The sequence below is a fragment of the Lentzea sp. NPDC051838 genome (assembly GCF_040681245.1).
In the GTDB taxonomy this organism is placed as follows: domain Bacteria; phylum Actinomycetota; class Actinomycetes; order Mycobacteriales; family Pseudonocardiaceae; genus Lentzea.
The window spans coordinates 1-452232 of record NZ_JBFAYI010000005.1; the positions used below are offsets into that span (position 1 = coordinate 1).

The window sequence follows — 452232 nt, forward strand, 5'->3', positions numbered from 1 at the left end:
GGTGGTGCGGTCCGGTGGATCCCGTCACGAGTCGTACCGGAGCGAGCCACCCTCGGAGGGATGGGTCAAGTCGACGAAAAGCGTGTCGACTTGACCCATCCCTCCGAGCGCGGCAAACGATCAGGCACGACTCGTGACGGGATCCACCGGAGCGCACGGAAAAGCAAGCTCGCCTTCGGCATCGCCCAGGGCAGCTCGCCTTCGGCATCGCCACTGCAGCTCGGCTTCGCCGTCGCCAGGGCAGCTTGCCTTCGGCGTCGCTCAAGCGGCTCGCCTTCGGCATTGCGCCTTGCTTCGGCTTCGCCTTCGCTCCTGCCCTCGGCTTCGCCATTGGGGGCGGGCCTCGCCTGCGGCATTGGGCGGGCTTGCCTTGGCCTGGCTGTGTTAGGGGTCTGGGTTTTGGCTTGTGTGCCTGACTGGGTGGAGGTGGTGTAAGGCCTGTCTGACCAGGGCTGTTCCTCGGCGGCTGCTGTGGTTCAGCTCCCTGTGGAGATCGGTGGGCGAGCACAGGCGGGCGTCGATCACCGCGTCGAGGATGGCGACTATTTCTCGTGGGTTTGTTGAGCGGCGGGCCAGGTCCAGGGCGGCTCTGGGTGGTGCGGCCAGGCGGAGGCCGTGCTGTTCTACGACTGCTGGTGGGCGGTTGGTGCGTTCTAGGAGAATTGAGGGGTGGGATCTGCGTGTGTTCGTTCCTGCCAGCACGTGAATGTGCCGGGGGAGAGGTAGTGAGGCGCCTTGTCGGGAAAGGGCGTCGGCGCCTGTGATCACCGATGACGGGCCCGCGAAGAAGAGGACTGCGCGGAGGCGGTCCAGGCGGGTTGGGGGTGTCGGCTTTTGCAGGACTACGCCTGGGAGGAGCTGTTGCCAGGGGCCGGAGGGCGTGCAGTGGCGGCGGATCTCGCGCAGGGAGAGTCCGGATTTGTGCAGGTCGGCGGTGGTTGCGATGGGGGGCATGTGGTCCATGTTGGCGCAGCCGAGGACCTGGAAATCGGGGTGAGCGTCAACCTGTGGATAACTTGGGGTGGGTTCACTCGGACGAGTTAGTCGTCGAATCCTGGTTGCCAGCGGGCGACGATTTCGCGTGCGGTTACGTGGGCGTCCAACTGGCAGAGAATGCCCGTCGCGCCCAATGTCACGCGGTGAATCAGGAGGTATTGAGGTGGCAGGTTGAGGGAGCGGCCCGTTTGCGAGTCCGGGCTGCGGAGGTCGCCCACTCGTTCGGCTTGGGACTGGAGCCAGCGGCGGGTGAAGTGGAAGGACTCCGTGCGCAGGGGCTCTACGAACGGGGCCAGGTAGCCGAGTACGTCCTCGCCGTGCAGGGACATGCCCTCGCGGATGAAGTTCTCGGTGCGCAGGAGTTCGACGAGGTCCGCGGAACGGCCGTCCAGGGCCAGGCGGGTCATCAGGCCCAGGGTTTTCGGGAGGCCGTCGGGGAGGCGGGCCACGGCGCCGAAGTCGATCACGCGCAGGCGGCCGTCGTCGCCCAGCATGAAGTTGCCTGGGTGCGGGTCGGCGTGCAGCAGGCCCGAGCGCGAGGGGGCCGAGAAGTGGAACTCGGCCAGACGCTGGCCTGCCAGGTCGCGGTCCGGAACCGAGCCCTCGCGGATGATGTGCGACAAGCCGACGCCGGAGGTCCACTCGGTCACCATGACCTTCGGCGACGAGGCGACCACGCGCGGGACCAGGACGTGCTCGTCGTTCTCGAAGGCCTTGGCGAAGGCGCGCTGGTTGGCGGCCTCGTCGCGGTAGTCGAGCTCCTCCAGGTACCGGTCGCGCAGCTCCTCCAGCAGCGGGCGCACGTCGGTGCCGGGCATGATCGCCTGCAGCAGGCGGCTGAACCGCAGCAGCTGCTTCAGGTCCGCACGCAGGGCCTCGTCGGCGCCGGGGTACTGGACCTTCACCGCCACGTCGCGGCCGTCGTGCCACACCGCGCTGTGCACCTGGCCGATGGACGCCGAGGCGGCGGGTGAGTCGTCGAACTCCTTGAAGCGCTTCGTCCAGGACGCGCCGAGCTGTTCGGCCAGCACGCGGTGGGTGGTGCGGGCGGGCATCGGCGGCGCCGCGGTCTGCAGCTTGGTCAGCGCCTCGCGGTACGGGGCGGCGAGCTCGTCCGGGACCGCCGCCTCGAAGACGCTCAGCGCCTGGCCGAACTTCATCGCGCCGCCCTTGAGCTGGCCGAGCACCGCGAAGACCTGTTCCGCCGTCTTGGCCGTCACCTCGGCGTTGACCTCGTCGGCCGCGCGTCCGGTCAGTCGCTTCCCCCAGCCGCCCACCACCCGGCCCGCCACTCCGAGCGGAAGGCTGGCCAGCTTGGCGGTGCGCTGCACGGCCTTGCGCGGAATCTCGGTCACTCGGCCATGTTATGTGCGGCGCACTGACAGTCAGGGTGCGGATACCAGCTTCGCCTCTCAGCAACACCAGTCACGAGGTCCAGCTCGAGGGTGGCGTTGAGCACGGGCGGCGGGGCCAGGTCACGGCCCCTGAGGTAGATCAACGACTCCAGGACCTGCGCCACGGCCAGCGCTGCCGTGCCCGACGCGAACAGCACGTCAGTGGACGCCGGTTTGCCCACCAGCTGCGCGGCGATGACGGGCCAGGCGGGATCTTGGTCGGCGCGGTGCAGGTCGGCGCAGTTCAAGCACGAGGAACGGCCGGGGAGCACCAACGGCCCGACGATGCCCACGCCCTCACGCACGCGCACGGGCATATGCGGTGTGCGGAACGCCATCAGCGTGTTCACGACGTTCGGATCGGGGACGAGCGTCGCGGCCAACACGGTCAGATCCGCGTTGTGGGCCAGCTGCACGCTTGATTCAGCTAGAAGCGAAGTAATTGAGAGTGCAAGGTGTCCGTCGCCGTGGACGGCGGCCGTCCCGCCCCTCGCGGGCCACCCGGTGTCGAGCAGACCCGCCTCTTCGAGCGACGCGAGCACGTCGCTCAGCTGGTCCGGGTTCTCGCCTCGGGTTTTCAGTCTTTCACCCAGTTCAGCGACGGTGTGGCGGCCGTCGAGAGTGATCAGCGCGTCGATGAGCGCCTCGGGCAGCGAGTCGATCACCACGGCGTGCTTCGGGTCGGTGCCGACTTGTACGACACCCGGTCCGCGGCGAACCACGGCCAGTCCTGCACGCACGCGAGGTCTTGTCTCCACGGGGGACAGACTGGCAGGGGGCGAGGCCCCCTGCCAGCGGAAACGTCAAACCTTGGCCTTGCCGAGGATTCGCGTCATCTTCGTGCCGCAGACAGGGCAGGTGCCCTTCGCCATGCGCCGGCCGTTGGTTTCCTCGACCTTCCCGTCGAAGTCGCGCTTCTCCCGACACTTGACGCAGTAGCCGTTGTAGGTCTCGGCCACAGCCCCTCCCTTGCAGTTGTGAGTGCGGACACACTCGGGGACCTTGGCGCGACGGTACCTGGGCGAGGCGGCGAATCCGCGCAGGTTCATCCGCGCGTGTCCAGCCGCCGTTCGGTGGAACTTCACCCGCCGGGTGTCCGCGTGCGGCCGGTTGGGGGCCGAAAATTGTCGGTGCCGACGTTTACGGTGACTGCATGGCCGAACCTCGGGTGGAGGTGCGGCGGAGCCCCCGGCGCCGCCGCATGGTCAGCGCGTACCGGGAGGGCGACACCGTTGTCGTCCTGCTGCCGGCGCGGATGACCAAGGGGGAAGAGAAGCACTGGGTGGCGGAGATGTTGAGCCGCCTCCAGCGCAGCGAGACGCGCAGGAGATCCCCTGCGCGAACGTCGGACGAGGCGCTCATGGCGCGCTGTGCCGAGCTGTCGGCGCGGTACCTGGACTCGCTCGCCGATCCCGTCAGCGTGCGCTGGGTGCCGCCCATGCGCACGCGCTGGGCGTCCTGCACGCCGACCGAGGGCACGATCCGCGTGTCCGAGCGTCTGCGTGAGGTGCCGCCGTGGGTGCTCGACTACGTGCTGGTGCACGAGCTCGCGCACCTGCTCGTGCCAGGGCACGGCAAGGACTTCTGGGAGTGGGTGCACCGCTACCCGAAGACCGACCGGGCCATGGGCTATCTGGAAGGACTCTCAGCCGCCGCAGGCTGGGGAATCTCGGAAGACTGAAAACCAGCACGACGACTGGCGAGGGTGTGCTCGCCAGCCGGTCCCCGGACCCCTGAACGCGACGCGCCCGGCGAGGAAAGTCCTCGCCGGGCGCGTGTTCAAGAGCAGATCAGCTCTCGTCGGGCTTGTCGCCGTCCTCGCGCATCGTGCGCTCGAGCTCCGCCATCGGGTCCTCGAGGGCGTTGCGCGTGTTCGTCAGGCGCTCCGCGAACTCCAGCGGGTCGTCCAGGTCCTCCGCGGTCGGGACGAGCTCGGCGTGCTCCCACACGCTGTCGCGCACCTCGACGCCGTGCTGGTCGCCGATCAGCTTCCACAGCGCGGAGGCGGCGCGCAGCTTGCGCGGTCGCAGCTCCAGGCCGACGAGCGTCGCGAACGTCTGCTCGGCCGGGCCACCGGACGCCCGGCGGCGGCGCAGCGTCTCGCGCAGCGCGGGCGCACCCGGCAGGCGGTCTGCCACGGCGGCGTCGACCACGACGTCGACCCAGCCCTCGACCAGCGCGAGGAGGGTTTCCAGGCGGTTCAGCGCGGCCTTCTGCTCCGGTGTGGTCTGCGGTTCGAGCAGGCCGGAACCCATGGCCTCCTCGATGGAGGCGGGGTTCGACGGGTCGATCTGGCCCGCGAGCTGCTCCAGCGCGGACGTGTCGACCTTGATGCCCTTGGCGAACTCCTCGACGGTGTCGAGCAGCCGCTGCCGCAGCCACGGCACGTGCGTGAAAAGTCGCTGGTGAGCGGCCTCGCGGGCGGCGAGGAACACCATCACCTCGGACGCCGGGCGCTCCAGGCCCTCGGTGAACTTCTCGATGTTCGCGGGCAGCAGCGCCGCCGTGCCCTCGGGGCCGAGCGGCAGGCCGACGTCGGTCGAGGTGAGGACCTCGGAGCCGAGCTGCGCCAGCGCGTTGCCGAGCTGCGAGCCGAACGCCATGCCGCCCATCTGGCCGAGCATCGCGAGCAGCGGACCCGCGGCCTGCTTGGCCTCGGCGGGCATCGCCTCGACCCACGCGCCGGACATGCGCTGCGCGACCGGGTCGCACAGGCGCTGCCAGGTGGGGAGGGTGCGCTCCACCCAGTCCTGCGCGGACCAGGAGCGCGTGGTGTTGGTGCCCGCGGGCAGCGAGGTCGCCGGGTCCAGCCACATCTCGGCGAGGTGCACCGCGTCCGCGACCGCGCCGGCCTGGTCGGTGGCGAACCCGATCTTCGTGGTGTTCGAGGACAGCTGCTGGAACGCGATCTGCTTGGCCAGGTCGTAGTTGACCGGCCCGCTCGACGACCCCGCGTTGCTCAGCATGGCGCCCAGCTGGCTCAGCATGCTGCCCAGCTGGTTGAAGTCGAACGGGTTGTCTCCCGGCTTCCCGCCCTTGTCGTCGGGGTTGTGCGGGCTGAACCCGAACGGCACGTCACTCATGCCTCTACCGTACGCGGATCCACATGGTCGTACGCTGTTCAGCCGTGAGTGAAACCGTCACGACCGCACCCGCCCCCGCGCCCCCGCCGAGGGAGCGCGGACTGACCCGCCGGACGTGGACGCTGATCGTCAGCTTCCTAGTGGTGGCGGCACTCGGACTGCTCGGCGGTTTCGCCAGAGTCCCGTACGTCGCGCTGGGCCCCGGCCCGACCTACGACGTGCTCGGCAAGGTCAAGGACGCCGACGTCGTCTCGGTGGACGGCCAGAACACCTTCCCCACCAGCGGGGCCCTGCGCATGACGACGGTCTCGCTCACCGACGACGTGTCGCTCTTCGGCGCTCTCGGCCTGTGGCTGTCCGGCCGCTACGCCCTCGCGCCGCGCGAGGAGTTCTTCAAGCCCGGCGAGTCGGAGGAGGAGGTGCAGAAGAACAACGAGCTCGCGTTCAGCGAGTCGCAGACCTCCGCCGAGGTCGCCGCGCTGCACTACCTCGGCTATCCGGGCAAGGTCATCGCGAACCAGGTGACCAAGGGCAGCCCCGCGGAGAACGTCATCCCGCTCGGCGCCCGCATCATCTCGGTCAACGGCAAGCAGGTGCAGACCGCCGCCGACGTGAGCGCCTCCCTGGAGAACACCAAGCCGGGCGACCGCATCGAGGTCGCGTTCGAGAAGGACGGCACCTCGAAGTCGACCCAGCTCACCCTCGGCACCCGCGACGACGGCCGCCCGGCGGGCTTCATCGGCATCCTCCCGGTGGACCGCTCCGACGTGCCGTTCAAGATCAAGATCAGCCTCTCCGACGTGGGCGGCCCCTCCGCCGGCCTGATCTTCGCGCTGGCGATCGTCGACAAGCTGACGCCGGGCGAGCTCAACGGCGGCAAGGCCATCGCGGGCACCGGCGAGATCACCGGCGACGGCACGGTCAAGCCGATCGGCGGCATCGCGTTCAAGATGGTCGCGGCCAAGGAGGCGGGCGCGACGGCGTTCCTGGTGCCGTCGGCCAACTGCACGGACGCGAAGCAGCAGGCTCCCGAGGGGCTGAAGCTGATCAAGGTCGAGAACCTGAAGGACGCGGTGTCGTCGTTGGAGGCGCTCAACAAGGGCGAGTCGACGCCGAGCTGCTGACGCTCGATCAGCCCGCTGGAGGCCAGCCGTCCAGGTTGGCGAACTGACGCATGTACCGCTCGCACCGCGGGCCGAAATCGGTCCCGCGGTCGGGCAGCCTCGTCCGCTCGACCACGTTCTCGGGATCGTCCTGTGGCGGCTCCAGCATGAAGATGTTGATGTCGACGAACTCGCCGCCGCCCAGCCGAGCGGTGGTCAGGGCGAGCGCGGTCGCGGTGACGACACCCACGCAGGTCCTGCGCGGCCTGAAGCTGGGCTCGACGTGGTCGAACACGACTGCCCACGCGCCGTTGCCCGCCGATGTGGCGAACTCGAGCCAGCGGCGGTTCGACGTGTCGGCTGGTGTGTCTTCGGAGACCATCAGGGATCGCTGTTCGGCCGCCCCGAGGCGACGACCGGCGTCCACGAGACCGGTGTCGCCCCACTGCTGGTCCGCGAAGACCTGGATGCCTGGAGGGTTGTCGACCCCGAGGAGCAGCCCCAGCGTTTCGCGTGCGCCGGCGACGAGCTCATCGAGGGAGATCGGCGTGCGCATGGTGGCCCAGAGGTCGACGCTCATGGCGAGATCCTCCCTGTCCGCTACCCGCGAACACGCGAGATCACAACCCCGGCGCGATCACGTGCCGGGGTTGTGTCAGCCTGGAGCTGTGACGATCAGGGCCGCAGCGTGGCGAGCAGGGCGTCGGTGAGGTTGGGCGCGAGCTCCGGGTGCTCGACGACCTCCTCCGGCACCTCGACCGTTCCGCGCAGCCGCAGCACGCAGGAGACCGAGCCGTCGCGCAGCACGGCCGCCACCAGGCGGGCCTCGCGGCGGGCCGGGTGTTCGGCCGCGAACCTGCGGGCCGCCTCGTCGTCGAGCTCGCCGTGGCTCAGCTCGGTTTCGGCCTCCGGGGGCAGCACCACGATCTCCTGCGCCAGCGCGCAGCCGGTGACCGTCGGGGGCCACTCGATGCCCGCCAGCGCGTCGCCGAGGTCTCCATCGAGGGCGTCCTGCGCGATCGGGGTCAGCGGGGACGACTCCGGGTCGAGCTGGCCCGCCAGCTCCGGTTGCTGCGCTACGAGGTCTGAGGTGGCCACGAGGGCGAAGAGTTGCGGAGGCTGCTCCCAGCCGCCTGCCGCTACGAACTCCTCTACCTCGCGGGCGACCGTCGGGAGGATGACCGCTGGCGTTTCACTCGCTGACACGCGTGTCATCGTAAGACCGCCGACTTCACGGGAACCCAGGGCGTCGTCCGTAGAGTTGGACTAAACGTACGTATTGAAATTCCGCGATCCAGGAGCGTGCCTCGTGGCCACACGGCCTCCAGTCGGACTGCCGAAACTGTCCCGACGCAGCCGAATCCTGCTCATCGTCGGTGTCGTGCTCCTGTTCGGTCTCATCACGGGATCGCGGCTGCTCGACACCTACGTGAACTGGCTGTGGTTCGGCGAGGTGAATTTCCGCAACGTCTACAGCACAGTGCTGCTCACCCGGCTCGGGCTGTTCGTGGCCGTCGGGGCTGTGGTCGGCGGCATCGTCGGGCTGAACCTGTGGCTCGCGTACCGGGCACGGCCGGTGTTCGTGCCGGTGGCGGGGCCGGACGACCCGGTGGCGCGCTACCGCACCGTGGTGATGCGGCGGATGCGGTTGTTCTCGATCGGCATCCCGGTGTTCGTCGGGTTGATCGCGGGTGCGTCGGCGCAGCAGGACTGGCAGCAGATCCAGCTCTTCCTCAACGCCCAGCCGTTCGGGGTGACCGATCCGCAGTTCGGGCACGACATCGGCTTCTACGCGTTCAAGCTGCCGTTCTACGAGTGGCTGCTGTCGTGGCTGTTCATCATCACGGCGGTGTCGTTCATCGGCTCGGTGATCGCGCACTACCTCTTCGGCGGGATCCGGCTGGCCGGTCGCGGCGGTCAGCTCTCCGGGCCCGCGCGGCTGCACCTGGCGCTCGTCGCCGGCACGTTCGTGCTGCTGAAGGCGGTCGCGTACTTCTTCGACCGGTACGAACTGCTGCTGCACGAGAACGAGAAGTTCGTCGGCGCCAGCTACACCGACCTCAACGCGGTGCTGCCGGCCAAGCTGATCCTGCTGTGCATCGCGGTGTTCTGCGCGATCGCGTTCTTCGCGGGCGCGTTCATGCGCAACGTGCAGCTGCCCGCCATCGCGACCGTTCTGCTGGTGCTGTCGAGCGTGCTCGTCGGCGCGGCGTGGCCCGCGGTGCTGGAGCAGTTCTCGGTCAAGCCGAACGCCATCCAGAAGGAAGCCCAGTCGATCACCCGGAACATCGAGGCGACACGGCAATCCTTCGGACTGACGGACGACAAGGTCTCGACGAAGCCCTACGAGGGCAAGCAGACCGTCACCAACGACCAGATCAAGAACAACGACGCGGCGACCCTGGGCAACATCCGCCTGCTCGACCCCGCCGTGCTGTCGCGGACCTTCACGCAGTTCACCCAGCTGCGGCCGTTCTACGGGTTCCCGAACAAGCTCGACGTCGACCGGTACAAAGTGGACGAGAAGCTGCGCGACTACATCGTGGCCGTCCGCGAGCTCAAGCTCGACAGCCTGCCGCAGGGTCAGCGCGACTGGATCAACCAGCACCTCATCTACACGCACGGCAACGGCTTCGTCTACGCCGAGGCGAACAAGGTGAACGCGGACGCCGACCAGACCAACGGCGGCTACCCCGACTTCAAGACCGGTGAGGTCGCGCCGGACGGTGCGGTCCGCAACGCCGACAACGGCATCAAGGTCGACCAGCCGCGCACCTACTACGGCGAGCTGTTCGGCACCAACGACTACTCGATCGTCGGCGGCCGGCCCGCCGGTTCGGCGGCCGAGTACGACACGGACGCGAAGTCCTACACCTACACCGGTTCCGGTGGTGTCCCGGTCGGCAGCCTGCTGAACAAGCTGGCGTTCGCCGCGTACTACGGCGAGCGGAACATCCTCTTCAACCAGTCGATCGCGGACGACTCGAAGATCCTGTTCAAGCGCACCCCGCGCGACCGCGTGTCGGCCGTCGCACCGTGGCTGACCGTCGACAGCGACCCGTACCCCGCGGTGGTGAACGGCCGCATCACGTGGATCGTCGACGGCTACACCACGCTCGACAACTACCCGTACGCGCAGCGCACCCCGTTGAGCGACGCGACCAACGACTCGCTCACCGCGGACGGCGTGGTCGTGTCGCAGATCAACAAGCCCGTCAACTACATCCGCAACTCGGTCAAGGCCACTGTGGACGCCTACGACGGCACGGTGAACCTGTACGCGATCGACGAGAAGGACCCGGTCCTCAAGGCGTGGATGGGTGTCTTCCCCGGCACCGTCAAGTCGAACAGCGAGGTCTCGACCGAGCTGCGGTCGCACTTCCGCTACCCCGAGGACCTGTTCAAGGTGCAGCGGCAGATCCTGTCGAAGTACCACGTGCAGTCCCCGTCGGACTTCTACTCCGGTGTCTCCTACTGGGCGGCGCCGCAGGACCCGACGATCGACAACGTGACCACGGCGCAGGCCCAGCAGGACGCGGCCAGCAAGCGCAGGGACGCCCAGCCGCCGTTCTACGTCCTCGCCGGTGACCCGACCGACTCGAGCAAGGTCCGCTTCCAGCTGACCAGCCCGCTCGTGCGCGAGAACCGGGAGTTCATGGCGGCGTACGTGTCGGTGGGGTCCGACCCGGACAACTACGGCAAGATCAACGTGCTCCAGCTCAACACCGACGCCAAGGGCCCGCAGCAGATCCAGACGCAGTTCCTCACGTCGGACAACGTCAGCCGCGAGCTCAACCTGCTGGCACAGCAGAAGACGACAGTCGTCTACGGCAACCTGCTCACACTTCCCGTGGGTGGCGCGCTGCTGTACGTCGAACCCGTCTACATCGAGCGCGCGTCCAACAACACGTCGTTCCCGCAGCTGTCCAAGGTCCTCGTCTGGTACGGCGACCGGGTCGGGTACGCGTCGACGTTGAGCGAGGCGCTGGAACAGGTGCTGAGCGGCACCGGTTCGGTCGTGCCGCCGCAGACCAACCCCAACGGCAACGGCCAGACCTCCACGCCGCCGTCGACGCCGCCTGCCAACGGGACGGCGCTGAGCCCCGAGCTGCAGAAGGCGATCAACGACATCGACTCGGCGCTGGCGGACATCAAGAAGGCGCAGCAGAACAGCGACTTCACCGCGCTCGGCCAGGCGTACCAGAAGCTGGACGACGCTTCGAAGCGGTTCAAGCAGTACAACACCGGGGCTCCTTCGGCGCCGTCGACAGGCCAGTCGTCGGCTGCTCCGAGCCCCACTCCATCGGGCTGACCACCCGATTTGCTTTTCACGCTCCATCCCGCGTAGGGTTCTAATTACCGACGCGGGGTGGAGCAGCTCGGTAGCTCGCTGGGCTCATAACCCAGAGGTCGCAGGTTCAAATCCTGTCCCCGCTACAAAGTGGGAAAGCCCTGTCTGTGGAGATCGCAGACAGGGCTTTTTCGCATTTCACATTGGGGGCCGAGCCCCCAAACCCCACGCCGGGGGCAAGCCCCCGGACCCCCGCGCCCGGCTCGCCTTCGGCATCGCGGGCGATCTCCGCAGGTTGGGTGATCGGGCTGCTGGCCTGGGGAAACCCGGGTTAGAGGGGGGTGGTGAAAAAGGGTTTGTGGAGGGTGTATAGTTCTCCTCAGAACGACAAAAGAACAAGCAAGACAGCGGCGCGGGGTGGAGCAGCTCGGTAGCTCGCTGGGCTCATAACCCAGAGGTCGCAGGTTCAAATCCTGTCCCCGCTACTAGACAGAAGGCCGGAACCAACTGGTTCCGGCCTTCTGCTTTATTCCCGATCAGCGTGACCGGTGTGTTTCAGGTCATGTTCTCGGCCCAGTACTGGGCGCACAGCATGCTGGAGCAGATCCGGCCCTCTCCGTTGACCGTGCGGTGCTTGCGGATCTGCTTGCCGCAGACCATGCACTCGTCCTTGCCCGCTTGCTCCGGGATGCCTCCGGTCATCCACGCCACCGTGTGCGCTGCCACCTTCTTGTGGTCCAGCCACTTGATGTTCATCGTCCCCGACCTCCGTGGGTGTCGCTGCGCCTGCCTGGCAATGATCATTTTCCCGGTTGTGCAGGCGTGGGAAAGGGGTGCGGGCCGACATCACCAGGTCGTGCGACGAACGCTCACGTCCGTCCATTCGGGTGGCTCCGGCCGGTGAGAGTCGTACCGCCGATCGAGTGAGATCGGGTGACTTTCGTTTCTGCGAAAGGCTTTTTCCATCCGGGATGGACACGGACGGTCAAGCGGCCAAACGCGTGAGCTACGAAAACTGCCGCTTACGGAGCGAGACTTTTCGTTGCTCCGCATGGCCCATCAGACTAGCCCGGTGATCAGCCACTGTGGACAGAACGGCTGACCATTGTGGACAGCTTCCCCCAGACGTGGGAACGTTGTCGTTGTGTCAGACCTGAATGCGACCGCAGCCGCCCTGCTCGGGCTGCTGCACGACGGACCCAAGACCGGTGGCCAGTTGGTTGCGGAGGCAGGAGACCGCTTCGGCGCGTTCTTCAGCGTCACCCGCAGCCAGGTGTACCGCGAGCTGCCCGCGCTGGCTGACCAAGGCCTGCTGCGCCTAGGTAAGCAAGGACCGCGGTCGAGCCAGCAGTACGTGCTGACGGCGGCGGGCAAGAAGGCCTTCAAGAACTGGCTGCTGTCCGAGCCCGGCCCGGACCACCTCCGCAGCCCGCTCATCCTGCGCCTCGTGCACGCCGGCTCGCTGACCGCGAAGCAGCGCGAGTCCCTGATCACGACCGCACGCTCGGCGTACGGTCAGGAGCAGGAGAGCGCGAAGAGCGCGGCGAAGACGGCGGAGGACCCCTACGCCAAGGCGGTGGCCGAGTTCGGTCTCGCTCACGCGAAGGCGGTTCTGAAGCTTCTGGACGCCATCCCCACGGCCTGAGAGAAGCGCCAGCGAAGCACCGGTCGCGAACAGTGACCGGTGCTGGCGTAATCTTTTTGCGTGAACCCGGACGTCGAAGCAGACATCAAGGACCTCTCCGCCACGCTCTCGAGCATCGAGGCGGTGATGGACCTCGATGGGTTGCGCGCCGCTGTCGCGGACCTGGAGGAGCAGGCGGCGAAGCCCGACCTCTGGGACGACCAGGAGAAGGCGCAGAAGGTCACCAGCCAGCTCTCCCACAAGCAGGGCGAGCTGCGTCGCGTCACGGGTCTGCGCGAGCGCCTCGACGACCTCCCGCTGCTCTACGAGCTCGCGGAGGAGGCGGAGGACGCCGACGCCCAGGCCGACGCCGACAACGACCGCGCCAAGCTGCGCGAAGAGATCGCGTCGCTGGAAGTCCGCACGCTGCTCTCCGGTGAGTACGACGAGCGCAACGCGCTGGTCACCATCCGCGCCGAGGCCGGTGGCGTCGACGCCGCGGACTTCGCCGAGATGCTGCTGCGCATGTACTCGCGCTGGGCCGAGCGCCACAACTACGGCGTCGACGTGTTCGACACGTCCTACGCGGAAGAGGCGGGCATCAAGTCCGCGACGTTCCGCGTCACCGCCCCCTACGCCTACGGCACGCTGAGTGTCGAGCAGGGCACGCACCGGCTCGTGCGCATCTCGCCGTTCGACAACCAGGGCCGCCGCCAGACGTCGTTCGCCGGCGTCGAGGTCATGCCCGTCGTCGAGCAGACCGACCACGTCGAGATCGACGAGAAGGACCTGCGCGTCGACGTCTACCGCTCGTCCGGCCCCGGCGGCCAGGGCGTCAACACGACCGACTCGGCGGTGCGCCTCACGCACATCCCGACCGGCATCGTGGTGTCCTGCCAGAACGAGCGCTCGCAGCTGCAGAACAAGGCCACGGCCATGAACGTCCTGCAGGCCAAGCTGCTCGAGCGCCGCCGTCAGGAGGAGCAGGCGAAGCTGGACGCGATGAAGGACTCCGGCTCCAGCTGGGGCAACCAGATGCGCTCCTACGTGCTGCACCCGTACCAGATGGTCAAGGACCTGCGGACCGAGCACGAGGTCGGCAACCCGTCCGCGGTGCTGGACGGCGAGATCGACGACTTCCTCGAGGCCGGCATCCGGTGGCGCAAGCAGTCGCAGGCGTAAGCGAGTTCCGCGGATTCGTCCACGAGTTCGCGCGACGCACGGGTGGCGAGGTGGCCGAGTTCAGGCTGGCCAAGTACGACACCCCGAACTTCCACCAGGGCGTGCTCACCTACCGCGATCGGACGGTCGCGGTGGTGGGCACGCGCTACTACGGACGGATGGCCCTGGCCGAGCCCAGGGTCATCGAGCCGCCGAACGGTGTGGGGAGCGTCAGCTGTCTGCCGCTGGAGTTCCTCGACGATCCCGATCTGGTGGCCGTTCTCACGGATCTGGCTGCTCAGACCAAGTACCGGGTCTGGGCCAAGGCCGAGCTCGACGGGCCGTTCGACGCCTCTGCCTGGCCTGAGATGTCCGCGAACGACATCCGCTACTGGCGTCCGGACACGCTCGGCGCGGCCCTCTTCAACTGGTGGGACTGACCCCCATCCGGCACGGAAGTTAACCGGAACGGGGGCTTTACCCCGGCCATGAGTAGACTCGCGCCTCGTGATTCGTCTCGAACACGTTTCCAAGGTCTACAAGACCTCCACGCGTCCTGCGCTCGACGACGTGTCCGTCGAGATGGAGAAGGGCGAGTTCGTCTTCCTGATCGGGCCCTCGGGCTCCGGCAAGTCGACGTTCCTGCGTCTGCTGCTGCGCGAAGAGGTGCCGACCAGGGGACGCGTCTACGTCTCCAACTTCGACGTCGCCAAGATGTCGCGGCGCAGGGTCCCCCGCCTGCGTCAGTCGATCGGCTGCGTGTTCCAGGACTTCCGTCTTCTGCCCACGAAGACGGTGGCGGAGAACGTCGCCTTCGCGCTCGAGGTCATCGGCAAGCCCCGCAACACCATCGTCAAGGTGGTGCCGGAGGTGCTGCAGCTGGTGGGTCTCGACGGCAAGGAGGACCGGTTCCCGACCGAGCTGTCCGGTGGTGAGCAGCAGCGTGTCGCGATCGCCCGTGCGTTCGTGAACCGCCCGCTGGTCCTCATCGCCGACGAGCCGACCGGAAACCTGGACCCCGACACGAGCCAGGACATCATGTTGCTGCTGGAGCGGATCAACCGCACCGGCACGACGGTCATCATGGCCACCCACGACCACGGCATCGTCGACTCGATGCGCCGCCGCGTCGTGGAGCTGGCGTACGGCAAGGTCGTCCGTGATGACGCGCGCGGCGTTTACGGCGTTGGCCGTTAAGCGTCCCTAACCCCCGACCCCCAAGGAACCCCGCCCCCGATGCGTACCAGCTTCGTGTTCAGCGAGGTCGTCACCGGACTTCGCCGGAACGTCACGATGACGATCGCGATGATCCTCACGACCGCCATCTCGCTCGGGCTGCTCGGCGGTGGCCTGCTCGTCGTCCGCATGGTCGACAAGATGCAGGCCAACTACGCGGGCAAGCTCGAGGTCTCCGTTCTGCTGACCAACGACGTCAGCGCCAACGACAAGGACTGCACCCAGCAGCCCTGTGCCGGTCTGCGTTCCCAGTTGGAGCAGACCTCCGGCGTCGAGACCGTGGTGTTCCAGAACCGCGATGAGGGCTTCGAGCGCTTCAAGCGGATCTTCGAGGCCCAGCCCGAGCTGCTCAAGCTCGCGCGGCCGGAGGCCATCCCCGCGACCTTCCGCGTGAAGCTCGAGGACCCGGACCGCACCGACGTCATCAAGCAGGCCTTCGAGGGCAAGCCGGGTGTCAAGGGCGTCGACGACCAGGGCAAGTTCCTGGAGCGGTTCTTCGAGGGCCTCAACGGCCTGCGCGACGTCGCACTGATCCTCGCGCTCATCCAGGCGTTCGCCGCACTGCTGCTGATCTCGAACACCATCCAGGTGTCGGCGTTCACGCGGCGCGTCGAGGTCGGGATCATGCGCCTGGTCGGTGCGACCCGGTGGTACACGCAGCTGCCGTTCCTCATCGAGGCGGTCGTCGCGGGCATCATCGGCGCGGTCTCCGCGGTCGCCGGCCTGGTGCTGTTCAAGGCGTTCTTCCTCGACCGGATCACCAGGAACCTCACCGAGTCGGGCATCATCCCGCCGATCGGGTACCTGGACATCCTCATAGTCTCGCCGTGGCTGTTCCTCGTGGCGATCGTCATCTCGGCGACGACCGGTTACGTGACACTGCGTCTCTACGTGCGGCTTTAAGAGTTTTGACCACCACGTAAAGTTGTCGCCATGGTCAAGGAACGCGGGCAGAAGGTCATCGCGTCGAACCGCAAGGCTCGGCACGACTGGACCATTCTGGACACCTACGAGGCGGGCATTCAGCTCGTCGGCACCGAGGTGAAGAGCCTGCGCATGGGACGGGCGTCCCTCGTGGACGCCTTCGCCCAGGTCGACGACGGCGAGATCTGGCTGCACGCGCTGCACATCCCGGAGTACGTCGCGGGGACGTGGACGAACCACGAGGTCCGGCGCAAGCGCAAGCTCTTGCTGCACAAGGCGGAGATCGAACGGCTGATCGGCAAGACCAAGGAGTCCGGTCTGTCGCTCGTTCCGCTGCAGATGTACTTCAAGGACGGCTACGTCAAGGTCGAGATCGCCCTCGCGAAGGGCAAGAAGGCCTACGACAAGCGCCAGGACATCGCGAAGCGCGACGCCAACCGCGAGATCGCGAAGGCGCACGGACGAGCTCTGAAGGGCCGCTACTGATGGCATTGGTGGACATTCACGTCCACTTCATGCCGCAGAACGTCCTCGACAAGGTCTGGGCGTACTTCGACCGCGTGCGCGAGTCCGGTGTCGACTGGTTCATCCAGTACAGGACCGACGAGAACGCCCGGCTCACCGCACTGCGGGAGCTGGGCGTTTCCGCGTTCGCGCCGCTGGTCTACCCGCACCGGCCGGGGATGGCGGAGTGGCTGAACGAGTGGGTCGCGGACTTCGCGGTCCGTGTGCCCGAGGCTGTCCAGACGGGCACGTTCTACGCCGAGCCGGGCGCCGACGCGTACGTGCGGAAGGCGTTGGAGGCCGGTGCGCGGTGCTTCAAGTCGCACGTCCAGGTCGGCGCCTACGACCCGCGCGACGACCTGCTGGACGGCGTCTGGGGCCAGCTCACCGAGGCGGGTGTGCCCGTGGTGGTGCACTGCGGTGACGGGCCGTACCCCGGCCAGCACACCGGACTCGGGATCTTCGAGGCCGTCCTGAGGAAGCACCCGTCGTTGACCGCGGTGATCGCACACGCGGGGATGCCGGACTACTCAGGAGCGCTGGACCTGGTCGAGCGGTACGAGAACGTCCACGTCGACACCACCATGGTCGGCACGCCGTTCAGCGAGCGGATGGTGCCGTTGCCGGCCGGGTGGTCGAAGCGGGTCGCCGGGCTCGCCGACCGGGTCGTGCTCGGCAGCGACTTCCCGAACATCCCGTACCCGTACGAGGTGCAGCTCGACGCGATCCGCGGGTGGGGCCTTCCCGCCGCCGCCGAGCAGGCGATCCTGCACGACAACGGCGCTCGCTTGCTTCAGCTGTCCAGGTAGGCGAGGACAGCGCGCACCCGGCGGTGCTCGGAGTTCGACGGCTCCAGGCCGAGCTTGGCGAAGATGTTGCCGACGTGCTTCTCCACGGCGCCGTCGGACACCACGAGCGTGGCGGCGATGGCGGTGTTGGACAGTCCCTGTGCCATCAGCCCGAGCACCTCGCGTTCGCGGGGCGTCAACGAGTCGACTGGGCTCTTCTTGCTGCGCACCATGAGCTGCGTGATCACCTCGTGGTCGATGCTCGTGCCGCCGTCAGCGACCCTGCGCACCGCGTCGACGAACTCCTTCACGTCCGCGACCCGCTCCTTCAGCAGATAGCCGACGCCGCTGGCACCGCCCGCGAGCAGCTCCACGGCGTAGCGCTCCTCGACGTACTGCGAGAGCACCAGCACCGGCAGTCCCGGATAGCGGCGGCGGCACTCGATGGCCGCGCGCAGACCCTCGTCCGTGAACGTCGGGGGCATCCGCACGTCCACCACGCACAGGTCCGGCTTGTGCTCGGTCACGGCGTCGAGCAGCCCGTCGCCGTTCTCCACTGCCGCAACGGTCTCGATGCCCTCGTCGGCGAGCAACCGCTGCACGCCCTCCCTCAGCAGCACCGAGTCCTCGGCGATCACCACGCGCACGGCAACTCCGCTCGAATAACGGTCGGCCCACCAACGGGGCTGACGACGACAACCACACCGTCGATCGTGGCGGCGCGGTCGGCCAGCCCGGCGAGACCGCCGCCCGGCTTCAGCTCCGCGCCACCCCGACCGTTGTCGGTGACCTCGACCAGCACACCCGTCTCGACCCGGTTGACCTTGACGGTCGCCCTGGTGGCGCCGGAGTGCTTGGTGATGTTCGTGAGCGCCTCGCCGACGGTGAAGTACGCGGCGCTCTCGACCGCTGTGGGCGGCCGCGGTTCGACGTTGACGCTGAGCTCGACCTCGATCGGGACGCGTGCGGCGAGGGCGGACAGCGCCGCGTCGAGTCCTCGGTCACCGAGCACCGACGGGTAGATGCCCCGCGCCAGGTCCCGCAGCTCCCGGATGGCTTCCTTCGCGTCCGCGTGCGCCTCGGCGATCAGCACCGCGGCGCCCTCGGGATCGGAGTCCATTTTGGACTTCGCCCGGCCCAGACCCATGGCCACCGCGACAAGTCGTTGCTGCGCGCCGTCGTGCAGGTCGCGTTCGATGCGCCGGCGCTCCGCCTCGGCTGCCTCGACACCCCGGGCCCGGCTGGACTGCAGCCGTTCCGCCTCGATCGCCAGCGCGTCGGCACGCGTCGGGCCGAGCATCGCGCGGGCGAACGCACCGTGCAGCGCGCCCATCCACTTGGTGCCGATGACCGCGAACGGGACCAGCGCCAGCCCGATCGCCGCGACCGGCAGCGCCGAGTAGAACGAGTCGATCGTCCAGAACTCACCCACGATGACCGCGAACGGCGCGTCGTCGATCCAGAACGGCACGGCGACGAACGCCAGCGTGATCGCCCACATCGCGACGAACAACGTGTACTCCACCGCGGCCACCGGCACGAGCACCGCCAGGTAGCCGAGGTCGCGCCACGTCGCGGGGTCGGTGAACTGGTTCTTCCACTTCTCGAGCGCCGAGCCCTCGATCTTCGGGCGGTACGGCCGGGGGATGTCCGTGCGCAACGCCATGCGCACCCACGCCCGCTCCATCGACGCGCCCGCGCGCCCCACGTTCATCGCGAGCCAGAGGATCGGGAAGCCGACCCAGAGGACGGCCGTCGCCAGCCCGACCACGGTCAGCACGAAGGTGAGGGTGAACCAGAAGATGCCGGTCACCAGGTGGGTCAGCAGGTAGAACCCGGCTGCGAGCGCGTTCGGTTTCCTCATGCTGTCCATGGTGTCGTTCCCGCTGGTCAGGGACCATCTGGCTAGCCATGAGGTCCAGGGTGGGGACAGCCCTACCTGCCTCGGGAAGAACTGGTTGGCCCCCGTCGTTATGCTATGCGTAACCAAGACCAGGGGGTGAACGGTTTCGACTGTGGACGTTGATTCAGGGGAAGCGTGCCGGTGCAGGCGAGAGACCACCGCAAGCGTCATCGCAAACCAATAAGCGCCACGTCTAACGACAAGCGCGCGTTCGCTCTCGCCGCCTGAGGCGAGTAGCAACGCTGTCGGCCTAGGAGTGCCTTCGGCCTAGTTTCCGGCATCAGCTAGAGGGCTTACCAGCAGTCTCGGCCACGGGGACTGTTCGGGAAACTCACAGTGGCTGGGCCCGTCACACCAGCTCGTCCACGTGACTGGTGGGGTCAAGCAAAGACATAGTGGACTGCGCACGGAGAAGCCCTGATGAGCCGCCACAGGACCCGGGTTCGATTCCCGGCACCTCCACTCGGCCGAAGGCTGCTCGGTGGCCCCGCAGGGGCCACCTTCGCCTTTCTCGTTCCGGGTTTTGTTCTGGGGGGCGACCCCCAGACCCCCGAGGTTCGGGCGCTAGGCGCCCTCGCGGGTGGGTGTCTGGCCAGCGTCCTTGCTGGTGAGTTTGGATGGCGAGTGCTCTGCCAGAGCACTCGCCGTTTCTCGTTTCTGGGTGTTGCTGCCGTGTTGGAGTGCAGGTCGCTGGGCTAGCAGTTGGGCAGGCCCAGGCCGCCGCGGTCCCGCGGCTTGACGTAGACCTCGGAGAGGTAGCCGCTGCTGCCGCCCGGCATCTGGATGCGGTACCAGAGCGTGGAGCGGGCGGCGTTGGGGTTGGTCTTGGACTCCGGGGCGTCGAGGTTGTAGTTGACCAGTTCGGCGCCGACGGTGTGGCAGACGGCGACGAGCAGGGCGCCGCTGGTCACCTCGGTGTCCTCCAGTTTGCAGCCGTGGCGGGAGCATGAACCGATGGTCCGCGTCGAGAGGTAGACCGGCGTGGTGTCCTCGCGCAGGTCGGAGGCGCCGAGCGCGACCTTGTTCTGCACCTCCAGGACCATGGGGCGATCGGCCTGGGGAGTCGTGCTGCTGGGCGGGTTCGCGGTCGAGCGGTTCTGGGTGATGACCAGGGTGCCCAGCGTGGCCAGGGCGGCGGCGGTCAGGGCGATCGCGATGCCCGCGACGATCAAGCGACGGCGGGGAACGGGCACCGGTGGGACGACCTCTTCGGGTGCTGCTACCGGTTCAGCGGCCAAGGCGGCGTGGCGGGCTTTCCAGGCGGTGATCTCCTGCGCGGGGAGGCCTGCGGCGGTGAGCACGTCCACGATCAGTTCCGGCTTGGGGAGGGTGGTGCCGTTGATCGCACGGGAGATGGTCGACTTCGACCAGGGCACGCGTTGCTCGGCGGCCCGCAGGGAGAGGTTGTGGCGCTGGATGGTGGCCGCGAAGTCGGCGAGGAAGGCGGGAACGGTGTCGTCAGGTCTTCGGCCGTTGACCGGGGGATTCGTCATCGGCTCAGCGTCGCTGAGGTGCTGCCGGGCCGATACCAGCCATCGAGGGACTCGGCGCCTGTCGACCGGGTGATGTGGTGTCCTGGGACACGTGGGACGGAAGAAGACAGGCTTGGCCGTTCGCTGAGGGCGATCGTGTTCTCCTTGCGCGGGACGGAAAATGAGCCGTCTCGGAGACGGTGGTCCTCTGGCGGCGCGCGATCTCGTCCCGGAAGTTTCGGGGTGAACCCGCTGGTCATGCGGGTCCGAGTTCCGGGAGGGAGAAAGTGATGAGGTACAGGACTTTCGTCAGCTGCGTTCTGGTTCTCGGGGTGATGGCGATGCCCACCGCACAGGCATCCGCCACCACGAGGACCGCGGCGTGCGGTTTTGCTGCCTACCCGCCGGCGAGGAGCGGGAGCAACGTGGTCGGTTGGGGTGAGAAGTGGGGCTGCGGCGGTGGCACGTCGTGGACCATCACCGTGCAACGGCACCGCAGTGGAGCCTGGTGGCAGAACGAGGCCAGGAACTTCGGCACGGGTGACGGCTGGTTGTCCGCGTCTGCAGGTTGCGTGGGTGGGACGTGGACCTATCGCACGATCCTCGAGTCGAACGTCGGCCACAAGTCGGTGAGCGCGCACGCGACCATCACCTGCTGAGCACCTGTGGCGCCGCGGCGGGTGGCCACGCCGCGGCGCCACCGGGCTGACATGCTGAGTCGTGTGGTGAGTGGCCGCAGGATCGTCTTCCTCGTGTTCGACGGCATGAAGATGCTGGACGTCACGGGGCCTGCCGAGGTGTTCGCGGAGGCCGACCTCGCCGGGGCCGGGTACGAGATCAGCTACGTCTCGCCGTCGGGCGAACCCGTGACGACCTCGGTGGGCGTGCGGCTGCCGGTCGACGGGACCGCTGACGGCGTGGCCGAGGCCGACACGGTCATCGTGTCCGGCGGGGACCAGTTGCCTCGCGAGCCCATTCCGCGCGATCTCGTTGCCGCGATCCAGGTGTTGCAGGCACGTACGCGGCGGCTGGTGTCGATCTGCACCGGGTCGTTCGCGCTGGCCGCGGCCGGGGTGTTGAGCGGAAGGAGAGCCACCACGCACTGGCGGGTCGCGGATCGTCTCGCGCGCGCCCATCCCGATGTGCAGGTGGAAGCGGACGCGCTGTTCGTCGAGGACAAAGGCGTGTTCACGTCGGCCGGGGTGTCGGCGGGCATGGATCTCGCGCTGGCGCTGGTCGAGCAGGACTACGGGCCTGACCTGGCTCGGACCGTGGCGCGCAACCTGGTGATGTTCATGCAGCGGCCGGGCGGGCAGTCGCAGTTCAGTGCGCCGTTGCAGGTCAGGAGGCCGCGCACGCCGGCGCTGCGGGAGGTGGTGGACCTGGTGTCGGCTCAGCCGGCGCTCGACCACAGCGCGCGGTCGTTGGCCGCACGGGTCGGGGTCAGTTCGAGGCACCTGGCGCGGCTGTTCGCGAGCGAGCTGGACACGACGCCCGCGCGGTTCGTGGAGCAGATCAGGCTCGATCACGCCAAAGCGTTGCTGGACGCCGGGCACGGGGTCGCGCAGACGGCGAAACAAGCCGGGTTCGGCAGTGCGGAGACCATGCGGCGGGTGTTCGTGGCGCGGCTCGGGGCGTCGCCGAGCGAGTACCGGTCGCGGATGTCCACATCTGTGGGGTGGCGGTCCTGATTGACGGTTCTCGAAGGTCGGCCCCAAGCCGAGCATTGGGGCATGGCTGAAGTTATCGCTGGTGTGGAGATTCCCGACACCGAACTGGTGCGCTCGGCGACCGAGCTCGTTCGCAAGGTCACGGACGACACGTTGTTCCACCACTCGCGCCGGGTGTTCCTGTGGGGCGCGTTGAAGGCCGCCAAGCGCGGGTTGGACGTCGACCTGGAGCTGGCGTACGTGGGTGGACTGTTTCACGACCTGGGGCTGACCGAGTTCTACGCGTCGAAGGACATCCGGTTCGAGATCGACGGCGCCGAGGCCGCGAAGGCGTTCCTGCTGGAGCACGGCCGGTCCGAGCAGGACGCGCGGAACGTGTGGCTGGCGATCGCCCTGCACACGACGCCCGAGATCCCGGTGCGGTTGTCGCCCGAGATCGCCGCGATCGCGCTCGGCGTGAAGACCGACGTGCTCGGCATCGGGCTGGACGAGCTCACCGACGAGGAGAAGGCCGAGGTGGTGGCCGCACATCCCCGGCCCGACTTCAAGAATCGCATCCTCGAGGCGTTCTACGCGGGCATGGCTCACCGGCCGAACACTACCTACGGGACGATGAACGACGACGTCCTCGCGCACTTCGACCCGGAATTCAAGCGGACGGATTTCGTTGACCTGATCAAGGCCAATGCCTGGCCGGAGTGAGGTCTGGGGGACTTGATGCGTGCTGTGCGGGTCGAGGAACGGGAACTGCGGGTCGTCGACGTGCCGGAGTTCGCTCCGGGACCGGGTGAGCTGCTGATCAGGACGGTCGCGAGCAGCGTCAACCCGGTCGACGACAAGACCCGGCAAGGGCTCTTCGGCGAGGTCGAGGAACTCGGCTGGGATCTCGCCGGGGTCGTCGTCACGGGTCGCGGGGACTTCCAACCCGGCGATCGGGTGATCGCGATGTCCCACCAGCTCAGCACGGGTCGGGGGACCTGGGCGGATTTCGTGGCCATCCCGGAGGCATCGGTCTCACCGGCGCCGGAGACCGCCAGTTTCGTGGAAGCTGCGACGTTGCCGCTGGCCGGGCTGACCGCGGTGCAGGCGTTGGACTGGCTCCAACTCCGAACGGGGGAACGGCTGCTCGTCGCGGGTGCCGCCGGGGCTGTCGGGGGCCTGGCGGTGCAGCTGGCGAGAGCACGGGGAGTCGAGGTCGACGAGCTGACGCGGGAGAACCGGGAGATCGGCCGCGACTACGACGCCGTCTTCGACACGTACGGCGCGTTCGTCGTGGACCTGGTGGCAGACGGCGGCAGGTACGCGTCGATCGCCAGTCAGGCCGGGCCGGTGCCGAAGCAGGCCGGGGTGAGGACCACGAACATCGAGGTGCGCGAGGACGGCGCCGGGCTGCGGGAGCTGGTCAAACTCGTCGACGACGGCGTGCTCACCCTGCGAGTGGACTCGACGTTCCCGGTCCGCGACGTTCGGGCCGCCCACGAGAGGTTCTGGCAGGGCGGCCTGAACGGCAAGGTCACGCTGCTGTTTTGAGGTGCTGGGAGAGGGCGTCGAGGAAGTCGCGGGCGTCGAACATCGCGCCCGCCGACGCCACCCCGGTGACCTTGAAACGGTTCGTGAGCAGGCGCTCCACCGCTTCGACGGCCAGCGGTGCGCTCACCGCGTAGATGTCGCGACCGGCGACGGTCATCCTGCGTTCCTCGTCACCTCGACGCACCCGCACGTCGACCTCGAACGTCTCGGGCTCGGCACGGTCGGCGGCGTCGCTCAGGCCCTGGGCCGCCGAGGCCGACATGTAGGAGGTCACCGACGGGATCGGCAGGTGGCTGGGGATCGTGACGATGTCCGCCATCGAGAACTCGCCGATGACCTCGCGCGGGCCGCTGGGGAACTCCCACTCCGAGGCCGGCGGGGTGTCGGAGTGGTACTGCAGTTCGCCGTCGCGGAACCGGACGCGCTGGCCGCCCCGCCTTTCCCGCGAGACCGCGCCGGCGGTGAGCGTGCCCGCGGTGGGCTGCCAGCCGCTGAGGCCGTAGGCGACGTGGGCGGAGTCGGCGGACGTCCAGTCGCCGAGCGCGGCCGTGACGAGCAGGTCGCCGAGGCCGCCGAAGAACGCCATCGCGGGCACGACCGGGATCGAGGCGCCGCGGGCGAACGTGTCCGCGTTCGCCTCGATCTCGGCGGCCACGTCGACGTACGGGATGCCCGCGCGTTCGGCGGCGGAGATCAGCGGGAGGGCCGTCACCGCGAACGGGCCAGCCGTGTTGATCACCGCCGCAGCGCCCACGAGCGCACGGTCCAAAGCCTGGGCGTCGTCGGCGGTTGCTTGCGCACGTCCGAACGGCATCGGCGTGAAGCCGCGCTTTTCCAGCTCTGCCACCACGAAGCGCCCAGTGAGTCCGGAAGCGCCGTACACCGCGATCTTGTGTCCCATGTGGACCATCCAAGCGGCGGACGAGAAAACCAACTAGTGTCTGGAACGACACGATGCGTACAGTTTCAGACATGCTCGCGTTCGCCGTGACCGACGGGATGCTCCACTTCGAGCTCGCCGCCACGTACGAGATCTTCACCGCCCCGCAGCTCGGCTACGACGTCAGGATCTGCGGCAGCGGTCCCGTCCGCGTCGGACGGTTCACGATGGACCCCGACCTGCCCCTCGACCAGCTCGACCGCGCCGGCACGGTGATCGTGCCCGCCATCGAGGACGTGGATCAGCCCATCGATCCCGACCTCGTCCAAGCCGTCAAAGCGGCCCACGAGAAGGGTGCGCGGATCGTGTCGTTGTGCACGGGCGCGTTCGTGCTCGCGGAGGCCGGACTGCTCGACGGCCTCAAGGCGACCACGCACTGGGCGCACACCGACGTGATGGCCGAGCGGTATCCACGCGTCCAGGTCGACCCGGACGTCCTGTACGTCGACAACGGCCAGGTGCTCACGAGCGCGGGCAAGGCGGCCGCGATCGACCTGAGCCTGCACCTGATCCGCGCGGACCACGGCACCGCGACGGCCAACACCGCGGCGCGAAGGCTCGTCGTGCCACCTCATCGCGACGGCGGGCAGGCGCAGTTCGTGCTCGCGCCCGTGCCGTCGGAGGAAGGTCATCCGCTGACCGAGCTGTTCGGCTGGGCGCTGAGCCGTCTGGACCAGACCATCACCGTCGAGGATCTGGCCCGGCAGGCCAACATGAGCTCGCGGCACCTGGCCCGGCTGTTCAAGGCCGTCACCGGGACCACGCCGCTGCAGTGGCTGCACGCCCAGCGGATCCGCCGGGCGCAGGAGCTGCTGGAGATGACCGACGACAGCGTGGACCGAATCGCCGACGCGTCGGGCATGGGCACGGCCACGACGTTGCGCAGGCACTTCCACCGAACGGTCGGTGTGCCACCGGACACATATCGCCGCACGTTCCGCCCGGTTGGAGGCCGCCAATAACTGAGTCACGGGTTAGGTTGTCCGGATGAGCAACGAACAGCGCATCGGGGCGCGGGTGTTGCGGCGCAAGCCGATCGACCAGCTGACTCACCCTGGCAGCGAACTCAGGCGCACCATGGGTGTCGGTCACCTCACGATGATCAGCATCGGTGCCACCCTCGGCACCGGCATCTTCGTCGTGCTGGGTGAGGCGGTGCCGCTCGCCGGCCCCGCGATCGTGGTGTCGTTCGTCCTCGCCGGCATCACCGCGTTGTTCTCCGCGCTGTCGTACGCCGAGCTCGCGGGCCTCATCCCCGCGTCCGGCTCGTCGTACTCCTACGCCTACGCCACGCTCGGCGAGATCGTCGCGTGGGTCTGCGGCTGGTGCCTCGTGCTGGAGTACGGGGTGTCGGTCGCGGCGGTCGCGGTCGGGTGGGGGCAGTACATCAACGAGCTGCTGCACCTGGTGACGGGGCTGCGGATTCCGGACGCGCTGAGTCAGCCGCCGGGCGCGGGCGGGATCGTCAACATCCCGGCCGTGCTGGTCGTGGTGCTCTCGATGCTGGTGCTGCTCGGCGGTTCCAAGGGCAGCGCGCGCACGAACACGATCCTGGTGTGGGTGAAGGTCGGCTCGCTGCTGATGTTCTGCGCGGTGGCGTTCACGGCGTTCAAGGCCGGCAACCTGCAGCCTCTGTTCCCGTTGGGACTCGCGGGCATGAGCGCCGGCGCGGCCACGTTGTTCTTCTCCTACATCGGGTTCGACGCCGCGTCGACCGCCGGTGAGGAAGCCAAGAACCCGCAGCGCGACCTGCCGCGCGCGATCATCCTGTCGCTGGTCGTGATCACCGCGCTGTACTGCGCCGTCGCGCTGGCCGCCGTGGGTGCGATGCCGTGGCAGTCGTTCGAGGGCACGGAAGCCGCGTTGAGCCGGGTGCTCACGGACAACGTCAGCGGCGCGATCTGGCCGATCCTGCTGTCGATCGGTGCCGTGGTGGCAACGACTTCCGTCGTGCTGACTGTCCTCTACGGACAGACACGCATTCTGTACGCGATGTCCCGCGACGGGCTGGTGCCGTCGGTCTTCGCGAGGCTCAGCCGCAACGGTGTGCCGTTCGTGAACACGATCGTCGTCGGCTCGTTCATCGGCATTCTGGCGGCGCTGGTGCCGTTGGGGTCGCTGGCCGACGCCACGAGCATCGGCACGTTGTTCGCGTTCGCGCTGGTCAACATCGCGGTGATCATCCTGCGGCGCACCGAACCGGACCGGCAGCGCACGTTCAAGGTGCCGTTCTCGCCGGTCACGCCGATCCTGGGCCTCGCGTTCTGCATCTACATGATGTTCAGTCTCGGGCTCGACACGTGGATCGCGTTCCTCGCCTGGATGGTCCTCGGCTTCGCCATCTACTTCGGTTACAGCGTCAGGAAGGCACGCCTTGCGGTTCCAGGTGATCAGTGACGTTCCGGGCATCGCCCGCGTCGCCGCCTACTACGCCGAGGTCTGGGAGACGACCGAGGACGTGCTGTCCACGGAGACGTTGCACTGCATCCGGCACGCGGGCGGCGCGACGATCGGGGCGTTCGACGGCGAGGAGTTGATCGGTGCGACGACCGGGTTGTTCTGCCCGGACGGCTCGGTGTACTCGATGATCGCGGCGGCGCGGTCCGGCGTCGGGCACTCGTTGAAGCTCGCTCAGAAGGACTGGGCCGTCGGGCTCGGCGCGAAGTCGATGCGGTGGACGTACGACCCGTTGGTGTCGCGCAACGCCCGGTTCAACCTGGTCAAGCTCGGTGCGGTCGTCACCGAGTACACAGTGGACTTCTACGGGCCGATGCGGGACGGCGTGAACGACGGAGACGAGACCGATCGGCTGACCGTGCAGTGGGATCTCACCGGGGCTCGGGAGGCGCACGAGTCCGAGCCCTCCGGTGAGGTGACGGCGTCGGCGCCGGACGGGGAACCGTTGGCGCGCACAGACGGCGAGCGGATCTGGTGTCGAGTACCGCGCGACATCGTGCAGGTGCGCAAGGAGTCGTCGGCTTTGGCGCGGGAGTGGCGAGAGGCGGTCCGCGGCGTGTTCGTGGACGCTTTCTCTCGTGGGTATGTGGCGACGTCGATGTCGCGTGAGGGCTGGTACGAGTTGGAGCGCCGGTGAAGATCGAACGGGTTGAGCTGCTGCACGTCGCGATTCCGCTGGTGTCGCCGTTCCGCACGTCGTTCGGGACGATGACGACCAAGGACACGTTCCTGCTGCGGGTCGTGACGGACGTCGCGGAGGGCTGGTCGGAGTTCGCGGCCGACCCGGAACCGTTGTACTGCTCGGAGTTCGTCGGCGCGGCGGAACTGGTGCTGGACCAGCATCTCGTGCCGCGGGTGACGCCGGAGGTGACGGCCGCCGAAGTGCTGCCGAGGACGCACGCGATCAAGGGCCACCTGCTCGCCAAGGCCACGCTGGAAACCGCGATCCTGGACGCCGAGCTGCGGTCGTATGGGATGTCGATCGGCACCTACCTGGGTGCTACGGCTTCGAAGGTGCCCGCCGGCGTCTCGGTGGGGATCAAGAACTCGATCCCGGAGCTGCTGGCCGACGTCGAGGGCTACCTCGCCGAGGGCTACGCGCGGATCAAGCTCAAGATAGAGCCGGGCTGGGACGTCGAACCGGTGCGCGCTGTGCGGGAACGGTTCGGGGACATCCTGCTGCAGGTCGACGCCAACACCGCGTACACGCTCGCCGACGCTGAACACCTGCGCCGGCTCGACGAGTTCGACCTGCTGCTGATGGAACAGCCGCTGGAAGAGGACGACATCCGCGGGCACGCGTTGCTGGCTCAGCGGATCCGCACGCCGATCTGCCTCGACGAGTCGATCATGTCGGCCAAGGACGCGGCGACGGCGATCGCGCTCGACGCGTGCCGGGTCATCAACATCAAGCCCGCCCGGGTCGGTGGTTACCTGGAGGCGCGTCGCATCCACGATGTCGCGGTGGCGCACGGGATTCCGGTGTGGTGCGGCGGCATGCTGGAGACCGGCATCGGGCGCGGGCCGAACCTCGCGCTCGCCGCGTTGCCGGGGTTCGTGCTGCCGGGTGACGTGTCCGCGTCCCGCCGGTACTTCGCCGAGGACCTCACCGAACCGTTCGAGCTCCAGGACGGCTTCATGCACGTGCCGACCGGGCCGGGCATCGGCATCGACCCGATCCCGGAGACGCTCAAGCGCTTCACCACGGCGACGAACGTGCTCTACAGCTCCTGAAGCTCGCGGGCCAGGTTGATCCGCGCGGCGGCGTCCCACAGCTGCCGCGCGGGTCCGGTCACGTACAGGTCCTCGCGGTCGAGCAACGTCTTCAGCACTTTCGCCCGGCCCGTGCGCCACTGCGAGTCGTCGTACTGCGAGTACTCCTGCCGCACGGCCTGGCTGTAGCGGTCGTAGTGCTCCGGTTCCGAGCCGAGGATGGCGAGGTCGGCGTCGAGCAGCACGTGGGCGAGCGGGTCGTCGGACGAGTGCGTGATCGTGGCCAGCACCAACGACTCCACGCGGGAGATGTGGGCTTCGTCCAGCCCGTGCAGGCGTTCCCGGGCCCAGGCGGCGGACGCGCGTTCGTCCTCGCCCGGCTTGCCGTCGTAGATCACGTCGTGCGCGCAGGCCGCCAACGCGAGGATCGCGCGTTCCTCCGCCGTGAACGCGAAGGCGTCGGCCAGCTGGGACGAGTCGCGGACGACGGTCACCACGTGGAAGGTGTTGTGGTAGCGCCGATGCGGCTCGGCGTAGCGCTCCATCAGGTCACCCGCGTCGGGTGTGCCGCCGAGCGTGCGGACAGCGTCGTCCCAGATCCGTTTCATCGGGCCAGTTCCTCCTCGACCGCGTCGGCGGCCAACGCGCTGCCGCCCGCCCGGTGAATCATCCGCTGCATGTCCTTGACCCGCGCGGAGATCGCGGAGTCGGACGCCAGCTGACCCACCAACGAGCGCACGCCCTCCTCGGTCACGGTGTCCAGCACCACGCCGAGCCCGAGCTCCTCGACGCGCTGGCCGTTGAGCTTCTGGTCGGACATGCGCGGTACGACGATCATCGGCACGCCGTGGTGCAGCGCCTCCGTGACGCCGGCCAGGCCGCCGTGCGTGATGAACACGCTGGCGTGCTGGAGAACGGCGAGCTGCGGGACGTCCTCGTACGCCTCGACGTTCGGTGCGGGGTTCTCGACGTCGCCCTTCGTGACGAGGTGCCACGGCATTCCGCGCGCCGCGTCCGCGCATGTCTGCGCGTCGATCGTCGCGAGCACAACAGGTTTGTCGGCCGGCGGCGTCCACGTGCCCTGGAATTTTCGTTCGGTGAGACAGGATCCGGCGAAGGTCCAGCGTTCGTCGAACGACTCGCCCTCCGGCTGGAACTCCCTGGGGAACAAGGCGATCCGGCGGCGCGCGCCCGCGACGAACTCCGGCAGCGAGCAGCCGACGAACTCCTGGACCTTCGTGAAGAACCTGATGGCGTTGAGGTCGAAGCCTCGCGCGGGCACCACCGCGGCGCCGAGCGACCAGTTCCCGTTGCTGGTCAGCAGGCTTTCGAGCAACAGGTTCGGGGCGCCGGACCTGCGGGCGATCACGCCGCCGGCCCAGGCCGCTATGTCCCACAGGACGATGTCCGGCGGATCTTGCTGGAACACGTGTTCCAGTTGCGGCAACGCCGACTCCGCTTCGACGAGCGCGAGCTGCGCTGCCTCGTAGAGCGACTCCGGCAGCTCCGCGGGAAGCGTTGACTCGCAAGGGATCGCGTCCGCGCCGCACTCGGTCACGGCTGCCGCGAACGGGGCCGTGACCGGGCAGGACACGCGGTGGCCGCGGCGCACGAGCTCAGCGATCATCCCGAGCGCCGGGAGGACGTGTCCGCGCTCGGGCATCAGGAAGATCGCGATGTGCGCCATAGCTGAGATTAACGTTGTTCGATTCCTAATGGTTCAAATCGGTGGCGGTGATTCGACTCAAGTTCCGTTCCGCGAGTGCTGTGATCGTCACGAACGGGTTGGCGCCGATCGAGCCTCCGATCAGTGAACCGTCTGTCACGTAGAGGTTCTTGTGGCCTTTGACCCGGCCATACTCGTCCGTCGCACGGCCGAGAAGACATCCGCCCAGCGGGTGATAGGTGAAGTCGTCCGAGAAGACTTTCCCGATTCCGAAGAGGTCGAAGCGATATGTACTGAGGTTTGTTCGGTTTATCTCGTCGAACACGCCCTTCACCGCGCGGATCGACGGTTTCATCTGCTCGCGCCGCCAGTCCAGCGTGATGCCGTCGGTCTTGCGGTCGTAGTGGAACGTGCCGCGTTCGGGGTTCTTGGTGATCGCGAGGTAGAGCGAGGCGAGGGTCTCGACGCCGGCCGGAACCGGGGCGATCTCGGCGAACACGTTGCGGTCCTGCCAGGCGTCGATGGCCAGTACGGGCATGCCGGACTGTTGGAAGCCGCCGATCATCGTGCGGGCGGTCATCACGTTGCCGTTCGGGCCCCAGCCGCGGCCGATCTCGTCGCTGAGGTTCGGCAGGTCACCGTTGTCGCGCGCCCGGAGGAGGAGTTCGGTGGTGCCGAGGCTGCCCGCGCCGAGGAACAGGTGGCGGCAGCTGATCTCCTTGGTGCTCAGGAGTTTTCCGAACGGGTCGCGGTGCTCGACGGTGAGCAGGTAGCCGTTTTCGTGCTGCTGGATGCGTTTGACGTGGTGCAGCGGTTTGATCGTGACGTTGCCGGTGGCCAGCGCGTCGGCGAGATAGGTCTTGTCCAGGCTCATCTTGCCGTGGTTGTTGCCGTAGATGACCTCACCGGCCAGTGCGGACTTCGGCGCGGTGCCACGGGCTTCGGCTTCCATGTGGGCGAAGTCGTAGACGTTCGGGATGACCTGCGTGCTGTACCCGGCGTTCGCGGCCTGGCGGCGTGCGGTGCGGGCGTACTGGTACCAGCTCGTGGACTCAAGGAACGCGCTGCGGATCGTGTTGACCCGCAGCGTCTTGTTGGCCAACGGGAAGAACTTGTCGTACATCTCGTCGGCGTCGACGTTCGGCAGGACCTCCTCGAAGTACTCGCGCTTCGGGGTGACGGCCATGCCGCCGTTGACCAGGCTTCCGCCGCCGACACCGCGGCCGAGGTAGACGGACATCTCCTCGAAGTGGACCTTGTCGAGCACCCCGGCGTAGCGCTCGATCGGGCGGTTGACGATCGGCAGGCCCAGCAGCGTTTCCAGCGGTGCTTCGGTGCAGTCCTTGAACCACATCGCGCGGCGGTCCGGGTTCAGCATCGGGCAGAAGATCTTGCCGTCCGGGCCTGGCTCGTTCCACAGCTGGCCCATCTCCAGCATCGTGACCTTGATGCCCTTTTGGCCAAGTCGGAGTGCTGCCACAGCGGCTCCGTAGCCGGTGCCGATGACGACAGCTTCGTCGGGTGCTTCGGCTTTGGCCGTCCCCGTCCCCGTCCCCGTCCCCGTCGCCGTCATGGCCAGCGCCGTCATCCCCAGAAAGCGGCGCCGAGATACCTGAAAACCCCTCATGTGCCCTTACTGTAGGGCCGTTCGGGCCAGTGGTGTTTCGGGTATCTGCCCTTGAGCTCACTGCGCACCCGCAGGTAACCGTTGCGCCAGAAGGTCCTCAGATCGCTGGTCACGGCGGTGGGACGGCCCGCGGGGGAGAGCAGGTGGACGACCACCGGAACTCCCGCGATCTTGGGCGTGTCGGCCCACTTCATCGCGTCCTGGATGCGGACGTGCAGTGCCGGTACGTCCTGGGTGTAGTCGACCTTGCCCTGGCCGATGCGTTCCGGTGCCAGCTGGTCGAACTCCGCTGCCTCCGGCCACGGCAGCATGCCGCGGAGGATCGCCGTCGTGTCGAGTTTGTGGAGGTCCGAGCGCTTCTTCGCCTTGCCGAGGTCGATCGCCTTGATCACGGCCTCGTCGTCGACGCTCGGCCAGTCGCGGGTGCGGTGCAGGAACGCCATGCGTTCGCGCAAGCGTTTGGCGGGGTCGGTCCACTTGAGCAGACCGAGGCCCTCCTGTTCGAGGCCCAGGCGGAGGGCCTGCTGGGACTTGGCGAGGTCGTTGAGGGGGCGTTCGTCGAGGGTGATCGCGCCGAGTTTGCGGACGCTGTTGGCGATGACGTCGCGGTCCCAGCGGATGTCGTCCTCGGTGTGCACGAGGGCTTCCGCTGCGGTGATCGCCAGCTCTTCGTCGGCAGGGGCGGCGAGGCGGACGCGGCCGTGCTTGCTGCCCGGTTCGCGGTCGGCGATCGCGACCGCGAGCCACTTGTTGTGCGAGTCGCTGTGCTCGACCGCCGTGCCGTTGGCCATCAGGTAGACGTTGCTGTTCTTGGACCTGCGCTTGGCCAGGCGTTCCGGGTAGGCGAGAGCGACGACCAGTGCCGGGTCGCCGTTGCCGTGCGGATTGGTGCCGAGCTTTTCGAGTTTCTTGGCTTCCTGGCGCCACTTTCCCGGGGACTTCAGTGCGGTCGCGAGGTCGGTTGTGCTCGGATGCGCGCTGTCGTCGAGCAGCGCGACGACTTCGGCTGCCGTGCGGTTGCCGGCCAGTTCGCTGCCGTCGATGAGGGCGCGGCCGAGGCGTGGGTGCAGGCCGACGTTGGCGATGCGGTCGCGCCGGTCCGGTTCGAGTGCGCCGATCGCGTTCAGGGTTTCCTGGGCTGCTTTGAGCGCGCCTTCCGGTGGGGCGTCCCACCAGCTCAGGTTCTCGCCGTCCGGGGTGCCCCAGACCGCGAGCTCCAGGGCGAGCCTGGTCAGGTCGGCGGTCTTGATCTCCGGTTCCGGGTAGCGGGGGAGCGTCGAGTGTTCGTGCTCAGGCCAGCAGCGGTAGACGCGGCCGGGAGCTTCTCGGCCCGCTCGTCCGGCGCGTTGCTCCGCCACGGCTTGGGACACGCGGATCGTGGCGAGTCCGGCGAGTCCTCTGCGGTGGTCGACTCTGGGGACTCGGGCCAGACCCGCGTCCACGACTGCTCGGACGCCGGGGACGGTGAGGCTCGACTCGGCGATGCTCGTGGCGAGCACGACTCGTTGGTGCTTGCCGGGTTGGAGGGCCGCGTCCTGGACCTGGGACTTGAGCTGGCCGTGCAGGATCACGGTTTCGGCGTTGAGCAGGCTTGCCGTGCGATTGATTTCTCTGACGCCCGGCAGGAACGCGAGCACGTCGCCGTCCACTTCGGACAGTGCTTTGTTGATGGCGCGCGCGACGGTGTTCTCGATGTGCTCGTTGCGCGCCGGCGGGACGTAGGTGATCTCCGTCTTGAACATGCGCGACTCGGTGTGCAGGACAGGAGCGTTTCCGAGAAGGTCGGCGAGTCGTTGTGCGGCAACGGTTGCGGACGTCGCCAGGAGCTTGAGGTCCGGGCGCAGGCCTGCTTTGGCGTCCAGGAGGAGCGTGAGGAGCAGGTCGGCGTCGAGGTGGCGTTCGTGACACTCGTCCAGCAGGACCGTGCCGACGCCCTTGAGCTCCTGGTCGTGCTGCAACCTGCGCACCAGGAGACCGCTGGTCACGACCTCGATGCGGGTGTGCCTGCTCGTCTTGCGGTCGCCCCTCACCGAGTAGCCGACGGTGTGGCCGACCGGTTCGCCCAGGAGGCTCGCCATGCGCGCGGCGGCTGCTCGCGCGGCGATCCGGCGTGGTTCGGCGACGACGACTTTGCCCGGGAGAGCCAGCGGGACGAGCGTGGTCTTGCCGGTTCCCGGTGGGGCGACGAGCACGGCTGATCCGTGGTCGTCGAGCGTTTTGAGGAGTTCCGGTAGGACGGACTTCACCGGGAGATCGGGCAGGTGCACGTCGTTCAGTGTGTCAGGGTTGACGGCATGGTTGATCCGCTGCGTGACCCGGACGATCCGGAGCTGCTCGATCCGTACCAGTCGCGGTCGCTGGCTGTGCTGGTCGAGGGAGCGCGCCTGGCGTCGGGTGCCGTGCGGTACGGGCGAGTCGGACGGGTCGGGTGTGCGGCCGTGGTGATCAACCGTGAGAACCCGCTGCCGTCGGGGAACTTCGGCTGCGCGCTGGACGGGTCTTCTGTGGAGGTCGCGTCGACGTTGCTGCAGCTGGAGCAGACGTTCGCGGACGTGGGGCGGGCTGAGGCGGTTGTTTTCGCGTCGCCGACGACCGTGGACGAGATCGAGGGAATCGCGGACGACTCCGGCTGGTACGCGGTCGAGGAGCTCCTGACCGTGGTTCATCGCTCGGCTGCGGTGGTTTCGGAGGGTGTCCGGCGGGCTCGGGATTCAGATCTGCTGGGGATCGTCGATCTGCTGTCCGACGAGCTCGTGGGCAACCGGGAGCGGTTGGGCCGGTGGCTCGGGCATCGATTGGACGACCCGCGGTGTTTGTTGTTGGTGGTGGACGACGGAGATCGGATCGGCGGATTCGTGTCGGGGTTCGCTGAACGCGGTGTGGGGTTGGTCGAGCAGTGCGTCGTGCGTCCGGCGCGGCGGCGTCGTGGCGTTGGGCGGTCGTTGGTGGTGTCTGCTGCTGCGGCCCTTCGTTCTGCGGGTGCCTTGCTGGTTGCCTCGCAGGTGGATGAGGGTCCGGGGGAGCGGTTCGCCGAGGCGTGCGGGTTCGTCGCGGCGTATCCCGTAACGGCATATGTACGCAGAGTGGATGAGCTGCTCGACTGAGTTATTTAGTTGCCGCGTGACATATCCTTAGCAGGGCTAAGGGAGGCTTTGTGCGCGAGCGGTTACCGGTCGAGGTCTGGGTTCTGGTCGCGGCGAGCTTCATCATCGCCATCGGGTTCGGGATCGTCGCTCCTGTGCTGCCGGTGTACGCGGCGTCGTTCGGCGTCGGTCACACCGCCGTTGCGGCTCTGATCAGCACTTTTGCGTTCGTTCGGCTGGCGTTCGCGCCGGTGAGCGGGCGGTTGGTCAACAAGTTCGGCGAGCCGAACGTCTACATCGTCGGCATCCTGATCGTCGCGCTCGGCACCGCTCTGTCGGGGTTCTCGTCGAGCTACCCGGAGATGCTCGGGTGGCGGGCGCTGGCCGGTATCGGCTCGACGATGTTCACCGTGGCCGCTCTGGGCCTCTTGATTCGCATCACACCGGCGCCGATGCGCGGCCGTGCGTCCGGGCTGTGGGCGGCCGGGTTCCTGGTCGGCAACGTCTGCGGGCCGATCGTTGGCGCCGGGTTGGTGCCTCTCGGGCTGTGGGTGCCGTTCGTGTCCTACGGCTTGATGCTGTGCCTCGCCGCGTTCGTGGTGTGGTTCTTCCTGCGCCGTTCGACGCTCGCTGCCCTCGACAAGACCAACACCGAAGTGCCGATGTCCGTGCGTGAGGCCGTGCAGCACCCGGCCTACCGTGCGGCGTTGGCTTCCGGGTTCGCGAACGGCTGGGCCGTGTTCGGCGTGCGGGTCTCGTTGGTGCCGGTGTTCGTCATCGAGGCGTTGAAGCACAGCGCGGTCGTGGCGGGCATTTCGATGTCGGTGTTCGCGGCCGGCAACGCGTCGATGCTGTTCCTGTCCGGCAAGATCGCCGACACACGCGGCCGCAAGCCCGTCGCCATCGCCGGTCTGATCGTGAGCGGTCTCGCGACCGTGTGGATGGGCTTCACCGGCGACATGTGGATGTTCATGGTGGCTTCGCTGGTCGCGGGCATGGGCGCCGGCCTGCTGAACCCGCCGCAGAACGCCGTGGTGGCCGACGTGATCGGTCCTCGCGGCAAGGGCGGTCCGGTGCTGGCGGGCTTCCAGATGGTGACCGACCTGGGCGCGATCATCGGCCCGATGTGCGCGGGCCTGCTGGCCGACTCGTTCGGCTTCGAAGCCTCGTTCGCCATCACGGGCTTGTCGCTGCTGCTCGCGGTCGGCTTCTGGTTCGTGGCTCCCGAGACGCTGCCCACACACGAGGAGGAGCACACGGCTGCTGCGGTCGCGCCGGAGTGCGGCTGCCTCGACGAAAGCGCCGAGATCCCGACCGGTTCGCGCGTGGGCGGCAAGCCACGCCACCCGGAAGCGTGATTGCGTACTCAGCTTTCTTTTAGTTTGTGTCGCTACCCTCGTCGCCGTGGGTGGAGCAGAGCGCAGTGCGCGGAAGAAGAAGCAGGCCGCGCGTGCCGTGGCCCAGGCTCGTTCGTCGGGCTCGGATCGGACCAAGGTCATCGCTGGGGTGGCGGTCGTGGCGGTGCTCGCCGTCGCCGTCATCGGGTACGTGATCTTCCAGCAGATGAAGCCGTCGACGTCGTCCACCGACGCGATCCCGCTGGCCGCGGCCGACCACACCATCTCGGCGCCCGCGGTCCGCGACGGCAACACCGTGCTGGTCGGCAAGGACACGGCCACGGTCACCGTCGACGTGTACGAGGACTTCCTCTGCCCGATCTGCGGCACGTTCGAGAAGACCTACGGCTCCACCATCAAGACCGCGGTCGACGACGGCAAGGTCAAGATCCGCTACCACATCCTGCCGATGCTCTCGAACCGCTCGGACCCGCCCGGCTACTCGGCCGACTCGGCGAACGCGGGCCTGTGCGTGGCCGACGAGGGCAAGTTCAACGCCTTCCACGCGGCGCTGTTCGCCAAGCAGCCAGAAGAAGGCGAAGCGGGCTACACCAAGGACCAGCTCATCAAGCTGGGCAAGGACGTCGGCGTCACCTCTGCCTCTTTCGAGACCTGCGTGCGCAACGACACCTACAAGTCTTCGCTGAACGACCTGATGACGAAGACCAGCAACGATCCCGTGCTGAAGGACGCCGAGACGGGCCGCTTCCGCGGCACGCCCAGCGTCGCCTCCGGTGGCAAGCTCGTCAACCTGGACAACAAGAACTGGCTCTCCGACCTGACTAAGTGAGTCCGTCGATCGGCGCCTGGCCCTGCGTCCACCGGGCCAGGCGCTGAGCTTTGCCCACCTCGGTTCTCGGCAACTTGCCCGGTTCGAGTACATGCACCTGGCACGTGATTCCCAAGCGCTCCTTGAGCTTGCCCGTCAGTGCGTTTGTGATGTCCTGTGTGGACTCGACCGCCACGTGCAGCCGCGCCGTCGTCGTCCGGCGGTCCTCGACGATCAGGTAGTGCGGGCTCGCGTGCTCCAGCACGACCGCCTCGATCTCCGTCGGGAACACGTTGACGCCGCGGATGACGAGCATGTCGTCCTTGCGCCCCTTGAGCTTGCTCATTCTCCTCAGCGTTCTTTCGCCTGCCGGCTCGTGAATGCTCGCGATGTCGCCCGTGCGATACCTCAGCAGCGGCATGCCGGTCTTGGTGAGCGTGGTGAAGATGAGCTCGCCGTCCTCGGTCTCCGGGTAGAAGTGGTCCTCGGCGATGTTGAGAAGTCCTTCGGAGTCAAGGGATTCGCACGCCACGCCCGGACCGATCACTTCGGACAGCCCGTAGATGTCGAGGGCTTTGATCTGCAGTCTCTGCTCGATTTCGCGGCGCATCTCCTCGGTCCACGGCTCAGCGCCGAAGATGCCGACCTTGATGCTGTTCTGCTGCAGGTCCTCCGCGAGCCTCAGCGCGTACGAAGGCGTGCAGCACAGCACGTCCGGCTTCAGGTCCTCGATGAGCCTGATCTGCCGCTCCGTCATGCCGCCCGACATGGGAATGACCGTGGCCTTCAGTTTGAGCCCACCGTGATGCACCCCGAGCCCGCCGGTGAAAAGCCCGTAGCCGTAAGCGTTGTGGATGGTCGACGTCGTCGTCGCTCCCGCACCTTTGAGCGCCCGCGCCATGACCTCGGCCCAGACCTCGATGTCGTTGGCGGTGTAGGGAATGAGCGTCGGCCGGCCACCCGTGCCCGACGACCCGTGCACGCAGACGATGTCCTCCTCAGGCGCCATCCGCAGCCCGAACGGGTAGTGGTCCCACAGGTCCTGCTTGGTGATCGTCGGCAGCAGGTGGATCTCGTCGAGGCTGACGTCTGTGCCGCGCGTCACTCCAACTTCCCTGATCTTGCGGCCTTGGAAGTTGTCGGTTTGCAGCAGTCGGTCGACGAGCCCCTGCAAGCGCTGTTCCTGCAGCTCGCGGCGGGCCTCGGGGTCCATGCACTCGATCTTCGGGTCGAACGGCGCTCCGGCGGTCATCACCCGGTCCTACCAGCCCGAATGCGGTTTGGGTACCCCCGATTTTTATCTCGCTGGCCTCTTGATGTACGGTATTGCCACACGAGAACGACGGGGAAACTCGCCGGGAACGTGGACCTTCAAGGGGCTGTGGCGCAGCTGGTAGCGCATCACACTGGCAGTGTGAGGGTCAGGGGTTCGAGTCCCCTCAGCTCCACTTGAAGTAGAACCCGTCTGATCTAGCGAATTCGCTGGTCAGGCGGGTTTCTTGCTGTTCCGGGTTGATCTTCGAAGGTCGTCAGCGGGTCGTGTTGTGGTGCCCCCATGGAGCAGTTCTGGAGCAGAATGCTCCAGCATTCATGCCGTACCCCACCGCTAGCCTGGGTGATGGTTGTGACCCTCTCACCAGCGGTGTGAGGGTCACACAGGATTCCGTTGCACGACAATGGCTCTAGAGCGACGCCCAGCCAGAAGATGGCACGGCACGGAGAATGGTCAGGCGCCGATCGGCTTGCGAACCTCAGCGGCCTTCTCGGGGCCGTATTTCGCGATCAGCATTTCGTCGATCACCTGGACGTGGGTCAGGTTCTTCTCCTTGGCGGTCGCACCCAGTGTGGCGTTGGTGAAGTCGAACAGCGATGGCAGTTCGACCTTCCACGCGCCGTCCTCGCGAAGGAAGCTGAGGAACACGGTCGTCTGCGCTCTGGCCACGCGCACCTTCCCCAAGGCCTTGCCGTCGTTGACCGTCAGGCCGCCCAGTGTGATGGCGCTGATGGTGTCCTCGCTGACCAAACCCCGGTCGAGGGCGGCCTTCACCAGGTCGTGTGGAGACGCGGTGCGCAGCACTGCAGGGTCCAGGTCGCCGCGCATCGTGTACGTGAAGATCTGACCGCTTGGAACCAGCGTAGCGACCTGCTGCTCGGTGCCGGTGAGCGCGACTTTTCTGATTTCGTCGTAGGTGCTGAAGGTGCTGCTGGACAATAGTGATGCGGCGGTCGCTCCGTCTCTGGCCAATGCGGCCTTGCTAAAGGTCTCGAAGGCTGCGCTGATGGCCTGGGAGTCATCGAGGAGCTGAGATGTCGGGGGTGCGGTGGAGGTGATGGTCGGTGCTGAGGTGCCACACGCGGCCCCGAACAGACACATGGCTACCAGGAGAAGTCGCTTCACGAGCGGAGCGTAGGCAGTGGCCGAGGGAAGGCGCGAGACCCTCAGTCACACTTTGGTCACACTGAGCCATATGGCCGCTTGTCCACGGTTGATCGTTGCCTGAAGCTTTCTGTCGCGAGAGGTGGGGCTGGCGTCGGGGGATTGCCAGTGTCGTGTCGATGGCCGGCGCGGCATGTGGATGTGGGGGGCTTCGTTTTGAGACGCGCCGGGGAGGCGCAGGGCTTTGTCCTGCGCGCGTTCGTGACGTTCGCGGTCATGTCGACGTTCGTGGTTGTGCCTGCGAGGGCGGCTGAACCGGAATGCGTTGACACGCAGCCGACTGCCGCGACGGCCACCGAGATGGCGAAGCGCTGCGATCGTCGGGTTGAGATCACCGAGCTGCGCAAGGAGAACGCGCAGACGTTCGCCAAGCCTGGTGGTGGGTACACGACGGAGCAGTCGGTGGAGCCGCGCTGGGCTCGTCAGGGCAACGGTTCCTGGGCTCGGATCGACACGACTCTGCGTGTCTCGGGATCGACTGTGGCGCCCGTTGCGGCGGTGCTGCCTGTCGAGTTCTCCGATGGTGGCACGGGTCCTGCGGCTCGGTTGCGTGATGGTGATCGTGAGTTGTCGATCACGTGGCCGCTGGGTGCGTTGCCTCGGCCGGTGTTGTCGGGTGCGGCTGCGACCTATGCCGAGGTTCTGCCGGGTGTGGATTTGAAGCTCACCGCATCGGCGCAGGGTTTTTCGCAGCTGCTGGTGGTGAAGAACCGGGAGGCTGCCAAGAATCCGAACATCGCCAAGGTCGCGTTCGGGTTCGGGGCCAAGGGGCTGACGACGCAGGCTGCCGGTGGTGGGCTGGAGGCGAAGGACGCGTCGGGTCGTGTGGTGTTCATGTCGCCGACGCCGCTGATGTGGGACTCCGGCGGTACAAGCGGGGCCGGTGTGTCGGCGAAGGCGGCGTCTGCGGATCCGCCGAAGCAGCGGACCGCGGCGATGCCGATCGCGGTGCAGAACGGTGAGATCAGCGTTGTTCCGGACGCGGCTATGTTGAGCGACGCGGCGACGCAGTACCCGGTCATGATCGATCCGTCGTGGACGGGCCGCGTGCTGGACAACGCGTGGACGCTGGTGTCGAGCAAGGACCCGGCCTGGGGGTACTGGCAGGGACGTAACAACCAGGGCAACTACTACCTGGTCGACGGTGGCGACAAGGGCGCCGCTGGTGCCGGCCTCATCTGCGACAACGTCTCGACGGACGGGCGGTGTCTGAGCGATACCTACAAGGTCCGTTCGTACTTCCGGATGGACATCTCCGGGGTGAAGGGCAAGGTCGTCACCGGTGCGTCGTTCAAGATCGAGCAGCGGTGGGCGTTCACCTGCAACCCCAACTCCAACGCGACGGTGCGGGTCGCGGATGAGTTCAGCGGCGGTACGACCTGGAACAACCAGCCGAACTGGTGGGGTGACGCTTGGGCTTCGACGAGCCCGGCAAACCGCAAGGTCGGTGCGACGCACAGTTGCTCGGGGCCGGGTGATGTCGAGTTCGAGTTCACGGGTGTGGTCAGCAATGCGGTGAACACCGGTTGGCACAACATCACGGTCACGGTGCACAGCGACGACCGGAACGTCAACTTCTGGAAGCGTTTCAACGCCAGTAGTGCGCTGCTCTCGATCGACTACAACTCGGTGCCGAACCAGCCGGATCAGGTCACGGTCGACGGCAAGGGCTGCGCGACGGGTGATGCTCGTCCGGTGGTCCCGACCGCGACGCCGACGATGCGCGGCCGAGTCAGTGACCCGGACGGGGACACCCTCGACGCCCGTTTCGAGTGGCGGCGAATCCGTCCCAATGGATCGCGTGCCACGACGACACAGGTCGACCGGTCGTCCTACGGCAGCGGCTATACCGCGGACTACACTGTGCCCAAGCCGGACAGCCTGCCCAATGGCGTTGTGGAGGCGTCGGACACCTTGGTCGGCACGGGCGACTGGGACAACGACGGCAAGCCCGACCTGCTGGTCCGCGACGGCGACGGCTACCTGTACCTACTGCCCACGGTCGACACACCTGCCGGTCGGAAGTCCGGTGACCGGGTGGAGATCGGTACTGGCTGGAACGGCTTCACGATCGCGGGCGTCGCCGACTGGGACAACGACGGCAAGCTCGACATCATCGCGCGTCAGCCCGACACGGGCGATGTGTACCTGTATCCCGGTGAGGGGAAGCGCGGCCACTCGGGTCAGCCGGTGGTGAAGATCGGCTGGGGCTGGGGAGCGTTCACGTTCGCCGGTGTCGCGGACTACGACCGCGACGGCAAGCAGGACTTGATCGCGAAAGATCCCAACGGTGAACTCTGGATCTACCCCGGCGAGGCCAAGCGTGCACCGTCCACTCAGGACCGAGCGTCGCTGGGCGGGGGCTGGGGCAGTTTCGCCTTCGCTGGTGTCGCCGATCGTTCAGGTGACGGCAAGCCGGACGTGTTCGCGTATGGGCCGTCCGACGGCAACTTGTGGCTGTATCTGGGCAGCGGCACGCGTGCGGCCTACACCGGTGACCCGTCTCGGCACTTGATCGGCTGGGGCTGGCAGGGCACGAACCCGCGTGCGATGCCTGACCTCAACGGCGACAACGCCGTCGACATCGTCGCTCAGGTGTCGTTCTCCTCGGACTGGTTCTTCTACCCCGGCGTCGTCGGCACCCAACCCGGCCCGGACCGCTCCACCATCGCGGGCCGCGGCATGACCAGCGGAAACTACGAGTACCGCGTAACAGCCTTCGACAAGCGCATATGGGGACCGCCGTCCAACTGGTGCGAGTTCACCGTCGACATCACCGCGCCCGACGCACCATCGCTCAACTCCGCTGTGTACAAGACAATGGGCTGCCCCGTCGAGGGCTGCGGCGCGCTCGGTATCGCGGACACCTTCACTTTCTCCAGTACCTCTCCAGATGTCGTTAAGTACCGCTGGGGCTTCTCGGATCTACCGTCGATGACGGTTGCAGCGGGTACGCCGATCCGCTGGACACCGCCGTCGGCGGGCCCCAGGACACTGTTCGTCGACGCGGTGGACCGCGCCGGCCTTTCGACCCGCAACACCTTCCAGTTCAAGGTCGCGGGCGCGAAACAGAACGAGGCGCAGTGGTTCGCCATCGATGATCCGGCGGTCGATGCGACCGGTCACGGTCACGACCTCGCGCTGAGCGGGCTGGACCCTGCTCGAGCAGGCCGCACGGTTGGCGGACAGTCAGCTGTCGGCTTTGACGGCACCGCCACGAGCAGCGCGACGACCGCCAAAGTGCTCGACACGAGCAACGGGTTCTCGGTCTCGGCATGGGTGCGGCTCACGGGTGATACGACGAACCGCACGGTCGTCAGCCAGCAGGGTTCGGCCACTTCGGCGTTCCGGCTCGGCTACGACGCCAGTTCCCACAAGTGGACCTTCGCGTTGTCCGAAAACGACGCCGCGAACGCCACTCAGAAGACCGCGGTGTCCGACGCAACGGCAGTCACGGGCGTGTGGACACACCTGACTGGCACGTACGAAGGCCGTGACCGCGAGGTCCGCCTATACGTGGACGGGGCCTTGCAGCGGACGATCGCTGTAATGGACAACGGCTTCAGTGCCAATGGCCAGTTGTGGGTCGGTAGGGCACTACGCAACTCGGCTCCGGCCGAGTTCTGGCTGGGTGAACTGGCTGATGTTCGGGCCTGGAACCGCACCATCACTCCCCAGGAGTCTCTGGAGATGGCTGGCGCCGAGCACGTCAGCAGTGTGGGTGAGTGGAGGTTCGACGAGAACGGGGGTTCAATCGCCCACGATGTTTCGCCGTACGGCCGCGACCTGATGCTGAACCTCGCGGGAGGGGCGAAGTGGGGCGAGGGTATCGATCACTCCAGCGGCCTAGAGCTCAACGGCGTCAACAGTTCCGCGAGCAGCCGCGAGTCAGTGCTGAACACTGACCAGTCGTTCTCGGTAGATGTGTGGGTAAAACTCAATGACGCCAGCGCGCCAAGGACTGTCGTCGTGCAGCGCGGCCCGTCCACTGTGGACCCGTTCGTTCTGAAGTTCGACGGTTCTCAATGGAGCGCTGAAATGTCGAACGCGGCGGTGAACCCGTCCACGTGGTGGCGAGCCAAAGCTGATGCTGTGGTGAACAAGTGGACGCACCTTGTGGCGGTCCACGACGCCAGCGCCCGCACGTTGAAACTGGCGGTTGGCTACCAGGACGACCCAGACACCTTGAAGAGCACAGCGACCGGTGTTGTCGGCTGGAACTCCACTGGTGTCCTGTCCGTGGGTCGCAGCAGCGCGGGCGAGTACTTCAACGGCAACATCGACGAGCTGAAGGTGCTGCAGGGAGTCCAAGCCCCGAAGACTCTCGATCCCACGCCGCGGACCGGATCGTCGATCTCCGGTGACGCCAACGACGAGGTCATTTCGGTTGAAGCCGATGGTGTTGTGCGTGCGTTCCTCAACGTCAACGGGGCCTACCCGAACGGTTCGCAGCAGATCAGCTCGGGCTGGTCACGCGACCGCACCTGGTTCGCTGACATCGATGGTGACGGCAGGTCCGAGATCATCGGTGTCGAGGCCGGCGGTGCGATCAAGGCGTACCGCAACGTCAACGGCATGAACGGTTCTCCGTTCGGCGCAGCGGTCGTCATCGGTTCGGCCTCAGGTGAGACCGGCCGGATCCGGTTCGCTGATGTCGACGGTGACGGCCGTGCGGACCGTGTGTCGATCGACACCGATGGTCGGGTGCGCGTGTACCGCAACTTGTTCGGGATGAACGAGCGTGGCCAGTCGACGGCGTTCGCAGTCACGCCGGTGGTCGTCAAGGTCACTGCGGTCTCCCCGGACCGGATTCGGTTCGCTGACATCGACGGTGACGGCAAGGCGGAGTTCATCACGGTGAACGCCGATGAGACCGTGTCCGCGTTCCGCAACCTCGGTGGGCTCGGCTACGGCAGTTACGACATCTCGCAGGAGATCGCTACAGGCTGGACACCGGACCGCACCTGGTTCGCCGACATCACCGGCGATGGCAAGGCCGAGATCATCAAGGTCAACCCGGACGGAACCATGTGGTCCTGGACGAACTACAACGGGCTTACGGGAACCCCGTACGCAGGGTCCACCAAGCTCGGATTCGGCTGGCACGAGCCTGCCCAGGTCTTTTTCAGCTGACAGGTCAATCCACCACAAGAACCTGGAGTTGTGTGATGCCCACAGCCCTGCATAGACGTGGACTGGCCGTCGCTCTCGTGGCGTCGCTTGTGTCCGCTGTTCTGACCGCCACACCGCCGTCCGTTGTGGCGGCTCCGTACAAGCCGCCCGTGCCGAACAAGGAACGCGTGGTAGCCGGAAAGAAGAACGGCCTCATCAAGGTCGAGGACGTTCACACCGGAAAGGCCTTCACTGGCGGTGCGCCGGTGTGGCCCAATGCCGGAGTCACCGAGGTCGAAGCCGCCACGACCGAACCAGCCAAGGCAGCGGGAACACCACTGTCGGTCGCGGCAGCAGATGTCGCTGCGGCGAAGGCCAAACCCAAGATCAAGATCGAGACGTTCGACCGTGAGAAGACCCGCAAGGCGGGTGTAGAAGGCCTGCTGTTCAAAGTTTCTGGTGGTTCAGCGAAGGTCGAGGTCGACTATTCGTCGTTCCGCTGGGCCTACGGCGGTGACTGGGCCTCGCGCCTGCGCCTGGTTGAACTACCTGAGTGCGCGTTGACGGCGCCTGACAAGCCGGAGTGCTCCGCGAAGCCGGTGTCGTCGCGCAACGATGCGGCCAAGAGCAAGGTGACCGCGACCCAGGCGAGCCCTGCCAGCGGCAGTTTCATGGCGTTGACCGCAGGCACGTCCAGCGGTTCGGGCAGTTACAAGGCAACGACCCTGTCTCCGTCGGCAACGTGGTCAGCTGGTGGCAACACCGGTGGCTTCAGTTGGAACTATCCGTTGCGGATGCCACCGTCTCTGGGCGGTCCGACGCCGTCACTGACGCTGGGCTACTCGTCGCAGAGTGTCGATGGGCGGATGGCGGCGTCGAACAACCAGCCGTCGTGGGTCGGTGAGGGTTTCGACCTCGGCGTGAACTTCATCGAGCGCAAGTACGTCGGGTGCGCAGCTGACATGGCCGATGGCGCGCGCAACACCGAGAGGACCGGAGACCTGTGCTGGCGCAACGAGAACGCCACCTTGTCGATGACGGGTCACGGTGGTGAGCTGATCAAGGAGGCGGCGCCGTCGAAACGGTGGCGGCTGCGCCAGGACGACGGTACGCGTGTCGAGTTCCGAGTTGGAGCGGACAACGGCGCGCGCGATGGCGAGCACTGGGTGGTGACGACCCAGGACGGCACGCAGTACTGGTTCGGCCGCACCGGACAGTCGGTGCAGAACGTGCTGGTGGCGGGCAACCACGAAGGTGAGCCGTGTGCCGCGCCGTTGTTCAAGGATTCGTTCTGTTCGCAGCCGTATCGGTGGAACCTTGATTTCGTCGTGGACACCCATGGCAACACCATGACGTACAGCTACGACAAGGAGACGAACAAGTACGGGCGCAACAACTCCAGGACCGATCTGGTGACGTACGACCGTGCGGCGGTGCTGAAGCAGATTGACTACGGTACTCGCACGGATCGCAGCGAGACCGCGCCGATGCAGGTGGTCTTCGAGCCTGCCGATCGTTGCCTGTCCGACTGTGGAACGAAAGACGCTCAGCACTGGCCTGACGTGCCATGGGACCAGGAGTGTGCCGGGAACACGTGCAGCTACAGCTCTCCGACGTTCTGGGCCACCAAGCGCCTTGCCTCGGTGACCACCAAGGTTGCCGGCAACGCGGTGGAGAAGTGGACGCTGACTCACTCGTTCCCAGATCCGGGTGACGGCACGCGTGCGGGTCTGTGGCTGGACAAGATCTCCCGTGCTGGACTGGTGGGCCAGCAGACCCCCGTGCCGGACGTCCGGTTCGTGGGAATCCAGCTCAGCAATCGGGTCGACACGCATTCCGATCAGCTGGCGGCGATGAAGTGGTGGCGCCTCAAGACGGTCTTCACCGACAGCGGTGGGCAGATCGACGTGAACTACGCCGACCCGGACTGCGTTGTCGGCTCGCGGATGCCGAACCCGAATGCGTTGCAGGACAACAACCTGCGCTGCTATCCAGTGCGATGGACACCGGAGGGCAACACCGCACCGATCTGGGACTACTTCCACAAGTACGTCGTGAAGAGCATGACCGAGTTTGACATGACTGGTGGCTCGCCACGGGTACTCACGCAGTACGACTACATCGGTGACCCGGCGTGGCACTACTCAGATGACGACGGCTTCATCAAGGCCGAAGACAAGACGTGGTCGGTGTGGCGCGGCTACAGCGCGGTCAAGACACGGCTGGGTGATCCCGAAGAGCAGACGCTGACCGAGCGGCGCTACTTCCGCGGCATGCACGGCGACAAGCTGCCGTCGGGCACGCGGAACGTCCAGATTTCGGCGATCGCTGTGGGCAACGTGTCTGCGATGAATGACGACGACGCCTTCGCGGGCATGATGCGCGAGGAGATCGTCTACAACGGACCTGGCGGTGCCGAGGCGTCGGCGACGGTGAATGTGCCGTGGCAGTCGGAGCCGACGGCGAGTCGCACGATCAACGACGTCACCGTCCACGCCCGTTACGTGCAGTCCGCGGGCAAGCACACCCGCACTGCGCTGGACAGCGGGCGCGGATTCCGCACGACCAGCGCGGCGACCGAGTTCGACCAGACATACGGCACCGCGACGCAAACTGAAGACCGCGGCGACGATGCGGTCACGGGCGATGAGAAGTGCATTCTGATCGATTACGCGCGCAACACCGGGGAATGGCTGGTGGGGAAGGTGTTCCGCAAGCGCGACTTCCTGGTTGACTGTGCGAAAGCCAAAGTCGGCACGGGCCTGAGGGACCAGGACATCTCCGGGGACCTCAAGACCTACTACGACGGCCAGGCTCTCGGCGTCGCGCCGACCAAGGGTCAGCCCACCAAGGCCGAGACCCTCAAGTCCTACGTCAACGGCACTGCCACCTACCTGACCGAGTCGTCGACGGAACGGGACCTCTACGGCAGGGTCACGAAGCTGACCGACCCCAAGGGCACCACGACCACGGCTTACACCCCAGTCGCGGGAGGGCCGGTCACCCAGCTCACCACGACCAATACGCTGGGCTGGGTCACCACGACCACGGTGGAACCCGCTTGGGGGTCGCCGCGGTCCACAACGGACCCGAATCAGCGTCGGACGGACATCACCTACGATGGCCTCGGTCGCACAACAGAGGTCTCCGCGCTCAACTACAGCAAGAGGTTCAGTTACCTGCAGCGCAACGACGGACCTTCCGTCGTCACGACGAGCACGCTCAACACCAGCAACCAGTACGTGACCTCCTACGAGCTGTTCGACGGCCTGTTGCGGCCGCGTCAGACACAGCAGCCCGACGCGAGCGGCACCACATCGACCACGGTCGTTACGGATACCCACTACGACTCGGCAGGCCGCGTAAGGCGGACGAACAACCCCTATACCGCCAACGTGGCTCCTGGTAACAACCTGTTCGCGCCCACCGACGTAATCCCGTCGGCGACGGTGAAGGTGTACGACGGCGCGGGTCGTGAGATCGCGCAGGTGCTGAAGAAGAAGGTGCCAACGGCCAGTCCTGGCGGTGACGAGCTTTTCCGCACGACCACGTACTACGCCGGTGACCGCGTTGACGTGACGCCTCCTGTCGGTGGTGTTGTGACGTCGACGCTGGTCGATGCGCAGGGCCGCAAGTCGGAGCTTCGGCAGTACCACTCGGGTGTGGTGGCCGGCGCCGCGACGGGGTTTGACGCGACTAAGTACACCTACGACCCGAAGGGGCAGCTAACCGAGGTCGCGCATCCATCAGGCAAGAAGTGGCAGTACTCCTACGACGCGCGAGGCCGACAGGTTCGCGCGGTCGATCCGGACAAGGGCACGACCGAGTCGACCTACGACGACGCGAACCAACTAACGTCCACAAAGGATGGACGAGGCAAAGTCCTCGCCTACACCTACGACGCGTTGGGTCGCAAGACGAGCACACGCGACGGCTCGGCGACCGGCACAGCTCGCTCGGAGTGGTTCTACGACACACTCGCGGACGGCACCACAGTCAAGGGTGTGTTGGTGAAGTCAGTGCGCCACGGTGAGCTCGGCGACTACGTCATGGAGCATGTGGGCTTCATGCCGGACTACCAACCCTGGGGCACCAACTACACCATCCCGGACGCCGAGACAGGGCTCGGCGGCACCTACAGCTACGTCTACGGCTTCCACAAGAACGGTGCACTCAACACCACCCGCATTCCGGCCACCGGTGATCTCAAGCGGGAAATCCTCCAGTTCGACTACGACGCGTTGGGGCAGCTGGCGACCCTGAAGACCGCCTACGGGACGTCGCCGCAAACCAACCTCGTCAGTTCGACCGGCTACACGCCGCTCGGTGAACTTCTGACCTATGAGCTGCGCAACGGCAGCAGCAGCACGGTCAACGTCATGCGCAACTACGACGAGTTCACTCGTCGCCTTACCCAGATCATGACGACGACGCAGACCAGTGGCGATGTCTCGAACGTGTTCTACAGCCACGACTGGGCCGGCAACGTCACCCGCGTCTCGGACTCGGTCAGCTCGGACACCCAGTGCTTCCGCGCGGACTACCTGCGGCGCCTGACCGAGGCGTGGACCCCGGGCTCAGGCAACTGCGCGACCGACCCGACTGTCGCTGGGCTTGGGGGACCGTCGAAGTACTGGCAGTCCTACAGCTACAACCTTGCGGGCGACCGGACGAAGCTGGTGGAGCACGGGACCAGCGCCGGCGACCGCACTACCGAGTACTTCCCGACACCAGGCAAGCACTCGGTCGCCAAGACCGTGTCGACGGACAACGCGGGTAGCCGCCAGGCGACGTACTCCTACGACGAGATCGGCAACACCCTCACGCGGCCGTCGCCGGGTGGCGCGACGCAGGCGATGACGTGGGACCAAGAAGGACGTGTCGCCACGACGGTCGACGAGTCCGGTCAGTCGTCGTACGTCTACGACGCCGACGGCAACCGGTTGGTCCGTCGCGATCCTTCGGGGCGGACGTTGTATCTGCCGGGCCAGGAGTTGCGGTACACGGCGTCGTCGGGTGCGAAGGTGTGCACTCGTTACTACTCGCACGCCGGTCAGACCATCGCGATGCGGCTGTCGTCGGGGTTGACGTGGTTGTCGTCGGATCAGCACGGTACGGCGCAGAGCACGATCAACGCGTTGAGCCAGCTCGTGAGCACTCGGCTGAGCTTGCCGTTCGGTGAGATCCGCGGCAACACAGGGACATGGCCTGCGCGGATGGACAAGGGCTTTGTTGGCGGCACGTTGGACAACACCGGTCTGACGCACATCGGTGCTCGTGAGTACGACCCGAAGCTCGGCCGGTTCATCTCCGTCGACCCGGTGATGGATTTGGCGGATCCGCGGCAGTGGAACGCCTACGTCTACGCCAACAACAGCCCAGTCTCGTTCAGCGACCCGACCGGCCTGTACTGCGACTCGTGCAACTTCTACGAGGTGACCAAGGGTGAGAGCTCAGACGCGGGCGATTTCGAGGGCTGCGGGTACTCGCCCAACGGTCTCTGTGGCCCCGTGGGCTCTGGTGTGTCCCACCAGGAGATGGACCAGCAGTGGCAACTCGGGTACGAGTTGATTACCGGCACAGGTGACGGCTCCAATCAGCCCATCATCTACGGTCATCGACTACCCACCGCCGAGGAGATGAAGCGAGGCCCGATATTCGGTGCGCCGGTCATGATGGCGCCCGGCGAGTCTTACACAGAGGCCGTTGCGCACTGGGCCATGTACCTCTGCCGAAGCAGCAACCCCGGAGCGGGCTTCTGTGAATGGTCCTACACAATGGGCAACCATCCGATGACCGGATGGGACTTTGTGTTCACGGTCGCTGGAGCGGTCGGTCTTGCTGCTGGTGGCGGAGGTGGATCGCCACTGAAGGGGCTCTCCGCTGCTTCAGAGGAAGCAGGCTCGCTGCGCAATGTCGCCCAGGTACTTGGGGCTGGTTGCGGCAAATCTGGCAGCAGTTGCGGTATGGGAATAGTTAAGTACAATGCGGATTCTGAGCTCACTCGGTTATTTCGAGACCGGGTCGTCAAGGCTTCAGAATTGGAAAGCTTCGGGGCTTCTCAGGGTTGGTTGCGGAGTCGCACGGACAAGGGGCCGATCAAGTACACGGATGACAACGGTGTTGTAAGGCTTACGATCAAGCGTGGTACGGGGCGGGTGGCCGGTAGTGAGGGGCCGCATGTGGAGATTCGGAATGCGTCGGGTGAGAGAGTTGACCGGTATGGGAACACTGTGAGTAAGAGGTCCGTTGGTAATCACACTGCGATTGACTATGATCTGCCATGATTGATTACACTCAAATCGATGAACTGCGCCTCTTCTACCTGGAGGACAGTTGGGTGCTGGGCGTGACGGCGTGGCCGGGGATGCTTGCGTTCTCTATCGAGTTCGTGTTGCGGCCTGAGCACAAGGACTATCAAACTCCGCTTCCTGGGGAACGCTATTCTTATCGGCGTGGCGAGCTCAGGTTTGAAGGTGTTTCGAATCTTCATTGGATTGGGCAAGGGCTACCTCCCGCGCGAGACGCGTCAGGGGAGCTTGACTACGGAGGCGTTGATTCATTTGAACTGAACGATGGGTTCTACCGCATACGGGGGGACTTTGGGGAGGTGTCTGTGCAAGCCGATTCTTTGCGAATAGTGCTGACCCCTGTTTAGGTGGGTTGAACGAAAACGTGAATCGGCTTCGAGCCTCCGTCTTCTGTCTCTGGGGCGGAGGCTCGTGTGACAGCGCGGTCGTGAAGCGGATCGGCAATATGAGGTGCGGATCGTGGTCTCCGAGATTCTCGTGAACGACGACGTCGTAGCGGAGCTGCGGGCGGGCGACCCTGCGAGGGCTGCGGTGTTCACCGCGAGCTGCGCTGAACGACTGGTTCAGCTTTTCACCGGCCTTCGGGGTGATGACCCGGCTCGCGCTGGCGATGTTGAGATCCTTTTGGATGTGTTGGACGAACTCTGGGATGCGACGCTCCCTGGCAGCGTGTTCGCCAGCAGGGCCGAACGGCTGGAGAGGTTTGTGGAGATCGTCCGCGCCGACAACGGCGAGGAGCTCACCACCGCGGTTGACGCGTACGCCTTCCACTCGGTGTTGGCCGTCCTCCATGCTGCGGGGTACCGCGACGGGAGACTCGGACGAGGCTGTCTGGTGTGCCCATGTGGGGTTGACTGCGATGGGGCTGCTCGACCAGAACGTGCAGGCAGGGGGCAACTTTGAGGCGGAACACGAGTATCAGCGTCGTGCCGTTCCTCTAGATCCCGCATCGCTCTTGGAAACTCGAGCACTCGACCGAAAGATCAGCTTTGAGCGGCTTCTGGCGGTGCGATCGAGCCGCTGAACTTGCATGTCCGCGTCAAGGGGGCGGTGACGTTCTCACACTGATCGTTCTGGAGCGGAACTGGAGCAGGGCAGGTAGTTGAACGTCATCGAACGGCACTCAACGGCGGCTACTTGCGCTGGAGTTGTTGGGGTTCTCGAGTTTGTGCTGGCAGGAGTCCTTTGTGGACCAAACTGGCAGTGTGAGGGTCAGGGGTTTGAGTCCCCTCAGCTCCACTTGAATTGAGAGCCCGTCTGATCGAGGGGTTTCCGCTGGTCAGGCGGGTTTCTTGCTGTTCGGGCCCGATCTTGGGTGATCGTCTGTTGATCGTGTTGCGGTGACCCTATGGAGCACTTCTGGAGCAGAATTCTCCGGCTTGATCAGTGTGCTGGTCGCTGGACTGGGTGATCGTCGAGACCCACTCACTAACGGTGTGAGGGGCGGCGGGATTGGTTACGCCGCAAGCGGTCCGGAGACGCGGCGGTGTGCAGGTTCGGGTGCGACGTGGGAGTAGACCTCGGTGACGCGATTCGGGTGTCCGGGTTTCCGGGCTTGGGCGATCTCGGGTGCGCTGTTGGCGATGAGCCAGGCTTTGTGGCTGTGACGCAGTCCATGGAGGTCAGTCCCGGTCGGGTAAGCGCGGTGCGGATTCCCTTATGAGGCCCGGCCATCGTTGCCGTTGACGACTGGTTTGAGGATCCGTTGGCGCAACAGAGATCGGCAGCAGGTGGTGCGGGGACATCACCTACATCAACACCTGGAAAGGGTGGTTGTACCTGGCCGCCGTGATCGACCTCGGCTACCTCAGCCCCGCCGCCTACGAAGCCGCTGTCTCGAATCAGCTGGCCTGACCACACCTCATCGTCCCTGTCCGTCTAAACGGGACAAGCACCCATCCGGCGGATGAGGTTGGCCAGCCCTGAGATCGAGGCCTTCGGCTGTCGTCGTCCTCGAGCGGCTTGTAGCTGCGGCGGCCGGGCTCCTTGAAGTCCGCTTCCACCAAGGACGTTGCAGGAGCGGGGCATCCGGCGCTGCGTCCGGTCGCCCCGCCCCACAGGTTCAGCGGGTGTGCTCTCGTTCATGGTCAGCAGTTCGACGCGGACACCCGCTTCCAGCGGTCGCCGGTGTTCCCCAGTTTGATCTGGTAGCACGTGCCGTCGGAGATCTGATTGCTGTTGTAGATGTCCACGGCCTTGCGGAACAGGTACTTGACCGCGTTGCTGCCGACGTACGTACACGCGATGGAGGCGATGATGTTGAGCGGACTCGGAAGCCGGCTCGCGGTCGCGCAGGCCACCGCCAGTCCTGCCCCGCCGGCGGCGAGATAGGCGATCGCCGTTGCGCGCAGCTCGTACCCCCACATGTTGAGGTAGACGCCCAGTCCGATCGTGATTCTCGGATCGGCCACGATCGGATACTCCGCGCCTGCGGTTTCGGTGCGTTGTACGAGAGTGGTCCCGTCGATCTCGTACCGGGTTGGCAGGTGCCGCCCCTTGGCGTCTTTCGCCCACGGCTCGTTCACCGTTCCGATCACGGTTCCACCAGACCCCGTGATCAGGTAACCCCCGCCGACGGGTGTCAGCGCGGCTCCCGCCGGCAGATCGAGCTTGTAGCGCTGGGTGTTCGACGCCGAGGAACGGTGCATGATCGCGAGGATCTGGACTGTGCCCGGCCCCGGAGTCGTGATCGCGAAGTCGGTGTTCCGCGCCACGTCACCATAAACTCGCGTGCCGTTGCCGGTACTGGATCCAGCGGCCGCAGCGTCCTGCACCTCTGCGCGCACGGTCTGCGTGCCGGCCCGCAGGGATACCGCCGGGCGCAGGTTGTCGATGCTGACCGAGCCATCGGCTGTCACCTTTGCGCGGTCCGCGGTCGGCGATACGCCGGCCATGGCCATCGCCGTGCTCACCCGCTCCACGGTTGATGACGGGCCCGCAAGAGCGGGCGACGCGGTTGTCGCTGCCGGCAGCAGCGCTACCACGAAGATCGACATCGCAATGATCTTCGGTGTTTTCACGAGATCCCCTCCCCGGGTTTCGCGCCTAGCAGGTGACATAGCCGACGCTGACCTTGATCGGGGGCCAGCCCAGCTTCGTCGTGACGGAGATCTTGAGGCACCGTCCTGCCGGATTGGCTTTGACCAGGAAGAGGACGATGGCGGTGGCGACGAGGTTGCAGAGCGGGTCGAGCCAGGAGGGCGCGACGCTTTGGCAGATGCCCTCGATGCTGGAGGTCGCGCCGGCCAAAGCGAGCAGGTAGAGCTTCTCCGTGGTCTCCTTGCTGAACTTGTACGACCACGTCGCCTGCGTCGTGATGTCATCGGGTGACGCCTGGATGCGTGCTTGGCCATCGTGTCCGAAGGTGACGTCGTAGAGCGTCCCGGTCACGACGTCCAGCCCGTTGACGGTGCGTGCCGGAGCGGTCTGGGCTGACGCTGCCGGATTGGCCGGTGCGGCAGTGGTGGCCGCCCCTGCTGTCTGCCCCAGGCCAAGAGCGACCAGGCTGACGATTGTCACGATCGCCGCGCCATGGCGAATAGTGTTGATCAGTCGATGCATTCCCATCTCCTGTGGAATTCCGGAGTTCGTGGCCAGAACTCGAGCTCTGGCCTGCGCCGAGAATGGATGTGGCGCAAGCAGGAAACGCATCATGATCGTGGAATGGGCTGGTGAGAGTAATTGTGAGCAAAGTGCCGTCGATCTTGTGGAAGCTGCGACAGAGTGATTTCGTCTGGACGCGCGCGGAGCGGGGGCATGGTGGTGGAGCTGCGGGTGCTGGGGGATGTCGAAGCCTGGATCGGAGACCGGCGGGTCGAGGTGGGACACACGCGCCAGCGGTGTGTTTTCGCGGTGCTGGTCGTGGAGGCAAACCGGGTGGTCACGGTGGACCAACTGCTGGAGCGGGTGTGGCCACGGGATCTACCTCTCCGAGGTCGGCAGGTCCTGCGCAACTACCTGTCCCGGCTGCGCCAGTTGCTGTCACCGGAAGGCATCGGGATCGAGCGCCGCCCCAACGGCTACGTGCTGCTCGCCGACCCGGAGGCCGTGGACCTGCACCGGTTCCGCCACCTGATCGCCCGCGCCCGCGAAGAGAGCGACGAGCACGCCCTCGGCTTGTTCGACCAGGCCTCGGCACTGTGGCGGGGTGAGCCGTTCGCCGGCCTGGAGACCCCGTGGCTGGCCGCTGTGCGCACCAGCCTGGAACGGGAACGCAACGCCGCTCGTCTCGACCGCGTCGATGTGGCGTTGCGCTGCGGCAGGCACACCGAAGTGTTGCCACAACTGTTCGCGTTGGCGGAACAGCACGCTCTGGACGAACACGTGGCCGGCCAGTTGATGTTGGCGCTGTATCTCGCCGGGCGCACCTCCGACGCCCTGGCCCAGTACAGGCAACTCCGCGACCGTCTGGTCGAACAACTGGGTACCGACCCCGGCACCGCACTGCAGCAGCTGCACCAACGCATCCTCGACACCGACCCGGCTCTCACCCCTTCCGCAGCGACGATCAGCGGTGCGGTGGAGGCGAAGGCGAACGTGCCCGCGCCTCGGCAACTGCCCGCGCCACGGCGGCTGTTCACCGGCCGCACCACCGAACTGTCACGTCTCGACGAGGTGCTGACCGCACGGGGCGCCGGGGCGATGGTGATCTCCGCGATCGGCGGGGCCGGTGGTATCGGCAAGACGTGGCTGGCCCTGCAGTGGGCGCATTGCCACGCCGAGGAGTTCCCCGACGGGCAGCTGTTCGTAGACCTGCGCGGGTTCAGCCCGGACAGCGCACCGATGGACCCCTCGTCGGCCGTGCGCGGATTCCTCCAAGCTCTGGGCGTCCCTCCCGACCGCATGCCCGTCGACCTGCACGCGCAGGCCGCGCTGTTCCGCGGCCTGGTGGCGGACAAGCGGGTGCTGATCGTGCTGGACAACGCCGCCGACACCGCGCAGGTGGCCTACCTGCTACCCGGTAGCCCGACCTGCAAGGTGCTGGTGACCAGTCGCACCCTGCTCTCCGGACTGGTCACCGGGCACGGTGCGAACTACCTGCGCCTCGACGCGCTCGACGACATCGAGGCCCGTGCGCTGCTCACCGCGCGACTGGGCGCGGCGCGGGTCGGCGCGGAGCCCGCGGCGGTGGACGAGCTGGTCCGCCGGTGTGGAGGGTTCCCGCTGGCATTGGGCATCGTGGCGGGCCGTGCCCACACCGCACCCGACCTGTCGCTGAGCGTCCTGGCCGGCGAGCTGCGCGACGTAGGGCTGTTCGCGTTGGATGACGAAGAGCCGACGGCCAGCCTGTCGACCATCCTGTCCTGGTCGTGCGGCGGTCTCACCACCAAGCAGGACACGGCGTTCGCACTGCTGGGTGTGGTGCCCGGTCCCGACTTCGGCTTGCCCACCGCGGCGGCGCTCCTCGATGTGCCCACGCCCCGGGCACGGGTGGTGTTGCGGGCACTGGAGCACGCCTCATTGGTGGACCGCGATGCCCGTGGACGGTATCGGATGCACGACCTGATCCGCCGGTACGCGGCCGATCGGGCGGAGGGCCTGCCGGAAGCCGACCGCGTGGCCGCGCTGCGCCGCGTGGTCGAGCTCCTCGCAAGCACCGCGTGCGCGGCGGACGGGGTGCTGACCTCCGGGAACCGAGTTCTCCCCGCCGGGGTGGACGGGCCTGCCGGCGAACCGCACGCCCTGCGCGACCGCACGGAGGCCCTGGCGTGGTTCGAGGCCGAGCACGCGACGCTGGCCGCGGTCCAGCAGGCCGCCGCCGCCCGCGGGTGGCACGGACCGGTGTGGCAGGTGGCGTGGAGTCTGGTCACGTTCCACGCGTGGCGCGGTCTCCGCCAGGACCGGCTCGGCTTCTGGGAGGTCGCGTTCGACGCGGTTCGCCGCTCCGCCGATCGCCGTGCCCTGACCCTTGTGCGGCGGTTCCTCGGCCGGGCCTGCGCCGACGTCGGGCGGCACGACGACGCGGTCGCCCATCTGCACGGGGCGCTGGCCTCGTCGGACGACGACGTCGACCGAGGACACACGCACCACGCCCTCGCCCAGGTCTGGGAGATGCGTGGCGACGACCGGCAGGCGCTGCGGCACGCTGCCGAAGGGCTGCGCCTCTACCGGACCGTCGACGATCCGGTGCAGGAGGCGTACGCCCTCAACGCGGTGGGCTGGTACTGCACCCGGCTGGGTGACCACGAAAACGGCCGCGCGCACTGTGAGGAAGCGCTCGCCCTGCACCGCGCCCACGGGGACCGCGACGGCGAGGCCACCACGCTGGACAGCCTGGCGCTGACCGCCCACCGTTCCGGCGACCACGCACGGGCCGCGGACCTCTACCGGCAGGCCCTCGTCGTGTATCGAGATCTCGGCGATGTGTTCGAGGAGGCCAATGCCCACCAGGGGGTCGCCCGTCCGCTTGCCGCCCTCGGCAGGCGCGACGAGGCGCGTGCGGCGTGGCACAAGGCACTGGAGATGTTCACCGCGCAGCGGCGGGACGACGACGTGGAGGAGGTGCGACGTGAGCTCGCCGCCTTGGACGACGCCGATTCACCCGGCTGTCAGCGCTGACGCAGACCCGCCGAAAGCCGCGCGGACAGGTCAGCGGGAACGTTGCGCGATGCGGTCGGCCGCGCGGTGGAGGTTCTGCCCGCGGTAGAGGTCGATGGCCTCCTGCCAGCACTGCTGCGCGTGATCGCGGTCGCCGAGGTCGCGATGGGCGTCGCCGAGCGCCGCGAAGGTGCCCGCCTGCCGGTAGGTGTTGTCGAGGTCGCGCCACAACGCCAGCGCGCGTCCGTAGTGGTCGAGCGCCTGGCGGTGGTCGCCGGTGTTGCCCGCGATCGCGCCGAGGCTGTCCTGGCTGTCCGCCTGGCCGTAGGTGTCGTTGTGCAGCAAGCACAACGACAACGCGGCCTCGCAGATGCGGCGGGCGCGGGCGTGGTGGCCGAGACGGGTGTACGAGGCACCCATCATGCTCAGGGCGCGGATCTCCCATTGCGTGTTCCCGCTGAGCCGGTACAGGTTCCTCGCCTCGGTCAGGTGGGCGAGCACGCCGTGGTCGTCCTTCTGCCACGTCAGGGCCAGTGCCAGCACGAGGTGTGCGCCGGCTTGGCCGAGCGTGTCGCCGACCTGTTCGGACAGCGCCAGCGACTGTCTCAAGTGGACTAAAGCCTCCGCGTCCCTCCCCAGCGGCGCGTACACCAGGCCCAGCCGTCGATGGGCGCGGGCCTGCACGGCCAGGTCGCCCAGTCGTTCGGCGGCGACGAGGCCCACCTGCCAGGAGGCGATGTTGTCGTGCAGGTGCCCGCGGCGGTAGTGGAAGTTGTCCAGCGACCAGGCGAGCTGCCACACCACCGTGTCCCAGCCCGCGTCCTCGGCCGCGGTTCGCGCCTCCAGAACGCAGGCGTGGTTGGCGTCGAACCACGCCATCGCGGCCACGCTGCCGGACAGCGGGTGCGGGACGCAGTCGGCCGCTTCGACGGTGATCGGCGGGTGTTGCTGGTCGAGCAGCCTGCTGCCGTTGTGCGCGGTGTGCAGGTAGTAGCCGACGACCCGGCGCAGTGCCTTGTGCCGCAACGGTTCCGGCTCGTCTGTCAGCGCGACGGCGTGGGCGTGCTGGCGGACCAGGTCGTGGAAGCGGTAACGGCCGGGCGCGGGTTCCTGCAGCAGGTGGTCGTCGACGAGGCTCTCCAGCAGCCGTTCGGCCTCTGGGACGTCCACGGCCGCGAGCGCCGCGGCGGCGTAGGCGTCGAAGTCCGGGCCGGGGTGGATGCCGAGCAACCGGAACAGGCGTCGCTGCGGTGCGTCGAGGTGCTCGTAGGACAGGGCGAACGCGGCGGCAACGCTCCGGTCTCCCGCCTCCAGTTCGGTGAGCGGGGAGTGCGCCTGGCGAAGGCGTTCCGCCAGGTAGCCCACTGTCCATCCGGGACGTGCGCGCAGTCGGGCGGCGGCGATGCGGATCGCCAGCGGGAGACGACCGCACAACGCGACGACCTCGTGCGCCGGGCACGTGGTGCGGTCGCCGCCAGCGACGCTGGTGAACAGTGCGACTGCGTCCGCCTCCGGCAACACGTCCAGCGACACGACCTGGGTGGCGTCGAGATCGACCAGGCGGCGACGGCTCGTGATCAGCGTCAGGCTGCGGGACGTGCCTGGCAGCAACGGGCGCACCTGCGCGGCGTCGGCGGCGTTGTCCAGCACGACGAGCACCGAGCGCGTCGCCAGCTCGGCACGCCACAACGCCGAGCGCGCGTCCGGGTCCTGCGGAATCCGGTCCGGCGGCACGCCCAGAGCCCGCAGCAGCGTGTCCAGCGCCGTCATCGCCGCGACGGGCCGCCGGCTGGGCGCGTGGCCGTGCAGGTCGATGAACAGCCGGTCGTGGTAGTCCTCGGCGAACCGGTGCGCCGCGTGGACCGCCAGCGTCGTCTTGCCGACCCCTGCCATCCCGTCGATCGCCTGGATCACCACGGCGTGCCGACCGGCGGCGCGCGCGGTCGCCAGCAAGGTCAGCTCGGCCTCACGGCCGGCGAAGTCCGCGATGTCGCCGGGGAGGTCGTCGCGGACGGGTTCGCCCGGTGCGACCGTGGGCACGCCGAACAGCCGCGCGTCGTTGTCCAGCACCTGCTGATGTATCTCGGACAGGCGCGGCGACGGATCGAGCCCGAACCGGTCGACGAGCACGGTGCGGGCGCGCAGGTACGCGTCGAGGGCCTCGACCTGCCTGCCCGCGCGGTACAACGCGGTCATCAGCTGCCCCCACAGGCGCTCCCGGCCGGGATGCCGGTCGGTCAGCCCCGCGAGCTCCTCGACCAGCGTCACCCCTTCACCGTTCGCGAGGTCGGCGTCGACGCGATCCTCGACCGCGCTGAGTCGCAGGCTTTCCAGCCGTGCCGCCTCGGCACGCAGCACCGGCGTCTCGCCGAACTCGCCGTACGCCTCGCCCCGCCAGAGCGTCAACGCCAGCGACAACTGTTCGGCGGCGCCCTCGGCCCGGCCGGCGGACAGGGCGTCCCGTCCCGCCTCGACGAGCCGTTCGAATCGGCGGGAGTCGACGACATGTGGATCAAGCCGCAGCACGTAGCCCAACGGATGCGTGACGATCAGCTGGTCGACGGCGAGCGCACGGCGCAACCTTGAGACGTAGCTGCGCACGGTCCGCTGCGCGTCAGGTGGAGATTCCGCTCCCCACAACGCTTCCACCATCGTGCCGACGGTCGTCACCCTGCCCGCGTTCGCCGTCAGCAACGCGAGCAACGTCCGGAGCCGCGGACCACCCACGTCGAGCACCTCGTCGTGCACGCGCACCTCGAACGGCCCCAGTACCTGGAACTGTGGTTGCGGTGCGGCGAAATCCGTTGTCACGCAGTATCAGGAGTTGCTCGTGGCGACCGGGATACTGGTTACGTCGACGGATTGTCGATGAACTGCAATCGCCCGCTCCTACCGTCGCTTCCGACACAGCGACGAAAGGAGGACCGCGATGAAATCGACTGCACGACGGCTGGCGTCGATCGGCATGACGGTGCTGTTGCTGCTCGGAATCGGGGCTCAGACCGGGTGGGCCGCACCAGCGACGGTCAACGGGACCGCACCGGACGCGCATCTGTCGGCTGCCGCCGTCACCTTCACGACCGGCAACGACAACAAGGACGACGACACGCTGGTGCGCGCACAGGTGGAGACGCCGGGCGGCCGGGTCGCCAGCGACTTCAGCGACATCGGCACCGAGTACAGGGACGGCAGCGTCCACGGGCCGTTCATGATGCGCACCGACACCGGTGTCACCGCCGCCATGCTGAGCTCCGGCATCGTGCGGATCTCCATTGATCCCAACGGAAACGACACCTGGCACTTCAGCTACGGGCTGACCCTGTTCTTCTCGGACGGCACGTCGTTCTTCGTGCAGGCCGGCAACCTGTCGCTCAACCAGAACTCCCGGCAGCTGACCACCCCGTTCACCCTCACCACTCAGGTGGCGGTGCCCGATGTGATCGGCTCGTCCGCGAGCAGCGCCCGGGCCACCCTGCAGGCCGCGGGGCTTTCGACCGCGGTGACGTCGGCCGTCGACCCGACGTGCAACTTCATCAACCAGGTCATGCGTGAGAACCCGCGGGCGGGCACCATCGTGAACGTCGGCTCCACGGTCACCATCACGATCGGGTTGAAACCGCGAATCTGTCCGTGATGGCTGTGCGCCAACGGTGAACTTCTGGGCGGACGAAGCGCAGTCGCTTCGTCCGCTCGGGCACGAGTCGAACCCCGCTCTAATGCTGGCCTCAGGTTGGTCGGGAACGATGAGGCGCAAAGTGTCCACTGGAAGGGCGGGCCGGCGTGCGGATCATGATCGCGGATGACGAGACGGCCATCCGTGAGTCGCTGGAGCGGGTGCTCCAGGTCGAGGGCTACGAAACCTGCACTGTCGCCAACGGTCTCGCCGTGCTCGACGGGATCGAGGGCGATGCGCCGGATCTGTTGATCCTCGACCTGATGATGCCCCGCCTCGGCGGGTTGGAGACTTGCCGGCGGTTGCGGGCTGCGGGGCGGGATCTGCCGGTGCTCATGCTGACCGCGCGGGATCAGGTCTTCGACCGGGTCGCTGGGTTGGACGCGGGCGCTGACGACTATCTGCCCAAGCCGTTCGCCACCGAGGAGCTGCTGGCCAGGGTGCGGGCCCTGCTGCGCCGGCGCGCGCCGGGTGGCGAGGAGTCGCAGATCCTGTCGTACGCCGACGTACGGGTCGATCCCGACAGGTTCGAGGCGTGGCGTGGCGAGCGGCCGCTCCGGCTGACCCGGACCGAGTTCTCCTTGCTGGAGGTCCTCGTGTGCAACGCGACCAGGGTGTTGACCCGCGACGCGTTGTTCGAGGCGATCTGGGGCTTCGACATGAGCGTGACCGCCAACAACCTCTCGGTGTACGTGAGCTACCTGCGCCGCAAGATGGAGGCGGAGGGTGAGCCGCGATTGATCTACACGTTGCGCGGCTTGGGGTACACGTTGCGGGAGACTCCTCCGTGAGGGGTCCGCGCCGGCTGACCCGGTGGTGGCGCCGGCAGTCCCTGCGGACCCGGCTGACGGTGATCGCGGCGACGGCCATCGCGGTCAGCGTGTTCGTGGCCTTCCAGGTGACCAGCGAGCTGCTGGACTGGGAGCTGCGGGACACCGTGGAGGATCAGCTGCGGGCCGACTCCCGGGTTCTGGCGACGAACGCGGAGCGCGCCGGTCTGGCGCAGGTCGAGCTGCCGCCGTATCCCGGATCCGGTCGGCTGATGCGGGTGATCCTCCCCGACGGCTCGACCCGGACGCCGGACGGCCAGCCCGCGCTGCCCCCGGTCAGCGAGTCCGCCGGGCGCGTGGTGCAGGGTGCGGCGGCCGACCTGATGGAGGTGGGCGACAGCGACGACGACGGCTACCTCGTCTACACGCTGCGGGCCGGCGACGGCGCGGTCCAGGTGGCCCGCGTCGCCGACGACAGCCCGATCAACCAGTTCGGGTTCGGCATGCTGCTGATCGGGCTGCTCTGCGTGGTCGGCGGTGCCCTGGTCGGGCGGACCGTGGCGCGGACCGGGCTGGCCCCGATCGACCGGCTGACCGCCGCCGCGGTCCGGGTCGCGCAGACCCGGGATCTCGACGCCGACATCCCGGACGAGGGTGGTGGGGAGATCCGGCGGCTGATCCAGTCGATCAACGACATGCTCGCCGCACTCCGGGACTCCCGGCGGGCCCAGCGGCTGCTCGCCGAGGACGCCGCCCACGAGCTCAAGACCCCGCTCACCAGCCTGCGCCTCAACGTCGAGCTGCTGATCCGGCTGGATCGGCGCGGCACCCTGGACAGCGGACTGCCGGCGGAGAGCCGGACCCGGCTGCTCAACGATCTCGGCGCCCAGGTGGCCGAGCTGAGCAACCTCGCCGCCGAGCTGACCGACCTGGCACGCGGTGACGTCAGCGACGAGCGCACCGAGGTGCTCGACTTCGCCGACGTGGTGGTGGCCGCCGTGACCCGTGCGCGTTCCCGGATGCCCGACATCGAAGTCGCGCTCGACGTGACCTCCGTGTGGGTGAGCGGACGGCCCGCCGGCCTCCAACGGGCGGTGCTCAACCTCATCGACAACGCCGGCAAGTGGTCTCCCCCGAACCAGCCGGTCCAGGTCCGGCTCCGTGCCGAGGGCGCGGCGGCGGTGCTCGAGGTCGACGACGCCGGGCCGGGCATCGACACGGCGGACGTGCCGCGGGTGTTCGACCGGTTCTACCGCGCCGACAGCGCACGGGCGTTGCCGGGATCCGGTCTGGGGCTGTCGATCGTGCAGCGGGTCGTCGACGCTCACGGCGGCCGGGTCGCCGTCGCCCGGTCCGCCCGCGGTGGCGCGCTGCTTCGAGTCGAGCTTCCGGCCGCGGCCCCGCCGGCCTCGATCGGGTGGTTCACCGCCGGCGAGGACACCGCGGTGCACTGACCGGCCCGTGAAAAAGATCCGGGACGGGCCTGGGGCCTCGTCCCGGATCTCGTTCGTGCCACCGCGCTCACCGCTGTAGCGCGGGCTCCTTCTCCTCGTCGTCGAGCGGCTGCCGACCGTCCGGCAGCTCCGCCGGCTGGGACAGCCGGCTCGGCCACCACATCCGCTTGCCGATCAGCAGGGTGAGGGCGGGCACCAGGATCGACCGCACCAGCAGGGCGTCGAGCAGCACGCCGAAGGCGACCAGGAACCCGACCTCGATCAGCATCACCAGCGGAAGCGAGGTGAGGACCGCGAACGTGGCCGCCAGGACCACGCCGGCCGAGGTGATGACGCCACCGGTGGCGGAGAGGGCTTTGAGCATGCCCTCCCTGGTGCCCAGACGCGCGGTCTCCTCCCTGGCCCGGCTGGCCAGGAAGATGTTGTAGTCGACGCCGAGCGCCACCAGGAACAGGAATGCCAGCAGCGGCACCGAGTAGTCGACGCCCTTGAACCCGAGGATCGTGTCGAAGACGAACACGCTGCCGCCGAAGGCCGCCACGAACGAGACGATCACGGTCGCCATCAGGACCAGCGGGGCCACGATCGAGCGGAGCAGCAGCGCGAGGACGAGCAGGACGACGAGCAGCACCAGCGGGATCACCAGCATCTCGTCGCGGGTGGTGGTCACCTCGGTGTCGAGGTTCTCCGCGCTAGGCCCGCCGACGATCGCTTCCGCCCCGTTCACCGCGTGCACGGCGGTGCGCACCCGCTTGATCGTGTCGTACTCCGCGGCGGTGTCCGGCGCGTCCTTCGGGAACACCGAGATGTCGGTCCAGCCACCGCTGGTCTGACCGGGGATTGCCATTGCCACACCAGGAGTGCTCTTGACGACGTCGAGCACCCGCTCCTGCTGTGCCGGCCGCGTGAAGACCGTCATCGGCTGGCCGCCGAGCTCCGGGAAGTGCTGGCGGAGAACGGTGAAGCCGGTGACCGACTCCGGTGCGGACAGGAACTGGTCCTGCTCCCGCAGAGGGCTGGTGTTGCCCGTCAGTCCGATGGCGAGCACGCCGAGGACCCCGAGCGAGCCGAGCGTCGCCACCCAGCGGCGGCGGTTGATGGCGGCACCGAGCCGTCCCCACAGCCCGCGCTTCTCCTGCACGGCCGCACCGAACCGCGGGATGGCCGGCCAGAAGATCCGCCTGCCGAGCACCACCAGCAGCGCCGGGAACAGCGTCAGCATGGCCACCAGCGCGCACAGGATGCCGGCCGCGCCGATCGGGCCCAACCCGCTGGTGCTGTTCAGGTCCGCGACGAGCAGGCAGAGCAGGCCGGCGATCACGGTGGCCGCGGACGCGATGATGGCCGGCGCGGCGCCGCGCAGCGCGTGGATCATCGCGACCCGGACGTTCTCGTGGTGGTGCAGTGCTTCCCGATATCGGGAGATGAGCAACAGCGCGTAGTCCGTGCCGACGCCGAACACCAGGATCGTCAGCAGAGCCGAGTTCTGGTCGTTGACGACGATGCCGAAGCCCTTGACGAGCAGGTAGACGGTCGCCATCGAGGTCACCGCGCCCACGCCCACGGCCACCAGCGGGATGAACCACAGCACCGGGCTGCGGTAGGTGAAGATGAGCAGGAGCGTGACGACGATGATGGTGGTGAGGAGGACCTGCAGGTCGATGCCGTCGAAGACGCTGTCCATGTCGCCGTCGACCGCGGCCGGGCCGGTCACGTCGAGCTCCAAGCCGGCGGGGCGGTCCTTCGCGGCGTCGCGCAACGGGCCGACGATGGCCTCCGGTCCGCCGTAGGTCGCGCTCACGTCGAGGGTGAACATCATCGCCTTGCCGTCGTTGGAGGGGCTCGTCGGTGAGCCCTCGTCCTCGCCGGCCGGGGCCGCCACCTTCGGCGGGTACTTCTTGGCAACGGTGTCGTAGTGGCGCTCCACCGCCGCGCGGTCGGCGTCGGTGATGCCGCCGGCGCGGTGGTACACGAAGACGAACGTGTTGTCCTCGCCGCCGGGGAGACTGTCCTCGAGCACCGCGACCTTGGTGGACTCGGCGTTGGCCGGCAGGGTGTCCACGGCCTTGTCCGTGGTGACCGAGCTCAGCTTTCCGCTCAGCGGCACCATGACCGCCGCCAGCACCACCCACAGGCAGATCACCAACCACGGCACCCACCGGCCTGCCAACCGTCCGGGCGGCGCTGCGTCGACTGCCATCACTAGCCTCCTGCATTCGGTTCCATCGCTTGTCTGACGCCGACTTCCTACCGGGCGAATGTGAGACGATCGTTAATGCGGGGGTAGTCCTTTTTGGACGGTACCGTGGTACCACCTCCCTTCCGAGATCACGACCGCAGTACGACGAAACGGGCCGGAATCGCGCCTAGCGTTGAGGTCATGACAAAACCTCATGGTCCACTGTGGAGGTTCGGGGTGGCCACCGTGGCGCTGGCGACGGCGTTCACCGTCGTCGCCTGCGGGTCGGGCAGCGGCAACGGTGCGTTGCCCATCCCGTCCGGCTCGCACAACGGGCACGCGGCCAAGCCGGCGCCTCCACCGGAGCCGCTGCGCGCCGGTGAGCGGTTCGTCGACCTGAAGATGGCCGAGTCCTACACACCAGCGCCGCCGGAGGGCGGCGGCACGGACGAGTACCGGTGCCAGGTGATCGATCCGGGCCTGACCAAGGCCGCGTTCCTGACCGGGACCCAGGTCACGCCCGAGAACGTCGCCCTCGCGCACCACGCCATCGTGTACGCGGTGCCGCCGGCCGGTGCTGCCGCGGTGCGCGAGCAGGACGCGAAGACCCCAGGTCTCGGCTGGCAGTGTTTCGGCGGGACCGGCGTGCCCGGCGCCGAAGTGGAAGCGGGGGAGGCGTCGTGGGTGGACACCTGGGCGCCGGGCGCCGCGGAGACGTTGTTCACCGAGGACGTCGGCTTCAAGCTGGAGCCGGGCACCCTGATCGTTCTCCAGATGCACTACAACCTGCTCGCGACCGACGGCAAGCCGGGCGGGTCGGACCGCTCGGCGGTGCGGCTGCGGCTGAAGGACGGCACGCCGCAGACCCGGGAGTTCGTCACGTGGCCGCTCGACGCGCCGACCGATCTCCCTTGCACCGCAGACGAGTCGGGTCCTCTCTGCGACCGGGCGGCCTCGATCGCGGACGTGACGAAGCGGTTCGGGCAGGACGTCGGCGAGACGGCGGACCGTCAGGTGGAGGAGTGCGGCCAGAGCGCGCCGAAGCCCGGTGACACCCAGACCTGCGACCACAAGGTGGAGGAGCCGGTGACGCTGTTCGCCGGGTTCGGTCACATGCACCTGCTCGGGCGGGCCATCAAGGTCGAGCTCAACCCCGGCACGCCGAACGCCAAGGTCGTGCTGGACGTGCCGCAGTACGACTTCGACAACCAGCGGCTGCTGAAGCTGCCGTCGCCGGTGGAGATCGGTCCGGGGGACATGCTGCGGGTGACGTGCACGCACGATGCGAAGCTGCGCAAACAGTTGCCGCAGCTGAAGAAACTCCCGCCGCGCTACGTGGTGTGGGGCGACGGCACCGCCGACGAGATGTGCACGGGCATCATGACCGTCTCTCCCCGCAAGTCCTGACGAAGCGTCGAACGTGTGTGAGCCCTGCGCTCACACACGTCCGCACTGAAAGGCGACTTCTCTTGTCCCCCACGGCCTGGGCGCTCCTGCCGTTGCGCGTCTTCCTCGGCGGCACCTTCCTCTACGCGGGCCTCTCCAAGATCTTCGACACCCACTACCTGGACGACGCCTCGCCCCTCGGCGTCCACGCTCAGATGCTGCACGCCGCGACAACCTCTCCGATCGGCCCGCTGGTGTCGTTCGCGGCCGAGCAAGCGACCGTCGTCGGACTGGCCATCGCGCTCGGCGAGGTCGCTGTCGGGCTGGGGGTTCTGCTCGGGCTGTTCACCCGCATCGCCGCACTCGGCGGGTTTCTCCTCGCGCTGAGCTTCTTCCTCACCGTGAGCTGGACGACCAGCCCGTACTACTTCGGCGCCGACATCGTCTTCGCCGCAGCCTGGACCCCGCTGCTGGTCGCCGGCGACGCAGGCCTGTTCTCCACGACGGACCGCCTGCGCGCCGCGATACGTCGTCGCCGGCCGAACTCGACCCAGGACGACGTCGAGCGACGCGTTCTGCTCCTGGGCGGCCTGGTCGCCGCGACGACCGCTGCTCTCGGCGGCGTCATCGCCCTCACTCAACGCACCGCCAGCCCGGCACCGAGCCAGCCGGCAGACCCAGGAACGAACTCCCAGAAGGTGATCGCCGTGGCCTCGGCCATCGCCGTCGGTTCGTCGACGAGCTTCACCACACCGGACGGCGCCGCCGCATACCTGTTGCGCCCCTCGACCGACACCTTCATGGCGTTCGTCGCCGCCTGCACACACCAGGGCTGCCCCGTCACGCCCGCCGGCTCCGGCTTCCGCTGCAACTGCCACGGCTCCACTTTCGACGGCAACGGCCAGGTCACCGGCGGGCCGGCGACGAAGTCCCTGACCAAGGTGCCGGTGCGCGTGGTCGACGGGCAGGTCGTCACCGCATGACCGGGTCCAGGCCGTCATCCGCGCCACTAGATCGGCCGGGTGAGTCTCAGGTCGTAGGCGCGGATGACGGCCTGGACCCGGTCCCGTGCGCCGATCTTGGCGAGGACCCGCCCGACGTGGGTCTTCACCGTCGACTCCGACAGCGTGAACCGTCGCGCGATCTCGCCGTTGGTGAGGCCCTGGCCGATCGCGACAAGGATCTCGCGCTCGCGGCCGGTGAGGGAACCGAGCCGGGGATCCTCCCGCACGGGCTCGCGGAGGTCGTCGCCCAGCCGGTCGGCGAACGCGTCGAGCAGCCGCCGGGTCAGTGCCGGCGCGATCACCGCGTCCCCGGCGGCGACGGCCCGGATGCCGGCCAGCAGTTCCTCCGGGCGGATGTCCTTCAGCAGGAAACCGCTTGCCCCGGCTCGCAGCGCCGCGAGCGCGTACCGGTCCACGTCGAACGTCGTCAGCATCAGGATTCGCGAACGCCCGCCGGCGGCGACGATGCGCCGGGTGGCCTCGATCCCGTCGACACCTGGCATGGGGATGTCCATCAGCACCACGTCGGGATGCAGGTCCTTGGTCCACCGAACGGCCTCGGCGCCGTTCTCGGCCTCGCCGACGATCTTGGTGTCGGGGGTGTTCTCCAGCAGCATGCGAAACCCGAAGCGTTGCAGCGGCTGGGCGTCCACCACGAGCACAGAGATCATGAATGGCTGCCTTTCAGAGTCTCCTGGCGATGCCCACTTCCTATCGACCGAATGTGAGACGACTGTTAGAACGGCGAAGGCCGCCCACCGATCTCGGTGGGCGGCCTTCTTGCCGCGCCTCAACCTAGGCCGCGGCGGTGACCGGCTGGAACGATCGCCGTCGGCTGATCACGAGCACCGCCCAGATCAGTGCCACGCCACCGACGGCGTGCGCGACGCCGAAGAGCGCCAGGCCGGGGCCGCGCTCCAGCAGCAGGCCGACGGCTTGCTCTCCCACGCCGAACACCAGGCCGAGGTAGAAGATCATGCTGGCCCTGATCTGCCCCAGGTGCTCGACGGGCGCGCGGTCCAGAACCTGGGCGTTGGTGTAGTGGATCCAGTAGGCGTTGACGAAGGTCAGCACCACGTAGAGTCCCATGTGGACGGTGAGGTTCGCGAACGTGCCCAAGATGCCGCACGCCACGAGCACGCCGGCGAACACCAGGGCCCACCACCGCGGGTTGCGCTTCAGCAGTGGGGCGGTCACCCAGAACGTGAGGCCGTAGAAGAACCACGCGGCCGGGAACACGACCGCGGCGGGCACCACGTCCTGCCGTTCCGCGATCACGGACGCGTAGACCATCATCCCGGACAGCGTGGCCAGGAAGCCCAGCTGCACCAGGTTCCACGGCCACAGCTCGGGCAGCCAGAACCCGCGCACGGCGGCGGCCATCCGCACGGGCACCTTCCGCCACTCGAAGCCCAGGTCGCCGGGGTCGGGGCGGCGCACCAGCAGCCAGATCACCGCGGCGCCGCTGACCAGGTCGAACACCAGGGCGGCCGTCAGCGAGTTCGTCGTCCAGGCCGGGATGGCCACGCAGATCACCGACGCGAACACCATCGCGCCCTGCGGTGACGTGACCATCTGCAGCACCGCGCCGCGCGAGCTGGAGCCGGACACGTCCGCCAGCAGCCGGAACGCCAGCACCGAGCTGGCGCCGACCAGGGCGAACCGCAGTGCCGTCCAGACGAGCACGAACTCGGGTCCCGCGTCCGGCACGGTGAGGAACACCGCCGCCAGTACGAGCTGAAGTCCTTGCAGCAGCGCGAACTTGTGCGCGACGCGGCCGTGGTCGGCCCAGACGCCGACGATCAGCGCGCCGAGGACGCCGAGCACCTGGCGTTCCATGCCGAGGAGTCCGACGAGGCCCTCCGACCGGGTGGCCGCGGCGAAGTGCGGTACCAGCAGGAGCCAGAGGACGGTCGAGCCGAGCGAGCTCAGCAGGATGGTCGAGAAGATCCGCGGCATCACAGCCGCACCTCCAGGATGGCGCGCAGCGGCACCGAGACGCCGTACCGGGCACGGGCTTCGTGCATCACGCGGACCGCGGTCAGCGAGTCGAGCACGCCGTCGCCCAGTTCAGTGGCCATTTCTGCGGCCAGCTCGCGCAGCTGTTCGGCCGAGATCCGGGACGACGTCGGACCGATCCGGTCGTACCCGTCCGGCGACGCGTCCGCGGCCGGAGGGAGTGCGGCGAGCAGGTCGTCGGCCACGAGGTCGGACAGCACCGACTCGTACACCGCGGCGACCGTGCGCACCGCGTCCTGGCCCAGCACTCGGGCGGCGGCGTTGAACGTGAGGTTCAACCGCTGGGCGAAGAGGTCGGCGTGGAACGTCACCAGCAACGCGAAGTCCGAGTGCTCGAACCACTTCAGGTCGCTGATGACCTGCGCGCCGAGGTTGTCGGAGTACGCCGTGAAGTTGACGAAGTTGAACGCCGTCTCCACCAGCCGCGCACCGCCGAGCGCCTGCTGGATCGACGCGTGCGAGAAACGGCGGTGCGGGACGTGCTCATGGTCCAGCCGCACGATCTCCGCGATGAGGTCCTCCCACCGGCCCGAGACGCGTGCCCGCAGCGGCACGACGTTCAGGAACAGGCCCACCATCCGGTCGGCCTCCGGGTGTTCCGGCCTGCCGTGGCCGAACACGCCGGTCGTCACGTCGTCGAGCCTGCTGATCAGCGACAGCGCCCGGAAGTGCACGGCGAGGCACAGGTGCCGCACGGTCGCGTTGTGCCGTGCCGCGATCGCCGCCAGCCGCGCGGTCTGCTGCTCGTCGAGCGTCAGGTCCGCCTCTGCCCACCGCGCGCCGTCCTCCGGCAGCCTCGGCAGCTTCGTGTACGGCGCGCCGGACAGCAGCCCGGTCCAGTACTCCCGTGACGCGGCGGACGTCTGCGCCTCCAGCTCCAGCCGGACGTAGTCGCGGTACGCCAGCGGTGCGACCGGGGCCGCCGTCATCGCCGCACCCGACAACGCGCGTTCGTAGTTCGCCAGCAACCGCGCCATCAGCCCGGAGAAGCTCCAGCCGTCGATGATCGAGTGGTGGAAGCTCACCGACAACGCGAACGACTCGGATCCCGTGCGGTGCACGAAGAACCTCATCTGCGTCGGCGCGCTCCACAGGAACCCGGTGCTCTTCTCCGTCTCGTACCACTCGTCCAGCAGCGGGCCGGCGTGGTCCACATGGGACAGATCGTGCACGGTCAGGTTCACCGATCCGGACACGTGCACGAGCTGCAGCGGCCGGGAGTAGCCGGTGACCGCGAACGACGTGCGCAGCACCTCGTGCGACGCGATCATGTCCGAGATCAGCCCGGTCAGCACCGCCTGGTCGAACGGCAGCGCGATCGAGTACCGGATCAGGTCGTGGAACGTGCCCTGCGCCGGGTCCAGGTCGGTGTGGAAGATCATCCCGAGCTGGAGCTGCGTCGCCGGGTAGGCGTCCACGATCCCCGGCGGCAGCAGCGCGCGGTCCTCCTTGCCCAGCAACGAGAACGGTTCGCTCACCACATCCACTGACGACGTGGTGCCGACGAGCCCGGCGTCCACCAAAGCGCGAATCGTCTGCAGGCGCATCAGTTCGTGCAACGGCACGTCGAAACCGGCCGCGCGCAACGCACCCACGAGCCGGATGCCCTGCAACGAGTCGCCGCCCAGCTCGTAGTAGCCGTCGTCGATCCCGACCCGCGCGGCTCCCAGCACTTCGCCCCAGATCGCGGCCAACGAGGCCTCCACCTCGTCGCGCGGCGCGGCGTGCGCGCCCGAGACGACGATCTGCTGCTCGGGATCCGGCAGCGCGCGCCGGTCGATCTTGCCGTTGATGGTGAGCGGCCACGAAGGAACCGGCACCAGGAAGCTCGGCACCATGTACGACGGCAGCCGTTCCGCGAGGTGATCGCGCAGTGCGGCCTGGCCGACGTCGGCGCTCGGCACGTAGTACCCGGCCAGCGCCTTGCCGCCCGAACGCCGGGTGAACGCCACCACCAGCACGGACGCGACCGCCGGATGGGTGCTCAGCGCGAACTCGATGTCGCCGATCTCGATGCGGTAGCCCTGGATCTTGACCTGCGCGTCACCGCGGCCGAGGTACTCGACGTCGCCGCCGGACAGCCGCCGCGCCAGGTCGCCCGACCGATAGACGCGCGCCGGTCCCTCGCCGAGGTCGAGCGTGACGAACCGCTTCGCCGTCTCCTCCGGCCGGTTGAGGTAGCCGAGCGCGACACCGGCGCCGGCCACCGCGATCTCCCCGGTCGTGCCGAACGGGACGGGGTTGCCGCGGTCGTCGATCACGTACAGGCCGAGGTCCGGGATCGGCTCGCCGATCATGCTGCCCGGCGCCGAGGTGTCCGCCGCCGTCACCGGCCGGTACGTCACGTGCACCGTGGTCTCGGTGATGCCGTACATGTTCACCAACTGCGGGGTGGTGTCGCCGAAGTGCGCGAACCAGTCGCTGAGACTCGCGAAGTCGAGCGCCTCGCCACCGAACACCACGTACCGCAACGAGTTCCGGCCGCGGTCCATGAGCGCCTGCTTGACCTGGCCGAACGCGGACGGCGTCTGGTTCAGCACGGTCACGCCGCGCGAGACCACCAGATCGGCGAAGTCGTCGACCGAGCGGCTCTGCCAGAACGGCACGACGACGAGGTGACCGCCGTACAGCAGCGCGCCCCACAGCTCCCACACCGAGAAGTCGAACGCGAACGAGTGGAACAACGTCCAGACGTCCTGCTCTCCGAACGAGAACCAGTCGTCGGTCTGGCTGAACAGCCGCAGCACGTTGCCGTGCGTCACCTGCACGCCCTTGGGCTTGCCGGTGGAGCCGGACGTGTAGATCACGTACGCGGGCGAGTCCGGTCCGCTCTCGCACGCGGAGAAGGTTCCCTCGACCGGAAGTTCGGACGTGGTCAGGCGGTCGGGGAACAACGCGCAGACGGCGGGTGTGCCGATGAGCATCCGCACGCCGGCGTCCTCGACCGTGGTGCGGATCCGGTCCTCCGGGTAACCGGGGTCGATCGGCACGTACACGGCGCCCGCCTTGACGGTGGCGAGGACGCTCACCACCATCTCGACATCGCGGTCTAGGGCAAGTCCGACCAGATCACCTTGCGCCACACCGGATGCGGCGAGGTGCGCGGCCACCGCGTCGGACCACCGGTCCAGCTCGCGGTAGGTCAACGACCGGTCGCCGCACGACACCGCCACGCGGTCGGCGTGCTTGCCCGCCATCACCGCGAACCGCTCGGCGATGCTCGTGCACCCGTCGAGCCGAGGTGCGTCCGGCCGCGCGACCGGGGGCAGCAGCTCGGCTTTTTCCGCAGCGGACAAGGGAATCGTGTCCGCCCACAGAGTGGACCCGTCCGCGGCGAGCGCCTCGAAGCAGCCGAGGAAGTAGCCGAGGTAGCGCTCGACCTGCTCTGCCGTGAACCTGCTCGGGTCGTGCCCGATCCGGCACTCCCACGAGCCGGTGAAGGCGTTGAAGCCCACGTACACCACGAACGGCGCGTTGGTCTGCTCGAAGTACTCCACGGCCACCACGGACGTGCCGTCGTGCACGTGGAAGTTCGTGAAGTTGAAGATCACCTCGAAGGCCGGCGCGCCGTGCAGCTTCTGGATCGCGGGCAGCGGGAACCAGCGGTGCGGCACCAGCTTCTGCTCCTGGGCGAAGCACGCTTCGGCGAGCTCGCGCCACGACCAGGCCGGGTCGAGGCCGAGCCGGAACGGCAGCGTGTTCAGGAACATGCCGAGTGCCTGCTCCGCACCGTCGACCTCGGGGCGGCCGTTGGTGACGAAGCCCGTGACGACGTCGCGCTGGTTCGCGACCAGGCCGAGCACCCGCAGGTGCGCCGCGACGAACACGCTCTTCAACGGTACCGACCACGCGGCCGCCTGCTTGCGCAGCGCCTCCATCAGGTCCGGCGTGATCTCCCTGCCGCGCACGACCACCTCGGCGTCACCGCCGTGCGCCAGCCGCGGGATCTCCGGGATCTGGCTGTCCGCCAGTTCGTGCCGCCAGAAGTCCGCCTGGGCCTCGTCGGCCTGAGCCGCGGCCTCCAGTTCGGCGTACCGCTTCTGCAACGCGACAGCGGGCGTGACAGTGAGCTCACCACCGGCGAGCACCGCCGTGTGAATCCGGCAGAACTCCTCCACCAGCGTCGCGACGCTCCAGCCGTCCAGGATCGCGTGGTGGAAGCTGAAGCCGAACACCACGCGGTCCGGTGCCGTCACGAAGAACCGCACCCGGTACGCCGGGGCTGCCGACGGGTCGATCGGGGTGCGCTTCTCCTGCTCGGCCCACGTCGCCGGGTCGCCGTTCTCGACGACCTCGACCGGCAGCGCGGGCGCGTCCTCGACGACCATCCGCAGGTCGCCGTCGAGGTCGAACCGGCTGCGCAGCACGGGATGCCGCCGCGCCAGCCACTCCCACGACCGCAGCAGCGCGTCCGCGTCGACCCGTTCCACCGCGATCTCGTAGCGGAAGATGTCGTGGTAGACGGGAACGTCCGTCTCCAGGCTCGAGTGGTAGATCATGCCGGCCTGCAACGCCGAGGCCAGCCACTCCGTCGCGATCTCACCGTCCACTTCGGACGCCGTGGCTCGACGGACCACCGACGCCAGCTCGGTCAGCCGCGGGTGGGCGAAGATGTCACCGACGGTCAGCTCGTACCCGGCCTCGCGCAGTGCCGCCACCACGCGGATGCCGCGGATCGAGTCGCCGCCGAGCGTGAAGAACCCGTCGTGCGCACCGACTTTCTCGACGCCGAGCACTTCCGCCCACACGTGGGCGATCAGCTGCTCGATCTCGGTGGCGGGCTCGACGAAGTCCGCGACCTCGCGTGAAGGCAGCGGCAACGACGAGAGGTCGCGCTTTCCGTTGTGGTTGGCCGGAATCGCGGGCACGGCCAGCACGAACGCGGGCACCATGTACGACGGCAGCTCGGCCGCCCAAGAGGCCCTCAGTGCCGCCTCGTCGACCGAGCCGACGACGTACGCGCACAAAGCTTTGTCGCCGCCGTCCGCGACGGCCGTGACCGCGCACTCGACGACACCGGGCACCTTGGACGCCACGTGTTCGATCTCGCCCAGCTCGATCCGGTAGCCGCGGATCTTGACCTGGGTGTCGAGCCTGCCGAGGTACTCGATCGTGCCGTCCGGCAGCCAGCGCGCGAGGTCACCGGTGCGGTAGTTGCGTTCGCCGTCGTACGAGACGAACCGCTCCTCGGTCAGCTCTGGCGCGTGCAGATATCCCCGCGCCAGGCCGACGCCGGCGATGCACAGCTCACCGGGCACGCCGATCGGTGCCAGGGCACCGGATCTCAGCCGCACCGACAGCGTGATGTTGTCGATGGGTCTGCCGATCGGCACGGACCGGGACCCGTCCACGTCGTCGCAGTCGTGGAAGCTCACGTCGACGGCGGCCTCGGTCGGCCCGTACAGGTTGACGAGCTTCGCGTCCGGCAGCAGCCGGGCGAAGTCCTGGGCGTGCACCACCGCCAGCGCCTCGCCGCTCGCGAACACCGTGCGCAGGGACGACAACTGCTTGGCGTGGGAGTGGTAGGTGAGGAACGCGTGCAGCATCGTCGGGACGAAGTGCATGGTGGTCGCGCCGCTCTCGGCGATCCGGTCGGCGATCCGCGCCGGGTCGCGCTCGTCACCGTTCGGCAGCGTGGCGACAGAGGCACCGGGGATGGACCACCAGAAGATCTCCCACACCGACACGTCGAACGTGAACGGCGTCTTGTGCAGGATCACGTCCTGCGGTGACAGCGGGTACGCGCGCTGCATCCACCACAGCCGGTTCACGATCGCGCGGTGCTCGACCACGACGCCCTTGGGGCGGCCGGTCGAGCCGGACGTGTAGATCACGTAGCACGCGTCGCCCGGCGTGGTCACCGGCACGAGGTCGGTGTCGTCGGCGTGCCAGCAGGCCGGGTCCGCGAGGTCGAGCACGGTGGCGTCGCCGAGCACGGACGAGGTGGACGGCGTCGCCAGCACCAGTTCGGTGCCGCTGTGCTCCAGCAGGTACTCGATGCGGTTCGCGGGGAGCGTGGGGTCGACCGGCAGGTACGCGCCGCCTGCCTTGAGCACGGCGTAGATCGCGGTGAGCATCATCGCCGAGCGCGGCACGCAGACACCGACGATGCTGCCCGCGCCGACACCGCGTTCCCGCAACGTGCGGGCCAGCCGGTTCGCGGCCGCGTTGAGCTGCGCGTACGTGGTGCCGTCGTCGACGATCGCGACGTGGTCCGGGTGCTGCCGCGCGCGTTGTTCGAGGAACGAGTGCATGAGCCGGTCGTGCGGGAACTCGGCCTCGGTGTCGTTGAACTCGCCGGTGAGCCGCGCCAGTTCGTGCTCCGTCGGGGCGAGCAGGTCGCCGGCGGCGATCGCGGGTCGCGTGGTGATCGCGTGCAGCACGGTCAGGTAGGCGTCGACCAGTCGGCGTGCGGTGTCCTCGGTGAACAGCACCGGGTCGTAGCGCAGCGACACCCGCGGTGCGGGCTCGGTGATCAGGGTGAACAGCAACGGCGTGCCCGCGCGGTCCGCGTCCTCGCCCGTGACGTCACCGTCCACAGAGGACATGAAGTCGGTGGGGCGGCAGCCGGTGCGGTCCAGCAGAGCCTGCACCGGCACGTCCAGCCGCGGCTCGGTCTCCAGGTACGCGGCACGTACGGCGCCGAGCAGTTCCCTGGCGGTCGCCTCGGCCGTGACGGTGACGCTGATCGGTACGGCGCGGTCGAACTTCCGCGACAGCGCGGGGACGAACGCCACGACGTCGGAGCGGTCGGTGGTGCGCGCCGCGACGATCGAGACGACGGTGGCGGCGACCACCTTGAGCAGCAACGCGTCGCCGTTGGTGAGGCGCGACAACGCGCTCACGTCGCCCGCGTCCACCGTGATGTCACGCGGTTCGCCCGCGTCGGCGCGCTGGTGGTCGCGGACGGCGACCACCGGTTCGGTCCACGCCTCGCGGCGCGCGGTCCAGTACTCGTGAAGTGCAGGATGGGCGCGGAACGCCTGCTGTGCCTGCAATGCGCTGGTCATGAGGTCCTTCTAGAAGCTGAAATCGGCGTGTGTGGTGGTCGCGGCGACGGACGCCGGCTGACGGAACACGGGGTGGTCCGGGGTCTCGTCCAGCTCGGTGAGCAGGTCGACGACCCGGCTGAGCAGGTAGTCCGCGGACGCCGCGGTGTAGAGCGACGTGTTGTGCTCCAGCTCGAGCACGACGCCCTCAGGTCGTTGGTAGGCCTGGAGGTTCAGGTCGAAGCGGCACGAGCCGGGGTGCAGCAGGTCGACCTCGACGCGCAGCCCGTCGCGTTCGAACGAGTAGAAGTCCACGTTCTGCCAGGCGAAGAACGCGTCCAGCAGCGGCAGCCTCGCCGGGTCTCGCGGCAACGCCAGCCCGGCGACCACGTCGTCGAACGGGAAAGCCTGGTGCTCCAGTGCTTCCGCGTGCCGGGCGGCGACAGCGCGCCGGAGATCGGACAGGCTCGCCTGCTCGTCGACCGTGAGCCGCAGCGCGGCGGTGTTGACGAACATGCCGACGACGTCGTCGAACTCGGGGTGCAGGCGGCCGCTCGTGGGGCTGCCGACCACGACGTCGTGCTGACCGGACAGGCGCATCAGCACCGCTGTGTAAGCGGTCAGCAGCGCGACGAACTCGGTGGTGCCCGCCTGGTCGGCGATGCGCTTGACCTGGTCGTGCGAGCAGGTCGCGCGCACGATCGCGCCACGGGTCTGCCGCACCTTCGGCCGCTCGTAGTCGGTCGGGAGGTCGAGCACCGGCGGGTTCGCCAGTGCCTCCAACCAGTACCGGCCGTCCGCGACCTGCGCCGCGTGCCAGTGCGCGGCATCGGCGTAGCGCCACTTCGGTGTGGTGATCGGCCGTCCCGCGAGCAGGTCGGCGAGCTGACCGACCAGGATCCGCAGCGAGACGCCGTCGAACACGACGTGGTGCGCGTCGAGGTAGAGCCGGTGCCGGGCGTGGTCGACCCTCACCAGGAGAGCCCGCAGCAGCGGCGCCCTGCCCAGGTCGAACGGCCGCACGAACGCGCGCACCACGTCCTCGTCGCGCAGGTACTGCGACTCGACCAGCTCCACGCTCGTGTTCTCGACGACCTGCCTGCCATCGACGAACCGGGTGCGCAGCGCGTCGTGCCGGTCGACCAGCTCGTTCACCGCCTCGCGCACGCGGCGAGCGGTGACGGGGCCGCTGATGTCCAGCCGCACGGGGACGTTGTACGCCAACGACTTCTCGTCGATCTGCCAGTGCGTGACCAGGCCGCGCTGCTGCGGGTGCGGCACCGCGGGCCCTGCCACCGCCTCGATCGGCGCGAGCGCGACGGTGCTCGCGTGCCGGATCGCCGTGGCCATCGCGGCCAGCGTCCGGTTCTCGAAGACCTCGGCGAACGGCAGCCGCACGCCGTGCCGCGCGGCCAGCCTGCCGAGCAGCGCGCCGACCGCGAGCGAGTTGCCACCGAGGGCGAAGAAGTCGTCGTCCGGCTCGATCCGGCCCACGCGCAGCACCTCGGCCCACAGCAGCGCGAGCTCGCGCTGATGCCGCGGCAGGTGGTCCTGGGCGTGTTCCTCGACCTGTGGCGCGGGCAGTTTCGCCTTGTCCACCTTGCCGTTCGGGTTCAGCGGCAGGTGGTCCATCGCCACGAGGTGCTCGGGCCGCATGTACTCGGGCAGCTTCGCGGCCAGCTCGGCCGTGACGTCCGACAGCCCGTTGTCCGGCGCGAGCACCACGTACGCGCTGAGGAACTTGCCCGTGTCGTCGGAGTGCACGACGACGCAACCGTCCACAACTCCTTGGCAGGCCAGGAGAACCGACTCGGTCTCCTTGACCTCGACCCGGTGGCCGCGGATCTTGACCTGGTCGTCGACCCTGCCGTGGAACCGGACCAGACCCTCGGCGTCGACGCTGACCCGGTCGCCGGTGCGGTAGAACCGCTCACCGCGGATCACCACGAACTTCTCGGCGGTCAGCTCGGGGTTGTTGAGGTACCCCCTGGCGAGGCCCGCGCCACCGGTGTAGAGCTCGCCCTGCTGACCTGGTTCGACGGGGCGCCTGCGCTCGTCGAGCACCGCCACCGTGGTCTGGTTGAGCGGCCGCCCGATCGGGATGGCGCCCTCGCCGCCGGTAGGGATCTCGTACGTGGTCGTGAACGTGGTGTTCTCGGTCGGCCCGTACCCGTTGATGATCCGCAGCTCGGGGAACCGCTCGTGCAGCTTGGCGACGTGCCTGCGGTGCACCACGTCCCCGCCGACGAGCAGCGTGCGCAGCCCGGCGAACACCGTCGCGTCGTGCTCGGCGATCTGCCCGAACAGCGGCGCGGTCAGCCACATCACGGTGATCTCGTTGTCCTGCAACGACTTCCGCAACGTCTCCGGGACGAGCAAGGTTTCCTTGCCCGCGACGTGCAATGTCGCGCCGTTGAGCAGGCAGCCCCAGATCTCGAACGTCGCGGCGTCGAACTCGAGGGCCCCGGTGAGCAACAGCCTCTCGTCCGAGTCGAACTGGAAGAAGTCGGAGTCCTTGACCAGCCTGACGATCCCGGCCTGCTCGACCAGCACGCCCTTGGGTCGTCCGGTGCTGCCGGACGTGTACATCACGTACGCGAGCGGCGATCCGTCCCACGGTGTGACCGCGGGCGCCGGACCGTCCGTGTAGAGCTCGTCCAACGCGACCGTGGCGACACCGTCGAGCACGATGCCGGGGCCGCAGATCGCGAGCTCCGTGCCACTGTTGTTGATCATGTGCGCGAGCCGTTCCGCGGGGAACCGCGGGTTCAGCGGCAGGTACGCACCGCCGGCCAGCACAATCGCCAGAGTGGCCACGATCGCGTCGGCCGACCGTTCGAACGCCAGCGCCACGATCGATTCCCGGCCGACACCTCGCGATACCAGTCCGGCCGCAATCCCGCTCGCTCTTCGGTACAGCTCCCGATAGGTGAGACGAACGCCCCCGTCAACCAGTGCTAATGCGTCTGGACAGTTCTCGACCTGTTCCAGAAACAGTTCCTCAAGAAGCGGATGATGCTCTCCCGACATGTCCGCCGTGTTCATTTGTAGACCTTCCACCCCTTGGCGGGCGCGCGAAAACGCACACACAGCACCCTGCCGCGCGCAAATTCATCGTGAATAAAATTGGATCGAGCGCAGCCCCCACGGCGCAAGCGGAGGGACCTTAGCGATCTTGAATGAAATGGAGCAAGTGGCTGTGATGGTGGTCACAAGCGACAGAATCAGCGTAACAGGGTGGCCGGTTTTGCATATCAGCAGAATTGCTGAGGCTTGATTTCTGAAAGCCGCCACGCCGCCGTCGCACGTTCTGCTACATCCCGTGATTTCGCATGCCCGTGCGCAATCCGCAGGAGTTCAGAACAGTCCTCGATCGCGACGCTCAGAACAGGGTCGCGGGCTCAACCGGCTCGGGATCGGGCAGCGGGTCGAGGTCTGGCACGAGGGTGCGCACGTCGTCGTGGAATCTGCGCGCGAGCTCGGGGGCGTCGGCGTTGTCGGGAGTGTGCAAGAAGATCGTCGGCGACCGGCCCTCGCGCAGCCAGCCGGCGACCTCCTCCGCCCAGGGTTCCCATCCCTCGACCGTCTCCTCGACCGAGTCCCGGCCCAGGTAGCGGACGACCGGCTGGTCGGTCAGTGCCCGGGTCCGCCGTGGCAGCCGTGGTTTCTTGGCCCACGCGTCCTGCTCGGCTTCGCTGGTCGGCGGGCTCCGGAAGAGGACCGTGGTGTCGAAGGGCGCCCATTCGGTGTTCGCGTGGGCAAGTGCTTCCTCCAGCCGTGACGTGGAGTCGGCGTCGGTGAAGAACGCGGGGTGGCGCACCTCGACGACACGGCGGCGGTCGGCGGGCAGTCTGCGCAGGAAGCGGCTGAGGGCGTCGACCTCCGTCGGGCCGAACGAGCCGGGCAACTGGGTCCACAGGACCGCCCGTTCGCCCAGGGGTTCGACGGCGTCCAGGAACGCCCGCATCTCGGTCTCGACACCTGCCAACCGGCGCTCGTGCGTGACAGCCTTGGGCAGCTTGAGCATGAACCGGAAGTCGGAATCGGTCTGCTTCGCCCAGGTCGCGACCGTTTTCCGGGCGGGAGTCGCGTAGAAGGTGGTGTTGCCCTCGACCGCGTTGCACCAGCCGGCGTAGGCCCGCAGACGCTCGGTGGCCGGCAGCGACTGCGGCAGGAACCGCCCTGGCCACTCCTTGTGGGTCCACATCGCGCAGCCGACATGAAGACGTGCCAATTCCGTCAACTCCCATCGATCGGGAGTGACGATAGCTTGGTGGTTGCGCGGCGGACGCTGTCGCGACCGCCGCGCAACCATCACCGCGGGTCAGTTCACCTGGTAGGCCCTGATGATCGTCTGGGTCACCGTGTTGCCGTCCTGGTCCGCGGCTTTCGCGCGCAGCGACACGAACCCGGACGCCGGGTTCTGGACGATCGCCGACCAGGTGCCGTTCTTGCGCAGCACCGGCACCCGCTGCCAGGTCTGCCCGTCGTCGCGGGACACCTCGACCCAGGTCGGCTCAGCCTTGCCGCCCTGTGAGCCCGGCTGCCGGTCGACGCGGAACGGGACCGAGAACAGCGCGTTGCGGGGCGCGTGGTTCGTCAGGTCGAGTTCGGGGTCGAAACCGATCGACAGCAACGACAGTGGCGTGGCGGCGGTGGTGTGCCCGGACCGGAAACCCCACTCCGCGCTGACCTTTGTGGACAGTGGCCATCCAGGGTTGGTCCGGCTCGCCTCGGTGGTGAGCCGGTAGTTCGCCGCGCCGGCGGGCACCGTGAACTGCCCGCTGCCCGGCTGGCCGCTGCGGGCGATCTCCTTGCCGTCGCTGTAGAGCACGGTGTCGCCGGTGTCGCCGGAATCGGGGAACCCGGAGTGGCCGGCCGAGTCGGAGAACAGCGGCAGGCGGGTGTTGATCTTCTCTCCCGCGCGGTACGCCAGGTGCGGCTCGGTCGAGAAGAAGCCCACCGACCCGGTGACACCCGGCCCGATCACGGCCTTGCCCCAGTTCACGGTGGCCTTGTCACCGGGCTTGAAGGTCCGCTTGGCGGCTTCGTAGTTCTGCGCGGCACCGCCCGCCAGCACGCTCACGGAGTTCGCCCAAGTGGCAGGGGAGAAGTACTCGGTCCGCTCGCGGGGAAGCGGAGTCGGCGTCGACTCCAGCGAGCCCTCCAGGTCGTACTTGCCGTCGGTGGCGAACATCGAGGCGTAACCCACGCCGTCCACCGGCGCCCGGTACGTCGTCTTCACCGTGGCCAGGTCGCTGTTGCGCGGCCGGTAGGTCACGTTCGCCGGAACGTCCCCGTAGCTGGGGAACACCAGCTCGTACCGGTACGGGCTCGCGGGCAAGCCGGTCAGCGTCACGGACGCGTTCGGCAACTTCGCGAGCCGGGCGCCCTCGGGGCCGAACGTGGCTGTCAACGGGAGTGGCGGCGCCTCCGTCAACCGCACGGGGCTGCCGGAGAAGTGGAACAGCGCGGAGTTCGCGCCCGCCTCGGCGATCGCCCGCACCCGTGGGCTGAGCTCGAGGCCTTCGCCGTCGCCCAGGGTGAACACCGCGAGTTTGCCCTTGAGATCGGCCGCGGCGATCTCTGCGGGCGTGGCGTGCCCAAGGTCCACAGTGGACAGTGCGCGGGTGTCGGTCGTCCGCGGTGAGCCCGGTATCCACTCCACCGGGACCTCGAACGACTCCGGTTTGTCGACCGTCAGCCGGACCTGGGGCCGTTCGAGCTTCATCCGGTCGAAGTACCGGAACTCCTTGGTGTGCTTGGTGGTCGGCGCCGTGTAGTCGTTGTAGTCCGACATGCTGTAGTAGCCCACCCCGCGTGCTCCGGTGTCGATGACCATCCCGTTCGTCCAGGAGATCGGCCGGGCGTCCTTCTCGTCGGTCCGCACGGTGACCTTCTTGCTGTTCCTGGCGTCCAGCGTGACAGTGGTGTCCTTGTGCAGGTCGACCTCCGGGTCTGCCACCCTGGTGCTGGTCGGCAGGGGCTGACCAGGAATCACCGTCTGGATGGTGCCCAGCACGGCGTACCGGCCCGCAGGCAGCCGCACGGTGCTGTTGTTCCCCATCAGGTCGAAGTCGTCCTGGCCGGTGCCCAGTGGAACCCACATCGCGTTCGCCAGCAGGCCATCGGCCGGCGCGGCGCCGTTCTGGTCGATCAGCTTCGTCGTCAGGTCGTAGCTTTCCGGCTCCTTGTAGGCGCCGACCGGCGTCTGGATCACGGTGTCGCCACTCTTGGCGAGGAGCCTGCCGCCGTAGACCCCGATCTGAGCGGCGGAGTGGTCGAAGGTGACCGTCACCGTCGCCTCGCCGTTGGCGGGCACGGTGACCTCGTCGGCGTTCGTGCGGAACGCCGGGACGTCGGTGCTGAGCCGCAGCGAAACCGGTGCGCTGCCGGTGTTGCGGTACGTGATCTGCTTGGTCAGCGCGGGCTGGTTGTGCGGCCATCGCACGAAACCGAGGCTCAGGCTCCCCGTGCTGGGGATGATCGTCTGCCTGGACGCCCGGCCGACGTCGAGCCGGCCGGCGCCCTGCTGGTAGATCGTGGCGTCGATCGGGGTCGCGCTGCCCATCAGCGCGGCCTTGATCTGCCCGCCGGTCCAGTCCGGGTGCTGCGCGGCCAGGATCGCCGCGGCACCGGCCACGTGCGGCGTCGCCATGGAGGTGCCGGTGAGCCGCGCGTGGTGCTCGCCGACAGCGCGGTCGGCGAGCGTTCCCTCGGCCCGTGCGGCCACGATGTCCTCACCGGGCGCGGCGATGTCCGGTTTGACGGCGTAGTCCTTGAGCCGCGGCCCTGGCTGCGAGAACAGGCTGTACCTGTCCTGCTTGCTCACGCTCGCCACGGCCAGCGCGGCGTCAGCGGACGCCGGGCTCGAGACGGGCGTGCGCTGGCCGTAGTTGCCGGCCGCGACCACGAACAACGTGCCCTTTTCGGCCGAGAGCCGGTTGACCGCGATCTCCAGCGGGTCGCTGACGCCGTCGCCGGGCCCGCCACCCAGACTCATGTTCACGACCTTGGCGCCGCTGTCGGCGGCCCACTGCATGCCCGCGAGGATGGCGTCGAACGGGCAGCCGCTCTTCTGGCAGACCTTGCCGATCAGCAGGTCCGCGCCATTTGCGACGCCGGTGTACTGGGCGCCACGGCCCGCGACGGTGGAGGCCACGTGCGTGCCGTGCCCCACGTTGTCGACGATGCCCTCGCCGGTGAAGTCCTTCTCGCCCTTCACGATCCCGGCCAGGTCGGGGTGTTTCGGGTCGTAGCCGGTGTCGAGGACGGCGACGGTCGCACCCGCGCCGGTGTGCCCTGCCTGCCAGGCGGCCGGTGCGCCTACCTGCGGCACACTCACGTCCAGTGACGGATGAACCTTGCCGTTGAGCCAGATCTTGCCCACGTCGGCCCTGTCGAACAGTTCCGCGGCTTTGTTCTTCGGTGTGGCCACCGCGGAGAGCCGAACCGACGGCAGTTCACGGGTGACCTTGCCGAGCGTTTGGGCGCCTTGGGACTCGACCAGCAGCGGGATCTCGGACGTGTGGGCGTCGTCGTAGCCCAGGTCGATCAGGCCGGTCACGTCGAACAGCGCGCGATCCAGTCTGCCCGCCCGGATCAGCGGCTCGGCGACCGATGGGATCACCGTGACGCCCTTGTCGCTGACCGACTTGATGAACCGCACCGGCCCGAGCCGGGCGGCCGGTTGGATCGTCGCGTCCCAGGAGCCGTGCTTCCTGGTCACGGTCACCTTGTCGCCGGTGATCAGCGTGACGGTCCTGGACGCCTCGGTGGGTGCGGGTTGTCGCGCGGCTGCCGGTGAGACGGCCACACCGGTGGCCACCACGGCGAGGATTGCCGCATGGATGAAACCGCGTATGTGCATATCTTCATGACTCGATGAGTGGATCAACCTGTGTACTCCGGCGGTAAACAGAACGCCGTCGACACGAGTCTTCAAGAGTGATGGCTGACTACGACGACTTCGCCCGAGCGCAACTACCGCGGTTGCTGCGGTACGCGACGATGCTCACCGGCGAGCGGGAGCAGGCGGCTGATCTGGTGCAGGACGTGCTGGTCAAGGTGTACCGGCACTGGTCCCGGATCAGCGGCGCCGATCACCCCGACCGGTACGTCCTGCGCATGGTGACCAACGGCTACCTGTCCTGGCGGCACAGCTGGTCTGTGCGCGTGATCGCGCCGGGTGACGTCCCCGACGAGGCACGGGCGGACGACTTCGCGTCGGACCACGCCGCGCGCGAGGACATGTGGCAGCGCCTGGCGCGGCTGCCCAAGCGCCAGCGGGCTGTGGTGGTGCTGCGGTACTACGAGCAGCTGCCCGACTCCGAGATCGCCGGGCTGCTCGGCTGCGCCCAGGCCACCGTCCGCGCCCACGCCCACAAAGCCTTGGCGGCACTGCGAAACGGCTTGGCCATCGAGCAGATGGCGGAGGCCAGGGAGACGTGATGAACATCGAGAACCTGATCAAGGACACCTTCACGGCGCACGAAGACGACGCGCCCGACAGCGACGCGGTGCTCGCCGCGGCACGCCAACGCATCGACAGCAGGCGATCCGGGCTGAGCCGGCCGTTCGCGGTCGCGGCCGGGGCGACCGCGCTGACCCTCGTCGCGGTCACGGCCGTGGTGCTGAACCGGCCGGAACCCGCGGACCAGCTCCAGGTCGCCGCCGGGTCTCAGAGCAGCCCAACCCCGACCCCGACCGCTGCCGAACAGGCCGCGCCGGGTCTGCAGATGCCCTACTCCCTCGGCTGGCTCCCACCGGGCTCGGTCGCCTACAGGGCGCAACGGATCAACGTCGGGTCCAGCGCGGCCAACCCCGGCGTGCCCCTGTACGGCGGCGAGTACATGCTGACCGTCACGGCCGGCGACCAGGTGCTGGAGGTCGACGTCCAGCAGTTCCGGATGGTGTCGGTGGATGAGGCGACGTTCAAGTCGGGGCCGGGCCAGTCCGTGATGATCAACGGGCAGCGCGGGGTCGAGAGCTCGGTGTCCACCGGGCCTGGTGGTTACGAGCTGTACGTGGCGCACCCCGACGGCGGTTCGATGTACGTGCACGTGTCCGCCGCGCACGGCAGCACCGTGCCCGCGCCGCAACTCGTCGACGCCGGCCGCCGGATCGCCGAGAACATCCAGTTCCCGGGCACGACGACGGTCACCCCGGCCTTCGGCCTGCGCGACCTGCCCGACGGGATGCGGATCTGCGCCTTCGGCGTCGGACAGGGCCCGACCGGGCCGGGGATCACCACGAGCTACTCGCTGGGCACGTGCACGGTCCAGCCGCCGGTCTTCGTCAGCAGCGCTGTCGGCGGCGGCCCGACCGGCACACCGGGACAACCCGTGCAGGGCCGCGCGACGCGCTACGTCGACGAGAACGGCTACCGCCGGTTGGTGGTCCTCGACGCGGTTGGAGGAGGCCCGATCGCCATCGCCGGCCGGGTACCGGAGGCCGACCTGTACGACCTCGCGAACCGGCTCGTGCTGCCGGACTGATCGCGGCTCGAACCGGGGTGAGGCGCGGATCGTGCCTCACCCCGGGGTGGTTCAGCGGGGTGAGTACATCCAGGGGTTCTTGAGGTCGAAGAACTTCGGAGGCTCCGCCGCGAGCGCCTGCATCTCGTCCATCTGGGCCTTGAGCTCCGCGGGCGGCTCCTTCTGCTCGCCCATGCGCGCGTCGGCCTCGTTGGTGAAGAACATCTCCATGGCGTACCGGCCGCCGGCGAAGTTGGCGCCGATGCTGCCGAGGATGTCCGGCCGGTACTCGGCCCACTTGTCCGGGTTCTCCATGGTCAGGTCCATGCCCCTGGCCGGGTCGGTCACGCGCCCTTCGATGATCTGCACGAACTGGGCCTTCGCCGGGTCGCCCGGCGTGTCCTCGGTGACCTGCTCGCTGTCCATGAACTCCGCGCCCTGCGGGAACAACGCCGACGTCTCCGACCACCAGGCGCCCTGCTCCGCTCTGTCGCTGTTCTCCTGGGCGTGCTCAGGCGTGTCGAACCGGACGAAGCACACGCAGGTGCCGTCGTCGGTCACGCCGCAGGTCGAACCCAGCCACCCCGTCGCGCCGGGGGCCAGGTCCCGCATCCACTTGTCCAACTGGGCGTGCAAGCGCTCGGCGTCGGACACCTTGCCCTGCACAAGCTGTACGAACATGGTGAGCCTCCGATCCTGCCGCGGTCCCGGCCGGCGGTGGCCGGGCCTGCGCGGCCATCGACCATACGGCCGCATCGGGGCCACCGCTCGCCGATCATCGGACAGGGCCACATGTTCATATCGCCGAAACCAACGTCGTGTCCGAGTTGCCTAGTGTCGAATCATCTTCGACGAAATCGATCCTTTCATCGGAACGGCTGCCACCTCACTGCCTGCGGCGCATGGGCTGGCGGCCTCGTGGTGGTGGCCGAAAGCGCAGGTCGGCAACACCCACCCCGGCGCGACGTCGCCGCTCGGCATGGTGTCCGCGTGCGCCTACTCCGGTGCCTATCCGACCGGCTACGGCCTCTACGCGAAGAACACCGAGGGGCAGCCGGAGGAACTGTTCGACCGGCTGCAGGCGTCCGGGTTCACGCATTTTCAACAATCCGGTACAGGGGCGATACGCAAGTATTACAACTACGTGCGGGTGACCCCGATGGTGCAGCAGCTGGACGTCCTCGGTGAAGCCTGGCCGCTGCACGACGAGACCGCTGAAGCCGGGTACTACGCGGCCACTCTCGACACCGGCATTCGATGTGAGGTCACCGTCGGCGCCAAGGTCGCCGTCCACCGCTACGTCTTTCCCGAGCATCGCAGCGCACGGGTCGTCGTCGACCTGTCCTGCGGCGGGCTGGCCATCGACCTCGGCCGCACGGTGCCGTTGCGCGCGCACGTGGAAAGCCTCGGCAACGGCCGCGCCCAGGGCACGGTGGTCGTCGAAGGCGTGCCGCTGTCGGTGTACATCAAGGTCGACAGTCCTGGCTGGCGGCAGATGCTCTGGCACGACCGCCGGCTGATCGAGGGCGGCACGCGGCTCGACTTCGACCGCATCAGGCAGACCACGCTGCGCCCGTTCGGGATGCTCTTCATGGGCCCCACCACCGCCGGGCAGAGCGTCGAGATCCAGATCGGGTTTTCGTTGCGCGGCTGTGAACAGGCTCGGGAGAACCTGTCCCGCGAATGCGGTGAGGGGGCGCCGGCGTTCGACGTCGTCCGGGAGCGGACCAAGGCTCGGTGGCGCGACCACGTGGGCCGGGTGGAGGTCGAGGGCGGGTCACCCGCCAGGCGGCAGGTGTTCGCGACGGCCCTGTACCACTCGCTGATCAAGCCGTGCTTCGCCGACGACGAGAGCCCGTTCTGGCCGTCCTCGGGGCCTTTCGTGTTCGACATCTGCACGATGTGGGACATCTACAAGACCCAGCTGCCGTTGCTCATGGCCATCTGCCCTGATCGGGCGGTCGATCTCCTGGAGTCGCTGATCCGCGTCTGCGAGGAGGAAGGCAACTTCCCCATCGGATACCGGATGGCTCGCGGCGCGGACAGGTTCTCCCGGCAGGCGAGCTCGTTGGTCCACACCGCGCTGGCCGACGCGCACGCCCTCGGCCTCGGCGACCTGGACTGGACCTGGGCGCTCGTGCACATGTACGACGACCTGCGCCGGATGTACGGCGAGGACTTCTACGAGCACGGCGTCGTGCACCCGATCTCGCACACGCTCGACCTCGCCTACGCCTGCTACTGCACCTCCGGCGTCGCCCGTGCCCTGAACGACGTCCAGCTCGCCGACGACCTCGACGCGCGAAGCCGCTTGTGGTCCAACGCGTTCGACCCGGACACCGGTCTGCTGCTCGACTCGTCGTTCTACGAAGGCGGCAAGTGGAACTACTCGTTCCGGCTGCTGCACGACATGGCCGCGAGAATCGCGATGGTCGGTGGGCACGAAGCGTTCGTCGGCACGCTCGACGCGTTCTTCGGCTATGGCGCCCCGCGGGTGGCGCAGCCCGGCAAGCTGCCCGGCTCGGCGGAGATGGCGGCCGGCTACCTGCTGAACCGGTTCGAGGGGCTGAACAACGAGCCGGACATGGAAGCGCCGTGGTCCTACCACTACGCGGCGCGGCCGGACCGCACGGCCGAGATCGTGCACGCGGCACTGACCTGGCAGTTCGGCACCGGTCGCGGCGGCCTGCCGGGCAACGACGACTCGGGCGGGCTGAGCTCGTGGTACGTGTGGGCCTCGCTCGGCCTGTTCCCGGTCGCCGGGCAGAACCTGTTCCTCGTCAACGCGCCCGCCTTCAGCCGCGCCACCTTGCACCTCGGAGACCGCGACTTCGTCATCGAGACCCGTGGACACCGCGAGACGTCCATCAGTTCCGACGGGTTGGAAGCGCACCCGCCGCCGCAGTACGTGCAGTCCGCCCGGCTCGACGGCAAACCACTGGACGCGGCACATCTGCGCGCGTCCGACGTCCATGCCGGCGGACGGCTGCTGCTCGAGCTCGGCCCGCAGCCGTCCGAATGGGGACGCAAGATCCTGCCGCCATCAACGTCCGACCCGCTCGGAAAGGGGGCTCGCACATGAGCAGGCCAAGCCGCCGTCTCGTCATCGTGGTCCGGGCCGACCCGGTCATCTGCGGCCACTCCGGAGAAGCCCGCAACCTGGCAGAGGTCGCGCTCACCCGCGGCTTCGACGACGTGCGGTTGCTGACGTGGCCGATATCCGTGCTGCAGTCGGCGGGCCTGCCGCTCAAGCCGCTGGACCGGATCCTGCCCTACAGCGACGGCATCACCGTGGAGCGGCCCGAGCCGGTCGGCGACTACCGGGTACCCGACGGCCGCTACCTGGCCGGCCTGACGGGACGCCTGGTCGAACTGCTCGCCGACCGGGTCCCGACCACCTGCGTGTCGATGTACCTGGCTCCCCACGACGCCGTCGTGCGCGACGCCGTGGACGCGGCACGCGCGGCCGGCTTCGCACCCGACGTCCACACCATCGCGAAGGCGGTCGGCTCGGACGTCACCAACGTGATCCGCTCGTGCCTGCGCGAGAGGCGGTTCGGGGCAGCCGTGGCCCTGTTCACCCGGTTCCTCTCGAACGACCAGGTGATCGCCGTGTCGGAGTACACCAGGCAGGAGATCATCGCCTGCGCGGAAGCCGTCGACGCGCACTGCGGCACCAGGTTCGCCCGCCAGTGCGTGCGCCGGATCGCGGTCAGCTACCCACCGATCGACACCTCGGCCTACCTCGACCTCGCCCCGGCGCTCGTGGACGCCGCCCTGAAGCGCCGCGGCCTGGAGCGCGACGGGTACGTGTTGTTCCTGTCGAGGGTGACCCGGGCCAAGGGCATCCACGACCTGGTGGACGCGTTCGCCCGATGCCAGGCGCGGTCACGGCTGAAGCTCGTCGTCGCCGGCAACGGCCCTGACCTGGAGCACCTCCAGGCGATCACCCGGCACGACGACCGGATCCTCTTCCTCACCGACGTGGAGGACGAGGAGAAGCCGTTGCTGATGAACGGCTGCGCGGTGTTCGCGCTGCCGACCAAACCCGAACCGGAGTTCGTCGAGACCTTCGGCATCGCGCTGACCGAGAAGATGCTCGCGGGCGGCGGGCCGGTGATCACGACCACCACCGGAGGGGTCGGCGAAGCGGTGGGCGGGACCGCGATCCTCGTCGAGGCGGGGAACAGTGCCCACATCGCCGCCGCGATCGACCGGGTGGTGCTCGACATGTCGGGCGAGGAACGGCAGGTGATGGCGGATCGGGCACGGGAGCACGCGCTGTCGTTCGACCGCGTCCGGGTGTTCGACAGCCTGTTCGCCACGCCCGACCCGGCAGTCGCTCTGACGGGATGACCCTGTAGTCAGTACAGGTCGAGAAGGACGAGCGTGCTCTCCTCGACCTCGGCGTGCCCGGCTTCGACGAGGTCGGCGGCACGGGCGAGGAACGCGGTGAGCGAGGGCGCTTTCGGCTCGTCCAGGTCCGGGACGTTGGGGCGGAACACGACCTGGCCGACGGTGCCGTGCTCACCGGGTTCCAGGTCCACCAGGTAGCTGTCGCCTTGGAACGCGAGGAACGGCAGCCAGGATTCGGACCACACGGTCCAGCGGTAGTGGGCGGGTTGCTCGACCGGTCTGGCCAGCTCGCTCACCACGTCGGTCAGCACGCGGTGCATCTCGATGATCTCGTCGATGGTCAGGAAGTGGTGGAAGTTGAGCGGGCCGTGCAGGTAGTCGGGGTCGTCCTGACCGGCTGACACGCGCAGCATCTCCACCAGGTCGGCCGGCAGGGCCAGGCCGGTCGCGGTGGCGAGCCGGTCAAGGTCGTGATCGGTCGCGCCGGGCAGGAACGGCGCGGTGCCGGGTAGCAGCTGTTCGATCAGGGTTCGCAGCCGTGTGAACTCGGCGGCGGTGTCGCTCATGCCGGCCAGTCTGCCGTGCCGGGTGCTGCGGCGTTGTCTAATGCTCACCGTGGGTGGCACAGCGTTGAGCGTCTTGACCCCGTGCCCGGCCGAGCGGGTCGAACGGGTCGTGGTGGCGGAGATGATCGCCGAAGGCATGCAGCGGGATGCGGTCAACCCGGTCGACTGGCGCTCCGCCGATGGCCTGCCGTACGGCTACCGCCTCGACCGGCCGGACAGCGAGACCGAGCCGACGGAGCTCGCGCTCGTCGAGCGGGTGGCCGGGAAGCCGATGCGCTGTGACGTCGGGTTGCACGTCTTCGTCAGGGATCTGGCGGGCCGGCCTGTGCTGGTTCGGCTGGCGCAGCGCGTCGCGGAGCAGACCGAAGGCTGGGTCTTCGTCGAGTTCCAGGCGCCTTCCGCGGACTTGCTGAGGTACCTGGAGAGCGCGGGTCGTTGCATTGCCGTCGATGACCGCGATTACGTCTACCTCGACGCAGCGGCGATGGCGGCGTGGTGCGTGCACCCGGACTTCCACGTGATCAAGTAGCGGCCTGGTCGAGGTCCGCCTGCGAGGAACTCCGTCGTCGTAGGGTTCGAGTGTGGACCGGATCGCGGGATCGTTTTACGGGTTGGCTTTCGGGGACGCGCTCGGTGCGCCCACGGAGTTCATGACAGTCGCCGAGATCGAGCGGGAGTTCGGGCCGGACGGGCCCGAACTCGTGGGCGATCCGGCGCGGGTCACCGACGACACGCAGATGGCGCTTGCCGTCGCGTGGGCGTTGCACGGGGTCGAGCGGTACAGCGCTGACGTGCTCGAGCCGCGGTTGCGGGAGCGGTTCGTGGCTTGGGCGCACAGTCCGGAGAACAACCGCGCGCCTGGGATGACGTGTCTGCGGGCGTGTGGCGGGTTGGCGGAGGGCGCGCCTTGGGTCGAGGCGACGATCGCCGGGTCCAAGGGATGTGGTGCCAACATGCGGGTCACTCCGGTGGGGTTGCTGCCCGGGCTTGATCTTGAGGTGCTGGCCGGGGTGTCGCAGTTGCAGGCCGCCATGACGCACGGGCATCCCACGGCGTTGGCCGCGTCCGAGCTCACGGCCTACGCGACGCGGCTGCTGGTCGACGGCGTTGAGCTGGCCGATGTGCCCGCCGCGTTGCTGGACCGGTGCGGGGAACGGCGTGAGGTCTACCTGGAGGAGTGGCTCGGGTCGCTGTGGGAGGTGCCGGGAGCGACGACGCCGGATGACTTCATCGCTCGCGGCTGGGACGAGTGCGGTGCGGTGCTTGAACGACTGGTGGCCGCGCTGGCTCTGCCGGACGACGGGCTCGACGCGTGCCTTGCCACCGGCGAGGGGTGGATTGCCGAGGAGGCGTTGGCGACAGGGCTGTACTGCGCGGTGCGGCATGCCGATGATCCGATGCGGAGTCTGGTGCGGGCGGCGCGGACGAGCGGGGACTCGGATTCGATTGCCGCGCTGGCTGGAGCGTTTGTCGGTGCCGCGCACGGGATCGAGGCTTGGCCCGAGGACTGGGTTGCTCGAATCGAGTACGGGGATCAGCTGGCCGCGCTCACCTAGCCGAGCACCACCTCGCCGCCCTGGATCACGTGCCGGAAGTGCTTCGGTTCCGCCAGTACGCCGATGTCGTCCAACGGATCTCCTTCCACTACGAGGAGATCCGCGTATGCGCCCACGGCCAGCGTGCCGATCTCGCCGGTCAGGTTGAGCAGGTCCGCGGCGGTGGTGGTGGCCGAGCGGATCACCTCCAGGGGTGTCTGCACCTCCGCGCGCAACCGGAACTCGTGGTTCTGGTGCCGGTGCATGCCGCCGAGGAGGTCGGTTCCGAAGACCACCTTCACGCCGGCGCGGGACGCTCGTTCCAGCGCGGTGAGGCCCGCGCCGAGGACCTCGTCCACCTTGCGCCAGCTGGATTCCGGGAGTCCGTGCTCGCGGCCTTCCTGCTTCAGCGCCCAGTAGGTCACCAGGGTCGGGACGAGGAACGCGTCGTGCGAGAGGAAGAGCTCGACGCTGCGGTCGTCGATCAGGTTGCCGTGCTCGATGGAACGGACGCCGAGCTCCAAGGCGCGGTTCACCGCTCGGGCCGTGTAGGCGTGCGCGGCCACGTAACGGTTTGCCGCTTCTGCCTCCAGGACGATCGCGCGCAGTTCCTCGGCCGAGTACTGCGTCGAGTCGATCCGGTCCGTGGGGGAGGCGATGCCGCCGGACGCCATCACCTTGATGTGGTGGGCTCCTTTGCGCAGCTCGTCGCGGGCAGCCGTGCGCACCGCGTCCACGCCGTCCGCCACCCGGCCGAGGCCCGCGCAGCACGGGTGGTCGTCGCGGACGTTGGTGCCGCGGGTGCGGCTGTCGCCGTGGCCTCCGGTCTGGCTGAGGGCTCGGCCGCAGAACTGCAGTCGCGGGCCGCGCAACAGACCCTCGGCTTGGGCGTCCGCCAGGCCGTAGTCGGCGCCCGAGGCGTCGCGGACCGTGGTGAAGCCGCGGTCGAGCATCCGGCTCATCGTTCGGGCCGCGTGCAGGGCCACATAGGACGGTGACGTCGAGGGCAGTGAGCCCAGATCCGCTGTCGACGCGGTGACGTGCACGTGGGCGTCGATCAGGCCCGGTAGCACGACGGCGCCGCGGACATCCAGCGATCGCGTGCCGTCCGGGCACTCCTCGGTGATGCGCCCGTCGACGCAGTGCAGGTCGCCTTCGGTGTAGTGACCTGTAGCAGGGTCCAGCAACGTCGCGTTGCGCAGCAGCAGAGATCCGTTCACCGTTCCTCCAGGTCCAGCAGGGCGGGCACCGCCAGCAGCGCGAACGACTCGGCCACCACGACCGAATCCTCGTCGTAGCTGCCTTCCTCGCCGAGCAGGTTGAGCACGCCCAGCGTCCGGCCGTGGCCCACGACCGGCACGTTGATCACCGCTCCGCAGCCGAGCGCCGCGATGACCCGGTGGTCGGCGAAGATCTCCCGCACGGCCGCGGAATCCCTTCCCAGGTAGGGCTTCTGGCCGGTGATGCACTGGTCGAGCCAGCCTTCGGCGACCTCGACCGTCTTCTCGCCGCCGACCGGGTACTGCTCGGGATGGCTGCTGTGCACCCGCCGCAGCGCTTTGCGTCGCGGTACCCAGGCGAGCACGGTGAACAACCGCACGCCGATCTCGGCGCGCACCCGTTCCTCCATTTTGGACAGGTTCACCGCGTCATCTCCTTCGTGACGGTGCGTTCGGTCAGTTCTTCCAGCGAGCGGCCGGCGGTGGACAGGCCGAACACGACCACGCACACCACGCCTGCCGTCAGCACCGCCGTGGTCAGGCCGAAGACGCCGGCGAACCCGAGACTCGCCGCGGACAGGCCGATGATCGTCGGTGCGAGGATGCTGCCCACGCGGCCGAACGCGCTCGACATCCCGGTGCCGCTGGCCCGGATCCAGGTGGGGAAAACCTCCGGCGTGTAGGAGTACACGCCCGCGTAGGTGCCGTTGAGGAAGAACGACAGCACCGCGCCGGCGAGCGTGATCGACCACGGCGCCGAGGTCTGGCTGAGCCAGAACGCGCTCACCGCGGAGCCGGACAGGTACAACGCGATCGTGTGCTTGCGGTCCAGGCGTTCGGACAGCCACGCCGCGGAGAAGTAACCCGGCACCTGGGCGAGGTAGATGATGATCGAGAACTCGAAGCTCTTCGTCACCGTGATGCCGCGCTCGACCAGCAACGTCGGGATCCACGAGAAGAAGCCGTAGTAGGAGAACGTGATCACGAACCAGACGGTCCAGATCACCGCCGTGCGGCGCCTCATCGGCCGGCTCCACAGGAACCGCAGCGCGGTCGCGAGGGTGACCTTCGGCGTCTCGGCCGCGGGCGGGTCGTCGGTGGCGAGCACGGGCGGAAGTGCTTTCCCCGTCGCCTTTTCGACGTCCCGCTCGATCTTCGCGACGATCAGCTCGGCCTCGTCGCGACGTCCGCGAGCGAGCAGGAACCGCGGCGACTCGGGCAGGGAACGCCGCCACCACAACAACATCACGATCGGCAGCGCGGTGACGAGCTGGGCGACGCGCCAGCCGTCGGACATCGTCGGCACGATGAACCGCCCGATCAGCGCGGCCGCGACGAAGCCGAACGAGAAGAACCCGGCCAGCGCGCCGATGAACCAGCCGCGCCGGTGGGCGGGGACGAACTCGGCCAGGAACGGCGCGATGATCGCGCTTTCGGCACCGGCGCCCGCACCGGCCAGCACACGCGCGCCGAGAAACACCTCGTAGCTGGGCGCGAGCGCGGCGACGACGGAGAACGCCGCGTAGAACGCCAGCGCGTACATCATGACCTTCTTGCGCCCGATGCGGTCGCCCAGCAGGCCGGCGGCGACGGCACCGAAGAGGAAGCCGAACGGCGTCGCCGAGCCGATCAGCCCGAGGTGGCCGTTGTCGAGCTGCCACGCCGCCCTGGCGCTGGGCAGCAGGAACGCGACGACCGCCGAGTCCATGCCGTCGAAGGTGTAACCGAGCCCGCCGATGAGCAGCAGCTTGTAGTGGGGGCGACTGAGGGGGAGCCGATCGAGTCGTGCCAGCAGCGTCATGGGGAACGCCTTCCGTGGTCCGGCCGTCGAGGTGGCGACAACGTATATTGCACTTCAATCAAACTGCAATGGTCTTTGCAATCTGATCCGGTGCAGTACGGTGTCGCGACCGAGGAGAGGCGTAGAGGTGGCGGAGACCGACGACGGCTTCGAGGCATGGCTGCGGGAGCGCCTGCCCGAGCGCGGACTGCGCCCGAAGTCGGCCGCTGTGCTGGAGGTTCTCGTCTCCCAGCCGCGGCGGGCGTCGTTCGGCTCGACGGCGGAACTGGCGCAGCTCGCCGGGGTCAACGTCGCCACGGTGACCCGCACGGCTCAGGCGCTGGGCTTCGCCGGGTGGCCGGCGTTGCAGCAGGAACTGCGCGCGCGGTACATGTCGTCGCTGAGCGCGCCGCAGGTCGCCGAGGAGCACCGCGGCGTCGGCTCGCCGGGCTCCGCGTCGTTGCGCAGGGACCTCGACAGCCTCGCGTTGCTGCAGCGGCGGTTCGACGACGAGCTGATCCGCGAGGTCGCTCGCGCGATCGCCGGGGCACGTCGCACGCTGGTGATCGCCGACGGCAGCTACGCGGCGGTCGGGATCGCCTTCGCGCACAACGCACGTCTCGCGGGGTACGACGTCCACGCGGCGACGGCGGGCACGTCGGAGGTCGCGAACATGACGGCGCGGCTGACGTCCGACGACGTGCTGGTCGCGATCAGCTTCTGGCGCCTGTACGAGAGCACCGTCGTCGCGGCGAACGAGGCGAAGCAACGCGAGGCGAGGGTCTTCGCGATCACGGACGCGGCGAGCCCCGGTCTCGCGGCCGCGGCCGAGCAGGTGCTGATGGTGCCGGCGGAAGGCGTGACGTTCTTCGCCTCGCTGACGGCGGGAATGGCGCTGGCGCAAGCGATCGTGGCCGAGCTCGCGGCGGTCGACCCGGCGCGCACGAGCGAGTCGATCGAGGCCGCGGAAGCGATGTGGTCGCGGTTCGAGCTGCTGCACCGCCGTCCGGCAGGGAAGCCCTGATGTCCGAGAAGAAGGTTCCACTGGCGGTCAGACTGCTGGGCCCGGTGGTGGCGGCGGTGGCTGTCGCCGGGTTCGTCGTCGTGGCGGCCAACGGATCTCCGCAGGTCGTGCCGATCACCGCCGGGGGTGTTCAGCAGACATCGGTCACCGGGCCTAAGGTTTCGCCTGATGAGCCGAGTTCCAGTGCTGCCACCACCACTACGACGCCGCCGAGCAGCAGCGTGAGCAAGTCGTCCGCTGCCACCAGCTCTGCCGCGCCGCCCGTTGCCGCGCCCGCGCCGACCAAACGCGTTGAGGCGCCTTGGTTCGCGGATCGGGTCGGGGCCGCCACGCAGGTGATCTCGGTGGTGGGCGCGGGTGGGTCGAACGCCACCGTGTCCACCTGGCAGAAGTCCGGGAGCGAGTGGGCCGCTGTGCTGGGCGGGGTGGCGGCGAAGGTTGGCGCGCCAGGGATTTCGGGGTCCTACGGGGAGTCCTCGTCCGCCACGCCTGCAGGCGTTTTCGCGATCACGAGTGCGTTCGGGCGGCAGGCCGATCCCGGGGCCGGGGTGTCGTACCTGCGGGTGGACGCTCAGGACTGGTGGGTCAGCGACGTCAACAGTCCTCTGTACAACACCCATCAGCGGTGTGCTCGTGGGACGTGTTCGTTCAACGAGAGCGTGTCGGAGAACCTGTGGGAGCAGGGGACTGTCTACGACTACGCGCTGGTGATGGGGGTCAACGCGCAACGTGTGCCCGGTGGCGGGAGCGCGTTCTTCCTGCACGTCACCAACGGGGCTGCCACCGCCGGGTGTGTGGCGGTGCCGGCAGCCGCGTTGGTGACGATCATGCGCTGGGTTCGCCCTGGAACGGTGATCGCGCTCAGCTAGAGGGTCGTCACCCGGACGTAGTCGACGACGATGGTGTTCGGCATCGGCGTGCTGCTGTTCGGAGCGCCCGGCCAGTCACCGCCGACCGCGAGGTTGAGCAGCAGGTAGAACGGGCGGTTGTTGTAGACCCACTGCTTGCCGTTCAGGTCCGCCGGGGTGCGCCGCTGGAAGACCTGGTTGTCGACCGACCACGTCAGCGAGTTCGGGGCCCAGTCCAGCCGGAACGTGTGGAAGCCCGAGGCGAAGCGCGGGCCGTTGAACGCCGCGCCGATGCCCTGTGCACCCGAGTAACCGGGGCCGTGGATGGTGCCGTGGACCGTGTTCGGTTCGCGGCCGATGTTCTCCATGACGTCGATCTCGCCGTTGTTCGGCCAGCCGCCGCCGGTGGTGCCCATCATCCAGAAGGCGGGCCACATGCCCTGGCCCTGCGACATCTTCATGCGGATCTCGAAGTGCCCGTAGGTCTGGCTGAACTTGCCGGACGTGTTCAGCCTGGCCGAGGTGTACTGGCAGCGGCCGTACCAGCAGTTGTAGTTGCCGGGGTTCTCGCGGCGGGCGGTGATGACGAGGTTGCCCTGGCCGTCCATGGCCGCGTTCTGGGTGCGGTTCGTGTAGTACTGGTACTCGTGGTTGTTGCCGCCGTTGTTGCCGGTCTCGACACGCCACTTGTTGGTGTCGACGGGGCTGCCGGCCGGGCCGTTGAACTCGTCGGCGAACGTGATCGCCTGCATTCCGACATCTGACGCGCCGCTCGCAGGAGTTGCCACGACGGGTGCGGTCACCGCTGCCATTGCGATGATCACCACGAGGCGGGAGAAGCGGTTCGACATCGTTGTCACCTCACTTCGCACACTTTTGTTGTGGCGGCGAACAAAAAGTATGACCGGACTGGACCAGTAGTCGCAAGGAGTTCTTGAGAGCGCTCTCGCAGTTGTGTGCCGATAGGCCGTCCGGGTGACGCGGGTAACGCCGTGCGGCAGCCTTCGCGATGCACGGGCCGTGACCGCACTCAGTTCCTGGCGCCAGCTGCCGAAAAACGCTCGCGTGTTCGCCGCGACGAGCGCGGTCGTGCCGTTGCTGGTGATCGCGGGGTGTGGGCAGGAGTCCGCGCCGCTCGCGACTTCCACGTCCACCAGCGCCACGACCACAACTACAAGCACCACAACGACAACAACACCGCCGCCGGTGACTGTGTCGTCTGTTGTGGACGGTCGCACGGTGACGTTGTCGAACGGCACCAGCGTGCAGGTGACCGGTCTTGCCCCGCCCGGCGAGTGCTGGGCGACGTCCGCTGCGGAGTTCGCGACGAACACGTTGGTGGGCAAGGCGGTCAGCGTCGCGGGATCACGGCTGCTGCTGGCCGACGGCAGTGACTACGCGGTGCTCGCGGTGAGCAAGGGTGTCGCGAGGGCGGTGAGTGGTGCGGACGCCGCGATCCAGGCGGCCGAGGCGGTCGCGAAGCAGTCGTCGACGGGGTTCTGGGGGCCGTCGTGCGGCGGGCTCGACGTGAAGCCCGCGCCGCAACCCGTTGTGCCGCAACCGCAACCTGTCGTACCGCAACCGCAGCCGGCACCCGTGCCCGCGCCTCCACCACCGCCGGCGGCCGCGTACTACGCGAACTGCTCGGCGGCCAAGGCTGCGGGCGCGGCACCGCTCTACCGCGGCCAGCCGGGCTACCGGTCGGCGCTCGACCGGGACAACGACGGCGTGGCCTGCGAGTAGCTCACCGGTGGGCGCGGCTCCACAGCGCGGGCCAGCCACCTTTGCCCAGCAAGCCGGCCGGCACGAGCAGGCCGTGCTCGGCGACCTGGTCCCAGAACACGTCGACCGGCGCGCCGAGTTCCGCCGCCGCGGTGAGGGCGTGCTGCCACGGGCCGTGCTCGTCGGACAGGTCGCTGGAGGGAAAGCCCGGTACAGCGGTCTTCCTGGCGGGAACGATGGTGTCCGTTGTGGACTGTGGCGCGCAGGTGGTGGCGATTGTCAGTGCGCACAACAGTTCGGGCGACGGACGACGAGCCACTGAACGGATCAGAGCCTCATCGGTAAGTAGACGACCGAGCGCTGTGCGGAGTGCCTGGGACACCACGTCCAGCGCGTGGGCCGGGGCGATCTCCGGGCGGCGGACGAGAGCGCGCAGGGTTCGGGGGAGCGGTGAGCCGTCGGTGAGGGTGCCGAGGCGGTCGTAGGAGCTCAGTTCCGGGTCGAGCCGGGCCACCGCGGCGGCCAGTGGGCGGGTGCGGGTCGCCTGCCAGACAACGGATGCGTCGATGCCGGAGACGAGCGCGGCGCGGAGCAGGCCGACGAGCTTCGCCGGGCTCTGGCGTTTCAGGGCGATGACAGCCGCTTCCGGTTCGAAGTCGCCGGGCGCGAGCTTGGCGTAGGTGCGGCGGGCCGGTGTGACCGAGGCCAACTCCTGTTCCACCGCATCGAGAAGTGCCTTGGTGAGCGCGGCGGGCAGGCGGACCGGCGCGGACCGGCGGCCACCTCGGGCACGCACCGGTGGCACCGGCAGCAGGGGTTCGACGACGGTCGGAACCTGCGTCGGGATGCCGTCGACCCACCGCTTGATCTGCTTCTCGAGCGCGGGAGTCACGTCCTCGTTGAAACGCGCGCGCAGCTCGTAGACGTGCCAGCCACCGGTGTGACGGCGGATGTCGAGGTTGGCGGCGATGCGGCCGTCGGACGGCTTGCGGAAGGCCATGAGGACGCACTGGCCCTTGTGCGCCCGAGCCGCGTACCAGGACTCGCCGATGCAGTTGCCCATGTAACCGGACCACTCGGCGAGCTGGCGGGGATCGCGGCCGAGCTCCACGGTCAGGCCGCCGACCGTCTGCTTGTCCAGCACCGCCACCTCGGGCGGGATCGGGAACGCGCCGGTGGTCGCCTCGGTGATCACGGCGTCCGCGTTCACACCGGTCGCCAGGTCGGACCAGCTGCCGCAGCGAGGTGGTGGTGTCGCGCCGAACATCACCAGTTGCGCGACCTGCGCGGCGGCCAGCGGTATCGACGTGGCGGTCAGCGGGTCGGGCCTGGTGTAGGTGATCGTGGGGAACGGGTGCTCCGGGCCCACCTCGGCGCGCTCGGCGCCGTAGAAGGGCGCGAGGGCGTCGGCCAGGTCGGCGAGCCAGAGCAGGTCGTGCGGTGTTTCCCGCGCCGCCGGGTCGTCGTCCAGGCGCTGGGCGAGCGTGCGGGTCGGGGCGTCGGCGTGCTTGTCCGTCAGCGGCGGCTTGTCCCAGGTCTGCGGCCGGCGCGAGAAACCTGTCGCCTCGCGCCACTTCTGCAGCTGGGGCACGTTCCACGGCTTGCAGACGTCCCAGCAGTTCTCCAGCGGCACGTCCAGGTCGGACAGGATCTCCCTGATGGCGTCGAAGACGACCACGCCGTAGTTGCGCGCCATCGCGGCACGGCTGCGCACCTGGGTCTCGGCCTTCTTCTTGATCGTCCTTTCCGGACTCAACGTCGCCGCGAGGTAGTGCACGTAGTTGCCGGGGCGCGCCGGGTGGCTGTAGGCGCCTTCCTGGCGGCGTGCGGCGCCGGTCCGGTCTTCCTCGGTGAGGAGATCGGCCGCCGCGAGCTCGTGCCGGTGCTTGTCCGCGGCGACCGCGAGGCCCTCGTCGGACAGGGTGCGAGCGAACCGGAGCAGTGCCGTGGCCGCGATGGCGTCGTTGAGCAGGCGTTCGAGCTCCTTCGCCGTCCACCAGTTGTCGGGACGCCAGCGAGCCGCCGCGGCCAGGGTGGGAGTGCCGCTGACCGCCCAGCCGAGGCGTTGCAGGATCGGCTCGTCGAAGTGGGCGCGGTGGCGTTCGCGGAGCTTGTCGATGTGGTGCGTGCGGGTCTGCGACGACTCACGGCGTTCCCGGCGCTGCTGTTCGAGCAACTGCGAGCACACGTGGTCCCAGAGGCTGATGACCAACGTCAGCCGTCGCGGCCGTTGGTAGCCGCTGAGCGTGCGGGACAGGTGCCCGGCCAACGTCGACGCCGCGCCCTCGGGAAACGGGTCGATGCCGGTAGGCGCGCGCAGGGCCAGCACTCGTTCGAGCTGTTCCGGGCCGAGCAGGTCGGACGCCGCCGAAGCCAGGTGCAGGACGGCCCAGTGCTGGTCGGCGACCGCTGCCTGAGCGGCCGCCCCGACCCGTTTGGTGGCGGCGGGCCCGAACAGCGCCACCAGGTTGGCGGCCCGATCACCCAGGCGCTCGTCGGAGCCGAGGTGGGACAGCGCGGCCAGAACCGCGTCGCGGCGGTCTCCCGGAGCACCGGCCAGGCGGGCTGACGTGAAGCCGCCCCCGAGGTCGACGCCCGCACCCGCGGCCGTGTCGGTCAGCAGGTCGAGCAGGCGGAGCGCGTCGGCGGGATCGGCGTCGACCGGCCCGATCGCCACGGGAGAACCGGGCGGGTGAGCACCCGCGCGGGCGTCCGCGAGCACGGCTTCACCGCCGGGCGCGGGCAGCCAGCAGCTCACCCCAGGTCCGGCCGTTACCCCAAACGCCAGTTGGATCGACATCGACACCATTCTGGCGCACCGGCGCCACTGGTTTTAGGGCTGTGAGCTGCGGCTGAGGGTCAGAAGCCGCTGCGCTCGATCAGGTTGCGCGCCTCTCGCGTCTCCTGGTTGGCCTCGGCCTCGGCGAGCGCGCCCGGCACCGGGTTCGTCTCCTTCTCCGCGACCCACTCCTCGGGCTTCGGACGTTCGGGCAGCGCGTTCCACTTGTCGTTCATGCACCCAGTGTGCCGGTTACAGGCGCTGACTGTCCGGTGACTGCGGGTGTCAGCGAGATGTCAGCGCACGTCGAGATGCTGCTCCCAGCAAAACAAAAGCTTCCCTTTCGAAAAGCGGGCTCCGGCAATTCAGACGGGGCCGGATCCTGCGAACAGGAAAAGGACACATCGTGTTTAAGAAGATCGCTCTCGTGGCGATGATGGGCGCGCTGATCGGCGTGTCCTTCGGCGCTGCCACGGCCAACGCCGCCACGGCCCGCAACGGCGTGTGCGAAGACGGCGAATTCTGCCTGTACTACAACAGCGACAACGCCGGCTCGATTTCCGACTTCAACACGTCGATTTCCGACTACGGCGACGAGCAGCCGAGCTGCTACGAGTTCAAGAGCGGCGGCAACGGCCAGGGTCTGTGCGTGAAGAACGAGGCCGCCTCGGTCTGGAACCGCACCGACAACAAGGTGACCGTGTACTTCAACAGCGGTTACGCGGGTCCGAGCCAGACGATCGCGGCCAACACCAAGACCAACCTGAACTCGACCCTCAAGAACGAGAACGCCTCCCACAAGCTCAACGACGGTGGCGGCACGACCCCGCCTCCCGGCGGCACCTACGCCCCGCCGAACACCAACCCGCACCCGTCGGCCGCGGCCCGCGCGCCCCAGGCCACGAAGCGCACGCAGTTCGTGGACGACGAGATCCGCCGCCTGACCGGTGAGAAGGACTGCTGGGTCGGCGACTACCGCAGCTACGAGCCGTCGACGAGCAACCACAACACCGGCAACGCGCTCGACTGCACCATCTCCAACGCGATCGGCACCTACCCGAACGCCGCGCAGAAGGAGCAGGGCTGGAAGCTCGCCAACTGGCTGAAGAAGTACGCGGACAAGCTCGACGTCCGCTACGTCATCTGGCAGGGCAAGATCTGGAGCGTGGCGCGCTCGTCCGAGGGCTGGCGCAACTACACCGCGGGTAGCGGTGTGACCGGTGGCCACTACGACCACGTGCACGTCTCGATGCAGAACCCGTACGGCGACTGATCTCGGTCAGTCGAGCTCGACGAAAGCCGTCCGATCACCGATCGGGCGGCTTTCGTCGTTGGTGGGGACGACTTTCGCCGCTCGCGGTCACCCGTCCGTCGGATGTGGACTGTGCACCACAACTGAGGGGAGTTGTGGTGAAACGACGTTGGTTGGTGCCGCTCGTGGCGGCAGGACTGCTGGCCGGAACGACGGCAGCGGTAGCGGACGATTCCGTTGTGCACACCCGATACGGGGCATTGCGCGGCGAGGTGAACGGACACACGAGGGTGTTCGAGGGCATCCAGTACGCGGTGTCCGAGCGGTGGCGCGAACCGAAGCCGCCGAAGAGGTGGGATGGAACAAGGCAAGCGACCGAGCCGGGGCCCGCGTGCGCGCAGCTGCCGGGTGAGTTGCCGCAGGGCAGCACGAGCGAGGACTGTCTGTACCTCAACGTGACCACGCCGGCCAAGGCGAGGAACAAGCCGGTCATCGTGTGGGTGCACGGCGGCGGCTTCTACATGGGCGCCGGGAGCAACTACGACGCGCGGAGGTTCGCCGAGCAGGGCGATGCCGTCGTCGTGACGGTCAACTACCGGCTGGGGATCTTCGGGTTCTTCGGCATGCCGGGGCTCGAGGGCTCGGGCACGTTCGGGCTCATGGATCAGCAGGCCGCGCTCAAGTGGGTGCGCGAGAACATCGGCGCGTTCGGCGGGGATCCGCGCAACGTCACGTTGGCAGGGCAGTCGGCCGGGGCGATGAGCGTGTGTGCGCAGCTCACGTCACCCGAGGCGGCCGGGTTGTTCGACCGGGCCGTCATGCAGAGCGGGTCGTGCGCCAGCGGATGGCTCGACAACTTCGAGTACCGGGGTGAAGTCGCGGCGACGATCTTCCAACCCGTGAAGGCGCTGGAGGAGCACGGGACGGAGATCGCGCACGAGCTCAAATGCGCCGATCTGGCTTGCCTGCGCGGGATGAAGGCCGAGGAGCTGATGCCGCAGCACCTGGCGTTCATCCAACCTGCTTATGGCACAGAGGTTCTGCCGATGTATCCGGGTAAAGCCATCAGGGAAGGGCAGTTCCACCGGGTGCCGGTGTTGAGCGGGACGACGAAGAACGAGGCGACGCCGTGGGCCGCCGCGTACGACGGCGGCAAGCCGATGAGCGCCGAGACGTTCGAAGCCGTCGTGAAGGAGACGTTCGGCGAGCAGGCGAACGAGGTCAAAGCTCTCTACCCGCCGGAGAAGTCGGCCGCGCTGGCGTGGGCCGCGGTGGTGACCGATCGGATGTGGTCGTGCACCCAGTACGAGACCGCAAAAGGTTTGGCCTCGAAGACGCGCGTATATGAGTACGAGTTCGCAGATCCCAATCCGCCGAAGCTGTCGCCGATTCCGCCTCAGATGCCTCTCGGCGCACAGCACGCGTCGGACTTGTGGGACTTCTTCGACCTCGGACGTGCGCCGATGTTCACCGACGCGCAACAACGGTTGTCACAAAAGATGATCCGAGACTGGTCCGCATTCGCGCGCACCGGAATTTCGGGGTGGCCGCGGTTCACCGCGAACCGCGAGCATGTGCAGTCGTTCGCTCCGGACGACATCCGTCCGGTCGATCTGGCCGCCGAACACCATTGCGAATTCTGGAAGGAGCGCGAATGACACGACGAGTCGTGGCAGTCGCCGCCGCAGCCGCACTGACGTTCGTCGTCCAGCCGACGGCGTACGCGGGACCGGTGGGCAGCGGGTGGTCCGAGTACAACCCCTCGTGGAACCTGCAGATCCAGAGCAGCGGCGAGATCAAGAGCTACCCGAGCAGCACGAACAGCGCGACCGGGCCCGGCGGGTCGTACCGCAGGGAAGGCGGGGTGCAGACGTTCAGGTTGTTCAACAAGGGATCCAATCGCGTCGAGGCGCGGATCCAGGACAACTACCGCACCGGGCAACGGCAGTTCGAGGGCGAGCTCAAGGTCACCGCGGGCACCGAGGACGAGAGCGCCATGCAGATCTTCGGCAACGACGGGGAGGGCGCCACCACGTTGATGATCAGGTCGTTCACCAGGAACGGCGGCACCCTGCGCGGTGGCGGCAAGGACCTGGTCAGCGGCATCAACGGCAAGTGGGTGCGGATCAACGTCACCCACAACGCGACGTCCACCGGCGGCAGCTACTCGATCTACATCAACGGCAAGCTCGTCCACACCAACAACGGGCCCAAGGGCGACCACTACTTCAAGTACGGCGTCTACGGCACGTTGCAGGCGGCGAGCGCGCAGCACGAGTGGCGCAACGTGCACTTCTACCGGAAATGAGTTCCCAAGAAGAGTCACGGACGCAGGTCGTGGACGATCAGTGACGCGGCCAGCAGCCTGATGTCCGCGGGATCGGCGGGGTTGTAGCCGGTCAGCTCGGCCACGCGGCGCAGGCGGTAGTTCAGCGTGTTGCGGTGCAGGTGCAGGTTTTCGGCCGTGCGGTGGCGGTTGTGGTCGCTGCTCAGGAACACCCGGAGCGTGTGCAGCAGGTCCGGGTGTTCGGCCAGCCGGTCCATCACGCGGGCCAGGCGCTTGCGGCCGGGTCCTGGACGGCAGAGCTGGTACTCCAGCAGCACGTCGTCCAGGACGTACGCGCCGGGCGGGCGGCCGAGGCGTTGTGCCAGCTCGGCGATGTCGGCTGCCTGACGCGCGGCGGTGGGGACGTCTTCCCGGCTCTCCGCCGCCGCGATGCCGCCCACCAGGCCGATTCCCGCCGCGGTGTGCAGTTTTCCGACGAGCTCGGCGGCTTCGGCGAGCGTGGCGTCCAACGCGCCGGGCGTGGTGGGCAGCAGGACCGTGCCGCCGTCCTGGTCCAGCGCGGAGAGCGCGTGCTTCGGCAGTTCGGCACGCAGCCGGCGCGCCACCGTGCCGTGCGGAACGGCGTCGACGCGCACGGCCAGAACCACGTGGTGGCTGGAGAGTTCGAGACCGATCCGCTCGGCCAGCGGCTCGGCCTCGCGTCCGGTCAGCAACGCGGCCACCAACGCGCGGGCGGCCTCGCGGCGTTCGGCGTGCAGGGCCTGCTGCTCGGTCAGGTAGGACGCGGCGACGGCGGGCACGGCGGCGCTCAGGAACTGCAGCAGCGCGGGCACGGTCGCGAGCAGGTCGCCGACTTCGTCCTCGGACGCGACTCCGGCCATCGACAGCCATCCCACGTGTGCGGCGACGTGGTACGTGCTCAGCACGACGTCGAGCGGAACGCCCTGCTGAGCGCGGCGCACGGCGGTGGCGATCTGGTCGGCCAGCTCGTCGGGCGCGGGTGGCCGTTGTTCGCGCAGGGCACGGAGGAAGACCTGCAGGTTTCTGGTCACCGCCTCGGTGATCTCGCGGTCCACGAGCTGGTGCGGCAGCTGCCGGTAGGCCGCCGACCGGGCGAAGAACGCCTCCAGCACCTGCTCGGCGATGCTCGGGATCTGCGTCGCGGCCCGCTCGTACAGAGGGGCCTGCGGGTTGGGCACCGGGATGTCGACCACCCGGCAGAGGCTCGCGCATGCGACGGTCCCGGTGCCATCGCCCGAAGCGGTCTACTTTCGTCGTTTCTGTGCACGAACGGACGCCTGGAACGTTGTGCATCTGACCCAAACGTTTGCCCCGTTTGAGTGATGGACGGTGGGGAAGTCTCTTCGTTCGAGCCAGAATGGGCAGTTCCAACCGGCATGGGCAGGGTGACTTGGCACAGACGGCGAGCAGTGTCCAAGAGTGCATGAAGCTGTTGCTGCGAAGCGGATTCCAGCGAACCGTCGTGCACGACGCCGTGACGCGCGTGAACGCGGTGATGTTCCGGCGGTTGTGGAGAGGCACGAACGAGACGGTGCTCGCGTACTCGGAGTCGGAGGCGCTGGCCTACCGCGTGCGCGAGGGTGACGTCGACCTGGCGGATCCGTTCGTCGTCGATCCGGACGTCACGTTGTGGCAGCGCGGTGGCGAGTTCCTCGACGTCGCGGGCGAGCTGCTCGAACTGCCACCGGCGCCGGGGCACTCTGCCTTCGAAGCGAGCTGACCACCGCCCGGCTACTGCTGGCGGCGCACCATCTCGTTGATCCAGGTCGGCGCGAACGGCGAGGTGCAGTTCGGCGGTGTCGGGTAGTCCTTCAGGACTTCGAGCCGTTCGCCGATCTCGATCGCACGAGCGCGCAGCGAGGGGTGCTCGATGCCGATCTGCGCCAGACAGTGGTTCTGAGCCCACTGCAGACGTTCCGGCGCGCCCTTCATCTCGGCATCGATCGTGTCGAGCAGCCCGTCGAGGTCGAGGCCTTCCGGCTTCTTCGCGACACGGTCGGTCGTGAGGGCCCAGCCCGCGCTCGCCACCACGGGATCCGGGTCGCCGAACCACGTCGCGCGCAGATCCTCGGCGTGGGTGCTCTTCTTCACGACGTAGTTCACGAGCCAGTCGTGGACCTTGGGGCGGTAGGCCTCGCGCAGCATCGTGTCGAGCTCGTCGCGGGTGAACGCCTTGGGGCGGCAGATCAGCAGCGCCAGCAGGCGGGCGGCGGTGTCGCCGGTCGCCCAGAGCTCGACCGCGAGGTCCTGCTGCGTCTTGAGGCGCTTGGCGACCGCGCGGAGCCTGCTCAGGTTCACGCCGTGGTCGTCGCCGTGCTTCTCGTTGACCGCGCGTGCTTTCGGGTCTTCGAGTGCGGCCAGTTCGGCCATCACCTCGGTCACCGTGTCCGCCACGTCAGCCTCCCGTCTCCGGTGACGGACAGCCTACGACGAACTGCTTATTGAACCCGGTAGCGCCGCCGCGGTATCGAGTCGTGGCAGTCGGCGCAATCGCCGCTCCACCACGGAGAAGTGGCGAACATGCCTGCCGAACTCGGGTGCACAATGTGCCACTCCGCGCTTCGGTGGGGATTCGGTAGTCGTGTGATCGGCTGCTCAGGCGACTCCTGAGGGGGAGTTGGTGGTGGAGTTCGGACTGCTCGGCGACGTCGAGGTCCGCGTGGACGGTGAGGTCGTGGAGGTCGGCCACGCGCGGCAGCAATGCGTGTTGGTGGCGTTGCTGGTGGACGCGAACCGGCTGGTGCCCGTCGACGTGCTGGTGGAGCGCGCGTGGGGCGAACAGGTGCCGCATCGCGCGCGCAACGCGGTGGCGGGATATGTGTCGAGACTGAGACAGGTGCTGCCGTCCGGAGTTCGCATCACCGGCCGGCAGGGTGGTTATGTGCTGACCGCGGACCCGCTTTCGGTTGATCTGCACAGGTTCGACCGTCTGGTGGAACGGTCGCGGCTGGAGCCGGATCACGCGGTTGTGCTGCTCACCGAAGCACTTTCGCTGTGGCGTGGTGAGCCTTTCTCCACTTTGGACACTCCGTGGCTGGCCGGTCTGCGGTCCTCGCTGGAGGCTCGCCGGTTGGCGGCTCTCCTGGACCGCAACGACCTGGTGCTGGAGCAGGGGCGGCACACGGAGCTGTTGGTTGAGCTGGAAGCGCTGGCGGCCTTGCTCCCGTTGGACGAACGTGTTGCCGGGCAGCTGATGCTGGCGCTGTACAGATCGGGGCGGCAGGCGGACGCGTTGCTGCGGTACGAGCAGATGCGGACGCTGCTGGCCGACGAGCTGGGCGCGGATCCCGGTCCCGCGTTGCGGTTGCTGCACAAGCGGATGCTGACCGCGGAGGCCGCGCTGACGGTCACCGCTCCCGTCGCGTCGAGACCGGTGCCGCGGCAGCTGCCCGCACCACCGCGCTCGTTCGCGGGACGGGGCCGCGAGCTGCACGCGCTCGACGCGATCATCGACGGCGGACATCCGATCGTCCTGTCCGGCACGGCGGGTGTCGGCAAGACCGCGCTGGCGGTGCACTGGGCGCACCGGGTGGCGGAACGGTTTCCGGACGGACAGCTCTACGTCAACCTGCGCGGGTTCGACCCCAGCGGCGCGGTGATGGCGCCCGGCGAGGCGGTGCGCGCGTTCCTCGACGCGCTCGGCATCGACCCGCAGCGCATCCCCGCGAGTCTCGACGCCCAGGCCAGCCTCTTCCGCAGTGCGTTGGCGGACAAGCGCGTGCTCGTCCTGCTCGACAACGCCCGTGACGCGGACCAGATCCGGCCGCTGCTGCCGGGCAGTCCTGGGTGCCTGGTGCTGGTGACGAGCCGGAACCGGTTGGCGGGACTCGTCGCCACGCACGGCGCGTATCCATTGGCGCTGGATCTGCTGTCCACAGGGGAGGCTCACGACCTGCTCGTCGACCGCCTCGGGCTGGATCGGCTGCGGGCCGAACCCGACGTGGCCGACGAGATCATCAGGCGGTGCGCGGGGTTGCCGATCGCGTTGACGATTGTCGCGGCCCGCGTTGCCTGCACGAGCTTTCCGTTGCGCGCCATCGCCGCCGAGCTGCGCGGCGGGCTCGACCCGTTCGACGGCGGCGACTCGGCGACCGACGTGCGCGCGGTGTTCTCCTGGTCGTACCACGCACTGGCACCCGCTCCGGCGCGCCTGTTCCGGTTGCTCGGCCTGCATCCCGGCCCTGACGTTTCCCTTGCGGCGGCGGCGAGTTTGTGCGGTGACGCGCAGGTGCGGCCGTTGCTCGCCGAGCTGACCCGAGCGCATCTGCTGACAGAACACCAGCCCGGCCGATACGTGTTCCACGACCTGTTGCGCGCCTATGCGACCGAACAGGCGTCGCTGCACGACTCCGACGACGAACGCTTTGCCACCAATGGAAGGCTGCACGATCACTACGTGCACACCGCGCACGCCGCGACCCGGTTGCTGAGCCCGACCCGTGACGTGATCATCCCGCCGTCGCCCCACGCCGGCGTGCGTCCGGAGAAGCTGACCGACTTCGCGCAGGCCCTGGACTGGTTCACCGCCGAACACCACGTGCTGCTCGCCGCCGTCGAACACGCGGGTGCCACCGGTCTCGACACGCACGCCCGGCACCTCGCCTGGGCGTTGGCGGAGTTCCTGGAACGCCGTGGCCACTGGAGCGATCTCGCCGCCGTCGGCCAGGTCGCGCTGGCCGCCGCGGTGCGCCTCGCGGATCCGCTGGCGCAGAGCCACGCCCACCGGTACCTGGCTCGGGCGAGCACGCAGCTGAACGACCTCGAGGAGGCGCACACGCATCTGCAGCGGTCGCTCGACGTCTCCGGTGAACCCGTCGGGCAGGCGCTGACCCATCGCGAGCTCGCGTACGTGTGCGAACGGCGAGGCCGCCACGACCAGGCGTTGCACCACGCCTCGCAAGCCTTGGACCTGTACGCGGCGGCCGGTCACCGGCGCGGGCAGGCGGGCTCGCTCAACACCGTGGGGTGGTACCAGGCGTTGCTCGGCGACTTCGAGAAGGCGCTGACGTCGTGCGAGGCGGCCCTCGGCTTGCTGGAGCCCGACGATCTCGACGGGCAGGCGTCGACGTGGGACAGCCTCGGCTACATCCACCACCACCGGGGCGACCACCGCGAGGCGATCGAGTGCTACCAACGATCTCTCGACGTGTTCCGGTCGCTCGGAGACCACTACTGGACCGCCGACGTGCTGATTCACCTGGGAGACAGCCATCTCGCGGCCGGTGACGCGCACGCGGCCGGGGTGGCGTGGAAGGAGGCGCTGGAGATTCTGGACGATCTCGGCCACCCGCACGCCGACGCGGTGCGCTCGCGGATCAGTCCAGTGCCGCGATGATCGGGCACTGCTCCCGCACACCGTTGGCGGCGACGTCCAGCAACGCCAGGCGCACCCGTTCGAGGTCGCGCTGGCGTTGCTCGATCTCCGCGACCTTCTCGGTGATCACCTCGCCGAGATCGTTGGTGTTGGCCCCGGACACGGCCAGGATCTGGTCGACCTCGGCCAGGGTGAAACCGAGCACCTGGGCGCGGCGGATGAACTTCAACCGCCGCAACGCCTCCTGGTCGTAGTGCCGGTAACCGCCGTGGCCGCGGGCGGTGGGCGTGACGAGACCGCGGCGCTCGTAGAACCGCACGGTGCTGATGCCCACCCCGGCGGCGCGGGCCAGTTCGGATATGCGCACCACCGGAAACTACCTCCGGACCAGCGCGCGCAGCTGGGCCGCGCCCCAGAACAGCTCCAGCGCCAGGAAGAGCGCGATGGCGGGCGTCTGGCCGTGCCACAGAGCCCACGCGAACCAAAGGCTGAACAGGGCTCGGCCGACGGTGTCGATGGCGATGAGCAACGGTTCGGGCTTGCGCCACCGCGCGATCGACCACATCACCACCACCGTGCCGAACAGCGTGGCGAACATCAGAGTGGAGTCGGACGTGGGTGTGCCTAGCAGGCTCAGCATCGCGCCGCCGGTCCACGGCGTGAGGAAGGCGGCAGTGGCCACCAGGTCGTACAGGGCTCCGGCTTTGCCCCACCGGGCCACGTCTGTGTTCATGACGATCACTGTGGACCCTGCACCTTGGTGCAAGGTCAACCCTGCGAGCCGCCTGTGTGCGGGGTCGGCGCGTACCCCTTCGCCGGCGGTGGCAGCGCGGCCACGCAGTCCGCGGAGCAGGCGTTGACGAGCAGCGGCAGGTAGTCGGTGCCGACCGCCAAGGTGATCCACACCTGGTGCAGGCGGGTGACCGGGCCGTCGCACACGCTGCAGCCGCGCACGTCGCCGTCCGTGCTGTCGGCGCTGTCGGAGGTGGCGGGGAACGGTGGCCGGTACTTGTAGTTGCCGTAGAGGGCGCGGGTGCTCACGGTGCTGTCGGCGAGCTTGGCGCAGCGGGTGATCTCGTAGGGGAACCAGTGCAGCCGGTACGAGGTGTACGGCTCGAAGAGCGTCAGGTTCGTCATGGCGCCGATCTCCGGCGGGATGCGCACCAGGTTCGAGCCGTAGAGCACGAAGTGTTCGACGGCGGTCAGTTTCGCGATCGTGGCCGGCAGGGTGATGACCTGCCTGCGTTCCTCGGCACTCATCTCCGCGAGGGGCTTGAACAACGTCCGGCCGTCCGCGGCCGCCTCGTCGATCAGCTCCAGCAGCCGCACCCAGCCGGGCGCCGTCGTGTCCTGACGTTCGGCGTGGAAGCCGATGGTCCGGTACGGGCGCGCGAGGCACGTGCACGAGTCGCGGGCGGGGATGCCCGCGTCCCCGAATCTGTTCGTGAAGACCTGCGGCGCGTTTTCGTTGTCCCCCATAGCGCCAGCGTACGGTCAGGCGGCGGCGCGGCGGGCGCGGCGGCGGGCGAGCGACGGCAGGAACCACATGTAGACGCCGGTGCCCATCAGCACGAAGAGCGGCAGCAACGGGACGTAGGACACCCAGATCACGGAGTTGTCCACGGTCAGCGCCACGGCCGTGAAGACCACGGTGGCCATGAAGACCATGCTGACCAGGCGGTGGAACTTCCGGATTCCCCTGCTGCCGCTCATGTCGTCCTCCCAGGTCGTCGTTGTGGACAACCGTAGGAGCGGGCTCTCAACCGCGCTTCTCGATTCCTGATCGGATGATGGCGCGGGCCTGCGCGGCGGTGAGGTTGCCGGTGAGGGTCAGGTTGGCGAGGCCGAGCGCGAGGGCGAGGAGCTCGGGACCTCCGCCCAGAGCGGCGAGCAGGCCCAGCAGGTCGTCGTAGCTCTCCTTCAAGCTCAACGACAGCACGGAGTTCGTCAGCGCGTGCGTTTCGAACGCCTGCGCCACGCGGAACAGCCGTCGATCCTCCTCGGATTCGGGGATCAGCTCGGTCAGCACCGCTTCGAGAGGGGACGACGCGTCGGCCAGCCGGGCTTGGACGCGGGCCGTGCCGCGGTCGTTGATCGCGGTGAAGGCAGCGCTGAGCAGCTCGTCCTTGCTGGGGAAGTAGTGCTGCACGCGGCCCACCGAGACGCCGGCCCGCTCGGCGACGCGGCGGATGCTGACCTGGTGGGTGCCTTCGGCGTCGACGATCGCGAACACCGCCTCCAGGATCGCCGCCCTGCGTTCGTCGTGAGCGGCACCGAGACCCCGCACTCGCATCCCCTTTCCGAGACGTTCGCATTGATTTGACCACAGCAACGCGCTAGTCTTCAAATCAATACGTTCGTACTGATCTGGGGGATGCCATGGAGCTGATCGCGTTGATCCTGCTGGTGCAGGGTGGGGGCGGGTTGATCAACAACCTCGCTGGTGGGTCGAAGAGCTGGTTCGCGCTGAACTACGTGGAGATGCCGGACGCGCTGCGCATCACGGCATACGCGGCGATGGTGGTTCTCGGGTTGCTGATCGTGGTCCGACGCTTCGGCTGGGACTGGTTCAAGAGCGAGTAAGTTCGGGGCCATGCAGTACACGTCCCCCGTGCTGGTGGGCCGGAGCGAGGAGACATCAGCACTGCGGGCCGCGGTGGTACGGGCCGAGCAACGTCGCGGTGGTGCGGCGTTCCTGGTGGGGGAACCGGGAATCGGCAAGTCGCGGCTCGCGTCGGAGATCGCCGGACATGCCTCGCGGCGCGGGTTCCGCGTGCTCAGGGGGCGGGCCAGTCGTGCCGTGCCGCTGCGGGCGCTGTGCGAGGCGGTTCTGTCGGCCTTTCGCAAGACAGTGCCGGACGAGCAGCAGCTCGGTGCTTATCTGCCCGTGTTGCTCAGGATGACTCCGGACGCGCCCGCCGGCGTGCCGGATCCGGCCGTGGTCAGGGCCGAAGCGGTCCTAAGACTGCTCACGGCCGAGAAAACCGTTCTCCTGCTTGAGGATCTGCACGACGCGGACGACGAGACGCTCGCCGTCGTGGACTACCTGCTCGACAACCTCGCCGACGAACCCGTCCTGCTGCTGGCAACGTTGCGGCCGCATCCCGACGGTGCTCACCGCGTAGCTGACGCGGCAGCGGCGCGCCGGGTCGCGGGAGTCATCAGGTTGACCGGGTTGAAGGACGAGGAAGTCGCTGAACTCGCACGTCAGTGCCTCGGTGAGCCCGCACCCCACCAAGTCCTGCAGAAGCTCACCGAGATCGCGGACGGCGTGCCGTTCGTGGTCGAGGAGCTGCTGAACACCGACCTGCAGGCCGGAGTGCCGCCCACGGTCGCGGCGGCCACCCTCGCGCGGGTCGACGCGCTCGAACCCGGTTGTGTCGCGCTGCTCGAAGCCGCCGCGATCTTCGGCAGCACGTTTCCGTTCGACGTCGTGAAAGCCATGACAGGACTGGACAACGCGGCGGAGCTGGTGCACCAGGCCGAACGCGCGCAGCTGGTCGACGGCCACAAGTTCCGGCACGCGCTGACCGCCGACGCGATCCGCGACCGCATGACGCCGACAGCGAGAGCCGCGCTGGCCCGCACCGCTGCCGAGACCACGGAGTCCTTGCGTCCCACCGAGTTGGAGCTCATCGCGGAGCTGTGGGCGGCGGGCGGCGACAACCGGAAGGCCGTCGGCCGTCTCGTCGAGGCGGGACGGCACGCGGCCGCGCTGGGCAGGTTCGGTACCGCGATAGAGCTCCTCGAACGCGGCCAGGCACTCCAAAGCGACGACCCGGACCTCGCCGCGGACCTCCTCGACGCGCTCGCCGCCGTTCTCCCACTGGCCGCGGTGGTCGTACCCGCGGACAACGGTGCGCGGGCTTTCGCGTTGGGAGAACGGCTTCAGCAGGCGCTCACCGCGTCCAAGGCCGACCCGGAACGAAGAGCCGTGGTCCGGCTGGCGCAGGCGAGGGTCGCGGCCGTCGCGGGGGAGTGGGAACGCGGGCTCGACCTGATCGCGACCACCAAGGAGACCTGCGCGGCCGTCGACGTCGTCAAGGCCACGCTCCTGCTCGGACTCAACCAGCTCGACCTCCTGCCCAAGGCCCGTGAGCTCGCCGAACGCGCGGCGGCGACGGGCACTCCGGAGATCGTCTGCGAAGCCCTCGAAGTGCTCACCCGGTGCACGCGCGGGCAGGATCTCGCCGAGGCCCGGCAGCACATCCAGCGCTGGCTGCAGGTCGCGGAACAGCACGGGCTCGCGGCGTGGCGGCTCAGGGCGTTGCTGGAGCTGGGAATCACGGACAAGTACCTCACCGGTGACCCCGAAGCGTTGCTCGCGGCCAGGCGCGCGGCCGAGAACGCCGGTGCCATCGTGATCATGATCGCCGCCGATCTGCACCTCGGCGGGACCTACATCGTGCTCGGCGAGTACGACAAGGCCGCGGAACACGGCGCCCAGGCGAAACAGGCCGCGGACAAGCTGGGCCTGCACGCGTTGAGCGCGCTCGCGATCGCCATCGAGGCGGGCATCGCGTCCATGCACGGCAACCGCAAGGCGACGGACCACGCGTTGCAGCAGCTGCGCGAGCACGGCGGTTCCGAGGAGATCTGGGCGTACAGCTCGGCGGTCTGCGCGCTGATGGAGGAGCAGTACGACCGCGCGCTCGCCGAGTTCGACGCGATCGAGGGCGAGGTGACGGAGCCGCGGATCCTGCGCGGCACGTTCTACCAGGGCCCGCGGCTGCTGGTCAGGGTCGCTCACGGGCTCGCGAACTGGCAGGAGTACGACAGGCTCGCGGACTCGCACCTCTCCCAGGTCCGGCAGCACCGCACGTACTTCGCCTGGAGCCGCGCGATTCTGCACGGCCGCGACGGCCAGGTCACCAAGGCGGACGCGGCAGCCCGGGAAGCGCTCGAGCTCAGCACCGGCCTCGGCCTCCCGCGCTACCTCGGGCTGCGGCTCGCGGGCCCGGCAGCACTCCAGGACGGCTGGGGCGAGCCCTTGGAGTGGCTGCGCGAGGCCGAGGAGCACTTCCACCGGTTCGACGTGCCGGCCGCCGCCGCGTGCCGTGCGGTGTTGAGGGAAGCCGGCGCGCCTCAGCAACGACGGCGGCGCGACCACGGCACGGTTCCGGCCGAGCTGCGCAAGGCCGGTGTCACGGTGCGCGAGTACGAGGTGCTGCGGCTCGTCGTGGAACGGTTCGGCAACGCGGAGATCGCGGAACGGTTGTTCCTGTCCCCGAGAACCGTCGAGCGGCACGTCGCCAGCCTGCGCGTTCGCACCGGCCAGGCCTCCAGGGCCGACCTCATCCGGTACGCCCGCCCGTTAATTGAGGGGTCCACCCGCATGTAGGGGCGCCCGAAGATCGGCAGACTCCTCGACGTGCCCGAGTGATGCCGGGCGTTCGAGGAGGGGGAGCAAGATGCGTGCAAACGGCTGGCCTGGTCCAGTGCGGCGCTGAGGTCGCGACGGCGCTGGACGCGGTGGGGTGTCCAGCGCCGTCGAAACCGATGTCGGAAGATTTCCTGGCGCGAGATGTCGATTCCGGGCATCTCCCGTTCGACGCACTGATGACAGCACGTCAGAACAGCCCAAGGAGAACTCCGATGCGCACCCTGATCGCCACCGCGTTCGTCTCGCTCGACGGCGTCGTCGAAGCCCCCGGCGGCGAGCCCGGTCACCGCAGCTCCGGCTGGACCTTCAAGGACATCGAGTTCGACGAGGCCGCCTACGAGCTCAAGGGCCGTGAGCAGGACGAGGCCGCGGCCATGATGATGGGCCGCATCAGCTACGAGGCGTTCTCGCCGGTGTGGCCGACGCTCGACTACTTCCCGAAGTACAACGTGATGCCGAAGTACGTCGTCTCCAGCACGCTGAAGGACGACCAGCTCGTCGACAACTGGGGTGACATCACGATCCTGCGGTCTTTGGACGACGTGGCCGCGCTGAAGGAGACCGACGGCGGCCCGATCTCCATCCACGGCAGCGCGACGCTCAACCGCAACCTGTCCGACGCCGGCCTGATCGACCGCTACCACCTGCTGGTGTTCCCGGTGCTGCTCGGCGCCGGCAAGCGGCTGTTCAGCCAGACCGACAAGGACAAGCAGCAGCTGAAGGTCGTCGAGAGCGAGTCGTACTCGAACGGCATCCAGAAGCTGGTCTACGACGTGGTGCGCTGACGTACCAGTTCATCGAGCCTGATCCACGCCGGCGAGAAGTCGCGGACGTGCTGACCCAGCAGCGACTTCTCGTCGGCGGACAGGACCTCGTGGACGGTCTGCGCAGCTTCTTGACGGAGTCTGGCCGCCATCACGTCGGCCAGGTCGTGCAGGCGTGGGTCGGCCGGATCCCAGTCGTGGGCCTGGTCGTAGGTGACGTAGAACTGGCGGAAGTCAGGGTCCGCCAGTTGCTCCTGCTTCTGCGCGATCCACCGCGGAACCTGGTCCGGGTAGCTCGCGGCCAGCACGATCCACCCGTCGCGTTCGAACCGCACACCGCGCTCGCTGACGCCGAGCTCGCGCAGCCGGTCCAGGTAGTCCGTGATCTCGGCGGGCAGGAACATCCGGTCACCTGCCTGCAAAGCCGCGACACCCGACTGACGTTGCCGCAGCTCCTCGATCTGTTTCGCGAGCCCCTGGTTGATCTCGTCGATCGCCGCGGCGAACTCGGCGGGGTCGGCGCGCATCAGCTCGTGCACGCGGGTCAGCGGGACCCCGGCGGCGGTCAGCGTCCTGATGCGGATCAGGTCGACGACGGCCTGGGCGGGGTAGCGCCGGTAGCCGGACGCGTCGCGCTCGGGTTCGGGGAGCAGGCCGGTCTGGTGGTAGTGGCGCACCGCCCGCACCGTGACGCCGACGTACTCGGCCAGTCGCTTGATCGTCAGCACGGTCTCATTCTGCGGGCTTGACCTTGACGGTGCGTCAGCCTTCGAGCATTGCCGACATGTTCACGAACTGGCACCGCCCACTCCTGGTCAACACCCTGCTCATGCTCGGACTCGCGCTGTGGTCCGCGGTCGGGATCTTCGCCGACGACCGCACGCTGCTGGGCGAACCGCTCTGGCTCAAGCCGCTGAAGTTCGGCCTCGCGTTCGCCGTCTACTCCGGAACGCTGTCGTGGCTGATCGGCACGCTCACCCGCGCCCGCAGGACCGGGTGGTGGATGGGCACGCTGTTCGCGGTGGCCGCGTTCGCCGAGGTCGCGGCGATCACGCTGCAGGCCGCGCGCGGCACGTTCAGCCACTTCAACACCTCGACCGACCCGATCACCCTGCTCGCCACCCAGATCTTCACCAACGGCGTGGCGGCGTTGTTCCTGCTGCAGCTCGCGATCGTGACGTTGGTGCTGTTCCAACGCGGCGGTGACAGGGCGCTGATGCGGGCTGTCCGATGGGGACTGTCGTTCGCCACCGTCGGCATGATCGTGCCGGTGTACTGGATGGCCACCGAGATCCACCAGCGCACGGTCGTCGACGCCAACGGCCGCGAAATCGTGATGTACCAAGGGCACGATGTCGGCGGCGGCGACTTCCGGGTGCCGCACTTCATCGGCCTGCACGGGATCCAGGTGCTGTTGCTCGTCGTATTCGCGTTGCGGCGGGTCGAGGAACGAAAGCGCGCGCGGCTCGTCGGACTCGCCGCATTCGCCTACGCCGGGCTGCTGGCGTTCGCGATCTGGCAGACCTCACGCGGCCACTCGTTCTTTCAGTTCTGACAGCTCCGGAATTTCGCCGCGAAACGAGGTGCTTCGGAGGCGAATGGTTGCCGGATCATCCGCAATGGGGTTTGGTCGAGCAGATGAACGTGCTGGAGTACGTGGCCGATCGCTGGGACCGGCTGTCATTGCAGGCGTTGTTGCACGTGAGTGCCGTCGTGCAATGCACGGTTCTGGCCGCCGTGATCGGTGTGGTGATCGGCGTGGCCGTCTACCGCAGTCCGGTCGGATCCGCGCTGGCCACAGCCCTGGCGAGCACGATTCTGACAGTTCCTTCGTTCGCGCTGCTGGCGTTGTTGATTCCGGTGTTCGGCCTGGGCGCGGACACGACGGTGGTCGCTTTGGTGCTTTACGCGCTGCTTCCGATCGTGCGCAACACGATCGTCGGACTGGCGGGTGTCGACCCGGCGGTGAGCGATGCCGCGAGAGGGATTGGGATGGGCAGATTCGGGGTGCTCACGCGAGTTGAGTTGCGGCTGGCGTGGCCGGCGATTCTGGCCGGAATGCGCGTCGCGACGCAGATGCTGATGGGTATCGCGGTCATCGCGGCGTACGCGAAAGGGCCTGGGCTCGGTTCCGAGGTGTTCTCCGGGCTCGCGAACGCCGGCAGCGCCAACTCGCTGAACCAGGCCATCACCGGCACCGTCGGCGTGGTGATCCTCGCGTTGCTGCTGGACGGGATTTACGTGCTGGTGCAGCGATTCACCGTCTCTAGGGGTGTACGTGGCTGAAAAAGGCAGTGAGATCAGGCTCGACCACGTCACCAAGCGGTATCCGGGGCAGAAGGCGGCGGCGGTCGAGGACTTCTCGATGGTCGTGCCGGCCGTGCAGATCGTGGTGTTCGTCGGGCCGTCCGGGTGCGGCAAGACCACGACCATGCGGATGATCAACCGGTTGATCGAGCCGACCTCGGGCACCATCACGATCGGCGGCGAGGACGCGCTGAAGATCGACCCGGACGACCTGCGTCGGCGTGTCGGGTACGCGATCCAGCAGGCCGGGTTGTTCCCGCACTTCACGGTCGCGCAGAACATCGGTGTGGTGCCGGGGTTGCTGGGCTGGGACAAGAAGAAGATCTCCGCCAGGGTCGAGGAGATGATGGACCTCGTCGGGCTCGACCCCGGCGAGTTCGCGGATCGCTTCCCCCGTCAGCTTTCCGGCGGCCAGCAGCAACGGGTCGGGGTCGCGCGGGCGCTGGCCGCGGATCCGCCGGTGCTGCTGATGGACGAGCCGTTCGGAGCGGTCGACCCGATCACGCGCGGGCACCTGCAGGACGAGTTGCTGAGACTGCAGGGCGAGCTGCACAAGACGATCGTGTTCGTCACGCACGACTTCGACGAGGCGGTGAAGCTCGGCGACAGGATCGCGGTGCTCGGCGACCGGTCGACGATCCTGCAGTACGACACGCCCGACGCGATCCTGGCCAACCCCGCGGACGACACGGTGGCCGGGTTCGTCGGTGCCGGCGCGTCGCTGAAAGCGTTGACATTGATGAGGGTTCGCGACGTCGAGCTGGGTCAGGCGGTGACCGCGAAGGTCTCCTCCGATCCGTCCACAGTGGAGCTCAAGGGTGAGAAATTCGTGCTGGTGCTGGACGAGCGCGACCGGCCGTCGCGATGGGTGCACCAGAACGAGCTGCGCAGCGCCAGGTCACTCGCCGGCGTCGGACGGCCGGTGCAGGACTCGGTGACGTTGCAGTCGACGCTGCGGGACGCGCTGGAGGCGATGGTCAACGAGGGCGGGCGCGCGGTCGTCACCGGCAGCCGCGGCGAGTACGTCGGCACGCTCGACCTCACGACGGTCACCGAGGTCGTGCAACGGTTGCGGGCCACCGCATGACGGCCGAGAAGATCCGGTTCTGGGCGCAGCCGGCGGCGGTGCTGCTGATCGTCGGCGGTGTGCTGGCGTGGGTGTTCTCGGGCGAGCTGACGGCCACGGAGAAGAGCACGCTCAACGCGACGTCGTTGCTGACGGCGCTGGGCGACCACCTGCTGATGACGATCGTGGTGACCGCGATCGTCGTGCTGGTCGCGGTTCCGGCCGGTGTCGTGGCGACCAGGCCGTGGGCGCGGTGGCTCGCCCCGGTGTTCCTGGCGGTCGCGAACGTCGGCCAGGCCGCGCCCGCGCTGGGTGTGCTGGTGCTGTGGTTCCTGCTCACCGGAGCCTCGGGCGGGTTGTGGGTGGCCGCGCTGCCGCTCGCGTTCTACTCGCTGCTTCCCGTGCTGCGCAACACGATCGTCGGCCTGCAGCAGGTTGACCCGTCTCTTGTGGACGCGGGGCGCGGCATCGGCATGTCGGCGTCCGGTGTGCTGTGGCGGGTCGAGTTCCCGTTGGCGACACCGCTGATCCTCGCGGGCCTGCGCACGTCGCTGGTGCTCGCTGTCGGCACGGCGACGTTCGGGTTGTTCGTCAACGCGGGCGGGTTCGGGTTGCTGATCGACACCGGCTACAAGCTGAACCTGATGAAGGTCCTGGTCACCGGTTCCGCGCTGGCGGCGGGACTCGCGCTGCTGGTCGACTGGGCGGGCGCGGTGATCGAGCAGTGGTTCGGCCCCAAGGGGTTGCGATGAAACGCGTACTTCTCTTGTCCCTGCTGCTTCTGGCCGGATGTGGCCTCGACGTCAACACTGCCTTGCCCTACAAGGTTTTCCCGGGTTCCATCCAGTCGGACCAGTCGCTCAAGGGCGTCGAGATCACCGTGGGGTCCAAGGACTTCACCGAGAACATCCTGCTCGGGTACATGGCCGAGATGGCGTTGTCCGCGGCCGGTGCGGACGTCGTCGACCTGACCGACCTCAAGGGCTCGCAGACAGCCCGGCAGGCGCTGCTCAACAGCGAGGTCGACGTCACCTGGGAGTACACCGGCACCGGCTGGATCAACTACCAGGGCAACGAGCTTCCGGTGCCCGGCGGGGAACAGGCGCAGTACGACGCGACGAAGAAGGCGGACCTGGAACAGTTCGGCGTCGAGTGGCTCGCCTACTCCCCGCTCAACGACCAGTACGCGTTCGCCGTCACCGAGGCGTACGGCGAACAGCACGGCCTGAAGACGACCTCGGACCTCGCCGCGTTCCTGCAGCAGAACCCGGACCAGGCGGTGTTCTGCCTGGAGACGGAGTTCACCAGCCGCCAGGACGGTTTCCCGGCGGCGCAACGCACCTACGGCTTCCCGACCACCGAGGTGAAGAACTTCGGCATCGGCACGATCTACTCGGCCGTCGCCGGTGGAACCTGCCCGGTCGGCGAGGTCTTCACCACCGACGGCCGGATCGCCGCGCAGAAGCTCCGTGTCCTCGACGACGACAAGAAGGCTTTCCCGCAGTACAACGTGGCCCCGACCGTGCGTGCGGAGTTCCTGGAGCGCTATCCGCAGGTCCGCGGCCCGCTGGAGACCGTGAGCCGCGCGCTGACCAACGACCAGATGATCGAGCTGTGCCGTCAGGTCGACGTGGAGGGCAAGGACGCGGGCGCGGTCGCGAGGGACTGGATGGTGTCCAAAGGCTTCATACGAACGGACTGATTCCCAGGTGGACGCGCGCGTGTGAGAATCCCCCTGCACTGGGGGATCAGATCGACACCGGGGGATTCACATGCGTCGTACGACCTTGATTTGCGCTGCGCTCCTGTCACTGCTGGCACCGGCCGTACCGGCACAGGCGCAGGACCTCTGCACCTGGACGCCGTCGGAACTGCCGCTGCCCGCCGGAGTCACTTCGGGCCAGGCGCTGTACGCGGCGCCGAACGGCTATCTGGCGGGTCAGGCGCCCTCGGGTGAGCTGCTGCTGTGGCAGAACGGCACGTCCGTCGCGGTGAACGCGCCGATCACGACCCAGATCGTGCTCCAGGGCGCCAACGGCAACGGGGAGCTCGTCGGCTGGGACGGGCGAACCCGCACGCCGTTCGTGTACCGCGACGGCACCTTCCAGAACCTGCCGGCGCCGTCGTTCGCGGACAACGGCACGTCGGCGGACGGCATCAACGAGGCGGGCGACGTGGTCGGCACCGCCGTCTCCAGCGCCTGGCCGCCCTATCGCGCGGTCGTGTGGCCGCGCAGCGAGCCGGGCACCTTCAAGGTCGTCGCCGAGGACGTGGCCAGGGGCATCGACGACGCCGGGCGCGTGGTGACCGAGAAGGGCTACGTCGTGAACCCGGACGGCACCCGTGCGGACCTGGAGAGCTCGCCCAACCTCAACATCCGCAGGGTCATGGCGGGCCAGGCGCTCGGCAAGAAGTTCGGCGACTACCACGCCGTGTACCGGTGGGACGTCGCGACCGGTGTGGCCGTGCAGCGCTACGAGGTGACCAGCCCGACGCCGATCGGCGTGAACACCGCGGGTCAGCTGGCGACCTGGACCGAGAAGACCGGTGGGTCCACCGTGAAGGTCTGGCGCGGCGCCGACTACCTCGGTGAGCTCGCCGTCGGTGAACGCGTCCGCGCCGTGCAGGAGAACAACGACCTCGCCGGTCAGCGCAAGTCGGCCGCGGGCAAGTGGGTTCCGGCGACCTGGACCTGCGCCTGATCAGGTGCGCTGCCGGACGTCCCCGAGTGCCTTGACCAGGACGTCCGGCAGCGCGATCGTGCCGTGGCCCTCCGTGGACACCGTCGCGTAGACCACGCTGCCCCGGCAGACGAGCTCTCCGTCGCGGTGGAACTCGAAGCCGAGCGTGAAGCTCTTGCCCCCGATGCGGGACGGGCGCAGCAGCACCTCGATCGTGTCGTGCCGCCGGACGCCGGAGCTGAAGTCCACGTCCACGTGCACCGCGTGGGCGTCGAAACCGTTGCTGGGCCACGTGCTGTGCGGCAGGCCGCGGTCGGCGAAGAAGGCGTCGACCGCCTCGTCCACGTGGCCCAGGTACCACATGAAGAACATGACGCCCTGGCCGTCGATCTCGTAGTACCGGGGCGTGAAGCGGTAGCTCACCGCATCGCCTTCCCGACCGGCGGGATCACCGCCACCATCGACGCGGCGAGCCACAGCAGCAGCGCGATGCCGGGCACGATGATCAGCGTGCCGCCGTGGTTGACCGCCAGCCGGATGACGGCGAAGACGTAGTAGGCGGACACGAGGAAGCCGAGCCCGGCGAGGATCCAGCGCGCGAAACCGAGCCGGGCCATCAGCAGAGCGGTCAGCAGCAGCACCACTCCGCCCGCGACGTAGGTGGCGACGATCGCCGGGTCGCCGTTGCCGATGACGCCGCGCCCGAACGCCAGGCCGAGCAGCGCGACGGCGGCCTCGGGTGTCTGCGCGACGCCCTTGCCGTCTTCGGAGTTCAGCGCTGCCAGCACGAAGCACAGCACGGCCACCAGCAGCCACAGCCCGCCCGCGAGGAAGGCGGGCGCGACGCTCGGCCGCGGGCTCCAGCCCGGTGGTGGCTGCTGCGGTTGCCAACCCTGGTTCGGATGCACGGCCCACACGATACGAGCCGACGTGCGATTGACGCTGGCCGTTGGCCACGAAAGGTTGAAGAAAACCGAAGGGGGAGAACCGAAATGCGAACAACCCTGTTAGGTGTGCTACTCGCCTTGGGTGGCACGGTGGTCGCGGTCGAACCGGCGAGTGCGGCCGGACCGTGCTCCGTGAACCTCACGCGGGGGACGCCCGGAGGCTTCGTCGTCAAGATGTCCTGCTCGAAGCCGACCGCGTTCATCGACGGGTACGGCAGCACGACCGGCGACGCGAACCGGGAAGGCTTGTTGCTGCGGCAGTTCCAGAACAACGGGGGACCGTTGTGCAGCGGCGACCTCAGCCGCGGCGCCCCCGGCGGCTTCGAGGTGAAGCTGTCCTGTGCTCAACCGACCTCGTTCGTCAGCGCGTACGGTACGACGCTGACGGACGCGGCGCGGGAGGCCCGGCTGCTCAAGGAGATCGCACCGGGGAGGCACTGCACGCACGATCTCGTGCGCGCCGTTTCCGGTGGCTACCAGGTGAAGGGTTCCTGCTCCAAGCCGACCGTGTTCTTCAGCGGTGTCGGCTCGACCGTCACGCAGGCCGCCGAGAACGCGCGGCTCTCGTCGGGTGTCGGCTGATCATCCACTTCGGACAGCGGTGAGGGCCACCCCGGTCAGCCGCTGAAGCTCGGCGAGGTCACCGCCGCCCTGGTGCAGCCACGCGGTGGTGGCCGCGTCGAGGCACGCCAGCGCGGTGGCCACGATCGCCTCACCGACGAGGCCCGGCGGCGCGCCCCCGGTGTCCACCCTGCGTTCCACCTCGGGCGCCAAAACCTGTTGCCAGCGCAGATGTTTCTCCAGATGCGCGGCACGCAACGCGGAACTGGTCGTGACCAGCCGGCCGATCGCCACCCCGCGCTCCGGGCTCATCCGCGTGCTCAGCACACCGAACGCGTGTGCCAGCGCGTCCCAGATCGGTTCGTCGTCGGGGCGTTCCCGCAACGCTTCGAGGATCACCGGCCCCTGCTCGGCGAGGTCGCCGAAGACGATGTCCTCCTTCGTGCCGAAGTAGCGGAAGAAGGACCGCCGCGAGATCCCGGCCGCGGCCACCACCTGGTCGACCGTCGTCTCCTCGAAGCCGTGCTCCAGGAACAACGTCAGCGCGGCGTCCACGACCTCTTCCTGGACGCGGCGGCGGGTGCGGTCCCACAGGCGATCTGACACGTGCCCACCCTAGCGCCTTGACGCCACGAAGGCATTCGATGCTAACTTGGCACTCGATGCCAAGGAGGACTCGAAGTGACAATCGACTACCGAGGTGCGCGGATCCTGATCACCGGAGCCAGCGCCGGGATCGGTGCCCAGTTCGCCCGTGAGCTCGCGAGAAGGGGCTCTGACCTGGTACTCGTCGCGCGGAGGACGGACCGGCTGGAGGCGCTCGCGGCCGAACTGAAGGACGTCGAGGTGACGGTGCTGCCGTGCGATCTGACCGAGCCCGGAGCTGCGGAAGCACTCGCGAAAGAGCTACGGGCGCGCGGGACCAAGCTCACCGGCCTGATCAACAACGCCGGCTTCGGCACGTTCGGCCCGTTCGCCGGAGAGGACGCCGAACGGCTGCGCACCGAGATCGCGCTCGACATCTCGGCCGTGGTCGATCTGACGAAGACGTTCGTGGACGAGCTGGTCGAGGCCAGGGGCGTGCTGATCAACGTCGCGAGCATGGCCGCGTACACGCCCGTGCCGAGGATGGCGGTGTACGGCGCGGCCAAGGCGTTCGTGCTGAGCTTCACCGAGGCGTTGTGGCAGGAACACCGCCGCAGCGGCCTCAAGGTGCTCGCGCTCTCACCGGGCGCGACGCGCACCGAGTTCTTCGACGTGGCGGGCGAGGAAGCGGCGGCCGGCGCCCGGATGCACACGCCGGAACTGGTGGTGCGAACGGCGTTGCGGACGCTGGACCGGCGCAACCCGCCGCCGAGCGTCGCGGTCGGGCGGACGAACCGGCTGATGGCGTCGCTCAGCAGGCTGGCGAGCAGGCGTCAGGCGGTGGTCGCCATGGGCGCGATGACGGCGAGGTCAGCTCTGTGACTTGCGATCGGTGTGGCCCAACGACTTCTCCGGCGCCACCCGGTCGCGCACCAGCTGCTTGAGCACCGCGAGGTCCGGGAAGCCTTCCTGCTCCTTGCGCGACCACACCGTCTCGCCGTCGAGCCGCACGTCGAACACGCCACCGGTGCCGGGGATCAGCGCCACCTCGCCCAGCTCGGTCGTGAACGTGGTCAGCAGCTCCTGCGCGGTCCATCCCGCCCGCAGCAGCCAGCGGCACTGGGTGCAGTACTCGATCTCCAGACGCGGCGTCCTCATGCCTCAGTCTTAACAGAGACCCCGGCGCGGGTCGCGTCGGTGCCCCAGCTCGCGAGCAGCTGCAACGCCTCGGCGGACGGGCTGCCGGGCTCCGCGTGGTACGTCGTGAAGAACAGGTCCGGCTCGCTGGGCATCCTCAGCGACTCGTACTGCAGCGTCATCTCGCCCACGAGCGGGTGCTTGAGGTACTTGACGCCGAAGCTCTTCTCCTTGACGTCGTGCTTGGCCCACAGCTGGCGGAACATCTCGCTCTTCACCGACAGCTCGCCGATCAGCGCGGTGAGCTCCGGGTCGTTCGGGTAACAGGCAGCGTCCATCCGCAGGAACCCGACGACGTCCGCCGCCTTGGTCTCCCAGTTGACGAAGAGCTCCTGGTAGGAGGGCTGCAGGAAGATGAACCTGGCCCAGTTGCGTTCGCGCGGCTGCAGCTGGCTCCAGTCCCCGAACAGCGCCGCGGCCATCGGGTTCCACGCGAGTACGTCCGAGCGACGCCCACCGACGTACGCGGGCACGCCGACGCTGTCGAGCAGATGCTGCAGCGCTGGGCGCACCTGCGAACGAGCGGTTTTCTTCTTCTTGCCGCCGTACGGACAGTGCGTCAGGTTGCGCAGGTAGGTGTGCTCGGCCTCGTTGAGCTGCAACGCACGCGCGATCGAGTCGATCACCTCGTCCGAGACGTTGCGGCCGTTGCCCTGCTCCAGCCGCGTGTAGTAGGCGACCGAGACGCCCGCGAGCTGCGCCAGCTCCTCCCGGCGCAGGCCCGGCACGCGGCGGGTCCGGCCGTAGCGGGGCAGCCCCACGTCGTCGGGTGACAGCCGCGCTCGACGGCTGCGCAGGAACTCGCTCAGCTCGGTGCGCGGATCGACGGTCATGGCTCCGAGTATCCCCGGACCGGCCACAACGTGCCTGCTACTGCCATTAGTAGGCACAGCAGACGTACGAAAACCAGGTGGCTGGGTGTGTACGCACAACGCGACCAGTGTTCTCGGTGACACGACGAAACCGAGGAGAAACCCTGATGAGCACCGTCGCTGCCTACGCCGCTCCCGCACCCAAGGCACCGCTGGAGCGCACCACCATCGAGCGTCGCGCGGTCGGCGCGCACGACGTCCTGATCGACATCAAGTTCGCGGGCATCTGCCACTCCGACATCCACCAGGTCAACGAGGGCTGGGGCGAGGCGATCTTCCCGATGGTCCCCGGCCACGAGATCGCCGGCGTGGTCACCGAGGTCGGGTCCGAGGTCACCAAGTACGCCGTCGGCGACCGGGTCGGTGTCGGCTGCTTCGTCGACTCGTGCCGCGAGTGCGACTACTGCCTGCGCGGCCTGGAGCAGTACTGCGCCAAGGGCAATGTCCAGACCTACAACGCCGTCGACAAGAACGGCGACGTCACCTACGGCGGCTACTCGAAGCAGATCGTGGTCGACGAGAACTACGCGGTGCGGATCCCGGACTCGCTGCCGCTCGACGTCGCGGCGCCGCTGCTGTGCGCGGGCATCACGCTGTACTCGCCGTTGAAGCGCTGGAACGCGGGTCCCGGCAAGAAGGTCGCGATCGTCGGCCTCGGCGGGCTCGGGCACATGGGCGTCAAGATCGCCGTCGCGCTCGGCGCCGAGGTGACCGTGCTGTCGCAGTCGTTGCGCAAGAAGGACGACGGCCTCAAGCTCGGCGCCCACGACTACCGCGCCACCGACGACCCGGCGACGTTCGCCGAGCTGGCCGGGACGTTCGACCTGATCGTCTCCACGGTGTCCGCGCCGCTCGACTTCACGAAGTACATCGGGCTGCTCAAGACCGAGGGCGCGCTGGTCAACGTCGGCGCACCCGAGGAGCCGATTTCGATCAACCTCTTCGGCCTGATCGTCGGCCGCAAGACGCTGGCGGGCTCGATGATCGGTGGCATCGCGGAGACCCAGGAGATGCTGGACTTCTGCGCCGAGCACGGCCTGGGCGCGGAGATCGAGCTGATCGGCGCGGACCAGATCAACACCGCGTACGACCGCGTGCAGTCGAGCGACGTGCGCTACCGGTTCGTGATCGACACCGCGACGATCTGATCCCTCTCAAGAGCTACAGGAATCGCCTTCCCCGCGGTGATTCGCGGCCACCGGTCAGTTCCTACCGTTCTCACCCATGAGGACTGTGATCTGGCTGGTGGCCGGACTTGTCGGAGTAGGCGCGGTTTCGGCCCTGACGGCACTTGGCCCGGTGACGGCTGTCATCGGCGCGGTGGCCTCGGTCGTCGTGTACTGGGCGGTGACGAAGTACATCGCGAAGCGTCCGGCACCCGAGATCGCCCGTGCCGGTGCCGGCCGGGAATGGGCCCGCGGCTCAGCGGTCGGGGCGGGGTTCGTGCTGTTCGCCGCACTGGTGATCGCGTTGTTCGGCGGGTACTCGTTCAGCGGGTCCGGGGAGTTCCTCGGGGTGTTCTTCAGCGCGGCCGCGACGGCACTGGGCGCCGCAGTGGCCGAGGAGCTGATGTTCCGCGGGTTGTTGTTGCAGGCCCTGGAGAAGTGGCTCGGCAAGTGGGCCGCCCTGGGGATCACGTCGGCGCTGTTCGGCTTCATGCACCTCACCAACCCCAGCGCCACGGTGTGGAGCTCGATCGCCATCGCCTGCGAGGCCGGGATGTTGCTGGGCGCGGCTTTCCTGTGGCGGCGCAACATCTGGTTCGTCGCCGGCCTGCACTGGGCGTGGAACACGGTCGTCGCGCTGCTCGGCATCCCGGTCTCCGGGTTCGCGATGCCCGGCTGGTTCACCACCGAGGTGTCCGGGCCCGCGTTCCTGACCGGTGGCGGCTTCGGGATCGAGGCGTCGGTGGTCCCGGTGCTGCTGGGGCTGGGGATCGCGGTGTGGATGCTGCGTCGCCCTAAGCTCGTCTGATGGTGTCCGGAAAGGACGTGGCGCTCGCGGCGGCGTTCCTGCTGCTGTCGTTCGTGCCGGGCATGTCCGCTGTCGCCGTGGAGATCGGCGATCTGCCCGAACGGCCGGCGGACTGGCTCGCGGTCGTGCTCGTCGTGGCTTTGTCCGTCCCTCTGGCCGTGCGAACGAAGTGGCCGAGGCTGTGTCTCGTGGTGGTAGGACTCGCATTCGTTGCCTACCAAGCGCTTTCGTACCCGCCGGTGTTCGCGAGCCTTGCGCTGTACGTCGCTCTCTACACCGTGGGTGTGCGCGGCAGAAGGCCGTGGGAAGCGGTGGCGGGCTATGTGGTGCTGGCGGTCGTGCTGCACCTGCTGGGCTCGCCGAACCGGCTGCAGGACTTCGTGTTGTTCGGTCTCGCGCTCGCGGGGATGTGGTTCGTGGGTGATCAGGTGCGGCGGCGGCGTGCGCAGGCCGAGAGTGCGGAACGGGCGCGGATCGCCCGTGAGCTGCACGACGTGGTCACCCACCACGTGACGGCCATGGTGGTGCAGGCGGACGCGGCCCAGTTCGTGCCGGAGAAGGACACCGCCGGGCTGGCCGCGATCAGCAGCACCGGCCGGCGGGCGTTGAGCGAGCTGCGGCACCTGCTCGGCGTGCTGGAGGCGACCGGCGAGCACGGCCGCACCCCGGCCGCGGGCGAGGTCGCGGACCTGGTCGAGCAGGCCCGTCTCGCCGGTCAGCCGGTCGAGCTGACCGAGGAGGGCGCGCCGCGTGCCCTCGACCTGGCGGCGTACCGCGTGGTGCAGGAGGCGCTGACCAACGCGCTGAAGCACGCGGCGGGACAGCCCACGACGGTTCTCGTGCGGCACGGGTCCGGCCACGTCGAGATCGAGGTGGTCACCGCTTCCCCGGCCGGTGCACAGTCGGATGGACGTGGCCTGAGCGGCCTGCGGGAACGGGTGCGGACGGCGGGCGGCCGGTTCGAGGCAGGACCGCATCGGGCAGGATTCCGGGTGTGGGCGAGGATTCCGGTGTGATCAGGGTGATGGTCTGCGAGGACCAGGCGCTGGTACGCGCGGGTTACGCGACGATCTTCAACGCGCAGCCGGACATGGAGGTCGTGGCCGAGGCGGAGAACGGCAGGGATGCCGTGGAGATCGCCGGGCGGCTGCTCCCGGACGTGATCGTGATGGACGTCCGGATGCCCGTGCTGGACGGGATCGAGGCGACCAGGCGGCTCGCCGGTCCCGGCGCCGCGAACCCGGCGAAGATCCTCGTGGTCACCACGTTCAACGTCGACGAGTACGTCTACGAGGCGCTGAAGGCGGGGGCCGCCGGGTTCCTGCTCAAGGACTCGCCGCCGCTGGAGCTGATCAACGGCGTGCGCACGATCGCCCGCGGCGAGGCGTTGCTCGCCCCGGCCGTGACCCGCGCGTTGATCGGCAGGTTCGCGGATCGGTTGCGCCCGGCGGAGAGCCGTTCACGACGGGACGAGATCGTGCGCGCGCTGACCCGCCGCGAGCTGGAAGTTCTGGAACAGATCGCAGCTGGGCTCTCGAACGCGGAGATCGCCGAGGCGCTGGTGATCACGACCGAGACGGTGAAGACGTACGTGTCGCGGATCCTGGCGAAGCTGGACCTGCGCGACCGGGTGCAGGCAGTGGTGCTCGCCCACCGCGCGGGCCTGGTGTCCATCACGGACTAGTGCAGGGCACTCCGGACTCGTGCGACTTCACCGCACCGGCGAGCACCGAGTCGAGCTGCCGCAACGTGTCCTGAAGATCCTCGATCTGCTTGACGACCGACGACCTGTGGCCGCGCAGCTTCGACAGCACCTGCGGGGACGCCACGCCGGTCACCACGCACGGCAGCATCTCCAGGATCGCCGCGCTGGAGATCCCGGCCGCGTAGAGCTGCTGGATCAGCCGCACGCGGTCCGCTGCCTGGTCTGGATAGTGCCGTTGCCCGCTCGCACTGCGTTCGGACGCGAGAAGCCCCTGCTCCTCGTAGTAGCGCAACGCGCGCACGCTCACGCCCGTCTTCGTCGCCAGCTCGCCGATGCGCATGAGACCTCCGCCACAAAAGCTACCTCTGACGTCAATGTCAGGTTCCTAGCGTAGCTCTCATGCTTCTCACCAGCTACCGACTCGGAAACCTGACCCTGCCGAACCGTCTGGTCATGGCGCCGATGACCCGCGCACGAGCCGTGGACGGGTCGCCCGTCGCCGAGACAGCCACCTACTACGCCCAACGCGCCACCGCCGGGCTGATCGTCACCGAAGGCGTGCACCCCAACGCGGTCGGCCAGGCCGGTCCGTTCATGCCCGGCATCCACAACGCCTCGCAGGTCGAGGCGTGGCGGGTGGTCACGGATGCCGTGCACGCCAACGGAGGCCGGATCTTCGCCCAGCTCATGCACGGTGGCCGCATCGGTCACCCCGACGTCGCCGGTCACCATCCCGTTGCCCCGTCGGCGATCGCGGCTCGCACGGAGGTGTTCACCGCGGCCGGTGTCGTGCCTGCTCCGGTGCCTCGCGCGTTGTCGTTGAACGAGGTTCGCGATCAAGCGCAGGCGTTCGGCGACGCTGCCAGGTACGCCGTCGAGGCCGGGTTCGACGGGGTCGAGCTGCACGGCGCCAACGGGTACCTGATCCAGCAGTTCTTGTCCTCCAACGCGAATCAGCGCACCGACGGGTACGGCGGTTCGATCAGCGGGCGGATCCGGTTCGCCGTCGAGGCGGTCGAGGCGGCGGTGGACGCCATCGGAGCCGAGCGCGTCGGCATCCGGCTCTCACCTGGCGGCGAAGTCCAGGACATCGTTGAAGGTGAGATGCCCGAGCTGTACGGGGAGTTGCTGAAAGCGTTGCCGGACATGGCTTACATCCACGTGCTCGCGACCACTGACGACGAGATGCTGATGGGGTTGCGCAAGGCGTGGCCGTCCGCGTTCATCCTCAACCCCGGCGGCCAGATCGGCCCGCACGAGAGCACTCGGGAGCAGGGGGAGCGCTGGCTCGCCAACGGTGCCGATCTGATCAGCTACGGCCGCGCGTACCTGGGCAATCCCGATCTGGTCGAACGGTTCCGGCTCGGTCTGCCGCTCGTCGGCACCGACCGCGACACCTGGTTCCAGACTCCTCGGGGATATGTCGACTATCCGACTTATCAGCACTGAAGCGCGCGCATCAGGTGGTCGACGAGCCGTTCGAGGTAGTCGGGTTCGACAGCCGCCCGGCGCACCGACAGCCGCCAGTAGACGGGCGCGGCGACCAGGTCGAGTGCGATGTCGACGTCGAAATCCGTTGGCAGCTCACCACGTTCGACCGCTCGCTGCAGCGTGATGGCACCGAGCGCGCGCCGGGGTTCGCCGATGGTGGCCGCGATCGCCTCGGCCAGCGCCGGATTCCGGACGGCTTCGGCGGTGAGATCCGGCAGGATCGTCGCGAACCGCGGGTGGGTCAGCCAGTCGTGCACGGCCTGCACGGTCGCCAGCAGGTCGCCCCGGAGTGACCCGGTGTCCGGAACTTCGGCCAGTGGCACGGAGAACTCGGACAGGGCCGCGACCACCATGTCCTGTTTGGACGGCCAGCGCCGGTACAACGCGCTCTTGCCGACCTCCGCGCGCTTGGCCACGGCCTCCATCGACAGCCGGCCGTAGCCGTGTTCCGCGAGCTCGTCGAGCACGGCGTCGGTGATGGCCTGCGTCACCTGCGGCTGCAGGACGGCGGCGCCGGTCGGGGTGCGCTTGGTCATGACGCACATCATAGGACTGGACGAGACGGTCCCGTCCCGCCTAACGTGAAGGACGGGACGGTACCGTCTCGTCCATTTCTCGGAGGGCTGCATGACACTCGTCGAACGGGCGTTGCAACTGCTGCTGGACAAGGACATGACCGGGTTCGCGGGTCTGTGGGCCGTCGACGGGGTGATGGAGTTCCCCTTCGCTCCACCCGGCTACCCGTCGCGGCTGGAGGGGCGCGCGGCGATCGAGGAGTACCTGCGCGACTACCCGAAGCTGCTGGACATCCACGGATTTCCGAAGCAGGTCGTGCACCAGAGCGTCGACCCGGACGTGGTCGTCGTGGAGTTCGACGCCGAGGGGGTCGTGGTCGCTTCGGGCAAGCCGTACCGGTTCTCGTACATCGCCGTGATCACCGTGAACGACGGCGAGATCGTCTCCTACCGCGACTACTGGAACCCGCTCTACGTGCAGGAGCTGTCGTGAACGTGCTGGTCATCGGCGGTACCGGGACAACGGGCAGCCTGCTGGCGAACCTTCTCCCCGATGCCCGCGTCGGCACCAGGAAACCGGTTCTGGACGACCACGTCCGGTTCGACTGGGACGACCCTTCGACGTTCGACGCCGCCCTGGACGGTGTCGACCGGGTTTACCTGATCCCGCCGGTTGGAGTTGCCGACCCGGCTCCGGTGGTCGAGTCTTTCCTCGCTCGAGCGCGGCTCGTGCGGCGAGTGGTACTGCTGAGCTCGTCCGCGGTCGGGGAGAGCGCCACGGGGATGGGCGCTCTCCCCGCCCTGGTCAGGGCGCTGCCGGAGTGGGCGGTGCTGCGGCCGTCGTGGTTCATGCAGAACTTCACCGGCGACCATCCGGTGGCGGCGGGTGTCCGCGACGGCGAGATCGTCACGGGCACCGGTGACGGCAAGGTCGGCTTCATCGACGCCGCCGACATCGCCGCCGTGGCCGCGCGGGCTCTCACGGATCCGTTGCCGCACAACACGGATCACCTGATCACCGGTCCGGAGGCGCTGAGCTACGCCGACGCCGCCGCGATCATCACCGAGGTGACCGGCCGCCCGGTCCGGCACCGTTCGGTCAGCACCGCCGAGATGGCCGCACGGTTGGCGGCGGGCTTGCCGCGCGAGTTCGCCGAAGTCCTCGCCCAGCTCGACGAGGACATCCGGCACGGCGCGGAAAACCGGGTCACCACAACGGTTCTGGACGTGACGGGCAAGCCCGCCCGCACTTTCAGGGACTTCGTCAGAACGTCCATCGGGTAGCGCCACCCGGACCCGCGGTCGCCACGGCGTGCGCCGCGGTCAGCGTGACCCGGTAGACGTACCAGGGCGGCGGGCCGCCACTCGGTGCGGTGTAAGGAGCGGTGAACGCCTGCCCCTCCCGTTCGGCGGGCCAGCCGGACTCGCGGTACCTCGCCGCGATTCGGTCCAAAGTGGACTCGTCGGTGACGCGAACAGCGTCGCCCTCCAGCACGAGGTCCATCCCCGTGAGCCGCACCGACACCGTGCAGGCCGGGTTCTCCGCGATGTTGCGCGACTTGCGGGTACCCGGCCCGCTCACGAAGTGCAGGGCGTCCTCGAACCAGACGGCGCCGATGCCGACCGAGTGCGGACGTCCGTCGGGACGCACGGTGTTCAGGAAGAACGGCACGTCCGCCGACGCGGACTCCTGGGCGAGCAGGTCCTCCGCCAGGCTCCACGGGAGCGCGGCGTTGCCGTACTGGTCGAGGTTGCGGGTCTTTGCCGTTGAGTTCGTCATGCCCAACCGTCGAACGAGCGACGCCGTTTTCGACAGCTACCTCGCGTGGTGCACCTCCTGGAGCCCGAAAACCGGCGTCTCCAGACCTTCGAAACGTGCCTTGAGCTGCACCGCGAGGTAGTGCGAGAAATATCGCGACTGGGCGAGGTTTCCGCCGTGGAACCACAGCCCCGGCTGCTGGGTGGGCTTCCACATGTTGCGCTGCTCGCCCTCCCACGGCCCCGGATCGAGGTAGGTGTCCGAGCCGATGCCCCACACCTTCCCGACCCGTGCCGCCATCTCCTCGCCGGCGAGGTCGGCGACGAACCCGTTCATCGACCCGTACCCGGTCGCGTACACGACGAGATCAGCTTCCAACGAGCGGCCGTCGTCGAGCACCACGGCATCGCGCGTCAGCTTCACGACCTGGCCGTGCGCGAGCTTGATCGACCCGTTCACGACGAGGTCGGACGCGCCCACGTCGATGTAGTAGCCCGAGCCCCGGCGCAGGAACTTCATGACGAGGCCGGTGCCGTCGTCGCCCCAGTCGTGCGAGAAACCCGCCTGCTCCAGCCGTTCGTAGAACTCGGCGTCGCGTTCCCGGACCTGCTCCTGCACGGGGAGTTGGAGCGACGGCAGGACGCGGTAGGGCAGCGAGGCGAAGATCGTGTCCGCGCGTTCGGTCGTGACACCCGCCGCGAGCGCCCGTTCCGAGTAGAGGTCGCCGAGCCCGAGGTCCAGCAACGTCTCGGACTTGATCACGTGCGTCGACGACCGCTGCACCATCGTCACGTCCGCCTCGTGCGCGACCAGTGCCGCGCAGATGTCGTGCGCCGAGGTGTTGGAGCCGACCACCACGACCTTGCGTCCCGCGTACGCGTCCGGGCCGGGGTGCTGCGACGAGTGGTGTTGCTCGCCCTCGAACTCGTCGGCGCCGGGGAAGTCCGGAACCTGAGGCCTTCCCGCGATGCCGGTCGCGAACACGACATGTGCGGGGTGCAGTTGCACGGTTTCGCCGTCGCGGTTGACCGTCACGGTCCAGCCGTCGTCGTACGAGACGGCGGTGACCTCGGACCGGGTCCAGTACGGGATCTCCATGACCCGCGTGTACATCTCCAGCCAGTCGGCGATCTTGTCCTTGTGCGAGAAGACCGGCCAGTTGTCCGGGAACGGCAGGTACGGCAGGTGGTCGTACCAGACGGGGTCGTGCAGCGTCAGCGTCTTGTAGCGCTTGCGCCACGAGTCGCCCGCGCGGTCGTTGCGTTCCAGCACGACCGCGGGGACGCCGAGCTGCCGCAGCCGGGCGCCGAGCGCGATGCCGCCCTGCCCGCCACCGATCACCACGACGTACGGGTCTTGCAGGGGTTCCTGAGCGGCGTAGACAGGGCGCCGTTCCTCGAAGCCCTTCAGCTCTTCCAGCGTCGTGAGCAACGTGTAGGCGCCCTCGCCGGTGAGCCGCAGATGGCCTTTGCCGCGGCCGGCGGACGTCTCGAACTCGAGCCACGCCTCGGTGACGCCGTCCGTCTCGACCGGTGGTTCGGTGACGCGGAACCCGGACGGCCCGACGTCGCAGGCCTTGGCGAGCCCCGCGATCTCGTCGCGCCCCTCGGCCGTCTTGATGTTCCAGGTGAACGCCACGAGGTCGCGCCAGTAGCTCTCGGGTGCGAACAGGGCGGCCACGGCCTCGGCGTCACGGGCCTTCAGCGCGGACTCGAACCGCGTCAACCAGTCGTCAACCGTCACGCTTCGAGTGGAGCAGAAGGCGCATTCGAGCGCCTCTTCTCAGCCCACTGAGTGGCACGGCAGGACGAAGAACCAGTCCTTCGGCTCATGCTCCAGCCGTGCTTCCGCCGCTCCCGCCGCGCACTCGGCACGAGCCTTCGCGAGGCTCTCGTCCCACGGAACGCCGCGCAGCACGGTCCTCGGCACCTGCAGGTGCGCGAAGACGCTGACCACCACGGCGATTCCGACCAGGTAGCGGCTCGCGCCGACCACCGCGCGTTCCCAGGTCTTCGCCGGCGTCGCGTCGAGGCCGACGAAGATCGCGGTGAACAGGAACAGGCACGGCGCGATGCTGTAGCGCTGCCCGGCCATCACGACCTCGGGGCCCTGCACCTGCAGCACGTGCGACCAGTTCAGCACCAGGCACGCGACGATGACGATCACGCTGTACGCGGCCGAGACCAGCACCAGCGTCCGTCCGGCGCGGTCGCCGAACCGGAGACCCGCCGCCATCGGGACGGCCGCGAGCAGCAGCGCCAGCAGGATCACCAGGTTGCCGTGCGCCGGGTAGAACTGGCTGACCCGCTCGGACCCGGTGAACGCCACCACCGGCACCCGCAGCAGGCTCGCCAGCAGCACCTGCACCGGGTCGACCTCGTCGTGCGAGTACGGCGTCCTGCTCGCGAACACCATCGCCACGGCCTGCACGACCAGCCCGGCGAGGAACGCGATCGGCACCTCCTTGCGCGCCTGGAAGAGCCGCACGAGCGCGATCGGCGCCAGGATGAAGACCAGCGGGCTGGACACGGCGGCGAGGAACACGAAGATCGCGACCGGCACGCGCGGGGCACCCCGCCACAACAACGCCCAGAAGGCGCCGTAGAGCAGGAACCAGTGCAGGTTCGACATGTTGTTCAACGTCTCGGAGTTGCCCGCGGGCAACACGATCACGAGCGCTGCCAGTGCGAACCGCATCGGCGTCGACTTCAGGTATGCCTTGGACCCCGCGAAGGCGATCAGCGCGACCAGGGCCCGCAGCATCGCCGCGGCGATCGCGAACCCGGCGGCGGTCTGCTCGATCGGCAGCAACGCCACCAGTTCGGCGACGATCCGCGGCAACGTGTGCAGGTAGCCGCCGTACGGGGTGATCAGGTTGTCCAGCGCGGGGGAGCGCAGCGCGTCGACCGCGAACCGGGCGCCGTCCTCGGCCCACAGGTGGTCGAGGCGCGCCCAGCCGGCCGGGATGAGCAGCAGGAACGCCACCGCGGCCACGAACGAGGCCGCCATGCCGAACCACGCTCGTTCGTGCGGAGGTTCGGAGGGCAGCGGGATCACGTCGTCCGCGAGCGCGCGCGGTCGTTCGAGGGTCGTCATCTGCTCAGGTGGTCAGCCGCTCGAACCGGTCCCATTCCTCCTGGGTCACGAGGGTGACGTCGGAGGAGTTGAGGTCGGCGGCCTCGAGCCCGTTCATGACCATCAGCTTGTTGTTGACCAGGAAACCGAGCTGGCGGGCGGGGTTGCGGACCGCCGGAACCCCTGCCGGGACGCGGACCGCGACCTTCAGCGAGTCGGCGATCTTCGGGCGTCTGGCCAGCATGCCGGTAGCGTACTTCGCCGCGACCGAGCCGCGTTCGAACCGGACGATCTTGCCTCCGGACACGACGTCCGACGTGCGTTCGGGCGAGGGCATCGAGAAGCCGTCGAGCACTCTGGCCTCCGCCACCGTCGCGCAGCCCTGGAGGCCGAGCGCGTCGAGGCCGAAGTGGTGGATGTTCGTGGGGGCGCCGGAGCCGTCCTTGGCGGTGGAGCGCAGGACGTCGATGCCCACGCGCTCGCACGGATCGGTGGTGTTGATCGCCGCGTGGCCCTCGGGGGTGCGGATCAGGCCGGGGCCCTCGGTCCACGGTCCGGGGATCACCACGGCCTCGTACGGGTGCCGGGTGAACTCCTTGTTCCAGAACGTGATGGTGGTGCCGCCGACGGTCTCGTGGGCGATCGCGAACGCCGAGGCCGCCTCGATCCACATCCAGTCCGAGCTGTAGGCCTCGACGACCGAGCGGGTCCTGGGGCGGTTCCCGTTCTCGACCGGCTTGAAGCCCTGCGGGCCCAGCGCCTCGATGCCGCTCGCGAACAGCGGGTCCTTCGACCGCAGGACGAACTGGCCGGCGCCGTTCGACGCCGCCGAGTACCCGGTGGTGTCGGTGAAGAGCAGGTAGATCCAGCCGTCGAGGTAGATCGCGGACTGCTGGCCGGCTCCGTAGGTGTTCTCGCGGATGATGTCGCCGGCCGGGGCGATGATCGACTGACCGTTGTTGGCCCGCGTCCAGCTCAGGCCGTCCTTGCTGGTCGCGACGCCGACCGAGCTGCCGTTCGCGTGGTTGTCCCGCGAGGCGCCGGTGTAATACATGTAATACGTGTCGCCGAGCTTGATCAGTGACGGATCGCACGTGTGCATCGCGTCGAAGCTGCTGCCGCTGCCCGAGAACACCGCGCGCGCCGTGCTGAACGGGCCGTCCGCGGTGGGACCCTCGCTGTAGAGGATGTCGTCGCCGTTCGGCTTGGCGCTGCCCATCTGGCTGCACCACCACGTGCGGACCTTGCCGTTTTCGAGCATCACGGCCGGCGCGTAGTTGTAGACCGCGTCCTCGCCGCCCAGAACCACGGTGCCGGGGCTCTGCCGCCCGTTCTCCGTGGTGAGCTTGACGTAGTTGCGCTGCGGCGGCGCAGGCTCCGGGACGTGCTCTGACGTGGGCGGATGCGAGTTCGTGGTGGTGCCTTCGGGGTCGCCGACCGCGGTGCTGGTGCACGCCGTCACCGCGCCGAGCAGCACGAGTGCAGCGAGCAGCGCAGGGGATCGACGACTCAGGGGCACTCACTCATCATAGTGATCAGCTCCTCCGTCCGGGTGAAGTCCGCATTCACCGTTCTGATTCATTCCTTCTCAATTCGCATTCGGTGGTCAGCTGCTGAGGTAGCGGACCACGGCCAGCACCCGCCGGCTCATCCCAGCCTCGCCGTTGAGGCCGAGCTTGTCGAAGATCGAGTTGATGTGCTTCTCGGTGGAGCTCAGCGAGATGTGCAGGGTCTCGGAGAGGCGTGCGTTCGTGAGGCCCTGCGCCATCAGTCCGAGAACGTCCTTCTCCCGCTTGGTCAGCGCGTCGAGCGGGTGGGACGTCCTGGTGAGCAGACGGCGGACGACCTCGGGATCGAACGCCGCGCCACCCGACGCGACCCGCTCCAGCGCCTCCAGGAACTCGTCCACCTGGGCCACGCGGTCCTTGAGCAGGTAGCCGACGTTGCCGCCGGTACCGGTGATCAGCTCGGTGGCGTAGCGGTTCTCGACGTACTGGGAGAGCACGAGAACGCTGACGTCCGGCCACCGTGCGCGGATCTCCAGGGCGGCGCGCAGGCCGTCGTCCTTGTGGCTCGGCGGCATCCGGACGTCGGTGACCACGACGTCCGGCCGGTGCCGTGCGGTGGCCTCGACCAGTTCCGGCGCGGTGCCGACCGCGGCGACGACGTCGTGGCCTTCCTCGGCGAGCAACCGGATCAGGCCCTCGCGCAGCAGCGTCGAGTCCTCGGCCAGGATCACCCGCACGGCATCCTCGCCCGGATCGTGGTGGGACCGCCCGGCGGGCTGGTCACCTCGAACTCGCCGTCCACCGCCTTCACCCTCCTCGCGAGGCCGGACAGCCCGGAGCCCGCCGGATCCGCGTCGCCGGCGCCGTCGTCCCGCACCACGACCGTGATGGCCTTTTCCCCTTGTGCCACCGAGATTTCGACGAGCGACGGATCGGCGTGCTTGGCCGCGTTGGTGACGGCTTCGGACACCACGAAGTAGATCACCGTCTCCAGCGCCGGTCCCGGTGACTCCCGCAGGCCGTTGCTGAGCTCCACGCGGACGCTCGATCGTTCCGCCAGCACCTCGAGCGCCACGTTCAGGCCCGAATCGTCGAGCACCGCCGGGTAGACGCGCGTGGCGACCTCGCGCAGTTCGTCCATGGCGGCGCCCGCGGTGTCGTTCGCCTGGCCCAGCAGGTCTTGCAGTTGCTCGTCGCTCTTGGCCCGCCGGGCCCTGCCGATCAGCATGCCGAGCGCGACGAGCCGCTGCTGGACACCGTCGTGCAGGTCGCGTTCGATGCGCCTGCGCTCGTCGTCGATCGCCTCGATCACCTCGGCCCGCGTGCTGGTGAGCTCCGCGACCCGTTGGCGCAACAGGGTTTGCTGGCTGCGTCCGAGCATGGTGGTCGCGAGCCACCGGTCGAGCGCCGCCACTCCGGTCACCCCGGCCAGCGTGACGAAGATGAGCAGTGCGCCCGGCAGCGTGGCGATCGCGATCAGCTTCGTGTCGACCACGTCGTCGTCGCTGACCAGCGCCCACCTGGTGTCGAACAGCCACGCCGACACCATCGACAGCGCCGTGGAGAGGTAGAGCAGCAGCATCAGCACGACGCCGGCACCCAGCCAGCCCACGAGCCACCGCACGCCGAGATAGCGCCGGCAGCGGCTCTTCGTCAACGGATCGGCGTGCGCGGCCGTGCCGTACCGGGCGATTCTCCGCAGTTCGAGCTCGGTCACCTCGACGGCTTTGACGCCGAGGACCGCGGCCACGAAGTCCAGCGGGATCGTCAGGGTCCCGGCCAGCAGCCCGGTGAACGACCGGAACCAGTCGCGCACCACTGCGCTGAGCTGCTGTTCCCGGTCCACGCCCGTCACCGTACTGGCCGTTCGGATCCACAGCATTGCGGTTTCCCGCATTCCTTCGTGAGGCCGTCCGCGTGGTCTTGCCGTGCCGCTCTTCCTAGCGTCGATCACGACCGATTTCACCGTCGTACAAGGGGAAACCAATGCTGGCCGAATGGGCAGTCGATCTCATGGAGTCGCTCGGAGGCGTGGGCGCCGCCGTGGTCGTGGGCCTGGACAACCTGTTCCCGCCGATTCCGAGCGAACTGGTGTTGCCGCTGGCCGGCTTCTCCGCGAGCAGGGGCGTCTTCACGTTGCCGGAGGCCCTCTTCTGGACCACGTTCGGCTCGGTGGCCGGCGCCGTGATCGTCTACCTCGCGGGCGTGCTCCTCGGCCGCTCCCGCACGCGCCGCCTGGTGGCACGCATCCCGCTGGTGCGCGTCACCGACTTCGACAGGACGGAGGCCTGGTTCACCCGCCACGGCACGAAAGCGGTGTTCTTCGGCCGGATGGTGCCGTTGTTCCGCAGCTTCATCTCGCTGCCGGCGGGCGTGGAACGCATGAACTTCCCGAAGTTCCTCGCGTTGACGACGGCGGGCAGCCTGATCTGGAACACGGTGTTCGTGGGCGCCGGTTACCTGCTGGGGGAGAACTGGCACCGCGTCGAGGCCTACGCGGGGATCTTCCAGAAGCTCGTGCTCGCGGTCGTCGCCGTCGCCGTCGTGCTCTTCGTCGTCACGCGGCTGCGCCAGGCGGGTGTTCGCGCACCGCGCACCGGCGGCGGAACCAGGCGAGGAACTTCTCCGGATCGCCGCCCTGCGCGATGACGGACACCGCGCCGGTCAGCGGGAACATCGCGGCGTGTGTGCAGGCGCGTTCGTACAGCTCGGGCCTGACTCGCTTCACCAGAGGCCAGCCGTAGTTGGCGAACGCGGCCGCGTCGAGTGCGGGATCGCCGGCGCAGGCGAAGTCCCAGTCGATGATCCCGCTGACTTTTCCGTTGTGCCAGCGCAGGTTCACGGGCGCGAGGTCGCCGTGCACGAAGCCTGTTGCGGCGGGGAGGTCTCCGTAGCGTTGGAGAACTTCCTTCGCCTGAACGCGTTCGTCGTCGGTGAGCAACGGGAACACGAGCTCGGTGATGGTGTCCTGGGCTCTGCTTCCACCCGCGTGGTGCAACGGTTGGTCAAGCAGGGCAACGAGTTCGTCGTTCAGCTCGACCGCGGCCAGCGCGTCGAGGACTTCGAGGACGGCCTCGTCGCTCGCGGTGTCCGACGGTTCGCCGGGCAGGTACGAGATGATCACATGAGCCTGGCCCAGCGGCAGGTCCAGCCGGTCCTCCAGCACCTGTGGCACGGCGAAAGGCAGATCCAGCTGCCCGATCAGCCGGAGCGCCTGAGCGCGTCGGCGTGCGTCGTCCAGATCCGTGCGCGGAAACCGGGCGACCCACTCGCCCGGTTCGACGAGTGCGTCGTTGAACGTCCCGTGCGCGAACATCAGACGACCACCTCGCCGCGCAGGACGATCTGCTTGGGCCTCAACAGCACCTCGGGGTTCTCGGTCGGATCCTCGTCGTAGGCCACGACGTCGGCGAACCCGCCGTCCACCAGCCCCGGCAACCCGAGCCACTCCCGCGCGGTCCACGATCCCGCGCCCACGGCGGCCTCCACCGGCAGCCCCGCCTTGATCAGCCACGAGATCTCCGCGGCGACCTGGCCGCACGGGTAGGTGTCCGTGCCGGCCAGCACCGTCACGCCGGCCTCGAAAGCCGCGCGAGCGGTGGGAAACGCGTGTTCCCAGCCGCCGCGGATCCACTCCTTGAGCCGCTCGTCCGTGGCCTTCTCGATGTTCTCGATCGACTTGGCGAACGCGGAGAACGTGGGCACGAGCGCCGTTCCCTGCGCGGCCATCCGCGGCAGCAGTGAATGATCCAGGTGCATCCCGTGCTCCAGGCTGTCCGCGCCCGCCAGCACGGCGTTGCGGCACCCTTCGGCGGTCTGACAGTGCACGGCGACACGTCCACCCGCGGCGTGCACCGCGTCCACCGTCGCCGTCAGCACGTCCAACGGCACCGGCGGATCATCGGGCATCCAGTCACCGATGACCTTGCACCACCCGAACGCGGCCTCCTCGACCGCGGCGGAAGGAAGCTCGGCCTCCTCGATCCGCCTGCCCGCACCGGGAAAGAACCGTCCGGGAGTGGCCAGCCACTGGCCGCTGCGAGCCAGCCGGGGCAGATCCACGTCATCGGCCCGGTCCCGCACGGGATCCGCCGAGCCTGGCGAACGCACGGTCAGCACACCAGCGGCCCGATGCGTGAGCATGTGCCGCCGGAACACCTCGTGCGAGTACTCGTCGCCCGGCATCTCGGTCCCGGGATGCGAGTGCACGTCGGTCAGTCCCGGCAGCAGCCACAGACCGTCCGAAGTGGATGAACCGGAAGCGCGCAACCGGTCCCCGTCCACGTCGAACGAGACGGGCGTGCGCGAAGGCAGAGCGATCCCCCAGATCCTCATGAAGACGAAGGTACCCCAGGCCGGGGGAGTGGCCTGGGGTACCGGGAAACGAGCAGATCAGACGTCGTAGCGGTCCGCGTTCATGACCTTGTTCCACGCCACGACGAAGTCCTGCGCGAACTTCTCCGACGCGTCGTCACTCGCGTAGACCTCGGCGACGGCGCGCAGCTCGGAGTTCGAGCCGAACACCAGGTCGTTGCGCGTGGCGGTCCACCGGACGGCACCGGTGGCGCGGTCGCGGCCCTCGAAGTTCTCCTGGTCGTCGGTGACCGACTTCCACTCCGTCTCCATGTCGAGCAGGTTGACGAAGAAGTCGTTGGTCAGCGTCTCCGGCTTGGCGGTGAGCACGCCGGCCTGCGAGCCGCCGTGGTTCGCGCCGAGCACGCGCAGGCCGCCGACGAGCACGGTCAGCTCCGGCGCGGAGAGGCCGAGCAGGTTGGCCTTGTCGATCAGCAGGTACTCGGACGGCAGCGGGATGGCCTTGCCACCGAAGTTGCGGAAGCCGTCGACGACGGGCTCCAGCACCGCGAACGACTCGGCGTCCGTCTGCTCCTGCGTGGCGTCGGCGCGGCCCGCGAGGAACGGCACCTCGACGTCGTGGCCCGCGGCCTTGGCGGCCTGCTCGATCGCCGCGGCACCGCCGAGAACGATCACGTCGGCCAGCGAGACCTTCTTGCCGGTGGCGTTGAACGCCTCCTGCACACCCTCCAGCGCACGCAGCACCTGGGCGAGCTCGGCCGGCTCGTTGACCTCCCAGTTGCGCTGCGGCTCCAGGCGGATGCGCGCACCGTTGGCGCCACCGCGCTTGTCGCTCTGGCGGAACGACGAGGCCGAGGCCCACGCGGTCTTGACCAGCTGCGAGACCGAGAGGCCGGTCTCCAGGATCTTGGCCTTCAGCGCGGCCACGTCGGCGGCGTCGATCAGCTCGTGGTCGACGACCGGCAGGCGGTCCTGCCAGATCAGCTCCTCCTGCGGCACCTGCGCGCCGAGGTAGCGCTGGATCGGGCCCATGTCGCGGTGGGTCAGCTTGAACCACGCGCGGGCGAACGCGTCGGCGAACGCGTCGTGGCTCTCGGCGAACTTGCGCGAGATCGGCTCGTAGATCGGGTCGAAGCGCAGCGCCAGGTCCGTCGTCAGCATCTCCGGCGTGCGGTTGAGCGTGCCGTCCTCGGGGTCCGGCACGGTGTTGGCGCCGGCGCCGTCCTTCGGCTTCCACTGGTGCGCGCCGGCCGGGGACTTGGTGAGCTCCCAGTCGAAGGCGAACAGGTTCTTGAAGAACAGGTTCGTCCACTTGGTGGGCTGCTGCGTCCACGTGACCTCGAGGCCCGACGTGATGGCGTCGCGGCCCTTGCCCGAACCGTGCGTGCTGATCCAGCCGAAGCCCTGCGCGTCGATCGCGGCGCCCTCGGGCTCCGCGCCGACCAGGTCCGGGTTGCCCGCGCCGTGCGCCTTGCCGAAGGTGTGGCCGCCGGCGATGAGCGCGACGGTCTCCTCGTCGTTCATGCCCATGCGGCCGAACGTCTCGCGGATGTCGCGGGCCGCGGCCAGCGGGTCCGGGGTGCCGTTGGGGCCCTCGGGGTTGACGTAGATCAGACCCATCTGGACCGCCGCGAGCGGGGACTCCAGGTCGCGCTCACCGCTGTAGCGCGCGTCGCCGCCGAGCCACGTGGTCTCCGGGCCCCAGTAGACGTCCTCGTCCGGCTCCCACACGTCCGCGCGGCCACCGGCGAAGCCGAAGGTGGTGAAGCCCATGGTCTCCAGCGCGCGGTTGCCCGTGAAGATCATGAGGTCGGCCCAGGAGACCTTGCGGCCCCACTTCTTCTTGACCGGCCACAGCAGACGGCGGGCCTTGTCCAGGTTGCCGTTGTCCGGCCAGCTGTTGAGCGGGGCGAAGCGCTGCATGCCCGCACCGGCGCCACCGCGGCCGTCGTGCGTGCGGTAGGTGCCCGCGCTGTGCCAGGCCATGCGGATCATGAACGGGCCGTAGTGCCCGAAGTCCGCGGGCCACCACTCCTTCGACTCGGTGAGCACCGCGTCGACGTCGCGCGCCAGCTCGTCGAGGTCGACGGTCAGGAACTCACTCGCGTAGTCGAACTCACCGCCCATGGGGTTGGCCTGGACGGGGTGCTTGCGGAGGATCCGGAGGTTGAGCTGGTTGGGCCACCAGTCGCGGTTGCTGCCGCCCTCGCTGGGGGTGCTGAGCCGGTTGTGAGCGACCGGGCACTCGTTCACCTTGGCGTCAGTGCTGTCGGACACGGGAATCCTTCCGGGTGTTCAGGAACTTTTCGCGGCGGTCGTGCACTCTGGGCACGTGCCCCAGTAGATGACCTCGGCCTCGTCGATGACGAACCCGTGGTCGTCGGATGCGTCCAGGCAGGGCGCGGCGCCGGTGGCACAGTCGACGTCGGCGATCGCGCCGCAGGATCTGCACACGACATGGTGGTGGTTGTCCCCGACGCGAGCCTCATAACGCGCTACCGACCCCTGGGGTTCGATGCGTCTCAGCAGGCCGGCTCCGGTCAGTGCGCGGAGCACGTCGTACACGGCCTGGTGAGAGACCGCGCCGAGGTTCTGACGCACGACACCGATGATCGAGTCCGTGTCGGCGTGCGGGTGTTCGTGCACCGCGGACAGCACAGCTATCCGCGGAGCCGTCACCCGAAGTGACACTCCACGCAACATGCGCTCGAAGTCGGAAGCCGTGGGCACGAGAGACACCCTGCCCGGTTTTCTGGAGTCAGTCAAGTTAACGAACGATCCCACTCAACCGCCGGACGCCTTCGACGAGCACGTGCTCCGGTGCGCCCCCGTAAGTCAAACGAAGGAAGTGGCCGGGCGGTTCAGCCGCGAACCAGGGCTTTCCGGGGAACACGACGACATCGCGCGCCGCCGCGGCCGAGGTCAACTCGACGTCGTCGATCCCGTCCGGCAAGTTCACCCAGAAGTGCAGCCCGCCGGTCGACCGCGCGATCTCGAACCCCGGCAGGTGCTGGTGGATCGCGCCGGCCAGGGCGTCCCTGCGCGACCGCAGCTGTTGCTGGAGCGTGCGCAGGTGCCGGCGCCACATCGGGGACGTCACGAAGTCGATCGCCGCCTCCTGCAACGGCCCCGCGACGTACAGGTCCTGCCGCGACCGGGTGTTCTTCAGCCTGGTGCCCGCCGGTCCGCGCGCCCCGATCACGGCGACTCTGAGACCCGGCGCGGCCACCTTGGTCAGGCTGCGCACGTAGACCACGTGCCCGTCGGTGTCCTGCTCGGCGAGCGTCGGCGGCGCGGTGCCGTCGATGGTGAACCCGCGCGCCCAGTCGTCCTCGATCAGGAACGCGCCGTTGTCGCGGATGATCTTGGCTACTTCGGGCCGTCGTTCGTCGCTGAGGGTCGCGCCGTGCGGGTTCGCGTGCAACGGCTGGCAGTAGAAGAGCTTCGCTTTGGTGTGCTCGAAGGCTGCCTTGAGCAGATCCGGCCGGACCCCGTGCTCGTCCGCCGGCACCGGGACGACCTTGAGCCCGGCGTCTCGTGCCGCCGCGATCGCGCCGAGGTACGTCGGCGACTCGACGAGCACGGTGTCCTGTCGGTCCGCGAGCCCGCGGAACACCGTCGCGAGCGCTTCCTGCGCGCCCGCGCACACCGTCATGTCACCGGCCCTGAGCTCGCCGCCCGCCTCCTTGGCGAACCACGCGCGCAGCTCCTCCTTGCCCTCGACCGGCACCCGCCCCCAGCTGGCGGGCCTGCGTGCCGCCCTGCTGAGCGCGGCACCGAGTGCCTCCGTGGGCTGCAGATCCGGGTCGAGGTAGCCGCTGGACAGGGGGATGACCTCGGGCTTCGGCACCGCGACGAGGTTCGCCACCAGGTCCTCGCCGGGTCTGCCCTCGCCGAGCGCGACCGCTTGCCACGACAGGTCCTGGTTGGTGACTTTGGTTTTCTGGGCGATGTAGCTGCCTCGTCCTGGCCGCACCTCGACGAGTCCTTGCGCGGCGAGGTGCTGGATCGCCTGCTGCACCGTCGAGGGCGAGGCCTTGTGCTTGGACATCAGGTCCCGCACCGACGGCATCCGATCGCCCGCGCGGCCCTCGAGTGCCGTTGCTCTCAGGTCCTCGATAACGCGGACGGCTGCGTTATCCTCATTCATGAGAGCCAAGAGTAACGTTATCGTGCCGGCGGGGGTAACACTCGGCGCGCTGGGAGTGCTGGGCTTCAGCTTCTCCCTACCCGCAACCCGGCTGGCAGTAGCAGGACTCGACCCGTGGTTCGTTGCCTTCGGGCGTGCTTTCGTCGCTGGTGTGCTGGCTGTCGCGTACCTGGCGTTATCGCGTGCGCCGCTTCCCTCGGCAACGCAGATCCGTCGTCTGGTCGTCGTCGCTGTGGGCATCGTGATCGGCTTCCCGCTCTTCACGTCGCTGGCTCTGGTCACCCAAACCTCGGCCCACGGCGCCGTGGTGATCGCCGTGCTGCCGATGTCCACCGCGATCTGGGCGGTGGTCCGAGCCTCCGAACGCCCACCTCTAGCGTTCTGGCTGTCCAGCGGCGCCGGCCTGCTGGCAGTGCTCGCCTTCGTGGCCACCGGCGGCGGTTTCTCGGGTTCTTTGAGTGTCGCGGACGTCTACCTGCTCGTGGCGGTTGTCTTGTGCGGCTTGGGATACGCCGAGGGAGGCGCGCTCTCCCGCGAACTGGGCGGCGCCCGCACGATCTGCTGGGCCCTGGTCGTCTCGCTGCCGGTGACCCTGCCGGTTTCGTTGCTGACGGCCGACTTCTCGCGTGCGGACCCGGTCGTCTGGCTCAGTTTCTCCTACGTGGCGCTGATCTCGATGTTCCTGGGCTTCTTCGCCTGGTACGCGGGCCTGGCCGCGGGCGGCGTCGCCAAGATCGGCCAGATCCAGCTGGCGCAACCGGTGCTGACCCTGATCTGGTCGGCCCTGGTGCTGGGCGAACCCGTGGGCTGGCCCGCCCTGGCCACCGCGTTCGTAGTGCTCGTCTGCGTCGTGCTGACCCAACGCAGCCGCGTCACACCGACGAAGGCCTTTGCGGATCAACCAGTTCGCTGACCCCAGCACGGTCGAACGCCTCGATGAGCGCCCGTGATCCCTTGTCCGCCTTCAACCGGATCTCGGCGGGATGCAGCGGGACGACGGCAAGCAACCCGATCTTGCCGTCGATCTCGCGCGCCTCGTCGCTCTTCACGTTGATCATCGGCGTGACCACCATGCCCGCGAACCCCGTGCTGGGCGCGTAGGGCGCGGCCGGATCTCCGTTGGGCAGCAAGTGCCACGGCCCGAGCCACGTGTCGTTCTCGTGCGGAAATCTCGCGAGGTACTTGAGCAGGTGCACCGGCCACGACTCATCGCTGGTCAGGTCCTCGATCGGCCAGTCAGCCGGCAACGCCATCATCAGCTCCGCCAACGGATTCGCCCCCTCCGGCACCGTCATGGGCCGGTCGCTCATGCCCTCGGTGACCAGCGTCCGGTAAGGACGTTCCTCGCTAGGTCCGACCACCAGCACGTGCACCCCGGTCGACGGCACCGCGTGGAACACGAACTCGATCGCCCCGAAGTGATCCTCGACATGCCGCTCAATGGCGTCGTGCGTCCCCATGGCTGTCGAGCTTAGGGCCCGGAATTGTCAGACCCTCCTGCCATCCTCGTGGTCATGCCCATCGAAGTGGCGAGCAAGCGCCGCAAGGTGACCTCTTCGGATGCAGTGGTCATCGACGTGACCTCCCGCGGCCCCGACCCGTGGGTGCGCTTCAGCCCGTTCTACCCGCACGGCAACATCCCGGTCCCCTTCTCTCCAGGCGTGGTGAGCTCGTCGGTCGAGGGCGTCTGGCAGGCCCTGAAGGTCTTCGACGACACCGACGTGGACCCGTCGAAGCTGTCGGTGACCTCGATGAAGGGCCTGAAACGCACAACCCGCCGCTTCGGCCCCGTGCGAGGCCACCGCGCGGGCCTGCACGGCGACCACCTCCTCGACTACCGCACGGCGCGCCACTCGATCTACCTGCCGACCTACCGCTGGGTCCTGTCGAACCACCTGCAGGACCAGGTAACGCAACTGTCCGACCTGGCCCGCTCCACCCGCGTGGTCCTGCTCGACTACACGACCAACGGCGACCCGGACGACCTCAGCAAGCCGCTGTCCCACGCGGCCCTGATCGCCGCCCACTGCTCGAACGGGTGAACCTCGTCCGGATCCGCGCCTGACGCCGTCCAGTAGATGTCCCGAAACCATGGTCATCTTCCTCCCGCAGAAATGTGGAACGCGGGGGGCGGACCTGGGGGCGCAGCTGGATGCGTAGCTCGGCCATGCAACGGCAGTGCGTGGTCACGGCGGTTGTGCGACTGACGCGACCGCGGCTGGTTTGACCGAACTCGGCCACGCAACGGCAGTGCGTGGTCACGGCGGTTGTGCGACTGACGCGACCGCGGCTGGTTTGACCGATTTATACTTCGGGCCTTCGGCTTTGGGGGTCGGCAGTGGCAACATCGGAAAAGCAGCTCACGAAGATCGTGGACGCGCTCACCGAGGTGAAGCGCACGTCCGGCAACCAGTACGACACCCTCAAGGTGAGGGGCAAGGTGTTCGGCTACTTCTGGCCGCGCACGCAGACGGTCGGGCTCAAGCAGACGTTGTCCGAGCAGCTGGCCCTGGTGGCGGAGCGGCCGGACGTGTTCGAGGTGCAGTTCACGGCCGGCGGGTTCGGCTGGGTCGTGGTGTACCTCGACGGGATCGAGCCCGACGAGCTCGCCGAGCTGGTGTTCGAGGCTTGGCGGTTGTCGGCGCCGGAGGACCTCGTCGCCCAGGTTCCGGACCTCGCGCGATGACCAGGGTCAAGTTCGAGCTGCCGGCGGACGACCTGCAGCGCGCGAAGAGCTTCTACCGCAACGTCTTCGGCTGGGAGACGCAGCAGCTGCCGTTCGAGTACGTGCTCGTCGACACCGACGGCGAGCCGGTCGACCCGGCGGACAGCGACGGCGGGATCTCGCCGCGCACCGAGTTCGTGCAGGGGCCGGTGCTCATCATCGAGGTGGAGAGCATCGACGACGTGGCGCCGAAGGTCGAGCAGGCAGGCGGCGTGCTGCTCAACGAGAAGCAACGCGTCGGCGACTTCGGGTTCTCGCAGTACGTCAAGGACAGCGAGGGCAGTGTGTTGTGCCTGTGGGAGTCCCTTCAGGGTTGACGAATGTCCAAACGCGACCCATCCGCGAACGACAAGCGCACGACAGACGCGAAAGGCAGACTTGCTCCCACGTGAACGGGTTCCAGTCGCACGGCACTTGACGGGATCTCCGCGAACGTCGTGAAGACGCTGGACGGCTTGGCCTCGAACAGATGCGTCGGGTACACCACGGCCACGCGCTGGTCGCTCACCGCCAGCCGCCCGTTGCCGCGGCTGAAGGCGAAGTGGTCGGCGAACTGCACGGCCATCGACGAAGCACCAGCACCCTCCACCCAGTAGCCGAGCGTCGGGTCGTCGATCCAGTCCTGCGGTGACGGCGGCGCGGGCAGCGGCCATCGCAGCTTGTCCAGCGACAGCGGGGGCATCTCGCTCACCGGCTGCCACGGCACGTGCAACGACCCGCCGACGACGCCACCCACGTACCCGAAGACCGGCGGCAGACCCAGCACGAGGTTCTCGCCGCGCCGCAACCAGAACTTCGTCAGCTCCTTCGCGACGATCTTGTCCTGGGTCGAAACCGGAGGGGGAACCAGGAGCTCGAACCCCGAACCGTCCACCAGCACCACCCGGAGCGTTGGCCCGGACTCGACGGAGGCGATCTGCGCGCGCGGGATCTCCATGGTCACCTCGTACTTCGGCACGGCGACCGGCTCACCCTCCACGTGCTCGCCGAACTTCATGCGGAAGTCCACCTGGAGCATCTTGCCGATGTCCTTGCCGAGCCCGATCGCCTTGCCCAGCAGGGACTTCGGTTCCGGTTCCGGTTCTGGTTCCGGCGGAGGCGCCACGACCCGGTGAGCGATCACCAGCCGCGTGGACGTCAAGGCCCACAACCGGTTCGAGCGCCGGCCGGCTTCGAACCGCGACAGCAGACGAACCGCGAGCGAGTCACCGGACGGCCCGAAGACCAGGTGATCGGCCTCGGGAGCCTTGTCGTCGCCGGAGTCCCCGCCGCCGGCCACGAAGGTGAGCGCGAGGTCGCCCGCGCCCCGGCCCACCGCGGACAGGCCGCGGGTGAGCAGCGACTTGCTCGGTGCGCCGAGCTTGTCGAGGCCGTCGACGGCGTAGTAGAAGGTTTGCCGGTACGTCGCCCACAGCAACTGCTCGCCGGCCCGGCAGACGTGCTGCCGGGCGACGTGGCCTGGGCCGAGTGGTGCCGAGAAGATCACTCGTACTCGAATCCTCGGTTCATGGCGTCAGCACGGTCCTCGGACGAGGACGGGTCCTGGCCCTTGTTGTAGCCGTACTTGATGCCCTGCTCCACCGCGAGCCCCGGCGCGTTCTCCATGACGCCGTTGGTGATCGCGGTCGGCACGTGGCCGGTGCCGCTCAGGCCGGCTGTGCGCAGGCCCGCCTCGACGAGGTTCGTCGTCAGTGCGTCCGAACCCTCCCCGTCGACGCCGAAGCGCTTGGCGAAGCGGTTGCCCGTCTTCGACGCCATCGACGCTGCGTCGGCACCCTCGTCGATCTTGGTGTTGGCCTTGGTGACGATCTTGGCGATCGGGTTGGCGTCGACCTTGCGCATCAGCCACTGCTCGGCCTTGCTGCCGTCGCGCATCTCCTCGGCCTTCTCGACGAGCTTCTTCAGCCTGCCCTTGCGCAGGTTCTGCAGCAGGTCCTCGAGCTTGTCGATCAACGGCTTGAGCTTGCCGAGCAGCTGCTTCACCTTCAGGCCCAGGCGCGCCATCGTGCCGCTGACCTGGCCCGCCGTGGCAGCGCCCGCGGCGCCCACCGAGGCACCGGCCGTGATCCACGAGGCGGCCAGCGCGGCCAGCCACTCGATGATCAGGCCCATCACGAGCTCTTGCAGGATGTCGATGCAGATCTCGACGAACGCGTCGAACAGGTCGGCGGCGAGGTCCAGCATCTGCTGCAGGCCGCGGATCTCGTTCGAGAACGCCTCCGCGCCCGCGCCGAACTCGTCCATCTGCTTGCGGAACTTGTCGCCCGCCTCGCCCGTCCACGGCTGCGACGTCGCCGCGGCGCGGGTCTTTTCGTGCTCGCCGGCCTGCTGCACCCAGTCCGCGACCTTGCCCCAGCCCGTGGCGGTGCTGCGCATCTGCTCCGGGTCGCCGATCGCGGGTTCGAGCACGAGCTCGACGATCGGGCTGATCACGATGCCGATGAGGAAGCCGAGGCCGTTGTCGATGAACGACTGGCCGGGGCTCATCACGAACTGCAGCTGCTCCATGCGCGCGTTGACCGCGGCGATGGCCACGTCCGGCGGGCTGCTCGCCCGGGAGATGTCCCCCGCCGCGCTCGTCCACGAGCTGCCGTAGCCCGCGTTCTGCTCGAAGTCGCTCTTGCGGCCCGCGTCGCCCGCGCTGTTCAGGTCGGCCAGCGTCCCCGGACCACCGGCGCTGAGCTTCTGCAAGCCCTGGTGGATCGCGGTCTCGACGTCGCGGTAGGTCTTCGCCGTGTCGTTCGTCCGTTCGGCCACGCCGTCCAGGAACCCCGTGGCCTTGTTGGCCATGTCCTGGCATTCCTTCAGACCCTCGAAGTACTTGAACGCCAGCAGCTCGCCGAGCGGGCCGAAGCAGTCGTCGCTCACCCGCGCCTGTTCGAGCAGGGTCGCCAACTGTCCGAAGTGGCCCGCGGCCTCCTTCGAACCGGAGCTGTGCGCCGTGAGCGCACCGCCCTGCACGTGGAATCCCGTCATGCCCCCATCACCTCAGGATCGAGTTGCCGCCGAAGTCGTCGTCCTCTGAGACCGGCGCGGGCCTCGGACGGTTCCCCGGAGCGGGTGCGGGACGCGACACAGGCGGCGGAGGGGGTGCTGACTGCTGCTGCACAGGCGCATCCGGCATCACCACACCGGAGTGCGCGCTGAACGCCTCCTTGAACCGCTCCGCCTGGTCGCCCAGCACCGGCGTGACGGTCTCCTGCAGCATCTGCGCGGCCTGCTGCGTGGCCGACCTGATCGTCGCCAGGATCTCCTGCTGCAGCTGCGTGTGGCTGTACTTCATCGCGTTGGGACTGAGCTGTAAGCCGAGCACGGCACCGGACGGCGCGACGGTGACGATCACCGAGCCGTCGCCGTTGCGAGCCTGCCCGCGCAGTTCCGCGATCTTGTCCTTGAGCTGGCCGGCCCTGGCGGCCTGCTCCTGGAACGCGCGAATCTTTTCTTCCAGCTGTGCCTTCCGGTCCGGCACGTCGCGACCCCTTCCCCAGTTCCAAGCAGGTCGCTCACCACGCTAGCAACAGGGTCTGACAGTCATCTGACGCTTACCGGAAAAGGATGCGGACGATCTCCGTGTCGGTCTGGCGACCCGCGTCGTAACCGCCTTCACCGCGCAGGTTGTTCATGATCGCGACCGTGTACCGCTCATCAGGCCCGACGAAGCCGACGGAGTTCATCACCCAGCCGCCTTCCTCCTCTGACCAGCCGTTCTTCACCCCGGAATCAGGTCCCCACACGCCCCACTGCTGCTCGGGTCCGACCTGGCGCATCTGCCCGAGGATGTACGAGCGGTCTTCCGCGGGAACGGTGTCCAGCACGTAGTTGATCAATCGGTCGAGGTCGTTCGTCGTGCACTTCTCGAAGCCCCAGTAGGGAAAAGTGGACGAATACCCCTTTTGGGCCACCAGTTCGGTCATTCCGTACTTCGGGAACGCCGCGTTGAACGTCGTGCCGGTGTACTTCTTCCACAGCGAGTCCGCGGCGTTGTCGTCGGAACTGTGCAGCATCGCGGTCATCAGCTGGCGGTCGGCGGCGGTCAGCGTGATCTTGCCCGCCCGGTTGCGCTCCAGCAGGTTCACGACCATCGCGAGCTTGATCGTCGACGCCGTCCAGGTCATGTCGCCCGCGTGGTCGTTGCGCCACGTCGCCCCGGTCTTGCGGTCGCGCAGCACGATGCCGACGGTGCCCGGCCGCGTCTCGGCGTAGGCCTTCGCGTCCACGATGCGCTTCTGGAACTCGCACTCGAAGCCGCTGTCGGGCAGCGCGCAGACCTCGGGAGTGGCGACGGCCGCGGCCGGAGTGTGCACGGCGGGGGACGTCGGTTGCGTGCTGGTGGCGGGAGTGTCCGCCGTCCCGGCCTGACCACACGCGGTGAGGGCAAGCGCGCACGCAACAAGGATCGGACGGAGCATGTGCCGCACGCTAATGGGTCCGATCGGGTGACGTCGACCGCCATCCGGACGCGGTGATCACCTCCAAAAGTTAAAGATGTTTGACATGGTGTCCGCTTCGTTTTACCTTGGTCGTGTCAGGTTTCTTTGACATCAGGGGTGGGGCCATGGCGTTCGAGGAGAAGCAGGCGTGGGCCTTGGCGGTCATCGCCGTGGTCGGTTATGCCGTGTACGTCGTGCTCGTCCTGGGCGGCGCCGCCGGGCGTCCGCTGGCCGAAGCGCCGTACGTCGGCGCGTTGTTGTGGACGATCGGGTTCGGGATCGTCGCCGGCATCGTGTCGGGCATCTGGTTCGGCATCGCCTCGCGCAACGACGGTCTGCAGTCCGACGAACGGGACCGCGAGATCGGCCGGTTCGGCGACCACGTCGGCCAGTCGTTCGTCGTGATCGGCGGTATCGCGGCGATGGCGCTCGCCGTGTTCGAGGCGCCGTACTTCTGGATCGCGAACGTGCTCTACCTGTGCTTCGTGCTGTCCGCGGTGCTCGGGTCCCTCGCCAAGATCGCGGCCTACCGGCGGGGAATGCAGTGAAACCCACGAAAGTCACGAACTCGATCCGCGCGCTGCGGTTCGCGCACGACGAGATGAAGCAGGCCGATCTCGCCAAGGCCGTCGGCGTGACGCGGCAGACGTTGATCGCCATCGAGCAGGGCAAGTACTCGCCCTCGCTGGAAGTGGCCTTCAAGATCGCCCGTGTGTTCGAGGTGTCGCTCGAAGACGTGTTCCAGTACCCAGAGGGAGAAGAGCTGTGAAGGCTGTCGTGCAACGAAGATACGGATCGGCGGTGCTCGGTGACCTGGACGTGCCTGTGCCTGGGCAGGGTGAGGTTCTGCTGGAGGTGCGGGCGGCGGGCGTCGACATGGGCACCTGGCACCTGCTCTCCGGCAAGCCGTACCTCATCAGGTTCCTCGGTTTCGGGTTCCGCGGGCCGAAGTGCCCCGTGCCCGGCCGGGACGTTTCCGGTGTGGTCAAGGAAGTAGGACCGGGCGTCACCGAGTTCAAGCCGGGTGACGAGGTGTTCGGCACGTGCGAGGGGTCGTTCGCCGAGTACACCGTCGCTCCGGTGAAGCAACTCGCCCGCAAACCCGGGAACGTCTCGTTCGCGGAAGCCGCTGCCGTGCCGATCTCGGGCGGCACCGCACTGCAGGGACTGCGCGAAGTCAAGCCGGGGCAACGGGTTCTGGTGCTCGGTGCCGGCGGTGGTGTCGGCTCCTACGGCGTGCAGATCGCGAAAGCCATGGGCGCGCACGTGACCGGAGTGTGCAGCACCCGCAAGGTGAACATGGTGCGTTCAATCGGCGCGGACGAGGTCTTCGACTACACGGTCGCGGACTTCACCGGCACGTACGACCTCATCCTCGACTGCGGTGGCGCGAGGCCGTTGTCCGTACTGCGCAGGGCGACCAACGAGCACGGCAGGATCGTGCTGGTCGGCGCGGAGACCGGGGGATCGATCACGGGCGGGTTCCACAAGTCGCTGGGGTCGATCCTGCTGAACCCGTTCTCCTCCAAGAAGTTCGCGCCGCTGATGTCCCAGGAGCGCGCCGACGTGTACGACGAGCTCCGCGTGCTCATCGAGGACGACAAGATAAAGCCTGTGGTGGAACGAACTTTCTCGCTGTCCGAGGCACTCGACGCCGTCGAGCACGTTCACTCGCGACGGTCCATCGGCAAGGTCGTCGTCACGATCTGACCGCCGATCACCACGGTGGTCACGGTGTGCAGCGCCGAGATGTCCCGCATGGGATTTCCTTGCACGGCGATGATGTCGGCGTCCCAGCCGGGTTTGAGCACACCTTTGCTGACACTCAGCGCCCTGGCCGCCTGACTGGTGGCACTGGCGAGCACGACCGCGTTGGGAATGCCCGCCTCGACCATGTTGCCCAGCGCGTACGGCGTGATCCCGTGGGCTTTGGGCGCTCCGATTCCGCCGTCGGTGCCGTTCACCGCTTTGACGCCGTGGTCGTACATGCGGCCGACGATGCCGATCTTGGCGGCGAGACTCATGCCCGCCCGTTCGAACTGCTCCAGGATGAACGGCGGTGGTTCCTGCGTGCTGCCCAGCGTGTGGCACACGGCGATCTCCGCCTCCGCCAACGCGTCCATCAGCTCGACGGGGGCCTGCATGCCCCGATCCGTGAGGCACGTGCAGTGCTCGATGCCGTCCACGCCCGCGGCCACGGCCCGGTGCACCGAGGCCAGGCTGTGCGCGTGGGCGGTCACGGGCAGCCCGTGCGCGTGGGCTTCTTCCACGACCACGCGGAGTTCCTGCTCGGTGAACTGACAGTCGCTGACGGCGGTGCCCGGCGTCGCGAAACCGCCGCTGGCCATGACCTTGACGACGTCGGCCCGGCGTTCGGCTCGCTCGCGAACGGCCCGGCGCAGCGCGTCCTCGCCGCTCGCCTCGCCACCCATCGACCAGCAATGGCCGCGGGGGCTGGTGATCGGCGGCCCGGACGCGAGCACGCGCTGACGGTGCCGGGAACGCTGCTCCAGCACGGACCAGTCCCGGTCACCCAGGTCGCGGACCGTCGTCACCCCGGCCTTCAGGTGGCGCTCGAGGCCGTCCTCGATCACCGCGTCGAGGTGCTCGGGAGTGAAGTCCGGCAACCGGTCCAGCGCGCCGTTCTCGCTGTCCGCGCCCAGGTGCACGTGAGTGTCGATCAGTCCCGGTAGGACGGTGGCGGTGCCGAGATCGACGACCTCGGCACCGGGAACGTCGGGATGGCCCTGCTCGACGGCCTTGATCGTGCCGTTCTCGGTGATGACCGTGACGGGACCCGCGACGGAGTGCTCACCGTCGAACGCACGCCCTGCTCGCAGCGCCAGCATCGAGACATTCTCCAGCGCCGGGCAGGGGGAAATCAACGGGCGTGCGGCAGCGTGAACGAGTCGACCTGCGGCAGGTCGTGCCCGAGCCGGTCGCGCTTCGCCGTCAGGTACGCGATGTTGTGCGGGTTCGGCGCCATCAGCGACGGCACGCGCGCCGTCACCGGAATTCCGTTGTCCTCCAGCGCCGCGATCTTGTCCGGGTTGTTGGACATCAGCCGCACGGACTGCACGCGCAGGTGCCGCAGCACGCGAGCGGCGGGCGTGTAGTCGCGCACGTCGACCGGCAGGCCCAGCGACGTCGCGGAGTCCAGCGTGTCCAGACCCTGGTCCTGCAACACGTGCGTGCGGATCTTGTCCACCAGACCGATGCCGCGGCCCTCGTGACCACGCAGGTAGACGAGGATGCCGCTGCCCTCGCGCACGATGGTGTTCAACGCGGCGTCGAGCTGCTCGCCGCACTCACAGCGCATCGCGGCGAAGATGTCACCGGTCATGCACTCGGAGTGAATGCGCACCAGCACGTTCTCGCGCAGTTTTGTTTTGCCGTAAACGAGAGCCATGTGCTCGTGACCGTCCGCGCGGAACGCGACTGCGCGGAAGGTGCCTCGGCGGGTCACCAGGTCGGACTCCGCCACGTCTTCCTCGTTGAAGGCCTGTTCGAACATCTCGGGTCCCCTCGTCCACCTGGCGCCTCCCGAGCGTGCAGCTACGCTCGGATGGAGGTCGCACCGTAACCCGACCGCACAGCGGAGGTCATCCTGTTCAGCATCACCGTCCGCGATCACGTGATGATCGCCCACAGTTTCCGCGGCGAGGTCTTCGGTCCGGCACAACGTCTGCATGGAGCAACGTTCCTGGTGGACGCGACGTTCAAACGTGTTGAGCTGGATTCGGACAACATCGTCGTCGACATCGGACTCGCCACCGTCGAGTTGAACAAGGTTCTCGCTGCGTTCAACTACCGCAACCTGGACGAAGAACCGCAGTTCGCGGGCATCAACACGTCCACCGAGTGGCTCGCGAAGTACATCGCGGACCAGCTCGCGGAGAAGATCTCCGAGGGCGCGCTCGGTGAGGGCGCTCACGGGATCGATGCGATCGCCGTCACACTCCACGAGTCCCATGTGGCGTGGGCCGGCTACGAGCGTGCACTTCGTACTGCCGGCTGACGTCGGCGATCCGGCCAGTCCCAGCGGCGGCAACGTCTACGACCTGAGGGTCGCAGGAGACCTCAGGCGTCTGACCGTCGCTGGTGACTGGCCGTGCCCGTCCGACGTCACGGCGTTGGAGCAAACGCTTGCGGGCATCCCGGACGGCGACGTCGTGCTCGTCGACGGGCTGGTCGGGTGCGGGGTGCCGGAGGTTCTGATCCCGCACGCGCGACGGTTGAAGCTCGCCGTTCTGGTGCACCTCCCGTTGGCCGACGAGACCGGGCTCTCTCCGGAGGTGGCTGCGGTCCTCGACCAGAAAGAACGCCAGGTCCTGCGGGCTGCGAGCGCGGTCATCGCGACCAGTCCGACGGCGGCGCGCACCATCAAGTCACGGCACGGGCTCTCCGACGTGCACGTGGTGGTTCCCGGGGTTGATCCGGCGCCGCTCGCCGCGGGAACGGACGGGGTCAGCGAGCTGCTGTGCGTTGCCTCGATCACACCCCGAAAAGGCCACGACCTGCTGATCAGGGCGTTGCAGAAGATCGACTACGAGTGGCGGCTCGTGTGTGCCGGTCCGATCCGGCCGTTCGTCGAGACGTTGCCCCGGGACGATCGCGTCAGCTTCCCCGGGCCACTCGTCGGCGAGGCCCTGACCAGGGCTTATGACGCCGCCGACCTGTTCGTGCTGGCGTCGCGCAACGAGACGTACGGGATGGTCGTCACCGAGGCGCTGGCGCGCGGTCTGCCGGTCATCGCGAGCTCGGTTCCGGACGCGCTGGGGGACGGCGGACTGCTCGTTCCAGCCGACGACGAAAATGCATTGGTAGCTGCACTAACCCGCTGGTTCCAAGATCAGGAACTCCGCGCGGAACTGCGGGCGCGGGCCGGGGCTCGACGGGCCATTCTGTCCACTTGGGACGAATCCACAGAGGACCTGCGGAGGGTGCTGGCTACTCTGCGGCCATGACCTTCGCCCCGGAATGGCTGGCACTGCGGGAAAACGCCGACGCTGCCGCGCGCTCGACCGAGCTCGCGGATGTGGTCCGCGAAACACTGGTGAACCGAAACCGGCTGACGATCCGTGACCTGGGTTGTGGCACGGGATCGATGGGACGATGGCTCGCCGGCAGGCTCGGCGGCGTACAGCACTGGGTGCTGCACGACCGCGACCCCCGGCTGCTCGGGCTCGCGGAGGCGAGCATGAGCGCCCTCGAGAACGTCACCGCCGAGACGCGCGAGGGCGACCTCACGTCTCTCAAAGCCGCAGATCTGGCGGGCGCTGACCTGGTCACGTGCTCCGCATTGCTCGACTTGCTCACTCTCAACGAGATGAACGCTCTGGCGGTTGCATGCGTAGAAGCACATGTGCCCGCACTGTTCACGCTCTCGGTGGCAGGCCGGATCGAGTTCGACCCGGCCGAGCCGCTCGACGCCGCCTTCCAGGACGCGTTCAACGCTCACCAGCGCCGCGTCGTGGACGGGCGCAAACTCCTCGGGCCGGACGCTCCAGCCGCTGCTGAAGAGGCATTCGTGGCGGCGGGCGCTTCGGTTCGGACGAGTTCGAGCCCGTGGCGGATGAACTCCGACGAGCTGCTGAACGAATGGCTCAAGGGTTGGGTGGGCGCGGCGGTCGAGCAGGAACCCGCACTGGCCGCGGAGGCGTCTGACTACCTGCGTCGCAGGTCAGAGGCATCTGCGGTGGTTCACCACGTCGACCTGCTAGCGATACCGAGGGCTGTCTGATGAAGAAGTTCTGGCCGTGGCTTCGCCTGCTGATGGCGGTGGCGATCCTGGTGGCGATGGGCGTGCGCCTGGGCACCGGGGCGTTCCTCGACGGACTGCGCGCGATCGACGCGTTCTCCGTCACCGCCGCGCTGGCGATCGGGTTCGCGACGACAGTGCTCAGCGCCGGTCGCTGGGTGCTCGTCGCGCGCCGCCTCGGCCTGTCGCTGACCATGCGCACCGCGGTCAGCGACTACTACCGGGCGCTGCTGGTCAACGCTGTGCTGCCCGCGGGCGTGCTCGGCGACGTGCACCGCGCGGTCAACCACGGGCGTGAGTCCGGCGACGTCGGACGTGGTGTGCGTGCCGTGTTCTTCGAGCGCTTCGCCGGGCAGATGGTGCTGATCGGGATCGGGCTCGCGGTGCTGCTGGTGCACCCGTCGCCCGGCCTCGACCTGGAGCTGAGCGGCACTTCCGTCGGACTTGTGCTGGTCGGTCTCGTGGCCGCTGCGGTGACCGGCTGGCACATCAAGCCCGTGCGCCGAGTGCTGGTCAACACTTTGGCCGACGGCATCCGGCTGTTGTCTTTGAAGACCTTGCCCGCGGTGATCGGGCTGTCGGCCGCCACGGTCGCTGGCTACGTGGCGATGTTCGTCGTCGCCGCCCGTGCCGCCGGTTCGGACGCAACGATCATGCAGCTCGCGCCCGTGGTGGTGCTGGCGCTGCTGATCATGGCGATCCCGGTCAACATCGGCGGGTTCGGGCCGCGTGAGGCGTTCCTCGCGGTGGCGTTCAGCGCTGCCGGACTGGGTGCTTCGACGGGTTTCACCACGGGCATCGTCTACGGCGTGCTCGCGTTGGTCGCGGCACTGCCCGGTGCGGTCGTGCTCTTCCTGTCACGCCGTGCCGAAAAGGTCGAGGTAGTGGCGGAACGAGTCGGCGAGACCCGCGAGCAGGAGCTCGCCCTTGCGCGCTGAGGCGAGCGAGGGACGCCCGATGACGCCGGACTTCGTGTACGGCGCCAGACCCAGCGTGAGCATGTGCCTGCGGTCCTCCGCCAGGTGGTCAGAAGTCTCGTAGCCGGGCCGGATCAGATCGGGGTGAGCGTGCAGCAGGATCGAGGTCTCCAGCTCACCCGCGTGCATGTCGCTGTACGCCGAGGTCTCGATGCCGGCCTTCTCCCGTGCCTGTGCCCAGTCGTCTCGTCCGGGGAAGAGCGCGAGGTTCTCGTTCTCCTGCACGATGTTCGACAGCACGTAGTTGCCGCCGTGGCCGTTGACCAGGACCAGGTGCTCGACTCCGTTGCGCCGCAAAGAGTCCGCGATGTCCTCGATGACTGAGATCAACGTGCGCGCGGAGATGCTGACGGTGCCCGGCCAGTCGGCGTGTTCTTGTGAGCACGAGAACTGGATGGGCGGCAGCAGCCGGACTCCGTGTTCCTCGGAGATTTTTGAGGCGATGGTCCACGCGATCACCGAGTCCGTGGCGAGCGGCAGGTGCGGGCCGTGCTGCTCGGTGCTGCCGACCGGGAGCACGGCGATGCGCTGGTCGCGGACGTCGACCGTGGTGTCAGCCGGAAACATGCTGCTGACCGTAGTCAATCCGGTGGCACAGCGCCGGAATCGTGCCGTCCGCGAGCTTCGGCATCACGTCCGGGAGCTCCTCGAACGCGCTGTGTCCCGTGATGAGCGCGTCGAACCTGTCGTCCTTGAGCAGGTCGAGGGCGAGCGCCATGCGTTCGGCGTAGGTGCGGTCCGGGCGGCCCACCGTGCCGACCTGGCTGCTGCGGATCGTGAGCCTTCTGGAGTGGAAGAACTCGCCGAGCGGAACCGAGACTTTCTTGTCGCCGTACCAGCTGAGCTCGACCACGCGGCCTTCCGGGGCGAGCAGGTTGAGCGCGGTGGTGAGGCCCGGTTCGGTCGCGCTGGCGTGGAAAACCAGATCGCAGCCGTCTTCGGCGTTGTCCGGCAAGGCGAATCCGACGCCGAGCTTCTCGGCGATGGTCTTTCTGGTGGGATCCGCGTCCACGAGCTGGACACGCGCGCCGGGGAACGTGGCGACGACCGCCGCGATGCTCGACCCGACCATGCCGCCGCCGACCACCGCGATCCGGTCACCGATCAAGGGATGCGCGTCCCACACGGCGTTCACCGCGGTCTCGACCGTGCCGGCGAGGATCGCTCGTTCGGCGGGCACGTCGTCAGGAACCGGGGTGAGCGAGGTTTCCGGGACGACGTAACGAGTCTGATGTGGATAGAGGCAGAAGACCGTGCGGCCGTTGTGTTGCCCGGTTTCGGCCACGCCGACGTTGAGGTACCCGTACTTCACCGGCCACGGGAAGTCACCCTCCTGGAACGGAGCGCGCATGGCCGCGTGCTGGTTCTCCGGCACGCCACCGCGGAAGACGAGCGTCTCCGTGCCGCGGCTGACCCCGGAGAACAGCGTGCGCACCTCGGCCTCACCCGGCCCCGGCTCGGCCAGTGTGACCTGCCGAACCTCTCCGTTTCCGGATTCATTGAGCCAAAAGGCACTCGCCGTACGTGTCACTCACAACACCTCCGCCGCACGAAGTCCACTAGGGGCACCTGATGATCACACTTCAGCACACCAGGACATCTGCTGTCGTACGAGAGCCTGCCGCGTGGGCGGCCGCTCAGGTACTCCTGCTGGGTGTGGTCGGCGCCACGGCCGGGCTCGGGCCGCTGGGCTGGGCCGCCGGTCTGGCCTACGGGTTCGCGACGTGGGCGTTCCTCGGCTACGGCATGCAACGTCACCGGACGACCTCTTTGGGCCCTGCTGACCGGGTCACGCTGGCTCGTGGCCTCATGGTCGGCGCGGTGACGGCTCTGGTGGCCGATCGTGCAGGTCAGGACGTTCCGGTGGCTCTGGTGGTCACGTTGGCGGCGGTCGCGTTGTCACTCGATTGGGTGGATGGCCAGGTCGCTCGCCGCACCGGCACGTCGTCCGCGTTGGGTGCGCGGTTCGACATGGAGGTCGACGCGTTCCTGATCCTGGTGCTCAGCGCGTACGTGGCCGTGCAGATGGGGCCGTGGGTGCTCGCGATCGGGCTCATGCGGTACGTGTTCGTGGCCGCGTCGTGGCGGTTCCGCTGGATGAACGCGCCGCTGCCGGCCAGCTACGCGCGGAAGGTCGTGGCCGCGGTGCAGGGCATCTTCCTGGTCGTGGCGGCTTCCGGACTGCTGCCTTTCGCTGCTGTTCTCGTCGGTCTCGCACTGGCATCGTTGGTGTGGTCGTTCGGTCGCGATGTGCTGTGGCTGTGGCGTCAGGCCAGTGTTTCGGTGGGAGGATCCCGGCATGTCTGAGCAGACCACCTCAACCGCTTCGAAGATCGGCAACGTCGTCGTCTGGATCCTGCAGATCCTGCTGGCCGTGACGTTCGTGAAGAACGGCTGGGCGCTGTTCGGCGACGACTTCGTGAAGAAGTTCGACGACATCGGCTTCGGCCAGTGGTTCCGCTACCTCACCGGGGCGCTGGAGATTTTGGCGGCGATCGGGCTCGTGATCCCGCGTGTGTGTGGCATCGCGGCACTGGGGCTCGCGGGCATCATGGGCGGCGCGGCGCTGACCGAGCTGTTCCTCGTGACCAACGGCGGCTTCGACGACGCCATGATGCCGATCATCTTCATGCTGTGGGCGCTGATGATCGCCGCCTACCGCCGCGAGCAGATCCTCGGACTGCTTTCCGCGGTCACGGGGAAGAAGTGACTTTCGGGAAGTAGCGGAGAACCGCGACGTCCCCGACTTTCGTGACTTCCTCCAGGCGGAATCGGCGAGCCGGTCCACCGGGGAATTCGGCGGGATTCACGAAACGCGGGGCCGTCGCCTGTCCGATCAACATCGGCGCCACCGCGACCCTGATCTCGTCGGCGAGTCCCGCTTGCAGGAACGCCGTGTGAATGCTGGTGCCGCCTTCGACCATGAGTTTCCGGACGCCGCGTTCGCCCAGATCGTCCAGAATTTCTGAGAAATCGCTGAAGGTCTTGGTTTCGGCAAGGCCTTCGATTGTGGTCGTCTCGCTTTTGGTGTAGACGAGCCGGGCGCCGCCGCAGTGCCAAAACCGCAGCTCAGGGTCCAGCTGGCCGCTCCTGGTGATGACGACCCGCAGTGGGAACTCCGGTTTGCCGTCCGCTATTCTCTGCGCGCGCCGCTCGTCGCTGTAGACGAGCAGGCGCGCGTTGTCACGTCGCAGCGTCTCGGCTCCGGCCAGAATCGCGTCCGACTCCGCGCGCATCCGGTCGACGTGATCGAAGTCCTCGGCGTTGGAAAGCGGAAACCTCTCGGTGCCGCGATCGTCGATGTGGCCGTCGAGGCTGACGGCCACGCTCAGCAGAACGTGCGGGCGGGTCACGGCCCTGATGGTAGTGCAGTTGAACCGGTCGCGGGTCGCGGTGCGTTTACCTCATAGGTCAGGAAAGGGGATTCTCGGTGAAGATGGTGCTGCGTCGGACGGTCACGCTGCTCGCGGGGCTGTTCGTGTTGTTCGTGCTCATCGCACCGAGCGACCTGGAGAAGTTCACGTTCGAGGCGTTCCTGCGGGTTCCGCTGGAAGGTCTCGTCGGCGTCATGGTCCTGGTGCTGCTGCCGGACCGTTTCCGCAAGCCGGCCGCCATCGTGGCGGGTGTCGCGCTGGGCCTGTTCACGGTCGTCAAGATCATGGACATCGGCTTCGACATGGTGCTGTACCGGCCCTTCGACCTGGTCCTCGACTGGCCGCTGCTGGTGCCCGCCATCGACTTCCTGGACGTGACGTTCGGCCGGTACGCCTCGGTTCTGGCGGTGGTTCTTGCTGTCGCGCTGGTCGTCGGGATCGTGCTGCTGGCGTCGGTTTCGGTGCTGCGTCTCAGCTCTGTCGCCGCTTCACGCCGTCCGGTGGCGATCCGCGCGGTGGCTCTCGTCGCCGTCGCCTGTGTTTCGCTTGCCGTGCCTGGGATTCCGGTCTACTCGGACGCCGCCGCCACCTCGGTGGTCGATCACGCGCGGCGCGTCCAGGTCGGTCTGCACGACCAGGAGGTGTTCGCCGCCGAAGCCTCCGTCGACGCGTACCGCGGGCACCCCGGCCTGCTGTCCTCGTTGCAGGGCAAGGACGTCGTCTTCACCTTCGTGGAGAGCTACGGCAAGTCGGCTCTCGACCTGCCCGAGGTGTCCGCGAAGCTGGCTGACGGGAATGCGCGCTTGAAGGCGGCCGGGTACACGGCTCGCTCGGCTTACTTGACCTCGCCGACCGCCGGTGGTGGCAGCTGGATGGCGCAGGCGACGTTGCTCTCGGGTCTGTGGATCGACAACCAGCAGCGCTACCGCAACCTGGTGGCTTCCGACCGGCTGACGCTGCCGCGGGCGTTCCGCGAGGCGTCCTGGCGTTCGGTGGGCGTGGTCCCCGGCATCACGCAGGCGTGGCCGGAAGGCGACTTCTTCCACTACGACAAGGTCTACGCGGCGCAGGACCTCGGCTACAAGGGCCCGCGCTTCGGCTACGCGACGACACCCGACCAGTTCACCTTGGAGTCGTTCCAACGCAACGAGCGTTCGCGTGCCGACGGCCCGCTGATGGGCGTGATCCCGATGGTGTCCTCGCACGCGCCGTGGTCCCCAACACCGGACTCCGTCGACTGGTCTGCTTTGGGCGACGGCTCGATCTACTCGTCGATGCCCTCGTCCGACGACCCGCCGGAGTCGATCTTCGGCCGCGACCCGGCCGCCGTCCGTTCCGACTACGGGCACTCGATCTCGTACTCGCTGGAGTCGGTCGTCTCCTACGTCGAACGGTACGGCGACGAGAACCTCGTGTTTGTTTTTTTGGGTGACCACCAGCCGGCGCAGATGGTGACCGGCGAGGGTGCGTCGCGGGACGTGCCGATCACGATCGTCGCAAAGGACCCGGCCGTCCTGTCGCGGGTCTCGTCGTGGAAGTGGGACGACGGCATCAGGCCGGGAGGAACCGCGCCGGTGTCGAAGATGAGCGACTTCCGCGACCAGTTCCTCTCGACCTTCTCCGCACCTCTCGGCTAGCCCATCGTCTTCTGGCCGTCGATCGTCTCGCGAATGATGTCTGCGTGGCCCGCGTGCTGCGAAGTCTCGGCCACGATGTGCATGAGCACCCGCCGCGCCGACCGAGTCTTGCCCTCGGGGAACCACGGCGCCGGCGGCAGCAGGTGCGCGACGTCCAAGTCGACCGACTCGACCAACTTGTCGGTGTAAGCCGCGACCGCGTTGTACCGCTCGATGATCCCCGCCAGCGTCTCGCCCGGCTCCATCCGGAAGCTGGCAGCGTGGTCCGCGTAGTCGGCTTCGCTGGGCGCCATGGCCTCGGTGCCGTGCTCGATGAACCTGACCCACTTCTCCTCGACCAACGCGACGTGCTTGATGAGGCCACCGATGCACAACGCGCTGTCCGTGGGGCTGGCCGCAGCCTGCTCGTCGGTGAGGCCCTGCGCGGTGAACGTCAGGAACCAGCGGTGCTGCCGCAGCGTCTCGAGCAGGTCCGCGCGCTCGCCGGTGAGGATCTCGGTGCTGGTCATCGCTCTTGTCCTTCGCTCGTTTGCCCTGACAAGAAGGACTCTATGACCACTTGCGGTCAACCTGTGTCCTAGACGAACGGCCGTTCTAGCGAGATTCGAGCGCCGCTTGAGCGACGTGTGCATCCGCGGGTCAGCACCGTGCGTCACTCGGCCGGGTGAACCTCGTCCTGATCCACGCCTGGCGCCGTCTCGTGGATGTCCGGAAACCATGGTCGTCTTCGCCGCGCCAGAAGGAAGGAAGCGCGCGAGGGGCGGACGGGATGGTCGTGGCGGCTCGGCCTGGGCTTGCGTCGAGTAGAAAGGAGGTGGAGTTCGGGGCTCGGGGTCGGGCCGAGCGCCGGGGTTGGGTCGAGCTCCCGAACGGGCCCAGCTCAGCGACCGGCCCAGCTCAGCGACCGGCCGACGCCAGCGGCCGGCCCAGCTCAGCGACCGGCCGACGCCAGCGGCCGGCCCAGCTCAGCGACCGGCCGAGGTCAGGGACCAGCCGTGCTCGGGGACCAGCCGTGCTCGGGGATCCATCGGTCTGGCCCAAGGCGTTCTCGCGAGGTGATCCAGTGGATAAGGTGAAGAATCTTCGCCTCTTGGAGGAACCGATGCTGGTCGTGGGCGCCCTGCTCGCCTCCCTGCTCGTGGCACCGACCGCACTCGTGGCACCCGCTGCCGACGAGCCTGCGCCGACGCCGCCACTGGGTTGGAACTCGTGGAACACGTTCGGCTGCGACATCAACGAGTCGAAGGTCCGCGAAACCGCCGACGCCATGGTCTCGTCGGGCATGCGGGACGCGGGCTACGAGTACGTCGTGATCGACGACTGCTGGTTCGACCCGAACCGCGACGCGTCCGGCGCGCTGCGGGGCTCGCCGGACCGGTTCCCCAGCGGCATGAAGGCCATGGGCGACTACCTCCACGCCCGCGGCCTCAAGTTCGGCATCTACCAGGTGCCCACCGCCCGCACCTGCGCCCAGCGCAACAACGCCTACCCCGGCTCGACCGGCAGCGCGGGCCACGAAGTGCAGGACGCGCAGACGTTCGCGTCGTGGGGCGTGGATTACCTGAAGTACGACTGGTGCTCGTCCGAGGGCACCCGCGACGAGCAGGTCGCGCGGTTCTCGGTGATGCGGGATGCCTTGCGCGCCACCGGAAGGCCGATCGTCTTCAGCATCAACCCGAACAGCTACCACTCGGTGACCGGCGACGACTACAACTGGAGCCAGGTCGCGGACCTCTGGCGCACCACCGAGGACGTCCTGGACATCTGGCAGAACGGCAACGCCAACAGCTACCCGATGGGTGTCGTCAACGCCCTCGACGTCAACGCACCCCTTGCGGCGCAGACAGGTCCGGGGCACTTCAACGACCCCGACATGCTCGTGGCCGGGCGTCCGGGGCTGACGCTCACCGAGTCGCGGTCGCACTTCGCGTTGTGGGCGTTGATGGCGGCGCCGTTGATGGCGGGCAACGACATCCGCTCGATGTCGCCGGACATCAGCGCCTTGCTGCGGAACTCGCGGCTGATCGCGATCAACCAGGATCCGCTGGGCGCCGGCGGCCGGCGGGTGCGCGACAACGCCTACGTGAAGCCGCTTGCCGACGGCTCGGTCGCGGTCGGGTTGTTCAACCGCGAGGGATCCGCCGCGACGTTGAGCGCGTCGTTCGCGGAGATCGGGCTGTCCGGTGGCGGGTTCACGATTGTCGACCAGTGGACCGGTGCCGCGGTGAGCTCGCTGTCGGCTTCGGTGCCGGCGCACGGTGTCGCGGTGTTCAAGGTCAGCGGTGGCACGCCGATCCCGTCGAGCACTTTCTCGTTGCGCGGCACGGGATCCGGTCGTTGCATGGACGTCTCTGGCCCGTCGACGGATCCTGGCGCCGCGGTGATCCTCTACGACTGCCATGGCGCGGCGAACCAGCTATGGACGTCGTGGCCTTCCGGCGAGGTGCGGGTGTTCGGGGACCGTTGCCTGGACGCTGCTGGCACTTCGCCTGGTTCTCGCGTGGTCAGCTGGTCGTGTCACGGGGCGGCGAACCAGCAGTGGCGGTTCAACTCCGACGGCACGATCGTGGGTGTCCAATCAGGACTGTGCCTGGACGCGTCCGGTGCAGCCACTGGCAACAACACGCGGTTGGTCGTGTGGACCTGTTCCGGGCAGAGCAACCAGAAGTGGGGACGCTAGGGTCGGGGCATGATTGCTGAGGCTCTCCAGAGGTATCTGCAGGGATCACGCGACTCCGTTGTGTCCTCTTTGGACGGACTGAGTGAGTACGACGTGCGCCGTCCGCTCGTGCCCAGCGGCACCAACCTGCTCGGTCTGCTGAAGCACCTGATCGGCATCGAGTTCGGCTATCTCGGCAACTCGGTGGGCCGGCCCAGGCCGCTGTTGCCTTGGGTGGCGGACAAGTCGATCTGGGAGAACGGCGACCTGTGGGCCAAGCCGTCCGAGAGTCGCGAGTACCTCGTCGACCTTTATCGGGACGCGTGGCGGCACACCGACGAGTCGATCGCCTCGCTGCCGTTGGACGCGCCGGCGTCGGTGGAGTGGTGGCCGGAGCACAAGCGCACGACGACGTTCGGGCATCTGCTCGTGCGCGTCGTGGCCGAGACCGCCCAGCACGCTGGTCACTGCGACATCGTGCGGGAGTTGATCGACGGACGGTCCGGCGCGGACAATCCCGAGGGCTATTACGACCTGGTCCTGAGCATGGCGAGTGCGCCGATCACCGGCCCCGGCACGAGCAGCAGGAACGCGTAACGCCAGGTCACGAGCTCGGCCAGCAGCGGAACGAGCTGGATGCTGACCACCGTCAGTCCGAACCCGATGGCGGTCAGAGCGGTGAGCGCCGTCCCGACGTAGCGCGGGTCGGCGACCTCGCTCAACGACGCGGAGAACACACCGGAGTCGGCGATCACCGAGGCGCCCCACACCACGCAGAACGCGATCAGCAGCGGCGTCCCCCAAGCGAGCGGCGAGAGCAGGCAACAGAGTCCGCTCACCGTGAGCGCTCCCACGGCGGCGGGCGCGCGACCGTACTTGTCCGCCACCCAACCGCCGATGAGGCAACCCACGAACCCGGCGACGCCCATCGTCAGGAACACCGTGAGTCCGGTCGGTTCGTTGGCGCTGATGAGGAACGTCGGCAGCCACGTCCACAGCGCGTACAGCTCCCACATGTGCCCGAAGTAGCCGAGGTTGACGAGCCGCGGCTTGCGTTCGCGGAACATCTGCAGGGCATAGCGCGGGTTGAGCTGAGCGGTGGTGGCAGTGAGGAACGGCCCGGGCCGGACGAAGGCCAAAGCCGTTGCCGCACCGAGGAAAGCGATCGCGGCGGCGGCCACCAGCACCTCGCGCCACGGCAGCTGCCCGAACACGTGCGGGAGCGCACTGCCGAGCGTCAACGCCCCGATCAACACGCCCAGCGCCCGGCCGCGGTTCCTGCTTTCCGACCACGACGCCATCAGCTTCATGCCGACCGGATAAACCCCGGCCAGCGCCACACCGGTGAGGAACCGCAGGGGAATCGCGGCGGCGAGCCCGTCCACGGTGAGCCCGAGGATGAGCGTGAGGGTGGCGCCGGTGGCCGCGGATGCCGCGAGCAACAGATGCGGCCGCACGCGGTCGGCCAGGTTGAGCACCGTGGCCCCGACCGCGCCCGTCACGAACCCGAGCTGCACCGACGCGGTCAGCCACACCGCCGCACCCGCGCTGATGCCCCACTCGGTCCTGAGCGACGGCACCACCGCGGACATCGAGAACCACACGGCCAAGCCCAGGACCTGCACCGCCGCGATGGCCGCGCGCTGAATCACCATCGTCGCGTCACCCGGCTGAGTGAACCTCGTCCTGAATCACGCCTGGCGCCGTCTAGTAGATGTCCGGAAACCATGGTCATCTTCACCGCGCAATAGGAAGGGCGCGAGGGGGCGCACATGACATCGTCAGCACGCCGTCCCGCACGATCGGAGAGGTCGAACAGAGTTGATCGCCCGGGGTGGGCACGCCGCTCCGCACGATCGGAGAGGTTGAACAGAGTTGATCGATCGGGGTGGGCACGCCGCCCTGCACCATCGGAGGGGTTGGGCAGAGTTGATCGGTCCGGGTGGACACGGCGAGCCGCTCGGTCGAGTCGGCGAGGTCGAGTTGATCGACTGAGGTGGGCATGGCGAGTCGCTTGGTCGAGTTGGGCAGGTCGAGTTGATCGACCGGGATGGGCACGATGGGTCGCTCGGCCCGGCATCGCTACCCCTGCCTGGTCCGTCTGCAGTGGACCAGCTGCCTGGCCTGTGGTCGGCGCACCCGCCACCCCGCTCGCCATCAGCAGACCGAGTCGGTTGGTTTGGGGTTGGCGAGGCCGAACAGCGGGCGCAGGCGGAGGCCGATCCACGTGCCGCCGAGTGCGAAGACGCCCCACAGCCACCCGTGCAGCGAGCCCACGGAGATGCCGCCCAGGTACGCGCCGATGTTGCAGCCGCCGGCGAGCCTTGCACCGATGCCCATCAGCACACCTCCCAGCACGGCTGCCAGAGCCGTTCGCCACGGAATGGTGCTGTGTATTTTCCACGCTCCGGCCGCCGCCGCAGCGGTTGCGGCGCCGATCATGATGCCGATGTTGGTGAGGGAGGTCTTGTCGGTCCAGATTGGAGCGGCCAGGGCCTTGGCGTTGGCCGGCGTTTGCCAGAAGGTCCAGGCTTCCGGGTGGAGGCCGAGCAGTTGTACGAGTTTGGCTCCCCAGAGGGCGAAGGCGAAGGTCACGCCCCAGATGCCGCCTGATACGAGGAACACCGCGGCGGCCAGGATGCCCAGCACCACCGCGCCGGTCAGCAGGGGCCACGAGCCTCGGATGATGCGGGCCAGGCCGTGGGCGGTGGGGACGACGTCTGCCGGGGGTGGGGTTCGGCGGGATTGGACGACGCGGGTTGCCAGGACGATCAGAGAGAGCAGGGCGATGGTGATGAGCCAGGAGCCCCACCAGCCGACGTGTTCGGAGAGGACGATCGCGGGGAAGGCCGGCCAGCCGTCGAACAGCGGGAAGGCCCAGGTGTAGAGGACTGAGCCGGCGATGAAGCCGAAGAGGGTCAGGACGATGGTGGACTGGCCCGAGCCGACGGCGAAGAGGGTGCCTGAGGCGCAGGCGCCGCCTAGTTGCATGCCGATGGCGAACAGCACCGCGCCTACTAGCAGTGCTAGGCCCAGGGGGTTGCCGACGGCTCGCGGGACTGAGCCGAACAGGCCCGTGCCGGTCGAGATGATCAGGGCGATCAGGGTGGCTGCGGTGCCCAACAACAAGGTGTGGGCGCGTAGGCCCGCGCCGTTGCCGACTGCGATGAGTTGGCGCCAGGCCGAGGTGAAGCCGAAGCGGGAGTGGAACAACGTCACGCCCAGGGCCAGGCCCAGCAAGAGGAGCACGCCCTGCTTCGCGCCGTAGGAGGACCAGACGTACCAGGTCAGGCCGATCGCCAGGAGCCCGGCGACGACGAGTGGGACTGTGCGGACCGGTTCCGAGGACGACGGAACTGGGGCCGCGCAGGATGTCGGGAAGTACTGCGTCGTCACGTGGGACCTCCTGGGGTGGTCGTGAGTGGTCGCCGCGAACAGGCGGCGACCACTCACGAGACAGGGCTAGTTGGGGATGATGTAGTTGGGGGCCTTGACGACGGACTCGATCAGGCCGAAGACCGGGACGCCGAGGGGTGCGGTCGTCCACTTGTCGGAGAGGCCGCTGGTGTCCGGCTTGTCGACCACGGCCGGGTCTGCGAAGGCGGGCGAGGCGAAGCCGGCGAGAACGGCTCCGGTCAGAACTGCGGAAGCAACGAGCTTCTTCACGGAAAATCCTTTCGTAGTAACAAAAACTCAGCCGCCGATGAACTTGAGGAGTTCGAAGATCGGCGCCAGAGCCGCGGGTATGCCGACGGTCGGGTCGAGGATCGGGCCCAGATCCAGGCCCGGCAGGACCCAGATCGGCGTGTCGGAGGTGAGGAACTGAGTGGCCAACAGAAACTCCTTCAGCTGAGCACCGGGCTGACCGGTACGACGGTGGCTTTCGGGACCCATTGCCCCGCAAGCTCTTCCTGCATGGGCATGCCGGGTCCGTGCACTTCGCCAGGCCCCATGGGCATCGCGGTCACCTGGGCGACCGCGTAGATCTGGACTTCGGAACCGAGAGGTCGGCCGAGCCACGAGCGGAAGCCCGCGGGCGTCGGGTTCGCGCCGCCGAAACGGTTGCCGACCTCGACGGCGTAGCCGATCGGCAGTTGCTCCCGCGGGTCGAAGCGCAGTGGTACGGCCAAAGTCGTCACGGAAGTGGCGATGGAGGACGTCAGCAACCACGGCGCCACGTACAGGCCGTGCGGGTAGACCGGGCGTTCGGCTTGCTCGACGCCGGCACGTGACAACGCGCCATAAGCGGTTGACCACCCGGACAACACGACCAGCGCGTCACCCGAGTCCGACACCGGAACAAGAGAACGAACAAGCGCAGAAGCCGCCACACCGCGAGGCGAGGAGTCCGAGACGATGCGGACGCTGGTGACGCCCTTGTTCTTCAAGAACGTCACCAGCTTCGTCAGCGAGTCAGCGTCCTCAGTGGACAATCCATCGGCCGGACAAGAAGCAAGAACCGAACGCTTGCCCGCGATCAGCCCGCCCAGAGCAGCCGAGGCGCACTCGGGATCCGGTGCAGGACCAAAAACATCACCTGTGTCGAACGAAACCGACGAGCTGCCGGACGAAGACCGCACAACAAGCGAACCACGCCCAGCCGGTAGATCGACGGAAGCCCACGTCCCGTCCGCGCCGGACAAAGGCACAGCCGGAACCGAAACCCCGCCGACCTCCACGGAAAAGCCGTCGGAAGGGAAGTGCACGAGGTTGCGCCCCGGCCGATGCGGGCTGATCAGCACCGGGGCCCCACCAGCCGAAGCCAGCACGGGAACGCCGGGCACAGGGAGCTCCTGCGGCGAGGGCAGAGCCGCCAGCCCGCTCCACAAGAGCAGGCCGAAAGCGACCGCAAGAGTTCCGAACCGGCGAATCCTCAGCGCTACCAACGGAAGCAGCACCACGACGACCAACCCGATGCCGAGCAACGAGACAACCCGGCGGTCGAACGCGAAACCGGACGACACCAGCCGCACCAGCCCGGCCAACGCCAGCACCACGCCCAACGACAGGACGTGCTGGCGAAAGCGCGAACCAGGCGACAGGGCCAACGCCACCCAAGCGACCGCACCGGCCACGTAGACGGTGTTGGCCACCAACAACAACCCGGAGTCCCCAACGGAGGTCTCGATCACCAGCAGCAACGTCAAAGCCCCTGCCACCCAACGGACAGCGGGCTTCCCGAGCAGCACCGGCACAGTCAGAACCAGCACCGCGTGCACCAACGCACCCAAAAGATGTGCGTCGAACACGAGCGCGGACACGGACACCAGTCCGAGGGCGAGCGCCGCGAGTGCGAAGTTCGCGGCCCTCACCCAACGAGGCACCACGACCGCGATCCCGGAACCTGCCACCAGGAACGACACCAGCAGCAACGCCAGCCGCACCACGACGAGCCAAACCGAAACGCCCGAGGCGGCCTCGAAACCTCCGTGGGGATGATCCATTACTTCACGTCCGCATCCGAGATCACGAACAGCTCCGAGTGCGGCTTCGCGTTGCCGAACGGCCCGTGCGGCCAGTCCTTGCGGTTGAAGTTGATGCCGACCTGACCGGAGAACTCGTCCTTGAACGACGTGTCGACGGACAACGAACCGGAGGGGCCGACGTTCACGATGTTGACCTTGTGGTCACCGTCGAGACCGGTCCGCGCCACGAAGTAGTTCGACACCGCGAGCCGACGAGGAGACGAGGTCTCGTGGTAGAAACCGTCCGCCCCCAACGAGAAGTTGTCGTACGCGCCCCAGTGCGGACCCGCGGCCGGCGTGCCGGGGTTGATCGGAGCGGCACCGGCCAGGGTCGGGCAGTCCGACTCGCCGCCACCGTTCTGCGCCTCGGCCACAGTGTCGATGCGGCAGGTGAAACCAGTTCCCGCCGCCAGCAGCTTCTCGATGTTCAGCACGTACACGCCACCGGTGGTGCCGGGGTCGTTCGGGCCGAGCGCCCCCTTGCCCCGCCCGGAAATCGCGCGGTAGAGGTACTTGTCGTCCGGCGAGGTCTGGATCCAGCCACCATTCGAACCGCCACCGTTCGAATCGTTGCCCGCGTAGATCGCCTTGCCGGCGGAACCGTCGTCGAACACCTCGTACCAGTGCGGTTCAGCCGCCGTGATGTCCGGTGTGTAGTGCACAGCGCCGCCCTGCATGGTCTGGGCGAACGCGCCCTTGTGACCGGGCAGGTTCGTCACCGTCGTCTCCATGACCGCGCGGCTCTCCTGGTGCAGCGGGTCGGCGGGATCGGCACGCGGGCCGTTCTGCAGGTAGCTCACGGCCTTCAAGCGAGGAGCGTTCCGGTCGGAGATGTCCCAGGTGCGGACCGTCGGGCGGCGCAGGTAGGGCGAGGGCGCCTTGACCGGGTCGAGGATGATGTTGCGCGGCTCGGCGTAGTCCGAGGTCACGAGGATGTTCAGGTCCTCACGGGCCTGGATGCCGTGCGGGTTGGCGCAGGAGGGCGCGCCCAGTCGCGGCAGGTTCAGGCACAGCTTCTCGTCGTCGCCCTGCGGAGTGGCCGCGGAGGTCTGCGAGAGCACCTTGCCGTCGCGGTCGAATCGCAACAGCGCGCCCGGTGAGCCCGCGAAACCGTTGCCCACGACCGTTTGCCCGTTGGCGTAGGTGTACGGGCCGGGCACCACGGGGCCGCCCATGTAGGTGCCGTACGCCGTGCCGTCCTTCAACGTCCAGTACGCGTCCGGCACGGAGCCGCCCAACGTGTTCGTCGGCAGGCTGATTCCCTTGAGCTTCAACGAAGGCAGTGCGCTCACGTCGAACGCGTAGGTGGCCGCCGCGAACAGCGCGCCCGCGTAGACCGTGTCTCCCTTGTGCCACACGTACTGCATGTGGTGCGGCTCGTTCTCGACCAACGGCCCGACGGTCGCGGTGTTCACGACCTTGCCGTAGCTCGGCGAGCCCTCGGTCGCGTCGATCACGGCCAGGAAGTCGGGCCCCGGCAACGCGTTGGTGACCTTGCCGAGCCCGCCGGTCAACGACCCTGGCAGGTTCTTCAGGTCCTTCACGAGAGTGTCGGCGACGTTCTCGTCTCCAGCCCAGACGAGAAGCCACTTCTTGCGCCCGGCACTCAACGCTTGTGCCTCAGAGGTGAGGTGGTTCTTCACCCAATACTGCTTGCCGTCAGAGGCGGTCTTGCTGTCCGTGAACGTCTGCACATCGGCATAAGCGGGGGAGTTGTCCCCGCTCGCCGTCACCACGCCGGCCGCGAGTGCCGCGACTGCGGCTCCGGCCAGAGTTTTTCGCCATCGCATTGCAGTCTTCTCCTTGTTTTCGGGCACGCCAAATAAGCGTCGACACAAAAGGGGAAAGGTGCTCAGAGGGAGCGACAGAGTGCGCTGGCCTGCTGGCGCAGGTCCACGTGAAGGCGTCCTACCAGGACGACAGCGGTGCACATGGGGCTGAGGATCTCGATAGTCGACTGATGTTGTCAATCCGCCGACCAAAGAGTGAGAAGCCACTCGGAGGTGTTCTATTTCATCCATCAGGACCAGGACACTCACGCATGGTGAGGGAAAGCGAGTATCGGTGAGAGATTATCTCGGTCACCGAGCGAACGCTTTTGTCGTGTTATTTGTAGCAGATCTTCGTGAGGAGTGCTCAGGTGCCGGAAAACGGAGTGAAGTTTCGCCTATTGGGTGCGAGCACGTGCTGCCCGTCGTCCGCGAGCTGGAGGCCGACCTTGTCGAAAGTAAGGTCTGATCGGTTCCGAACGGCAGAGGTGCGCACCCGAAGAAGTTCGTAGCTTCGGCTGGGTGACTTGGCTGGTGATCGGCACCGACGCGGTGCTGGGTGTGTTCGTTCTGATGTTCGGCTGGCTCGTCCTGAAACACCGCGCAAGAGGCTTTCTCGCCGGCGCGGGCGTGGCGGTGGCCTACGCGGTGAGCGAGGTCGTCAAGCTGCTGGTCCAGGAGGAACGGCCCTGTCGCACGGCGGCGTCGCTCGCGGAGTGCCCACCGCCGGGCGACTGGTCGTTCCCCAGCAACCACTCGGTGATCGCCGGGGCGTCCGCGATGGCGATCTGGGCGCTGCACCGGACTTTGGGCTGGGTGGCGGGAATCTGCGCCATCGCGGCGGCGGCGTCGCGAGTGATTGTCGGTGTCCACTATGTACACGACGTTGCGGCCGGGCTGCTGCTCGGCGCGTTGATCTCGTGGGGGATCGCGGCTCTGCTGAAGAAGAAGCGGAGCAACGACGACGCGCCGACCGTCGTGCTGCAGCGACTGGGATGATGGGGAACGTGTGGGAGGTCGCGCTCTACCTGGCCCTGTTCGTCGCGGCTTTCGCCGTGGTGCGCAACCGCCCCGCGGTGGCGTTGAGCCTCGCCCTCGGCGGGTGGCTCGCCTCCTACCTCGTCAGCGTCGAGTTCGACGTCATGCTGGTGCTCACCCCGCTGCTGGCACTGGTCAGCTTTCTCGCTGGACGACACGCGAAAGACCCGGGAGCGACCGCGATCGCCCTCACGATCGCGGAGTTCGCCGGCGTCGTCGTCGCACTGAGCGCGCGCGGAGGGTCGGACACCGCACTCGTCGTGACGTCCGGCATCGGCGTGCTCGGCGTGGTGCCGTGGATGTTCGGGCGGTTCCGCCGCAGGTACGCCGAGCTCCAGGAAGTGGGCTGGGAGCACGCCACCCTGCTCGAACGGGACGCCGACAACGCCCGCAACGCCGAACGTGCCCGCCTGGCAGGGGAAATGCACGACCTGGTCGGCCACGAACTGGCACGAGCGGCACTCCTCACGGGAGCGCTCGAGCTCGAACCGACTCTCACGGACCAGCAACGCGAAGCCGCCAGGACGGCGCGGGCCAGCGTCACGGCGGCAGCCGAACGGCTCGCGGACGTCATGCAGGTGCTCAGGGCGGACGAGGACGAACCCGTGGCGACGATCGAGGAAGTCGTCCAGCGCAGCGGGTTGAACGTCGACCTGACCAACAAACGCGTCACGGAGATCGACGGGATCATCGCCAGAACCGTGCACAGGGTCGTCGCCGAAGCGTTGACGAACGTGATCAAGCACGCTCCCGGCGCGCGGGTCGAGGTCGTGCTGAGACAGAACCTCGAACTGCGCATCACCAACGGGCCGGCCCCGAAACCACCGTCCGTCGGCAGCGGCAAGGGACTCCTGGGCCTGGCCGAACGCGTCGCGCTCGTCGGCGGCTCGTTCGACGCGGGGCCGAAGGACGGCGGGTTCGAGGTCAGGGCGAAGCTCCCCGAACGCCCGCTGCCGAGGACCACGCCGACACACGTCCGCAAACAACGCACCGAAGCGGAGATCAGGAAGAGCGCCAAACGCACCGTGCTGATCACGTCCGTCGTATGCGCGGGCATCGCGGTCGGCGTCCCCGGCTACATGGTGTTCGACGCGGTGACGTCGGTGCTCACCCCGCAGCAGTTCGAGCAGGCGCGAATAGGCGCACAGGAAGACGACCTCGACCTGCCGTTGCGCACCCGCGTCGACAACCCGCTCGGCGTGTCGGCGCCGGAGAACACCGAGTGCCTCTACTACTCCACGCACGCCAACCCGTTCGACAACCAAAGGCACGACCTGCACCAGCTGTGTTTCCGGGATGATCGGCTCGTGTCCAAGGAATGGCTCGTCAGGAACAAAGGATGATCCGCGTCGTGCTCGCGGACGACGAGCCCGTGGTGCGGTTCGGCGTGAAGGCCGTGCTCGCGACCGCGAAGGACATCGAGGTCGTGGCGGAGGCGGAGAACGGCGGCGAGGCCGTTGATCTCGTGGCGAGACACCGGCCGGACGTCGCGGTGCTCGACATTCGCATGCCCGGTCTGGACGGGCTGGACGCGGCCAACCTGATCCGCGAGCGGCACCCGGACACGCGGACGCTGGTGCTCACGACGTTCGCCGACGACACCTACATCAGCCGGGCGCTGGGGGAGGGCGCGGCGGGCTTCGTGCTCAAGACCGGCGACCCGCAGGAGATCATCGCGGGGGTCCGTGCCGTCGCAACTGGCGCGGCCTACCTGTCTCCATTGGTGGCCAAACGAGTCGTCGACCAGCTCTCCAGGACCCACCCGAGACCGGCTGCCACGCAACGGATCGCGGGGCTGACGGCACGCGAGCGAGAGGTGCTCGGACTGGTCGGCGCGGGCCTGTCGAACGCGGAGATCGCAGCTCGGATCCACGTCGTCGAAGGAACCGTAAAAGTGTACGTCAGTACCATTCTTCGCCAATTGGGTGTGCGGAACCGGGTGCAGGCGGCGATCATCGCGCACGAATCCGGGATCATTCCCAACTGATACGCGACGGTTCACCTACCGAAAAGATTCGGCTCGGGTGTTGACGTCCCGAAAACGGCGGCTCTACGTTCAGTGGCATTCCCCTGCCGATAAACCTGCGTGAACGGGTGATGATCGCATGAGCATGCCTGCAATCGTTCTGCTCAGTGGTGGCCTCGATTCCACCACGACGCTCGCCATCGCGAAGCGGCAAGGCTTTCTCCCTTATGCGCTCAGCTTCAGCTACGGCCAGCGGCACAGCGTGGAGCTGGAGGCGGCCAAAAAGGTCGCTGAACGGATGGGCGTGGCGCGGCACATCGTCGCCGACATCGACCTGCGCGTGTTCGGCGGCTCGGCGCTGACCGACGACATCGCCGTGCCCAAGGGCCGTGACGAGGAGCAGATGGCGGGGGAGATCCCGCCGACCTACGTGCCCGGCCGCAACACCATCTTCCTGTCGTTCGCGCTGGCGTATGCCGAGGTCGTGGGCGCGCGGGACGTGTTCACCGGTGTCAACGCGGTCGACTACAGCGGCTACCCGGACTGCCGTCCCGAGTACATCGAGGCCTACGAGGCCATGGCGAACCTCGCCACGAAGTCCGCGATCGAGGGCGACGGGCGCATCCGCGTGCACGCTCCGTTGATCGACATGACCAAGGCGGACATCATCCGCACGGGCATCGACCTCGGCGTCGACTACTCGCTCACGACCAGCTGCTACGACCCGGTCGACGGCGTCTCGTGCGGCACCTGTGACACGTGCGTGCTGCGCTTGAAGGGCTTCCACGAGGTCGGGGCGAAAGACCCGGTGCGCTACCTGGCAGTGCCGGCATGACGTACTTCGTGAAAGAAATCTTCTACACCCTGCAAGGTGAAGGTCGTCATGCCGGACGGCCCGCGGTCTTTTGCCGATTCTCCCGCTGCAACCTGTGGACGGGTCTCGAAAAGGATCGACACAGGGCGGTCTGTCAATTCTGCGACACCGATTTCGTGGGCACCGACGGCCCCAACGGCGGGAAATTCCGGACCGCGAGTGAACTCGCCGATGCGGTCGAAGCGGTGTGGGACGGCGACACTGACGAGGAACGGTTCGTCGTGTGCACCGGCGGCGAACCACTGCTGCAGCTCGACGCACAAGCGATCGACGCGCTGCACGACCGGGGTTTCGAGATCTCCGTGGAGACCAACGGCACGCAGGTCCCGCCGCCGGGCATCGACTGGCTGTGCGTCAGCCCGAAGCTCGGCTCCGAGCTCGTCGCGACCAGCGGCCACGAGCTGAAGCTGGTCTACCCGCAGCAGAACGGCGAGCCGGAACGGTTCGAGCACCTGCGGTTCGAGTCGTTCCGGTTGCAGCCGATGGACGGCCCGGACGTCGCCGCCAACACCGCGGCCGCGATCGCCTACTGCAAGCGCAACCCGAAGTGGAGCCTGTCCGTGCAGACCCACAAGTACCTGGGCATCGCATGAGCACTCACAGCGTGTCCGTGCGGCACAACTTCGAGACGGCGCACCGGCTTCCGCACCTGGCCGGCAAGTGCGTGAACCTGCACGGCCACTCGTGGTGGATGGAGGCCGAGGTGTCCGCGCCCGCCCTGCACGCCGGTGCCGTCGTCGAGTTCGGCGCGCTCAAAGCCCGTGTCAGGGACTGGATCGACACCCACCTCGACCACGGCGCGATGCTCGGCGCCGCGGATCCGTTGGTGGACGTGCTGACCGAGCACAAGAGCAAGGTCTACCGCTTCGGCGCGGACAACCCGGAACCCGCCGAGCAACTCGCCCAAGACCTCGCCCATCCGACCGTCGAGGCCGTCGCCGAGCTCATCGCCCGCGTCGTCGAGGACGCCCTGCGCGACCTGCCCGGCGCACCCGGCGCGCGCGTCGCCGAGGTGACCGTGCGCGAGACGCACGTCAACTCCGCGTCCTGGCGCTGTACCGAAAAGGACCACTCATGACCGTGATCACCGTGTCGTCCCGCGCCGACGCCGGGGTGGCCGAAGCGGCCGAGCACGCGCGGGCGATGTTCACCGCGCTCGGCATCCCTTGCGACACAACGTCCACCGAACGCACGCCGCTGCGGTTCGTGCGCGCGTTGGCCGAGTTGACCAGCGGACTCAGACTCGACCCCACGAGGCACCTGTGCGTGCAGTTCCCGCCGGAGTCGGTGAACCAGGGCGTGATCGCGGCGGTCGACGTGCCGTTCGTGGCGTTGTGCGAGCACCACGTGCTGCCGTTCCTCGGCCGTGCGACCGTCGCGTACCTGCCTGCACCGGGCGGCCAGATCGTCGGACTGTCCAAACTGGCCAGGGTGGTGCAGGAGTTCGCGGCCAGGCCCCAGGTCCAGGAACGGCTGGGGGAGCAGGTGGTCGAGGCGCTGATGGGTCACCTGGCGGCGTCCGGCGCGGCCTGCCTGATCCGGTCCGAGCACGCGTGCCTGACGATGCGCGGGGCCGAGGCGCACGGCGCGGTGATGGTCACCGCACACCTGGCCGGCGACTTCCAGACCGACATCGCCTTGCGCACGCAGGTGATGGGTCTCGCCCCGACCTACATCAGGAGGTGAACGGCGTGCTGCAGACCGGATATCGCGGCCCGCACGCGCTCAGCACCCGCGGCTGGCTCGACTTCGTGGCGAGACTCGAACGCCGCGAGGAGATCGCGCTCGTGCGGTCGCTGACGGCGGGAAACGGCAAAGCACTCGACGTCGGCGGTGGCACCGGCGAGCTGACCCAGGCGGTGGCTGTGCAACTGGGCGGCTGCACGGCCGTCGAACCTCACACGGATCGGGCAACCGTGCTGCGGGAAACGGGCATCGAGATCCTGCCGGGTAGCGCCGAGCACCTGCCGTTCGACGACGGCACGTTCGACGTGGTGCTGGCCAACTGGATCCTGCCCTACGTCACCGACCTCGAAGGCGCTCTCCACGAGATCGCCCGCGTGGTCGACCTGACGCACCCCGAGGCGAAGGTCGTCATCATCGGCGGCGCACCGGACAACGAGCTCGTGAGCCTGCTCAACGAGACCTGTGTGCCGATCGCCGAAGAGCCGCCGGACGACCAGGGCTATCTGCTCTCGGTGGCCGAGGAAGTGTTGAAGAGCAACGGTTTCAGCCGGTTCACCGCACATCGGACGGAAGCCGCGCTGCACTTCCCCGAAGCCGGTCTGGACGAACGGGTACGAGCCGCCGCGCAGATCCTCGTGAACTTCTGGTACGAGGACCACCCGGCGGCCCACGAGATGCTGACAGCCGTGGAACCCGCGCTGCGCAGGCACTTCAGCCGGCGACCGCACGCGGTGGGCGACCAGGGAGTGGTCCTGGTCGCCCGCCCGTGAGCACGACGATCAGGACCTGTCCCAGTCGAACGTGCTGCTCACCGAGCCGTCGGACAGGAACGGGCTGCCGCCGTGGTCGATGGTGACGGTGCCGTGCTGGCCCAGACAGGACCAGTCCAGCTCGAGCCGCCATTCGACGAGGGTGCGCACACCGCGGAGCGCGGGCCTGATGACGAAGTACTCCGGGGTGCTCATGGTCACGTAGAACGGGAAGTCCGCGCCGCCTTCGGCGAAGGCGCGGTCCAGGCGCAGAGCCTGGGCGGGGAGGTCGGCGTCGTAGCGGTGAGCGGCGCGGTCGAGGCCGACGCGGAACTCTCTCGGATCAATCCGCATGGCATTGGACTGAGTCTCCCACTCGACCTCGCGGACGAAGACCGGGCGCAGTCGCCGCAGCAGCACGGCCTGTGGGGTGAAGGCCTCCACGAAGACGTGGATCTCGACGTCCGGATGGGCGTGGAGGCCTTCGTACCCGTAGGTCGTGCTTTCGGACTGGGAGGTCGTGACCGACACGTTCAGCGCGGTCTCACCTCGGGAGACAGGTCCGGAGGTGATGGTGAGGTCGCCGTGGACGACGCCGACCTGCACGACGTTCTGCGCGTGCACCTGGCCGGCGTCGTTGGAGACCGTGATGGACGCGGGGTGACCTCGCTCCGGGCCGGACTGCTCCTCGGCACCTCGCGCGGCCTCTTCCAGTCCGGCCTCGCGCAGTGCCTTGGCCATGCTCGCCAACGACCGCTCGTGCACCCACTCAGCGCTGGAGCGCTCCGCGGTCGCCGCAGTCCTGGCGAGCCGCGCCGCCCTGGCGAAGTCCGCCTCCGCCTCCTCGTGCCGACCTGATACGACCAGGAAGCGCCCGTGATCGAGCAGGGCGAGCACCTCGGCCACGCCATCTCCGAGGTCGCGCGCGGCGGCGACGGCCCGGCCGGCCTTCTCCAGGCCGATGCGGGCGCGCTCCTGCGCCGCCAACGCCAACGCTTGCTGTGCGGCCTCGCCGGCCTCGTCGCGCTTGCCCCGGAAGAACAGGTCCTTGCTGAGCGCGACCAGATCCACGGCCTCTGCCTGGCGACAACCCCGCTCGTGGGGTGCAGGACCGCGTTGAGGCCGCGCCTCTTCATCCACCCGTCAGGCCTTGGTGCCGATGCCCGCGATCGCCCGGACTTCCATCTCCGCGGCCTTGGCGGCCATCTCCGGCTCGGACTTCGAGAAGATCGTCGCCAGGAACCCGCACAGGAACGAGAACGGGATCGACACCAGGCCGGGGTTGCCCAGCGGGAACCAGGCGAAGTCGATGTCCGGGAAGATCGACGTCTTCGCGCCGGACATCACCGGCGAGAAGATGATCAGCAGCAGGCACGACCCGAGACCGCCGTAGATGCTCCACAGCGTGCCCGTGGTGTTGAAGCGGCGCCAGAAGATCGTGTAGAGGATCGTCGACAGGTTCGCGGAGGCGGCCAGAGCCAGCGCCAGCGACACCAGGAACGCCACGTTCTGGCCGTTCGCCGCGATACCGCCGATGATCGACAACACGCCGACCACCACAGCGGTCAACCGCGCGACCCGGATCTCCCTGCGCGGCTCGGCATTACCGCGCTTGATCACGTTCGCGTACACGTCGTGGGCGAACGAGGCCGAAGCGGCGAGCGTCAGACCCGCTACCACCGCGAGGATCGTGGCGAACGCGACCGCGGACACGATGCCCAGCAGCACCGCGCCACCGATCCGGAACGCCAGCAGCGGCGCGGCGGAGTTCTCCCCACCCGGCGCGGCGGCGATGGTGTCGGTACCCACCAAGGCCATCGCGCCGAAGCCGATCACCAGCGTGCACAGGTAGAAGATGACCATCGTCCAGGTCGCCCACACGACCGAACGACGAGCTTCCGAGGCGTTCGGCACGGTGTAGAAGCGCATCAGCACGTGCGGCAGAGACGCGATACCCAGCACCAACGACAGCGCCAGCGACACGAAGTCCAGTTTGGACATCGTGCTGAACCCGTACTTGGCACCGGGGTCGAGCACGGCCTCGCCGAGCTTGTTGTTCTCGGTGGCCTGCTGCATGATCGCCGACAGGCTGAAACCGAACTTGCCCAGCAGGAAGATGCTCATCAGCGTCACGCAGAGCAGCAGCAGGACGGCCTTGATGATCTGCACCCAGGTCGTGCCCTTCATGCCGCCGACCAGCACGTAGAGCACCATCACCATGCCGACGACCGCGATCAGGATCGCCTGGCCCCACTTCGAGGACACGTTGAGCAGCAACGCGATCAGGCCGCCGGCGCCCGCCATCTGCGCGATCATGTAGAAGAACGAGATCACCAGGGTCGCGTTCGCGGCGGCCGCGCGGACCGGGCGCTGCTTCATCCGGAACGCCAGCACGTCGCCGACGGTGAAGCGGCCGGTGTTGCGCAGGCCCTCGGCGATCAGCAGCAGGCCGACGAGCCACGCGACGACCCAGCCGACGGAGTAGAGGAACCCGTCGTAGCCGTGCGCCGCGATGCCGCCGGAGATGCCGAGGAACGACGCGGCCGACAGGAAGTCACCCGAGAGCGCCACGCCGTTCTGGGCGCCGGTGAACGAGCTGCCGGCGGCGTAGTAGTCCGACGCCGTCACGTTCCGGCTCGAGGCGCGGTAGACGATGTAGAGGGTGATCAGGACGAACACCGCGAAGACGCTGAGGTTCAGCACCGGGTTGCCGGTGGTGGGCATGCCTTACTCCTCGACGCCTGTCTTCTCTGCGAGCAATGTGCGCTGCGGGTCCAGCCGTCGCTTTGCGTAACGGGCATAACCGAGCGTGATCAGGATGGACGTGACGAACTGCCCGAGTCCCAGCAGGATCCCGAGGTTGATCACACCGATTACCTTCGTGCTGACGAGGTCGTGCGCATATGCGGACAGCAGCACGAACGTCAGGTAGGACGCGAGGAACAAAGCGGTCATCGGGAAGATGAACGTCGTGAGCCGGCGACGCAGGGTGCGGAATTCGTCGGTCTGCTGAATCAACGCGAAGTTCGGCTTGCCGTTCGAATCGACGTACGACAAAGTCTCGGGGTCGTCGAACGACGCGAAACCCCGGATTTCCCGATGCTCGTGCTGCGTTTCCCCAGGCGACCACATCGCCTTGGTCATGTACCCCCGCCCCTCGCTGTGCGGCGACCACTGTAGCGCTCTCACGTGTGCAGTCAACGTGCCCGAGTACCGGGAAACGGGCAAAACCGGACACTGCATTCGTCTCAAATGGTCAGACCTGAGGATACCTCAGTGATCTTGGGTGCAGAAGCTCCCGGAGTTGCGTCGTATGCAACAGCGTTCGACGACTGTTCGACAGGTCCAGACCGTTGTCGCACGTGTACACCTGGCCTAGGATCGTTCGGTCCGCGTTTTTGTGACGGTTGGGGATAAAGTGGGGTTCTTAGCGCGCGAACGCACAGTCGCGCCTCCCGGATGGAACCGCTGGCTCGTTCCGCCCGCAGCTCTGGCGATTCATCTCTCCATTGGTCAGGCCTACGCCTGGAGCGTCTTCAAGACGCCTCTGGAGAAATCTCTGGGCATCACGGGAACGCAGTCGGCATTGCCCTTCCAGCTCGGCATCGTGATGCTCGGGCTCTCGGCCGCGGTGCTCGGCACGACCGTGGAGCGCAAGGGACCCAGGTGGGCGATGTTCACCTCCCTGGTCTGCTTCTGCTCCGGTCTGCTGATCTCCGCCGCCGGTGTGTGGGCGGGCCAGTACTGGGTCGTCGTCCTGGGCTACGGCCTCGTCGGCGGCATCGGCCTCGGCATCGGCTACATCTCGCCGGTCTCGACGCTGATCAAGTGGTTCCCGGACCGGCCGGGCATGGCGACCGGTATCGCGATCATGGGCTTCGGCGGCGGAGCGTTGATCGCGTCACCCTGGTCGACCTCGATGCTGACGGCGTTCGGCAACACGTCGACGTCGGGCATCGGCAAGGCCTTCCTCATCCACGGTCTCGCCTACGCCGTGTTCATGAGCCTCGGCGTGCTGCTGATCCGCCTGCCCTCCAAGGAGTTCACGGAGGAGAAGGCCGCGCTGCTCAAGGACAAGCCGAAGGCGGTCGTCGCCTTCAACGTGTCCGCGAACAACGCGATCAAGACGCCGCAGTTCTGGCTGCTGTGGGTCGTGCTGTGCTTCAACGTCTCCGCGGGCATCGGCATCCTGGAGAAGGCCGCGCCCATGCTGGTCGACTTCTTCAAGGAGTCCTCGACCCCGGTCGCGACGGCGGCGGCCACGGGCTTCGTGGCACTGCTGAGCGCGGCCAACATGGCCGGCCGGATCGTCTGGTCGTCGACCTCGGACCTGGTGGGCCGCAAGAACATCTACCGCGTCTACCTCGGCGTCGGCGCGCTGCTCTACCTGACGCTGCTCACGATCGGCTCGTCCAGCGTGCCGCTGTTCGTGGTCGCGGCGATGGTGATCCTGTCGTTCTACGGCGGCGGTTTCGCCACGATCCCGGCCTACCTGCGGGACCTCTTCGGCACCTACCAGGTCGGCGCGATCCACGGCCGCCTGCTGACCGCGTGGTCGGTCGCCGGCGTCCTCGGGCCGCTGATCGTCAACGCCATCGCGGACGCGGGCAAGAAGGCGGGCCACACCGGGCCCGACTTGTACACCACGTCGTTCTACATCATGATCTCGCTGCTGGTCGTTGGTTTCGTAGCGAACGAGTTGGTCCGCCCGGTCAACCCGAAGTTCCACGAACCCAAGGCAGCTGACGAGAGCGACAAGCCCGAGCCGAAGACGGACGACGAGGCCACGGTCGCCAAGTGGAACGAGGCGGAGGCCGCGGACGTCGCAGAGGCGGCCGACAAGACCGACGCTGAAGACGCGGAAGGCGTGGTGCGGAAGTGAACTCCCAGCGCTTGTTGCTAGTCGGCGCGTGGTTGTGGGTGGGCATCCCGCTCGCCTACGGCCTGTACCGGCTCTTCCTGAACGCGGCCAAGCTCTTCGTCTGATGTTCAACGCGCTCGTCAACTGGCGCAACTGGCGCCTGCCGGTGAAGCTCGCCGCGGTGTTGATCGTTCCGGTCTTCATCGCGGTGGGCGCCGGCGTACTGCAGATCCAGTCGCACATGGAACGCGCCGAGTCCTACGCGGCGCTCCAGCGGCTGGTGAAGGTCCGTTCCGCGCTGATCCCCGTGATCGAGGGCGTGCAGGCGGAACGTCGGATCGTCGCCGAGGGCTCCGGCCCGCAGGCGCTCCAGGAACAGATCAAGCGCACCGACGACGCCCGCACGGCGTTGCGCGCCCAGGTCGCCAAGACCTCGCTGTCGCAGGTCGTCACGGCCCGCATGGACGACGTCCGCTCCCGCATCGCCGGTCTGCCCGCGCTGCGCGAGAAGACCGGTGACGTGCCGGGCGTGATCAAGGAGTACACCTCCCTCACCGAGGCGATGCTCGACGTCGACGAGGTGCTCGCCAGCGAGTTCGGCGACGCGGCCCTGTCCCGCACGGCGATGGGCCTGCACCACGCGCTGCACGTGCAGGAGCAGGTCCTCTACCAGCAGGCGGTCGTGCTGTCCGGGCTCACCCGCGGCCAGCTCGTCACCGCCGAGGTGCGCTCGCTCGTCGAGTCGAACGTCAAGCTCGGCTACATCGCCGGGCAGTTCGCGGCACTCGCGACGCCGGAGCAGCTCAGCTCGTACTGGTCGTTCTTCAACGGACCGGACATCGAGGCGCACCGCAAGATGCTCGCGACGGCGGTGCTGCACCCGACCTCTGACGCTCCCGCGACCGGAAACACGACCGGAAACGGAACCGGGAACAACGCGAACAAGCCCAAGCCGTTGCCGATCGCGGCCGCGGACTGGAGCAAGGCGTCCGGTGCCGTCGCGAAGTCGCTGGACGGCGTGGTGACAGGTCTGCAGAACGACCTGCGCGACACCGCGAACCGCCTGCGCGACGAGACCAGCGACCGGGCCGGCGCGGCGTCCGCGATCCTGTTCGCCAGCCTGATCCTGGCCGGCACCGTCGGGTTCGTCGTCGGCCGCTACCTGCTGCGCTCGTTGAACGCCCTGCGCCGCTCGGCTCTCGAAGTGGCGTGGCACAAGCTTCCCGAGATGGTCGCGACCGGTCGCGGCAGCACCGAGATCGAAGCGGTGCCCGTCGACACGACCGAGGAGTTCGGCCAGGTGGCGCGCGCGTTCGACGCCGTGCACCAGCAGGCCGTGAAGTCGGTGATCGAGCAGGCCGCGATGCGCGCGAACATGCGCAACATCTTCGTGAACCTGTCGCGGCGCAGCCAGAGCCTCGTCGAACGCCAGCTCAAGCTGATGGAGGAGCTGGAGAAGTACGAGGAGGACCCGGACCAGCTCGCGAACCTCTTCAAGCTCGACCACCTCGCCACCCGCATGCGCCGCAACAACGAGAACCTGATGGTGCTCTCGGGCGGCGACGTGGCCCGCAGGTTCCACCGCCCGATCCCGCTCACCGACGTGCTGCGCGCGGCGGCCGCCGAGATCGAGCAGTACCAACGGGTGATGGTGCACACCGCGCCGAACGCCGAAGTAGTCGGTTACGTGGCAAGCGACCTCGTGCGCCTGCTGGCCGAACTTCTTGACAACGCAACGGCTTTCTCGCCGCCGCACACCCAGGTCTCGATCAGCGCGTCGATCGAGGCCGGCGACATCGTGCAGATCGACGTGGTCGACAACGGCATCGGCATCGACCAGGAGGCGCTGGCCGTGGTGAACCACCGGCTGGAGGCCGCCGGTGAGGGTGTCGAGGTCCAGGTCTTCCGCGAAATGGGACTTTTCGTCGTCGGAAGGCTCGCCGCACGCCACCAGATCGTGGTACGTCTCGATGCCCAACAGGGCAAGGGGACTCGCGCGATCGTGTTGGTTCCGGCGGAACTGGCACCACGACGCGAAGAGTCCTGGGAGTCTTTCCGAGGGGAAGCGGTAGAGCAGCAGCTGCCGGTGCGGCCGACGACGTCCGGCCCGGCCAGGGAACCCGAGTCGGTTTCGGCCCGGGGATCGGACTCCTGGTTCGAGTCACCGGCTGCCGTTGTGCCGCCTCCCCCCGCACCAGCACGCCAGTCGCCTGAGTCGGCCCGGGGCTTCCTCGACGCCTTCCAGCGCGGTGTGCAGCGAGGCCTTCCCGACCGGCAGGAGAGTCGATGAGCACGCAGGTGGACCAGTTCGGATGGCTGGTCACCAACTTCGCCGAGCGCACACCCGGCATCGAGCACGCCGTGGTGATCTCGGCCGACGGGTTGGTGTTGATCTCGTCGACCAAGCTGCCCCAGCACGTCGCGCCGCAGTTCGCCGCGATCGTCGCGGGAGTGGTGTCGCTCGCGGAGTCGGCGTCCCAGTGCTTCGCGGGTGACGCGGTGGTCCGCACGGTCGTGCAGATGGACCGGGGCGTCATGCTGCTGTCGTCGATCAGCGACGGTTCGGTGCTCGCGGTGCTGGCGTCGAACTCGTGCGACGTCGCGCAGGTCGCGTACGAGATGACGGTCGTCGTGCGGCAGGTGGGCCAGCTGCTCACGCCGGAACTGCGGGCCGAGCTCGCATGAACCGGGAAGACGAGGAGCAGGTCAACTTCGGTGACCTGGTCAGCGGGTTCAGCTTCGACAGCGCGCGCATCCGCAGACGTGGCAAGAAGAAGGCTCCGCGCATCGTGGAGCCTCCACCCGAGCCGGATCCGTACGCCACACTGCCGTTCGAGCCCGTGCCGCCGTTGCCGTCCATCGAGTCGTCGGCGTCCATCGTGCGCGCGTACGCGTGGACCGGTGGGCGCACGACGTCCGAGGTGCACCTGGAGATCGAGACGCTGGTCTCGGTGAACGAGCGCTCGGCCACGGCGGTGCGCCCCGAGCACCAGGACGTGCTGGCGTTGTGCCAGTCGCCGCGGTCGGTGGCGGAGATCGCCGCACTGCGTCATCTGCCGTTGGGTGTCACGAAGGTGCTGCTCGGTGACATGGCGTCGCACGGGCTGATCGACGTGCACCGGACCGCGTCGTCCTACGGCGAGGAGCGTCCGGACGGGGCGTTGCTGGAGCGGGTGCTGGCGGGCCTTCGTCGTCTCTGAGTGCGGCTCCGCGGTCGCTGCTACGGTCGAGATCATCGACTGGGGAGGTTGACGTGGAGTTTCAGGACGTTGTCCGTCGTCGGCGCATGGTTCGCAAGTTCACCGACGAGCCCGTCAGCGACGAGAGCATCCAGCGGATCATGCGCAACTCGGTGCGCGGTCCGTCGGCCGGGTTCTCGCAGGGGCAGGGCTTCCTGGTGCTGCAGGGTGAGCAGCTGAAGAAGCTCGGCGAGATGTTCGAGTGGTGGGGCGGGGAGGACGCGAAGACCGCGCCGGTCGTCGTCATCCCGTTCTCGGCCAAGGACGTGTACCTCGACCGGTACGCGCAGGAGGACAAGGGCTGGACGGACCGCAGCGAGGACCACTGGCCGGTGCCGTACTGGGACATCGACACGGGCATGGCCGCGCTGCTGATCCTGCAGACCGCGGTCGACGAGGGCCTCGGCGCGGTGTTCTTCGGCACCGACAAGGAGAAGTGGCCTGAGCTGCGCGCGGAGTTCGGCGTGCCGGACAGCTACGTGCCGATCGGCATGATCGCGATCGGCCACCCCGCCGAGGAGGGCATCTCCGAGGGGGCGTCGCCGCGCACGCGCAAGCGCACGAAGTTCGAGGACATGGTCCACTGGGGTCAGTGGTCGTGAGGTCGTTCGGCCTGCTCGGGCCGTTGGACGTGGTGCTCGACGGGCGCCACGTCCACGTCCCGCCCGGCAAGCGGCGGGTCGTGCTCGCCGCGTTGTTGTTGCGGCCCGGGCAGGTCGTCGGGGTCGACGAACTCGTCGAGCTCGTCGGTGGTTCGCGGGGTGCGCTGCAGACCACGGTCGGCCGGTTGCGCGAGGACCTCGGCGCGGCGGATCTGGTGCAGACGCGGCCGGGTGGCTACCTGCTGGACGTGCGGCCCGACGAGGTCGACGTCCACCGGTTCTCCACTTTGGAGCCGCGCCAAGCTTTGGCGTTGTGGCGTGGGCGTCCGTTCGCGGACATCGGCAGCGACGCCTTGGAACGCGACCACGTGCCGGCGTTGACCGAGAAGTACCTGACAGTGCTGGAAGCGCGGATCGAGGGTGACCTCCGGGCGGGCAGGCACTCGGAACTGGTCCCCGAACTGCGCTCGCTCACCCGGCAACACCCCGTGCGGGAACGGTTGTGGGCTCAGCTGATCATCGCGCTGCACCGCTGCGACCGGCAGACCGAGGCGTTGCAGGCCTACGACGACATCCGTTCGAGGCTCGCCGACGAGCTGGGTCTCGACCCCGGCAAGGACCTGCAGCAGGCCCACCAGCAGGTGCTCACCGCCGACAACCGGCCGAGGTCCCGCAACGACCTGCCCGGCGACATCCCGGACTTCGCGGGCCGCGCGCAGGACCTCGACCAGATCCTCGCCGCCGTCCCGTCCGGCTGCGTCGCGATCACCGCGATCGACGGCATGGCGGGCATCGGCAAGACGACTTTGGCGGTCCGCGCCGCCCACCGCCTGGCGTCGCGCTTCCCGGACGCGCAGCTGTTCGTCGACCTGCACTCCTACACCGACGGCGTCGAACCGCGGACCCCGTCGGACGCGCTGCTGGCGTTGCTGACCGCACTCGGCGTGCCCGCGCACGACATCCCGGACGGCCTCGACGCCCGCGCGGCCCGGTGGCGCGCGGAAATGGCCCACCGCAAGGCACTCGTGGTGCTCGACAACGCGGGCAGCGCCGCCCAGGTCCGCCCGCTGCTGCCCGGCTCCGGCCTCGTCCTGGTGACCAGCAGGCGCCGGCTCCTGGATCTCGATGCCGCGCACACGGTCTCGCTCGACGTTCTGTCCGAAGAGGACTCGATCAAGCTGCTCGCGAGCATCGTCGGCCCCAGAGCCGATCTTGAAACAGCACGCGAGATCGTCCGGCTCTGCGGCTACCTGCCGTTGGCGGTGCGGATCGTCGGTGCCCGCTGGCGCACCAGGCCGGCGTGGACCGCGCTCGACCTGACGCGCAGACTCACCGAACAACGGCTGGCCGCGCTGGAGTCGGGCGAGCGCAGTGTCGCGAACGCGTTCGCGTTGTCCTACCAGCAACTCACTCCCGAACAGCAGCGCCTCTTCCGCAGGCTGGGCTTGCACACCGGTGAGGACTGGGACGCCCACCTCGCCGCGGCGCTGATCGGCTCGACGCGCGTAGAGGCTGAACGACTGCTGGACGAGCTGCTCGACGTGCATCTGGTGCAGCAGAAGGAGAACGGCCGCTTCCGCTTCCACGACCTGCTGGCCGACCACGCGAAGGCCAGCGTCGAGCCGGACGAGAAGAACGAGGCGGTCGTCCGCATCCTCGACCACTACCTGCACGGCGCGGCGGCTTCCGCGCTGCGCATCGCGCCCGGACGGCCCGAGATCCATTCGGCGGTGACGTACGAGCTGGTCGACCCGCCGACGTTCGCCACGTCGGTCGAGGCGCTGGCCTGGCAGGAGAAGGAGAGGTCGAACCTCAGGACCGCCGTCTACCTGGCCGCGTACGAGGGGCACTACCGGTATGCGTGGCAGCTGCCGCACCACTTCGCGCACTTCCTGCTGTTACGCGGATCCGGTCGGGAGCGGGTCGAGGTGCAGAGTGTCGCGCTGGCCGCCGCGCACCAGCTCGGTGATCTGCAGGCGCGTGCGGAAGCGTTGCGCGGCTTGGGATCGGCATTCATGGCACAGGACGACCACAAGACAGCGAAGAAGCACCTGGACGAGGCTCTCGACCTCATGCGGCAGATCGGAGATACTCGCGGAGAAGCCTCGACGATGGGGTTGCTCGGCATGATCGCGAGGGAACGGTACGAGTACGACAAAGCGATGGAGTACTTCGAACGCGGTTTGGTGCTGATGCGGCAGGTGGGTGCCCCGACAGGAGAAGCCAACGCGCTGCACAACATCGCCATCGTGCACGCCGAGCTCGGGCAGAACGACCGGGCGCTCGCCCACATGCGGGAGTCGATCGAGTTGCTGAGGGCGCACGGCGAGGTGCGCGGTACCGCGATGGTCATGCACGACATGGCCCACGTGTACTTCGACAGCTTCCGTCACGAGGAGTGCCTGCAGTGGGTGGAGCGGTCGCTGGCCGCCTACCAGGAGTCGGGTGACCGGCGCGGCCAGGCGCTCGCCATGGCCGACTTCGCCTACTGGCGATACGAGATGGGTGACATCGACGACGCGCGCCGCCTCGCGCTCGAGACGGCGGCAGTGTGCCGGGCGTACACCAACCTGCCGGACAACCACGCCGTTCTGGCCGCGATGGAGGATGTGCGCGACCACATCGGTCAGATCGCGTTGCTCGTGGCCATGTCGCTCGAAGCGCAGGTGGACGGGCGGCTGATCGAAGCACTCGGTCATGTGCGCCGGTGTCTGGCGATTGTCCGGGCGACCAGTCGTTGGTGGGCGGAGTACCGCCTGCTCGGGCAGCTCTCCACCCTTCACCTGGCACTCGGCGACCACGAGACCGCCGTCCAGTACGGCGAGGAGGCGGTTGTGGTCGCCGAGCGCAAGCATCAACCCAGGGCGACTGCCACGGCCAAACGGATTCTCGCTAGAGCGAAAGCGCCAGCAGCACCGTCACCGTGACGGCCGCCGCCAGCACGGCGAACGCCACCCATTGCTGCACCTTGTCCTTGGTCCTGCGCATCCCCGGCTCCCCTCGGTGGTGTTGCCACCGAGGGTGCGAGAGTGCATCCACACATCGATCCCACCGCGCTCACACGACGGGAAAGCCACAGGTCAGCTCGGTGTCAACGCCGACGCCGGGATGACTCGCTGCGACTCGTACGGGTTTGCCCACAGCAGTTTCAGGTAGGCCTCGCCGGTGAGGTCGGCGTACTCGACCTTGATCGGGTACCTCTTCCCGGCGTCCAGCGGCACCACTGCCTTGTCGATGCGCGGGCCGTGCGGTTTCGAGCCGTCGACGACGAGTTGGTCGCCGAGCCACACCTTCACCGTCTCGTCGGACACGGCCATCAACGTGTGCGGGCCGCTGTAGGCGGCTTGCAGCGATCCGGTCCACCGCACGGAGAAGTTGTCCAGCGGCACACCGGGTGCGGCTGGAGTGGTTTCGCGCCAAGGGAAGTTGAGCGTCGGGTCGATCCTGCGGGTGACGGGCCGGTCGCCGTCGAAGTACTCGCCGGTCAGGCCGGATCCGCTGCCGGACAACGGTGGTGGCGTCCGGATGGTCAGCTCGATCACCGACGCCGTGGAGTTGGTGGGCCGGCCTGACGGCTGCACGTCGATGCCGTCGCCGGAAGCCTGCCAGCGCACGCGTTGCCCGTTGCCGAGAACCCGTGCGGCCAGTACGTCGAAGGGAGCCTTGGTGGACAGGTGCAGCGAGGAAGCCCAGTCGTAGACCGAGAGGTAGAGCTTGTCGCCGCGCCGGGTCACCGCGCCCCAGCCGGGATCCGCGACCAATCCCGTCTGAGAAGTCCCGTAGACCGCGCGACCGTTCAAGCGCAACCAGTCGCCGACGCCGCGCAACGACTGCTGGGCTCCGGCCGGGATGCGGCCGAGGTCGTCGGGGCCGACGTTCAGAAGCATGTTGCCGCCGCGGCCCGCGATGTCCGTGAGGAACCGGGTGAGCTGCGACGACGGCTTGAACGCGGTGTCGTAGCGGGTCCAGCCCCAGCGGTTGCTGGTCGTGATGCACGATTCCCACGCCACAGCGTCCAGTGGCGCTTGGGGGATGTTCTGGTGGCGTTCCGGGGTCTCGTGGTCGCCGTCGACGAACCGGCTCTTCGTGACGCGGTCGTTGATGATCAACGCGGGATCGAGCGAGCGCAGGTACTGCTGCAGCTCGTCGCCGTCGCGCAACGTCCACCACGACTGGCCCTGGCCGTCGAACCACAAAGTGGCCGGGTGGTAGGTGGTCACGAGCTCGCGCAGCTGTTCGCGCAGGCGCTGCTTGTAGGCCGACGCGTCCCCGGTGACGCCGGGGTGGTGCCAGTCGTTGATCGAGTAGTAGAGCCCGAACTTCAGACCGCGCCGTTCGGAGGCGCGCTTCAGCTCGGCCAGCAGATCCCGCTGGAAACCCGAGTGGTCGCGGAGGTTCCACGTCGTCGTGCGCGTCGGCCACATCGCGAAGCCGTCGTGGTGCTTGGACGTGATGACCACGTACTTCTGGCCGGCGTCGGACGCCAGCCGCGCGATCTCGTCGGCGTCGAACTGAGCCGGGTTGAACTTCCGTGCCGCTGCTTCGTACTCGGGCCACGGGATGTCGCAGCGCAGCTTGATCCACTCGGCGTCCTGGCACACCGTGCCGTCCGGGCGCCGGTACTCGCCGCCCCACCACGAGTACGGTCCGAAGTGGACGAACATGCCGAACTTGGCGTCACGCCACCACTGTGTGCGCTCCGACGTCAACGGATCGTCGAACACGGGTGGGGGAGCCGCCGAGGCCGGCGGCACGAGCCCGAGCACCAGCAGCAGGGCGAGCAGCACGCGCACGAGTCCTCCAGAAGAGGGTCAGGTGGCGGCTGCCGATCAGAGTAGCGAGCAGACATCGGATGTAAAGACCTGAAAACCGACTCAGGTGGCGAACGGCGGGATCATTGACCCGACCTCCTCGGTTCGGGGCGTGCCACGAGCTGCACACCGGTCAGTTCCACGAGCGGCTCGCCGTGGGCGTTGATGATCGCGATGTCGCACTCGGCGTCGAGCGCGGAAGCCCGCCGCCGCAGCACCAGGCACCGCACCGGACCCTCGACCGGGCCACGCACTCTGACCACGCACTCGCGGATCGACTGCGGCTGGGTGGCCGCGCCGATCGCGTGCTCGGCCCACAGCGTCGCGAGCTGCAGAGCACCGTCGACCGCGGCCGGGTCGAGGTGCCACGGCCCGTCCGGCCACGAGAGCTCGCGCAGCCCGACGACCAGACCGAGTGCGCCGGACGGCGAAATTCCGGAGATCCGCCTGATCGACCGGAACGACGGCCCGTGGAACAGCACGCGCCCGTCGTAGGGACTGCTCCGAACGGCGGGCCGCAGATCCCTCGGAACGGACCACGCGCGCCGCTGCGCCGGAAGCGGAAACCGAGCGGCGCTCGCCCGGTGGTGCGGCACGCCCTTCGCCGACACGAGCAGCAGCGACAGCGTCTCGTCGACAACCTCCGAACGGACCGAACACTGGTCGCCACCGGCGTGAAAGCCTGGCAGCGCGATCTTTCGCAGCGACGTGATCCCGCGCAGCACCACCGGGTTCGGGCACTGCGGCCAGGCGGTGGCGGCCGCGGTGAACCACTCCAGCACGATGGCCATCGGCACGACGGGAGTCCCCGCGATCGCGTGGTCGCGCAGGAACGGATGCGTCGAAACGCCGAGCACGATGTGCCTCACGGGCCTGAGGGTCGCGGCGCCGGATCCCGTCTCGCTACCGTCTCATTCCCTGTCCCCAACTGCGGAAATTGCCCCTACGGTGACGCCCGTGGACTTCGGAATTCTGGGGCCGATCCAGGCTCGCGACTCAGGCGTCAGGCTGGAGCTGGGCGGTGTGCGCGGCCAGAAGGTGCTCGCCGCGCTGCTGCTCGCGCCGGGCCGGGTGGTGCCGCTGTCGCACCTGGTCGACGTGGTGTGGGACGGCGAGCCACCGTCGACCGGCAAGCACCAGATCCAGAAGTCGGTCGGCGACCTCCGCGCCGCGCTGGGCGTGCCGGGCATGATCGTCACGGACGGGCCCGGCTACCGGATCGTGCTCGGGGCCGCGGCTCTGGACGTGGTCACGTTCGAACGGCACGTGGCGACCGCGCAGACCGTCGAACCCGGCGAGGCCGTCCGGTTGCTGCGCACGGCGTTGTCGCTGTGGCGCGGGCCGGCGTTGGCAGGCTTGAACAGCCAGGCGCTGCGGGTCGAGGCCGAACGGCTCGACGAACGCCGGATCGCCGTCGCCCAGCAGTGCTTCGGGCTGCAGCTCGAGCTCGGGCAGCACGAGCAGGTGGTCACCGAGCTGTCCGCGCTGGTGGCCGCGAACCCGTTCCGCGAGCAACTCGTCGAGCAGCTGATGATCGCGCTGTACCGGTCGAACCGGCAGGCAGACGCGCTGGAGCTCTACGACCGGACGCGCAGGCTGCTGGCCGACGAGCTGGGCGTCGACCCCGGTCGCAGCCTGCGCACCGCGCACCAGGCGATCCTCAACCAGGACAGCGAGACCGGACCCGCGTCCCCGAAGGCGCCCGCGCAGCTGCCCGCCGACCTGGCGCGCTTCACCGGCCGGAAGTCCTGTTTGGACGAACTGGACGCGAGTCTCTCGTCGTCCACGGTCGTGATCACGTCGATCGCCGGAACCGCGGGTGTGGGCAAGACGGCGCTGGCCGTGCACTGGGCGCATCAGGTGCGGGACAGGTTCCCGGACGGCCAGCTGTACCTGAACCTGCGCGGCTACGACGACGCGCCCGCCACGACACCGGTGGAGGCGCTGACGCAGTTCCTGCGCGGGCTCGGCGTCGAACCGGACCAGATCCCGCGCGAGGTCGACGAGCAGGCGAGCCTGTACCGGTCGATCCTGTCGAACCGGCGGGTGCTCATCCTGCTGGACAACGCGGCCTGCGAGGACCAGGTGCGGCCGCTGCTGCCCGGCACACCCGGCTGCGCGGTGATCGTCACGAGCCGCAACGACATGCGCGGGCTGACCGCGTTGGACGACGCCCGGCGCGTCGAGCTGGATCTCCTGGCACCGGACGAAGCGCACACGTTGATCAACCGCGTGCTGGGTTCCGCGCGGGCCGATGCCGAACCCGAAGCGGTGGCGGATCTGGCGGCGTTGTGCGGGTATCTGCCGTTGGCGATCCGGATCGCCGCGGCCAACCTCGCGTGTCGTCCGCACGACCGGATCTCCGACGCCGTCGCGGATCTGGCGCAGGGCAACCGGTTGGCGCAGCTGGCGATCAGCGGCGACCGGCGGGCGGCGGTGACGGCGGCGTTCGAGCTGTCGCTGACGACGCTGCCGGACGAGGCGGTCCGGCTGTTCCGGCGGCTGGGGTTGTTGCCGCGCACGGACTTCACCGCGCACACGGCGTCGGTGCTGATGGGCGTGGACGACGTGCGGCCGCTGGTGTCTTTGCTGGAGGGCGCGAGCCTGATCGAACCGCACACCCGCGGCCGGTTCCGGGTGCACGACCTGCTGCACCTCTACGCGCGGGAGCTGGTGGCTTCCGACGAGGACGCGGAGAAGGCCGGGCTGCGGTTGCTCGACCACTACCTGCACACCACGGACGCGGCACTGGACGTGCTGGCGCCGGAGATGTACCGGCTGGGGCGCGACGGAACGTCGTCGTTGTCCTTCGGGAGCAAGGAAGCCGCACTGTCGTGGTTGGACGGTGAGTGGGAGTCGGTGGCGACCTGCGTGCTGCGCGCCGAACCGCCGCAGTACCGCTGGGAGCTCGCGGACTCGTTGCGCCGCATGTGGTACCTCCGCCAGCAGTTCGACCGGTGGCACGAGACGTCGTCGGCGGGGCTCAGGGCCGCCGAGCAGTGCGACGACCTGCGCGGCCAGGCCTCGATGCACCTCTCGCTCGGCACGCTGCACTGCGAGCTGGACGGACGGCAGGGGATCGGGCACCTGGAGACCGCACTCGCGCTGTACGGGGAGTCCGGTGACCGGGCGGGCCAGTTCCACTGCCTCAACAACCTGTCCGTCATCCACCTGACGCTCGGCCGCACGCAGGAGGCGATCGGGCTGCTGCGCGAGGCGTTGCCGTTGGTGGACGACAACCTCCGGCTCTCCGCCGTCGTGAACCTCAACCTCGGGGTGGCGACCGCGCAGACCGGACGGCTCAGCGAGTCCCTGAAGCACTACGAACGAGCGCGGGAACTGCTGCAGAACGCCGGTGGCAGCGTCTCGGACACGTTGGTGGAGTTCGCGTTGGGCGAGCTGCACGCGCTGCTCGGCGATCCTGACCGGGCTCGCGAGTACGCCGAACGCGGTGCGCGGCTGGCCGAGCAGTCCGGCTCGCACGCGTGGCGCTACGTGCTGCAGTCCGTCGAGGCGAAGATCGACCGCGACACCGGACGGACCCACCGCGCGCTGTCTCGTGCTCTGGCGCTCGTCGAGGAGGCCGAGGAAGGCGAGGCGGAGCTGTACGTGCTGCTCGGCCTGGTGATCGTGGGAAGCGCTTACCACCGGCTGGGACAGCTGGAACCGGCCGTCGAGGCGTTGCGCCGCGGGCTGCGGCTGGCCGGGTCGCTCGGGCGCGTCGACAACGAGACCGAGTACCTGATCGAGCTGGCCCGTGTCCTGCACGCCGCGGGAGACGACCTGTCCGCGGTGGAGCTCGCGTCGCGGGCTTTGGAGCAGGCAACGACTTTCGGCTTCCGGATGCAGCGCGGACGAGCGCTGGCCACGCTCGGTCTGGTCAGCCTCAAGGCAGGCGACTGGATGCGGGCGCACGAGTACGCCGCCGAGGCCGTGCGAGTGCAGCGGGAGACCGGATTCGTGCTCGGAGAGGCGGAGTCGTTGCTGGTGCTGGCACACGCGGCGGACCGGCTCGACGACCCGGCGGCGGCCGGGCACCTGCACGAAATGCGAGCGATCGTCGCACGGGTGACCGGTGTGCACGGCGGTGATCCCGCCGGCGTTTTGTGTGAAACTGACCTCGACTGACGGGTTTCCGGCAGAAGGGGGCGGTGTGCAGATCGGCCTCTTCCCGCGCCCGCACCAGCTGCCGGCCGCTGTCGCGGACTTCGTCGGACGCGAGGAGCTGCTGCAGTCCGTCGTGGACACGATCACCCCGTTTCCGCAGGTGGTGCTGCTGACCGGGCCTGTCGGATCGGGCAAGACGACGCTCGCCGTGCACGCGGCGCACCGGGTGGCGAACGGGCACTTCCCCGACGGCCAGCTGTTCGTGCGGCTGCGCGGTTCGACTCCGTACGAGATCCTGGGCCGCTTCCTCGTGTCGTTCGGCTTGTCCGTTCCGGGGGATTTCGCGGCACGGTTGAGCGCGTATCGAGACGCTGTTGCGCGCCAGTCACTTCTGTTCGTCCTGGACGACGCGACGAGCGTGGAGCAGGTGAAGCCGCTGCTGCCGCACGCACCGGGGTGCGCGGTGCTGGTGACGTCGCGGCACCGGTTGCGGTTACCGCACGTGGTCTCGGTCGGACCGCTGGAGCCCGCGCAGGCCTTGTCGTTGCTGGGCAAGCAGATCGGCGCCGACCGGGTGAGCGCTCAGGCGTCGTCCGCCGACGAGCTGGTGTCGGAGGTGGACTGTTCACCGCTGGCGTTGCGAATCGCCGGTGCTCGGCTCGCCGCCCGCCCGCACTGGCCGATCTCGCTCCTGGTCGACCAGCTGTCCCTGGATTCACTGGCGCACGGCGGGCTGTCCGTCCGCGCGCGGCTGGAGGAGACGGCGGGGGACCTGAGCCCGCACGCCCGCCAGTTGCTGGGGTTGCTCGCCGGCCTGGGCTCGCCGCGGTTGCCTTCCTGGGCACCCGTGGCGGCGTTCGGCGACGTGCGCGGACAGTCCGCTGTGGACGAACTGGTGTCGGCGCACCTCGTCTCGGTGGTGGGCGACGACTACGTGGTGCCGCCGTTGGTGCGGGAGTTCGCCGGGCAGGCCTCCGAGGAGGCGTTGCGGCGGGTGCTCGGCGGGTGGCTGTACCTGCTGGACCACGCCCGGTCCGCGGTGTACGGCGGTGAGTTCTCGATCATCCGCGGCTCGTCGGCGCGGGAGGTCGTGCGGCCCGATCCCTTGCTGCGCTCGGATCCATTGGCGTGGATGGAGGCGTCGTCGGACCGGCTGTGCGAGGCGGTGGCGCTCGCGGCCGAGGCCGGACTGGACGAGCTGAGCTGGGAGCTGGCACACCGGCTGGTGGTGCTGTTCGAGACGCGCACCGACTACGACGGCTGGCAGCGCACGCACGACATCGCGCTGGCGGCGTGTTCGGGCAACGTGCGCGGCACAGCGGTGTTGTGGTGCTCGCTCGCCTCGTTGCACATCAGCCAAAGCCGGTACGACCTCGCTCGTGACATGACCTTGCTCGCCCAGCAGGTCTTCGAGGACCTCGGTGATCTCGCCGGGCTCGGGCTGGTCTACCGGAACCTGGGCATCGTGTCGCGGTCGTCCGGCGACCTGGTGGCGGCTCGTCGTTGGTATCAACGAGGTCTGGCCGTGTACGAACGGCTGGGCGACCCCGTCGGGCACGCCTCGGTGCTGCAGAACCTCGCGCAGGTCGACCTCTACGACGGAGACCCGGCCGGAGCGCTCGAACGGCTCAGTGCGGCGGTGGACGTGTGTTCCGGGGTGGGACCGGTGCGCGTGCTGGCGCAGATCAACTACCGGTTCGGCAAACTGCTGGCGGCCAACGAGAAACGGGACCAGGCCTTCGGCGTGCTGACCGACGCACTGGAGCTGGTGCGCGCCGCACGTGACCGTCGAGGTGAGAGCTTCGTGCTGTACGCGTTGGGGTGCAACGACTTCGCGCGCTCGCGGTTCGGCTCCGCGCGCACGTTCCTGAACGACGCGATCACCCTCTGCGAGGCCGGCTTCGACGTCGTGGGTGCCGCGCGTGCCCGTCTGGAGCTCTCGCGCGTCCACCGTGCGTGTGGTGAACCTCAACTCGCGGACGAGCTGGAAGCGGCGTCCCGTGCGGTTTACTCGGAATTCGGGCTGAAACCCGCGATGGGCGATTTGATCTTCCGGATGTGAGGTAGGCGTTAGCTATTGCTCCAACCGAGTGCTTGGCTCAGTCGTAAGATTCCGTTAGGGTCGCATTCGCGAGCAATTGGCAGGGCGGATGGCGTTACCGAAAATCGCCCAAAAATTGATCAAAAATTAGCCACTTGTTCGATTGCAACCAAAACGCTGCTCCATCGGGGTGTTGTCTTCCACGGCAGGACCAGTCGGCGCTCACCCTGCGGGACGGTGGTGACCGAGGTGTGTGCGTGCAGTGGTGCGGGGTCGGCCAAAAGGGGCTTGCGAGTCGTGAGAATCGGACCAGTCTTGTCTAATGGCATCGCCGGGATCCGTCCGGCGGACAGTGGCCTCGACGCGGGGGTGGAACGCACCATGGGTGGTGTCCCGACGTTTCCCCACGGCAGACCACTGACGTGGGCGGACCTGGAGGCGATGCCTGATGATGGGCACCGTTTCGAACTCGTCGACGGGGTGCTGGTCATGAGCCCCTCACCCCGCCCTGTCCACCAGCGAGTCGTCGCCCGGCTGCTGGTGGCGCTGACGGCTGTCTGCCCGCCGGAGCTGGAGGTTCTTCCCGCTCCGGTCGACGTGGTGCTCGCCGACGACACGGTCTTCATCCCCGACCTGGTGGTGGGCCGGCGCGAGCAGTTCACGAAGCAGGCGCTCATGGGACCGCCCGTGCTGGCGGTCGAGGTCCTGTCGCCGCGGACGCGACACGTGGACCTGGAACTGAAGAGGGCGAAGTTCCAGGAAGTCGGCTGCGAGAACTACTGGATGATCGACTACGACTCGCCGTGGCTGCGCTGTCTGCACCTCGAAAACGGTGTGTACGTGGAGCAGGCCCGGTCCGATGGTGAAGAGATCATCGAGCTGCAGTTCCCCTTTGCAGTGAAGCTGAGCGCGCAGTCGTTGGTGCGCTGAGTGCTTGCCGATCAAGACGGAATGGGCTGAACGGGCGACACCGCACAACAAACGTGTGGATCAAGGTTTCACCATCTGGCGTGCCCGTGCGTTGGGCTGGTTGCGTGCATCGCGATACGTCCAACGCGCGGAGGTCCCACGCCCATGCAGCCGTTCCAGCTGCCGGAGTTCTACACGCCCTACCCGGCCCGGCTGAACCCGAACCTCGAGCGCGCCCGCGTCCACACGCGGGCCTGGGCGCACGAGATGGACATGATCGACGTGCCCCAGCACGGGACCGTGATCTGGACCGGCGACGACCTCGAGTCGCACGACTACGCGTTGCTCTGCGCGTACACGCACCCCGACTGCGACGGCGAGACGCTCGACCTGATCACCGACTGGTACGTGTGGGTCTTCTACTTCGACGACCACTTCGTCGAGCTCTACAAGCGCAATCCGGACATCGAGGGCGCCCAGGCCTACCTCGACCGGCTGCCGTTGTTCATGCCGGTCAACGGCGTGATCACCGCGGAGCCCGCCAACCCGGTCGAGAAGGGTCTCGCCGATCTCTGGCGTCGCACGGTGCCCAGTCACTCCCAAGATTGGCGACGCAGGTTCGCCGGCAACACCAAGCACCTGCTCGACGAGTCGATGTGGGAGCTGCTCAACATCAGCGCGCAACGGCTCTCCAACCCCATCGAGTACATCGAGATGCGCCGCAAGGTCGGTGGCGCGCCGTGGTCCGCGAACCTGGTCGAGCACGCGGTCGGCCTGGAGCTGCCGCGCGAGATCGCCGGCACCAGGCCGTTGCGGGTCCTGCGGGACACGTTCTCCGACGCCGTGCACCTGCGCAACGACCTGTTCTCCTACGAACGCGAGGTGCTCGACGAGGGCGAGCTGTCCAACAGCGTCCTGGTGTTCGAGAAGTTCCTCGACCTGCCGACCCAGGACGCCGCGGAGGCCGTCAACGACCTGCTGACCTCGCGCCTGCACCAGTTCGAGCACACGGCCCTCACAGAGGTGCCGCTGCTCCCCATGGACCCCATCGGCCAGGCGGCCGTCCTGGGCTACGTGAAGGGCCTGCAGGACTGGCAGGCGGGCGGGCACGAGTGGCACCTGCGGTCGTCCCGGTACATGAAGCAGCAACCGCGCGAGTCGTCGATCCTCGGCTCGTACGCGAGGACCATGCCGCAGCGGCTCCGCCAGTTCACCAGCACGCCGAAACGCGTCGAGCCGTACACGCTGCCGGCGTTCGACGTGCCGTTCCCGGTGACCCTGTCCCCGCACCTCGACCAGGCGCGGGACGAGGTCGTGGCGTGGGGCGTCGAGTACGGCATCACCAGCGAGGGCGTCTGGGACGCGCGCAAGCTCAGGACGTTCGACTTCCCGCTGTGCTCGGCCGGGATCGACCCGGACGCCACGCCGCAGGAGCTGTTCCTGTCCGGCTGCTGGCTCACCTGGGGCACCTACGCCGACGACGTCTACCCGCTGCGGTTCGGCAAGACCCGCGACCTCGCCGGGCTGAAGGCGCAGACCGCGCGGCTCAAGGCCTGCATGCCGCTGGACCTCGTGCAGACCGTCGTCCCGGTCAACGCCATCGAGCTCGCGCTGGCCGACCTTTGGCAACGAACCGCCATGCCGATGACTCCCGCTTTCCGGTCCACGTTCCGGGACACGATCGACGTGATGCTCGACAGCTGGGTGTGGGAAGTGATCAACATGCACTTCAACCGCATCCCGGACCCGATCGACTACGTCGAAATGCGCCGCAGCACGTTCGGCTCCGAGCTGACGACGTCGCTGTCGCGCTTCTCGCATTCCGCGACCGTGCCGCCGGAGCTCTGGGAAACGCGGGTCGTGCAGACGATGGAGCGGTCGGCCATGGATTACTGCGCGATGCTCAACGACGTCTTTTCGTACCGCAAGGAGATTGAGCACGAGGGCGAGGTGCACAACATCGTCCGCGTGGTCGAGAACTTCCTCGGCGTCTCGCAGGCGCGCGCTTTCGAGATCACCTACGCGTTGATGGACGCCCGCCTCGGCCAGTTCATCAGGGCGGTGGATGAGCTGCCTCCGAGCGGTGAACTCACCCGGTACGCCGACGAGCTGAAGGACTGGATCGCCGGGGTCATCTTGTGGCACAAGGAAACCAGCCGCTACGACGAAGCCGGAGAGATCCCGGTGGTGTTCCACCAAGGTCCCTCCGGCCTCGGCACGTCGGGGTTGCTGATCACATCCCGAACTTCGAGCTGAGCCACGCGCGGGTCGCGTTCCGGTAGTCGGCCGCGTTCTGGTGCAGGGCGAGGGAATGCCCTGCACCAGGCAGCACGTAGGTCTGCAGCTGCGCCTCCGGCCGGTAGTACAACGCCTCCTGGGCGCGCAGGCTCTGAGCGTTCGTGCAGTCGCGCAACGCCAGCACACCGCAGAACAACACGTCGTTGGTGCCGACGGCGTTGAACACCGGCACGTCGATGCCGTACGTCGTGGGCAGCACGATCCCGAACACGGCCACGGTGCCCATACCGGGCACGGAGATCTGGTCCTTGGTCGCCTCGTCCGCGTTCACCACGAGCTGCTCGGCGTCGTCCATGTCGTAGAACAACCCGGACCGCGCGCCCGGCCGCGTCGTGAAGTAGAGCGGGTCGCTGCCGAGGTTCGCGAGCAGGTTGTCCAGGAACACCGGCTGAAGTCCCAGCGCCGCACCGAGAGCGAGCACCGGGACGGCCGGCATGTGCGTCATGCCGGACAGCACCACGCCGTCGACGTCGTGGTAGGTCGCGGCCTCCATCGCCACGATGCCGGACCCGACGGAGTGGCCGACGATCACGACCTTCTCGTAGGCCGTGCCGCCGACGTGCCCGGCGCGCAGGTGCTGCACGACCTCGTGGAGGTTCCGCGCTTCGAGTGAGATCAGCAGCGGGATGCTCAACGGGTGCGTCGAGGCACCGGTGCCGAGCCGGTCGACCGCGAACGTCGCACGGCCTTCGCGGGCCATGTCCCGTTGGTACGAATAGGACTCCGGCACACCCGGCAGGTCCCAGTACGCGCGGTTGTACGTGCCGCCGTGCACCAGCAACTGGATCGACTGGGGGTTCGCGCCTGTCGGCCTGCACAGCTGACCGGACATCGTCGCTGTGCCTGATGGCCCGGAGACGGGGAGTGCGGTGATCTCGCAGGCGACACCGGTCGCGTGGGCAGCAGGCGTCAGCGACGTCATTGCCAGCACCGCGGCAAGAACGGGGAGCAGTTTCACGCATTTCTCCTAGCGGCCACCATCGGCAGCTGGTTCGGCTGCATGGTCGCCTTCACCTGGGCGTAGACGCGTTGTCCCGCAACGGGGACGAGATCCCACCGGGTGGCGATCGTCGCGGCGGCGATCGCGATCTCCGTGTGGGCGAGGAAATGTCCTGGGCAGAACCGGGAACCCGCGCCGAACGGGATGAACGCGCCCTTCGGCAGCTCGGCTGTTCGCGAGGGTTCCCAGCGGTCGGGGTCAAAGCCGTCGGGATCGGGGAACCAGCGCGGGTCGCGGTGCAGAGTGTGTTGCGACACCGCGATCTCGGAGCCCTTCTCGACGAGCACGCCACCGATCTCGACGTCCTCGCGGGCCCGGCGCATCAGGATGATCGGTGGCGTGCGGCGCAGCACCTCGTTGATGATCCGGCCGGTGTACTCGAGCTTCGCCACGTCCTCGAACGTCGCGGGCCGGTCGCCCAGCACGGCGTCGACCTCGGCGTGGAACCTTTGACGTACCTCGGGTCGCGTGCCGACCTCGTGGAAGAACCACGCCAGCGCCACGGCCGTCGTCTCCGCGCCGGTGGTGAGGATCGTGACGACCTCGTCGTGGATCTGCTCGTCGGTCATCGCCTCGCCGGTGTCCGCGTCGCGCGCGGCGAGCAGTGCCGAGAGCAGGTCACCGTGGTCGGTGTCTTCCTTCCGCGCTCCGACGACGACCTCGGGGATGATTCGGCGCAACCGGGCGGCGGCCTCGTCGAACTCGCGGTTCGCCTTGAGCGGCAGCTTTTCCACGAAGCTCGGGGAGAACGCGCGCACCAGCACGTGCTTGAGCATGATCGGGATGGAGTGCTTGATCTCGTCGAGCACCTCCGGTCCGAGCTCAGCGGAGAACAGCGTGCGCCCGGCGACGGTCATCACGAAGTCCTGCATCACCGCGTCGAACTCCAGCCGCTGCCCGTCGTGCCACGAGTCGCGCAGGCCGGTCGCCAGCGTGGTGATCACGCTCTCCGCATAGGTCGAGACGCGGTTCCTGCTGAACGCGGGCAACATCATCCGGCGCTGCCGCTGGTTGAACGCGCCGTTCGACGTGGCGAGCCCGTTGCCGAACAACGGGCGCATCTTGTCGAACACGATGCCCTTGTCGAACTTGTCCGACGTCAGCAACTCCATGGCCAGCGTTGGTGTCGTGACCAGGTACACCGGTAGGGGACCGAGGAAGACCCTGACCACGTCACCCTTGGCGGGTAACGAAGCCAGAAACTCGACCGGCGACCTGAGCAGGGAAACGGTGTGCCCGACGAGGGGCCATCGGCCCGGCACCGTCGTGACGCTCGGCATCACCATCACCCTCTCGTGCGACCCCGAACAACCTAGGGCCGATACGCCATAGAAGGCGAGCGGATACACACGATCGGATGCTCATCCGTTCGGCCGGTATGGCGTACACAAGTACGCTCAGTCGGTGAGCAGCGACCTCGGCTGGGTTCCACCTGGTGTTGATACGACGGTGCCATCACCGGCACGGGTGTACGACTACTGGCTCGGTGGTGGTCACAACTTCGCCCCGGACCGGGTTCTCGCGGAGAAGATCCTGCAGATCATGCCCGGCGTGCGCGACGCGGCCCGGCTGAACCGGTCGTTCCTGCGCAGGGCCGCGCTGTACATGGTCGAGCAGGGGGTGCGGCAGTTCCTCGACATCGGCTCCGGCATCCCGACCGTGGGCAACCTGCACGAGATCGTGCAGGCCGAGGCCCCGGACGCCCGAGTCGTCTACGTGGACCGGGATCCGGTCGCCGTCGCGCACAGCGAGCTCATCCTGGCGGGCAACGCGAACACGGCCGTCATCCAGGCCGACCTGCGCGACCTCGACGCGATCTTCGACGCCGACCCGACGCGCAAGCTCATCGACTTCGACCAGCCCGTCGGGCTGTTCATGTTGCTGTTGCTGCACTTCGTTCCGGACGAGTGGGACCCGCAGGCGATCGTCGGCGAGTACCGGGATCGGCTGGTGCCCGGCAGCTTCCTCGCGTTGTCGCAGGCGTCGGCCGAGGCCAAGCCCGACGGCATGGACGAGGCGGTGCGGACCTACAACACCAAGAGCTCGCAGAACCAGGCCTTCCCGCGCACGCACGACCAGGTGCTGACGTTCTTCGACGGGTTCGACCTGGTGGAGCCCGGTCTGGTCACGTGCCCGTCGTGGCGGCCGGACGGTGAAGGCGACTTCGCGGCCGACGCGGAGGTCAACGAAGTGCCGTTCGCCGGAGTCGCCGTCAAGCCCTGACAGCGGCTGACGACGGATGGTCAGCCGACGGTCAGCGCCGGTCGGCACCTTGTGAGCAACACCGACTCACAGGGGGCAACACCATGAAGAACGTCCTGATCTCCGGCGCCAGCATCGGCGGACCCGCGCTCGCCTACTGGCTGCGCCGCTACGGTTTCAACGTCACCGTCGTCGAGCGCTACCGGGGCATGCGGCCTGGGGGCCAGGCCATCGACGTGCGCGGCCCGGCGCTGCAGGTCATGGAGCGGATGGGCCTCGGCGACCAGCTGCGGTCGTGCAACACAAACATGCGCGGCATGAGCGTCGTCGACGAGGACGGCAACGAGGTCTACCGCTCGACCGAGCACACGCTGAGCGGCGGCGACCTCTCCAGCCCCGACGTCGAGCTGCTGCGCGACGACCTCGCCCGGATGATCTTCGACGCCGTCGAGGGTGTGGAGTACCTGTTCGACGACACCATCACGTCGATCGACGGCACCCGCGTCACGTTCGAGAAGGCGGCGCCGCGCGACTTCGACGTCATCGTCGGCGCGGACGGCCTGCACTCCAACGTCCGTCGCCTGGTCTTCGGGCAGGAGCAGCAGTTCCTGAGTCACCTCGGCATGAACCTCGCCGTCTTCACCGCGCCGAACTTCCTGGAGCTCGACCACTGGCAGACGTTCCAGCAGGGCGAGGTCGTCGGCGGCGGCATCATGAGCGCCCGCGCCAACGCGGAATGCCGTGTCTACATGGGTTTCAACGGCGAGGTCGACTTCGACTACCGCGACGTCGAGGCGCAGAAGCAGCTGATCGCCGAGAAGTTCGCCGACGCGAAGTGGGTGTGGCAGACCGCGTTGAAGCACATGTGGGAGGCGCCCGACTTCCACTTCGACGCGATGGCGCAGATCCGCATGGAGACCTGGTCCAAGGGCAACGTGGTGCTGCTCGGCGACGCCGGCTACTGCGGTTCGCCGTTGTCCGGTCAGGGCACCAGCATGGCGCTGGTCGGCGCGTACATCCTCGCCGGAGAGCTGCGCGACAACCCCGAGATCGCCTTCCAGCGCTACGAGGAGATCCTGCGGCCGTACGTGACGGCGAACCAGGACCAGGCGCTGAAGAACCAGGCCAACGGCGGCGCGCCCACGGAGGAGTTCGCCGCCGTCGTCAACAGCCTCACGCTGCCCACCTACTCGTAGAGGTCCTCGATCGCGGCGGTCAGGTCCTCCTGAGGCAGCACCCCGCCGGTGAACCGGGTGACCGCGGTGATCCCCTTGGCGTAGGTGTGCCTGTAGTCGCCGAAGTCGAGTCCGTCGAGAGCGGCGACGACCTCCGGGTCGTCGCCGAAATCGGCGTCTTCCCAGGGTTCCTCCGAGGCGATCAGCACGCCGTCGCGGGCGAACGACAGATCCGTGTGCGCGTTGACGTTCCAGAAGAAGCTGGCCGCTTTCCCGTTGCGGGACAGGCGTTCCAGCACTTCCTGTTTGGAACCCACGTAGTTGTTGTCCTCCACCACGACCACTCCGCCGTCGATCTCGACCGCGATGGAGTCGTCCTCGAAGTCGTCCACGACGTCGTCGACGTCGAGGCCGGTGATGACCGTGACGGTCGCCGCCTCGCCGAGAAGCTCCTCCAGCCATCGCAGTCCCGCCTCGGGCGCCGGTGGGCGCACCGGTTCGGGCTCGCCACGCAGCCGGTGACCGATCACGTCAGTCCCCTTGCGCAGCCACGGCATCGTGAAGTGTTCCGGCCAGATCAGCAGCTCGTAGGCTTCTTCGTCATCGCCGTCCCGTCCGCGGGCGGACACCCGGACGCGGAAGTCACCGGGCCAGGGCGGCATCGCACCGTGACCGAGCCGGGCGTCGCCGACCAGAGCCGTGAAGCTGATGTCGGCGACCTCGTCCCACTGCCTGAGCTCCGGCTCTCCCGGAGGGTCGAGCACCACCCGCACGGACACCGGGACCTCGCCTTGCTCGATGCCCGTGCGGACCGCGAACCCGGTGTCGATCGCCGCGGCGAGGCCTGTCGCCACGAAGTACGTGTGCGGGCCGCTCGGTTCCTCGGCGAACTGGAACTGGTGGTCGGACACCGGGACGTTCGCGCTCCAGGACATGCCCTTGTACTCGTCGCGCCGCTTCTGCAGCAACGCCTCCGTGTACGCGCGCGGCTTCGGGATCTCCGGCAGCACCAGCGCCGTCACACCGATCGCGATGCCGATGACCGCCAGCGGGTCGTTGGAGGCCCAGGTGTTCAGCTTGCGCAGGATCGCAGCGGACGTCGCCACCGCCAGCGCGAGATGTGCCGCGCCGTGTTTGGCGATGACCGCGGCCTCGTCCCCGTCGACCTCGCCGAGATCGAGCAGCGCCGCCATCGTCCTGACCTGCTCGGTGATCAGCTCGATCGCGCCGGGATGCGCCCCCGCGACCATCGCGACAGGCCTCTTCAGCGCGCTTTCGCCGCCGAAGGACATGAACCCGAACCCGCCCTCCGGGGGCGGTCGCAGCCCGGAGACGACGGCGTCCGGCGCGGTCAGCGTCAGCTTCGCGACACCGAGCTCCAGCGCGCCGAGCAGCCGTTCCGCGGTCAGCCCCGGGACGTCGTTGAGCGCTCGTTGTGCCGGCGTGCCGTACTCGGGCCCGTCCCAGCGGCGAGGCTCGTGCCTGCCGAGCTCCGCCGCCGGACCGGCCGGGATGAGCGCCTCGATCGACGGGACAGCGCCCAGGATCAGTTCTTCGAGTTCCCCCATGCCGCCATTGTGGTCTTCTCGCTCAGTCGACGTGCACCGTTCCGGTCATCCGGCACACGTCGCGGACGGTCGAGTGGTAGACGAAGTGCTTGGGCTCGCTGAACTTCAGCGTGTAGGTCTGGCCGGGGCGCTTCAGACCGCTGTCCGGGCCGCTCGTGTAGCGGCACGGCTGCGGCGGCGTCAGGCCCTTGCGGACGCGCGCCACGCCAGGACCGCGGAAGACCCACTTCACGCTGTCGCCGGTCTTGATCCAGATGGTGTCGGGCTTGAACTCGTCGCCGATCACCTCCACCACGTGCGTCGTCGCGGCTTGAGCAGCCGGTGTCAGCACGGCCGCCAACGCCAGTACGAGGGGGAGAACGAGTGTGCGCATGTGCCTCTCCAACGTCGAACCGAGAGGCGGCGGACCTCCATGATCCCGACAGTCATCGGAGGTGTCCAGAAATTGGCTCAGACCATTGACGGCAAATGGGAGATATCGCCAGGCTGAGGTCAGGGTCGCCGCCCCCGACTCGTGAGGAGGAGTCGTGAGAACTCGCGTTCTCGCCGCGGTCATCGCTGTGACGGCAGCGTTGTCCGTGAGCGCGCAGTCGCAAGCAGCGGAACCGTTGGGCAGCCTGGTACCCGTGCCGGTGTCGGTGCAGGCCAGAACCGGTGTCACGCACACGCTGACGGCAGCCGCGAAGATCTACACCAGCCCTGCCGCGAGGGACGTCGGCAACTTCCTGGCGGGTGTCCTGCGCCCCTCCACCGGCTACGCGCTGCCGGTCTCCGATCCGGCCGGAGCGCCCGTCGACGGCATCTCGTTGCTGCTCTCGGGCGCGCCCAGTCCCGTTGGCCAGCAGGGTTACCAGCTCGACGTCGCGGCCAACGCCGTCGTGGTGCGCGCCAACACGTCGGAGGGCTTGTTCGCGGGCGTGCAGACGCTGCGGCAGTTGTTGCCCGCCAAGGTGGAGAGCGCGACCACGCAGGCCGGTCCGTGGACCGTGCCGGGCACGCTGATCGTCGACTACCCGCGCTTCTCCTACCGCGGCGCGATGCTCGACGTGGCACGGCACTTCCACCCCGTCGCCTCGGTCAAGCGCTACATCGACCAGCTCGCGCTCTACAAGATCAACTACTTCCACCTGCACCTGAGCGACGACCAGGGCTGGCGGATCGTGATCGACAGCTGGCCGCGGCTCGCCACGTACGGCGGCAGCACGCAGGTCGGCGGTGGCGCCGGCGGCTACTACACCAAGGCGCAGTACAGCGAGATCGTGCAGTACGCGGCCGCGCGCAAGATCACGGTGATCCCCGAGATCGACATGCCCGGCCACACCAACGCCGCGCAGGCCTCGTACGCGGAGCTGAACTGCAACGGCCAGGCCCCGCCGCTGCGCACGGACATCGAGGTCGGCTACTCCTCGTTGTGCGTCAACAAGGACATCACCTACCAGTTCATCGACGACGTGGTGCGCGAGATCGCGGCGCTCACGCCCGGCCCGTACTTCCACATCGGCGGTGACGAGGCGCACGCGACCTCCGACGCCGACTACCAGGCGTTCATGAACCGCGCGCTGCCGATCGTGAAGAAGTACGGCAAGACCGTGCTCGGCTGGCACGAGTTCGTGAAGACCACGACCGACGTCAACGCGATCCCGCAGTACTGGGGCACCTCGACGTCCAACGCGGTGGTGCAGGCAGCGGCGGCGCGCGGCAACAAGGTCATCATGTCGCCCGCGAACAAGGCGTACCTGGACATGAAGTACAATTCCAGCACGCCGTTGGGCCTGTCGTGGGCCGGTTTCATCGAGGTGCAGACGGCTTACGAGTGGAACCCCGGCACGCACCTGAGCGGGGTGCCGGAGTCCGCTGTCCGCGGCGTCGAAGCTCCACTGTGGACGGAAACGATCGTGACCTCGCGCGACATCGAGTTCATGGCGTTCCCGAGGCTCTCGACGATCGCCGAGCTCGCCTGGTCGCCGTGGTCGACGCACAACTGGGACCAGTTCAAGGTCAGGCTCGGCGCCCAGGCCCCGCGCTGGACCACGATGGGCATCAACTTCTACCGCTCGACCCAGGTGCCGTGGGACACCGGCGGCCCGCCTCCCGGCCCCTGCGCGCAGCCCGCGTGGGACCGCACGAAGGTCTACAACGGCGGCGAACTGGTCTCGCACAACGGCCACAAGTGGACCGCGAAGTGGTGGACGAAGGGCGAGGAGCCCGGCACCACCGGTCAGTGGGGAGTGTGGCGTGACGACGGCGTCTGCTGATTGAGTGGTGTGGGCCGCGGGGGCTTCCTCGCGGCCCACATCTTTCGAGGGGGTTTTCGTGCGGGTTCTCGTCACCAACGACGACGGCATCGACTCGCCTGGCTTGTTCGCCCTGGCCCGCGCCGCCAGGTCGCTCGGCTGGGAGGTGCTGGTCGCCGCGCCGTCCACCGAGGCGAGCGGAACCGGCACCAGCTTCGCGTCGAGCGTCGGCCGTGCGCCCATCCCGCTGGAGCGGCGTTCCGTCGACGGCTTCGAGGCGATCGCTCTGCCAGGGCACCCGTCGCTGATCGCGTTCATCGGGTGTCTCGGTGGCTTCGGCTTCAAGCCCGACCTGGTGCTGTCCGGGGTGAACCTCGGCGCGAACACCAGCGTCGGCATCCTGCACTCGGGCACGGTCGGCGCCGCGCTGACCGCCGGCGTGCGCGGGGTGTCATCGTTGGCGGTCTCGCTGGACGTCGAGTGGGACGGCACCGAACCGTTGTGGGACACGGCGACCGAGGTGACGCGCGCCGTGCTGCCCACGTTGGTGGAGATGCCCGCGGGGAGCGTGCTCAGCCTGAACGTGCCGAACGCTTCGACCGTGCGGGGAATCGAATGGGCGTCGATCGCGCCCGTCAGCCCGTACCAGGTGCGGGTGGAGGTGTCCGAGGACTCGGTGCGGTTGCGTGGTGGCCTGACCGGTCTGGAACCGGTGCCGGGCACGGAAGTCGCGTGGCTGGCCGACGGTTACGCGGCTCTCACGCCGCTGCACTCCGTCGGCGCTCTGCCTACTTCGGACTTGCCTTCCCCGGCCTGGCCAGCGTGATGATGAGCCCGATCAGTGCCGTGCGAACCTCGAGAAAGCTTTCGGTCGTCACGTCGTTGAGCGAAAAAGTCAGCATCCCGAAGGAAATGAGTAAAAGGATTCCGTACATGCGCGCGACGTCGAGCCGCCACGCGCAGGCCACGCCCAGCGCCCCGACTCCGATCTGAATCACGTGATAGTTCGGGTCCAACCCGAACACGTCGAACCAGCCGAACGCGAGCTGCAACAACCCGGCTGACAGGCAGAGCATCTGCGGCCTCGTGAACTCGATCTCGTTGCTCAGCAAGGCCATCGTTTCTACCCTTCGGATCGCCGCCAGACCGCGTCGTACTTCGCTTGTCGCTCGCGGTCCCGCACGGCGTTTCGCTCCCGGCGGCCACTGGTCGCCGACCCTCTCGGGTACCCGTACTTGGTGAGCCGGTAATCCACGCTTTCCGGCGCGTAGGACAACGCGAAGTACAGTCCTACAACGAAACCGAGCGATCCGCACGCGATTGCCAGCGGCCAGGGCGAGCCGAGTCCGAACACGAGCGCCAGCACGATGATCACCGTGAGCGGTGTGACCTGCACGAGGCTGCGGATCGTGAAGCGCACCAGCCACTTCGGACCGGTCACGTCTTCGTAGACGAACTGCCTGTGTTCGACCGGGACCCTGCCGCCCGCGTAGTACCAGAGCTTCAGCGCGGGGTTCATCTCGTGGCCTTGGCGATCACTTTGTGCAGCACCTCGTTCAGCTGGGCGAGCTCCTCGAACGTCATGTCGAGCTGCTCGACGACCTTGAAGGGGATCTTCAGCGCTTCTGTGCGCAGATTTTGGCCCTCTTCGGTCAGAGTCAGGGCCAGCGCGCGCTCGTCCGCCTTGTCCCGCTGCCTCTGGACGTAGCCGATCGCTTCCAGCCGCTTGAGGAGCGGGCTGAGCGTGCCGGGATCCAGCTGCAGGACGTTGCTCAGGTCCTTGACCGTGCGCGGCGACCGTTCCCAGAGAGCCAGCATCACCAGGTACTGGGGGTGCGTGAGGTTCAGCGGCTCCAGGATCGGCCGGTACACCGCGATCACCGTGCGGGACGCCACGGCGAGGGCGAAGCAGACCTGCCGCTCGAGCTCGAGCGGGTTCTCCGGATTACTTGGTGTACTAATCATTTGTGTACACGGTAACTCGCGGGCGCGCTCAGGTCCAACGGGTGTGGCGCGTCAGACTAAGAGGCCAACGGAGGCCGGCAGGCGGCGTGGAGGTCGCAGTGGTTGATGCGCGGCCGCTAGGGCCTGCGGAGGTCTCCCGATGCGAGGTGACGAGAGGTTGCACGCAAGACCGCGTTGCCTGAAGGACGGTTGCGGCGGGTCTTGTCCGCTTGCACCTGCGTGGTGAGGCAGGGACGGTCGGTCCCGTGCTCTTTGTGGACTCTTCGCGTTTGAGCATCGAGTTGACCGTCAGCCGTGCGCGGGCGTCCGCATGTGTGGTTCAGTCCGCGATCCATTTGGTTAACGAAAGGGTGCCTTTGATGATGCGATTGTTCCTCGAAAACGTCTTTAGATCTTGCTGCTGGGTTTCCTATTACGGATGAAGAGGCGGAGTGATCGCGGGCGACAGTTCTGGTATCGAACATAGGTCAAGCTCGGTACACGCTATCGTCGCTGCATCAGGTGCAATGTGGTGGCGTAGTTGCTGTCAAGAAATCCAGTCGAACCTGTAACGCGGGCGCTGTAGGAGCGATAACATGGCGTAGACATCAACGGGAGGTGCCGTGTCGACGCAAAGCGAGTACTGGCTCGAAAATTGGATGCGCGAATTCGGCATCGCCTCTGAGTCTGACTACGTTAAGGCGATTGAATCTCCTACTGCCGTAAAGGCGCTGTTTGAGACTATTCCGGTGCGCCATGAAGAGTACCAGCCCGAGTTTGCTCCGTATACTGTAATGGCGGGACGCAGCCTGGATCTATCGGCGTCTTTCCATGTTAGCTGCTTTGGGTGCCTAAAAAGCGAGCTTGAAACTGTCGTAATGCGAAGTTCGCATTACTTTAACAAGATTGCCGTCAGTGGGCCGATGACTGATCGACTCGGGTTCGTTCTTCAAAGCGGCAACAAATCGGAGCGGAAAGCGGCACTTCGCGATCTTTGGGCACACGTTGAAATTATCAATTTTATCAACGAAGTTGGAATTCGATCGAAGTTTCAATTCATTACGAAACCCTCGGTCTACTGTCGAGGATGTTACTCGAAGGCAGCTCGCGAGGCCGGGATGACATTCTATGACGATCACTCACAGCGAGGCGAGATCGTTGAAAGGATCCTTAGGACTTCGAACTTCAAGGTTACCCGTAATAAAGACGGAAACTGGTCCGCCGAAGTCAGTGGGGCAATGATTGCAGGAGGGGGTACCTGGGCCACCGAATACGGGCGCTCGCGTCCGAAGCGAGCGAGAATCGCCGAGGATGCGTTCTATTACTTGGCCAATCCTACCGTGCAAGATCTCATCTCATCGCAACGGCACAAGCTTCCAGTAATCGATCTGGCGGAAGTGGACTGGACGGAAATTCTGCGAGGCAGGGCAGAGCTCTCCAAGGTCGAGGCGATTGCGTTAAATGTCGAATTGCCAACCTTGTTAAACGTTAGTCTGCGCGACTTTGTGCGACTTGAGCAAGATGAATCGGAGAGCTTTACGAAATTTCAGGCCGCTACCAGAAAGGCGGTACATGAAGCTCTTAAGCGGCACGACTCGGCGTCACCGACTGTGATCGCGAAAGCTGTTGTTGATGAGTACATCAAGCCTGAGCTCGCGGACATCGAGCAGAAGATTAAAGCAGCAAAGGGGAGTCTTGGGAAAAAGGCGGCAGCCTCGGTTGCTGTAGGCGCCACGGTAACATCAATTGGGCTCGCAACCGCCATGCCGCTCATCACAACTGCAGGAATCGCGGCCGCCGCTACCTGGCTTCCTCAGCTCTACAAATTTTTTGACGACAAGGCAGGGGTTGAGTCCTCTGAGCTCTATTTCCTTTGGAAGCTTTCTCAAACGGCTCACGAACCTGGAGTTGAATCGGGAATGTGATTGGCTGGTGCGATTTCAAGAACTTAAAATGCGCGTCAATTCACGGTGATTGGGGTGCTGCAACTCGAGGTGTAATTTTCATTTGAGGTTCAGGTCAGGCATATTTCGGTCCGAGCACAATGCGGGCTGGAGGTAATGCCATGGATTGACACCTCGCGCGACCTCTATGCGGCGCAACCTTTGCCTGTGGCCGAGGCTATGTCGATCTTCGAAGGTTGCTCCGATCGTGATTGCCTTTTGGTCGCCGGTCGTGCGCAGCGGTTCCACGAACGCTGTTTGTGCGTGACCCGAGGAACCGAAGTGATCCACTTTCGGACCGTCTTAAGGCTGAATGGCGTCCAGAAGCAACCGGATTCAACGAGAAAGAATCAGCAGGTCGGCCTTGCCTCAATCTTCACGCGGGCTGGATTGCCGATCGCTCAGACGTGGCTGATCGGCGTGAAACCGTCGGGCAGCTTCGGAACCTCGGGCGTGCGGGCGATGATGTCTGCTCCCGCGGGCGTGACCAGCGACTTCGTGAACGTGATCAGGCCCCAGTCGTCGTGCAGCTCCTCCACCTGCCACGTGCTGGTGAACAGGGCCAGCGCCCCCTTTCCGCGCCACCGGAACCGGCCGGGCGCGAGCTGCACGTCCACGCCCTCGATGGTCTTCTCGCGGCCCTTGCTGTCGCGGTAGCTCACGACGTCGCGCATCCGATCGCCCGGCAGAGGCTCGTAGTGGAAGCGCGGGTGGGTGCGCCTGCCCGACGTCCACATCGGGAACGTCGTGGCCACCACGAACCAGTCGCCTACGAGACGGTCGATCACTTCAGGGCCTCCGCGAGCACCTCGCCGACGACGGCTGCGCCGGCCCTGGTCATCACCGTGCCGCCGTGGTCGACTTCGTTGATCAGCACGGGTTCGTGCAGCACCGGGAGCTCCGCGCGGAACGCTGCTGCCTGCTCCACGGTGTAGGCCGGGGGAGTGTCGGGGCCGGTGCTCCACTCCGCGTGCGCGAACCAGGTCGGCACGGTCAGTTCGCGCCAGCGGGAGGTGCCGAAGACGACGTCGGTGGCGTCGGCGATCAGGGTCCCGCCGGGGAGCCTGAGGTGGCCGTCCGGGGTCAGGTCGTGGGCGAAGTACTCGCGGATCAGCGGGTCGGTGGCGTCGATCAGCGGGTTCACCGCGGCCTGGACGGTCAGGTACTCGTCGACGGTCCAGGTGCGTTCGCGGGCGGCGAGCTGCGGGGCGAAGGCGGCGGCGAGGGTTTCCTCGGTGAGGGACGCGTGAGCCGGCATGGGGAAGCCGCCGTCCACGAGCACGAGCGCGCGCACTCGGTCTGGATAGCGCACGGCGAGGTCCACGGCCACGTAGGCGCCCATCGACATGCCGCACACTGTCACTGCGTCGAGGTTCAGTGCGTCCAGCACGCGCAGCATGTCGTCGGCGTGCTGGCTGATGCCGGAGCCGGGGACCTCGACGCTGTCGCCGCGTCCGCGCAGGTCGGGGGCGATGAGCGAGAAGTGGTGGGCGGCGACCCAGTTCCACAGCTTGCGGCTGCCGCTGACGCCGTGGATCGCGAGCACGGGCGGGGTGTCGCCGTCGTGGACTTCGACAGCCAGGTCGCCGCCGTCTACTGGAACGAGCATGCGCGGACTCCTAAGCCTTGCCGGGGTTGAAGAGGTTCAACGGGTCGAGGGTGCGCTTGACCGACTGCTGGATCGCGCACACGTCCGGGCCGAGCTCGCGGATCATGCCGTCGCGCTTGAGCAGGCCCACGCCGTGCTCGCCGGTGACGGTGCCACCCAGTGCGAGCGCCTCGGTGATGATGTCCTCGAACGCTGCTTGCGCGGCGATGCGCGCGTTGTCGTCGCCCGGTGGCGTGATCAGCAACGGGTGCAGGTTGCCGTCGCCCGCGTGCGCGATGGTGGCGATCCGGACGCCGTGCTTCAAGCCGATCTCCTCGATGCGGGCGAGCATGGCCGGAACTGCCGACCGGGGCACGCACACGTCCTCGGTGAGCAGCGGGCCGAGGCGTTCCAGGGCCGGGTAGGTGAGGCGGCGCGCGGCGAACAACGCTTCTGCTTCCGCCGAGTCCGTGGAGCGTTCGGTCCACACGGCGCCCGCGTCGGTGAAGGCTGCTGTCAGCCCCTCGGCGTCCTCCGGCGTCTCGGCGCGGGCCAGCAGCATGGCTTCGGTGTCGGGCTCGATGCCGAGGTGCTTCCAGTCTTCGACAGCCTGCAGGCACGCGCGGTCGATCAGCTCCAGCGCGGCGGGCTGCAGACCTCGGCGAGTGCTCAGTGCAACGGCTTGACCTGCGTCGACGAGGCTTCCGAACGCGCCGACGACGGTGTCCGCCGGGCGTTGAGCCGGACGCAGGCGCAGGGTGATCTCGGTGACGACGCCGAGCGTGCCCTCGGAGCCGACGAGCAGGCTGGTCAGGTCGTAGCCCGCGACACCCTTGTTGGTGCGCCTGCCGAGCCTCACCGCGGTGCCGTACTCGACGGGGCCGCCCATCACGACTTCGAGCCCGAGCACGTAGTCGCGCGTCACGCCGTACTTGAGGCAGCACAGGCCGCCCGCGTTGGTGGCGACGTTGCCGCCGATCGTCGACCACGGCGAACTGGCCGGGTCCGGTGGGTACCAGAGTCCTTGTGCGGCAACGGCTTTCTTGAGGTCGTCGTTCACCACGCCCGGCTGCACGACGGCGAGGAGGTTTTCGCTGTCGATCTCGATGATCCGGTTCATCCGGCTGAGGTCGAGAACCAGGCAGCCGTCGGTGGCGTTGGCACCGCCGGACAGCCCGGTTCCCGCACCGCGCGGCACGATCGGGATGTTGTTGGCGGCGGCGAACTTCACCGCGTCCTGAACGTCCTCTGTGGACTGCGGACGGTAGGCGGCGTAGGGGATGCCCGCCGGTGCCCACTCCGCCTCGTCGTGGCTGAGGCCCGCCAACGTGTTCGGGTCGGTGATGAGGTTCGGCAGCTTCATACCCGCTCCAACGCGCCATGGGCGGCCTTGTGCACGACGCGTTCCAGTTCCGCGCCCCAGCCGTGCGGTGTCGTGTCCGCGTGGATCGGCACGACACCCATGCCCGCCACCGCGAACCGGGCGAAGAGCACCAGGTCGAAGGCCTGCGCCGGGGACGCCAGTGGTGGCGTCAAGATCGTGGCGATCTGCGCGGCGCCGGCGTTCAGCTCCTGCGTGCCGGTGGCGATGAGATCAGGTTCTTTGAGGATCACCGCGCGGCGGCCGAGCTCCAAGGCCCACTGCTCCGGGGTGATCGTCTCGATGGCCGTCCGCACCGCTTCGGCCAGCGCGGCAACGGGATCCGTTTGCGGCCTGAGTGCGCGGACGACCCGGCTGAGGAACGCGTCGTACCAGAAGATCGCGGCCTTGGTGCCGAACGTGCGGAACAGCGTCCGTTCGGAAACCCCCGCGCGGTCGGCGATCGCCCTGGTCGACGTGGCGGCGAAACCCTGGTCGAGGCACAGGGTGATGGCCGCCTCCTGGAGGGCGAGGCGGGTGCGCAGATCCTTCGCGGCGCGCGTGGTGAGCGTCTCCACGAGGCCACGGTAGCGCGAAGTGGCAGTTACTGCCAGAAGTTCTGACAGTAACTGCCACTTTCTAGGTGCTTCAGAGCGAGCGAACCGCCGCGGCGAGACGCGTGATGCCCTCGTCGATCTGCTCCGGCGTGACACCCGAGAACGCGAGGCGCATCTCGTTGTCGCCGCCCTCCAGCAGGAAGTCCGCGCCCTTCACGAACTCGACGCCGTGCTCCTTGGCGACCGGGAACAGCTTGTCGATCGACACGCCCGGCAGCTCGACCCACATGAAGTAGCCACCCTGCGGCGCCGTGAAGACAGCCTCCGGCAGCTCACGCTTCAGCGCGGCCACGAGGGCGTCGCGACGGGCGCGCAGCGCGGTGCGGACGTTGACGACCGACTCGTCGAGACGACCCGAGCGGCAGTACGAGTTCACGATCGACTGCGCCACCATGTTCGGCGAGATGTACGTGGTGGTCGCGATGTCCTGGACGGCCTTGATGGTCGCCTTCGGGCCCACCAGGTAACCGCAGCGGATGCCGGGCGCCATCGTCTTGGAGAACGACGACGCGTAGACGACCTTGTCGTTCTTGTCCTGCGACAGCATCGTCGGCAGCGGCTCGCCCTCGAACCGCACCTTGACGTACGGGTCGTCCTCGAACAGCACGAAGTCGTACTGCGCCGAGAGCTCCAGCAGCCGCGCGCGCTTCGCCTCGGACAGCGTGTAGCCAGCCGGGTTGTGGAAGTTCGGGATGATGTGCGCGAGCTTCGGCCGCACACCGCTCTCCAGCAGCTTCTCGAGCGCGTCGACGTTGATGCCGTCGGTCTCCAGCTCGATCGCGTGGACCTTGGCGCCGCGCTGACGCAGGTTCAGCAGCGTGCGGTCGTAGGTCGGAGCCTCGACCACCACGTCGTCGCCCTCACCGACGAGCAGCTCGAACAGGAACGCGTCGGCCTGCATCGAACCGTTGGTGACGAGCACCTGCTCCGGCTCGACACCGTGCTGCTCCGCGAGCCAGGCGCGCAACGGCACGTAGCCCACGCTCGTGCCGTACGCGAAGGTGCCGCCGGGGTCGTCCGTGAAGGCTTTCTGCGCCGCGTCGCGCAGGCCTTCCTGGTCGATGATGTCGAGAGAGGGCGCTCCGCGCGTGAACAGGATCGAGGCCATGCGCGGAGCGTACAACTCCCACGATTTGGGCTACGGCCTATATACGTATTGGTTGAGCTGTTGCACGGCTGCCGCCGCGTTGCCGAGGTGATAGAGATCAACTGACAGGTAGTTGGGCTTCTTCCTGGCCGCGGGCTGACAGAACTGCTGCGCGCGGTTCGCGAGCTTGCTGTTGTCCGTCGTGGCCGTGCTCGTGAACGGGATGTCGCGGAAGTGGTTCATCACGAACAACGGCTGGAAGTTGCCCGTCGCCGTGAGCGGTTTTTCATCCCATCGGCTGTAACAGGACCAGTCGGAGCTGCCGAGGCCGCCGCCCATGGACCAGTAGTTCTCGACCGTCCAGTCCTTCTGGTAGAGCACGCCCGAGTCCTCGCGGCCGTCCCTGCCGTGGTCGGTGAAGATGATGAGCCGCTTGTCGGCCGCCTGGAGCTGGCTGCGGGTCGGCCATCCGTTCTGCTGCACGCCTTCCGCTCGGTAGAGGACGTCGTTGAGACCCTGGACCTTGCGGAGCTCGGCGCGGATCGTGTTCGCGTCCACGTAGTCCTCCAGGAAGACCGTGATGATCTCGCTGCGGTTGTTGCGCAGGAAATCCACGATTCGCTGGAGGTCGACGTTGAGCGCCACCGGCTTGCTGACGAACGTGCAGCTGTTGTGGCACAGGATCGCGCCGTCGGGCGTCTGGTGGATGTCCAGCATGAAGCCCCGGACGCCGTCACCGAGTTGCTGCACGATGCCGCGCGTCTGGTTCTTGGCGAGGTTGACGAACGGCGGCGCGAACCCGCCGTCCACGCCGTTCGCGTAGGCGTTGTGGGCGGTCAGGAACGTCATCTGGTCGAGCCGCGGATCAGCCGGCATCGGGTCCGTCTGATTGGCCACGGGCGTCAGGTACCAACGGGTCTGGCCGCCGAGGCTGAAGAATTCCCATTGATCACCGAACTGTTTGGGCTCGTGAACCGTATCCCCTTGTGAACACGAACCCATGGTGAGCTGGCGGGTGATGCACTGGCCCGGCGAGTCGGTGTTCTCGAACCTCCCGTCGCTCAGTCGCCATTGCTGGTGGTCCTCGTTGCCCTTGGGGCGGTGCAGTGCCAGTCCACTGCCGCTCTGGGCGACGTTGAGGCCGGTGCCGACACTGGTGATGTAGTACGTGCCCGACGGAGCCGCGTTGGCGGCGGTGGGCACCAGGGGAAGTAGCAGCAGGGCTGCGACGGCAGGGAGGTATCGCACGGTGACCAGGGTCACCCACTCGAGTGAAACATGAAACGTCCTCAAGCGTTTGGACGTTTAACACTGTGGGTATCCCACGCAACGTTGGCTCCTCTTCACAGGTAGTACAACTCCACGGCAGCCGTCGCCCAGCCGAAGGGTTCGGGCCGGTTCTGGGCGCCGCCTTCACAAGCCGCGCAGGGTTCGACTCCCTCGGTTGCCACCGCCCTCAGGCGGACCCTGCTCGCGCTGCGCGCTTCGCCGGGTCGGCCGGAGTGTCTTCTGGGGGGCGACCCCCAGACCCCCGCGGGTTCGGGCGCTTTGCGCCCTCACGGACGTCGATTCCCGCGGCGAGAAGTGGAGGCGTCGCGGTCGACGGGTCGCGGCGCCCGCTTCGACGGGTATGGGTGGGGCAGTGGGCCGAAGCCTCTCGTCTCAGAACGGTGGATCGCCTCCCGAGGTGAAGTCGAACTCCTCGCGGCCGGACTCCGCCGGTTTCAGGGTGCCGTAGCGCTTTCCCAAGGCGCGTAGTCGATCGCCCGCGTAGTCGAGCGCTTCGCGCAGCTGATCTCTGGTTGCCTCGCGACGACGTTCAACGCCCATCAGGTCGTTGAGCTCCCGGTTGACGGACCCGGGGTGGCGCCTGGTCTCGATCGCCAGCACGTAGGCCGCTTTGTGGAGTGATTTCCGAAGGTCGTGGGACGGCGCCTCGGCAGGACGGCGAGGTTTCCACCGGCGTGGTGGTTCGGCGGACCGGTTGCGCCGTTCTCTGTTGGCCAGCGCGATCTCGCGTTCGTGCGAGGTTAGATGGGTCCAGCACGCCAGCGGGTTCGGGACCGGGTCGTCCGGGTCGGGCTCGCCCCAGTCGGCGGAGTGCTGCCTACAGCGGCGACCGGTCTTGCGCAGTCGAGTGCACTGGGGCCGTGCCGTCACCGCGCCTCCCGGACAGGGCGAGGTTCAGGCGTTCCTGGACGTAGCGCAGGGCTGCTCGAAGCTGGGGGTCGGTGGCCGTGCGGCGGGTCCGCACCCCGATCCGGCGGTTCACCTCGAGGTTCACCTCCCGCGGATCGCGCAGCGTCCAGCGGGCGAGTTGCCGGACCTTGGCGTTCAGGGCGGAATGAAGTGGAGTGCACGGCAGCCTCTCGATCATCATCGGCCTCCAATGGAACTCTGTGTGACCTCACGATGACAGACAGGTCTGACAATTTTGGAAGGCCAGGTCAGGGGCCGTTTCAGGGGCATCCCGGAGTCGGACGTCCACGGCAACCGAGAAGATCGGGTGCATGGGGGACAGGCTTCTCAAGATCACCGGGATCGCGTCGGTCGTCTTCACGATCGGCACCGCGCTGCACGCGTTCGTGATCATCAACGAGCAGACGTTGCAGCGGATGTTCGAGCTGGCCGGAGCGGAGCCGCAGCCAGGCTTCCTCACTGCGTTCCGAGCAGTGGGGTGCGTCTACGTCGTCGGCAACGCGATCGGCATCCTTGCCCTCAAAGGCAAGCCGCGCGCCTGGCTCTTCTGGGTCGTGATCGCGGTCAACGCCACCCAGGCGGCCGGGATCAAGATGGTCCCGCCGGAGATGTGGACCGCAGTCAAGGAAGAATTCGGCGTCGTGGGCATGCTGCCGTCGCTCATCACCGATGGCGGCGCACTCGTTCTCACGCTGACCCTCGCCATCACCGCGGTGGCAAGAAAATCCGTCTGGGCACAAAAGAAGCCCGCCCTGCCGTAGACAGAGCGGGCCTCCAGGAAACAACTCAGATGGCGCGGACGGCCTGCGCCTGTGGTCCCTTCTGACCCTGGCCGATCTCGAACTCCACGCGCTGCTTCTCCTCCAGCGACTTGAAGCCCTGACCCTCGATCTGCGAGTAGTGCACGAACACGTCCGGACCGCCGCCGTCCTGCGCGATGAATCCGAAGCCCTTCTCGCCGTTGAACCACTTCACGGTGCCCTGCGCCATACCGATTGCTCCCTAGCGTTCAAGTCCCCGTCGAGCGGGGTGCGCGGGCAGTCTGCCAGCGGACGGTCTCTCTCACATCGTGGTTAGCCCGGTGGTGTGACGAAGTAAGTTGAACCGGGTACCACCGAGAGGAGCAGGGATGACGAACTGGCTGGACGTCGCGCACGAGGTGGCGGCGACGCTCAGGTCCGACGCGGCGGACAGGGACCGGGCCAACCAGCCACCCACCAAAGAGGTGGAACTGCTCCGGCAGAGCGGCCTGCTGAACGTCCAGGACTGGGCCACCCAGCAGAAGGTGAACAGGATCATCGGGACCGCCGACGCCAACGTCGGACACCTCCTCGGGTACCACTACCTGCAGATCTGGCGCAGCGGCCTGTTCGACGTCCCGTTCGGCAAGGCCGATGACCAGTTCTGGGCCGGCGTCAGCAACCCTCTCGACGCGGCGCTCGAACTCACGCCTGCCCAAACGGGTTTCGTCCTCAACGGCCGCAAGACGTTCGCCACCGGCGCCTCACAGGCAGACCGGATCGTGGTCAGCGCCACCCGCACGGACAACGGCGAGAAGCTCACCTTCCTGCTCGACGGCAAAGCCGACGGAATCACCTACCTGGACGACTGGGACAACATCGGCCAGAAGCTGACCGCGTCCGGCGGCGTCAGCTTCGAGAACGTCGAAGTCACCGAGATCCTCGGCGTCCAGCCCGCCAACGAGGACCCTCGGATCAGCCTCGCCGCCATCGGCTTCCAGCTCGTGCTCGCCCAGCTCTACGTCGCCATCGCGGAAGGCGCGCTCCAGGAAGCCGCCGACTACACCCGCACCAAGACGCGGCCGTGGTTCGTCAGCGGCGTCGAAGCGGCGACCGAGGACCCGTACATCGTCGCGGCGTACGGCGAGATGGTGTCCCAGACCAAGGCGGCGGGCCTGCTCGCGGACGAAGCCGCCAGGCAGCTCCACGAAGCCACCGAACTCGGCCGCCACCTGACGCCGGCCAAGCGCGGCGAGGTCGCGGTCACGATCTCCGAGGCCAAGGTCGTCAGCACCAAACTCGTCAACGAGGTCACCAGCCGGATCTTCGAGCAGGTCGGCGCGCGCGGCACGGCGGCGAAGTACGGCGTCGACCGCTTCTGGCGCAACGCCCGCACGCTCACGCTGCACGACCCGGTCGTCTACAAGGCCCGCGAGGTCGGCGAGCACTTCCTCACCGGCGCGCGCCCCGCCTACACCGGGTACAGCTGATGCAGCCGGTTCTCGCCGACTCGGTCAGGCTCACCGAAGACGGTGTGCTGATCCTCGACCGCCGCGAGTTCCCGTTCGAACGCAACTGGGTGCTCTGCCGCACGGCCGAGGACGTCGCGCGGGCCATCGAGGACATGGTCACCCAGTCCTCGGGCCCGTACTTCGCGGTGCTCTACGGCATGGTGCTCAAGGCGCGCAGCCTCGAACACCTGCCGTTCGACCAGGCCCGCGCGGAGCTCGCCAAAACGGCGCACGAGCTCGAAAACACCAGGCGCACCAACAACGCCCTGCGCAAGGCGACCAAGATCGTCCTCGACGCGGTCGACGCCGAACAGGACATCGCCAAAGCACTGCAAGGCGCCGAAGAAGGCGACCGCAGGTACCGCGCGAAGAGCCAGGCGTTGGGCGAGCACACGGCGAACCTGCTGCCGCGGCAAGCCACCGTCCTCACCCACTGCTGGGCCGACCTCTACCTGACCGAAACGGTCAGGGCGGCACAGCAGCAGGGCAAGCAGCTCCGGTTCTTCTGCACGGAGACCAGGCCCTACCTGCAGGGAGCCCGGCTCACCGCCGAGACGTTGATCGAGATGGGCGTCGACACCACGCTCATCACGGACGGCATGGGCGCGGCTGTCCTGCAATCTGGCGAAATAGACGCATTGGTGACCGCGGCGGATCGGGTCACCATGGACGGGCACGTCGTCAACAAGGTCGGCACACTGGGGTTGGCCGTGGCCGCGCACGCGTTCGGCGTACCGTTTCACGCCCTGGTGCAGGCACCGGACCGGCAGGCCCCGACAGCACAGGACGTGCCGATCGAGCACCGCGACGGCGCCGAGGTGTTGCAGGTCCTCGGCAGACCCAGTGCCACACCACGGGTCAAAGGGCTGTACCCGGCGTTCGACGTGACGCCACCGAGGTTCGTCACGAACGTGGTGACGGACAAAGGGGTGTACGACGCCGGCGAGCTGGACAAGTACTACGAGGGAGAACAGCGGTGAGCAAGTGGGTCGTGCTCGACATCGAGGGCACGCTGAGCGCGACGGACCAGGTGCTGGTCGTCCTGTACGACTACGCCCGCCCGCGGCTCGGGCCGTGGATCGAGCAGCACGGTGACGACCCGGTGGTCGCGGACGCCGTGAAGCAGATCAAGGAGCTGTCGGGCCACGACGACGTTGTCAAAGCACTGCACGACTGGATGGACGCGGACCAGAAGGTCACGCCCCTCAAGACGTTGCAGGGCCTCATCTGGCAGCAGGGCTACGCGCAGGGCGACCTCGTGGCGGAGTTCTTCCCGGACGTCGTCCCGGCGATCCGCAAGTGGCACGGCGACGGTGTGAAGCTCGCGATCTTCTCCAGCGGCTCGGTCGCCGGCCAGATCGCCTTCTTCCAGCACACCACCGACGGCGACCTGACCCCGTTGCTGGAGCACCACTTCGACACGGTCAACGCGGGCCCGAAGCGCGAAGCCGCGTCGTACCACAAGATCGCGGAGACGCTGCAGTCCGACGACATCACCTTCTACAGCGACGTTCCGGCCGAGCTGCACGCCGCGCAGGAAGCGGGCTGGAAGACGGTCGGCGTCGCGCGCGCCGGCGAGCCGTACGGCAACGCCGACTTCACGCCCCACCCGACGGTCTGGGAACTCTCGTGACGGCGGAGCTCGCCCGCGAGTGCGTCCGCTACGCCCAGCTGGGCTGGATGCGCGGCACGAGCGGCAACCTCTCCGTTGTCCTGCAACGTGATCCGCTGCGGCTCGCGGTCACGGTCAGCGGCGTCGACAAGGGCGAGATCACCGCGGACGACAGCGTGGTGATCGACGCCGACGGCACCGCGGTCGACAGCGACAAGATCCCGTCCGCCGAAGCCGGCCTGCACGCCAGGATCGCGCGCGTCGCGGGCGCGGGTGCCGTCGTGCACGTCCACGCGCTGGCCACGGTCGTCGCCGCCGAGCACTGGCCGGACGGCGTTGTCCTGCAGGACCTGGAAATGCTCAAGGGTTTCGGACGGCAGGCGCACGAAGAGGTCGTCGTCCCGGTCGTCGGGAACTCGCAGGACATGGTCGAGCTCGGCGACGCGTTCGAAAAGGGCTTCGATCCGGGCGTTCCGGCCCTGCTCGTCGCCCGGCACGGCGTGTACGTGTGGGGCGACGACCTGATGCAGGCGAGGCACCGCCTGGAATGCCTGGAGTGGTTGCTGCGCTTCAAGGTGGAGACGCGAGACATCTTTACGGGGAGGCACTCATGACGCTGCTGACGGTGTGGCCGGACTCCGGCCCCGAGGAGACCGTCCTCCGCACCACCGACGCCGAGGAGATCGCCACCGCGCTCAAGGAGCACGGCGTGCGCTTCAGTCGCTGGTCCGTTGTGGACGGTGTCACCGCCGAGAACGCCCTGCAGGTCTTCGAAGCCGACATCGCCCGCGTCAGCGAGACCGAGGGCTACGGCTACGTCGACGCGATGGAGATGACTCCGGCCGACACGGACGAGTACCGCGCGAAGGCCGTCGAGTTCCGCAACAAGTTCCTCGCCGAGCACACCCACGACGACGACGAGGACCGCTACTTCGCCCGTGGCGCAGGCGTTTTCTACCTGCACATCGGCGACAAGGTGTACGCGGTGTTCTGCGAGGCGGGCGACCTGCTGAGCGTCCCGGCGAACACGACGCACTGGTTCGACATGGGCACGACGCCGGACTACGTGTCGATCCGGTTCTTCCACGACGACGACGGCTGGATCGGCAACTTCACCGGCAGCGACATCGCCACGAAGTTCCCGACGTTCGACGAGCTCGCGGCCGGACGCTGATCTGACGCGGGTCACCGGCCTCCACCGAAAGTCGGAGCCGGTGACCTGCCCCGGTCCGTAGCCTGTGCCGGTGCCCTCGACACCGCCGGATTCGTGGCAGGCAAAGGACGTCCGCCGCATCGGCACCTACCTCACCGCGGCCGCGGGTGGCGCCCTCGTCTGGGGTGCCATGGCCTCGTGGCTGCCCACCACACCGCACATGACGCGGTTCCCGGACGTCATCGTCACGACCCTGACCCTCGACGTGCTGGTGGGCGTCTTCACGCTCGCCCTGCTGCCGGCCCGCCACCGGTTCCCACTCGCCATCGCCTGCCTCACCGCCGCTCCGGTCGCGGTGTCCGTGGCGAGCTTCGGTCCGGCACTGGTGGCCATCGCGACGATGGCGACCTGGCGGCGCTGGCCCTGGGTCGTGATCACCGGTGCGGTGTGGTTCATGTCGCTGTTGCTGGGAACCGTCGTCTACGCGCCGTACGCCGTCGGCCTGAACGTCACGCCCTCCGCGGTCGCCATCAACCTGTTGCTCGGTTCGGCTCTGTTCGTCGCCGCCATCGCCGGTGGGTTCTACGTCGGCACCCGCCGCGACCTGACGGAGGCGTTGCGCGAACGGGCGTTGACCGCTGCGAGAGCCGCCCGCGAGGCCGAACGAACCCGGATCGCACGCGAGATGCACGACGTCCTCGCCCACCGGATCTCACTCGTCGCGCTGCACGCCGGAGCGCTGACCTACCGCGCCGACCTGACGAGGGAGCACGCGGCGGAGACGGCCGCCGTCATCCACGGCAACGCCACCCTCGCCCTCACCGAACTGCGCGAGGTGCTCGGCGTGCTCCGCGCGGACGACGAGCCGTCACAACCGACTCTGGGCGAGCTCGCCGCGCTCCTCGCCGATGTCCGGGAAGCGGGCGGCGTCGTCACCGTGCACACTCACGGCCTCGTGCTCACGGACGTGCCGGAAACGTTGTCGCGCACCGCTTTCCGCATCGTGCAGGAGTCGCTGACCAACGCCCGCAAGCACGCGCCGGGCGCCGAGGTGGACGTCCGGGTGTCCGGCGGCGCGGGCACCGGACTCGGGCTGAGCGTGCGCAACCCGATCACCGCTCCCGTCGGCGAGGGCACCGGTACTGGCCTGCTCGGTCTCGCCGAACGCGCCTTCCTGGTAGGCGGCACGCTCACGTCCGGCCCGCGCGGCGGCAAGATCTTCGAGGTGAAGGCGGACCTGCCGTGGCCCTGATCAGAATCCTCGTCGCCGACGACGACCCACAGGTGCGCGCCGGGCTGCGCACCGTCCTCGGCGGAGCGGACGACCTGCTGGTGGCCGGTGAGGCGAGCGATGGCCAGGAAGTGGTGGACCTCGCCGTCCGCGACGTGCCGGACGTGGTGCTGATGGACATCAGGATGCCCAGGATGGACGGCCTGCGCGCCACCGTCCGGCTGCGCGAACGCGGTGTGTCCTCACGAATCCTGGTGCTGACGACGTTCGACACCGACGACCTGGTGCTGGCCGCCCTGCGCGCGGGTGCGAGCGGTTTCCTGCTCAAGGACACCGCCCCGCAGGACATCGTCGTGGCCGTCCGCAGGGTCGCGGCCGGCGAACCCGCGCTGTCTCCGGCGGTCACGAGCCGAGTGATCGCCGCCGCGATCCGCCCGAACACGAGACAACAGACAGCCCGTGCCCTCGTCGCGACGCTCACCGGCCGCGAACGCGACGTCGCGCTGTTGATCAGCGACGGCCTGACGAACCAGGAGATCGCGCGCACCCTCCACATGGGACTCGCGACGGTGAAGACCCACGTGGGCAACGTGTTCGTGAAGTTCGGCGCGACCAACAGGGTGCAGGTCGCCCGCTACGTGCACGACGCGGAACTGGGCTGACCCGGCTCCGACTTTGGTCTGAGGTGCGGGGCCCGCGCGCCACGAATGATCGTTCGTGAGACGCGGTCACCGTTTGCGAAGGAGCTCTTCGAATGTCCTCACGACTGTCCCGTTTGCTGCTCGCCGTCGGCCTCGCCATCGGTGCGGTCACGGCGGCCACTCCCGCCGTGGCGGCCGACGGCTGGGCGTGCAGCGTCCCGGCAGGCCAGACCTACGACCGCGTGGAACGGGTCCTGAACACCTGCGGTTCCGGTTCCCTGCCGCGCTACTACGTGCGCAAGCCCGTCGAGCTGCTCATCGCGTGCACCCTGCCGTCCGGCTTCAGCTACGACACCGTCGACCGCTCGACCCAGTGCAGCACTTCGGGTTCGGCCCCGCGCTACCGCCTGCGCGTCCCGGCCGACATGCTCACCGCCTGCACCCTGCCGTCGGGCATGACCTACGACACCGTCAGCACCAGCACCCTGTGCAGCACCAGCGGATCCTCGCCCCGGTACCGGCTCCGGACGCCCGCGGTCGGCCTGTGGGCGTGCACGGTTCCCAGCGGCTGGACGTACACGACCTCCGAGCGGACCACCCTGTGCAGCACTTCGGGTCTGTCCACCAGGTACCGCTTGACCCGCTAGCCGTTCGCCTATCTGAATCTCGTTCCGGAACTTGAATCAGGTATTGATCCCTCCGGTCATCGACCCCAAAGTGGTACAGACCACTTATCGAAGGCTGGAGGGATTCACCGTGGAAACCCCTGCACTCCACACCCGCCGTTCAGTGCTGGCCCTCGCCCTGGCCACACCCCTGATCGTGGCCCCGGCGGCTCAGGCCCTCGCTCAGCCGCCGTCGGCCCAATGGGTTTCGGCGCCGTACACCTACACGATGCAGAAGCCGTACAACCTGGCGTTGAGCTCGCGCTACACCTTCAGCGGCGGCGTGCACACGATGTGGGTCTACGACTACGACCAGCCCCACACCCAAGGCAGCCCAACGGATCCGCGCACCGAGATGCGCTTCAACCAGGAGTACTCCAGCGGTTCGCGCGCCTGGGAGGGCGAGATCTACATCCCGGCCGGCGTGAGCGGCCCGACGGTCGTGCAGATCCTGCGCGGCAGCCGCCCGGACGGCACCCGCGCCACCGACGTGATGCTCAACGTCGCCAACATCAACGGCGGCACCCTGCGCAAGGACAGCAACCAGGTCATCGCCACCGGCATCTACAACAAGTGGTTCAAGATCCGCGTCGAGCACACCGCGGTGGCTGGTGGCCGGGGCACGGTGAAGACCTACTACAACGGGGCGTTGAAGCTGACCCACCAGGACGAGGGTCCGGCGACGCGGTACTTCAAGAACGGCGTCTACCACCACGGAAGTGGCCGCGCGGAGGCCCGCTTCCGCAACATCACCTACTGGCGCCAGTGACCACGTAGCTTGGAAGGCGTGTACCAGGACTTGGTCGACGCAGGTGGCCTCAGGTCTGTGCTCGAGGCCGCCTGCCCCGGCGGTGAGGTCGAGATGTTCGACGCTCCTGGCGCCTTCGGCGGTTTCGTGGCCATCGTGACCAAGAACGATCGTGCGGTGAAGGTTCTGCCGAGGGTTGGCGAGCGTCAGTTCCTCGTGCGGCACAAGCTGCGGGGGATGCACCTGAGCTTCCTGCTCACTACCGACCTGACTGAGGTCGTGGGATCCGCCGCGACCTGGCTGGGCGGCGCCACCCCGCGAGAGCTGGCCGCCGCGTGGCCGTTCGCGGACTTCGTCGACGTCGCCGACGCGTTCGAGTCGGGTGACCGGATCGAGCTCGCGTGGCAGCTGAAACGCGCCCAGAAGAACGAACTGCACGAGTTCGTCGATGCGGCGATGCGGGAGCCGCGGCTGCGGTCGATGTTCCCGTTCAGGTCGTTGTACTGGATGGGGTTCCGCCCCACCGCGGACGAGTACCCGGTGCCCGGCCCGTGGGTGCGAGCGACCGACGGCGGGCGGTTCACGGTCGCGGACAACCGGCGCCTGGAGCCCAACATCCCGTACGACGCCGAAGAGGCGGTTCGGGTGTGCGTGGCCGAGATGGATCGGCTCGGCGTGCCGTCGCGCGACGATTTCCTTCGTGGGGGCGGAATTTCGGTGTAGCCCAGGCGTTGCGACCTCCGGGCCCGGTGTGGTGATGCTGGTCCAGACCACTAACCGAGGCCGGAGGCTCCTGTGACCCTGCCCCGCCGTTCCCTGTTCGCCCTGCCTGCTGTGGCCCTGTTCGCGACACCCGCGCAGGCAGCTCCCGCGTGGACGAAGACGCCGTTCACGTACAAGATCCAGAAGCCGTACAACCTGCCGCAGAGCGCGCGCTACAAGCTGGAGAACGGTGTCCACTCCATGTGGGTCTACGACACCGACGAGCCCATGAGCGAGGGCAGCAGCACCGACCCGCGCACCGAGATGCGCTGGGAGCAGGAGTACTCCAGCGGTCAGCACGCCTGGGAAGGCGAGATCTACGTCCCGAGTGGCGTGAACGGCCCGACTGTCATGCAGATCCTGCGCGTGCGCGGCGGCGATCCCGGCACCCCGGCCACCGACTTCATGCTCAACGCCACCAACGCCAACGGCGGCACGTTGCGGTACTACACGAGCACCGTCATTGCGTCGGGCATCTACAACACGTGGGTGCGCATCCGCGTCGAGCACTCCGCTGTGGCGGGCGGCACCGGCAAGATCAAGGTGTACGCCAACGGGGTGTTGAAGGCGACCGTGAACGACCGCGGCAAGGCGACGCGGCACTTCAAGAACGGCGTCTACCACCATGGCAGCGGACGTGCCGAGGCCCGCTTCCGCAACATCACGTACTGGACGCAGTAAGAGAGTCTTCGGTGTCCACGTCGTAGCCGACGGGTTCCCAGCGGATCAGCAGCAGCGCCAGCAGTCCCAGCGCCGGCGCTGCTGCGATCACCCAGAACACCCCGGTGCCCAGCGAGGACGCCAGCACCGGGAACAGGAACAGCGACACCGTCGACCCGACCCGCAACACACCTTGGTTGAACCCGACGCCGACCCCTCGCAGCGACGTCGGATAGCTCAGCGACGCGAACGTCATGTAGTGCGCGCCCGGCCCCCACGCCTGCGCGAACAGGAAGGCGCCCAACGACAACAGCGCCGCCAACGCCAGCGACCCGGTCGGCTTGCCGATCACCGCGAGCACGACGAGCGACGCCAGCTGCACTGTGAACCCGAGCACCGTCATCTGCCACGCACCCCGCCCGGCCCAGCGGATGCCGAGCAGGCCGCCGGTCACCGCGAAGCCCAGGTTCAGCACCAGTGACGCCGTGATCGTGGTCAGCGGCCCCTGCGCCAGGAACGACGCGATGATCACCGGCAACCCGTACGCGACGGCGTTGTAGGCGAACGTCTGCGCCAACGCGACCGCCAGCGCCAACGTCGTCCGCAGCCGGTACCGGGCGTTGAACAACGGCCGGAACGACCCGCGCGGTTTCGATGCCACCACAACAGGTTCCGCCGCGACCGCGTCCACACCGTACGACTCGCGCAGAATCCGCGCCGCGCCTTCGAGATCACCCTGCGAGGCGGCCCACGACGGCGACTCGTTCATGTACTTCTTGCGCACCAACAGGATCGCGATCGCCGGCACCGCGCCGAACCCGACCGTGAACCGCCACAGGTGCTCGTGCGGCACCAGCTGGTAGAGCCCGAGGATGATCAGGTAGCAGGCCGAGGTCGCGGTGAACCACGCCGGCGCCCACGCGGCGGTGCGCGACGCCTTGCTGCCCCGGCCGGTCAGCCGTGAGAACTCGGCCAGGAACGCCATCGCGACCGGCAGGTCCATGCCGACGCCGATGCCCATCAGGAACCGGAAGAACACCAGCACGAACTCGTTGGGCGCCAACGCACACCCGACCGCCGCGACGACGAAGAACAACATGTCCGCCATGAACACCCGGTAGCGCCCGATCCGGTCGACCAGCACGCCACCGAACAGCGCGCCCACGACCGCTCCGACCATGATCGAGGCGTTCACGATCCCGGCCCACACCGGCGACAACCCGAACTGCGCGGTGATGTCCCGCATCCCGTACGCGAGCGAGCTGAAGTCGTACGCGTCGAGGAAGATCCCGCCGAGCGCGAGGAACACGATCACACGGGCGTTGCTGCCCCTCGCGGCACCGGAGTTGACCAGCGCGTTCACGTCGGCGGCAGAACGGATCACAACGGGGGACACACCCGCCATGCTCACTGACTGATCCATCAGTCACAAATCGTTCCGCTACCTGGGAAGCCCTAAGGTGAGTGCATGGAATCACGTGTGGCGGTGGCCTCGCTCGGCGGCACGATCACCATGACGGGGTCCGGGGGAGTCGCACCGACCCTGGGCGCGAAAGACCTGGTCGGTGGCCTGGAAGTCGGCGAGATCGCCACCCTGGCGACGATCCCCGGCGCCTCGCTGACCTTCACCACCCTGCTGGAGGCCTTCGACTGGGCCGACAAGCAGGTCTCGCAGGGTGCTGTGGGTGTCGTGATCATCCAGGGCACCGACACCCTCGAAGAGACCGCCTACTTCTTCGACTGCCTTTGGCCACACGAGGAACCCGTCGTCGTCACCGGCGCGATGCGACACCCCGGACTGCCCGGCCCCGACGGCCCCGCGAACCTCGCCGCCGCCGTCGCCGTGGCTTCAGCTCCGAACTCCCGTGGCCGCGGCTCCCTGCTGGTGCTGAACGACGAGGTGCACGCCGCCCGCTGGGTTCGCAAGGCGCACAGCAGCCTGCCGAGCGCGTTCGAGTCGTTCCCCGGGCCGCTCGGACTCGTCATCGAAGGCGCCCCGCAGTACTTCCACCCTGCCTACCAACTCCCTGCTTTGACAAGGCCGTTGGACGCACCGGCCGTCCCGCTCATCGAGGCCACTTTGGACGATGACGGCTCCATCCTGGACTGGCTCAACGTCAAAGGCGCGGTCGTCGCGGCAACGGGCGTCGGGCACGTGTCGGTTGGGATGGCCGAGGCGATCTCGCGCGCCCAGTTCCCGGTGGTGGTGGCGACGCGGACGGGCGCCGGCACGACGTTCCGCAACACCTACGGCTTCGTCGGATCCGAGTCGGATCTGATCAAGCGCGGCGCGGTGATGGCCGGGTGGCTATGTCCCCGTAAGGCACGTGTGCTGCTGCGGCTCGCTATCGGCGCTATGGCGTCCATCGAGGACGTTTTTGCAGCTAGGGGAGGCGTTTTCTAGCTCTTTTTCACCCGAATGAGCCCGTTCCGTGGATTGAATCCAAGCCCTACCGTCGGAGGGCATGACCGCGATCCTCTCCACCCCGTACAGCCGGGATCTCGGCGATGAACTTCGCCGCCTGAGGGAGTCCTGCACCGAGTTCAACGGCCGCAGGATGGCCGTCCAGCTCGGTTGGGACCCGAGCAAGGTGTCCGACGTCGAGCTCGGCAAGGTGCGGGCGAGCGAGATCGACCTCGTCCAGTACCTGGCGACGTGCGGCAAGAACATCGATTACGTCAACGAGTTCCGCAGCCGCTACTACAACGCCTTCGACCGGTATTTCGCTCAGGTCCCGGACAACCTGCGCACAGTCGCGATGACGGAGGCGATAGCCACGACGATCTTCGCCTACAACGTGCTGACCGTGCATGGTCTCTTGCAGACGCAGGACTACGCGCGGCAGCTCTTCGTCGACTCCCACATCGAGGCACCTGAAGACATCGCGACACATGTCCAGGCACGCATGGACCGGCAAATGATCATGCGGCGGCCCAATCGGCCGGACTGCGTGTTCTACGTGCACGAACTGGCGTTGCGACTGCCGCTGGGTGATGCGCGTCTTCGCGAAGAGCAGTACCTGCGGCTTCTCTTCAACACCCACATCCTCCGGGTCGTACCCGCGAATGTCAGTGCCTTCCGCTCCCCGGTCACGTTGTACGAGTTCGGCAAGGCGGCTCCGGTCGTCTACAACGACTCCGACACGGTGCAGGTGTGGGCGCAGGACAGCGTCGCCGTCGCACGGACCAAGAGGCTCTTCCAGCGGCTGGATGCCGTCGCTCTGGATGCGGAACAATCGAAGCGCCGGCTGGCGGAGTACGTCAGCGGACTTCGAGAGGACGCACATGACGGCGGAACGAACCTGGCGTAAGAGCAGCTACAGCGACGGTGGTTCTGCAGCCAGTTGCGTTGAGGTGTCGGTGGCTCAGGACGTGCTCGTGCGGGACACGAAGAACGCGAGCGGTGACGTTCTCGCGTTCTCCACGGCTTCCTGGCGTGCCTTGATCAACGCGCTCTGACGACCGAGGTGTTGGCGGTCGCGACGGTCACCCGGACCGACTGAGGGGCGAGCGACTGCAGGTACTGCGCGTGGTCCGAGCCGATCGTGTCGCTGAACCCGATGAACCCGAGGTGGGGCAGCTCGAACGCCGTGGTGGCGCAGAACTCCTCCAGCCGGTCGAAGCCGCGGCGGATGCCGGTGGCGTCGAGGCCGAAGACGGCGTGCCGGTCGAGCTTGGCGGCGCCGATGTCGAGCAGGTGCAACGCGTGCAGTGCGTGGGTGAACGCCATTGCGCACACCTCGATGCGCGCGCACGAGACGAGCAGCGTGCGGACCATCGACGGGTGCAGCGACTTGCCTGACGTGCGCAGCACGACGTCGATTCGGGCGGCGCGGAACAGTTCGACGATCTCGAACAGGCCCGGCACGCTCAGCGGCTCCCCTCCGCCCAGCGTGACGGTCTCGGGGCGCATCGAGATGAGCGCCTTGGCGATGTGCAGCATTCGTTCGTGGCTGAGCCGCGCGTGTGCGACGTCCCAGGTGATGTCCATGCGTCTTGCCCCCTGAGCATTTCGGCGGATACGCCGATCGAAGTGGGGGAGCTGTCCCTGAGGCAGGTGACCGGTGTCCCGACTTAGGAGGGACTTCCGAGTCCCGCCTCGCGGGCGCGGACGATGGCCTGGGCGCGGTCGGCCACCTGGAGCTTGGTGAAGATCGCGGAGACGCGGTTGCGGACCGTCTTGCCGGACAACGAGAGCCGGTGCGCGATCGAGGTGTTGTCGAGGCCGGACGCCATCAGCTCCAGCACGTCGCGTTCGCGGTCGGTGAGCTGCGGGAACGCGACCACCTTGGACGACGAGATCGCGGTGAAGTAGCCCATCATGCGTTGGGCGATGGTGGCGCTGAAGATCGCCTCGCCGGCCCCGATGGCCTGCACCGCGCGCACGATCTCGTCGTCGTCCGTGGTCTTGACGAGGTAGCCGCGGGCGCCGGCCTTCATCGCCGCGAACACCAGCTCGTCGTCCTCGTGCATGGTCAACACCAGGACGCCCAACGACGGCAGCGCTTCCAGGATCTGCTTGGCGGCCTCGACGCCACCGAGAAGAGGCATGTGGAGGTCCATGACGACGACGTCCGGTTCCAGGTTGAGGACGACCTTCACCGCTTCCAGGCCGTCCGCGGCCTCGCCGACGACAGCTAGCCCGTCCTCGCCGTCCAGCAACGCTTTCAGCCCGCGCCGGAACACCGGATGGTCGTCGGCGATAACGACGCGCGTCATTGGGCCTCCAGCGGGATCCGCGCCACCACACGTGTCCCATGTGGTTCCGCGGGTCCCACTGTGCACGATCCACCCAGCTCGGCGCATCGTTCGCGCATGGAATCGAGCCCGACACCGGGCCGAGCATCAGCCGCGACCCCGCGCCCGTCGTCCACGATCTCCACCACGAGGTCGCCGTCGGTCCTCACGGTGATCACGCAGGACGACGCCCCGGAGTGGCGGGCAGTGTTGGTCAACGCCTCCGCGACGATCCGGTAGGCCGCGACTTCGACGGCCGCGGACAGCCCGTCGATCTCCTCTGCCTCGACCCGGACGGTCAGCTCGCCGTTGAACCGCGCGGCCTCATCGCGCACCGCCAGCGCCAAGCCCTGGTCCAGGATCGGCGGCCGCAAGCCGTCGACGAGCCTGCGCACCTCGCCCGCAGTCGAGTCGACGTCACCGAGCACCGGGTCCAGGACGTCACCCAACGACCGCTTCAAAGCCTTGAGCTGCAGGCGAATCCCGACCAACGCCGGTCCGACGCCGTCGTGCAGGTCGCGCCTCAACCTGAGCCGTTCTTCTTCGCGCGCACGCACGAGCCGTTCACGCGCCAACTGCAGATCGGCGGTCAGCTTGATCGACTGGGCGGCCGGGGCGGTGGAACGGGCGAGGTCGACGAGCAGCGACAGCTCGCGATCACTCAGTCGTTCGTCGGGTGCGCGCGGCTCGACCACGAGGTCACCGACGAGAGAACCCCGATAGGTCATGGGGAAGCGCAGCTGCGGCCACCCGCGACTGCGCCCGTGTTCGGCCAGCACCGAACCACCGCGAATCGCCACGTACGGCAGCTTCAGCGACTCGGCCACCGTGGCGGCCACCGTCGGGAGGACGTCCTGCGAGCGTTCCAGCTTCTCGCTCAATGTCGACAAAGCGCTATAAGGATCAGCGCGCTGCCCGAACAGCCACCGGTCGAGCTTGCGTTGCAGCCAGCTGCGAATCGGTGCGAACACCAGTCCCGCGGCCACGACTCCGATGACCTCGGCGTCGTTCGTGAGCAACTCGCCGGCGCCGACCATCACGCCGAGGTAGACCAGCAGCAGCACGACGGTCAACGAGCCGTAGAGCAACGACCGGTGGATGAGCAGGCTGATGTCGTACAAGCCATAACGAACGATCGCGATCACCGCGGCAGCCGGAAACGCCAGCACACCGATGATCCACGCGACGTGCCCGTCGGTGGTCTCCACGACGGTCGCGACAACGGCCAACGCCAGCAACGCGACGGCCCACACGAGCAGACGGCGTTCGTCGCCTTCCGCCCGCCGCCATCGCAAGAACAAAGACACCACGGCCGCGATGACCGCAACACCCGCAGCGAGCACGGCGACCAACGTGATCGTCTTGGCGAGCCCACCACCGGGCGTCTGCCAGAACGTGACGGGATCACCCCACGAAGCCCACGCGATCCCAAGCGTGCCAACGAGAGCGCTGAACAGCGACGCGCCGATGGCGATCCACCAGCGCGGGCTCAACGGTTTGCCGTTGGGGAAAACCAGTGCCACAGCGGGCAACAACGCGTAGGTGGGCCACCAGACCCACGCCTCGACCCAGCGGGCGGGGTGATCGGGAGCCTGGCCGGCGACCGCGACAGCGACCCCGCCGAACACCCCCATGACCAGTAGCAACCACCCGACAGCCGACCTGCGGACGTGGCCGATCACCCGCACCCCGAGCAGGGTGCAGGCGAACGCGACCAACCAGTTCCGCGGATGCGAAACCGCGCCGGTGACCGCTGTGTGCACGACGGCGAAGAGCACACACGCGGCCACCAGCGCGCCGATGACGCGGGCGAGGAGTACCTCGCGCCGCGTCAGTCGCTGAGCCAGTGCCACAGGTTGTGGAACGGCGAACCGGCGTCGAGCGTGGAGATTCCGCCCGGCCACCCCTGAAAGGTCATGATCCGGTGACGCAGCTCTTCCACGGTCATCGGCTTGGCGGCCTGGTGCGAGTGATCGAAATCGACGTCCCCAGGCTGCGGGCTCATCGCCCGCGCCTGAAGCTCCGCGTACCACGACAGGAGCTCTTCGTCGGACATGTGCGAAAAGTACGGCGGTACTACTTTCTGCCCGGACTTCGACATGTCTGGAAGGAGTCGTGGGCACTCGGCTGGATACACGAGTGCCCACGAACATTTGCGAACCTAGTGAGGCAGCACCTGGATCTTGCGGCCCTTACCCGCCTTGAACTGGTCCAACGCCCCCGCGTAGTCGTCCAGCGGCACCCTGTCACTGATGAAGATCTCGGGGTCGAGTACTCCGGTCGCGAAGAGGTCTGCCGCCCGTTCGAACGAGTGCAGCACCGCCATCGAGCCGGTGATCGTGATCTCCTGGTTGTAGATCTTGTACGGCTCGATGGTGACCCGTGCGGAGTAGTCCGATACTCCGAACTGGAGGAACGTGCCGCCCTTCGCGACCCGGCCGAGCCCGTCCTGGATGGCCTTCTCGTTGCCGGTGGCGTCGATGACGACGTCCCAGCCGGAAGGCCGGTCCAGCTCGTCGGCGGACGAGGCGACCGCCGTGACGCCGAGCTGAACCGCCGTCTGCAACCGTTCCGCGTTCAGGTCCACGACCTCGATCGACGACGCACCCGTGAGCTTCCCGAGCTGCAACATCATCAAGCCCATGGTCCCGGAACCGTAGATCAGCACCCGCGAGGCCATCTGCGACCGCAGCACGTCGTACCCGCGCACCGCACAGGACAACGGCTCGATCAGCGCCGCGTCCTCGGTCCGCACGTGGTCCGGCAGCTTGACGCAGTTCGCCACGGGAGCTTTCGCGAACTCCGCCGCGCCACCGGACGTCGTGACGCCGATCGCGGCCCAGCGCTCGCACAGGTTGTTCTTGCCCGCACGGCACATCCGGCACTCGTAGCAGTAGAGCGACGGGTCGACGGCCACGCGGTCGCCGACCTTCAGCTCGTTGACGGCAGAACCGATCTCGACGATCGTGCCCGCGAACTCGTGGCCCGGCACGACCGGCAGGGTGGGCGCGAACTCACCCTGCAGGATGTGCAGATCCGTGCCGCAGAGTCCGCAGGCCGCCACGTCGACGATCACCTCGCGCGGTCCGCACACAGGATCGTCCACAGTGGTCACTTCGACGGACCCGACGCCGGTGATGACCGCTGCTTTCACTTGACTGCTCCCAACGAAAGGCCCTGGACCAGCTTGTCCTGGGCGGCGAACCCGGCGATGAGCACCGGCAGAGAAACCACGACCGCGGCCGCGCACACCTTGGCCAGGAACAGGCCCTGGGAGGTGACGAACCCGGTGAGGTACACGGGCGCGGTACCGGCGACGACACCGGTCAGGACCCGTGCGAAGAGCAACTCGTTCCAGCTGAAGATGAAGCAGATCAACGCCGTCGCCGCGATCCCGGGCATCGCGATCGGTGCGACCACGCGGCGCAGGATCGTGATCAGCCCGGCCCCGTCGATCGACGCCGCCTCGAGAATCTCGCGCGGCACCTCCGACAGGAACGACCGCATGAGCCACACCGCGATCGGCAGGTTCATCGAGCAGTACAGCAGCGTCAGGAACGAGATGTTGTCGAGCATCCCGGAGAACTGCGCGATCAGGTAGATCGGCAGCAGCGCCGCGACGACCGGCATCATCTTGGTGGACAGGAAGAAGAACAGGACGTCGGTCCACTTCTCGACCGGCTTGATCGACAACGCGTACGCGGCCGGGATCGCCAGCAGCAGCACGATGATCGTCGACCCGATCGAGGCGCTGAACGAGTTGAGCAACGGCGGCCACGCGCCACCGTCGAAGAACTCGCTGTAGCCGTCCAGCGTCAGCGGCGCCGCGAGCGAAGGCGGGTTGGTAGCCGCGTCCGTCTCGCTGTGCAACGACGTCAGGAACATCCAGGCCACCGGCGCGAAGAACACGATGCCGGCGAACCACGCGAGAACGCCCCAGATGCGACTCATCGCTTCTCCTCCTTGAACAGCGAGGACACCGTGCGCAACGCGAACGTCGCGATGACGATCGACCCGGCGACCACGATCACGCCGGCCGCGGAGGCTTCGCCGTACTCGTGGGCCTGGTAGAAGGTCTGGTAGATCATGTACGGCAGGTTCGCCGTGCCCAGACCACCGGACGTGATCGTGAAGACCGCGTCGAAGTTCTGCACGATGTAGATCGACCCGAGCAGCCCGCCGAGCTCCAGGTACTGCCGCAGGTGCGGGAACGTCAGGTACCGGAAGATCTGGAACGACGAGGCGCCGTCGATCGTCGCCGCCTCGACGGGTTCGATCGGCTTGGACTGCAGGCCCGCCAGCAGGATCAGCATCATGAACGGCGTCCACTGCCACACCAGCGACAGCACGACCGCGCTCATCGGCATGGAGCTGATCCAGTCCGGCTGGGCGGAGAAGCCCAGCCAGTTCAGGATTCCGTTGAACAGGCCGTACTCCGGGTTGTAGAGCACGTGCTTCCAGATCAACGCCGCCGCCACCGGCACCACCAGGAACGGCGCGATGAGCATGGTCCGCACGAACCCGCGACCGCGGAACTTCTTGTCCAGCAACAGCGCCAGGCCGAGACCGAGCACCAGGCTGATCAGCACCACCGATGCCGTCAGCACGATCGTGTTGACCACCGAGGAACGCAGGTCCGGGTCGGTGAACACGTTGACGTAGTTGTCGATCCCGGCGAACCCGCGGTTGGTCGGGTCCAGCGAGTTCCACTTCATGAACGAGATGACGAGCGTCGCCACGAACGGCAGCTGCGTCACGATGATCAGGAAGATCAACGCGGGCAGGAGCGGCGCCCGCGTCGACCACTTCTTGTACTTCTGGCGGGGGACGGGCGGCGGCCGGTCGACGACCGACCGCTCTGCCCGGGTGATCACAGCCATCCCGGCGCTCCCATCACTGACCCTTGTACTTCGACGCGACCTTCTCGGCGAGCCCCTGGCCGTTGTTCAGGGCTTCGTCCACCGACACCGCGCCCGCGATCGCCGAGCTGATCTGCTGCGACACCTGCGTGCCGAGGTCGGTGAACTCGGGGATGCCGACGAACTGGATGCCCGGCGCCGGCCGCGGCTGCACACCGGGGTCGAGCGGCTTCGCGCCCTTGATCGCGGCCTCGGCCTGCGCGGAGAACGTGCCGGACGACTGCTTGTACTCGGCGCGCTGGTAGGTCGACGAACGCTTGCCGTCCGGAACCTTCGACCAGCCGAGGTTCTTGCCGACCAGTTCCTCGTAGCCCTTGCCGGACGCCCACGAGATGAACTTCCAGGCGTTGTCCTGCTTCTTCGACGCCTTCTGGATGCCGAACGCCCACGTGTAGAGCCAGCCGGAGCTTTCCGTCTTCACGACCGGCGCCTGGGTGAAGCCGAGCTTGCCCTTGATCGGCGAGTCGTTGGCTTCGAGCAGACCGGCGGCGACCGTGGCGTCGTACCACATCGCGACCTTGCCCTGCGTCATGTTGTTGAGGCACTCGGCGAACCCGGCCTGCGGAGCGCCCGCCTCACCGTGAGTGCGCACCAGATCCACGTAGAACTTGGTGGCCTCCTTGAACTCCGGCGCGTTGACCTGCGCCTGCCAGTCCTTGGTGAACCACGTGCCGCCGAAGGTGTTCACGACCGTCGTGAGCGGCGCCATGACCTGGCCCCAGCCCGGCTGGCCGCGCAGGCAGATGCCGCGAACCTCAGGCGTGGCCACCTTCGCCGCCGCCTCCGCGACCTGCTGCCACGTCGGCTTGTCTGGCAGCGTCACGCCCTTCTCCGCGAAGATGTCCTTGCGGTACATGAGGAACGACGACTCGCCGTAGAACGGCTGCGCGTACACCTTGCCGTCCGCCGCGGTGAGCGACTGCTTGATCGGCGGTAGGATGTCGGCCTGGTCGAACGCGCTGTCCTTCGCCACGAAGTCGTCCATCGGCGCGAGCCAGCCGTTCTTGGCGTACATCGGCGTCTCGTAGTTGGAGATCGTCGCGACGTCGTACTGACCCGCCTGGCTGGAGAAGTCCTGGCTGATCTTGTCGCGGACGTCGTTCTCCGGCAGCACCGTGAAGTTGACCTTGATGCCGGTGTCCTTGGTGAAGTTGTCCGCGGTGAGCTTCTGCAGATCCTGCATCTGCGGGTTGTTCACCATCAGGACGTTCACCGAGTCGGCGCCACCGCCACCGCCACCGGCACCCGAACAGGCGGAAGCCAGGAGCAACACAGCGGTGGCGGCGCCGAATGTGCGTAGGGGTGTGCGGATAGACAACATCGTCTTTCCTTCCGGGGGATTGTTTCCGGGCATGCTGCGGACAGGCCCGTAAAAATTTCGGGGGGTGGCGTTTTGGGGCCGGCTGGAAAGTGCTCAGGCTCTGAGCACTTTGGGCCCGAGCAGGGAGTAGCGGTGGGCCTCGTGGGCGGAGAGGCCCGAGTCGGTGACGATCGCCTCGAGGTCGCTGACCTCGGCGAATCGATGAAAACTGGAGACGCCGAACTTGGTGTGGGTGCCGACGAAGATCTTCCGCCGAGCCACGCCGAGCGCCTTGGCCTTGACCGCACCGACCGCGGGATCGGGTGTCGTCAGGCCGTGCTCGCGGGAGATCCCGTTCGCACCGATGTAGGCGAGGTCGATCACCATCTCGCCGAGCATCCTCGTGGTCCAGTGGTCCACAGTGGCCAGTGTGTGGCCGCGAACCCTACCGCCCAGCAACAGAACCGTGCAGGACGGGTGCTCCGACATCGCCGCGGCGGTCGGCAGCGACGCCGTGATGATCGTGAGCGGGTTGGTTGTGGGCAACGCCTCCGCGACGAGCTGCGGTGTGTAGCCCTCGTCGATGAACACGGTCTCGGCGTCGTCGATCCGTTCAGCGGCGGCCTTCGCGATGCGCCGCTTCTCCGGCACGTGCGACCCGGCGCGGAACCTCAGCCCCGTCTCGAAACCGGCGCTCTCGACCGGGATGCCGCCACCGTGCGTGCGGCGCACCAAGCCGTGTTCGTCGAGCACTCGCAGGTCTCGCCGGACCGTTTCGGGTGCGACGTTCAGTTCCTGCGCCATCTCCACCACGTCGACGCGGCCGTCGGCGCGGGCCCTGGCCAGGATGCGCCGCTTGCGTTCTTCGGCTCGCATGTCACCTGCCCACTCGGCTATCCGGGTGCCCGTTCGGGCTGTGCATAGATGAAACACCCTCGAAACATTGTGGTGGCCGCCACAACTGGGTGACATCCTGCCCGGTTTTCGCCCGGTTCGCCGTGCGTAATCGCCTGTTCACGCAGTTCGGGCAGACCGGGCATGCCCGAAAGCATGTCCCCGTCTGCCCGAATTGACCCCTCGGTGATGTGGCTAGGCGAGCCAGGCGGCCGCGTCGTGCGGCAACTTGCCGTCCTCCAGCGGGATGCTTGACAACGTTGGCGTGCCCGGCAGGTCGATCGGTGCGCCGGACAGGTTCACCACGCAGGTGTGGGCGCCGCGCTTGAACGCCAGCACGTTCTCGCCCAGGTCGAGCCACTCCAGGTCGCCGTCGATCGCGCGGCGCTGTGCGAACACCTCGCGGTAGAGGGCGAGCATCGATTCAGGATCGTCCGTCTGGGCCGCGACCGAGAACTCCTGCCAGTTGGCAGGTTGGGGGAGCCAGCTCGGACCGTCCTCACTGGACCAGGGGAGGGGCACGCGGCAACCGTCGCGGCCTCGGTCGGTGAAGCCGGAGCGGTGCCAGACCGGGTCTTCACGGAGCTCGTCCGGCAGGTCTTCCACTTCCCAGAGGCCCAGTTCCTCGCCCTGGTAGACGTACACGCCACCGGGCAGCGCTGCCGTGAGCATGATTGCCGCACGGGCTCTGCGCGTGCCGAGCTCGAAGTCGGTCGGGGCTGCATGTTGCCTGTCCGCGAAGGAAAATCCGGTCTTCTCGCGGCCGTAACGGGTCACGTGCCGCGTCACGTCGTGGTTGGAGAGCACCCAGGTCGGTGGCGCGCCAACGGGTTCGTGCGCGTCCAGCGTGTCGTCGACGACCTGGCGCAGCTCTTGGGCGTTCCACGGGCAGCAGAGGAAGTCGAAGTTGAACGCGGAGTGCATCTCGTCCGGGCGCAGGTACCGGGCGAACCGGATCGGGTCCGGCAGCCACATCTCGCCGACGAGAATCCGGTCGCCGTCGTACTCGTCGACGATCTCGCGCCAGCGGCGGTAGATCTCGTGCACACCGTCCTGGTCGGAGTAGGGCTGGTCGGCGTCGGGCTTCGAGAAGTCCTTGACCAGGCCGTCCGCCACGTCGATGCGGAACCCGTCGACGCCGCGGTCGAGCCAGAACCGCAGGATGTCCTCGAACTCGTCCTCGACGGCCTGGTTCTCCCAGTTGAAGTCGGGTTGTTCGGCGGCATAGAGGTGCAGATACCAGCGGCCGTCCGGCAGTTTGCTCCACGCCGGGCCGCCGAACCGCGACTTCCAGTCGTTCGGGAGCTCTTCCGTGTCGCGAATGTGGAAGCGGTCCCACAGGCCGTCCTTGAACCACGGGTGCTGGTCGCTGCAGTGGTTCGGGACGAGGTCGATGATGATCCGGATGCCTAGCCCGTGCGCGTCCGCGATGAGTTTTTCCGCGTCCGCAAGGGATCCGAAGACCGGTTCGATGTCGCGGTAGTCGGCCACGTCGTAGCCGCCGTCGGCGAGCGGGCTCGGATACCAGGGGTTCAGCCAGATCGCGTCGAAGCCGAGGCTCGCGATGTGCTGGAGCTTGGCGCGGAGGCCGGCCAGGTCGCCGATGCCGTCCCCGTTGCCGTCCGCGAAGCTCCGGAGGTAGACCTGGTAGATGGATGCGTTGCGCCACCAACTCATCTGGGGTCCTTTCAGCCTTTTACGCCGCCCGCGGTGAGCCCCGCGAGGATGTGCCGCTGGAACGCCAGGAACAGCGCGACCATCGGCAGGCTCGCGAGCACGAGGCCCGCGAGCAGGAGGTTGATCGGGGTGTCGGGGGCGAAGCGTTGAAGCGCGACGCTGAGCGTCTGCTTCGCCGGGTCGGGAAACACGAGCAGCGGCCAGATGAAGTCCTTCCAGGCCGCGACGACCGCGAAGATCGAGACGACGGCGAGGATGGGCCGCGAGATCGGCAGGATGATTTTTATGAGCGTCGTCCACGTGTTGGCGCCGTCGATCTTCGCTGCTTCCAGCAGTTCTTCGGGGATCTGGTCGAAGAAGCGCTTGAGCAGGTAGACGTTCAGCGCGTTCGCGGCGGCCGGGAACCAGATGCCCGCCGGGTTGTTGAGCAGGTCGAGGTCGGTGAGCGTGAGGTAGACCGGCACCAGCAACGCCGTCGCCGGCAGCATGAGCGTGGCCAGCATCAGGCCCATGATCACGTTGCCGAAGATCGGTCGCAGTTTGCTGAGCGCGTAGGCCGCCGGGACGATCACGGCCATCTGCACGGCCCACGCGCCGATCGCGACGACGAACGTGTTGAGGAAGAACCTGCCGAGGTCCATGTAGTTCCAGGCGTTGACGTACGCGCCCGGTTCCCAGGTCTCTGGCAGGATCGTCGGGGGTTGCTGGGCCAGTTCGGCCGGTGGTTTGAACGCGCCGAGCAGCACCCAGATGAGCGGGAGCAGGAAGGCCGCGGTGAACAGGATCAGGGTGATGCTGAGGACGACCCAGTAGGCCTTGCCCGTGCCTTTGGTGACAGTCCTCATGCGTCGGCCTTCCTGGTGATCTTCAGGTAGAGGAAGGAGAAGACGGCCAGCACCATGAAGAGGATCAGGCTGAGCGCGCTCGCGGTGCCGAAGTCGTTGTAGTAGAAGGCGTAGCGGTAGAGCAGGAGCAGCACGGTGACCGTGGACTCCTCCGGGCCACCGCCGGTCATGACGAACGGCTCGGTGAAGATCTGCATGGTCGCCACGACCTGGAGCAGCAGGAGCATCAGGATCACGAACTTGGTCTGCGGGATCGTGACGTGCCAGATCTTCTTGAGGATTCCGGCGCCGTCCAGGTCCGCTGCCTCGTACAGCTCGCCGGGGATGGTCTGCAGCGCCGCGAGGTAGATCAGCGTGGCACTTCCCATGTTCGCCCAGGTGATGACGAGCACGAGGCTGATCATGCTGGTGCTGCTGGAGTCGAGCCATTGGGACGTCGGCAGGCCCAGTCCTCTTAGGACTGAGTTGAACAGGCCTGGTCCCGGGTCGTAGAACCACTTCCACAGCAGTGCCGTGACGACCGGTGGGAGCATCACCGGCAGGTAGACCAGGAGTCGGAAGTAGCCCTTGGCGTGGCGGAGTTCGTTGAGCACCACGGCGGTGATGAACGGGACGCCGAAGCCGATGATCAAGGCCAGGATCGTGAAGTACAGCGTGTTGCGCCACGCCACCAGGAACAGCGGGTCCGCGAAGAGTCGTTCGAAGTTCTCCCAGCCCACCCAGTCAGGGCTCGTGACGAAGTTGACCTGCTGGAAGCTCAGGACGACGCCGCGCACGATGGGCCACCAGGAGAAGATCGCGAAGACGACCAGCGCGAGGCTGAGGAAGCCGTACGCGGTGACGTGGCGCCGCACTTACTTCACCTGTGCCAGAACGGCGTTGACCTTGGTCTCCGCGTCCTTGAGCAACGCGGCGTGGTCGGCGTCCTTGTTCGTCAGCGCGGCCTGCACGACGGTGTCGAGGATCGCGTAGACCTGCTGCGCCTGCGGCGGTTCGAGCGAGCCCTTGGTCTGCTCCGAACCGTCCACATAGGCCTGGAAGTTCTTGACCGGCATGGTGGCGAACTTGGCCTTGAGCTCTTCCTGCTTCTTGCGCGGCTCACCGGTCCAGATGTCGGCGATCGGCGGGATCGGCAGGCCGACGGGCTGGCCGCGGTCCTTGTACTTCTGCAGGTTCTCCTCGAGGCGGTCCGGGTTCAGGTACTTCCACTGGACCCACTTGAGACCTGCCTTGATCTTCTCCGGCGTGGCCTTGGGGTTGATCATGTAGCCCTCGCCGCCGAGCAGGGTGCCCTTCTGGTCCGGGATCGCGGCCAGGCCGTAGTCGTCGTACTTGCCCTTGAACTGGTTGACGATCGTGGCGACGTTGTCGGGTGCGGCGAGGTACATGCCGAGCTGACCCGCGCCCATCATGTTCTGCACGTCGCCGATCTCCAGGAGCTGCTTCTCGCCCATGGAGTTGTCGTCCCAGCGCATCTCCTTGAGGCGCCGCAGGACTTCCTTGCCCTTGTCGTTGTTGAAGTCGGCTTTGTAGGAGTCGCCGTCCTTGCGCGCGATGTCACCGCCGACGGACTTCATCCACGTGGTGAAGTGCCAGCCGCCCTGGTTGCTCTTGCTGTACTCGGCGAACCCGGTGACGCCGGCGTCCTTGAGCTTCTTGGCGGCTGTTCTTACTTCGTCCCACGTCTTCGGTGGTGAGTCGGGGTTCAGGCCGGCCTTGGTGAAGTTGGTGCGGCTGTAGAGCAGGCCCATCGTGTAGTTGGCGGTGGGCAGGCCGTAGACCTTGCCGTCGGCCGTGAAGACGTCCTTGAGCTCCTGCTTGAGGTCGCCGTAGTACTTGACGTCCTTGACGTAGGGGGTCAGGTCGGCGGCCTGTTTCCTCGCGATGAGCGCCGCGGGGTCGGTGAAGTAGACGTAGAAGACGTCCTCGAGCTGGCCGCCGGCGAGCTTGGCGGAGAACGTCTTCGGGTCCATGAACCCCTCGTGCGGCACGAGGTCGATGTCCGGGTTCTGCTTCTCGAACTCCGCCACGTCCTCGTCGAAGACCTTGCGGTCGAACGCCTGGGTCTGCGGTGGCTGGCCGTTGATGTTGATCTGGACCTTGCCGCCGGGCTCGGTCGTGGAACCGCTCCCACAGCCAGCGACCAGGACACAGCCCAGCAGCACGGCAGCGGACTTCTTCATGGTGGGGCCGCCCTTCTCGCGAGCGCGTCGATGTGACGGCGACCATAAGTCGTCGTTACATCTGAACGCAATATCTAGACGAAAACTCGCAAGAAGCTGACTTCGTTTAGCGGGCGGGTGCGCTGGACGCCCTCACCACCAGTTCGGGCTCGAAGAGGAGCTCGTCCGGCGCGACCGCGTTGCCGGAGATCTGGTTGGCGAGCAGCTCGACCGCGGCCCGTCCCATGGCCTCAATCGGCTGGCGGACCGTGGTGAGGGGCGGATCGGTGCAGGTCATGAACGCCGAATCGTCATAACCGATGATCGACACGTCCTTGGGCACATCGAGCCCTGCTCTGCGGACGGCCCGGATTGCTCCAAGTGCGAGTGGGTCGCTCGCGCAGATGATCGCCGTGACGCCGCGTTGTACGAGCTTCGTCGCCGCCGCCTGTCCGCCCTCAAGGCTGAACATGGCGTGCTCGACGTCGGCGCCACCCTGCCTCGTGATGGCCTCCAGTTTTCGTTGGCTGGGCACGTGGTCCGGCGGTCCGAGCACCGCGCCGATCCTCTTGTGTCCCAACGAGGTCAGGTGGCCGTACGCCTGCTCCACGGCCACCGCGTCGTCGCACGACACCCTCGGGAACGCGAGGTCGTCTATGGCAGCGTTGACCAGGACCGCGGGCAGCTTGCGGCTCATCATCTGCTGGTAGTGGCCGTGGCTGGCGTCCTTCTGGGCGTACAGGCCGCCGGCGAAGACGATTCCACTCACATGCTGCTCGAGCAGCAGCTCCAGGTACTCCGCCTCGGTCACCCCGCCCGCCGTCCTGGTGCACAGAACGGGCGTGAAACCCCTTTGCGCAAGCGCGTTGCCCACGACGTCGGCGAACGCGGGGAAGATCGGGTTCTGCAGCTCGGGCAGAACCAGCCCCACGAGCCTCGCCCGTTCACCCCTGAGTTGAGTGGGTCGTTCGTATCCGAGCACGTCAAGCGCGGTGAGGACGGCGCTCCGCGTGGCGTCCGAGACGCCCGGCTTGCCGTTCAGCACCCGGCTGACGGTGGCCTCGCTGACCCCGACCTTGGCCGCGACCTCGGCCAGCCTCCGTTGCGTCATGGCGCAAGTGTACGCAATTTCTTGCGCCCATTTGCGTAGGCCAGGCCGAACGGGTGAAGGCGTTGCAGGATGCGACGTCGCACTGCCTACGCTGAACGACCTGTTGATCGAGCCACGAGGAACCGCGATGGCAGATCCAGTCCGGCCTGGCACGTCACCCGCGATCGCAGCGTTCTTCTCCGGCGCCGTCTCCGTGTTGCTGACGGTTGCCGCGACCCTGGTGAGCCTTCGCAACGAAGCCGACAAGAAGCAACTGTTCGACGTTCTCAACCTGGTCATGTACGCCACGAGCGCGGCGACCTTCCTGGTGCTGCTGTGGGTCATCAGCCTGGGTCTGCAACGTCGTCTGAGCCGGCTCCGGTCTTTGCGCGACATAGACCGGCACATCACCTGGCACGTCCGAATGCGCAAACGCACCGACCACCTCGAGGTGTTCGAGGACGGCACCGGTAGGTGGATTGCTGAGTGCGAGGTGGAGGCAGAGCCGGGAGTGGCGGTGGGCTGGGTGGCGTTCCCAGTGTTCTCCGCTGCCGCGAGGAACGCCGAACCGTGGCAAAGCGTCCGGGTGCGGAGGCTGGCGATCGACGGCAGGGATTACGACGCGCAGCGGTCGTACATCCGATTGAGCCGCGGATTTGTCGAAGGACCGCTGTTCGAGGGTCTCGTGAGAGAGGAGGGTGTTATCCGCGTCCCGGTGACTCTGGAGAAGGGACAGACGAGGCGCCACATCAGGCTGGAAGTCGATTTCAACAAGAGCATGCCCGCGTTGTTCACGGAGGAGTCGCACTCGGTGGACATCTCCTACATCACGGACGAGATCGACGTGCACGTGATCGGCGGTGACGGTCTGGAGATCTTCCCGTCCTCGAGCGCGTCGCATCTGGTTGAGGCTAGTCAGAACAAGGGAGAGCACGCCGACGCCCTGGAGTCGATCCTGCAGTCGAGTACCTGTCGGCACCGCGATGGGATTCACTGGCGCTCGAACACCGCCAAGCTCGGCTACCGCTACGAGTTCAAGTTCGTAGCACGTCGAGCGGAGTCGTCAGGCCCGTCGTCCGGGTAGCCTTTGCAGGCAACAGGGAGGGGACGAGATGACCTCCGACCGCGAGTTGCCAGGCGATGCCTCGACCACGGGTGCACACCCGTTCCCAGGCATTCCTCCGACGCCTGAACGGCCGGCACCTCAGGGCGAGCCGGTGCTGCCGGTCGACTGGTTCCGCCGCGCCCCGAACGGCGGCACGGTCAATGTCGCGCTTCCCGCCACATCAGAGCCACTCCATGACCCGGCAGCAGCCACGACCGAACCGTGAGGTCGTCGAGGTCGTCCGCCTTCAACCACTGCCCTGTCACGGTGTTGGAGCGGAACAGGAACGGCATGATCGAGAACTCGTGCATGGGGGACTGGTCGACCGTGAGCCCCTTGGCGTCGAACCTGATCTGCTCCACATAGGACGGATAGGGCGCCTGCCAGTAGCAGAAGCCTTCGTTGGTGCGCTGCAACATCCGTGACGTGACCGTGAGCCCTCGGATCGCTCTCACCAGGTGGTCTTCCGCGATACCGCTCAGATCGCACTCGAAGATGCGCAGATCGCCGAGATGGTTGTGGGGACTCAGTTTCGGCAGCGAACCCATGGCTTCGCGGAAGAACGTCAGGTAGTTCGGCCACTGGTCGAACTTCACCTCGAGCGGCGGGATCTGGCTCGGCGCGGCCGAACGGCTGGCACCGTCGTGGTCGATGTAGTCGATCGCGATCTGCGTCGAGTGCAGGACGTCGTCCACCGAGTCGAGGAACAGCGACGGGTCGGTGATGTAGTACAGCTCGAACAGCGGGTAGCGGCACGCCGCGCTGATGGTGTCGCGCAACAACACGTTGCTGGTGACGAAGATGACGAACCTGTCGACCGGGACGCTGTGCCGGAACTGATAGCTCTGCGTCGTGATCAGGTGGTACGTCTTGGCGTTGATGCCCTGCAGCTCCAACTTCACCGTCGTGTTCGTGCTGATGGTGAGGTCTTTGCCGTGCGGGCGCAGGCCGTCGCCACCGAGCACGCCGGAGACGACGTCCTGGTTCGCTTCGTTCGAGCCGTAGATCGACGAGAGGAACGTGCGCAGGACGTCGCTGGGCAGCAGGTGCTCGACGATGCTCGGGCCGGAGATCACGCTGAGCTCGGTGATCAGGCGGCGGTGCAGGAAGAGCTCGTAGGCGAGGAGCAGGAAGCCCGCCAGTGCCGGCAACGGCCACAGCACCACTAGGACGTCGTGCAGAAGGCTGCGCGCGGAGGGTTGCCACAGAAATGCCACGGCCACATCCGCTGCGGCGAGACCGAGGAGCGCGAACGCGACGGCCAGCGCCTGCTTGTGCCTGCGCGCCGCCACCACTCGTCGCCCGCCCCCTCACACCACCGGTTGTGCATACATGGTGGGAGTGATGCGGGGCGAGCGCCAGACCCTTTCGGTCAATGCCGTATCAGCGGCCCTGGCTCCAGATGGGGTTGTCTGACACCCCCACGTAGGTGCTGAGCGTGGCTCTCGGCGTCGAGTCTTCGGTGGCAACGTCGTTGTACAGACCCAGCAGGTGGGTGGTCATGGCGCTCTTCGCGCCCACTTCGTCGTGCCTGCGCAGGAACCAGATGATCTGGTCGTGCTGGTCGGCGGATCTGTTGTGCACCTCGCGGGACGGGTGCGCGTGCCGCTTGCAGTCCTGCAGGCCCGGCACGAGCGCCTGGTACATCTGCTCCAGCAGCTCGTTGTGGCTCGCCCGGATCACGGCCGAGTGGAACTCCTCGTCCGACTCGATCACTTCCTGCACGTCGTCCACTGGCGCGACCCGGTACCGGCGGTTGACCTTGGCCAGCTCGTCGAGTTCGCCGTCGCCCGCGCGGACCGCGGCGAGACTCGTGGCCGTGGTCTCCAGAGCAATGCGCACTTCCAGCAAATCGGTGTGCGAGAACTGGCGGGCCGCGAGCTTGCCCTCGAGGTGTTCCTCGACTGCCGCGAGGTCGGTGCGGCGCACGTACCAGCCGAGCCCGCGCCGCACCTCCACGATGCCTTGGAGCTGCAACCGCTGCAGAGCTGTACGCAGCGACGACCGGGCGACATCCAGTTTGCGGGCCAGTTCCGGCTCGGTGGGGAGGCGGTCGCCGGCCTTCAGGGTGCCGCCGATGATCTGCTCACGGAGCTTCTGCTCGATCAGCTCCGGCAGAGGCCGTCGCGAATCAGGCGAGAGCGACCAGCTCTCGCCGAGATGTGCGTCGTCGGCGGGCATTGGTCCAGTTTAGGCCTGTTGCCTCCGGGTTGCAACTTGTCTGGCAACCCGGCGACCGTTGACAGACAACCTACAACGCGAGATCCTTCTACCAGGCAAGACGCCCAGGACCGCCCACACCTGGGAGCACGTACTTGCCTAGTCGGGAGGGAATCGAGATGTCTGCACAAGGTGCACTCGGAATCGCCGCCGCCGTAGCAGTCGCCGTCACCGCTATCGGCTGGCGCACCGTGATCACGATGATCGCAGTCTCGGTCGTCGCGCTTGCCGTCGTCGGCTTCGTGAACGTCACCAGCATCATGTTCGGCTGATGAGCAGATCCAGCAGCAACAACCCGGTGCCCGGCCCGCGTCGCTCCCGACGCAGGCCGGGCACCGGTCTTTTGGGGGTGTCCCGTCGGCTTTCGTCACGGTGAGCGCTAGTGTTCCGCGCCATCCGGGCGCGGGACGTTTGTGCGCCAGTGACTCCACACCGCCGGTAGTGAATACGGGGTCTTTGATGTTGAGTTCTGAGTCAACGGCGACGCACGTCCTGCACGCGGCGATCGCGCCCGCCGAAGAGCTGGTCGACGAGCGGCGCACGCTCTACCGGCTTGCCGCCGACCTCTTCGGGGTCGATCCGGCCGAGTTGTCGGACAACCTCGTAGATCACCCGATCGTCCGATACGAGATCGGACGAGCACTTGCGGGTCACGGAGACCTGACTTCAGAACAACTGCGCGCGGTCGCTGCCATGGGCGTGCGGGACGCCGGTGTCCCGGTCGCCTCCGATGCGTCGGCGGCGGCACAGCTCGAAGCACCACTTCGCATCATCAAAGCCCCTGGCACCACCCCCCTCCCACTGACCGAAGCCGACGGGCAGCGGTTCGAGTCCGCGGTCGAGATCGTCGCCGAGGGCGTGGCGCTGCTGCGCCGCGTCGCTCCCGAGATGGCTGGCGACCTGCTCGCTCACGTGTCGATGGTCGCGGTGCTGAACCGCGACACCTCTGGTGGTGTCGTTTCGGCGTCTTCCAGATACGCGCCCGGAATCGTGCTGATCGACGAGCCGTCAACGCCGATCGAGGTGGCGGAGGCTCTCGTGCACGAGGGCGCGCACGAGAAGTTCTTCGACTTGGCGATCACCCGGGAGTTCCTGGACTCGCACGCTGAAGAGGTCGAGCCTTTCCGGAGTTCGTGGGGCGGCGTGCCATGGCCGCTCGAGCAGGTCTACGCCGCATGGCATGCGTACAGCTGCCTCGCCCAGTTCTCCAGGCTCTACGGTGACGGGCCGTTGGGGCCTGACTCCCTCCTGGCTGTGGCCGCGGGCAGAGCGACCGAGATCGGCCGCTGGCTGCTCGACCACGAGTCGGACATCGGTGTCCACGCGCGCTGGTTGCTGCGCTCGTTCATGGGGGAGCCGGGTAAACGATCCGAGGTGGACAGTGGCCTGCTGTGTCCGGAGGTGGGCGCGGACGACCGATTCCGTGTGCGTTCCGACGTGCGAACGAGACGGGCGGCCTCGGGTCGCGTCGTCGTGGGGCAGCTGGTGTCCCGGCCGCCTTCGATCTGCTGGCTCAGCGCGGACGCGAGCTGGCTCGTGTCCCGGCTCGCCGTGAGCGTGGCGTTCGGTTCCGTGCTGGACGAGGCGACCGAGTTGTGGGCAGTCGACTCCGGCACGGCGTCGCTGCGCTTGAGGGCGGCCCTCGGTTCACTCCTGTCGAGCTTGATCATCGAGCCGGTGTCATGAGATGAATGCGGAACAGCCGTACGGTTTATCGACGGCCTTGGTGATCTTGTCGGCAAACTGCACCTGTGCCGGAGAAGTTCTCGGCCAAATGAGAGACGTCGGCGAATTCTTCTATTCCCAGCGGTGGGTGGCGCACTTAGGATGGCCGCCGGGATCAGAGGTTCGCCTCATGGCGCATCGGTCGTGGTCCTGCGCGTTCTCCGTCCCAAGTGGAGGGTTTCGGCAGGCCTCACCCGGTTGTGGTCTCAATGCCGTAAAGCTGCAGGTAGAAGGTCCTTGCTGCAAGCTGCGCAAGATGTACACTGCCGCATCCCTGTCCGTCGATGCGGCAGGAGATACCAGTCGGAAGCGACGTGCCGCCACCAGTTGCACGGGAGTTTCCGGCTGGTTGCTGTATTTGTGCTCTAAGCAACCGCCAGCGGTGTTCCGGTGAGCGGGGGGACGATAGACGATCGATATCGTTCCAGAGCACACCTTCAAGCAAGCGGGCATACAAGTTCGACACCATGCTGTGGGGAGTCGTGTCTGAGAACTCTCGGGATGTCTCGAGAGTTCCTCCGGGCAGGGCCCCGACCCACTCGAGAAGGAACCATGACCACCCCGAACCAGCCTCTTCGCCCGCACGCTTCCCACGGCGCAGGCGTTCCTGTTCCCCACCTCCCGACCGGGGTGGGCCCGGTCGGCCAGCCGGTCAACTCCGTTGACTGGTTCCGGCGGATGCCGACCGGTGGTGGCACCGTGTTCCTGCGACCCGCTGGGGTTGAGCAGAACGACTGATCGTCGTTCGCGCGTGTTGCCAAGGGGTCGGTTCGCCGGCCCCTTCGGCGTTCGGTCGTTCGGGCATACAACTTCACAGGGGCATAACAACTAGGCCACAGGGCGTACCTCAGGCCCCTTGTTACCCCGTTAGGGGGACGTCGATGGTCTTAGATCTCGGCATCCCGCCGACCTCAACGGAGTAACCCCGATGCGCCTGACGCCCCTGAGAAGATCCGGCCTGCTCGGTGCCGCCACCGTGGCTGCTGTGGCCTCGCTCGCCCTGGTGACCACCGCGTTCGCCCAGCCCGACAAGCCGGCTCCGACCTCCGGTGACCAGCGTGCCGTCGCGTACAGCGGCAACGTCGACATCGCCCACCCCGACGCCTGCACCGTGGGCGGGCTGACCGGGACTCCGGTCGGGCCCGGCGAGTTCACCTTCACCGGTGGCGTGGACAAGCTGGACCTCGACATCACCGCCGCGCCCGAGGGCGTCACGGGTGTCGTGGTGAAGGGCGCCGATGCCTACAACGTCTACCTCGCCGACAAGCTCGGCGCGCTGCCCTGGAACGACCTGCGGGCGCCGGACAAGAACGAGAAGGCCCCGGCGATCAGCCACTGGTACGCCTGTGTGGTCAAGAAGACGCCGAGCAGCAGCAGCTCGAGCAGCAGCTCCTCCACGACTTCCAGCTCGACCGTGACGCAGTCGTCGACCCCGAGCTCGTCCTCGACCTCCACGCCGACCTCGTCCTCGGAGGTCGTGGCCACCACGACGACTACGACGGTGGCCGCGCCGGTCGTTGACGACGACCTGGCCTCCACCGGTTTCGGGTCCGCTTGGCTGGTCGGCCTCGGCGCCGCTCTGCTGGCCGCCGGTGCCGCCGTGCTGTTCGTGCTGCGCAGGCGTCGCGCCTAGGAGTTCTCCATCAGCATGCCCCAGAGCGTGCCGAAGAGAATGCGCACTTCGACGTGGAACTCCACGTCCTGAGGAGCCGCCCCGCCGCCGTAGATCTCCACGGCGCGCTGGGCGGCTTCTTTGCCTGCGGCACCCGCGAGACAGGCCAGGTCCCAGGCGACGGGGCCGCGCCACGTGTCCTCGAAGTCGTTCCACACCGGACCGGAGGACGTCATCAGCAGGTTGCCGTAGTGCGAGTCGCCGTGCAGCGGCTGGACGTCGTTGTAGTGCTCGTCCCAGAGTTCGAGGAGCTCCGCGCGGCGCGAGTGGAACGGCTCCAGCCCCGCCACGCCCTGCCCGGCCAAGTAAGTCAGCGTGTGGTCGACGTCGTCGAGAGGGCCGCGCGCGGGCAGGGCGCCTGAGTACAGCCGGAGCTCGGCGTGCAGGTCGGGCAGCATCTTCAGAACGTCCGCGCGCGTCAGCTCTACAGCAGGATCGTGCGGAACGTAGGTGCTGAACGAGATCACGAAGCCGTCGAAGACGTGAGGTCCCGGGGCAAGCTCGGCAGAAGGCGTCACGACCGGCACGCCACGCGAAGCTAGGAACGCGGACACGGACAGGTCGCGACCGAAATGATCAGCCACCGACGGGCGCACCAGGGCCGTGCGCGCGGCGACGCGGGCCACTACCGGGGCCGGGCGCAGGTGCACGATGACATTGCTGCCGTCCTTCAGGACCGCAGGATCCGTGCTGACCACGCCATGAGAGGCCGCCAGCGCGACCGCCGCCTGAACCGCTGAGGTGCTCACAGCGACGAGGCTGGCATCAGCCCTGCGGGAGAAGCGACTCCATTTCCGAAATCTCCTTCTCCTGGTGGCTGATCACGTCCTGCGCCAGCGTGCGGGCGGCCGGGTCGGTGCCTGCCGTGAGGTGCTTCTGCGCCATCTCCACGGCGCCGCGGTGGTGCTGGATCATCAGCGAGAGCCACTGGCGGTCGAACTCGGTGCCGTCCAACGAAGCGAGGTCGCCCAGCTCGACCATGCCGTGGTTCTCAGTGTGGCCGTGCGAGGTGTGCGACGACGCCTGGACGGGCGCGTTCCAGTCGCGCAGCCAGCCGTTCATGCGGTCGATCTCCGGCTTCTGCGACGAGGAGATCCGCTTCGCCAGGTCGATCACGTGGGTGTTCGACGTGCGGGAGGCGACGAGATCGCTCATCTCCAGTGCCTGTTCGTGGTGCGGCACCATGCCCTGGGCGAACGCGACGTCCGCGGAGTTGTGCGTGGCGGGGGAGCCGCAGGCGGCGAGCAAAAGGACGGAAGCGACAGCGAGGACCATTCGGAGCACGGCGGCAGGATACGTGTGACCTGCGCTACGCCGCTGGCAGGCGGCCATGGCCCACCCGAATGGAGCTGATCGACGCCGTCTAATATCCCGGGGAGTTTCCCGAACGAACTGGTCCCACCAAGGCCTGGAGGCACCGTGACGGCCGTAGCCCCGCAGCCGATCGCAACGCGTCCTTATCCGACGCGCACTGCGGTCAAGGGGTCCTTCCTGCTGCGGATGTTCCGCACCACGGACCACAAGCAGATCGGCATCCTGTACCTGGTCACGAGCTTCGCCTTCTTCATGGTCGGCGGCGCGATGGCCATGCTGATGCGGACCGAGCTGGCCCGTCCCGGCATGCAGTTCCTCAGCCAGGAGCAGTTCAACCAGCTCTTCACGATGCACGGCACCGTGATGCTGCTGCTGTACGCGACGCCGATCGTCTTCGGCTTCGCGAACTTCGTGCTCCCGTTGCAGATCGGCTCGCCCGACGTGGCGTTCCCGCGTCTCAACGCGTTCTCGTACTGGCTGTACCTCTTCGGCGGCCTGATCGTGATGTCCGGCTTCATCACCCCCGGTGGTGCGGCCGACTTCGGCTGGTTCGCCTACACCCCGCTGAGCAACGCGATCCACTCGCCCGGCGTCGGCGCCGACCTGTGGATCTCCGGCCTCGTCATCGGTGGTCTGGGCACGATCCTCGGTGCGGTCAACATGATCACCACCGTGGTCTGCCTGCGCGCGCCCGGCATGACGATGTTCCGCATGCCGATCTTCACCTGGAACATCCTGGTGACGTCGGTGCTCGTGCTGCTCGCGTTCCCGATCCTCACCGCGGCCCTGCTGGGTCTGCTGGCGGACCGGCATCTCGGCGCCCACGTGTTCGACCCCGCCAACGGCGGCGTGATCCTGTGGCAGCACCTCTTCTGGTTCTTCGGCCACCCCGAGGTCTACATCGTCGCGCTGCCGTTCTTCGGCATCGTGTCGGAGATCTTCCCGGTGTTCAGCCGCAAGCCGATCTTCGGTTACAACGGCCTGGTCTACGCGACGCTCGGCATCGCGGCCCTGTCCGTCGCGGTGTGGGCGCACCACATGTACGCGACCGGCGCCGTGCTGCTGCCGTTCTTCGCCTTCATGACGTTCCTCATCGCGGTTCCGACCGGTGTGAAGTTCTTCAACTGGATCGGCACGATGTGGAAGGGCCAGCTGACGTTCGAGACGCCGATGCTCTTCTCGATCGGCTTCATCGTCACGTTCCTCTTCGGTGGTCTGTCCGGCATCCTGCTGGCCGCGCCGGCGATCGACTTCCACGTGTCGGACACGTACTTCGTCGTCGCGCACTTCCACTACGTGCTCTACGGCACGATCGTCTTCGCGACCTTCGCGGGCATCTACTTCTGGTTCCCGAAGATCACCGGCCGCTTCATGGACGAGCCGCTCGGCAAGCTGCACTTCTGGACGACGTTCATCGGCTTCCACGCGACGTTCCTCGTCCAGCACTGGCTGGGCAACGAGGGCATGCCGCGCCGGTACGCCGACTACCTGGCGTCCGACGGCTTCACGACGCTCAACATGGTCTCCACGATCGGTGCCTACATCCTGGGCGCGTCGACGCTGCCGTTCATCTGGAACGTCTTCCGCAGCTACCGCTTCGGTGAGGTCGTGACGGTGGACGACCCGTGGGGCTACGGCAACTCGCTCGAGTGGGCCACCTCGTCCCCGCCGCCGCGGCACAACTTCACCGAGCTGCCCCGGATCCGTTCGGAGCGCCCGGCGTTCGAGCTGCACTACCCGCACATGATCGAGCGGATTCGGAACGAGGGTCACGTGACCTTCACCGGCAAGACGATCGCCCACAAGGACGCGAAGCACACGCCGTCCGAGCTCGCGACCGCGGCTGTGGTTTCGGGCACGGCGTCCGAGAAGGACGACGACCACAAGTAACCTGCGCATTACAGGTTCAACGACGAGCCCCGACTGCTTCGCGCGGTCGGGGCTCGCCGCGTCTTACGAGGAGACGACGACGTGAAAACGCCCGTGCTGATCACCGTGACCGGCCCCGACAAGCCCGGTGTCTCCTCGGTGCTCTTCGCCGTGCTGACCAGGCACGGAGTCGAGGTGCTGGACGTGGAGCAGGTCGTGATCCGGGGCCGGCTGGTGCTCGGCGCGCTGGTGTCGACCGACCACGACCCCGAGGGCCTGCAGGAGTCGGTCGAGCAGGCCATGGCCACGGTCTCGATGCACGTGGAGATCGAGATCGGCGCCGACTCGAAGCGCACCGCCCGCCTGGAGTCGTCGCACGTCCTGATCGTGCTGGGCCGCCCGGTGACGGCCAAGGCGTTCACCGAGGTCGCGCGCCGGCTCGCGTCGCTCGGCGTGAACATCGACGCGATTCGCGGTGTCGCCGACTACCCCGTCACGGGTCTTGAGCTGCGGGTTTCCGTTGCGGATGACACGCTGGAGAACGACGCGGAGCTCCGGTCGGCGCTCGCCGAGGTGTCGGTGCGGATCGGCTTGGACATCGCGGTCGAGCGGGCGGGCCTCACGCGCAGGGCCAAGCGGCTGATCGTGTTCGACGTCGACTCGACGCTGATCCAGGGCGAGGTGATCGAGATGCTGGCCGCGCACGTCGGGTGCGAGGAGCAGGTGCGCGAGATCACAGAGGCCGCGATGCGCGGTGAGCTCGACTTCGGCGAGTCGCTGCGGCGCCGGGTCGCGCTGCTGGAAGGGCTCGACGAGAAGGTGCTGGACGAGGTCGGGGCGTCGCTGGAGCTCACGGCCGGTGCGCGCACGACGATCCGCACGTTGAAGCGGCTCGGTTTCTACTGCGGTGTGGTGTCCGGCGGGTTCACGTCGGTGATCACGCCTCTCGCGGACGAGCTGCACCTGGACTTCTGCGCGGCGAACACGCTGGAAGTCGAGGACGGCAAGCTGACCGGTCGCGTGATCGGCGAGATCGTCGACCGGCCGGGCAAGGCGGTGGCGCTGCGGCGGTTCGCCGAGGAGGCGGGCGTGTCGCTGGCGCAGTGCGTGGCCGTGGGGGACGGCGCCAACGACATCGACATGCTCGGCGCGGCCGGGCTGGGGATCGCGTTCAACGCCAAGCCCGCGTTGCGCGAGGTGGCGGACACCGCGCTGTCGCACCCGTTCCTGGACGCCGTGCTGTTCATCCTCGGCGTCACGCGGGCCGAGGTGGAGGCCGCCGATGCGGCGGACGGGCTGGAGCTGACCCGGCTGTGATGATTCTCGACCTGATCGCCTCGCGGAACTACGCCGAGGAGTCCGAAGTCCGCGCGATGCCGATGGTGTTGCGCATCGAACGCGTGGATCCGCCTTCGCGGACGGCGTTGCTGGAGGCCGCGGCTGCTTCGGCGGTCGCGGTGTGCCTCGATCCGCGTTCGGACGTCGGCGGTGAGTGGCACGAGGCTGTGCGGGCCTGGGTGGCCGGACGGATTCGCAAGGTGTCGCGGCGGGCGCGTGGTGTGCAGTGGGAGGCGGTGCAGGACCTGCCGGGCGTGACCATCACCGTGGACGGTGCTTCCGTGCGGTCCTTGCTGCCCGTGCTGGTGTCCGAGACGCCTCGTGAGGTCGCGAAGCTGCAGATTTCCGGCTCGGACCTGCCGGTGGACTCGCCGGGGCCGGTTCCCGAGGGTGCGCGGCTGCTGTACGTGAACCCGCGCGTCGAGATGTCTGCCGGGAAGCTCGCGGCGCAGGTCGGGCACGCGTCGATGTTGCTGGCGCCGCGGTTGTCGGTGTCCGAGCTGAAGGCTTGGGCCTCGTTGGACTACCGGTGTGCCGTGCGGACGCCGTCCGTGGCCGAGTGGGACTCGTTGATCCAGCGCGAGGACGTCGTGGCGGTGCGGGACGCGGGTTTCACGGAGGTCGAGCCGGGCACGACGACGGTACTTGCTGTTTGAGATCTGTCCGATCGGGTAAATCCGCGAACTGTGGGCTTACTCGACGTGCTCGACGCACGGCTCGGTGACGGGCTGGAGAACGCGCTGTGCTCCCACCACACCCGCCGGCTGCGGCGGCTGGGGTGGGGCGAGGTGCTCGACGGTTCCTCGACGGGGTGGTTCACACCCCTGCGGCCGGTGTCGCGCGGGAACTCCATCGAGCTTCTCGTCGACGGTGCTCAAGCATTTCCCGTTGTGGCGCAAGCCATCGAGAACGCGCGGAAGTACGTCCACATCGCGAACTGGCACGCGTCGCCGGACTTCCGGCTGACCCGCGAGCCGGGTGCGCCGCAGCTGCGCGAGCTGCTTTCCGCTGCGGCGGAACGGGTTCCGGTGCGCGTGCTGCTGTGGGCGGGGCCGCCGATGCCCTTCTTCGAACCGACGCGGCGCCGTGCTTTGGCCGCGCAGAAGGCTTTCTGGGACGCGGGCGCGATCCGCTGCGAGCTCGACGCTCGCGAGCGAACTCTGCACTGCCACCACGAGAAGGTCGTGATCGTCGACGACGTGGCGTTCGTCGGCGGCCTGGACATGACCGCGGTGGAGGGCGACCGCCACGACTCGCCCGAGCACCCGCCGCGCGATCTCGGCTGGCACGACCACGTGGCCCAGTTGCGTGGGCCGGTCGTCGCCGACGTGGCCGCGCACTTCGCGGCGCGGTGGCTGGAGATCGCGGGGGAGACGCTGCCCGCTCCCGAGGTGCCTCCGGAGGCGGGGACGTCGTCCGTGCAGCTGGTGCGGACGGTTCCGGAGAAGACCTACTCGTTCGCGCCGCACGGCGATTTCAGCCTGCTCGACTCGTATCTGCGGGCGTTGCGGGCGGCGCGGTCGTTGATCTACATCGAGAACCAGTTCCTGTGGTCGCCGGAGATCACCGAGGTGCTGATCGAGAAGCTGTGCAGGCCGCCGTCCGCGGAGTTCCGGATGGTGCTGTTGTTGCCGCAGAAGCCGAGCAACGGCGCGGACACGACCCGCGGTCAGTTGGGCCGGTTGCTCGACGCGGACGTCGATCGGCGGCTGGTCGCTGCAACCCTTGTCGCACACGGCGATGCTCCGGTCTACGTACACGCCAAGCTGACCATTGTGGACGATGAGTGGCTCTCGGTCGGCTCGGCGAACCTCAACGAGCACTCGCTGTTCAACGACACCGAGGTCAACGTGGTGACCGACGACGCCTCGGTGGCCCGCTCCGTGCGGCTGCGGCTGTGGACCGAGCATTTGGGCGCGGACGTGTCGGGGCAGGTGGACGAGGTGGTGGATTCCGTGTGGAGGCCCGCGCTGGAGGGGCGTTCGCGGGTGACAACGCTTCCCGGGGTGTCACGGCGGTCCGGAAGATTGCAAGGACCGTTACGTGGATTGCTGGTCGACGGCTGAGCCGCAGCGCTAGTTTGGCGGCGTGGCCAACGAGGTGACAATCCCGCTGCTGCCGTGCGCCTCCATCGACGAGGTGGCCGAGTTCTACGTGATGCTCGGGTTCACGGTCACGTATCGGCAGTACCGGCCGAACGCGTACCTGTCGGTGCGGCGTGAGGAGATCAACCTCCACTTCTTCGGCATCCCGGGGTACGAGGTCTCGGAGTCGTACAGCTCGTGCTTGATCCAGGTCGAGGAACCGCGGGAGCTGTACGAGGCGTTCGCTCACGGCATGCGCGCGGTGTACGGGCAGGTGCTGCTCACGGGCATTCCGCGGATGACCCGGCCCCGGCGGGACGGCTTCCTGATGGTCGACCCCGGTGGGAACTGGATCCGGGTGGTGCCCGCGGTGAGGGAGCGGGAGCCGTCGCGGAACGGGCTTTCGCGGGCGTTGCGGAACGCGGTGACGCTGGCCGGGTCGCACGGGGCCGAGCGGCAGGCGTTGAAGATCCTCGAAGGGGCTTTGGTGCGGGAGACGCACGCTTCGGAGGATGAGCGGGCCGAGGCTTTGGAGTTCCGCGACGAACTGCTTGAACGGCTTAATCTACATAGGTAGTATTGGTCGTGTGGAGCCACTGCAACGCATCGGCAAAGCTACGGTTGACGTGCTCGAGGTGCTGCTGGGCGCCGATGAACCGTGCTGGGGCCTGGAGATCATCAAGCTGACCGGGCGGCCGTCGGGCAGCGTTTATCCGTTGCTGGACCGGTTGGAGCGCGCGGGCTGGGTCACGTCGTCGTGGGATGACGACGCGGACCGGCGCGGGCCTCGGCGGCGGATGTATTTGCTGACGCCTGAGGGTGCTGTGGAGGCCCGGAGGGTGGTGGCGCGCGCTCATTTGGCGCCCGTTGTGCGGCCTGTGCCTCGGACTGCGCAATGAGGGGCGCGTTGATCGTGGTGCGGTTCGCGGCGGCGGTCGTGGGCGATGAGCGCTATCGCGAGCAGTGGGAAGCGGATGTTGTCGGGGCGCGTGAACTCGGCATGACGCCGTTGAGGGTGGCGTTCGGGGCGTTGCGCGCTGTTGTTGCTATGCCGTCGAAAGGGGCTGTCGTGGCTGGGATCGGTCCGTTGGGTGTGGCGTTGAAGCACGCGGGGACGCCGCGTGGGCGAGTGCTGGTGATCGCCGTGGTGTCGGCGTTGCTGGTGCTCGGTGGTGTGGTGATGCTGCTGGTGTGAGGCTGTTCGCTTGAGCAAATTCCTCCGTGTCGTTTTGGCGGAACCGGGCTTAGCTTCGGGCGGTGGCGAACGAACTGACGATTCCCCTTCTGCCCTGTCCGGACATCGATGAGATCGCGTCGTTCTACGAGATGCTCGGCTTCTCGGTCACCTATCGGCAGACGCGGCCGAACCCGCATGTGGCTTTGCAGCGGGAAGACATCAATCTGCACTTCTTCGGGATGGACGGTTTTGATCCCGAGCAGTCGTACGGCACGTGCCTGGTCATCGTGCAGGACACCGGTCCGTTGTACGAGGCGTTCGCGGCCGGAATGCGTGCGGTGCACGGGAAAGTGCTCATCTCCGGCATCCCGCGGATGACCCGGCCTCGGGTGCGCAACGACAGGTACACCGGGTTCAGCGTGGTCGATCCCGGTGGCAACTGGATCCGGGTCAACAAGGCTGTGCCGGAGCCCGAAGCTACCTCCAAGCTCGCCAAGGCCATGGAGAACGCCGCGCGGCAGGCTGATGCTCGCGGAGACGAGCGCCAGGCGTTGAAGATCCTGGAAGGCGCGCTGAAGCGAGCCGTGGGCGACGAGCCGGAACTCGCTGCGGCGCAGGAGTTTCGTGACGACCTGGTCGAGCGGGTCAGGGCGTCTGAGCAGCATCCAACCGCTTGAGCGCGGCCCTGACGACCTCGGGGTCGTAGGTCGTCCAGAACGGGGGGAGTGAGGCGCGCAGGAAGCCGCCGTAGCGGGCCGTGGCCAGCCTGGGGTCGAGGATGGCCACCACGCCCTTGTCCGACATCGAGCGCAGCAACCGGCCCGCGCCCTGGGCGAGCAGCAGAGCGGCGTGCGTGGCGGCGACGGTGAGGAAACCGTTGCCGCCACGTGAGTTGATGGCCTTCTGGCGGGCTGAGGCGAGCGGGTCGTCCGGGCGCGGGAACGGGATGCGGTCCATGATCACGAGCTGCAGGGACGGGCCGGGGACGTCGACGCCCTGCCACAGCGACAGGGTGCCGAACAGGCACGTGCGCTCGTCCTCGGAGAACTTCTTGACCAGCAAGCCCGTCGCGTCGTCGCCCTGGCACAGGATCGGGTAGTCGAGCTTGTCCCTGAGCGCTTCCGTGGCCGCCTTGGCCGCGCGCGTCGACGAGAACAGGCCGAGCGCGCGGCCGCCTGCCGCGTTCACCAGACCCTCGATCTCGTCGAGGTACTCCGGGGGAAGGCCGTCGCGGCCCGGTTGCGGCAGATGCCTTGCCACGTAAAGGATGCCGCTGCTGCCGTGCTGGAACGGCGAGCCGACGTCGAGACCGGTCCACTTGGGACCCTCGACGTCCTTGATCTCCTTGTCGGTGGCCGCGCCCTCGATCTTGCGGACCTTCTCCGACGGCGGCAGGCCCCACTGGCGGGCCATCGTGTCGAACGCGCCGCCCAGCGTGAGCGTGGCACTCGTGAGAACTGTGGTGCGCTTGGCGAACAGGCGTTCGCGCAGCAGCCCGCCGACACCCAGCGGCGCGACCCGCAGCACCGGCGACTTCTGGTTGAAGTCGCCCGACACCCACACGACGTCGTGCTCCTCGCCGAACGCGTCGAGGATCCGCACCGCGCAGTCGTGCACCTCTTCGAGCAGGGAGAGCGCGAGCTTGCGCGCCGTCGCCCCGTCGACGTCCTCCTTGCGCTCCGGCCCCATCGCGGACACGCAGTTGTGCGCCGCGTCTCGCGTCGCGGCGAGGGCTCCGGCGAGTGCTCGCGGGAGTGCGTCGAGGCGACCCGACGGCATGTCCTCGAGGATCATCGCCAAGCCGTCGCTGGCCTCGGCGAGCCGATCCGCGATGTCCTGGTCGATCAGCCGGCCGCACCTGCGCGCCGCCATCGCGACCGACGCGCCGCTCAGCTCCTCCGTGGCCACCGACGTGACGCGGTCGACCAGGTCGTGCGCCTCGTCGATCACCACCACGTCGTGGTCCGGCAGAACCTGGTAACCCTCCAACGCGTCGATGGCGAGCATCGCGTGGTTCGTGACCACCACGTCCGCCTTGCCCGCCTGCGCCCTCGCCCTCTCGGCGAAGCAGTCGGACCCGATCGGGCACTTCGACACGCCCAGGCACTCCCGAGCCGTGACGCTGACCTGCCGCCACGACTGCTCGCTGACGCCGGGCACCAGCTCGTCGCGGTCGCCCGTCTCGGTGTCCGACGACCACTCGTGCAGCCGCTTCACCTCACGCCCGAGCTTCGACACCGCGAACGGGTCGAACAGCGCGGCCTCCTCCGGCTCGTCCGGCGCCCCGTTGTGCACGCGGTGCATGCACAGGTAGTTCCTGCGGCCCTTGAGGATCGCGAACGTGGGCTCGCGGCCCAGGTCTTTCTTGAGCGCCTTCGCCAGCCGCGGCAGATCCCGGTCGACCAGCTGCCGCTGCAGCGCGATCGTGGCCGTGGAGATCACCACCGTCTCGGCCTCGGCCACCGCGTGCCTGATCGACGGCACCAGGTACGCGAGCGACTTGCCCGTGCCCGTGCCGGCCTGGACCGCGAGGTGCTCGCCCGTGCGGATGGAGTGGTCGACGGCCTCGGCCATCTCCACCTGGCCAGGGCGCTCCGCACCACCGACGGCGTGGACGGCGGTCTCGAGCAGGCTCAGCGTGGGGGGAACTTCAGGCACGAGACAGACCGTACCCGGCAGGTCCGACAGTCTCCGCCAGACACCGATGTGGGGGAGGTGGAACGGTCAGATCGGGAGATGTGGGACTGCGGCGTGGGGGAAGGGGAGCGTGGGGGAGCGGCGGGTAGCGGGCGTGGGGAAGGGCGCTGGGGAACGCGGGGCTCGTGGGCGCGGGCAGGGCCGCGGGAACCGGAGCGCGGGGAAGGGGCGTGGGGGAACCGGGGCGCGGCAAACGGGGCGCGGCAACCGGAGCGATGCAACTGGGGCGTGGGTACCTGGGCGCCGCAAACGGGGCGTGGGTACCGGAGCGCGGCAAACGGAGCGCGGGTACTGGGGCGCGGGTACTGGGGCGTGGGAACCGGGGCGTGGGAACCGGGGCACGGGAACCGGAGCGTGGGGAGAGGGGCGCGGGAACCAGAGCGCGGGAGAGGAGCGTGGCGTGGGGGGCGTGCGGATCGGGGCATCGGGTGGCGTGAGGGCTCAGTCGCCGCCACCGCCGCATCCGCCGCCGCACCCACCCCCGCCGTCTCCGCCGCCGCTGTCCCCGCTGCCGCACGAGCTCGACGAACACCCGCCCCCGCAGCTGCTGCTGGACGACGTGTCGCGGTGCGGCAGCAGGCCGATCATCACCGGCGTGAGGCCGAACATCCCGGCGATCGCGACCCCGCCGACCTTGCCGCGCAGGCCCCTCGACGCGACCGCGCCCAACGGGTCCTGCACGCTGACCCGTCGTTGCGAGCGCTTCGCCAGCAGGTAGCCGGACCTGGTGCGGAGCCGTCCTGGGTCGCGGGCGCTCAGCACCTTCGCCCAGACGAAGACCGCCGCGCCGGCCGCGAAGAAGTACCAGGGCGGGTACTCGGTGATGTTCGGCACGGGGAGGTCCAGCAGCTGCTGTGGTGCCACGATCCGGAGCACGCCGGCGACCACGAGCCCAATCGCCAGCAGGTACAGCCAGGGGTAGAGGCGCGGACGCCACGACCTCGTGTGCCGCAGTAGGCCGCGGTCCGCCAGGTGGTGGCGCAGGCCGGAGGACTCAGGCGACGAAGCTGCCTCGCGCAGGACGTCGTGCAGGTACCGGCCCACCTGGACGCTGTTGAGGATTCGCGCTTCCAGAGGAGAGACGCGGCCTGGATGACGGTGGACGGCGCTCACCACGCCCTCGCGCGAGATGCGGACCGCGCCGATGTGCAGCAGGCGGGCCAGGGCCACCTCGGCGGCGCGGGAGGGGCCGCCCACCAGGCAGCCCAGCTCTTCCGGGGTATGCGTCGTCACGCGGATTTCTCGGGTGAAACCCTCAGGTCGTTACGTCGGCCAGGATCCGGTCGAACACCTCGAGCGACGCACGACCGTGGTCGACGACGAGGTGGCGGTCCTCGCCTCGGCGGGAGGCCACCAGGTCGAGGATCCGCGGCGCGAGGTCGGGCCACCGCTGGGCAGCGAGTTCGCCTGCCTGGGACTTGCTGATGATGTCGCCGGTTCGGATGGTGTGCCACAGCCGGGAGGGGCCGAGGCCGACCCACAGCAGCGCGTCCCGCCCTATCGGCTGTTCCGGGTCCAAGGTGGGGAGCACCTCGCGGAACCGGTCGAAGTCGAGCTTCCAGTAGCTGATCAGGTTGTCCCGGCAGTACGCCTCGACGTCAGCGGCGGTGCCGGGGCATGTGGGCCGTGTGCCGCGCACGGTCTGACCGACGGTTCGCAACTGTTGCCACAGCACGGGAGTGATCTCGCCACTAAGCGGTGTCACGTCGAAGACCGGCTTCTCCAACGAACCCGCGAGCACCACGGCCACGTCAGCGCCGGGAACCGCAGGCACCGAGGCAGGCGAGGCAAGCTCGATCACGATGTCCAGGTCGGAGTCGGCGACGACGTCGTCCAGCACGCGCGAGCCGTACACGTGCGCGCCCACCACGAGACCGGGCAGACGCGCGTCGAGAAGGTCCAGATAGTCCCCAGGAGTGATCACCTGGTTCAAGCTACCGACGCCGGAGGAGTGCCCTCAGTCGCCACCACCGCCGCAACCGCCACAGCCGCCGCCGTCCCCTCCACCACCACAGCCGGATCCGCTCCCGCAGCTGCCGCCCGACGTCCGGCCACGTCCCGGGATCATCGCGGGCGTGAGGCCGAACATCCCGGCGACCGCGACCCCGCCGACCTTGCCGCGCAGTCCGAGCACCGCGACCGCGCCCAGCGGATCCCGCGGCGAGGCCTTCGTCCGTTTCACCACCAGGTAGCCGGCTCTGGTCCGCAGTCTGCCGGGGTCACGCGCGTTCAGCACCGAGGCCCAGACGATCAGCAGGATCCCGGCGGCGAACACGGCCCAGCGCGGCACGAAGGCGAGCCACGGTTTGGTTTCCGCGAAGAACTCGAGGATCTCCGGGAAGAGGAGGACGACGAACCCCGGGAGCGCGAGCAGGAACCCCAGCAGGAGCAGCCACGGGTGCAGTCTGGGTCGCCGCGAACGCCGTCGCCGCAGCAGTCCGCGGCCCGCGAGGTGTTCACGCAGACCCGCGGCCTCACCCGAGGTTGCGGCGACGCGCAGCACGTCGCCGAGACTCCTGCCGTGTCCCAGCCCGCCGAGGATCCCGGCCTCCAGCGGGGTCGCCGGTCCGAGGCCGGGCACGCGGACGGCGGTGACCAGGCCGGTGCGGGAGACCCGGACCAGACCGGAGTGCAGCAGCCGGGCCAGTGCCACCTCCGCGGCACGGTGCGGGCCGCCGGTCAGGCAGCCGAGCTCCTCCGGGGCGGACGTGGTCACATGAGTTCAACGACGGCCGGGGTGGTGCCGATACGTCGAGCTACCGACGCCGGACGAGTGCCCAGGCTCCCGGCAGCACACCGGCCGCCAACGCGATCTTCAGCGCGTCGCCGAGCAGGAACGGGACGACACCGACGGCGACGGCTTTGGACAGGGACATGCCGGTCATGGCCATCAGCCACGGCACACCGACGGCGTAGATCGCGAGGTTGCCGAGAACCATCGTGCCGACCACGCGCAGAGGCGTGCGGTCACCACCACGTCCGGCAAGAGCGCCCACAAGCGCACCCGCGAACACGAAGCCCACGACGTAACCCAGAGACACCGGCGCGCCGGAAGTACCGCCCTGGAACCACGGCACGCCCGCGACGCCCGCGATCAAGTACAGGAGCATCGACGTCGCGCCGCGCTGCCAGCCCAGGGCGGCACCGACCAGCAACGCCGCGAACGTTTGGCCCGTAAGGGGAACCGGGCTGCCCGGGATCGGCAGAGCCACCTGGGCGGCGAGGCCGGTGAAGGCGGCGCCGGCGAGCACCAGGCTCAGGTCGCGGACGAGGGCGCCCGGCACGAAGTCGGCGAGCACGGTGCGACGGGGCGCGAGTGCGAGTGTCACGGTTCCCTCCCAGGCGGAATCGAGAGAACCTGAGGTTAACCAGGGCAACTCGAGAACGTCTTTGTTCGATCTCTACAAAGTGACCGGTCACACATCCACAGTGACCACACGGCGTTCGGTGTTGCGGCGGGTCTTGGTCCAGCCGTTGTTGCCGCGCACCAAGCGGATCAGCGCGCGCCACGACGTGATGTAGAAGGTGTAGATGTACAGCGCGTAGCCGAACCCGTACCCGATGGACTTCCAGAACGAGACGGGCACACAACGCGCGCGGTACACCGGTCCCCACAGGACGAACGGCAACAGACCGAAGGCGCCGTACACGGTGAAGAGGATCCACGCGCCGTCGAAGAACCACGCCACGACCTCGGAAGGCGACACCGCGAACCGGTAAGCCATGAGCGCCATCGGGATCGGGTAGATCAGCGTGCCGAGCAACTGCATCCACGGTTGCGCGAGGTAGTACATCATCTCGGCGGCACCGAGGGTCGTCAGGTGCTCGGAGTCCCAGATGCGCCGCAGATAACGCATGCACTGCATCGTTCCCTGACCCCACCGGGTGCGTTGGGCGAGGAAGCGGCGCAACGAGTACAGGGCTTCCTGGTTCACGTGCGTGTCCAACGAGAACCCGGTGTGCCAGCCCGCGGTCAGCAGGTGCACGCCGAGCTCGAAGTCCTCCAGCAACGAGCCGCGCCACGGCGACCCCGTCGGCCCGGCGATCGAGTCCAAAGCGGACAGACGGGTGAACTGGCCGTTGCCGCCCATGGAGATCGTGCCGGTGGCGCCGCGCGACATCTGGATCGCCGCGATCGCCGTGCGGAACTCCAGGTCCTGCATCCGCACCAGCGCGGCACCGAAAGTGCGCCGCCACAACGAGACTCCGGGCTGACGCAGGCCGGCGTTGATCATCCGCACGTCCACCTGCACGGCGCCGATCCGCGGGTTGCCGAAGAGGTGTTGTGCCGCACAGACTTCCAGGCAGTTCGGAGCGGGACGGCCGTCGGCGTCGACCACGACGATGATCGCGCGGTCGGCATCAGCACGCCGGCCCATCCACATCTTCAACGTCCGGTAGGCGTCGTTCAACGCGTTGCCCTTGCCGGTGCGGGCATACGGCCGTTGGCGTTGCACGAGATGGATGTGCGGATCGCGCACACCGCCGTTGCGCTTCAACATCCGCACGACACCGGCGGTGTGGTCGTCGGAGTCGTCGTCGATGACCCACACGTGCGCGATGGGGAACGTCGAACGCAGATACCTGATCGTGTCACCGATGACGGCCTCTTCGTCGCGGCACGGCACGAAGAAGTGCCACTCCAGCGACGACGGCTCCCCAAGCGGCGCGGGCTTGCGCCGCAGGTACGGCACCACGATCACGAACACGTACGTCACGAAGGCGACGCTCATCGTCAGAGCGAGGGCCTGCGTGAACCCGAGAACGAGGTCGAGGCTCACTTCCGCGTGGCCAGCCAGACGAACGCGACCAACGCCGCCGCGCCACCGAAGACGCTGACCATCGAGCCCAGCAGCGTGTGACCCCAGTAGTAACCGGTGTCGACGCCCAGCCACTGCACCAGCCCGACCAACGTCAGCACGCGGAACTGGTTCACGATCACGACCGCCAGGGCCGCGACCCCCAAAGCGAACAGCACGCGCGACTGGATGCGTGGCCTCAACGCGATCATCACGGCACCCACCACGATCAACGGCAGCACCAGGAACGCGGACGTGCACTCCGGCGTCATCCGCAGGCCCAGCGGCGTGTCCGAACCCAGTCCGAAGTAGACGGTCTGCCGGTCGGGGATCACGTCCACGCCATAGGAACTGATGACGCTGAGGATCGCGCCCGACAGCGAGATCTCCGCTGTGCGGTACAGGCGATGTGCGAACACGAGTCCCGTGGCAACCCCGAGCAGGACGACCACCGTCACCCGGCTCGGGAATGCGGTGCGGCGCACGGCAAGCGTCACCCTTGGATCCTTTCCACCGATTGAGGGAGCGCCCAGACGGGCTACCTGACGTTCCATCGGTAGACGCAACGTCAGCCCTCACCCCCGGATCGGGTGACGCCGTAACCGGAAATTGATCAAAAAAACCCACGATGAGTGGCGTTGGTTGGGCGAGTCGAGTGGTCGTGTCGCCCGATACGGGGAGTAACCCTCAGTTCCCTCGAAAGAAAGCCGATGCCGGTAATTGCCCCCGGAAAGCGTGAAACCAGATTGGTATCAACGCGCCTTGGGGCCGGAGGAAACAGAGGGAAGGAGTTTCATGCGTGTCCGAATGACGGGACTGGCTGGAGTCATCGCGATTGCCGCACTCCTGGTCGGTGCCGCACCTGCTTCGGCCGCTCCGGGGGACGCCTCGGCATACGGTGCGAGGCTCAACGTGACGCTGCTCGGCAACCCGGCGGTCAACGCCGAACCGTTCGCCGCCGCCAACGCGAACGGGCCGACGCAGAACACGTTCGTGGGCGTCGACCTCACCGGGATTCTGAAGACCGGTGTCATCAACGCCTCCGCGTCGCGCGACGACAAGTCCGGCGGCGTGTACTCGCGGGCGAGCACCGCGGACGTCCGGGTCGACCTGCTCTCCAAGGTCACCGGCAAGATCTCCGCCGAGCTGGTGGAGGCGGAGTGCACGGCGACCCAGAAGGGTCTGGTCGGCAAGTCCAAGCTCGCGGGCGTGAACCTCGGCAAGCTCGGCCAGGTGAACGCGGACCCGGCGCCCAACACGGTTCTCAACGTGGAACTGGCGGGCATCAAGATCGCCGAGGTCATCTTCAACGAGCAGTACAAGAACGACGACGGCAGCCTCACCGTGAACGCGATTCACATCAAGCTGCTGCAGGGCGCGCTCGGCGGAATCGGCACGGGTGACGTGATCCTGTCGTCCGCCACGTGCGGTCCCGCCGGTCTGCCGATCCCGATGGCCTCGGGCGCAGGCCTGTGGATCGGCCTCGGCCTGCTCGGTGTCGTCGCCGCTCCGGTCGCCTTCGTGGCGCTGCGCCGACGCACGTCGCTCAACGCGGCCTAAGAGGAGCGGCAGATGTACAAGGTCCCCGGTACCGGCATCGGTGTCGGCACGGGTGTCGGAGCCCTCGCGGTGACCGGCGCGGACGTGACGTGGTGGCTCGTCGCGGGAATCGTCCTCCTGCTCGTGGGCGCGTTCCTGATGCACAGCACGCGCAAGAAGCGGGTGCCGGCCGTCGCGAAGACCAGAAACCGAGCCGGCTGACGAAGGTCCGCCTGGGGTTGCCCCCGGCCCCAGGCGGATCTCCCGGTCTCCCCGAGAGAGGACTGCGGTGAAGAAGGAAGTTCTGCTGGTCGCCGGTACGCGACCGGAAGCAGTGAAGATCGCCCCCGTCGCCATCGCGTTGAAGGGCCACCCCGCCCTCCGCCCCACGATCGTCCACAGCGGACAGCACTCCGGCATGGTCGAGCAGGCGCTCGGCGCGTTCGACCTGGTGCCGGACGTGCGGCTGGACGTGCCCAGGATCAACGGAACCCAGGCCGAGCTGGTCTCCCGGCTGTTACCCGAGTTCGACGCCGTGCTGGAGGAGCGCGACCCCGCGGTCACGCTCGTGCAGGGCGACACCACTACCACCTTGGCCGCGGCGCTCGCCTCGTTCTGGCGCGGAATCCCCGTGGCACACCTCGAAGCCGGTCTGCGCACCGGCGACCTCTACGGCCCGTTCCCCGAGGAGGGGAACCGGCAGATGATCTCCCGCATCACCTCGCTGCACCTCGCGCCGACCGACGACGCCGCCAACGCGCTGAACACGGAATCCTTGCCGGACAGCCACATCGTCGTCACCGGCAACACCGTCGTGGACGCCGTGCAGCGTGTCGCGGCAGCCGGTCTGCCCGCGTCGAGCCCGGATCTCGTCGCCCTGGAACGGACGCTGGACGCGACCGGTGGCCGGCTCATGCTCGTCACCGTGCACCGCCGCGAGTCGTGGGGCCGCCCGCTGATGCGCGTGCTCAACGCCGTGCGCTCCATCGCCGACCGGCACCCCGACCTGCACGTGCTGATTCCCGCGCACCCGAACCCCGGTGTGCGCGAACAGGTCGTGTCGCTGCTGGGCGGCCACGAACGCGTGGTCATCACCGACCCGCTGGACTACCCCGACCTCGTGCGGGTGCTCAAGCGCTCGGCTCTCGTGCTGACCGACTCGGGTGGCATCCAGGAGGAGGCGCCGACGTTCGGCGTCCCGGTGCTGGTGCTGCGCGAGACCACCGAACGCATGCTCGCCGTCGACGCCGGGTGCGCCTGGCTCGTCGGCACGGATACCACCCGCATCCTCGCCGAGGCGGGCTGGGTGCTCGGCTCCCGGCTGCGGCTTCCCTTGGGGCGCAACCCGTTCGGCGACGGGCGTGCCGCGGTCCGGGTGTGCTCCGCGCTCGAGAGGTTGGCGGGCCTGCCGACTGCTCTGCCGCGCCGGGAGCCGTTCGCCACATTGGCAGGCGTTCGCTGATCAATAGTTTGCCTGTCACTCTTTCGTGTAATTGCGAATTCACGATCGAGTGACATGGGGTGCCGAACTGTTATCCGCGCCACGCCGCACAACCATTATCGGGTGGTGGGAAATAGAGCCATAGGGGAAACAGTGCGCAAGACATTGGTCGCAGGGGCGGTGGCCGTGCTGACGCTGGCGGCCGCGTCGCCCGCGCTCGCCAGCAACCCACCCGGCACCGCGTCCTCCGGATCCGCCGACTTCGCCAAAGCGGACCAGACGTTCAAGGTCGACCCGCTCGCCGTGTGCAACGTGAACCCGGACACGGCGGGCACGGTCTCCGGCTCCAGCCCGGCCGTGGCGAGGAGCGGGCTCAAGATCGGGGAGACCGGTTCGACGTGCACGACCGAGGTCGTGAACCCGAACGAGTTCCTCACCAAGACCAAGTCGATCGCGACCGGCAAGGCCTTCGAGCTGTCGGCGCTCGTCGGGAAGAACGGGCCGCGGCTCAAGATCGCCGAGTGGTCGATCAACTGCGACGCGGACGAGAAGGGCACGTCGGCGGGCTGGGTGCTCAAGGGCATGTCCGGCTGGACCGGGCTGCCGCAGAACATCCCGTCCGGGTACGTGCACGAGATCAAGGCGAGCGACGGAACCGTGCTCGCCAGGGCCAAGTTCACCGACACCGTGTTCCCGGTGCCGAACGACGGCAGCATCAGCATGACGCTGCTGAAGATCTCCTTCGAGCCGTCGTCCGGCTACACGGGGTCGATCACCGTCGGCAGCGTGGCCTGCTCGCCAACTCCGTAGGCATCAACTGCACTACGAGACAACGACACCCGCGGCGCGCAGCTCGTCGAGAGCGGCGTCGCGGGTGTTCTCGGCCACGGCGGCGGTCAGGTCGACGAGAACCGTCGTGCGGAAGCCGTTCCGTTGCGCGTCAAGGGCTGTGGCGCGGACGCAGTGGTCCGTCGCGATGCCGACGACGTCCACGTCGGTCACGCCCTTGTCCGTCAGCCATCCCGCGAGGTCGTTCTCCGCCTCGAAACCCGAGTAGGCGGCGGCGAACCGGCCCTTCGAGAACACCTGCTCGACCCCGGCCACGTCGAGCTCGGGGTGGAACGACGCACCGGGCGTCCCGGCGACGCAGTGCACCGGCCACGTGTCGACGTAGTCCGGCGTCTCCGAGAAGTGCGACCCCGGATCCACGTGGTAGTCCCGCGTCGCCACGACGTGGTCGTACGGCGTCGAAGCGATGTGCTGCGAGATGGCCGCGGCGACGGCCGCGCCACCCGCGACCGCGAGTGAACCGCCCTCGCAGAAGTCGTTCTGCACGTCCACGACGATCAAAGCCTTGGTCATGTCACGCCTCCAGGTAGATCGTCGGGATCGCGGGCTCACCGCGCGAGAGCTTGAGGCCCTCCCACGGCACGCTCACCAGCGCCGCGCGCAGCCGTTCGCGGCTCTGCTCCAGCGTGGGGACCTCGGGAGTGGTCTGTCCATCGCGCATCAGCGGAATCTGCACGAGCTTGTCGTACGGGCCGAGCTCGGGCTCCGAAACAGCCTGGAACACGACCTCCTCCAGCGCCGTGCCGGTGTCCTTGTGCCGCCGCAGCGCCTTCTTCCAGCCGCCGCGCGACTGCTTGGACGTGCTGCGCTTCTCGACGTGCCTGCCGTCGACCTCGACCAGCTTGTAGACCATGCCCGCGGCCGGTGCGCCGGACCCGGTCACGACCGACGTGCCCACGCCGTACGCGTCCACCGGTTCGGCGCGCAGGGCGGCGATCGAGTACTCGTCGAGGTCGCTCGACACGACGATGCGGGTGTTGCGGGCGCCCAGCGAGTCGAGCTGGTCGCGGGCCTGCCTGGCCATCACGCCGAGATCACCCGAGTCGATCCGGATCGCGCCCAGGTCAGGGCCCGCGACGGCGACGGCGGTCTTGATGCCCTCGGTGATGTCGTAGGTGTCGACCAGCAACGTCGTGCCGACGCCCAGCGCCTCGATCTGGCTGCGGAAGGCCTCTTCCTCGGAGTCGTGCAGCAACGTGAACGCGTGCGCGCACGTGCCGGCCGTCGGAATGCCGTGGCGGCGCCCCGCTTCGAGGTTCGACGTCGCGGTGAAGCCGGCCAGGTAGGCCGCGCGAGCACACGCCACCGCGGACTCCTCGTGCGTGCGCCGCGAGCCCATCTCGATCATGCGACGGCCGTTGGCGGCCGTGACCATGCGGGCGGCGGCGGACGCGATCGCGCTGTCGTGGTTGAGGATCGAGAGCACGAGCGTCTCCAGCACGACCCCCTCGGCGAACGACGCGCGCACCGTGAGGATCGGCGAGCCGGGGAAGTAGAGCTCGCCCTCGGGATAGCCGTCGATCTCACCGGTGAACCGGTAGTTCGCGAGCCATTCCAAAGTCGAATCGTCGACCACGGCGTTGCGGCGCAGCTGGTCGATCTCCTCGTCGCCGAACCGGAAGTTCCTGATCGCGTCCAGCACCCTGTTCGTGCCCGCGACGACGCCGTAGCGGCGGCCGTCGGGGAGCCTGCGGGCGAAGACCTCGAACACGCACGGACGGTCACCAGTGCCGTCACGCAGCGCGGCCGCGAGCATGGTCAGCTCGTAGTGGTCCGTGAGCAACGCCGTCGAGTTCATGGTCGCCAACCCTAAGGTCGCATCCGGTTTAGCCGCATGCGGTCTCCGCCACTGCGGCGAACATGACACCATTGGCGGTATGACCACGCCCGTCGAACAGGAACGGACGCAGCCGGAGGCCGTAGGCGCGGAGATCGCAGCCGAGGACCGCCCCTGGCAGACCGTGGTCTGGAACGACCCGGTCAACCTCATGTCGTACGTGACGTACGTCTTCCAGAAGCTGTTCGGCTTCAGCAGGGACAAGGCGACCAAGCTGATGCTCGACGTGCACCACAAGGGCAAGGCGATCGTGACATCGGGCACCAAGGACAAGGTGGAGGCCGACGTGGCGAAGCTCCACGCGGCGGGTCTCTGGGCGACCATGCAGCGGGCCTCGTGAAGAGGTGGATCCGCGACGGTGACGTCGTCATCGGGAGACTGGACCGCCAGGAGGCCGCGGTCGTGCGCGGTCTGGTCAGCCAGATCCAGGACATGCTGCTCGCGCGCGCCGAGGAAGCACCCCAGGACGAGCTCGCCGAGCTGACCGGAATCCGGACAGGCCCGTCGGAGGCGCCCGACGATCCGATCCTGGGCCGGTTGTTGCCCGACTTCCACCGTCTGGACGACGACGCGCCGGACCCGGACGAGGTCAACTCGGCGGCGGCGCTGCGGTCGTTGCACGAGCCCGAGCTTCTGGACCACAAGACGGGTGCGGCCGAGATCGTGCTGCAGACCTGCTCGCCCGACGGCGGGGAGATCAGGCTGTCGATCGGGGAGGCCGAGGCGTGGCTCGCGTCGTTGAACGACGTGCGGCTGGCGCTGGGCACGGCGTTGGACGTCACCGAGGACATGCCCGAGGAGCTGCCGCCGGAGGACCCGCGGTCGCCGCACCTGGGTGTTTATCACTGGCTGACTTGGGTGCAAGACACGTTGGTCGAAGCGATGATGCCGTGATTCCCGGCGTTCTCGTCGGTCACCACCACCGAATCGAGCCTGGCTGGGCCACCGGCACGACTGTTGTGCTGGTTCCTGGTGGCGCGGTTGGTGCCGTGGACGGGCGCGGCGGCGCGCCCGGCACCCGTGAAACCGACCTGCTCGACCCCTCGAACCTGGTCCAGCAGGTGCACGCCATCTGCCTGAGCGGCGGATCGGCGTACGGGCTCGCGGCTGCCGACGGGGTCATGAAGTGGTTGTCGGAACGGTCGATCGGCTTCCAGGTGGGCGCACAACCGCATCACGTCGTGCCGATCGTGCCGGGTGCGGTGATCTTCGACCTGCCGATGTCGGAGTGGGGCAACCGGCCGGACTCCTCGTTCGGCTACGCGGCTTGTGAGGCGGCTGGCCTCGAATTCGCTTTGGGGTGTGTGGGCGCGGGTGCCGGTGCGCGTGTCGGTTCGTTGAAGGGCGGCGTCGGAGTCGCGTCCACGACCGTCGGCGCGCATCAGGTCGGCGCTTTGGCCGTCGTGAACGCGGCGGGCGAAGTCGTAGACCGCGCAACGGGTCTGCCGTGGCTGTCGTCGCTCGGCACGTCGGCCGTCGCGCTGCCCGAACGCAAGACCGAGGGCCTCAACACCACGATCGGCGTGGTGGCGGTGGACGCGGCACTGTCCAAAGCGGAGTGTCAGCGACTCGCGATGGCCGCGCAGGACGGCCTCGCCCGCGCGGTCCGGCCCGCTCACACGATGTTCGACGGCGACACGGTGTTCGCGCTGGCCACCGGTGCGGTGCCGCTGGCGGAGCCGCGACCGTTCGCATTGGACGCTCTGTGCACCGCGGCGGCGGAGATGTTCGCGGAGGCCGTGGTGTCCGGAGCCCGGGAAGCGACGAGCCTCAACGGAGTCACGGCGTTCCGCGACCTCTAAGCGTTGTCGATGTAGGCCTTGAAGTTGTCGAGGTTGCGTTCGGACTGCTCGCGCAACGACTTCTCCAGGATCTTCCGGCCGAGCTTGAGCAGTCCGGCGAGCTCGATCTCGCTGTCGGACACCAGCCTGGTGGTGGAGGCGTCGATCGCCGAGTACCGGTTGGTGATCGTGTGCACCATTCCGCGTGTCTCGTAGCGGGAGGTGCGTTCGTCGGCGGTGGCGGCGAGCACGGTCTCGTGGAGCCTGAATCTCCGGTAGGTGAGCGTGGCCGTCGAGCCCGGTGCGCCGGGGGTCTCGCTGTGCTGGGCGATGCCGACCAGGTCGGGTTGCCAGTGGTGCAGGTGCGCGGGGTCGGACGTCAGGACCCGGACCTGCTCGATCGGCTTGTTCAGCACGATCTCCTTGGTGAACTTCACCCCAGTACTTCCTTCCACGCGTCGCTGATCTGCTGTGCCTGCACGCCCGCGGCCATGAGGTCCTCGGGGGAGGCTGTGGCGATCCAGTCCTGGGCGTTGCCTTCGGGGAGCAGACCGGACAGGAACTTCTCCAAGGCGTTCAGGCCCATCTCCCACCCGGCGCCCAGTCCCCACATCGTCGGCGACGCGTTCGGGATCAGCTCGCCGGGCACGGGGGAGTGCGACAACGTGAGCATCGTCGACTCGCCTTCTTCTTCGAGGCGCACGATCACCTCGGTGACGCCGCCGCCCATCTCCCACGTCAGGCCGATCTCGGACGGCCGGTCGCAGCGCACGATCTCGCCGCCCGCGTTGCCTTCGAGTTGGTAGCGGCCGCCCACCCGCAGGTCGCCGCTGATCGGCAGGAACCACCTGACCAGGCGTTCCGGGGTGGTGATGGCGTCCCAGACGTCCTCCCGGTCGGCCTTGTAGTGCCGCCGGATGACGAGCTTGCCGTCCTCATAGCTGCGGTCGGTCATCGGATGCCTCCCGGGATCTGCGGCCTCTGGCCAGTTCGGTCGCGAGTGCGTCGAGGTGCGGTTCCCAGAACCGCCGGAAGTGGTCGAGCCACGCGTCGATCTCCTGCAGCGGGTCGGGGGCCACCGAGTACAGCCGCCGGGTGCCGGCCGCCGTGACCTCGACGAACCCGTTCGACCGCAACACCTTCAGGTGCTGCGAGACGGCGGACTGGGTGATCCCGAACTCGGCCTGGACCACCGCGCCGACGTCGCCGGCCGCCCGCTCGCCGGACGCCAGCAGCTCCAGGATCCGGCGGCGAACCGGGTCGCCGAGAACGTCGAACGCGTGCACGATCGCCACTGTAGTAGCCGCCACTAATATTAGCCAGTGCTAAAACAAGCTGCGTGACGTGGGTATCTCGCATACCGAGACAACTCTCGCCAGCCCGTAGGATTGACCCGTGCTGGTGATTCGCCGTGACCTGGTGGACGCGATGGTGGCCCACGCGCGCCGCGATCACCCCGACGAGGCGTGCGGGGTGATCGCCGGGCCGTACGGGTCCGATCGTCCTGAACGCTTCATCGAGATGGAGAACGCAGAGAGGTCGCCCACGTTCTACCGGTTCGACGCCGCGGAGCAGCTCAAGGTGTGGCGCGAGATGGACGCCCAGGACGAGGTGCCGGTGGTCATCTACCACTCGCACACCGCCACCGAGGCGTACCCGTCGCGCACCGACATCTCGTTCGCGGGCGAGCCGGACGCCCACTACGTGCTGGTCTCCACGCGTGACCCGATCGAGCACGAGGTGCGGTCGTACCGCATCGTCGACGGTGTCGTGACCGAGGAACCGGTCAAGATCATCGAGTCCTGAGTTACGTTTCTGCGGAGGTAGAACCATCATGGCCGTCACCGTGTCGATCCCGACCATCCTGCGCACCCACACCGGGGGCGAGAAGTCGGTGTCCGCCACCGGCGCCACGCTCGCCGAGGTCATCGACGACCTCGAGAACAACCACGGCGGCCTCAAGGCCCGCCTGGTCAAGGAAGGCGCGCTGCACCGCTTCGTCAACGTCTACGTCAACGACGAGGACGTGCGCTTCTCCGGTGGCCTCGAGGCCGCGGTGAAGGACGGCGACAACGTCACCATCCTCCCGGCTGTCGCGGGCGGCTGATCCACCCATGGCCCGCTACGACTCGCTGCTGGACGCGCTCGGCGGGACACCGATGGTGGGCCTGCCGAACCTGTCGCCGTCCGAGAACGTGCGCATCTGGGCGAAGCTCGAGGACCGCAACCCGACCGGCTCGATCAAGGACCGGCCCGCGCTGGCCATGATCGAGGCGGCGGAGCGGGACGGCGTGCTGCGTCCCGGAGCCACGATCCTGGAGCCGACGTCCGGCAACACCGGTATTTCTTTGGCGATGGCCGCGAAGCTCAAGGGCTACGGCCTGGTGTGCGTCATGCCGGAGAACACCTCGACCGAGCGCCGTCAGCTGCTGCAGGCCTACGGCGCGCGGATCGTGTTCTCGCCGGCGGCCGGCGGGTCGAACCAGGCCGTCGCGACGGCCAAGGAGCTCGCCAAGCAGAACCCGGACTGGGTCATGCTCTACCAGTACGGGAACCCGGCGAACGCGGAGGCGCACTTCCGCGGCACGGGGCCGGAGATCCTGAAGGACCTGCCGTCGATCACGCACTTCGTGGCCGGTCTGGGCACGACGGGCACGTTGGTCGGGGTGGGGCGGTTCCTGCGCGAGGCCAAGCCGGACGTGCAGATCATCGCCGCCGAACCGCGGTACGGCGAGCTGGTCTACGGGCTGCGGAACTTGGATGAAGGCTTCGTGCCGGAGCTGTACGACGAGTCGGTGTTGACCGGGCGGTACTCGGTCGGCTCGTACGACGCGTTGCGCCGCACCCGGCAGCTGCTGGAGTCCGAGGGGATCTTCGCGGGCATCTCGACCGGCGCGATCCTGCACGCGGCGCTGGCCGTGGCGCAGAAGGCCGAGGTCGCGGGCAAGACCGCGGACATCGTGTTCATCGTGGCCGACGCGGGGTGGAAGTACCTGTCCACGGGCGCGTACGCCGGCACGTTGGACGAGGCGGCCGCCAGGCTCGACGGCCACCTCTGGGCGTAGTCGTTAGAAGGCGCCCTTCCAGGCGAGGTCGTCGCTCATCGCATCCCCCAGATGCTCGTGCGCCATCCGTCTCGACCCCCAGGTTGAGGCGGATGGAATGCGTATCAACTGACGTTGACCAGGCTACCCGGCGAAAGCGACGCCGGGCACGCCATTTCCGACGCCCGGCAGCACGAGCACAGAGCCGTTGAGCTGGCGTTCCATCAGCGCTTGGTCCGACAGGCCGACGCGCGCGGACGTGACGTAGAGGTCCGTGAAATCCGGGCCGCCGAAGCAGCACGCGGTCGGGTTGTCGACCGGGAGCTCGATCTCGCGGTCGAGCTGTCCGGACGGCGTGTAGCGGCGGACGGCGTGCCCACCCCACAGCGCGACCCAGACGCAGCCGTCGGCGTCCACGGTCAGCCCGTCCGGCCAGCCGTCGGTGTGACCGACGTGGGTGAGCGGGCGGCGGTTCGACGGCGTGCCGGTGGCGTTGTCGAAGTCGAACACGTCGATGCGGCGGGTCGGGGTGTCGATGTAGTACATGAGCGTGCCGTCCGGGCTCCAGCCGACGCCGTTGCTCGTGTTCACCTTGTCCACCATGACCTTCGCGGCGCCCTCGCCGGTGATCCTGGCGAGCCAGCCCTCGTCGGCGGCCTGGTCGTAGCGCATCGTGCCGGCCCACAGGCGGCCCGACGGGTCGACGCCCGCGTCGTTGCCGCGCACGCCCTCGCGCGCCCAGTAGACGAGCCAGGACTTGGTGCCGTCTCGGTCGATCAGCGCGATGCCGTCGCGGAGGTTGCAGACGATGCCGCCGTGTGAGCGCGGCTTGGCGGCGCCGACGTGTTGCGGGACCACGAGCACGGCGTCGTCGTCCCGCGCGGGGGCGTAGCGGTGGACCTCGGACGCGAGGATGTCCACCCACAGCAAGGTGGAGCTGCTGTGGTCCCACGTCGGCCCCTCGCCGAGCTGGGCAGATACCCGCACCGCTACTTCGATCGACACCCGATCAGCTTATGTGCACGTACTCTGGACTTGTGGACCGCACCGCCTTGGCGAAACGAGTCATCCCGCCGCACCCCGTGCTGTCGTTGGTCGTCGTCGCCGGGTTCGTGGGCCTCCTCTACGTGGTCGAGGCGTTCGACGTCGCGACCGGCGGCTCGCTGGAGGGCGACGGCGTGCGGCCGCGCGACTTCTCCCAGTGGGACAACCTGCTGTGGATGCCGCTGATCCACGGCGACTGGAGCCACCTCACCGGCAACGCGGTTCCGTTGCTGCTGCTGGGGTTCCTCGCGACCTCGGGCGGGCTGAAGCAGTTCTTCCAGGTCACCGCGGTCATCTGGCTGACGTCCGCGCTGGGCGTGTGGGTGTTCGGCAGCCCCGGCAGCCACATCGGCGCGTCCGGGCTGGTGTTCGGGTTCCTCGCGTTCCTGCTGGTGCGCGGGATCTTCGCGCGGTCGTGGCTGCAGCTGCTGATCGCGGTCGGCGTGTTCGCGTTGTACGGCGCGGCGCTGTGGGGTGTGCTGCCCGGCCAGCCCGGTGTGTCGTGGGAAGGCCACCTGTTCGGCGCAATCGGTGGCGTTCTGGCTGCGTGGGGTGTGTCTCGTGACAACCGGAAGACCGCGACACCGGCTACATTCACGGCGTGACGATCGGGATCATGGACTCGGGCGTCGGCGGCCTGACGGTCGCCCGCGCGATCATGGACCAGCTGCCGGGCGAGTCGATCCACTACATCGGCGACACGGCCAACGGTCCTTATGGGCCACTGCCGATCGCACAGGCGCGCAAGCACGCGCTGGAGGTCTGCGACCGGCTGGTCGACGAGGGCTCGAAGATGCTCGTCATCGCGTGCAACACCGCGTCCGCCGCGTGTTTCCGCGACGCCCGTGAGCGCTACGACGTGCCGGTGGTCGAGGTGATCCTTCCCGCTGTGCGCCGTGCGGTTCGCACGACGCATTCCGGGCGCATCGGCGTGATCGCGACTCTCGGCACGATCAACTCGCACGCGTACCAGGACGCGTTTCAGGCTGCGCGCGACGTGACGGTGACCACCGCGGCGTGTCCTCGGTTCGTGGACTTCGTCGAGCGCGGCATCACGTCGGGGCGGCAGGTGCTCGGGCTGGCGCAGGCGTATCTGGAGCCGTTGCAGCGGGCCGAGGTCGACACCGTGGTGCTGGGCTGCACGCACTACCCGTTGCTGACCGGCGTGATCCAGATCGTCATGGGTGAGTCGGTGACTTTGGTGTCGAGCGCCGAGGAGACCGTGAAGGACGTCGTGCGGCTGCTGACGGAGAGCGACTCCTTCGCCGTGGACCCGCCCGTGCACCGGGTGACCTGCACCGGTCCGCCCGAGCGGTTCGCGAAGCTCGCCGACCGGTTCCTGCCGACCTTCGAACAGTGGGGCTGATGTGCTGCTGACGGTGCTCGGCTGCTCCGGCAGCATTCCCGGACCCGGCGCGGCGGCGTCCGGGTACCTGCTGGAGGCCGACGGGTTCACGCTGGTGCTGGAGTTCGGGAACGGGGTGCTGTCGCGGTTTCAGGAGGAGCGCCCGTTGTTCTCGATGGACGCGCTGGTGCTGTCGCATCTGCATCCTGATCACTGCGTCGACGTGTCTTCGCTGTACGTGGCGCGGAAGTACCACCCTTCGCCGCCTGCTTCGGTGCTGCCGGTGTACGCGCCCGCCGAGGCTCCGTCGCGGTTCGTGGCTGCTTATGCGCCTGATCTTGCCGAGCGGTCTTCGCTGGACTTCAGCGACGTGTTCTCGTTCCACGGATTGGGTTCAACGGTCCAGATCGGACCGTTCACTGTGGACTCGGCGGTGGTCGCGCATCCTTGTGAGGCTTACGGGTTCCGGATTTCCTGCGGTGGCGTCTCGTTGGCCTACACGGGTGACAGCGGGCCTTGCTCGGCGCTGGACTCGTTGGCCTCGGGGGTCGACGTGCTGCTGAGCGAGGCGAGCTGGACGCACGCGCCGGATCGGCAACCTGATCTGCACCTGTCCGGACGTGAGGCGGGGGAACTGGCGTCGCGGGCGGGTGCCGGACAGCTGTTGATCACGCACGTGCCGCCGTGGACGTCACGCGAGGACGTGTTGAAAGAGGCCCAGGACGCGTTCGACGGGCAGTGCGAGCTGGTCGTGCAGGGCGGCCGGTACGAGGTGGGAGAGCAGCCGTGATCGAACTTGAGCGGGTCGGCGAGCACGAGTTCGTCGCTTCCAACGGGCGTGGCGCGTCCGTGCGGATCGGCCGCAAGGGGCAGGAGGGCTCGTTCAGCCCGGTCGAGCTCCTGGTGGCGGCCGCGGCGGGCTGCGCTCTGGTCACCTCGGAGACGTTGATCCTGCGGCGCACCGGCGGCTCGGAGCTGTCGGCGGTCGCGGACGCGGTCCAGTCCGAGAGCGGCAACGAGGTGATCTCCATCCCGGTGACGCTCTCGTACGACCTCTCCGCCGTGGACGACCCGGAGGCGCTCGAAATCGTCGTCCGGCGCGCCGTGGAGCAGTTCTGCACGGTCACGCGGACGTTGAAGCAGACGGCGACGGCGCCCCTTCAGCTGCCGACGCCCCTCCAGACCACGCCGGACCCGCTGTGACCGGTGCGCACGGTGTAGTAGACGGTGGCGACCGCGAGCAGCACGACCAGCACCGACACGATCACTGAGATCACCCGCCACGTCCTGGTGGTGGGTGCCTCCGCGCTGCGCTCCCGGTCCGCGAGCCTGCCCGCGACCAGCAGCGCGATCACCGCGACCCCGAACCCGAGCGCGATCGGCAACAGCATCGTGCCGAGGTCGCCGTGGGCCTGGATGGCGGGGTTGGGCCCGACCTTCGCCTCGAGCGAGGCCATGAGGTCCTCACCGGCCTGCTTGGCCATCGGAACCGCCGCGACACCGGCCAGCGTGACCCCGAGAACGGGCCACGCGTACTTCTGCCGCCAGCGCGGGACCAGGGCGATCGCGACCGAGCTCAGTGCCGCGAGGGGCAACAGCACGACCACCGCGTGCACGAGCAACGGGTGAAGCGGAATACCGTCGATCGTCAGCATGTCTCTCCCTACGCCAAGGCGCTCAGCGGGGTTCATCCACAGGTCTTCGAGGCGACGTTGCTAGATTGTGATCTGTGTGCGGTCGGGTGCGGAGGGCGTTCAAGTACCGCTTCTACCCGACTGACGAGCAGGCTGCGGAGTTGTCGAAGACGTTCGGTTGTGTTCGCAAGGTCTACAACCTGGCGTTGGAGGCACGCACCGAGGCGTGGGACCAGCGTCGCGAGAGAATCGGCTACATCGGGACGTCGGCGATGCTGACCGCCTGGAAACGCACCGAGGAGCTGGCGTTCCTCAACGAGGTGTCTTCGGTGCCACTGCAGCAGGCACTTCGGCACCTCCAAGCGGCGTTCTCCAGCTTCTGGGCGAAGCGCGCGCGGTATCCGCGGTTCAAGTCGCGGAAGAAGTCGCGCGAGAGCGCCGAGTACACCCGCTCGGCGTTCAGATGGCGCGACGGCTCGCTGGTGCTCGCGAAGATGTCCGAGCCGCTGAACATTCGCTGGTCGCGACCGTTGCCGATGAACGTGACGCCCTCGACGGTGACTGTTTCGCGCGACGGGGCCGGACGCTGGTTCGTGTCCCTGTTGTGCGAAGACCCCGCCGTTCAACCCCTGCCGCCCTCGGGCCGCGCGGTGGGCATCGATGTCGGCCTCGATCACCTGCTCACCCTCTCGGACGGGGAGAAGGTCGCCAACCCGCGTCACGAGCGCGGCGGCCGGCTCGCCCTCCGCAGAGCTCAGCGAGCGCTGCACCGCAAGCAGAAGGGCAGCAACAACCGAGCCAAGGCCCAACTGAAGGTTGGTCGAGTGCACGCCCGGATCGCGGACCGGCGTGCCGACCACCTCCACAAGATCACAACTCGGCTCGTGCGTGAGAATCAAACGCTCGTGATCGAGGATCTCGCGGTGGCGGGAATGGTCTCCAACCGCCATTTGGCCCGTGCGATCGCTGATGCCGGTTGGCGGCGGTTCCGGGAGCTTCTGGACTACAAAGCAGCCTGGTACGGACGAACCGTGATCGCTGTCGATCGTTGGCTCCCGTCCTCCAAGCTGTGTTCGGCGTGTGGCGCGCTCGCGAAGACGATGCCGCTGCAAGTGCGCGTGTGGACGTGCGGCTGTGGAGCAACCCATGATCGGGACGTGAACGCGGCACGCAACATCCTGGCCGCTGGGCTGGCGGTCGCAGTCTGTGGAGCCGGTGTAAGACCTCAACGGAGCACTCCGGGCGGGCAGTCGGCGGTGAAGCAGAAAGCCCTACGGCGCGAGCCGTAGGAATCCCCCTCGTTCGCGGCGGGGAAGGAAGTCAATAGGGTAGGCCGCGTGGTGCGAAGCGACGGCCGAAACGATGACGTGTTGCGTGACATCCGGATCACGCGTGGATATCAGACCTGGCCCGCGGGCTCGGTCCTGATCGAGTTCGGGAACACCCGCGTGCTGTGCGCCGCGAGTGTCACCGAAGGTGTCCCCCGCTGGCGGCAGGGCTCCGGCCTCGGCTGGGTGACCTCTGAGTACGCGATGCTGCCGTCCGCGACGCACACGCGCAGCGACCGCGAGTCGGTGAAGGGCCGCATCGGCGGCAGGACGCACGAGATCTCGCGCCTGATCGGGCGCTCTCTTCGCGCGTGCATCGATCTCGCGGCTCTCGGCGAGAACACGATCGTCATCGACTGCGACGTGATCCAGGCCGACGGCGGCACCCGCACCGCGGCGATCACCGGCGCGTACGTCGCCCTGGCCGACGCGGTCACTTGGTTGGGTGCGGCCGGCCGTCTCGCTGATCCGTCGCCGCTGTCCTGCGCGGTGTCCGCCGTGTCGGTCGGCGTGGTCGACGGCCGCGTGCGCCTGGACCTGCCGTACGAGGAGGACTCGCGCGCGGAGGTCGACATGAACGTCGTCGCCACCGACGCCGGCACGCTGATCGAGGTCCAGGGCACCGGCGAGGGAGCGACATTCGCTCGGTCCACTTTGGACCGGATGCTGGACGTGGCGCTTTTGGGTTGCGCCGAGCTGAACCGCATCCAGGCGGCGGCGCTTTCCGAGCCCTACCCCGGTGTGCTGCCGGAGCCCAAGGCGAGCCGGCGATGAAGCTGCTTCTCGCCTCGCGCAACGCGAAGAAGCTGAAGGAACTTCAGCGCATCGTCGTCGCGGAGGGCCTCGACGGCATCGAGGTGCTGTCTTTGTCGGACGTGCCTGAGTTCCCCGAGGCACCCGAGACCGCGCCCGACTTCGAGGGCAACGCGCTGGCCAAGGCCCGTGACGCCGCCGCTGCCACGGGCCTCGTGTCCGTGGCAGACGACTCGGGCTTGGCCGTTGACGAGCTCAACGGCATGCCGGGCGTGTTGTCGGCTCGGTGGTCTGGGAAGCACGGCGACGACGACGCCAACCTGGATCTGCTCTTGGGGCAGCTCGGCGACGTACCTGACGAACGCCGTGGCGCGGCATTCGTGTCGGTGGTCGCTCTCGTCGTGCCCGGCGGCGAAGAGGTCGTCGTGCGCGGCGAGTGGCGCGGCACGTTGCTGCGGGCTCGGCGCGGCATCAACGGCTTCGGCTACGACCCGATCTTCGTGCCCGAGGGCTACGAGATCACGTCGGCCGAGATGACGGCGGAGCAGAAGGACGCGGAGTCGCACCGCGGCCGCGCCCTCAAGCTCCTGGTCCCGTACCTCCGCAAACTCGGTTAGTCCACCCAGGTGATCCGTACGTCGGGGCCGAGTTCGTCGACCCCGACGTATAGGTAGCGTCTGCGGAGGCGCAGATGCAATGACGTGCCTCGCAATGGCCTCAGACTGGTCGGACGTGAGCGCCAGCCAAGGATGTCGAGGTACCGCAGACCTGGTGGCGACGGTAGGACGCTCAGGTTGGTCCAGCCGTAACACTCCAGCTTCACCAGGTGCGTCATACCGGCGATCGGGTTCAGATCGCAGTTCTTATCGATCTTGCTCAGGCCGAGCGAGTTGAGGTGTCGCCCGCGAGCGAACCCAAGCTCGCGCCAAGGCTCCTGTTGGATGAGAGCGAGCCGGTTCGTGACATGGGGCAATTGATCGGTGTTGGTGAACTTTCGAGCGCCGACCAAGGAGACGGTCTGTGGACTCATCGGTTCGAGCGGCGCCAAGTCCACGTCACCTGACACCAGTGCGCTCAACAGGCGAATCTTTGGTGTGTGCTCGACGAAGCGCAGATTGGACTGCACTTCGTGCACTGGCAGTCGAACGGTCGTCCCTGCGAGCCGATGTAGCCGCGAAAGGTAAGGAATCAGCCGGATCGAGGTGATCCGGGCGTGCCCGTTCTGCAGGGGGGCATCTGCCAGCACCTCCTCGGCATAGCGTTCCGGGTCGAAGTGGAGCCACGCCTTCACCAGTTCCTCTTGGACGTTGTCCCGAGGGTCATGTGCGTAGCCCGCCAACCGGGCTATCGCCTCAGGCGACCCCACCAAGGCCGTGCTGCGGACCGTTGCGCCTGCGGCTGCATCTGACAGTTCGTCAAGCGTGGTCGGCAGGTATCGGAGGAGCCTGTGGCCGATCGATGCCAGTGACACCGTCTCCCTGGTGCTACGAGGCGGCACCAGCCTGTTCTTGATCACTGCGTCGATGCGGTCGTGCACGGTCGCATCGATGTCCCTGACAGTCTCGAGGCAAGCCGCAGTGAGCAAGCGCAACCTGCGGGCGTGTCTTGGCTCCCGATCGGAGCGGTCGAGAACATTCGCCAGCAGTTCGCTTACGTCGGCCCTGCGGCCATGACCGCAGGCGAGCACGATCGTCTGCGACCAGGAGTCGAGGTGAGCATGGGCGACCAGCGTGTTCACCTGGTTGTCCTCCATGGCCTCCTCACCGGCCAGATACTCCTGGAACGTCCTGTGCACAAAGTCGACCTGGCCCGGAGCTGGTTCGCGGACGACGCCACTGCGTTCCAACAGGTGAGTAACCACAGCATCCGCATCCTCGTCGACATTGGGCATTGAGCGGATCTTGCGAGCGACCTGCTCGCGCACCTTGATGGTCGGCAGCTGACTGAGCCCGCCCAACGTCAGCCGCCAGGCGAGATCGCGCAGCAGCACTGTTTTGTCAGACGTAGTGAGCATGCGGGAGATACCGCGTTCGGCGTCGCGGAAGTCCAGGAGCATGGTGAGGGCAGCCGCGTACAACTCCATGCGGTTTTGTGGCAGTTCGGAGGAGCGTCCGAGGTTGAGCGCGCACAACATCGCGCACAACAGTGGCGAGGAAGCCAAGGCTCGCAGGTGTTCCCGACTTTCGAACTGTCTGAGCAGCCGGCGTTGCGCTTCTTCCGGCGCTTCTGCGGCTTCGTGCCAGCGCTTGAGGAACACCCTCACATCGGTTGGGCTCATGGACTCCAGTACGACTGAGGAGAAGTCCAGCTCTGCCAACCACTTCTCGTCAGTCGCTGCTGGACGGGCGGTTACTACGACCTTTGCTTCGGGGAAGGCACTCATCAGGTTGCGAAGCCACTCGCGAACGCTGTGCCGTTTGGGCGGTGGTACCTCGTCAACGCCGTCCACCAGCAACAGGCCATTGCCCGCTCGTAGCACGCGATGCACCCACCCCGCAGGCATGACTCCGCTCAGCAGCCCGCTGACGAACTCCTCGGGCTTCGCGGGCAGCGGAGAGTCGGCGTGGGCTCGGAGCCGGATCGGAAATGGGACCAGTCCGTTCCACTCCTGAAGCGTGCCGGCGAAACGTCCTCGGGCGGCGGTGACCGCGAGCCAGTCAAGCAACGTGGTCTTGCCCGAACCGGCGTCCCCGCGGACGAAGGTGCGATTGCACAGTGCCGACTCCACGCGCACGCCCGAGTGCTGCTGATTGTCGGCCTCTCCGAACCACCCGTGCCGGACCTGGTCCTGGCCGGACACCGTGAGGCTCAGGTAGGCGACGCTCAAGGCGAGCCGGGGGCGGTTCTCCATGGACAGACCGAGGAGTTCCAGGCGGTCCAGGTTCGCGGCTATGTAGCGGAGGTACTCGGCGCGGAACTCGTCGTCGTTGTCGGTGCCTTGCGGCGCGTACAAAGACGTCCGGGGGAGGCGGGCCAGGACGTCTTCGAGCAGCGCGGTCTGGGCGGTGGCGCGAGAGAGGACCTCGGCCAAAGCACGCGGCTGGAAAGAGGGCAGGTGGCGGATGATCTGCACGAGGTAGCGGCACGACTGGTCGAGCGCGATGTCGTAGCAGCGGCCCAGGTCCGTGCGCGGCAGTGAGCGGCGGATGCGCTGGGCCAGGACCTCGGGGTCGGCGTCGTCGGCGAGCAGGGCCTCGTCGGACAGGTCGACGGACTCCAGGGCCACCTCGACGGCGGCCAGGGAGGCGTCGACCTCATCGGCGGCGAAGCGTTCGAGGACGGGTTCCAGCTGCTCGGTGACCTGGTGGCCGATGTGCTGGACCAGGGTGTCCAGCTTGGCTCGTTGGGTGGGCTTGGAGAGTTCCGCCGCGGCTAGGTCGGCCAGCGAGAGGGTTCTGGCCCTCTCGTTCGCACGGCCGGCGAGCCAGGCGGTGGCGGCGCGAACAGCTACCGACTGGCCGAGCTTGGAGACTGCGACGATTTCTAAGCCCACCCAAACGAGGTTAAACGGTGGCGTGGGCGTGCGAGGCCACGGACACGACGCAGACGCCGGCCGCGATCAACGCCATGCCGGTCAGCATGGCCAGGTTGAGAGGGTCGGCGAACAGCACGCGGCTCGTCAGCGCGACCAGCGCGATGCCCGCGCCTGCCCAGATCGCGTAGGTGATGGCGACGGGCACGCCCATCCGGATCACCTGCGACTCCAGGTAGAGGGCGGTGAGAAAGCCAAAACCGAGCCCTGCGACGGGCCACGGTTTTGTGAAGCCGTCCGAGTATTTGAGACAAAGGGTCGCGAAAACCTCCGCGCCCACGGCGACGGCGAGCAATATCCACTTGAGCATTGAATTTTCCCAGCACGAAATGCACGTACGCAAAGCGCACGTGTTTGATGACGAACGGACGACGGGGCCTAGAAGGCCAGGTCAACCGCCTCGCGTGGGAAAGTGGACGCGCAAGACGAAATCAGACGGGATGTCGGGACCGCGAGGAGCCGTCAAGCGGCACACGGTGTATCACCCTCACCGGAACAAGGGGCGGCATTTGTTGCACGCCCTCACCTCGACCATACCCGAAGAAGGGGTCGCCGTCGCAACCAAGGCGACGGCGACCTCACAAAATCAAGCCGGGAGTTCGCGCAGCAGCTTGGCGACGTGGCCGGTGGCGCGGACGTTGTACATGGCCTTGACGATCTTGCCGTCGGGGCCGACGAGGAACGTCGAGCGGATGACGCCCTGGACGGTGCGGCCGTAGTTCTGCTTCTCGCCGTAAGCGCCCCACGCCACCAAAACGCCCTTGTCCGGGTCGCCGAGCAACGGGAACGTCAGTCCCTCGGCATCGCGGAACTTGGCGAGCTTGTCCTGCTTGTCGGGCGAGATGCCGACGACCTCGTAGCCCGACGAAGCGAGGACGCCCAGGTTGTCGCGGAAGTCGCACGCCTGCTTGGTGCAGCCCGGCGTGCTGGCGGCCGGGTAGAAGTACACGACCACGGACTTGCCGAGGTAGTCGGACAGGGACACCGGCTTGCCCTCGCTGTCGGGCAGCGTGAAGGCGGGCGCGGTGTCTCCGGGTTCGAGACGAGTCATGCCAGCAGACTAGGCGCTGTCCTGCGAGTCTCGTCCGGCGACAGTGGCAGCCGAGGGACCCGGAGGCGGCACCGCCGGAACGCCCGAATACGCCCGGTATGAGGGCGTCCCGGCGGCACCGCCTCCGGGTCTCTCGCCCGCGCCTCTCACCGAACGAACGCGCAGGACAGCGCCTAGGCCTGGCCCTCGAAAACGGTGGCGACGTCCTGGCCCTGTCCACCCGGCTGGACGGTCAGCCGCAGCTGCACCGGCATCTCGGACACGGCGAACGCGACCTGGATCTGGGTGTCGCGGCCCGGCGGAAGCTCCGCCACGGCGCCGGCGAGGCCGTTGAGGCCCTGGACCGAGTCGACCAGTTCGGCGGCCGCGGTGTCGCCTGCGGTGGCGCGCACGGAGAGCTGGGACGGGTGGTACGAGGTCTTGGAGCCGTTGTAGACGGTGATCGTGAAGACCGCGGTGCGCTTCGCCGCCGGGATCGCGGTCTGAGAAGGCACGAGCGAGCGCGGGGCGGAGACGACGACGGAGAGGCCCGAGGCCCACACGCGCTGGGTGCCGAACGCGGCGGCGCCCGACGCGCTGGGCGTCTCGGCTCGCTGTTCGACTGTCAGGTTCTCGTTCGGGGTGACGGCGACACCGGGGCCCGCACATCCCGCCACGGCCAGCAGCAGGCAGATGCCCGCGGCCGATTTGGCGAACTTCACGAACTCCCCTTTCCCACCCCGGCGGTGGGTGTGGACGACTCCCGTCAACTGTGACGGTGTCCAAGGGGTGGTGGGGACCGAAAAGGGGCCTTGAAGCGCACCTGGTGCCGGGCCGTGGCCGTCTCGTGATGGGCGACGTGGGCGGCGCCACACAGTGCGCCGGCCCCACGTCGTCCTAGCGGCGGCGGCCGCTTGGTGTAGCTAGGGAGCGCGTCGGGGGGCGTGCGCGCTCACACCGATCATCGCCCACAGTGTGTCTGGCGCTACAAGCGGAGCCGTTTATCACCCGTTCAGAGCAGTGTCAGTCGTACGAAACGTGAAGGTCAGGCGTGACCGACTCACGTATGTGCGGCTGAACGGCCCAGCGACGGCGTCCGTTCGGCCACTTCGCTGAGCAGTTCGAAGGAACGGAGACGGTCCGAGTGCCCGTGCACGATGGTCGTCACCATCAGCTCGTCGGCGGCCGTCGACTCCATCAACTCGTCGAGCCCCGCGCGGACCGTTGAGGGGGATCCGATGATCTGGGTGGACATGCGGTCCTCGATCACGAGCTCGTCGATCTCGGTGTACGGGTAGTCCGCGGCCTCCTCCGGCGTGGACAGCGGCGCGGGACGTCCCTGGCGCAGACGCACGAACGACAGCGCGCCCGGACCGGCGATCCACCGAGCGTGCTCGTCGGTGTCGGCGACGATCACCGACGCGCAGACCATCGCGTACGGCTCGGACAGCACCTCCGACGGACGGAAGTGCTTCCGGTACAGCTCCAGAGCGGGCAGCGTGTTCTGCGCGCTGAAGTGGTGGGCGAACGCGAACGGCAGTCCCAGCGGACCGGCGGCCTGCGCGCTGTAGCCGGACGAGCCGAGCAGCCAGATCGGCGGCTTGTTGCCCGCGGCGGGCACGGCGTTCAGCTCGTTGGTGCTCTCGAAGTACTTGATGAGCTCGGTGAGCTCCTGCGGGAAGTTCTCGGCGGAGAGTCCCGCCTCGGTGCGGCGCAGCGCCCGTGCCGTCTTCTGGTCCGTCCCAGGCGCGCGGCCGATGCCCAGGTCGATGCGGCCGGGGTGCAGGGCTTCGAGCATGCCGAACTGCTCCGCGACGACGAGCGGCGCGTGGTTGGGCAGCATCACGCCGCCGGAACCGACCCGGAGCGTCGACGTCGCGTCCGCGATGTGCCCGATGAGCACGGCGGGCGCGGACGACGCGATGCCCGGCATGTTGTGGTGCTCGGCGAACCAGTAGCGGTGGTAACCGAGGCGTTCGGCCTGCTGAGCGAGTTCGCGAGAGTTTCGCAGCGCGGTCGTCGCGTCCGAGCCCGACGTGATCGGGGCGAGGTCGAGAACGGACAGCGGGATCTCACTGAGACGGCTCATGCATCGATCAACACCGATGCTTGCCGACTTCTTCCGTGACGCGGGTAACTGTCTGAGCGAGGACGATTCCCGGCACGGATTCGGTTGACCGTGGTGTGACGGACGTGGTGGTGATCGGCGCGGGACAGGCGGGCCTGTCCGCCTCCTACTTCCTGCGGCGGCGGGAGGTCGATCACGTCGTGCTGGACGCGAACGACGCTCCCGGCGGCGCGTGGCTGCACCGCTGGCCGTCGCTGCGGATGAGGACCGTGCACGGCATCCACGAGCTGCCCGGCATGCCGTTCGAGCAGCCCTCGCCGGACGAGCGCGCCAACGAGGCCATCCCGGACTACTTCGCCCGCTACGAACAGCTCTTCGACCTGCCGGTGGTCCGCCCGGTCAACGTCACGCAGGTGCACGACGACGGCGAGCTGCTCAAGATCGAGACCGACAACGGCGTCTGGACCACGCGTGGACTGATCAACGCGACCGGCACGTGGCGCCGCCCGTTCTGGCCGTACTACCCCGGTCAAGAGACGTTCCGGGGACGCCAGCTGCACACCGCGGACTACCAGGGCCCGGAGGAGTTCGCGGGCAAGCGGGTCGTGGTCGTGGGCGGCGGTGCTTCCGCGACGCAGCTGCTCATGGAGCTCGCGCCGTTCGCGTCGGAGACCCGGTGGGTCACGCGGCACGAACCGGTGTGGCGCGAAGGTCCGTTCACCGAGGACTACGGCCGCTGGGTCGTCGGGATGGTCGACGAACGCGTCCGCAAGGGACTGATCCCGCGCAGCGTCGTCAGCGTGACCGGGCTGGCGCTCACCGATCAGACGCGAGCCGCGATCGCATCAGGAGTGCTGGACCGCAAGCCGATGTTCGAACGAATCACGCCCGATGGCGTCGAATGGGCTTCGGGCGAGCACTTCGACGCCGACGTCATCCTGTGGGCAACAGGGTTCCGGCACGATCTCGACCACCTCGCGCCGTTGCACCTGCGGGCGGCCGGCGGCGGGATCAAGGTCGACGGCACCCGAGTGGTCTCGGACCCGCGCATCCACCTCGTCGGCTACGGGCCGTCGGCGAGCACTATCGGCGCGAACCGAGCCGGTCGGAGCGCCGTCCGCGAGCTGATGAGGCACCTCGACGGCGTGCCAGCCGGGTGATCACGAAGATCACTCCGGCCACGACCGCCAGGCCCAGCACGACCTTCGACGCGATGCCCACGTACTGCTCGACCAGGTGCCAGTTGTCGCCGAGCAGGTAGCCCGCGAAGATCAACGCCGTGTTCCACACCAGGCTGCCGGCGGCGGTGTAGGCGAGGAACGGCACCAGCTTCATCCGCTCGACGCCCGCCGGAATCGAGATCAGGCTGCGGAACACCGGGATCATCCGGCCGAAGAACACCGCCCGGTAGCCGTTGCGCAGGAACCACGCCTCGGTCTTGTCCACATCGGACACTCGCACCAACGGCATCCGCGCGGCGATCCGGCGCACGCGGTCGCGGCCGAGCAGCGCGCCGACCCAGTAGAGGATCAAGGCGCCGGCTACCGAGCCGAACGTGGTCCACAGGACGGCGTCGAACAGCGACATCTTTCCCTGGCCCGCCGTGAAACCGGCCAGTGGCAGGAAAACCTCGCTCGGCAGCGGCGGGAACAGGTTCTCCAGCGCGATCGCCAACGCCGCTCCGGGTGCGCCGGCCGTGTTCATCAGGTCGGTGACCCAGTCGACGAGGTTCATGCGATCCAAGCTACGTGGAGGCCGGGGTGAGCAAGCCCACCCCGGCCTCCGCGCAACCACCGGGCTAGGTGCAGCGAATCCTTGCGTCGCCCCAAGAAGCGTGGTCGTTCTGGGTGCCGTCGCCGCCGTCGAGAACGCGCAGGGTGAGCGTGCTCACGCCGGTCACGTCCACCGCCAGGTCGCGGGCAGGCGTGCGCACGCCGAGCACACCGGTGTCGGCCAGGACCTTGCCGTCACCGATCACCTGGAACGCCACCGTGCCGCCCACGCGTTGCCGGGCCACGTCCAGGCCGGCTTCGTCGTCGACGCCGACCGAAGCCGCGAAACCACTGCAGCCCGCGAGCTGGTAGGTGATCTCGGACGACGCGTGCGTGCCGAGTCCCTTGCCGAACGTCGTGCGGCGGATCGCGATGCCACGACCGTCACCCGCGGCCGCGTTGCCGTTGGTGAGGTCCTTCTCGACCGGACCGTCACCACCCACCGCGGACACCCACGACCGATCCGACAGGTACGACCAGCCGTCGGGCAACGGCTTCACCAGGTGTACGCGCGCGGTCTTCTCGGACTCCACGCCACCGTTGAACGAAGCCACGACCGGGATGTCGAAGTAGCCGTAGGACGAAGGCTGCGCGGGCGGCACGACCGTCCACGAGCCCGACAACGCCTGTCCCTGGCGGACGTTGCGAGCCTTCACCGGCGCGCCCTGCACGGACCAACCGGCGGGCACGCGCGGTGCCAGCGTCACGCCACGCACGTCCTGCTTCGTGGTGAAGAGACCCGTCACCGTGAAGCCCTTCGAGGCCGTGGACACCGAAGTCGACGGCACCGCCGACACCGGCCGCTCACAGGAGTTCCCGCGGCACGCGATGGCCGCGAAGCCACCGTTGGCCGCCACGTCCAGCGTCACCACGTCGCCGGCGCGCACGGACCGAACTTCGCGCACGAGCCCTGCGGGACCGTCCCGGGTGATCTCCACCCGCCACCGTCCGGAAGGCAGCGAGAACGGCACCTGGACCGTCCTGGCGGCACCGGAGTAGCCGCCGCCGATGAACCACCGGTCACCCGACCGCCGTGCGAACACCGAGTGGTCGGCGGGACGTCCGGACAGCAGTCGCGTCTCGTCCCACGCGGTCGGCACCTGGTCGATGAACCGTTCCGCGACGGGCCGCGCCGCGTAGTCCTCCGGCTTGCCCGCCAGGTTCGCGAGACCCGACTCGTAGATCACGGTCAACGCCAGTTCGTGCGCGTCGGACGTGGTGCGCGACGGACGGTGCCAAGCCAATGGCGTGTAGTCCATGCCACCGACGACACCGCGCGTGAACGGCAGCGACGTCAGGTGTGTCCCGGTGAGACCCGAGGACTTCTCACCACCGTGCACGGCTTCCATCGTCATGACGTGCGGCCACGTGCGGTGAAGACCGTGCGGGATCGTCGAGCCGTGGAAGTTCACGAGCAGATGGTGCTGCGCGGTCTCCGAGAGAATCCGGTCGTACCAGCGGTTGCGGTCCTGCCCGTCGGAGTCCATGAAGTCGATCTTCACGCCCGCGATGCCCCACTTCTCGAACAACGCCAGGCGGGCAGCGCTTTCAGCGGGAGTGTCGAGCTCGTCGTAGTGGATCCACAGGTGGATCTTCACGCCACGAGCGCGCGCGTACGAGACGAGCTGTGGAATCCACGATGTCTGCTCCCACGACGGGTCGTAGTCCCAGTTCGGGTCGAAGTACCAGCCCGCGTCGACCAGCGCGTACGGCCAGCCGTGCTGCGCCGCGTAGTCCACGTACTGCTTCTGCATCGCGAGGCTCTGACCGGCTTCCCGGCCACCGGCGAGCCAGCTCCAGAACACCTTGCCCGGCTCGATCCACGACGTGTCGCGGACCTTCGAAGCCGGTGCGAGGTCGTCCACGAGCGTCGACGTCGAGACGTCCGCGAGGGTGCCGATGATCGCCGTGCGCCACTGCGACTGCCACGGCCCGTCGACGAGCACCTTCTCGTCCCAGTACTTGATCGAGTAGACGCCGGAACCGGCGGTGTGCACGAGATGGCTGCCCGAGTGCCGACCGTCCACAGAGGACTCGGTCAGCAACGAGTAGACGCCCTGGTTCTCGAACAACGCCGGGTGCAGGTACTCGGCGGACTCCGCGGTCGCCGCGTTGGTCTGCACGAACGGGTTCTCGTAGTCGCGCCGGTACTTCGCGATCCACGCGGTCGAGGCCGCGGGAACGGTGAACGCCGACGTCTCGCGCAGCACGTTGCCCAGTCCGGCCGGCAGCTCGTACCGGTACGCGACCCCGTCCGCCGCTGTCCGCACGACGACGTCGAGGTTCGCGGCTCCAGCGAACGTGTAGCGCTCCTCCTTGTGCTGGACCGAGCGCTGCTTCTGCTTGCCCGACGACGCCGTGTAGTGCTCGAAGACGCGTCGCTCGGACCGGCCGATCAACTTCAGTCCACCTGAAAGATCCGCTCTTTCCGTCACCACGCCCAGCGGGCTCGGCTCCAGCACAGTCGTGCCGCCACGGGTCACCGAGAGCGTCGGCACACCGTTCGACAGCTCCACGACAGCCTTCGGCCAGACGCCGGTTGCCGCTGGTTCTGCTGCTGTCACAGGGGTTGCGACACTCGCTGCCAATACGACGGTCAGTGCTCCTGCCGCGCGCCATCGCACGGGGATCAACCGCATGTCCAGTCCTCCCAGAACCTCGGTCGCGGCGGCGACAGATCCGATGTATACGCGTTGACGGGCCATTGGTCCACAACGTGCCGGGAAAGGCCTTTCCGCCCAGTAATCGTGTGACTACGATGAGTTCGATGGCCGAACAGGTGGGAACGTGTGCGACCTGCGGCGCCGCGACCGCCACCTCCCGGCGCAGACACGCGCGGTACTGCTCGAACGCCTGCCGTCAGCGGGCTTACCGGCAGCGCGTCAACGAACCCGTGACGGAGTTGGACAGCTTCATCGGCCGTGCCGCGGAACTCGATCGTCTCGAGGGTTTTTCCGACGCTCGTGTTCTGACTCTCGTCGGACCGGCCGGTGTCGGAAAGACCAGGCTGGCCAAGGAGTTCACGCGGGGTCTCGCGGAACGGGTCGAGCTCTCCTCGGTTTCCGGCCAGGTGGCGCGAGCGTGCGCGACGGCGCTGGGCATCGGCGAGGTCACCCGCGAACCCGTGCTGAGCACGCTCGTGCACGCGCTGGCGAGCCGGACGATGGTGCTGGTGCTGGACAACTGCGAACACGTCGCCGCGGAGTGCGCGGCGCTGCTGGAGCCGTTGCTGCTCGGCTGCCCGGGAATCCGGGTGATCGCGACGAGCCGCGAACCGCTGAGGGTGCCGGGCGAGGTGCTGTTCCCGGTGCAGCCGTTGCCTCTGGCGTGCGCGGTGGAGCTGTTCACCGACCGCGCGCAGGCCAACCAGCTGGACCTGAGGTTCGACGATCTCGAGGCACTGCACGCGTTGTGCGCCCGGCTGGATCGGCTTCCCCTGGCGATAGAGCTCGCGGCCCGGCTCGTGACCGTCCTGCCGGTGCCGGAGCTCCTGGCGCGCCTTCCCGACCGGCTCGAGCTGCTCAACCGCGGCAACCGCACCGCGGCCGAACGCCACCAGAGCCTGCGTGCCGCGATCGAGTGGAGCTACGACCACCTCAGCTTGGACGAGCAGCACGCGTTCCGGTGCCTCTCGCTGTTCCCCGGCGGCTTCGGTCTCGACGTGGCGGTGGCGGCGTGCGACCTGCCCGCGGACCGAGTGCTGGCGCTGCTGTCGTCGCTCGTGGCCAAGTCGCTGCTGACGTCCGGCGGGGCAGGCCGGTTCGAGCAGCTGGAGTCGGTTCGGTTGTACGGCAGGGAAAAACTCGCTGAACAGTCGGAGGTGGTGCTGGGGGCGGTGGCGCGCAGGTTCGCTGAGGAGTGGACCCGGTTCACCGCGACCGTCTTCACGACGCCCGAGGTCGTCGACCCGTTGATCACTGAGTGCGGCAACCTGCGGTGTGCGGTCGACTGGGCTGCTCGGGTTTCGGATCCGAGCTATCTGAAGCTCGCGACGATGTTGTCCGCGGCGTGGAGGGACCAGGGACAGGTGTCGCAGGGGAGGGCGCTGCTGGAAGCCGCCGTGAGGTCGGCGGTCGATGAACCTGCCGTGCGTTGCCTCGCCTTGTGCCACCTGGCTTATCTCGCGGGCACCGAGTCGAACGAGGGCATGAGCTGGGCCGAGCAGGCCGTGGCGCTAGGCCGTGAGCTGGGCGAGCCGGTGCTGCTCGCCCAGGCCCTCAACGCGCTGGCCGGCGAGCATGTCCGGGCGGACCGCAACGGCGAGGCCCGCAAGTACTACGAGGAAGCCATCGCGCTGCTTGCCCCGACGGCGGACCCGCTGGACCTCGCGATCATCGAACACAACCTCGCGTGGGCGGCACTGCGCGCGGGCGATGTGGAGTTCGCGGACGGACTGATCGCCGACGTACTGCCCGTGCACCGGCGTCTGGCGTCACCGCGCAGGTTGTCGGTCTTCCTGCACACGGTCGGTGTGCGCGCGTTGCAACGTGACGAGCTCGCGGTCGCCGCCGAGTTGTTCCTGGAGTCGCTGCGGTCGTGGCACACGGGGTTCTGGGTGGCGGACGTGCTGGAAGGCCTCGCGTTGATCGCGTACCGGCGTGGCGACCCGCGCCGGGCACTGAGGCTCGTGGGCGCCGCGTCGTGCCTCAGAGAGGGTGCGTTCGCGGTCGATCTGGTGTGGCACGCGGACGTCATCGAGGTCGTGCGCGCGTCACGGGCGGCGTTGCGCGGTGCGGACACGTGCCTCGCTGAGGGGCGGGAGATGACGCGCGAACAGGCCGTGGCCTACGCGCTGGCGGACGAGCCGCCGGAGCTCAGTGATCGTGAGCGGCAGGTCGCGGCGCTGGTCGGGGCCGGGCGGACCAACGTGGGGATCGGGGAGGAGCTGCGGATCTCGCAGCGGATGGTCGAGACGCACCTGCAACGGGTGCGGCGGAAGCTCGACCTGACGACGCGGTCCGAGGTGGCTCGGTGGGCGGCGAGCCAGTCGACGCGATGAGCTTCGCGGGGTGGGCGATCGCTGAACGGGCGGACCGACCGCAGGGGTCCGGGGGCGCAGCCCGCCGGGTGGGGTCTGGGGGCTTCGCCCCCAGAAAACACGACGAGCGACCTGGGCGAATGCTCCCCATGAGCACAGCTCACCCAGTTGCGAGTGAGGTCGGGGGGACTCGAACCCCCACTGGCTGGGACCTAAACCCAGTGCCTCTGCCAATTGGGCTACGACCCCTCACGTGGAAGCCTATAGGCCCGCCATGTACTCGCTCTCCCGGGTCGCTCGAAGCCGCACACCCGGCCGTCCACTACGGTTGCTGGCAGAACCGCTGCTAGGAGGACATGTGGCCCGCGATCCCGACACCATCCAGCGCGAGATCGAGCAGGCTCGCACCGCGCTGGCCGCCACCCTGGACGAGCTCAGCGAGCGGGCGAACCCGCAGAAGCTCGTCGAGCAGGGCAAGTCGTCCGTGCTCGACGTGCTGAGCCAGCCCAAGGTCAAGTACACGCTGATCGCAGTGGGTGCGGTGGTCGGCTTCGCGCTCGTGCGCAAGCTGTTCCGTTAGTGCCATGACCGTCAGCCTTTGCCCCGTATTTCGCCGGTCAGACGGGTGCATCGCGGCGCTGGCCCCGCGCCTTCATATCGGGCATATGGGGGCGCGGGGCCGGCGCCGCGAGGTGCCCTGCTGAGTGGTGAAAGACGCGGTGAAGGTTGGCGGTCATGGCACTACACGTGCACCAACGGTAAGAGGACCTGCTCGACGACCTTCTCCACGAACGGCTCGTCGAGCGGGTCGCCGGTGAGCATCAGCCGGTAGATCAACGCCGCGCCCGCGATCTCCACGGCCATGCCGCGCGGGGCGTCGGCCTTCAGCTCGCCCCGTTCGGCCGCGCGGTCGAGGATTCCGCGCAGGACGTCGCGCTGCGAGATCAGGAACGTCTCCCGGAACGCCGAGGCCAGCTCCGGCTCGTGCGGCAGTTCGCCGACGAGTGCCTGGGCTGCCTTGCCGATCGGTCCGGAGAGGAACGCGGCGAACGACGAGAGGAACTCGCGCAGGTCGCCGGCCAGTGAGCCGGTGTCCGGTGCCGCGAGGTTCTGCGTGGCGAGCTGGGTGCACGTGTCGATCACGAGATCGAGCTTCGACTCCCAGCGCCGGTAGATCGTGGCTTTGCCCGCGCGGGCGCGTGCTGCCACGGCGTCCATGGTGAGGGCTCGGTACCCGACCTCCGCCATCACCTCGAGTGCTGCCTGACGTAATGCGTCGTCCCTGCTGGCGTCGCGAGGACGGCCCCGCTGGGGGACCCTGCCCTCGTTGAACGCCGTTGTCGACACGGCCATGCCACCTCCCAATAGCAAGGGCACGGCTCGTGCGACTTCTCCCCGCCCCTTTGGCGGGACATCCTAGGCGTTTTGCCCATCGGGCAGGAGCAACAGCACCCGGTTGTTGCTTCGTGTTGCGTGTAGTGGGGTCTTGCGCGATATGACCCAGAACTCCTACCTTTCCCGTTGTCTGGACCAGGCTGCACCGCCGCGCAGCAAGACGTGAGGGTTCGTCATGCGCGGGCGAGGAGTGGGCAATGGTCGTTGACAGGCGGGGGTTTCTCGGTGGAACGACAGCGGCGGTGCTGCTCACCCACACGGGGGTAGCGACCGGGAAAGAGGCCGTGTCCTCGGATGTCTTCGACTGCGACGGCATGTCGGAGCGGGACTGGGAAAAGTTCATCGGGGCGCAGGATCTCGTTTGGCAGCGGCCGCCGACCCAGTACGGGCAGGCGCCGTTCCTCGGTGACGGCCGGCTCGGCAGCGTCGTGTACGCGGAGGGCAACACCGTCCGCTTCACCGTGCAGCACGCGGATGTGCAGGACCATCGGACGACCGGCGGCAGCCAGTTCGGCGTGTGCAGACTGCCGGTCGGCAACCTGAAGCTGACCGCGGCGGGCACCGTCACGGCCGTCGACTGGCGGCTCGACCTGTGGAACGCCGAGCTGCGTGGAACCGTGACCACCTCGCTGGGCGTGATCTCGTTCGTCGCCTACGTCCACTCCACCCGGTCCGTGCTGTCGTTGCAGGTGACGGCGTCGAAAGACGAGAAGCCGGTGCTGGAGTTCGTGCCGTCCAAGGCGATCCCGCCGCGCGCGGACTTCAACCCGCTGCCGGACGGGTACGTGCTCAACCCCGACCCCGTGACGAAAGCCGACGGCCGCGAGACGCTGGTGACGCAGGCCCTGAACGCGGGCGGGCAGACGGCAACCGCTTTCCGGATCATCACGACCGGACGCACGCAGCGCATCCTCCTGTCGGTCGCGCACACCTATCCCGATGCCGACGCCGACCAGCGAGTGCTGAAGGCGGTGAGGGAAGCCGCGGTGCTCGGCGGGCTGCTGACCAGGGAGCACCGCAAGTGGTGGAACGCCTTCTACCGGAAGAGCTTCCTGTCGTTCGGCGAGCAGCGGCTGCAGTCGTTCTACTGGATCCAGCTCTACAAGGTCGCGTCCGGTTCGCGCGCCGGCAGCCCGGTGATGGCGACGACCGGGCCGTGGCTCGAGAAGACGCCGTGGGCCGCCGCGTGGTGGAACCTCAACGTCCAGCTGGAGTACTGGCTCATCCACGGCTCCAACCACCTGGAGCTGGACTCGATCACCAGCACTCTCAAGAACAACCAGGAACAGCTGGCGCTCAACGTCAAGGAGCAGTACCGGCACGACTCGGCGGGTGTCGGCCGCAGCACCGACCGCACCACGTCGAACGCCGGAACGCTGTACGAGCCGGGCAGCGGCGGCACCGGGGTGAAGGAGCTCGGCAACCTCACGTGGGGGCTGCACAACGTCTGGCTGTCGTACCGGCACAGCATGGACAGCCGGATCCTCGCCGACGTCGTGTTCCCGCTGCTGCGCCGGTCGATCAACTACTACCTGCACTTCCTGAAGAAGGGCAACGACGGGAAGCTGCACCTCGACGTCACGACCTCGCCCGAGTACGGCGACGCGCCGGACTGCAACTACGACCTGCAGCTGATCCGGTGGGGTGCGCAGACGCTGATCGACTCGGCGAAGCTGCTCAAGATCAACGACCCGCTTGAGCCCAAGTGGCAGGAGATCCTGCGCGACCTCACCCCGTACCCCGTGGATGCCAACGGGTTCATGATCGGCGCCGGTGTGCCGTTCGTGAACTCGCACCGGCACTTCTCGCACCTGCTCGCCACGTTCCCGCTGATGACGGTGAACTGGGACCAGCCGGAGAACCGAGAGCTGATCGAGAAGTCGTTGCACCACTGGATGTCGCTGGAACCCGCGCACCGCGGCTACAGCTACTCCGGGTCCGGCTCGATCGCCGCGCGCATGTTCCGCGGCGACGAGGCCTACGGGTACTTCGTGAAGATGTTCGACACCACGAAGCGCTACCCGGTGCTGGAGAACACCATGTACACCGAGGCCGGGCCGGTCGTGGAGACGCCGTTGTCCGGTGCGCAGACGATCCACGACTTCGTGTGCCAGAGCTGGGGTGGCGTGGTCCGGGTGTTCCCGGCGGTGCCGTCCGCATGGCCGGACGTCGTGATCGCCGACCACTCGGCAGAGGGTGGTTTCTCCGTCACCGCGAAGCGTTCCGGTGGCAAGACGCAGTTCGTGCTCGTCCGCAGCCGCGCGGGTGAGCCGTTGGTGCTGAGGCACGGAATCGAAGGCCCGGTGTCCGTCGTGACGCCGGGTGGTCGGCCGGTCCGGTACCACGACCGCGGTGACGGGACGTTCGAGATCCCGTTGCGCCGCGGTCAGGAAGTCCTGGTGCATCCCAGGGGCCGCCGCCCCGACCTGGCTGTCAAGCCGGTCAGCATCACGACCCCGGGCAAGCCCTGGGGTCTGCCAGCGTGACCCCCTGCTGTACTCCGAGAGGAATTTCCATGCGCACTCTCGCCTTGGCCGTGCTGTCCACAATGGTCAGCGCGGTGCTGGTGGCGCCTGCCGCACAGGCGCTGCCGGACGGTCTGGCGTTGACCCCGCCGATGGGCTTCAACAACTGGAACACCACCGCCTGCCGCGGTGAGTTCAACGAGGCGATGGTCAAGGGCATCGCCGACATCTTCGTGAACAAGGGTCTGAAGGACGCGGGCTACGAGTACGTCAACATCGACGACTGCTGGGCCGAGAAGACCCGTGACGCCAACGGCAAGCTCGTCCCGAACAAGACGCGGTTCCCGAACGGCATCAAGGCCGTCGCGGACTACGTGCACTCGAAGGGTCTGAAGTTCGGCATCTACACGAGCGCCGGAACCAAGACCTGCAACAAGGACAACGGATTTCCCGGCGGCCTGAACCACGAGGAGTCCGACGCGCAGCAGTTCGCGTCGTGGGGTGTCGACTACCTCAAGTACGACAACTGCAACAACCAGGGCGTGGACGCCAAGCAGCGCTACCGCAAGATGCGGGACGCGCTGAAGAAGACCGGCCGGCCGATCGTGTTCAGCCTGTGCGAGTGGGGCCAGAACAAGCCGTGGGAGTGGGCTTCGGACACCGGCCACCTGTGGCGCACGACCGGGGACATCAACGACACCTGGCCGCGCACGATGGACATCTACGAGAAGAACGTCGTGCTGGACTCCTATGCCGGGCCTGGGCACTGGAACGACCCCGACATGCTCGAGGTCGGCAACGGCAAGATGTCCGCCACCCAGTACCGCAGCCACTTCTCGCTCTGGGCGATCATGGCCGCACCGCTGCTGATCGGCTCGGACCTGCGCAAGGTCAACCAGGACACGTTCACGATCCTGGAGAACAAGGACGTCATCGCGGTCGACCAGGACAAGCTCGGCAAGCAGGGCAAGCGCATCAAGACCACCGGCAAGACCGGCGTCGACGTGATCGTGAAGCCGCTGGCCAACGGTGACAAGGCCGTGGCGCTGTTCAACAAGTCCGGCTCGACGCAGACGATCTCGACCTCCCTGTCCGAGATCGGCATGTCCGGGCCGGCCGTGCTGAAGGACCTGTGGACCAAGTCGACGCGCACCACGACCGGTGCGATCTCGGCTTCGGTGCCGTCACTCGCCACCGTGATCTACCGCGTGTCGAAGGGCGACACCGGTCCACGCCCGACCCCGCCGGCGGGTACTTCGGACCTGTCCGCGTTCGAGGCTTCCTCGTCCACGAACGGCTGGGGTCCGGTCGAGATCGACAGGTCCGTCGGCAACCAGGCCGCCGGTGACGGCAAGACGCTGACGATCAACGGTGTCACGCACCCCAAGGGCTTCGGTGCGCACGCCGCGTCGACGATCGAGTTCTACCTCGGCCGCAAGTGCTCGTCGCTGACGGTCGACGTCGGCATCGACGACGAGGTGGGAGCGGGCAAGGGATCGGTGATCTTCCAGGTCTTCGCGGACGACACCAAGGTCGCCGACTCGGGCACGCTGACCGCCGACAACGCGGCCAAGAAGCTCACCGCGTCGCTGACCAACGCGGAGACCCTGCGCCTGGTGCTGACCGACGCGGGAGACAACATCAACTCCGACCACGGTGACTGGGCGACCCCGCGCATCACCTGTTCGTAGTGTCTTGTGGACGGTCCGTGACCTGGTGTAACGCGGGTCACGGGCCGTCCTATATCTCGGGCATGAAAGCAACTCGGCTCCTCCCTGCCCTCGCGGCCGCCGCCGCGCTGGCACTGGCGCCCGGTCTCGGCATGGCACTCGCCGACCCCGGCAACGGCCAGGGGAACGGGATCACGAACAACCCGCACGTCTCACCCACACCGTCCCCTCAGGACACCTCGGTGCCCCAGCCGCCGTCGAACGCGGACTTCAGCGGCAACGGTGCGAACGTGCACGGCCCGTACGACTCGACGCGGGACGGCTCGCCGTCGTTGAACGGCAACGGCAACGGCGAAGCGGTCGGCAAGCCCTGCGCGGGCTGTGTCGGCAAGGCGGACAACAAGAACCCGAACGGTCAGATGCCCGGCGGCTCGGACGCGAACAAGGGCTACGAGTGCGACGCCAACCACGGCGTCGGCCGCTCGAACCCCGCGCACACGGGCTGCAAGCCGGGCGAGACCCCGACCTCGACCCCACCGACGACCCCGCCGACGACTCCTCCGTCGACGAAGACCGAGACGCCGCCGCCACCGCCTGGTGGAGGTGCGCCCCAGACCCCGGCCGCGCAGTCGGCCGATGTCGACGACCTGGCGTTCACCGGCTTCGACGTGGTGCCGTTCGGTCTGGCCGGCCTCGTGCTGGTCGGTGCCGGAGTGGTCATGACGAGGCGGGCGCGGCGGCCCTGACACGAGCGACGGCGAGCTGGGTCAGGTACCGCTTGGTGACCCAGCCGCCGTAGCGCGTGTCGATGAGCTGCCGGATGTCCGCGATCAGCTCGTTCTGGCTCGGTAGCGCGATGTGGTTCGAGTACGTGAGGAGCAGGTCGACGTACGCCTCGGTGTCGTAGGCCTGCTCCCACTCGTAGCGGAAGAACTCGGGTGCCTCGAACGCAGCCGACTCGTCGAGCTCCCGAGGGATGTCGTCGGCTCGGGACAGCCGAAGATTCGGGGGAGTGGATGGATCCCAGCGCTCGTAGCAGTCCTGGACGTCCACGAAGAACTGTTCGGTGCCGCCCGCGACGTGGTGCGTGGAGATCACGGCCAGCGCCCCTCCCGGCCGCAGTGCCTCGGCACAGCGGGTCATCCGGGTGGCCGGGTCGAGCCAGTGGAACGCCGTTGCGGACACCACCAGGTCGAACGGGTCCGGAAGTGGCCACTCGTCGAAGTTCGCCACCACCACGTGAGCTGCGGGAGCGTGCTGACGTGCGACGGCGGCGAGTTCCGGGCTCAGCTCGACCGCCGTCACCTCGCCGAGAAGAGTCAGCGGCAGGGTGGCTTGGCCCGTGCCTGGGCCGATCTCCAGGATGCGCGGGCCGCTGAGCCGCGCGAACAGCTCGGCGGGATAGGTGGGACGGGCCCGGTGGTAGCGGGCCGCGTCCTCGCCGAACGTGGTGCGCAAACGCTCGCGGTCGGTCATTCACCGAATTCAAGCGAGCGCGACGGCAGCGCGTCCAACCCGTTTCGGGCGAACCCCGTCCACAGGCTCCGCATGGTCTTCGCGAGGTCGGCGTCCGGTTCCTGGCCAGCCAGCATGCCCGCGCCCTCCCAGCCGGGAGCGTCGAACAGGAACGGCAGCTCCATGCAGTGGCACGCGCCCCAGGGAGCGTCGGAGGGCTTCCACTTGAAGTTGTAGGTCGCGACCTGACCTCCGGCCGCGGTCCAGTCCTCGGCCAGCTGACGGGCAGGGCCCGCGAAGATGAGCTCGGTCGCCGCCTCCCAGTACTCGCGGCTCGGCACGTACGGGCTGCCGTCGTCCGCGGTGTGACCGATCAGAAGCTCGACGCGGGACGCCGCGGCCGAGAGGTCGACGGAGTCCAGCACCGGCGCGAACGGCATGCCACCTGAGGGGGAGAAGCGCGCCGCGGCCATCGCCATGGCGTCCTTCTGGACGGCCAGCACCTCGTCCACCGAGGTCGAGGTGTCGACGTCGATGAAGTCGCGCAGGGCCGCCGTCATCTCCGCACGATCGCCGCCGCGGGCACCCAGAGGCGCGCTCTGCAGGATCGCGCGGTGGAAGAGGTTCTCGGTGTCGCCGAGCATCAGCGCGTAGACCGAGTCGGCGCCCGCGGACTGGCCGAACGCGGTCACGTTGGACGGGTCGCCGCCGAAGGAAGCGATGTTGTCGCGCACCCACCGCAGCGCGACGAACTGGTCCTGCAGGCCCAGGTTGTCCCGCAGGTAGCCGAAGACGCCCACGCGGTAGCTGACGCTGACCACCACGACGCCTTCCGCGGCCAGCAGGTCCGCGTCGTACTTCACCGACTCGCCGCTGCCGGTCACGTAGGCACCGCCGTGGAACCAGACCATCACGGGCAGTCCGGCGGCGTCCTCGGGGGCGGTGACGCTCAGAACGTGGCAGTTCTCGTCGAACGTCAGGCCCACCGTCGAGTCGCCGACCACCGGGAGCAGGCCGGACGGCGGCTGCGGGCAGGCGGGGCCGCGCTGCGAGGAGCCCCGCACGCCGTCCCATTCGACCGGTGTGGGCGCTTCGAACCGGGACGCCTTCGCATAGCGGATACCGCGCGTGTTGATCAGCACGTTCTCGATACTAAGCATGAGTAAGCAATTCCACAGTGTCTCGATTCGGCGCGAAGGCCGGTGCAGGAGGACCATGTAACGGTTGAGCAACGAGACCAAGGAGGCGCCCGGTGCGGGCTACGACGATCTACGGCACCCGTGACATCCGCGTCGAGGAGGTGCCGGACGCATCGATCGTGGACGCGACCGACGTCGTCGTCCGGGTCGAGCTGGCGTGCATCTGCGGCAGCGACCTGTGGGCGTACCGGGGTGTCGCCAAGCGCGAGGGCGGGCAGCGCATCGGGCACGAGTTCCTCGGCATCGTCGAGGAGGTCGGCGGCGCGGTGAAGACCGTCAACGTCGGCGACCGCGTCATCGCGCCGTTCGTGTGGAGCGACGGCACCTGCGCGTACTGCGCGGCCGGCCTGCAGACGTCGTGCCGCGCCGGCGGTTTCTGGGGCAGCAAGGGCAGCGACGGCGGCCAGGGTCAGGCCGTGCGCGTGCCGCAGGCCGACGGCACCCTCGTGCGCGTCCCCGCCGACGCCTCGCCCGACCTGCTCCCCGCGTTCCTGAGCCTGAGCGACGTCATGGGCACCGGCCACCACGCGGCCATCGGCGCCGGTGTCGGGCCGGGCAGCACGGTCGCGGTCGTCGGTGACGGCGCGGTCGGCCTGTGCGGCGTGCTCGCGGCCAAGCGCCTCGGTGCCGAGCGGATCATCGCGATGGGCCGGCACGAGGACCGCGCGAAGATCGCGAAGCTCTTCGGCGCCACGGACCAGGTCGCCGAACGCGGTGAGGCCGCGATCGAGCGCATCAAGGAGATGACCGGCGGCCTCGGTGCGTCGGCCGTGCTGGAGTGCGTCGGCACCGAGCAGTCGTGGGAGACCGCGATGGGCATCGTGCGCGACGGCGGCAAGATCGGCTACGTCGGCGTGCCGCACGAGATGAAGGGGTTGCCGCTCGGCAAGCTGTTCGGGCGCAACATCAACATCGGTGGCGGGGTCGCGCCGGTGCGCGCGTACCTGCCGGAGCTGCTGGCCGACGTGCTCGCCGGGCGGATCGACCCCGGTCCCGTGTTCGACAAGACGGTCTCGCTCGACGATGTCGCCCTGGGCTACCAGGCGATGGACGAGCGGACCGCACTGAAGGTCATCGTGAAGCCGTAGTTCTGGCGGTGGTGAAGGCGTAGTCCTCGGCGCGCAGGGTGCTTGGTGTGGTTCAAGCCCTGCGCGCCGAGGCTTTTTCCGGCCTGTTCGAGCAGCGGTCGATGCAATTCGAATTCCGGACAGTTTAGTATTTGACGGGAATGCGCCGAGGCGGGGAACCGGGTCCACACTTGACCGGGTCACCCTTTCGGCGGTGTCTGGCCTTGAATGATGCGCGCTAACGGTCGAGATTATGTGCGCGAGTCGCCAGGTTCGGTTGTCGCAATGTTTGTTTCTGCGGTAACGTCTGTGCCGGGGGGTCGCTTGGTGAATGGCCGGCGACTGAATTGGCAGTGAATGAACTTCTGGCGCGCGGTGTTCGCGACCCTCCATCCGATGAATCCATTCATGGAGGATGTAAATGCGCAAGTTCTTGATTTCAGTGGCGGTGGTGGTCGGTCTGGTGACCGGCGGCGCCGGCGTCGCGTCCGCGGCACCCGCCGTGGTCCAGTCGATCGAGCACGTCACGTCGGCGCCGGCTGCGGCTCCGCTGGCCGTGCAGACCGAGCAGGCGCCGCTCGCGGCGGCTGCCGGGACTCAGGCGGCCACCGGCGACGTGGAGACCGCGGGGATCGGTCAGGCGATCATCGCGATCCTCAAGACCCTCGGCAAGTGGTTCGACGACCTCGTCAACGTGGCCAAGAAGGGATGGGCCGCGTTCCTGAACTTCTGGACCAACACCGTCCCGGGTTGGATCAAGTGGCTGCTCAACGGCTACGACGCGTACGAGATCTACAAGGCCATCGCGTGCTACGTGCTGGGACAGAGCTGGGCCTGCTAGCAGTTACCTGAGGTAACGGGGGAACCCGCCGATTGGACCTCGGCGGGTTCCCGCGTCCACCTTAACCTGCGGAGTTGACCTCTGGTGCCGTGCCATGGGGTGGCGTCGTCGTCGCTGCCGCCGACGAGGGAGTGAGAGGAAGCGGAACGTTGTGATCGAAGTTGCGGGTTTGACGAAGTCGTTCGGCAGGCGGGTCGCGGTGCAGGACCTGCATTTCCGTGCTGATCCCGGCCAGGTGACCGGATTCCTCGGGCCCAACGGCGCGGGGAAGTCGACGACGCTGCGGATGGTCACCGGGCTGATCCGGCCGGACGCGGGTTTCTCGACCGTCAACGGCGTGCGCTACCAGGAACTGGCTGAGCCACTTCGTGAAGTCGGTTCGTTGCTGGATCTCGGCGCCGCGCATCCGGGGCGCAAGGCCCGTGACCATCTCCTGTTGCTGGCGGCGACGAACGGAATCCCCGCGAGGCGCGTGGACGAGGTCCTGGGGTTGACCGGACTGGAGTCGGTGGCGCGAAAGCGGTGCGGGACGTTCTCGCTCGGAATGAAGCAGAGACTGGGCCTCGCCTCGGCGTTGCTCGGTGATCCGCCGGTGCTGATTCTCGACGAGCCTCTCAACGGCCTCGACACGGCCGGCATCCGGTGGACGCGTGACCTGCTGCGCGGGTTCGCGAACGAAGGACGGACGATCCTCGTGTCGTCGCACATGATGGGCGAACTGCAGCACACCGCGGACAAGGTCGTCGTCATCGGCAAGGGCAGCCTGATCGCGGACACCGACACGGCCACCTTCATCGCGAACACGATCGGGCACCACGTGCGCGTGGAAACCGCCTCGCCGGAGCAGTTGGCCGGCGTGCTGCGGGACGCCGGGGGTGTTGTCGAAGCGGTCGGGGCCTCCGAGACGTTGGACGTCAAGGGGCTGCCACGGCGCGAGATCGGTGAGCTCGCCGCCGCGCACGGCATCACCTTGTACGGCCTGGCCGACAGGGAGACCTCGCTCGAGCAGGCTTTCCTGGAGAGCACCGACCACGCCATCGAATACCATCCCGCGAGCCGGTGAAGCAGATGAGTGAGAATCTCGAAATTTCAGAGTCGGACGAAGTCGCCGGGCGCGCTGTCACGGGGAAGCCGCTGTGGTCGGAACTGGGTAATCTCGTCCGCGCGGAATGGATCAGGCTGCGCACTCAGCGCGCGGTCTGGTGGTCGTTCTTCGGTTTCATGGCGCCCACCACCGTCCTGATCGCTGTGGTGGCCATGCAGCAAGGGCCGGCTGCCACAGATGGTGTCGCCCTGATCACCCTTTCCCTGCTGCTGTTGCAGCTGGGATTCGCGGTCGTCGGCGCGGTCTTCGTGGGCACGGAGTTCGGGCACGGCACAATGCACGGCACTCTGCTCGCCGCACCTCGAAGGCATCGGGTGGTGGCGGCGAAATGCGTCACGATGGCAATCTTCGGATTCGGTCTCGGCGTCTTCAGTGCCGTGTTCATCGTTCTCGTCGACGCGGCGGCCCGCGGGCAGGCTCCGGCGGTGGACCTGAAGGTGATGAGAACGATCCTGGGGATGGGGGCGTACCTCTCTGTTCTCGGTGCCTTCACCGTCAGCGTGGCGATCCTGCTGAGGAACACGATCGGCGCCGTGCTCACCATGATCGCGGTGGTGTACGTGATCCCGGTGGCAGCGGCTCCGCTGCTGGGGATTCCGAACCTCACGGACCTGTGGCCCACGATCGCGGGCTTGGCGTTCGTGGTGCCGGAGGTCAACGCGACGCTCAGCCCGGTGCTCAGCTTCAGCGTCTTCCTCTTCGAGACGCTGATCATCGCAATGGCCGCGTCGGCTTACTTCAACAGGCGTGACGTATGAGCGGGTCGAGCGAGTTCTCCCTGTGGGTGCTCGCGGTGGCGATCATGTTCGGCGCTTATCGGGCGGCTCGCTACTTCTGGCCCGAAGTACCGCATGGAACGCTCTTCGCCGTCGTCCTGGCGGCGTTCGGAGTTCTCGTCGTCACCGTTGTGGTGGTGCGTGTTCGCGCTCGGAAGTCTGACGAGAAGTGAGCACGTAGTCCTCGGCGCGCACGCGCTTGGTCCGCTGCCAGTACCGCCAGGTGAACCCTGGCCACACGGTGCGGTTCACGCCCTGCGCGTCGAGGTACCAGCTCTGGCAGCCGCCCTGGGTCCACACGCCCTTGCGGAGCTTGCCCTGGATCTCGCGGTTGAACTCCTGCTGGGCCTCCACTCGCACGTCCAGCTCCGCTGCGCGGTGTTTGTCGAGGAGCCGGAGGCACTGCGAGATGTACCGGATCTGCGACTCGATCATGAACACGACCGAGTTGTGCCCGAGTCCGGTGTTGGGGCCCAGCAGGAAGAACAGGTTGGGGTAACCCGAGACCGTGATGCCGTAGTAGGTCTCGATGCCCTCTTCACGCCACTGCTTCGCGAGGTCGACGCCGCCCTTGCCCTGGACGTCCAGGTAGTCGAACGAGTCGGTGACGTGGAAGCCGGTGCCGTAGATGATGACGTCGACCTCGTGCTCGACGCCGGCACTGTCCACAACGGAGTTCTCGCGCACCTCGGTGATCTTGTCGGTCACCAGGTCGACGTTCGGGTATCCCAGCGCGGGGTAGAAGTCGTTGGAGATGAGCACGCGCTTGCAGCCCATCGTGTAGTCGGGCTTCAGCTTCCGGCGCAACACGGGGTCCGGCACCTGCTTCTTCATGTGCCGCAACGCGATGCCCTGCGCGAGTCGCATGATCTTCGGGTTCACCGCGAACCCGAGAGCGCTCGACTCGCGCGTCCAGTACACGAAGTCGCGGTACAGCCGTTGCGTGAAAGGCAAGGCGCGGAACAGCTTCTGCTCCCAGCCGTTGATCTCGCGGTCGGCCTTGGGCATGATCCACGGCGACGTGCGCTGGAAGATCTTCATCGAGCCGACCTGCCCGGCGATCTTCGGCACGAACTGGATCGCGGACGCTCCGGTGCCGACGACGGCGACGCGCTTGCCGGTCAGGTCGTAGTCGTGGTCCCACTGCGCTGAGTGGAACGTCCTGCCGTTGAAGTTCTCGATGCCCGGCAGCTCGGGGATGTTCGGGATGTGCAACGCGCCGACGCCCGCGACGAGTGCCTGGGCGGAGTACGTGTCGCCCTGCTCGGTCGTGACCTCCCAGCGCTGGGTGTCCTCGTCCCACTGCGCGCCGGAGACCTTGGTGTTGAAGCGGATGTGCGGCCGCAGCCGGTACTTGTCGGCGACGTGCTTGAGGTAGTCCCAGATCTCGCCCTGCTGCGCGAACATCCGCGACCACTTCGGGTTCAGCTCGAACGAGAACGAGTACATGTGCGACGGCACGTCACACGCGCAGCCGGGGTAGGAGTTGTCCCGCCACGTGCCACCGAGGTCGGCGGCCTTTTCGAGGACCACGAAGTCGTGCTCACCGCGCCGCTTCAACTCGACGGCCATGCCGAGGCCGGAGAAGCCGGTGCCGATGACCAGCACTTTCGTCTCTCGATGCATGGGGGAGTCCCTCCGCTCGCTGAGCCTACTTCGCAGTAGGTTACTCGAAGTAAGTTACGAGCGGTAGACTCCGTTCGTGACTGCTCCAGCACCCCGGCGGCGCATGCCCAAGGCCCAGCGCATGGCGCAGATGCTCACCGTCGCGGAGGAGATCTTCGCCGAGCAGGGGTATCTGGCCACGTCGATGGACGAGATCGCCGAACGGGTCGGCGTCTCGAAGCCGATGCTCTACGAGTACTTCGGCTCGAAAGAAGGCCTGCTCATCGGCTGCATCCACCGGGCGCGCACGGAGCTGCGGGAGAAAACGGCGGCGGCGATCTCGGGCGCTGGGTCGCCGGAGGAGTTCCTGCGGCTGGGGCTCTTGGCGTTCTTCGAGTTCATCGACCAGCACCGCCGGTCGTGGGCGTTGCTGCGGCAGGAGGCGGCCGTGGCCGTGCCGTCGGCTCAAGAAGAGGTGGAAGGCATCCGTCAGCAGCAGACGGACATGATCGGGGCCGTGCTGGCGTCGTTCACGCCGGACATCGACCCGCTGGAGGCCGAGGCGTTCGCGGAGATCGTCGTCGGGGCGACGGAACGGCTCGCGGTGTGGACGGAGCGCAGGCCCAAGGTAGGGCCCGCGCTCGCGACCGAGTACGTGATGGGCGTGATCTGGCCAGGCGTGGAGGCGAGGCTCAGGAAGCTGCCCGAGCCCGCCCCGCGCGCATAGACGGCTCTACGACGCTGCCTTGACCCGCTCTGCCCTCATGGCCGAGACAGCGGGCAGGTCCAGCGGCGCCACCTTCGTGCCCGTCGCCCACTCGATCAGCATGTCCGCGAGCGCCGGGTTGCGCGGCAGCACCGGCCCGTGCAGGTACGTGCACACGATCCGGCCCTGAACAGCACCCTCGACGCGGCCGTCGTTGCCGGTGCCGACCTTGACGTGCGCCAGCGGCTGGGCGGACGGGCCCAGCGTGGTGCGGCCCTGGTGGTTCTCGAAACCGAGCAGAGGGCCCTCGAACAGGCCGTTCGCGGGCTCGGCGACGACCTCGCCGATCGCGCGGACACCACCCGCGTGCGAGGACGAGTCGATCAGGCCCATGCCGCGGTGCGTCTCGCCGTCGGCACGGGTGAAGCTCTCGCCGAAGATCTGGATGCCGGCGCAGATGCCGAACACGACGGCGTTCTTCGCCGCGGCGCGCTGCACGCCGGGGTGCGCCATCAGGTGCTGCACCGCCAGCGTCTGCGCCGTGTCCTCCCCGCCGCCGACGACGTAGATGTCGCACGAGTCCGGCACCGGCTCGCCGTAGTTGATCGGCACGATCTCTGCTTTGATCCCGCGCCACGTCATGCGCTTCTCGAGGACGACGGCGTTGCCGAAGTCCCCGTACGTGCCGAGGAGATCCGGCAGCACGAGCGCGATCTGGATTGTCGACTCACTCATCAGCGGCAGCCCTGGCATTCAAGTCGCGGAACGCGGTGTAGTTGGCGATGACCTCGACCGCCCCCTGCGGCATCTGGTCGATGGCCTTCAGCGGGTCGGGCACGATCGTGTGCTGGACCTCGGCGTACGTGAGGCGAACGGCGAGGTCGGTCGCGCGCTCGCCGGACGCGATGACCGTCCGGCCCTGCAGGCGCTCGAACGGGACGTCCCACAGCCACGAGAGGTCGCGGCCGTCGGCCTCCTGGGCGTTGATCACCAGGACGGCCGGGTGGTTGGCCTCCTTGACGACCGTGAGGGTCTCGCTCCAGCCCGCGGGGTTCTTGGACAGCAGCAGGCGCGCGCTGCGGCCGTTGCGCTGGATCGTGCGGTAGCGGCCGCTGACGTTGGAGACGCCGCGCAGCCGGGCGATCGCGTCCTCCGTGCGGACACCCATGGCGTGCGCGGCGGCGGACGCCATGACGGCGTTGGCCTGGTTGAACTTGCCGGGCAGCGTGAGGCGCAGCTCCAGCTTCTGGTGCTCCGGCGTGATCATCGACTCGTCGGCCGTGATCCAGTTCGGGTGCGGGCGCGCGAGGTCGCAGCCCGTGCAGTGCCAGTGCTCGCCCTGCCAGCGGATCGGGTTGCCACAGCGGGGGCAGCTCGCCGAGTCGTGGTGCCAGCCGGTGCCGGTGGCGACCCAGACGACCTTGGAGGCGTTCCACGCCGCGCTCGTCACCATCACGTCGTCGCAGTTGGCGACGATCGTGCAGTTCTGCAGCTGGCTGATCGAGTCCCGCAGCGAGCGCTCGATCGTGCGCACCTCGCCGACGCGGTCCAGCTGGTCGCGGCTCAGGTTCAGGATCACGCAGACGGCCGGGTTGCTCGCACCGGCGACCGCGGGGAAGTAGGCCTCGTCGCACTCCAGCACGGCGTACGGGGCGTCCGGCTGCTTCGAGAGCGCCGTGACGTGACCGTCGGGCATGTTGGCGCCGCTGTGGTTCGTGGCGACCTCACCCAGCGCCGCGACGGCCCTGGCGAGCATCATCGTGCTGGTGGTCTTGCCGTTCGTGCCTGTCACCACGGCGACCTTGCGGCCCTGCGTCAAGCGGTTCAGCGCCTGCGGGTCGAGCTTCAGCGCCACCCGGCCGCCGATCATGCCGCCTGCGCCGAGACCCATCTTCTGGGACAGCGAGGAGCTCAGGTTGCCCAGTTTCACTGCGGCCGCGGTGCGCAATGGGAGGCGGGCGGGGGAATCGTTCACCCCGGCGATGCTACCGGCGGTGGAGAAGTGACCGTTTCGGGCGGTCGTTCCGTTGGCGTGAACTGGGTTCGGTACAACTAGCGGCTCAGCGCACGCAGGGTTCGGATGAGCTCCACCGTCGGCAACTGGCACAGCTGGGCCATGTTCTCCAACGCGGGCAGGTCGAGATGCACTTCCGGCGACGCTCCGGGTGGCAACGCGTGCAAACGCCCTGCGGCCCAACGCTTCAACGGGATCAGCCGCGGGTTGTCGGACGCGGCGACGGCGGCGAGGTTCAGGGTCAGGTGGCCGGCGGGGGTGTCGCCGAAGAAGCGTTCGTGCACACGAGCGAGGACTTCGTGTGCCGGAACGTCCAGGGCGTGGCAGATCTCCACCAGGCGCACCACCGAGCACTGCCGGGTGCCCAGCTCGTAGGTCGCGAGCGTCTGCAGCGAGATCTCGGTCTGCAGCCGCTTGTTCAGCTCCTTGCGGGTCCATCCGCGCTGCTTGCGAAGGCTGCGGATCTCATCACCGAGCACGCGCTGGTACGCCGCTGTGTCGATTTGGCCGTTCGCAGTAGGCACTGGTCCCTCCACCCCGTGAGCAGGTCTCACGGTGATGGAAGGCGCGAGTTCTTCGGCGCTTACGCAACTTACTGCCGGAATCCCCCGAATGGGGTATATATCTCTACTCTCAGTATCAGTTTACGCAGCGCACGCCGTCTGCGGTGATGGGTTTCGGGGCAGCGGGGTCAGCCGGTTGCTGACGGGCACCGTCCAGGGCGAGTACTCCGGAACCGGTGAAACCCTGGGAGCCGGGGCCCGAGTAGTCCGAGCCGAGGAACACGCGGACGTGTCCTGCGGGCACGTTGACGTCCTCTTCGATCTTGACGCCGCCGAGGGCCTTCTGGACCGCGTTGGCGCCGTCCTCGCCACCCTTGCCGTAGCGGACGACCGACTTGGTCATCGCCTCGGCATTGCCGGTCTGGCCAGAGCCGAAGCCCTTCGCGACGAGCGACTGCAGCACGGTGGCCGCGAGGCCGGGCGTGCCGGAGGCGTTGCGGACGTCGACGGTGACCGAGGCGTTGTTGAACTTCGGGTCCGGCGCGTTCGACGACGCCGCCGCTTCCTTGCCGAGGTTCTTCACGAACGTCTTGACCTCGGACTCGTCGACCTCGACCGCGGAGCCGTCCTCGGGGGTCTGCAGGTCCGGGTTGCCGGTGGGGATCGTCTGGAACGACATGTTGCCGCCCGTCAGGTCCTTCATCTGCAGGGCGAACTTGGTGATGTCCCAGCCCTCGTCGAGCACGATCGCGCCGCTGACCGCCTTGATCGTCTCGGTGCGCTTGGTGCTGTCCGTGAGCACGCCGGCCGACAGCATCTTCTTGGCGAGGCCCGCCATGAAGACCTGCTGGCGCACGACGCGGTCGAGGTCGCCCATCGGCAGGCCGTGGCGCTGGCGGACGAACGCCAGCGCGTTCTTGCCCTCGATGGTCTGCGGACCGGCGGGGAAGTTCGCGCCGGAGAAGCTGTCGCGGACCTTGGCGTTGAGGCAGACGTCGATGCCGCCGACGGCCTTGGTGATGTCGTAGAAGCCGACCAGGTTGACCTCGGCGTAGTGGTCGATCGTCACGCTGGTCAGGTTCTGGATGGTGTCGATCAGGTTCTTCGCGCCGGCCTTGCGCGACTCCATCTCGATCTCCGGCGCGGGCTTGCCGCTGCCCTGCAGCTTCTCGGCCGCTTGACCCTTGGCGTAACCGTAGGCAGAGTTGATCTTGTGACGCCCGTAGCCGCCCGCGATCTTCACGTAGGAGTCGCGCGGGAACGACACGGCGTAGGCCTTGCCGCTGTCGTTCGGGATGTGCAGCAGGATCAGCGTGTCGGTGTTGAACCCGCCGTCGTCGCTGCCGCCCGCCTGCAGTTCGTTGAGGATGTTCTGCGGCAGCGGGTTGCCCTTGGAGTCCGTCCGGCTGTCCATGCCGACCAGCAGGATGTCGATCGCGCCGTCCGCGGGCTTCTCGCCGGCGTCCGCGATGCCCAGGTTCTGCGTGGTGAGGTTCTCCGTCAGGCTCTTCAGGTTCTTCCACGCGACGCCCGTGATCAGCAGGACCACCGCGGACAGCATGCTGACGAAGATCTTGGCGCCGGTGGAGGCACCGCTGCGCTTGGGCGGCGCGGGCCTGCGGGTCGCGGGCCTGGGGCGGGGAGCCGCGGCCTTGGCCTTCGCGGGTGTCGTGCGGACCGTCGGGCGGTCGGCGACCGGACGCGGGCGCGGTGCCGAGGAGCCGGCGCGGCCCGGTTCACGGCGCGGGGAGTCCCGGCGGGGTGGCTCGGCGCGGCTCGCGGACTCCCGTCGCGGTGGCTCCGAGCGCCTGGGCTGCTCGCGGCGGGGCGGTTCGGAACGCTTCTGGGGCTCCCTGCGGGGCGGCTCCGACCGGTCGGACGGCTGCCTGCGCGGGGGCTCTGAGCTGCTGCGCGGTGGTACCTGAGGACGGCGGGGCTGCCCCGCCTGGGGACGCGGGGCGGAGGGTCGCCTGGGAGTACCGTTCGGTTCTCCTGGCCGCGGCGGCCGGTTGTCCACACCCACTCCTCTCAGCACATCCGGGTACTCCAAGTAGACGCGCGGAAGCTCCACTCGGTTGTGCAAAGGGTGACACAGTGGCGGAGACCACCTGATCAAGGCCCCTTGACCAGCGGTTTTGTCTGTTTCGTAGACTCGTGCCGTGTTGACGATGCAGGACGCGCTGCTCGCGCTGACCAAGTACTGGACCGATCGAGGCTGCATCGTCGTGCAGCCCTTCAACACCGAGGTGGGCGCGGGGACGCTGAACCCGGCGACCGTGCTGCGCGTGCTGGGTCCCGAGCCGTGGCGCGTCGCGTACGTCGAGCCGTCGGTGCGGCCGGACGACGCCCGTTACGGCGAGAACCCGAACCGCCTGCAGACGCACACCCAGTTCCAGGTGATCCTCAAGCCGGATCCGGGCGACCCGCAGGAGCTCTACCTCGGTTCGCTGGAAGCCCTGGGCATCGACGTCCGGGCGCACGACGTGCGGTTCGTCGAGGACAACTGGGCCTCGCCCGCGCTGGGCGCCTGGGGTCTCGGCTGGGAGGTCTGGCTCGACGGCCTGGAGATCACCCAGTTCACCTACTTCCAGCAGGCCGGCGGCATGACGCTCGACCCGGTGTCGGTGGAGATCACCTACGGCATCGAGCGGATCATGATGGCGCTGCAGGGCGTCGACCACTTCAAGAAGATCGCCTACGCGCCGGGTATCTCCTACGGCGAGGCGTTCGGCCAGGCCGAGTACGAGATGTCGCGGTACTACCTCGACGACGCGGACGTGGAGCGCAACAAGAAGCTCTACCAGGAGTTCGCGGGCGAGGCGCAGCGCATGATCGACGCGCGGCTGCCCGTGCCGGCGCACAGCTTCGTGCTGAAGTGCTCGCACCTGTTCAACGTGCTGGACGCCCGTGGCGCGATCTCGACGACCGAGCGGGCTCGGGCGTTCGCGCGCATGCGAGGCCTGGCTCGTGGCGTCGCTCAGCTGTGGGCTGAGCGTCGTGAGGAGCTCGGGCATCCGCTCGGCGTGGCCGAGGTTCCGGCTCTGGCTCCTGTTCCCTCGTCCTTTGAGGACGTTGTGGCGCCTTCGACCCTGCTGTTCGAGATCGGGACCGAGGAGCTGCCGCCGCACGAGGTGCTGCGGACCGTCGACGCGGTGCGTGACGCCGTCACGTCCAAGCTCGGCGCTACCCGGTTGACCTTCGGCGCGGTGACCGTGCACGGGACTCCGCGCCGGATTGTCGTTGTGGTGCCTGCTGTTTCGCCGCGCGAGCCGGATGCCGAGCGCACGGTGCGCGGTCCACGGGTCTCGGCTGCGTTCGACGCTGACGGCAACCCGACGAAGGCCGTGCAGGGCTTCGCTCGTGGCCAGGGCGTGGACGTGTCCGCGCTGGGTCGTGTGGTGGAGAACGACGTCGAGTTCGTCGCTCTGACCAAGACCGACGCCGGGCGTGGTGCCGTCGAGGTGCTGAGCGGGTTGCTGGCCGAGGTCGTCTCGGACCTGCGTGCCGAGAAGAACATGAAGTGGAACGACCCGAAGCTGTCGTTCACCCGGCCTGTTCGCTGGCTGCTGGCCCTGCTGGGGTCGACGCCGGTGCCGGTCTCGGTGTCGTCGCTGGCTTCCGGGACTGTCACTCGGGTGCACCGCACCGCTTCGTCGCCGGTCGTCGAGGTGTCCACTGCGGACGGTTACCCGGAGTTCCTCGCGTCGCACGGCATTCAGGTCGACGCCACCGCTCGTGCCGCGTCGATCGTCGAGGCCGCGCAGGCGCTGGCGGCGTCGGTCGGCGGTGTCGTCGAGGTCGACGGGCTCTTGGACGAGGTCACGAACCTGGTCGAGTGGCCGACGCCGATCCTCGGGTCGTTCGAGGAGCGGTACCTGGAGCTGCCGGGTCAGATCCTGACCACCGTGATGCGCAAGCACCAGCGGTACCTGCCGGTGCGGTCGGCTGACGGGTCCTTGTTGCCGCACTTCGTCGCCGTGGCGAACGGCGAGGTCGACGTCGATCTCGTGCGGGCGGGCAACGAGGCCGTGCTGCGGGCGCGGTACGAGGACGCGGCGTTCTTCTGGCGGGCGGACCTCAAGACTCCGCTCGAGGAGATGAAGTCGGGTCTCGCGAAGCTGACGTTCGCGGACAAGCTGGGCTCGATGGCGGACCGCGCTTCTCGCATCGCTGCTCTGGCAGGTCGTTTCGCTTCGGTCGTTTCGGTGGATCGCGAGACTTTGGACAGGGCTGGTGCGCTGGCCAAGTTCGACCTCGGCTCGCAGATGGTGATCGAGCTGTCGTCGCTCGCGGGTGTGATGGCGCGCGAGTACGCGGAACGGGCGGGGGAGACCCCGGAGGTCGCGCTGGCCCTGTGGGAGATGGAGCTTCCGCGCTCGGCCGGCGACGCGCTGCCGTCGTCGGTGCCGGGTGCCCTGCTGTCACTGGCGGACCGGTTCGACCTGCTGGCCGGTCTGTTCGGCATCGGCGCGCAGCCGACCGGTAGCTCCGACCCGTTCGGCCTGCGGCGTGCGGCTCTCGGCGCGGTGACCGTGCTGCGGGCGTTCCCGGACCTGCGGGAGATCACGTTGCCGGTGGCGCTTTCGCTTGCCTCGGAAGGCCTTGAGGTCTCGGACGAGGCGCGGGAGACGGCGCGCGAGTTCGCGGTGCGGCGCTACGAGCAGGCCCTGCTCGACGCCGGCCACGAGCACCGGTTCGTCCAGGCGGTGCTGCCGCTCGCGGACTCACCGGTGCTGGCCGACGAGACGCTGACGCAGCTGGAGTCGTTGGCGGGCAACGAGTCCTTCGACGCTCTCGCTGCGGCTCTGCAGCGCGTGCGCCGAATCGTCCCGGCGGACGTGGTCGCCTCCTACGATGCCTCGGTGCTGACCGAGCCGGCGGAAGTGGCGCTGCACAAGGCGTTCGACGGTGTGTCGCGCGATGTCGCCGGCCTGGCGGCGTTCGTCGCTGCCGCCGAGGGGCTGACCGCGCCGATCAACACCTTCTTCGACGAGGTGCTGGTCATGGCCGAGGACCCGGCCGTCAAGGCGGCCAGGCTCGGCCTGCTGGCGTCGATCCGCGACTTCGCGGCGCCGGTGCTCGACTGGACCCAGCTGTAAGCGGTGGAGCAGGAGGGTGAAGCCTACTAGTAGACCGCGCCCTTCTGCACTTCTACAGCCAGTGTGGGACGACGGCCATCTGAAGTGGGTGTCCGACCTGGCTGTTCCGGCGGAGGTGAACTACTCACGTCGCGCTGACCTGGGAGTACTGCTCAGTAAGGCATTCGTGTGAGGCCCCCGGCTGTTCTGCCAGCCAGTTTCGCTGTTGGGCGAAGTGGCTGCGCGGCGTGGTTACCGAAACTCGGCCCGCGGCCGTCGCGCCGACTCGACATCGCTGGCCGGTTTCGTGCGATCGTTGGGGTGCGAAGACAACGAAGCGCGGGAGGTGCCCATGTGGTCGAGCATCGCGATCGTCGGCCCGTTGGTCACCGCTGTCGTCGTCGCGGCACGAGCGATGAGCCGCAGCCGGGCGCTGGAACTGCTGATCGCGTTGCGCGGCACGCGCCCCGAGCAGCGGCCCGCCATCATCCAGGCGTTGAACGCGAACGCGCCAAACCGAAGAGGGGCGCCCCGCTCGGAGCGCCCCTCTTCGTCCACTACCCGGCGATCTAGTTGATCGTGTAGCTGTCGCCGTAGACCTTCCACTTCAGCGGCGTCTTCAGGTCGAAGTTGCCGGCCTTGAGCCACACGCGCTGCGCGGTCTCGATGCGGGAGACGTCCTCGTGGGCCGCTTCCTGCTTCATGGCCCACACGCGGGCGTCCATGAAGGCGTTGAGCCACGTCTTCTCGTCGCCGCCCTGTGACGGGGGCTTCGCCTTGCCGAGGGCGCGCTTGCGGATGTTGCTGAAGCTGGTCTTGTCGCCACCGTCGCCGTGCACGACGATCGCGTCGTAGTAGGCGAACTGGCCCAGGGCGCGCACGCCGTCGGCCTTGCCCTGCTTCACGGCCGGGTTGAAGTACACGCGGTCGCGCTCGGACTCCTGCGCGGCCTTGAACACGGAGTCCTTGGCCGCGGTCTTCCAGTCCTTGGTGTAGTTGGGGTCCAGGCCGGAGTGCGAGGACGTCCCGTTCACCTTGCGCAGCGCGGGGAGGTACTTCTCCAGCACGTTGCCGGGTTTGCGCGTCTTGTAGAGCTCGACCAGGTCGAGCATGTCACCGGTGCCACTGCAGAACCCGATGATGCCGGCGGTGTAACCGCGGCCGTCCTTGATGTCCTCGATGTAGCCGAACTGCGCTTTCCAGTCCAAAGAGGAGTTCTCCGCGCTGGACACGATCTGCATCGCGATGTCCTTGAGGCGCGGTTCGTCCAGGTTGGCCGCCGAGGCGGTGCCTACCGTCGTGGTGAAGAGCGCGGCGCACGTCAGCAGTGCGGCCGCGATGCGACCAGTGATTTTCACGGATTTCCCTCCGGGGCAGGGATGTTGGGGTCCCGGGCGGCGTGGGAGCAACGGTAAGGGGTCCATACCTTTATTGGCAAGAGCCTTTACTATTTCGCGAAACGGACATTTTGCCCCTGGAGACGCAATCCGGCGGAAACGCTTGTCCTGCAAACGTTTCCGCCGGAATCGCTCTATCGGATCTCGAAGTACTGGCCGTAGACGTGCCACTGGAGGGGCGTCTGAAGGTTCAGCTTGCCCTCGTTGAGGAACCTGCGCTGGGCCGTGTCGACCCGGCTGGTGTTCTCGTGGGCAGGCTCCTGCTTCATCGCCCAGACCCGTGCGTCGAGGAACGCGTGCAGCCACTGGCGCTCGTCGCCACCCTGGGCAGGCGGGCGGGCGCCGGTGTTCAACGCGCGCTGGCGGATGCTGGAGAAGTCCAGGTCACCCCAGCCGTCGCCGTGCATCACGATGGCGTCGTAGTAGATGAACTGACCTAGTGCCTGCACGCCGTCCTGCTTGGCGCGACCCACTGCCGGGTTGAAGTACACGCGGTCGCGTTCGTGCTCCTGCGCACCCTGGAACGTGCCGTCCTGAGCTGCGGTTTCCCAGTCGCCCTGGAAGTTCGGGTCGAGGCCGTCGTGGGACGGCGTGCCGTTGACGCGTTCCAGTGCGGGGAGGTACCTCTCCAGGACGTTGCCCGGCTTCCAGTCGCGGTAGAGGCGGACCAGGTCGAGCATGTCGCCCGTGCCGCTGCAGAAGCCGATGATGCCCGCCGTGTAGCCGCGGCCGTCGTCGATGTCCTCGATGTAGCCGAACTGGGCGCGCCAGTCCAAAGAGGAGTTCTCCGCACTGGACACCAGCTGCATGGCGATGTCCTTGAGCCGCGGGTCGTTCAGGTCGTCGGCCTGGGCGGTGGCAGGGGTGATCAGTGCCGCCGCGCAGAGAATCGTCGCGGCCGCTCGTGTAAACGTCTTCATGTCGCTCCGTCCGATGCAGGGATCGGCGGCGACGCACGGAGGACCGTAGCGTGGGAGCGATTGCACGACAAGGGGTTGCTGTCAGCACTGGACGTCCTGTACGGGCAACCGTCCACCGAGGAGGTACTCGGTCACGAAGTCGTTGGCGCACTTGTTCTTCCCGATCAGGTAGACGCCGTGGCCGCCCTGGTCAACGGTCAACATCGCGGCACGGTCGCCGAACGCGCGGCGCGTGGTGCGAGCACCGGCCAGCGGCGTCGCGGGGTCGCGCTCGTTCTGCACCAGCAGGACGTTGCGCGGTCCGCGGTCGTTCGGCAGCACCTGCTTCTCGACAGGTTTCGGCCAGAACGCGCAGGGCTGGACGTTCGCGGCGGCCGCGCCGAACATCGGGTAGCGGACGCGGTCCAGGGCGACGTTGCGCTCGTAGGTGCGCACCGACGACGGCCATTCCGAGTCGCCGCAGATGATGTTCAGACGGCCCGCGAGCAGGGCCTGGACGCGTGGAACCTCCGGGATCTCCTGTGGCGGCAGCGGCTGGCCGGTGTCGAGTGCCTTCCACTGCGCGGCCAGCTTCGAGAACGCCGCGTCACCGGTGCCGTAGAGGCCGCCGAACGTCAGCATCCGGAACCCGCGGCCGTCGATGCCCTCGACCGACGGCTTCACGTCGAGGCGCCCGGCGATGTCGAAGTACTTGGCGCGCACCAGTTCCGGGGACGTGCCCAGGCCGTGCTCCGGGTGCTTCGCCGCCCACTTGGCGAAGTCCGGGAACGTGTCCTCCACACCGCGTGCCATCAGCCGGCCGCCCTCGACGTCCCAGCCGGTCGCGGGCAGGTTGCTGTCGATGATGACGCGCTCGGCGGTCTTCGGGAACAGCGTGGCGTACACCGAGCCCAGGTACGAGCCGTACGAGTAGCCCAGGAACGACGCCTTCTTCTCGCCCAGTGCGGCGCGAACGCTGTCCAGGTCACGCGCGACGTTCGCGGTCGTGTTGTACGGCAAGGCGTCCTTTGTGGACGACCGCAGGCACTGCTCGGCGATCTGCTTCGTTTCCTCGGCGCGTTTGCGCACGTCGGATGGTTTGACGGCGTACGGCGGCACACTGCCTGCCGCCATCTGCTCCTCGGTCATGCCGCACGTCGACGGCGAGCTGTAGCCGACACCGCGCGGGTCCATGCCGATCACGTCGTACGCGTCGAGCACGCTCTGCGGCATGCCGAAGAACTTCAGCACGGCGGGAAACGTCAGGCCCTCGCTCGGACCGCCGGGGTTGGTGAGCAGGATCCCCTTGCGCTTCGCGGGGTTCTTGCTGGCCAGCCGCGAGATCATCACCTCGGTCTGGCGTCCCTGCGGGTTGCGGTAGTCGAGCGGCACCTTCAGCGTCCCGCACTCGACACCGGGAGCCGCCACGTCCGACGGGCAGGCCGCCCAGCTGATCTCGTTTGCCGGAGCGGCCGAGGACACCCCGGGCACCACCATCGCCAGTGCCGCGGCCAGCACCACGGCCGTTGTTTTTCGCATTGCGGATTCCCCCTCAGGAACTCATGCGCACCAGAACGTCGATCTGGGCGCGGTTGTAGAGCTCGACGACGACCTTGCCGACCGTTCGCCGGGCGTGTTCCTCACCCCGTGGCGCATCGCCGTAAAGGCCGGCCGGATCGGGAAACGCGTCCCGCACCTCCTGCACGTACGGCATCGCGCGCATGCGTTCGGCCAGGTTCTGCCGGGTCTGCTCGTCCGCGTCCTCTGGCAGCGAGTCGAACTCGACGATCGCCGGATCCTTCGAGTAGCCCTTCAGCGTCTCGGCGTAGCGGACCAGCGCCTCAGGTGAGAGCAGCTGCGCCAGCACGACGGTGAACGAGCGGTCCTGCGGCGACAGGTCCGCGTCCGCGATCATCGCCCCGATGCCGAGCGGCAGATCGGTCGGCGTCTCCTGGCTGAGCACCAGGGCGAGCTCGGCCCGCACCCGTTGCAGGCGGTCGATCTGCGCGGCCAGTTCGGCGTCGAGCTCGCGCAACGCTTCACGCGGGTGCTCGTCCCCGTCACCCAGGTCCGCGATCTGGGTGAGCGACAGCCCGAGGTCCGTGAGGCGCCTGATGCGCAGCACCCGCACGAGATGGGGCACGCCGTAGCTCTTGTAGCCGTTGGGCTTGCGCTCCGGCTCGGCGAGCAGGCCCACCTCGTGGTAGTGCCGGATGGTGCGCAGCGTCGTCCCGGCGAGATCGGCCAGCTGACTCGTGCTCCACATGGGATCCAGTGGAAACCATGCCGTAACGGCACGGTCAAGGCCGGGGCGGAAGCTTGCGACGAAGGTGAACGCCCCGAATCCACTTTCGTCGCAAGCAAAAGGCCCCGGTCGAGCCGACCGGGGCCTTTTGGTCGTCCTAAGAGGACTTACAGGAACTGGCCGCCACGAGTGACAGCACCGTAGGCGTCCACGATGCCGTGACCGTAGAAGCCGTTGAACTTCGCGTCACCCTCACAGGTGGCGTCGAACTCCGGCGTGCGACCCACGTTCACGTACGAGACGGTGCGCGGGTTCGGGCAGGCACGCTGGATCGCGGTCTTGTACAGGACCTTCTCGACCTTGTCCGGGTCCATGGTCAGACCGGGGTTCTTCTTGTCCTTCTTGCCGTACTGGCTCACGATCAGCGCGGCGACACCGGAAGCGTGCGGGGCGGCCATCGAGGTGCCCTGCAGGAACTGGTAGTAGCCGACCTTGTCGCCCTGCACGGCCTTCTTCACACCCGCGGTGAGTCCCTTGGGAGTGACGTTGCCGTCCGCGTCGACGTTGCCTTCAGCGATGGCGACGTTCTTCGGGTAGGTCGACAGGATCAGGTTCTCGTTGGTGCGGTACCACGGCGTGCCGAGGCCGCTGCGGAAGTAACCACCGGGAGCCGAGATCGCGGTCTGCTCGAGGCCGTAGTTCGAGTAGTCGGCCTTCTCGGTCAGCGGGCCCAGCGACGACACCGAGATCACGTGGTTGCCCTCGGTCGGCAGGTTGAGGCACGTGGCGTTGTCGACCGGACGCGGCCGGTTGTGGCCCGGCGGGTAGTTCGGGCTCACGGTGTCCTGGCGCGGCTTGCCCAGGTCCTCGTGGTTGTTGCCGCCGGCACCGATCAGCGTGACGCCCTTGCGGTGCGCGTAGTTCAGTGCGCGCTGCACGGACGCGATGATCGTGCGCTGCTCCAGCTGCTCCTCCGGCGAGGCCGTCGGGTCGTTGGCGCAGTTCATGTACCACGGGTCGACGTAGAACGACATGTTGATGACGTCCAGGCCGATGTCGGCGCCGTAGGTCAGGGCGTCGACGACGGGCTGCAGGAAGAACGAGCCCGCGTCCTGCCCGCCGCGGATGTTCACCAGCGAGACGTTCGGCGCGACACCGGAGATGCCGAAGCCGTTGGCAGCGGCGCCGATCGTGCCGGCGACGTGCGTGCCGTGGCCGCCGTCGTCCCAGTTCGCCGGGTCGACACAACCGCGGAACTCGCACGGGCCGTCGAACTCGCCACCGTCGGAGTCGAACGGCATGTCGACGGTGAAGTTGCGCGACAGCTCGTTGTTGAAGTTCGGCGCGATGTCCGGGTGCGAGCCGTCCACACCCGTGTCCAGAATGCCGACGTACACGCGCTTGTCACCGGCCTGCTTGGCCCGCGCGATGTTCGAGCGGACGAGGTTCAGGCCCCACAGGTCGCCGTCGAGCGGGTCCATGCCGGCGGTCGACTTCGACTCGGCAGGGGCCTTCTTGGCCTCGGTGGTCGTGTTCTCCTTCTCCACGTTGTCGCGCTTGGCCTTCTCGGCCTGCGCGACGGGTGCGTGACCGATCGGTTTCGTCCGAGCGGCACCGACGACGTCCTTCGACGCGGAGACCTGCTCAACGAACCCGTTGGCGGGCGCCTTGACGGTCAGGACGCCGATCGCGTCGTTGCTCCGGACGACCTCGCCGCCCGCCTTGTGCACCGCGTCGATCGCGAAGTCGCGGTTGCCCGGGTCCTCGATCAGGACCGTGTACTCGGTGTCCTGCTGGCCCGCGGTAGAGGCCGGCGCTGCCCCCGCCGCCGAAGTACCCGCTGCGATCAGCGACACCGATGCCGCCACCGCCATCACGGTTCTGCGCGTTCTCACCTAGCTGTCTCCTCACACCCGGTCAGGGCTGGGTCCAACAACACGGCGCGGCCCCCGATTGCCGCCCAAGTCCGACACACTGACACGAAATTCCGCTCACCATCAGCGCCTTTCGTACGGAATCGAACTGTAGTCGTGCGGAAGCGGAGCGTGATGGGCTCCGATTAATCTTGACTTAACAAGATTCAAGCGATGAACTCCGCGTTTATGCGAAGACGGGTAATGGCATCGTCGGCGTGCCTGCTCTTTCTGCTCTCGGCCTGCGGTGATGCTGGTCAGGGCTCTCCGACGCTGCCCGCGCGTGGACCCAAACCAATCGTCGGGGTAATCCTTCCCGACCGAACGACATCCACGCGCTGGGAAGAACAGGATCGTCCCCTGCTGACGCAGGCGTTCAACTACGCGGACATCGAACCGTTCATGGAGAACGCGGAGGGCGACGAGGCGAAGTTCGCGCAGATCGCCGACGAGATGATCCGCCGCAAGGTGAAGGTCCTGATGATCACGCCGTTGTCGGCGGCCGGTGGTCTCGCGGTGCAGAAGAAGGCCAAAGCCGCGAACATCCCGGTCATCGACTACGACCGCGTGACGCTCGGCGGCCAGGCGGAGTACCACGTGGGCTTCGACAGCGTGAACGTCGGCCAGCTGCAGGCCGACGGCCTGATGGGCTGCCTCGGGGACAAGCCGGGTGCCCAGATCATCGAGATCGAGGGCGCGCCGACCGACCACAACGCCACGCTGTTCACGCAGGGCCAGAAGTCGCGGCTGTCGTCGAAGTACGACAGCGGCGCGCTGAGGCTCGTCAAGTCGCAGCCGGTGGCCGACTGGGACAACGAGCTCGGCGGCCAGCTGTTCGAGCAGATCCTGAGCGACAACGGCAACAAGGTCGACGGCGTGGTCGCGGCCAACGACGGCCTGGCGGGCGCGGTCATCGCGGTGCTCAAGAAGAAGAACCTCGCGGGCAAGGTCCCCGTCACCGGTCAGGACGCCACTGTGGACGGTCTGCGGGCCGTGTTGCGCGGCGACCAGTGCGTCACCGTCTACAAGCCGGTGCGCGACGAGGCGGAGGCGGCGGCACGGCTGGCCATCGCGATCGCGCGCGGCGACCTCGACGGCGCGGACGACCTCGCGACCGGCAACCTGCGCGATCCCGTCGCGCGGCGCGACATCAAGTCGGTGCTGCTCGGTGCGACGTTGATCAAGAAGGAGTCGGTGCGGACGCTCGTCACCGAGGGCATCGTCAAGCCGCAGGAGCTGTGCGCGGGCGACCTCGCTCCGGTGTGCGCTCAGCAGGACATCGTCGGTGGGTAGGTAGTTGGGACCCAGTCACGGCCTGTCGTGGTCAGGCAGGTCGTGACGTCCCGAGATGAACTCCTGCACCGCGATCTTGGCCTTGATGATCGGCTGGCGGATCCTGGCCTCGCGCCGGTACGCCCGCGCGAGCTTGCGCGAGCCCTCGGGGTAACGCCAGCGCGCCCACGGTGAACCAGGCCGGGCAAGCCGGACGGCACCCACGGCGGGCACCACCGGGATCAGCAGGCCGAGCAGCCCCGTCCAGATCTTTCCCTTGAGCAGCGCCACTATCGCGAAGCACAGGTTCACGCCGATGGTGATCAGCCTCAGCGTGAACGGCTCGGTCGGCGTCGTCTCCGGGTTCAGCTGCAGCACCTCGTCGTAGCCGAGAGGGCGCGCGCCGAGCAGGAACGTGCCCGTCAGGCCTATGGCGAGGAAAACCGCGTCGACGGACAGCCGCCCGGCCTTCGTCCAGTACACGTCCCGCAGGTGCAGGATCAGCGCGAACTCGTCCAGCACGAGCGCCGCGCCCACGCCCAGACCCGCCGCGGCCGCCAGCCGGGCGCCGTGCAGGTCGTCGGGGATCACCAGGTTCGTGACGCTGGACAACAGCAGCAGCACGGTGCCGAACACGACGTGATGCACGTGCGTGTCCCCGTGCACGATGTTGCTCGGCCACCAGCGCACCTTCGCCCTGATCAACCGCACGCTGATGCGGATGAACACGAAGGTGGTCACCAAGCCGATGAAGAAGAAGAGCAGACGCTCACTGCCGGTCAAGCACGGCCCCCTGGGTCAACGACCCCCCAGGTTACCGGCCCCTGTTGTCGTTGACCTGTCCGTGCACTTTGCCGATCTGGAACACGGTGCCGGTCACGGGGGCGGTGATGCTGTTCGTGATCACGTCGCCACCCCTCGAAGGCTTCTCGGCGGCCGTGCTCCGCGCCGCGGCGGCGAGGGTCTTCGTGGCCACCGCGTGCAGGCCGCCGGCGACCTGAGGAGCGAGGGAGGCCGTGATCGTGATCGAGGACTGCTCGGGCACGAGCACCTCCTGGCGGTCGTTTGGCATCTCACGGTAGCAGTGCGATCGGACGCTCGACTGGGAGCCGGGCCTCGTGGTTGACTGTCTATGGTCGTACGTTTTCGTGTTCGTGTCCCACGCTCGCGGAAGCGAAGTTAGTGAGCGTGTGGTTTCTCCAGGTTCCGGAGAGGACGCAGCTCTCTCAGCTTGACCCGGTGGTCGCGAGCGCGATCCGGCACCTGTTAGAGGAGAAGTAGCAAGATGGCAGTACAGGGCACCGTCAAGTGGTTCAACGCGGAGAAGGGCTTCGGCTTCATCTCCCCCGACAACGGTGGCGCCGACGTGTTCGTCCACTACTCCGAGATCCAGATGAACGGCTACAAGGCTCTCGAAGAGAACCAGCGGGTCGAGTTCGAGATCGGTCAGGGCCAGAAGGGCCCGCAGGCCCAGGGCGTTCGCGCCGTCTGAGTCTGACTGATCAGCACATCTGATCTGTCACAAAGCCGCCTGACCCTTTCACGGGGGGCAGGCGGCTTTGTCATGTTCGGACCGCCTGACGGTTCGGTTGTACCGTGTAGTGGTGGCAGCAGAAGACGGCGCGGTGCGCAGCGTGACCCGGGCTCTCGACCTCCTCGGGCACTTCACCGAGCAGCGGATGGTGTGGCCGGTCGCGGAGCTCGCACGCGTTTCGGGGCTGCCCAAGACAACCGTGGTGCGTTTGGTCGCAACGCTTTCGTCGACGGGCATGCTGTGGGAACGCCCTGACGGTCAGGTGACGGTCGGCGCCGGGCTGATGCGGTGGGCGCGGTTGGCGCGCGCGGCCTGGGAGCTGCCGTTCGAGGTGCGCGCGGTGCTGGAGGCGTTGGCCGCGTCCAGCCGCGAGACCGTGAACCTGTACGTGCGTCAGGGTTTCGCGCGCGTGTGCGTGGCTCAGGCCGAGGGGCCGCAGACGTTGCGGCACGTGGTGCGGATCGGCGACGAGATGCCGTTGTGGGTGGGAGCCGCGTCGAAGATCCTGCTCGCGGACGCGCCCGCGGACGTCGTGGACGCGATGGTGGAGCGCGCGGGGGAAGGGCTGCGGGAGCAGATCGCCGAGGCCGCGGACGAGAAGTTCGCTGTCAGCCACGGAGAACGTGAGCCGGGCGCGTCCGGTGCGGCCGCTCCGGTGGTGGACGCCAAGGGACGTGTGGTGGCCGCGCTGGCGTTGGGCGGACCCACGACCAGGTTCACCGAGGAGCGGATTCCGTTGTTCCGCACCGCACTCACCGAGGCGGCGGCCGAAGTCTCACGTCTGGGACTGCCCGCTCTGGGTTAGGTCGCGCAACGAAGGGCCCGTGTAGTCGGCGAGCAACGGCCGTGGAATCGGCCCCTTGATCCGGGCGCCCGACTGCTGTTCTTCCCAGGCGTGCGCCAGAATCCCGACCGAGCGCGACAGCACGAAGAGGCCGCGCGCGAGCTCCGGCGGGAACCCCAGCTCCGCGTAGATCACCGCGGTGGCCCCGTCGATGTTCATCGGCACGGGTGCGATCGCGTGCTCGACCTCCAGCGCGATCACCAGGTACTCGCCGGACACGACCTCGTCCTCGACGGCCTCGGTCACCAGGCGCAGCAACGGATCCCGGCGCGGGTCGCGCGGGTGGAAGCGGTGGCCGAAACCGGGCAGGAACCGGTGCCAGCGCCGGTACTCCTCGATCGCTTTCGGCAACGGCAGGTCGCTGTCCCGGAGGTCGCGCAGCATCGACATCGCCTGCTGGCCGGCGCCGCCGTGCACGTCGCCGAGCAGGTTCACCCCGGTGGCCACGGCGTTGTTGAGGCCGACACCGCACGTCGCCGCCATCCGCGCCGCCGCGATCGAGGGTGCCTGCGGGCCGTGGTCGACGGCCGCGACGAGAGCGGCTTCCAGCAGCTTCGCCTGTGCCGGAGAAGGGAGTTCGCCGCGCAGCAGCAGCCAGATGGTCTGGGCGAAGGAGATCTCACCGATCAGCTGCTCGATCGGGTAGCCGCGCAACGCGATCTCGCCGGGCTGGATGCGCACCAACGCGGTTCGCCACCACTGGCTGGCTGTGGTCATGTCAGCACCTCGTTGTTGTGCTCGCCGAGCAGGGGAGGAGGGGAGTTCGGGGCGACCGGGCGGCCGTTGACGCGGATTCCGTTGCCCAGCACGCGAATCGTGCGTTCGGGGGTACCGGGGAACGGCAGTGTGTGGATCAGCGACGGCACCAGGTCGAGGGCTTGCGGCACGGTGAGCACGCGGGCGGCGGGGACACCTGCCGAGGCCAGCAGTTGTTCCCACTCCAGCGCGGATTCCTTGCACAGACTGGCTTCCAGCTCGTGCTGGAGTGCTTCTCTGTTCGCCTTGCGGTCCTCGCGCGTGACGAACCGGGCGTCGGTGACCAGGTCGATCCGGCCGAGGGTTCGGCACAGCGCGACGAACTGCTCCTGTTTGTTGGCCGCGATGTTCAGCTCTCCGTCGGCCGTGCGGAACGTCCCGGACGGCGCGGAGGTCATGTTGTCGTTGCCCGCCGCGGCGGGTTCCGTGCCCGCGATGAGGTAGTTCGACACCGCCCAGCCCAGCGCGGTGATCGCGGTGTCGAGCATCGAGACGTCGAGTTCACAACCGATGCCGGTGCGTTCCCGATGCACCAGAGCCGCGCAGACGCCGAACGCCGCCGCGAGCCCGCCCATCGTGTCCGCGATCGGGTAGCCCGCGCGCAACGGAGCGTCCTGCGGCTTGCCCGTCACGCTCATCATCCCGGCCATGCCCTGGATCACCTGGTCGTACGCGGGTCGCGCGCGCATCGGGCTGGTCTGGCCGAAGCCGGAGATCGCGCAGTACACCAGGCGCGGGTTGAGCTCTTTCAAGGTCTCCCACGGGAAACCGAGCCGCGCGAGCACTCCGGGCCGGTAGTTCTCCAGCACCACGTCGGCGTCGGCGACCAGCTTCCTGAACGTCTCCTTGCCCTCTTCGGACTTGAGGTCGACGGTGACCGAGCGCTTGCCGCCGTTCTGGGCCAGGAACGACGCGCCGAGCAGGTCCTCGTTCAGCCCGGGGTCCGAGCCGAGCTGCCGGGCCAGATCGCCCGTGTGCGGTGCCTCCACCTTGACCACGTCGGCGCCGAAGAGCGCCAGCTGGTAGCTCGCGAACGGTCCTGCCAGCACGTTCGTCAGGTCGAGCACGCGAATCCCGTCGAGCAGCACGGGCACCTCCCTGTGAGCCTTGCCACCGCCGAAGGGGCGACCTATAGTCCGTCGAAACCGCCAGGCGGTTCAAACGTACCACTAGATGGATCGAAGGGAAGACGTGCGATGAAGCCGTCACTCAAGACAGCTCTTGCTGCCACCTGTGTGGTCGCCGTGTCCGCCTGCGGTCAGTTCACCGACACCGCGGGCGGTGGCGGGGCCGCGTTCCCCAGCGGAAACCTGGAGATCATGGCCCCGGCGGCAGCGGGTGGCGGGTGGGATCTCACGGCCCGCGCGATGCAGTCCGCGTTGCGCGACGACAAGCTCTACGACAAGTCGATCGAGGTCACGAACGTCGTCGGCGCCGGTGGTGCGACGGGCCTCGCGCAGCTGCTCAGCAAGGGCAAGGGCGACGCCCATCAGTGGATGGTCACCGGGCTGGTGATGATCGGCGCGGCCGAACGCGCGAAGAACGGCAGCGACCTCACCCAGGCCACGCCCATCGCGACGCTGACCGCCGAGGCCGAGGCGATCGTGGTGCGGTCGGACTCGAAGTACCAGAACATCAAGCAGCTCGTGGACGACTTCAGGGCCAACCCGTCGTCGGTGAAGTGGGGCGGTGGGTCGGCTGGAGGCAGTGACCACCTGGTGGTCGGTGTGCTCGCGAAGGCGGCTGGTGCGGACGTTCGCAAGATCCAGTACGTGGGCTACTCCGGTGGCGGTGAGACCAAAGCCGGCGTGCTGTCCGGTGATGTCACGGCCGGGGTCGCCGGGGTCAGCGAGTTCAAGGCGAACATCGAGGCCGGCCAGATGCGGCTGCTCGCGGTGACGTCGCCGAAGGGTGCTTCCGGCGCGCCTTCGTTGAAGGAGTCCGGCTACGACGCCGAACTGATGAACTGGCGCGGTGTCGTCGCCGGGCCGGGGCTCGCCGACGCGGACCGCGCCGCGGTGATCTCGTTGGTGGACAAGCTGCACAGCTCGCCGAAGTGGCAGGAGACGCTGGCCAAGCAGGGCTGGACGGACTTCTACAAGAAGGACGTCGAGGCGCGGAACTTCATCGCGAACGAGACAATGCGGATCAGTCAGCTGGTCAAGGAACTGGGTCTGTCGTGACGCGGTTTCGTTCCGGTGAGCTGGTTTTCGGGCTGGTGCTCGTTCTGCTCGGAGTCGTCGCTCTCACCCAGGTCTGGGTGATTCGCGGTGACTGGAGCGTGAGCGGGCCCCGGTTCGTGCCGCTCGTGGTCTGTGGTGCCTGGGTTGTGCTGGCGGTCTTGTACGTGGCGCAGACGGTTCGTGCGCCTTCGGATTCTGAGGGCTTCGACCGCACGCCGTTGTACCTGGTTCTGACGCTCATCGGTTACGCGTACGTCGTGATTCCGTTGGGGTACATCATTTCCACGGCGTTGTCGTTCGTGCTGACGACCCGGATTCTCGGGTCGCGTTCTCTCGTTCGTGACGTGGTGGTCGGGGTGTTGTTGGCTGTCGCCCTGTACTTCGGGTTCACATCACTGCTGTCGATTCGGTTGCCGCGTGGGGTGTTGCCGCTGTGATGGATCTGCTGAACGGCTTCGCCACCGTGCTGCTGCCGTTGAACCTGCTGTTCGCGGCGGTCGGCGTGACGATCGGGACACTCGTCGGTGTGCTGCCGGGGATCGGGCCCGCGCTGACGATCGCGTTGCTGCTGCCGATCACGTTCAACTTCGACGACCCGACGGGCGCGTTCATCATGTTCGCCGGGATCTACTACGGCGCGATGTACGGCGGGTCGACCACGTCGATTCTGCTGAACACACCAGGGGAATCCGCGTCGGTCGCGACCGCGATCGAGGGTCACGAGATGGCTCGGCGCGGGCGGGCACGGGCCGCTCTCGCGACGGCGGCGATCGGGTCGTTCGTGGCGGGCGTGATCTCGACCGTGCTGCTGGCGTTCGTGGCTCGGCCGATCGGCGAGCTCGCGGTGAAGTTCCAGGCGGCCGACTACTTCGCGCTGGCCGTGCTGGCGATGGTGTCGGTGACGGCGTTGCTCGGCGCGTCCCTGGTGCGCGGGCTGATCTCGTTGGTGCTGGGGCTTTTCCTGGGACTGGTCGGGTTGGACTCGGTGAGCGGGCAGCTGCGGTTCACGTTCGGAGCCCCGATTCTGGCCGAGGGCATCGGCATCACCATCGTGATCGTCGGGCTGTTCGCGATCGGTGAGGTGCTGTACTGCGCTTCCCGCGTGCGCGACGGGTCGGACTCGGTGGCGCCGCTGGAGAAAGCCAGTCTGCGCACCGGCTATCTGTCGCGCGACGACTGGAAGCGGTCGTGGAAGCCGTGGCTGCGCGGGGCGGCGATCGGGTTCCCGTTCGGCGCGCTGCCGGCCGGTGGTGCGGAGGTGCCGACCTTCCTGTCGTACACGTTCGAGAAGCGCCGGGCCGAACGGGCCGGGCGGGACGATTTCGGTTCCGGTGCGATCGAGGGCGTGGCGGGGCCGGAGGCGGCGAACAACGCGAGCTTCTCCGGCGTGCTGGTGCCGTTGCTGACTTTGGGACTGCCGACGTCGGCGACCGCGGCGGTGATGCTGGCGGCGTTCCAGATCTTCAACCTGCAACCGGGACCGCAGCTGTTCCAAACGTCCTCGGACCTGGTGTGGGCGTTGATCGCGTCGCTGTTCGTCGGCAACGTGCTGCTGCTCGTGCTGAACCTGCCCCTGATCCAGGTGTGGGTGAAGGTGCTGCACGTGCCGCGGCCGGTGCTCTACTCAGGCATCCTCGTGCTGGCGACGCTCGGCGTGTATTCGTTGTCGGGCAACGTGTTGCAGGTGTTCCTGGCTTACGGCATCGGCGTGCTCGGGTACTTCATGCGGCGGTTCGGGTTCCCGATCGCGCCGGTGATCCTCGGCGTGATTCTCGGTCCGATGACCGAGACGCAGCTGCGGCGGGCGCTGGTGATCTCCGACGGCAGCTTCACGGCGATCGTCACCCGGCCGTTGACGCTGGTCATCCTGGTGCTGGCGGTGGTGTCGCTGGTGCTGCCGTACGTGCGGAAGGGCAAGAAGCTGGCGTTCGCGGACGAGGACTAGACAACCCGCAGGACAACGTCTTGTGTCCGGTTGATCGCCGTGGGTAGCGTCGAGCGGTATGGGGAGACTGCTGCTCATCGCGTTGTTGGTGCTGACCGGGTGCTCTACTGCGGAGACGCCGGACTCGTCGAACGGGCCAGTGTTCGGCGGCACGGTCGCCGAAGGGTCCACGGTGGACAAGATCCGCAAGCGGGGTGTGCTGAAGATCGGCGGGTCGCAGGACGCGCCGCTGCTGTCCCAGCTGGATCCGGTGTCGGGCAAGCTGACCGGGTTCGACGCGGAGCTGGGCCGGTTGCTGGCTCAGTACATCCTCGGCTCGCCCAAGACCGAGCTGGTGACGGCCACCTCCGAGACGCGGGAGCCGTTGCTGGACAACGGAACCGTGGACGTGATCCTGCAGACGTACACGATCACGCCCGCGCGCAAGGAGCGGGTCGCGTTCGCCGGGCCGTACTACCAGTCCGGGCAGGCGATCGCGGTGAAGAAGGGCACGTCCGGCATCGCGAAGCCCGAGGACTTGGCGGGCAAGACCGTGATCGCCGGTGCGAACACGCCGTCGATCGCGGCGATCAAGGAGAAGGCGCCGACCGCGAAGATCGTCGAGTTCTCCTCGGATCCCGAGTGCGTGACGGCGCTGAAGCAGGGCCGGGGCGACGCGTACGTGCAGGACCAGGCGATTCTCGTGGCCGACGCGAGCAAGGACGCCGAGCTGCAGCTGGTCGGCGAACCGTTCACGGTCGACCCGTACGGCATCGGGATCAAGCACGGCGACGAGGAGTTCACGAAGTTCGTCAACGACTGGTTGCGCGAGATCCAGAAGACCGGGCTGTGGCAGGAAACCTGGAAGAAGTCGATCGGCACGGTCGTGCGCGGTGACGCTCCGGCTCCGCCCGCGATCACCCCATGAGCCTTGTCCTCGAAGGGTTTCTCACGACCGTTCTGCTGACCGTGCTGTGCTTCGCCACGGCGTTGGTCGTCGGCTTGTTCGTGACGGTGCTGAGGATCGCTCCCGTTCCGGTGCTGCGCGCAGTCGGCGCGGTGTACGTCGAGGTGTGGCGGAACGTGCCGCTGCTCGCGTGGCTGGTGCTGTTCGTGTTCGGGCTGCCGGAGGTCGGGCTGACGTTCTCGCTGTTCTGGAGCGCGTTCCTGGCGATCTCGCTGTACGAGGCCGCGTACGTCTGCGAAGCGCTGCGGTCGGGTGTGAACTCGGTGGCGCTGGGGCAGGGTGAGGCCGCGCGGGCGCTGGGGCTCACGTTCCGGCAGTCGTTGCGGCACGTCATCGTTCCGCAGGCGGCGCGCCGGGTCGTGCAGCCGCTCGCGAACATCGCCATCGCGCTGACCATGGCGACGGCCCTAGCGGGTGCGGTCGGCGTGGTGGAGCTGACGCGGGCGGCGAACCGGATCAACCTCGAGATCGCCCGTCCGCTGCTGGTCTTCACCGGTGCCGGGCTCTGCTACCTGGTGCTGGCCGGTGGGATCGGGTTGCTGGCCGGTGCGGTGGAACGGCGGTGGGCTCGTGTTTGATCCTCCTGGGCCGCGGGCGCGCCGGCGGGTGTTCTGGGTCAGCGTGGTGTCCGTTGTGGTCGTTGCCGGGCTGGTCGCGGTGGCGCTGCGGCAGTTCGCGATCAACGGCCAGCTCGACGCCGTGAAGTGGCAGCCGTATCTGACGTGGCCGGTGTGGCGTTATCTGTTCAACGGCCTGGGTTCGACGGTGCTGGCTGCGGTGGCGACGGGGGTGCTGGCGATGGCGGGTGGAGTCCTGCTCGCGTTGTGGCCGAACCGTTTCACGCGTGCGTACACCGAGCTGATGCGCATGATCCCGGTCCTGCTGCTCGTGTACGTGATGCTGTTCGTGCTGCCGTCGTACGGCGTTGACCTGCCGTTGTTCTGGAAATTGGTAGTACCGCTCGCTTTTTCCCACGCGGCGGCGTTCGGCGTGATCTTCCGAGCGGGCGTGCAGGCGGTGGACCCTGGGCAGCGCGAGGCCGCGTTGTCGTTGGGCTTCACCGAAACCGCCGCACGCCGGGTGATCGTGCTGCCCCAGGCGGTGCGGCACATGGCACCGTCGCTGGTGACGCAGTCGATCGGGCTGCTGAAGGACACCGCGCTGGGCTTCGTGGTGAGCTACACGGAGCTGTTGTTCAACGGCAAGGTGCTGGCGACCTACAACGGCCTGCTCATCCAGACCTACATCGTGATCGCCGCTCTTTACCTGGTCGTCAACCTCGCGCTGTCGGGGCTGTCGCGCTACCTGGAGGGTTCTCTTGCCCGCACTGCTCGCTGAGGTCACCCGCAACGGGTTCGTGGAGAGCCTGCACCACGGCAGCGTCATCGGCCTGAACCCGGACGGTTCCGCGGGCGTTTCCGTTGGGGCCGTGCAGGATCCGGTGCTGCCGCGGTCGTGCATGAAGCCGTTCCAGGCGCTCGCCTGCCTGTCCGCCGGGGCGCCGCTGGCCGGTCCCGCGCTGGCGATCGCGGCGGGCTCGCACACGGGGGAGAACCGGCACGTCGAGCTGGTGATGCAGCTGCTCGGCGGGTTGCCGGTGGGGTTGCTGCGGTGTCCTCCTTCCTGGCCCGAGGACGAAGAGACGCGGCAACGTCTCACGGAACCGTCGCGCGTGCGGATGAACTGTTCGGGCAAGCACGCGGCGATGCTGGCGGCTTGTGTGGCGGCGCGGTGGCCCACCCAGACCTATTTGGAGCCGACGCATCCGTTGCAGCAGCTGGTGTTGCGGACGGTGGAGCAGCTGTCCGGCGAGTCCGTGGCGCACACGGCGGTCGACGGGTGTGGTGCGCCGGTGTTCGGGTTGTCGTTGCACGGCTTGGCGCGCGCGATGCAGGGCCTGGTGCGCACGCCCGTTGCCGATGCGATGCGGAAGTTCCCGGAGTACGTCGGCGGTACCGGGCACGTGAACACGGTGATCATGCAGCTGCTGCCGGGCGTGGTGGCCAAGGGCGGTGCCGAGGGCGTGCTGGTGCTGGCAACCGCGGCCGGGCACGCGGTCGCGGTGAAGGTGCTGGACGGGAATCCCCGCGCCACCACGGCGATCGGGCTCACCGCGTTGGCGTCGATGGGCTACGACGTGTCGCCGGCCAAGGAACACCTGTCCGTGCCGGTGCTGGGTGGCGGCCAGGTCGTCGGCGAGGTCCGGGTGGTGATCTAGTACGGCCCCGCGTACTCGTCGGGGGCGTTGAGCAGACCGAGCTGCTGCATCACGGTCGTGGTGTCGCCGTAGACGCGTTCGCAGATCAGGACGTCCTTCTCGAACAGGAAGAAACCCACCATCCTGACCTTGAAGGTCTTGTTCGTCGGTTGTTCTCCGAGGAGGCTGCCCAGGTGCGTTCCCGACAGTTCGAACTCGACGACCACCGCGTCATCGGCGTGGTGGAGCTCGATGACCTTGCTGCGCTGGTCGGGGAACGTGTCACGGGTGCGTTGCCAGTACGCGCGGACCTCGTCGACGCCGTCGAGCACCTGACCGGACGCCATGATTTCGTACCTCGGGTGCGGAAACGCGTTCAGGGAGGTGTCGAAGTCGAAGTCGTTCTGGCATTCCATGTGCTCCAGGACGATCGCCTCGCGCAGCGCTCTGAGCGCCTTCGATTCGGTCATGCCGGCCGAGCCTCCTACGTACGCCGTACGTCGCAGGGAAGCTACTCCACGTCGTATGGTCTCCGCCAGTGTCCTCGTCACGTGAACCGTTGACCCGCGACCGCATCGTGGATGCGGCCGTGCGGTTGATCGAACGCGAGGGCGTGGAGGCCGTCTCGATGAGGCGCCTCGCGTCCGAGCTGGGCGCGGGCACGATGTCGTTGTACAACCACGTGCCGAACAAGGCCGTGCTGGTCGATCTCGCCGCCGAACGGATCATGGCCGAGGCGCGGCCGTACCGCGTGGACAGCGACGACTGGCGTGATCACATCCGGGCGCACGCGCGTGCGGTGCGGGAGCTCGCGCGGCAGCACCCCCGTGCGTTCGTGATGCTGGCGACGCGGCGGCTGAGCAGCCAGGCCGGGTTCATGACCATCGAGGCGGCGCTGCGGAACATCGAACGCGCCGGGTTCCGGGGCAAGGTCGCCGTCGGGATGATGCGCGCGATGGTGTCCTACTTGCTGGGAACGCTGATGAGGGAGGTCGCGACTTCGCCCGAGCTGGGCGGGATCGCGTTGTCGGCCTTCGAGGGTGTCGACGCCTCCGCGTTCCCGTTGTCGGCAGAGGTGATCGACGAGCTGGGGACCTACGACCACGACCACGAGTTCGAGTTCGGTCTCGAACTCATGATCGCGGCGTTGGAGCGCTACCAGGAGCCGGACTAGCAGGTGATCTTCAGGTCACCCCAGTTCGCGTGGTCGTAGGACTTGCCGTTGCCGCCGTCCTTCACGATCAGCCGGGTGACCGTCGCGCCGGAGACGTTGGCCTCCAACGACTTCGCGGCGTCCGTGCCGGAGACCGGGCCGCTGTCGTAGACCATCTTGTTGTCCGCCCACACCTCGTAGCTGACGAGGCTCAGCGGGTTGACCTTGTTGTCCTGGATGCCGATCGTCGCGGTGACCTTCGAGCACGCGCCGCCGGTGTAGTACTCGATGTGAGCAGGGGCGTGCGTGCCGAGGCCCTTCGCGAACACCTGGCCCCGGATCTTGATCGGCCCGCCGTCACCCTGTTTGGCCTCGCCGTTGGTGGTGTCGATCTCGACGGGGCCGTGGCCGTTGGCGCTGCGCAGCCACTTCAGGTCGCTGACGAACAGGTCGCCCTTCGGTGCCGCGCCCGGTACCAGTGCCTCGGTGGAGTACTGCCTGGTCACCGGGTTGTTCTCGTGCGGGCTGTGGAAGGTGAAGGACGCGTTGATCGGGAACCGGCCGGCTTGCGCGGTTGGGGGAACGGTGACCTGCCAGGTGGTCTTGAACGACTTCTGGCCGGGCAGGATCGCCTTGAAGCTGGTCGTCGTGGCCTTCGCGGTCCATCCCTGGGGGACGTTCAGCGTGGCCTGGACGAGGGCGACCGGGAGGCGGCCGGAGTTGGTCACCGAGGTCGTGTAGGTGACGGACTTGCCGGGCTGCACGATCGGGAGCGCGCCGGGGTAGAGGACCTCGCCGTCGGCGGCCGTGGTGATGGCGGGCGGGTAGAGGAACCAGTCGTTGGCCGCGCTGATGCGGAACATCGCCGAGCCGTGCGGCGGGAGGGCGGCGCTGATCTCGCCCGCCGAGTGCGTGGTGGTCTTGGACCAGAGGTCGCGGACCTTGTAGCCGCCTGCCTTGGTGAGGCCGAGCTCCTGTGCCGTGACGGACATGTTGGCGGCGCTGTCGTTCTCGTTGAACAGCAGCACTGCCTTGTCGCCGTTGCTGAGCGGCTTCACGAGGACGTAGTTGCCGCCCTGGTTGCGGATCACCTTGCCCTGCAGGCCGAGCTTGTCCTGGTTGACGGCGATCACCTCGCGGTTCTCCAGGATCTCGAACGTCTCCGGCGTGACCTTGCGCAGGTCGGCGCCGATCAGCAGCGGTGCGGCCATGATCGACCAGAGGCTGAAGTGGCTGCGGTACTCCAGGTCCGTCATGCCGCCGTTGCCGACCTCGAGCATGTCCGGGTCGTTCCAGTGGCCGGGGCCCGCGTAATCGGCGAGCTCCATGTTGCGCTTGGCGATCGACACCATGGAGTTCCAGTTGTCGCTGATGTCGCCGGTGGTGCGCCACAGGTGGCCGACGTCCTTGGCCCACTCCCACGGCTTGTTCTGGCCCCACTCGCAGAGGCTGAACACGATCTTGCGGCCGGTGGCGTTCAGTGCGTCGCGCATCTTGGTGTAGCGCAGTTTCGCGTCCACGCCCTGGTTGTTGCAGTTGTCGTACTTGAGGTAGTCGACGCCCCAGGACGCGAACAGCTTGGCGTCCTGCTCCTCGTGGTTGAGGCCGCCCGGGAAGCCGCCGTCCTTGTTGCAGGTCTTGGTGCCTGCTGACGTGTAGATGCCGAACTTCAGGCCCTTGCCGTGGACGTAGTCGGCGACCGCCTTGATGCCGTTGGGGAATCTCGTCGGGTGGGGGACGAGGTCGCCGTCGGCGTTGCGTTCGGGGAGGGCCCAGCAGTCGTCGATGTTGACGTACTCGTAGCCCGCGTCCTTCAGGCCCTTGTTCACGAAGATGTCGGCGATGCCCTTGACCATGTCTTCGTTGAAGTCGTTGCGGCAGTGCGTGCTGTTCCAGTTGTTGAAGCCCATCGGCGGGGTCAGGGCCAGCTCTGGCTTCGTGGGCTGGGCTTGGGCCTGGGGCGCTATGAGGGTGCCGGCGGCGATGAGTGCTGCTACTGCGGCTGTGCGCCATCTGCGGTGGTCCACGTGCTCGCGCTCCTTGTGGCTCGGAGGGCGGCGGCGTGCTTATGAAAACGTTTGTGTAACCGATACGTCAAGGGGGCGAAACCTGTCGGCTTCGCCCCCTTGTGTCCCGTTTGGGTTCTACGGACGCATCTCGTACTGGCCGGAGAGCGCCACGACCTGCTGCCAGACGGTGTCGAACCGCTGCTGGTCGACGTGCGGCTTGCGGATCTGCTGCAGGGCCCACTGCTGCTGGGCCTCGGTGCTGCTCGGCTTGCCGTGCAGGGCGGTCGCGTAGCCGGCGAAGTCGCGGACCAGGACGTCGAAGATCTGGTCGAGGACGGCCTCGTCCGTCTTGGTGATCTTGGCCTGCTCCAGGACCAGCTGGCCGTAGACGACCAGGGTGAAGAGGTGGCCGAGGTTCAGCAGGAAGTCGAGGTCCTTCTGCTGGTCCGCGTCCGGTGCTGCCGTGGTGAGCAGGGTCTTGATGGCCTTGGCCTGCTCGTGGAACAGCTGCACGTTGGGCAGGTGGGCGTGCTCGGTGTAGATCGGCTCCCAGTCGTGGAACTGGATCTTGCCGAGGCCGCGCGCGGGGCCCTGGTGCCAGAAGAAGTCGTCGTCCTTGGGCTCGTGGACGCTGCCGACCTCGTCGTACTGCTTGGGGTTGAAGAGGTAGTTCGGCATGAACTTCAGCACCAGGGCCAGGTTGACGTGCACGGTGCCCTCGAGCTTGGGCAGCGCGCGGATGTCGGCGGTGGCGCGGGTGAAGTAGGTGTCCTTCTCGAAACCCTTGGCGGCGATGACGTCCCAGAGCAGGTCGATGACGTTCTCGCCCTCGCTCGTGACCTTCATCTTGGTGATGGGGTTGAAGAGGAGGTAGCGGCGGTCGTCGTCGTTCGCCGTGCGGAAGTAGTCGACACTTCGGTCCGCGAAGAGCTTCATCGCGGTGAGGCGCGCGTAGGCGTCGACGAAGTTCTGGCGGACGTGCGGGAAGTCCGTGACCGGGTTGCCGTAGAGGATCCGGTTGTGGGCGTGGGTGATCGCCTCGTAGAAGGAGTGCTCGCAGATGCCGATGCTCGCCGTGCAGAGGTTGAACTTGCCGACGTTGACGGTGTTGAGCGCAGCGCTGAACGCGTCCGTGCCGCGGTGGAGGATGTCCTTGTCGGTCAGCGGGTAGTCGTCGAGGCGGAACTCGCTGACGAACATCTGGCTGTCGACGACGTTCTTCACCAGCTTGAAGTTCTCGTGCTGGCTGTCGACGGCGAAGAAGACGTAGTCGTCGCCTTCCTTGCCGAACACGCTGACCATGCCGGCGACGTTGCCGTTGCCGATGTAGTACTTGCTGCCGTTGGCCCGGTAACCGTCACTCGTCTTGGTGACGATCATGTCGGTGCTGTAGACGTCGGCGCCGTGTTCTTTCTCCGACAGGCCGAACGCGAAGACCGCGCCGGAGTCGAGGAGATTTGCCGCCTTCTGCTTGGCTTCCTCGTTGTCGCTCATCCAGATCGGGCCGAGGCCGAGAACCGTGACCTGCCAGGCGTACCAGTACTGCAGGCCGTAGAACCCGAGGACCTCGCTGAAGGCGGCGTTGCGGGCGGCGTCCCAGCGCTTGGTGCCGTCGACACTCTGTGGTGTGCAGAAGGTGGCGAAGAGCTTCTGCTGCTTCACGAAGTCCAGGAACTCGGCGTACCAGACCTTGTCCTGCGCGTCGGCGATCAGCTGCCGCTTGCCGCGGGCCTCGAACCAGTCGATCGTCGCCCTGAGCAGGCGGCGGGTCTCGTCGTCGAGGTGGGCGGGGTCGTAGTGGTTCGGGTCGAGCAGCACGTGGCGCCTCCTTCGGGTCTTTTCGGACGCTACCAGTGAGTAACTTGCGGGTCTACGTGGGGTTTCCTGCACGGTCAGAAATTGTCAGACCCCCGGCGTAACGTGCTCCGCATCACACTTCGTCTCTGGAGGTTGCGTTGCGATGACGGTGGTAGTGGCGATCGGGACGCGCAAGGGGCTGTGGCTCGCCCGCAGCGAGGACCGGGTGACGTGGCAGCTCGACGGCCCGCACCACGCGATGCAGGAGGTGTACGCGGTCGCCTTCGACACGCGCGGCCCGTTGCGCCTGCTAGCCGGTGTGTCCTCACCGCACTTCGGTCCTGGCGTGTCCATTTCGGACGATCTGGGGGCGACCTGGGAGGAGTCCGCCTCGCCGCCGATCGTGTTCCCGGTGGACGCCGCTCTGGAACGGGTGTGGCAACTCCAACCGGCCCCGGCCTCGCAACCAGGCGTGGTGTGGGCGGGCACCCAGCCGTCAGCCCTGTTCCGCTCCTCCGACGGCGGCCGCTCGTTCGAGTTCGTCGAGGGCCTCTGGAACCACCCGCACCGCCCGGAGTGGGACGCGGGCTTCGGCGGCCAGGCGATTCACACGATCGTGCCGGACCCGGTAGACCCGGACCGCGTGCTCGTAGCCATGTCGACAGGCGGCGTCTACCGCACGGCCGACGGCGGCAAGTCCTGGGAAGCCCGCAACAAGGGCATCAAGGCCTACTTCTTCCCGGACCCGTGGCCGGAGTTCGGCCAATGCGTGCACAAGGTCGCCCAACATCCTGCTGTGTCTTCGCGCTTCTACGCCCAGAACCACCACGGCGTCTACCGCAGCGACGACGGCGGCGACACCTGGGTCTCGATCGCTGCCGGCCTCCCGACCGACTTCGGCTTCGCCATGGTCGTCCACCCACACGACCCGGACACCATCTTCACGTTCCCGATCGAGGCAGACGGCCGCCGCTTCCCACCGGAAGGCAAGTGCCGCGTCTACCGCTCCCGCGACGCCGGCGCCACCTGGGAAGCCCTGGGCGACGGCCTGCCGGACAACTTCTGGACCGCCGTGATGCGCGACGCCATGTGCACGGACACGGCCGCGGTGCCCGGCGTCTACTTCGGCTCGCGGTCGGGCGAGGTCTACGGCAGCCCGGACGAGGGCGCGACGTGGCACCAGATAGCCGCCCACCTGCCGGACGTGATGTCGGTACGGGCAGCGGTGATCCCGACGTGACCGCCGCCGTGAGCTCTGCGGTTGCGAGTCCTGCCGCCGCGAGCCCAGCTACGGCTGCGTTCGCCGACCCAGCCGCCGCGCGGTTCGCCACCGGCGCCGTCACCTCACCCTCGCCCAAGACCGCGCACCCCAAGGCGGTGATCCCGACATGAAGGTGACGGTCCTGATCCCAGGCGTCCTGCGCACCGCCACCGACGGCGCCTCCCACCTCGACGTCGACGTCCCCGAGCCCGCCACCCTGGGCGCCGCCCTCGACGTCCTGGCCGACACCTACCCAGGCCTGGACCGCCGCCTGCGCGACGAGCGCGCCGCCTTACGCCGCTACGTGAACTTCTACGTCAACGGCGAGGAGTGCCGCCGCCTCTCCGGCCCGGCCACACCACTGCCGGCGGGCGCCGAGATCCAGATCCTGCCGTCGGTGGCCGGCGGCTAGCCCGGGCCGGGTTGCGCCGTACCGGGGATGGCGGCGCAACCCGGTTTCCCGGCCACTAGATCAGCAGTAGCGACTTCCCGAGGGTGGTGCGTTGTTCGAGCGAGCGGTGGGCTTTTTCGGCCTGCGCCAACGGGTACGTCGCGCTGATCACCGGACGGATCCGGCCCTGCGCGGCGAGCGTGAGGGCCTCGGTGAGGTGGGCGCGCACGGTTGCCGGGTCCGGAGCCGCGGCGAGCACGTTGTCGACGTGCACCTGCCGCGCGCTTGCCGCCTCTGGGGCGATGTCTGCGAACCCGTCCGAGCTGCCGTAGGTGACGAAGTGGCCGCCGGTGGCCACCGTCTCGAACGCGTCCTTGCCGAGCGCTCCGCCCGCGCCGTCGAAAGCCACGGCTACTTCCTGGACCTGGGACTGCCAGCCGTCGAGCGAGTAGTCGACGGTCACCTCCGCGCCCAGTTCGCGGGCCAGGGCGAGTTTGCGGGAGCCGCGGGCGGCGGCGATGACGCGTGCACCGGCGTCGCGCATGAGTTGCACGAGCAGCGAACCCGCCCCGCCCGCGGCCGCCGTGACCAGGACCCGGTCGCCTCGCGAGATCTGCACGCGGCTTGCGAGGTTCACCGCGGTGGCTCCGTCGTGCAGCATCGCCGCCGCCTCGATCGAGCCGAGGCCGTCCGGGACCGCGACGATCTCGTCCGCCGCGAAGACGACCTGTTCCGCGTAGCCCTCGGGGCCGCGGCCGGCGACGTGCCGGCCGAGCCACGCCCGGTCCACGCCCTCGCCGACCGCCAGCACGTGTCCCGCTCCGCCTCCACCGGGCACGTAAGGAGGGTGCCGCGGGAAGTACTCGCCGCCCCAGCCTCCGCGCAACAGCGTGTCGAGGAAGATCACGTCGGCGACGGCCAGGCCGACCACGACCTGTCCGGGGCCGGCCACCGGCGCCGGAATCTCGTCGGGCCGGAGCACCTCGGGTCCACCGAACGCATGTACGCGGACAGCCCTCATCACGACCACTTCCCCCATCTCGATCACCTTGGTCGAGTCCACCGTAAGAGCTCGACCAAGGTGGAGATCAAGGGCTCAGCAGGAGGCGAAGTCGTCCAAAAGGCCCGACGCCACCTCCACGTCCGGGCTCAGCTGCCGATCCGACATGTCCGGGTTCAGCTTCGACTCCGCCATCTCGAAGGCCGCCAGCAACGAAGGCGTCTCCGGCCGAACCCCGCGCAACCGCAACGCCCGCACGGCCGCGACGATCTCGCACGCCAGCACCAACCGGAACGCTCCCAAAGAGCGCAAGGCCTGCGAGGCGGACTGGAACGCGAAGCTGGAGTTCTCCTCCTGCCCGCGCGACACCACCGCGTTGCCGATGCTCGCGGGCTCGGCGAGGGTGCGGACCTCGGCCAGCGCGGAGTTGGCGCTGTACTCCAGGATCATCACGCCCGAACTGCCGCGCACCCCCTCTGCCAAGAAAGGCCGCAGGCCGGTGAAGTTCGGCTCGACCAGCGTGGCCAGCCGCGCGGTCGACAGGTGGCCGGTGTGCAGCATCGACAGGCGCAGACGGTCGAGGGCCTGGCCGAGGTACGCGCTGTGGAACGCGCCGTGGTGGTAGGCGGCGTCGTCGGAGGGGCCGAACTGGTCGGCGACGATCAGCGGGTTCTCGGCGGCGGCGTTGAACTCGACGTCCAGCACGCGGCCGAGGTCGGTGGCGGCGTCGACTGCGGGGCCGTGGATCTGCGGGAAGCAGCGGTAGCCGAACGGGTCCTGGATGCGAGCCGGTGGGCGGGACGGTTCGGACAGCAGGCGGCGCATCTCGGCGGCCACCGCCACCTGGCCGGGGTGGGGGCGGCCGAGGTGGACGCGTTCGTCGTAGGCCTCGACGGCTCCGTCCACGGCGAGGAACGACAGCGCGGCCACGACGTGGGTGGCCTTCAACAGCTGGTGGGCGTCCTGCCAGGCGAGGCCCGCCATGCCGATGGTCAATGCGTTGCTGCTGATCAACGCCAGCGCGTCGCCCGAGTCGAGCTCGATCGGGTCCGGGGTCTGCGTGGAGCCGAGCCAGTAGCGCTCGCCGAGCAGGGTCAAACCGGTCTCGGCCAACGCCGTGAGGTCGCCCGTGCCGATGGCGCCGTACTCGTGCACGCCGGGGTAGCAGCTGCTGTTCAACGCGGCCAGCAGGGCGTCGGCCACGGATCTGCGCACGCCCGCGCCCCCTGCCAGGAGCTGGTTGAGGCGCACGACCATCATGGCGCGCACCTGTTCCTCGGGGAGCATGCCGCCGAGGCCGCCCGCGTGGCTGCGCAGCAGGCGAAGGCCGTGTTCGGCCCAGCCCTCGGTGCTGACGAGCTGGTCGCGGTTCGCGCCGACCCCGGTCGTGCGGCCGTAGACCTGTCGTCGCACCACGAGACGCTGGCTCGCGCGCCACGACGCTTCGAGGCGCTCCAGACCTTCGGGGTGCAGGGCGACCGGCGAGTGGTACCTCGCGACGCGCACCACGTCGTCGGCGCCGAGGGACTGACCGTCCAGCACGACAGGGGAGTCTTCGACCATGCCGCCAATGTGAACACATAGGGTTCAGAAGTGCTCGTACTGCATGGCCTGTGCACGACCGACGGCGTTCTGGCGCTGTGGGCCGAGGACGCCACGCTGCCCGCGCGCAGCGAGAGCACCCGCCGGGACGCGCCGCACCCGTTCGCGGCACCGGCCGAGTCGCTGGCTGCTGCCCTCGGAACCGAAACCCCTGGGACGACCGTCCGGAACCTGCTGCTGCCGTCGTTCTCATCAGGGCCGATGGCGTCTCCGGAGCTGGTGCGCGATCCGCTGGCGGCGGGCCGGGCGCAGCGCGGCAAGGTCGTGCTGCGGCAGTGGGGTGTGCCCACGATTCGTCTTGAGCGAACCACGCCGGACCTCGACGCCGAGGTGCGGCTGAGCGACTCCGCGCGGTTCGTGTTCGACGTCGCCGGGTTCGCCGCGGACCTGGTCGATCGTGGGCGCGTGCTGCCGTCGGTCGCGGCGGAAGGTCCCGTCGCGCGGTGGGTGCCGGTGTTGTCGGGCACGGACTCCGCGCGGTTCGCGGCGCTGCAGGCCGCGATGCCGCCCGCCTGCCGGTGCGAGGAGATCGTCAGCGACCCCGCGGAACTGGTGCGGGCGGCGCTCACCACCGCGGTCGACGAGCAGGTCCGAAGCCGCTTGGACGGCGTGCACCTCGCGCCGAAACACCGCGGCCGCACCACTACCGCCGAGGCGTGGCTCGCCGCGCTCACGACGGAGCCGGCGTTCGAAGCGGATCCCGTTGAGCTGTACGAACTGCGCGAGCAGCTCGACACGTGGCGGAACAGCGCCGGCAACGAGAGCCCGGTGCGCACGTGCTTCCGGCTGCGCTCGCCCGAGCAGCGCGACGAGGACGAGTGGGCGGTCGAGTTCCTGCTGCAGGCCGTCGACGAGCCGAGCGTCCTGGTGCCCGCGGCTCAGGTGTGGTTCGCGGACGACGGCGTGCTGCGGCGCTGGATCCCTGCACCGCAGGAGCACCTGCTGGCCGACCTCGGGCGCGCGAGCAGGCTGCACCCCGATCTCGACGAGGCGTTGCGCGGCTCGCACCCGGCCGAGATGGAGGTCGGTGCGGAGGGTGCGTACCGGTTCCTGCAGGCGGCTCCGGTGCTGGCGCAGGCGGGGTTCGGCGTGCTGCTGCCGTCGTGGTGGCAGCAGACGACTCGGCTGGGCCTGAAGCTCACCACGAAGAGCCGTGGCACGGCCGGAACCGTCGCCAAGGAGAGCGAGATCGGCCTGAAGTCCATTGTGGACTACAAGTGGGAGATGGCTCTCGGCGAGGACACGCTCACCGACGCCGAGCTGGCCGAGCTCGCCAGGGCGAAGGTGCCGCTGGTCAAGGTGCGCGGGCAGTGGGTGCAGGTCGACCAAAAGCGGCTCGCGGCGGGGCTCGCGTTTCTCAAGCGCGGTGGCGGTCAGATGACTGCGGCCGAGGTGATGCTCCACAGTGGACTGACCGAGGCCGACGAAAGCCTGCCGCTGCCGTTGATGTCGGTCGAGGCCGACGGCTGGCTCGGCGACCTGTTGTCCGGCAAGGCGGACGAGCAGCTCGAGCCCGTCGAACCGCCGGAGAGCTTCCTCGCGCGGCTGCGGCCGTACCAGCAGCGCGGCCTCGCGTGGCTCGCGTTCCTCGACAGGATCGGCCTGGGCGCCTGCCTCGCGGACGACATGGGCCTCGGCAAAACCGTGCAGCTGCTGGCACTCGAAGCGCTGAACCGCTCGCACGGCAAGCGGCCGCCGACGTTGTTGATCTGTCCGATGTCGGTCGTCGGCAACTGGCAGCGCGAAGCCGCTCGCTTCACGCCGGAGCTGTCCGTGCACGTGCACCACGGCGCGGACCGGTTGGACGGCGACGCGTTGCGCGAGGCCGTCGAAAGCCACGACCTGGTGCTCACCACGTACGCGCTGGCGGCCCGCGACGCCGACGCCTTGGGCGACCTGACGTGGGACCGCGTGGTGCTCGACGAGGCGCAGAACATCAAGAACAGCGCGACCCGCCAGTCGCAGGCGGTGCGGCAGCTCAAGGCACGTCACCGCGTCGCGCTCACCGGCACGCCCGTCGAGAACCGGCTGGCCGAGCTGTGGTCGATCATGGACTTCGCCAACCCCGGCGTGCTCGGCACGGTCAACACGTTCCGCGCCCGGTTCGCCGTCCCGGTGGAGCGGCACAACGACCAGGACGCGGCCGCCCGGCTGCGCAAGATCACGAACCCGTTCGTGCTGCGCCGGGTGAAGACCGACCCGCGGATCATCTCTGACCTGCCGGACAAGGTCGAGATGCGCCAGCTGTGCAACCTCACGACCGAGCAGGCCTCGCTCTACCAGGCCGTCGTCAACGACATGCTGGAGAAGATCGAGGACGCGGAAGGCATCGGCCGCAAGGGTTTGGTGCTCGCGACGATGTCCAAGCTCAAGCAGGTCTGCAACCACCCGGCGCACTTCCTCGGCGACGGGTCGCGCGTCGCCGGCCGCTCCGGCAAGCTCGCGCGCCTCGAAGAGGTTCTGGAGGAAGTGCTCGCCGAGGGCGACAAGGCGTTGTGCTTCACGCAGTTCACCGAGTTCGGCAGCATGCTCGTGCCGTACCTGGCCGCGCGCTTCGACACCGAGGTGATGTTCCTGCACGGCGGCACGAACAAGGCTGCTCGTGACCGCATGGTCGAGCGCTTCCAGGACAAAGGCGGCCCGTCGCTGTTCCTGTTGTCGTTGAAAGCGGGCGGCACCGGTCTCAACCTCACCGCCGCGAACCACGTGATCCATCTGGACCGCTGGTGGAACCCCGCCGTCGAGGACCAGGCGACGGACCGCGCGTTCCGCATCGGGCAGCGCCGCAACGTGCAGGTGCGCAAGTTCGTCTGCATCGGCACGCTGGAGGAACGCATCGACACCATGATCGAGGAGAAGCGCGCGCTGGCCCAGCTGGTCGTGGGCGCGGGCGAGAACTGGCTCACCGAGCTGTCGACCTCTCAGCTGCGCGAGCTGCTGACGCTGTCCGGGGAGGCCATCGGTGAGTGAGCACTGGTCGGGGCCTCGCTACGGCAAGACCATCAAGGTGGACAACGGCATCAAGGCGCAGAGCAAGCGCGGCGACATCGGCGCGACGTGGTGGTCGCGGCGGTTCATCGAGGTGCTGGAGTCGTTCGGCATGGGCGGCCGCCTGTCCCGAGGCCGCAACTACGCGCGCCAGGGGCAGGTGCTGTCGCTTTCGTTGTCCACCAGCATGGTCATCGCGCTGGTGCAGGGCTCGCGGCCGCAGCCGTACAAGGCGCGGATCGCGATCAAGTCGTTCACCACCCCGGAGTGGCAGCGGATCGAGCACGCGCTGGCCGGAAAAGCCTTGTACGCGGCCAAGTTGCTGGCCGGTGAGATGCCTGCCGACATCGAGACGTTGTTCGCGTCCCTGGGGCTGCAGCTGTTCCCCGCGTCGTCGCGCGAGATGACGATGGACTGCAGCTGCCCGGACTGGGAGGTGCCGTGCAAGCACCTCGCCGCCACTTGCTACCTGCTCGCGGAGTCGTTCGACAACGACCCGTTCGAGATCCTCGCCTGGCGCGGCCGTGGCCGTGAAGACCTGTTGGAACGCCTCCGCACGTTGCGCGGCACGACACGTGCGGTGGCCGCGCGCGAGGAGGCGCCGCCGCTGACGAAGTGCCTGGACACGTTCTGGCAGCGGCAGACCACCTCGTCGTTGAACCTCGGCGATCCCACGGCGGTCGTGCGGGTGGACGCGGTGCTCGACCAGCTCGACGCCGTGCCGATCACCGTGCGCCGCGCGAACGTCGTGGACCTGCTGCGCCCGGCCTACCTGGCGTTGAGGCCCCCAGGCGACTAGAACATCTCGCTGATCGACTTCCAGGTCCACGGGTCGGCCCAGGCCGCCTCGTTGCGTCGCCACGCGATGAAGGCGGTGTGGACCTTCTCCGGTGACACCGTGAGGGTCTGGAAGTGCTCCTGTGGCGAGCCTGCCCGGTGTTCCAGCTGGTAGATGCCGTCGGGGCGCTGCCAGACCTGGATGTACGTGTCGTCCGTCTCGGACAGGACGACCGACGTCTCGCGGGCCATGTTGAGGACGGCCGCCTCGATCTCGCCGTCCTTCGGGTTCCTGATGCGGCGGGTCCGGGTGCCTTCCAGGACGGTGGTGCGGCGCGCGGTCATGCCCCATCGTGACACGACCGCGCGTTCGCTCAGATCCGGCCGAGGCGCAGGAACACCGACTCACCGGGAGCGTCGTCCAGACCGTCGTTGTCCACCACGCCGACGAGCCGCTTGACCGGCCCGAAGCCGATCACAGCAAGGCCTTCCGGCTTGTCGTGCGTGGCGGCACCGTCCGCTTGGAGCGCGGGCAAGAGGTCGCGGATCTGCGACTTGGTGAGCAACGGCTTCTCGGCGCCTGCCGGTACCGGTGCAACGCCGCTGATGTCGACCTCGTAGACCTTCTTCGTCCTGGCCGCGTCACCGCGCTGGTTGTCGCGTTCCAGGATCAGCAACGTGTGGTCGTTCAACGCCGTGATCTCGGACAGCCCGATCCATGCACCGGCCTGCGGGGTGCCGAGCGGGTACGCGACGAACGCCCACTCGCCGGTCTTGGGCGTGTAGCGGGCGAGCGTGGCCTGGCCGGGCTTGTCGGCCTTCCACTCGCGCTGCACTGCGAGCCACACCTGCTCCTTCTCTCCGCCGCCGATCACGGTCACGCCCTCGAACCCGTTGCTGGTAGCCGTTTTCGCGACCACGTCGGGCAGCGGGATCTCCTTCTGAACGGCGCCGTTCGCGGATACTTCCACGAGGAGGTTCGGCTTCTGCTTGCCGTCACCCTCGACGGCGATCCAATAGCCGTCGGCCTTGCGCGCCGCGATGCCCTCGCCGTCGTAGCTGACCTGCTTGCCGTCCTTGGTGAGCGTCAGTTCCCCGGTGACCTTCGCGGGTGCCTTGAGGGTGTCGATGGTCAGGATCCGGGTCGGGCTGTAGGCGGCGTCGGTGATGGAGACGACCTCGCGCAGGTTGCCGGGGATGCCGGAAAGTCCCGACAGCGCACCGAAACCGATGCCGTCCGAGACGATCGACGGCGTTCCCTGGTTGTGCTGCAACGACATCTGCAGCGGCGTGCGGGTCAGCCGGTAGCCGCTGAGCGAGCTCCGGATGCCGTCGCCGGCCGAGTCCTCCTCCGCCGAGACGACGAGGGTGCCCGTCGCGGGAATCGGCAGCAGACCCTCCGGCCCGACACCGGTGGGCAGCGCCTGCAGGAAACGCGGCTTGCGCGGGTCGTTCACGTCGTACACCGCGACGAGGTTCGCGCGCTCCAGGCCGACGAACGCGTACCTGTTGTGCCCGAACGTGGCGACGGCCAGACCTTCGGGCTCGACCCCCTTGTTGTCCGAGCGGCCGTCCGGGTACTGGCCCTGCCTGATCGCGATCTGCTGCAGCTCGTTGCCCGAGTCCCTGACCGCCGTGCCGGTGTCGGCGTCGAAGATCGTCCACGTGCGCGACCCGCCGCGGTAGTCGCCCTCGTCGGCCGTGGCGAGCGTGTGGTCGTCCAGCCAGGCAACGGAGTCCGGCTCGCGCGGAGCCGTGATGGTGTCGGTCGGGTCGATCTTGCCGTCGTCCTTGGTGTCGACGTTTTTGACCGTGGTCGTGCCCGCGGCGAAGTGCTTCGTGATCCGGCCGGTGCGCAGGTCGACGATCGCGATGTGGTTGTTCTCCTGCAACGTGACCGCGACCTGGTTGCGGCCGTTGATGCTGACGTACTCCGGCTCGGGATCCTCCGGCGCCGTCTGCGCGATGCCGGTCAGCTCGACCTCGCGCAGCTGCCACTGCGCCGGGTTCTGGGTCTTGAGGTCGACGATGGTCAGGAACCCGGCGGGCGCCTGCGGGATCTCGCCGCCGTTGACGTCCTCGTCGCGCTCGTTCTCGATGGCGATGGCCGCGTACCGGCCGTCCTTGGAGATGTCGATCGAGTCCGGCTGCCCCTTGAGGTCGTGCGTGGCCTTGACCGTGCGCGTCTTGAGGTCGACGACCGCCAGCTCGCCCGACGGCTCGGCCTTCGACTTCGACGTGTTCACCGCGATCAGCGCGAGGTCACCGACGATGTCGACCGACGTCGGCTCACCGGCCATCGCCAGCGTCCCGTCCGGCGTGAACTTCGTGGTGCTGGTTTTAGCGAACCCGATCCGGCGCGCGGGCGAGTCGGTGTAGACGACCAGCCTGCCGTCCGCGGTGGCGGCGGCGATCTCGGCGGCCGTGTGCTCAGCCGCGGAACTGTTCCGGAACACCGACATCGTGTCGAACCGCTGGAACCGGGCCTGGGTCGTCGTGGCCGACGCGGGTGCGGCCGACACCACCAGCGCGAAGGCCACCAGGCCTGTGCACAACCGGAGCACTTGTCCTCCTGGATCGAGGGCTTGGAGGCGCGCAGTGTGGCTGACCGAGTGGTCCGGTGGATGAACTTCCGCTGATCTTCCGGGGTGGTCCGGGCTCGGTTTGGTCGCGGCCGCTCGACCATCGGCTGTGAGCGAGCCACGTCGCTCTGCGACCATCAGCGCTATGGCCGTCCCCGACACCCACCTGCGTCAGATCGCCCGCTGGTGCGAGGAGCGCATACCGGAGCACCTTCGCGATCAGGTCCGCGTCGAGTACACCGTTCGCGGATCGAACGTGACCATCGTGGAACTCCGCCCGCCGTGGCGTGAGGACTTCGGACCTGAGTGGACCCGGCTGTCGGTGGCACAACTGCGCCATGACGGCACCTGCTGGCGGCTGTACTGGCCCGACCGCAACACCCGGTGGCATCTGCTGCCGGACGTGCCGGCGCAGACCTCGCCGGCCGCGCTGCTGGACGTGATCGACGAGCCTGATCGCGCGTTCTGGTGACCACCCCGTGACTCACGTTTCCGGGTGAGGACAGGCAGGCCAACGCCCCGCGCTGCGGCGACGTGACGGCGCCTGGCGGTGAGCGGCCAGCAGGGCGGTGCAGCTCCCAAGGCTTGTCGCGGTGGTTGGTGTTCGGCTTCGTGCGTGTGGGGTGCTGCCTGGCCGGGTGGTTGTGTGGGGCCGGGCCGGGGTTGGCGAGTGCGCGCGGACCGCGGGCCTCACCACAGGTCTGCGGCCTGAGCTCGGACCCGTTGGAAGGCCTGCGGTCCGCGCGCGTGCGGCGGCGGCGGGCAGGGCGGCTCGGGTCCGGGCCGGGGTGGAGAGGGCGGGCGGCTTGGGGCCGCCCCTTGCCCGGTGGGTGGTGGTCAGCGGGGGAGTTTGGGCCTGGAGCGGTTGGCGAGGATGGTCACGCCGGCGCCTGCCAGGCCTACCTGGAGGGCCAGTTCGATCCAGTCGATGCCCGGGGTGTTCGCGACGCCCAGGACTGTGGCCGCCGCTGTGCCCAGGAGGGCCGCGACGATGCCCACCAGGATGGTGGCCAGGAGTGAGACGTGCTGCCTGCCTGGGACCACCAGGCGGCCCAGACCGCCGATGATGGCTCCGAAGAGCAGCGCGGTGAACAAGCCGCCGATTTCCACTGTTACCCCCTGAGACGCTGGTGCTTACTGCTCCAGAGTCCGCCGGGCGGGGCAGGAGCGAATCAGGTCTTTCCCTGAGTGGTCCCTGACATCGCCCCTAGCAGGGTGGCGGCTGTCGGGGAGAGTTCGCGGCCTGGAACGTCCGGATCGCAGCCCACGCGAGGTAGGCGGGCTCGGATGGCCGTGGGGGAGCGGTGCATGTCGTCGGCGATCGAGCGGATCAGGGCTGCTGCCGGGCTGTCGGTGGGGGTGAGCCAGGTGGTGCGCAGGGAGGCGTCGAGCGGTTCGGTCCAGGGTTGGTTTGCGTTGGTGTAGCGGGAGGTGCGGCCTCGCAGGCGCGTGTGGGCGCTCAGGACGCGGGACAGGAGCTTGCCGACCGTGGCGCCGCCTTCGACCGGTAGTCGAAGGCGGCCGTCCGCGATCACCTCTCCTGAGTCGTGCGACCCCAGCAGGTCCAGCACCAGGGACTCCTCGGAGTCCGTCGTGACGCTCAGCCGGTAGTTGACCTCGCCGAGCTTCATCTCGTTGTGGAAGGTGGATGTCATGGGGTCGACGTTAGGGAGGGGGTCTGACGGTTTTTCGCCGGTGAGGTCCTTCAGATGCGGTTGTGAAGGAGGAGTTCACTCGAAGGGGTGGGGGTCAGGTTGGTGGCCTTCGAGGAGAACACCACAGACAGGCCGTCGGCGCTGATCGACGGCGCCAGCGAGAAGTCGTTGCCCTGCTTGCCAAAACGCTCACTCAGGCGCATCACCGAACCAGACCGCATGTCCTTCAGGAACACGTCGTCCACGTTGTTGGTGTCACGACGCACCAGGTTCGACGCCAAAGAAGAGAACACGACGTATCGGCCGTCCGCGCTCACCGACGGCTGGTACGGCTGCGCGTCCGAGACCACGCCGTCCGCGCGGGTGTTGACCCGCACAACAGCACCGGATCGCCTGTCCTTCATGAAGATGTCCGGCGTGTCCTCGGTGTCACCGGGCACGAGGTTGTCGCCCCACGCCACAAACAACACGCGTGACCCATCAGGCGTGATAGCGGGCATCAGCGTGTAGGACGACGTCTGCTCGCCGGATGCCGACACGTTGACCCGTTCCACAGCACCGGAAACGACGTCCTTCACGAACATGTCCACGCTGCCGTTCGTGTCACCAGGAACCAGATTCGTTGCGGCAGAGGGAAAAACGACGAACCGGCCGTCCGCGCTCATCGCCAGCCCGTGGTGCACCAGCTTGTCGCCCTGCGCTCCGTCCAAAGCCGTGCTGATCCGCCGCACCGAACCAGACACCCGGTCAGCCAGGAACACGTCCGCCACCCCGTTGGTGTCCCCCTCCACCAACGTCGACGCCTCCGACCGGAACGCCACATAACGCCCGTCAGCACTGATAGCCGGACTACCGAACGCCGGCCCGTTCCCACCACTGACGCGCGAGACGCGCCCACTGCGCATGTCGGTCACGAACACGTCGTCCTGGCCGTTGGTGTCACCAGGCACGAGATTCGAAGCCGACGACACGAACGCCACGAACCGACCGTCAGCGCTCAACGCCGGCGGATCGAAGGACGGCCCGTCACCACCAAGAGACGCCGACCGCACCACCCCGGTGCGCAGGTCCTTCACGAACATGTCGGAGACGTCGTTGCGATCCCCGCGCACCAGGTTCGACGCGAGAGAGGGGAACGCGACATAGCGCCCATCAGCGCTGATGATGGGCGTTGTGGAGTCACCGTTGCCGCGCGTCAGCGGTCTGAGCAGCGAGAACGATGCGGAAGCAGTGGAGGAGAAGGCCACCGCGAGCACCGCGGCAACGGCAAGAGACTTCCCGAACAAGGACGTGCACCACCCTAGGTCCCAGGGCGGCGGGGCCGTCAGCTTAACCGGAAGTAACGGTTTTCCGACCGGGACCGAGATCGGCGACGTTCGCCGCCGCACGCCCGGCACCCCACCCCGCCGCCGAGCTCACCGTCACGGACACCGTCTTCGTCCGGGTGAACATCTCGTTGAACAACGTGTCCACCGCCTGCTTCCGGTTGGCCAGCACCGGCAGCAACCGCTCGTCGGCGTCCTCGGCGGTCTCGGCCAACGCCCGCAGCCGCTCCCCGATCCGCGCGGCGAACGCGATCAGGAACGACTTCCGGAACGCCCGCGACCGCGCGTGACTGCCCTTCGCCGCCTGCCCGCCGACCGCCACCATCGCCCGCGTCGCCTGCACCAGCAGCGACGTCGACAGCAGCTCGACGCCGTCCAGGTCCACCTCGTCACCCACCAGTGTCATGAACCCGAGGTCGGCCGCACCGATCGCACGCGACCGGAACGACCTCGCCACCACGTGCACGAGCTGCGACTTCTCCTTGAAGTAGCTCTTCTCGAGCCACATCCGCCGCGAGGTCGCGAGCGCGGGCAGGTCCGCGCCCAGCATCGCCCGTTCGAGTGCGTACCGGTTCATCAGCTCCTGCGCCTTGCCCGACAACGCCTCGGCTTCCTCCGGGAACGACGTCGACTCGGCCTTGGCGAGCAGCGCGCGCACCCGGTTGAGCACCTTCGGGTCCAGACCCGCGCGCACAGCCAAGGTCAGCGCGTCGCCCGGCAACGGCAGGAGGCGCGGCAACACGGGCAACCGCTTGAGGAACCACACGAGCCGTGCAGCCACACGATTCGCGAACTCCTCGGTCTCGATGTGGCGCGCGGCCCACGCCTCCAGCAACGGGCCCTCCCACCACACGGAGGCACCGATCTCGTCCAGCTGACGCTGCCACCGCGGATGCACTGTCGACGCGGCATGCGGCGAACAGGACAAAGCGATCGCGTCCACCACGAGAGAGATGTGCGCCTCGTGGAGCGAGCGCGACACGCTCTCGCGAATGTCGTAGGGCAGCCAGCCCCGTTGCCACGCGGTGTCGAGCGCCTGAACCAGTTCCACGCGAAGCAGTATGAGACGTCCGCCATGTGCCAAGGCCGGGGACCACCTGGTAGACACGGGGTGTGATCGAGCTCCAGTTCCGCGGCCGGACCGTCGTCCGCGACCGCGCGCTGGTGATGGCGATCATCAACCGCACCCCGGACTCGTTCTACGACAAGGGCGCCACCTACGCCGAGGACGTCGCGATGGAGGCCGTGCACCGCGTCGTCGACGAAGGCGCGGACATCGTCGACATCGGCGGCGTGAAGGCGGGTCCCGGCGATCTGGTCGACCCGGACGAGGAAGCCCGGCGCGTCGTCCCCTTCATCGCCCGCGTGCGCGACGCCTACCCCGAGCTCGTCATCAGCAGCGACACCTGGCGCGCGGACGTCGGCAGGCTCGCCTGCGAGGCCGGCGCGGACCTGCTCAACGACACGTGGGCGGGCGCGGACCCGAAGCTCGCCGAGGTCGCCGCGGAGTACGGCGCCGGCTACGTCTGCTCGCACACGGGCGGTGTGAAGCCCCGGACGCGGCCGCATAGGGTTGTGTACCCGGACCTCATCAAGGACGTCATCACGGAGACGACCGCACACGCCGAGAAGGTCGTCGCACTCGGTGTGCCGCGCAAGAGCGTGCTGATCGACCCCACACACGACTTCGGCAAGAACACATGGCACAGCCTGGCGCTGGTGCGGCACACGGACGAGCTGGTGGCGACCGGGTGGCCGGTGCTGATGGCGTTGTCCAACAAGGACTTCGTCGGGGAGACCCTCGGCGTGGAACTGCACGAGCGCGTCGAGGGCACCCTCGTCGCGACAGCGATCGCGGCGGTGGCGGGCGCCGCGGTCTTCCGCGCGCACGAAGTGGCGCGCACCAGACGAGTACTCGAGTCCGTCGCTCGACTGTGAGCTGGAGGTATCAGGTGGACGACGTCTTCGCCCGGTTTTCGGAGGGCCGGTGGGACGACTTCCTCGACGAGCTCGACAAGATCCGCGTCAGCGTGGCGGATCCCGCGGAACGGCAGCAGCTGAAGGCCACCGCGCGTCGTGACGCACGTGAGTCCGGCACTCAGCCGTTGCTCGTGCGGATGGCCATCGCGGACCACTACCTGAACCTGCTCGCCATCGGCGTGTGGGCGGGCGACGAGAGCTGGCGCGCGGATCTGCGCGACCTGGTGATCTCTCTCGTTCCCGAGAACGACGAGTCGCACGACGACGCGTTGTTGAGCTCCGTCATCGCCGTGGTCCTCGCACAGCTGCTGCAGGACGCACGGTTGCGCGGAGGCTCCGAAGCCGACGTCATCGCACGGTCGGCGTGGGACAAGGCGCAGGAGTGGGCGGCCTACGCGGAGGACCGGCACGTCGAACGGCTCCTGCACCACTCCACGGAGGCCGGTGCGCGCGTCGTGACGGCGTCGGAGGTCCAGGAGGTCGTCGAGCTCGCCACGGCCGCCGCGGACGACCAGCACGCCGAGACGCTCGCCGCGCTGGAGGCCGAGGGGCTCACCGCGGAGGTCATCAACGGCGTGTGGGTGGTGGACGGGGACTTCCGGAATCCGGTCCGCGCGGCCGCCAGGGCAATAACTTTGACCGGATATGGATGTGTTCTCGCGCGCAACATCCGGCAGTCCGCGGTGATGTTGTGGCACGAGAACACGCTCGCGATGGCGGACTCGAAGGTGCCGCGCTGGCGCGTCTACCCGATCCTCGCGCCCGTTACCCCGCAATCCAAGTTTTCAGGCGGTGAAGGCCTGCCGTTCACCCGCGACACCCACCCGTTGGCACCCGCTCCAGAAGTCGTGCGCCGGTTGGCGGACGCCGTTGGTGTCAACCTGTCTCATCTGCTGGCTGCATTGCGGTGAAAGGGTGATCTTTGACTTTCCGCAACCTTCACTCGTTATCTTGGAGGCATGCCCAGATTTGCCGAGTTCGATGTGGAAGGCCTGCGGAAATCCAGCGCCGTCGCGGACTTTCCCTGGTCAGAGACGTGGGTCACGCTGATCCGCGTCGATGCCAAGGGAGTTGTCCGGCAAGCCAAGTCGTTGACTGAGAAAGTTTCTTTGTTGACTGTCGCGTCAGACAAGGACCTCGTCATCGCCTCCTGCCCCGAGATTTACGCCGTCGACGACCTGTCGGCGGCCAGAGCAGCCGTCAGGGCTTCGGTCGCACGCGAAATGACGCCAAGCCTCGGATGAATGACTCCCGCCACTCGGGCTCAGCGGCGAGCACGAGTTCCGGGAATCGCCGGAGAAGCGTTCCGAACGCGATCTCGGCCTCGATGCGAGCCAGCCGCGCCCCCAGGCAGTAGTGGACGCCGTGCCCGAACGCGACGTGTGGGTCTCGGCCCAGCTGCAACACGTCGGGATTCGAATACCGGGACGGATCCCGGTTCGCTGCCCCTAGTGAGACGGTGACCTGCGACGATTTCGGAATCGTGACCCCTCCGATGATCACGTCGGCGGTGGCGACGCGAGGCACCCCGAGCGAGATCGGCCCGTCGTGCCGCAGGAACTCCTCGACGGCGTCCGGAATCAGGATCGGGTCGTCGACCAACGTCCGCTTCATGCCGGGATCGCGCAGCAGCGCCAGCAGACCGTTGCCGATGAGCTGCACGGTCGTCTCGTGCCCTGCTGTGATGAGCAGCACAAGGGTGCTCACGAGGTTCGGCTCGTCGCGGAGCTCGGTGATGACGTCGTCACCGGGCTCCTTGGTCTCCAGCAGCCGCTGCACATAGGCGGCGAACTTGCCGTACGCCTCGACGATGGTGGCCGGGTCGAGGAGCTCCGCGGTGAGCGCACGGACCTCATCTCTGTCCCTTTCGGGCACACCCAGCAGTTCACAGATGACCGTGATGGGCAACGGTTGCGCGAACGTGTCGATCACGTCGACCTCGTCCTCGGTCTCCCACGCGTCGAGCAGGTCGTTGGTGATCTGCTCGATGCGCGGCCGCAGTGCCTCGACGCGCCGTGTCGAGAACGCGCGCGCGACGGGCTTGCGCAGCTGCGTGTGCTCCGGCGGGTCGTTGTGGTTGAGCATGCCGCCGGGGATCACCTTGCTGCTGAGCGCGGGGTGGCTGAGGGCCTGGACGGCGTCGTCGTAGCGAGCGATCACCCAAGCCTGCTGCCCGTCCGGTGTGTCGGTCAGCTCGGGGCCCTGCGCGCGCCACTGGTCGAAGTACGGGGTCGGATCGCTGAAGAAGCTCATGCCACCAGGGTGGTGTTTGCGCTGGTCGGGGGCATGAGTAGGCGATCACCCATCTTCCTCGCGCCGATCACCTAGCCTGGCGGCATGGGGTGGCCGTTCGTGGGGAGGGACGCCGAGCTCGTCGCGGTCCGGCGGGCGGTGCGCGGTGCCGGGCTGATCGTGGCCGGGCCGGCCGGGGTGGGCAAGACGCGGCTGCTGGACGAGGTGGCGTGCGACGTCCGGCTGCGGGCCACCTCGGCGATGTCGGACATTCCACTTGGCGTGATGGCCCCTTTCCTGCCTGAGGTGGAGCCCTCGCCGTTGGCCATGTTGCACGCCGCACGGACCGCGTTGGCCGGTCGCGTCGTTGTGGTCGACGACGTGCATCTGCTCGATGACGCGTCGGCAGGACTGTTGCACCTCCTCGTGCAGCACCGCGAGGCCGTGGTGGTGGCGACTCTGCGTTCGGGCGAGCGCGCGCCGGAACCCGTTGTGGCGCTGTGGAAGGACGAACTGCTGCCGCGCATCGAGCTCGAACCGCTCGGGCGAACCGCGGTGGTCGAGGTGCTGGAAACCGTGCTCGGTGGCGCGGTGGAGTCCGCTTCGGCCGACCGGCTGTGGACGGCGTCGGCCGGCAACATGTTGCTGCTGCGGGAGATGCACTTCGCGGCGCGGTGGGTGGCGCACGACGGCGTGTGGTCGCTGGACGGTCCGGTGCCGTTGTCGCCGCGGCTGGTCGAGCTGATCGAGGCGCATCTCGCCGCCGTTTCCGAGGAAGACCGCCGCACGCTGGAGCTGCTGGCGTTCGGGGAGCCGCTGGATCTCGCCGCGTCCGAGGCGTTGGACGGTCTGGTCACCGTGTCCGCTGAAGGGCTGAGGCTCGCGCATCCGTTGTACGGCGAGGTGTTGCGCGCGCAGTGCCCTCCTCTGCGCAAGCGCAACCATCAGCGCTACTTGGCCTCTGTGCTGGACGATCCGTTGCGCGTAGCCGTGTTGCGTCTGGACAGCGGTACGGCTGATGACCCCGAGCAGTTGTTGGTGGCCGCGCGTCTGGCCAGCGCGACGGGTGGTGTTGTTCTGGCAGAACGACTTGCACGCGCCGCATGGGCTGTAGGTGGTGGTGTGGACGCCGGATGGGTGCTGGCCCACGTACTGGTCTTCACGGACCGGGCGGAGGAGGCCGAAGAGATCTTCGCGATGATCTCGTCCGACGACGACCCGTCCGAGGTGCGCGCCATGCGTGCCCTGAACCTCGGCTGGGGCCTCGGACGCACCGAAGAAGCCGTGCCCATGCTGGAGAACCGGGTCGAGCGATCGGTGCTGTGGTTCGACGCGGGCAGGTACGACGAGGCGCGCGCACTGCTCACGTACGACGAGCCGGACCAGGCGGCGATCCTCGCGATGATCGACGTGGTGCAGGGCCGGTACGTGGGGCCGTTTCCCGTCGTGCCGCCGAATCCCGACGTGGGGCTGGGCATGGCGACGACCGTGTTCGCCGAGGTGTTCGTCTACTCGATGCACGGGGATCTGCGCAACGCGGAACGTCTTGCCGTGCAGGCGCATCGGGAGAAGGCCCAATGGGATTCCATGCGGACTCTCTGGACCGTGTCGCTGGCGGGACTCGCACGGGCCGGTGGGCGGTTGCTCGAAGCACAGCGCTTGCTGCGAGAGGCACGGCCCGCGAAGCCGTTCGCGAAGTTGTGCGAACTAGCGCAGGTGGAAGCGTTGCTGGGCAACGACGCGCGCCCGGTGCTCGCCGAGGCTGAGAAGCTGCTGCCGAAGGGGCAGCGGCCGTACCTGCCCGGGTTGTGGATCGCCCGGATCTGGGCCGGCGGCGCGTCACCGTTCGAGGCGGCGGCGGAGGTTCGTGACCACGGCGAGCTCGCGGCCGAGGCGATGCTGCTGCACGAGGCGGTGCGGCTCGGGCACGCGGCCGACGCGGTGGAACGGCTGGGGGAGCTCGCCTCGTCCACCACGGGACTGCTGGTGCCGACGTACTTCGCTCACGCGGAAGCGCTGGTGCGCAACGACTCCAGCGCTCTGGTCGACGTCGCCACCAGGTTCGAGCAGGCTGGGTACCTGCTGCTCGCGGCCGAGGCTGCCGCCGAGTCCGGCAATCGGGCGTTGTTCAGCCGGTTGGTGAGCATGTGCGAGGGCGCGCGCACTCCGGCGTTGGCCCTGATGTCGGGTGCTGTGCTCACCCGGCGCGAACGGGAGATCGCCGTGCTCGCCGCGCGTGGGTTGACGAACAAGGAGATCGCGTCGTCGCTGGTGATCTCGGTGCGGACCGTCGACAACCACCTGTCCAACGCCTACGCCAAGCTCGGCATCACGACCCGCGGCGAGCTCGCGTTAGCCCTATCGGATGACAACGGTTAACAGAAGACACGGGTCCGAACGACAGCTCGGGCATGGGCAACGGGTACGCGGTCGTCGACGTCGAAACCACCGGGCTCTCACCCGGTCATCACCACCGGGTCATCGAGGTCGCGGTCGTCCACGTCGACTCCTCGGGGCGCCGGACCGACGAGTGGTGCACGCTGGTCAACCCTCGTCGTGACCTCGGTGCTCAGGACGTGCACGGCATCAGCGCGGCCGAGGTCCGCCGCGCGCCGGAGTTCGCGGGCATCGCGGGTGAGCTGGCCGCACGGCTGTCCGGACGGGTGCTCGTCGCGCACAACCTGTCGTTCGACCTGAGGTTCCTCAGCGCCGAGTTCGCCCGGCTGGGGTACGAGCTCGCGGCGTCGGGCCTGTGCACGATGCAGCTGGCCGGGCGGTACCTCGGTGCTTCGTCGCGTTCGCTGGTCGCGTGCTGTGCGGCGGCTGACGTGCCGATGGGCAAGGCGCACTCCGCGTTGCACGACGCGCGCGCGGCGTCGGGTCTGCTCGTGCGGTGCCTTGACCGCGTTGGTGCTGTTGCGCCCGTGCACCTCGACGTGCCGAGGTCCAGTGCGTTCGCCGTGCAGCGCAGCCGTGGGCATGCGTCCGAGCAGCACTTCCTGGCCAAGCTGGTGCGACTGCTGCCCCGCGTGGAGACGCCGCGGGGCGACGAGTACCTCGACGTGCTGGACCGGGCGCTGGTCGACCGGCACCTGTCGGCGGACGAGCAGGAGGAACTGGTCGACGTCGCCCGTGCTCTGGAGCTCGGGCTGCCGGACGTGATGGCGCTGCACCGCGGGTATCTGGCCGCGCTGGCCGAGACCGCCTGGGACGACGGGGTGCTGTCGGCCGACGAGGAGGCCGATCTCCGCCTGGTGGCGTCGTTGCTCGGGGTGGACGTCGTGCTGCAGCCGCCGGTGCAGCTGTCCCTGGGCGACCTGGTGGTGTTCACGGGGCAGATGCGCGAGCCGCGCGACGTGTGGGAGAGCAGGGCGTTGTCCGCGGGGCTGGCGGTGCACGGCGGGGTCACGAAGAAGACCGCGCTGGTGATCGCGGCGGACCCGGACTCGATGTCGGGCAAGGCGGACAAGGCCCGCACGTACGGGATTCCCGTCGTGTCCGAGGACCTGTTCGCGGGACTGCTGGGCGAGCTCACCGGAGGACGTCGATGATCGGCCACTTCGTACTGCACCACGTCGTCGCCGGCCAGGAGGACGTGGTGGCGGTGTGGCACATCAACGCGGAGGGCGACAACACCGGTGCGTGGATCGTGCCGGCGCAGGAAGCGTTCACGGAGTACGCGGCGGCTCGGCGCCTGGTCGACCTGTGCGCGGACCGGTTGATGATCGGCTGGGCGCCGACGTTCGACCTCGTCCACAAGCTCGAAGCGATCGCCGGTACCGCGCCGCGGCGGTGGACGTCGCTGACGATTCCCGACGCGCTGGCGGAGATCAGCGAGATCCGGTCGCTCTGCGAGAAGCGGGTGCCGCTGGAGTGGCAGGTCGACCTGCCAGACCCGGTGCCCGCGACGGAGGAGGAGATGCACCGGTACGTGAACGTCAGCGCCTTGTCCGACAGCCGGCTGGTGCGGTGGACGATCCTGCGCTGGCAGGAGACCGCGAGCGCGCTGCGACAGCACGTCTGCCTGAAGGAGGAGTTCGGGGAGCCGGACGTGCTTCCGCCGCACTGGTTCCGCGCCATCACGGAGGCGAGGGCGGACCATCCGGCCAGGCGACGTTCGGGAGGACGGGCGTGAACGACGTGAAGCGGGTGGCCGAGCTGATCCAGGAGCGCAACCGCATCGACGCCGCGCTGACGGCGTGCATCCGGCGGCCCGTGCAGGTGGGGCACCTCGGCGACTGGATCGCGGCCCAGGTGTTCGGCATCTCGTTGGAGCAGCACCTGGCTCGCGGTGTCGACGGGCGGTTCGCGGACGGGCGGACCGTCAACATCCGGTGGTACCTCAAGCGCGACAACCTGCTCGACCTGCGCGAGAACGGGCCGGACAGCTACCTCGTGCTGACCGGGCCGAAGGTGGCCGCCGACGTGCGGCCGATGGTCGTCGACGCCGTGTACCTGTTCGACGCCGCGAGTGTGGTGGCCGAGCTACGCGCGCGTGGGCTGAAGATCGGTGTGGCGTCGAGTGTGCGCACGCAGCTGTGGGAGGCCGCGGAGGTCTATCCGCGGCACAACCCGGCGTTCCCTCTCGACGACGAACAACGGGAGATGTTGGCGTTGTTCACTCATCGGCCTTGAGGCTGTGGCCGTCCCAGGTGAAGCGGACGGTCGTGACGGCGTCGTCGCCGTCGGTCCCGGTCGTGAGCTGGTGGATGGCGATGCCGGTCAGCTCGCGGTAGTCGCACCACTCGTGGTCCGACGTGAGCACGAGGTCCAGGTCGAACGCGACGAGCAGTTCCAGCAGCTGGCCGCGGTTCGTCGCGTCCACGCCCACGAAGACCTCGTCCAGCAGGATCAGGCGGGGTGAGTGCGGTGTGGCGTGGTAGTGCGCTGCTGCTGCGGCGAACAACGGCAGGTGCAGCACGATGGCCTTCTCACCGCCGGACAGCGCGCCGTGGACCCGTTTGGTGACGGGGACCCAGCCATCGCCGCGGTCCACCTTCACGACGAACTGGTGCCACGTCGTGTAGTCGAGCACCTGGGCGAGTTGTTGTTCCCAGCCCGTTGCGGTGTCGTGTGCGCGTGCTTCCTCTACGCGCTCGCGGAAGAACTGGTGCAACACAGTGCGTTCCGCGTCGTCGAGGTCGGAACGCAGCAGCAGGTCGCGGGCTTCTCGGGTGCCCGGCGGCAGTTGCGGGTCCACCTGCCAGTCGAGCTGCACGCGGATGTTGGACGCGGTTTGGACGCGCTCCAAGCGTTGGTTCATCGTGTCGACGAGCTCGGCGGCGCCCTGGATGCGTTGGGCGATGTGCCTTCGGGTGTCGCCGGTGAGGGTCTGGTCGAAGAGGTCGCGTTCGGCGTCGGTGATGTGTGTGCGCATGCGGTCGCGTTCGGCCTGGAGTGCTTCCAACAACGCGTGGGCGCCCATGCGCGCGCCGTCCAGGGTTGCGCTGAGGACGGTGACGTTGTCGTCGGGGTCGAGCGACAGGTTGATACGGCCAGCCAGTTGTTGTTGGGCCTCGTGCACGGCCAGACCGAGGCGGGACTCGGCGTCGCGGATCAGCCTGGAGTCGACCGGGCCGTCGGGCAGGTCACCGGCGTCCGTGGGCAGGTGGCCGGCGTGGAGGTGGCGGTGGCGCGCCTCGGCTGCCTCTTTCACCGTGGCGGCTTCGGCGGCGCGGGCGGCGTCTACCTTGCGCTTCTCCTCCAACGTGCCGAGGGTCCGCGCCAGCCCGGTTTGCTTGTCCTGCAACGTCTCGCGTTGCTCGGCCAGTTCGAGGGCCTTGGTGCGCAACGAGATGAGCTGCTGGTCGAGGGCGTGGAACTCAGACCCCGCTGAACGTTCGACGGTCTCCAGGGTGATGGCGACGTCGGCGGCCTCCTGCTGACGGGCGGACGCGGCTTCCTCGGCTTCGTCGGCCAGCGCACTGCTCGTCGCGGACCGGTTCATCGCCTCGACCGCCTGCGCCTCTGCGGCTTGCGCGTCGTGGCGGTCGTCGAGCCAGCGGTGGCCCGCGGTGCCGAACGCGGCGACGACGTCCAGGTTCATCGGGACGTCGACGTTGACCATGCGCAGCGTCTCGGCGACGTGGGAGTCCGCTTCGGACACTCGGCGGGTGGCGGCCGCGACGGCGTCTTTCCTCGCCGCACAACGCAACTGCGCCTTGGTGCGGTGCTCCTCGGCGATCTCCACCGGGTCGGTCGACGGTTGCCGGGCGAGCTCGCCGGTGAGGGTCGCGCGGCGGATCGCGATCTGGGACAGCGCGGCGTCCACGCCGGACAGGTCGGTGGCGAGCTGCTCGATCAGGCCGGTGAGCTCGGCGATCCTGCCTGCCCGCGCGCGTTTGCGTGAGTCGGCGCCGATGTACGTGGGGGAGGGCTTGGTCCACCGGCCGTGCGCGTTCGCGAGTCGCCACGTGCCGTCAGCGCCGATGGCCGCCGTGTGGCCCGTGGCCGTGTCACCGAACGCGATGCCTTCCAGGAACCGGTAGGCGCGGTCGTCGTCGGTGACGAGCACTTCGAGCAGCGTGCTGCCGGGCGCGGGGCCGGACAGCAGCGGTTCGGCGAAGCGGTCCTGGTCGGAGAGTCCGAACGAGTTGCCCGGCGTGAGCCACGCGTCGAGCAGTCCGGACGCTTCGAGGGCCGCTTCCACTGCGGCGCACACGTCCGGTGGGGTGCCGTGGCGGAAGTTCACCAGACGCCACAAGGGGGCGCCCACGGCAGATGAGCGGTAATCGGTGTCACGGGTGTACGGCGCTGGTGGCGGTACATCGACCTGATTCGCCAGCTTCTCGCGGATGGCGTTGTACTGCGAGAGTTGGCCGTTCAGTGCCGTGCGCGTTTCGTGCAGGCGTGCCTCGATCGCGCTGAACTCCTCGCGGGCGAGGGCAGCGGCTTCGACGACCTCACCGTGCTCGGAAGCGCGCAGCTCAGAGCAGCCCTGTGCCCACGTCTCGAAGTCGGCGCCGAACTTCGCAAACGCTTGCTCGAACGCTTGCTGCGCCGCTGCTTCCGCGTCCGTGGCGAGGTCGAGTTCCTCACGGGTCTCGTCGAGCCGTAGCCGGGCGGCGTCCCGTGCGTCGACTGCCCTCTCGTGGAGGGCCACGGCGCGCAGGACCGCGTTGATCTCGGCGTTGCGGGCGTCGACGGCGGCGCTGAGCAGCTGACGGCCCGTTCGCGAGTCCGGGCCTGCGTCGATCTCTTCGAAGACTGACGGCATGCTGGCTCGTTCGGCGGCTTCTTTGGCGTCCGCGGCCGAGTGCCGCACCTCATCAGCGCGTGCGGCGGCGTCGGCCTTGGTCTGCGCGGCCTGTTCGTCGTCCGCAACGGCACGTGCGCGGAGTTTCGCAGCGTGCGCGGCGGCTTCGGTGGCTCGTTGAACGGCCGCGGAATGCTGCTGCCGCAACAGGTCGAGCTGCTTGCCCTCCTGGTAGGCGGGCAGGTCGGAGATCCCGGCGATCTCGGCGTCGACCGCGCTCGCCTCGCGGCCCAGCGCCGCCAGCTGCTCGAAGGCCTCGTCGGTCAGCGTGACCTGACGCTGGTAGCGGCGTTCGCTCATGCGGGCGGCGCGCGTGAGATCTTCGAGTTGCTCGGACGACGACTGCAGGTCCCACGACGCCGCACCGAGCACCCGTTGGGCATAGGTGCGTTGGACGTCCGCGAGCCGTTCGGCGGTGGTGATCTCCTGGTCGAGCCGACTCAGCTCCTCGCGTTGCCGGTCGAGCCGTTCGAAACCTTCGGCGATCTCGGTGAGATCCGACTGGTCGAGTGGCGGAAGTGCCTTGGACAGCAACGAGGACAGCACGCTCGGATCGAGCCGCTCGGACAGCTTCGGCGTGCGCAGCTGCAACAGCGCGGTGATCAGCGAGTCGTACCGTTGCTCGCTCACGCCGGGGAACAACGTCGTCCGCACCGTGTGGCGGTAGTCGACCGGTGAGGCGTGCACGACGCCGTGGTCGCCTATCGTCGCGGCGAGGTCGGTCTTGGTCAACGGGCGGCCGGCCTCGTTGACGAGCTGCAGATCCCCGATGCGTTGCGTGGTGGTGAAGTACGTGGCGCTGACGTTGGACGTGTTCGTGGTGGCCTGAAGCCTTGCGCCGCAGGTGAACCACTCGTTCTCGTGCTCGAACTCCAGCCACACGTACCCGACGCGGGTGCTGCCCTGGTTGCCCTCGCCCATGAGGTTCCAGTGCATGGTGCGATCCGCGCTGCCGAACGTCGACAGGCGGTGCGGGCGCAGGTTCGCGTCGAAGAGGTACGGCAGCAGCAGCTCGAGGGCCTTCGACTTACCCGTGCCGTTCGGGCCTCTGAGCAGCAGTCTTCCCTGGTGGAAGGTGAAGATCTCGTCGTAGTAGCGCCAGACGTTGATGATCCCGGCGCGGCTGGGGTGCCACCGGTCAGTCATGCAGCTCCTCGTACCTGGCTGCGGCGGGCAGCCTGCGAACGGTGCCGTTGTGCACGCGAGCGAGCCCGAACGCCACCAGCAGTGCGAGCCCGTCCGCCGCGAGCCTGTCCGCGCCACCGTCCGACTGGTAGGCCTTGGCCCAGTTGCGGAACTTCGTGAGCAGCTCGCGTGCCTCTTCGGCCAGGTCCTCGGTTCGTGCGGGACCTTTGGCCAACCGGTCGAGCAACAACAACGCCGCGACCTTCGCGTGGCTGTCGTCGTCCGGAAATCTCGTGTCCGTGGCGATCGCGTCGGCGTCCACCACCAGGTACCCCTCCGCGCGTTCCTCCAGCGTGCAGCCCGCGAGCCCGACGCCGGTCTGGACGATCTTGCGCCCGGTCGGCGAGCTGAGGAACGCTCGCTGGCTCTCGGTCAGGTCTTCCTTGTACACCACGGGATCGTCGATGAGCCTGCGCATCGTCGAGTGCCGTTGCCACAGGCTGCGGTGCGCCTGGTCGTACCGGGTCTCTCTCGTGAGGCCCTCGACGGTGTCCACTGTGGAGGGTGAGACCTGGGCGGTCAGCAGCCGGGTGATGATCACCGGGTCGCTGCGGATCTCGGTCTCGCTGATCTCGAACGCGCCCTGCTGATCGAGGAAGTCCAGCACGTCGGCGAACGCACCGCGGTCGGAGCGTTTCGTCGGGTCGAACGGCTGCAGGTGCTCGAGGTTCGCCGCTTGGTGCACGCGTTCCGCCAACGCGTCGATGGTCGTCGTTGTCGTCGTCAGCAACTCCGCGCACGTGAGGCACAACAGCACGTATCGCCGCCGGTCGAAGCCTTCTGCCGGACGCGTGCGGTCAGGCCGTTGCGTCGTCTTGAACAGACGTGCGTACCCCGCGCGCGGTTCGACCATGACGCGCCAGCCGCAGTAGTAGTCGAACCACTTCACGATCGGCTCTCGGCGCCGTCGGATGAGGTCGAAGCCGTCGGGATCGTTGCCGGCCGTGAGCAACGGCCGGGCGAGCAGCAGCCGGATGCCACGCGCCACCTCCTCGCTCTCCAGCCGGGCGAGCTGGTTCCCCGTCCTGCTCATCGGCTCTGCACGTCGATCACGTAGTCGGGCCCGCTCAAGGTGCCCTTCTGGGTGGTGATGGTCGCCCAGCCGCGAGCGTTGCGCAGGTTGATCTGCATCCGCCCGTCACTAGTGCCGGCCGCGCGCGTGCCGGTGCTGTCCGGATCGCTGCCGAGCGCCCGCCCGACCAGGTCGATGAGCCGGTGGAACGTGTCGTGGTCGAGGCTGGTCAGCGTGGAGATCCGGACCGGTCCGTCGGTCTGGATCTGCCGCCACGCGTGCTCGACCTCCTGGCGTTCTTTCTGCGCCTGTTCCTTGCGGTTGCGGCGCACCTCGTCGACGTTGCGGATCTTGCCCGTGCTCCCGATGTGCTCCTGCTTGCCGGTCGTCCTGAGGTGCGGCGAGATGGTCACCGGCGGCGTGTTGTGCCACGGCTCGCCACTCGGGATCAGCTCCCCGTCGGCGTGCGCGATGTGGGCGTGCCGCGCGGAATGCAGCCCGAACGCGGCGTTGAACAGCTCGTGCGCCTCGTCCTCGGTCTCGGTCTTCGCGAACCAGTGCGCCAGCGCGGTGAAGTCGGCGGCGGTGTTGGTCGGCTTGCGTCGTTGCTCGCTGATCCGGTCGAGAACCCTGAGCAGCTGCACGATCGCCTTGCGCGCCACGTCCTGCAGCTCGTCGGCCTTCGAGGGCGAGTCGTGGAACCAGGCCTTGAGGTTGCGCCACCGCTCTGTTCGCTTGTCGAGCCAGTCGTCTTCCGCGTAGAGGCCGGCGTTTTCCTGTGCCCGCTCGTGGATGTCTGTGGGGACCTTGCCGATCGCGTCGCGGATCCGGTGCTTGCGCGCGTCCAGGTCGCCGATGAAGTCCCTCAGATACGTGATCGTCGTGCGCTTGACGTCCTGGAACGTGGCCAGGTCGTGGTCTTCCTTGAGCAGCCGCTGCAGATCCGCGTTGAACCGCGCGGTGTTCGTCTGCAACGTCTCGATGTGCCCTTCAAGCTCCATCAACGCCGCAAATGTCCTGGGCGTCTGTTTCGCGAGTTCTTCGAGTCGGTCCGCGATGGCGTCGAGCACCGCCGTCTGCAACGCCCCACTGCTGGTCAGCGTCTGGATGGCGTGCTGAACACCCGCAAACGCCGCCTCACCGAGCCTGGTGAGCCCGAACCGGTGCTGCCCGCTCTCGAGGAGCCCCCACTGCCTCAGAGCACTCAGAGACTTGCCGAGCTCCTCGTCTGTCACCTGCTCGGCCCAACCGACGTCCTTGAGCCGTAGCTGCACGTCATCGACGCCGAGCGACGTCTCCAGGCGCTCGTTCGCCACGCCAAAGGCACGCAAAACCGCAGTGTGCAGCTCCGCGCCCTCGGCCGTGGTGAAGCGGAACAGGTCCGCCGGCACCCTGTGAGACTTCGTCACGTGGCCCACCGTAGCTGGTCGCTGTAGCTCGTTCGGGTGACACGGCGAGCGGCCGATCTTCGTAACGAGTTCCGGTCCCGCCGTTCGGGCGACGAGGCCGATCCGGGTGTGGAAAGTTTTGGTCCGTATGGTCGAGCGTGGGGTGGAGCAAAGTGTGGCTTGCGTTCGCTCTCGCACTCGCGGGAGCTTCGGTGTGGCTGGCGTCCGCCGCTCGACACCGTGACGTCGTTCCACCAGCGAACCGCGCACCTCTGCGACGCCCGATTCCGTTGCCACTGACCGCGTTCGTGCAGGCGCTGCTCCTGTGTCGTGTGTGTGGAGGCTGACCCGTTGGCCACGTCGGTCGAAGCAGTTGCCGGTCGGCGTGTCGATTCTGTTGACGGCGCTCTGCCGCGCCGCGTCAGCCGATGATCATCGCGGCTGGACGGCGGCGTAGAACTGTTTCACCAGCTCCCGCACAGGTCCGTGGCACTGCTCGTTGTCACCGGCGCTGGGCGTTTTGCGATTGCTGCTGCTCGCGCTCACCACGGCGTTCTCGTCGAGGATCTCCAGGGTGCAGCCGTTGCTGTCGTCGCTCTTCCAGCGGGCGTCCGAGCCGAGGCTCACGCCGCTGTCCTTGTCGCGTGTCGGACCGCGGTCGAGGAACTCCTTCTTGGCGCGTTCCGCTCCACTGTGGACGCCGGTGATGTCATCGGTCGTTTCCCAGTACTGGAGGCGGAGGACGACGAGCGTGTCGTCGGACCGGAACGGGCAGATCCGGAGGGACCACTTGGGGCCTTCCTGTCTGTCCTCCGGAAGCGGGGGAGGTAGATCGCCGGTCAGTTGCTGCCGGACTTCGGTGCAGCCCTTCCAGCCGGAGGTGGAGTACTTGACCGGCGGGGGAGGTGGCGTGGTCGATGTCGAGCTGGAACCGGACGTGGGCGTCTGGATCGGCTCGGCACCGCAGCCGCTGACGAGCGCCGTCGCCATGCTGATGTGCAGGATCCAGGTGAGGCGAGGTCGCATGATCTCTTCTTGTAGTGGGTGTGAACTCAGCCGGCGACTGCCTGCGGCCACTGGTTCTTCGGGAGCTTCACGTCGCTCATCATGCTCATGATGTCGCGCACCTTGCTGAGGGTCTCCACGAACCGCTTGGCGATGCCGACCAGGTTGTCCAGCGCCTGAGTGACGAGGGTTCCGATGGCGCCGGCGAGGTCCTTCACCGCGAACGGGATCTCGACGACCGTTGCCGCCTCGATCGCGGCGGTGACAAGCGCGCCGACGAAGCTGGTCGCCATCCGGGAGAGCTCGGTCATGTACTCGACGTTGTACTTGGCGATGTCCATCAGCCACTTGCTGACGCCGTCCGCCTTCGCCGCGTAGACGGCGATCGCGTCGTTCTGCGCCGTCACCTTGTCCTGGTACTTCTGGCTGGCCTCACCAGTCCAGTGATAGGCGAGGTCGGTCTTCTCCTGAACGAGGCCGGTCACCGGGGCCTGGACGTCCTCGATCCACTTGAAGGACTGCACGATGAGCGACACGACCGGAAAGTGGTGTGCCACGGCGGTCCTGATCAACCGAATCAGCTTCTCCACGCCATCGCGGATCTTGTCGATGGCGGGGCCGATGACGATCATCGCCGGACCGAGCACGAACCGCCAGTCGCTGATGTGGTGGACAGCCGCGTTGAACCTGTCGCCGCACTCCTGAGCCTTGTCCGCCAGCCCGACGAACCCGCGATCGAACTGGCCTTTCATCTCGTCGGATCCAGGCATCGGGGCCATCAACTCCTAGACGCTGTAGAACTTCTTGAGATCGATCTCGTTGACGCTCTCGGTGCGGTCGTACTCGTCGGCGATCTTGCGCAGGGTGCCGTCGATCTGGTTGAACTCGGTGACCGCGCCCTGGATGACCTTCTCCATGAAGGCGCGGAACTCTTCGTACTGGGCGGCCTCGATCTGGGCGTTGGCGATTCCAGCGGCCAGAGTCGTCAGATCGCCCACGAAGAACGCGGAGGCCGACAGGTAGGCCTGGTTAACCGCCTGCACGATCGGCTCGGTCTGGTCCGCCTTCTCCTGCCAGAGCTTGGCTTCGTCCCTCAGTTCGCTGGTGACGGTCTTGAAGTCAGCCACGTCCGTCCCTCCTGCCCAGCACCTTGAACTCGTCGAAGTACTCGTCGTCCGCGTCGTCGGCGCCGCCCTGTGGTCGCGCCGGTCGCGCCGACGGACGTCGTGGTTGCTCCGGATCGACCCCGAAGCCCGCGCGGACGAACATCTGCAGGGCTTCCTCGGCCAGGACGGTGTCGGACGGGTTGTCCAGTGCTTGAGGATCGCCGTGGATTGCGATCGGCCCGCCGTCGCGCACGTGCATCGTGAGATAGCCGTGTGGGCTGCGTACCTCGGACGCGTCCGCACGCGGGGCCTGTTGCCGGCGACGGATCGCGTCGTACTCCGCGTCGATGGCGTCGAGCCGGGACCTGGTCCTCGCCAGGAACTCCTCGAGCGAGAGGTCGGCAGGGTCCGCGGACGGCTCGACTGGCGCAGGCCGGCCGGCGGGGCTTTCGGATTCGGGGGATTGGCGAGTGGACTCCACGGCGAGCGCACGCTGAACCGCGGTGATGTACGTGTTGTAGAGCGCAGCCGGGAATGCCTCTGGCCTCAGCTGCTCGTACCACCGGGGACGGATTTGAACGTTCGTCACCATCTGGAACCTGTCCACGGTGACGGTGATGAGCCCGGCCGGATCACGGGCCTCGTACGTTTCAGCAGGCTGCAACTGAACGCCACCTGGACGAGTGAGTTCGTCAAAACGAGCTCGCGTCCGCGGATCGTCAGGCACGTCCAGGCTCGTCAGCTCGATGTGCTCAAGCTGCACGCCGCCTCCCCTCGGATTTCAGCTGGACCTCGTGAGGCCCGAGCCGACCGTAGCGCCATTCCGAGGAACAGGTGCGACTCAGAGCGACCAATCACTCACATTCAGTGAAATCTCGCCGCGATGATCACGATGGGGTGATCCGCGTGGTGGCGTGGATCAACGAAGGCGTGGGGTTGGGCCGATCGGGCTAACCTGCCGCGCGTGCGGACCAGGCTCACACCCATGCAGCAGGCGGTGGTGGATGCCGGGCGTCCGTTGCCGCAGCTGACGGATCCGCTCGAGGTCGAGTTGCAGGTCAGTGCGTTCGTGGGGCCTTTTGCGGACAACGAGGCGTTGTGGGAGGCCGTTGTCCAGCACCTCAGGGAGGTGCCGAGCAGAAGAAGCGCGGCACTGTTGACGGCACTCGGGCATCTGCTGCCGGGGAGGCCGGGGCAGTGGGCCCAACAAGCGGCCGACGAGCAGGCCGAGCCGCCGTGGGATCTGAAAACACTGCGGTTCGGGGAGTGCTGGATCGGGGACCGGTCGATCGACGCCGGATATCTGGCACTGCTGTGCAGTTATGCGTACGGGGACGATCAGCACGCCATGGTTTTCATGATCGATGAAATCAGTGGCAGCCTCACGCGGCACGCGTTCATCACGCGGAGAGTGCAGGAGGCGCTGGAGAGGCTCAAGCAGCAGGTGCGGTTGGAGTTGATCTCCGCGGAGGCTGCTCACTGGCTGCTGAGCCGCAGTTATGACCGGTTTGAGCGGCGGCCTGGGCTTGGGGTGAGCGTTGATGTGCACCAGACGCGGCTGGTGGCGCGGCGCAGAATCAAACTGGCGATGAATTGACCCAGCCTGTGCGAATCGCAACGTGATGATTCGTCCGACAGTGCACATTGTCTGTAGCTCGATGGTGAGACGGCGATTACTGTCCGGGTTGTCGATCACAGGGCGGAGGGACGAGTTGTGGCCGCTCTTCTCGGGCATGACGACCAGGCCCTCAGCCGTGTCCCTGACCAGGCGCGGCACCCGTGGTTGTCGGTCGCGACCCAGCGCTTCGGGCAGACGACCGCGCTGAGCCAGTTGCTGCTGGGCGCGACACTCGGGTTCGGCATGTCGTTCTGGGACGCGTTCGCGGCGCTCACGATCGGGGTGGTGCTGCTCAACGCCATCGCCATCACCGTCGGCATCATCGGCCAGAAGGAAGGCCTGTCCACGGCGATCCTCACGCGGTGGACAGGGTTCGGGCACGCCGGGAGCGCGATGCTCGGGCTGATCATCGCGCTGAGCTGCACCGGGTGGTTCGGGGTGCAGACCGGGCTGGCGGGCGCGACGCTGGCCGGGGTCACCGGGACGTTGCCGGCGCCGGTGTGGTCGCTGATCTTCGGCATCGCGGTCACGGTCATTGCGGCCTATGGGGTGCGGTGGATGGCGTGGACGGCCTATGTGGCAGTGCCGGCGTTCCTCTTGCTGCTCGTGTGGCTCGTGCTGACGAACGTCGACGACATTCCCAAGGCGCTCACCAGCGAGGCACCGGGGACGCCCATCGGCATGGTCACCGCGGTGACGCTGGTGACGGGGAGCTTCATCGTCGGGGCCGCGATCGCGCCGGACATGACGCGCTTCAACCGCAACGAGTGGGACGTGGCCAAGCAGACCATCCTCGGCATCACGCTCGGGGAGTGGGTGATCAGCCTGGTCGGGGTGGTTCTCGCGCACGGGCTGGGCACCACGGACATCATGGGCGTCATCAGCGGGTCCAGCGGCTGGATCGGGGCGCTCATCGTCGTCACGGCCGTGCTGAAGATCAACGACTGGAACCTCTACTCGGCGTCGCTCGGTCTGGTGAACTTCTTCGACGCCGTGTTCGCGGTGCGGATCAGCCGGGCGCAGGTGACGGTCATCGTCGGGTGCGCGGGGAGCTTTCTCGCGGCCGCCGGGATCGTGCACCAGTTCAGCCACTTCCTGGTGTTGCTGGGTGTGGTGTTCCCGCCCGTCACCGGGATCATGATCGCCGAGTACTACGTGGTGCGGCGGTGGCGCAACGAGATCATCTCGACTCGCCCCCACGTGCCGAGATCGGCTCCGAGCTGGGTGCCAGCCACGGTGGTCATCTGGCCTGCCGCCGCGATCCTCGGTGAGCTGCTGCCGTTCGGGCAGTCCAGTGTGAACTCCCTCGTGCTCGCGTTCGCCCTCTACGTCTCAGCCGGCAGGTTGGATCTCCTGCGCATGAGGACGAGAAGAGCCACCAACCGTAAGGTGGTCGGGGAAGCGTCAGCCGCCTGAGGGGTGGTTCTGCGAGATGCACATCGGGATCGACGTCGGCGGCACGAACACCGATGCCGTCCTCGTCGAGGGAAGGCGTGTCCTCGCCGAGTGCAAGAAGACGACCACGGCGGACGTGACCACCGGGATCATCGAAGCCGTCAACGGTCTGCAAACGGCCCACGAGTTCGAACCGGCGGCGGTCAAGGCCGTCATGATCGGCACGACGCACTTCGTCAACGCCGTCGTCGAGGGCAGAGGGCTCGCGCAGACGGCGGCGGTGCGGCTCGGACTTCCCGCCACCAAAGCACTTCCTCCGTTCGTCGACTGGCCGCAGCGGCTGCGTCAGGTCATCGGCGGGCACGGATACCTGTGCCACGGCGGCCACGAGTACGACGGCAGGGTGATCTCGCCGCTCGACGAGGACGAGCTGCGCCGGGTCGCGGTGGACATCGCGGAGAAGGGTGTGCGGTCGGTCGCGATCTCGTCGGTGTTCTCGTTGGTCAACGGCGACTTCGAACGCCAGGCCGCGGAGATCCTCACGGCCGAGGTGCCGCATCTGCTCGTCAGCTTCTCCCACGAGATCGGGCGGCTCGGGCTGCTGGAGCGGGAGAACGCGACGATCATCAACGCCGCGCTCAGAGAACTGGCGGAGCAGATCGCCGACGGGCTCACGGAATCCCTGACGGCACAAGGCATCGACGCGCCGCTGTTCCTGAGCCAGAACGACGGCACGTTGATGGACCTGGAGTACGCGCGCTGCTACCCGGTCGCCACGTTCTCCTCCGGTCCCACGAACTCCATGCGCGGCGGGGCTTTCCTGTCCGGACTGGACGAGTGCGCGGTGATCGACGTCGGCGGCACCACGACCGACGTCGGCATGCTGCACAACGGTTTCCCGCGCGAGGCGGCGTCCGAGGTGATGATCAGCGGCGTGCGCACGAACTTCCGGATGCCCGACGTGCTGAGCATCGGCCTGGGCGGTGGAAGCGTTGTGCGGGAAGAGAAAGACGGCCTCGCCATAGGTCCGGACAGCGTCGGCTACAAGCTGGCTCAGCAGGCTCTCGTGTTCGGCGGCGACACGCTCACCGCCACGGACATCGCGGTCGCGGCGGGCCTGGCCGACATCGGCGATCCGGCCAGAGTCAAACACCTCGACCGCACTCTCGTGAACGAGGTGCTCGACCACGTCTGCGAGCAGATCGCCACGCAGGTCGACCGCATGCGCACGAGCCCGGCGCCGCTGCCCGTCGTGCTGGTCGGCGGCGGCAGCGTGCTGGTGCCGGACGAGGTCGAGGGCGTCAGCGGCATCATCAGGCCGGAGCACCACGCGTTCGCCAACGCCATCGGCGCCGCGATCGCGCAGGTCGGCGGCGAGGTCGACCGGGTCTTCACGATCGACCCGAACCGGCGGGACGAGGTGCTCGACTCGGCGCGGCAGGAGGCCGTCGACAAGGCCGTGGCGGCGGGCGCGAGGGCTGACAGCGTGCGGATCGTCGAGGTGGAGGAGATTCCGCTGGCGTATCTGCCGGGCAACGCGAGCCGGGTGAGGGCGAGAGCCGTCGGCGATCTCGTGCTGGAGGACGCCCGCTGAGGGGCCGCTGGACGCGCCAGCACCAAGAACTACTCGCACGAGCGCCGACGGCACTATGGTCACGCGCATGCACCTGCTCCAGCCCGACGAGGTGGACCGGCTCGCCCTGGGCGTGGTCATGCTCGGCAGTGGCGGCGGTGGTGGTGAGCACGAGACGCACGCGTTCGCGGCGATGCTCCGGCACGAAATGCGACAAAGCGGACCTGTCACCGTGCTGTCGCCAGAGGAGGCCGATCCGGACGGGTACGGCGCGCGGGTCGGGCTGATCGGCGCGCCGACCGTGATGATCGAGAAGCTGCCGTCGGGCCAGGAGGCGGAAGACGCCCTGAAAGCGTTGCAGGCGCACGATTCCACGGAAGCCACGGCGGTGGTGGGCTGGGAGGTCGGCGGGTGCAACGGGTTGTTGCCGCTGATCCTCGCGGCACGGCTGGGGCTGCCGTACGTCGATGTGGACGGCATGGGGAGAGCGTTCCCACGGATCGACCAGACGACCTACGACGCGGCCGGGCTGCCCACGACTCCGTTGGCCATCACGGAACCCAGCGGAAATCGGGCGGTGCTCGACGCGACCGGCATCGAGAAGCTCGCGCGCACGGTGATGGTCGACTTCGGCGGCTGGGCGATGATGGTCGCGAAGCCGCTCAAACTCGCGGACGCGCTCAAAGCAGGCATAACGGGCTCGCTCGCCAGGGCGTTGGAGCTCGGCGAGATCTGGTCCCAGCAAACGCTTTCCGTCGACGAACGCGCGAAGGCGTCCGGCGGGTTCCTCGTGGCACGGGGAAAAGTCGTCGAGGTGTGGCGTGAGTCCGTTGGGGACTTTCCTCGCGGAACGGTGGCGCTGCGCCGCCTGGACGCCGGCGATGCGTATGTGCGCCTGGAGATGCAGGGTGAGTACCTCGTCGCGCTCGCGGACGGCGAACCGCTCGTGACGACCCCTGATCTGCTGTGCTGCCTCGACGCGGAGTCGGGCAAACCGGTGTCGACCGAGCGTCTGCGGTTCGGTGCGATCGTGGACGTGGTAGCGCTCCCATCGCCACCCCAATGGGTGCGGGAGGAGATGCTCGGCAGGGTCGATCCGCGCGCGTTCGGCTACGACCTCGACTACCTGCCGTTCCGGGACGTCTCGTGATCGACGACGCCGACTCGCTGACCGTGCGCGATCTGCTGGAGATCGGCGTGCTCGGCGACGCGTGCCTGCTGGCGGGCGAACGCGGTGTCGACACCGAGGTCGGGGACGTGCGGCTGGCGGCGGACATGACGGCGGTCGAGGCGTGCTCTGCGGGCGACCTGGTGATCCTGACCGGGCACCAGCCGTACCTCGTCGAGGTGGCGCTGCGCAGGGCCTACAGCGCCGGCGTGCGCGCCGTCGTGGTGGTGCGCCCGTCCACCGGCACCTACCAACCTCCTTCCACCGCAACGATTTCCTTCGCCAACCGGCTCGGCGTGCCGTTGCTGCAGACCAAGGCCGAGGACCCGCTGCTGGTCGCCGACTCGTTGCGCACGGCCGTCCGCCGCCCCGAGATCGCCGCGGCGAGGCTGCTCAACGCCGTCACCGCACGGCTGGGCCGCAGCAGGCCGGACCCGCGCTCGGTCATCACGATCCTGTCCGGCGAGCTGCACGTGACGTGCGCGGTGATGAGCGCGGACGGCACGGCGATCGAGGGCGTCTCACCGCCGGGCCTGCCGGAGGACCTGCTGGTCGGCTCGGTCGCCACGACCGTCGAGATGCCCGAGGGCGTCGCGGTGGCCGTCCCGGTGGAGACGGACCGAACCGGGCACGTGCACCTGTGGCTCGTCGCGCACACCCGCGGCCGCAACAAGCGTTGGGCGGAGACGGTCCAGCAGATCAGCCAGGTCGCGTCCTGGGCTCTCGGCAACTGGGTCGCCGCCGAACGCCTCGAAACCGAGCGCAGGGCCCGCTCCCGCGGCTCGCTGCTGTCCGAGCTGCTCGCCGCGGGCGACGACGTGCCGCCGCAGCTGGTGCAGCAGGCCGTCCTCGCCGGATGGCGCCTCGACGGCTGGCACACCGGCATCTACGCGACGCCGAACCCGCCGTCACCCGGCATGTTCGACGCCGCCCACACCGAACGGCTGCGCGTCGAGCTCTCCCGCCGCGGCCTGCACGGCCAGCTGGTCGAGGGCTCGGAGGGCTGGTCGTTCTGGCTCACCAACGACTCCGAGCCGCCGCAGTCGCAACACCGCGAGCTGACCGCGAAACTCGCCCAGGCGCTCGGCCCGTGCACGCTCGTCGCCGGCGTCGGACGGCCGCATCCCGGCGCTTCCGGCGTGGGGCGGACGCTCGCCGAGGCACGGGAGGCGGCCGCGATGACCGGCACCGCCAAGGTCGTGCACATCGACGAGCTGGGCGTGCGGCGGCTGTTGTCGATGGCCGCGGAGACGCCGGCGTTGGTGGAGCAGGCGACGAGGCTGCTGGAACCGTTGGCGGGCGTGGAGGACGGGCAGCTGCTGCGCACACTCGCGATCTACCTGGACGAGGAGTCGGTGACGTCCACGGCGGCGGCGCGGCTGCGGGTGCACCGCAACACGGTGGCGCAGCGGATCAACCGGGCCGAGCAGCTTCTGGGCGTCAGTCTGCTGAATCCGGACGAGCGGCTGGCAGTTCACCTTGCCTGCCGGGCGGTCCGGGCTTCGGACGAGTGAGCGTCCGCTGCGCGAGGTGGGTCTGCAGCGTGCGGTGCAGAAACCAGTGCCCGTCGAGCCGGTACCGGGTGATGACCCTGTCCTCGGTGTGCGTGAGGAACGACTCGACGTCGAGCGGCAGCACACCGTCGATCACCACGTCCCGGAGCGCCGACCTGTGGCTCCACCACCCCTGCAGTGAGCGCGCGAACCCGCTCAGCCAGATACCGGCCACCATGGCGATCGTGAGGTGCAGCATCGCCGGGCGCAGCGGTTCGGCCACCGCGAGGCTGAGCAACGGTGCCGTCGCCATGGGTGTCAGCGCCACCAGGCCGGCCGTCAGGCGCACCGCCAGGGTGCGTCGGGCCGCGTCGCCTGCCCGGCGTCGCGTGCTGCTGCGGCGGCGGTAGGGCAGCGCCAGCACCGCGGCCGTGAGGCCCGCCGCCGCGCCGGGGAGCAGGCCGAGCAGGAGGCCGTGGAAGCCGTCCATCCACTTGAGGTTCCCGCCGACGGTGCCGACGGCCATCCCGGCCGCCAGGCAGGGCAGCACCACCTTCGGCGCCACGTTCCTCGCATCGTCCCAGTCCAGGCTCCACCGCACGGACACACCGCCGGTGTGCGCCAGGTCCGCCCGGAAGTACGTCCATCCGCTCAACACCAGGACAGCAGTGCTGAGCACCGCGATGACGGGACCCGCGGCCAGCCACGCCAGGCCGCTCACGACCACCCCGAAGCACGCGGCGAACACCTGGTACTTCCTGACCAGTTTCTGGGCGGCCCAGTGATAACCCCTGAGCCACGACAGGTCCAGGTCGTCGGGGTCGAAGCGGTCGCGGCCGACCGTCTCCATCAGCAGCGCCAGTCCGTGGGCGTACTTCAGCGACTGCTCGGGGGTGAACGGAACCTTGCTGGTCAGTCCCCGTTGGCGGGCCAGCGTGATGTCGAGGTACGCCGACCAAAGGTGGTCCAGCCGGTGCGCGAGCAGCTCGCGCACCATGGCCTCGTCCACCTGCTTCCCCCGGTACGCGAGCACCGCCACGGTGAGCGTCAGCGGGATGCGCAGCAGCTGCGCCAGCGCCGGGCTGTGCCGGCACGCGGCCCGCAACGACACCAGCTCGTCACCGGCGTCGGCCAGATAGGCGTCCACCTCCTGCGGGGACAGCGGCATGATCTCGGCCGCGGCGCCGAACGCGAGCTTGCGACCCAGCTCGAAGTACTCGACGGTCCGGCAGCACACCACCATGCCCACGTGGAGGTGCGAACGCAGCAACGACAACGTCTCGACGCATCGCCTGCGGTGGCTGGGATCACGGATCTCGTCGAGACCGTCGAGCAGCAGCACGACCGGGCTGCGGTCGGCCCGCAGCCAGCGCTCCACCCGCCTCGCCGGTACCTGGTACAGGCGGCTGATCTCGTCCGAGATCCAGCCCACCGCTGTGTCGATGGTGAGCTCGATCTGCGCGCGCTTGGCCTCCTCCAGCCGTTTCTCGCGCATCTCGTTGTCTTCTTCGCTCTCCTCCTCGCGAGAGACCCGCAGGTGCAGGCCGGCCAGCTTGTAGGGGTCGACCGTCCAGCTGCTGCCGGTCAGCGACACCATCACCGGCACCGGGCCGGCGGGGTCGTTGAGCAGGTGCTCGGCGAGGCGCAGCAGCTGGGTCGTCTTGCCCGCGCCGGGAGCGCCGAGCACCAGCAACCGGCGTGCGGTGCGGGGATCGAGGAAGATGTCGATGATCCCGGACGGCAGGTCCGAGGTGCCGATCACGCGCAACGGGCTGGTGATCGCGTCGCGGCGTTCCTCGAAGCCGAGCTTCGCGGGCACGATCCGTTCCAGTGAGCGCGCCAGGAACTCGTCGATCCACACGACCTTCATGCGGGTGCGCACGTCGTCGAGGTAGCCGTCGGAGTCGCGGTCGAACGGCCGGTCGGGCACGGGTTCCGCGTGCTTCCGCTGCCACGTCAGGGCTCCGGCGAGGAGGGTGACCAGCGCGAGGACGCCGAGAGCCAGGCCGGTGTGCTGCTTCATCCACGCCTGGCCCGGCAACGGGTCGTCGGCCACCCAGTCGCCCAGCGGCGCGAAGTAGGCCGTCGCGACCGCGGTCACGACGATCGTGAGCAGCCAGCTGCGTCTGCCCATCTCCCCACCTCCGCCGCTGTGTCGCACGGCGGGGGCCAAACGTTTCAGCGCGTGGGCACGAACGCCGGGAGGATCGCGTCGACCTCGAAGCCGCCGTCGTCCGTCGGACCCGCGGTGAGGGTGCCGCCGACCATTTCCACGCGGCCGCGCAACCCCGACAGGCCGGAGCCCGGTCGTGCCGCCGTGTCCGGTGTGGACGGTGGGGCGGTGTTGCGGATGACGGCGCGGACGGTGCTCGGTCCACAGTGGATGGTGATCTCGGTGTGGGCGCCGGGGGCGTGCTTGTGCACGTTGGTCAGGGATTCCTGGACCACGCGGTACATCGTGCGGCGGACGGCGGGCGAGATGATGTCGGCGTCGCCGTGTTCGGTGAGGGTGACTTCGAGGCCGGTGGCGGCGGAGTCGGCGACCAGGTTGGCGAGGCGGTCGGGCAGCACGTCCGGGATGCGGGCGGCGCGGCCGGAGCGCAGGACGCCCACCAGGTCGCGCAGTTCCGCCAACGCCTGGCAGCCCGCCGTGCGCAGTTCCTCGGCGGCTTTGCGGACGTCGTCGTCCTTGGCCGCGACTTTCAACGCCCCGGCGTGCAGGACCATGAGGTTCAGGCGGTGGGTGACGACGTCGTGCATCTCGGCGGCGAGCCTGGTGCGTTCGTCGGCACGGGCCTGCTCGGTGCGCAGGTCCGCCTCGGCTCGCTCGGCGCGCCGCACGAGCCTGCGGTTGACCAGGTAGAGGGCGGCCAGGCCGGCGAGCAGCAGGAAAGCGATTACCGCAGCCCAGAGGCCCGGTGCTGCCTCGGGCAGCGCCGGAGCGAGGTGGCCTGCCCGCTTCACGCGGGTGACGATACTGCCGAGTAGGGGGCCCGGATCACCTACGGGAGCAGGGCGTGGACCCTACTTTCGCAGGTGGCGACGCCCGGTGATTCCGCCTGCCGGACACCGTTGTCATGCCTTGCGGAACAGCGCGGTCCACAGGAACGACTTGCCGAAAGCCGGCGAGTCCGGTGGCACCTCGTGCATCCGGCGCAGCTCGACCTCGGCGAGGTCCTGGAAGATCCCTCGCAGGTCGTCCGGGTCGTAGCCCACGCCGCCGTTCAGGTTCGCCTGCGCGTACAGCTCGAGGTCGGGTGCGGCCGTGCCCTCCTCGGCGGTGAAACAGGTCAGCGCGAAGTGGCCGCCCGGTACCAGGCAGCGTTCGAGCAGGGCGAGGTAGCTGATCCGGCGGTGTGGCGCCAGGTGGTGGAAGCAGCCGGAGTCGTAGATCAGGTCGTACGAACCCTCAGCCGAGAACGCGTCGCCATGACGGAACCGGACGAGGTCGCCGCCGCGTTCCACCGCCCATGCGATGGCCGTCGCGGAGATGTCCACGGCGTCGACCTGGAACCCCTCGCGCGCCAGGTAGATCGCGTTGCGGCCCGGTCCGCAGCCGACGTCGAGGACGCGGCCCGGGGTGACCAGGCCGCGCTCGACGTAGCTCACCAGGTTCTCGTCCGGCTTGGCGACGAAGAACGGCACAGGGCGCTCGCGGTCGGCGTAGAAGGAGTCCCACCAGTCGGCTTTCCGAGCGAAAAGACCGTCCAGCAACGTCAACAGGTCATCAGCCGTCCGCACACCGCGCCGCACGTCAAACCCCCAGGTGGACAGGGGTTCAGTCTACCTCAGAGGCCGCCTTCGGAGAGGCGTTTGCGGTACCCGCGAGCACCTTCCGAGCCGACGTTCTCGTGGAAGTCGATGCCGCTCGGGTTGGTCTGGACGTGGTAGTAGACCGCGCCCCACAGGCTGCCCGCGACCGAGTCGTCGAAGTGGACGAGGTTCCCGTACTTGTAGCCCTTCTCGTACGGGGTGAGCCTGGTCGTCCTGATCGAGTACTCGGTCGCGATCACCGGCTTGCCCGGCCACTTGGAGGCGCAGCGCGACAGGGTTTCCGCGTACGTCAGCTCGTTCCAGTCGCCCTGGCGGGTGAAGCTGCCGTCGTCGGGGTTGCTGTAGAAGTGCACGCCCACGAAGTCGCACTTCTTGATGGCGTTGACGAAGTTCGGGTTGCCGTACCACGTGTCGGGGTTGGTGCCCTTGTTCGGCGACAGCGCGGTGCCGCAGATCTTGGCTCCGGGGAAGGTCTCCCGGATGCGGTCGATCGTGACGCCGAGGTTGTAGCCGTAGACCCACGGGTCGGCGACGCGGATGTTCGGCTCGTTGCCGAGCTCGATGATGCACTTGGCGGCGCCCGAGCGGAGGTTCTTGTACTCGAAGAAACGCGAGTCGCGGATCTCGGCGACCGCGCGGTTCGGGTCGATGACGTTGTCGGTGTCGCCGGTGGTGGTGCGGACGATGAGGAAGTCCGTTGCGCCACAAGCGGTCCAGACGTGGTCCCGGTAGTTCGCCCACGGACCCGGTCCCGGCGTGCCCCAGCCGGTGACGACCTTCGCGAGGTTCGCCGACTGGTTGTTGATCGCGTCGATCCACGTCTGGTAGCCGTCGGTCAGCAACGGGCCGTGCGCCCGGTAGTGCGGCACCGCCAGCGCCTGGCCCGGCAGCGCCGCCAGGCCCGTCGCCGCGAGGGCGCCCGCCGCCAGCCTGCCCATCGCTCGGCGGCTGTACTGCTTCTCGCCGGCCATCGCCGGTCTCCCTTCGTCGAGGAACGCCGTCAGGCAACAGCGCCGGGGTATGAGGCCCGGTATGTGAGCGGTATGTGGGTCTAGACACTGGTAACGTCTCGTTACTAGTTTGAGCGGCATGACAGGAGCCGTGACGGGTGCACACGTGCGGGAGACCAACCTGCAGGCCGTGTACCGGGCGATTCGGCAGACGCACCCGGTGACCCGCGCGCAGCTCGCGCGGTACCTGGGCATGTCCAAGCCGACCGCCAACCGGGCGATCGACGACCTGCTCGGCGCGCGGCTCGTCGAGGAGGTACCGAGGCCTGCGAACGCGGCGGGCTACGACGCCGTGTACTTCGGGCCGAGGGCGGAAGCGGCCACCGTGCTCGCGCTCGACCTCGGCAGCCGGTTCCTCCGCGCGTGCGTCGCGGATCTCGACGGGACCGTGCTCGCGCGGCTCGACCAGCCGGTGAGCAGCAACGATCCCGAGCACGTCCTGGAAGTCGCCGCGGCACTGCGGCACGAGCTGGTCGCCGCTTCAGGGGCGTCGCCGGAGATCGCCACGATCGGCATCGGCGGGGTGATCGACCCGCGCACCGGGATCGTCCACGACGCCAACATCGACGCGCTGGAGGGCTTCGCCGCCCAGGCCGAGCTCTCCGCGGTGCTGGACCTGCCGGTGATCGCCGAGAACGACATCAACCTCGCCGCCGTCGGTGAGGGCTGGCGCGGGGTCGGCGCGGGCGTGCGGAACTTCGCGTTCCTGTCGATCGGCAGCGGGGTCGGCGCCGGGCTGGTGCTCGGCGGCGACCTGCACCGGGGTGTCAACGGAGCCGCGGGCGAGATCGACCACGTACCGGAAGGGCAGAGGTTCCGCTCCGACAGCCCGGCCGCGGACGCGTTCCTCGCCCACGTCTGGCAGCACTCCGACTTCGTCACGACCGAGGAAGTCGTTGCCGCGGCACGACAGAACGACCCGTGCGCGCTGTCGCTCGTCGCATGGGAGGCGGCGCGGATCGCCGAGCACGCCGCCAGGATCACGTCGGTCGTCGACGTCTCGCTGATCGTGCTCGGTGGCGGCATCGGGTTGAACGGCGACCTGCTCGCCGAGCCCGTGCGCGCCACTTTGTCCGGACTATCCGCCTACCCGCCCGCTGTGGAGACCTCGCGGCTGGGGGAGGCCGCCATTCTCACCGGTGCCGTCGCCACGGGGCTCGGCGTCGTGCTCGCGAATCTCGTCACAGCAAGGGTTTCGGCCGCGAACTGACTCGCCACCGCAAGGTTTTCCGCCGCGCACTGACTCGCCGCCACCAGGGTTTCCGCCGCCAGCTGAGTTGCCACCACCATCAGGAGAGGCTCGATGCTGCGCATTTTCGCTGCTCTCTTACTCGCGGCCGGGACACCACCGGCCACCCAGGCCCAGCTCGACCTGTTGGCGGGTCAGGACTGGGCGCACTTCGCTGGCGCCACCCAGACCCCGGACGGCGTGCAGATCCGCCCACTGGACCGGTGGATCGTGGCCACGAACGGCCAGCGGTCCCAGCCCAACCCGCCGGTCAACCTGCTCGGGCCGCGACTTCTGGTCAACGGCACGTTCCAGGTCGACGCGACCATGTCCGGCTCCGGCTACCTGCAGCTCTACGGTTCGCCGCCGATCATCTACGACGAGTGGCGGCAGGAACCGCCGAGCGTGCGCGTCGGAGTGGTCGACGGGAGGCTCGACGTCGCCGTGTGGAACGGCAAGGGCGACAAACCCGTGCAGGCCAAGAAGTTCGGCGCCGGGCTGGCCGGAGACGTGGCGGTGCGGGTGAAGCGCAGCGGTTCGGCGTTCGAGTTCTCGGCGGGTGGCCGGCAGCTCGGCACGCTGCCGGATCCGGGCGTGTTCTCGTCGGGTCAGGTGTGGTTCGGCGCGGACGGGTCGTGGCGGCTCAAGTCGTTGACGGCTACCGGTGCCGCGGGGATTCGCAAGGCGCCGGACTGGAAGCAGAAGACCGTGCCGGGCTCGCTCAGGTCACGCGCGGAAGCGTTGCCGCGCAAGGTAGGCGTGGGCAGTGCGGTGGCCGTGGCACCGCTGGTGGCTGACGATGCCTACCGCGCGACGGCCGGTGAACAGTTCAACCTGATCACGGCCGAGAACGACATGAAGCCCCAGTTCGTGCAGCCGACGCGCGGCGTGTTCGCGTTCGAGGAAGCCGACGCGATCGTGGACTTCGCGCGTGCCAACACCATCGCGGTGCACGCGCACACCCTGGTGTGGTTCGAGGCGCTGCCGACGTGGATGAGGTCGGCCCCGGACAAGAAAACCGTGATGACAGACCACATCAAGGCCGTCGCCGGGCACTTCAAGGGTCGCGTGACGGAGTGGGACGTCGTCAACGAACCGATGAACGAGGACAACTCCGATGGACTGGAACACAACCTTTGGTATCAGGCCATGGGAGCCGACTACATCGCCCAGGCCTTCCGGGCGGCCCGATCAGCAGATCCGAACGCCGTGCTGTATCTCAACGAGTACGGCGCCGAACAAGAGGGACCGCGCTGGAAGGCTTTGTACGCCTTGGTGAAGAAGCTGCGACAGGACGGTGTGCCGATCGACGGTGTCGGCCTGCAGAGCCACGAGTACGAGGCGGGCGACAGGGTGCCGGCCGAGACGTTCCGCAAGCACGTTCGCGCGCTCAACGACCTCGGGCTCAAGGTCCGGGTGTCCGAAATGGACGTCGTGACCTCGGACCAGTCGGTGCAGGCCAAGCAGTTCGGTGAGCGTCTCGCGGTGTGCCGACAGGAGACGAACTGCACCGGCTTCACCTCGTGGGGCTTCACCGACCGGTACGGCTCGACGGCCACGACGAACCGTTACCCGGCGATCCCGGGCAACGCGCTGCCGTGGACGTCGTCGATCACGCCGAAGAAGGCTCACACCGCGATGGTGGACGCACTTCGCTGAGGTGGTGGGGGGAGCGGGTCCTGCCCGCTCCCCGAACTAGACCCCGAAGCTCGGAGTGATCCAGTAGTTGCTGGAGTGCCAGGTCTGAGCAGGGAAGTCGCCGTCGTAGCTGTACACGCCGGCGTTCACCGGCAGGTAGAACGGCGTCTGCGCGATCCCGCCCGTGAAGTAGTTCTCCGTGGCGAAGTAGCCGCCGGCGGGCGTCACGTAGGAGACGACGTACTCGGTGCCCGCGCTCACCGGAACCGGTGCGGTGAAGGTGATCTGCTGGAAGCGCTGGGCGGCGGGAGCGGCCTGGGTGGCGAGCAACGTGCCGTCGGACGACCAGACGTGAGCGGTGACCGGGCCGGTGTAGTCGCCGCGGCGGATGCCCGCTCCGGTGAGGAAGCCGTTGCGGTCGGGCAGGAAGCGGAGGCCGAGCTCGACCGGCGCGGTGTCCGAGTCGTTGGCGTCGGGTTCCGGGGCGTCGTTCAGGAACAGGTTCGGGCTGATGATCGGCGGGGTGGTGGCGCCGCCGACCTGGATCGTGCGCGAGACCGTGACCGGGCCGGTGGTGGACGCGGTGTGGGCGCGGGCGTGGATCGTCAGCGGGCCGGGCGTCGTCGGGGTGATCACGAGCGTCCACTTCTCGGTGTGCGCGTCGACCGGTGTCCAGGTGGCGCCGTCGTCGGTCGAGATGTCGACCTCGGTGATGCCGCCGGACTCGCCGTTGAAGGCGCCGCCGATGACGAGCAACGGTTCGTTCAGCGGGACCGAGGCGTCGGCGGTGGGGGAGAAGAGCGTCGCGTACGGGTTGTCCGACGCGAGTGCGGGAGTGGGCGAGACCAGGGCAAGTGTCAGCAGCAGTACTGCTAATCGTCTCATGTACGGCGAATCGTTCCCGCTGAAGCCGCAGTTACGGTGATCCGCCGGTCGGCCCTGCACCCAATCGGCTGACGGTCGTACCCGCCTGGGCCAGATGTCGTTGACGGTTACATGACCTGTGACAACGAAGTCCCGGTCGACCGGGTCCCCTTACGTCGTCGGCAGTTCCTCGCGTTCCTGGTCGCCGCGCCGGTGCTGACCGTCGCTGTTCCCGGCACCGCCGAGGCGGTCATCCCGACACTGCCGCAACCGGCCGAGATCATGGATCTCGGCGACATTCTGATCCTGGCCGGAACTCCGACGGCGGGCGCGCTCGCGGTGCTGAGCGTCGGCGAGGACGGCGTCGTCACCCTCGAACTGCCCCGTGCCGAGGTCGGTCAGGGCATCACCACGGCCACCGCGATGCTCGTCGCGGAGGAGCTCGACCTGCCCCTCTCGAAGGTTCGCGTCGTGCTTGCCGACGCGCGCTCCGAGTTGCTGTTCAACCAGCTCACGGGTGGTTCCAACACGATCCGGTCGGTGTACGGGCCGGTCCGTCAGGCGGCGGCGGCCGCACGGGCCAGACTCCTCGCGGCGGCCGCTCACGAGAACAACGTCCCGGTCGAGCGACTGTCCACACGCGACGGTGGCGTGATCCTGCCGGACGGCCGGTACATCGCGTACGGACTGCTGACGTCGGCGGCGGCGCAGCTGACCGGAGTGTTCGCCGCGCAACCCAAGCCCGCCTCGGAACACCGGCTCGTCGGCACGCCGCAGTCGCGCATCGACGCCCGCGCGATGGTCACCGGTCAGTTCAAGTACACGCTCGACCACGACGTTCCCGGCGCGATGCCGACGGTCGTGCGCCGCCCGCCGACGATCAACGGCACGGTGAAGTCCGTCGACTCGAGCGTGGCCAAGACAATGCCCGGTGTGCTCGCGATCGGTGTCGTGCCCACGGGTGTCGCGGTGGTGGCGGAGACGTTCGGGCAGGCCATGGCCGCGCGCGACGCGTTGAAGGTCACCTGGAACGCCGGCACGATCGACTCGTTGTCGGACAAGGAGATCCGGGCGAAGCTGCAGGCGGCCGCGCTGCCGTTCGTGGTGCCGCCGCTGCTCACCCAGCACGTGGACATGGAGTTCGACTTCGCGTTCGTCAGCCACGCGCCGATGGAGACGAACTCGGCGATAGCGGACGTGCGCGACGACAAAGCCGAGATCTGGGCCGGGTTGAAGTCGCCGATCGTGGCGCGCCAGACGATCGCCTCGGCCATCGGGCTGCCGGAGTCCGCCGTGACGGTGCACGTGATGCAGGGCGGCGGGTCGTTCGGGCGCAGGCTGTTCTTCGACGCGGCGATCGAGGCCGCGCAGATCTCGAAGGCGTTGCGGCGTCCCGTGAAGCTCATGTGGTCGCGCACCGACGACATGCGTCACGGCCGTGCGCGCGCGGCCAGCCACCACAAGCTGCGGGCGACGTTCGGGCTCGGCAACGTGCTGACGTTCGAGCACCGCGTGGCGTCCGTGGAGACCGACTTCCGGCACGGGCTCGGCGAGATCCTCACCGCGACGGCCGCGTCGTTGCCCGTCGGCGGCAACCTCTCCTTTGCCCAGACGGTGTTCCTGACGACGTGCAAGGTGCCGTACAACTTCGGCGTCGTGACCTCGTTGCTCAACGAGGTGCCGTTGAGGATGCACACGGGGTCGTGGCGGTCGGTCTACTCGGCCAACACCCGTGGTGCGGAAGAGATCCTGGTCGACCAGCTCGCGAAGAAGATGGGCAAGGACCCCGTCGCGTTCCGCCGCGAGTACCTGAAGGACGACCGTCAACGCGCGGTGCTCGACAAGGTCGCGAAGGAAGGACAGTGGGGTCGCGCGATGCCTCGAGGTTTCGCGCAGGGCGTGGCGTTCCACGACGAGTACCAGTCGTGCACGGCGTGCCTGGTCGAGATCGACGCGCGCGACCCGCAGAACCCGCGCGTGGTCAAGGCGGTGATCGCGGTCGACGTCGGCCGCCCGATCAACCCGCGCGGCCTGGAGGCGCAGATGCTCGGCGGCCTGACCGACGCCATCTCCACCACGTTGCGCGCCGGTCTGCACATTGATCGCGGCCTGCCGCTGGAGGGCTCGTACTCGCAGTTCCACTACGCGCGGCAGAAGGACGCGCCGAAGGACGTGCGGATCTTCGTGATGCCGGCGACCGGCGAACCCGGCGGCGCCGGTGAGCTCGGCGTGCCGGCCGCGGTGGGTGCGATCGCCAACGCCTACGCGCGGGCCACGGGTGTGGTGCCGCGCAGCTTCCCGATCATCTTCCCGGTCGACTTCGAGCCGTTCCCGCGCTGAAGGAGCGTCCCCTGTGCCCAACTACACGATGATCGTCAACGGGAAGTCCGTCACGGTCGAGGCTCCCGCGGACCTGGCGCTGCTCTGGGTGCTGCGCGACAAGCTCGGGGTGCGCGGCCCGAAGTTCGGCTGCGGGATCGGGGTGTGCCGGGCGTGCACGTCCCACCTGAACGGCGCGGAGATCCAGCCGTGCGTGACGCCGGTGTCGGAGTGCGCCGGCAAGACCGTCACCACGATCGAGGGGCTGGCGTCCGGTGACGACCTGCACCCCGTTCAGGAGGCGTGGCTGGAGCAGGACGTCGCGCAGTGCGGTTACTGCCAGCCGGGGCAGATCATGGCCGCGGCGGCGTTGCTGAAGACCAAGAGCGAGCCGACGGACGAGGACATCGATCGGATCGCGAACGTGTGCCGGTGCGGGACGTACTTCCGGATCCGGCAGGCGATCAAGTCGGCGGCGGCGAAGATGGCTTAACGTTTCGAGCTGTGCTGGCGTTGTCGATCCTGCTTCTCGTGGCTGTGCTGGTCTGCGCGGTCGTCAGACCGTGGGGCTGGCCCGAGGCGGCTGTGGCGGTGCCGGCGGGCTTGCTCGTCGTGCTGGTCGGCGCGTTGCCCGTCGACCACGCGGTGGACGAGGCGGTGCGGCTGGGGCCCGTGATCGGGTTCCTGGCCGCCATCCTCGTGCTGGCGCAGCTCTGCGACGACGAGGGCCTCTTCCACGCGTGCGGTACGTGGATGGCGCGCGCGTCGGGCGGGCGGCCGCGCACGTTGCTGGGCGGTGTGTTCGTCACGGCGTCGGTGACCACGGCGGTGCTGAGCCTCGACGCGACCGTGGTGCTGCTGACGCCCGTGGTGTTCGCGACCGCCGCGCAGCTCGGGGTGCGGCCGAAACCGCACGTCTACGCGTGCACGCACCTGTCGAACTCCGCGTCGCTGCTGCTGCCGGTGTCGAACCTGACGAACCTGCTGGCGTTCGCGTCGAGCGGGCTGAGCTTCACGCGGTTCGCGGCGTTGATGGCGTTGCCGTGGGTGGTGGCGATCGGACTGGAGTACCTGGTGTTCCGGCGGTTCTTCCGGACCGATCTGGACGCACCCGCGCACGCGCCTGCCCTCCACCCGCCGCGTGAGCTGCCGGTGTTCGCGCTGGCCACGGTCGGGCTGACGCTGGTCGGGTTCGTGGTGGCGTCGGCGACCGGCATCGACCCGGCCTGGGCCGCGTGCGCGGGTGCCGTGGCGATGGCGGTCCGTGCGTTGGCTCGAAAGCGCACCACGATTTTCAAGATCGTTCAGTCGGCTTCGTTGCCGTTCCTCGCGTTCGTGCTCGGCCTTGGTGTCGTCGTGCGGGCAGTCGTGGACAACGGGCTCGACGAGGTCCTCACGCACGTGGTGCCGAGCGGCAACGGGCTGCTGGCGCTGCTCGGCGTGGCGGCCGTGGCGGCCGTGCTGGCCAACGTGATCAACAACCTGCCCGCGGTGCTGGTGCTGCTGCCGCTGGTCGTGCCGCTCGGGTCCGGGGCGGTGCTGGCGGTGCTGCTGGGCGTGAACCTCGGGCCGAACCTGACCTACGCCGGGTCGCTCGCCACGTTGCTGTGGCGGCGGATCGTGCACGACCACGACGCCGAGGTGAACCTGCCCGAGTTCACCAAGCTCGGACTGCTCGCCGTGCCTGCCACCCTGGTCGGCGCGGTCGTGGCACTGTGGGCGTCCCTGCACGTGATCGGAGGATGACCATGACAGTCGTCGTGTGGATCGCCGACGACACCTGGCAGTCCAGTGTGGACGCCGCCCGCTCGCACGGCACCGAGTTCCTGCTGCTGCACGTCAGCGACCACGACGTGCCCGGCGCGGCGCACGGGGCGTTCGCCGGGCTGTTCGGCAGAAGCCACCCCTCGCGCGACCCCGGCACGCAGCTGGACCACCTCGCCGCCAGCCACGCGGCGCGCCTGCTGGAGGCCGCCGCCGAACGTCTGGGGCTGCCGTGCACGACGTCCGCGCGCGTCGGCCGCGTCGAGCACGAGGTCGTCGCGGCAGCTCAGGACGCCTCGCTCCTCGTGGTGTGCCGTGATGGCGATGTCAGCCATGCCGGCCCGCGCAGCCTCGGTCCGGCGACCCGGTTCGTCGTCGACCACGCGCCCTGCCCGGTGCTCCTGGTGTGGCCTTCATGAAAGTTGCGTGCACGCAAAATTGCGTGTACGCATGTAGGTATGAGAGCAAAGGGCATCGCGTACGACACCGGCTTCGTGAGGCACGGCGAGATCTCCGTGGCGGAGTTCGATCTTGACGCGGTGGCGCGGGATCTCCGGGTCATCAGGGACGAGCTGCACTGCAACGCCGTCCACCTCGTCGGCGGCTCGCCGGAGAGGCTGGAACAGGCCGCGCGGATCGCCGCTGAGCTGGGGCTCGAGGTGTGGTTCTCGCCGTACCCGCTGGAGCTGACGCCGGAGGAGATCCTGGAGCTGTTCGTCGACTGCGCCCGGCGGGCCGAACGGGTCCGCGCGGAGGGTGCCGAGGTCGTGTTCGTGGCCGGCGTCGAGATGAGCATCATGAACGCCGGCTTCATGCCCGGCGACGACGTCATGGACCGGGTGGCGAAGCTGTTCGGGCATCCCGATCGGATGCTGGAGGCCAGTGCGCGGCTCAACGAGTTCCTGGCTGAGGCGGTCGCGGCTGTGCGTGCCGAGTTCCGGGGGAAGGTCACCTACGCCTGCATCCAGTTCGAACGCGTGGACTGGAGCCTGTTCGACATCATGTCCTTCGAGCTGATCCGGTCCGCCGAGGTCGCCGACCGCTACCAGGAAGCCGTGCGAAGCCTGGTGGCGCAAGGGAAACCGGTCGCGATCACCGGGTTCGGCACGGCGGCGTGGAAGGGTTCGGGTGCGGTCGCGCCGCGCAGCATGGAGATCATCGAGGACGACCGCGTCAAGGACGGCTACGTCCGGGACGAGGACGAACAGGCCACGTACCTCCGCGAGCTGCTGGAGATCTTCGAGGCCGAGAACGTGGACGGCGCGTTCGTCTACATGTTCGCGCTCAGCAGCCATCCGCACCGGCCGGACGACCCGAGTCGCGACCTCGACATGGCGAGTCCCGCGATCGTGAAGGTCTACGACGACGGGCACTGGGAGCCGAAGGCCGCGTTCGGCGCGGTCGCCGAGGCTTACGCGCGCAGGTGAAAATCGCTTGGCCCGCCCGGTCATCATGGAACGCATCATGAGCAGCAGGCTGCGGGCCATCGCCCGCGAGACGGTCGAGATCGCCGAACGAGGTTCCTGCGGCGAGGTCTCGATCGCGGTGACTCCGGCGGTGTCCGGAACTCGGCTCTACCTTCCCGGCGATGAGTTGTCGTTGCCGGAGCAGGGAGATCTCCCGAGGATCGACGTCACCAACGAGTCCACTCTGGACGCGACACGACGGCTCGGCGGTGACGTCGCCGCGTTGGTGTTCGCTTCCGCACGCAACCCCGGCGGCGGGTTCCTCAACGGCGCGCAGGCTCAGGAGGAGAGCGTCGCCCGGTCGTCGGCGCTCTACCCCTGCCTGCTCGCGGCCGGTGACTTCTACCGCCACCACCGCGCGCACGAGGACCTGACCTACTCCGACCGCGTGATCTACTCGCCTCGGGTGCCGGTTTTCCGCGACGACAAAGGGAATCTGCTGCCGGAGCCGTACCCGGTGTCGTTCCTGACCGCCGCAGCGCCCAACCGCAGTGCCATCGCGCGCACCCAACCGGAGCGCGAAGCAGGCATTCCTGCCGCGTTGCGACAGCGGGCGACGAGGGTGCTGCAGATCGCGGCCGCTCACGGCCATCGGCGGCTCGTGCTCGGCGCGTGGGGTTGCGGGGTGTTCGGCAACGAGCCGCGTGTGGTCGCCGAGACGTTCCGGGAAGTGTTGGGGGAGAACCGGTTCTTCGACCACGTCGTGTTCGCGGTGCTCGGCACGTCGGCGGTGGGGGCGTTCACCGAGGCGCTCACTGGGTAGCATGCCGTTCATGACCAAGCCCGCTCGTGCGACCGACCGTCCAGGCGACGTGTCGCCGTTCGCGCTGGGGCTGTTGCTGCGCCGCGCCCACTGGCGCGCCGCCGCGGTGATGGGTGAGGCGCTCAGGCCGCTGGGCATCGAGCTGCGGCACTTCGCCGTCCTGATGGAGCTCGTGAACAACGGGCCCACGATGCAGCGCGATCTGGCGCCCGCGACCGGCACGGACAAGGCCGGGATCATGCGCGTCGTCGACGACCTGGAACGCAAGGGACTGGCCGAGCGCAAGGCCGTTCCGGGCGACCGGCGGGCACGCGCGGTGGAGATCACCCCGGCCGGGCTGGCGCTGTTCGACGAGGGGCACGTGGCCGCGGGGCCGTTGTCCGAACGGCTGGGTGCCACCTTGGATGCCGACGAACGCGCTCAGCTCACGGCGTTGCTCACGAAGCTCGCCCATCAAGAAGACGCTTAGCCTTCACGACCGCCTCTTCGAGCGCGCGCTCACGGGACGCTTCGTACAACGGGATCAGCTGGGCCATCGCCGGGTTGCGAGGCGCCATCGTGAGCTCCGGGACGATGAAGTCGAGCTCCAACCCGAGGCTGCCGCCCAGCACCGCCTCCAGGTAGTTGCGCACGAACTCGAACCCCTCGCGCGGAGTGCCCGGCGCGTACGAACCGCCGCGGCTCGCGATCACGGTGGCCGGTTTGCCCTTCGACGACGGCGTCTCGCCTGACGTGCGGCCGAGCAGGATCACGTTGTCCAGCCAGGCTTTCAGGGTCGACGGGATCGCGTAGTTGTACATCGGCGCGCCGATCAGCAGGGCGTCCGCGCTCTCCAACTCCTCGATCAACTCCAACCGAGTGGCGAACGCGCCGGAGTCACGGCTGCTGTAGCCCTCGGCGGTGATGTGCGGCACCGGCGTCGCGGCGAGGTCGCGGTAGAGCACCGTGCCGTCCGGGTGCTGCTCCTCCCAGGTCCGCCGGAAGACGGCCGCGACCGAGCGCGACGCGGACGCCTCGCCGGGGAACACGGAGGAGTCGATGTGCAGCAACGTGGCCATGTGTTCTCTCCTACTTCGGATCGCTCGATACGGTATCGAACGATACTATTTCAACTGTAACCAGTTGTGTACGTCAAGTGAGGGGATGGGGTTGTGATGGACGTCTACGAAGCGGTCACCAGCAGGCGGGCCGTGCGTGCGTTCACCGATCAGGAGGTTCCGCACGAGGTGCTGGAGCGCGTGCTCAAGGCGGCGGCCTGGGCGCCGTCCGGCTCGAACATCCAGCCGTGGCGGATCTACGTCGTGACCGGGCAACCGTTGGCGGAGTTGAAGAAGCGCACGCTGGACCGGCTCGCGGCTGGGGATGCGTGGGACGACCCGGAGTACCAGCAGTACCCGGCCGAGCTGAAGCCGCTGTACGCCGGCCGCCGCTCGGCCTTCGGGGCGCAGCGGTACGGCGCGCTCGGCATCGAACGCGGCGATCTGGAGGCGCGGCAACGGGCGGCGTCGGGCAACTGGAACGCGTTCGGCGCGCCGGCCGCGTTGCTCTGCTACCTCGACCGCGACATGGGCTCGCCGCAGTGGGCCGACGCCGGCATGTACCTGCAGACCGTGATGCTGCTGCTGCGCGAGGAAGGCCTGCACAGCTGTCCGCAGATGGCGTGGGCGAAGTTCCACCGCTCGGTGGCCGAGGCCGTGGCAGCACCCGACGGCCTCGTGCTCTTCTGCGGCATGTCGATCGGCTACGAAGACGCCTCCGTGACCGAGCCGCGCACCCTTCGTGCCCCTCTCGATGAGACTGTCACGTTCGTCGACAAGTGCCCTGACCTGCACTGAGCCAAAATGGTGCCAAGCTGAGCCAGAAATGCTTGCTGGTGGTGCCACCGTGTGCCATAGTGGTGCCATGGATCTGACCCCGTATGTGGCTTCCCTCGGTCGCGAGCTGCTGACCGCCGTCGAAACCGGCGGTGACGAGGCGAGCGCGACGGTCGAGCGGTTGACCGTGACGATGGAGTCGGCGATCCGGCTGGCGCTGCTCGAGGCGCTGTCCGCCGCCGCCGACGAGATCACCGCGGACCTGGCGCCGGACTCGGTGCAGGTGCTGCTGCGGGGCCGTGACCCCAGGTTCGTGGTGACGCGCCGGACGCCCGAGCAGCCGGCCGCCGCCACGCCGGAGCCCGTCGCGGCACCCGCCGAGGACGTCGCGGCCGGCTTCGACGACGGCACGACCGTGCGCATCAACGTCCGGCTGCCCGAGCCGCTCAAGGCCGCGATCGACGAGGCCGCCGCCAAGGAGGGCCGCTCGGTCAACGCGTGGCTCGTGCGCGCCGCGTCCGCCCAGCTCTCGCCGAAGCCCGCGACCGAACCGCTGACCGGTGGGCCCGCCCCCGCGTCGCAGCGTTTCGTCGGCTGGGTCCGCTAACCACACCCGTTCTTCTTCACGTCTCTGACCTGCGGAGACGGTCTCAAGACACCTTCTGAGGGGACAGCCATGCCTTCTTACGACACCTATGAACCGATTTCTGTACTGCTCGACGTCTACGCGGGCTTCGTGCAGATCCTCGCGAGCGACCGCGTCGACACCGTGGTCGACGTGCGCCCGTCCGACCCGCAGGACTCCTCCGACGTCGAGGCCGCGCAGAAGACCCGCGTGGACTTCGCCGACGGCGTGCTGACGATCCGCGGGCAGAAGCGGACGTTCGACTTCTCCAAGAAGACGCGGTCGGTCGACATCGTGATCGAGCTGCCGACGGGGTCCAAAGTGGACGCCGACGTGACCGCGGGCAGCACCCGCACCACTGGTGTGCTGGGGCAGACCGAGATCGACATGTCCGCCGGGCACGTCCACGTCGACCGCACCGGTCCGTTGAAGGTCGACACCGGTGCCGGGCAGGTCCGCGTCGGCGCCGTCACGGGCAGCGCCGAGGTCAAGACCGGCAGCGGCCAGGTGCGCATCGGCGACGTCACCGGGTCGCTGACGGTCCGCAACTCCAACGGCAACACCGAGATCGGTGCGGTCGGCGGCGACCTGAAGGCCCGCGCGGCCAACGGCGACATCACCGCGGAACGGGTCGGTGGCTCGCTGGAGGCCAAGAGCGCCATGGGTTCGCTCATCGTCGGCGAGGTCGTGCGCGACACCGCGGCGCTGAACACCGCTATGGGCAGCATCGAGGTCGGCATCGCCCAGGGCACCGCCGCGTGGCTCGACACCAAGACCAGCTTCGGTCGCGTGCACAACTCGCTGGGCGCCAGCGAGGGACCCGGCGACGCGAGCGAGACCGTCAAGATCACCGCCTACACCGCTTTCGGCGACATCACGATCCGCCGTGCCTGAGGGGAAAACGATGAACGCGATCACGGCCACCGGCCTGCGCCGCTCGTACGGCGACCACGAGGTGCTCAAGGGCGTCGACCTGTTCGTCCAGCGCGGCACCGTCTTCTCGTTGCTCGGCGCGAACGGCGCCGGCAAGACCACCACCGTCAAGATCCTCTCCACGCTGATCCGCGCACACGCCGGCAGCGCGTCCGTTGCGGGACATGACGTTGCCCGTGACCCCAACGGCGTGCGCAGGTCGATCGGCGTCACCGGCCAGTTCTCCGCCGTCGACAACCTGTTGACCGGCAGGGAGAACCTCAAGCTGATGGCCGACCTGAACCACCTCGGCGGCGCGGGAAAGATCAAGGTGCAGTCGCTGCTGGAGCAGTTCGACATCGCCGACGCCGCCGACAAGCCCGCGTCGACGTACTCCGGTGGCATGCGGCGCAGGCTCGACCTCGCGATGACGCTGGTGGGCTCACCCCAGGTGATCTTCCTCGACGAGCCGACCACCGGCCTCGACCCGCGCAGCCGCCGGGCCATGTGGGACATCGTGCGGCGGCTCGTGGCGGACGGTGTCACGATCTTCCTCACCACCCAGTACCTGGAGGAGGCCGACGAGCTCGCGGACCGGATCGCGGTGCTGGACAACGGGAAGATCGTCGCCGAGGGCACCGCGGACGAGCTCAAGCGCCGCATCCCCGGCGGGCACGTCCTGTTGCAGTTCAACGATCCGCGCCACCTCGACGCGGCGCTGCGCGTGGTGCGCAACGCGTCCCGTGACGGTGAGGCGCTGGCGTTGCGCGTGCCGAACGACGGCAGCGTCAGCTCGCTCAAGGCGTTGCTCGACCGGCTCGACGAGCACTCGGTGCTGGTCGACTCGCTCAGCACGCACACCCCCGACCTCGACGACGTCTTCCTCGCTCTCACCGAAAAGGTGGTTCAGCCATGAGTTATGTGCTGACGGATTCGGCGACGATGATCCGCCGCAACCTCAAGCGGGTCGTCCGCTACCCGTCCATGACGTTCCAGCTGCTGCTCATGCCGGTGGTCTTCCTGCTGCTGTTCGTCTACGTCTTCGGCGGCACGCTCGGCGCGGGCATCGGCGGTCCCACCGGCGGCCGGGCGGAGTACCTGAGCTACGTGACGCCGACGATCATCCTGATGGCGATCACGTCGGCGGTGCAGGGCACGACGATCTCGATCGCGCTGGACATGACCGAGGGCATCGTCGACAGGTTCCGCACGATGGCGATCGCACGGGTGTCCGTCCTCACCGGACACGTGGTCGGCAGCCTGGTGCAGACGGTGCTCGCCATGACGTTCGTCTTCGGTGTGGCGCTCGCGATCGGGTTCCGGCCGCAGGCGAGCTTCGCCGAGTGGCTCGTGATCATCGGTCTGCTGGTGAGCATGGCGTTCGCGCTCATCTGGCTGTCCGCCGCGCTGGGGCTCGCGAGCAAGACCGTCGAGGGATCGAGCAACGTCGGCCTGCCGCTGATCCTGCTCCCGTTCTTCGGCAACGGTTTCGTGCCCACCGACTCGATGCCGACCGTGTTGCGCTGGTTCGCCGAGTACCAGCCGTTCACGCCGTTCATCGACGCGCTGCGCGGTCTCCTGATGGGCACGGCGATCGGCAACAGCGGCTGGATCGCGCTGGGCTGGTCCGTCGTCATCGGCGCCGGCGGCTACTTCTGGGCCAGGAAGAACTTCAACCGCGAATCAACTCGCTGAAGGAGAACCCCGTGATGCAGCAAGGCCTTCCCATGGACCGCGACGTCACCCCGTTCGACCCGCCCGCGCGGATCAGCGAACTGCGGTCCACCCGCCCGGTCAGCCCGATGCTCTTCCCCGACGGCCACGAGGGCTGGTTGATCACCGGCTACGACGCGGTGCGCGCGGCCTTGGCGGACACCAGGTTCAGCAGCAGGCAGGACCTGGGCATCCTCCACGTGCCGTTCCCGACGCCGGGCATGCCCGAACAGACCGAACCGTCCCCGCAGACCCCGGGACTGTTCATCAGCATGGACCCGCCGGACCACACCCGGTTGCGGCGCAAGCTCACCGGCGCGTTCACCGTCAAGCGGATGAAGGCGCTGGAGGAGGGCATCATCGAGATCACCGAACGGCAGCTGGACGAGCTCGCGAAGCTCACGCCGCCGGTCGACCTCGTCAGGGAGTTCGCGCTTCCGGTGCCGTCACTGGTGATCTGCGAGATGCTGGGGGTGCCTTATGCGGACCGCGAGACGTTCCAGTCGAACTCTTCGAGGTTCATGGAAAGGGACGTGAACCTCGAGGACAAGATGGCCGCGTACATGGCCATGCACACCTACCTGTACGAACTGGTCGGCAGCAAGCGCGCCGAGCCCGGTGACGATCTGCTGTCCGACCTCGCCCGCGACGAGGACCTCAGTCTGGAGGAGCTCACCGGGATGGCGTTCCTGCTCCTGCTCGCCGGGCACGAGACGACGGCGAACATGTTGGCGCTGGGCACTTTCGCGTTGCTGGAGCACCCGGACCAGCTGACCGTGCTGCGGGAGAACCCCGAGCTGATCCCGGACGCGGTCGAGGAGCTGCTGCGGTACCTGGCGGTCGGCGACGTCTTCTTCCGTTATGCGGCAGAGGACATCGAGTTCTTCGGGGAGACGATCCGCGAGGGCTCTACGGTGATCCTGTCGTTGCTGGCGGGCAACCACGACAGCGCGAAGTTCGAGAACGCCGACACGCTGGACGTGCGACGCAACGCTCGCGGGCATCTTTCGTTCGGGCACGGCATCCACCAGTGCCTCGGTCAGCAGCTGGCCCGCATCGAGATGCGCGCCGGGTTCGAGGGGCTGCTGCGCCGGTTCCCGAGTCTTCACCTCGCGGTGGAGGCCCGCGAGGTGAAGCTCAGGACCGACATGAACATCTACGGCGTGCACGCCCTGCCCGTCAGCTGGGCCTGAGGGCTACCCGATGTTGAGCCGGAACTGCTGCTCCGACGCACCCGGCACGCACTCCCAGATGTTCAGGATCACGCGGTCGGCCGTGCTGGCGAACGGCACGTCGAGGCACAGGTTGCTGTTGCGGTTGACGAAGTTGTAGTACCCGTTGCCGAGGTCGGCGAGCCGCCACTGCTGGGTGAGGCTGCCGTTGCAGTTGAACTGCTGGGTGCGAGCCCCGTTGTGGCCCCAGCCCCACTCGATGTCGATGCACTTGCGGCTGCTCTGGTTCGAGATCTCGTAGAAGCCGCTGCTGTTCTGCAGGAACAGGAACTTGGCCGCCGGAGTGTGGTCGCAGCGGTACTGCTGGATCCACGCGCCGTTGTCGCCGGACTGCCCGGCAAGGTTGACGCACTTGCCGCTGTTGCGGTTGATCGCCTCCGCGTAGAACGCGCCGGGGGCGGCACTCGCGGGTGCGGTGATCGTCGCCAGTGCCGCGATCGCCATGCCGGCGGCGAGGGCGAGGCCCCGGACGATTCTGCTGCGCATTTGTCGTACTCCCAACTGGGTTCGTGTGGTGTGCGGCAAAGCTAGGCAACGGATTTGGTGCCGGGTAAGGGGAACTGGCGGCCAATGGCCGGTACCGGCCAGGGGGAGATGACCGGATTCGGACAGTGTCCGGATCCGGTCGTTCCCAGTCAGACGATCAATAAGTAGGTTCTGCGGCCATGGGATTGCGGAAAGTTCTGCTGGCGTTCGCGCTGATGCTGACGATGGTCACGCCGGCAGAGGCCTTCGAACCGTGTTACCTGCGGGGGCGTGTGGTCTACGCGATCACGGCCGAAGGCGGCCTGGTCGCGTACAACCTCTGCCTCGACCCCAACCGCGCCACGGGGTTGTCGCGCTGGACCGCGGAAGGCGTGCTCGCGACCTCGGGCTGGGGTGATGTCACGACCGCGTTCTGGTCGGGTGAGGAGAACACTCCCGGGGTGACCTACCGGGTGGTCGGCAGCGACCTGTTCTGGTCGAGCGATTTCGAGATCTGGCAGCGGATCGGCGCCGGCACCGACTGGAGCGCGTACACCTCGCTCACTTCAGGTGAACCCGGAGTCATCTACGGCACCGAGCCCTCCGGTGCGGTGCACCGATGGGTCCACACGGACTGGGAGGGTGGTTCGGACACGTGGGGCCAGGAGACGGTGGCGGCCACGATGCCCAGGGGCAGCGTGCTCTACGGCCACACCCGTGCCGGGTTCATCGCCAACACGGGCACCGTCGGCATCTGGAGCGACACCTTCGTCAAGTCGAAGGCCCGCCTCACCATTCCGGAGGGGGTGGATCCCGCCAGCGTCGAACCGTTCGACCTGGCACAGCGGTACCCCAACTCGGCGTTCGCGCTCACGTCCAGCGGGGGCAAGCTGGTCGTGATGCTGCCGGGCCCGTGCACGAAGCTCGAACGCCCGTGGACCGCCGGTGACGAGATCGGCGGTGGATACACCTACGTCTTCGCGGGTGGGTACACGAAGCCGCGCGGCAGCGGTCCGGTCGAGTGGCAGTGCGACAGCCCGGTCGGCCCGTCGAACTAGTCGAGCCAGCCATCGCGGACGATCATCGCGGTCGCCGTGATCCGGTTGTCCACCCCGAGCAGGTCGAGTGCGGCGGAGATGTGCCGCCGCACCGTCCGTTCGCTCACGTCGAGATGGCGGGCGATCGCGGCGTCGGTCATCCCTCCGATCATGAGCCGGAGCACGGTGCGCTGGTGGGCGGAGAACTTGCTCACCGTTTCGTTGTCGTGCAACGGAAGCGCGTTGTTCCACAGCATCTCGAAGAACATCCGCAGGGCCGCGACGACGACGGGCGCCCGGACGAGCACTGCACCTTCCATGCCGGTCCGGTCGAGGGGGAGCAGCGCCGCGCGGTCGTCGACGAGCACCATCTTCATCGGCAGCTCGGGCAGCACCCGCAGCTGCCACCCGCCTTCCGCGCAGCGCCGCACCATCTCACCCGCGAAGGGCAGGTCCAGCACCGGTCTGGAGTAGATGTTGCGGAACTGCACACCGCGCTCCAGCACGGCGGCCGGTGGCACCTTGGCCGAGCGGCCGTCGGGTGGGTTGCGGTAGTGCTCGGTCTCCAGGTTGGAGAAGTCGCGTTCGGCGGACAGGCACAGCTCCACCGACAACGCGCCGATCTCCGCCGGGTCGGTGTGGACGCTGATGCCGTTGTCGTCGGAGCCCGCATTGGCGACGAATTCTTTTTGCAGCGCCTGCATCTGCTCACGCGCCCGCACGATCATCCGATGTTGGTCGAGGAGCTGGCGTTGCACGGTGATCAGCGCCTGGTCGACCGCGCGCGACGGTTCGACCGGCACGATCCGCGGTTCGCCCACGAAACGCTTGCGGGCGAACCCGGCCTCGACCAGCTCCTCGACCTCTGCCGCCTCCGTCATCGGCAGCTGACCCGTGCGCAGCAACCGTTGGTAGAGCTCGGCCGCGGGAGCGCTCAGCAACCCGGCCAGCAAGTCCGACATCCGGCAGAACCTAGCTGACGGTCCCTAAACGGCTTTTACAGCCTCACACGGTGAAGCCGCCGTCGGCGTTGATGCTGGCACCGGTCACGTACGCACCGGCGTCACCTGCCAGTGCCGCAACGACTTCGGCGATTTCTCCCGGTTGTCCATAACGGCCCAATGCGGTGAGTCCGCGAATCGTGTCCGCCATCGGTCCGTCCGCCGGGTTCATGTCCGTGTCGGTAGGACCGGGGTTGACGACGTTCGCGGTGATGCCACGCGGCCCCAGTTCGCGCGCGAGGCCCTTCGTCATGCCGACGAGCGCTGTCTTGCTGGCGGAGTACAACGCGAAGCCGGGAAACGGTGCGTACACCGCAACGTTGCTACCGATGCTGATGATCCGCCCGCCGTCGTGCATGTGCCGTGCCGCTGCTCGTGACGCGAGAAACGGCGCGCGCACGTTGATCGCCATCGTGCGGTCGAACTCTTCCTGACCCAGATCGTCCAACGGTCCAACCTGGAACACCGCCGCGTTGTTCACCAGGATGTCGAGCCGTCCGAACTCTTGAGCCGCTTCTTCCACCGCTGCCACAACGGCTTGCGGGTCCTCGCTGTCCGCCTGGATCGCGAAACCGTTGTCCGGCTTGGTGTTCTGGTACGTCACGGCCACGCGCGCGCCCAGCGAGACGAGCTTGGACGCCACAGCAGCCCCGATCCCGCGGCTTCCGCCGGTGATCAGGGCTGCTTTCCCTTCAAGTGATCCCATGCTTTTCAGCCTGGTGGAATCCCTTCGCGGGGTCTGGCGGGAATCGGACCGTCAGTTGCTGCCGCGGGTGTAGGCCCACGCCGTGCGGTTGAGAGAGTCTTCGACACCGGTGAAGCCCTCGTTCGGGTTGAGCACGTCCTCCTGGAAGTCGACGTCGAGGTCGTCGGCCGTGCCGCCGACACCGTCCGGCCCGACGCCGAACATGCCCTTCGGGTTGCCGCCCTGGTCCATGATGCTGTCGAGCGCGTTGAACTGGTCCTGGTGCCAGCTGCCGGACATGTGACCCGCTTCGTGGGCGGTGATGTTGCCGATCGCCCTGCCGATGAACGCGGCCTTGTTCGTGGTGGCCGGGGTGATGTAGGTGTTCAGCGACGTGCGGGACTGGCCGGCGGGCAGGCTGAGCACGTCCAGCAGCACCAGCGCGGTCTCCTCCTTGCCGAAGTTGCCCGCGTCGATCGACTGCGCGATGCCGACGGTCTGGATGCCGGACTCGGCGATCGAGCCGCCGACGACCACGCGGCTGACGTTCTTCTGGCCCCACGGGTCGGCGTGGTCGCGGCTGTTGAGCACGCGCACGGCGAACCGCTTGTTGGTGCCCTTCTGCGCCAGGTCGTGCTCGATGTTCTCGCGCACGGACGCGATCACGGCGTCGATCACCGCGTTCTCGTCGGCGTCGCCAAGACCCCAGCCGGGCAGGAACTTCCTGAGCGGCGAGAGGTCGCGGTTGCCCGCCGGGTCGGCGCCGTAGATGCGGGTGTTGACGCGCGCGCCGTTGAAGTCGAGGAAGACCGTCAGCACCTCGGGCCGCGGGTTGAGCTCCGAGCCGGGGCGGTAGGCCTCGACCGTGACGTCGTAGGCGCCGTCACCGTTCTCGACGCCCACGGTGTAGCGGCCGTCCTTGGGCGCAACGAAGTCCGCGACGGCGTTGCCACCGGCGGGCATCGGTGAGTTCTCCGCGTACAGGAAGCTGAAGTCCTGCGACGAACCGAAGACCTCACGTCCGGCCGGATCGTGGACCATCACCCTGGTCGCCCTGCCCGCCGCCGAGGCGCCGAGCACGTCGCCCGCCTTGAGGTCGACGGAGAAGAAGTCCTTGTCCACCTGGCCGTCGCCGGTCGCGATCGTCAGGTCGTACGCGCCCTCGGTGGTGACGCGCTTGCCGGTGCCGGGCTTCATCGGGTCGGCAGGGATCGAGCCGGGTCCCGCGCCCGCGACCATGACGAAGACGTCGGTGGCCGGCGGCACGAACACGCGCAGCCTGCTGTCCGTGGTGCCGACCAGGTTGTCGTTCTGGCCCTGCAGCACGCCGGTCGCGTCGAACGCGGCGAGGAACGTGTCCAGGCCGCCGGTCGGCGTGTCCGTCTCGACCGTCGCCCACAGCCCGGTCGTGCCACCGGAGAGCTTGTAGAAGTCGTGGTCGCCGGAGCCGTCACCCGCGCTGCCGTACGGGCCGTCGCCGATCGTGCCGCTGGTCTTGAGCGCCCTGCCCTGCGAGGGAACGCGGGTCTCGCTCGCGTTCGGCACCGCGTCGTTCATCTCGGGGGACGGCGTGACGACTGGGATGGTCGGGTCGCCCGCGAGATCGCCGGTGAGCTCGAGCTTCGGGTTCTTGCCACGCCCGGTGCCGAAGCCGGCCACGTGCTCGGCCTTGGCCGGTGCGTCGTTCGCACCCTGCCCGGACTCCTTCTCGGCGTACGTCAGCGGAGTGCTCGCGGACTTCGGTTTGGCGGCCTGGGACTGCTTGCGGGCCTCGCGGCTCTGCTGTACGGCGTTCCAGTCGACCTTGGCCTCGGCGGGCAGGAAAGCCAGCATCGGATCGGGCTGGCTGACCTGCACCGCGGGCTCCGCGGCCGACTGGCCCGCGGCCACCAGAGACAGTGCCACGCCTGCTGCGAGCACGCCGAAGAGACGTTTGCGCATGTGAAGTTCCCCCAGTTCGGTCTAGCACCGAGGAAACCAGCGTTCACCGTCCGATGTGAGCGTTTTGGTCAAACTTTTGGACGCACCTCGTGGAGGTGCTCCAGCACGTACCCGTACGACCGGAACAGGCCGCACTGCGCGTACGAGATCCCGCGCTGCCGGCAGAACTCGCTCACGATCAGCTGGGCGTGCTTCAACGCCGGCCGCGGCATGCTCGGGAACAGGTGGTGCTCGATCTGGTAGTTCAGCCCGCCGAGCAGGAGGTCGACGAACCAGCCGCCGCGGACGTTGCGCGACGTCAGCACCTGCTTGCGGAGGAAGTCGAGCGTGTGCCCGGCCGACAGCACCGGCATGCCCTTGTGGTTGGGGGCGAAGGAGCAGCCCATGTAGAAGCCCCAGACCCCTTGGTGCACCAGGACGAACGCGACCGCGTAGACGGGGGAGAGGACCCAGAAGACCACACCGAGGTACACCACGACGTTCGCGATCATCAGGTACCGCTCCCGCCCCGAGTGCCTGATCGAGTGCCAGTGCAGCGCGTAGCCCTCCAGGAACAGCAGCGGGAAGAACAGGTACGCCTGACGTGCCGCGATCCACCGCAGTGCGCCGTTCTTGGCCGCCGCCTGCTTCTGCGTGAACGCCAGCACCGAGATGTCGACGTCCGGATCCTCGTCCTCGTGGTTCGGGTTGGCGTGGTGGCGGTTGTGCTTGCTCACCCACCAGTCGTGACTGACGCCGATCAGTCCACTGTGGACATAACCGGCGACCAGGTTCCACCGCTTCGCCGCGAAGATCTGCTTGTGCCCGGCGTCGTGCCCGATGAACGCCAGCTGCGTGGTCATGATCGCCAGCACGACCGCCACGGCCAGCTGCCACCACGAGTCCCCGAGCAAGGCGAACGCCACCCACGCACCCGCGTAGACCACCAGGTTCGCGGTGATCCGCGCGATGTAGTAACCGCGCCGCCGAGCCAGCAGGCCAGCCTGCTTGATCTCGGTCGACAACTGGGCGAAGTCGCTCGCCTGCCGGAGTGTCATTTGCGCATAATGCCCGGTCGTGGCTACGACGCAATGCACGGGCGATGAAGTGCACGCGTCGTGCGGCTACCAGGCCACCAAACAGAACGGGTGTCCGGCCGGATCCGCGTAGACGTCGAACGTCTCACCGCCGCCTTCCAGTCGGCGCGCGCCCAGTTCCAGCACCTTCTCACCAGCGGTTTCGCGGTCGTCCACGCGCACGTCGAAGTGCATGTTCGAGGACTCGTCCGGCCACTTCGGCGGTTGCCAGGCCTCGACGCGGGCGAGCGCGACGCCGGGGCGGTCCGGTGCATCGCCGATGACGACCCAGCCGGGTTCGTCCTGCACGCGGATCATGCCGAGCAGCTTCTCGTAGAACCCCGCGAGCGCCTGCGGGTCGGGACAGTCGATCACCAGGCCGTGCCATCGTCCGATCATGCGCGGGATGCTCACACCCGATGCGGACAACGACTGTCCTCAGTGATTGAGCGTCTTGGGCACGATGTCGGCCATCTGCTCCAGCTGCGCCTTGGTGGCGGCGTCGCGGGCCAGCGGGGCGACGGTGGCGGGAGTGCGTCCGCCGAGAGCGCGGTAGACCAGGTTCGCGACGCCCTCCATGCCCTGCTGGTACGGGTGGTAGGCGACCGCGCGGAACAGGTTGGTGCTCTGCCCGCTGACCCACGCCGCGCTGCCCGTGCACGCGTCGTGCCCGAGGCTCGCGGCGTAGGCGTCGACGAACGTGGCGTTCTGGCGCCGGGCCGCGGTCGCCTGGGCGTCGTTGAGCGCGCGGGCCACCGAGTCCGTCCAGGCGTAGTCGCCGTCCGCGAACGGGACGACGTCCGGGCAGTAGCCGCTGGGCGGGACGAGTCGCGGGTAGCCGACGATGACGATCTTGGCTGCCGGCGAACGGGTCCGGGCGCCCTTGATGACGTTCTCCAGGTTCAGCTGCGTCTGCTTGATCGCGGCCTTGACCGTGTCGATGCCGTTGATCGTGTAGTGGTCCTGGCACGGGTGCCCTGCCGGGTCGCTGGAGCGCACCTCCGGGCAGGTGGAGATGAGCGACCCGAACACGCTGAAGTCGTTGCCGCCGATGCCGATCGTGATCAGGTCGGTGTCCAGGCGGAGCGCCTCGAACTGCGGCGGCTGGCTGGTCAGCGGGATGTCGGTGGACGGCGTGGTCTGCGACTGCGTCATGTTCGTCGTGTCCGCGGACGAACAGCTGACGTCGGTGAACCCGCCCGGCTTCGAGTAGAGGCCGAGGTGCGTGGCGAGCCACGACGGGTAGTTGTTGTTGGAGCGGAAACACCAGCTGGCCTGCTGCCACGGGATGAGCGGCCCGGCGGTGTAGGAGTCGCCGAGTGCGACGTAGCGCTGGAACGACGGCGCGGCGTTCGCGTCCACCGCCGTCGTGACGACGAGCCCGACCGTGATCGCCAGTGCCACCTTGATCTTCGCTGACAGCCGCACCTGAAACCCCCGACTCTGGACGTTTGTCCGAAGTCTGCATCGAGGTTGGACGGATGTCCAGAGACGCGCCTAGGGTGACCCGATGCCGATCCGTCCGCCGACACACCGCGCCAGTGGTCTCGCCCGGCGTGAGGCACTGCTGCGCGCCGCGATCGAGGTCGTGGCCTCCAACGGCATCGAAGGCGCGACGCACCGCGCGATCGCCAGGGCCGCCGGTCTGCCGTTGTCCACCACGAGCTACTTCTTCAGCTCGCTGGACGAACTGCTCGCGGCCGCCCTCACGCTCGCCTTCGCGGAGGTCGTCGAGCGCAGCGACGCGGCGGTGAAAGCCATGCACGACACCAACCCGTCGGTCGAGCAGCTGGCGGAGATGGTCACCGACTTCCTGATGCTGTCGCCGCGGACGGATCTGGTGACGCAGTTCGAGGTCTACCTGGCGGTGCACCGGCGCCCCGAGCTAGGCGCGGCCGTCGCCGGGGTCGTGGAGAGCTACGAGCGGGTGATCAGCACGAGCCTGCGGCTGGTGGACATCGACCCGCTGCCGCACCGGGTCCGGCTCGTGCTGGCGATGCTCGACGGCATGGCCGTGCACCGCGTCGCCTTTCCCCGCGACGACGACCGGGAGATCTTGCGCGCCGCGCTGCACGACGTTCTGCGCGGCTTCCAGACCTAACGGACAACTCGCGCGGCGCGCGTTGTCGTTGCGCTGACCTTCCGCGCCACGAGCCGTTCGACCAGGCCGAGCTTGAACCGTTGCCGCTGCTCGATCTGCATCTGGTGCGCCTGCACCAGATGCAGCGGCCGGCGCAGGAAGTGCTCTCCCGCCATGGGGATCGTCACGCGCTCCAGCAGCCACTGCAGGCCGCGCGCGATCCGGGACGAGCTCTCGACGTGGTCGACGAGGACCAACCGGCCGCCGGGCTTCAGCACCCTGATCATCTCGCTGACAGCCTTCTCGTGGTCCGGAATCGCGCACAGACCCAACGTGCACACGACGGTGTCGAACTCGTTGTCCCCGAACGGCAAGGCGTGCGCTGTGCCCTGCCGCAGCGTCACGTCGAGGCCCTGTGCGCGTTGTCTCGCCAGGCTGAGCATCCGCTCGCTCAGGTCGAGGCCGGTCAGCCTGACGCCCGCGGGGTAGTGCGGCAGGTTGAGCCCGGTGCCGATCGCCACCTCCAGCACCTCGCCGGTCGCCTGCGAGCACGCCCACCTGCGCGAGTCGCCGAAGAGCTTCCGGTCCAGGAAGCCCATCTCCGCGTCGTAGGTGGCGGACTTGCGGTCCCAGTACTGCTGCCAGCGGGCGCTGCGATCGCTCATGGCACCACGCAACCACGAGAAGCGGTCACCGGCCAGGCAACGCGACCCTGTCGTGCTCGCGCGACTGGCCCGCACCCGGATGCGCGCCAAGATCCCGTTGCCGCAAGAGGCGTTCGTCGGGCGCGTCAACCATCATCACGCGTTCCTGCCGCGCACGATGCCGGCACGGATCGACCAAGCGGTCGCCAAACTCGATGAGATCACCGGTGTCGGGCTGACCGCCGTGCACGTCATGATCGCCGAGATCGGGATCGCCCGGCGCCGCGGCAAGAAGAAAGCCATCGTCGCGATCGGCCGCTCGATCCTGGTCATCGTCTGGCACCTGCTCTCCGACCCCGACGCCCGCTACCACAACCTGGGCCCCGACTTCTGCGACAAGCGCATCAGCCCGGACCGCAAGAAGCGCAACCGCATCCGCCAGCTCGAAGCACTCGGCTACCAGGTCACCCTGACCCTCGCGGCCTGAGCAGGACCCGCCCGTTTTCGGCTGGGAGCCAGACCAGACCCGAGCCGGTGATCCCGTTCGCCCGTCCCCGACTGTTTTCGGATCAGGCGATGTGGTCGAGCGGCCCGGTCGAACCGAACGGGCCGCTCAGCCCTACTTCTCCTGCTCCTTCTTCGGGTACAGCCAGGCGCAGGACTCCTCCACCCCTGCGGTCGGCGATTCGCTCCAGGTCACCTCATACCCGCCCCACCACAGGTTCGCGCCGACCTCGAACGTGTTCGGCGGCGGAACCCAGGCTTTGACGTAAGCGGTGATGAAGTCCCGGACGCTGGCGTACTGGGCCCACTGGTCGGAGTGGATCTTCTCGTGCTCCTCCAGCCGCGGGAAGGTGTACTCGAGGATGTGGACAGGCATCGGCCACTTGGTCTTGCGGATGTCCGCGCGTTTGATCGACTCGCATCTGAGCCGGGTCTCGAAGTGACTGCGACTGTAGGGGTAGAGCAGGTAGTCTCCGACCGTCATCGGTGCGTCGGCGATATAGAACCCGCGCGTGTTGAAGCAGACCGGCTGGTTCCTGGTGTAGCCGCACTCCTTGCCCACGGCGAACGAGCTGGCCCTGTCGTTGGCCCCGTTGGCCTGGTTCGCCGAGCGCCAGATCCCCGACCGGGCCGACTGCGCGATGGCCCACGGCACCGAGGTGCGGCCGCTCGTGCCGGCCGCGTTCGTGGCCCGCACCTGGAACTCGTAGACTTCCTGCCACGCCAGCCCGGTCACCGTGATCGACGTCTGCGGCAGCGGGTACGGCAGTGTCGTCCACCCCTCGTACCAGGGCTGCTGCGGTGTCGTGGGCGGGCCCGCCTGCCGGTAGGAGACCCAGTACCAGACGTTCGGGGTCGAACTCGGGCTCCACGAGAGGTTGACCTGGCCTGCGCCGGATCCCTTGCTCGCGCTCACACCCCACGGCGCGGCGGGGAACGGCGGCATCGGGGTGGCCTCGACGGTGTTGGTCGAGGCACTGGTACCGCTCATGTTCGTGGCACGCACGCGGAACTGGTAGCCGACCGCGTTCGTCAGCCACATGCTCTGGTGGGAGCAGCAGTTCGCGGGTAGTTGCCGCCACGACGACGCGCTCGTCTCCTTGGTCTCCACCACATAGCCGACCCACGGGGTGGAGCTGGCCTGCCAGGCGATGTTCACCGTGCCGTCACCGACGGACTGGACGACCAGGCCGCTGGGCGCGGACGGGAACGGCGGCATCGGCCTCGCCCGCTGGGCGGCCGTGGGAGGACCGTCACCGGCGATGTTCGTGGCGCGCACCCGGTACTCGTAGGTGTGGCCGTTGGTCAGGTACGTGTGCACCCACGACGTGGCGGGGCTGAGTGTCTGCGCGGAACGGAACTGCTGGCCCGCGGTGACATCGCGGTGCTCGACGACGTACCAGGCCCCCGGCACCGCCGCCCAGTTCAGCGTCACCGTCCCGTCGCCCGCGGTCGCCGTCAGCCACGCGGGCGCGGCGGGCGTGGGTGGCAGCGGTCGCACCTGAACCGAGTTGGACCAAGGGCCCTCGCCGTGTTCGTTGGACGCGGACACGACGTACTCGTAGGTGTCGCCGTTGTTCAGGAAAGCGTCCGCGAACGAGGTCTCCTGGATCGGGATGGGGAACTTGGTGAAGCCCTCCCCGGCGCTGACGTTCCTGCGGTGCACGAAGTAGTAGGCGCCCGCATGCACGGAGTTCCACGTCAGCGTCGCCCTGCCGTCGCCGGGTGAGACCGAGAGCCACGGAGCGGCCGGGGTGCCGCCGTGCGCGGTGATCTGGATCGGCGCGGACTGCGGGCCCTCACCTCCGGCGTTCGCGGCGGCGACCTTGAACTCGTAGACGTGGCCGCTGATCAGCGGATCGGCCACGCCCTGGGTCGCGCTCAACGGCAGGCCCCAGCGGAAGAAATCCTGTCCGGCGGTCACGTCGCGCTGGTACACGAAGTAGCCGATGTACTGGCCGACGCTGTTCCAGTGCAGGAACGCGCTGCCGTTCGGACGGGCGAGAGCACTCAGGCCCGTGGGTGCGACGGTGGGCGCCTGAACCCGGGACGTCGCGCTGGCCGGAGCGGAGAACGTGGACTCCTTGCCCGCGAAGGCGGAGGTCACCTTGAACTCGTAGACGCTCAGGTGGTCGAGCCAGGCCGCCATGGCCGTCGTGCCGGACGTCACCGGGTAGGGCCACTTCGTGAACTCGTTCTGCCCCTTGGTGACGTCGCGCTGGTACACGAAGTACCAGAGCTGGTCGCGCGGCGCCGTCCACTTGAGACTGATCGTGCCGTCGGCGGCTGCGGTCGCGGTCAGTTCGGTCGGCGGCGGCGGGGCGGCCACGTCGGCGACCACCTGCACGGCGTTGGAGAAGGTCGCGCTGTCACCGGCCTGGTTCGTCGCGGCCACCTTGAACTCGTAGGTGTGACCGGGCACGAGGTAGCCCGCGGTCGCGGTGTCGCTGTCGCCGACCGGCACGTCCCAGCGGTAGAACTCGGTGTCGCCCTCGGTCACGTCGCGCTGGAGGATCCACGTCCAGGTGTTCGGCGGCCGGGTCCAGTTGAGCTTCACCGTGCCGTCGCCGTTGCCGACCGCGGTCAGGCCGGTGGGCGCGGGTGGGAGGGCCATCCGCGAGGTGACCTGGATCGGCGCGGACTGCGCGCCCTCACCTCCGCGGTTGGTGGCGGAGATCTTGAACTCGTAGGTGTGCTGGTGCGTCAGGTAGTCCGCGTCGGCGGTGGTTCCTCCCGCGATCGGGAACGGCCATTTGGTGAACTCGGCTGAGTTGCCGGTGACATCGCGCTGATAGACCCAGTACCAGACGCCGGGCGCGGGCGCGTCCCAGCTCAGGCTGATCTTGCCGTCGGAGCGGGGCGTGGCGCGCAGGTTGGACGGCACACCGGGTTTGGCGTAGCGGGCGGTCGCGCGCACGGCCGTGCTCGGCGTGCTCGCCTGACCGGAGCGGTTCGTCACCACGACGTACTCGTAGACGTGGTCGTGTTCGAGGTCGACGTCCGTGACCGCGGCCGACCCGGAGTCCGGGAAGTACACCGGCGCGCCGGTGCCGGGACCGTTCGTCACGTCCGTGCGGAACACCTGGTACCACAGCAGACCCGGGCTGGTACTGCGATCCCACGTCAGCGCGACACCGCCCGAGTCGTTGGCCACGGCACGCAGGTTCGCCGGCGGTTCGGGGGCCTTGACCCGCACCGTGAGGCTGATGCCGGCCGATGGCGGACCTTCGCCGTTCTCGTTCTGGGCGGTGACCCGGAACTCGTAGGTGTGACCGTCGCGCAGGAACGGCACCGCGGTGGTCGTCCCGGTGACCGCCTTGGGGTGGCGGGAGAAGAACTCCTGGCCGTTCGTGACGTCCCGCTGGTACACCCGGTAGCTCGCGCCGGACACGGGCTGCCAGGACAGCGTGGCTCCGCCGTCGTTGTCGTCACGCACCTCGAGCCCTCCCGGCGCACCGGGCAGTCCGGACGGGTCAGGCGTCGGCGGTGGCCACGTCACGTCGACGAACCGGGGCCGGTAGATCCGGACGTCCGCCTTGGTGTCGGCGGCGTCGAGGCTGTTCACGTTGTAGGAGACGACCAGCTTGCCGGTCTGGCCGAGCTGCGGGTGGACGGTCGCGTCGTAGACGATGACCGGCCGGCCGTCGGCACCCGCTTCCGGTGCCTCGTACAGCGGGCGGGGATTGCCGAACGGGCCGGTCGGCGCGGAAGCCGTGTACGCCACCAGGGTCGGGTTGAACGTCAGGTTGCCGTCGATCGTCATCAGCACGTACTCGGCACCCACCTTCGTGACCGAGAACGCCGTGCCGGTGCCCGTCAGCATCCGCGCGGAGTCCGCCTCACTGGCAGACCACGTGGTGCCGGTCCAGAACTCCCAGGTGCCGTCGAGGCCGGTGGTGCGGGCCAGGTGCAGTCGCTTGGGTTCGTCGCCGTTGGACTCCGAGCCGTAGACGTACGTGCGGCCGCCTTCGGTGACGATGTCCTGGCCCCACGCGATCTTGTCGCCCAGCGGCAGCGTGCGGACACCGGTCAGGGTCAGCGACGGCAGGCTGAAGGTGGCCAGCGCGGTGCCCTTCAGCTTCAGGTCGAGCGCGCCACCACCGGTGGACTCGATCTGCATGTAGAGCACCTTGAGCGTGTTGCCCTCGACCACGCCGTCCGCGACCCAGTGCGTCAGCGACGAACCCGCGACCTCGACCAGGGAGGACGGTGCCGCGGGGGTGCCGCCGTGCAGTGTCGGGCCGAGCTGGCCGTTCTGCTCGACGACGATCGAGTTGCGGACCATCGGCGTGTTCGCCGGACGGCTGCCGTCGGCGTTCACCGTGCCGAGGAACGTGTCCGAGAACAGCCACGCGGTGCGGCCGTCCGGCAGCGGCACGGACGCTGTGCGGTCACCGCCGGTCCAATGGCCGCCCTGATTGCCGTAGGTGGCCCACTTGGTGTTCAGCGCCGCGTTGGGCACAGTCGTCGGTGGTGGCGCCGCGGCCGACACCGTCGCCGGCACCAACCCGGTCAGCAACAACACCATCACAAGCACAGCACAGTGAAAACGCCGCATCTCACGCCCCCAGGTCGGCAGATCCGCGCAGTGTGACGGGATGCTACGGCTCCGCGAACCGGCGCACACGTGGCCGTTCGGCCGATTCACCTCGGCGAACGCCAAGGCCGCGCACCAGCAGAGGAACGCGAGTCCCAGCCAGACGTAGGTGTTGCCGACGAGGTGCTGCCACCACGTCCACGCCCAAGCCGATCGTGCGAACCGACGCTCGTGTCGCACGCTCGAACTGCGTGCCCACCACTCCAGGCAACAGCGGGAACGCGAGGCCGCCGGAGACGCCTGGGTCGACCTCGGCCTCATGTTCACAGAGTTGGACGGTCGACCGCCGCACGTCTCGGGCTCGCAAACCATGATCCACGGGGAACGCGCATGAGTACGCAGAATGCAAAGAAGCAGGTAGAGACGAATCTCTACCTGCTTCTTCGGTGTACGCCGCCAGGGACTCGAACCCCGGACCCGCTGATTAAGAGTCAGCTGCTCTAACCAACTGAGCTAGCGGCGCTTAATTGCGTGCCGGAAAGCCTTGCTGTTTCCGACGTGAAGAACATTAGCACAGGGCATCCAACGGGTTTTCACGCGGGGTCGTCCTCGCGCGCGAACCCCGTGTGGATCAGCCACTGGGCGGCCGCGTAGGTCGGCATCACCCCGGCGGACGCGACTCGCGCCGCCCGTCCATCGAGGACGAACCGGCTCGCCCCGAGCAGTGCGTCCGACGCCATGAACAGTGCCGCACCACCGAAAACGCGGCGCGCGCCCGGTCCGCGCACGGTCGACGCGGCGGCCACCATCGTGCCGAGCGTCAGTGCGTACAACCCGACCGGCTTGCCCATCGGGCCGGCCGCGCGGGCGAACACCGCGGCGCCGAGAGCGGAGGCGGCGACGATCGGCAGCACCGCTTTGCGCGTCCCCGGCTGTGACCGACGTGACAATGCCGCCGTGTAGCCGACGTGGGCGACCAGAAAGCTGAAGAGGCCTGCGCGAAATGCCCGATCCGAGTCGCCGAGCAGTGCCACGTCACCGGCCCACGACCCGGCGAGGCCGATCGCCATGCCCGGATCGCGTGGTGGGGTGGCTGCCGCGAGGACGGGCATCAGGGCCGATTTGGTGACCTTGCGCACGTTCTTGGTGCCTCGCAAGGTCGCCAGGATCGAGTCGGCGACGGCGGTGGCGGCGTACAGCTTCATGAGCACTCCTCAGCTTCGGGGCCCACTTTAGACAATCGTTGTCCACGATGGAGTGATGATCATCTAGGCCCCGGCGTGCCGTTCACGCCTGGGGAGCGCGGTTGCGGTCCAGTGCTGCCGCACACGGGCCCACCGGCGGAGGTGGGCGCGTTCGGAGAGAGGACCGCAAGGCGTGGCCGACCACACCACCGTGCTCATCGTGGGCGCGGGACCGGCAGGGCTGGTCTTAGGAAACCTGCTTCGCGCCGAGGGGATCGACACCCTCGTGGTGGAGCGGGCGAGCCGCGAGCAGGTGCAGACCAGGGCCAGGGCGGGATTTCTCAGCCCCAACAGCGTCCGGGTGCTGACCGAACACGGTCTCGCCGACGGGTTGCTCCACAAAGGACGTTCACATGGCGTGTGCGCGTTTCGCGGTGAGGACGGCGAGTTCGAGCTGAACTACGCCGAGCTCGGGCGGGGCGACGTGCACACGGTCTACCCGCAGCAGGATCTCGTCACCGACCTGATCGCCGAGTACCTCGACCGCGGCGGCGACATCCGGTTCGGGGTCACCGTCACCGGGGTGGATGCCGCGAACGCCACCGTCGAGACGGCGGAAGGTGTTGTCGGCGGCCGGTTTCTGGCCGGGTGCGACGGCAGCAACGGGGTCACTCGCGCCGCCGTTCCGGTGCGCGGTCAGGGCCGCGACCACGGGATCACCTGGTTGGCCCTGCTCGCGGAGGCCCCGCAGAGCATGGCGGCGGTCACCTACGCGCTGCACGAGGACGGGTTCGCCGGCCACATGGCCCGCAGCCCCGAGGTGACGCGCTACTACCTCCAGGCCCCGCCGGGCGACGCCCCGGAGAACTGGACGGACGACCGGATCTGGGCCGCGCTCGCGACCCGGATGCGCACAGGGGAGTTCGGGCCGTTGCGTCAGGGCCCGATCATCGAACGACGGCTGGTGCGCCTGCGTTCCGAGGTCGTCGACCCCATCCAGCACGACCGCCTGTTCCTCGTGGGCGACGCGGCCAGCCTGATCAGTCCCTCCGCCGCCAAGGGCGCCAACCTGGCGATCATGGAGGCGGAACTGCTGGCCCGTGCGCTCGTCAGCGCCATCACCCGTGACGACGAGCGAGCACTGAGCGCTTACACGAGGTCCTGCCTGCCGCGCATCTGGCGGGCACAGGAGTTCTCCCACTGGATGATCGACCTCCTGCACGGCCCCACCGGCACCGCCTCCGACGCCGGGTTCCAGCGCGCGCTGCGCCGTGCCCGGCTCGACAGCCTGCGTCGTTCGCAGGCCCACCAGAACTTCTTCGCCGAGCACTACGTCGGCATCTGAGCCAACAGGACGAACATCACCATGATCTCTACGACCGCCACCAGAACACCCGTGCTGTCCACAGTGGACATCGACCGCCTGCTCGCGGCGAAGTCCTTGCTGGGCGGGCATTGCACGCGGTCGGTGCTGACCGCCTCGGTGCCGTCGCTGGACGACGACCACCGCGCGGCCGTGACCCGGCACTCGACGCTCGACCACATCGCCCTGCTGATCTTCCCGGAGACGTTCGACGGACTGGAGGACGAGCTCGCCGCGCACGGCATCGAAGTCGGCGCGATGACGCCGAGCGTCGTCGTCCGCGAACGGCTGAGCAGCCGGTACGGGATCCCCGTCGGCGAGCTGACCGTCGGCATCCTGCGCGCCCCGGTCGCCGACCGCGACGGCCTGCGCTGCGAGCTGGAGATCTTCGCGATGGTGACGCCGCCGGACCTGGCGCACATCGCCGAGGACGAACGCCGCCACGAACGCGAGAACCACGTCGCACTCGCCGTCCGCTGGCCCGACCCGGTGCTGATGCGCGGCCTGCGCACGATGATCGGCACCGCCATGCGCCCGGACGGCGGCGGCTACAACGGGTACGAGAACTCGACCGTCATGTACTTCCGCGACGGCCACATCGCGAACCCGGCCTTCCGCCGTCTCGAACTGATCTGCTCCGGCCGGTTCTCGCAGCTGCTCGCCACGCACCAGCGCGAGTCCTGTGCCGGCACCGAACTGCTGCGGCTCATGACCGGCGCGTGGGCCACGCAGGCCATCGCGACGGCCGCGGAGCTCTACCTGCTCGACTACCTGGCGGTCGCCCACGACCTGCCCGGCCTCGCCGCCGCGAGCGGCACCGACGAGCAGAGCCTCGCCCGGCTGCTGCGCTACCTGACCGCGCTCGGCGTCGTCCACACGTCGCGCGGCCGGTACAGCCTCACCGACCTGGGTGCGTTGCTGCGCGCGGACCTCACGGGCTCGATGCGGGCACTGGCGCTGATGTACGGAGGCCCGTTCTACCAGTCGTTCGGGGCCCTCACCGACTCCGTGCGCAGCGGCGAGGAGTCGTACGGGAAGGTCTTCGGCTCCCACCACTTCGCCCACATGGCGGGCGATCCCGGGCTCGCCGAGCTGTTCCACCAGTCCATGGCCGCGAGCAACGCCATGTTCGCGGGCGTCACGCGCTCCATCGACTTCTCCTCCGCTCGGGTTGTCGTGGACATCGCCGGTGGCAACGGCGAACTGCTGTCCCGCATCCTCGCCGCCAACCCGTCGCTGCACGGCGTGCTGATGGACCTCCCGAACGCGTTGGTGTCGGCAGAGGCACGACTGTCCGAAATGGCCGGTCGCGTCACCCTGGTGCCCGGCGACTTCACGAAGTCGGTCCCGGCCACCGGCGACATCTACCTGCTGTCGCGTGTCCTGCACGACTGGGACGACGAGCAGTGCGCCGCGATCCTCATCACCTGCGCGCGCAACATGCCCCCGCACGCCGAGCTGCTGGTGATCGAACGCCTGCTGCCAGAAGGCGCCGACGTGGACTCGCTCGCCATCCCGTGGGACGTCCACATGCTCTGCAACACGGGCGGCCGCGAACGCTCCGAGTCCGACTACCGCGCGCTGCTCGCCGACGCGGGCTTCGAGCTGGTCGAGTCGCACGCGTTGCCGCTGGACGCGCACATCATGAGGGCCCGCCGGCGGGCCTGAGCTGTTGCCGAGTGCTGCCCGCCATCAGGAAACCTGTGGCGGGCAGCACCACGGTCAGCCCGGCCGTGGCGATCATCAGCCAGGTCGCCGAGGCCGCGCTGAGGTGGTCGAGGTGCTGAGCGTGGAAGGCCAGGTGCCGCAACCCGAACGCGAACAGCGCTGCCGTGCCCGCGCGGACCAGGGTTGGGTGTGATCGTGGCCCACCCACACGGGTGAACCTCGTCCCGATCCACGCCTGGCGCTCTCTAGTAGATGTCACGAGACCATGGTCATTTTCACCGCGAAAGAAGGAAGGAGCGCACGGGGCGAGCATCTGCGCAAGTGAAGAACGACTCCGGGTGCGAACCCGACCCAGCCCCCACGGTGCCGGTAGAGACGGCCAGCAGGACGACCACCGTCATCATCGCCGCAGCGCGGTGGCCTCGGCGGCGAGGAACTCGGCGAAGGTGATCCGGCCGTCCGCGTGCGCGGGCGTCAGGTGGTGGCCGGCCTTGAACCCGCCGAAAGCCTTGCCGGGCAACCGGAACGACACGAGCCGGCGATGACGTCCGGTCGAGGCCAGGTACTGCAGAGCCAGCTCGCGCAGCGGCACGACCTCGGGCCCGCCCAACTCGGGCACCCGTCCGGCGGGCTCGGCGACGGCCAGCGCGGCGAGCCGTTCGGCCACCTCGGTCACGTCGACGGACTGGAAACGCAGCTCCGGCACCGGCATCAGCAGCGGGCACTTGGCGAGCACGGCGAGCACCGAGCGCACCAGGTCGTGGAACTGGGTGGCGCGCAGGATCGTGTACGGGATGCCGGATTGCGAGATGAGCTCCTCGGCGGCCACCTTCATCCGGTAGTACTTGATCGGAATCCGGTCCGTGCCGACGATCGAGATGTACACCAGGTGCGACACACCAGCGCATGCCTCGACCAGCGCGCGCTCCATCTCCACGTCCCCGTTCGCCGCGGCGCAGTGCACGACCACGTCCACGCCGTCGACCGCCTCCGCGAGACCCGCGCCGGTCTTCCAGTCCACTGTGTACAGACCGAGTCCGGTGCGGCGGCTGGTGATCCGGACGTCGTGGCCGCCGTGGCGCAGTCGGTCCGCCACGAGCGAGCCGAGCCGCCCGGTGCCGCCGGTGACGAGAAACCTCATGACCGCTGTCCTTTCCTCATGCCGCCCAGTCATGCCGCCCAGTCATGCCGCCCAGTCATGCCGCCCAGTCATGCCGCCCAGTCATGCCGCCACGTCCTGGTCGAACACGGCGATGTCCTTGGCCCGGCGCCGTTGCAGCACGGGGCCGACCACGGGCAGCCGTGTCCCGTCGACGAAGAATCTGCGCAGCGCTATCTCGCGGCGGTCGTGCGGGTTGAACAGCTTCCGCATCACGTGCCCGCGCTCCTGGTAGTGGCTGATCGCCGGGCGCATCCGCCGCTCCCACTCGGCGAGCGCGCGCGGAATGTCGTGGCGGGACAACATGGTGCCGAGCAGGTCGGCTCCGCTCAGCCCCGCCGACACACCCATGCCCGCGTAGAGCGTCACGCACCAGGCGGAGTCGCCGACGAGCACGACCCGGCCGGACGACCACTGGTTCATCTTCACCTGCTGCGGCTGGTCGAACAGCAGGTCCGGCGTCCGCTCCGCCTGGTCGAGCACCTCGCCGAGCAGCTTGCCGGTGGGCTCCGGGCCGAACGCCTTCCGCAGCCGGCGCACGGGTGTCTCGGTGAACTCGGCGTTCACGTCGTCGGTGCGGTAGGTCAGCATCACGGTCGGCTTGCGGCCCTCGAAGCCGAACACCCACAGCGCGCGGCCGGGTTCGAGGAGGATCGCCATGTCCTCGCCGGCGAGTCCCGGCAGCGGGCCTTCGAGCTGGAACGCCGAGATGATGTGGTTCATCGGGCGCAGGAAGCCGGAGTCGGGGCCGAACGCCAGCCTGCGCACCGTCGACCGCAGCCCGTCGGCGCCGACGACCAGGTCGAACCGCTCGGTGACGCCGTCGTCGAACTCGACGTCGACGCCGTCCGGGTCCTGGGTGATCTTCGTCGGCGACGTGCTGTAGCGGATCTCGACGTCCTCGGGCAGATGCGCCCACGCGGCCGCCTCGACGTCCGTGCGCAGCATCCGGTGCGGCCGGTTCGGGAGGTCGTCGAAGCTCAGCGTCCTGGAACGGTTGCCGAGCCGGTCGACGTTGTAGGCGTCGCCGAGCGCGGCGGCTCGGTTCGGCATGTCGGCGAGGATGCCCAGCCGCTGAGCGGCGGCCCTGCCCGCGCCGTAGACCAGCACGAAGTAGCCGGTCTTGCGGCGGTCGGGAGCCCTCTCGACGATGACCGGCTGCCAGTCGTTCCTGTGCAGTGCGATGGCGGTGGCCATGCCGCTGATACCGAGCCCGACCACCAGTGCTCGTTTGCTCATGCCTCCACGGTAGAACCAACTGACCAAAATCGCCATCTGGTCAGTTCGTGACGCGCGGCACAGCCACGCACAGCCGTGAGGAGCTTTACGCGGTGAGCGAGGCCAGGATGTTCCGGCGGTACTCGTCGAGCAGCCGCAACGCCTCCTGGGCGGTGGCCTCGACGTCCTGCTCGGTCGCGGTGAACGGGCCGAGCAGGGTGGTGACGGTCCGCGCCAGCACCGCGGCGGGATCCTCGACGGCGAGGTCGCGCACGAACACCGACGGCCTGTCCGTCACGGCGAAGAAGCCGAGCAGCAACGCCCGCAGCGCGTACTCCTGGTCCTGCGCGGCCCAGTCCGTGCGGGCCAGCCCGTGCTTGCGCCACACCGGCAACGCCACCGTCACCAACGCGCCGGGACCGGCCATGTCGAGCAGCTCGCGCGTCCGGGGGTGCTGGGTGAGCGCGCCGAGCAGCTCCTCGTCCCCGGTCTGGATCGCATGCATGAACGGGCGCTCGGACAGTGCGGTGATGAGCGACGGGATCATCCGCTCGGGTCGGGCGAGCGTCGGGTCCGCGCCGATCAGCTCGGCGAACCTCTCCATCGCGGCGAGGAAGTCGCGGCCGAACAGGCCGACCGCGAGATCTTCCTTCGTCGGCCAGTACAGGTAGACGGTGCCCTTGCCGACGTGCGCCCGTTCCGCGATCGACGCGATGGTGACCGCCTTGAACCCGCGCTTGAGGATCAGCTCGCGAGCGGACGACAGGATGCGGGCGGCCTTCGCCGACTCCTGCTCGACCAGCTGGGTCATCAGGGGTTCCTCCACGACAGCAGGCTGGACGCGAGACCACGCGCCTGGTCGGCGCCCGCAGCGGCCCCGACGTCGATGAGGCGCGGATCGATCAGATCAACCGGCGAGTTGTAGAACCGTTCCGCAACGATCGTGCGGACGCGGTAGCCGCGCTCGACGAGCAGGGCTTCCTCGCGCGCCAGGCCTTCGGACGCGATGGGTGCCACCACCAGTGCGTCACCGGTGACCAGATCCGCGTTGGTACCGCTGCGCACGCCACCGTCGAGCCAGATCTCGCCGTTCACCTCGACGGGCGGGGCGATGCCGGGAGCGGCGGTGGAGCACGCGACGCCGACGGTCAGCGGAATGCCGTCCTGCGCGGACCAGGCCCGTGCCTCGCGGGTGGCCGCGTTCACCGACGTCATCCGCAACCGAGTGGGCCAGTCACCCTCGGGCAGCATGGGCTTCCACAGCTCATCGGCCTGATCGACGGAGATCGGCGGTGTCGCGACGGCGGCGGCCCGGCCCGTCTCCATCATCCTGGTGAACGCGCCGGTGTTCTGGCGTCCGGCTGAGGCGTTGCCCGAGTGCCAGGCTGCACGTTTGCTCATCAGAGCCGGAACGTCCGCCAGCCCCTCCGGCTGCATCGTCAGCCAGGCCCCGACCACCGAACCGGCCGACGTGCCGAGAACGACCTCAGAGTCCAGCGGAACCCCGGCCTCGATCAACCCGTTCAGCAGGGCCGACATCCACGACGCGCCGACAGGTCCGCCGCCACCCAGCACCAACGCGGTCATTTCAGAAGCCTTTCGACGTGGGATTCCAGCACGGTCTGCACAGCGTCGAACGGTGCGGTGGAGCGCAACGCCCGTGCGGTGATCAAAGCACCCTCCACACCCGCGAGCACGGCGTGCGCGAGCTCGTGCGCGTCCGGGACTCCGAACGTCGCGAAGTGCCCGGCCAGGGTGTCGATGATCAGCGTGAACGAGCGGCCGGCGACGTCGTCGAGACCGTCGGACTCGAGCACCAGCGGCGCGATCGTGCACCCCTGCCGGTAGTCGCTCGCCACGAGGTTGGACCTGGCGAGCCCCAGGTAGGCCCGCACCAGATCGGCGGGCCCGGTCGCCTCCGCGGCTGCCAGGGTGATGTTCTCGAGCAGTTCGGACGTGTGCTGGTCCGCCGCCTCGGTCGCCAGTTCGGCCTTGCCGCCGGGGAAGTGGAAGTACACCGACCCGCGCGGCGCCTCGCTGCGTTTGAGCACGTCCGACAGCGCCGTCGCGTGGTAGCCCTGCTCGCGGAACAGCTCCCGGGCGGCGACCACCATCTTCTGTCTCGCATCGGAGCGCTTGCCTGCCACGGACCCGAGCCTACCTCGCTCGAAGGTATGACGTACGACATAGCTTGTTGCAAAGTATGTCGACCGACATAGCATGGGGAGCATGGCATCTGTTCTGATCACGGGCGCGTCGAGGGGAATCGGTCGCGCCATCGCACTCGAACTGGTTCGCCGCGGCCACCGCGTCATCGCGACGGCACGGCAGCCCGAGGACCTCGCCGATCTGCCCGCCGACCTGCGGCTGCGACTCGACGTGACCGACCAGGCGAGCGTCGACGAGGCCGTGCGCGCGGCCGGTGAGGTCGACGTGCTGGTGAGCAACGCGGGCACGACGGTCCGCGCGCCGCTGGAGAGCGTGCCGATCGCCGAGGTGGAGAACCTGTTCCAGCTCAACACTTTCGGCGCGCTGCGGGTGGCGCAGGCCGTGCTGCCCTCGATGCGCGAGCGCGGTTCGGGACGGCTGGTGTTCGTCTCCAGCGTCCAGGGCCGGGTCGTGCTGCCGATCATCGCTCCGTACGGCGCGAGCAAGTGGGCGTTGGAGGCGATCGCGGAAGGTCTGGCGATCGAAGCCGGTCACTTCGGCGTGAAGGTCAGCATCGTGCAGCCCGGTGCGGTCTCGTCCGGCGGTGCGGAACGGGCCAAGTCCTTCTTCACCGACGACGACCCGTACCTGCCGTTGCTCCGCCAGGTCGGCGCGCTGCGGGGAGAAGCCGTCACTCCCGAGGAGGTTGCCGTGGTCGTGGCGGACACGATCGAGCACCCGGAGCCCGCGCTGCGCGTTCCCGTGGGCGCACCGGCCGAGCAGGCGCTCAAGGCCCGCAAAGAGGCGCCGGACACCGAGTCCTTCCTGCCCGTGCGGCTCGACTGGTAGTCCGAAACCCGCCAGCACTCAGATGTGTGGCGGGTGCCGCTGCTCTGGCGGTGATCGCTGTGGCGACTCGGCAGCCGTTGCCGCGCAACCCCGTGGTGTGGGCGCATTCGGCGGTGGTGGCTGTACTGCTGTGCGTCGTGCCGTTCCTGCTGTTCGGGTGGGCCGAGCAGCACGTGGATTCGGCGCTGGCCGGCATCTACAACGCCACGACCCCGTTGATGACGACGCTGGTCGCGCTGGCGGCGTTGCCCGGTGAACGCCTCACCCGCGCCGGTCTGACGGGGCTGGCAGTGGGTTTCGCCGGGGTGATCGTCGTGCTCGCACCGTGGCAGGGGCTCAGCGGCGCGATCGCGGCTCAGGTCGCCTGCCTGCTGGCGACCCTGTGCTACGGACTGTCCTTTGTGCACCTCCGGCGGTTCGTCTCGCCGCTGGGCCTGCCCGCGGTCGCGGCCTGGGGTGCCACCAGGGCGTCGACCGTCACGTACCTGACGCCGATCGTCGGCGTGGCACTGGGAATCGTGGTGCTCGGCGAGGAGCTGTCGTGGCACGAACCCGCCGGCGCGGTGGTCGTGCTGCTGGGCATGGCCCTGGTGCAGGCTCCTAGCCGACGCGCAACTGCGCCAGCATCCGGTGCACCAGGTCCGTCCCCGCGACCAGCGCCTGCGTCCTGATCCGTTCGTCGGTGCCGTGCATCCGCGTCACCGTGTCGCCGTCGACGGTGTACGGGTACAGGCCGTAGACCGGGATTCCCTTGGCCCGCCACGGACCCGCGCTCGTGGCGGCTTCGAACTGCGACGGCGCGGAGCCCGCACCGGGGTAGGTCTCGCTCACCGCCTTGCGCCACATGGCGTAGACGTCGGTGTCCAAAGTCGACGGAGGCCGCGCCAGTGCCGCGCGCACGCGGTTGATCACGTCGTTCTCCGGTTCGCCTGGACGGCCGACCACGGTCAGGTCGACCTGGTCCGCGACCAGCAGCTTGCGCAGGTCGGCCACGCACTTGGCCGGGTCGTCGCCGTCCGGCAGGAAACCGATGCGGACGTGGGCCTGCGCGCGGGACGGGATGATGCCCGTGTACAGCCCCGCTTGCAGACCGATGAACGACAGCGTCGTGCCCAGCATCGGCTGGTGCACCCACGGGTGGGTGCTGCAGCGGATCACCTCGGCACCGGCACTGTCCAGTTCGGACTGACTGGAAGCAGCCAGCATCGCGCGCAACGCCGCCGCGAAACGGCGGTCGTCGGTGTGCTGCGCCAGTTCGGTGAAGTACTCGCGGGACAACGGGGTCAGCCGGATCGACGGCCGGTACCCGCGCAGCCGTTCGACAGCGCGGCCGAGCCGGGGCATGGCCTGGTTGTTGTCGGGGTGCGAGGTGTGGGTCGCGGTGCCGCGCGCGGTCAGCGCCACCAGCATCGAGGTGCGGTCACGGCAGGTGAGCGACGCCAGGACCGGGGTGCTGCCGTCCTTGCCTGCCAGGGTCCAGCCGCCCTCGGTGATCACCGTGCCCGCGCGCACCTTGTCGTAGTGGTTGTCCACCAGCCACTGCGCGCCGAACGACCCGCCTTCCTCGTCGCAGTCCGAGAGGAAGAGCACGTCGCGGTCGAAGGCCGTACCCGCCTTCACGTGGCGCAGCAGGGCGGCCATGAACACCGCGGCCGCGCCCTTCATGTCCACCGCGCCACGGCCGTAGAGCCAGCCGTCGGACACCGTGCCGCCGTACGGGTCCTGGGTCCAGTTGTCCCGTTCCACCGTCACGACGTCCGAGTGCGCGGTGAACAGCAACGGCGGCTTGGTGCCCTTGCCCTTGACCCGCGCGAGGAAGTGGACGTTGTTCTCCTGAGGCGTCGGGATGATCTCCGTGGCGACCCCGGCCGCCTGCCAGATCCGTTCCAGGAACTGGGCATGCGGCAACGTCACGGCTCCCGTGCCGGTGTCCGTGCTGCCCCGGCCCGACTGCGAGGTGTCGAACCTGATCATCGCGGCCGCGAGTGCCACCGGGTCGGTGCCGTCGACGTCGGCGAGCTCTGCCAGAGCGTCCGATGTGGACAACGGCAGTGCGGCGGCCGCGGTGCCGCTCATCAGGAAGTTCCTGCGGGTCCACGGGCTCATCGAGACCTCCGGATGGCGAACGGAACCAGGGCGGACACCGCGAACGCGACCGCGGTGATGCCGAAGGCGAGCTGGTACGACGAGACCGTCGGCCACTGGGTGCCCGCGATCCGGTCGCTGCTGAGCACCGCGCCCATCACCGCGCTGCCGGTGGCGGAACCGACGGTGCGCAACACCGCGTTCATGCCGTTGGCGACACCGGTGCGGTCGGGGGACACGGCGTCGTTGATGTAGGTGGGAATCGCGGCGAACGCCAGCCCGGTGCCGATGCCGAACAGGCCGCTCGCCAGGTAGAGGACGACCACGTCGTGCTGCACCACAAGCATCCCGACGCCGACAGCGCTGAGAAAACCGCCCAGTGCCAACGTCAGCCGCGGTCCTCGCCGATGCAGGGTGAAGCGGCCGAGGACACCGGCGGCCAGGTTGCCGGCCGAGTTCGGCAGCAGCATCAGGCCCGCGCCCAGTGCGGTCGCGCCGAAACCGACGCCGAGCGCCACCGGAGCCTGCGCCATGCTGCTCATCGCGATGAACGCGCCGTACATGCCGAAACCCGTCAGCGCGCCGGCCACGTTGCTGAGCGCGACCGTGCGGTCTCCCAGCATAGGCAGGTCGACGATCGGATACCGCACCCGGCGTTCCACCAGGCACCAGACGACCAGGAACACCGCGGCCGCGCCGAGCAGACCGCCGGTGCGCCAGTCGGTCCAACCCCAGACGTTGCCCTGGCTGATCGCGACGAGCAACGCCAGCAGCCACGCCGCCAGGGTGAGCGCGCCCCACGGGTCGGCACCGCCCGCCCGGACCTCGGGACGGCGGCGCGGCACCACGAGAACGACCGGCACCACCGCGAGCACACCGAGTGCCAGCAACAACCAGAACACCGACTGGTGCGGCCAGAGCACCAGCAGCACCCCGCTCGCCACCACCCCCAGCGCGCTGCCGAGCCCCATGCTGACGCTGACCATCGCGAGCCCGCCCGCGACCCGGTCCTTCGGGATCTCCGCGCGGATGATGCTGATCGCCAGCGGCAGCACACCGGCGCCCACGCCCTGCAGCACCCGTGCGGCGATCAGCAACGGGAACGAGCTCGTCAGCGCCGCCAGCAACGACCCTGCCGCCGCCACGAGCAGGCACAGCACCAGCACCGGCTTGTGACCGCGGACGTCGCCGAGACGCCCGAGCAGCGGCGTGCCCACAGCGGCCGCCAGCAGGTTCGCCGTCATCACCCAGCTGACCGCGGCCGCCGACACCCCGAACTCGTGCGACAGCGACGGCAGCATCGGCACCACGGCGGTCTGGGCGACCGGCGCCACGATCATCGCCATCAACAGCGTGGGCAGCAGGCGGGTGGACCAGGTCGTCCTGGCGGTCTCGGAGGTGACGGTCACCTGGTCACCACGTGCGCCGCCGTGACCAGGTCGAGGAACGCGTGCCCGGTCGAGCTGAAGATCGTCCGCTCGGAGCGCAGCGCGTCTCCCGCCGCCAGCACGTCCTCCAGTTCCAGCGCGTGCCGGTGGATCTCGCCCGCCTCGGCGACCGCGGTGGCCCTGTCCTCGACGACCAGGGTGCTCGCCGAGAGCTGCTCCAGGCTCACCTCGCGCGAAGCCGGTGTGTGCGAACCCATGCAGTTGACGTGTGCGGGTAAGGAAAAGCCTGCCAGCAGAGGTTCGCTCGACGTCGTGGCCGTGCAGACGACGTCCTGGCGTTCCACGGCTTCACCCAGCTCCCGCGCGACCCGGACCTCGACCTCGTCACCGAGCAGATCCCTCGCCCGTTTCACGAACGCCTCGGCTTTGTCGACGTTGCGTCCGTACACCGTCACAGCGGTGAGGTCGCGCACTGCATGCACTCCGCGGACCTGTTGCCACGCAAGCGCTCCGGTGCCCACCACGCCGAGCTTTCCTGTGTCGGACGGCGTGCACCGATCGGTCACCAGGGCTGTGACCGCCGCGCACTTCACGTCCGTCAGCGCCGCCCCGTCGAGCGTCGCGAGCAGCTCGCCAGTGGTGGTCGAGAAGACGACCACCACCGCGCTGATCGAGGGCTTCCCCGGCTTCTCCACGAGCGCCGCGACCTTGGTGACGAAGACGCCGTGCTCCCGGCTGACCGACGGCATCGCGCCGAACACCGAGTACGGGTCGTCCCACTCGGTCATGAACCGCTGCGGTGTCAACGCTTTGTGCCTGCCGCCCGTCGCGAGCGCCTCCGCCAGCTCGGCCACCAGCGCCGGCAGGTCGGCGGTCAGTCCTTCGGGCTGCACGGAATCAGCGCCGAGCGGCGGAACGTCACGCAGACCGTGCCGTCCTGCTTGAGCCCCTTGGTCTCGAACGTCACGATCCCGTTGTCCGGCCGGGAGTTCGAGAGCCGCAGACCGACGATCTCCGTCTCGGCGTAGAGCGTGTCGCCGACGAACACCGGCGCGGGCAGCCGGATGTGCTCCCAGCCCAGGTTCGCGACGGCCTTCGCGCTCGTGCCGTTCGTGCTCATACCGCCCACCAGGGACAGCGTGACGAGGCTCGACACCAGCGGTTTGCCGAACTCGGTGCCGCGCGCGTACTCGTGGTCGATGTGCAGCGGGTGGTTGTTCAACGCGATCAGCGACTGCCACACGTTGTCCGACTCCGTGACCGTCCTACCGGGACGGTGCTCGATCACGTCGCCCAGCTCGAACTGGTCGTAGTACAGCCCGTGCGACTCGCGGTACCGCTTGTCGCCGACCGGTTCGAACGCGTAGACCGGCTTCATCGCCTCTCCTGGAGCTCGAGGATCGCCAGTGCCTTGCGCAGGAACGGCGGCCCGACCATCGATCCGTCGACGACGCGGATCCCGCCGTCGGTCTGCTCGAAGCTGCGCACGACGTCGCGCGCCCACTCCACCGCGTCCGGCGACGGGCTGAAGACGTCGTTCACCACGGCGATCTGCTGCGGGTGCACGACGATCTTCCCGCTGTAGCCGATGTCCGCGGCCTTGCGTGCTTCGAGTTCCAGCATCTTGTTGTCGGACAGGTCGAACGTCGGCGCGTCCACCGCGACCAGCCCCGACGCGCGGGCGGCCATGACCACCTGCACGCGGGCCGAGAGCATGCCGTCCCACGCGAGGGTGGCGCCCATCTCCGCGGCGAAGTCGGCGAGTCCGAAGGTGAGCGCGGTGAGCCGGGGGCTCGCCGCGCCGATGGCCATGGCGTCGGCGACGCCCCGCGGTGTCTCGATCAGCGCCCACAGGTGGCACGACCGGTCCGCCTTGGTGAGGATCTCGTCGACCAGGCGGATGTGCTGAGGTGACTCGACCTTCGGCACGACGACCAGGTCGGGTTCCACCTCGCTGTCGAGGATCGTCAGCAGGTCGGCGAGGCCGTCCCTGGTGTGGACGCTGTTGATCCGGACGCCCAGCGTGCCGTGCACCTGCTCCGGGCGCAGCTTGGCGAGCTCCTCGCGGGCCAGTTGCTTGTCCGCCGCCGGAACCGCGTCCTCGAGGTCGATGAGGTTGATGTCGGCGCCGCTGTGCTGGCCCTTCTCGAACCTGTCGATCTTGAGGGCCGAGGTGACCATGAGCGTGCGGGACAGGTAGGTGGCCTTCATGACCGCGGGCCTCACGGAATCGCGTGCGGCAGGACGAGCTCCTGCAGCAGCTCGCAGAACTTCGTCATGTCCGCCCGGCCCACGTCGGCGCGGATCATGATCCGCAGCCCTTCCCTGCCCTGCGACGTGATCGGGAAGTACACGGGCGCGCTGTAGAAGCCGTGCTCGAAGAGCTGCGTGGACAGCCGGACGGCCAGTGCGGTGTCGCCGACCGCGATGGCGCGCACCGGCAGCCGGCTGTTCTGCAGGCCCGTCGGCACCATCTCGTCGAACAAGGTGATGTTCTCCTGCAGCTGCCGCTGGAGCTTGCCGAGCTCGGGGCTCGCGTGGATCCCGATGCACGCGCGCAGGCTGCCGAGGTTCGCCAGCCCCATGCTCTGCGACCAGCACATCGGGCCCGCGAAGGTGTTGACGAGGCTCGCGACGTCCTTGTCCCGCCTGCCCAGCATGACGATGCCGCCCGAGCAGCCGAAGCCCTTCTCCAGCGACCCGGTGATCAACGTCAGCGGGTTGAGCTCGTCGAGCCCCGACCGCACGAATCCCTCTCCGCGCTCACCGACGACCGAGATCGCGTGCGAGTCGTCGAACCACAGGAAAAGCCCGTACTTGTCCTGAAGCCGCAGAAGTTCGTCCAGCTTCGCGACACCGCCCATGGAATAGGCGCCGTCGGCGATGTAGGCCACCCGCGGGTATTTCTTGCAGATGTCCTCGAGATATTCCATGTCGTTGTGAGGACTGCTGAACACCGGCGCCTCATCGGCGCACACCGGTTTCATCACGTCCATGCAGAAGTGGCTGCGCTTGTCGAACACGGTGACCCGCGGCTCACCGTCGATCAGCGCGCCGGAGGAGATGAGCGGCAGCAGTCCTGCGGTCGCCACCGTGCAGGACAGCGCGACGTAGCAGTTCGCCTGCCACAGCTCGGAGAACTGGTCCTCGACCTCGCGCATCAGCGCTGGTTGCATGCGGGTCGGGGTGATGCCGAGCCCGGTGATCCGCTCCTGCTGCAACGCCTCGATCGCGCCGTCGATCACGGCCGGGTGGCGGTTCAGGCCCAGGTAGGAGTACGAGCTCATGTTGAGGAACTCGTGCTCGCCCGCGGTCAGGCGGCCGTCGGTGCCGTTGTTCGGGTAGAGGTCGATCAGCCCGGCCGCCTCGGCCGTGCCCCAGTTGGGCTGGCTGCGGGCGAGCATCTTCTCGGTATTGCGAAAACGGCGCGGCGAATCAACGACTACGTCGGTCACACTTCCCCCAGAATTTCAACGGCACGTCACACCGTTATCCCCTCCTTCGAAGCTAGCGGCGATCCGGATGTCCGTCAACGAACTGGTCCGATTCACCCGATTGGGTGGACGTCGAAATTGAGGGTTCAATCCTCAATGGACAATTGAGCTAGGCGAGCCACGCCCGTGCGGCGACCACCAACGCGTCCACCCCGGTCGTGAGAGTGGGCTCGATCTCCGGCGCGAACTCGGGGGAGTGGTTCATCGGGACCGCCCTGCCGGGCTCCCAGGTCGAGAAGTCGATGCCGCCGAAGAACCAGAACACCGTCGGCACGCCCGCGGCCGCACCGAACACGCCGACGTCCTCGCTGGAGTTCACCACGGCACCGGGAATCAGGCGTTCCTGGCCGAAGTGCGCGGCGAACGCGGCCACCGTCCTGCCCGTCGCGTCCGGATCGGACACCAGCACGGGAGTGCTTCCGTGCCAGTCGATCTCGGGATCACGCGGTGCGCCCGACGCCGCTGCCTCGGCCCGCACGATCCGTTCGACGGCGGCGCGCACGATGCCGGCGGTGTGCTCGCTGAACGTCCGGATGTTGACCCCGATCTCGGCGGTCTCCGGAATCACGTTCTCCTTGGTACCGGCCTGCAACCGCCCGACCGTGACGACGGCTCGTTCGGACGGCGAGATCTCGCGCGACACGATTCCCTGCAACCGCACCACGACGTGCGCGGCCATCAGCACCGGATCGACCGTCGTCTCGGGCGCGGACCCGTGCCCACCCCGCCCGTGCAAGGTGATCCGCGCCGTGTCGGACGCTGCCATCACCGGTCCGCTGCCGTGCGCGAGGAACCCGGCGGGCAACGGCCCGACGTGTTGCGCCAGCACGACATCCGGCTTGCCGAACCGGTCGAACAAGCCGTCGTCGACCATGTTCCGCGCGCCGCAACCCAGTTCCTCTGCGGGTTGGAAGACCGCGAGCAGCGTCCCCGACCACTCCTCGCGTGCCTCGGCGAGCTCGGTGGCCGCCCCGATCAGGCACGTGGCGTGCATGTCGTGCCCGCACGCGTGCGCCACCGGCACGTCCTCGCCGTCGGAGTTCGTCGCGCGTGCGGTCGAGGCGTACGGCAGCCCGGTCTTCTCCTCGACCGGCAACGCGTCGATGTCCGCCCTGAGCATCACGACCGGGCCGTCACCGTTGCGCAGCACGCCGACGACGCCCGTGCCGCCGACCTCGGTCGTCACGTCGAAACCCAACGGCCGCAACGCTTCCGCGAGCACGGCGGCGGTGCGGAACTCCTGCGACGACAGTTCCGGGTGCTGGTGCAGGTCGCGGTAGAGCTCGCTCAGGTCGGTCATGCCCGAGATCCTGTCAGCCGACCACGATGATCGACTTTCCGCCGCCGCGTCTCGCGCTGAACGCCGTCACCGCGTCGGCGAGCGGGTAGGTGGAACCGACCAGCACGCGCAGGCTGCCCTCGCGGACGAGCCGCGCCAGCTCGGCCAGTCGCGTGCGGTCCGGCTCGACGACGAAGAAGATCGTCCTGCCGTCGCGCGGCCTGGCCTCCGTCGGCTCGGCGATGGTGACCAACGTGCCGCCCGCGCGGACCAGGTCGGCCGAGCGCTTGAGGACCTCTCCTCCGAACACGTCCAGGACCACGTCGACCTCGCCGACGTCCTCCAGGCGTTCGGTCTCCAGGTCGACGAACGCGTCGGCACCGAGGCTCAGTGCGATCTCGCGGTTGCCCGCGCGACCCGTGCCGATGACGTGTGCTCCCGCCCGGTGCGCGAGCTGGACGGCGATCGAGCCGACTCCACCCGCGGCGCCGTGGACCAGCACGGTCTGTCCGGCCTTCAGCTGGGCGTGGTCGAACAACGCCTGCCACGCGGTCAGGCCGGAGATCGGCAGCGCGGCGCCGACGGTGTGATCGATGTCTGAGGGGAGTGGCGCGAGGTTGCGGGCCTCGACAGCGGTGAACTCGGCCAGCGATCCGTCTCGGGTCCAGTCGGCGAGCCCGAACACCCGCTGGCCGACGGTGAGCCCGGTGGTGCCGTAGCCGAGCTCCACGACGACCCCGGACAGCTCGTGACCGGGCACGCTGGGCGTCCGGTCGCGCCCGGCCCGGTCCGACCACGTGCCGGGCCAGTCCAGTTCGCCGGGGGTGAAGCCGGCCGCGTGGACCCGCACGACGACGTCGTTCTCCGCCGCGTGCGGGTACGGGTGCTCGGTCAGGGCCAGGCCACCGAGGCCTGCTGCCTGGTCGTTGACGGTGATGGCCTTCATGACGAGGTTCCGTTCCGGCGAGCGCTGGGGTGCCGGAGGTGGTCGCGAGCGAGGATCTCGTCCGGCTCCAGCATGGTGATCATGTCCACGCCTGGCGCGCACAGGCACACGGCGACGAACCGGCTCCACGCCGCCGGTTCCAGGTTCGCGACCTGGTAGTGCACGACGTCCCCGCCAGGCTCCCAGAACGCCTCGCCCGCCGCGATCTCCCGCGGCGCCTCGCCCTCCAGCTCGAAGAGGATCCTGCCTTCGAGCACGTACCCGAAAACGGGCCCGCTGTGGCGGTGCGGCTGCAGTCCTTCGTCGGCCGGCGGCAGCTCGACGAGCTGGGTCATGGCGTGCGAGCCGTCCGGGACGGGCGGTGGGGTGACGCAGAGGAGGTCGGTGACCTTGGTGTTTCCAGCAGCCAACATGACTCCGAAACTAACCGCGGATCGGCCCGGAACCTGGGACCACTTGGCGTCTACGAACGGGAACCAGTCAACGTCCGAACCAACGCGTCCAGTGCTCCCGACCAGCCGCTGGGCGACGGCGTGGCGAAGCCGACGACCACGCCGTCGCGGTCCGACGTGGCGCCAGGGTGCCGGAACAGGTCGAGCGGCTCGACCGTCAGCTGCTCGCGCGCGGCCCGGCGCACGAACTCCGCCCCACTCAGCCCAGGCAGTTCGACCAGGACGTGCAGCCCGGCGGACATCCCGGCCACGCGCGCCGCGGGCAGGTGCCGTCCGATCGTCTCCACCAGCTGCCCGAGCCGTTGCCGGTACTGCGCGCGCATGGCCCGGATGTGCCGGTCGTACGCCCCGGACTCGACGAAATCGGTCATCGCCAGCTGGGTGACGAACCCGACGGAGTCCTCGAACTCGCCCTTCTCCGCCAACACCGCGCCCACCAGGTGGTCCGGCACCACGAGCCAGCCGAGCCTCAGCCCCGGCGCCAGCGACTTGCTCGCCGTCCCCAGGTAGATCACGTGGTCGTGGTCCAACCCCTGCAACGCCCCCACCGGCGACCGGTCGTACCGGAACTCGCCGTCGTAGTCGTCCTCGACGACCACCGTCCCCCGCCGCCGCGCCCAGTCGACGACCGCAGCCCGCCGATCGGAGTGCAGTGCCATCCCCAAGGGGAACTGGTGCGACGGCGTCAGCAGAACCGCACCCAGATCCTTCGTCCGGTCGAGCATCGACAGGTCGGCACCGTCGTCGTCGACCCTGATCGGCACGGCCTCGATCCCGGCCTTCTCCCACGCCTGACGCTGGGTCTGCAGCCCGAACTCCTCGACCGCGACCTTCGTGACCCCGGCGCTCGCGAGCGCGGCGGCGACAAAACGCAATCCCTCCGCGGCCCCGCTGCACACGATGACGTTGCCGGCCTGCGCGCGCAGCCCCCGCGCACGAGCGAGATAGCGGGCAATCGCCTCACGCAACTCCATGCTGCCGTGCGGATCGGCGTACCCGAAGGCCTCGAACGGCGCCGTGCTCACCGTCCGCTTCACCGCGCGAATCCACTCGTCACGCGGGAAAGACGACAGATCCGGCCGCCCCGGCCTCAGATCGTGCACGGGCAGCGATCGCGTCTTCGTCGTGCGGGGTCGCTCTCGTTCGGCGCCGGCAGCACGTTGCGCCACTTCGGTTCCGGACCCGTGCAGCCCGGTGAGCCAGCCTTCGCTGATGAGCTCCGAGTAGACGCGGACCACGGTGTTCCTGCCGAGCCCGAGATCCGTTGCCAGCACCCGGCTCGACGGCAGCCGAGTCCCCGGCGCCAACCGGCCGGTGCGGATCGCCTCGCGGAAGGCGTGCATGAGACCGGCGCGGACGTTGCGGCCGAGGTCGCCCACGTGCAGGTCGAGGCCTGACGTCCGGCTGCCGTGGTCCGCGCGCTCAGTCACATCTGAAAACGATACGACCGGCCATCGCTGGAACCCGCCACCCGCGAGGCAAAGACGCTGGTCAACCGCTGATCCACACGTTGAGTAACGCGCGCCATGTGATTGCGACCACACATGTATTAGGTATCACCCAAGTGGAGGTCTACTCATGACGCTTCGTAATCGAGTCAAGCTCGCGCTCGTGGCGACGGTCGTACCACTGACCCTCGTCACCGGAGGCATCGATGCCTCCGGTGCGCCGGCCAGACCGAACTTCCAGGTGGATCAACTCACGGCCGCCGACCGGGTCAGCGCCGACAAGTCGCTGACCAGCCGGCTGGCGAAGACCGACCAGTCCCTGCTCGGACGCACCGACTCCGCGCTGGTGCCGGTGTTGATCAAGCTGGACTACGACTCCATGGCGACCTATGCCGGCGGCGTCAAGGACCTGGCCCCGACCAGCCCGTCGGTCACCGGCAAGAAACTCGACGCACGGACCGCGGCCCAGCAGCGTTACGACGGGTATGCGGCCGACCAGGAGAAGGCCTTCACTGCTGAGCTGAACAAGAAGGCCCCGAGCGCGGTCACCGGCCGATCCCTGCGCGTCGTCTACGGCGGCGTCGCGGCCAGAGTGCCGGCCAACTCGGTGAAGGACATCCTGGCCATCCCGAACGTGGTCGCGGTGCAGGAGGACAGCATCAACAAGATCCTCACCGACTCCAGCTCCCAGTTCATCGGCGCGCCCACCGTCTACAACCAGCTCGGCACCACCGCCGACGCGGGCAAGGGTGTCATCTACGGCAACCTGGACAGCGGTGTCTGGCCGGAGCACCCGTCCTTCGCCGACCTGGGCAACCTGCGGGCGCCACCCGCCCCGGCCAGGGAGTGCAACTTCGGCGACAACCCGCTGACCCCGGCCAGCGATCCGTTCGTGTGCCAGAACAAGCTCATCGGTGGCGCGCACTTCGCCGACACCTACGACGCCGTGCAGGGCGATGACCCGTTCGCGGGAACCGCGCGTGACAGCAACGGCCACGGCACCCACACGGCGTCCACGTCGGCCGGCAACATCGTCGAGGACGTCACCGTCCTCGGCCGCGACTTCGCCTCGATCCACGGCATCGCCCCCGGTGCCTGGGTGATGGAGTACAAGGTGTGCGGTCCGCTCGGCTGCTACGGCTCGGACACCACCGCCGCCGTCGGCCAGGCGATCCTGGACGGCGTCCAGGTGATCAACTACTCGATCTCCGGTGGCGAGGACCCGTTCACCGACCCGACCGAGCTGGCCTTCCTCGACGCGTACGCGGCCGGTGTGTACGTGTCCGCGTCGGCAGGCAACGCCGGTCCTGGCGCGGGCACCTCCGGGCACCTGTCCCCCTGGGTGACCACGGTGGCGGCATCCACGCAGAGCCGGGAGTTCTTCAGCACGCTGACCGTGACCGGAAGCAACGGAGACACCTTCACCGCGGACGGCGCGTCGATCACACCTGGCGCGGGCCCACTGCCGATCGTGCTCGCGAGCGAGGCCCCGTACAGCGACGCGCTGTGCACGACGCCGGCTCCGCCCGGCCTGTTCACCGGCAAGATCGTCGCCTGCCAGCGCGGGCCCGGCCGGGTGCTGAAGGGCTTCAACGTCCGCCAGGGCGGCGCTGCCGGCATGGTGTTGTACAACCCGACGCTGGCCGAAGCCCTCACCGACACGCACTGGCTGCCGGCGGTCCACCTCCCCGACGGAGGCCCGTTCCTGGCGTTCATGGCCGGGCACAGCGGCGAGACCGCGACCTTCACCGCGGGAGGCCCGCGGACCGGCACCACCGGTGACGTGATGGCGGCGTTCTCCTCGCGCGGACCCGGCGGCAACTTCCTCAAGCCGGACGTGACCGCGCCAGGCGTGCAGATCCTCGCCGGGGACACCCCGGTGGTGGAGTCCACGTCGTCCGGGCCGGGTGGCGAGTACTTCCAGGCGATCGCCGGCACGTCGATGTCCTCACCGCACAACGCGGGCGCGGCCATCCTGCTGCGGGCGCTGAACCCGTCCTGGACTCCGGGACAGGTCAAGTCCGGGCTGATGACCACGGCCGTCCAGAAGCTGCTCAAAGAGGACCTGACCACCCCGGCGGGCCCGTTCGACTTCGGCTCGGGCCGGATCGACCTGACCAAGGCCGGGACGCCAGGGCTCACCTTCGACGAGACCGCGGCGAACATGGCGCTGCTCGGCAACGACCCGAACAACGCCGTGCACCTGAACATCCCGTCGGTCAACGCGAACGTGATGCCCGGCCGGTTGACCACGATCCGCACCGCGAAGAACGTGACCGGGGCGCGGCAGCGGTACACCGCGCAGACCACGGCTCCGGCCGGGGCGACGATCAGCGTGCAGCCGAAGACCTTCACGCTCGATCCCGGCCAGTCGGCGCAGATCGCCATCACCATCGAGTCGCACGCGGCACCGGCGCAGCACTTCGGCGAGGTCCGGCTCGTGCCGAACCGCGCCGGCCTGCCGACGCTGCACCTGCCGGTGGCGTTCAAGACCGGGCAGACGCAGGTCACCCTCGCGAGCGAGTGCGCGCCGACGGCGATCCCGGTGAACGGGACCAGCACCTGCCAGGTGACCGCGACCAACACCTCGTTCGACGACACCACGGTCAGCCTCACCACCAAGCTGAGCAACCAGCTCAAGGTGGAGTCGGCCAGTGGTGCCACCGTGGTGAACAAGCGCACGGTGAGCAAACCGAACGTACCGCTCGCCGGCGCCGCCGCCGGCGTGCCGTCGGTGGATCCCGGCGCGCTGTTCGGCTACATCCCACTGGACGCGTTCGGGGTCACGCCGGTACCGATCGGCGATGAGGACATCCTCAACTTCAACGTCCCGTCGTTCGTGTACAACGGCGTGACCTACAGCCGGATCGGAGTCGACTCCAACGGCTACCTGATCGCAGGTGGCGGTACGGCCGAGGACAACAACTGCTGCTCGCTGCCGCCAGGCCCCAGCCCAGCCCGGCCGAACAACGTGCTCGCGCCGTTCTGGACCGACCTGGACGGCACCGGCGCGCAAGGCGTGTACGCGACTGTGCTCACCGACGGCGTCAACTCGTGGCTCGTGTTCGAGTACCGGGTGAACGTCTTCGGCACCGCGTCCGGCCGGGTGTTCCAGGTCTGGATCGGCATCGACGGGACGCAGGACATCACCTACGCCTACGACCCGTCGAACCTGCCGGCCAACCCGGAGGGCCAGCCCTTCCTGGTCGGGGCGGAGAACCAGTTCGGCCAGGGCGAGATGTCGGCCACGCTTCCGGTCGCGGACCAGCGGGTGACCAGCACCGCCCCGACGCCGGGAGCATCGGTGACCTACACCGTCGTGGTGAAGGCCACCGAGCGGGGGACCGGGACGGTGACCACTGAGATGACCGGCCCTGACCTGCCGGGGACGGCCATCGTCCGCAACGAGATCACGATCGGCTAGGAGTCGGTGAAGGTGGCCTTTGCCCAGTGAGACTGGGCAAAGGCCACCTTCAGCACCCAAAGGAGAATGAAGACGAGTACGTAGAAATGCATAAAAGCAGGTAGAGACGAATCTCTACCTGCTTCTCTGAAGTACGCCGCCAGGGACTCGAACCCCGGACCCGCTGATTAAGAGTCAGCTGCTCTAACCAACTGAGCTAGCGGCGCTTGTTTGTGTGCCGGACACTTGCCGTTCCGACGCCGAGAACGTTAGCACAGCGGCTCGGCGTGATCCCAATCGGCTGGTCAGGACCCGTTTGGGCTACATCGGACACGTAACGATCCGGCCACTCGCGCAACTTCGGGGCATCCCGTGTCGTCACCTAGTCGGGGGACGCCAAAACGACTTCGTGCAGGCAGTCTCGGCAGCGGGCGACAAGTAGATCGGAAGTACGTCGATGGGGATGTGGGGCAGGCGCGGTCGTGGGGTGGTCATGGCGGGTGTCGCTGTGATGCTGATCGCAGGCTGTTCGGGGGGCGGCGAAACGACGAACGGCGCGGGGGGTACTTCTTCTAGCACTCCGCCGCCGCCCAAGCCGGTCACGTTGACGCTGGCGCTCAACGACGGCGCGGCTGACGTGTCGCCCGGGCTGCCGGTCATCGCCACGGCGGCGGACGGGAAGCTGACCGACGTCAAGCTGACGAACCCCGAGGGCAAGGTCGTCGAGGGGAAGATGAACCCCGAGTCGACGCAGTGGAACAACACCGAGCCGCTCGGGTACGGCAAGACCTACAAGCTGAGCGCCACGGCGACCGGCGAGGACGGCAAGGCGCAGACCAAGGAGTCGTCCTTCACCACGGTGAAGCCGCGGACGCTGACCTACGTGTCGACGAACCCGCAGGACGGCACCACGATCGGTGTGGGGCAGCCGCTGGCGTTCTACTTCGACGAGCCGGTGGCCGACAAGGTCGCGGCCGAGAAGATGCTGGAGATCACCACCGAGCCCAAGGTCGAGGGCGCCTTCTACTGGTTCAACAAGAAGGAGGTGCACTGGCGTCCGGAGAAGTTCTGGAAGTCGGGCACCAAGATCACCATGCACGTCAAGGTCTACGGCAAGTCCGTCGGTGAGGGTGTCTACGGCCAGGAAGACCGCGTCATCACCACCACGGTCGGCGACGAGATGATCTACGAGGCCGACGGTCAGACGCACCAGGTCAACGTCAAGCTCAACGGTCAGCTCATCCGCACCATGCCGACGTCGATGGGCAACGCGGCCAACACCACGCCCACCGGCACGTACGTGCTGATGGAGAAGCACGACCACATGATCATGGACTCCACCACGTACGGCCTGGCGCTGGAGAACGGCGGCTACAAGACGCCGGTCGACTGGGCGTACCGGATGTCCAACAGCGGCATCTTCTTCCACAGCGCGCCGTGGTCCATCGGCGACCAGGGGCGCCGCAACGTGAGCCACGGCTGCCTCAACCTGTCGCCGGAGAACGCCAAGTGGGTCATCGACAACAGCAAGCAGGGTGACCCGGTCATCGTCACCAACTCCGGTGGCCCGCCCCTGGAGGCGTGGGACGGGTTCGGCGACTGGCAGGTGCCGTGGAACCAGTGGGTCCAGGGCAACCGCTAGCCCCGCAACGAGCTTGATGAAGGGAACCTTCATCCACGTCAGGTGGATGAAGGTTCCCTTCATCGTTCGAGGGTGCCTGGCGGGCTGAAAACGTTTGTGGAAAGCTGTCAGCGCCGCCGCCCGGCTCACCCTGGGAGGCACTGTGGCTTCACCGCTGCGAAGACTGCTCGTGCTCGCATCGGCGCTCGCGCTCACCACCGTCGCGGCACCGCCCGCGCAGGCCGACGACGTGCTGCTCTCGCTCGCCCGCCCGGCCACGGCGTCGAGCGAGTCCAACGCCCGGCACGTCGCCACCAAAGCCACCGACCTCGACCGCCGGACCACCTGGCGCAGCGAGGGAGCGGATCGGCAGTGGATCTCCATCGACCTCGGCTCGATGTCCACGATCAACCGGGTCGTGCTGCGCTGGGGCTTCCTGTGCGCGAGGAGCTACTCGGTCCAGACGTCGCCGGAAGGCGTGTACTGGCGCGACATGTACAGCACGGAGAAGGGTGACGGCGGCGACGACAACCTGGAGTTCACCGGCTTCGGTCGCTGGGTCCGAGTCTCGCTTACGAAGCCGTGCTTCCACGACTACGAGCTCAGGGAGTTCGAGGTACACGGCACGCCCGGCGTCGTCGACACCGCACCGCCCGGCGCCCCCGGAACCCTGAGCGTCAAAGCTTTCACGGCCACCTCGGTCAACCTGCAGTGGGGTCCGGCGAGCGACAACGTGGCCGTCGCGAGCTACGAGATCTACCAGTCCGGCCAGTTCGTGAAGACGGTCGCCGGCGACGCGCTCTCCAACAACGTCACGCGCCTCAACCCGAACACCACGTACTCCTTCTACGTCAACGCGAAGGACGCCGCGGGCAACATCTCGCAGGCGAGCAACTCGGTCACGGTCGCCACTCCGGTCGCCGTCGTCGACAACGAGCCGCCGACCGTGCCGTACAACGCGATCGTCCAGAAGGTGAGCGCGAACAGCGTCTCGCTCGCCTGGGGAGCGTCGTCCGACAACGTCGCGGTGGCGAGCTATGCGGTCTTCTCGAACAACGTCCAGGTCGGCACCACGACCGGCCAGCAGACCACGATCGCGGGCCTCAAGCAGCAGACGGACTACGAGTTCACGGTCAAGGCGATCGACACCTCCGGCAAGAGCTCCGCGTTCACCGCGCCCATCAAGGCCAGCACGCGCAAGGGTCAGGACGCTGTCGGTGAGGTCACCAAGATCACCGACGACACCGATGTGCCGTGGGGCCTGGAGTTCCTCAGGGACGGCACGGCTTTCTACGCCCAGCGCGACACCGGCGACATCATCCGCATCGCCAAGGACGGCACCAAGTCCGTCGCCGGCCGCGTCCCGAACGTCGTCAGCACCGACGGCGAGGGCGGCCTGCTCGGCGTGGAGCACAAGGACGGCTGGATCTACGCGTACCACACCAGTCCGACCGACAACCGGCTCGTCAGGATGAAGCTGGTGGACGGAAAACTGGGCGAACATCAGGTGTTGCTCACCGGCGCCCCGCGCAACAAGTTCCACAACGGCGGCAGGTTGCGGATCGGCCCGGACGGCAAGATCTACATCGCCACCGGTGACGGCCAGGTCGGGGCCAACGCGCAGGACCTGAACTCGTTGGGCGGCAAGGTTCTCCGGGTCAACCCGGACGGCAGCGTGCCGCGCGACAACCCGTTCCCGGGCAAGTACGTCTACAGCTACGGCCACCGCAACGTGCAGGGCCTGGCGTTCGACTCGCGAGGCCGTCTCTGGGAGGCCGAGCTGGGCAACTCGGTCATGGACGAGGTGAACCTGATCAAGCCCGGCGGCAACTACGGCTGGCCCGCGTGTGAAGGCACGTCCGGTGAGTGCGGCGACCCGACGTTCCTGCAGCCCAGGCACACCTGGCCGGTCAGCCAGGCCTCCCCGAGCGGACTGGCCATTGTGGACGACGTGCTCTACCTCGCGGCGTTGCGCGGTCAGCGGCTCTACCGCATCCCGATCGGCGGCGAACCGCAGGTGTTCTTCGAGGGTGCCTACGGTCGCTTGAGGACGGTCGAGAAGACGCCGCAGGGCGACCTCTGGCTCACGACGTCCAACGGGGACAAGGACTCCATCCCCAACAACAGCACCACTCAGATCTACAAGCTCGACCTGAAGTAGCTCAGGACACCGTCACCTGGCCGCCCGCAACGGTCAGGTGACGGTTCACCTGCACCGCTTCGAGCATCCGCCTGTCATGCGTCACGAGCAGCAACGTGCCGGGGTAGTTCTCCAGCGCCTGCTCCAGTTGCTCGATCGCCGGCAGATCCAGGTGGTTCGTCGGCTCGTCCAGCACCAGCAGGTTCACCCCGCGCCCCTGCAGCAACGCCAGCGCGGCGCGCGTCCGTTCGCCGGGTGACAGCGAAGCCGCGGGACGCATCACGTGCGCCGCCTTCAGCCCGAACTTCGCCAGCAACGTCCGCACGTCGGCCGGGTTCATCTCCGGCACGGCCTCCTGGAACGCGTCCACCAGCGGCAGATCACCCAGGAACAGCCCGCGCGCCTGGTCGACCTCGCCGACCACGACACCGGAGCCCAGAGTCGCATAACCCGACGCCAGCTCTGCCCTTCCGAGCAGCGCGGCCAGCAACGTCGACTTGCCCGCGCCGTTCGCCCCGGTGATCGCGACCCGGTCCGCCCAGTCGATCTGCAGGTCGACCGGCCCCAGCCGGAACGAACCCCGCTCGACGACCGCGGCCCGCAGCGACGCCACCACAGCGCCGGAACGCGGGGCGGCGGCGATCTCCATCCGCAGCTCCCACTCCTTGCGGGGCTCCTCGACGACCTCCAGCCGTTCGATCATGCGGTCGGTCTGGCGGGCCTTGGAGGCCTGCTTCTCGGTGGCGTCGGCACGGAACTTGCGGGCGTTCTTGTCGTTGTCGCCCGCCTTGCGCCGGGCGTTCTTCACGCCCTTCTCCATCCACGAGCGCTGCATGCGCGCACGGGCCTCCAGCGACGACTTGGTGTCCGCGTACTCCTCGTAGTCGTCACGGGCGTGCTTGCGGGCCCGCGCGCGTTCCTCGAGGTACGACTCGTAGCCGCCGCCGTAGAGGTGCACGGCGTTCTGGTGCAGGTCGAGCTCCAGCACGCTGGTGACCGTGCGGGCCAGGAACTCGCGGTCGTGCGACACCAGCACCGTGCCCGCGCGCAGCCCTGTGACGAACTTCTCCAGCCGCTCCAGGCCGTCGAGGTCGAGATCGTTGGTCGGCTCGTCCAGCAGGAAGATGTCGTAGCGGCTGAGCAGCAACGACGCCATGCCCGCCCGTGCCGCCTGACCACCGGACAGCGAGGTCATCAACGCGTCCAGGCCGACGGCGAGACCCAGGTCGGCGACGACCTCCAGCGACCGTTCCTCCAGGTCGGCGCCACCCAGCGCGAGCCACTGGTCCAACGCTTCGGAGTAGCCCTCGTCGTTGCCGGCGGTCAGCGCCTCGGTGGCCACGTCCAACGCCGCCTGAGCTGCCGCGACACCGGTGCGGCGGGCCAGGAACTCCCGCACGGTCTCCCCGGAGAGCCGCTCCGGCTCCTGCGCGAGGTGCCCGACGTTGGCCGACGGAGGGTTCAGCGAGACCCGTCCGGACTCGGCGGGGATCAACCCGGCGAGAGTGCGAAGCAACGTCGACTTGCCCGCGCCGTTGACGCCGACGAGCCCGATGACGTCGCCGGGAGCGACCACCAGGTCGAGGCCCGAGAACAGGACGCGATCACCGTGACCGGCGGCGAGATCCTTGGCGACGAGCGTGGTCATGAACACTCCCGAAACGTGAAGAAAGGCCCCCGCATTTGCGGAGGCCTTTCGACAAAGGGTGAGTGACGGGACTTGAACCCGCGACACCTGGGATCACAACCCAGTGCTCTGCCAGCTGAGCTACACCCACCATCACCGGTCGTTGACCGGCAGGAGAAGCATAGCAACGAGCAACACTGATATTGAAATCGGGGTCTACTCGGCGTTCTTCAGCAGGTCAGCGGCCACGGCCTGGGCCTGTTCGGTCGACGGGCC

426 protein-coding genes, 7 tRNA genes and 1 other RNA gene (1 of these 434 only partly in view) are annotated in these 452232 nt (G+C 68.1%); 220 read left to right on the forward strand and 214 right to left on the reverse strand.

Annotated features, from left to right (window positions below; all coding sequences use genetic code 11):
* Positions 1-1040 precede the first annotated feature (1040 nt).
* From AB0M24_RS13660 to AB0M24_RS13670, 3 genes are read right to left on the reverse strand one after another with little or no spacing between them, the layout of a single operon-like run.
* Positions 1041-2351: an AarF/UbiB family protein gene (locus AB0M24_RS13660; protein WP_363765772.1), complete on the reverse strand. Its 1311-nt coding sequence runs from the start codon at positions 2349-2351 to the stop codon at positions 1041-1043.
* Entirely contained in the window at positions 2348-3148 is an 801-nt protein-coding gene (locus tag AB0M24_RS13665; RefSeq protein WP_363765775.1) for a TOMM precursor leader peptide-binding protein, read from the reverse strand. Before AB0M24_RS13665 ends, AB0M24_RS13660 begins: the two co-directional genes overlap by 4 nt.
* 45 nt (positions 3149-3193) lie before the next feature.
* Positions 3194-3349: a DUF5679 domain-containing protein gene (locus AB0M24_RS13670; protein WP_166056119.1), complete on the reverse strand. Its 156-nt coding sequence runs from the start codon at positions 3347-3349 to the stop codon at positions 3194-3196.
* A 194-nt stretch (positions 3350-3543) separates the two neighbouring features.
* Here AB0M24_RS13670 and AB0M24_RS13675 point away from each other — a divergent pair, with 194 nt between their 5' ends.
* The gene (locus AB0M24_RS13675) at positions 3544-4071 is read left to right on the forward strand and encodes a M48 family metallopeptidase (protein WP_363765779.1); all 528 of its coding nucleotides are present in this window, start codon (positions 3544-3546) and stop codon (positions 4069-4071) included.
* A gap of 109 nt (positions 4072-4180) precedes the next feature.
* Here AB0M24_RS13675 and AB0M24_RS13680 read toward each other — a convergent pair whose 3' ends face one another.
* Positions 4181-5473: a zinc-dependent metalloprotease gene (locus tag AB0M24_RS13680; RefSeq protein WP_363765782.1), complete on the reverse strand. Its 1293-nt coding sequence runs from the start codon at positions 5471-5473 to the stop codon at positions 4181-4183.
* Positions 5474-5517: 44 nt separating this feature from the next.
* Here AB0M24_RS13680 and AB0M24_RS13685 point away from each other — a divergent pair, with 44 nt between their 5' ends.
* Complete coding sequence (locus tag AB0M24_RS13685) at positions 5518-6597, forward strand: PDZ domain-containing protein (protein WP_363765785.1); 1080 nt, start codon at positions 5518-5520, stop codon at positions 6595-6597.
* A gap of 7 nt (positions 6598-6604) precedes the next feature.
* On the opposite strand, the gene AB0M24_RS13690 is transcribed toward AB0M24_RS13685, so the two are convergent.
* Complete coding sequence (locus tag AB0M24_RS13690) at positions 6605-7156, reverse strand: hypothetical protein (RefSeq protein ID WP_363765788.1); 552 nt, start codon at positions 7154-7156, stop codon at positions 6605-6607.
* 95 nt (positions 7157-7251) lie between these two features.
* The gene (locus AB0M24_RS13695; RefSeq protein WP_363765791.1) at positions 7252-7791 is read right to left on the reverse strand and encodes a PPA1309 family protein; all 540 of its coding nucleotides are present in this window, start codon (positions 7789-7791) and stop codon (positions 7252-7254) included.
* A gap of 94 nt (positions 7792-7885) precedes the next feature.
* Here AB0M24_RS13695 and AB0M24_RS13700 point away from each other — a divergent pair, with 94 nt between their 5' ends.
* The 3 genes from AB0M24_RS13700 (at position 7886) to AB0M24_RS13710 (ending at position 11352) form a co-directional block, all read left to right on the forward strand.
* Positions 7886-10888, forward strand: a complete 3003-nt coding sequence (locus tag AB0M24_RS13700; RefSeq protein WP_363765794.1) for a UPF0182 family protein — start codon at positions 7886-7888, stop codon at positions 10886-10888.
* Between the two features lie 51 nt (positions 10889-10939).
* Positions 10940-11013 (forward strand) — tRNA-Met (locus tag AB0M24_RS13705).
* A 265-nt stretch (positions 11014-11278) separates the two neighbouring features.
* Positions 11279-11352: transfer RNA gene (locus tag AB0M24_RS13710), tRNA-Met, on the forward strand.
* A gap of 70 nt (positions 11353-11422) precedes the next feature.
* Here AB0M24_RS13710 and AB0M24_RS13715 read toward each other — a convergent pair.
* Positions 11423-11623 carry a hypothetical protein gene (locus AB0M24_RS13715; RefSeq protein WP_030470381.1) on the reverse strand — a complete coding sequence of 67 codons (201 nt, stop codon included), beginning with the start codon at positions 11621-11623 and terminating at the stop codon, positions 11423-11425.
* A gap of 388 nt (positions 11624-12011) precedes the next feature.
* On the opposite strand from AB0M24_RS13715, the gene AB0M24_RS13720 reads away from it, so the two are divergent.
* The 7 genes from AB0M24_RS13720 to AB0M24_RS13750 all read left to right on the forward strand — a co-directional run bounded on the left by AB0M24_RS13720 (position 12012) and on the right by AB0M24_RS13750 (position 17125).
* Positions 12012-12512 carry a helix-turn-helix transcriptional regulator gene (locus AB0M24_RS13720; protein WP_086666928.1) on the forward strand — a complete coding sequence of 167 codons (501 nt, stop codon included), beginning with the start codon at positions 12012-12014 and terminating at the stop codon, positions 12510-12512.
* A gap of 60 nt (positions 12513-12572) precedes the next feature.
* Entirely contained in the window at positions 12573-13673 is a 1101-nt protein-coding gene (gene prfB, locus AB0M24_RS13725; protein WP_363765797.1) for a peptide chain release factor 2, read from the forward strand.
* Between the two features lie 50 nt (positions 13674-13723).
* The gene (locus AB0M24_RS13730) at positions 13724-14092 is read left to right on the forward strand and encodes a hypothetical protein (RefSeq protein WP_363765800.1); all 369 of its coding nucleotides are present in this window, start codon (positions 13724-13726) and stop codon (positions 14090-14092) included.
* Between the two features lie 67 nt (positions 14093-14159).
* Complete coding sequence (gene ftsE, locus AB0M24_RS13735; protein ID WP_086666930.1) at positions 14160-14849, forward strand: cell division ATP-binding protein FtsE; 690 nt, start codon at positions 14160-14162, stop codon at positions 14847-14849.
* 39 nt (positions 14850-14888) lie between these two features.
* Positions 14889-15791 (forward strand): permease-like cell division protein FtsX, encoded by a 903-nt coding sequence (gene ftsX / locus AB0M24_RS13740; protein ID WP_189255773.1) that lies wholly within the window; start codon positions 14889-14891, stop codon positions 15789-15791.
* 30 nt (positions 15792-15821) lie between these two features.
* The gene (gene smpB, locus AB0M24_RS13745; RefSeq protein ID WP_363765804.1) at positions 15822-16298 is read left to right on the forward strand and encodes an SsrA-binding protein SmpB; all 477 of its coding nucleotides are present in this window, start codon (positions 15822-15824) and stop codon (positions 16296-16298) included.
* Positions 16298-17125, forward strand: coding sequence for an amidohydrolase family protein (locus AB0M24_RS13750; RefSeq protein ID WP_363765807.1), 828 nt, complete (start codon positions 16298-16300; stop codon positions 17123-17125). Before smpB ends, AB0M24_RS13750 begins: the two co-directional genes overlap by 1 nt.
* On the opposite strand, the gene AB0M24_RS13755 is transcribed toward AB0M24_RS13750, so the two are convergent.
* Positions 17110-17751, reverse strand: coding sequence for a response regulator transcription factor (locus AB0M24_RS13755; RefSeq protein WP_030470389.1), 642 nt, complete (start codon positions 17749-17751; stop codon positions 17110-17112). The genes AB0M24_RS13750 and AB0M24_RS13755 overlap by 16 nt on opposite strands.
* The gene (locus tag AB0M24_RS13760; RefSeq protein ID WP_363765811.1) at positions 17739-18977 is read right to left on the reverse strand and encodes a sensor domain-containing protein; all 1239 of its coding nucleotides are present in this window, start codon (positions 18975-18977) and stop codon (positions 17739-17741) included. The genes AB0M24_RS13755 and AB0M24_RS13760 overlap by 13 nt, the downstream gene beginning before the upstream one ends.
* A 122-nt stretch (positions 18978-19099) precedes the next feature.
* Between AB0M24_RS13760 and ssrA the strand changes: the two genes are divergently transcribed.
* Positions 19100-19472: a transfer-messenger RNA gene (gene ssrA, locus AB0M24_RS13765) on the forward strand.
* A 230-nt stretch (positions 19473-19702) separates the two neighbouring features.
* Here the strand turns inward: ssrA and AB0M24_RS13770 are convergent.
* Entirely contained in the window at positions 19703-20500 is a 798-nt protein-coding gene (locus tag AB0M24_RS13770; RefSeq protein WP_363765814.1) for a helix-turn-helix transcriptional regulator, read from the reverse strand.
* Between the two features lie 269 nt (positions 20501-20769).
* On the opposite strand from AB0M24_RS13770, the gene AB0M24_RS13775 reads away from it, so the two are divergent.
* From AB0M24_RS13775 to AB0M24_RS13790, 4 genes are read left to right on the forward strand one after another with little or no spacing between them, the layout of a single operon-like run.
* Positions 20770-21138, forward strand: a complete 369-nt coding sequence (locus tag AB0M24_RS13775) for a hypothetical protein (protein ID WP_363765817.1) — start codon at positions 20770-20772, stop codon at positions 21136-21138.
* 51 nt (positions 21139-21189) lie between these two features.
* Complete coding sequence (locus tag AB0M24_RS13780) at positions 21190-22170, forward strand: GlxA family transcriptional regulator (protein WP_363765820.1); 981 nt, start codon at positions 21190-21192, stop codon at positions 22168-22170.
* A 42-nt stretch (positions 22171-22212) separates the two neighbouring features.
* Complete coding sequence (locus AB0M24_RS13785) at positions 22213-22851, forward strand: HD domain-containing protein (RefSeq protein WP_363765823.1); 639 nt, start codon at positions 22213-22215, stop codon at positions 22849-22851.
* 15 nt (positions 22852-22866) lie between these two features.
* The gene (locus AB0M24_RS13790; protein WP_363765826.1) at positions 22867-23679 is read left to right on the forward strand and encodes an NADP-dependent oxidoreductase; all 813 of its coding nucleotides are present in this window, start codon (positions 22867-22869) and stop codon (positions 23677-23679) included.
* On the opposite strand, the gene AB0M24_RS13795 is transcribed toward AB0M24_RS13790, so the two are convergent.
* A complete protein-coding gene (locus AB0M24_RS13795) occupies positions 23663-24580 on the reverse strand; it encodes a saccharopine dehydrogenase (protein WP_363765829.1) in 918 nt (305 codons plus the stop codon). The two genes, AB0M24_RS13790 and AB0M24_RS13795, sit on opposite strands and share 17 nt — an antisense overlap.
* Positions 24581-24633: 53 nt before the next feature.
* On the opposite strand from AB0M24_RS13795, the gene AB0M24_RS13800 reads away from it, so the two are divergent.
* From AB0M24_RS13800 to menC, 4 genes are read left to right on the forward strand one after another with little or no spacing between them, the layout of a single operon-like run.
* Positions 24634-25581 (forward strand): helix-turn-helix domain-containing protein, encoded by a 948-nt coding sequence (locus AB0M24_RS13800; protein ID WP_363765832.1) that lies wholly within the window; start codon positions 24634-24636, stop codon positions 25579-25581.
* A gap of 25 nt (positions 25582-25606) precedes the next feature.
* The gene (locus tag AB0M24_RS13805; protein ID WP_363765835.1) at positions 25607-27016 is read left to right on the forward strand and encodes an amino acid permease; all 1410 of its coding nucleotides are present in this window, start codon (positions 25607-25609) and stop codon (positions 27014-27016) included.
* A complete protein-coding gene (locus AB0M24_RS13810; RefSeq protein ID WP_363765838.1) occupies positions 27006-27713 on the forward strand; it encodes a hypothetical protein in 708 nt (235 codons plus the stop codon). The genes AB0M24_RS13805 and AB0M24_RS13810 overlap by 11 nt, the downstream gene beginning before the upstream one ends.
* Positions 27710-28810 carry an o-succinylbenzoate synthase gene (gene menC, locus AB0M24_RS13815; protein ID WP_363765841.1) on the forward strand — a complete coding sequence of 367 codons (1101 nt, stop codon included), beginning with the start codon at positions 27710-27712 and terminating at the stop codon, positions 28808-28810. Before AB0M24_RS13810 ends, menC begins: the two co-directional genes overlap by 4 nt.
* Here the strand turns inward: menC and AB0M24_RS13820 are convergent.
* Genes AB0M24_RS13820 through hrpB form a run of 4 tightly spaced genes read right to left on the reverse strand, consistent with a single transcriptional unit; the run spans position 28798 to position 34349 of the window.
* Positions 28798-29397: a hypothetical protein gene (locus tag AB0M24_RS13820; RefSeq protein WP_363765844.1), complete on the reverse strand. Its 600-nt coding sequence runs from the start codon at positions 29395-29397 to the stop codon at positions 28798-28800. The genes menC and AB0M24_RS13820 overlap by 13 nt on opposite strands.
* Positions 29394-30476 (reverse strand): nucleotide disphospho-sugar-binding domain-containing protein, encoded by a 1083-nt coding sequence (locus AB0M24_RS13825; RefSeq protein ID WP_363765847.1) that lies wholly within the window; start codon positions 30474-30476, stop codon positions 29394-29396. Before AB0M24_RS13825 ends, AB0M24_RS13820 begins: the two co-directional genes overlap by 4 nt.
* Before the next feature lie 25 nt (positions 30477-30501).
* A complete protein-coding gene (locus AB0M24_RS13830; RefSeq protein WP_363765850.1) occupies positions 30502-32082 on the reverse strand; it encodes a GMC oxidoreductase in 1581 nt (526 codons plus the stop codon).
* Entirely contained in the window at positions 32079-34349 is a 2271-nt protein-coding gene (gene hrpB, locus AB0M24_RS13835; RefSeq protein WP_363765853.1) for an ATP-dependent helicase HrpB, read from the reverse strand. Before hrpB ends, AB0M24_RS13830 begins: the two co-directional genes overlap by 4 nt.
* Before the next feature lie 27 nt (positions 34350-34376).
* Between hrpB and AB0M24_RS13840 the strand changes: the two genes are divergently transcribed.
* Genes AB0M24_RS13840 through AB0M24_RS13850 form a run of 3 tightly spaced genes read left to right on the forward strand, consistent with a single transcriptional unit; the run spans position 34377 to position 37352 of the window.
* Positions 34377-35186 (forward strand): GNAT family N-acetyltransferase, encoded by an 810-nt coding sequence (locus AB0M24_RS13840; RefSeq protein WP_363765856.1) that lies wholly within the window; start codon positions 34377-34379, stop codon positions 35184-35186.
* 50 nt (positions 35187-35236) lie between these two features.
* A complete protein-coding gene (locus AB0M24_RS13845; RefSeq protein ID WP_363765859.1) occupies positions 35237-36523 on the forward strand; it encodes an MFS transporter in 1287 nt (428 codons plus the stop codon).
* Positions 36524-36569: 46 nt separating this feature from the next.
* Positions 36570-37352: a thioredoxin domain-containing protein gene (locus tag AB0M24_RS13850; RefSeq protein WP_363765862.1), complete on the forward strand. Its 783-nt coding sequence runs from the start codon at positions 36570-36572 to the stop codon at positions 37350-37352.
* Here the strand turns inward: AB0M24_RS13850 and AB0M24_RS13855 are convergent.
* Positions 37345-38583: a phenylacetate--CoA ligase gene (locus AB0M24_RS13855; protein WP_363765865.1), complete on the reverse strand. Its 1239-nt coding sequence runs from the start codon at positions 38581-38583 to the stop codon at positions 37345-37347. The two genes, AB0M24_RS13850 and AB0M24_RS13855, sit on opposite strands and share 8 nt — an antisense overlap.
* Before the next feature lie 123 nt (positions 38584-38706).
* Here AB0M24_RS13855 and AB0M24_RS13860 point away from each other — a divergent pair.
* Positions 38707-38779, forward strand: a tRNA-Ala gene (locus AB0M24_RS13860).
* Between the two features lie 278 nt (positions 38780-39057).
* On the opposite strand, the gene AB0M24_RS13865 is transcribed toward AB0M24_RS13860, so the two are convergent.
* A complete protein-coding gene (locus AB0M24_RS13865; RefSeq protein ID WP_363765868.1) occupies positions 39058-39729 on the reverse strand; it encodes a hypothetical protein in 672 nt (223 codons plus the stop codon).
* Between the two features lie 195 nt (positions 39730-39924).
* On the opposite strand from AB0M24_RS13865, the gene AB0M24_RS13870 reads away from it, so the two are divergent.
* From AB0M24_RS13870 to AB0M24_RS13885, 4 genes are all read left to right on the forward strand, one after another.
* Positions 39925-44901, forward strand: coding sequence for a LamG-like jellyroll fold domain-containing protein (locus AB0M24_RS13870; protein ID WP_363765871.1), 4977 nt, complete (start codon positions 39925-39927; stop codon positions 44899-44901).
* A gap of 35 nt (positions 44902-44936) precedes the next feature.
* Positions 44937-51167 carry an RHS repeat-associated core domain-containing protein gene (locus tag AB0M24_RS13875; RefSeq protein ID WP_363765874.1) on the forward strand — a complete coding sequence of 2077 codons (6231 nt, stop codon included), beginning with the start codon at positions 44937-44939 and terminating at the stop codon, positions 51165-51167.
* The gene (locus tag AB0M24_RS13880) at positions 51164-51538 is read left to right on the forward strand and encodes a hypothetical protein (protein ID WP_363765877.1); all 375 of its coding nucleotides are present in this window, start codon (positions 51164-51166) and stop codon (positions 51536-51538) included. The genes AB0M24_RS13875 and AB0M24_RS13880 overlap by 4 nt, the downstream gene beginning before the upstream one ends.
* A 112-nt stretch (positions 51539-51650) precedes the next feature.
* Entirely contained in the window at positions 51651-52094 is a 444-nt protein-coding gene (locus AB0M24_RS13885; protein WP_363765880.1) for a hypothetical protein, read from the forward strand.
* Between the two features lie 1184 nt (positions 52095-53278).
* On the opposite strand, the gene AB0M24_RS13890 is transcribed toward AB0M24_RS13885, so the two are convergent.
* Positions 53279-54187 (reverse strand): hypothetical protein, encoded by a 909-nt coding sequence (locus AB0M24_RS13890; RefSeq protein WP_363765883.1) that lies wholly within the window; start codon positions 54185-54187, stop codon positions 53279-53281.
* Positions 54188-54236: 49 nt separating this feature from the next.
* A complete protein-coding gene (locus AB0M24_RS13895; RefSeq protein WP_363765886.1) occupies positions 54237-54752 on the reverse strand; it encodes a hypothetical protein in 516 nt (171 codons plus the stop codon).
* A gap of 195 nt (positions 54753-54947) precedes the next feature.
* Between AB0M24_RS13895 and AB0M24_RS13900 the strand changes: the two genes are divergently transcribed.
* Positions 54948-57749 carry a BTAD domain-containing putative transcriptional regulator gene (locus tag AB0M24_RS13900; protein ID WP_363765889.1) on the forward strand — a complete coding sequence of 934 codons (2802 nt, stop codon included), beginning with the start codon at positions 54948-54950 and terminating at the stop codon, positions 57747-57749.
* Between the two features lie 30 nt (positions 57750-57779).
* On the opposite strand, the gene AB0M24_RS13905 is transcribed toward AB0M24_RS13900, so the two are convergent.
* Positions 57780-60539, reverse strand: a complete 2760-nt coding sequence (locus AB0M24_RS13905; protein ID WP_363765892.1) for a BTAD domain-containing putative transcriptional regulator — start codon at positions 60537-60539, stop codon at positions 57780-57782.
* Positions 60540-60657: 118 nt separating this feature from the next.
* Here AB0M24_RS13905 and AB0M24_RS13910 point away from each other — a divergent pair, with 118 nt between their 5' ends.
* From AB0M24_RS13910 to AB0M24_RS13920, 3 genes are all read left to right on the forward strand, one after another.
* Complete coding sequence (locus AB0M24_RS13910; RefSeq protein ID WP_363765895.1) at positions 60658-61362, forward strand: PASTA domain-containing protein; 705 nt, start codon at positions 60658-60660, stop codon at positions 61360-61362.
* Between the two features lie 146 nt (positions 61363-61508).
* A complete protein-coding gene (locus AB0M24_RS13915; RefSeq protein ID WP_363765898.1) occupies positions 61509-62192 on the forward strand; it encodes a response regulator transcription factor in 684 nt (227 codons plus the stop codon).
* Positions 62189-63625, forward strand: coding sequence for an ATP-binding protein (locus AB0M24_RS13920; RefSeq protein ID WP_363765901.1), 1437 nt, complete (start codon positions 62189-62191; stop codon positions 63623-63625). The genes AB0M24_RS13915 and AB0M24_RS13920 overlap by 4 nt, the downstream gene beginning before the upstream one ends.
* A 67-nt stretch (positions 63626-63692) precedes the next feature.
* On the opposite strand, the gene AB0M24_RS13925 is transcribed toward AB0M24_RS13920, so the two are convergent.
* Entirely contained in the window at positions 63693-65825 is a 2133-nt protein-coding gene (locus AB0M24_RS13925) for an MMPL family transporter (protein WP_363765904.1), read from the reverse strand.
* Between the two features lie 180 nt (positions 65826-66005).
* Between AB0M24_RS13925 and AB0M24_RS13930 the strand changes: the two genes are divergently transcribed.
* Positions 66006-67211 (forward strand): hypothetical protein, encoded by a 1206-nt coding sequence (locus AB0M24_RS13930; RefSeq protein WP_363765907.1) that lies wholly within the window; start codon positions 66006-66008, stop codon positions 67209-67211.
* A gap of 62 nt (positions 67212-67273) precedes the next feature.
* Positions 67274-68173, forward strand: a complete 900-nt coding sequence (locus tag AB0M24_RS13935) for a TQO small subunit DoxD (RefSeq protein WP_363765910.1) — start codon at positions 67274-67276, stop codon at positions 68171-68173.
* Between the two features lie 26 nt (positions 68174-68199).
* Here AB0M24_RS13935 and AB0M24_RS13940 read toward each other — a convergent pair whose 3' ends face one another.
* From AB0M24_RS13940 to AB0M24_RS13965, 6 genes are all read right to left on the reverse strand, one after another.
* Positions 68200-68865, reverse strand: a complete 666-nt coding sequence (locus AB0M24_RS13940; RefSeq protein ID WP_363765913.1) for a response regulator transcription factor — start codon at positions 68863-68865, stop codon at positions 68200-68202.
* 124 nt (positions 68866-68989) lie between these two features.
* Positions 68990-70153: a hypothetical protein gene (locus AB0M24_RS13945; RefSeq protein ID WP_363765916.1), complete on the reverse strand. Its 1164-nt coding sequence runs from the start codon at positions 70151-70153 to the stop codon at positions 68990-68992.
* Positions 70153-77223: an amino acid adenylation domain-containing protein gene (locus AB0M24_RS13950; protein WP_363765919.1), complete on the reverse strand. Its 7071-nt coding sequence runs from the start codon at positions 77221-77223 to the stop codon at positions 70153-70155. Before AB0M24_RS13950 ends, AB0M24_RS13945 begins: the two co-directional genes overlap by 1 nt.
* Positions 77224-77232: 9 nt before the next feature.
* Positions 77233-80247 (reverse strand): amino acid adenylation domain-containing protein, encoded by a 3015-nt coding sequence (locus AB0M24_RS13955; protein WP_363765922.1) that lies wholly within the window; start codon positions 80245-80247, stop codon positions 77233-77235.
* Positions 80248-80584: 337 nt separating this feature from the next.
* Positions 80585-81409 (reverse strand): DUF72 domain-containing protein, encoded by an 825-nt coding sequence (locus tag AB0M24_RS13960; protein ID WP_363767065.1) that lies wholly within the window; start codon positions 81407-81409, stop codon positions 80585-80587.
* 117 nt (positions 81410-81526) lie between these two features.
* Positions 81527-85030: a S8 family serine peptidase gene (locus AB0M24_RS13965; RefSeq protein WP_363765925.1), complete on the reverse strand. Its 3504-nt coding sequence runs from the start codon at positions 85028-85030 to the stop codon at positions 81527-81529.
* A gap of 122 nt (positions 85031-85152) precedes the next feature.
* On the opposite strand from AB0M24_RS13965, the gene AB0M24_RS13970 reads away from it, so the two are divergent.
* Together AB0M24_RS13970 and AB0M24_RS13975 are read left to right on the forward strand one after the other, a co-directional pair.
* The gene (locus AB0M24_RS13970) at positions 85153-85653 is read left to right on the forward strand and encodes a SigE family RNA polymerase sigma factor (protein ID WP_363765928.1); all 501 of its coding nucleotides are present in this window, start codon (positions 85153-85155) and stop codon (positions 85651-85653) included.
* Positions 85653-86699: a hypothetical protein gene (locus AB0M24_RS13975; RefSeq protein ID WP_363765931.1), complete on the forward strand. Its 1047-nt coding sequence runs from the start codon at positions 85653-85655 to the stop codon at positions 86697-86699. Before AB0M24_RS13970 ends, AB0M24_RS13975 begins: the two co-directional genes overlap by 1 nt.
* 51 nt (positions 86700-86750) lie before the next feature.
* On the opposite strand, the gene AB0M24_RS13980 is transcribed toward AB0M24_RS13975, so the two are convergent.
* Positions 86751-87359, reverse strand: a complete 609-nt coding sequence (locus AB0M24_RS13980) for a hypothetical protein (RefSeq protein ID WP_363765934.1) — start codon at positions 87357-87359, stop codon at positions 86751-86753.
* A gap of 187 nt (positions 87360-87546) precedes the next feature.
* Between AB0M24_RS13980 and AB0M24_RS13985 the strand changes: the two genes are divergently transcribed.
* Together AB0M24_RS13985 and AB0M24_RS13990 are read left to right on the forward strand one after the other, a co-directional pair.
* Positions 87547-89760: a glycoside hydrolase domain-containing protein gene (locus AB0M24_RS13985; RefSeq protein WP_363767068.1), complete on the forward strand. Its 2214-nt coding sequence runs from the start codon at positions 87547-87549 to the stop codon at positions 89758-89760.
* Entirely contained in the window at positions 89757-91034 is a 1278-nt protein-coding gene (locus tag AB0M24_RS13990) for a glycosyltransferase (RefSeq protein WP_363765937.1), read from the forward strand. Before AB0M24_RS13985 ends, AB0M24_RS13990 begins: the two co-directional genes overlap by 4 nt.
* An 8-nt stretch (positions 91035-91042) precedes the next feature.
* On the opposite strand, the gene AB0M24_RS13995 is transcribed toward AB0M24_RS13990, so the two are convergent.
* Positions 91043-91600 (reverse strand): SMI1/KNR4 family protein, encoded by a 558-nt coding sequence (locus tag AB0M24_RS13995; protein WP_363765941.1) that lies wholly within the window; start codon positions 91598-91600, stop codon positions 91043-91045.
* Positions 91601-91664: 64 nt separating this feature from the next.
* Between AB0M24_RS13995 and AB0M24_RS14000 the strand changes: the two genes are divergently transcribed.
* Together AB0M24_RS14000 and AB0M24_RS14005 are read left to right on the forward strand one after the other, a co-directional pair.
* Positions 91665-92129: a hypothetical protein gene (locus AB0M24_RS14000; RefSeq protein WP_363765943.1), complete on the forward strand. Its 465-nt coding sequence runs from the start codon at positions 91665-91667 to the stop codon at positions 92127-92129.
* A 52-nt stretch (positions 92130-92181) separates the two neighbouring features.
* On the forward strand, positions 92182-93156 hold the full coding sequence (locus tag AB0M24_RS14005; protein ID WP_363765945.1) for an ADP-ribosylglycohydrolase family protein: 975 nt from the start codon (positions 92182-92184) through the stop codon (positions 93154-93156).
* Here the strand turns inward: AB0M24_RS14005 and AB0M24_RS14010 are convergent.
* The 3 genes from AB0M24_RS14010 to AB0M24_RS14020 are packed head-to-tail and all read right to left on the reverse strand — an operon-like array spanning position 93153 to position 96156.
* Positions 93153-94355 (reverse strand): amidohydrolase family protein, encoded by a 1203-nt coding sequence (locus tag AB0M24_RS14010; RefSeq protein WP_363765948.1) that lies wholly within the window; start codon positions 94353-94355, stop codon positions 93153-93155. The two genes, AB0M24_RS14005 and AB0M24_RS14010, sit on opposite strands and share 4 nt — an antisense overlap.
* Complete coding sequence (locus AB0M24_RS14015; protein ID WP_363767071.1) at positions 94352-94765, reverse strand: GAF domain-containing protein; 414 nt, start codon at positions 94763-94765, stop codon at positions 94352-94354. The genes AB0M24_RS14010 and AB0M24_RS14015 overlap by 4 nt, the downstream gene beginning before the upstream one ends.
* An 11-nt stretch (positions 94766-94776) precedes the next feature.
* Entirely contained in the window at positions 94777-96156 is a 1380-nt protein-coding gene (locus tag AB0M24_RS14020; protein WP_363765955.1) for an MFS transporter, read from the reverse strand.
* Positions 96157-96283: 127 nt separating this feature from the next.
* Between AB0M24_RS14020 and AB0M24_RS14025 the strand changes: the two genes are divergently transcribed.
* A complete protein-coding gene (locus AB0M24_RS14025) occupies positions 96284-97159 on the forward strand; it encodes a MurR/RpiR family transcriptional regulator (RefSeq protein WP_363765958.1) in 876 nt (291 codons plus the stop codon).
* On the forward strand, positions 97159-98028 hold the full coding sequence (locus AB0M24_RS14030) for a L,D-transpeptidase family protein (RefSeq protein WP_363765961.1): 870 nt from the start codon (positions 97159-97161) through the stop codon (positions 98026-98028). Before AB0M24_RS14025 ends, AB0M24_RS14030 begins: the two co-directional genes overlap by 1 nt.
* On the opposite strand, the gene AB0M24_RS14035 is transcribed toward AB0M24_RS14030, so the two are convergent.
* Positions 98025-98858 carry a glycoside hydrolase family 16 protein gene (locus AB0M24_RS14035; RefSeq protein WP_363765964.1) on the reverse strand — a complete coding sequence of 278 codons (834 nt, stop codon included), beginning with the start codon at positions 98856-98858 and terminating at the stop codon, positions 98025-98027. The genes AB0M24_RS14030 and AB0M24_RS14035 overlap by 4 nt on opposite strands.
* A gap of 169 nt (positions 98859-99027) precedes the next feature.
* Between AB0M24_RS14035 and AB0M24_RS14040 the strand changes: the two genes are divergently transcribed.
* A complete protein-coding gene (locus AB0M24_RS14040) occupies positions 99028-99750 on the forward strand; it encodes an excalibur calcium-binding domain-containing protein (RefSeq protein WP_363765967.1) in 723 nt (240 codons plus the stop codon).
* 1 nt (position 99751) lies between these two features.
* On the opposite strand, the gene AB0M24_RS14045 is transcribed toward AB0M24_RS14040, so the two are convergent.
* The gene (locus AB0M24_RS14045; RefSeq protein WP_363765970.1) at positions 99752-102529 is read right to left on the reverse strand and encodes a hypothetical protein; all 2778 of its coding nucleotides are present in this window, start codon (positions 102527-102529) and stop codon (positions 99752-99754) included.
* A 59-nt stretch (positions 102530-102588) separates the two neighbouring features.
* Entirely contained in the window at positions 102589-102744 is a 156-nt protein-coding gene (locus AB0M24_RS14050) for a hypothetical protein (protein WP_363765972.1), read from the reverse strand.
* Between the two features lie 170 nt (positions 102745-102914).
* On the opposite strand from AB0M24_RS14050, the gene AB0M24_RS14055 reads away from it, so the two are divergent.
* From AB0M24_RS14055 to AB0M24_RS14065, 3 genes are all read left to right on the forward strand, one after another.
* Positions 102915-103781 (forward strand): peptidase inhibitor family I36 protein, encoded by an 867-nt coding sequence (locus tag AB0M24_RS14055; protein ID WP_363765975.1) that lies wholly within the window; start codon positions 102915-102917, stop codon positions 103779-103781.
* Between the two features lie 137 nt (positions 103782-103918).
* A complete protein-coding gene (locus AB0M24_RS14060; RefSeq protein WP_363765978.1) occupies positions 103919-105418 on the forward strand; it encodes a carboxylesterase family protein in 1500 nt (499 codons plus the stop codon).
* Positions 105415-106068 carry a hypothetical protein gene (locus AB0M24_RS14065; RefSeq protein WP_363765981.1) on the forward strand — a complete coding sequence of 218 codons (654 nt, stop codon included), beginning with the start codon at positions 105415-105417 and terminating at the stop codon, positions 106066-106068. The genes AB0M24_RS14060 and AB0M24_RS14065 overlap by 4 nt, the downstream gene beginning before the upstream one ends.
* 14 nt (positions 106069-106082) lie before the next feature.
* On the opposite strand, the gene AB0M24_RS14070 is transcribed toward AB0M24_RS14065, so the two are convergent.
* Complete coding sequence (locus AB0M24_RS14070) at positions 106083-107261, reverse strand: helix-turn-helix domain-containing protein (protein WP_363765984.1); 1179 nt, start codon at positions 107259-107261, stop codon at positions 106083-106085.
* A gap of 230 nt (positions 107262-107491) precedes the next feature.
* On the opposite strand from AB0M24_RS14070, the gene AB0M24_RS14075 reads away from it, so the two are divergent.
* Complete coding sequence (locus tag AB0M24_RS14075) at positions 107492-107788, forward strand: hypothetical protein (RefSeq protein WP_363765987.1); 297 nt, start codon at positions 107492-107494, stop codon at positions 107786-107788.
* 11 nt (positions 107789-107799) lie between these two features.
* Here the strand turns inward: AB0M24_RS14075 and AB0M24_RS14080 are convergent, their stop codons facing one another.
* On the reverse strand, positions 107800-108438 hold the full coding sequence (locus AB0M24_RS14080; RefSeq protein ID WP_363767074.1) for a DNA alkylation repair protein: 639 nt from the start codon (positions 108436-108438) through the stop codon (positions 107800-107802).
* Positions 108439-108691: 253 nt separating this feature from the next.
* Here AB0M24_RS14080 and AB0M24_RS14085 point away from each other — a divergent pair, with 253 nt between their 5' ends.
* Positions 108692-111403 carry a BTAD domain-containing putative transcriptional regulator gene (locus AB0M24_RS14085; RefSeq protein WP_363765990.1) on the forward strand — a complete coding sequence of 904 codons (2712 nt, stop codon included), beginning with the start codon at positions 108692-108694 and terminating at the stop codon, positions 111401-111403.
* Here AB0M24_RS14085 and AB0M24_RS14090 read toward each other — a convergent pair.
* From AB0M24_RS14090 to AB0M24_RS14110, 5 genes are read right to left on the reverse strand one after another with little or no spacing between them, the layout of a single operon-like run.
* Positions 111384-111749 carry a MerR family transcriptional regulator gene (locus tag AB0M24_RS14090; protein ID WP_363765993.1) on the reverse strand — a complete coding sequence of 122 codons (366 nt, stop codon included), beginning with the start codon at positions 111747-111749 and terminating at the stop codon, positions 111384-111386. The genes AB0M24_RS14085 and AB0M24_RS14090 overlap by 20 nt on opposite strands.
* A 9-nt stretch (positions 111750-111758) precedes the next feature.
* Positions 111759-112115, reverse strand: a complete 357-nt coding sequence (locus tag AB0M24_RS14095) for a hypothetical protein (RefSeq protein ID WP_363765996.1) — start codon at positions 112113-112115, stop codon at positions 111759-111761.
* A gap of 35 nt (positions 112116-112150) precedes the next feature.
* Positions 112151-112861, reverse strand: coding sequence for a leucine-rich repeat domain-containing protein (locus tag AB0M24_RS14100; protein ID WP_363765998.1), 711 nt, complete (start codon positions 112859-112861; stop codon positions 112151-112153).
* 15 nt (positions 112862-112876) lie between these two features.
* Positions 112877-113095, reverse strand: a complete 219-nt coding sequence (locus AB0M24_RS14105; RefSeq protein ID WP_363766001.1) for a hypothetical protein — start codon at positions 113093-113095, stop codon at positions 112877-112879.
* A 46-nt stretch (positions 113096-113141) separates the two neighbouring features.
* Positions 113142-113669 (reverse strand): TetR family transcriptional regulator, encoded by a 528-nt coding sequence (locus AB0M24_RS14110; protein WP_363766004.1) that lies wholly within the window; start codon positions 113667-113669, stop codon positions 113142-113144.
* Between the two features lie 92 nt (positions 113670-113761).
* Between AB0M24_RS14110 and AB0M24_RS14115 the strand changes: the two genes are divergently transcribed.
* The 3 genes from AB0M24_RS14115 (at position 113762) to AB0M24_RS14125 (ending at position 117550) form a co-directional block, all read left to right on the forward strand.
* Positions 113762-113965: a hypothetical protein gene (locus AB0M24_RS14115; protein ID WP_363766007.1), complete on the forward strand. Its 204-nt coding sequence runs from the start codon at positions 113762-113764 to the stop codon at positions 113963-113965.
* Between the two features lie 10 nt (positions 113966-113975).
* Entirely contained in the window at positions 113976-116723 is a 2748-nt protein-coding gene (locus tag AB0M24_RS14120; protein WP_363766010.1) for an AAA family ATPase, read from the forward strand.
* Positions 116724-116977: 254 nt separating this feature from the next.
* A complete protein-coding gene (locus tag AB0M24_RS14125; RefSeq protein ID WP_363766013.1) occupies positions 116978-117550 on the forward strand; it encodes a dihydrofolate reductase family protein in 573 nt (190 codons plus the stop codon).
* On the opposite strand, the gene AB0M24_RS14130 is transcribed toward AB0M24_RS14125, so the two are convergent.
* Entirely contained in the window at positions 117532-118257 is a 726-nt protein-coding gene (locus tag AB0M24_RS14130; RefSeq protein ID WP_363766015.1) for a MerR family transcriptional regulator, read from the reverse strand. The genes AB0M24_RS14125 and AB0M24_RS14130 overlap by 19 nt on opposite strands.
* Before the next feature lie 56 nt (positions 118258-118313).
* Here AB0M24_RS14130 and AB0M24_RS14135 point away from each other — a divergent pair, with 56 nt between their 5' ends.
* The 6 genes from AB0M24_RS14135 to AB0M24_RS14160 all read left to right on the forward strand — a co-directional run bounded on the left by AB0M24_RS14135 (position 118314) and on the right by AB0M24_RS14160 (position 123604).
* Positions 118314-119084, forward strand: coding sequence for a hypothetical protein (locus tag AB0M24_RS14135; RefSeq protein ID WP_363766017.1), 771 nt, complete (start codon positions 118314-118316; stop codon positions 119082-119084).
* A gap of 83 nt (positions 119085-119167) precedes the next feature.
* Positions 119168-119815, forward strand: coding sequence for an ABC transporter permease (locus AB0M24_RS14140; protein WP_363766020.1), 648 nt, complete (start codon positions 119168-119170; stop codon positions 119813-119815).
* Entirely contained in the window at positions 119808-120923 is a 1116-nt protein-coding gene (locus tag AB0M24_RS14145) for an ATP-binding cassette domain-containing protein (RefSeq protein ID WP_363766023.1), read from the forward strand. The genes AB0M24_RS14140 and AB0M24_RS14145 overlap by 8 nt, the downstream gene beginning before the upstream one ends.
* On the forward strand, positions 120920-121654 hold the full coding sequence (locus AB0M24_RS14150) for an ABC transporter permease (RefSeq protein ID WP_363766026.1): 735 nt from the start codon (positions 120920-120922) through the stop codon (positions 121652-121654). The genes AB0M24_RS14145 and AB0M24_RS14150 overlap by 4 nt, the downstream gene beginning before the upstream one ends.
* Positions 121651-122604, forward strand: coding sequence for a glycine betaine ABC transporter substrate-binding protein (locus AB0M24_RS14155; protein ID WP_363766028.1), 954 nt, complete (start codon positions 121651-121653; stop codon positions 122602-122604). Before AB0M24_RS14150 ends, AB0M24_RS14155 begins: the two co-directional genes overlap by 4 nt.
* Positions 122605-122674: 70 nt before the next feature.
* Complete coding sequence (locus AB0M24_RS14160; RefSeq protein ID WP_363766031.1) at positions 122675-123604, forward strand: hypothetical protein; 930 nt, start codon at positions 122675-122677, stop codon at positions 123602-123604.
* Here the strand turns inward: AB0M24_RS14160 and AB0M24_RS14165 are convergent, their stop codons facing one another.
* Both AB0M24_RS14165 and AB0M24_RS14170 read right to left on the reverse strand, forming a co-directional pair.
* The gene (locus AB0M24_RS14165) at positions 123605-124006 is read right to left on the reverse strand and encodes a thioesterase family protein (protein ID WP_363766034.1); all 402 of its coding nucleotides are present in this window, start codon (positions 124004-124006) and stop codon (positions 123605-123607) included.
* Positions 124003-124491 carry a hypothetical protein gene (locus AB0M24_RS14170; RefSeq protein ID WP_363766036.1) on the reverse strand — a complete coding sequence of 163 codons (489 nt, stop codon included), beginning with the start codon at positions 124489-124491 and terminating at the stop codon, positions 124003-124005. Before AB0M24_RS14170 ends, AB0M24_RS14165 begins: the two co-directional genes overlap by 4 nt.
* Positions 124492-124596: 105 nt before the next feature.
* Here AB0M24_RS14170 and AB0M24_RS14175 point away from each other — a divergent pair, with 105 nt between their 5' ends.
* Positions 124597-125112, forward strand: coding sequence for a hypothetical protein (locus AB0M24_RS14175; RefSeq protein ID WP_363766039.1), 516 nt, complete (start codon positions 124597-124599; stop codon positions 125110-125112).
* Here AB0M24_RS14175 and AB0M24_RS14180 read toward each other — a convergent pair whose 3' ends face one another.
* Entirely contained in the window at positions 125113-125697 is a 585-nt protein-coding gene (locus AB0M24_RS14180; RefSeq protein WP_363766042.1) for a TetR/AcrR family transcriptional regulator, read from the reverse strand. It lies immediately after the preceding gene.
* A 75-nt stretch (positions 125698-125772) separates the two neighbouring features.
* Here AB0M24_RS14180 and AB0M24_RS14185 point away from each other — a divergent pair, with 75 nt between their 5' ends.
* Positions 125773-126558, forward strand: coding sequence for an SDR family oxidoreductase (locus tag AB0M24_RS14185; protein WP_363766046.1), 786 nt, complete (start codon positions 125773-125775; stop codon positions 126556-126558).
* Here AB0M24_RS14185 and AB0M24_RS14190 read toward each other — a convergent pair.
* Complete coding sequence (locus AB0M24_RS14190; protein ID WP_363766049.1) at positions 126547-126834, reverse strand: SelT/SelW/SelH family protein; 288 nt, start codon at positions 126832-126834, stop codon at positions 126547-126549. The genes AB0M24_RS14185 and AB0M24_RS14190 overlap by 12 nt on opposite strands.
* A complete protein-coding gene (locus AB0M24_RS14195; protein ID WP_363766052.1) occupies positions 126831-127706 on the reverse strand; it encodes a helix-turn-helix transcriptional regulator in 876 nt (291 codons plus the stop codon). The genes AB0M24_RS14190 and AB0M24_RS14195 overlap by 4 nt, the downstream gene beginning before the upstream one ends.
* A 143-nt stretch (positions 127707-127849) precedes the next feature.
* Here AB0M24_RS14195 and AB0M24_RS14200 point away from each other — a divergent pair, with 143 nt between their 5' ends.
* From AB0M24_RS14200 to AB0M24_RS14215, 4 genes are all read left to right on the forward strand, one after another.
* Positions 127850-128893, forward strand: coding sequence for an NAD(P)-dependent alcohol dehydrogenase (locus AB0M24_RS14200; protein WP_363767077.1), 1044 nt, complete (start codon positions 127850-127852; stop codon positions 128891-128893).
* Between the two features lie 76 nt (positions 128894-128969).
* Positions 128970-129719 carry a type II CAAX endopeptidase family protein gene (locus AB0M24_RS14205; RefSeq protein WP_363766055.1) on the forward strand — a complete coding sequence of 250 codons (750 nt, stop codon included), beginning with the start codon at positions 128970-128972 and terminating at the stop codon, positions 129717-129719.
* Positions 129719-130735, forward strand: a complete 1017-nt coding sequence (locus tag AB0M24_RS14210) for a histidine kinase (RefSeq protein ID WP_363766058.1) — start codon at positions 129719-129721, stop codon at positions 130733-130735. The genes AB0M24_RS14205 and AB0M24_RS14210 overlap by 1 nt, the downstream gene beginning before the upstream one ends.
* Before the next feature lie 8 nt (positions 130736-130743).
* Entirely contained in the window at positions 130744-131403 is a 660-nt protein-coding gene (locus AB0M24_RS14215) for a response regulator transcription factor (protein WP_363767080.1), read from the forward strand.
* Here AB0M24_RS14215 and AB0M24_RS14220 read toward each other — a convergent pair.
* Positions 131393-131764: a MerR family transcriptional regulator gene (locus AB0M24_RS14220; RefSeq protein WP_363766061.1), complete on the reverse strand. Its 372-nt coding sequence runs from the start codon at positions 131762-131764 to the stop codon at positions 131393-131395. The genes AB0M24_RS14215 and AB0M24_RS14220 overlap by 11 nt on opposite strands.
* Before the next feature lie 59 nt (positions 131765-131823).
* On the opposite strand from AB0M24_RS14220, the gene AB0M24_RS14225 reads away from it, so the two are divergent.
* Entirely contained in the window at positions 131824-132873 is a 1050-nt protein-coding gene (locus AB0M24_RS14225; RefSeq protein ID WP_363766064.1) for an alkene reductase, read from the forward strand.
* Here the strand turns inward: AB0M24_RS14225 and AB0M24_RS14230 are convergent.
* The gene (locus tag AB0M24_RS14230; protein ID WP_363766067.1) at positions 132864-133451 is read right to left on the reverse strand and encodes a TetR/AcrR family transcriptional regulator; all 588 of its coding nucleotides are present in this window, start codon (positions 133449-133451) and stop codon (positions 132864-132866) included. The two genes, AB0M24_RS14225 and AB0M24_RS14230, sit on opposite strands and share 10 nt — an antisense overlap.
* A 91-nt stretch (positions 133452-133542) precedes the next feature.
* Here AB0M24_RS14230 and AB0M24_RS14235 point away from each other — a divergent pair, with 91 nt between their 5' ends.
* Positions 133543-133923, forward strand: coding sequence for a nuclear transport factor 2 family protein (locus AB0M24_RS14235; protein WP_363766070.1), 381 nt, complete (start codon positions 133543-133545; stop codon positions 133921-133923).
* Positions 133920-134714, forward strand: a complete 795-nt coding sequence (locus AB0M24_RS14240; protein WP_363766073.1) for an ergot alkaloid biosynthesis protein — start codon at positions 133920-133922, stop codon at positions 134712-134714. Before AB0M24_RS14235 ends, AB0M24_RS14240 begins: the two co-directional genes overlap by 4 nt.
* Here AB0M24_RS14240 and AB0M24_RS14245 read toward each other — a convergent pair.
* From AB0M24_RS14245 to AB0M24_RS14270, 6 genes are all read right to left on the reverse strand, one after another.
* Positions 134695-135210, reverse strand: a complete 516-nt coding sequence (locus AB0M24_RS14245) for a pyridoxamine 5'-phosphate oxidase family protein (RefSeq protein ID WP_363766076.1) — start codon at positions 135208-135210, stop codon at positions 134695-134697. The genes AB0M24_RS14240 and AB0M24_RS14245 overlap by 20 nt on opposite strands.
* A 36-nt stretch (positions 135211-135246) precedes the next feature.
* Complete coding sequence (locus tag AB0M24_RS14250) at positions 135247-136932, reverse strand: NAD(P)/FAD-dependent oxidoreductase (protein WP_363766079.1); 1686 nt, start codon at positions 136930-136932, stop codon at positions 135247-135249.
* A gap of 39 nt (positions 136933-136971) precedes the next feature.
* Entirely contained in the window at positions 136972-138285 is a 1314-nt protein-coding gene (locus tag AB0M24_RS14255; RefSeq protein ID WP_363766082.1) for a hypothetical protein, read from the reverse strand.
* A gap of 4 nt (positions 138286-138289) precedes the next feature.
* The gene (locus AB0M24_RS14260; RefSeq protein WP_363766085.1) at positions 138290-139783 is read right to left on the reverse strand and encodes a beta-xylosidase; all 1494 of its coding nucleotides are present in this window, start codon (positions 139781-139783) and stop codon (positions 138290-138292) included.
* Positions 139784-139870: 87 nt separating this feature from the next.
* Positions 139871-140509 (reverse strand): response regulator transcription factor, encoded by a 639-nt coding sequence (locus tag AB0M24_RS14265; RefSeq protein WP_363766088.1) that lies wholly within the window; start codon positions 140507-140509, stop codon positions 139871-139873.
* Complete coding sequence (locus AB0M24_RS14270) at positions 140500-141618, reverse strand: sensor histidine kinase (protein WP_363766092.1); 1119 nt, start codon at positions 141616-141618, stop codon at positions 140500-140502. The genes AB0M24_RS14265 and AB0M24_RS14270 overlap by 10 nt, the downstream gene beginning before the upstream one ends.
* 140 nt (positions 141619-141758) lie before the next feature.
* On the opposite strand from AB0M24_RS14270, the gene AB0M24_RS14275 reads away from it, so the two are divergent.
* Entirely contained in the window at positions 141759-142421 is a 663-nt protein-coding gene (locus AB0M24_RS14275; RefSeq protein ID WP_363766095.1) for a DedA family protein, read from the forward strand.
* Here AB0M24_RS14275 and AB0M24_RS14280 read toward each other — a convergent pair.
* The 5 genes from AB0M24_RS14280 to AB0M24_RS14300 are packed head-to-tail and all read right to left on the reverse strand — an operon-like array spanning position 142330 to position 148236.
* Positions 142330-143088 (reverse strand): phosphotransferase, encoded by a 759-nt coding sequence (locus AB0M24_RS14280; protein WP_363766098.1) that lies wholly within the window; start codon positions 143086-143088, stop codon positions 142330-142332. The two genes, AB0M24_RS14275 and AB0M24_RS14280, sit on opposite strands and share 92 nt — an antisense overlap.
* The gene (locus AB0M24_RS14285) at positions 143088-144107 is read right to left on the reverse strand and encodes an amidohydrolase family protein (protein WP_363766101.1); all 1020 of its coding nucleotides are present in this window, start codon (positions 144105-144107) and stop codon (positions 143088-143090) included. The genes AB0M24_RS14280 and AB0M24_RS14285 overlap by 1 nt, the downstream gene beginning before the upstream one ends.
* Positions 144108-144164: 57 nt before the next feature.
* On the reverse strand, positions 144165-146363 hold the full coding sequence (gene katG / locus AB0M24_RS14290) for a catalase/peroxidase HPI (protein WP_363766104.1): 2199 nt from the start codon (positions 146361-146363) through the stop codon (positions 144165-144167).
* A gap of 18 nt (positions 146364-146381) precedes the next feature.
* Complete coding sequence (locus AB0M24_RS14295) at positions 146382-146816, reverse strand: Fur family transcriptional regulator (protein WP_363766107.1); 435 nt, start codon at positions 146814-146816, stop codon at positions 146382-146384.
* 37 nt (positions 146817-146853) lie between these two features.
* Positions 146854-148236, reverse strand: coding sequence for a PLP-dependent aminotransferase family protein (locus AB0M24_RS14300; RefSeq protein WP_363766110.1), 1383 nt, complete (start codon positions 148234-148236; stop codon positions 146854-146856).
* A 22-nt stretch (positions 148237-148258) separates the two neighbouring features.
* Between AB0M24_RS14300 and AB0M24_RS14305 the strand changes: the two genes are divergently transcribed.
* The gene (locus AB0M24_RS14305; RefSeq protein WP_363766113.1) at positions 148259-149149 is read left to right on the forward strand and encodes a DMT family transporter; all 891 of its coding nucleotides are present in this window, start codon (positions 148259-148261) and stop codon (positions 149147-149149) included.
* On the opposite strand, the gene AB0M24_RS14310 is transcribed toward AB0M24_RS14305, so the two are convergent.
* A complete protein-coding gene (locus tag AB0M24_RS14310) occupies positions 149109-149696 on the reverse strand; it encodes a suppressor of fused domain protein (RefSeq protein ID WP_363766116.1) in 588 nt (195 codons plus the stop codon). The two genes, AB0M24_RS14305 and AB0M24_RS14310, sit on opposite strands and share 41 nt — an antisense overlap.
* Positions 149697-149750: 54 nt before the next feature.
* Between AB0M24_RS14310 and AB0M24_RS14315 the strand changes: the two genes are divergently transcribed.
* The 3 genes from AB0M24_RS14315 (at position 149751) to AB0M24_RS14325 (ending at position 151278) form a co-directional block, all read left to right on the forward strand.
* Positions 149751-150278 (forward strand): hypothetical protein, encoded by a 528-nt coding sequence (locus AB0M24_RS14315; protein WP_363766119.1) that lies wholly within the window; start codon positions 149751-149753, stop codon positions 150276-150278.
* Between the two features lie 296 nt (positions 150279-150574).
* Positions 150575-150922 carry an MmcQ/YjbR family DNA-binding protein gene (locus tag AB0M24_RS14320; RefSeq protein WP_363766122.1) on the forward strand — a complete coding sequence of 116 codons (348 nt, stop codon included), beginning with the start codon at positions 150575-150577 and terminating at the stop codon, positions 150920-150922.
* Positions 150919-151278, forward strand: a complete 360-nt coding sequence (locus tag AB0M24_RS14325) for a VOC family protein (protein WP_363766125.1) — start codon at positions 150919-150921, stop codon at positions 151276-151278. The genes AB0M24_RS14320 and AB0M24_RS14325 overlap by 4 nt, the downstream gene beginning before the upstream one ends.
* Here AB0M24_RS14325 and AB0M24_RS14330 read toward each other — a convergent pair.
* The 4 genes from AB0M24_RS14330 to AB0M24_RS14345 form a co-directional block, all read right to left on the reverse strand.
* On the reverse strand, positions 151269-152447 hold the full coding sequence (locus AB0M24_RS14330) for a hypothetical protein (protein WP_363766128.1): 1179 nt from the start codon (positions 152445-152447) through the stop codon (positions 151269-151271). The two genes, AB0M24_RS14325 and AB0M24_RS14330, sit on opposite strands and share 10 nt — an antisense overlap.
* Positions 152444-153937 carry a WXG100 family type VII secretion target gene (locus tag AB0M24_RS14335; RefSeq protein WP_363766131.1) on the reverse strand — a complete coding sequence of 498 codons (1494 nt, stop codon included), beginning with the start codon at positions 153935-153937 and terminating at the stop codon, positions 152444-152446. Before AB0M24_RS14335 ends, AB0M24_RS14330 begins: the two co-directional genes overlap by 4 nt.
* A gap of 7 nt (positions 153938-153944) precedes the next feature.
* Positions 153945-154430 (reverse strand): YbaB/EbfC family nucleoid-associated protein, encoded by a 486-nt coding sequence (locus AB0M24_RS14340; protein ID WP_363766134.1) that lies wholly within the window; start codon positions 154428-154430, stop codon positions 153945-153947.
* 73 nt (positions 154431-154503) lie between these two features.
* Positions 154504-155370, reverse strand: a complete 867-nt coding sequence (locus AB0M24_RS14345) for a tat pathway signal sequence (protein WP_363766137.1) — start codon at positions 155368-155370, stop codon at positions 154504-154506.
* Between the two features lie 146 nt (positions 155371-155516).
* Here AB0M24_RS14345 and AB0M24_RS14350 point away from each other — a divergent pair, with 146 nt between their 5' ends.
* The 3 genes from AB0M24_RS14350 to AB0M24_RS14360 are packed head-to-tail and all read left to right on the forward strand — an operon-like array spanning position 155517 to position 157101.
* On the forward strand, positions 155517-155939 hold the full coding sequence (locus AB0M24_RS14350; RefSeq protein WP_363766140.1) for a hypothetical protein: 423 nt from the start codon (positions 155517-155519) through the stop codon (positions 155937-155939).
* Positions 155940-155992: 53 nt separating this feature from the next.
* Complete coding sequence (locus AB0M24_RS14355; RefSeq protein ID WP_363767083.1) at positions 155993-156160, forward strand: helix-turn-helix transcriptional regulator; 168 nt, start codon at positions 155993-155995, stop codon at positions 156158-156160.
* Entirely contained in the window at positions 156157-157101 is a 945-nt protein-coding gene (locus AB0M24_RS14360; protein ID WP_363766143.1) for an NAD(P)-dependent alcohol dehydrogenase, read from the forward strand. The genes AB0M24_RS14355 and AB0M24_RS14360 overlap by 4 nt, the downstream gene beginning before the upstream one ends.
* Here AB0M24_RS14360 and AB0M24_RS14365 read toward each other — a convergent pair.
* Positions 157059-158240 carry an amidohydrolase family protein gene (locus AB0M24_RS14365; protein WP_363766146.1) on the reverse strand — a complete coding sequence of 394 codons (1182 nt, stop codon included), beginning with the start codon at positions 158238-158240 and terminating at the stop codon, positions 157059-157061. The two genes, AB0M24_RS14360 and AB0M24_RS14365, sit on opposite strands and share 43 nt — an antisense overlap.
* Positions 158241-158272: 32 nt before the next feature.
* Positions 158273-158905 carry a GTP cyclohydrolase II gene (gene ribA, locus AB0M24_RS14370; RefSeq protein WP_363766149.1) on the reverse strand — a complete coding sequence of 211 codons (633 nt, stop codon included), beginning with the start codon at positions 158903-158905 and terminating at the stop codon, positions 158273-158275.
* 93 nt (positions 158906-158998) lie between these two features.
* Here ribA and AB0M24_RS14375 point away from each other — a divergent pair, with 93 nt between their 5' ends.
* The 4 genes from AB0M24_RS14375 to AB0M24_RS14390 are packed head-to-tail and all read left to right on the forward strand — an operon-like array spanning position 158999 to position 162090.
* Positions 158999-159409, forward strand: a complete 411-nt coding sequence (locus tag AB0M24_RS14375; RefSeq protein WP_363767086.1) for a 6-carboxytetrahydropterin synthase — start codon at positions 158999-159001, stop codon at positions 159407-159409.
* Positions 159387-160358, forward strand: a complete 972-nt coding sequence (locus AB0M24_RS14380; protein ID WP_363766152.1) for a glycosyltransferase family 4 protein — start codon at positions 159387-159389, stop codon at positions 160356-160358. Before AB0M24_RS14375 ends, AB0M24_RS14380 begins: the two co-directional genes overlap by 23 nt.
* On the forward strand, positions 160355-161134 hold the full coding sequence (locus tag AB0M24_RS14385; RefSeq protein ID WP_363766155.1) for a class I SAM-dependent methyltransferase: 780 nt from the start codon (positions 160355-160357) through the stop codon (positions 161132-161134). Before AB0M24_RS14380 ends, AB0M24_RS14385 begins: the two co-directional genes overlap by 4 nt.
* Complete coding sequence (locus tag AB0M24_RS14390; RefSeq protein ID WP_363766158.1) at positions 161134-162090, forward strand: lysylphosphatidylglycerol synthase transmembrane domain-containing protein; 957 nt, start codon at positions 161134-161136, stop codon at positions 162088-162090. Before AB0M24_RS14385 ends, AB0M24_RS14390 begins: the two co-directional genes overlap by 1 nt.
* Here the strand turns inward: AB0M24_RS14390 and AB0M24_RS14395 are convergent.
* Together AB0M24_RS14395 and AB0M24_RS14400 are read right to left on the reverse strand one after the other, a co-directional pair.
* Positions 162010-162696 carry a creatininase family protein gene (locus AB0M24_RS14395; RefSeq protein WP_363766161.1) on the reverse strand — a complete coding sequence of 229 codons (687 nt, stop codon included), beginning with the start codon at positions 162694-162696 and terminating at the stop codon, positions 162010-162012. The two genes, AB0M24_RS14390 and AB0M24_RS14395, sit on opposite strands and share 81 nt — an antisense overlap.
* Positions 162683-163660: a zinc-binding alcohol dehydrogenase gene (locus AB0M24_RS14400; protein ID WP_363766164.1), complete on the reverse strand. Its 978-nt coding sequence runs from the start codon at positions 163658-163660 to the stop codon at positions 162683-162685. Before AB0M24_RS14400 ends, AB0M24_RS14395 begins: the two co-directional genes overlap by 14 nt.
* A 41-nt stretch (positions 163661-163701) precedes the next feature.
* Between AB0M24_RS14400 and AB0M24_RS14405 the strand changes: the two genes are divergently transcribed.
* Both AB0M24_RS14405 and AB0M24_RS14410 read left to right on the forward strand, forming a co-directional pair.
* Entirely contained in the window at positions 163702-164436 is a 735-nt protein-coding gene (locus tag AB0M24_RS14405) for a CDP-alcohol phosphatidyltransferase family protein (RefSeq protein ID WP_363766168.1), read from the forward strand.
* Complete coding sequence (locus AB0M24_RS14410; RefSeq protein WP_363766171.1) at positions 164429-164839, forward strand: DoxX family protein; 411 nt, start codon at positions 164429-164431, stop codon at positions 164837-164839. The genes AB0M24_RS14405 and AB0M24_RS14410 overlap by 8 nt, the downstream gene beginning before the upstream one ends.
* Here AB0M24_RS14410 and AB0M24_RS14415 read toward each other — a convergent pair.
* On the reverse strand, positions 164823-165482 hold the full coding sequence (locus AB0M24_RS14415) for a dihydrofolate reductase family protein (RefSeq protein ID WP_363766174.1): 660 nt from the start codon (positions 165480-165482) through the stop codon (positions 164823-164825). The genes AB0M24_RS14410 and AB0M24_RS14415 overlap by 17 nt on opposite strands.
* An 83-nt stretch (positions 165483-165565) precedes the next feature.
* Here AB0M24_RS14415 and AB0M24_RS14420 point away from each other — a divergent pair, with 83 nt between their 5' ends.
* A complete protein-coding gene (locus tag AB0M24_RS14420) occupies positions 165566-167140 on the forward strand; it encodes a sulfatase (RefSeq protein WP_363767089.1) in 1575 nt (524 codons plus the stop codon).
* Here the strand turns inward: AB0M24_RS14420 and AB0M24_RS14425 are convergent.
* Complete coding sequence (locus tag AB0M24_RS14425) at positions 167137-167649, reverse strand: DinB family protein (protein WP_363766177.1); 513 nt, start codon at positions 167647-167649, stop codon at positions 167137-167139. The two genes, AB0M24_RS14420 and AB0M24_RS14425, sit on opposite strands and share 4 nt — an antisense overlap.
* 563 nt (positions 167650-168212) lie before the next feature.
* On the opposite strand from AB0M24_RS14425, the gene AB0M24_RS14430 reads away from it, so the two are divergent.
* A complete protein-coding gene (locus tag AB0M24_RS14430) occupies positions 168213-169820 on the forward strand; it encodes a ricin-type beta-trefoil lectin domain protein (RefSeq protein ID WP_363766180.1) in 1608 nt (535 codons plus the stop codon).
* 9 nt (positions 169821-169829) lie between these two features.
* A complete protein-coding gene (locus AB0M24_RS14435) occupies positions 169830-170396 on the forward strand; it encodes a DinB family protein (protein ID WP_363766183.1) in 567 nt (188 codons plus the stop codon).
* Here the strand turns inward: AB0M24_RS14435 and AB0M24_RS14440 are convergent.
* The 7 genes from AB0M24_RS14440 to AB0M24_RS14470 all read right to left on the reverse strand — a co-directional run bounded on the left by AB0M24_RS14440 (position 170327) and on the right by AB0M24_RS14470 (position 177054).
* Positions 170327-171454 (reverse strand): MFS transporter, encoded by a 1128-nt coding sequence (locus AB0M24_RS14440; protein ID WP_363766186.1) that lies wholly within the window; start codon positions 171452-171454, stop codon positions 170327-170329. The two genes, AB0M24_RS14435 and AB0M24_RS14440, sit on opposite strands and share 70 nt — an antisense overlap.
* Positions 171455-171536: 82 nt before the next feature.
* A complete protein-coding gene (locus tag AB0M24_RS14445) occupies positions 171537-171857 on the reverse strand; it encodes a hypothetical protein (protein WP_363766189.1) in 321 nt (106 codons plus the stop codon).
* A 99-nt stretch (positions 171858-171956) separates the two neighbouring features.
* Complete coding sequence (locus AB0M24_RS14450) at positions 171957-173195, reverse strand: YeeE/YedE family protein (RefSeq protein ID WP_363766192.1); 1239 nt, start codon at positions 173193-173195, stop codon at positions 171957-171959.
* Between the two features lie 66 nt (positions 173196-173261).
* Positions 173262-173465, reverse strand: a complete 204-nt coding sequence (locus tag AB0M24_RS14455; protein WP_363766195.1) for a hypothetical protein — start codon at positions 173463-173465, stop codon at positions 173262-173264.
* A gap of 27 nt (positions 173466-173492) precedes the next feature.
* On the reverse strand, positions 173493-173633 hold the full coding sequence (locus AB0M24_RS14460) for a hypothetical protein (RefSeq protein WP_363766197.1): 141 nt from the start codon (positions 173631-173633) through the stop codon (positions 173493-173495).
* Positions 173634-173644: 11 nt separating this feature from the next.
* Positions 173645-175243: a hypothetical protein gene (locus AB0M24_RS14465; protein WP_363766200.1), complete on the reverse strand. Its 1599-nt coding sequence runs from the start codon at positions 175241-175243 to the stop codon at positions 173645-173647.
* Positions 175243-177054, reverse strand: coding sequence for a hypothetical protein (locus AB0M24_RS14470; protein ID WP_363766203.1), 1812 nt, complete (start codon positions 177052-177054; stop codon positions 175243-175245). The genes AB0M24_RS14465 and AB0M24_RS14470 overlap by 1 nt, the downstream gene beginning before the upstream one ends.
* Before the next feature lie 501 nt (positions 177055-177555).
* Here AB0M24_RS14470 and AB0M24_RS14475 point away from each other — a divergent pair.
* From AB0M24_RS14475 to AB0M24_RS14510, 8 genes are all read left to right on the forward strand, one after another.
* A complete protein-coding gene (locus AB0M24_RS14475) occupies positions 177556-178032 on the forward strand; it encodes a phosphatase PAP2 family protein (RefSeq protein WP_363766206.1) in 477 nt (158 codons plus the stop codon).
* Positions 178032-179414 (forward strand): histidine kinase, encoded by a 1383-nt coding sequence (locus AB0M24_RS14480; RefSeq protein ID WP_363766209.1) that lies wholly within the window; start codon positions 178032-178034, stop codon positions 179412-179414. The genes AB0M24_RS14475 and AB0M24_RS14480 overlap by 1 nt, the downstream gene beginning before the upstream one ends.
* Entirely contained in the window at positions 179411-180058 is a 648-nt protein-coding gene (locus AB0M24_RS14485; RefSeq protein WP_363766212.1) for a response regulator transcription factor, read from the forward strand. The genes AB0M24_RS14480 and AB0M24_RS14485 overlap by 4 nt, the downstream gene beginning before the upstream one ends.
* Before the next feature lie 118 nt (positions 180059-180176).
* Positions 180177-180872: a 7-cyano-7-deazaguanine synthase QueC gene (gene queC, locus AB0M24_RS14490; protein ID WP_363766215.1), complete on the forward strand. Its 696-nt coding sequence runs from the start codon at positions 180177-180179 to the stop codon at positions 180870-180872.
* Positions 180869-181504: a 7-carboxy-7-deazaguanine synthase gene (gene queE, locus AB0M24_RS14495; RefSeq protein ID WP_363766218.1), complete on the forward strand. Its 636-nt coding sequence runs from the start codon at positions 180869-180871 to the stop codon at positions 181502-181504. The genes queC and queE overlap by 4 nt, the downstream gene beginning before the upstream one ends.
* Positions 181501-181989, forward strand: coding sequence for a 6-carboxytetrahydropterin synthase (locus AB0M24_RS14500; protein ID WP_363766221.1), 489 nt, complete (start codon positions 181501-181503; stop codon positions 181987-181989). The genes queE and AB0M24_RS14500 overlap by 4 nt, the downstream gene beginning before the upstream one ends.
* Positions 181986-182597, forward strand: a complete 612-nt coding sequence (gene folE, locus AB0M24_RS14505) for a GTP cyclohydrolase I (RefSeq protein WP_363766223.1) — start codon at positions 181986-181988, stop codon at positions 182595-182597. The genes AB0M24_RS14500 and folE overlap by 4 nt, the downstream gene beginning before the upstream one ends.
* Positions 182598-182602: 5 nt before the next feature.
* The gene (locus AB0M24_RS14510) at positions 182603-183367 is read left to right on the forward strand and encodes a class I SAM-dependent methyltransferase (protein WP_363766226.1); all 765 of its coding nucleotides are present in this window, start codon (positions 182603-182605) and stop codon (positions 183365-183367) included.
* Between the two features lie 9 nt (positions 183368-183376).
* Here the strand turns inward: AB0M24_RS14510 and AB0M24_RS14515 are convergent, their stop codons facing one another.
* The 3 genes from AB0M24_RS14515 to AB0M24_RS14525 all read right to left on the reverse strand — a co-directional run bounded on the left by AB0M24_RS14515 (position 183377) and on the right by AB0M24_RS14525 (position 186535).
* Positions 183377-184417 (reverse strand): hypothetical protein, encoded by a 1041-nt coding sequence (locus AB0M24_RS14515; protein ID WP_363766228.1) that lies wholly within the window; start codon positions 184415-184417, stop codon positions 183377-183379.
* 72 nt (positions 184418-184489) lie between these two features.
* Complete coding sequence (locus AB0M24_RS14520) at positions 184490-186070, reverse strand: cation acetate symporter (RefSeq protein WP_363766231.1); 1581 nt, start codon at positions 186068-186070, stop codon at positions 184490-184492.
* Positions 186071-186073: 3 nt separating this feature from the next.
* Positions 186074-186535, reverse strand: coding sequence for a DUF485 domain-containing protein (locus AB0M24_RS14525; RefSeq protein ID WP_363766234.1), 462 nt, complete (start codon positions 186533-186535; stop codon positions 186074-186076).
* Positions 186536-186764: 229 nt separating this feature from the next.
* Here AB0M24_RS14525 and AB0M24_RS14530 point away from each other — a divergent pair, with 229 nt between their 5' ends.
* From AB0M24_RS14530 to AB0M24_RS14555, 6 genes are all read left to right on the forward strand, one after another.
* Entirely contained in the window at positions 186765-188228 is a 1464-nt protein-coding gene (locus tag AB0M24_RS14530) for an OFA family MFS transporter (protein WP_363766237.1), read from the forward strand.
* 103 nt (positions 188229-188331) lie between these two features.
* Entirely contained in the window at positions 188332-190497 is a 2166-nt protein-coding gene (locus AB0M24_RS14535; protein WP_363766240.1) for a nitrate- and nitrite sensing domain-containing protein, read from the forward strand.
* Positions 190494-190892 carry a roadblock/LC7 domain-containing protein gene (locus AB0M24_RS14540; protein ID WP_363766242.1) on the forward strand — a complete coding sequence of 133 codons (399 nt, stop codon included), beginning with the start codon at positions 190494-190496 and terminating at the stop codon, positions 190890-190892. The genes AB0M24_RS14535 and AB0M24_RS14540 overlap by 4 nt, the downstream gene beginning before the upstream one ends.
* On the forward strand, positions 190889-191407 hold the full coding sequence (locus AB0M24_RS14545; protein ID WP_363766245.1) for a DUF742 domain-containing protein: 519 nt from the start codon (positions 190889-190891) through the stop codon (positions 191405-191407). The genes AB0M24_RS14540 and AB0M24_RS14545 overlap by 4 nt, the downstream gene beginning before the upstream one ends.
* Positions 191408-191460: 53 nt before the next feature.
* Complete coding sequence (locus AB0M24_RS14550) at positions 191461-192048, forward strand: nitroreductase family protein (protein ID WP_363766248.1); 588 nt, start codon at positions 191461-191463, stop codon at positions 192046-192048.
* Complete coding sequence (locus AB0M24_RS14555) at positions 192045-194975, forward strand: BTAD domain-containing putative transcriptional regulator (RefSeq protein WP_363766251.1); 2931 nt, start codon at positions 192045-192047, stop codon at positions 194973-194975. The genes AB0M24_RS14550 and AB0M24_RS14555 overlap by 4 nt, the downstream gene beginning before the upstream one ends.
* A 153-nt stretch (positions 194976-195128) precedes the next feature.
* Here AB0M24_RS14555 and AB0M24_RS14560 read toward each other — a convergent pair whose 3' ends face one another.
* Positions 195129-196841, reverse strand: a complete 1713-nt coding sequence (locus tag AB0M24_RS14560; RefSeq protein WP_363766254.1) for an alpha-L-fucosidase — start codon at positions 196839-196841, stop codon at positions 195129-195131.
* Positions 196842-196942: 101 nt separating this feature from the next.
* The gene (locus AB0M24_RS14565; protein ID WP_363766257.1) at positions 196943-197728 is read right to left on the reverse strand and encodes a polyketide synthase dehydratase domain-containing protein; all 786 of its coding nucleotides are present in this window, start codon (positions 197726-197728) and stop codon (positions 196943-196945) included.
* An 88-nt stretch (positions 197729-197816) separates the two neighbouring features.
* Between AB0M24_RS14565 and AB0M24_RS14570 the strand changes: the two genes are divergently transcribed.
* From AB0M24_RS14570 to AB0M24_RS14585, 4 genes are all read left to right on the forward strand, one after another.
* Positions 197817-200987 carry a BTAD domain-containing putative transcriptional regulator gene (locus AB0M24_RS14570; RefSeq protein ID WP_363766260.1) on the forward strand — a complete coding sequence of 1057 codons (3171 nt, stop codon included), beginning with the start codon at positions 197817-197819 and terminating at the stop codon, positions 200985-200987.
* Positions 200988-201012: 25 nt separating this feature from the next.
* Positions 201013-203028, forward strand: coding sequence for a tetratricopeptide repeat protein (locus tag AB0M24_RS14575; RefSeq protein ID WP_363766263.1), 2016 nt, complete (start codon positions 201013-201015; stop codon positions 203026-203028).
* A 360-nt stretch (positions 203029-203388) separates the two neighbouring features.
* Complete coding sequence (locus tag AB0M24_RS14580) at positions 203389-203937, forward strand: Uma2 family endonuclease (protein ID WP_045310305.1); 549 nt, start codon at positions 203389-203391, stop codon at positions 203935-203937.
* Positions 203938-204081: 144 nt separating this feature from the next.
* Positions 204082-206172, forward strand: a complete 2091-nt coding sequence (locus AB0M24_RS14585; protein ID WP_363766266.1) for a germacradienol/geosmin synthase — start codon at positions 204082-204084, stop codon at positions 206170-206172.
* Here the strand turns inward: AB0M24_RS14585 and AB0M24_RS14590 are convergent.
* A complete protein-coding gene (locus AB0M24_RS14590; protein ID WP_363767092.1) occupies positions 206150-207136 on the reverse strand; it encodes an alpha/beta fold hydrolase in 987 nt (328 codons plus the stop codon). The genes AB0M24_RS14585 and AB0M24_RS14590 overlap by 23 nt on opposite strands.
* A 32-nt stretch (positions 207137-207168) precedes the next feature.
* Positions 207169-208494, reverse strand: a complete 1326-nt coding sequence (locus tag AB0M24_RS14595; RefSeq protein ID WP_363766269.1) for a cytochrome P450 — start codon at positions 208492-208494, stop codon at positions 207169-207171.
* 124 nt (positions 208495-208618) lie between these two features.
* Here AB0M24_RS14595 and AB0M24_RS14600 point away from each other — a divergent pair, with 124 nt between their 5' ends.
* Together AB0M24_RS14600 and AB0M24_RS14605 are read left to right on the forward strand one after the other, a co-directional pair.
* Positions 208619-209437, forward strand: coding sequence for an SAM-dependent methyltransferase (locus AB0M24_RS14600; protein WP_363766272.1), 819 nt, complete (start codon positions 208619-208621; stop codon positions 209435-209437).
* 83 nt (positions 209438-209520) lie between these two features.
* Positions 209521-210612, forward strand: a complete 1092-nt coding sequence (locus tag AB0M24_RS14605; protein ID WP_363766275.1) for an FAD-dependent monooxygenase — start codon at positions 209521-209523, stop codon at positions 210610-210612.
* Here AB0M24_RS14605 and AB0M24_RS14610 read toward each other — a convergent pair.
* Together AB0M24_RS14610 and AB0M24_RS14615 are read right to left on the reverse strand one after the other, a co-directional pair.
* Positions 210603-212159, reverse strand: coding sequence for a DUF6461 domain-containing protein (locus AB0M24_RS14610; RefSeq protein WP_363766278.1), 1557 nt, complete (start codon positions 212157-212159; stop codon positions 210603-210605). The genes AB0M24_RS14605 and AB0M24_RS14610 overlap by 10 nt on opposite strands.
* Before the next feature lie 22 nt (positions 212160-212181).
* A complete protein-coding gene (locus AB0M24_RS14615; protein WP_363766281.1) occupies positions 212182-212532 on the reverse strand; it encodes a hypothetical protein in 351 nt (116 codons plus the stop codon).
* A gap of 187 nt (positions 212533-212719) precedes the next feature.
* On the opposite strand from AB0M24_RS14615, the gene AB0M24_RS14620 reads away from it, so the two are divergent.
* A complete protein-coding gene (locus AB0M24_RS14620; protein ID WP_363767095.1) occupies positions 212720-214414 on the forward strand; it encodes a family 20 glycosylhydrolase in 1695 nt (564 codons plus the stop codon).
* 58 nt (positions 214415-214472) lie between these two features.
* Entirely contained in the window at positions 214473-215219 is a 747-nt protein-coding gene (locus AB0M24_RS14625; RefSeq protein ID WP_363766283.1) for a 5'/3'-nucleotidase SurE, read from the forward strand.
* On the opposite strand, the gene AB0M24_RS14630 is transcribed toward AB0M24_RS14625, so the two are convergent.
* Genes AB0M24_RS14630 through AB0M24_RS14640 form a run of 3 tightly spaced genes read right to left on the reverse strand, consistent with a single transcriptional unit; the run spans position 215182 to position 216358 of the window.
* Complete coding sequence (locus tag AB0M24_RS14630; protein ID WP_363766286.1) at positions 215182-215511, reverse strand: hypothetical protein; 330 nt, start codon at positions 215509-215511, stop codon at positions 215182-215184. The genes AB0M24_RS14625 and AB0M24_RS14630 overlap by 38 nt on opposite strands.
* 5 nt (positions 215512-215516) lie before the next feature.
* Entirely contained in the window at positions 215517-215912 is a 396-nt protein-coding gene (locus tag AB0M24_RS14635; protein WP_363766289.1) for a DUF5313 family protein, read from the reverse strand.
* Positions 215909-216358, reverse strand: coding sequence for a MarR family transcriptional regulator (locus AB0M24_RS14640; protein WP_363766292.1), 450 nt, complete (start codon positions 216356-216358; stop codon positions 215909-215911). Before AB0M24_RS14640 ends, AB0M24_RS14635 begins: the two co-directional genes overlap by 4 nt.
* Before the next feature lie 602 nt (positions 216359-216960).
* Between AB0M24_RS14640 and AB0M24_RS14645 the strand changes: the two genes are divergently transcribed.
* Positions 216961-218262, forward strand: coding sequence for a hypothetical protein (locus AB0M24_RS14645; protein ID WP_363766295.1), 1302 nt, complete (start codon positions 216961-216963; stop codon positions 218260-218262).
* A 419-nt stretch (positions 218263-218681) separates the two neighbouring features.
* Here AB0M24_RS14645 and AB0M24_RS14650 read toward each other — a convergent pair whose 3' ends face one another.
* From AB0M24_RS14650 to AB0M24_RS14685, 8 genes are all read right to left on the reverse strand, one after another.
* A complete protein-coding gene (locus AB0M24_RS14650) occupies positions 218682-219068 on the reverse strand; it encodes a hypothetical protein (protein ID WP_363766298.1) in 387 nt (128 codons plus the stop codon).
* The gene (locus AB0M24_RS14655; protein WP_363766301.1) at positions 219065-219889 is read right to left on the reverse strand and encodes an alpha/beta hydrolase; all 825 of its coding nucleotides are present in this window, start codon (positions 219887-219889) and stop codon (positions 219065-219067) included. Before AB0M24_RS14655 ends, AB0M24_RS14650 begins: the two co-directional genes overlap by 4 nt.
* A gap of 10 nt (positions 219890-219899) precedes the next feature.
* On the reverse strand, positions 219900-221231 hold the full coding sequence (locus tag AB0M24_RS14660) for an FAD-linked oxidase C-terminal domain-containing protein (protein WP_363766304.1): 1332 nt from the start codon (positions 221229-221231) through the stop codon (positions 219900-219902).
* Positions 221228-221806 (reverse strand): helix-turn-helix domain-containing protein, encoded by a 579-nt coding sequence (locus AB0M24_RS14665; protein WP_363766307.1) that lies wholly within the window; start codon positions 221804-221806, stop codon positions 221228-221230. The genes AB0M24_RS14660 and AB0M24_RS14665 overlap by 4 nt, the downstream gene beginning before the upstream one ends.
* A gap of 70 nt (positions 221807-221876) precedes the next feature.
* Positions 221877-222953: a PLP-dependent aminotransferase family protein gene (locus AB0M24_RS14670; RefSeq protein ID WP_363766310.1), complete on the reverse strand. Its 1077-nt coding sequence runs from the start codon at positions 222951-222953 to the stop codon at positions 221877-221879.
* A 30-nt stretch (positions 222954-222983) separates the two neighbouring features.
* A complete protein-coding gene (locus AB0M24_RS14675) occupies positions 222984-224180 on the reverse strand; it encodes a PI-PLC domain-containing protein (protein ID WP_363766313.1) in 1197 nt (398 codons plus the stop codon).
* Positions 224181-224594: 414 nt separating this feature from the next.
* A complete protein-coding gene (locus tag AB0M24_RS14680; protein WP_363766316.1) occupies positions 224595-225092 on the reverse strand; it encodes a hypothetical protein in 498 nt (165 codons plus the stop codon).
* Positions 225040-225312 carry a hypothetical protein gene (locus tag AB0M24_RS14685; protein WP_363766318.1) on the reverse strand — a complete coding sequence of 91 codons (273 nt, stop codon included), beginning with the start codon at positions 225310-225312 and terminating at the stop codon, positions 225040-225042. The genes AB0M24_RS14680 and AB0M24_RS14685 overlap by 53 nt, the downstream gene beginning before the upstream one ends.
* Before the next feature lie 130 nt (positions 225313-225442).
* Here AB0M24_RS14685 and AB0M24_RS14690 point away from each other — a divergent pair, with 130 nt between their 5' ends.
* Entirely contained in the window at positions 225443-225892 is a 450-nt protein-coding gene (locus tag AB0M24_RS14690; RefSeq protein WP_363766321.1) for a hypothetical protein, read from the forward strand.
* Positions 225893-225917: 25 nt separating this feature from the next.
* Here AB0M24_RS14690 and AB0M24_RS14695 read toward each other — a convergent pair whose 3' ends face one another.
* Positions 225918-226121, reverse strand: a complete 204-nt coding sequence (locus AB0M24_RS14695) for a cold-shock protein (protein WP_363766324.1) — start codon at positions 226119-226121, stop codon at positions 225918-225920.
* Between the two features lie 139 nt (positions 226122-226260).
* Between AB0M24_RS14695 and AB0M24_RS14700 the strand changes: the two genes are divergently transcribed.
* The 11 genes from AB0M24_RS14700 to AB0M24_RS14750 all read left to right on the forward strand — a co-directional run bounded on the left by AB0M24_RS14700 (position 226261) and on the right by AB0M24_RS14750 (position 234875).
* Complete coding sequence (locus AB0M24_RS14700) at positions 226261-227361, forward strand: acyl-CoA dehydrogenase family protein (RefSeq protein ID WP_363766327.1); 1101 nt, start codon at positions 226261-226263, stop codon at positions 227359-227361.
* The gene (locus tag AB0M24_RS14705; RefSeq protein WP_363766330.1) at positions 227361-228362 is read left to right on the forward strand and encodes a s-methyl-5-thioribose-1-phosphate isomerase; all 1002 of its coding nucleotides are present in this window, start codon (positions 227361-227363) and stop codon (positions 228360-228362) included. The genes AB0M24_RS14700 and AB0M24_RS14705 overlap by 1 nt, the downstream gene beginning before the upstream one ends.
* Positions 228359-229015: an acireductone synthase gene (gene mtnC, locus AB0M24_RS14710; RefSeq protein WP_363766333.1), complete on the forward strand. Its 657-nt coding sequence runs from the start codon at positions 228359-228361 to the stop codon at positions 229013-229015. Before AB0M24_RS14705 ends, mtnC begins: the two co-directional genes overlap by 4 nt.
* Positions 229012-229608, forward strand: a complete 597-nt coding sequence (gene mtnB, locus AB0M24_RS14715; protein ID WP_363766336.1) for a methylthioribulose 1-phosphate dehydratase — start codon at positions 229012-229014, stop codon at positions 229606-229608. The genes mtnC and mtnB overlap by 4 nt, the downstream gene beginning before the upstream one ends.
* Positions 229605-230168, forward strand: coding sequence for a cupin (locus tag AB0M24_RS14720; RefSeq protein WP_363766339.1), 564 nt, complete (start codon positions 229605-229607; stop codon positions 230166-230168). Before mtnB ends, AB0M24_RS14720 begins: the two co-directional genes overlap by 4 nt.
* 70 nt (positions 230169-230238) lie before the next feature.
* Positions 230239-231399 carry a histidine kinase gene (locus tag AB0M24_RS14725; protein WP_363766342.1) on the forward strand — a complete coding sequence of 387 codons (1161 nt, stop codon included), beginning with the start codon at positions 230239-230241 and terminating at the stop codon, positions 231397-231399.
* Positions 231390-232040: a response regulator transcription factor gene (locus AB0M24_RS14730; protein WP_363766345.1), complete on the forward strand. Its 651-nt coding sequence runs from the start codon at positions 231390-231392 to the stop codon at positions 232038-232040. The genes AB0M24_RS14725 and AB0M24_RS14730 overlap by 10 nt, the downstream gene beginning before the upstream one ends.
* A 92-nt stretch (positions 232041-232132) precedes the next feature.
* Positions 232133-232666, forward strand: coding sequence for a hypothetical protein (locus AB0M24_RS14735; RefSeq protein WP_363766348.1), 534 nt, complete (start codon positions 232133-232135; stop codon positions 232664-232666).
* A gap of 109 nt (positions 232667-232775) precedes the next feature.
* Complete coding sequence (locus AB0M24_RS14740; RefSeq protein ID WP_363766350.1) at positions 232776-233453, forward strand: polysaccharide lyase family 7 protein; 678 nt, start codon at positions 232776-232778, stop codon at positions 233451-233453.
* Positions 233454-233471: 18 nt separating this feature from the next.
* Complete coding sequence (locus AB0M24_RS14745; protein ID WP_363766353.1) at positions 233472-234155, forward strand: DUF6193 family natural product biosynthesis protein; 684 nt, start codon at positions 233472-233474, stop codon at positions 234153-234155.
* A 72-nt stretch (positions 234156-234227) separates the two neighbouring features.
* The gene (locus tag AB0M24_RS14750) at positions 234228-234875 is read left to right on the forward strand and encodes a hypothetical protein (protein WP_363766356.1); all 648 of its coding nucleotides are present in this window, start codon (positions 234228-234230) and stop codon (positions 234873-234875) included.
* Here the strand turns inward: AB0M24_RS14750 and AB0M24_RS14755 are convergent.
* Entirely contained in the window at positions 234856-236259 is a 1404-nt protein-coding gene (locus AB0M24_RS14755) for an MFS transporter (RefSeq protein WP_363767098.1), read from the reverse strand. The genes AB0M24_RS14750 and AB0M24_RS14755 overlap by 20 nt on opposite strands.
* Positions 236260-236322: 63 nt before the next feature.
* On the opposite strand from AB0M24_RS14755, the gene AB0M24_RS14760 reads away from it, so the two are divergent.
* The 3 genes from AB0M24_RS14760 to AB0M24_RS14770 all read left to right on the forward strand — a co-directional run bounded on the left by AB0M24_RS14760 (position 236323) and on the right by AB0M24_RS14770 (position 238313).
* Complete coding sequence (locus AB0M24_RS14760) at positions 236323-237258, forward strand: asparaginase (protein ID WP_363766359.1); 936 nt, start codon at positions 236323-236325, stop codon at positions 237256-237258.
* Positions 237259-237319: 61 nt separating this feature from the next.
* Positions 237320-238165 carry a helix-turn-helix transcriptional regulator gene (locus tag AB0M24_RS14765; protein ID WP_363766362.1) on the forward strand — a complete coding sequence of 282 codons (846 nt, stop codon included), beginning with the start codon at positions 237320-237322 and terminating at the stop codon, positions 238163-238165.
* Between the two features lie 49 nt (positions 238166-238214).
* Positions 238215-238313 (forward strand): DUF397 domain-containing protein, encoded by a 99-nt coding sequence (locus AB0M24_RS14770; protein ID WP_363766365.1) that lies wholly within the window; start codon positions 238215-238217, stop codon positions 238311-238313.
* Here AB0M24_RS14770 and AB0M24_RS14775 read toward each other — a convergent pair.
* The 14 genes from AB0M24_RS14775 to AB0M24_RS14840 form a co-directional block, all read right to left on the reverse strand.
* Complete coding sequence (locus AB0M24_RS14775; protein ID WP_363766368.1) at positions 238300-238845, reverse strand: radical SAM protein; 546 nt, start codon at positions 238843-238845, stop codon at positions 238300-238302. The genes AB0M24_RS14770 and AB0M24_RS14775 overlap by 14 nt on opposite strands.
* An 83-nt stretch (positions 238846-238928) precedes the next feature.
* The gene (locus AB0M24_RS14780) at positions 238929-239573 is read right to left on the reverse strand and encodes a response regulator transcription factor (protein ID WP_363766371.1); all 645 of its coding nucleotides are present in this window, start codon (positions 239571-239573) and stop codon (positions 238929-238931) included.
* Complete coding sequence (locus tag AB0M24_RS14785) at positions 239570-241444, reverse strand: ATP-binding protein (protein ID WP_363766374.1); 1875 nt, start codon at positions 241442-241444, stop codon at positions 239570-239572. Before AB0M24_RS14785 ends, AB0M24_RS14780 begins: the two co-directional genes overlap by 4 nt.
* Positions 241423-241647, reverse strand: coding sequence for a hypothetical protein (locus tag AB0M24_RS14790; protein ID WP_363766377.1), 225 nt, complete (start codon positions 241645-241647; stop codon positions 241423-241425). Before AB0M24_RS14790 ends, AB0M24_RS14785 begins: the two co-directional genes overlap by 22 nt.
* Before the next feature lie 105 nt (positions 241648-241752).
* Positions 241753-242745 (reverse strand): zinc-dependent alcohol dehydrogenase family protein, encoded by a 993-nt coding sequence (locus AB0M24_RS14795; RefSeq protein WP_363766380.1) that lies wholly within the window; start codon positions 242743-242745, stop codon positions 241753-241755.
* A complete protein-coding gene (locus AB0M24_RS14800) occupies positions 242742-243542 on the reverse strand; it encodes a carbohydrate ABC transporter permease (RefSeq protein WP_363766383.1) in 801 nt (266 codons plus the stop codon). Before AB0M24_RS14800 ends, AB0M24_RS14795 begins: the two co-directional genes overlap by 4 nt.
* The gene (locus AB0M24_RS14805) at positions 243539-244471 is read right to left on the reverse strand and encodes a sugar ABC transporter permease (RefSeq protein WP_363766386.1); all 933 of its coding nucleotides are present in this window, start codon (positions 244469-244471) and stop codon (positions 243539-243541) included. The genes AB0M24_RS14800 and AB0M24_RS14805 overlap by 4 nt, the downstream gene beginning before the upstream one ends.
* Positions 244472-244484: 13 nt before the next feature.
* Entirely contained in the window at positions 244485-245831 is a 1347-nt protein-coding gene (locus AB0M24_RS14810; RefSeq protein WP_363766389.1) for a sugar ABC transporter substrate-binding protein, read from the reverse strand.
* 93 nt (positions 245832-245924) lie between these two features.
* Positions 245925-246686 carry a DeoR/GlpR family DNA-binding transcription regulator gene (locus tag AB0M24_RS14815; RefSeq protein WP_363766392.1) on the reverse strand — a complete coding sequence of 254 codons (762 nt, stop codon included), beginning with the start codon at positions 246684-246686 and terminating at the stop codon, positions 245925-245927.
* Positions 246687-246899: 213 nt separating this feature from the next.
* Complete coding sequence (locus AB0M24_RS14820; protein ID WP_363766395.1) at positions 246900-248381, reverse strand: glycoside hydrolase family 13 protein; 1482 nt, start codon at positions 248379-248381, stop codon at positions 246900-246902.
* 11 nt (positions 248382-248392) lie between these two features.
* Positions 248393-249226: a carbohydrate ABC transporter permease gene (locus tag AB0M24_RS14825; RefSeq protein ID WP_363766398.1), complete on the reverse strand. Its 834-nt coding sequence runs from the start codon at positions 249224-249226 to the stop codon at positions 248393-248395.
* Positions 249223-250080 (reverse strand): sugar ABC transporter permease, encoded by an 858-nt coding sequence (locus AB0M24_RS14830; protein ID WP_363766401.1) that lies wholly within the window; start codon positions 250078-250080, stop codon positions 249223-249225. The genes AB0M24_RS14825 and AB0M24_RS14830 overlap by 4 nt, the downstream gene beginning before the upstream one ends.
* A complete protein-coding gene (locus AB0M24_RS14835; protein ID WP_363766404.1) occupies positions 250081-251409 on the reverse strand; it encodes an extracellular solute-binding protein in 1329 nt (442 codons plus the stop codon). It abuts the gene before it with no gap.
* A gap of 106 nt (positions 251410-251515) precedes the next feature.
* Positions 251516-252499, reverse strand: coding sequence for a substrate-binding domain-containing protein (locus tag AB0M24_RS14840; protein ID WP_363766407.1), 984 nt, complete (start codon positions 252497-252499; stop codon positions 251516-251518).
* Between the two features lie 127 nt (positions 252500-252626).
* On the opposite strand from AB0M24_RS14840, the gene AB0M24_RS14845 reads away from it, so the two are divergent.
* The gene (locus tag AB0M24_RS14845; protein ID WP_363766410.1) at positions 252627-253562 is read left to right on the forward strand and encodes a hypothetical protein; all 936 of its coding nucleotides are present in this window, start codon (positions 252627-252629) and stop codon (positions 253560-253562) included.
* 179 nt (positions 253563-253741) lie between these two features.
* Here AB0M24_RS14845 and AB0M24_RS14850 read toward each other — a convergent pair whose 3' ends face one another.
* Positions 253742-254875 (reverse strand): hypothetical protein, encoded by a 1134-nt coding sequence (locus tag AB0M24_RS14850; RefSeq protein WP_363766413.1) that lies wholly within the window; start codon positions 254873-254875, stop codon positions 253742-253744.
* Between the two features lie 91 nt (positions 254876-254966).
* Positions 254967-255764 (reverse strand): FCD domain-containing protein, encoded by a 798-nt coding sequence (locus AB0M24_RS14855; RefSeq protein WP_363766416.1) that lies wholly within the window; start codon positions 255762-255764, stop codon positions 254967-254969.
* A 158-nt stretch (positions 255765-255922) separates the two neighbouring features.
* Here AB0M24_RS14855 and AB0M24_RS14860 point away from each other — a divergent pair, with 158 nt between their 5' ends.
* From AB0M24_RS14860 to AB0M24_RS14875, 4 genes are all read left to right on the forward strand, one after another.
* The gene (locus AB0M24_RS14860; protein WP_363766419.1) at positions 255923-256075 is read left to right on the forward strand and encodes a hypothetical protein; all 153 of its coding nucleotides are present in this window, start codon (positions 255923-255925) and stop codon (positions 256073-256075) included.
* Positions 256076-256262: 187 nt separating this feature from the next.
* Entirely contained in the window at positions 256263-257489 is a 1227-nt protein-coding gene (locus AB0M24_RS14865) for an HEXXH motif-containing putative peptide modification protein (RefSeq protein WP_363766422.1), read from the forward strand.
* Positions 257490-258080: 591 nt separating this feature from the next.
* A complete protein-coding gene (locus tag AB0M24_RS14870) occupies positions 258081-258266 on the forward strand; it encodes a hypothetical protein (RefSeq protein ID WP_363766425.1) in 186 nt (61 codons plus the stop codon).
* A gap of 190 nt (positions 258267-258456) precedes the next feature.
* Positions 258457-259161, forward strand: coding sequence for an LPXTG cell wall anchor domain-containing protein (locus AB0M24_RS14875; protein ID WP_363766428.1), 705 nt, complete (start codon positions 258457-258459; stop codon positions 259159-259161).
* On the opposite strand, the gene AB0M24_RS14880 is transcribed toward AB0M24_RS14875, so the two are convergent.
* Together AB0M24_RS14880 and AB0M24_RS14885 are read right to left on the reverse strand one after the other, a co-directional pair.
* The gene (locus AB0M24_RS14880; protein ID WP_363766431.1) at positions 259158-259949 is read right to left on the reverse strand and encodes a phosphotransferase; all 792 of its coding nucleotides are present in this window, start codon (positions 259947-259949) and stop codon (positions 259158-259160) included. The two genes, AB0M24_RS14875 and AB0M24_RS14880, sit on opposite strands and share 4 nt — an antisense overlap.
* A gap of 16 nt (positions 259950-259965) precedes the next feature.
* Positions 259966-260475, reverse strand: coding sequence for a DUF305 domain-containing protein (locus tag AB0M24_RS14885; RefSeq protein ID WP_363767101.1), 510 nt, complete (start codon positions 260473-260475; stop codon positions 259966-259968).
* Between the two features lie 144 nt (positions 260476-260619).
* On the opposite strand from AB0M24_RS14885, the gene ctaD reads away from it, so the two are divergent.
* The 8 genes from ctaD to AB0M24_RS14925 all read left to right on the forward strand — a co-directional run bounded on the left by ctaD (position 260620) and on the right by AB0M24_RS14925 (position 267659).
* Entirely contained in the window at positions 260620-262404 is a 1785-nt protein-coding gene (gene ctaD / locus AB0M24_RS14890) for a cytochrome c oxidase subunit I (RefSeq protein WP_363766434.1), read from the forward strand.
* Positions 262405-262485: 81 nt separating this feature from the next.
* Positions 262486-263700 carry a phosphoserine phosphatase SerB gene (serB, locus tag AB0M24_RS14895; RefSeq protein WP_363766437.1) on the forward strand — a complete coding sequence of 405 codons (1215 nt, stop codon included), beginning with the start codon at positions 262486-262488 and terminating at the stop codon, positions 263698-263700.
* Complete coding sequence (locus tag AB0M24_RS14900; protein WP_363766440.1) at positions 263700-264377, forward strand: peptidyl-tRNA hydrolase; 678 nt, start codon at positions 263700-263702, stop codon at positions 264375-264377. Before serB ends, AB0M24_RS14900 begins: the two co-directional genes overlap by 1 nt.
* A gap of 30 nt (positions 264378-264407) precedes the next feature.
* On the forward strand, positions 264408-265787 hold the full coding sequence (locus tag AB0M24_RS14905) for a phospholipase D family protein (protein WP_363766443.1): 1380 nt from the start codon (positions 264408-264410) through the stop codon (positions 265785-265787).
* Positions 265788-265809: 22 nt separating this feature from the next.
* Positions 265810-266382 carry a hypothetical protein gene (locus AB0M24_RS14910; RefSeq protein ID WP_363766446.1) on the forward strand — a complete coding sequence of 191 codons (573 nt, stop codon included), beginning with the start codon at positions 265810-265812 and terminating at the stop codon, positions 266380-266382.
* A 10-nt stretch (positions 266383-266392) separates the two neighbouring features.
* On the forward strand, positions 266393-266704 hold the full coding sequence (locus AB0M24_RS14915; protein ID WP_363766449.1) for a PadR family transcriptional regulator: 312 nt from the start codon (positions 266393-266395) through the stop codon (positions 266702-266704).
* Complete coding sequence (locus AB0M24_RS14920) at positions 266701-267000, forward strand: hypothetical protein (RefSeq protein WP_363766452.1); 300 nt, start codon at positions 266701-266703, stop codon at positions 266998-267000. Before AB0M24_RS14915 ends, AB0M24_RS14920 begins: the two co-directional genes overlap by 4 nt.
* Before the next feature lie 62 nt (positions 267001-267062).
* Positions 267063-267659, forward strand: a complete 597-nt coding sequence (locus tag AB0M24_RS14925; protein ID WP_363766454.1) for a hypothetical protein — start codon at positions 267063-267065, stop codon at positions 267657-267659.
* On the opposite strand, the gene AB0M24_RS14930 is transcribed toward AB0M24_RS14925, so the two are convergent.
* From AB0M24_RS14930 to xrtP, 7 genes are all read right to left on the reverse strand, one after another.
* Complete coding sequence (locus AB0M24_RS14930) at positions 267628-269640, reverse strand: ATP-dependent DNA helicase (RefSeq protein ID WP_363766457.1); 2013 nt, start codon at positions 269638-269640, stop codon at positions 267628-267630. The two genes, AB0M24_RS14925 and AB0M24_RS14930, sit on opposite strands and share 32 nt — an antisense overlap.
* Positions 269641-270120: 480 nt before the next feature.
* Positions 270121-270912 (reverse strand): TIGR04222 domain-containing membrane protein, encoded by a 792-nt coding sequence (locus AB0M24_RS14935; protein ID WP_363766460.1) that lies wholly within the window; start codon positions 270910-270912, stop codon positions 270121-270123.
* Between the two features lie 22 nt (positions 270913-270934).
* Positions 270935-271603 (reverse strand): hypothetical protein, encoded by a 669-nt coding sequence (locus tag AB0M24_RS14940; RefSeq protein ID WP_363766462.1) that lies wholly within the window; start codon positions 271601-271603, stop codon positions 270935-270937.
* A gap of 33 nt (positions 271604-271636) precedes the next feature.
* Positions 271637-272395, reverse strand: coding sequence for a TIGR04222 domain-containing membrane protein (locus AB0M24_RS14945; protein ID WP_363766465.1), 759 nt, complete (start codon positions 272393-272395; stop codon positions 271637-271639).
* A 40-nt stretch (positions 272396-272435) separates the two neighbouring features.
* Positions 272436-273008: a biotin transporter BioY gene (locus AB0M24_RS14950; RefSeq protein ID WP_363766468.1), complete on the reverse strand. Its 573-nt coding sequence runs from the start codon at positions 273006-273008 to the stop codon at positions 272436-272438.
* An 87-nt stretch (positions 273009-273095) separates the two neighbouring features.
* On the reverse strand, positions 273096-274412 hold the full coding sequence (locus tag AB0M24_RS14955) for a glycosyltransferase family 2 protein (RefSeq protein WP_363767104.1): 1317 nt from the start codon (positions 274410-274412) through the stop codon (positions 273096-273098).
* Between the two features lie 44 nt (positions 274413-274456).
* Complete coding sequence (gene xrtP, locus AB0M24_RS14960; RefSeq protein ID WP_363767107.1) at positions 274457-274936, reverse strand: exosortase P; 480 nt, start codon at positions 274934-274936, stop codon at positions 274457-274459.
* Positions 274937-275273: 337 nt separating this feature from the next.
* Here xrtP and AB0M24_RS14965 point away from each other — a divergent pair, with 337 nt between their 5' ends.
* The 4 genes from AB0M24_RS14965 (at position 275274) to AB0M24_RS14980 (ending at position 278268) form a co-directional block, all read left to right on the forward strand.
* Entirely contained in the window at positions 275274-276038 is a 765-nt protein-coding gene (locus AB0M24_RS14965) for a choice-of-anchor P family protein (RefSeq protein ID WP_363766471.1), read from the forward strand.
* A 12-nt stretch (positions 276039-276050) separates the two neighbouring features.
* Positions 276051-276239: an LPXTG cell wall anchor domain-containing protein gene (locus AB0M24_RS14970; protein ID WP_363766474.1), complete on the forward strand. Its 189-nt coding sequence runs from the start codon at positions 276051-276053 to the stop codon at positions 276237-276239.
* A 67-nt stretch (positions 276240-276306) separates the two neighbouring features.
* Positions 276307-277479, forward strand: coding sequence for a UDP-N-acetylglucosamine 2-epimerase (non-hydrolyzing) (wecB, locus tag AB0M24_RS14975; RefSeq protein ID WP_363766478.1), 1173 nt, complete (start codon positions 276307-276309; stop codon positions 277477-277479).
* 132 nt (positions 277480-277611) lie between these two features.
* Positions 277612-278268 (forward strand): hypothetical protein, encoded by a 657-nt coding sequence (locus tag AB0M24_RS14980; protein WP_363766481.1) that lies wholly within the window; start codon positions 277612-277614, stop codon positions 278266-278268.
* A gap of 12 nt (positions 278269-278280) precedes the next feature.
* Here AB0M24_RS14980 and AB0M24_RS14985 read toward each other — a convergent pair whose 3' ends face one another.
* Both AB0M24_RS14985 and AB0M24_RS14990 read right to left on the reverse strand, forming a co-directional pair.
* On the reverse strand, positions 278281-278820 hold the full coding sequence (locus tag AB0M24_RS14985) for an isochorismatase family protein (RefSeq protein WP_363766484.1): 540 nt from the start codon (positions 278818-278820) through the stop codon (positions 278281-278283).
* Position 278821: 1 nt separating this feature from the next.
* Positions 278822-280105, reverse strand: coding sequence for a nicotinate phosphoribosyltransferase (locus tag AB0M24_RS14990; protein WP_363766487.1), 1284 nt, complete (start codon positions 280103-280105; stop codon positions 278822-278824).
* A gap of 79 nt (positions 280106-280184) precedes the next feature.
* On the opposite strand from AB0M24_RS14990, the gene clpS reads away from it, so the two are divergent.
* From clpS to AB0M24_RS15005, 3 genes are read left to right on the forward strand one after another with little or no spacing between them, the layout of a single operon-like run.
* A complete protein-coding gene (clpS, locus tag AB0M24_RS14995; protein WP_030469591.1) occupies positions 280185-280484 on the forward strand; it encodes an ATP-dependent Clp protease adapter ClpS in 300 nt (99 codons plus the stop codon).
* Positions 280481-281038 (forward strand): DUF2017 domain-containing protein, encoded by a 558-nt coding sequence (locus tag AB0M24_RS15000; protein ID WP_363766489.1) that lies wholly within the window; start codon positions 280481-280483, stop codon positions 281036-281038. Before clpS ends, AB0M24_RS15000 begins: the two co-directional genes overlap by 4 nt.
* Complete coding sequence (locus AB0M24_RS15005; protein WP_363766492.1) at positions 281035-281946, forward strand: P1 family peptidase; 912 nt, start codon at positions 281035-281037, stop codon at positions 281944-281946. Before AB0M24_RS15000 ends, AB0M24_RS15005 begins: the two co-directional genes overlap by 4 nt.
* Here the strand turns inward: AB0M24_RS15005 and AB0M24_RS15010 are convergent.
* The 3 genes from AB0M24_RS15010 to AB0M24_RS15020 are packed head-to-tail and all read right to left on the reverse strand — an operon-like array spanning position 281943 to position 283211.
* Entirely contained in the window at positions 281943-282362 is a 420-nt protein-coding gene (locus AB0M24_RS15010; RefSeq protein ID WP_363766495.1) for an SRPBCC family protein, read from the reverse strand. The two genes, AB0M24_RS15005 and AB0M24_RS15010, sit on opposite strands and share 4 nt — an antisense overlap.
* The gene (locus tag AB0M24_RS15015) at positions 282359-282880 is read right to left on the reverse strand and encodes an SRPBCC family protein (protein ID WP_363766498.1); all 522 of its coding nucleotides are present in this window, start codon (positions 282878-282880) and stop codon (positions 282359-282361) included. The genes AB0M24_RS15010 and AB0M24_RS15015 overlap by 4 nt, the downstream gene beginning before the upstream one ends.
* Complete coding sequence (locus AB0M24_RS15020) at positions 282861-283211, reverse strand: metalloregulator ArsR/SmtB family transcription factor (protein ID WP_363766501.1); 351 nt, start codon at positions 283209-283211, stop codon at positions 282861-282863. The genes AB0M24_RS15015 and AB0M24_RS15020 overlap by 20 nt, the downstream gene beginning before the upstream one ends.
* 109 nt (positions 283212-283320) lie before the next feature.
* Here AB0M24_RS15020 and AB0M24_RS15025 point away from each other — a divergent pair, with 109 nt between their 5' ends.
* Genes AB0M24_RS15025 through AB0M24_RS15035 form a run of 3 tightly spaced genes read left to right on the forward strand, consistent with a single transcriptional unit; the run spans position 283321 to position 284990 of the window.
* On the forward strand, positions 283321-283731 hold the full coding sequence (locus tag AB0M24_RS15025; protein WP_355567420.1) for a M67 family metallopeptidase: 411 nt from the start codon (positions 283321-283323) through the stop codon (positions 283729-283731).
* Positions 283732-283759: 28 nt separating this feature from the next.
* A complete protein-coding gene (locus tag AB0M24_RS15030) occupies positions 283760-284032 on the forward strand; it encodes a MoaD/ThiS family protein (protein WP_363766504.1) in 273 nt (90 codons plus the stop codon).
* Positions 284033-284039: 7 nt separating this feature from the next.
* On the forward strand, positions 284040-284990 hold the full coding sequence (locus AB0M24_RS15035; protein WP_363766507.1) for a cysteine synthase: 951 nt from the start codon (positions 284040-284042) through the stop codon (positions 284988-284990).
* Between the two features lie 123 nt (positions 284991-285113).
* On the opposite strand, the gene AB0M24_RS15040 is transcribed toward AB0M24_RS15035, so the two are convergent.
* Complete coding sequence (locus AB0M24_RS15040; protein WP_363766510.1) at positions 285114-285974, reverse strand: SMP-30/gluconolactonase/LRE family protein; 861 nt, start codon at positions 285972-285974, stop codon at positions 285114-285116.
* 32 nt (positions 285975-286006) lie between these two features.
* On the opposite strand from AB0M24_RS15040, the gene AB0M24_RS15045 reads away from it, so the two are divergent.
* Genes AB0M24_RS15045 through AB0M24_RS15060 form a run of 4 tightly spaced genes read left to right on the forward strand, consistent with a single transcriptional unit; the run spans position 286007 to position 288561 of the window.
* Complete coding sequence (locus AB0M24_RS15045) at positions 286007-286618, forward strand: rhomboid family intramembrane serine protease (RefSeq protein ID WP_363766513.1); 612 nt, start codon at positions 286007-286009, stop codon at positions 286616-286618.
* 11 nt (positions 286619-286629) lie between these two features.
* Positions 286630-287379 (forward strand): glutamate racemase, encoded by a 750-nt coding sequence (gene murI / locus AB0M24_RS15050; protein WP_363767110.1) that lies wholly within the window; start codon positions 286630-286632, stop codon positions 287377-287379.
* Position 287380: 1 nt separating this feature from the next.
* A complete protein-coding gene (locus AB0M24_RS15055; protein ID WP_363766516.1) occupies positions 287381-288148 on the forward strand; it encodes an MBL fold metallo-hydrolase in 768 nt (255 codons plus the stop codon).
* Positions 288145-288561: an OsmC family protein gene (locus AB0M24_RS15060; RefSeq protein WP_363766519.1), complete on the forward strand. Its 417-nt coding sequence runs from the start codon at positions 288145-288147 to the stop codon at positions 288559-288561. The genes AB0M24_RS15055 and AB0M24_RS15060 overlap by 4 nt, the downstream gene beginning before the upstream one ends.
* Here the strand turns inward: AB0M24_RS15060 and AB0M24_RS15065 are convergent.
* Positions 288519-289013 (reverse strand): DUF2231 domain-containing protein, encoded by a 495-nt coding sequence (locus AB0M24_RS15065; protein WP_363766522.1) that lies wholly within the window; start codon positions 289011-289013, stop codon positions 288519-288521. The two genes, AB0M24_RS15060 and AB0M24_RS15065, sit on opposite strands and share 43 nt — an antisense overlap.
* Positions 289014-289087: 74 nt before the next feature.
* Between AB0M24_RS15065 and AB0M24_RS15070 the strand changes: the two genes are divergently transcribed.
* Genes AB0M24_RS15070 through rdgB form a run of 3 tightly spaced genes read left to right on the forward strand, consistent with a single transcriptional unit; the run spans position 289088 to position 291690 of the window.
* Entirely contained in the window at positions 289088-290281 is a 1194-nt protein-coding gene (locus tag AB0M24_RS15070) for a transposase (RefSeq protein WP_363766525.1), read from the forward strand.
* 48 nt (positions 290282-290329) lie between these two features.
* The gene (rph, locus tag AB0M24_RS15075; RefSeq protein WP_363766528.1) at positions 290330-291094 is read left to right on the forward strand and encodes a ribonuclease PH; all 765 of its coding nucleotides are present in this window, start codon (positions 290330-290332) and stop codon (positions 291092-291094) included.
* Complete coding sequence (rdgB, locus tag AB0M24_RS15080) at positions 291091-291690, forward strand: RdgB/HAM1 family non-canonical purine NTP pyrophosphatase (RefSeq protein ID WP_363766531.1); 600 nt, start codon at positions 291091-291093, stop codon at positions 291688-291690. Before rph ends, rdgB begins: the two co-directional genes overlap by 4 nt.
* Here rdgB and AB0M24_RS15085 read toward each other — a convergent pair.
* From AB0M24_RS15085 to AB0M24_RS15105, 5 genes are all read right to left on the reverse strand, one after another.
* Positions 291687-294566, reverse strand: coding sequence for an NACHT domain-containing protein (locus tag AB0M24_RS15085; RefSeq protein ID WP_363766534.1), 2880 nt, complete (start codon positions 294564-294566; stop codon positions 291687-291689). The two genes, rdgB and AB0M24_RS15085, sit on opposite strands and share 4 nt — an antisense overlap.
* A gap of 10 nt (positions 294567-294576) precedes the next feature.
* Positions 294577-294915 carry a multidrug efflux SMR transporter gene (locus AB0M24_RS15090; protein WP_363766537.1) on the reverse strand — a complete coding sequence of 113 codons (339 nt, stop codon included), beginning with the start codon at positions 294913-294915 and terminating at the stop codon, positions 294577-294579.
* 276 nt (positions 294916-295191) lie between these two features.
* Positions 295192-295656: a thioredoxin-dependent thiol peroxidase gene (bcp, locus tag AB0M24_RS15095; protein WP_363766539.1), complete on the reverse strand. Its 465-nt coding sequence runs from the start codon at positions 295654-295656 to the stop codon at positions 295192-295194.
* 173 nt (positions 295657-295829) lie between these two features.
* Positions 295830-296357, reverse strand: coding sequence for a hypothetical protein (locus tag AB0M24_RS15100; protein WP_363766542.1), 528 nt, complete (start codon positions 296355-296357; stop codon positions 295830-295832).
* 338 nt (positions 296358-296695) lie between these two features.
* A complete protein-coding gene (locus AB0M24_RS15105; protein ID WP_363766545.1) occupies positions 296696-297724 on the reverse strand; it encodes an LLM class flavin-dependent oxidoreductase in 1029 nt (342 codons plus the stop codon).
* 95 nt (positions 297725-297819) lie between these two features.
* Here AB0M24_RS15105 and AB0M24_RS15110 point away from each other — a divergent pair, with 95 nt between their 5' ends.
* Positions 297820-298863: an NAD(P)-binding domain-containing protein gene (locus tag AB0M24_RS15110; RefSeq protein WP_363766548.1), complete on the forward strand. Its 1044-nt coding sequence runs from the start codon at positions 297820-297822 to the stop codon at positions 298861-298863.
* On the opposite strand, the gene AB0M24_RS15115 is transcribed toward AB0M24_RS15110, so the two are convergent.
* Positions 298787-299437: a DedA family protein gene (locus AB0M24_RS15115; RefSeq protein ID WP_363766551.1), complete on the reverse strand. Its 651-nt coding sequence runs from the start codon at positions 299435-299437 to the stop codon at positions 298787-298789. The two genes, AB0M24_RS15110 and AB0M24_RS15115, sit on opposite strands and share 77 nt — an antisense overlap.
* Positions 299438-299501: 64 nt before the next feature.
* Complete coding sequence (locus tag AB0M24_RS15120) at positions 299502-301991, reverse strand: glycoside hydrolase family 97 catalytic domain-containing protein (RefSeq protein WP_363766554.1); 2490 nt, start codon at positions 301989-301991, stop codon at positions 299502-299504.
* A gap of 251 nt (positions 301992-302242) precedes the next feature.
* Between AB0M24_RS15120 and AB0M24_RS15125 the strand changes: the two genes are divergently transcribed.
* Positions 302243-304474, forward strand: a complete 2232-nt coding sequence (locus tag AB0M24_RS15125; RefSeq protein WP_363766557.1) for a LuxR C-terminal-related transcriptional regulator — start codon at positions 302243-302245, stop codon at positions 304472-304474.
* A gap of 154 nt (positions 304475-304628) precedes the next feature.
* Here AB0M24_RS15125 and AB0M24_RS15130 read toward each other — a convergent pair.
* Positions 304629-304702, reverse strand: a tRNA-Leu gene (locus tag AB0M24_RS15130).
* Positions 304703-304811: 109 nt separating this feature from the next.
* On the opposite strand from AB0M24_RS15130, the gene AB0M24_RS15135 reads away from it, so the two are divergent.
* The gene (locus tag AB0M24_RS15135; RefSeq protein WP_030469566.1) at positions 304812-305033 is read left to right on the forward strand and encodes a DUF3618 domain-containing protein; all 222 of its coding nucleotides are present in this window, start codon (positions 304812-304814) and stop codon (positions 305031-305033) included.
* 161 nt (positions 305034-305194) lie between these two features.
* Here the strand turns inward: AB0M24_RS15135 and AB0M24_RS15140 are convergent, their stop codons facing one another.
* Positions 305195-305806, reverse strand: coding sequence for a TetR/AcrR family transcriptional regulator (locus AB0M24_RS15140; protein WP_363766560.1), 612 nt, complete (start codon positions 305804-305806; stop codon positions 305195-305197).
* Positions 305807-306045: 239 nt separating this feature from the next.
* Between AB0M24_RS15140 and AB0M24_RS15145 the strand changes: the two genes are divergently transcribed.
* The 3 genes from AB0M24_RS15145 (at position 306046) to AB0M24_RS15155 (ending at position 310729) form a co-directional block, all read left to right on the forward strand.
* Positions 306046-308334 carry a glycoside hydrolase family 95-like protein gene (locus AB0M24_RS15145; protein WP_363766563.1) on the forward strand — a complete coding sequence of 763 codons (2289 nt, stop codon included), beginning with the start codon at positions 306046-306048 and terminating at the stop codon, positions 308332-308334.
* Between the two features lie 29 nt (positions 308335-308363).
* Positions 308364-310004, forward strand: coding sequence for an NPCBM/NEW2 domain-containing protein (locus AB0M24_RS15150; RefSeq protein ID WP_363766566.1), 1641 nt, complete (start codon positions 308364-308366; stop codon positions 310002-310004).
* A gap of 62 nt (positions 310005-310066) precedes the next feature.
* Positions 310067-310729 carry a hypothetical protein gene (locus AB0M24_RS15155; RefSeq protein WP_363766569.1) on the forward strand — a complete coding sequence of 221 codons (663 nt, stop codon included), beginning with the start codon at positions 310067-310069 and terminating at the stop codon, positions 310727-310729.
* Here AB0M24_RS15155 and AB0M24_RS15160 read toward each other — a convergent pair.
* Together AB0M24_RS15160 and AB0M24_RS15165 are read right to left on the reverse strand one after the other, a co-directional pair.
* Positions 310701-311459, reverse strand: a complete 759-nt coding sequence (locus tag AB0M24_RS15160; protein WP_363766572.1) for a class I SAM-dependent methyltransferase — start codon at positions 311457-311459, stop codon at positions 310701-310703. The two genes, AB0M24_RS15155 and AB0M24_RS15160, sit on opposite strands and share 29 nt — an antisense overlap.
* A complete protein-coding gene (locus AB0M24_RS15165) occupies positions 311456-312580 on the reverse strand; it encodes a carboxylesterase family protein (RefSeq protein ID WP_363766575.1) in 1125 nt (374 codons plus the stop codon). The genes AB0M24_RS15160 and AB0M24_RS15165 overlap by 4 nt, the downstream gene beginning before the upstream one ends.
* 110 nt (positions 312581-312690) lie before the next feature.
* Between AB0M24_RS15165 and AB0M24_RS15170 the strand changes: the two genes are divergently transcribed.
* From AB0M24_RS15170 to AB0M24_RS15190, 5 genes are all read left to right on the forward strand, one after another.
* Positions 312691-313725, forward strand: a complete 1035-nt coding sequence (locus AB0M24_RS15170) for a zinc-dependent alcohol dehydrogenase family protein (protein WP_363766578.1) — start codon at positions 312691-312693, stop codon at positions 313723-313725.
* 400 nt (positions 313726-314125) lie between these two features.
* A complete protein-coding gene (locus AB0M24_RS15175) occupies positions 314126-314545 on the forward strand; it encodes a hypothetical protein (protein ID WP_363766581.1) in 420 nt (139 codons plus the stop codon).
* Between the two features lie 151 nt (positions 314546-314696).
* Entirely contained in the window at positions 314697-315608 is a 912-nt protein-coding gene (locus AB0M24_RS15180; RefSeq protein WP_363766584.1) for an ATP-binding cassette domain-containing protein, read from the forward strand.
* A gap of 5 nt (positions 315609-315613) precedes the next feature.
* A complete protein-coding gene (locus AB0M24_RS15185) occupies positions 315614-316408 on the forward strand; it encodes an ABC transporter permease (RefSeq protein ID WP_363766587.1) in 795 nt (264 codons plus the stop codon).
* Positions 316405-316599: a hypothetical protein gene (locus tag AB0M24_RS15190; protein WP_363766590.1), complete on the forward strand. Its 195-nt coding sequence runs from the start codon at positions 316405-316407 to the stop codon at positions 316597-316599. Before AB0M24_RS15185 ends, AB0M24_RS15190 begins: the two co-directional genes overlap by 4 nt.
* On the opposite strand, the gene AB0M24_RS15195 is transcribed toward AB0M24_RS15190, so the two are convergent.
* The gene (locus AB0M24_RS15195) at positions 316550-318052 is read right to left on the reverse strand and encodes an NAD(P)/FAD-dependent oxidoreductase (protein WP_363766593.1); all 1503 of its coding nucleotides are present in this window, start codon (positions 318050-318052) and stop codon (positions 316550-316552) included. The genes AB0M24_RS15190 and AB0M24_RS15195 overlap by 50 nt on opposite strands.
* Positions 318053-318173: 121 nt before the next feature.
* Between AB0M24_RS15195 and AB0M24_RS15200 the strand changes: the two genes are divergently transcribed.
* Complete coding sequence (locus tag AB0M24_RS15200) at positions 318174-318758, forward strand: TetR/AcrR family transcriptional regulator (RefSeq protein ID WP_363767113.1); 585 nt, start codon at positions 318174-318176, stop codon at positions 318756-318758.
* Positions 318759-318764: 6 nt separating this feature from the next.
* Here the strand turns inward: AB0M24_RS15200 and AB0M24_RS15205 are convergent, their stop codons facing one another.
* The 4 genes from AB0M24_RS15205 to AB0M24_RS15220 form a co-directional block, all read right to left on the reverse strand.
* Positions 318765-319472: a glutamine amidotransferase gene (locus tag AB0M24_RS15205; protein ID WP_363766596.1), complete on the reverse strand. Its 708-nt coding sequence runs from the start codon at positions 319470-319472 to the stop codon at positions 318765-318767.
* The gene (locus AB0M24_RS15210; protein ID WP_363766599.1) at positions 319465-320712 is read right to left on the reverse strand and encodes a MurT ligase domain-containing protein; all 1248 of its coding nucleotides are present in this window, start codon (positions 320710-320712) and stop codon (positions 319465-319467) included. The genes AB0M24_RS15205 and AB0M24_RS15210 overlap by 8 nt, the downstream gene beginning before the upstream one ends.
* A 77-nt stretch (positions 320713-320789) precedes the next feature.
* A complete protein-coding gene (locus AB0M24_RS15215; RefSeq protein WP_363766602.1) occupies positions 320790-321275 on the reverse strand; it encodes a helix-turn-helix transcriptional regulator in 486 nt (161 codons plus the stop codon).
* A 115-nt stretch (positions 321276-321390) separates the two neighbouring features.
* Positions 321391-322815, reverse strand: coding sequence for an LCP family protein (locus AB0M24_RS15220; RefSeq protein ID WP_363766605.1), 1425 nt, complete (start codon positions 322813-322815; stop codon positions 321391-321393).
* Here AB0M24_RS15220 and AB0M24_RS15225 point away from each other — a divergent pair.
* From AB0M24_RS15225 to AB0M24_RS15235, 3 genes are all read left to right on the forward strand, one after another.
* Entirely contained in the window at positions 322814-323179 is a 366-nt protein-coding gene (locus tag AB0M24_RS15225) for a hypothetical protein (protein WP_363766608.1), read from the forward strand. The two genes, AB0M24_RS15220 and AB0M24_RS15225, sit on opposite strands and share 2 nt — an antisense overlap.
* Before the next feature lie 243 nt (positions 323180-323422).
* Positions 323423-326353 carry a glycine--tRNA ligase gene (locus AB0M24_RS15230; protein WP_363767115.1) on the forward strand — a complete coding sequence of 977 codons (2931 nt, stop codon included), beginning with the start codon at positions 323423-323425 and terminating at the stop codon, positions 326351-326353.
* A 331-nt stretch (positions 326354-326684) separates the two neighbouring features.
* The gene (locus AB0M24_RS15235) at positions 326685-326909 is read left to right on the forward strand and encodes a hypothetical protein (protein ID WP_363766610.1); all 225 of its coding nucleotides are present in this window, start codon (positions 326685-326687) and stop codon (positions 326907-326909) included.
* Here the strand turns inward: AB0M24_RS15235 and AB0M24_RS15240 are convergent.
* From AB0M24_RS15240 to AB0M24_RS15260, 5 genes are all read right to left on the reverse strand, one after another.
* Positions 326902-327756 carry a chitosanase gene (locus AB0M24_RS15240; protein WP_363766613.1) on the reverse strand — a complete coding sequence of 285 codons (855 nt, stop codon included), beginning with the start codon at positions 327754-327756 and terminating at the stop codon, positions 326902-326904. The genes AB0M24_RS15235 and AB0M24_RS15240 overlap by 8 nt on opposite strands.
* Positions 327757-327863: 107 nt before the next feature.
* Entirely contained in the window at positions 327864-328649 is a 786-nt protein-coding gene (locus AB0M24_RS15245; protein ID WP_363766615.1) for a chitosanase, read from the reverse strand.
* 81 nt (positions 328650-328730) lie between these two features.
* Complete coding sequence (locus AB0M24_RS15250; RefSeq protein ID WP_363766618.1) at positions 328731-330167, reverse strand: alpha/beta hydrolase; 1437 nt, start codon at positions 330165-330167, stop codon at positions 328731-328733.
* 13 nt (positions 330168-330180) lie between these two features.
* Entirely contained in the window at positions 330181-330894 is a 714-nt protein-coding gene (locus tag AB0M24_RS15255) for a MerR family transcriptional regulator (RefSeq protein WP_363766621.1), read from the reverse strand.
* 146 nt (positions 330895-331040) lie between these two features.
* Positions 331041-332747, reverse strand: coding sequence for a S8 family serine peptidase (locus tag AB0M24_RS15260; protein ID WP_363767118.1), 1707 nt, complete (start codon positions 332745-332747; stop codon positions 331041-331043).
* A 243-nt stretch (positions 332748-332990) separates the two neighbouring features.
* On the opposite strand from AB0M24_RS15260, the gene AB0M24_RS15265 reads away from it, so the two are divergent.
* On the forward strand, positions 332991-334079 hold the full coding sequence (locus AB0M24_RS15265; RefSeq protein WP_363766624.1) for a substrate-binding domain-containing protein: 1089 nt from the start codon (positions 332991-332993) through the stop codon (positions 334077-334079).
* Between the two features lie 15 nt (positions 334080-334094).
* On the opposite strand, the gene AB0M24_RS15270 is transcribed toward AB0M24_RS15265, so the two are convergent.
* Both AB0M24_RS15270 and AB0M24_RS15275 read right to left on the reverse strand, forming a co-directional pair.
* The gene (locus AB0M24_RS15270; protein WP_363766627.1) at positions 334095-334841 is read right to left on the reverse strand and encodes a hypothetical protein; all 747 of its coding nucleotides are present in this window, start codon (positions 334839-334841) and stop codon (positions 334095-334097) included.
* A gap of 31 nt (positions 334842-334872) precedes the next feature.
* Positions 334873-335130, reverse strand: coding sequence for a hypothetical protein (locus AB0M24_RS15275; RefSeq protein ID WP_363766630.1), 258 nt, complete (start codon positions 335128-335130; stop codon positions 334873-334875).
* 213 nt (positions 335131-335343) lie between these two features.
* On the opposite strand from AB0M24_RS15275, the gene AB0M24_RS15280 reads away from it, so the two are divergent.
* The gene (locus AB0M24_RS15280) at positions 335344-335550 is read left to right on the forward strand and encodes a cold-shock protein (RefSeq protein WP_030468404.1); all 207 of its coding nucleotides are present in this window, start codon (positions 335344-335346) and stop codon (positions 335548-335550) included.
* A 112-nt stretch (positions 335551-335662) separates the two neighbouring features.
* Positions 335663-336397: an IclR family transcriptional regulator gene (locus tag AB0M24_RS15285; RefSeq protein ID WP_363766634.1), complete on the forward strand. Its 735-nt coding sequence runs from the start codon at positions 335663-335665 to the stop codon at positions 336395-336397.
* Here AB0M24_RS15285 and AB0M24_RS15290 read toward each other — a convergent pair.
* Positions 336368-337153, reverse strand: coding sequence for a citryl-CoA lyase (locus AB0M24_RS15290; RefSeq protein WP_363766637.1), 786 nt, complete (start codon positions 337151-337153; stop codon positions 336368-336370). The two genes, AB0M24_RS15285 and AB0M24_RS15290, sit on opposite strands and share 30 nt — an antisense overlap.
* Positions 337150-338280 carry a CoA transferase gene (locus AB0M24_RS15295; RefSeq protein WP_363766640.1) on the reverse strand — a complete coding sequence of 377 codons (1131 nt, stop codon included), beginning with the start codon at positions 338278-338280 and terminating at the stop codon, positions 337150-337152. The genes AB0M24_RS15290 and AB0M24_RS15295 overlap by 4 nt, the downstream gene beginning before the upstream one ends.
* A gap of 108 nt (positions 338281-338388) precedes the next feature.
* Here AB0M24_RS15295 and AB0M24_RS15300 point away from each other — a divergent pair, with 108 nt between their 5' ends.
* From AB0M24_RS15300 to AB0M24_RS15330, 7 genes are read left to right on the forward strand one after another with little or no spacing between them, the layout of a single operon-like run.
* A complete protein-coding gene (locus AB0M24_RS15300) occupies positions 338389-339375 on the forward strand; it encodes a tripartite tricarboxylate transporter substrate-binding protein (RefSeq protein WP_363766643.1) in 987 nt (328 codons plus the stop codon).
* Complete coding sequence (locus AB0M24_RS15305; RefSeq protein WP_363766646.1) at positions 339372-339812, forward strand: tripartite tricarboxylate transporter TctB family protein; 441 nt, start codon at positions 339372-339374, stop codon at positions 339810-339812. Before AB0M24_RS15300 ends, AB0M24_RS15305 begins: the two co-directional genes overlap by 4 nt.
* Positions 339812-341320 carry a tripartite tricarboxylate transporter permease gene (locus tag AB0M24_RS15310; protein ID WP_363766648.1) on the forward strand — a complete coding sequence of 503 codons (1509 nt, stop codon included), beginning with the start codon at positions 339812-339814 and terminating at the stop codon, positions 341318-341320. The genes AB0M24_RS15305 and AB0M24_RS15310 overlap by 1 nt, the downstream gene beginning before the upstream one ends.
* 58 nt (positions 341321-341378) lie before the next feature.
* Entirely contained in the window at positions 341379-342227 is an 849-nt protein-coding gene (locus AB0M24_RS15315; RefSeq protein WP_363766651.1) for a glutamate ABC transporter substrate-binding protein, read from the forward strand.
* Positions 342224-342844, forward strand: coding sequence for an amino acid ABC transporter permease (locus AB0M24_RS15320; RefSeq protein WP_363766654.1), 621 nt, complete (start codon positions 342224-342226; stop codon positions 342842-342844). Before AB0M24_RS15315 ends, AB0M24_RS15320 begins: the two co-directional genes overlap by 4 nt.
* The gene (locus tag AB0M24_RS15325; RefSeq protein WP_363766657.1) at positions 342837-343604 is read left to right on the forward strand and encodes an amino acid ABC transporter permease; all 768 of its coding nucleotides are present in this window, start codon (positions 342837-342839) and stop codon (positions 343602-343604) included. Before AB0M24_RS15320 ends, AB0M24_RS15325 begins: the two co-directional genes overlap by 8 nt.
* A complete protein-coding gene (locus AB0M24_RS15330) occupies positions 343585-344484 on the forward strand; it encodes an asparaginase (protein ID WP_363766660.1) in 900 nt (299 codons plus the stop codon). Before AB0M24_RS15325 ends, AB0M24_RS15330 begins: the two co-directional genes overlap by 20 nt.
* On the opposite strand, the gene AB0M24_RS15335 is transcribed toward AB0M24_RS15330, so the two are convergent.
* Entirely contained in the window at positions 344481-344933 is a 453-nt protein-coding gene (locus AB0M24_RS15335; protein ID WP_363766663.1) for an ester cyclase, read from the reverse strand. The genes AB0M24_RS15330 and AB0M24_RS15335 overlap by 4 nt on opposite strands.
* 68 nt (positions 344934-345001) lie before the next feature.
* Between AB0M24_RS15335 and AB0M24_RS15340 the strand changes: the two genes are divergently transcribed.
* Complete coding sequence (locus tag AB0M24_RS15340; protein WP_363766666.1) at positions 345002-345637, forward strand: TetR/AcrR family transcriptional regulator C-terminal domain-containing protein; 636 nt, start codon at positions 345002-345004, stop codon at positions 345635-345637.
* Here the strand turns inward: AB0M24_RS15340 and AB0M24_RS15345 are convergent.
* On the reverse strand, positions 345634-347643 hold the full coding sequence (locus AB0M24_RS15345) for an NPCBM/NEW2 domain-containing protein (protein WP_363766669.1): 2010 nt from the start codon (positions 347641-347643) through the stop codon (positions 345634-345636). The two genes, AB0M24_RS15340 and AB0M24_RS15345, sit on opposite strands and share 4 nt — an antisense overlap.
* A gap of 117 nt (positions 347644-347760) precedes the next feature.
* Positions 347761-349443, reverse strand: coding sequence for an acyl-CoA dehydrogenase (locus AB0M24_RS15350; RefSeq protein WP_363766672.1), 1683 nt, complete (start codon positions 349441-349443; stop codon positions 347761-347763).
* Positions 349444-349585: 142 nt separating this feature from the next.
* Here AB0M24_RS15350 and AB0M24_RS15355 point away from each other — a divergent pair, with 142 nt between their 5' ends.
* Together AB0M24_RS15355 and AB0M24_RS15360 are read left to right on the forward strand one after the other, a co-directional pair.
* Positions 349586-350662 (forward strand): exo-alpha-sialidase, encoded by a 1077-nt coding sequence (locus tag AB0M24_RS15355; RefSeq protein WP_363766675.1) that lies wholly within the window; start codon positions 349586-349588, stop codon positions 350660-350662.
* A gap of 148 nt (positions 350663-350810) precedes the next feature.
* Positions 350811-351095: a MoaD/ThiS family protein gene (locus AB0M24_RS15360; RefSeq protein ID WP_363766678.1), complete on the forward strand. Its 285-nt coding sequence runs from the start codon at positions 350811-350813 to the stop codon at positions 351093-351095.
* A gap of 55 nt (positions 351096-351150) precedes the next feature.
* Here the strand turns inward: AB0M24_RS15360 and AB0M24_RS15365 are convergent, their stop codons facing one another.
* Together AB0M24_RS15365 and AB0M24_RS15370 are read right to left on the reverse strand one after the other, a co-directional pair.
* Positions 351151-352113, reverse strand: coding sequence for a zinc-binding dehydrogenase (locus tag AB0M24_RS15365; protein WP_363766681.1), 963 nt, complete (start codon positions 352111-352113; stop codon positions 351151-351153).
* A gap of 57 nt (positions 352114-352170) precedes the next feature.
* Entirely contained in the window at positions 352171-353637 is a 1467-nt protein-coding gene (locus tag AB0M24_RS15370) for an aromatic amino acid ammonia-lyase (protein WP_363766683.1), read from the reverse strand.
* Positions 353638-353667: 30 nt separating this feature from the next.
* Here AB0M24_RS15370 and AB0M24_RS15375 point away from each other — a divergent pair, with 30 nt between their 5' ends.
* Both AB0M24_RS15375 and AB0M24_RS15380 read left to right on the forward strand, forming a co-directional pair.
* The gene (locus tag AB0M24_RS15375; RefSeq protein WP_363766685.1) at positions 353668-356646 is read left to right on the forward strand and encodes a DEAD/DEAH box helicase; all 2979 of its coding nucleotides are present in this window, start codon (positions 353668-353670) and stop codon (positions 356644-356646) included.
* Complete coding sequence (locus AB0M24_RS15380) at positions 356639-357463, forward strand: SWIM zinc finger family protein (protein WP_363766687.1); 825 nt, start codon at positions 356639-356641, stop codon at positions 357461-357463. Before AB0M24_RS15375 ends, AB0M24_RS15380 begins: the two co-directional genes overlap by 8 nt.
* Here the strand turns inward: AB0M24_RS15380 and AB0M24_RS15385 are convergent.
* Both AB0M24_RS15385 and AB0M24_RS15390 read right to left on the reverse strand, forming a co-directional pair.
* Positions 357460-357786, reverse strand: a complete 327-nt coding sequence (locus tag AB0M24_RS15385; RefSeq protein WP_363766690.1) for a hypothetical protein — start codon at positions 357784-357786, stop codon at positions 357460-357462. The genes AB0M24_RS15380 and AB0M24_RS15385 overlap by 4 nt on opposite strands.
* Positions 357787-357815: 29 nt before the next feature.
* On the reverse strand, positions 357816-360005 hold the full coding sequence (locus AB0M24_RS15390; protein ID WP_363766693.1) for an esterase-like activity of phytase family protein: 2190 nt from the start codon (positions 360003-360005) through the stop codon (positions 357816-357818).
* A 163-nt stretch (positions 360006-360168) separates the two neighbouring features.
* Between AB0M24_RS15390 and AB0M24_RS15395 the strand changes: the two genes are divergently transcribed.
* Positions 360169-360495, forward strand: coding sequence for a DUF3024 domain-containing protein (locus AB0M24_RS15395; protein WP_363766695.1), 327 nt, complete (start codon positions 360169-360171; stop codon positions 360493-360495).
* 365 nt (positions 360496-360860) lie between these two features.
* Here the strand turns inward: AB0M24_RS15395 and AB0M24_RS15400 are convergent, their stop codons facing one another.
* The 4 genes from AB0M24_RS15400 to AB0M24_RS15415 form a co-directional block, all read right to left on the reverse strand.
* On the reverse strand, positions 360861-361133 hold the full coding sequence (locus AB0M24_RS15400) for a GlsB/YeaQ/YmgE family stress response membrane protein (protein WP_363766698.1): 273 nt from the start codon (positions 361131-361133) through the stop codon (positions 360861-360863).
* 62 nt (positions 361134-361195) lie between these two features.
* Complete coding sequence (locus tag AB0M24_RS15405) at positions 361196-361678, reverse strand: hypothetical protein (protein WP_363766700.1); 483 nt, start codon at positions 361676-361678, stop codon at positions 361196-361198.
* Between the two features lie 50 nt (positions 361679-361728).
* The gene (locus tag AB0M24_RS15410; RefSeq protein WP_363766703.1) at positions 361729-362964 is read right to left on the reverse strand and encodes a hypothetical protein; all 1236 of its coding nucleotides are present in this window, start codon (positions 362962-362964) and stop codon (positions 361729-361731) included.
* Positions 362965-363007: 43 nt separating this feature from the next.
* On the reverse strand, positions 363008-364054 hold the full coding sequence (locus AB0M24_RS15415) for a DUF2786 domain-containing protein (RefSeq protein ID WP_363766705.1): 1047 nt from the start codon (positions 364052-364054) through the stop codon (positions 363008-363010).
* Between the two features lie 62 nt (positions 364055-364116).
* Between AB0M24_RS15415 and folP the strand changes: the two genes are divergently transcribed.
* From folP to AB0M24_RS15430, 3 genes are read left to right on the forward strand one after another with little or no spacing between them, the layout of a single operon-like run.
* Positions 364117-364941, forward strand: a complete 825-nt coding sequence (folP, locus tag AB0M24_RS15420) for a dihydropteroate synthase (RefSeq protein ID WP_363766708.1) — start codon at positions 364117-364119, stop codon at positions 364939-364941.
* A gap of 14 nt (positions 364942-364955) precedes the next feature.
* Positions 364956-365894: a hypothetical protein gene (locus tag AB0M24_RS15425; RefSeq protein WP_363766710.1), complete on the forward strand. Its 939-nt coding sequence runs from the start codon at positions 364956-364958 to the stop codon at positions 365892-365894.
* Positions 365895-365942: 48 nt separating this feature from the next.
* Entirely contained in the window at positions 365943-366227 is a 285-nt protein-coding gene (locus AB0M24_RS15430; RefSeq protein ID WP_090098272.1) for a hypothetical protein, read from the forward strand.
* On the opposite strand, the gene AB0M24_RS15435 is transcribed toward AB0M24_RS15430, so the two are convergent.
* Complete coding sequence (locus AB0M24_RS15435) at positions 366184-367236, reverse strand: cytochrome P450 (protein WP_363766714.1); 1053 nt, start codon at positions 367234-367236, stop codon at positions 366184-366186. The genes AB0M24_RS15430 and AB0M24_RS15435 overlap by 44 nt on opposite strands.
* Before the next feature lie 84 nt (positions 367237-367320).
* Between AB0M24_RS15435 and AB0M24_RS15440 the strand changes: the two genes are divergently transcribed.
* Genes AB0M24_RS15440 through AB0M24_RS15455 form a run of 4 tightly spaced genes read left to right on the forward strand, consistent with a single transcriptional unit; the run spans position 367321 to position 371850 of the window.
* Positions 367321-369594 carry a helix-turn-helix transcriptional regulator gene (locus tag AB0M24_RS15440; protein ID WP_363766716.1) on the forward strand — a complete coding sequence of 758 codons (2274 nt, stop codon included), beginning with the start codon at positions 367321-367323 and terminating at the stop codon, positions 369592-369594.
* Positions 369595-369626: 32 nt separating this feature from the next.
* Entirely contained in the window at positions 369627-370766 is a 1140-nt protein-coding gene (locus AB0M24_RS15445) for an exonuclease domain-containing protein (protein WP_363766719.1), read from the forward strand.
* Complete coding sequence (locus AB0M24_RS15450) at positions 370763-371350, forward strand: DUF6218 family protein (protein WP_363766722.1); 588 nt, start codon at positions 370763-370765, stop codon at positions 371348-371350. The genes AB0M24_RS15445 and AB0M24_RS15450 overlap by 4 nt, the downstream gene beginning before the upstream one ends.
* Complete coding sequence (locus AB0M24_RS15455) at positions 371347-371850, forward strand: hypothetical protein (protein ID WP_363766725.1); 504 nt, start codon at positions 371347-371349, stop codon at positions 371848-371850. Before AB0M24_RS15450 ends, AB0M24_RS15455 begins: the two co-directional genes overlap by 4 nt.
* Here AB0M24_RS15455 and AB0M24_RS15460 read toward each other — a convergent pair.
* From AB0M24_RS15460 to AB0M24_RS15490, 7 genes are all read right to left on the reverse strand, one after another.
* Positions 371834-375616 (reverse strand): TIGR02680 family protein, encoded by a 3783-nt coding sequence (locus tag AB0M24_RS15460; protein ID WP_363766727.1) that lies wholly within the window; start codon positions 375614-375616, stop codon positions 371834-371836. The two genes, AB0M24_RS15455 and AB0M24_RS15460, sit on opposite strands and share 17 nt — an antisense overlap.
* On the reverse strand, positions 375609-376688 hold the full coding sequence (locus AB0M24_RS15465; protein ID WP_363766730.1) for a TIGR02678 family protein: 1080 nt from the start codon (positions 376686-376688) through the stop codon (positions 375609-375611). Before AB0M24_RS15465 ends, AB0M24_RS15460 begins: the two co-directional genes overlap by 8 nt.
* Complete coding sequence (locus AB0M24_RS15470) at positions 376685-378076, reverse strand: TIGR02677 family protein (RefSeq protein WP_363766732.1); 1392 nt, start codon at positions 378074-378076, stop codon at positions 376685-376687. Before AB0M24_RS15470 ends, AB0M24_RS15465 begins: the two co-directional genes overlap by 4 nt.
* A gap of 411 nt (positions 378077-378487) precedes the next feature.
* Positions 378488-379081: a hypothetical protein gene (locus tag AB0M24_RS15475; protein WP_363766735.1), complete on the reverse strand. Its 594-nt coding sequence runs from the start codon at positions 379079-379081 to the stop codon at positions 378488-378490.
* Between the two features lie 26 nt (positions 379082-379107).
* Positions 379108-379830: a hypothetical protein gene (locus tag AB0M24_RS15480; RefSeq protein WP_363766738.1), complete on the reverse strand. Its 723-nt coding sequence runs from the start codon at positions 379828-379830 to the stop codon at positions 379108-379110.
* A gap of 15 nt (positions 379831-379845) precedes the next feature.
* Positions 379846-380187: a hypothetical protein gene (locus AB0M24_RS15485; RefSeq protein ID WP_363766740.1), complete on the reverse strand. Its 342-nt coding sequence runs from the start codon at positions 380185-380187 to the stop codon at positions 379846-379848.
* Positions 380180-380830: a hypothetical protein gene (locus AB0M24_RS15490; RefSeq protein ID WP_363766743.1), complete on the reverse strand. Its 651-nt coding sequence runs from the start codon at positions 380828-380830 to the stop codon at positions 380180-380182. Before AB0M24_RS15490 ends, AB0M24_RS15485 begins: the two co-directional genes overlap by 8 nt.
* Positions 380831-381151: 321 nt before the next feature.
* Here AB0M24_RS15490 and AB0M24_RS15495 point away from each other — a divergent pair, with 321 nt between their 5' ends.
* From AB0M24_RS15495 to AB0M24_RS15515, 5 genes are all read left to right on the forward strand, one after another.
* Positions 381152-381763 carry a hypothetical protein gene (locus AB0M24_RS15495; RefSeq protein WP_363766746.1) on the forward strand — a complete coding sequence of 204 codons (612 nt, stop codon included), beginning with the start codon at positions 381152-381154 and terminating at the stop codon, positions 381761-381763.
* A 117-nt stretch (positions 381764-381880) separates the two neighbouring features.
* The gene (locus AB0M24_RS15500) at positions 381881-383200 is read left to right on the forward strand and encodes a cytosine permease (RefSeq protein WP_363766749.1); all 1320 of its coding nucleotides are present in this window, start codon (positions 381881-381883) and stop codon (positions 383198-383200) included.
* A 16-nt stretch (positions 383201-383216) separates the two neighbouring features.
* Positions 383217-384773, forward strand: coding sequence for a hydantoinase/oxoprolinase family protein (locus tag AB0M24_RS15505; protein ID WP_363766752.1), 1557 nt, complete (start codon positions 383217-383219; stop codon positions 384771-384773).
* A gap of 67 nt (positions 384774-384840) precedes the next feature.
* Positions 384841-385902 (forward strand): DUF917 domain-containing protein, encoded by a 1062-nt coding sequence (locus tag AB0M24_RS15510; RefSeq protein ID WP_363766755.1) that lies wholly within the window; start codon positions 384841-384843, stop codon positions 385900-385902.
* Positions 385899-387434, forward strand: a complete 1536-nt coding sequence (locus AB0M24_RS15515) for a helix-turn-helix domain-containing protein (RefSeq protein WP_363766757.1) — start codon at positions 385899-385901, stop codon at positions 387432-387434. The genes AB0M24_RS15510 and AB0M24_RS15515 overlap by 4 nt, the downstream gene beginning before the upstream one ends.
* Here AB0M24_RS15515 and AB0M24_RS15520 read toward each other — a convergent pair.
* From AB0M24_RS15520 to AB0M24_RS15535, 4 genes are all read right to left on the reverse strand, one after another.
* The gene (locus AB0M24_RS15520) at positions 387361-389547 is read right to left on the reverse strand and encodes an AAA family ATPase (RefSeq protein WP_363766760.1); all 2187 of its coding nucleotides are present in this window, start codon (positions 389545-389547) and stop codon (positions 387361-387363) included. The genes AB0M24_RS15515 and AB0M24_RS15520 overlap by 74 nt on opposite strands.
* 44 nt (positions 389548-389591) lie before the next feature.
* Positions 389592-390377 carry a histidine kinase gene (locus AB0M24_RS15525; RefSeq protein WP_363766763.1) on the reverse strand — a complete coding sequence of 262 codons (786 nt, stop codon included), beginning with the start codon at positions 390375-390377 and terminating at the stop codon, positions 389592-389594.
* A gap of 111 nt (positions 390378-390488) precedes the next feature.
* A complete protein-coding gene (locus AB0M24_RS15530) occupies positions 390489-391166 on the reverse strand; it encodes a class I SAM-dependent methyltransferase (protein ID WP_363766766.1) in 678 nt (225 codons plus the stop codon).
* 35 nt (positions 391167-391201) lie between these two features.
* Complete coding sequence (locus AB0M24_RS15535; protein WP_363766769.1) at positions 391202-392158, reverse strand: hypothetical protein; 957 nt, start codon at positions 392156-392158, stop codon at positions 391202-391204.
* Between the two features lie 118 nt (positions 392159-392276).
* Between AB0M24_RS15535 and AB0M24_RS15540 the strand changes: the two genes are divergently transcribed.
* Both AB0M24_RS15540 and AB0M24_RS15545 read left to right on the forward strand, forming a co-directional pair.
* On the forward strand, positions 392277-393407 hold the full coding sequence (locus tag AB0M24_RS15540) for an ROK family transcriptional regulator (RefSeq protein ID WP_363766772.1): 1131 nt from the start codon (positions 392277-392279) through the stop codon (positions 393405-393407).
* 93 nt (positions 393408-393500) lie between these two features.
* The gene (locus AB0M24_RS15545) at positions 393501-395084 is read left to right on the forward strand and encodes an endo-1,4-beta-xylanase (RefSeq protein WP_363766775.1); all 1584 of its coding nucleotides are present in this window, start codon (positions 393501-393503) and stop codon (positions 395082-395084) included.
* Between the two features lie 36 nt (positions 395085-395120).
* Here AB0M24_RS15545 and AB0M24_RS15550 read toward each other — a convergent pair whose 3' ends face one another.
* Positions 395121-395948, reverse strand: a complete 828-nt coding sequence (locus AB0M24_RS15550) for a DUF4082 domain-containing protein (RefSeq protein WP_363766778.1) — start codon at positions 395946-395948, stop codon at positions 395121-395123.
* 111 nt (positions 395949-396059) lie between these two features.
* Between AB0M24_RS15550 and AB0M24_RS15555 the strand changes: the two genes are divergently transcribed.
* The 7 genes from AB0M24_RS15555 to AB0M24_RS15585 are packed head-to-tail and all read left to right on the forward strand — an operon-like array spanning position 396060 to position 402708.
* Positions 396060-398267, forward strand: a complete 2208-nt coding sequence (locus AB0M24_RS15555; protein WP_363766781.1) for a molybdopterin cofactor-binding domain-containing protein — start codon at positions 396060-396062, stop codon at positions 398265-398267.
* Positions 398268-398280: 13 nt separating this feature from the next.
* Entirely contained in the window at positions 398281-398739 is a 459-nt protein-coding gene (locus AB0M24_RS15560; RefSeq protein WP_363766784.1) for a (2Fe-2S)-binding protein, read from the forward strand.
* Positions 398740-398750: 11 nt separating this feature from the next.
* The gene (locus AB0M24_RS15565; RefSeq protein WP_363766787.1) at positions 398751-399992 is read left to right on the forward strand and encodes an SLC13 family permease; all 1242 of its coding nucleotides are present in this window, start codon (positions 398751-398753) and stop codon (positions 399990-399992) included.
* A gap of 2 nt (positions 399993-399994) precedes the next feature.
* Positions 399995-400429 carry a universal stress protein gene (locus tag AB0M24_RS15570; RefSeq protein WP_363766790.1) on the forward strand — a complete coding sequence of 145 codons (435 nt, stop codon included), beginning with the start codon at positions 399995-399997 and terminating at the stop codon, positions 400427-400429.
* A 39-nt stretch (positions 400430-400468) separates the two neighbouring features.
* Positions 400469-401437 carry a hypothetical protein gene (locus tag AB0M24_RS15575; protein WP_363766793.1) on the forward strand — a complete coding sequence of 323 codons (969 nt, stop codon included), beginning with the start codon at positions 400469-400471 and terminating at the stop codon, positions 401435-401437.
* Between the two features lie 37 nt (positions 401438-401474).
* The gene (locus tag AB0M24_RS15580; RefSeq protein ID WP_363766796.1) at positions 401475-402239 is read left to right on the forward strand and encodes a TIGR02452 family protein; all 765 of its coding nucleotides are present in this window, start codon (positions 401475-401477) and stop codon (positions 402237-402239) included.
* A gap of 10 nt (positions 402240-402249) precedes the next feature.
* On the forward strand, positions 402250-402708 hold the full coding sequence (locus tag AB0M24_RS15585) for a MarR family transcriptional regulator (protein WP_363766799.1): 459 nt from the start codon (positions 402250-402252) through the stop codon (positions 402706-402708).
* On the opposite strand, the gene AB0M24_RS15590 is transcribed toward AB0M24_RS15585, so the two are convergent.
* Complete coding sequence (locus AB0M24_RS15590) at positions 402677-403297, reverse strand: NAD(P)H-dependent oxidoreductase (RefSeq protein ID WP_363766802.1); 621 nt, start codon at positions 403295-403297, stop codon at positions 402677-402679. The two genes, AB0M24_RS15585 and AB0M24_RS15590, sit on opposite strands and share 32 nt — an antisense overlap.
* Before the next feature lie 96 nt (positions 403298-403393).
* Here AB0M24_RS15590 and AB0M24_RS15595 point away from each other — a divergent pair, with 96 nt between their 5' ends.
* The 6 genes from AB0M24_RS15595 (at position 403394) to AB0M24_RS15620 (ending at position 408496) form a co-directional block, all read left to right on the forward strand.
* Positions 403394-404074: a nitroreductase gene (locus AB0M24_RS15595; RefSeq protein WP_363766805.1), complete on the forward strand. Its 681-nt coding sequence runs from the start codon at positions 403394-403396 to the stop codon at positions 404072-404074.
* A gap of 67 nt (positions 404075-404141) precedes the next feature.
* Positions 404142-404660 carry a ribbon-helix-helix protein, CopG family gene (locus AB0M24_RS15600; RefSeq protein ID WP_363766808.1) on the forward strand — a complete coding sequence of 173 codons (519 nt, stop codon included), beginning with the start codon at positions 404142-404144 and terminating at the stop codon, positions 404658-404660.
* Positions 404661-404729: 69 nt separating this feature from the next.
* Positions 404730-405572: a hypothetical protein gene (locus tag AB0M24_RS15605; protein WP_363766811.1), complete on the forward strand. Its 843-nt coding sequence runs from the start codon at positions 404730-404732 to the stop codon at positions 405570-405572.
* Positions 405573-405582: 10 nt separating this feature from the next.
* Positions 405583-406506 (forward strand): ATP-binding cassette domain-containing protein, encoded by a 924-nt coding sequence (locus AB0M24_RS15610; RefSeq protein WP_363766814.1) that lies wholly within the window; start codon positions 405583-405585, stop codon positions 406504-406506.
* Positions 406503-407285: an ABC transporter permease gene (locus AB0M24_RS15615; protein WP_363766817.1), complete on the forward strand. Its 783-nt coding sequence runs from the start codon at positions 406503-406505 to the stop codon at positions 407283-407285. The genes AB0M24_RS15610 and AB0M24_RS15615 overlap by 4 nt, the downstream gene beginning before the upstream one ends.
* A 14-nt stretch (positions 407286-407299) precedes the next feature.
* Positions 407300-408496 (forward strand): cytochrome P450, encoded by a 1197-nt coding sequence (locus tag AB0M24_RS15620; protein WP_363767121.1) that lies wholly within the window; start codon positions 407300-407302, stop codon positions 408494-408496.
* 3 nt (positions 408497-408499) lie between these two features.
* Here AB0M24_RS15620 and AB0M24_RS15625 read toward each other — a convergent pair whose 3' ends face one another.
* Positions 408500-409021 (reverse strand): RICIN domain-containing protein, encoded by a 522-nt coding sequence (locus AB0M24_RS15625; protein WP_363766820.1) that lies wholly within the window; start codon positions 409019-409021, stop codon positions 408500-408502.
* A 179-nt stretch (positions 409022-409200) separates the two neighbouring features.
* On the opposite strand from AB0M24_RS15625, the gene AB0M24_RS15630 reads away from it, so the two are divergent.
* On the forward strand, positions 409201-410058 hold the full coding sequence (locus AB0M24_RS15630) for a hypothetical protein (protein ID WP_363766823.1): 858 nt from the start codon (positions 409201-409203) through the stop codon (positions 410056-410058).
* On the opposite strand, the gene AB0M24_RS15635 is transcribed toward AB0M24_RS15630, so the two are convergent.
* The 6 genes from AB0M24_RS15635 to AB0M24_RS15660 form a co-directional block, all read right to left on the reverse strand.
* On the reverse strand, positions 410055-410999 hold the full coding sequence (locus AB0M24_RS15635; protein ID WP_363766826.1) for a LuxR C-terminal-related transcriptional regulator: 945 nt from the start codon (positions 410997-410999) through the stop codon (positions 410055-410057). The two genes, AB0M24_RS15630 and AB0M24_RS15635, sit on opposite strands and share 4 nt — an antisense overlap.
* A 43-nt stretch (positions 411000-411042) precedes the next feature.
* The gene (locus tag AB0M24_RS15640; RefSeq protein ID WP_363766829.1) at positions 411043-411744 is read right to left on the reverse strand and encodes an SDR family oxidoreductase; all 702 of its coding nucleotides are present in this window, start codon (positions 411742-411744) and stop codon (positions 411043-411045) included.
* Positions 411745-411795: 51 nt separating this feature from the next.
* Positions 411796-413664: a hypothetical protein gene (locus AB0M24_RS15645; protein WP_363766832.1), complete on the reverse strand. Its 1869-nt coding sequence runs from the start codon at positions 413662-413664 to the stop codon at positions 411796-411798.
* A 68-nt stretch (positions 413665-413732) separates the two neighbouring features.
* A complete protein-coding gene (locus AB0M24_RS15650) occupies positions 413733-414701 on the reverse strand; it encodes an acyl-CoA desaturase (protein ID WP_363766835.1) in 969 nt (322 codons plus the stop codon).
* Positions 414702-414767: 66 nt separating this feature from the next.
* Positions 414768-415118 (reverse strand): VOC family protein, encoded by a 351-nt coding sequence (locus tag AB0M24_RS15655; protein WP_363766838.1) that lies wholly within the window; start codon positions 415116-415118, stop codon positions 414768-414770.
* Positions 415119-415157: 39 nt separating this feature from the next.
* Positions 415158-416147 (reverse strand): SGNH/GDSL hydrolase family protein, encoded by a 990-nt coding sequence (locus AB0M24_RS15660; RefSeq protein ID WP_363766841.1) that lies wholly within the window; start codon positions 416145-416147, stop codon positions 415158-415160.
* An 82-nt stretch (positions 416148-416229) separates the two neighbouring features.
* Here AB0M24_RS15660 and AB0M24_RS15665 point away from each other — a divergent pair, with 82 nt between their 5' ends.
* On the forward strand, positions 416230-416820 hold the full coding sequence (locus tag AB0M24_RS15665) for a TetR family transcriptional regulator (RefSeq protein ID WP_363766844.1): 591 nt from the start codon (positions 416230-416232) through the stop codon (positions 416818-416820).
* Here the strand turns inward: AB0M24_RS15665 and AB0M24_RS15670 are convergent.
* Positions 416817-417464, reverse strand: coding sequence for a class I SAM-dependent methyltransferase (locus tag AB0M24_RS15670; protein ID WP_363766847.1), 648 nt, complete (start codon positions 417462-417464; stop codon positions 416817-416819). The genes AB0M24_RS15665 and AB0M24_RS15670 overlap by 4 nt on opposite strands.
* Between AB0M24_RS15670 and AB0M24_RS15675 the strand changes: the two genes are divergently transcribed.
* Positions 417463-417930 carry a hypothetical protein gene (locus tag AB0M24_RS15675; RefSeq protein ID WP_363766850.1) on the forward strand — a complete coding sequence of 156 codons (468 nt, stop codon included), beginning with the start codon at positions 417463-417465 and terminating at the stop codon, positions 417928-417930. The two genes, AB0M24_RS15670 and AB0M24_RS15675, sit on opposite strands and share 2 nt — an antisense overlap.
* A gap of 132 nt (positions 417931-418062) precedes the next feature.
* Here the strand turns inward: AB0M24_RS15675 and AB0M24_RS15680 are convergent, their stop codons facing one another.
* The 3 genes from AB0M24_RS15680 to AB0M24_RS15690 all read right to left on the reverse strand — a co-directional run bounded on the left by AB0M24_RS15680 (position 418063) and on the right by AB0M24_RS15690 (position 423689).
* Entirely contained in the window at positions 418063-422475 is a 4413-nt protein-coding gene (locus AB0M24_RS15680) for a fibronectin type III domain-containing protein (protein WP_363766853.1), read from the reverse strand.
* Positions 422476-422933: 458 nt separating this feature from the next.
* Positions 422934-423007: transfer RNA gene (locus AB0M24_RS15685), tRNA-Lys, on the reverse strand.
* Positions 423008-423077: 70 nt separating this feature from the next.
* Positions 423078-423689, reverse strand: coding sequence for a lysoplasmalogenase (locus AB0M24_RS15690; RefSeq protein WP_363766856.1), 612 nt, complete (start codon positions 423687-423689; stop codon positions 423078-423080).
* A 172-nt stretch (positions 423690-423861) separates the two neighbouring features.
* Between AB0M24_RS15690 and AB0M24_RS15695 the strand changes: the two genes are divergently transcribed.
* On the forward strand, positions 423862-425013 hold the full coding sequence (locus tag AB0M24_RS15695) for a 4-hydroxybenzoate 3-monooxygenase (protein WP_363766859.1): 1152 nt from the start codon (positions 423862-423864) through the stop codon (positions 425011-425013).
* A gap of 21 nt (positions 425014-425034) precedes the next feature.
* The gene (locus AB0M24_RS15700) at positions 425035-426699 is read left to right on the forward strand and encodes a methyltransferase (protein WP_363766862.1); all 1665 of its coding nucleotides are present in this window, start codon (positions 425035-425037) and stop codon (positions 426697-426699) included.
* On the opposite strand, the gene AB0M24_RS15705 is transcribed toward AB0M24_RS15700, so the two are convergent.
* The 6 genes from AB0M24_RS15705 to AB0M24_RS15730 all read right to left on the reverse strand — a co-directional run bounded on the left by AB0M24_RS15705 (position 426674) and on the right by AB0M24_RS15730 (position 431223).
* Positions 426674-426907, reverse strand: coding sequence for a hypothetical protein (locus AB0M24_RS15705; RefSeq protein ID WP_363766865.1), 234 nt, complete (start codon positions 426905-426907; stop codon positions 426674-426676). The genes AB0M24_RS15700 and AB0M24_RS15705 overlap by 26 nt on opposite strands.
* 192 nt (positions 426908-427099) lie before the next feature.
* Positions 427100-427840 carry an NAD(P)H-binding protein gene (locus AB0M24_RS15710; protein WP_363766868.1) on the reverse strand — a complete coding sequence of 247 codons (741 nt, stop codon included), beginning with the start codon at positions 427838-427840 and terminating at the stop codon, positions 427100-427102.
* 81 nt (positions 427841-427921) lie between these two features.
* On the reverse strand, positions 427922-429097 hold the full coding sequence (locus AB0M24_RS15715) for an FAD-dependent monooxygenase (protein WP_363766871.1): 1176 nt from the start codon (positions 429095-429097) through the stop codon (positions 427922-427924).
* Between the two features lie 85 nt (positions 429098-429182).
* The gene (locus AB0M24_RS15720) at positions 429183-429902 is read right to left on the reverse strand and encodes a helix-turn-helix domain-containing protein (protein WP_363766874.1); all 720 of its coding nucleotides are present in this window, start codon (positions 429900-429902) and stop codon (positions 429183-429185) included.
* A complete protein-coding gene (locus AB0M24_RS15725; protein ID WP_363766877.1) occupies positions 429887-430663 on the reverse strand; it encodes a patatin-like phospholipase family protein in 777 nt (258 codons plus the stop codon). Before AB0M24_RS15725 ends, AB0M24_RS15720 begins: the two co-directional genes overlap by 16 nt.
* Positions 430660-431223, reverse strand: coding sequence for a TetR/AcrR family transcriptional regulator (locus tag AB0M24_RS15730; protein ID WP_363766880.1), 564 nt, complete (start codon positions 431221-431223; stop codon positions 430660-430662). The genes AB0M24_RS15725 and AB0M24_RS15730 overlap by 4 nt, the downstream gene beginning before the upstream one ends.
* Positions 431224-431305: 82 nt before the next feature.
* Here AB0M24_RS15730 and AB0M24_RS15735 point away from each other — a divergent pair, with 82 nt between their 5' ends.
* Complete coding sequence (locus AB0M24_RS15735) at positions 431306-432073, forward strand: SDR family oxidoreductase (protein ID WP_363766883.1); 768 nt, start codon at positions 431306-431308, stop codon at positions 432071-432073.
* Positions 432074-432099: 26 nt separating this feature from the next.
* Positions 432100-432744 (forward strand): DMT family transporter, encoded by a 645-nt coding sequence (locus AB0M24_RS15740; RefSeq protein ID WP_363766886.1) that lies wholly within the window; start codon positions 432100-432102, stop codon positions 432742-432744.
* On the opposite strand, the gene AB0M24_RS15745 is transcribed toward AB0M24_RS15740, so the two are convergent.
* From AB0M24_RS15745 to AB0M24_RS15790, 10 genes are all read right to left on the reverse strand, one after another.
* Positions 432674-434179 (reverse strand): M20/M25/M40 family metallo-hydrolase, encoded by a 1506-nt coding sequence (locus tag AB0M24_RS15745; RefSeq protein ID WP_363766889.1) that lies wholly within the window; start codon positions 434177-434179, stop codon positions 432674-432676. The two genes, AB0M24_RS15740 and AB0M24_RS15745, sit on opposite strands and share 71 nt — an antisense overlap.
* Complete coding sequence (locus AB0M24_RS15750) at positions 434176-435567, reverse strand: MFS transporter (protein ID WP_363766892.1); 1392 nt, start codon at positions 435565-435567, stop codon at positions 434176-434178. The genes AB0M24_RS15745 and AB0M24_RS15750 overlap by 4 nt, the downstream gene beginning before the upstream one ends.
* Entirely contained in the window at positions 435564-436439 is an 876-nt protein-coding gene (locus tag AB0M24_RS15755) for a hypothetical protein (RefSeq protein ID WP_363766895.1), read from the reverse strand. The genes AB0M24_RS15750 and AB0M24_RS15755 overlap by 4 nt, the downstream gene beginning before the upstream one ends.
* Positions 436421-436924: a MaoC family dehydratase gene (locus AB0M24_RS15760; RefSeq protein WP_363766898.1), complete on the reverse strand. Its 504-nt coding sequence runs from the start codon at positions 436922-436924 to the stop codon at positions 436421-436423. The genes AB0M24_RS15755 and AB0M24_RS15760 overlap by 19 nt, the downstream gene beginning before the upstream one ends.
* Positions 436921-437757 carry a CoA ester lyase gene (locus AB0M24_RS15765; RefSeq protein WP_363766901.1) on the reverse strand — a complete coding sequence of 279 codons (837 nt, stop codon included), beginning with the start codon at positions 437755-437757 and terminating at the stop codon, positions 436921-436923. Before AB0M24_RS15765 ends, AB0M24_RS15760 begins: the two co-directional genes overlap by 4 nt.
* An 11-nt stretch (positions 437758-437768) precedes the next feature.
* On the reverse strand, positions 437769-439001 hold the full coding sequence (locus tag AB0M24_RS15770) for an aminotransferase class I/II-fold pyridoxal phosphate-dependent enzyme (protein WP_363766904.1): 1233 nt from the start codon (positions 438999-439001) through the stop codon (positions 437769-437771).
* A gap of 148 nt (positions 439002-439149) precedes the next feature.
* Positions 439150-440340 (reverse strand): amidohydrolase, encoded by a 1191-nt coding sequence (locus tag AB0M24_RS15775; protein WP_363766907.1) that lies wholly within the window; start codon positions 440338-440340, stop codon positions 439150-439152.
* 13 nt (positions 440341-440353) lie between these two features.
* Entirely contained in the window at positions 440354-441265 is a 912-nt protein-coding gene (locus AB0M24_RS15780; RefSeq protein ID WP_363766910.1) for an NADP-dependent oxidoreductase, read from the reverse strand.
* Complete coding sequence (locus AB0M24_RS15785; RefSeq protein WP_363766913.1) at positions 441262-441678, reverse strand: cupin domain-containing protein; 417 nt, start codon at positions 441676-441678, stop codon at positions 441262-441264. Before AB0M24_RS15785 ends, AB0M24_RS15780 begins: the two co-directional genes overlap by 4 nt.
* Before the next feature lie 50 nt (positions 441679-441728).
* Complete coding sequence (locus tag AB0M24_RS15790; protein ID WP_363766916.1) at positions 441729-443147, reverse strand: PLP-dependent aminotransferase family protein; 1419 nt, start codon at positions 443145-443147, stop codon at positions 441729-441731.
* 148 nt (positions 443148-443295) lie between these two features.
* Between AB0M24_RS15790 and AB0M24_RS15795 the strand changes: the two genes are divergently transcribed.
* On the forward strand, positions 443296-446589 hold the full coding sequence (locus tag AB0M24_RS15795; RefSeq protein ID WP_363766919.1) for a S8 family serine peptidase: 3294 nt from the start codon (positions 443296-443298) through the stop codon (positions 446587-446589).
* Positions 446590-446721: 132 nt separating this feature from the next.
* Here AB0M24_RS15795 and AB0M24_RS15800 read toward each other — a convergent pair.
* Positions 446722-446795 (reverse strand) — tRNA-Lys (locus AB0M24_RS15800).
* A 266-nt stretch (positions 446796-447061) separates the two neighbouring features.
* Between AB0M24_RS15800 and AB0M24_RS15805 the strand changes: the two genes are divergently transcribed.
* Both AB0M24_RS15805 and AB0M24_RS15810 read left to right on the forward strand, forming a co-directional pair.
* Complete coding sequence (locus tag AB0M24_RS15805; RefSeq protein ID WP_363766922.1) at positions 447062-448210, forward strand: Ig-like domain-containing protein; 1149 nt, start codon at positions 447062-447064, stop codon at positions 448208-448210.
* Between the two features lie 142 nt (positions 448211-448352).
* The gene (locus AB0M24_RS15810) at positions 448353-450350 is read left to right on the forward strand and encodes a PQQ-dependent sugar dehydrogenase (RefSeq protein WP_363766925.1); all 1998 of its coding nucleotides are present in this window, start codon (positions 448353-448355) and stop codon (positions 450348-450350) included.
* Position 450351: 1 nt separating this feature from the next.
* Here AB0M24_RS15810 and AB0M24_RS15815 read toward each other — a convergent pair whose 3' ends face one another.
* From AB0M24_RS15815 to orn, 3 genes are all read right to left on the reverse strand, one after another.
* The gene (locus tag AB0M24_RS15815) at positions 450352-451977 is read right to left on the reverse strand and encodes an ABC-F family ATP-binding cassette domain-containing protein (protein ID WP_363766928.1); all 1626 of its coding nucleotides are present in this window, start codon (positions 451975-451977) and stop codon (positions 450352-450354) included.
* Between the two features lie 57 nt (positions 451978-452034).
* Positions 452035-452107: transfer RNA gene (locus AB0M24_RS15820), tRNA-His, on the reverse strand.
* Positions 452108-452172: 65 nt separating this feature from the next.
* Positions 452173-452232: the final stretch of an oligoribonuclease gene (gene orn, locus AB0M24_RS15825; protein WP_363766931.1), read on the reverse strand. The gene runs 546 nt beyond the window's last position; the window shows 60 of its 606 coding nt (coding positions 547-606); the start codon falls outside the window, past its right edge; its stop codon occupies positions 452173-452175.

Excerpts from the sequence above, each read along its gene's own strand:
- AB0M24_RS13675 (WP_363765779.1), top strand. The coding sequence starts at position 3,544 with ATGGCCGAACCTCGGGTGGAGGTGCGGCGGAGCCCCCGGCGCCGCCGC.
- AB0M24_RS13680 (WP_363765782.1), bottom strand. The coding sequence starts at position 5,473 with ATGAGTGACGTGCCGTTCGGGTTCAGCCCGCACAACCCCGACGACAAG.
- AB0M24_RS13690 (WP_363765788.1), bottom strand. The coding sequence starts at position 7,156 with ATGAGCGTCGACCTCTGGGCCACCATGCGCACGCCGATCTCCCTCGAT.
- AB0M24_RS13695 (WP_363765791.1), bottom strand. The coding sequence starts at position 7,791 with ATGACACGCGTGTCAGCGAGTGAAACGCCAGCGGTCATCCTCCCGACG.
- AB0M24_RS13715 (WP_030470381.1), bottom strand. The coding sequence starts at position 11,623 with ATGAACATCAAGTGGCTGGACCACAAGAAGGTGGCAGCGCACACGGTG.
- ftsX (WP_189255773.1), top strand. The coding sequence starts at position 14,889 with ATGCGTACCAGCTTCGTGTTCAGCGAGGTCGTCACCGGACTTCGCCGG.
- smpB (WP_363765804.1), top strand. The coding sequence starts at position 15,822 with ATGGTCAAGGAACGCGGGCAGAAGGTCATCGCGTCGAACCGCAAGGCT.
- AB0M24_RS13750 (WP_363765807.1), top strand. The coding sequence starts at position 16,298 with ATGGCATTGGTGGACATTCACGTCCACTTCATGCCGCAGAACGTCCTC.
- AB0M24_RS13760 (WP_363765811.1), bottom strand. The coding sequence starts at position 18,977 with ATGGACAGCATGAGGAAACCGAACGCGCTCGCAGCCGGGTTCTACCTG.
- AB0M24_RS13770 (WP_363765814.1), bottom strand. The coding sequence starts at position 20,500 with ATGACGAATCCCCCGGTCAACGGCCGAAGACCTGACGACACCGTTCCC.
- AB0M24_RS13775 (WP_363765817.1), top strand. The coding sequence starts at position 20,770 with ATGAGGTACAGGACTTTCGTCAGCTGCGTTCTGGTTCTCGGGGTGATG.
- AB0M24_RS13780 (WP_363765820.1), top strand. The coding sequence starts at position 21,190 with ATGCTGAGTCGTGTGGTGAGTGGCCGCAGGATCGTCTTCCTCGTGTTC.
- AB0M24_RS13785 (WP_363765823.1), top strand. The coding sequence starts at position 22,213 with ATGGCTGAAGTTATCGCTGGTGTGGAGATTCCCGACACCGAACTGGTG.
- AB0M24_RS13790 (WP_363765826.1), top strand. The coding sequence starts at position 22,867 with ATGCGTGCTGTGCGGGTCGAGGAACGGGAACTGCGGGTCGTCGACGTG.
- AB0M24_RS13795 (WP_363765829.1), bottom strand. The coding sequence starts at position 24,580 with ATGGGACACAAGATCGCGGTGTACGGCGCTTCCGGACTCACTGGGCGC.
- AB0M24_RS13800 (WP_363765832.1), top strand. The coding sequence starts at position 24,634 with ATGCGTACAGTTTCAGACATGCTCGCGTTCGCCGTGACCGACGGGATG.
- AB0M24_RS13805 (WP_363765835.1), top strand. The coding sequence starts at position 25,607 with ATGAGCAACGAACAGCGCATCGGGGCGCGGGTGTTGCGGCGCAAGCCG.
- AB0M24_RS13820 (WP_363765844.1), bottom strand. The coding sequence starts at position 29,397 with ATGAAACGGATCTGGGACGACGCTGTCCGCACGCTCGGCGGCACACCC.
- AB0M24_RS13825 (WP_363765847.1), bottom strand. The coding sequence starts at position 30,476 with ATGGCGCACATCGCGATCTTCCTGATGCCCGAGCGCGGACACGTCCTC.
- AB0M24_RS13830 (WP_363765850.1), bottom strand. The coding sequence starts at position 32,082 with ATGAGGGGTTTTCAGGTATCTCGGCGCCGCTTTCTGGGGATGACGGCG.
- AB0M24_RS13840 (WP_363765856.1), top strand. The coding sequence starts at position 34,377 with ATGGTTGATCCGCTGCGTGACCCGGACGATCCGGAGCTGCTCGATCCG.
- AB0M24_RS13855 (WP_363765865.1), bottom strand. The coding sequence starts at position 38,583 with ATGACCGCCGGAGCGCCGTTCGACCCGAAGATCGAGTGCATGGACCCC.
- AB0M24_RS13875 (WP_363765874.1), top strand. The coding sequence starts at position 44,937 with ATGCCCACAGCCCTGCATAGACGTGGACTGGCCGTCGCTCTCGTGGCG.
- AB0M24_RS13880 (WP_363765877.1), top strand. The coding sequence starts at position 51,164 with ATGATTGATTACACTCAAATCGATGAACTGCGCCTCTTCTACCTGGAG.
- AB0M24_RS13890 (WP_363765883.1), bottom strand. The coding sequence starts at position 54,187 with ATGTCGATCTTCGTGGTAGCGCTGCTGCCGGCAGCGACAACCGCGTCG.
- AB0M24_RS13895 (WP_363765886.1), bottom strand. The coding sequence starts at position 54,752 with ATGCATCGACTGATCAACACTATTCGCCATGGCGCGGCGATCGTGACA.
- AB0M24_RS13900 (WP_363765889.1), top strand. The coding sequence starts at position 54,948 with ATGGTGGTGGAGCTGCGGGTGCTGGGGGATGTCGAAGCCTGGATCGGA.
- AB0M24_RS13910 (WP_363765895.1), top strand. The coding sequence starts at position 60,658 with ATGAAATCGACTGCACGACGGCTGGCGTCGATCGGCATGACGGTGCTG.
- AB0M24_RS13925 (WP_363765904.1), bottom strand. The coding sequence starts at position 65,825 with ATGGCAGTCGACGCAGCGCCGCCCGGACGGTTGGCAGGCCGGTGGGTG.
- AB0M24_RS13930 (WP_363765907.1), top strand. The coding sequence starts at position 66,006 with ATGACAAAACCTCATGGTCCACTGTGGAGGTTCGGGGTGGCCACCGTG.
- AB0M24_RS13940 (WP_363765913.1), bottom strand. The coding sequence starts at position 68,865 with ATGATCTCTGTGCTCGTGGTGGACGCCCAGCCGCTGCAACGCTTCGGG.
- AB0M24_RS13945 (WP_363765916.1), bottom strand. The coding sequence starts at position 70,153 with ATGCCGCGGATCTTCTCGACCATCCTGCTGAGCTCGCTCGGCTCGACC.
- AB0M24_RS13950 (WP_363765919.1), bottom strand. The coding sequence starts at position 77,223 with ATGACCAGCGCATTGCAGGCACAGCAGGCGTTCCGCGCCCATCCTGCA.
- AB0M24_RS13955 (WP_363765922.1), bottom strand. The coding sequence starts at position 80,247 with ATGAACACGGCGGACATGTCGGGAGAGCATCATCCGCTTCTTGAGGAA.
- AB0M24_RS13960 (WP_363767065.1), bottom strand. The coding sequence starts at position 81,409 with ATGTGGACCCACAAGGAGTGGCCAGGGCGGTTCCTGCCGCAGTCGCTG.
- AB0M24_RS13970 (WP_363765928.1), top strand. The coding sequence starts at position 85,153 with ATGGCTGACTACGACGACTTCGCCCGAGCGCAACTACCGCGGTTGCTG.
- AB0M24_RS13975 (WP_363765931.1), top strand. The coding sequence starts at position 85,653 with ATGAACATCGAGAACCTGATCAAGGACACCTTCACGGCGCACGAAGAC.
- AB0M24_RS13980 (WP_363765934.1), bottom strand. The coding sequence starts at position 87,359 with ATGTTCGTACAGCTTGTGCAGGGCAAGGTGTCCGACGCCGAGCGCTTG.
- AB0M24_RS13990 (WP_363765937.1), top strand. The coding sequence starts at position 89,757 with ATGAGCAGGCCAAGCCGCCGTCTCGTCATCGTGGTCCGGGCCGACCCG.
- AB0M24_RS13995 (WP_363765941.1), bottom strand. The coding sequence starts at position 91,600 with ATGAGCGACACCGCCGCCGAGTTCACACGGCTGCGAACCCTGATCGAA.
- AB0M24_RS14015 (WP_363767071.1), bottom strand. The coding sequence starts at position 94,765 with ATGGAGGAACGGGTGCGCGCCGAGATCGGCGTGCGGTTGTTCACCGTG.
- AB0M24_RS14020 (WP_363765955.1), bottom strand. The coding sequence starts at position 96,156 with ATGACGCTGCTGGCACGACTCGATCGGCTCCCCCTCAGTCGCCCCCAC.
- AB0M24_RS14030 (WP_363765961.1), top strand. The coding sequence starts at position 97,159 with ATGTCCGAGAAGAAGGTTCCACTGGCGGTCAGACTGCTGGGCCCGGTG.
- AB0M24_RS14035 (WP_363765964.1), bottom strand. The coding sequence starts at position 98,858 with ATGTCGAACCGCTTCTCCCGCCTCGTGGTGATCATCGCAATGGCAGCG.
- AB0M24_RS14045 (WP_363765970.1), bottom strand. The coding sequence starts at position 102,529 with ATGTCGATCCAACTGGCGTTTGGGGTAACGGCCGGACCTGGGGTGAGC.
- AB0M24_RS14050 (WP_363765972.1), bottom strand. The coding sequence starts at position 102,744 with ATGAACGACAAGTGGAACGCGCTGCCCGAACGTCCGAAGCCCGAGGAG.
- AB0M24_RS14065 (WP_363765981.1), top strand. The coding sequence starts at position 105,415 with ATGACACGACGAGTCGTGGCAGTCGCCGCCGCAGCCGCACTGACGTTC.
- AB0M24_RS14075 (WP_363765987.1), top strand. The coding sequence starts at position 107,492 with ATGAAGCTGTTGCTGCGAAGCGGATTCCAGCGAACCGTCGTGCACGAC.
- AB0M24_RS14080 (WP_363767074.1), bottom strand. The coding sequence starts at position 108,438 with ATGGCCGAACTGGCCGCACTCGAAGACCCGAAAGCACGCGCGGTCAAC.
- AB0M24_RS14095 (WP_363765996.1), bottom strand. The coding sequence starts at position 112,115 with ATGAACACAGACGTGGCCCGGTGGGGCAAAGCCGGAGCCCTGTACGAC.
- AB0M24_RS14100 (WP_363765998.1), bottom strand. The coding sequence starts at position 112,861 with ATGGGGGACAACGAAAACGCGCCGCAGGTCTTCACGAACAGATTCGGG.
- AB0M24_RS14105 (WP_363766001.1), bottom strand. The coding sequence starts at position 113,095 with ATGAGCGGCAGCAGGGGAATCCGGAAGTTCCACCGCCTGGTCAGCATG.
- AB0M24_RS14115 (WP_363766007.1), top strand. The coding sequence starts at position 113,762 with ATGGAGCTGATCGCGTTGATCCTGCTGGTGCAGGGTGGGGGCGGGTTG.
- AB0M24_RS14120 (WP_363766010.1), top strand. The coding sequence starts at position 113,976 with ATGCAGTACACGTCCCCCGTGCTGGTGGGCCGGAGCGAGGAGACATCA.
- AB0M24_RS14125 (WP_363766013.1), top strand. The coding sequence starts at position 116,978 with ATGCGCACCCTGATCGCCACCGCGTTCGTCTCGCTCGACGGCGTCGTC.
- AB0M24_RS14135 (WP_363766017.1), top strand. The coding sequence starts at position 118,314 with ATGTTCACGAACTGGCACCGCCCACTCCTGGTCAACACCCTGCTCATG.
- AB0M24_RS14140 (WP_363766020.1), top strand. The coding sequence starts at position 119,168 with ATGAACGTGCTGGAGTACGTGGCCGATCGCTGGGACCGGCTGTCATTG.
- AB0M24_RS14150 (WP_363766026.1), top strand. The coding sequence starts at position 120,920 with ATGACGGCCGAGAAGATCCGGTTCTGGGCGCAGCCGGCGGCGGTGCTG.
- AB0M24_RS14155 (WP_363766028.1), top strand. The coding sequence starts at position 121,651 with ATGAAACGCGTACTTCTCTTGTCCCTGCTGCTTCTGGCCGGATGTGGC.
- AB0M24_RS14160 (WP_363766031.1), top strand. The coding sequence starts at position 122,675 with ATGCGTCGTACGACCTTGATTTGCGCTGCGCTCCTGTCACTGCTGGCA.
- AB0M24_RS14190 (WP_363766049.1), bottom strand. The coding sequence starts at position 126,834 with ATGAGGACGCCGCGTCTGGAGATCGAGTACTGCACCCAGTGCCGCTGG.
- AB0M24_RS14195 (WP_363766052.1), bottom strand. The coding sequence starts at position 127,706 with ATGACCGTCGATCCGCGCACCGAGCTGAGCGAGTTCCTGCGCAGCCGT.
- AB0M24_RS14205 (WP_363766055.1), top strand. The coding sequence starts at position 128,970 with ATGAGGACTGTGATCTGGCTGGTGGCCGGACTTGTCGGAGTAGGCGCG.
- AB0M24_RS14210 (WP_363766058.1), top strand. The coding sequence starts at position 129,719 with ATGGTGTCCGGAAAGGACGTGGCGCTCGCGGCGGCGTTCCTGCTGCTG.
- AB0M24_RS14215 (WP_363767080.1), top strand. The coding sequence starts at position 130,744 with ATGGTCTGCGAGGACCAGGCGCTGGTACGCGCGGGTTACGCGACGATC.
- AB0M24_RS14220 (WP_363766061.1), bottom strand. The coding sequence starts at position 131,764 with ATGCGCATCGGCGAGCTGGCGACGAAGACGGGCGTGAGCGTGCGCGCG.
- AB0M24_RS14225 (WP_363766064.1), top strand. The coding sequence starts at position 131,824 with ATGCTTCTCACCAGCTACCGACTCGGAAACCTGACCCTGCCGAACCGT.
- AB0M24_RS14230 (WP_363766067.1), bottom strand. The coding sequence starts at position 133,451 with ATGACCAAGCGCACCCCGACCGGCGCCGCCGTCCTGCAGCCGCAGGTG.
- AB0M24_RS14235 (WP_363766070.1), top strand. The coding sequence starts at position 133,543 with ATGACACTCGTCGAACGGGCGTTGCAACTGCTGCTGGACAAGGACATG.
- AB0M24_RS14245 (WP_363766076.1), bottom strand. The coding sequence starts at position 135,210 with ATGACGAACTCAACGGCAAAGACCCGCAACCTCGACCAGTACGGCAAC.
- AB0M24_RS14255 (WP_363766082.1), bottom strand. The coding sequence starts at position 138,285 with ATGACGACCCTCGAACGACCGCGCGCGCTCGCGGACGACGTGATCCCG.
- AB0M24_RS14275 (WP_363766095.1), top strand. The coding sequence starts at position 141,759 with ATGCTGGCCGAATGGGCAGTCGATCTCATGGAGTCGCTCGGAGGCGTG.
- AB0M24_RS14280 (WP_363766098.1), bottom strand. The coding sequence starts at position 143,088 with ATGTTCGCGCACGGGACGTTCAACGACGCACTCGTCGAACCGGGCGAG.
- AB0M24_RS14285 (WP_363766101.1), bottom strand. The coding sequence starts at position 144,107 with ATGAGGATCTGGGGGATCGCTCTGCCTTCGCGCACGCCCGTCTCGTTC.
- AB0M24_RS14300 (WP_363766110.1), bottom strand. The coding sequence starts at position 148,236 with ATGAATGAGGATAACGCAGCCGTCCGCGTTATCGAGGACCTGAGAGCA.
- AB0M24_RS14310 (WP_363766116.1), bottom strand. The coding sequence starts at position 149,696 with ATGGGGACGCACGACGCCATTGAGCGGCATGTCGAGGATCACTTCGGG.
- AB0M24_RS14315 (WP_363766119.1), top strand. The coding sequence starts at position 149,751 with ATGCCCATCGAAGTGGCGAGCAAGCGCCGCAAGGTGACCTCTTCGGAT.
- AB0M24_RS14325 (WP_363766125.1), top strand. The coding sequence starts at position 150,919 with ATGACCAGGGTCAAGTTCGAGCTGCCGGCGGACGACCTGCAGCGCGCG.
- AB0M24_RS14335 (WP_363766131.1), bottom strand. The coding sequence starts at position 153,937 with ATGACGGGATTCCACGTGCAGGGCGGTGCGCTCACGGCGCACAGCTCC.
- AB0M24_RS14345 (WP_363766137.1), bottom strand. The coding sequence starts at position 155,370 with ATGCTCCGTCCGATCCTTGTTGCGTGCGCGCTTGCCCTCACCGCGTGT.
- AB0M24_RS14350 (WP_363766140.1), top strand. The coding sequence starts at position 155,517 with ATGGCGTTCGAGGAGAAGCAGGCGTGGGCCTTGGCGGTCATCGCCGTG.
- AB0M24_RS14355 (WP_363767083.1), top strand. The coding sequence starts at position 155,993 with ATGAAGCAGGCCGATCTCGCCAAGGCCGTCGGCGTGACGCGGCAGACG.
- AB0M24_RS14365 (WP_363766146.1), bottom strand. The coding sequence starts at position 158,240 with ATGCTGGCGCTGCGAGCAGGGCGTGCGTTCGACGGTGAGCACTCCGTC.
- ribA (WP_363766149.1), bottom strand. The coding sequence starts at position 158,905 with ATGTTCGAACAGGCCTTCAACGAGGAAGACGTGGCGGAGTCCGACCTG.
- AB0M24_RS14385 (WP_363766155.1), top strand. The coding sequence starts at position 160,355 with ATGACCTTCGCCCCGGAATGGCTGGCACTGCGGGAAAACGCCGACGCT.
- AB0M24_RS14390 (WP_363766158.1), top strand. The coding sequence starts at position 161,134 with ATGAAGAAGTTCTGGCCGTGGCTTCGCCTGCTGATGGCGGTGGCGATC.
- AB0M24_RS14395 (WP_363766161.1), bottom strand. The coding sequence starts at position 162,696 with ATGTTTCCGGCTGACACCACGGTCGACGTCCGCGACCAGCGCATCGCC.
- AB0M24_RS14405 (WP_363766168.1), top strand. The coding sequence starts at position 163,702 with ATGATCACACTTCAGCACACCAGGACATCTGCTGTCGTACGAGAGCCT.
- AB0M24_RS14410 (WP_363766171.1), top strand. The coding sequence starts at position 164,429 with ATGTCTGAGCAGACCACCTCAACCGCTTCGAAGATCGGCAACGTCGTC.
- AB0M24_RS14420 (WP_363767089.1), top strand. The coding sequence starts at position 165,566 with ATGGTGCTGCGTCGGACGGTCACGCTGCTCGCGGGGCTGTTCGTGTTG.
- AB0M24_RS14425 (WP_363766177.1), bottom strand. The coding sequence starts at position 167,649 with ATGACCAGCACCGAGATCCTCACCGGCGAGCGCGCGGACCTGCTCGAG.
- AB0M24_RS14435 (WP_363766183.1), top strand. The coding sequence starts at position 169,830 with ATGATTGCTGAGGCTCTCCAGAGGTATCTGCAGGGATCACGCGACTCC.
- AB0M24_RS14440 (WP_363766186.1), bottom strand. The coding sequence starts at position 171,454 with ATGGTGATTCAGCGCGCGGCCATCGCGGCGGTGCAGGTCCTGGGCTTG.
- AB0M24_RS14465 (WP_363766200.1), bottom strand. The coding sequence starts at position 175,243 with ATGGATCATCCCCACGGAGGTTTCGAGGCCGCCTCGGGCGTTTCGGTT.
- AB0M24_RS14470 (WP_363766203.1), bottom strand. The coding sequence starts at position 177,054 with ATGCGATGGCGAAAAACTCTGGCCGGAGCCGCAGTCGCGGCACTCGCG.
- AB0M24_RS14480 (WP_363766209.1), top strand. The coding sequence starts at position 178,032 with ATGGGGAACGTGTGGGAGGTCGCGCTCTACCTGGCCCTGTTCGTCGCG.
- AB0M24_RS14485 (WP_363766212.1), top strand. The coding sequence starts at position 179,411 with ATGATCCGCGTCGTGCTCGCGGACGACGAGCCCGTGGTGCGGTTCGGC.
- queC (WP_363766215.1), top strand. The coding sequence starts at position 180,177 with ATGAGCATGCCTGCAATCGTTCTGCTCAGTGGTGGCCTCGATTCCACC.
- queE (WP_363766218.1), top strand. The coding sequence starts at position 180,869 with ATGACGTACTTCGTGAAAGAAATCTTCTACACCCTGCAAGGTGAAGGT.
- AB0M24_RS14500 (WP_363766221.1), top strand. The coding sequence starts at position 181,501 with ATGAGCACTCACAGCGTGTCCGTGCGGCACAACTTCGAGACGGCGCAC.
- folE (WP_363766223.1), top strand. The coding sequence starts at position 181,986 with ATGACCGTGATCACCGTGTCGTCCCGCGCCGACGCCGGGGTGGCCGAA.
- AB0M24_RS14520 (WP_363766231.1), bottom strand. The coding sequence starts at position 186,070 with ATGCCCACCACCGGCAACCCGGTGCTGAACCTCAGCGTCTTCGCGGTG.
- AB0M24_RS14535 (WP_363766240.1), top strand. The coding sequence starts at position 188,332 with ATGTTCAACGCGCTCGTCAACTGGCGCAACTGGCGCCTGCCGGTGAAG.
- AB0M24_RS14540 (WP_363766242.1), top strand. The coding sequence starts at position 190,494 with ATGAGCACGCAGGTGGACCAGTTCGGATGGCTGGTCACCAACTTCGCC.
- AB0M24_RS14545 (WP_363766245.1), top strand. The coding sequence starts at position 190,889 with ATGAACCGGGAAGACGAGGAGCAGGTCAACTTCGGTGACCTGGTCAGC.
- AB0M24_RS14580 (WP_045310305.1), top strand. The coding sequence starts at position 203,389 with ATGGGTGGTGTCCCGACGTTTCCCCACGGCAGACCACTGACGTGGGCG.
- AB0M24_RS14585 (WP_363766266.1), top strand. The coding sequence starts at position 204,082 with ATGCAGCCGTTCCAGCTGCCGGAGTTCTACACGCCCTACCCGGCCCGG.
- AB0M24_RS14590 (WP_363767092.1), bottom strand. The coding sequence starts at position 207,136 with ATGACGTCGCTGACGCCTGCTGCCCACGCGACCGGTGTCGCCTGCGAG.
- AB0M24_RS14595 (WP_363766269.1), bottom strand. The coding sequence starts at position 208,494 with ATGCCGAGCGTCACGACGGTGCCGGGCCGATGGCCCCTCGTCGGGCAC.
- AB0M24_RS14605 (WP_363766275.1), top strand. The coding sequence starts at position 209,521 with ATGAAGAACGTCCTGATCTCCGGCGCCAGCATCGGCGGACCCGCGCTC.
- AB0M24_RS14610 (WP_363766278.1), bottom strand. The coding sequence starts at position 212,159 with ATGGGGGAACTCGAAGAACTGATCCTGGGCGCTGTCCCGTCGATCGAG.
- AB0M24_RS14615 (WP_363766281.1), bottom strand. The coding sequence starts at position 212,532 with ATGCGCACACTCGTTCTCCCCCTCGTACTGGCGTTGGCGGCCGTGCTG.
- AB0M24_RS14630 (WP_363766286.1), bottom strand. The coding sequence starts at position 215,511 with ATGGCCTTGCTGAGCAACGAGATCGAGTTCACGAGGCCGCAGATGCTC.
- AB0M24_RS14635 (WP_363766289.1), bottom strand. The coding sequence starts at position 215,912 with ATGAACCCCGCGCTGAAGCTCTGGTACTACGCGGGCGGCAGGGTCCCG.
- AB0M24_RS14640 (WP_363766292.1), bottom strand. The coding sequence starts at position 216,358 with ATGATTAGTACACCAAGTAATCCGGAGAACCCGCTCGAGCTCGAGCGG.
- AB0M24_RS14655 (WP_363766301.1), bottom strand. The coding sequence starts at position 219,889 with ATGCTCGTTCCAGTAGACGGCGGCGACCTGGCTGTCGAAGTCCACGAC.
- AB0M24_RS14660 (WP_363766304.1), bottom strand. The coding sequence starts at position 221,231 with ATGAAGCTGCCGAACCTCATCACCGACCCGAACACGTTGGCGGGCCTC.
- AB0M24_RS14670 (WP_363766310.1), bottom strand. The coding sequence starts at position 222,953 with ATGGCCTCGATCCTGTTCACGCGCGGAGCGCCCTCTCTCGACATCATC.
- AB0M24_RS14685 (WP_363766318.1), bottom strand. The coding sequence starts at position 225,312 with ATGATGATCGAGAGGCTGCCGTGCACTCCACTTCATTCCGCCCTGAAC.
- AB0M24_RS14690 (WP_363766321.1), top strand. The coding sequence starts at position 225,443 with ATGGGGGACAGGCTTCTCAAGATCACCGGGATCGCGTCGGTCGTCTTC.
- AB0M24_RS14695 (WP_363766324.1), bottom strand. The coding sequence starts at position 226,121 with ATGGCGCAGGGCACCGTGAAGTGGTTCAACGGCGAGAAGGGCTTCGGA.
- AB0M24_RS14700 (WP_363766327.1), top strand. The coding sequence starts at position 226,261 with ATGACGAACTGGCTGGACGTCGCGCACGAGGTGGCGGCGACGCTCAGG.
- AB0M24_RS14705 (WP_363766330.1), top strand. The coding sequence starts at position 227,361 with ATGCAGCCGGTTCTCGCCGACTCGGTCAGGCTCACCGAAGACGGTGTG.
- AB0M24_RS14720 (WP_363766339.1), top strand. The coding sequence starts at position 229,605 with ATGACGCTGCTGACGGTGTGGCCGGACTCCGGCCCCGAGGAGACCGTC.
- AB0M24_RS14735 (WP_363766348.1), top strand. The coding sequence starts at position 232,133 with ATGTCCTCACGACTGTCCCGTTTGCTGCTCGCCGTCGGCCTCGCCATC.
- AB0M24_RS14755 (WP_363767098.1), bottom strand. The coding sequence starts at position 236,259 with ATGGCGGGTGTGTCCCCCGTTGTGATCCGTTCTGCCGCCGACGTGAAC.
- AB0M24_RS14760 (WP_363766359.1), top strand. The coding sequence starts at position 236,323 with ATGGAATCACGTGTGGCGGTGGCCTCGCTCGGCGGCACGATCACCATG.
- AB0M24_RS14765 (WP_363766362.1), top strand. The coding sequence starts at position 237,320 with ATGACCGCGATCCTCTCCACCCCGTACAGCCGGGATCTCGGCGATGAA.
- AB0M24_RS14775 (WP_363766368.1), bottom strand. The coding sequence starts at position 238,845 with ATGGACATCACCTGGGACGTCGCACACGCGCGGCTCAGCCACGAACGA.
- AB0M24_RS14780 (WP_363766371.1), bottom strand. The coding sequence starts at position 239,573 with ATGACGCGCGTCGTTATCGCCGACGACCATCCGGTGTTCCGGCGCGGG.
- AB0M24_RS14790 (WP_363766377.1), bottom strand. The coding sequence starts at position 241,647 with ATGTCCGACGAAGAGCTCCTGTCGTGGTACGCGGAGCTTCAGGCGCGG.
- AB0M24_RS14800 (WP_363766383.1), bottom strand. The coding sequence starts at position 243,542 with ATGAGTCGCATCTGGGGCGTTCTCGCGTGGTTCGCCGGCATCGTGTTC.
- AB0M24_RS14805 (WP_363766386.1), bottom strand. The coding sequence starts at position 244,471 with ATGGCTGTGATCACCCGGGCAGAGCGGTCGGTCGTCGACCGGCCGCCG.
- AB0M24_RS14810 (WP_363766389.1), bottom strand. The coding sequence starts at position 245,831 with ATGTTGTCTATCCGCACACCCCTACGCACATTCGGCGCCGCCACCGCT.
- AB0M24_RS14815 (WP_363766392.1), bottom strand. The coding sequence starts at position 246,686 with ATGCGAGCCGAAGAACGCAAGCGGCGCATCCTGGCCAGGGCCCGCGCC.
- AB0M24_RS14820 (WP_363766395.1), bottom strand. The coding sequence starts at position 248,381 with ATGAGTTGGTGGCGCAACGCATCCATCTACCAGGTCTACCTCCGGAGC.
- AB0M24_RS14825 (WP_363766398.1), bottom strand. The coding sequence starts at position 249,226 with ATGAGGACTGTCACCAAAGGCACGGGCAAGGCCTACTGGGTCGTCCTC.
- AB0M24_RS14835 (WP_363766404.1), bottom strand. The coding sequence starts at position 251,409 with ATGAAGAAGTCCGCTGCCGTGCTGCTGGGCTGTGTCCTGGTCGCTGGC.
- AB0M24_RS14840 (WP_363766407.1), bottom strand. The coding sequence starts at position 252,499 with ATGACGCAACGGAGGCTGGCCGAGGTCGCGGCCAAGGTCGGGGTCAGC.
- AB0M24_RS14845 (WP_363766410.1), top strand. The coding sequence starts at position 252,627 with ATGGCAGATCCAGTCCGGCCTGGCACGTCACCCGCGATCGCAGCGTTC.
- AB0M24_RS14855 (WP_363766416.1), bottom strand. The coding sequence starts at position 255,764 with ATGCCCGCCGACGACGCACATCTCGGCGAGAGCTGGTCGCTCTCGCCT.
- AB0M24_RS14860 (WP_363766419.1), top strand. The coding sequence starts at position 255,923 with ATGTCTGCACAAGGTGCACTCGGAATCGCCGCCGCCGTAGCAGTCGCC.
- AB0M24_RS14865 (WP_363766422.1), top strand. The coding sequence starts at position 256,263 with ATGTTGAGTTCTGAGTCAACGGCGACGCACGTCCTGCACGCGGCGATC.
- AB0M24_RS14870 (WP_363766425.1), top strand. The coding sequence starts at position 258,081 with ATGACCACCCCGAACCAGCCTCTTCGCCCGCACGCTTCCCACGGCGCA.
- AB0M24_RS14875 (WP_363766428.1), top strand. The coding sequence starts at position 258,457 with ATGCGCCTGACGCCCCTGAGAAGATCCGGCCTGCTCGGTGCCGCCACC.
- AB0M24_RS14885 (WP_363767101.1), bottom strand. The coding sequence starts at position 260,475 with ATGGTCCTCGCTGTCGCTTCCGTCCTTTTGCTCGCCGCCTGCGGCTCC.
- AB0M24_RS14900 (WP_363766440.1), top strand. The coding sequence starts at position 263,700 with ATGATTCTCGACCTGATCGCCTCGCGGAACTACGCCGAGGAGTCCGAA.
- AB0M24_RS14920 (WP_363766452.1), top strand. The coding sequence starts at position 266,701 with ATGAGGGGCGCGTTGATCGTGGTGCGGTTCGCGGCGGCGGTCGTGGGC.
- AB0M24_RS14955 (WP_363767104.1), bottom strand. The coding sequence starts at position 274,412 with ATGAGCGTCGCCTTCGTGACGTACGTGTTCGTGATCGTGGTGCCGTAC.
- AB0M24_RS14965 (WP_363766471.1), top strand. The coding sequence starts at position 275,274 with ATGCGTGTCCGAATGACGGGACTGGCTGGAGTCATCGCGATTGCCGCA.
- AB0M24_RS14970 (WP_363766474.1), top strand. The coding sequence starts at position 276,051 with ATGTACAAGGTCCCCGGTACCGGCATCGGTGTCGGCACGGGTGTCGGA.
- AB0M24_RS14985 (WP_363766484.1), bottom strand. The coding sequence starts at position 278,820 with ATGACCAAGGCTTTGATCGTCGTGGACGTGCAGAACGACTTCTGCGAG.
- AB0M24_RS14990 (WP_363766487.1), bottom strand. The coding sequence starts at position 280,105 with ATGAACTCGACGGCGTTGCTCACGGACCACTACGAGCTGACCATGCTC.
- clpS (WP_030469591.1), top strand. The coding sequence starts at position 280,185 with ATGACCACGCCCGTCGAACAGGAACGGACGCAGCCGGAGGCCGTAGGC.
- AB0M24_RS15015 (WP_363766498.1), bottom strand. The coding sequence starts at position 282,880 with ATGACCGACCGCAGCTATGAGGACGGCAAGCTCGTCATCCGGCGGCAC.
- AB0M24_RS15030 (WP_363766504.1), top strand. The coding sequence starts at position 283,760 with ATGGCCGTCACCGTGTCGATCCCGACCATCCTGCGCACCCACACCGGG.
- AB0M24_RS15035 (WP_363766507.1), top strand. The coding sequence starts at position 284,040 with ATGGCCCGCTACGACTCGCTGCTGGACGCGCTCGGCGGGACACCGATG.
- murI (WP_363767110.1), top strand. The coding sequence starts at position 286,630 with ATGGACTCGGGCGTCGGCGGCCTGACGGTCGCCCGCGCGATCATGGAC.
- AB0M24_RS15065 (WP_363766522.1), bottom strand. The coding sequence starts at position 289,013 with ATGCTGACGATCGACGGTATTCCGCTTCACCCGTTGCTCGTGCACGCG.
- rdgB (WP_363766531.1), top strand. The coding sequence starts at position 291,091 with ATGAAGCTGCTTCTCGCCTCGCGCAACGCGAAGAAGCTGAAGGAACTT.
- AB0M24_RS15090 (WP_363766537.1), bottom strand. The coding sequence starts at position 294,915 with ATGCTCAAGTGGATATTGCTCGCCGTCGCCGTGGGCGCGGAGGTTTTC.
- bcp (WP_363766539.1), bottom strand. The coding sequence starts at position 295,656 with ATGACTCGTCTCGAACCCGGAGACACCGCGCCCGCCTTCACGCTGCCC.
- AB0M24_RS15105 (WP_363766545.1), bottom strand. The coding sequence starts at position 297,724 with ATGAGCCGTCTCAGTGAGATCCCGCTGTCCGTTCTCGACCTCGCCCCG.
- AB0M24_RS15115 (WP_363766551.1), bottom strand. The coding sequence starts at position 299,437 with ATGAACCTCGTCGACTGGGTCACCGACCTGATGAACACGGCCGGCGCA.
- AB0M24_RS15125 (WP_363766557.1), top strand. The coding sequence starts at position 302,243 with ATGGCCGAACAGGTGGGAACGTGTGCGACCTGCGGCGCCGCGACCGCC.
- AB0M24_RS15140 (WP_363766560.1), bottom strand. The coding sequence starts at position 305,806 with ATGGCCGTGTCGACAACGGCGTTCAACGAGGGCAGGGTCCCCCAGCGG.
- AB0M24_RS15145 (WP_363766563.1), top strand. The coding sequence starts at position 306,046 with ATGGTCGTTGACAGGCGGGGGTTTCTCGGTGGAACGACAGCGGCGGTG.
- AB0M24_RS15150 (WP_363766566.1), top strand. The coding sequence starts at position 308,364 with ATGCGCACTCTCGCCTTGGCCGTGCTGTCCACAATGGTCAGCGCGGTG.
- AB0M24_RS15155 (WP_363766569.1), top strand. The coding sequence starts at position 310,067 with ATGAAAGCAACTCGGCTCCTCCCTGCCCTCGCGGCCGCCGCCGCGCTG.
- AB0M24_RS15160 (WP_363766572.1), bottom strand. The coding sequence starts at position 311,459 with ATGACCGACCGCGAGCGTTTGCGCACCACGTTCGGCGAGGACGCGGCC.
- AB0M24_RS15175 (WP_363766581.1), top strand. The coding sequence starts at position 314,126 with ATGCGCAAGTTCTTGATTTCAGTGGCGGTGGTGGTCGGTCTGGTGACC.
- AB0M24_RS15185 (WP_363766587.1), top strand. The coding sequence starts at position 315,614 with ATGAGTGAGAATCTCGAAATTTCAGAGTCGGACGAAGTCGCCGGGCGC.
- AB0M24_RS15190 (WP_363766590.1), top strand. The coding sequence starts at position 316,405 with ATGAGCGGGTCGAGCGAGTTCTCCCTGTGGGTGCTCGCGGTGGCGATC.
- AB0M24_RS15195 (WP_363766593.1), bottom strand. The coding sequence starts at position 318,052 with ATGCATCGAGAGACGAAAGTGCTGGTCATCGGCACCGGCTTCTCCGGC.
- AB0M24_RS15200 (WP_363767113.1), top strand. The coding sequence starts at position 318,174 with ATGGCGCAGATGCTCACCGTCGCGGAGGAGATCTTCGCCGAGCAGGGG.
- AB0M24_RS15205 (WP_363766596.1), bottom strand. The coding sequence starts at position 319,472 with ATGAGTGAGTCGACAATCCAGATCGCGCTCGTGCTGCCGGATCTCCTC.
- AB0M24_RS15225 (WP_363766608.1), top strand. The coding sequence starts at position 322,814 with ATGCTGACGAAGATCTTGGCGCCGGTGGAGGCACCGCTGCGCTTGGGC.
- AB0M24_RS15220 (WP_363766605.1), bottom strand. The coding sequence starts at position 322,815 with ATGCTGTCCGCGGTGGTCCTGCTGATCACGGGCGTCGCGTGGAAGAAC.
- AB0M24_RS15230 (WP_363767115.1), top strand. The coding sequence starts at position 323,423 with ATGCAGGACGCGCTGCTCGCGCTGACCAAGTACTGGACCGATCGAGGC.
- AB0M24_RS15235 (WP_363766610.1), top strand. The coding sequence starts at position 326,685 with ATGTGGTCGAGCATCGCGATCGTCGGCCCGTTGGTCACCGCTGTCGTC.
- AB0M24_RS15240 (WP_363766613.1), bottom strand. The coding sequence starts at position 327,756 with ATGGACCCCTTACCGTTGCTCCCACGCCGCCCGGGACCCCAACATCCC.
- AB0M24_RS15245 (WP_363766615.1), bottom strand. The coding sequence starts at position 328,649 with ATGAAGACGTTTACACGAGCGGCCGCGACGATTCTCTGCGCGGCGGCA.
- AB0M24_RS15250 (WP_363766618.1), bottom strand. The coding sequence starts at position 330,167 with ATGCGAAAAACAACGGCCGTGGTGCTGGCCGCGGCACTGGCGATGGTG.
- AB0M24_RS15255 (WP_363766621.1), bottom strand. The coding sequence starts at position 330,894 with ATGTGGAGCACGAGTCAGCTGGCCGATCTCGCCGGGACGACGCTGCGC.
- AB0M24_RS15260 (WP_363767118.1), bottom strand. The coding sequence starts at position 332,747 with ATGGCGGTGGCGGCATCGGTGTCGCTGATCGCAGCGGGTACTTCGGCG.
- AB0M24_RS15265 (WP_363766624.1), top strand. The coding sequence starts at position 332,991 with ATGGCATCGTCGGCGTGCCTGCTCTTTCTGCTCTCGGCCTGCGGTGAT.
- AB0M24_RS15275 (WP_363766630.1), bottom strand. The coding sequence starts at position 335,130 with ATGCCAAACGACCGCCAGGAGGTGCTCGTGCCCGAGCAGTCCTCGATC.
- AB0M24_RS15280 (WP_030468404.1), top strand. The coding sequence starts at position 335,344 with ATGGCAGTACAGGGCACCGTCAAGTGGTTCAACGCGGAGAAGGGCTTC.
- AB0M24_RS15290 (WP_363766637.1), bottom strand. The coding sequence starts at position 337,153 with ATGACCACAGCCAGCCAGTGGTGGCGAACCGCGTTGGTGCGCATCCAG.
- AB0M24_RS15300 (WP_363766643.1), top strand. The coding sequence starts at position 338,389 with ATGAAGCCGTCACTCAAGACAGCTCTTGCTGCCACCTGTGTGGTCGCC.
- AB0M24_RS15310 (WP_363766648.1), top strand. The coding sequence starts at position 339,812 with ATGGATCTGCTGAACGGCTTCGCCACCGTGCTGCTGCCGTTGAACCTG.
- AB0M24_RS15315 (WP_363766651.1), top strand. The coding sequence starts at position 341,379 with ATGGGGAGACTGCTGCTCATCGCGTTGTTGGTGCTGACCGGGTGCTCT.
- AB0M24_RS15320 (WP_363766654.1), top strand. The coding sequence starts at position 342,224 with ATGAGCCTTGTCCTCGAAGGGTTTCTCACGACCGTTCTGCTGACCGTG.
- AB0M24_RS15335 (WP_363766663.1), bottom strand. The coding sequence starts at position 344,933 with ATGACCGAATCGAAGGCGCTCAGAGCGCTGCGCGAGGCGATCGTCCTG.
- AB0M24_RS15355 (WP_363766675.1), top strand. The coding sequence starts at position 349,586 with ATGACGGTGGTAGTGGCGATCGGGACGCGCAAGGGGCTGTGGCTCGCC.
- AB0M24_RS15360 (WP_363766678.1), top strand. The coding sequence starts at position 350,811 with ATGAAGGTGACGGTCCTGATCCCAGGCGTCCTGCGCACCGCCACCGAC.
- AB0M24_RS15365 (WP_363766681.1), bottom strand. The coding sequence starts at position 352,113 with ATGGGGGAAGTGGTCGTGATGAGGGCTGTCCGCGTACATGCGTTCGGT.
- AB0M24_RS15370 (WP_363766683.1), bottom strand. The coding sequence starts at position 353,637 with ATGGTCGAAGACTCCCCTGTCGTGCTGGACGGTCAGTCCCTCGGCGCC.
- AB0M24_RS15385 (WP_363766690.1), bottom strand. The coding sequence starts at position 357,786 with ATGACCGCGCGCCGCACCACCGTCCTGGAAGGCACCCGGACCCGCCGC.
- AB0M24_RS15395 (WP_363766695.1), top strand. The coding sequence starts at position 360,169 with ATGGCCGTCCCCGACACCCACCTGCGTCAGATCGCCCGCTGGTGCGAG.
- AB0M24_RS15405 (WP_363766700.1), bottom strand. The coding sequence starts at position 361,678 with ATGACATCCACCTTCCACAACGAGATGAAGCTCGGCGAGGTCAACTAC.
- AB0M24_RS15430 (WP_090098272.1), top strand. The coding sequence starts at position 365,943 with ATGCCCAGATTTGCCGAGTTCGATGTGGAAGGCCTGCGGAAATCCAGC.
- AB0M24_RS15435 (WP_363766714.1), bottom strand. The coding sequence starts at position 367,236 with ATGAGCTTCTTCAGCGATCCGACCCCGTACTTCGACCAGTGGCGCGCG.
- AB0M24_RS15440 (WP_363766716.1), top strand. The coding sequence starts at position 367,321 with ATGGGGTGGCCGTTCGTGGGGAGGGACGCCGAGCTCGTCGCGGTCCGG.
- AB0M24_RS15445 (WP_363766719.1), top strand. The coding sequence starts at position 369,627 with ATGGGCAACGGGTACGCGGTCGTCGACGTCGAAACCACCGGGCTCTCA.
- AB0M24_RS15450 (WP_363766722.1), top strand. The coding sequence starts at position 370,763 with ATGATCGGCCACTTCGTACTGCACCACGTCGTCGCCGGCCAGGAGGAC.
- AB0M24_RS15460 (WP_363766727.1), bottom strand. The coding sequence starts at position 375,616 with ATGACTGACCGGTGGCACCCCAGCCGCGCCGGGATCATCAACGTCTGG.
- AB0M24_RS15465 (WP_363766730.1), bottom strand. The coding sequence starts at position 376,688 with ATGAGCAGGACGGGGAACCAGCTCGCCCGGCTGGAGAGCGAGGAGGTG.
- AB0M24_RS15475 (WP_363766735.1), bottom strand. The coding sequence starts at position 379,081 with ATGCGACCTCGCCTCACCTGGATCCTGCACATCAGCATGGCGACGGCG.
- AB0M24_RS15480 (WP_363766738.1), bottom strand. The coding sequence starts at position 379,830 with ATGCCTGGATCCGACGAGATGAAAGGCCAGTTCGATCGCGGGTTCGTC.
- AB0M24_RS15495 (WP_363766746.1), top strand. The coding sequence starts at position 381,152 with ATGCAGCAGGCGGTGGTGGATGCCGGGCGTCCGTTGCCGCAGCTGACG.
- AB0M24_RS15505 (WP_363766752.1), top strand. The coding sequence starts at position 383,217 with ATGCACATCGGGATCGACGTCGGCGGCACGAACACCGATGCCGTCCTC.
- AB0M24_RS15510 (WP_363766755.1), top strand. The coding sequence starts at position 384,841 with ATGCACCTGCTCCAGCCCGACGAGGTGGACCGGCTCGCCCTGGGCGTG.
- AB0M24_RS15520 (WP_363766760.1), bottom strand. The coding sequence starts at position 389,547 with ATGGGCAGACGCAGCTGGCTGCTCACGATCGTCGTGACCGCGGTCGCG.
- AB0M24_RS15535 (WP_363766769.1), bottom strand. The coding sequence starts at position 392,158 with ATGGCCGGCGAGAAGCAGTACAGCCGCCGAGCGATGGGCAGGCTGGCG.
- AB0M24_RS15540 (WP_363766772.1), top strand. The coding sequence starts at position 392,277 with ATGACAGGAGCCGTGACGGGTGCACACGTGCGGGAGACCAACCTGCAG.
- AB0M24_RS15545 (WP_363766775.1), top strand. The coding sequence starts at position 393,501 with ATGCTGCGCATTTTCGCTGCTCTCTTACTCGCGGCCGGGACACCACCG.
- AB0M24_RS15550 (WP_363766778.1), bottom strand. The coding sequence starts at position 395,948 with ATGAGACGATTAGCAGTACTGCTGCTGACACTTGCCCTGGTCTCGCCC.
- AB0M24_RS15555 (WP_363766781.1), top strand. The coding sequence starts at position 396,060 with ATGACCTGTGACAACGAAGTCCCGGTCGACCGGGTCCCCTTACGTCGT.
- AB0M24_RS15570 (WP_363766790.1), top strand. The coding sequence starts at position 399,995 with ATGACAGTCGTCGTGTGGATCGCCGACGACACCTGGCAGTCCAGTGTG.
- AB0M24_RS15575 (WP_363766793.1), top strand. The coding sequence starts at position 400,469 with ATGAGAGCAAAGGGCATCGCGTACGACACCGGCTTCGTGAGGCACGGC.
- AB0M24_RS15580 (WP_363766796.1), top strand. The coding sequence starts at position 401,475 with ATGAGCAGCAGGCTGCGGGCCATCGCCCGCGAGACGGTCGAGATCGCC.
- AB0M24_RS15585 (WP_363766799.1), top strand. The coding sequence starts at position 402,250 with ATGACCAAGCCCGCTCGTGCGACCGACCGTCCAGGCGACGTGTCGCCG.
- AB0M24_RS15590 (WP_363766802.1), bottom strand. The coding sequence starts at position 403,297 with ATGGCCACGTTGCTGCACATCGACTCCTCCGTGTTCCCCGGCGAGGCG.
- AB0M24_RS15595 (WP_363766805.1), top strand. The coding sequence starts at position 403,394 with ATGGACGTCTACGAAGCGGTCACCAGCAGGCGGGCCGTGCGTGCGTTC.
- AB0M24_RS15600 (WP_363766808.1), top strand. The coding sequence starts at position 404,142 with ATGGATCTGACCCCGTATGTGGCTTCCCTCGGTCGCGAGCTGCTGACC.
- AB0M24_RS15605 (WP_363766811.1), top strand. The coding sequence starts at position 404,730 with ATGCCTTCTTACGACACCTATGAACCGATTTCTGTACTGCTCGACGTC.
- AB0M24_RS15610 (WP_363766814.1), top strand. The coding sequence starts at position 405,583 with ATGAACGCGATCACGGCCACCGGCCTGCGCCGCTCGTACGGCGACCAC.
- AB0M24_RS15615 (WP_363766817.1), top strand. The coding sequence starts at position 406,503 with ATGAGTTATGTGCTGACGGATTCGGCGACGATGATCCGCCGCAACCTC.
- AB0M24_RS15620 (WP_363767121.1), top strand. The coding sequence starts at position 407,300 with ATGCAGCAAGGCCTTCCCATGGACCGCGACGTCACCCCGTTCGACCCG.
- AB0M24_RS15625 (WP_363766820.1), bottom strand. The coding sequence starts at position 409,021 with ATGCGCAGCAGAATCGTCCGGGGCCTCGCCCTCGCCGCCGGCATGGCG.
- AB0M24_RS15630 (WP_363766823.1), top strand. The coding sequence starts at position 409,201 with ATGGGATTGCGGAAAGTTCTGCTGGCGTTCGCGCTGATGCTGACGATG.
- AB0M24_RS15635 (WP_363766826.1), bottom strand. The coding sequence starts at position 410,999 with ATGTCGGACTTGCTGGCCGGGTTGCTGAGCGCTCCCGCGGCCGAGCTC.
- AB0M24_RS15640 (WP_363766829.1), bottom strand. The coding sequence starts at position 411,744 with ATGGGATCACTTGAAGGGAAAGCAGCCCTGATCACCGGCGGAAGCCGC.
- AB0M24_RS15645 (WP_363766832.1), bottom strand. The coding sequence starts at position 413,664 with ATGCGCAAACGTCTCTTCGGCGTGCTCGCAGCAGGCGTGGCACTGTCT.
- AB0M24_RS15650 (WP_363766835.1), bottom strand. The coding sequence starts at position 414,701 with ATGACACTCCGGCAGGCGAGCGACTTCGCCCAGTTGTCGACCGAGATC.
- AB0M24_RS15655 (WP_363766838.1), bottom strand. The coding sequence starts at position 415,118 with ATGATCGGACGATGGCACGGCCTGGTGATCGACTGTCCCGACCCGCAG.
- AB0M24_RS15665 (WP_363766844.1), top strand. The coding sequence starts at position 416,230 with ATGCCGATCCGTCCGCCGACACACCGCGCCAGTGGTCTCGCCCGGCGT.
- AB0M24_RS15675 (WP_363766850.1), top strand. The coding sequence starts at position 417,463 with ATGGCACCACGCAACCACGAGAAGCGGTCACCGGCCAGGCAACGCGAC.
- AB0M24_RS15670 (WP_363766847.1), bottom strand. The coding sequence starts at position 417,464 with ATGAGCGATCGCAGCGCCCGCTGGCAGCAGTACTGGGACCGCAAGTCC.
- AB0M24_RS15680 (WP_363766853.1), bottom strand. The coding sequence starts at position 422,475 with ATGGTGTTGTTGCTGACCGGGTTGGTGCCGGCGACGGTGTCGGCCGCG.
- AB0M24_RS15690 (WP_363766856.1), bottom strand. The coding sequence starts at position 423,689 with ATGAAGCTGTACGCCGCCACCGCCGTCGCCGACTCGATCCTGGCGACC.
- AB0M24_RS15700 (WP_363766862.1), top strand. The coding sequence starts at position 425,035 with ATGATCTCTACGACCGCCACCAGAACACCCGTGCTGTCCACAGTGGAC.
- AB0M24_RS15710 (WP_363766868.1), bottom strand. The coding sequence starts at position 427,840 with ATGAGGTTTCTCGTCACCGGCGGCACCGGGCGGCTCGGCTCGCTCGTG.
- AB0M24_RS15715 (WP_363766871.1), bottom strand. The coding sequence starts at position 429,097 with ATGAGCAAACGAGCACTGGTGGTCGGGCTCGGTATCAGCGGCATGGCC.
- AB0M24_RS15725 (WP_363766877.1), bottom strand. The coding sequence starts at position 430,663 with ATGACCGCGTTGGTGCTGGGTGGCGGCGGACCTGTCGGCGCGTCGTGG.
- AB0M24_RS15735 (WP_363766883.1), top strand. The coding sequence starts at position 431,306 with ATGGCATCTGTTCTGATCACGGGCGCGTCGAGGGGAATCGGTCGCGCC.
- AB0M24_RS15745 (WP_363766889.1), bottom strand. The coding sequence starts at position 434,179 with ATGAGCCCGTGGACCCGCAGGAACTTCCTGATGAGCGGCACCGCGGCC.
- AB0M24_RS15760 (WP_363766898.1), bottom strand. The coding sequence starts at position 436,924 with ATGAAGCCGGTCTACGCGTTCGAACCGGTCGGCGACAAGCGGTACCGC.
- AB0M24_RS15765 (WP_363766901.1), bottom strand. The coding sequence starts at position 437,757 with ATGAAGGCCACCTACCTGTCCCGCACGCTCATGGTCACCTCGGCCCTC.
- AB0M24_RS15775 (WP_363766907.1), bottom strand. The coding sequence starts at position 440,340 with ATGACCGACCTGAGCGAGCTCTACCGCGACCTGCACCAGCACCCGGAA.
- AB0M24_RS15780 (WP_363766910.1), bottom strand. The coding sequence starts at position 441,265 with ATGAAGGCCATCACCGTCAACGACCAGGCAGCAGGCCTCGGTGGCCTG.
- AB0M24_RS15785 (WP_363766913.1), bottom strand. The coding sequence starts at position 441,678 with ATGTTGGCTGCTGGAAACACCAAGGTCACCGACCTCCTCTGCGTCACC.
- AB0M24_RS15795 (WP_363766919.1), top strand. The coding sequence starts at position 443,296 with ATGACGCTTCGTAATCGAGTCAAGCTCGCGCTCGTGGCGACGGTCGTA.
- AB0M24_RS15805 (WP_363766922.1), top strand. The coding sequence starts at position 447,062 with ATGGCGGGTGTCGCTGTGATGCTGATCGCAGGCTGTTCGGGGGGCGGC.
- AB0M24_RS15815 (WP_363766928.1), bottom strand. The coding sequence starts at position 451,977 with ATGACCACGCTCGTCGCCAAGGATCTCGCCGCCGGTCACGGTGATCGC.